The organism is Pantoea sp. 18059, from assembly GCF_902706165.1.
Lineage (GTDB): Bacteria > Pseudomonadota > Gammaproteobacteria > Enterobacterales > Enterobacteriaceae > Pantoea > Pantoea agglomerans.
The window spans coordinates 56,131-517,503 of record NZ_CACSJS010000001.1; the positions used below are offsets into that span (position 1 = coordinate 56,131).

General features: G+C 56.0%; 424 protein-coding genes, 6 tRNA genes and 1 pseudogene (2 of these 431 cut by a window edge). 277 read left to right on the forward strand and 154 right to left on the reverse strand.

The features are described from left to right. Both GVJ63_RS00270 and GVJ63_RS00275 read left to right on the forward strand, forming a co-directional pair. Positions 1–32: the end of an H-NS family nucleoid-associated regulatory protein gene (locus tag GVJ63_RS00270; RefSeq protein WP_003850507.1), read on the forward strand. Its footprint begins 370 nt before the window's first position; the window shows 32 of its 402 coding nt (coding positions 371–402); its start codon lies beyond the left edge, outside the window; it ends in the stop codon at positions 30–32. 178 nt (positions 33–210) lie between these two features. After that, positions 211–1,803 carry an ABC-F family ATPase gene (locus GVJ63_RS00275; protein ID WP_010254366.1) on the forward strand — a complete coding sequence of 531 codons (1,593 nt, stop codon included), beginning with the start codon at positions 211–213 and terminating at the stop codon, positions 1,801–1,803. A 302-nt stretch (positions 1,804–2,105) separates the two neighbouring features. On the opposite strand, the gene moeB is transcribed toward GVJ63_RS00275, so the two are convergent. Together moeB and moeA are read right to left on the reverse strand one after the other, a co-directional pair. Further along, complete coding sequence (gene moeB / locus GVJ63_RS00280; RefSeq protein WP_159226261.1) at positions 2,106–2,864, reverse strand: molybdopterin-synthase adenylyltransferase MoeB; 759 nt, start codon at positions 2,862–2,864, stop codon at positions 2,106–2,108. Next, positions 2,865–4,100 carry a molybdopterin molybdotransferase MoeA gene (gene moeA, locus GVJ63_RS00285; protein WP_062758085.1) on the reverse strand — a complete coding sequence of 412 codons (1,236 nt, stop codon included), beginning with the start codon at positions 4,098–4,100 and terminating at the stop codon, positions 2,865–2,867. It abuts the gene before it with no gap. A gap of 256 nt (positions 4,101–4,356) precedes the next feature. Here moeA and GVJ63_RS00290 point away from each other — a divergent pair, with 256 nt between their 5' ends. The 9 genes from GVJ63_RS00290 (at position 4,357) to GVJ63_RS00330 (ending at position 14,301) form a co-directional block, all read left to right on the forward strand. Further along, positions 4,357–5,316: an isoaspartyl peptidase/L-asparaginase family protein gene (locus GVJ63_RS00290; RefSeq protein ID WP_159226262.1), complete on the forward strand. Its 960-nt coding sequence runs from the start codon at positions 4,357–4,359 to the stop codon at positions 5,314–5,316. Positions 5,317–5,325: 9 nt separating this feature from the next. Continuing rightward, a complete protein-coding gene (locus GVJ63_RS00295; RefSeq protein WP_010254373.1) occupies positions 5,326–7,182 on the forward strand; it encodes a dipeptide ABC transporter ATP-binding protein in 1,857 nt (618 codons plus the stop codon). 54 nt (positions 7,183–7,236) lie between these two features. Next, on the forward strand, positions 7,237–8,772 hold the full coding sequence (gene gsiB / locus GVJ63_RS00300; protein WP_010669736.1) for a glutathione ABC transporter substrate-binding protein GsiB: 1,536 nt from the start codon (positions 7,237–7,239) through the stop codon (positions 8,770–8,772). Positions 8,773–8,818: 46 nt separating this feature from the next. After that, positions 8,819–9,748, forward strand: coding sequence for a glutathione ABC transporter permease GsiC (gene gsiC, locus GVJ63_RS00305; protein ID WP_010254376.1), 930 nt, complete (start codon positions 8,819–8,821; stop codon positions 9,746–9,748). Then, positions 9,745–10,650, forward strand: a complete 906-nt coding sequence (gene gsiD / locus GVJ63_RS00310; protein WP_010254377.1) for a glutathione ABC transporter permease GsiD — start codon at positions 9,745–9,747, stop codon at positions 10,648–10,650. Before gsiC ends, gsiD begins: the two co-directional genes overlap by 4 nt. Continuing rightward, positions 10,647–11,096 carry a DUF4385 domain-containing protein gene (locus tag GVJ63_RS00315; RefSeq protein WP_010254385.1) on the forward strand — a complete coding sequence of 150 codons (450 nt, stop codon included), beginning with the start codon at positions 10,647–10,649 and terminating at the stop codon, positions 11,094–11,096. The genes gsiD and GVJ63_RS00315 overlap by 4 nt, the downstream gene beginning before the upstream one ends. Before the next feature lie 516 nt (positions 11,097–11,612). Next, entirely contained in the window at positions 11,613–12,248 is a 636-nt protein-coding gene (locus GVJ63_RS00320; protein WP_010254395.1) for a carbonic anhydrase, read from the forward strand. 141 nt (positions 12,249–12,389) lie between these two features. Continuing rightward, on the forward strand, positions 12,390–13,049 hold the full coding sequence (locus GVJ63_RS00325; protein ID WP_050679483.1) for a DUF3313 domain-containing protein: 660 nt from the start codon (positions 12,390–12,392) through the stop codon (positions 13,047–13,049). Positions 13,050–13,164: 115 nt separating this feature from the next. After that, positions 13,165–14,301: a PQQ-dependent sugar dehydrogenase gene (locus GVJ63_RS00330; RefSeq protein WP_010254401.1), complete on the forward strand. Its 1,137-nt coding sequence runs from the start codon at positions 13,165–13,167 to the stop codon at positions 14,299–14,301. Between the two features lie 208 nt (positions 14,302–14,509). Here the strand turns inward: GVJ63_RS00330 and GVJ63_RS00335 are convergent, their stop codons facing one another. After that, a complete protein-coding gene (locus GVJ63_RS00335; protein ID WP_022625965.1) occupies positions 14,510–15,166 on the reverse strand; it encodes an HAD family phosphatase in 657 nt (218 codons plus the stop codon). A gap of 272 nt (positions 15,167–15,438) precedes the next feature. Between GVJ63_RS00335 and GVJ63_RS00340 the strand changes: the two genes are divergently transcribed. Next, positions 15,439–16,641 (forward strand): serine hydrolase, encoded by a 1,203-nt coding sequence (locus GVJ63_RS00340; protein ID WP_010254406.1) that lies wholly within the window; start codon positions 15,439–15,441, stop codon positions 16,639–16,641. A 222-nt stretch (positions 16,642–16,863) separates the two neighbouring features. Here GVJ63_RS00340 and ybjG read toward each other — a convergent pair whose 3' ends face one another. Together ybjG and GVJ63_RS00350 are read right to left on the reverse strand one after the other, a co-directional pair. After that, the gene (gene ybjG, locus GVJ63_RS00345) at positions 16,864–17,469 is read right to left on the reverse strand and encodes an undecaprenyl-diphosphate phosphatase (RefSeq protein WP_010254408.1); all 606 of its coding nucleotides are present in this window, start codon (positions 17,467–17,469) and stop codon (positions 16,864–16,866) included. A gap of 404 nt (positions 17,470–17,873) precedes the next feature. Continuing rightward, on the reverse strand, positions 17,874–19,562 hold the full coding sequence (locus tag GVJ63_RS00350) for an aspartate:alanine antiporter (RefSeq protein ID WP_159226263.1): 1,689 nt from the start codon (positions 19,560–19,562) through the stop codon (positions 17,874–17,876). A 258-nt stretch (positions 19,563–19,820) separates the two neighbouring features. Here GVJ63_RS00350 and ybjM point away from each other — a divergent pair, with 258 nt between their 5' ends. Further along, entirely contained in the window at positions 19,821–20,186 is a 366-nt protein-coding gene (ybjM, locus tag GVJ63_RS00355; protein ID WP_010254412.1) for an inner membrane protein YbjM, read from the forward strand. A gap of 88 nt (positions 20,187–20,274) precedes the next feature. Here ybjM and GVJ63_RS00360 read toward each other — a convergent pair whose 3' ends face one another. Then, on the reverse strand, positions 20,275–20,538 hold the full coding sequence (locus tag GVJ63_RS00360; protein WP_010254413.1) for a GrxA family glutaredoxin: 264 nt from the start codon (positions 20,536–20,538) through the stop codon (positions 20,275–20,277). A gap of 255 nt (positions 20,539–20,793) precedes the next feature. Between GVJ63_RS00360 and GVJ63_RS00365 the strand changes: the two genes are divergently transcribed. The 10 genes from GVJ63_RS00365 (at position 20,794) to rlmC (ending at position 29,616) form a co-directional block, all read left to right on the forward strand. Then, entirely contained in the window at positions 20,794–21,045 is a 252-nt protein-coding gene (locus tag GVJ63_RS00365; RefSeq protein ID WP_061704169.1) for a DUF1418 family protein, read from the forward strand. A 16-nt stretch (positions 21,046–21,061) separates the two neighbouring features. Next, positions 21,062–21,784, forward strand: coding sequence for an oxygen-insensitive NADPH nitroreductase (nfsA, locus tag GVJ63_RS00370; protein WP_159226264.1), 723 nt, complete (start codon positions 21,062–21,064; stop codon positions 21,782–21,784). A 20-nt stretch (positions 21,785–21,804) separates the two neighbouring features. After that, positions 21,805–22,707, forward strand: coding sequence for a 30S ribosomal protein S6--L-glutamate ligase (rimK, locus tag GVJ63_RS00375; RefSeq protein WP_159226265.1), 903 nt, complete (start codon positions 21,805–21,807; stop codon positions 22,705–22,707). Between the two features lie 87 nt (positions 22,708–22,794). Next, complete coding sequence (locus GVJ63_RS00380) at positions 22,795–23,274, forward strand: YbjN domain-containing protein (RefSeq protein ID WP_159226266.1); 480 nt, start codon at positions 22,795–22,797, stop codon at positions 23,272–23,274. A 387-nt stretch (positions 23,275–23,661) separates the two neighbouring features. Beyond that, positions 23,662–24,771 (forward strand): spermidine/putrescine ABC transporter substrate-binding protein PotF, encoded by a 1,110-nt coding sequence (gene potF / locus GVJ63_RS00385; RefSeq protein WP_010254418.1) that lies wholly within the window; start codon positions 23,662–23,664, stop codon positions 24,769–24,771. 122 nt (positions 24,772–24,893) lie between these two features. Next, the gene (gene potG, locus GVJ63_RS00390; RefSeq protein ID WP_010254420.1) at positions 24,894–26,027 is read left to right on the forward strand and encodes a putrescine ABC transporter ATP-binding subunit PotG; all 1,134 of its coding nucleotides are present in this window, start codon (positions 24,894–24,896) and stop codon (positions 26,025–26,027) included. Positions 26,028–26,036: 9 nt separating this feature from the next. Beyond that, complete coding sequence (gene potH, locus GVJ63_RS00395; RefSeq protein ID WP_010254421.1) at positions 26,037–26,999, forward strand: putrescine ABC transporter permease PotH; 963 nt, start codon at positions 26,037–26,039, stop codon at positions 26,997–26,999. After that, positions 26,996–27,841, forward strand: coding sequence for a putrescine ABC transporter permease PotI (gene potI / locus GVJ63_RS00400; RefSeq protein WP_010254422.1), 846 nt, complete (start codon positions 26,996–26,998; stop codon positions 27,839–27,841). The genes potH and potI overlap by 4 nt, the downstream gene beginning before the upstream one ends. Before the next feature lie 75 nt (positions 27,842–27,916). Continuing rightward, positions 27,917–28,384 (forward strand): YbjO family protein, encoded by a 468-nt coding sequence (locus GVJ63_RS00405; RefSeq protein WP_159226267.1) that lies wholly within the window; start codon positions 27,917–27,919, stop codon positions 28,382–28,384. Between the two features lie 41 nt (positions 28,385–28,425). Continuing rightward, positions 28,426–29,616, forward strand: a complete 1,191-nt coding sequence (gene rlmC, locus GVJ63_RS00410; RefSeq protein ID WP_159226268.1) for a 23S rRNA (uracil(747)-C(5))-methyltransferase RlmC — start codon at positions 28,426–28,428, stop codon at positions 29,614–29,616. Here the strand turns inward: rlmC and GVJ63_RS00415 are convergent. The 6 genes from GVJ63_RS00415 to GVJ63_RS00440 all read right to left on the reverse strand — a co-directional run bounded on the left by GVJ63_RS00415 (position 29,595) and on the right by GVJ63_RS00440 (position 34,072). Beyond that, complete coding sequence (locus tag GVJ63_RS00415) at positions 29,595–30,326, reverse strand: arginine ABC transporter substrate-binding protein (protein ID WP_010254425.1); 732 nt, start codon at positions 30,324–30,326, stop codon at positions 29,595–29,597. The genes rlmC and GVJ63_RS00415 overlap by 22 nt on opposite strands. A gap of 115 nt (positions 30,327–30,441) precedes the next feature. Further along, on the reverse strand, positions 30,442–31,110 hold the full coding sequence (gene artM / locus GVJ63_RS00420; RefSeq protein WP_159226269.1) for an arginine ABC transporter permease ArtM: 669 nt from the start codon (positions 31,108–31,110) through the stop codon (positions 30,442–30,444). Next, positions 31,110–31,826, reverse strand: coding sequence for an arginine ABC transporter permease ArtQ (gene artQ, locus GVJ63_RS00425; RefSeq protein WP_010254430.1), 717 nt, complete (start codon positions 31,824–31,826; stop codon positions 31,110–31,112). Before artQ ends, artM begins: the two co-directional genes overlap by 1 nt. A gap of 6 nt (positions 31,827–31,832) precedes the next feature. Next, positions 31,833–32,564, reverse strand: a complete 732-nt coding sequence (gene artJ / locus GVJ63_RS00430) for an arginine ABC transporter substrate-binding protein (protein WP_010669747.1) — start codon at positions 32,562–32,564, stop codon at positions 31,833–31,835. Between the two features lie 15 nt (positions 32,565–32,579). Then, a complete protein-coding gene (gene artP, locus GVJ63_RS00435; RefSeq protein WP_010254433.1) occupies positions 32,580–33,308 on the reverse strand; it encodes an arginine ABC transporter ATP-binding protein ArtP in 729 nt (242 codons plus the stop codon). Positions 33,309–33,532: 224 nt separating this feature from the next. Next, positions 33,533–34,072 (reverse strand): lipoprotein, encoded by a 540-nt coding sequence (locus GVJ63_RS00440; RefSeq protein WP_010254434.1) that lies wholly within the window; start codon positions 34,070–34,072, stop codon positions 33,533–33,535. Between the two features lie 106 nt (positions 34,073–34,178). Between GVJ63_RS00440 and GVJ63_RS00445 the strand changes: the two genes are divergently transcribed. Continuing rightward, positions 34,179–34,499 carry a heavy metal-binding domain-containing protein gene (locus GVJ63_RS00445; RefSeq protein WP_159226270.1) on the forward strand — a complete coding sequence of 107 codons (321 nt, stop codon included), beginning with the start codon at positions 34,179–34,181 and terminating at the stop codon, positions 34,497–34,499. Then, complete coding sequence (locus GVJ63_RS00450; RefSeq protein ID WP_159226271.1) at positions 34,496–35,320, forward strand: N-acetylmuramoyl-L-alanine amidase; 825 nt, start codon at positions 34,496–34,498, stop codon at positions 35,318–35,320. Before GVJ63_RS00445 ends, GVJ63_RS00450 begins: the two co-directional genes overlap by 4 nt. Positions 35,321–35,324: 4 nt before the next feature. Here GVJ63_RS00450 and ltaE read toward each other — a convergent pair whose 3' ends face one another. The 3 genes from ltaE to GVJ63_RS00465 form a co-directional block, all read right to left on the reverse strand. After that, entirely contained in the window at positions 35,325–36,326 is a 1,002-nt protein-coding gene (ltaE, locus tag GVJ63_RS00455) for a low-specificity L-threonine aldolase (RefSeq protein WP_010254443.1), read from the reverse strand. Positions 36,327–36,395: 69 nt separating this feature from the next. After that, on the reverse strand, positions 36,396–38,117 hold the full coding sequence (poxB, locus tag GVJ63_RS00460) for a ubiquinone-dependent pyruvate dehydrogenase (protein ID WP_033771256.1): 1,722 nt from the start codon (positions 38,115–38,117) through the stop codon (positions 36,396–36,398). A gap of 130 nt (positions 38,118–38,247) precedes the next feature. After that, complete coding sequence (locus GVJ63_RS00465) at positions 38,248–39,147, reverse strand: lysine exporter LysO family protein (protein WP_010669750.1); 900 nt, start codon at positions 39,145–39,147, stop codon at positions 38,248–38,250. A gap of 132 nt (positions 39,148–39,279) precedes the next feature. Here GVJ63_RS00465 and GVJ63_RS00470 point away from each other — a divergent pair, with 132 nt between their 5' ends. Further along, positions 39,280–40,917 carry an ATP-dependent endonuclease gene (locus GVJ63_RS00470; RefSeq protein WP_159226272.1) on the forward strand — a complete coding sequence of 546 codons (1,638 nt, stop codon included), beginning with the start codon at positions 39,280–39,282 and terminating at the stop codon, positions 40,915–40,917. Positions 40,918–40,990: 73 nt separating this feature from the next. On the opposite strand, the gene cspD is transcribed toward GVJ63_RS00470, so the two are convergent. Continuing rightward, the gene (cspD, locus tag GVJ63_RS00475) at positions 40,991–41,212 is read right to left on the reverse strand and encodes a cold shock-like protein CspD (RefSeq protein ID WP_010254451.1); all 222 of its coding nucleotides are present in this window, start codon (positions 41,210–41,212) and stop codon (positions 40,991–40,993) included. Positions 41,213–41,528: 316 nt separating this feature from the next. Here cspD and clpS point away from each other — a divergent pair, with 316 nt between their 5' ends. Both clpS and clpA read left to right on the forward strand, forming a co-directional pair. After that, on the forward strand, positions 41,529–41,849 hold the full coding sequence (clpS, locus tag GVJ63_RS00480) for an ATP-dependent Clp protease adapter ClpS (RefSeq protein ID WP_010254453.1): 321 nt from the start codon (positions 41,529–41,531) through the stop codon (positions 41,847–41,849). Positions 41,850–41,901: 52 nt separating this feature from the next. Beyond that, on the forward strand, positions 41,902–44,178 hold the full coding sequence (gene clpA, locus GVJ63_RS00485; RefSeq protein ID WP_010254457.1) for an ATP-dependent Clp protease ATP-binding subunit ClpA: 2,277 nt from the start codon (positions 41,902–41,904) through the stop codon (positions 44,176–44,178). A gap of 85 nt (positions 44,179–44,263) precedes the next feature. On the opposite strand, the gene infA is transcribed toward clpA, so the two are convergent. From infA to trxB, 5 genes are all read right to left on the reverse strand, one after another. Continuing rightward, positions 44,264–44,482: a translation initiation factor IF-1 gene (infA, locus tag GVJ63_RS00490; protein WP_002211347.1), complete on the reverse strand. Its 219-nt coding sequence runs from the start codon at positions 44,480–44,482 to the stop codon at positions 44,264–44,266. A gap of 345 nt (positions 44,483–44,827) precedes the next feature. Next, on the reverse strand, positions 44,828–45,520 hold the full coding sequence (gene aat, locus GVJ63_RS00495; protein WP_010254921.1) for a leucyl/phenylalanyl-tRNA--protein transferase: 693 nt from the start codon (positions 45,518–45,520) through the stop codon (positions 44,828–44,830). 33 nt (positions 45,521–45,553) lie between these two features. After that, on the reverse strand, positions 45,554–47,284 hold the full coding sequence (gene cydC / locus GVJ63_RS00500; RefSeq protein ID WP_159226273.1) for a cysteine/glutathione ABC transporter ATP-binding protein/permease CydC: 1,731 nt from the start codon (positions 47,282–47,284) through the stop codon (positions 45,554–45,556). Next, entirely contained in the window at positions 47,284–49,053 is a 1,770-nt protein-coding gene (cydD, locus tag GVJ63_RS00505; RefSeq protein WP_159226274.1) for a cysteine/glutathione ABC transporter permease/ATP-binding protein CydD, read from the reverse strand. Before cydD ends, cydC begins: the two co-directional genes overlap by 1 nt. A gap of 143 nt (positions 49,054–49,196) precedes the next feature. Further along, complete coding sequence (trxB, locus tag GVJ63_RS00510; RefSeq protein ID WP_003849329.1) at positions 49,197–50,165, reverse strand: thioredoxin-disulfide reductase; 969 nt, start codon at positions 50,163–50,165, stop codon at positions 49,197–49,199. Positions 50,166–50,685: 520 nt separating this feature from the next. Here trxB and lrp point away from each other — a divergent pair. The 6 genes from lrp to GVJ63_RS00540 all read left to right on the forward strand — a co-directional run bounded on the left by lrp (position 50,686) and on the right by GVJ63_RS00540 (position 59,818). Further along, positions 50,686–51,180 (forward strand): leucine-responsive transcriptional regulator Lrp, encoded by a 495-nt coding sequence (lrp, locus tag GVJ63_RS00515; RefSeq protein ID WP_006118610.1) that lies wholly within the window; start codon positions 50,686–50,688, stop codon positions 51,178–51,180. A gap of 118 nt (positions 51,181–51,298) precedes the next feature. Then, positions 51,299–54,823, forward strand: coding sequence for a DNA translocase FtsK 4TM domain-containing protein (locus GVJ63_RS00520; RefSeq protein WP_159226275.1), 3,525 nt, complete (start codon positions 51,299–51,301; stop codon positions 54,821–54,823). Positions 54,824–55,000: 177 nt separating this feature from the next. Next, positions 55,001–55,612, forward strand: coding sequence for an outer membrane lipoprotein chaperone LolA (lolA, locus tag GVJ63_RS00525; RefSeq protein WP_003849334.1), 612 nt, complete (start codon positions 55,001–55,003; stop codon positions 55,610–55,612). 7 nt (positions 55,613–55,619) lie between these two features. Further along, entirely contained in the window at positions 55,620–56,963 is a 1,344-nt protein-coding gene (locus GVJ63_RS00530) for a replication-associated recombination protein A (RefSeq protein ID WP_010254929.1), read from the forward strand. A 92-nt stretch (positions 56,964–57,055) separates the two neighbouring features. Beyond that, the gene (gene serS / locus GVJ63_RS00535; protein ID WP_010254930.1) at positions 57,056–58,348 is read left to right on the forward strand and encodes a serine--tRNA ligase; all 1,293 of its coding nucleotides are present in this window, start codon (positions 57,056–57,058) and stop codon (positions 58,346–58,348) included. 318 nt (positions 58,349–58,666) lie between these two features. Then, the gene (locus tag GVJ63_RS00540) at positions 58,667–59,818 is read left to right on the forward strand and encodes an MFS transporter (protein ID WP_010254932.1); all 1,152 of its coding nucleotides are present in this window, start codon (positions 58,667–58,669) and stop codon (positions 59,816–59,818) included. A 53-nt stretch (positions 59,819–59,871) separates the two neighbouring features. Here GVJ63_RS00540 and pflA read toward each other — a convergent pair whose 3' ends face one another. The 4 genes from pflA to ycaO form a co-directional block, all read right to left on the reverse strand. After that, positions 59,872–60,612, reverse strand: a complete 741-nt coding sequence (gene pflA, locus GVJ63_RS00545; protein ID WP_010254935.1) for a pyruvate formate lyase 1-activating protein — start codon at positions 60,610–60,612, stop codon at positions 59,872–59,874. A gap of 164 nt (positions 60,613–60,776) precedes the next feature. After that, complete coding sequence (gene pflB / locus GVJ63_RS00550; RefSeq protein ID WP_010254936.1) at positions 60,777–63,059, reverse strand: formate C-acetyltransferase; 2,283 nt, start codon at positions 63,057–63,059, stop codon at positions 60,777–60,779. 71 nt (positions 63,060–63,130) lie between these two features. Next, positions 63,131–63,991 (reverse strand): formate transporter FocA, encoded by an 861-nt coding sequence (gene focA / locus GVJ63_RS00555; protein ID WP_010254939.1) that lies wholly within the window; start codon positions 63,989–63,991, stop codon positions 63,131–63,133. A gap of 373 nt (positions 63,992–64,364) precedes the next feature. Continuing rightward, positions 64,365–66,128, reverse strand: coding sequence for a 30S ribosomal protein S12 methylthiotransferase accessory factor YcaO (gene ycaO, locus GVJ63_RS00560; RefSeq protein ID WP_159226276.1), 1,764 nt, complete (start codon positions 66,126–66,128; stop codon positions 64,365–64,367). Positions 66,129–66,454: 326 nt separating this feature from the next. On the opposite strand from ycaO, the gene serC reads away from it, so the two are divergent. The 12 genes from serC to GVJ63_RS00620 all read left to right on the forward strand — a co-directional run bounded on the left by serC (position 66,455) and on the right by GVJ63_RS00620 (position 80,462). After that, complete coding sequence (gene serC / locus GVJ63_RS00565; RefSeq protein WP_033757140.1) at positions 66,455–67,540, forward strand: 3-phosphoserine/phosphohydroxythreonine transaminase; 1,086 nt, start codon at positions 66,455–66,457, stop codon at positions 67,538–67,540. 82 nt (positions 67,541–67,622) lie between these two features. Next, positions 67,623–68,909, forward strand: coding sequence for a 3-phosphoshikimate 1-carboxyvinyltransferase (aroA, locus tag GVJ63_RS00570; RefSeq protein WP_159226277.1), 1,287 nt, complete (start codon positions 67,623–67,625; stop codon positions 68,907–68,909). A 198-nt stretch (positions 68,910–69,107) separates the two neighbouring features. Beyond that, the gene (gene cmk / locus GVJ63_RS00575; RefSeq protein WP_010254946.1) at positions 69,108–69,794 is read left to right on the forward strand and encodes a (d)CMP kinase; all 687 of its coding nucleotides are present in this window, start codon (positions 69,108–69,110) and stop codon (positions 69,792–69,794) included. A gap of 108 nt (positions 69,795–69,902) precedes the next feature. Next, positions 69,903–71,576 carry a 30S ribosomal protein S1 gene (gene rpsA, locus GVJ63_RS00580; protein WP_003849352.1) on the forward strand — a complete coding sequence of 558 codons (1,674 nt, stop codon included), beginning with the start codon at positions 69,903–69,905 and terminating at the stop codon, positions 71,574–71,576. A gap of 82 nt (positions 71,577–71,658) precedes the next feature. Next, the gene (gene ihfB / locus GVJ63_RS00585; RefSeq protein WP_003849360.1) at positions 71,659–71,943 is read left to right on the forward strand and encodes an integration host factor subunit beta; all 285 of its coding nucleotides are present in this window, start codon (positions 71,659–71,661) and stop codon (positions 71,941–71,943) included. A 204-nt stretch (positions 71,944–72,147) separates the two neighbouring features. Then, a complete protein-coding gene (locus tag GVJ63_RS00590) occupies positions 72,148–74,403 on the forward strand; it encodes a DNA internalization-related competence protein ComEC/Rec2 (RefSeq protein ID WP_200843101.1) in 2,256 nt (751 codons plus the stop codon). A 34-nt stretch (positions 74,404–74,437) separates the two neighbouring features. Further along, a complete protein-coding gene (gene msbA / locus GVJ63_RS00595; RefSeq protein WP_010669759.1) occupies positions 74,438–76,186 on the forward strand; it encodes a lipid A ABC transporter ATP-binding protein/permease MsbA in 1,749 nt (582 codons plus the stop codon). After that, entirely contained in the window at positions 76,183–77,169 is a 987-nt protein-coding gene (gene lpxK / locus GVJ63_RS00600) for a tetraacyldisaccharide 4'-kinase (protein WP_010254951.1), read from the forward strand. Before msbA ends, lpxK begins: the two co-directional genes overlap by 4 nt. A 39-nt stretch (positions 77,170–77,208) precedes the next feature. Continuing rightward, positions 77,209–78,423, forward strand: a complete 1,215-nt coding sequence (locus GVJ63_RS00605; RefSeq protein ID WP_122889045.1) for a winged helix-turn-helix domain-containing protein — start codon at positions 77,209–77,211, stop codon at positions 78,421–78,423. Positions 78,424–78,528: 105 nt separating this feature from the next. After that, entirely contained in the window at positions 78,529–78,711 is a 183-nt protein-coding gene (locus tag GVJ63_RS00610; protein WP_003849374.1) for a Trm112 family protein, read from the forward strand. Then, positions 78,708–79,457 carry a 3-deoxy-manno-octulosonate cytidylyltransferase gene (gene kdsB / locus GVJ63_RS00615; protein WP_010254955.1) on the forward strand — a complete coding sequence of 250 codons (750 nt, stop codon included), beginning with the start codon at positions 78,708–78,710 and terminating at the stop codon, positions 79,455–79,457. Before GVJ63_RS00610 ends, kdsB begins: the two co-directional genes overlap by 4 nt. 111 nt (positions 79,458–79,568) lie before the next feature. Continuing rightward, the gene (locus tag GVJ63_RS00620; protein ID WP_159226279.1) at positions 79,569–80,462 is read left to right on the forward strand and encodes a fructosamine kinase family protein; all 894 of its coding nucleotides are present in this window, start codon (positions 79,569–79,571) and stop codon (positions 80,460–80,462) included. Here the strand turns inward: GVJ63_RS00620 and elyC are convergent. Next, the gene (elyC, locus tag GVJ63_RS00625) at positions 80,442–81,227 is read right to left on the reverse strand and encodes an envelope biogenesis factor ElyC (protein ID WP_159226280.1); all 786 of its coding nucleotides are present in this window, start codon (positions 81,225–81,227) and stop codon (positions 80,442–80,444) included. The two genes, GVJ63_RS00620 and elyC, sit on opposite strands and share 21 nt — an antisense overlap. A 125-nt stretch (positions 81,228–81,352) precedes the next feature. On the opposite strand from elyC, the gene cmoM reads away from it, so the two are divergent. From cmoM to GVJ63_RS00660, 7 genes are all read left to right on the forward strand, one after another. Beyond that, positions 81,353–82,138 (forward strand): tRNA uridine 5-oxyacetic acid(34) methyltransferase CmoM, encoded by a 786-nt coding sequence (cmoM, locus tag GVJ63_RS00630; protein ID WP_033766835.1) that lies wholly within the window; start codon positions 81,353–81,355, stop codon positions 82,136–82,138. Further along, the gene (gene mukF, locus GVJ63_RS00635; RefSeq protein ID WP_010254963.1) at positions 82,135–83,457 is read left to right on the forward strand and encodes a chromosome partition protein MukF; all 1,323 of its coding nucleotides are present in this window, start codon (positions 82,135–82,137) and stop codon (positions 83,455–83,457) included. The genes cmoM and mukF overlap by 4 nt, the downstream gene beginning before the upstream one ends. After that, on the forward strand, positions 83,438–84,163 hold the full coding sequence (gene mukE / locus GVJ63_RS00640) for a chromosome partition protein MukE (RefSeq protein WP_010254966.1): 726 nt from the start codon (positions 83,438–83,440) through the stop codon (positions 84,161–84,163). The genes mukF and mukE overlap by 20 nt, the downstream gene beginning before the upstream one ends. After that, positions 84,160–88,647 carry a chromosome partition protein MukB gene (mukB, locus tag GVJ63_RS00645; RefSeq protein WP_159226281.1) on the forward strand — a complete coding sequence of 1,496 codons (4,488 nt, stop codon included), beginning with the start codon at positions 84,160–84,162 and terminating at the stop codon, positions 88,645–88,647. Before mukE ends, mukB begins: the two co-directional genes overlap by 4 nt. Positions 88,648–88,794: 147 nt before the next feature. Beyond that, entirely contained in the window at positions 88,795–90,606 is a 1,812-nt protein-coding gene (gene ldtD / locus GVJ63_RS00650; RefSeq protein ID WP_159226282.1) for a L,D-transpeptidase, read from the forward strand. A gap of 185 nt (positions 90,607–90,791) precedes the next feature. Beyond that, positions 90,792–91,340, forward strand: coding sequence for a YcbK family protein (locus GVJ63_RS00655; RefSeq protein WP_010254972.1), 549 nt, complete (start codon positions 90,792–90,794; stop codon positions 91,338–91,340). Between the two features lie 39 nt (positions 91,341–91,379). Next, a complete protein-coding gene (locus tag GVJ63_RS00660; RefSeq protein WP_159226283.1) occupies positions 91,380–92,009 on the forward strand; it encodes an MBL fold metallo-hydrolase in 630 nt (209 codons plus the stop codon). Positions 92,010–92,051: 42 nt separating this feature from the next. Here the strand turns inward: GVJ63_RS00660 and GVJ63_RS00665 are convergent, their stop codons facing one another. The 4 genes from GVJ63_RS00665 to pncB form a co-directional block, all read right to left on the reverse strand. Then, positions 92,052–93,242: an amino acid aminotransferase gene (locus GVJ63_RS00665; protein ID WP_010254977.1), complete on the reverse strand. Its 1,191-nt coding sequence runs from the start codon at positions 93,240–93,242 to the stop codon at positions 92,052–92,054. A 234-nt stretch (positions 93,243–93,476) separates the two neighbouring features. Next, a complete protein-coding gene (ompC, locus tag GVJ63_RS00670) occupies positions 93,477–94,598 on the reverse strand; it encodes a porin OmpC (protein WP_277950702.1) in 1,122 nt (373 codons plus the stop codon). A 301-nt stretch (positions 94,599–94,899) separates the two neighbouring features. Further along, complete coding sequence (gene asnS / locus GVJ63_RS00675) at positions 94,900–96,300, reverse strand: asparagine--tRNA ligase (RefSeq protein WP_010254981.1); 1,401 nt, start codon at positions 96,298–96,300, stop codon at positions 94,900–94,902. A gap of 157 nt (positions 96,301–96,457) precedes the next feature. Further along, positions 96,458–97,663, reverse strand: coding sequence for a nicotinate phosphoribosyltransferase (pncB, locus tag GVJ63_RS00680; protein ID WP_010669771.1), 1,206 nt, complete (start codon positions 97,661–97,663; stop codon positions 96,458–96,460). A gap of 243 nt (positions 97,664–97,906) precedes the next feature. Between pncB and pepN the strand changes: the two genes are divergently transcribed. Next, positions 97,907–100,522, forward strand: a complete 2,616-nt coding sequence (pepN, locus tag GVJ63_RS00685; protein WP_159226284.1) for an aminopeptidase N — start codon at positions 97,907–97,909, stop codon at positions 100,520–100,522. 37 nt (positions 100,523–100,559) lie between these two features. Here the strand turns inward: pepN and ssuB are convergent, their stop codons facing one another. The 5 genes from ssuB to ssuE are packed head-to-tail and all read right to left on the reverse strand — an operon-like array spanning position 100,560 to position 104,821. After that, positions 100,560–101,348, reverse strand: coding sequence for an aliphatic sulfonates ABC transporter ATP-binding protein (gene ssuB / locus GVJ63_RS00690; protein WP_033771287.1), 789 nt, complete (start codon positions 101,346–101,348; stop codon positions 100,560–100,562). Continuing rightward, positions 101,345–102,136 (reverse strand): aliphatic sulfonate ABC transporter permease SsuC, encoded by a 792-nt coding sequence (gene ssuC / locus GVJ63_RS00695; RefSeq protein ID WP_010254987.1) that lies wholly within the window; start codon positions 102,134–102,136, stop codon positions 101,345–101,347. Before ssuC ends, ssuB begins: the two co-directional genes overlap by 4 nt. 10 nt (positions 102,137–102,146) lie before the next feature. Beyond that, entirely contained in the window at positions 102,147–103,295 is a 1,149-nt protein-coding gene (gene ssuD / locus GVJ63_RS00700) for an FMNH2-dependent alkanesulfonate monooxygenase (protein WP_159226285.1), read from the reverse strand. 9 nt (positions 103,296–103,304) lie between these two features. Next, positions 103,305–104,258, reverse strand: coding sequence for a sulfonate ABC transporter substrate-binding protein (locus GVJ63_RS00705; RefSeq protein ID WP_010254990.1), 954 nt, complete (start codon positions 104,256–104,258; stop codon positions 103,305–103,307). Positions 104,259–104,269: 11 nt separating this feature from the next. Continuing rightward, complete coding sequence (ssuE, locus tag GVJ63_RS00710; protein ID WP_010254991.1) at positions 104,270–104,821, reverse strand: NADPH-dependent FMN reductase; 552 nt, start codon at positions 104,819–104,821, stop codon at positions 104,270–104,272. A gap of 748 nt (positions 104,822–105,569) precedes the next feature. On the opposite strand from ssuE, the gene GVJ63_RS00715 reads away from it, so the two are divergent. The 4 genes from GVJ63_RS00715 to GVJ63_RS00730 all read left to right on the forward strand — a co-directional run bounded on the left by GVJ63_RS00715 (position 105,570) and on the right by GVJ63_RS00730 (position 109,776). Beyond that, a complete protein-coding gene (locus GVJ63_RS00715; protein ID WP_159226286.1) occupies positions 105,570–106,550 on the forward strand; it encodes a glycosyltransferase in 981 nt (326 codons plus the stop codon). An 83-nt stretch (positions 106,551–106,633) separates the two neighbouring features. Next, the gene (locus GVJ63_RS00720; protein WP_159226287.1) at positions 106,634–107,935 is read left to right on the forward strand and encodes a flippase; all 1,302 of its coding nucleotides are present in this window, start codon (positions 106,634–106,636) and stop codon (positions 107,933–107,935) included. A gap of 134 nt (positions 107,936–108,069) precedes the next feature. Further along, positions 108,070–109,080 (forward strand): quinone-dependent dihydroorotate dehydrogenase, encoded by a 1,011-nt coding sequence (pyrD, locus tag GVJ63_RS00725; RefSeq protein WP_033779470.1) that lies wholly within the window; start codon positions 108,070–108,072, stop codon positions 109,078–109,080. Between the two features lie 153 nt (positions 109,081–109,233). Next, entirely contained in the window at positions 109,234–109,776 is a 543-nt protein-coding gene (locus GVJ63_RS00730; RefSeq protein ID WP_033757182.1) for a cell division protein ZapC, read from the forward strand. On the opposite strand, the gene GVJ63_RS00735 is transcribed toward GVJ63_RS00730, so the two are convergent. Then, positions 109,777–110,886 (reverse strand): YcbX family protein, encoded by a 1,110-nt coding sequence (locus GVJ63_RS00735; RefSeq protein ID WP_159226288.1) that lies wholly within the window; start codon positions 110,884–110,886, stop codon positions 109,777–109,779. 110 nt (positions 110,887–110,996) lie between these two features. Between GVJ63_RS00735 and rlmKL the strand changes: the two genes are divergently transcribed. From rlmKL to rmf, 6 genes are all read left to right on the forward strand, one after another. Then, complete coding sequence (gene rlmKL, locus GVJ63_RS00740; protein WP_010669780.1) at positions 110,997–113,111, forward strand: bifunctional 23S rRNA (guanine(2069)-N(7))-methyltransferase RlmK/23S rRNA (guanine(2445)-N(2))-methyltransferase RlmL; 2,115 nt, start codon at positions 110,997–110,999, stop codon at positions 113,109–113,111. Between the two features lie 6 nt (positions 113,112–113,117). After that, the gene (locus tag GVJ63_RS00745; protein WP_033785546.1) at positions 113,118–115,034 is read left to right on the forward strand and encodes an ABC transporter ATP-binding protein; all 1,917 of its coding nucleotides are present in this window, start codon (positions 113,118–113,120) and stop codon (positions 115,032–115,034) included. A gap of 14 nt (positions 115,035–115,048) precedes the next feature. Then, positions 115,049–116,317 (forward strand): membrane integrity-associated transporter subunit PqiA, encoded by a 1,269-nt coding sequence (gene pqiA, locus GVJ63_RS00750; RefSeq protein WP_159226289.1) that lies wholly within the window; start codon positions 115,049–115,051, stop codon positions 116,315–116,317. After that, positions 116,304–117,947, forward strand: coding sequence for an intermembrane transport protein PqiB (gene pqiB / locus GVJ63_RS00755; RefSeq protein WP_010255015.1), 1,644 nt, complete (start codon positions 116,304–116,306; stop codon positions 117,945–117,947). Before pqiA ends, pqiB begins: the two co-directional genes overlap by 14 nt. Then, positions 117,944–118,513 carry a membrane integrity-associated transporter subunit PqiC gene (gene pqiC / locus GVJ63_RS00760; RefSeq protein ID WP_159226290.1) on the forward strand — a complete coding sequence of 190 codons (570 nt, stop codon included), beginning with the start codon at positions 117,944–117,946 and terminating at the stop codon, positions 118,511–118,513. Before pqiB ends, pqiC begins: the two co-directional genes overlap by 4 nt. Before the next feature lie 279 nt (positions 118,514–118,792). Then, entirely contained in the window at positions 118,793–118,960 is a 168-nt protein-coding gene (gene rmf, locus GVJ63_RS00765; protein WP_008925875.1) for a ribosome modulation factor, read from the forward strand. 68 nt (positions 118,961–119,028) lie between these two features. Here the strand turns inward: rmf and fabA are convergent, their stop codons facing one another. Both fabA and GVJ63_RS00775 read right to left on the reverse strand, forming a co-directional pair. Next, positions 119,029–119,547, reverse strand: coding sequence for a bifunctional 3-hydroxydecanoyl-ACP dehydratase/trans-2-decenoyl-ACP isomerase (gene fabA / locus GVJ63_RS00770; RefSeq protein ID WP_009091047.1), 519 nt, complete (start codon positions 119,545–119,547; stop codon positions 119,029–119,031). Between the two features lie 68 nt (positions 119,548–119,615). Next, on the reverse strand, positions 119,616–121,484 hold the full coding sequence (locus GVJ63_RS00775; RefSeq protein WP_022625927.1) for a Lon protease family protein: 1,869 nt from the start codon (positions 121,482–121,484) through the stop codon (positions 119,616–119,618). Between the two features lie 53 nt (positions 121,485–121,537). On the opposite strand from GVJ63_RS00775, the gene matP reads away from it, so the two are divergent. Further along, on the forward strand, positions 121,538–122,005 hold the full coding sequence (matP, locus tag GVJ63_RS00780; protein ID WP_138919647.1) for a macrodomain Ter protein MatP: 468 nt from the start codon (positions 121,538–121,540) through the stop codon (positions 122,003–122,005). Positions 122,006–122,100: 95 nt separating this feature from the next. Here matP and ompA read toward each other — a convergent pair whose 3' ends face one another. Both ompA and sulA read right to left on the reverse strand, forming a co-directional pair. Next, positions 122,101–123,171, reverse strand: coding sequence for a porin OmpA (ompA, locus tag GVJ63_RS00785; protein ID WP_159226291.1), 1,071 nt, complete (start codon positions 123,169–123,171; stop codon positions 122,101–122,103). A 350-nt stretch (positions 123,172–123,521) separates the two neighbouring features. Next, positions 123,522–124,013, reverse strand: a complete 492-nt coding sequence (sulA, locus tag GVJ63_RS00790; RefSeq protein ID WP_010255031.1) for an SOS-induced cell division inhibitor SulA — start codon at positions 124,011–124,013, stop codon at positions 123,522–123,524. Positions 124,014–124,223: 210 nt separating this feature from the next. Between sulA and GVJ63_RS00795 the strand changes: the two genes are divergently transcribed. Continuing rightward, positions 124,224–124,853: a TfoX/Sxy family DNA transformation protein gene (locus tag GVJ63_RS00795; RefSeq protein ID WP_159226292.1), complete on the forward strand. Its 630-nt coding sequence runs from the start codon at positions 124,224–124,226 to the stop codon at positions 124,851–124,853. Here GVJ63_RS00795 and yccS read toward each other — a convergent pair. Then, on the reverse strand, positions 124,850–127,009 hold the full coding sequence (gene yccS, locus GVJ63_RS00800; RefSeq protein ID WP_022625924.1) for a YccS family putative transporter: 2,160 nt from the start codon (positions 127,007–127,009) through the stop codon (positions 124,850–124,852). The genes GVJ63_RS00795 and yccS overlap by 4 nt on opposite strands. Continuing rightward, entirely contained in the window at positions 126,993–127,433 is a 441-nt protein-coding gene (locus GVJ63_RS00805; RefSeq protein WP_010255036.1) for a YccF domain-containing protein, read from the reverse strand. The genes yccS and GVJ63_RS00805 overlap by 17 nt, the downstream gene beginning before the upstream one ends. A 123-nt stretch (positions 127,434–127,556) precedes the next feature. Between GVJ63_RS00805 and helD the strand changes: the two genes are divergently transcribed. Next, positions 127,557–129,611, forward strand: a complete 2,055-nt coding sequence (gene helD / locus GVJ63_RS00810) for a DNA helicase IV (RefSeq protein ID WP_159226293.1) — start codon at positions 127,557–127,559, stop codon at positions 129,609–129,611. Position 129,612: 1 nt separating this feature from the next. Here the strand turns inward: helD and mgsA are convergent, their stop codons facing one another. Both mgsA and GVJ63_RS00820 read right to left on the reverse strand, forming a co-directional pair. Then, positions 129,613–130,071, reverse strand: a complete 459-nt coding sequence (mgsA, locus tag GVJ63_RS00815) for a methylglyoxal synthase (protein ID WP_010246657.1) — start codon at positions 130,069–130,071, stop codon at positions 129,613–129,615. Between the two features lie 69 nt (positions 130,072–130,140). Next, entirely contained in the window at positions 130,141–130,782 is a 642-nt protein-coding gene (locus GVJ63_RS00820) for a DUF2057 family protein (protein ID WP_010669788.1), read from the reverse strand. Positions 130,783–130,958: 176 nt separating this feature from the next. On the opposite strand from GVJ63_RS00820, the gene GVJ63_RS00825 reads away from it, so the two are divergent. Then, complete coding sequence (locus GVJ63_RS00825; RefSeq protein WP_158131860.1) at positions 130,959–131,378, forward strand: CoA-binding protein; 420 nt, start codon at positions 130,959–130,961, stop codon at positions 131,376–131,378. Positions 131,379–131,409: 31 nt separating this feature from the next. Here the strand turns inward: GVJ63_RS00825 and hspQ are convergent, their stop codons facing one another. Together hspQ and rlmI are read right to left on the reverse strand one after the other, a co-directional pair. Next, a complete protein-coding gene (hspQ, locus tag GVJ63_RS00830; protein WP_010246651.1) occupies positions 131,410–131,727 on the reverse strand; it encodes a heat shock protein HspQ in 318 nt (105 codons plus the stop codon). 59 nt (positions 131,728–131,786) lie between these two features. Next, positions 131,787–132,977 carry a 23S rRNA (cytosine(1962)-C(5))-methyltransferase RlmI gene (rlmI, locus tag GVJ63_RS00835; RefSeq protein WP_158131859.1) on the reverse strand — a complete coding sequence of 397 codons (1,191 nt, stop codon included), beginning with the start codon at positions 132,975–132,977 and terminating at the stop codon, positions 131,787–131,789. 85 nt (positions 132,978–133,062) lie between these two features. Here rlmI and yccX point away from each other — a divergent pair, with 85 nt between their 5' ends. After that, a complete protein-coding gene (gene yccX / locus GVJ63_RS00840) occupies positions 133,063–133,341 on the forward strand; it encodes an acylphosphatase (protein ID WP_010246647.1) in 279 nt (92 codons plus the stop codon). Here yccX and GVJ63_RS00845 read toward each other — a convergent pair whose 3' ends face one another. Both GVJ63_RS00845 and yccA read right to left on the reverse strand, forming a co-directional pair. Continuing rightward, a complete protein-coding gene (locus tag GVJ63_RS00845; protein ID WP_010669791.1) occupies positions 133,342–133,668 on the reverse strand; it encodes a TusE/DsrC/DsvC family sulfur relay protein in 327 nt (108 codons plus the stop codon). It abuts the gene before it with no gap. A 104-nt stretch (positions 133,669–133,772) separates the two neighbouring features. Beyond that, positions 133,773–134,426, reverse strand: a complete 654-nt coding sequence (gene yccA / locus GVJ63_RS00850; RefSeq protein ID WP_003850014.1) for an FtsH protease modulator YccA — start codon at positions 134,424–134,426, stop codon at positions 133,773–133,775. Between the two features lie 220 nt (positions 134,427–134,646). On the opposite strand from yccA, the gene GVJ63_RS00855 reads away from it, so the two are divergent. The 3 genes from GVJ63_RS00855 to agp all read left to right on the forward strand — a co-directional run bounded on the left by GVJ63_RS00855 (position 134,647) and on the right by agp (position 136,939). Continuing rightward, a tRNA-Ser gene (locus GVJ63_RS00855) sits at positions 134,647–134,734 on the forward strand. A 67-nt stretch (positions 134,735–134,801) separates the two neighbouring features. Then, positions 134,802–134,889 (forward strand) — tRNA-Ser (locus GVJ63_RS00860). A 271-nt stretch (positions 134,890–135,160) separates the two neighbouring features. Beyond that, complete coding sequence (agp, locus tag GVJ63_RS00865) at positions 135,161–136,939, forward strand: bifunctional glucose-1-phosphatase/inositol phosphatase (RefSeq protein ID WP_159226294.1); 1,779 nt, start codon at positions 135,161–135,163, stop codon at positions 136,937–136,939. 65 nt (positions 136,940–137,004) lie between these two features. Here the strand turns inward: agp and GVJ63_RS00870 are convergent, their stop codons facing one another. The 3 genes from GVJ63_RS00870 to wrbA are packed head-to-tail and all read right to left on the reverse strand — an operon-like array spanning position 137,005 to position 139,282. Continuing rightward, positions 137,005–138,378 (reverse strand): NAD-dependent succinate-semialdehyde dehydrogenase, encoded by a 1,374-nt coding sequence (locus GVJ63_RS00870; RefSeq protein WP_159226295.1) that lies wholly within the window; start codon positions 138,376–138,378, stop codon positions 137,005–137,007. A 53-nt stretch (positions 138,379–138,431) separates the two neighbouring features. Then, positions 138,432–138,662, reverse strand: coding sequence for a YccJ family protein (locus GVJ63_RS00875; RefSeq protein ID WP_010669794.1), 231 nt, complete (start codon positions 138,660–138,662; stop codon positions 138,432–138,434). 20 nt (positions 138,663–138,682) lie between these two features. Continuing rightward, complete coding sequence (gene wrbA / locus GVJ63_RS00880) at positions 138,683–139,282, reverse strand: NAD(P)H:quinone oxidoreductase (protein WP_022625914.1); 600 nt, start codon at positions 139,280–139,282, stop codon at positions 138,683–138,685. 300 nt (positions 139,283–139,582) lie between these two features. Between wrbA and GVJ63_RS00885 the strand changes: the two genes are divergently transcribed. Further along, complete coding sequence (locus GVJ63_RS00885; protein ID WP_010246636.1) at positions 139,583–139,756, forward strand: general stress protein; 174 nt, start codon at positions 139,583–139,585, stop codon at positions 139,754–139,756. 96 nt (positions 139,757–139,852) lie between these two features. Further along, entirely contained in the window at positions 139,853–140,767 is a 915-nt protein-coding gene (locus tag GVJ63_RS00890) for a DMT family transporter (RefSeq protein ID WP_124889835.1), read from the forward strand. Positions 140,768–140,771: 4 nt separating this feature from the next. Here GVJ63_RS00890 and rutG read toward each other — a convergent pair whose 3' ends face one another. Genes rutG through rutA form a run of 6 tightly spaced genes read right to left on the reverse strand, consistent with a single transcriptional unit; the run spans position 140,772 to position 145,711 of the window. Then, a complete protein-coding gene (rutG, locus tag GVJ63_RS00895) occupies positions 140,772–142,100 on the reverse strand; it encodes a pyrimidine utilization transport protein G (RefSeq protein WP_010669797.1) in 1,329 nt (442 codons plus the stop codon). Positions 142,101–142,146: 46 nt separating this feature from the next. Next, complete coding sequence (gene rutF, locus GVJ63_RS00900; protein WP_029518970.1) at positions 142,147–142,662, reverse strand: NADH-dependent FMN reductase RutF; 516 nt, start codon at positions 142,660–142,662, stop codon at positions 142,147–142,149. A 19-nt stretch (positions 142,663–142,681) separates the two neighbouring features. Next, positions 142,682–143,491, reverse strand: coding sequence for a pyrimidine utilization protein D (gene rutD / locus GVJ63_RS00905; protein ID WP_159226296.1), 810 nt, complete (start codon positions 143,489–143,491; stop codon positions 142,682–142,684). Further along, on the reverse strand, positions 143,491–143,886 hold the full coding sequence (gene rutC / locus GVJ63_RS00910; protein WP_033766884.1) for a pyrimidine utilization protein C: 396 nt from the start codon (positions 143,884–143,886) through the stop codon (positions 143,491–143,493). Before rutC ends, rutD begins: the two co-directional genes overlap by 1 nt. Before the next feature lie 20 nt (positions 143,887–143,906). Continuing rightward, a complete protein-coding gene (gene rutB / locus GVJ63_RS00915; RefSeq protein WP_010246624.1) occupies positions 143,907–144,620 on the reverse strand; it encodes a pyrimidine utilization protein B in 714 nt (237 codons plus the stop codon). Further along, positions 144,620–145,711, reverse strand: a complete 1,092-nt coding sequence (rutA, locus tag GVJ63_RS00920; RefSeq protein ID WP_010669800.1) for a pyrimidine utilization protein A — start codon at positions 145,709–145,711, stop codon at positions 144,620–144,622. The genes rutB and rutA overlap by 1 nt, the downstream gene beginning before the upstream one ends. 306 nt (positions 145,712–146,017) lie before the next feature. Here rutA and rutR point away from each other — a divergent pair, with 306 nt between their 5' ends. Then, positions 146,018–146,653: an HTH-type transcriptional regulator RutR gene (rutR, locus tag GVJ63_RS00925; RefSeq protein ID WP_003849991.1), complete on the forward strand. Its 636-nt coding sequence runs from the start codon at positions 146,018–146,020 to the stop codon at positions 146,651–146,653. Positions 146,654–146,691: 38 nt separating this feature from the next. Then, entirely contained in the window at positions 146,692–147,666 is a 975-nt protein-coding gene (locus GVJ63_RS00930) for a metal-dependent hydrolase (RefSeq protein ID WP_159226297.1), read from the forward strand. Between the two features lie 47 nt (positions 147,667–147,713). Here GVJ63_RS00930 and cycA read toward each other — a convergent pair whose 3' ends face one another. Then, the gene (cycA, locus tag GVJ63_RS00935; RefSeq protein ID WP_022625909.1) at positions 147,714–149,108 is read right to left on the reverse strand and encodes a D-serine/D-alanine/glycine transporter; all 1,395 of its coding nucleotides are present in this window, start codon (positions 149,106–149,108) and stop codon (positions 147,714–147,716) included. Between the two features lie 286 nt (positions 149,109–149,394). Between cycA and GVJ63_RS00940 the strand changes: the two genes are divergently transcribed. The 3 genes from GVJ63_RS00940 (at position 149,395) to GVJ63_RS00950 (ending at position 152,718) form a co-directional block, all read left to right on the forward strand. Next, positions 149,395–150,090 (forward strand): extensin family protein, encoded by a 696-nt coding sequence (locus tag GVJ63_RS00940; RefSeq protein ID WP_010669801.1) that lies wholly within the window; start codon positions 149,395–149,397, stop codon positions 150,088–150,090. 1,171 nt (positions 150,091–151,261) lie between these two features. Then, on the forward strand, positions 151,262–151,984 hold the full coding sequence (sdiA, locus tag GVJ63_RS00945) for a transcriptional regulator SdiA (RefSeq protein ID WP_124889838.1): 723 nt from the start codon (positions 151,262–151,264) through the stop codon (positions 151,982–151,984). A gap of 122 nt (positions 151,985–152,106) precedes the next feature. Next, the gene (locus tag GVJ63_RS00950; RefSeq protein ID WP_029518973.1) at positions 152,107–152,718 is read left to right on the forward strand and encodes an acyl-homoserine-lactone synthase; all 612 of its coding nucleotides are present in this window, start codon (positions 152,107–152,109) and stop codon (positions 152,716–152,718) included. 35 nt (positions 152,719–152,753) lie between these two features. Here the strand turns inward: GVJ63_RS00950 and GVJ63_RS00955 are convergent, their stop codons facing one another. Then, positions 152,754–152,978: a DUF2594 family protein gene (locus GVJ63_RS00955; RefSeq protein ID WP_003849983.1), complete on the reverse strand. Its 225-nt coding sequence runs from the start codon at positions 152,976–152,978 to the stop codon at positions 152,754–152,756. Between the two features lie 432 nt (positions 152,979–153,410). Here GVJ63_RS00955 and uvrY point away from each other — a divergent pair, with 432 nt between their 5' ends. The 6 genes from uvrY (at position 153,411) to GVJ63_RS00985 (ending at position 156,950) form a co-directional block, all read left to right on the forward strand. Beyond that, complete coding sequence (uvrY, locus tag GVJ63_RS00960) at positions 153,411–154,070, forward strand: UvrY/SirA/GacA family response regulator transcription factor (protein ID WP_010246608.1); 660 nt, start codon at positions 153,411–153,413, stop codon at positions 154,068–154,070. Continuing rightward, positions 154,063–155,895 (forward strand): excinuclease ABC subunit UvrC, encoded by a 1,833-nt coding sequence (uvrC, locus tag GVJ63_RS00965; RefSeq protein ID WP_022625905.1) that lies wholly within the window; start codon positions 154,063–154,065, stop codon positions 155,893–155,895. The genes uvrY and uvrC overlap by 8 nt, the downstream gene beginning before the upstream one ends. Positions 155,896–155,964: 69 nt before the next feature. Further along, positions 155,965–156,513 carry a CDP-diacylglycerol--glycerol-3-phosphate 3-phosphatidyltransferase gene (gene pgsA, locus GVJ63_RS00970; RefSeq protein ID WP_010246604.1) on the forward strand — a complete coding sequence of 183 codons (549 nt, stop codon included), beginning with the start codon at positions 155,965–155,967 and terminating at the stop codon, positions 156,511–156,513. Between the two features lie 150 nt (positions 156,514–156,663). Then, positions 156,664–156,739 (forward strand) — tRNA-Gly (locus tag GVJ63_RS00975). A gap of 40 nt (positions 156,740–156,779) precedes the next feature. Beyond that, positions 156,780–156,853 (forward strand) — tRNA-Cys (locus GVJ63_RS00980). A 10-nt stretch (positions 156,854–156,863) separates the two neighbouring features. Further along, positions 156,864–156,950 (forward strand) — tRNA-Leu (locus GVJ63_RS00985). Between the two features lie 147 nt (positions 156,951–157,097). Here GVJ63_RS00985 and GVJ63_RS00990 read toward each other — a convergent pair. Further along, on the reverse strand, positions 157,098–157,334 hold the full coding sequence (locus GVJ63_RS00990; protein WP_010246484.1) for a hypothetical protein: 237 nt from the start codon (positions 157,332–157,334) through the stop codon (positions 157,098–157,100). 235 nt (positions 157,335–157,569) lie between these two features. On the opposite strand from GVJ63_RS00990, the gene GVJ63_RS00995 reads away from it, so the two are divergent. After that, positions 157,570–157,642: transfer RNA gene (locus GVJ63_RS00995), tRNA-OTHER, on the forward strand. A gap of 179 nt (positions 157,643–157,821) precedes the next feature. Beyond that, a complete protein-coding gene (locus tag GVJ63_RS01000; protein WP_159226604.1) occupies positions 157,822–158,673 on the forward strand; it encodes a substrate-binding domain-containing protein in 852 nt (283 codons plus the stop codon). Between the two features lie 31 nt (positions 158,674–158,704). Here GVJ63_RS01000 and GVJ63_RS22150 read toward each other — a convergent pair whose 3' ends face one another. Then, positions 158,705–158,872 carry a hypothetical protein gene (locus GVJ63_RS22150; protein WP_010246480.1) on the reverse strand — a complete coding sequence of 56 codons (168 nt, stop codon included), beginning with the start codon at positions 158,870–158,872 and terminating at the stop codon, positions 158,705–158,707. A gap of 192 nt (positions 158,873–159,064) precedes the next feature. Between GVJ63_RS22150 and GVJ63_RS01005 the strand changes: the two genes are divergently transcribed. Continuing rightward, positions 159,065–159,265, forward strand: coding sequence for a DUF6404 family protein (locus tag GVJ63_RS01005; protein ID WP_159226298.1), 201 nt, complete (start codon positions 159,065–159,067; stop codon positions 159,263–159,265). A 34-nt stretch (positions 159,266–159,299) separates the two neighbouring features. On the opposite strand, the gene GVJ63_RS01010 is transcribed toward GVJ63_RS01005, so the two are convergent. From GVJ63_RS01010 to GVJ63_RS01025, 4 genes are all read right to left on the reverse strand, one after another. Beyond that, complete coding sequence (locus GVJ63_RS01010; protein ID WP_010246475.1) at positions 159,300–160,805, reverse strand: SulP family inorganic anion transporter; 1,506 nt, start codon at positions 160,803–160,805, stop codon at positions 159,300–159,302. Between the two features lie 139 nt (positions 160,806–160,944). Further along, on the reverse strand, positions 160,945–161,205 hold the full coding sequence (locus tag GVJ63_RS01015; RefSeq protein ID WP_010246474.1) for a biofilm/acid-resistance regulator YmgB/AriR: 261 nt from the start codon (positions 161,203–161,205) through the stop codon (positions 160,945–160,947). A gap of 391 nt (positions 161,206–161,596) precedes the next feature. Then, the gene (locus GVJ63_RS01020; protein ID WP_010669809.1) at positions 161,597–162,004 is read right to left on the reverse strand and encodes a DUF2000 domain-containing protein; all 408 of its coding nucleotides are present in this window, start codon (positions 162,002–162,004) and stop codon (positions 161,597–161,599) included. A 41-nt stretch (positions 162,005–162,045) separates the two neighbouring features. Further along, on the reverse strand, positions 162,046–162,894 hold the full coding sequence (locus GVJ63_RS01025; RefSeq protein WP_033779445.1) for an AraC family transcriptional regulator: 849 nt from the start codon (positions 162,892–162,894) through the stop codon (positions 162,046–162,048). A gap of 145 nt (positions 162,895–163,039) precedes the next feature. Between GVJ63_RS01025 and GVJ63_RS01030 the strand changes: the two genes are divergently transcribed. The 23 genes from GVJ63_RS01030 to GVJ63_RS22160 all read left to right on the forward strand — a co-directional run bounded on the left by GVJ63_RS01030 (position 163,040) and on the right by GVJ63_RS22160 (position 182,448). Next, on the forward strand, positions 163,040–163,471 hold the full coding sequence (locus tag GVJ63_RS01030) for a MarR family winged helix-turn-helix transcriptional regulator (protein ID WP_010669811.1): 432 nt from the start codon (positions 163,040–163,042) through the stop codon (positions 163,469–163,471). Between the two features lie 2 nt (positions 163,472–163,473). Next, entirely contained in the window at positions 163,474–165,159 is a 1,686-nt protein-coding gene (locus tag GVJ63_RS01035; protein ID WP_029518976.1) for an MFS transporter, read from the forward strand. Beyond that, positions 165,156–166,250, forward strand: coding sequence for an HlyD family secretion protein (locus GVJ63_RS01040; protein WP_010669812.1), 1,095 nt, complete (start codon positions 165,156–165,158; stop codon positions 166,248–166,250). Before GVJ63_RS01035 ends, GVJ63_RS01040 begins: the two co-directional genes overlap by 4 nt. Then, complete coding sequence (locus GVJ63_RS01045; protein ID WP_370516260.1) at positions 166,247–167,632, forward strand: efflux transporter outer membrane subunit; 1,386 nt, start codon at positions 166,247–166,249, stop codon at positions 167,630–167,632. Before GVJ63_RS01040 ends, GVJ63_RS01045 begins: the two co-directional genes overlap by 4 nt. A 266-nt stretch (positions 167,633–167,898) precedes the next feature. Continuing rightward, complete coding sequence (locus tag GVJ63_RS01050; protein ID WP_129062853.1) at positions 167,899–168,285, forward strand: hypothetical protein; 387 nt, start codon at positions 167,899–167,901, stop codon at positions 168,283–168,285. Positions 168,286–168,515: 230 nt separating this feature from the next. Continuing rightward, positions 168,516–169,247: a beta-ketoacyl synthase chain length factor gene (locus GVJ63_RS01055; protein WP_159226299.1), complete on the forward strand. Its 732-nt coding sequence runs from the start codon at positions 168,516–168,518 to the stop codon at positions 169,245–169,247. Beyond that, positions 169,240–170,040, forward strand: a complete 801-nt coding sequence (locus tag GVJ63_RS01060; RefSeq protein WP_022625895.1) for a 1-acyl-sn-glycerol-3-phosphate acyltransferase — start codon at positions 169,240–169,242, stop codon at positions 170,038–170,040. The genes GVJ63_RS01055 and GVJ63_RS01060 overlap by 8 nt, the downstream gene beginning before the upstream one ends. A gap of 13 nt (positions 170,041–170,053) precedes the next feature. Beyond that, positions 170,054–170,311, forward strand: coding sequence for a phosphopantetheine-binding protein (locus tag GVJ63_RS01065; protein ID WP_010669816.1), 258 nt, complete (start codon positions 170,054–170,056; stop codon positions 170,309–170,311). Between the two features lie 16 nt (positions 170,312–170,327). Continuing rightward, entirely contained in the window at positions 170,328–170,582 is a 255-nt protein-coding gene (locus GVJ63_RS01070) for an acyl carrier protein (protein ID WP_010246453.1), read from the forward strand. Between the two features lie 7 nt (positions 170,583–170,589). Beyond that, positions 170,590–171,153: a hypothetical protein gene (locus GVJ63_RS01075; protein ID WP_033757233.1), complete on the forward strand. Its 564-nt coding sequence runs from the start codon at positions 170,590–170,592 to the stop codon at positions 171,151–171,153. After that, the gene (locus GVJ63_RS01080; RefSeq protein ID WP_159226606.1) at positions 171,150–172,469 is read left to right on the forward strand and encodes an AMP-binding protein; all 1,320 of its coding nucleotides are present in this window, start codon (positions 171,150–171,152) and stop codon (positions 172,467–172,469) included. The genes GVJ63_RS01075 and GVJ63_RS01080 overlap by 4 nt, the downstream gene beginning before the upstream one ends. Then, positions 172,456–172,803 carry a 3-hydroxyacyl-ACP dehydratase FabZ family protein gene (locus GVJ63_RS01085; protein WP_010669819.1) on the forward strand — a complete coding sequence of 116 codons (348 nt, stop codon included), beginning with the start codon at positions 172,456–172,458 and terminating at the stop codon, positions 172,801–172,803. The genes GVJ63_RS01080 and GVJ63_RS01085 overlap by 14 nt, the downstream gene beginning before the upstream one ends. Beyond that, complete coding sequence (locus GVJ63_RS01090; protein WP_033786573.1) at positions 172,797–174,506, forward strand: glycosyltransferase; 1,710 nt, start codon at positions 172,797–172,799, stop codon at positions 174,504–174,506. The genes GVJ63_RS01085 and GVJ63_RS01090 overlap by 7 nt, the downstream gene beginning before the upstream one ends. Further along, a complete protein-coding gene (locus tag GVJ63_RS01095; RefSeq protein WP_031594668.1) occupies positions 174,499–174,912 on the forward strand; it encodes a thioesterase family protein in 414 nt (137 codons plus the stop codon). The genes GVJ63_RS01090 and GVJ63_RS01095 overlap by 8 nt, the downstream gene beginning before the upstream one ends. After that, positions 174,906–175,514, forward strand: coding sequence for an outer membrane lipoprotein carrier protein LolA (locus GVJ63_RS01100; RefSeq protein WP_010246442.1), 609 nt, complete (start codon positions 174,906–174,908; stop codon positions 175,512–175,514). Before GVJ63_RS01095 ends, GVJ63_RS01100 begins: the two co-directional genes overlap by 7 nt. After that, positions 175,501–177,807: an MMPL family transporter gene (locus GVJ63_RS01105; RefSeq protein WP_010669821.1), complete on the forward strand. Its 2,307-nt coding sequence runs from the start codon at positions 175,501–175,503 to the stop codon at positions 177,805–177,807. The genes GVJ63_RS01100 and GVJ63_RS01105 overlap by 14 nt, the downstream gene beginning before the upstream one ends. Beyond that, complete coding sequence (locus GVJ63_RS01110; protein ID WP_010669822.1) at positions 177,804–178,376, forward strand: DUF3261 domain-containing protein; 573 nt, start codon at positions 177,804–177,806, stop codon at positions 178,374–178,376. Before GVJ63_RS01105 ends, GVJ63_RS01110 begins: the two co-directional genes overlap by 4 nt. Beyond that, the gene (locus tag GVJ63_RS01115; protein ID WP_010669823.1) at positions 178,373–179,533 is read left to right on the forward strand and encodes a beta-ketoacyl-[acyl-carrier-protein] synthase family protein; all 1,161 of its coding nucleotides are present in this window, start codon (positions 178,373–178,375) and stop codon (positions 179,531–179,533) included. Before GVJ63_RS01110 ends, GVJ63_RS01115 begins: the two co-directional genes overlap by 4 nt. Further along, complete coding sequence (locus GVJ63_RS01120; RefSeq protein ID WP_010669824.1) at positions 179,523–179,999, forward strand: 3-hydroxy-fatty acyl-ACP dehydratase; 477 nt, start codon at positions 179,523–179,525, stop codon at positions 179,997–179,999. Before GVJ63_RS01115 ends, GVJ63_RS01120 begins: the two co-directional genes overlap by 11 nt. Beyond that, the gene (locus GVJ63_RS01125; RefSeq protein WP_010246433.1) at positions 179,996–180,727 is read left to right on the forward strand and encodes a 3-ketoacyl-ACP reductase FabG2; all 732 of its coding nucleotides are present in this window, start codon (positions 179,996–179,998) and stop codon (positions 180,725–180,727) included. The genes GVJ63_RS01120 and GVJ63_RS01125 overlap by 4 nt, the downstream gene beginning before the upstream one ends. Continuing rightward, positions 180,724–181,959: a beta-ketoacyl-ACP synthase gene (locus GVJ63_RS01130; RefSeq protein ID WP_179256997.1), complete on the forward strand. Its 1,236-nt coding sequence runs from the start codon at positions 180,724–180,726 to the stop codon at positions 181,957–181,959. Before GVJ63_RS01125 ends, GVJ63_RS01130 begins: the two co-directional genes overlap by 4 nt. 132 nt (positions 181,960–182,091) lie before the next feature. After that, positions 182,092–182,235 carry a hypothetical protein gene (locus GVJ63_RS22155; RefSeq protein WP_010246429.1) on the forward strand — a complete coding sequence of 48 codons (144 nt, stop codon included), beginning with the start codon at positions 182,092–182,094 and terminating at the stop codon, positions 182,233–182,235. 39 nt (positions 182,236–182,274) lie between these two features. Beyond that, on the forward strand, positions 182,275–182,448 hold the full coding sequence (locus GVJ63_RS22160; protein WP_010246427.1) for a hypothetical protein: 174 nt from the start codon (positions 182,275–182,277) through the stop codon (positions 182,446–182,448). Here the strand turns inward: GVJ63_RS22160 and GVJ63_RS01135 are convergent. Then, entirely contained in the window at positions 182,436–183,599 is a 1,164-nt protein-coding gene (locus GVJ63_RS01135) for a beta-glucosidase (protein WP_159226300.1), read from the reverse strand. The genes GVJ63_RS22160 and GVJ63_RS01135 overlap by 13 nt on opposite strands. A 155-nt stretch (positions 183,600–183,754) precedes the next feature. Here GVJ63_RS01135 and GVJ63_RS01140 point away from each other — a divergent pair, with 155 nt between their 5' ends. Then, positions 183,755–185,215 (forward strand): phospholipase D family protein, encoded by a 1,461-nt coding sequence (locus tag GVJ63_RS01140; protein ID WP_010669827.1) that lies wholly within the window; start codon positions 183,755–183,757, stop codon positions 185,213–185,215. 296 nt (positions 185,216–185,511) lie between these two features. On the opposite strand, the gene mdoC is transcribed toward GVJ63_RS01140, so the two are convergent. Next, positions 185,512–186,645, reverse strand: coding sequence for a glucans biosynthesis protein MdoC (gene mdoC / locus GVJ63_RS01145; protein WP_010246421.1), 1,134 nt, complete (start codon positions 186,643–186,645; stop codon positions 185,512–185,514). 268 nt (positions 186,646–186,913) lie between these two features. On the opposite strand from mdoC, the gene GVJ63_RS01150 reads away from it, so the two are divergent. From GVJ63_RS01150 to GVJ63_RS01160, 3 genes are all read left to right on the forward strand, one after another. After that, on the forward strand, positions 186,914–188,449 hold the full coding sequence (locus tag GVJ63_RS01150) for a glucan biosynthesis protein G (RefSeq protein WP_170933489.1): 1,536 nt from the start codon (positions 186,914–186,916) through the stop codon (positions 188,447–188,449). Continuing rightward, positions 188,442–190,994 carry a glucans biosynthesis glucosyltransferase MdoH gene (gene mdoH, locus GVJ63_RS01155; protein WP_010669828.1) on the forward strand — a complete coding sequence of 851 codons (2,553 nt, stop codon included), beginning with the start codon at positions 188,442–188,444 and terminating at the stop codon, positions 190,992–190,994. The genes GVJ63_RS01150 and mdoH overlap by 8 nt, the downstream gene beginning before the upstream one ends. Before the next feature lie 134 nt (positions 190,995–191,128). Continuing rightward, complete coding sequence (locus tag GVJ63_RS01160; RefSeq protein ID WP_033767370.1) at positions 191,129–191,368, forward strand: YceK/YidQ family lipoprotein; 240 nt, start codon at positions 191,129–191,131, stop codon at positions 191,366–191,368. Here GVJ63_RS01160 and GVJ63_RS01165 read toward each other — a convergent pair. The 3 genes from GVJ63_RS01165 to GVJ63_RS01170 all read right to left on the reverse strand — a co-directional run bounded on the left by GVJ63_RS01165 (position 191,359) and on the right by GVJ63_RS01170 (position 193,610). Continuing rightward, the gene (locus tag GVJ63_RS01165) at positions 191,359–191,760 is read right to left on the reverse strand and encodes a MysB family protein (RefSeq protein ID WP_010246413.1); all 402 of its coding nucleotides are present in this window, start codon (positions 191,758–191,760) and stop codon (positions 191,359–191,361) included. The genes GVJ63_RS01160 and GVJ63_RS01165 overlap by 10 nt on opposite strands. A 130-nt stretch (positions 191,761–191,890) precedes the next feature. Beyond that, positions 191,891–192,157, reverse strand: coding sequence for a hypothetical protein (locus tag GVJ63_RS22295; protein ID WP_010669830.1), 267 nt, complete (start codon positions 192,155–192,157; stop codon positions 191,891–191,893). 529 nt (positions 192,158–192,686) lie between these two features. Next, the gene (locus tag GVJ63_RS01170; RefSeq protein ID WP_010246409.1) at positions 192,687–193,610 is read right to left on the reverse strand and encodes a Kdo(2)-lipid IV(A) acyltransferase; all 924 of its coding nucleotides are present in this window, start codon (positions 193,608–193,610) and stop codon (positions 192,687–192,689) included. A gap of 252 nt (positions 193,611–193,862) precedes the next feature. Between GVJ63_RS01170 and GVJ63_RS01175 the strand changes: the two genes are divergently transcribed. Beyond that, positions 193,863–194,912 carry a rhodanese-related sulfurtransferase gene (locus tag GVJ63_RS01175; protein ID WP_010246407.1) on the forward strand — a complete coding sequence of 350 codons (1,050 nt, stop codon included), beginning with the start codon at positions 193,863–193,865 and terminating at the stop codon, positions 194,910–194,912. Between the two features lie 39 nt (positions 194,913–194,951). Here GVJ63_RS01175 and GVJ63_RS01180 read toward each other — a convergent pair whose 3' ends face one another. From GVJ63_RS01180 to grxB, 9 genes are all read right to left on the reverse strand, one after another. Then, positions 194,952–195,527: a YceI family protein gene (locus GVJ63_RS01180; RefSeq protein WP_159226301.1), complete on the reverse strand. Its 576-nt coding sequence runs from the start codon at positions 195,525–195,527 to the stop codon at positions 194,952–194,954. A 1-nt stretch (position 195,528) separates the two neighbouring features. Further along, positions 195,529–196,104 (reverse strand): cytochrome b, encoded by a 576-nt coding sequence (locus tag GVJ63_RS01185; RefSeq protein WP_159226302.1) that lies wholly within the window; start codon positions 196,102–196,104, stop codon positions 195,529–195,531. A 295-nt stretch (positions 196,105–196,399) separates the two neighbouring features. Then, on the reverse strand, positions 196,400–197,512 hold the full coding sequence (gene solA / locus GVJ63_RS01190) for an N-methyl-L-tryptophan oxidase (RefSeq protein ID WP_022625882.1): 1,113 nt from the start codon (positions 197,510–197,512) through the stop codon (positions 196,400–196,402). Positions 197,513–197,606: 94 nt separating this feature from the next. Then, positions 197,607–197,861: a biofilm formation regulator BssS gene (bssS, locus tag GVJ63_RS01195; protein WP_010246399.1), complete on the reverse strand. Its 255-nt coding sequence runs from the start codon at positions 197,859–197,861 to the stop codon at positions 197,607–197,609. A 246-nt stretch (positions 197,862–198,107) separates the two neighbouring features. Continuing rightward, a complete protein-coding gene (locus GVJ63_RS01200) occupies positions 198,108–198,380 on the reverse strand; it encodes a hypothetical protein (protein WP_010246397.1) in 273 nt (90 codons plus the stop codon). 145 nt (positions 198,381–198,525) lie between these two features. After that, the gene (gene dinI, locus GVJ63_RS01205; protein WP_010246395.1) at positions 198,526–198,771 is read right to left on the reverse strand and encodes a DNA damage-inducible protein I; all 246 of its coding nucleotides are present in this window, start codon (positions 198,769–198,771) and stop codon (positions 198,526–198,528) included. A gap of 62 nt (positions 198,772–198,833) precedes the next feature. Beyond that, positions 198,834–199,877: a dihydroorotase gene (pyrC, locus tag GVJ63_RS01210; RefSeq protein ID WP_159226303.1), complete on the reverse strand. Its 1,044-nt coding sequence runs from the start codon at positions 199,875–199,877 to the stop codon at positions 198,834–198,836. A gap of 685 nt (positions 199,878–200,562) precedes the next feature. After that, complete coding sequence (locus tag GVJ63_RS01215) at positions 200,563–201,126, reverse strand: lipoprotein (RefSeq protein ID WP_010246390.1); 564 nt, start codon at positions 201,124–201,126, stop codon at positions 200,563–200,565. A 114-nt stretch (positions 201,127–201,240) separates the two neighbouring features. Continuing rightward, entirely contained in the window at positions 201,241–201,888 is a 648-nt protein-coding gene (gene grxB, locus GVJ63_RS01220) for a glutaredoxin 2 (protein ID WP_033757257.1), read from the reverse strand. Positions 201,889–202,187: 299 nt separating this feature from the next. Between grxB and rimJ the strand changes: the two genes are divergently transcribed. The 4 genes from rimJ (at position 202,188) to murJ (ending at position 206,016) form a co-directional block, all read left to right on the forward strand. Then, positions 202,188–202,781, forward strand: a complete 594-nt coding sequence (gene rimJ, locus GVJ63_RS01225) for a ribosomal protein S5-alanine N-acetyltransferase (protein ID WP_158131842.1) — start codon at positions 202,188–202,190, stop codon at positions 202,779–202,781. 13 nt (positions 202,782–202,794) lie between these two features. Next, positions 202,795–203,433 carry a YceH family protein gene (locus GVJ63_RS01230; RefSeq protein ID WP_158131841.1) on the forward strand — a complete coding sequence of 213 codons (639 nt, stop codon included), beginning with the start codon at positions 202,795–202,797 and terminating at the stop codon, positions 203,431–203,433. 1 nt (position 203,434) lies between these two features. Beyond that, positions 203,435–204,355, forward strand: a complete 921-nt coding sequence (locus GVJ63_RS01235) for a Gfo/Idh/MocA family protein (RefSeq protein ID WP_158131840.1) — start codon at positions 203,435–203,437, stop codon at positions 204,353–204,355. A gap of 122 nt (positions 204,356–204,477) precedes the next feature. Next, entirely contained in the window at positions 204,478–206,016 is a 1,539-nt protein-coding gene (gene murJ / locus GVJ63_RS01240; protein WP_010246379.1) for a murein biosynthesis integral membrane protein MurJ, read from the forward strand. Positions 206,017–206,322: 306 nt separating this feature from the next. On the opposite strand, the gene flgN is transcribed toward murJ, so the two are convergent. The 3 genes from flgN to flgA form a co-directional block, all read right to left on the reverse strand. Beyond that, positions 206,323–206,754 carry a flagellar export chaperone FlgN gene (gene flgN / locus GVJ63_RS01245; RefSeq protein WP_010246377.1) on the reverse strand — a complete coding sequence of 144 codons (432 nt, stop codon included), beginning with the start codon at positions 206,752–206,754 and terminating at the stop codon, positions 206,323–206,325. 5 nt (positions 206,755–206,759) lie between these two features. Further along, entirely contained in the window at positions 206,760–207,068 is a 309-nt protein-coding gene (gene flgM / locus GVJ63_RS01250; RefSeq protein ID WP_010246375.1) for a flagellar biosynthesis anti-sigma factor FlgM, read from the reverse strand. 104 nt (positions 207,069–207,172) lie between these two features. Further along, positions 207,173–207,832 (reverse strand): flagellar basal body P-ring formation chaperone FlgA, encoded by a 660-nt coding sequence (flgA, locus tag GVJ63_RS01255; protein WP_010246373.1) that lies wholly within the window; start codon positions 207,830–207,832, stop codon positions 207,173–207,175. A 154-nt stretch (positions 207,833–207,986) separates the two neighbouring features. Here flgA and flgB point away from each other — a divergent pair, with 154 nt between their 5' ends. The 11 genes from flgB (at position 207,987) to flgL (ending at position 217,958) form a co-directional block, all read left to right on the forward strand. After that, the gene (flgB, locus tag GVJ63_RS01260; RefSeq protein ID WP_009090882.1) at positions 207,987–208,400 is read left to right on the forward strand and encodes a flagellar basal body rod protein FlgB; all 414 of its coding nucleotides are present in this window, start codon (positions 207,987–207,989) and stop codon (positions 208,398–208,400) included. Between the two features lie 2 nt (positions 208,401–208,402). Further along, positions 208,403–208,807, forward strand: a complete 405-nt coding sequence (gene flgC, locus GVJ63_RS01265; RefSeq protein ID WP_013357440.1) for a flagellar basal body rod protein FlgC — start codon at positions 208,403–208,405, stop codon at positions 208,805–208,807. A 12-nt stretch (positions 208,808–208,819) separates the two neighbouring features. Then, positions 208,820–209,494: a flagellar hook assembly protein FlgD gene (gene flgD, locus GVJ63_RS01270; RefSeq protein ID WP_061901582.1), complete on the forward strand. Its 675-nt coding sequence runs from the start codon at positions 208,820–208,822 to the stop codon at positions 209,492–209,494. 26 nt (positions 209,495–209,520) lie between these two features. After that, positions 209,521–210,777, forward strand: a complete 1,257-nt coding sequence (gene flgE / locus GVJ63_RS01275) for a flagellar hook protein FlgE (RefSeq protein ID WP_033766926.1) — start codon at positions 209,521–209,523, stop codon at positions 210,775–210,777. A 20-nt stretch (positions 210,778–210,797) separates the two neighbouring features. Continuing rightward, positions 210,798–211,553, forward strand: coding sequence for a flagellar basal body rod protein FlgF (locus GVJ63_RS01280; protein WP_010669843.1), 756 nt, complete (start codon positions 210,798–210,800; stop codon positions 211,551–211,553). 17 nt (positions 211,554–211,570) lie between these two features. Further along, positions 211,571–212,353, forward strand: coding sequence for a flagellar basal-body rod protein FlgG (gene flgG / locus GVJ63_RS01285; protein ID WP_003849881.1), 783 nt, complete (start codon positions 211,571–211,573; stop codon positions 212,351–212,353). Positions 212,354–212,413: 60 nt separating this feature from the next. Then, positions 212,414–213,124, forward strand: a complete 711-nt coding sequence (locus tag GVJ63_RS01290; RefSeq protein ID WP_029518984.1) for a flagellar basal body L-ring protein FlgH — start codon at positions 212,414–212,416, stop codon at positions 213,122–213,124. A 9-nt stretch (positions 213,125–213,133) separates the two neighbouring features. After that, a complete protein-coding gene (locus tag GVJ63_RS01295) occupies positions 213,134–214,243 on the forward strand; it encodes a flagellar basal body P-ring protein FlgI (protein ID WP_010669845.1) in 1,110 nt (369 codons plus the stop codon). Further along, positions 214,243–215,205 (forward strand): flagellar assembly peptidoglycan hydrolase FlgJ, encoded by a 963-nt coding sequence (gene flgJ / locus GVJ63_RS01300; RefSeq protein WP_010246357.1) that lies wholly within the window; start codon positions 214,243–214,245, stop codon positions 215,203–215,205. Before GVJ63_RS01295 ends, flgJ begins: the two co-directional genes overlap by 1 nt. A gap of 123 nt (positions 215,206–215,328) precedes the next feature. Then, complete coding sequence (gene flgK / locus GVJ63_RS01305) at positions 215,329–216,978, forward strand: flagellar hook-associated protein FlgK (protein ID WP_010669846.1); 1,650 nt, start codon at positions 215,329–215,331, stop codon at positions 216,976–216,978. A gap of 14 nt (positions 216,979–216,992) precedes the next feature. Continuing rightward, positions 216,993–217,958: a flagellar hook-associated protein FlgL gene (gene flgL, locus GVJ63_RS01310; RefSeq protein WP_010246353.1), complete on the forward strand. Its 966-nt coding sequence runs from the start codon at positions 216,993–216,995 to the stop codon at positions 217,956–217,958. Positions 217,959–218,356: 398 nt separating this feature from the next. Here the strand turns inward: flgL and rne are convergent, their stop codons facing one another. Further along, positions 218,357–221,815 (reverse strand): ribonuclease E, encoded by a 3,459-nt coding sequence (rne, locus tag GVJ63_RS01315; RefSeq protein WP_159226304.1) that lies wholly within the window; start codon positions 221,813–221,815, stop codon positions 218,357–218,359. 573 nt (positions 221,816–222,388) lie between these two features. Between rne and rluC the strand changes: the two genes are divergently transcribed. Further along, positions 222,389–223,345: a 23S rRNA pseudouridine(955/2504/2580) synthase RluC gene (rluC, locus tag GVJ63_RS01320; protein ID WP_010246350.1), complete on the forward strand. Its 957-nt coding sequence runs from the start codon at positions 222,389–222,391 to the stop codon at positions 223,343–223,345. Positions 223,346–223,356: 11 nt separating this feature from the next. Here rluC and GVJ63_RS01325 read toward each other — a convergent pair whose 3' ends face one another. After that, complete coding sequence (locus GVJ63_RS01325) at positions 223,357–223,944, reverse strand: nucleoside triphosphate pyrophosphatase (protein WP_159226305.1); 588 nt, start codon at positions 223,942–223,944, stop codon at positions 223,357–223,359. A 140-nt stretch (positions 223,945–224,084) separates the two neighbouring features. Here GVJ63_RS01325 and yceD point away from each other — a divergent pair, with 140 nt between their 5' ends. The 14 genes from yceD to ptsG all read left to right on the forward strand — a co-directional run bounded on the left by yceD (position 224,085) and on the right by ptsG (position 236,293). Next, positions 224,085–224,606 (forward strand): 23S rRNA accumulation protein YceD, encoded by a 522-nt coding sequence (gene yceD / locus GVJ63_RS01330; protein WP_010246346.1) that lies wholly within the window; start codon positions 224,085–224,087, stop codon positions 224,604–224,606. A 14-nt stretch (positions 224,607–224,620) separates the two neighbouring features. Continuing rightward, complete coding sequence (gene rpmF / locus GVJ63_RS01335) at positions 224,621–224,791, forward strand: 50S ribosomal protein L32 (protein ID WP_003849870.1); 171 nt, start codon at positions 224,621–224,623, stop codon at positions 224,789–224,791. 25 nt (positions 224,792–224,816) lie between these two features. Beyond that, the gene (gene plsX / locus GVJ63_RS01340; RefSeq protein WP_022625870.1) at positions 224,817–225,857 is read left to right on the forward strand and encodes a phosphate acyltransferase PlsX; all 1,041 of its coding nucleotides are present in this window, start codon (positions 224,817–224,819) and stop codon (positions 225,855–225,857) included. Next, a complete protein-coding gene (locus GVJ63_RS01345; RefSeq protein ID WP_010246341.1) occupies positions 225,858–226,811 on the forward strand; it encodes a beta-ketoacyl-ACP synthase III in 954 nt (317 codons plus the stop codon). It abuts the gene before it with no gap. Positions 226,812–226,827: 16 nt separating this feature from the next. Then, positions 226,828–227,760, forward strand: coding sequence for an ACP S-malonyltransferase (gene fabD / locus GVJ63_RS01350; RefSeq protein WP_010669852.1), 933 nt, complete (start codon positions 226,828–226,830; stop codon positions 227,758–227,760). A gap of 10 nt (positions 227,761–227,770) precedes the next feature. Further along, positions 227,771–228,505 (forward strand): 3-oxoacyl-ACP reductase FabG, encoded by a 735-nt coding sequence (fabG, locus tag GVJ63_RS01355; protein ID WP_010246337.1) that lies wholly within the window; start codon positions 227,771–227,773, stop codon positions 228,503–228,505. A gap of 154 nt (positions 228,506–228,659) precedes the next feature. After that, the gene (gene acpP / locus GVJ63_RS01360) at positions 228,660–228,896 is read left to right on the forward strand and encodes an acyl carrier protein (protein ID WP_003849865.1); all 237 of its coding nucleotides are present in this window, start codon (positions 228,660–228,662) and stop codon (positions 228,894–228,896) included. Between the two features lie 85 nt (positions 228,897–228,981). Beyond that, a complete protein-coding gene (fabF, locus tag GVJ63_RS01365) occupies positions 228,982–230,223 on the forward strand; it encodes a beta-ketoacyl-ACP synthase II (RefSeq protein WP_010246329.1) in 1,242 nt (413 codons plus the stop codon). 91 nt (positions 230,224–230,314) lie between these two features. After that, entirely contained in the window at positions 230,315–231,130 is an 816-nt protein-coding gene (pabC, locus tag GVJ63_RS01370; RefSeq protein WP_050680209.1) for an aminodeoxychorismate lyase, read from the forward strand. After that, entirely contained in the window at positions 231,127–232,146 is a 1,020-nt protein-coding gene (gene yceG, locus GVJ63_RS01375; RefSeq protein WP_010246324.1) for a cell division protein YceG, read from the forward strand. Before pabC ends, yceG begins: the two co-directional genes overlap by 4 nt. After that, positions 232,136–232,768 carry a dTMP kinase gene (gene tmk / locus GVJ63_RS01380; RefSeq protein ID WP_159226306.1) on the forward strand — a complete coding sequence of 211 codons (633 nt, stop codon included), beginning with the start codon at positions 232,136–232,138 and terminating at the stop codon, positions 232,766–232,768. The genes yceG and tmk overlap by 11 nt, the downstream gene beginning before the upstream one ends. Continuing rightward, positions 232,768–233,757, forward strand: coding sequence for a DNA polymerase III subunit delta' (gene holB, locus GVJ63_RS01385; RefSeq protein ID WP_159226307.1), 990 nt, complete (start codon positions 232,768–232,770; stop codon positions 233,755–233,757). The genes tmk and holB overlap by 1 nt, the downstream gene beginning before the upstream one ends. 18 nt (positions 233,758–233,775) lie before the next feature. Continuing rightward, positions 233,776–234,567, forward strand: a complete 792-nt coding sequence (locus GVJ63_RS01390) for a metal-dependent hydrolase (RefSeq protein WP_033757273.1) — start codon at positions 233,776–233,778, stop codon at positions 234,565–234,567. Between the two features lie 289 nt (positions 234,568–234,856). Next, complete coding sequence (gene ptsG / locus GVJ63_RS01395) at positions 234,857–236,293, forward strand: PTS glucose transporter subunit IIBC (RefSeq protein WP_010669858.1); 1,437 nt, start codon at positions 234,857–234,859, stop codon at positions 236,291–236,293. A 54-nt stretch (positions 236,294–236,347) separates the two neighbouring features. On the opposite strand, the gene GVJ63_RS01400 is transcribed toward ptsG, so the two are convergent. Together GVJ63_RS01400 and GVJ63_RS01405 are read right to left on the reverse strand one after the other, a co-directional pair. After that, entirely contained in the window at positions 236,348–237,487 is a 1,140-nt protein-coding gene (locus GVJ63_RS01400) for a glycoside hydrolase family 105 protein (protein ID WP_010669859.1), read from the reverse strand. Between the two features lie 3 nt (positions 237,488–237,490). Beyond that, complete coding sequence (locus GVJ63_RS01405) at positions 237,491–239,089, reverse strand: MFS transporter (RefSeq protein WP_022625862.1); 1,599 nt, start codon at positions 239,087–239,089, stop codon at positions 237,491–237,493. A 358-nt stretch (positions 239,090–239,447) separates the two neighbouring features. Between GVJ63_RS01405 and hinT the strand changes: the two genes are divergently transcribed. The 14 genes from hinT to GVJ63_RS01475 all read left to right on the forward strand — a co-directional run bounded on the left by hinT (position 239,448) and on the right by GVJ63_RS01475 (position 261,652). Beyond that, positions 239,448–239,798, forward strand: a complete 351-nt coding sequence (hinT, locus tag GVJ63_RS01410) for a purine nucleoside phosphoramidase (RefSeq protein ID WP_159226308.1) — start codon at positions 239,448–239,450, stop codon at positions 239,796–239,798. A 20-nt stretch (positions 239,799–239,818) separates the two neighbouring features. Further along, entirely contained in the window at positions 239,819–240,187 is a 369-nt protein-coding gene (locus tag GVJ63_RS01415) for a YcfL family protein (protein WP_010669861.1), read from the forward strand. Between the two features lie 11 nt (positions 240,188–240,198). Next, positions 240,199–240,792 carry a penicillin-binding protein activator LpoB gene (lpoB, locus tag GVJ63_RS01420; protein WP_022625861.1) on the forward strand — a complete coding sequence of 198 codons (594 nt, stop codon included), beginning with the start codon at positions 240,199–240,201 and terminating at the stop codon, positions 240,790–240,792. 16 nt (positions 240,793–240,808) lie between these two features. Then, the gene (gene thiK, locus GVJ63_RS01425; protein WP_010246303.1) at positions 240,809–241,591 is read left to right on the forward strand and encodes a thiamine kinase; all 783 of its coding nucleotides are present in this window, start codon (positions 240,809–240,811) and stop codon (positions 241,589–241,591) included. 39 nt (positions 241,592–241,630) lie between these two features. Next, positions 241,631–242,671 carry a beta-N-acetylhexosaminidase gene (gene nagZ, locus GVJ63_RS01430; protein ID WP_022625859.1) on the forward strand — a complete coding sequence of 347 codons (1,041 nt, stop codon included), beginning with the start codon at positions 241,631–241,633 and terminating at the stop codon, positions 242,669–242,671. A 40-nt stretch (positions 242,672–242,711) separates the two neighbouring features. Further along, complete coding sequence (gene ycfP / locus GVJ63_RS01435; RefSeq protein ID WP_010246299.1) at positions 242,712–243,254, forward strand: alpha/beta hydrolase YcfP; 543 nt, start codon at positions 242,712–242,714, stop codon at positions 243,252–243,254. A gap of 212 nt (positions 243,255–243,466) precedes the next feature. After that, on the forward strand, positions 243,467–244,771 hold the full coding sequence (locus GVJ63_RS01440; RefSeq protein WP_010246297.1) for an NAD(P)/FAD-dependent oxidoreductase: 1,305 nt from the start codon (positions 243,467–243,469) through the stop codon (positions 244,769–244,771). Between the two features lie 590 nt (positions 244,772–245,361). Further along, entirely contained in the window at positions 245,362–247,080 is a 1,719-nt protein-coding gene (locus GVJ63_RS01445; RefSeq protein ID WP_159226309.1) for a ShlB/FhaC/HecB family hemolysin secretion/activation protein, read from the forward strand. A gap of 39 nt (positions 247,081–247,119) precedes the next feature. Continuing rightward, complete coding sequence (locus GVJ63_RS01450; protein WP_159226310.1) at positions 247,120–257,496, forward strand: hemagglutinin repeat-containing protein; 10,377 nt, start codon at positions 247,120–247,122, stop codon at positions 257,494–257,496. Positions 257,497–257,506: 10 nt separating this feature from the next. Then, a complete protein-coding gene (locus GVJ63_RS01455) occupies positions 257,507–257,917 on the forward strand; it encodes a hypothetical protein (protein ID WP_159226311.1) in 411 nt (136 codons plus the stop codon). An 847-nt stretch (positions 257,918–258,764) separates the two neighbouring features. After that, complete coding sequence (locus GVJ63_RS01460; RefSeq protein WP_159226312.1) at positions 258,765–259,337, forward strand: Ail/Lom family outer membrane beta-barrel protein; 573 nt, start codon at positions 258,765–258,767, stop codon at positions 259,335–259,337. A gap of 214 nt (positions 259,338–259,551) precedes the next feature. Continuing rightward, complete coding sequence (locus GVJ63_RS01465) at positions 259,552–260,046, forward strand: DUF2569 domain-containing protein (RefSeq protein ID WP_159226313.1); 495 nt, start codon at positions 259,552–259,554, stop codon at positions 260,044–260,046. Positions 260,047–260,164: 118 nt separating this feature from the next. After that, complete coding sequence (locus GVJ63_RS01470) at positions 260,165–260,704, forward strand: hypothetical protein (protein WP_159226314.1); 540 nt, start codon at positions 260,165–260,167, stop codon at positions 260,702–260,704. 405 nt (positions 260,705–261,109) lie between these two features. After that, positions 261,110–261,652 carry a glycine zipper 2TM domain-containing protein gene (locus GVJ63_RS01475; RefSeq protein ID WP_003849847.1) on the forward strand — a complete coding sequence of 181 codons (543 nt, stop codon included), beginning with the start codon at positions 261,110–261,112 and terminating at the stop codon, positions 261,650–261,652. Between the two features lie 145 nt (positions 261,653–261,797). Here the strand turns inward: GVJ63_RS01475 and mfd are convergent, their stop codons facing one another. Together mfd and GVJ63_RS01485 are read right to left on the reverse strand one after the other, a co-directional pair. Beyond that, entirely contained in the window at positions 261,798–265,241 is a 3,444-nt protein-coding gene (mfd, locus tag GVJ63_RS01480) for a transcription-repair coupling factor (protein WP_159226315.1), read from the reverse strand. Positions 265,242–265,469: 228 nt separating this feature from the next. Further along, positions 265,470–265,679: a hypothetical protein gene (locus GVJ63_RS01485; protein WP_003849845.1), complete on the reverse strand. Its 210-nt coding sequence runs from the start codon at positions 265,677–265,679 to the stop codon at positions 265,470–265,472. Between the two features lie 248 nt (positions 265,680–265,927). Here GVJ63_RS01485 and lolC point away from each other — a divergent pair, with 248 nt between their 5' ends. The 5 genes from lolC to pepT all read left to right on the forward strand — a co-directional run bounded on the left by lolC (position 265,928) and on the right by pepT (position 271,513). Then, a complete protein-coding gene (lolC, locus tag GVJ63_RS01490; protein WP_022625850.1) occupies positions 265,928–267,127 on the forward strand; it encodes a lipoprotein-releasing ABC transporter permease subunit LolC in 1,200 nt (399 codons plus the stop codon). Further along, positions 267,120–267,824, forward strand: coding sequence for a lipoprotein-releasing ABC transporter ATP-binding protein LolD (gene lolD, locus GVJ63_RS01495; RefSeq protein ID WP_010246282.1), 705 nt, complete (start codon positions 267,120–267,122; stop codon positions 267,822–267,824). The genes lolC and lolD overlap by 8 nt, the downstream gene beginning before the upstream one ends. Next, positions 267,824–269,068, forward strand: a complete 1,245-nt coding sequence (gene lolE, locus GVJ63_RS01500; RefSeq protein WP_022625849.1) for a lipoprotein-releasing ABC transporter permease subunit LolE — start codon at positions 267,824–267,826, stop codon at positions 269,066–269,068. Before lolD ends, lolE begins: the two co-directional genes overlap by 1 nt. A 145-nt stretch (positions 269,069–269,213) precedes the next feature. Next, entirely contained in the window at positions 269,214–270,047 is an 834-nt protein-coding gene (gene cobB / locus GVJ63_RS01505) for a Sir2 family NAD+-dependent deacetylase (protein ID WP_010246278.1), read from the forward strand. A gap of 236 nt (positions 270,048–270,283) precedes the next feature. Further along, positions 270,284–271,513: a peptidase T gene (gene pepT / locus GVJ63_RS01510; RefSeq protein WP_060679950.1), complete on the forward strand. Its 1,230-nt coding sequence runs from the start codon at positions 270,284–270,286 to the stop codon at positions 271,511–271,513. A 66-nt stretch (positions 271,514–271,579) separates the two neighbouring features. Here pepT and GVJ63_RS01515 read toward each other — a convergent pair whose 3' ends face one another. The 8 genes from GVJ63_RS01515 to rluE form a co-directional block, all read right to left on the reverse strand. Further along, positions 271,580–272,704 carry a cupin domain-containing protein gene (locus GVJ63_RS01515; protein ID WP_159226316.1) on the reverse strand — a complete coding sequence of 375 codons (1,125 nt, stop codon included), beginning with the start codon at positions 272,702–272,704 and terminating at the stop codon, positions 271,580–271,582. 57 nt (positions 272,705–272,761) lie between these two features. Further along, entirely contained in the window at positions 272,762–274,222 is a 1,461-nt protein-coding gene (phoQ, locus tag GVJ63_RS01520) for a two-component system sensor histidine kinase PhoQ (RefSeq protein ID WP_010669868.1), read from the reverse strand. Between the two features lie 2 nt (positions 274,223–274,224). Beyond that, positions 274,225–274,893, reverse strand: a complete 669-nt coding sequence (gene phoP / locus GVJ63_RS01525; RefSeq protein WP_010246270.1) for a two-component system response regulator PhoP — start codon at positions 274,891–274,893, stop codon at positions 274,225–274,227. Positions 274,894–274,997: 104 nt separating this feature from the next. Next, positions 274,998–276,368 (reverse strand): adenylosuccinate lyase, encoded by a 1,371-nt coding sequence (gene purB, locus GVJ63_RS01530; protein ID WP_159226317.1) that lies wholly within the window; start codon positions 276,366–276,368, stop codon positions 274,998–275,000. Between the two features lie 44 nt (positions 276,369–276,412). Then, positions 276,413–277,054 carry a high frequency lysogenization protein HflD gene (gene hflD / locus GVJ63_RS01535; RefSeq protein ID WP_010246266.1) on the reverse strand — a complete coding sequence of 214 codons (642 nt, stop codon included), beginning with the start codon at positions 277,052–277,054 and terminating at the stop codon, positions 276,413–276,415. A gap of 42 nt (positions 277,055–277,096) precedes the next feature. Then, a complete protein-coding gene (gene mnmA, locus GVJ63_RS01540; protein WP_010669869.1) occupies positions 277,097–278,209 on the reverse strand; it encodes a tRNA 2-thiouridine(34) synthase MnmA in 1,113 nt (370 codons plus the stop codon). 42 nt (positions 278,210–278,251) lie between these two features. Continuing rightward, entirely contained in the window at positions 278,252–278,725 is a 474-nt protein-coding gene (locus GVJ63_RS01545; protein WP_010246262.1) for an NUDIX domain-containing protein, read from the reverse strand. Positions 278,726–278,769: 44 nt separating this feature from the next. Beyond that, complete coding sequence (rluE, locus tag GVJ63_RS01550; RefSeq protein WP_031293006.1) at positions 278,770–279,432, reverse strand: 23S rRNA pseudouridine(2457) synthase RluE; 663 nt, start codon at positions 279,430–279,432, stop codon at positions 278,770–278,772. A gap of 104 nt (positions 279,433–279,536) precedes the next feature. On the opposite strand from rluE, the gene icd reads away from it, so the two are divergent. The 3 genes from icd (at position 279,537) to GVJ63_RS01565 (ending at position 283,140) form a co-directional block, all read left to right on the forward strand. Continuing rightward, positions 279,537–280,787, forward strand: coding sequence for an NADP-dependent isocitrate dehydrogenase (icd, locus tag GVJ63_RS01555; protein WP_010246256.1), 1,251 nt, complete (start codon positions 279,537–279,539; stop codon positions 280,785–280,787). A gap of 514 nt (positions 280,788–281,301) precedes the next feature. Further along, positions 281,302–281,499, forward strand: coding sequence for a hypothetical protein (locus GVJ63_RS01560; RefSeq protein ID WP_010246253.1), 198 nt, complete (start codon positions 281,302–281,304; stop codon positions 281,497–281,499). Positions 281,500–282,132: 633 nt separating this feature from the next. After that, positions 282,133–283,140, forward strand: coding sequence for a glycosyltransferase family 9 protein (locus GVJ63_RS01565; protein ID WP_159226318.1), 1,008 nt, complete (start codon positions 282,133–282,135; stop codon positions 283,138–283,140). Here the strand turns inward: GVJ63_RS01565 and GVJ63_RS01570 are convergent. From GVJ63_RS01570 to GVJ63_RS01580, 4 genes are all read right to left on the reverse strand, one after another. Continuing rightward, positions 283,134–283,472, reverse strand: coding sequence for a DUF1493 family protein (locus GVJ63_RS01570; protein WP_159226319.1), 339 nt, complete (start codon positions 283,470–283,472; stop codon positions 283,134–283,136). The two genes, GVJ63_RS01565 and GVJ63_RS01570, sit on opposite strands and share 7 nt — an antisense overlap. Beyond that, the gene (locus GVJ63_RS01575) at positions 283,472–284,533 is read right to left on the reverse strand and encodes a glycosyltransferase family 9 protein (RefSeq protein ID WP_159226320.1); all 1,062 of its coding nucleotides are present in this window, start codon (positions 284,531–284,533) and stop codon (positions 283,472–283,474) included. Before GVJ63_RS01575 ends, GVJ63_RS01570 begins: the two co-directional genes overlap by 1 nt. Before the next feature lie 363 nt (positions 284,534–284,896). Then, positions 284,897–285,067 (reverse strand): hypothetical protein, encoded by a 171-nt coding sequence (locus GVJ63_RS22165; protein ID WP_010246238.1) that lies wholly within the window; start codon positions 285,065–285,067, stop codon positions 284,897–284,899. Between the two features lie 169 nt (positions 285,068–285,236). Then, positions 285,237–285,485, reverse strand: coding sequence for a YqjD family protein (locus tag GVJ63_RS01580; protein ID WP_010246235.1), 249 nt, complete (start codon positions 285,483–285,485; stop codon positions 285,237–285,239). A gap of 212 nt (positions 285,486–285,697) precedes the next feature. Here GVJ63_RS01580 and GVJ63_RS01585 point away from each other — a divergent pair, with 212 nt between their 5' ends. Continuing rightward, complete coding sequence (locus GVJ63_RS01585; RefSeq protein ID WP_159226321.1) at positions 285,698–285,910, forward strand: DUF2767 family protein; 213 nt, start codon at positions 285,698–285,700, stop codon at positions 285,908–285,910. 20 nt (positions 285,911–285,930) lie between these two features. Here the strand turns inward: GVJ63_RS01585 and GVJ63_RS01590 are convergent, their stop codons facing one another. From GVJ63_RS01590 to GVJ63_RS01600, 3 genes are all read right to left on the reverse strand, one after another. Next, the gene (locus GVJ63_RS01590) at positions 285,931–286,941 is read right to left on the reverse strand and encodes a Ppx/GppA phosphatase family protein (RefSeq protein WP_159226322.1); all 1,011 of its coding nucleotides are present in this window, start codon (positions 286,939–286,941) and stop codon (positions 285,931–285,933) included. 23 nt (positions 286,942–286,964) lie between these two features. Continuing rightward, positions 286,965–287,522 (reverse strand): hypothetical protein, encoded by a 558-nt coding sequence (locus tag GVJ63_RS01595; protein WP_022625839.1) that lies wholly within the window; start codon positions 287,520–287,522, stop codon positions 286,965–286,967. Between the two features lie 61 nt (positions 287,523–287,583). Further along, positions 287,584–287,913, reverse strand: a complete 330-nt coding sequence (locus GVJ63_RS01600) for a hypothetical protein (protein WP_010246223.1) — start codon at positions 287,911–287,913, stop codon at positions 287,584–287,586. Between the two features lie 214 nt (positions 287,914–288,127). Between GVJ63_RS01600 and GVJ63_RS01605 the strand changes: the two genes are divergently transcribed. The 3 genes from GVJ63_RS01605 (at position 288,128) to GVJ63_RS01615 (ending at position 289,303) form a co-directional block, all read left to right on the forward strand. Beyond that, positions 288,128–288,307: a hypothetical protein gene (locus GVJ63_RS01605; RefSeq protein ID WP_010246220.1), complete on the forward strand. Its 180-nt coding sequence runs from the start codon at positions 288,128–288,130 to the stop codon at positions 288,305–288,307. A gap of 184 nt (positions 288,308–288,491) precedes the next feature. Then, positions 288,492–288,875, forward strand: a complete 384-nt coding sequence (locus GVJ63_RS01610; RefSeq protein WP_010246217.1) for a hypothetical protein — start codon at positions 288,492–288,494, stop codon at positions 288,873–288,875. 14 nt (positions 288,876–288,889) lie between these two features. Continuing rightward, positions 288,890–289,303: an N-acetyltransferase gene (locus tag GVJ63_RS01615; RefSeq protein ID WP_010669877.1), complete on the forward strand. Its 414-nt coding sequence runs from the start codon at positions 288,890–288,892 to the stop codon at positions 289,301–289,303. On the opposite strand, the gene GVJ63_RS01620 is transcribed toward GVJ63_RS01615, so the two are convergent. Then, positions 289,304–289,966 (reverse strand): MBL fold metallo-hydrolase, encoded by a 663-nt coding sequence (locus GVJ63_RS01620; RefSeq protein WP_010246210.1) that lies wholly within the window; start codon positions 289,964–289,966, stop codon positions 289,304–289,306. It abuts the gene before it with no gap. A gap of 22 nt (positions 289,967–289,988) precedes the next feature. After that, positions 289,989–290,912, reverse strand: coding sequence for a muramoyltetrapeptide carboxypeptidase (gene ldcA / locus GVJ63_RS01625; RefSeq protein ID WP_010669878.1), 924 nt, complete (start codon positions 290,910–290,912; stop codon positions 289,989–289,991). A gap of 164 nt (positions 290,913–291,076) precedes the next feature. Between ldcA and emtA the strand changes: the two genes are divergently transcribed. Continuing rightward, the gene (gene emtA, locus GVJ63_RS01630; RefSeq protein WP_159226323.1) at positions 291,077–291,706 is read left to right on the forward strand and encodes a membrane-bound lytic murein transglycosylase EmtA; all 630 of its coding nucleotides are present in this window, start codon (positions 291,077–291,079) and stop codon (positions 291,704–291,706) included. Here the strand turns inward: emtA and GVJ63_RS01635 are convergent. Then, on the reverse strand, positions 291,699–292,673 hold the full coding sequence (locus tag GVJ63_RS01635; protein WP_010246202.1) for a sugar-binding transcriptional regulator: 975 nt from the start codon (positions 292,671–292,673) through the stop codon (positions 291,699–291,701). The two genes, emtA and GVJ63_RS01635, sit on opposite strands and share 8 nt — an antisense overlap. 184 nt (positions 292,674–292,857) lie before the next feature. Between GVJ63_RS01635 and GVJ63_RS01640 the strand changes: the two genes are divergently transcribed. The 8 genes from GVJ63_RS01640 to GVJ63_RS01675 all read left to right on the forward strand — a co-directional run bounded on the left by GVJ63_RS01640 (position 292,858) and on the right by GVJ63_RS01675 (position 301,912). Next, a complete protein-coding gene (locus GVJ63_RS01640) occupies positions 292,858–293,799 on the forward strand; it encodes a D-ribose ABC transporter substrate-binding protein (RefSeq protein ID WP_010246199.1) in 942 nt (313 codons plus the stop codon). A 2-nt stretch (positions 293,800–293,801) separates the two neighbouring features. Further along, positions 293,802–294,401 (forward strand): DUF2291 family protein, encoded by a 600-nt coding sequence (locus tag GVJ63_RS01645; RefSeq protein WP_010246195.1) that lies wholly within the window; start codon positions 293,802–293,804, stop codon positions 294,399–294,401. Next, a complete protein-coding gene (locus GVJ63_RS01650) occupies positions 294,401–295,915 on the forward strand; it encodes a sugar ABC transporter ATP-binding protein (RefSeq protein WP_159226324.1) in 1,515 nt (504 codons plus the stop codon). The genes GVJ63_RS01645 and GVJ63_RS01650 overlap by 1 nt, the downstream gene beginning before the upstream one ends. A gap of 2 nt (positions 295,916–295,917) precedes the next feature. Then, a complete protein-coding gene (locus tag GVJ63_RS01655; protein ID WP_010246189.1) occupies positions 295,918–297,024 on the forward strand; it encodes an ABC transporter permease in 1,107 nt (368 codons plus the stop codon). Positions 297,025–297,215: 191 nt separating this feature from the next. Then, positions 297,216–298,046, forward strand: coding sequence for a transketolase (locus tag GVJ63_RS01660; RefSeq protein WP_010246187.1), 831 nt, complete (start codon positions 297,216–297,218; stop codon positions 298,044–298,046). Beyond that, complete coding sequence (locus tag GVJ63_RS01665) at positions 298,039–298,983, forward strand: transketolase family protein (RefSeq protein WP_010669881.1); 945 nt, start codon at positions 298,039–298,041, stop codon at positions 298,981–298,983. Before GVJ63_RS01660 ends, GVJ63_RS01665 begins: the two co-directional genes overlap by 8 nt. Before the next feature lie 2 nt (positions 298,984–298,985). Continuing rightward, positions 298,986–300,473 (forward strand): FGGY family carbohydrate kinase, encoded by a 1,488-nt coding sequence (locus GVJ63_RS01670; protein ID WP_159226325.1) that lies wholly within the window; start codon positions 298,986–298,988, stop codon positions 300,471–300,473. Between the two features lie 20 nt (positions 300,474–300,493). Then, positions 300,494–301,912, forward strand: coding sequence for an L-fucose/L-arabinose isomerase family protein (locus GVJ63_RS01675; RefSeq protein WP_033771480.1), 1,419 nt, complete (start codon positions 300,494–300,496; stop codon positions 301,910–301,912). 112 nt (positions 301,913–302,024) lie between these two features. Here the strand turns inward: GVJ63_RS01675 and GVJ63_RS01680 are convergent, their stop codons facing one another. After that, positions 302,025–303,155 carry a mechanosensitive ion channel family protein gene (locus GVJ63_RS01680; RefSeq protein ID WP_031592912.1) on the reverse strand — a complete coding sequence of 377 codons (1,131 nt, stop codon included), beginning with the start codon at positions 303,153–303,155 and terminating at the stop codon, positions 302,025–302,027. Positions 303,156–303,251: 96 nt separating this feature from the next. Next, positions 303,252–303,986: a flagellar brake protein gene (locus tag GVJ63_RS01685; RefSeq protein WP_122458844.1), complete on the reverse strand. Its 735-nt coding sequence runs from the start codon at positions 303,984–303,986 to the stop codon at positions 303,252–303,254. Between the two features lie 210 nt (positions 303,987–304,196). On the opposite strand from GVJ63_RS01685, the gene GVJ63_RS01690 reads away from it, so the two are divergent. Next, positions 304,197–304,445 (forward strand): GlsB/YeaQ/YmgE family stress response membrane protein, encoded by a 249-nt coding sequence (locus GVJ63_RS01690; RefSeq protein WP_031375306.1) that lies wholly within the window; start codon positions 304,197–304,199, stop codon positions 304,443–304,445. 67 nt (positions 304,446–304,512) lie between these two features. Here GVJ63_RS01690 and GVJ63_RS01695 read toward each other — a convergent pair whose 3' ends face one another. Beyond that, positions 304,513–306,612 carry a TonB-dependent siderophore receptor gene (locus GVJ63_RS01695; protein ID WP_159226326.1) on the reverse strand — a complete coding sequence of 700 codons (2,100 nt, stop codon included), beginning with the start codon at positions 306,610–306,612 and terminating at the stop codon, positions 304,513–304,515. 191 nt (positions 306,613–306,803) lie between these two features. Next, positions 306,804–308,489 (reverse strand): alpha,alpha-trehalase TreA, encoded by a 1,686-nt coding sequence (treA, locus tag GVJ63_RS01700; protein WP_010669886.1) that lies wholly within the window; start codon positions 308,487–308,489, stop codon positions 306,804–306,806. A 210-nt stretch (positions 308,490–308,699) separates the two neighbouring features. On the opposite strand from treA, the gene ghrA reads away from it, so the two are divergent. From ghrA to GVJ63_RS01725, 5 genes and pseudogenes are all read left to right on the forward strand, one after another. Continuing rightward, on the forward strand, positions 308,700–309,641 hold the full coding sequence (ghrA, locus tag GVJ63_RS01705; protein WP_159226327.1) for a glyoxylate/hydroxypyruvate reductase GhrA: 942 nt from the start codon (positions 308,700–308,702) through the stop codon (positions 309,639–309,641). Between the two features lie 39 nt (positions 309,642–309,680). Then, entirely contained in the window at positions 309,681–310,418 is a 738-nt protein-coding gene (locus GVJ63_RS01710) for a phosphatase (protein WP_124889871.1), read from the forward strand. A gap of 610 nt (positions 310,419–311,028) precedes the next feature. Continuing rightward, entirely contained in the window at positions 311,029–311,718 is a 690-nt protein-coding gene (locus tag GVJ63_RS01715) for a hypothetical protein (protein WP_235038327.1), read from the forward strand. Positions 311,719–312,183: 465 nt separating this feature from the next. After that, positions 312,184–312,378 (forward strand): annotated as a pseudogene (locus tag GVJ63_RS01720) (phosphatase); the annotation flags it as partial. Between the two features lie 27 nt (positions 312,379–312,405). Continuing rightward, positions 312,406–312,972, forward strand: a complete 567-nt coding sequence (locus GVJ63_RS01725) for a molecular chaperone (RefSeq protein ID WP_159226328.1) — start codon at positions 312,406–312,408, stop codon at positions 312,970–312,972. A gap of 123 nt (positions 312,973–313,095) precedes the next feature. Here GVJ63_RS01725 and GVJ63_RS01730 read toward each other — a convergent pair whose 3' ends face one another. From GVJ63_RS01730 to GVJ63_RS01745, 4 genes are all read right to left on the reverse strand, one after another. Then, on the reverse strand, positions 313,096–313,461 hold the full coding sequence (locus GVJ63_RS01730; protein WP_010246157.1) for a helix-turn-helix domain-containing protein: 366 nt from the start codon (positions 313,459–313,461) through the stop codon (positions 313,096–313,098). Positions 313,462–313,533: 72 nt separating this feature from the next. Further along, positions 313,534–313,794, reverse strand: a complete 261-nt coding sequence (locus tag GVJ63_RS01735; protein WP_010246155.1) for a type II toxin-antitoxin system RelE/ParE family toxin — start codon at positions 313,792–313,794, stop codon at positions 313,534–313,536. A 104-nt stretch (positions 313,795–313,898) separates the two neighbouring features. Then, positions 313,899–315,278: a CoA transferase gene (locus GVJ63_RS01740; RefSeq protein WP_159226329.1), complete on the reverse strand. Its 1,380-nt coding sequence runs from the start codon at positions 315,276–315,278 to the stop codon at positions 313,899–313,901. Between the two features lie 46 nt (positions 315,279–315,324). After that, a complete protein-coding gene (locus GVJ63_RS01745) occupies positions 315,325–316,209 on the reverse strand; it encodes a DMT family transporter (protein ID WP_010669895.1) in 885 nt (294 codons plus the stop codon). A gap of 172 nt (positions 316,210–316,381) precedes the next feature. Between GVJ63_RS01745 and GVJ63_RS01750 the strand changes: the two genes are divergently transcribed. After that, positions 316,382–317,107 (forward strand): glutamine amidotransferase, encoded by a 726-nt coding sequence (locus GVJ63_RS01750; RefSeq protein ID WP_033757357.1) that lies wholly within the window; start codon positions 316,382–316,384, stop codon positions 317,105–317,107. Here the strand turns inward: GVJ63_RS01750 and GVJ63_RS01755 are convergent. Beyond that, complete coding sequence (locus GVJ63_RS01755; protein ID WP_124889877.1) at positions 317,095–317,658, reverse strand: class I SAM-dependent methyltransferase; 564 nt, start codon at positions 317,656–317,658, stop codon at positions 317,095–317,097. The genes GVJ63_RS01750 and GVJ63_RS01755 overlap by 13 nt on opposite strands. A gap of 232 nt (positions 317,659–317,890) precedes the next feature. On the opposite strand from GVJ63_RS01755, the gene GVJ63_RS01760 reads away from it, so the two are divergent. The 11 genes from GVJ63_RS01760 to GVJ63_RS01810 all read left to right on the forward strand — a co-directional run bounded on the left by GVJ63_RS01760 (position 317,891) and on the right by GVJ63_RS01810 (position 332,494). Continuing rightward, positions 317,891–319,411, forward strand: a complete 1,521-nt coding sequence (locus GVJ63_RS01760) for an aldehyde dehydrogenase family protein (protein WP_010669897.1) — start codon at positions 317,891–317,893, stop codon at positions 319,409–319,411. Between the two features lie 1,068 nt (positions 319,412–320,479). Further along, the gene (locus GVJ63_RS01765; RefSeq protein WP_159226330.1) at positions 320,480–321,076 is read left to right on the forward strand and encodes an SH3 domain-containing protein; all 597 of its coding nucleotides are present in this window, start codon (positions 320,480–320,482) and stop codon (positions 321,074–321,076) included. Positions 321,077–321,099: 23 nt separating this feature from the next. Further along, positions 321,100–321,594 (forward strand): type VI secretion system lipoprotein TssJ, encoded by a 495-nt coding sequence (gene tssJ, locus GVJ63_RS01770; RefSeq protein ID WP_033786065.1) that lies wholly within the window; start codon positions 321,100–321,102, stop codon positions 321,592–321,594. Between the two features lie 5 nt (positions 321,595–321,599). Then, positions 321,600–322,943 (forward strand): type VI secretion system baseplate subunit TssK, encoded by a 1,344-nt coding sequence (gene tssK, locus GVJ63_RS01775; RefSeq protein WP_010246132.1) that lies wholly within the window; start codon positions 321,600–321,602, stop codon positions 322,941–322,943. A 14-nt stretch (positions 322,944–322,957) separates the two neighbouring features. Then, positions 322,958–324,196 (forward strand): DotU family type VI secretion system protein, encoded by a 1,239-nt coding sequence (locus GVJ63_RS01780; protein WP_010246128.1) that lies wholly within the window; start codon positions 322,958–322,960, stop codon positions 324,194–324,196. A 3-nt stretch (positions 324,197–324,199) separates the two neighbouring features. After that, complete coding sequence (gene tssM / locus GVJ63_RS01785) at positions 324,200–327,829, forward strand: type VI secretion system membrane subunit TssM (protein ID WP_010246125.1); 3,630 nt, start codon at positions 324,200–324,202, stop codon at positions 327,827–327,829. A gap of 14 nt (positions 327,830–327,843) precedes the next feature. Beyond that, positions 327,844–328,560, forward strand: coding sequence for a type VI secretion system-associated protein TagF (tagF, locus tag GVJ63_RS01790; RefSeq protein ID WP_010246121.1), 717 nt, complete (start codon positions 327,844–327,846; stop codon positions 328,558–328,560). Between the two features lie 16 nt (positions 328,561–328,576). Next, on the forward strand, positions 328,577–329,590 hold the full coding sequence (gene tssA, locus GVJ63_RS01795) for a type VI secretion system protein TssA (protein ID WP_010669900.1): 1,014 nt from the start codon (positions 328,577–328,579) through the stop codon (positions 329,588–329,590). 81 nt (positions 329,591–329,671) lie between these two features. Further along, the gene (gene tssB / locus GVJ63_RS01800) at positions 329,672–330,205 is read left to right on the forward strand and encodes a type VI secretion system contractile sheath small subunit (RefSeq protein WP_010246114.1); all 534 of its coding nucleotides are present in this window, start codon (positions 329,672–329,674) and stop codon (positions 330,203–330,205) included. After that, complete coding sequence (gene tssC / locus GVJ63_RS01805) at positions 330,202–331,701, forward strand: type VI secretion system contractile sheath large subunit (RefSeq protein ID WP_010246111.1); 1,500 nt, start codon at positions 330,202–330,204, stop codon at positions 331,699–331,701. Before tssB ends, tssC begins: the two co-directional genes overlap by 4 nt. 133 nt (positions 331,702–331,834) lie before the next feature. Then, positions 331,835–332,494 (forward strand): hypothetical protein, encoded by a 660-nt coding sequence (locus GVJ63_RS01810; RefSeq protein WP_010246109.1) that lies wholly within the window; start codon positions 331,835–331,837, stop codon positions 332,492–332,494. 197 nt (positions 332,495–332,691) lie between these two features. Here the strand turns inward: GVJ63_RS01810 and GVJ63_RS01815 are convergent, their stop codons facing one another. Then, a complete protein-coding gene (locus GVJ63_RS01815) occupies positions 332,692–332,910 on the reverse strand; it encodes a hypothetical protein (protein WP_010246103.1) in 219 nt (72 codons plus the stop codon). A gap of 322 nt (positions 332,911–333,232) precedes the next feature. On the opposite strand from GVJ63_RS01815, the gene GVJ63_RS01820 reads away from it, so the two are divergent. The 36 genes from GVJ63_RS01820 (at position 333,233) to GVJ63_RS01995 (ending at position 375,162) form a co-directional block, all read left to right on the forward strand. Further along, positions 333,233–333,715, forward strand: coding sequence for a type VI secretion system tube protein Hcp (locus GVJ63_RS01820; RefSeq protein ID WP_010246100.1), 483 nt, complete (start codon positions 333,233–333,235; stop codon positions 333,713–333,715). A 49-nt stretch (positions 333,716–333,764) separates the two neighbouring features. Next, positions 333,765–334,256, forward strand: coding sequence for a type VI secretion system amidase effector protein Tae4 (locus tag GVJ63_RS01825; RefSeq protein WP_010246097.1), 492 nt, complete (start codon positions 333,765–333,767; stop codon positions 334,254–334,256). Then, positions 334,253–334,612 carry a T6SS amidase immunity protein Tai4 family protein gene (locus GVJ63_RS01830; protein ID WP_159226331.1) on the forward strand — a complete coding sequence of 120 codons (360 nt, stop codon included), beginning with the start codon at positions 334,253–334,255 and terminating at the stop codon, positions 334,610–334,612. Before GVJ63_RS01825 ends, GVJ63_RS01830 begins: the two co-directional genes overlap by 4 nt. 149 nt (positions 334,613–334,761) lie before the next feature. Beyond that, entirely contained in the window at positions 334,762–335,136 is a 375-nt protein-coding gene (locus GVJ63_RS01835) for a hypothetical protein (RefSeq protein WP_033766997.1), read from the forward strand. 79 nt (positions 335,137–335,215) lie between these two features. After that, a complete protein-coding gene (locus GVJ63_RS01840; protein ID WP_033767000.1) occupies positions 335,216–335,614 on the forward strand; it encodes a lysozyme inhibitor LprI family protein in 399 nt (132 codons plus the stop codon). Positions 335,615–335,655: 41 nt separating this feature from the next. Then, entirely contained in the window at positions 335,656–336,036 is a 381-nt protein-coding gene (locus GVJ63_RS01845) for a lysozyme inhibitor LprI family protein (protein ID WP_233600676.1), read from the forward strand. A 392-nt stretch (positions 336,037–336,428) separates the two neighbouring features. Further along, positions 336,429–338,300: a type VI secretion system-associated FHA domain protein TagH gene (tagH, locus tag GVJ63_RS01850; protein WP_159226332.1), complete on the forward strand. Its 1,872-nt coding sequence runs from the start codon at positions 336,429–336,431 to the stop codon at positions 338,298–338,300. Further along, positions 338,297–339,088: a PP2C family serine/threonine-protein phosphatase gene (locus tag GVJ63_RS01855; protein WP_159226333.1), complete on the forward strand. Its 792-nt coding sequence runs from the start codon at positions 338,297–338,299 to the stop codon at positions 339,086–339,088. Before tagH (GVJ63_RS01850) ends, GVJ63_RS01855 begins: the two co-directional genes overlap by 4 nt. Before the next feature lie 10 nt (positions 339,089–339,098). Further along, a complete protein-coding gene (locus tag GVJ63_RS01860; RefSeq protein ID WP_159226334.1) occupies positions 339,099–340,073 on the forward strand; it encodes a hypothetical protein in 975 nt (324 codons plus the stop codon). 16 nt (positions 340,074–340,089) lie between these two features. Continuing rightward, positions 340,090–340,917: a type VI secretion system accessory protein TagJ gene (locus GVJ63_RS01865; protein ID WP_159226335.1), complete on the forward strand. Its 828-nt coding sequence runs from the start codon at positions 340,090–340,092 to the stop codon at positions 340,915–340,917. Then, entirely contained in the window at positions 340,907–341,482 is a 576-nt protein-coding gene (tssE, locus tag GVJ63_RS01870) for a type VI secretion system baseplate subunit TssE (protein WP_010246069.1), read from the forward strand. Before GVJ63_RS01865 ends, tssE begins: the two co-directional genes overlap by 11 nt. 2 nt (positions 341,483–341,484) lie before the next feature. After that, positions 341,485–343,356: a type VI secretion system baseplate subunit TssF gene (tssF, locus tag GVJ63_RS01875; RefSeq protein WP_089414293.1), complete on the forward strand. Its 1,872-nt coding sequence runs from the start codon at positions 341,485–341,487 to the stop codon at positions 343,354–343,356. After that, the gene (gene tssG / locus GVJ63_RS01880; protein WP_159226336.1) at positions 343,353–344,399 is read left to right on the forward strand and encodes a type VI secretion system baseplate subunit TssG; all 1,047 of its coding nucleotides are present in this window, start codon (positions 343,353–343,355) and stop codon (positions 344,397–344,399) included. The genes tssF and tssG overlap by 4 nt, the downstream gene beginning before the upstream one ends. Before the next feature lie 54 nt (positions 344,400–344,453). Next, complete coding sequence (gene tssH, locus GVJ63_RS01885) at positions 344,454–347,063, forward strand: type VI secretion system ATPase TssH (RefSeq protein ID WP_159226337.1); 2,610 nt, start codon at positions 344,454–344,456, stop codon at positions 347,061–347,063. A 27-nt stretch (positions 347,064–347,090) separates the two neighbouring features. After that, the gene (locus GVJ63_RS01890; RefSeq protein ID WP_159226338.1) at positions 347,091–348,596 is read left to right on the forward strand and encodes a serine/threonine-protein kinase; all 1,506 of its coding nucleotides are present in this window, start codon (positions 347,091–347,093) and stop codon (positions 348,594–348,596) included. A gap of 16 nt (positions 348,597–348,612) precedes the next feature. Then, complete coding sequence (tssI, locus tag GVJ63_RS01895; RefSeq protein WP_159226339.1) at positions 348,613–351,330, forward strand: type VI secretion system tip protein TssI/VgrG; 2,718 nt, start codon at positions 348,613–348,615, stop codon at positions 351,328–351,330. Between the two features lie 13 nt (positions 351,331–351,343). Then, complete coding sequence (locus GVJ63_RS01900; RefSeq protein WP_159226340.1) at positions 351,344–351,904, forward strand: hypothetical protein; 561 nt, start codon at positions 351,344–351,346, stop codon at positions 351,902–351,904. A 219-nt stretch (positions 351,905–352,123) separates the two neighbouring features. After that, on the forward strand, positions 352,124–352,600 hold the full coding sequence (locus GVJ63_RS01905) for a hypothetical protein (RefSeq protein ID WP_174532008.1): 477 nt from the start codon (positions 352,124–352,126) through the stop codon (positions 352,598–352,600). Between the two features lie 77 nt (positions 352,601–352,677). Next, a complete protein-coding gene (locus tag GVJ63_RS01910; RefSeq protein WP_062757476.1) occupies positions 352,678–353,040 on the forward strand; it encodes a hypothetical protein in 363 nt (120 codons plus the stop codon). Between the two features lie 58 nt (positions 353,041–353,098). Further along, positions 353,099–353,539: a DcrB-related protein gene (locus tag GVJ63_RS01915; protein ID WP_010246011.1), complete on the forward strand. Its 441-nt coding sequence runs from the start codon at positions 353,099–353,101 to the stop codon at positions 353,537–353,539. Positions 353,540–353,542: 3 nt separating this feature from the next. Next, a complete protein-coding gene (locus GVJ63_RS01920; RefSeq protein ID WP_159226341.1) occupies positions 353,543–358,051 on the forward strand; it encodes an RHS repeat-associated core domain-containing protein in 4,509 nt (1,502 codons plus the stop codon). 17 nt (positions 358,052–358,068) lie between these two features. After that, positions 358,069–358,284, forward strand: a complete 216-nt coding sequence (locus GVJ63_RS01925) for a hypothetical protein (protein ID WP_045140453.1) — start codon at positions 358,069–358,071, stop codon at positions 358,282–358,284. 367 nt (positions 358,285–358,651) lie between these two features. Further along, on the forward strand, positions 358,652–359,122 hold the full coding sequence (locus tag GVJ63_RS01930; RefSeq protein ID WP_045140452.1) for a hypothetical protein: 471 nt from the start codon (positions 358,652–358,654) through the stop codon (positions 359,120–359,122). A gap of 457 nt (positions 359,123–359,579) precedes the next feature. Further along, entirely contained in the window at positions 359,580–360,542 is a 963-nt protein-coding gene (locus GVJ63_RS01935) for a hypothetical protein (protein WP_159226342.1), read from the forward strand. Then, entirely contained in the window at positions 360,542–361,123 is a 582-nt protein-coding gene (locus tag GVJ63_RS01940) for a hypothetical protein (protein WP_033767031.1), read from the forward strand. The genes GVJ63_RS01935 and GVJ63_RS01940 overlap by 1 nt, the downstream gene beginning before the upstream one ends. A gap of 268 nt (positions 361,124–361,391) precedes the next feature. Next, entirely contained in the window at positions 361,392–362,399 is a 1,008-nt protein-coding gene (gene dgcN, locus GVJ63_RS01945; RefSeq protein WP_158149382.1) for an N-acetyltransferase DgcN, read from the forward strand. Position 362,400: 1 nt separating this feature from the next. Then, positions 362,401–363,366, forward strand: coding sequence for an N-acetyl-D-Glu racemase DgcA (gene dgcA, locus GVJ63_RS01950; RefSeq protein ID WP_159226343.1), 966 nt, complete (start codon positions 362,401–362,403; stop codon positions 363,364–363,366). 15 nt (positions 363,367–363,381) lie between these two features. Further along, positions 363,382–365,247: an ABC transporter ATP-binding protein gene (locus tag GVJ63_RS01955; protein WP_159226344.1), complete on the forward strand. Its 1,866-nt coding sequence runs from the start codon at positions 363,382–363,384 to the stop codon at positions 365,245–365,247. 22 nt (positions 365,248–365,269) lie between these two features. Further along, positions 365,270–366,811 (forward strand): glutathione ABC transporter substrate-binding protein, encoded by a 1,542-nt coding sequence (locus GVJ63_RS01960; RefSeq protein WP_159226345.1) that lies wholly within the window; start codon positions 365,270–365,272, stop codon positions 366,809–366,811. 82 nt (positions 366,812–366,893) lie between these two features. After that, positions 366,894–367,826, forward strand: a complete 933-nt coding sequence (locus GVJ63_RS01965) for an ABC transporter permease (protein ID WP_022625789.1) — start codon at positions 366,894–366,896, stop codon at positions 367,824–367,826. Next, positions 367,823–368,707, forward strand: a complete 885-nt coding sequence (locus GVJ63_RS01970; RefSeq protein ID WP_033779339.1) for an ABC transporter permease subunit — start codon at positions 367,823–367,825, stop codon at positions 368,705–368,707. The genes GVJ63_RS01965 and GVJ63_RS01970 overlap by 4 nt, the downstream gene beginning before the upstream one ends. Before the next feature lie 2 nt (positions 368,708–368,709). Continuing rightward, positions 368,710–369,753: a P1 family peptidase gene (locus GVJ63_RS01975; RefSeq protein WP_159226346.1), complete on the forward strand. Its 1,044-nt coding sequence runs from the start codon at positions 368,710–368,712 to the stop codon at positions 369,751–369,753. Beyond that, positions 369,750–370,571 carry a M55 family metallopeptidase gene (locus GVJ63_RS01980; RefSeq protein WP_062757493.1) on the forward strand — a complete coding sequence of 274 codons (822 nt, stop codon included), beginning with the start codon at positions 369,750–369,752 and terminating at the stop codon, positions 370,569–370,571. The genes GVJ63_RS01975 and GVJ63_RS01980 overlap by 4 nt, the downstream gene beginning before the upstream one ends. Before the next feature lie 399 nt (positions 370,572–370,970). Then, the gene (locus tag GVJ63_RS01985; RefSeq protein ID WP_159226347.1) at positions 370,971–371,879 is read left to right on the forward strand and encodes a LysR family transcriptional regulator; all 909 of its coding nucleotides are present in this window, start codon (positions 370,971–370,973) and stop codon (positions 371,877–371,879) included. A 374-nt stretch (positions 371,880–372,253) separates the two neighbouring features. Further along, positions 372,254–373,942 carry a hypothetical protein gene (locus GVJ63_RS01990; protein ID WP_159226348.1) on the forward strand — a complete coding sequence of 563 codons (1,689 nt, stop codon included), beginning with the start codon at positions 372,254–372,256 and terminating at the stop codon, positions 373,940–373,942. 179 nt (positions 373,943–374,121) lie between these two features. Then, the gene (locus tag GVJ63_RS01995; protein ID WP_159226349.1) at positions 374,122–375,162 is read left to right on the forward strand and encodes a lytic transglycosylase domain-containing protein; all 1,041 of its coding nucleotides are present in this window, start codon (positions 374,122–374,124) and stop codon (positions 375,160–375,162) included. Between the two features lie 55 nt (positions 375,163–375,217). Here the strand turns inward: GVJ63_RS01995 and GVJ63_RS02000 are convergent, their stop codons facing one another. Further along, positions 375,218–376,276 (reverse strand): hypothetical protein, encoded by a 1,059-nt coding sequence (locus GVJ63_RS02000; RefSeq protein ID WP_159226350.1) that lies wholly within the window; start codon positions 376,274–376,276, stop codon positions 375,218–375,220. A 14-nt stretch (positions 376,277–376,290) separates the two neighbouring features. Then, entirely contained in the window at positions 376,291–376,962 is a 672-nt protein-coding gene (locus GVJ63_RS02005; RefSeq protein WP_045140441.1) for a hypothetical protein, read from the reverse strand. A gap of 460 nt (positions 376,963–377,422) precedes the next feature. Between GVJ63_RS02005 and GVJ63_RS02010 the strand changes: the two genes are divergently transcribed. From GVJ63_RS02010 to hrpT, 9 genes are all read left to right on the forward strand, one after another. Then, positions 377,423–378,415, forward strand: coding sequence for a sigma 54-interacting transcriptional regulator (locus GVJ63_RS02010; protein WP_159226351.1), 993 nt, complete (start codon positions 377,423–377,425; stop codon positions 378,413–378,415). Between the two features lie 141 nt (positions 378,416–378,556). Then, complete coding sequence (locus GVJ63_RS02015) at positions 378,557–378,796, forward strand: hypothetical protein (protein ID WP_010245940.1); 240 nt, start codon at positions 378,557–378,559, stop codon at positions 378,794–378,796. Between the two features lie 63 nt (positions 378,797–378,859). After that, on the forward strand, positions 378,860–379,228 hold the full coding sequence (locus tag GVJ63_RS02020) for an EscI/YscI/HrpB family type III secretion system inner rod protein (protein ID WP_159226352.1): 369 nt from the start codon (positions 378,860–378,862) through the stop codon (positions 379,226–379,228). A 5-nt stretch (positions 379,229–379,233) separates the two neighbouring features. Next, positions 379,234–379,998, forward strand: coding sequence for a type III secretion system inner membrane ring lipoprotein SctJ (gene sctJ / locus GVJ63_RS02025; RefSeq protein ID WP_159226353.1), 765 nt, complete (start codon positions 379,234–379,236; stop codon positions 379,996–379,998). A 6-nt stretch (positions 379,999–380,004) separates the two neighbouring features. After that, entirely contained in the window at positions 380,005–380,586 is a 582-nt protein-coding gene (locus tag GVJ63_RS02030; RefSeq protein WP_235038332.1) for a serine kinase, read from the forward strand. After that, on the forward strand, positions 380,573–381,169 hold the full coding sequence (sctL, locus tag GVJ63_RS02035; RefSeq protein ID WP_159226354.1) for a type III secretion system stator protein SctL: 597 nt from the start codon (positions 380,573–380,575) through the stop codon (positions 381,167–381,169). Before GVJ63_RS02030 ends, sctL begins: the two co-directional genes overlap by 14 nt. 75 nt (positions 381,170–381,244) lie before the next feature. Then, complete coding sequence (locus GVJ63_RS02040) at positions 381,245–381,472, forward strand: hypothetical protein (protein WP_010245930.1); 228 nt, start codon at positions 381,245–381,247, stop codon at positions 381,470–381,472. Between the two features lie 24 nt (positions 381,473–381,496). After that, positions 381,497–383,545, forward strand: coding sequence for a type III secretion system outer membrane ring subunit SctC (gene sctC, locus GVJ63_RS02045; RefSeq protein WP_010669970.1), 2,049 nt, complete (start codon positions 381,497–381,499; stop codon positions 383,543–383,545). Positions 383,546–383,562: 17 nt separating this feature from the next. Continuing rightward, positions 383,563–383,748: an HrpT family type III secretion system protein gene (hrpT, locus tag GVJ63_RS02050; RefSeq protein ID WP_010669971.1), complete on the forward strand. Its 186-nt coding sequence runs from the start codon at positions 383,563–383,565 to the stop codon at positions 383,746–383,748. Between the two features lie 299 nt (positions 383,749–384,047). On the opposite strand, the gene sctU is transcribed toward hrpT, so the two are convergent. From sctU to sctW, 11 genes are read right to left on the reverse strand one after another with little or no spacing between them, the layout of a single operon-like run. Beyond that, complete coding sequence (sctU, locus tag GVJ63_RS02055) at positions 384,048–385,133, reverse strand: type III secretion system export apparatus subunit SctU (RefSeq protein ID WP_010245922.1); 1,086 nt, start codon at positions 385,131–385,133, stop codon at positions 384,048–384,050. Beyond that, a complete protein-coding gene (gene sctT / locus GVJ63_RS02060) occupies positions 385,130–385,945 on the reverse strand; it encodes a type III secretion system export apparatus subunit SctT (protein ID WP_010245919.1) in 816 nt (271 codons plus the stop codon). Before sctT ends, sctU begins: the two co-directional genes overlap by 4 nt. Continuing rightward, complete coding sequence (gene sctS, locus GVJ63_RS02065; RefSeq protein WP_010245915.1) at positions 385,945–386,205, reverse strand: type III secretion system export apparatus subunit SctS; 261 nt, start codon at positions 386,203–386,205, stop codon at positions 385,945–385,947. The genes sctT and sctS overlap by 1 nt, the downstream gene beginning before the upstream one ends. Positions 386,206–386,212: 7 nt before the next feature. Next, positions 386,213–386,866, reverse strand: coding sequence for a type III secretion system export apparatus subunit SctR (gene sctR, locus GVJ63_RS02070; RefSeq protein WP_010669972.1), 654 nt, complete (start codon positions 386,864–386,866; stop codon positions 386,213–386,215). Positions 386,867–386,871: 5 nt separating this feature from the next. Continuing rightward, positions 386,872–387,915 carry a FliM/FliN family flagellar motor switch protein gene (locus tag GVJ63_RS02075; protein ID WP_122888955.1) on the reverse strand — a complete coding sequence of 348 codons (1,044 nt, stop codon included), beginning with the start codon at positions 387,913–387,915 and terminating at the stop codon, positions 386,872–386,874. Further along, entirely contained in the window at positions 387,912–388,451 is a 540-nt protein-coding gene (locus tag GVJ63_RS02080; RefSeq protein WP_122888954.1) for a type III secretion system HrpP C-terminal domain-containing protein, read from the reverse strand. The genes GVJ63_RS02075 and GVJ63_RS02080 overlap by 4 nt, the downstream gene beginning before the upstream one ends. Then, entirely contained in the window at positions 388,448–388,912 is a 465-nt protein-coding gene (locus tag GVJ63_RS02085; protein ID WP_029519026.1) for a hypothetical protein, read from the reverse strand. The genes GVJ63_RS02080 and GVJ63_RS02085 overlap by 4 nt, the downstream gene beginning before the upstream one ends. Further along, positions 388,890–390,248 (reverse strand): type III secretion system ATPase SctN, encoded by a 1,359-nt coding sequence (gene sctN, locus GVJ63_RS02090; RefSeq protein ID WP_122888953.1) that lies wholly within the window; start codon positions 390,246–390,248, stop codon positions 388,890–388,892. Before sctN ends, GVJ63_RS02085 begins: the two co-directional genes overlap by 23 nt. After that, entirely contained in the window at positions 390,248–391,114 is an 867-nt protein-coding gene (locus tag GVJ63_RS02095) for an FHA domain-containing protein (protein ID WP_159226355.1), read from the reverse strand. The genes sctN and GVJ63_RS02095 overlap by 1 nt, the downstream gene beginning before the upstream one ends. A 2-nt stretch (positions 391,115–391,116) precedes the next feature. Continuing rightward, positions 391,117–393,240: a type III secretion system export apparatus subunit SctV gene (sctV, locus tag GVJ63_RS02100; RefSeq protein WP_033771569.1), complete on the reverse strand. Its 2,124-nt coding sequence runs from the start codon at positions 393,238–393,240 to the stop codon at positions 391,117–391,119. 10 nt (positions 393,241–393,250) lie between these two features. After that, a complete protein-coding gene (gene sctW / locus GVJ63_RS02105; protein ID WP_159226356.1) occupies positions 393,251–394,393 on the reverse strand; it encodes a type III secretion system gatekeeper subunit SctW in 1,143 nt (380 codons plus the stop codon). Between the two features lie 275 nt (positions 394,394–394,668). Between sctW and GVJ63_RS02110 the strand changes: the two genes are divergently transcribed. From GVJ63_RS02110 to GVJ63_RS02120, 3 genes are all read left to right on the forward strand, one after another. Next, a complete protein-coding gene (locus GVJ63_RS02110; protein WP_159226357.1) occupies positions 394,669–395,214 on the forward strand; it encodes an RNA polymerase sigma factor in 546 nt (181 codons plus the stop codon). Positions 395,215–395,340: 126 nt separating this feature from the next. Beyond that, a complete protein-coding gene (locus tag GVJ63_RS02115) occupies positions 395,341–396,816 on the forward strand; it encodes a PAS domain S-box protein (RefSeq protein ID WP_159226358.1) in 1,476 nt (491 codons plus the stop codon). Further along, a complete protein-coding gene (locus GVJ63_RS02120; RefSeq protein WP_159226359.1) occupies positions 396,813–397,454 on the forward strand; it encodes a response regulator transcription factor in 642 nt (213 codons plus the stop codon). Before GVJ63_RS02115 ends, GVJ63_RS02120 begins: the two co-directional genes overlap by 4 nt. 195 nt (positions 397,455–397,649) lie before the next feature. Here GVJ63_RS02120 and ychF read toward each other — a convergent pair whose 3' ends face one another. Continuing rightward, positions 397,650–398,741: a redox-regulated ATPase YchF gene (gene ychF / locus GVJ63_RS02125; RefSeq protein WP_010245885.1), complete on the reverse strand. Its 1,092-nt coding sequence runs from the start codon at positions 398,739–398,741 to the stop codon at positions 397,650–397,652. Between the two features lie 108 nt (positions 398,742–398,849). After that, the gene (gene pth, locus GVJ63_RS02130) at positions 398,850–399,437 is read right to left on the reverse strand and encodes an aminoacyl-tRNA hydrolase (protein ID WP_010245882.1); all 588 of its coding nucleotides are present in this window, start codon (positions 399,435–399,437) and stop codon (positions 398,850–398,852) included. A gap of 255 nt (positions 399,438–399,692) precedes the next feature. Here pth and ychH point away from each other — a divergent pair, with 255 nt between their 5' ends. Then, positions 399,693–399,968: a stress-induced protein YchH gene (ychH, locus tag GVJ63_RS02135; protein WP_159226360.1), complete on the forward strand. Its 276-nt coding sequence runs from the start codon at positions 399,693–399,695 to the stop codon at positions 399,966–399,968. Here ychH and GVJ63_RS02140 read toward each other — a convergent pair. The 4 genes from GVJ63_RS02140 to lolB all read right to left on the reverse strand — a co-directional run bounded on the left by GVJ63_RS02140 (position 399,965) and on the right by lolB (position 403,892). Beyond that, positions 399,965–401,116: a GGDEF domain-containing protein gene (locus GVJ63_RS02140; protein WP_159226361.1), complete on the reverse strand. Its 1,152-nt coding sequence runs from the start codon at positions 401,114–401,116 to the stop codon at positions 399,965–399,967. The genes ychH and GVJ63_RS02140 overlap by 4 nt on opposite strands. Before the next feature lie 214 nt (positions 401,117–401,330). Next, positions 401,331–402,278, reverse strand: a complete 948-nt coding sequence (gene prs / locus GVJ63_RS02145; RefSeq protein WP_010245874.1) for a ribose-phosphate diphosphokinase — start codon at positions 402,276–402,278, stop codon at positions 401,331–401,333. Between the two features lie 136 nt (positions 402,279–402,414). Then, entirely contained in the window at positions 402,415–403,272 is an 858-nt protein-coding gene (ispE, locus tag GVJ63_RS02150; protein WP_033771575.1) for a 4-(cytidine 5'-diphospho)-2-C-methyl-D-erythritol kinase, read from the reverse strand. Beyond that, positions 403,269–403,892: a lipoprotein insertase outer membrane protein LolB gene (lolB, locus tag GVJ63_RS02155; protein ID WP_010669984.1), complete on the reverse strand. Its 624-nt coding sequence runs from the start codon at positions 403,890–403,892 to the stop codon at positions 403,269–403,271. The genes ispE and lolB overlap by 4 nt, the downstream gene beginning before the upstream one ends. A 216-nt stretch (positions 403,893–404,108) precedes the next feature. Here lolB and hemA point away from each other — a divergent pair, with 216 nt between their 5' ends. Genes hemA through kdsA form a run of 6 tightly spaced genes read left to right on the forward strand, consistent with a single transcriptional unit; the run spans position 404,109 to position 409,430 of the window. Continuing rightward, the gene (gene hemA, locus GVJ63_RS02160) at positions 404,109–405,365 is read left to right on the forward strand and encodes a glutamyl-tRNA reductase (RefSeq protein WP_159226362.1); all 1,257 of its coding nucleotides are present in this window, start codon (positions 404,109–404,111) and stop codon (positions 405,363–405,365) included. 42 nt (positions 405,366–405,407) lie between these two features. Further along, the gene (gene prfA / locus GVJ63_RS02165) at positions 405,408–406,490 is read left to right on the forward strand and encodes a peptide chain release factor 1 (protein WP_010245863.1); all 1,083 of its coding nucleotides are present in this window, start codon (positions 405,408–405,410) and stop codon (positions 406,488–406,490) included. Further along, the gene (gene prmC / locus GVJ63_RS02170; RefSeq protein ID WP_159226363.1) at positions 406,490–407,323 is read left to right on the forward strand and encodes a peptide chain release factor N(5)-glutamine methyltransferase; all 834 of its coding nucleotides are present in this window, start codon (positions 406,490–406,492) and stop codon (positions 407,321–407,323) included. The genes prfA and prmC overlap by 1 nt, the downstream gene beginning before the upstream one ends. Before the next feature lie 23 nt (positions 407,324–407,346). Further along, a complete protein-coding gene (locus GVJ63_RS02175; protein ID WP_022625782.1) occupies positions 407,347–407,739 on the forward strand; it encodes a SirB2 family protein in 393 nt (130 codons plus the stop codon). A 1-nt stretch (position 407,740) separates the two neighbouring features. Then, a complete protein-coding gene (gene sirB1, locus GVJ63_RS02180; RefSeq protein WP_010669988.1) occupies positions 407,741–408,550 on the forward strand; it encodes an invasion regulator SirB1 in 810 nt (269 codons plus the stop codon). 25 nt (positions 408,551–408,575) lie between these two features. After that, a complete protein-coding gene (gene kdsA, locus GVJ63_RS02185) occupies positions 408,576–409,430 on the forward strand; it encodes a 3-deoxy-8-phosphooctulonate synthase (RefSeq protein WP_010669989.1) in 855 nt (284 codons plus the stop codon). Positions 409,431–409,490: 60 nt separating this feature from the next. On the opposite strand, the gene chaA is transcribed toward kdsA, so the two are convergent. Beyond that, positions 409,491–410,582: a sodium-potassium/proton antiporter ChaA gene (gene chaA / locus GVJ63_RS02190; RefSeq protein WP_010669990.1), complete on the reverse strand. Its 1,092-nt coding sequence runs from the start codon at positions 410,580–410,582 to the stop codon at positions 409,491–409,493. A 373-nt stretch (positions 410,583–410,955) separates the two neighbouring features. On the opposite strand from chaA, the gene chaB reads away from it, so the two are divergent. Continuing rightward, on the forward strand, positions 410,956–411,186 hold the full coding sequence (gene chaB, locus GVJ63_RS02195) for a putative cation transport regulator ChaB (RefSeq protein WP_159226364.1): 231 nt from the start codon (positions 410,956–410,958) through the stop codon (positions 411,184–411,186). Between the two features lie 226 nt (positions 411,187–411,412). After that, positions 411,413–412,087, forward strand: a complete 675-nt coding sequence (locus tag GVJ63_RS02200; RefSeq protein ID WP_164480396.1) for a gamma-glutamylcyclotransferase — start codon at positions 411,413–411,415, stop codon at positions 412,085–412,087. 73 nt (positions 412,088–412,160) lie between these two features. Here the strand turns inward: GVJ63_RS02200 and GVJ63_RS02205 are convergent, their stop codons facing one another. The 8 genes from GVJ63_RS02205 to GVJ63_RS02240 form a co-directional block, all read right to left on the reverse strand. After that, positions 412,161–413,588: a serine/threonine-protein kinase gene (locus GVJ63_RS02205; RefSeq protein WP_159226365.1), complete on the reverse strand. Its 1,428-nt coding sequence runs from the start codon at positions 413,586–413,588 to the stop codon at positions 412,161–412,163. Between the two features lie 44 nt (positions 413,589–413,632). Next, positions 413,633–414,586, reverse strand: coding sequence for a hypothetical protein (locus GVJ63_RS02210; protein WP_010245838.1), 954 nt, complete (start codon positions 414,584–414,586; stop codon positions 413,633–413,635). Positions 414,587–414,600: 14 nt separating this feature from the next. Then, positions 414,601–415,377, reverse strand: coding sequence for a PP2C family serine/threonine-protein phosphatase (locus GVJ63_RS02215; protein WP_010669994.1), 777 nt, complete (start codon positions 415,375–415,377; stop codon positions 414,601–414,603). After that, a complete protein-coding gene (gene tagH / locus GVJ63_RS02220; protein WP_010245831.1) occupies positions 415,374–416,510 on the reverse strand; it encodes a type VI secretion system-associated FHA domain protein TagH in 1,137 nt (378 codons plus the stop codon). The genes GVJ63_RS02215 and tagH (GVJ63_RS02220) overlap by 4 nt, the downstream gene beginning before the upstream one ends. A gap of 36 nt (positions 416,511–416,546) precedes the next feature. Continuing rightward, entirely contained in the window at positions 416,547–417,245 is a 699-nt protein-coding gene (gene tagF / locus GVJ63_RS02225; protein ID WP_010245828.1) for a type VI secretion system-associated protein TagF, read from the reverse strand. 13 nt (positions 417,246–417,258) lie between these two features. After that, positions 417,259–419,373 carry a type VI secretion system membrane subunit TssM gene (gene tssM / locus GVJ63_RS02230; protein ID WP_033771588.1) on the reverse strand — a complete coding sequence of 705 codons (2,115 nt, stop codon included), beginning with the start codon at positions 419,371–419,373 and terminating at the stop codon, positions 417,259–417,261. Further along, the gene (gene icmH / locus GVJ63_RS02235; RefSeq protein ID WP_010669997.1) at positions 419,373–420,590 is read right to left on the reverse strand and encodes a type IVB secretion system protein IcmH/DotU; all 1,218 of its coding nucleotides are present in this window, start codon (positions 420,588–420,590) and stop codon (positions 419,373–419,375) included. Before icmH ends, tssM (GVJ63_RS02230) begins: the two co-directional genes overlap by 1 nt. An 85-nt stretch (positions 420,591–420,675) precedes the next feature. Further along, complete coding sequence (locus GVJ63_RS02240; protein ID WP_010245819.1) at positions 420,676–421,167, reverse strand: hypothetical protein; 492 nt, start codon at positions 421,165–421,167, stop codon at positions 420,676–420,678. A 488-nt stretch (positions 421,168–421,655) separates the two neighbouring features. Between GVJ63_RS02240 and GVJ63_RS02245 the strand changes: the two genes are divergently transcribed. The 7 genes from GVJ63_RS02245 to cobA all read left to right on the forward strand — a co-directional run bounded on the left by GVJ63_RS02245 (position 421,656) and on the right by cobA (position 433,571). After that, entirely contained in the window at positions 421,656–422,870 is a 1,215-nt protein-coding gene (locus GVJ63_RS02245) for a nitrate regulatory protein (RefSeq protein WP_010245817.1), read from the forward strand. 262 nt (positions 422,871–423,132) lie between these two features. Then, positions 423,133–424,383 (forward strand): CmpA/NrtA family ABC transporter substrate-binding protein, encoded by a 1,251-nt coding sequence (locus GVJ63_RS02250; protein ID WP_010245814.1) that lies wholly within the window; start codon positions 423,133–423,135, stop codon positions 424,381–424,383. A gap of 11 nt (positions 424,384–424,394) precedes the next feature. Continuing rightward, the gene (gene ntrB / locus GVJ63_RS02255; protein WP_159226366.1) at positions 424,395–425,267 is read left to right on the forward strand and encodes a nitrate ABC transporter permease; all 873 of its coding nucleotides are present in this window, start codon (positions 424,395–424,397) and stop codon (positions 425,265–425,267) included. Positions 425,268–425,277: 10 nt separating this feature from the next. Then, positions 425,278–426,066, forward strand: a complete 789-nt coding sequence (locus GVJ63_RS02260; RefSeq protein ID WP_010245808.1) for an ABC transporter ATP-binding protein — start codon at positions 425,278–425,280, stop codon at positions 426,064–426,066. 10 nt (positions 426,067–426,076) lie between these two features. Beyond that, entirely contained in the window at positions 426,077–430,141 is a 4,065-nt protein-coding gene (nirB, locus tag GVJ63_RS02265; protein ID WP_159226367.1) for a nitrite reductase large subunit NirB, read from the forward strand. Continuing rightward, positions 430,138–432,756 carry a nitrate reductase gene (locus GVJ63_RS02270; protein WP_010245802.1) on the forward strand — a complete coding sequence of 873 codons (2,619 nt, stop codon included), beginning with the start codon at positions 430,138–430,140 and terminating at the stop codon, positions 432,754–432,756. The genes nirB and GVJ63_RS02270 overlap by 4 nt, the downstream gene beginning before the upstream one ends. Further along, on the forward strand, positions 432,756–433,571 hold the full coding sequence (gene cobA, locus GVJ63_RS02275; RefSeq protein ID WP_115387617.1) for a uroporphyrinogen-III C-methyltransferase: 816 nt from the start codon (positions 432,756–432,758) through the stop codon (positions 433,569–433,571). The genes GVJ63_RS02270 and cobA overlap by 1 nt, the downstream gene beginning before the upstream one ends. Before the next feature lie 442 nt (positions 433,572–434,013). Here the strand turns inward: cobA and GVJ63_RS02280 are convergent, their stop codons facing one another. After that, positions 434,014–434,367: a DUF6404 family protein gene (locus tag GVJ63_RS02280; RefSeq protein ID WP_235038328.1), complete on the reverse strand. Its 354-nt coding sequence runs from the start codon at positions 434,365–434,367 to the stop codon at positions 434,014–434,016. 109 nt (positions 434,368–434,476) lie between these two features. Further along, the gene (locus GVJ63_RS02285; protein WP_010245789.1) at positions 434,477–435,289 is read right to left on the reverse strand and encodes a DeoR/GlpR family DNA-binding transcription regulator; all 813 of its coding nucleotides are present in this window, start codon (positions 435,287–435,289) and stop codon (positions 434,477–434,479) included. Between the two features lie 352 nt (positions 435,290–435,641). On the opposite strand from GVJ63_RS02285, the gene GVJ63_RS02290 reads away from it, so the two are divergent. From GVJ63_RS02290 to GVJ63_RS02320, 7 genes are all read left to right on the forward strand, one after another. Further along, complete coding sequence (locus GVJ63_RS02290) at positions 435,642–436,439, forward strand: GolD/DthD family dehydrogenase (protein ID WP_111533732.1); 798 nt, start codon at positions 435,642–435,644, stop codon at positions 436,437–436,439. Between the two features lie 55 nt (positions 436,440–436,494). After that, positions 436,495–437,430 (forward strand): D-ribose ABC transporter substrate-binding protein, encoded by a 936-nt coding sequence (locus GVJ63_RS02295; protein ID WP_010670004.1) that lies wholly within the window; start codon positions 436,495–436,497, stop codon positions 437,428–437,430. 45 nt (positions 437,431–437,475) lie between these two features. Further along, a complete protein-coding gene (locus tag GVJ63_RS02300; protein WP_010670005.1) occupies positions 437,476–438,087 on the forward strand; it encodes a DUF2291 family protein in 612 nt (203 codons plus the stop codon). 10 nt (positions 438,088–438,097) lie between these two features. Beyond that, positions 438,098–439,630 (forward strand): sugar ABC transporter ATP-binding protein, encoded by a 1,533-nt coding sequence (locus GVJ63_RS02305; RefSeq protein WP_010670006.1) that lies wholly within the window; start codon positions 438,098–438,100, stop codon positions 439,628–439,630. Between the two features lie 227 nt (positions 439,631–439,857). Next, the gene (locus GVJ63_RS02310) at positions 439,858–440,925 is read left to right on the forward strand and encodes an ABC transporter permease (protein ID WP_010245772.1); all 1,068 of its coding nucleotides are present in this window, start codon (positions 439,858–439,860) and stop codon (positions 440,923–440,925) included. A gap of 11 nt (positions 440,926–440,936) precedes the next feature. Beyond that, positions 440,937–441,734 carry an SDR family oxidoreductase gene (locus tag GVJ63_RS02315; protein WP_061704029.1) on the forward strand — a complete coding sequence of 266 codons (798 nt, stop codon included), beginning with the start codon at positions 440,937–440,939 and terminating at the stop codon, positions 441,732–441,734. A gap of 173 nt (positions 441,735–441,907) precedes the next feature. Beyond that, positions 441,908–443,341 (forward strand): YchO/YchP family invasin, encoded by a 1,434-nt coding sequence (locus GVJ63_RS02320; RefSeq protein WP_187510851.1) that lies wholly within the window; start codon positions 441,908–441,910, stop codon positions 443,339–443,341. A 277-nt stretch (positions 443,342–443,618) separates the two neighbouring features. Here GVJ63_RS02320 and GVJ63_RS02325 read toward each other — a convergent pair whose 3' ends face one another. From GVJ63_RS02325 to GVJ63_RS02335, 3 genes are all read right to left on the reverse strand, one after another. Further along, entirely contained in the window at positions 443,619–443,819 is a 201-nt protein-coding gene (locus GVJ63_RS02325; RefSeq protein WP_194709459.1) for a hypothetical protein, read from the reverse strand. Between the two features lie 102 nt (positions 443,820–443,921). Next, positions 443,922–444,416, reverse strand: coding sequence for a MarR family winged helix-turn-helix transcriptional regulator (locus GVJ63_RS02330; RefSeq protein WP_159226369.1), 495 nt, complete (start codon positions 444,414–444,416; stop codon positions 443,922–443,924). 321 nt (positions 444,417–444,737) lie between these two features. Beyond that, the gene (locus tag GVJ63_RS02335) at positions 444,738–446,282 is read right to left on the reverse strand and encodes a methyl-accepting chemotaxis protein (protein WP_033771601.1); all 1,545 of its coding nucleotides are present in this window, start codon (positions 446,280–446,282) and stop codon (positions 444,738–444,740) included. 551 nt (positions 446,283–446,833) lie between these two features. On the opposite strand from GVJ63_RS02335, the gene GVJ63_RS02340 reads away from it, so the two are divergent. Next, positions 446,834–448,390, forward strand: a complete 1,557-nt coding sequence (locus GVJ63_RS02340) for a bifunctional diguanylate cyclase/phosphodiesterase (RefSeq protein ID WP_159226370.1) — start codon at positions 446,834–446,836, stop codon at positions 448,388–448,390. A 76-nt stretch (positions 448,391–448,466) separates the two neighbouring features. Here GVJ63_RS02340 and GVJ63_RS02345 read toward each other — a convergent pair whose 3' ends face one another. Next, on the reverse strand, positions 448,467–449,540 hold the full coding sequence (locus GVJ63_RS02345; protein ID WP_010245750.1) for a porin: 1,074 nt from the start codon (positions 449,538–449,540) through the stop codon (positions 448,467–448,469). Positions 449,541–450,469: 929 nt separating this feature from the next. On the opposite strand from GVJ63_RS02345, the gene GVJ63_RS02350 reads away from it, so the two are divergent. From GVJ63_RS02350 to spy, 6 genes are all read left to right on the forward strand, one after another. Next, on the forward strand, positions 450,470–451,690 hold the full coding sequence (locus GVJ63_RS02350; protein ID WP_010245746.1) for an aspartate aminotransferase family protein: 1,221 nt from the start codon (positions 450,470–450,472) through the stop codon (positions 451,688–451,690). Continuing rightward, positions 451,687–452,718 (forward strand): arginine N-succinyltransferase, encoded by a 1,032-nt coding sequence (gene astA, locus GVJ63_RS02355; protein ID WP_010245743.1) that lies wholly within the window; start codon positions 451,687–451,689, stop codon positions 452,716–452,718. The genes GVJ63_RS02350 and astA overlap by 4 nt, the downstream gene beginning before the upstream one ends. After that, a complete protein-coding gene (astD, locus tag GVJ63_RS02360) occupies positions 452,715–454,184 on the forward strand; it encodes a succinylglutamate-semialdehyde dehydrogenase (RefSeq protein ID WP_010245740.1) in 1,470 nt (489 codons plus the stop codon). The genes astA and astD overlap by 4 nt, the downstream gene beginning before the upstream one ends. After that, entirely contained in the window at positions 454,181–455,509 is a 1,329-nt protein-coding gene (gene astB, locus GVJ63_RS02365; RefSeq protein ID WP_010245737.1) for an N-succinylarginine dihydrolase, read from the forward strand. The genes astD and astB overlap by 4 nt, the downstream gene beginning before the upstream one ends. Before the next feature lie 50 nt (positions 455,510–455,559). Next, positions 455,560–456,555: a succinylglutamate desuccinylase gene (gene astE / locus GVJ63_RS02370; RefSeq protein WP_010245734.1), complete on the forward strand. Its 996-nt coding sequence runs from the start codon at positions 455,560–455,562 to the stop codon at positions 456,553–456,555. Positions 456,556–456,863: 308 nt separating this feature from the next. Beyond that, positions 456,864–457,358, forward strand: a complete 495-nt coding sequence (gene spy, locus GVJ63_RS02375) for an ATP-independent periplasmic protein-refolding chaperone Spy (RefSeq protein WP_159226371.1) — start codon at positions 456,864–456,866, stop codon at positions 457,356–457,358. A 73-nt stretch (positions 457,359–457,431) separates the two neighbouring features. Here the strand turns inward: spy and cho are convergent, their stop codons facing one another. From cho to GVJ63_RS02395, 4 genes are all read right to left on the reverse strand, one after another. Beyond that, positions 457,432–458,292, reverse strand: coding sequence for an excinuclease Cho (gene cho / locus GVJ63_RS02380; protein WP_010245728.1), 861 nt, complete (start codon positions 458,290–458,292; stop codon positions 457,432–457,434). 67 nt (positions 458,293–458,359) lie between these two features. Continuing rightward, positions 458,360–459,250, reverse strand: coding sequence for an aromatic amino acid DMT transporter YddG (gene yddG / locus GVJ63_RS02385; protein ID WP_010245726.1), 891 nt, complete (start codon positions 459,248–459,250; stop codon positions 458,360–458,362). 60 nt (positions 459,251–459,310) lie between these two features. Further along, entirely contained in the window at positions 459,311–460,135 is an 825-nt protein-coding gene (gene nadE / locus GVJ63_RS02390; protein WP_050679945.1) for an ammonia-dependent NAD(+) synthetase, read from the reverse strand. Between the two features lie 118 nt (positions 460,136–460,253). Further along, on the reverse strand, positions 460,254–461,373 hold the 3' portion of the coding sequence (locus tag GVJ63_RS02395) for a multidrug effflux MFS transporter (protein WP_010245720.1). It continues 83 nt past the right edge of the window; the window shows 1,120 of its 1,203 coding nt (coding positions 84–1,203); the start codon falls outside the window, past its right edge — the gene reads right to left on this strand; it ends in the stop codon at positions 460,254–460,256.

The window sequence follows — 461,373 nt, forward strand, 5'->3', positions numbered from 1 at the left end:
GTAAAAGCCTGGACAGTTTCCTGATCGATTGATCGACACAATCCTTGTAAGTGGGAGCCGGGGGGCCATCATGGCCTTCCGGCTTTTTTATTTCTGCCGGGATATCAATCACCCCGCAAGGAATCCACGGCTGACGCTGGCGTGCGCTGCGTCACATCTGGCATAATAGCCGCCGTTTTTTCATCCATTCTCTTCACAAAGGTCAATGCCGTGTTAGTTAGCAGCAATATCACCATGCAGTTTGGCAGCAAGCCACTGTTCGAAAATATCTCCGTTAAATTTGGCGGCGGTAATCGTTACGGTTTAATCGGTGCGAACGGCAGCGGAAAATCCACCTTCATGAAGATTTTGGGTGGCGATCTGGTGCCTTCAGGCGGCAATGTTTCTTACGATCCCAACGAGCGCATCGGTAAGTTGCGTCAGGATCAGTTCGCCTTTGAACAATTTAGCGTACTGGACACCGTTATCATGGGTCACCATGAGTTATGGGAAGTGAAGCAGGAGCGCGACCGTATTTATTCTTTGCCAGAAATGAGCGAAGAAGAGGGGTATAAAGTCGGCGATCTTGAGGCACTTTACGGTGAGATGGACGGCTATAGCGCGGAGTCTCGTGCCGGTGAGTTATTACTCGGCGTCGGCATTCCGGTTGAGCAGCATTATGGCCCGATGAGCGAAATTGCGCCGGGCTTTAAATTACGTGTGCTGCTGGCGCAGGCGCTGTTTTCTAATCCTGATATTCTGTTACTCGATGAACCGACGAACAACCTGGACATCGATACTATTCGCTGGCTGGAGCAGGTGCTGAACGAGCGTGACAGCACCATGATTATCATTTCGCATGACCGTCACTTCCTTAATATGGTCTGTACGCACATGGCTGATTTGGATTATGGCGAGCTGCGGGTTTATTCCGGTAATTATGACGAATATATGACCGCGGCGACCCAGGCGCGTGAACGTCTGTTATCCGATAACGCCAAGAAAAAAGCGCAGATTGCTGACTTACAATCGTTCGTCAGTCGTTTTAGCGCCAACGCCTCTAAATCGCGTCAGGCGACATCACGCGCTAAGCAGATGGATAAAATTAAACTGGATGAAGTGAAAGCCTCCAGCCGCCAGAACCCGTTTATCCGCTTTGAGCAGGACAAGAAGTTGTTCCGTAATGCGCTGGAAGTGGAAGGTTTGACCAAAGGATTTGATAACGGTCCGCTGTTTAAGAATTTAAATCTGCTGCTGGAAGTGGGTGAGAAGCTGGCGGTGATCGGTGCCAACGGTATCGGTAAATCAACACTGTTAAAATCGCTGGTGGGTCAGCTGACGCCAGATAATGGCAGCGTTAAATGGTCAGAGAATGCGCGTATTGGTTATTACGCTCAGGATCACGCCGATGATTTTGCCAATGACCTGACGGTATTTGACTGGATGAGTCAGTGGAAACAGCCTGGCGATGATGAGCAGACCATTCGCGGTATTCTGGGTCGCCTGCTGTTTTCGCAGGATGATATTAAGAAGCCGGCCAAAGTGCTTTCCGGTGGAGAGAAGGGTCGTATGCTGTTCGGTAAGCTGATGATGGAAAAACCGAACATTCTGATTATGGATGAGCCGACCAACCACCTCGATATGGAGTCGATTGAATCGCTCAATATGGCGCTGGAGATGTATGAAGGCACGCTGGTGTTTGTTTCACACGACCGTGAATTTGTCAGCTCGCTGGCAACCCGCGTGATAGAGCTGAAAGCAGACCGCGTGGTGGACTTCACCGGTAATTACGAAGATTACCTGCGGAGTCAGGGTATCGTCTGATTGAAACGGGGTGGCGCAGGCCACCCTGTTTTTTTTGGTGGCAATGAATGAGTTATATGCTTTTAGCTTGTTAGATGGTGTGGGTTGGGCAGGATGCCAGGCTCAGGGATTATCTGGCAGCAACGCATATGCTCAAGGCGCAGGGAACATGGTCAGAGGAGGAAAGCGTCCCGCGCCATGGATGGCGCGGGCCGAGCGCCCATGGATGGTTTAAGCGACTTTCCGATCTGACCTTGTTCCCTGAGCAGGTAAAAACTTCACCACGGTGCGGGCTTCATGAAGCACAGGCGTTCCTGCCGACGCTACGCGCTACCACCACACACTTCACAGTGCGCATCCTGCGCCACCTTCATGCTGTGGAACTCCGCGCTCATTGCATCGTACATCAGCAACCGGCTGGTGGCGGGCGTGCCAAATGCCGTCAGCACTTTAATCGCTTCCATCGCCTGCATCGCACCAATCACGCCAACCAGCGGAGCCATGACGCCCGCTTCCACGCAACTCAGGGTTTGTTCCCCAAACAGGCGGCTGATGCAGCGATAGCAGGGTGTGCCGGGCTGCCAGTTGAATACGCTGATCTGACCTTCCATCCGAATCGCGGCGCCGGAGACCAGTGGCACCCGCTGCTGACGACAGAGCCGGTTAAGCTGCTCACGCACAGCAACGTTGTCGGTGCAGTCCAGCACTACCTGCTGCCGGGCGATCAGCGCCAGCAGCGCTGCATCGTCCAGCTGTCCATTAACAGGATGCAGCTGGCAGTGCGGATTGATGGCGGCCAGGCTTTGTGCGGCGGAGTCCACTTTGGCACGACCAATATCAGCATCGTGATGCAGGATCTGCCGTTGCAGGTTAGAGTGCGATACGGTATCGAAGTCGAGCAGCGTCAGGCTGCCGACACCGGCAGCCGCCAGATAGGGCGCAGCGGCGCAGCCGAGTCCGCCCAGCCCGACGATCAGCGCATGACTCGCTTTCAGCCGCTCCTGACCGTCGAAATCAAAGCCGCGCAATACAATCTGCCGGTTGTAGCGCAGCATCTCCTCATCGCTTAATTCAGGCAGCATTTACGCCTCCAGCAGGGCGTTGAACGGTTCCACCTCGACCCATTCGCCCGGTTCAACATTGCCGCGATCCCGTTCCAGCACAATAAAACAGTTTGCCTGGGCGAAGGAGCTGAAGACGTGCGAACCCTGCATCCCGGTGGTTTCCACCTCCAGTTCACCCTGTGCGTTCTGTCGCAGGATACCGCGCTGGAAATCGAGCCGGCCAGGTGACTTTTTCAGCCGCGAGGCGCAGCGCACTTTCTGACGTGGCGGCAATGCTGATTTTTGCTGGCCGGTGAGGGTGGCAAGCAGCGGCTGAACGAGCTGATAAAAGGTCACGGCGGCGGAGACCGGATTACCTGGCAGGCCGCAGAACCAGCTGCTGTTGAGGCGGCCAAAGGCAAATGGCTTGCCAGGCTTGATCGCCAGCTTCCAGAAGCTGATGGCACCAAGCTCTTCCAGCATCGTTTTGGTGAAGTCCGCTTCGCCCACCGAGACGCCGCCGGTAGTAATCACGACATCCGCCTGCCGATCGGCCTCGGTGAAAGCAGCACGCAGTGCGGCCGGGTCATCTTTGATGATGCCAAGGTCGATGACTTCGCAACCCAGCTTATGCAGCATCAGTGATACCGCAAAGCGGTTGGTGTCGTAGATCTGGCCTTCGGCCAGCGGCTCGCCTACCGGCTGGAGTTCATCACCGGTGGAGAAGATAGCGACCCGCAGTTTTCGCAGCACGCTGACCTGCGCGATACCCAGTGAGGCGAGCAGTGGCAGCTCCGCCGCGCCCAGCCGCGTTCCTGCTTCCAGCACCACGGTGCCTGGCTGAATATCATCGCCGATGAGACGAATGTTCTGTCCGGGACGGACCGGCGCGGTGATCACAATCGCATCACCCTGTGTTTCGGTCTGCTCCTGCATCACTACTGCTTCACAGCCTGCAGGCACCGGCGCACCGGTCATGATGCGAATCACGCTGCCCTGCGGCCACTCACCGTTAAACGGTGCGCCGGCAAAGGCTTTACCCGCCACTGGCAGCGGCTGACCGCTGCTGGCGTCTGCCAGCCTGACGGCGTAGCCATCCATCGCAGAGTTATCAAATGGCGGCACGGCAATCGGTGAGGTCACCGCTTTGGCGGTGATACGCCCGACCGCTTCGGCCAGCGGCACGCTAAGAGAGTCGGTGACGGGCGTCAGCTGTGACAGCATTTTTTGTTGTGCCTCCTCAAGGGAGATCAAGCCTGCAGTAAAACTTTCCATGGATATTCCAGCCTGGTTATCTCAGATGCTGCCTATTATGGTGGGAATTAGCCGCTGAGTCACATCGGTGTCGGCCTGACTTGCCTGTTGTTGTGGCCAAAGTGAAATATGGCGGTAAGAAAAGGTTATAACCACAGGAACAGTTTCCGCTTTACAACACTTAGCAGGCTTTCTATAGTCAAAAATCACCAAAAATGGGTGAAAACCATTTTAAATCAGTGTTTTTCGTCCTGATGCAACCACAGGGTAGATCGTTATGGTCAATGCAGTGATCGCCATTCATGGAGGCGCCGGTGCCATTACGCGCTCAGCAATGAGCGCCGAAAAAGAGCAACTCTATCGTCAGGCGCTACACGATATTGTCACTCAGGGCCAGCAGATACTGGCTCAGGGCGGCAGCGCACTCGATGCGGTGACCGAAGCGGTGCGGCTGCTGGAAGAGTGCCCGCTGTTTAACGCCGGTAAAGGTGCGGTCTTCACCCATCAGGGCACCCATGAACTCGATGCCTGCATCATGGATGGCCGCACCCTGGGTGCAGGGGCGGTCGCGGGCGTAACGCGGGTACGGAATCCGGTGCTGGCGGCACGTGCCGTGCTGGAACATAGCGAGCATGTCCTGTTTATCGGCGAGGGCGCAGAGCAGTTTGCTGAGGCGCACGGGCTGGAAACGGTCACGCCTGATTACTTCTCGACCCCGGAACGCTGGGAGCAGTTGCAGCGCGCGCTGAACAGCGATACGGCAGTGCTGGACCATGATGGTGCCGCGCACAGCGATGACCCGCTCGACCCGGACCGTAAGTTTGGTACGGTGCGGGCCGTCGCGCTGGATCTTGAGGGCAACCTCGCGGCCGCCACGTCAACGGGCGGTATGACCAACAAGCAGGCCGGGCGGGTCGGCGACTCGCCGCTGCCGGGCGCAGGCTGCTACGCCAGCAACGACAGCGTGGCGGTCTCCTGTACCGGCACCGGAGAAGTCTTTATGCGGACGCTGGCGGCCTACGATGTGGCAGCGCAGATGCGCTATGCCGGGCGCTCACTGCAGCAGGCCACGGTTAATGTTATTCATGACAGTGTGCTGGAGCTGGGCGGCAGCGGGGGGCTGATTGCCGTCGACCGCGCAGGCAACGTAGCGCTGCCGTTCAACAGCGAAGGGATGTATCGCGGTGTGGCGCGGGTTGGCGAAGTGGCAGACGTCGCTATCTATCGCGAAAGTTAAGGAGCAGAGATGAGCGACAGGCAAACGTTACCGCCGCTGGCCCCTGAGCAGGTCCTGGCGGTGCGCGATCTCAATGTGCGTTTTCAGCACGAAACCACCGTCACTGACGCGGTGCGTCATTTGTCACTCGATCTGTTTCGCGGCGAAACGCTGGCGCTGGTGGGGGAGTCAGGCTCGGGGAAATCAGTGACCTCGCTGGCGCTGATGCGGCTGATTGAGCAGGCTGGCGGGAGGGTCAGCGGCGAGGTGCTGTTGCGGCGTCGCAACGGCGACGTGCTGGATCTGATGCGCGCCTCAAAAGGTCAGATGCGGCGGGTGCGCGGTGCGGATATGGCGATGATCTTTCAGGAGCCGATGACCTCACTGAATCCGGTCTTCTCCGTGGGCGAGCAGATCGCGGAATCCATCCGTCTTCATCAGGGCCTGAGCCACGCCGGCGCGCTGGCCGAGGCGCGCCGGATGCTGGATCTGGTACGAATCCCGGATGCGCAAAATGTATTATCCCGCTTCCCGCATCAGCTGTCGGGCGGGATGCGTCAGCGCGTGATGATCGCTATGGCGCTCTGCTGCAAACCGGCTCTGCTGATTGCCGATGAGCCGACCACAGCGCTCGACGTCACCATTCAGGCGCAGATTCTGCAACTCATCCGCGTGCTGCAAAAAGAGATGCAGATGGGGGTGATTTTTATCACTCACGATATGGGCGTGGTCGCCGAAATGGCCGATCGGGTTCAGGTGATGTATCGCGGCGAAGTAGTAGAAAATGCCCCGGTAGCCAGGCTGTTCAGCGCCCCGCAGCAGCCCTATACCCAGGCGCTGCTGGCGGCGGTGCCAAAGCTCGGTTCGATGCAGGGCCAGCCCCTGCCAGCTAAATTTCCGTTGCTGCACAGCGATGCCGTTGATGACGTGCCGCAGGATACGGTTCGCCGCCTGCAGCCACCCATTTTGCAGGTGCGCGATCTGGTCACCCGCTTTGATATTCGCGGCGGCCTGCTGAACCGCGTCAAAAGCCGGGTGCATGCCGTCGAAAAAGTCAGTTTTGATCTCTATGCCGGTGAGACACTGGCGCTGGTGGGCGAGTCTGGCTGTGGTAAATCGACCACCGGGCGATCGCTGCTGAAGCTGGTTGCCAGTCAGGGTGGCACCCTGACCTTTGACGGACAGCGAATAGACCATTTGTCAGGTGCCGCGCTGGCCCATCTGCGACGCGACATTCAGTTTATCTTTCAGGATCCCTACGCCTCGCTCGATCCCCGGCTGACGGTTGGCTTCTCCATTATGGAGCCGCTGCTGGTTCACAAGGCGATGCCGCGTCGTGAGGCGGAGCAGCGCGTCGCCTGGCTGCTGGATAAAGTGGGTCTGCTGCCGGAACATGCTCAGCGCTATCCCCATGAATTTTCCGGCGGCCAGCGTCAGCGCATCTGTATAGCCCGCGCGCTGGCGCTGAATCCCAAAGTGGTGATCGCCGATGAGTCCGTCTCGGCGCTGGATGTGTCAATTCAGGCGCAGATAATTAATCTGATGCTCGACCTGCAGCGCGAGTTTGGCATCGCCTTCCTGTTTATTTCTCACGATATGGCGGTGGTGGAGCGTATCAGCCACCGCGTGGCGGTGATGTATCTCGGTCAGATTGTCGAGATGGGGCCGCGTCAGGCGGTGTTTGAGCAGCCTCAGCACCCTTACACCCGAAAACTCATGGCAGCGGTGCCGGTAGCCGATCCGGCTCACCGGCGTCGCGAACGAGCCTTACTGGTCGATGAGATCCCCAGCCCGATTCATGCGTTAGGGGATGAACCTGAAGTGGCGCCGCTGATGGAGGTGGCTCCGGGCCATTTCGTCGCCCGCCACGTTATCAGTGCGACCTGAACAGTGACGATGTCGCCCCGGCGACCAACCCGACAGGGATTACAGGAGAACAAGATGCAGATTACGATGCGTAAAGGGTTACTGGCGGCTGGCGTGTTAAGCAGCGCAATGGCATTGCCCGCCTGGGCAGCACAGGATGCGGTGATTGCCGTCGCGTCCAACTTCACCACTCTCGATCCCTATGACGCCAACGACACGCTGTCGCAGGCGGTCGCGAAATCCTTCTATCAGGGCCTGTTTGGCTTTGATAAAGAGATGAAGCTCACCAACGTGCTGGCTGAGAGCTATCAGGCCAGCGCCGACGGCCTGACCTATACCATTAAGCTGCGTTCCGGAGTTAAATTCCAGGATGGCACTGACTTCAATGCGGAAGCGGTAAAGGTCAACCTCGATCGCGCCAGCAATCCGGATAACCATCTCAAGCGCTACAACCTGTTTAAACATATCGCCAGCACCGAAGTGGTGGATCCAACTACGGTAAAAGTAACGCTGAAAGAGCCGTTCTCCGCCTTTATCAACATTCTGGCCCATCCGGCGGCGGCGATGATTTCGCCTACCGCGCTGAAAAAATATGGCAAAGAGATCGGTTTCCATCCGGTAGGAACCGGCCCGTTTGTGTTTGAAACCTGGAACCAGACCGATTTTGTGAAGGTGAAGAAGTGGGACGGCTACTGGAAGCCGGGCTATCCGAAGCTGGACAGCATTACCTGGCGACCGGTGGTGGATAACAACACCCGCGCGGCGATGCTGCAGACCGGCGAAGCGAACTTTGCTTTCCCGGTGCCCTATGAGCAGGCAAAACTGCTGGAGAAGAACAGCAAGCTTGCTGTGGTAACCACGCCATCGATTATGCAGCGTTACATCAGCCTTAATGTCACTCAGAAGCCGTTCGACAATCCAAAGGTACGTGAAGCGCTGGAGTATGCCATCAACCGTCAGGCGCTGGCGAAAGTGGCGTTCTCCGGTTACGCCACGCCTGCTACCGGCATCGTGCCGCCCACCATCGACTTCGCTCAGACCTATCCGGCCATCAGCTACGATCCGGCCAAAGCGAAAGCCCTGCTGAAAGAGGCGGGTTACCCGAACGGGTTTGAAACCACGCTCTGGTCGTCACACAACCACAGCACCGCGCAGAAAGTGTTGCAGTTCACCCAGCAGCAGCTGGCGCAGGTTGGCGTGAAAGTTAAAGTTACGGCGATGGATGCGGGTCAGCGTGCCGCAGAAGTAGAAGGCAAGGGCCAGAAAGAGAGCGGCGTGCGCATGTTCTATACCGGCTGGTCTGCCTCCACCGGCGAAGCGGACTGGGCACTGACGCCACTGTTTGCTACTACGGCCTGGCCACCGGCGATCTTCAATACCGCGTTTTACAGCAATCCTAAGGTCGATAAAGATCTGGCTGATGCGCTGAAAACCACCGATCGTGCCGAGAAAGCGCGTCTCTACAAAGATGCGCAGGATACCATCTGGCAGGATCACCCATGGATCCCACTGGTGGTTGAGCAGCTGGTTTCTGCCAACAGCAAAAACCTCAGCGGTTTTTATGTAATGCCCGATACCTCATTCAATTTTGATGAGGCAACTCTGAAGTAACGGAGCCGGCCAGCCCGCGAGGCTGGCCGCAGCTGCAGGATGTTGCATGTTTAACTATTTTCTCAAACGACTCTTTGGGCTGATCCCCACGCTGCTGATTGTGGCGGTGCTGGTGTTCCTGTTTGTTCACCTGCTGCCGGGCGACCCGGCGCGTCTGATCGCCGGGCCGGAAGCCGATGCCTCGGTGGTGGCGCTGGTGCGTCAGGAGCTGGGACTCGACCTGCCGCTGCCGCAGCAGTTCTGGCACTTTATGCTGAATGCGCTGCAGGGCGATTTCGGCCAGTCGATGGTCTCGAAGCGGCCGGTCGCGGAGGAGATCGCCTCACGCTTTATGCCAACTTTGTGGCTGACACTGGTCAGCATGATCTGGGCAGTGATTTTTGGCATGGCAATCGGCATCGTTTCCGCTGTCTGGCGCAATCGCTGGCCCGATAGACTGGGGATGACGCTGGCGGTGTCGGGCATTTCGTTTCCCGCCTTTGCGCTGGGCATGCTGCTGATGCAGGTCTTCTCGGTGGAGCTGGGATGGCTGCCAACCGTCGGTGCAGAGAGCTGGAAACATTACATTCTGCCCTCCATCACCCTGGGTGCGGCGGTGGCGGCGGTGATGGCGCGCTTTACCCGTGCCTCGTTCGTGGAGGTGATGCAGGAAGATTATATGCGGACCGCCCGGGCCAAAGGGGTGCGCGAGTCGCTGGTGGTGGTCAAGCATGGCCTGCGCAACGCCATGATCCCGGTGGTAACGATGATGGGGCTGCAGTTTGGTTTCCTGCTGGGCGGATCGATCGTGGTCGAGGTGGTGTTTAACTGGCCGGGCCTGGGGCGACTGCTGGTCGATTCCGTGGCGATGCGCGACTACCCGGTTATTCAGGCGGAAGTTTTGCTGTTTTCACTGGAGTTTATTCTGATCAATCTGTTTGTCGACATGCTCTATGCGGTGATTAATCCCGCTATTCGCTTTAAGGAGTCGCGATGAAAAACTGGCGACGCGAAGCGGCACTGAAAACGATGCCGCTGATTGCGGAGAATCGGGTGCGAACGCCGTGGCGTGAATTCTGGCGGCGTTTCAGAGGGCAGCCGGTGGCGCTGCTGGCCGGGCTGTTTGTGCTGGTACTGATTGTGCTGGCGGTTATCGCCCCATGGATTGCGCCGTTCGACGCAGAGAACTACTTCGATTATGACCGGCTCAATGACGGCCCCTCGCTGATGCATCTGTTTGGCGTCGATTCGCTGGGGCGTGACATTTTCAGTCGGGTGCTGGTCGGCACGCGGATTTCCCTGATTGCAGGCTTCTTTTCGGTAGTGATCGGCGCGCTGATCGGCACATTCTTTGGTCTGTTAGCCGGCTATTACGAAGGCTGGTGGGACCGCATCACCATGCGTATCTGCGATGTGCTGTTTGCCTTTCCCGGCATTCTGCTGGCGATTGCGGTGGTGGCGATTATGGGCAGCGGCATGAGTAATGTGATTGTGGCGGTCGCAATCTTCAGTATCCCGGCGTTTGCCCGGCTGGTTCGCGGCAATACGCTGGTGCTGAAGCATCAGACCTATATTGAGTCGGCACGCAGCATCGGCGCTTCTGACTGGACTATCCTGATGCGGCATATCCTGCCCGGCACGGTATCGCCGATTGTGGTCTATTTCACCATGCGGGTCGGTACCTCAATCATTACCGCGGCCAGCCTGTCATTTCTGGGGCTGGGCGCACAACCGCCTACGCCGGAGTGGGGTGCAATGCTGAATGAGGCGCGGGCCGACATGGTTATCGCGCCTCACGTGGCAATTTTCCCCAGCCTGGCCATCTTCCTCACCGTTCTGGCATTTAATTTACTCGGAGACGGGCTGCGCGACGCACTTGATCCTAAACTAAAGAGATGAAACCTTTCGATTATGATCAGGACTTCAGCACTATCGACTTCCGCCAGCACCCCGAGCTTTATCAGGTCGGGCGTGGTGAGCAGGGCGTGCTGATGGTCGAGCCTTATAAAGGCGAAATACTGCCACACTGGCGTTTTCGTACCGTTCCCATTGCTGAAGAGTCGGCTGAGAAAATCATGGCGCTGTTTGAGGAGTATCGGCGCAAAGATGATTTTGTCGGCATGGATATGGCGCGCAAATTTATTCAGATGGGGTATACCCGTGCGCGCCGTTACAGCAACCACAAGGGCGGACGTAAGTATGACGCAGATGGCAAGGAGCTGCCGCGCGGCGTCAACGAGGAAAAAGCCGCGGCGGCGGCTGTTTTCAAAGGCTACTGGGACAAACTTCGTGCAGATGAAGACTATCTGCGACGTAAAAAAGCGCATCAGCAGCAGTATGGCTAAGCGTTAATCCTGCTCTCCCGGCAGCTGTTACCTCCTGCTGCCGGGGTTGTTTTAATGACCCCGTCCTGCTCAATCCTATCCCTCATTTCTTGCCTGCAACGGTTCTGCTGCAGCGCCCGTGCTGCCAGATGCGCAGCCGTTTCGCCACGCCCTAAAACGCCGTAGCCCGCCACGCTTGCCAGATAAGGTCAGACGGCAGCAGAAGAGAAACCTTTTCTGCTGGCGAGCCGGGGGCGTAAAGTAGTGAAAAAACGCGTAAAAGCTGATCCACAGCACAGGCAAAAAAACGGGCGGTTCAAACCGTGCTTTTTCCAATAACTTCCCGTGCTATAAAAAGAAATTGGCTGCGGAGCCTCTGACTGATGAACAAGCGAAACGCTGACAGTGGCCGCTGTTTAGAGCATCCGGTAAAAGGCGGGTTGATATTCACTTGTTTTCATTAATAATAAACGGGCAAACCCCACTGAGGGGGCTATGCCCCTCAGGTAATGAAATGGATAATGTGAGAGCTAAATAATGAAAGAGATCATCAACGGATTTCTGAATTTCCAGCAGAATGTGTTTCCTGAAAGGAAGGATCTTTTCAAAAGCCTGGCATCAAATCAAAATCCGAAAGCGCTGTTCATCTCCTGTTCAGACAGTCGTCTGGTGCCTGAACTGGTGACGCAGCAGGAGCCAGGAGAGCTGTTCGTTATCCGCAATGCGGGCAACATTGTTCCCTCATTCGGCCCGGAGCCAGGCGGTGTCTCCGCCACTATCGAATATGCGGTGGTCGCGCTGGGCGTCTCCGACATCATCATCTGTGGTCACTCTAACTGTGGTGCCATGAACGCCATCGCCTCCTGCGCCTGCATGGATACCATGCCTGCGGTTGAGCACTGGCTGCGCTATGCCGATGCGGCAAAAGCGGTGGTTGAGCAGCGTGAGTATGACTCGCCAGAGAAGAAGCTGAACGAGATGGTCAAAGAGAACGTCATCGCCCAGCTGAACAACATGAAAACCCATCCTTCCGTCTCCGTCGCGCTGCGTAACGGTAAGCTGCGTCTGCACGGCTGGGTTTACGATATCGAAAGCGGCACCATTATGGCGCTGACCCAGGGTGGCAAACAGTTCATCACCCTGTCTGAGAATCCTGATACCTGCTTTGAGTAATCTTTTTCGCCCGCTGTGCTCTGCAGCGGGTTTTCCTGCTATTTATTCTGCATAACAGCGTTAAATCGCCTCTGTTATTCTGCATTTCCCCTCTGGCTTATCTATGCTTGCTTAAACCTTCCTGATACAAGCGAGTTGATGATGCGTAAAACTTCCGTTGCTGCTCTTCTGGCGGTCTCTGCCGTGCTGCTCAGTGGTTGTACTTCTCATGTTGCTGATAAGCAGCAATATTCAGGTTTTTTAAGCGATTACAGCCAGTTGCAACCGACGTCGTCAGCCAGTGGTGAACCGACTCTGCGCTGGATATCACCCGACTATCAAAGCAGCCATTATAAAGATGTGCTTTATACATCGCTGGTCTACTACCCGGCGGCGCACCCCACGCCACGCGTCACTCAGCAAACGCTGGATCAGGTGCTCAGTTACACCGAGATCCAGCTAAAAGGCGCGATAGCCACCCGCCTGCCGCTGGTGAATCAGGCTACGCCGCATACCCTGAAGGTAAGGGCCGCCATTACCGCCGTGTCAGCAGAAAATCAGGGCGTGCAGTTTTATGAAGTGGTACCGGTTGCCGCGGTCGTTGCCAGCACCATGGCGGCGTCAGGGCATCGTACTCAGAACAGCGAACTGTTTCTGGAGATAGAAGCCAGCGATGCGGTGACGGGCAAACCGATGATCCGGGTGGTTCGCAAAGCCTTTGGCAAAACGGTCAGTAACAGCAATACGCCGATCACCTTTGACGAGCTGAAGCCTGGTATCGATACGATGGTGCGTGACACGGTAAGTTTTAACGCGCCCTGACTCTGACGGGCGACAGCAGAGCGCTGTCGCCCTGATTAATCTTTTGTAAATCCTCAACATCATTGCAGAGGGGCTGACTACGCTTAAGGGCATTCTATCCCGTCAGGAGATCGTTATGGCCCGTTTCTCAACTGCTTTGTTGCTAAGTGGCTCCCTGTTCTGTACCGCCCCCCTGTTTGCCGCCGACGTAAAGGTCGAGGTATTACAGGATAAGTTACAACATCCATGGTCCGTCGCCTTCCTGCCCGATAACAAAACGCTGCTGATTACCGAACGTAGCGGACAACTGCGCAGCTGGAGCCCGGAGAGCGGCCTGTCGCAGCCGATCCAGGGCGTGCCAAAGGTCTGGGCAGAACGGCAGAGTGGCCTGCTGGACGTGGTGCTGGCACCCGATTTTGCCACCAGTCGTCGCGTCTGGCTTAGCTATACCGAAGCGAACAGCAGTGGCAAAGCGGGCGCGGTGGTAGGCGTGGGCACGCTGAGCAAGGATAACCGGCAACTCAGCGATTTCCGCGAGGTGATTCGGCAGACGCCGATGCTCTCCAGCGGCAACAACATCGGTACCCGGCTGGCGTTTGATACCCAGGGCTATCTCTGGATCGCCTTCGGCGATAACTTTGCCAGCAGCGCTGCGCAGGATCTCGATAAGCTGCAGGGCAAACTGCTGCGGCTCAACGCCGATGGCAGCGTGCCGGACGATAACCCGTTTGCGAAACAGCGCGGCGCACGGCCAGAGATCTGGGCCTATGGTTTGCGTAATCCGCAGGGGCTGGCGCTTAACCCCTGGACCGGCAAGATATGGGAAAATGAACATGGCCCGCGCGGCGGCGATGAAGTGAATATCATGGAGCGGGGCAAGAATTACGGCTGGCCGCTGGCAACCTACGGCATCGACTATAGCGGTGACAAAGTGCCGGAGTCACAAGGCACACAGGTTGCGGGTACCGAACCGCCGCTTTATCACTGGAAGGATTCTCCGGCCATCAGCGGCATGGCGTTCTACAATAGCGCCCGTTTTCCGCAGTGGAAAAACTCGCTGTTTATCGGCGCTCTGAAAGAGAAAAACCTGATTCGTCTGAGTATCAACGGCGAGAAAGTGGTGGAAGAGCAGCGTCTGCTGGACGATCAGAAGGCGCGCATTCGTGATGTGCGTCAGGGGCCGGATGGCTGGCTCTATGTGCTGACCGACGAGGCCAATGGCAAGCTGCTGAAAGTGGGATTAGCGCAGGACGCTGGTGCGTCCCGCGGCTAAGAGCCTGTCCCCGGGCTATTTTATTGGTCAGTCTGGGCCTGGGCAGTGCTCACACAGGCTGCTTTAACAACCTGAACGCCCGTCAGGGCGGCCCTGAAGGGGCGAGCGCAGCGAGTAATCCTCACGGACTACGTGTACTACGGATTGTTCCGCGCTGTCCGTGTCCAGGCTGCCAGCAACAGTTACGCCTTATGGAATAAGCTCGGAGTCAGCGCGCCCAGTGATAAACCTGCCAGCCGCGGTTTAACGCTTCCTTGTGTAACTGTTCGTCAGGGTTGATGACATGGGCATGATCGGCCTGTTCCAGTAGCGGCAGGTCGTTCATCGAATCGCTGTAGGCCCAGGTGCGGTCAAAGGCCTCGTCCTGCTGCAGCGCTTTCCAGTCACCCAGTCGCGTGACTTTGCCCTCTTTATAGGTCATGGTGCCGTAAGTGTTGCCGCTGTAGCGTTCGTCCACGATTTCAACGCCAATCGCCAGCGCGCCGCAGGCTCCCAGCTTTTCTGCAATCGGCACCACCAGATGCTCGCCGCTGGCGGAGATGATCATGACCTTGTCGCCACGCGCCCGGTGCCACTCAATCCGCTCGCGGGCTGCAGGATAAACGCGTGGCATGATGTCGCGGTGAATGAAGCGGCGCACCCAGCCTTCAACGGTAAGCGTGGCCATGCCCGCCAGAGGGGAGAGTGTTTTATTCATATACTCTTCAATCGACAGCGTACCGGCATAGTACTGGCTCATTAATGCCTGTTCCTGATCAATCAGTTCACTGGGGGCGAATCCCTGTGATACCAGCCAGCGCAGCCACAGGCTGGTGCTGTCTTCACAAATGAGTGTTTCATCCAGATCAAAAAGGGCTAAGTCCATGGTCGGTCTCCTCGGCTGACTGGCGTTCAGGTTAACTGATATTTGTGACGGGCTTAACTCTTCTGCGAAAAATCGGAATTTCACGCAGTTTTGATAGCGACAGAATCGGGGAAAAGCGGCACGCGCGCGGCACTTATGCCAGGGTTACTCTACTAAACTCTAAAAAACTTTACGATTCGACGGTTTTTTTCGCTGCCGTCAAGGGTTAGCGTTTGAGTGAGAATTTTCTGCCCCTGGAATTTCGATTTAACAAGGACAATCCGGCCAAGCCCATGACAAACACTCGCTTCACATCTCGCCTGCGGCACCTTGCTGCCACTTCATTACTGATTCTTGCCCCCGTCAGCGTTTTTGCTGAGCAGGCTCCCGCCGCGCCAGGCATTGATGCTAAAGCGTGGATTCTGATCGACTACGCCAGCGGTAAGGTGTTAACCGAATCCAGTGCCGATCAGCGCCTCGACCCCGCCAGTCTGACTAAAATGATGACCAGCTATGTTGTGGGTCAGGCGATTAAAGCGGGGAAAATCAAGCCGGATGACCTGGTTACCGTCGGACAGGATGCCTGGGCCACCGGCAACCCTAAGCTGCGCGGCTCGTCGCTGATGTTCCTCAAGCCGGGCGATCGTATTCCGGTGCATGAGCTGAATAAGGGAATCGTGATCCAGTCCGGCAATGACGCCTGTATTGCGCTGGCGGATTATGTGGCGGGCAGTCAGGATTCGTTTATCGGCCTGATGAACAACTACGTGAAGGCGCTGGGACTGCAGAATACCCACTTTATGACGGTGCATGGTCTGGATGCAGAAGGGCAGTACAGTACCGCGCGTGACATGGCGCTGATTGCTCAGGCGCTGATCCGCGATGTGCCCGAAGAGTACGCGCTGAATAAAGAGAAAGAGTTCACCTTCAATAATATTCGCCAGATCAACCGCAACCGCCTGTTGTGGAGCACCAATCTCAAGGTTGATGGCGTCAAAACCGGCCACACCTCAGGCGCGGGGAATAACCTGGTCGCTTCAGCAACCGAAGGGGATATGCGTCTGATCTCGGTGGTGCTGGGCACCGCCAGCGATGCGATTCGTTTCCGCGAAAGTGAAAAGCTGCTGACATGGGGCTTCCGTTTCTTTGAAACGGTCACGCCGATTAAAGCGGATGCACCGTTTGCGCAGCAGCGGGTCTGGTTCGGTGATCGCAGCCAGGTCAATCTGGGCGTGGCGAAAGATGCTGCGCTGACCATCCCTAAAGGGCAGATGAAGAATCTGAAGGCGAGTTTCAGACTCACTACGCCGCAGCTGGAAGCTCCGCTGAAGAAGAATCAGGTGGTCGGCACCATCGATTTCCAGCTGGACGGGAAAACCATTGAGCAGCGGCCGCTGGTGGTGATGCAGGATGTGCCGGAAGGCGGGTTCTTCAGCCGGATGATTGATTTCGTGATGATGAAATTCAATGGCTGGTTCGGGAAGTGGTTTTCATAAGTAAGCAGGGACGCAGGCTCGTACTGCGTTGAGCCCGAGCCTGCACAGGGAACAGGGTCAGATCGGAAAGACGCAAAATCCGTCATCCATGACACGCTCGGTCCGCGCCGTCCCTGGCGCGGGACGCTTTCCTCCTCTGACCCTGTTACCTGCGCTTTAAGCTTATTCGCTGCGGTAAATCCGGGTTTGCCACAGTGCTGGGGACGCTAACGCGTCCCTTTCTTAATCCTGCGTCCAGCCTTTGCGAATCGGCACGGCAAATAGCGACCGATAGAGTGGATTGATTACCGCCAGCATCCGCTCGCCATAGAACTGCCACGCCAGATGCGAAGCCAGACAGCTCAGCAGCCCCACCAGGAACCCGCCCAGCATATCCATTGGCCAGTGAACGCCAAGGTAGACCCGCGACCAGGCAATAGCGCAACCGGCCACCATCAGAACCACACCTGACCAGAGGCGATGCCAGAAGATAAAGGCCAGTGCAAAGGTGAATATTGTGGTGCCGTGATCGCTGGGATAGGAGTCATCGGCGGCGTGATGCAGGAACTGATAACCAAAACCGATAGCAAAAGGGCGGGGATGCGGCAACAGCTGGCCCACAGACCAGGAGATCGCCAGCGCATAGATCAGCGCCATACCGGTTTTCAGTACCAGCACCCGCTGCGAAGAAACCTGATCGCGCGGTCCCCAGAGCCACATCGCTACGATTAACAGCGGCACAATGGCGATCAGATCTTTGGCAAAAAACGTCGCCAGCTGCAGTAACCAGGCGGGTGAAGCCGGTGTGGCATTAATGGCAGTAAACAGTGAATGGTTCAGCTCTTCCATTTCGGGATAAATTCCTCAGCAGACAGTCCGGTTAACGGCAGCTGGCAGCATCCCGCCAGCCCGGTCCGATAACAGCGGCAAAAAAAACGGTCAGCGACAGCACGCTCACCCAATCAGTCAGCACAAATTGCTAACTAAACAGCGGTCTATCCTGCTTTTTACCGTTTTGTTCGTCTATAGAAAGGCTCTTAATCTGCCGTTGAGTTGTGTAACGGTTTAAGTTTTATGACACTTGCAGTTGCGAATCAGGCGGGGAATGACGGGGAGGGACGAAAAAAAGGCATAAAAAAACCCGCCGGGAAAAAGACCAGCGGGCTCCACAATTTGGGGATTTCAAAGAAAAGCAGTGGCACTTATTATGACTATCCCTTAACAATAAAGTTCTGGACGCAGGCAAAAAAATTTTATAGGGGCAATATCGGCCAGATAATCACAATCAGCGTTCCCGCCAGCGTCAGCAACACGTTGGCGATGGCATAGGTTCCGGCATAGCCCAGCGCCGGAATATTGCTGCGTGCCGTATCACTGATGATCTCCATGGCCGGTGCGCAGGTACGTGCGCCCATGATGGCGCCAAACAGCAGGGCGCGGTTCATCCGCAACACATAAGCACCAAACAGATAGCAGATGATCACCGGAATCAGGCTGACCAGCAGGCCGCACAGCAGCATCAGCGCACCATCGCTGCTCAGGCCGTGATTAATGCCGCTACCGGCACTCAATCCCACTCCCGCCATAAACACCATCAGACCGAACTCTTTCACCATAGTGAGCGCGCCCTGCGGAATATAACCAAAGGTTGGATGGTTGGCGCGCAGGAAGCCGAGCATGATACCGGCGAACAGCAGGCCCGCGGCGTTACCAATACCAAAACTGAAATTGCTGAACTGGAAGGTGAACAGACCAATCATCAGACCCACGATAAAGAAGGCGCAGAAGGCTAAAAGATCGGTCATCTGACTGTGAATCGCGATAAAGCCAATGCGATCCGCCACGCTTTTCACTCGTCGTGCCTCGCCGCTGACCTGCAGCACATCACCTTTGTTCAGCATGATACTGTCGTCGATCGGCATCTCAATCTGACTGCGTATCACCCGGTTCAGGAAGCAGCCGTGATCGGTGAGGTTTAACTTGCTGAGGCGTTTGTTTACCGCATTGTGGTTTTTCACCACGATCTCTTCAGTGACGATACGCATATCCAGCAGGTCGCGGTCAAAAACCTCTTTGCCGTTGCGGAAGCTGGGGTCGAGCCGGGCGTGAGCATCGGGATAGCCCACCAGCGAGATATCATCGCCGAGCTGTAACACCGCATCACCATCGGGACTGGCGAGAATACCGTTGCGGCGGATGCGCTCAATGTAGCAACCGGTCTGACGATAGATACCCAGTTCGCGCAGGTTTTTGCCGCCGCTCCATGCCACCAGTTCCGGACCGACGCGATAGGCGCGGATCACCGGCAGGAAAACTTTGCGCTGGCTGTCCGCATCCAGGCCGCGCTCCCGGGCGATCTGCTGGGCGCAGGTGGGCAGATCCTGATGTTGCAGACGGGGCAGATAACGTGCGCCGAAAATCAGACTGACCAGGCCTATCAGATAGGTCACGGCATAACCGAGGCTCAGCTGATCCTGCATCAGCCCAAGCTGCTTTGGATCGCTGATGCTTTGCCGCAGGGTATCGCCCGCTCCGACCAGCACCGGCGTTGAGGTCATCGACCCGGCCAGCATGCCAGCGGTGAGACCGATATCCCAGCCAAAGAGTTTGCCCAGTCCCAGCGCCAGCAACAGTGCGCTGACCACCATGACGATGGCGAGCATGAAATAGTTTTTGCCGTCGCGAAAGAAAATGGAAAAAAAGTTGGGACCCGCTTCGACGCCGACACAAAAAATAAACAGCATAAAGCCCAGACTCAATGCATCGGTATTGATCGTAAAGTGCTGCTGGCCTAATAAGAGCGAAACCACTAATACGCCAATCGAATTTCCGAGCTGAACCGAGCCCAGACGCAACTTACCCAGACAGAGGCCGAGCGCTAAAACGACAAACAATAACAAAATGTCATTTCCGCTTAACAATTCTGCGACGTTAATATTCACTGTTTAACTTCTTGTTTACATGTAACCTATTGAAGAGTAGCCTGTTTTTCGCTATCGTGAGCAGGCCGTTGAGGTGCTGTTGCATCAGTACTGCAAATGGAACCTTTACCGCGGCGCTATTCTAATCACAAATATCTTTCACAGCCATTGGCTGTTTTCATTCGTTGCCACAGCGAACTGTTTCTTTTTATTTCCATCTGAACGCATCAGGGTTATCAGCAGGTTATTGTCGGGGTTACTTTTAATTAGTGGGGTGGTATGCCGCAGCGTTCTTATCTCTGGACTACCCGCCTGTGCGGCGTGGTGTTGTATAGTCTGGTGTTTGTCTTTACCTGTCATTTCTGGCAGGTCGGTCCCGGCCCGCTTCGCGGTCAGCCCGAATTACTGCTCTTTATGTTGCCCGGTATTGTGATGGCATTGGTGCAGGTGGAGAGCCCGCTAAAAAGCACCCTGCTGATGGGGCTATGGGGAACGTTACTGGCAGCACTGCTGTTAAACAGCAGCCTGTTTATCCACAGCAATGCACTTTTTGTGGTCGCATGGAGCCTCAGCGCGCTGTTCTGGGCAGGCTGCGGGGCTTTGCTGGTGCGGTTGATGCAGATAGTGATGGCATCACTCAATTAAACAGTGTTGGGCGATGGATGACCGGCAGAGCGCAAAAAGGCGAGACAGGAAAATCCTGGCTCGCCTTTTTCATTCCGGGTATCAGCGCTTACGCGGCAAATCCCAGATTCTCTTTGGTCCAGGCCGCAAACTCGGTGTAGCCACCGATATGTTTTTCGTCGACGAAAATCTGTGGCACGGTGCTGACCGGTTTACCGGCGCTCGCTTCCAGGTCGGCTTTAGTAATGCCTTCTGCGTTAATATCGACATACTGGTAGCTAAAATCATCACGTTCAGCGGTCAGTTTGTCGGCCAGTTCATGGGCACGCACACAGTAGGGACAGCCCGGACGACCAAAAATAACAGCAATCATTGAGAACTCCTTGCAGCGACTATTATGTGATGTGTATCACACAATGAAACAGAGAATGGCAACCATGATGCCCGCTCGTATCGCTTAAGGAAAGCAGGATTTGCCTGTTAGTCTGATGCCCGCACGCTATCGCTGCCCGGTCAGGAAGCCTCTGAATCAGAGGCTTTTTCGCGCCGGCAGCCCGTGTATCTCGCGCAATTTTTGGGTTGTTGACCATAATTGACGCTCAGTCAGCCGCTAAGGCAGGAGGATATCATGCAGAGTGTAGCCAGATTACCCCGGTTTGTGGTGGTGCTGGAGGCGGCTGGCGGCCTGTTAATCGTGGCCGCGCTGCTGCTGATAAACCACTGGTTTCCGCTGCCAGACAAGGCGGATGTAAAAACGCTGGCCACTGTGCTGTTTATTGCTGGCGTGGTTCTGATGCTGCCTGCTGCCTGGCTGTTAATGTGGCGCACCGCGAAAGCGATAGCACCACAGCTGTTTAATCAAACTGACAAAAAAAGATAATATTGCTGGAGACTTTATGACACCGACCATTGATTTACTGTGCAGCCATCGTTCAATCCGCGCCTTTACTGACCAGCCGGTCAGCGAAGCACAGCGTGAAGCGATTATTACTGCGGCGCAATCGGCGTCCACATCCAGTTTTTTACAGTGTTCTTCCATTATCCGTATCACCGACAAAGCCCTGCGCGACAAGCTGGTGAAGCTGACGGGCGGACAGACCTGGGTCGCGGATGCGCCTGAGTTCTGGATCTTCTGCGCTGACTTTAATCGCCACCTGCAGATTTGCCCTGATGCGCAGCTGGGTCGTGCCGAGCAGTTGCTGCTGGGCTGCGTCGATACCGCGCTGATGGGTCAGAATGCCATGGTCGCAGCGGAATCGCTGGATCTGGGCGGCGTCTTTATCGGCGGAATCCGTAACAGTATCGTGGAAGTAACCGAACTGCTGGGCCTGCCGAAATTTGTTCTGCCGTTGTTTGGTTTTTGCCTGGGCCATCCGGAGTCAAAGCCGGACGTCAAACCGCGTATGCCGCACGCGATGCTGGTGCATGAGAACCGCTATCAGCCGCTGGATCCGGCGGTACTGGCCGAATACGATAGCCGCACAGAACTCTATTATCAGCAGCGCGGCAGCAACCAGCGCAGCGAAACCTGGAGTGAGCTGATCCAGCGCCTGATCATTAAAGAGACGCGTCCGTTTATGCTCGATTATCTGCATCAGCAGGGCTGGGCCACGCGTTAAGCCAGTAAGGGAGAGCAGCGATGAAGATAGCTATCCTGTCACGTGATGAGACGCTCTACTCCAGTCGGCGACTGCGTGAGGAGGCCGCCGCACGCGGCCACCAGGTTCAGATCATCGATCCGCTCTCCTGCTATATGAATATTAATCCCGCCTCACCGGCGGTTCACTACTGTGGTGAACCGCTGGGCCATTTTGATGCGGTTATCCCGCGCATCGGCAACCCTATTACCTTTTATGGCACGGCCGTGCTGCGACAGTTTGAGATGTGCGGCAGCTATCCGCTGAATGAGTCCGCCGCCATTACCCGCACCCGTGACAAATTGCGCTCGCTGCAGCTGCTGGCACGAGAAGGCATCGACATGCCGGTCACCGGCTTTGCCTCCTCACCCGATGACACCGCTGATCTGATCGCCCTTGTCGGCGGTGCGCCGCTGGTGGTCAAGCTGGTGGAAGGCACCCAGGGCATTGGCGTGGTGCTGGCGGAGACACGGCAGGCGGCAGAAAGCGTTATCGATGCCTTTCGCGGCCTGAATGCCCATATTCTGGTGCAGGAGTTTATTAAAGAAGCGCAGGGTCGTGATGTTCGCTGTCTGGTGATTGGCAATCAGGTGGTGGCAGCGATTGAGCGGGTGGCGAAAGAGGGCGACTTCCGCTCAAATCTGCATCGCGGCGGCAAAGCTTATCCGGTCGTCATTACGCAACAGGAGCGCCAGATCGCCGTGAAAGCGGCGGCTACGCTCGGGCTGGAAGTGGCGGGCGTCGATATTCTGCGCGCCCATCGCGGCCCGCTGGTGATGGAAGTTAACGCCTCGCCCGGTCTTGAAGGCATTGAAACCAGCAGTGACCTTAACATCGCCGCCCTGATGATCGCGCAGATCGAGCAGCAGGCCATCCCCGGGCTCCGTCCTAAAACCGCTGGCTGACACGCGCTTTTCAGCGGTTTTCATGGCATCGTCGCGCATTTTTCCGTAAGCTAAGTCGCCTGTTTATCACCCCACTGGGATTTTACGATGGATTCTCTTGTCGTTCCGGATATCGACCTGCTGCGTCGCTGGCTGGATCAGCAAAATATCACCTGGTTCGAATGCGATGCCTGTCAGGCACTTCATCTGCCGCACATGCAAAACTTCGATGGGGTGTTTGACGCCAAAATCGATCTGGTCGACAACGTCATTCTGTTTTCGGCGCTGGCTGAAGTGAAGCCGACGGCGCTGATTCCACTGGTTGGCGATTTGTCGCAGATCAATGCCAGTTCGCTGACGGTGAAAGCATTTATCGACATTCAGGATGATAATCTGCCGAAACTCATTGTCTGTCAGTCAATGATTACCACCGCCGGGTTAACCTTTGGTCAGTTCTCGCACTTTATTAAACAGAGTGAAGAGCAGATCTCCATGGTGATCCTGGAAGCCTTTGCCAACAATCTGCTGATCGTGGGCGAAGAAGAAGAGCACGTTCCGGTGACCAGCGTTCATTCTGTGCTGCACTAAGCCCGACATGGTCACACACTAAGCCGTCCCTGAGACGGCTTTTTTATGCCCGCCATCCGCTGCCGCGATAATTTTTTATTCTGCATTTTGCCCTTTAACGCCAGATATTAGTCGTGGTTTATGCCATCAAAGCCGAACCTCATAGCTCAAACATGCATAAAATATCGCTTTCAGGCGTTTTTTACGCTGGGGTCTGGTGAAGCCTGACCGGGGGGGCTATGCTTGCGGGGCTGTAACAGGCGCGTAACTGCGCCTCAGCTATAGGTTTTTGCTATTAAACTCCCGCTGAATAATGATTCATTGTGTCACTGACGTCTTGTACAGAACGCAATGCAGGGATCTCTGGTTTGCAGCGTTGTAATGACCCGCTCAGGAGGATGGAAAAATATGTTCAACTCACGTCAGAAATGGCTGTCAGCTGTGGTAGCTGCTGCGCTGATGGCCGCATCGGCCAGCAGCATGGCGGAAGATAAAACGCTGCACGTCTACAACTGGTCCGATTATATTTCGCCAGATACCGTGCCGAACTTTGAAAAGCAGTCCGGCATCAAAGTGGTCTACGATGTGTTTGACTCCAACGAAGTCCTGGAAGGCAAACTGATGGCGGGCAGCACCGGCTATGATGTGGTGGTGCCATCCTCCAGCTTCCTGGCGCGTCAGTTGCAGTCCGGGGTATTCCAGCCGCTGGATAAGAGCAAACTGCCTAACTACAAAAACCTCGATCCGGCGCTGATGGAAAAAGTGGCGCAGCACGATCCGGGTAATAAATATGCCATTCCTTATCTGTGGGGCACCACCGGTATCGGCTACAACGTCGACAAGGTCAAAGCCGCACTGGGCGCCGATGCGCCGGTCAACAGCTGGGATCTGGTGCTGAAGCCGGAAAATCTGGAGAAGCTGAAAAGCTGCGGCGTCTCCTTCCTGGATGCCCCAGAAGAGATTTTCGCCACGGTGCTCAACTACCTGGGCAAAGATCCTAATACCTCTGATGCCAAAGAGTATTCCGGCGCGGCCACTGACCTGCTGCTGAAACTGCGTCCGAATATCCGCTACTTCCATTCGTCGCAGTACATCAACGATCTGGCCAACGGTAATATCTGCGTCGCCATTGGCTGGTCGGGCGATATTCTGCAGGCGAAAAACCGTGCTGATGCGGCGAAAAATGGCGTGCATCTGGGCTACAGCGTACCGAAAGAGGGCGCACTGGCCTTCTTCGATATGATGGCGATCCCGAAAGATGCGAAAAACCTCGATGGTGCTTACGCCTGGCTGAACTACATCATGGATCCGAAAGTGATCGCCGATGTCTCCAACAAAATGAACTACGCCAACGGCAACAAAGCGTCGCTGCCGTTGATCAATGCCGACGTCCGCAACAACCCGGGTATCTTCCCGACGCCAGAAGCGATGTCGAAATTGTTTGTGCTGAAAGTCCAGGATCCTAAACTGGATCGTGTGCGTACGCGCGCATGGACTAAAGTAAAAAGTGGTAAGTAATTCGTCCTTAACGGATTGACCTGTCATGAATCAGCAACAGAGGCGCGGTGTCGGCCTCTGTTGTGCCATTTTTAGCGGCAAATTTTGTCGCCATGTTCCGCCTGGCTCCGGAGAGAACCTTTGTGAACGATGCCATTCCCCGTCCTCAAAATAAAACCGCAAAGGCGTTAACGCCACTGCTGGAAATTCGCAATCTGACCAAATCCTTTGACGGGCAACACGCCGTGGATGATGTCAGCCTGACTATTTATAAAGGTGAGATCTTTGCCCTGCTGGGCGCATCGGGCTGTGGTAAATCAACGCTGCTGCGCATGCTGGCCGGTTTTGAGCCGCCAACCAGCGGGCAGATTGTGCTGGATGGCCAGGATCTGTCCCACGTTGCTCCCTATCAGCGCCCGATCAACATGATGTTCCAGTCCTACGCGCTGTTTCCCCACATGACGGTGGAGCAGAATATCGCCTTTGGTCTGAAACAGGATCGGCTGCCGAAAGGGGAGATCACCAGCCGGGTAGCAGAGATGCTGGCGCTGGTGCATATGCAGGAGTTTGCTAAACGCAAACCGCACCAGCTCTCCGGTGGTCAGCGTCAGCGTGTGGCGCTGGCCCGCAGCCTGGCGAAACGGCCAAAACTGCTGCTGCTGGATGAGCCGATGGGGGCACTGGACAAGAAGCTGCGCGACAGGATGCAGCTGGAAGTGGTCGATATTCTGGAGCGTGTTGGCGCCACCTGTGTGATGGTGACGCACGATCAGGAAGAGGCGATGACCATGGCGGGCCGTATCGCGATTATGAATCGCGGCAAGTTCGTGCAGATTGGTGAACCGGAGGAGATCTACGAGCATCCTACCAGCCGCTACAGCGCGGAATTTATCGGTTCGGTTAACGTCTTCGAAGGCTTACTGCGTGAACGTCAGGCGGATGGCCTGGTGATTGACAGTCCCGGCCTGATGCATCCGCTGAAAGTCGACTCCGATGTCTCGGTGGTGGATAACGTTCCGGTCCATGTCGCGCTGCGCCCGGAAAAAGTGATGCTGTGCGATGAGGTGCCTGCCGATGGCTGCAACTTTGCGGTGGGTGAAGTGGTCCACATTGCTTATCTCGGCGACCTCTCTATCTTCCATGTCCGTCTGCACAGCGGACAGATGATCAGCGCACAGTTGCAAAACGCGCATCGCTACCGCAAAGGGTTGCCGACCTGGGGTGATGAAGTCCGCCTCTGCTGGGAATGCGACAGCTGCGTGGTGTTGACGGTTTAAGGAGCGGCTATGAGCCAGATTTTCCAACGCGCTAAAGCGCCTGCCCGACTGGTCGGCACGCCGCTGCAACGCTGGGCCACGCGGATAAAAATGCAGCATGGCCGCAAGCTGGTGATCGCCTTGCCTTATGTCTGGCTGGTGCTGTTGTTTCTGCTGCCGTTTCTGACGGTGCTGAAGATCAGCTTCGCGGACATTGCGCGTGCGATTCCCCCCTACACCGAGCTGGTGAGCTGGGCTGATGACCAGTTCAGCATTGTGCTCAATTTCGGCAACTACCTGACGCTGACCGACGATCCGCTCTACGTCGATGCCTATCTGCAGTCGCTGAAAGTGGCGGCGATCTCCACGGTGATCTGTCTGCTGATTGGCTACCCGCTCGCGTGGGCCGTGGCGCACAGCAAGCCATCCATGCGCACCATTCTGCTGCTGCTGGTGATCCTGCCGTCATGGACCTCATTTCTGGTCCGCGTCTACGCCTGGATGGGGCTGCTTAACAACAACGGTATTCTGAACCGGTTCCTGCTGTGGCTGGGGGTGATCGATCATCCGCTGGTGATCCTCTACACCAATACAGCGGTCTATATCGGTATCGTCTACTGCTATCTGCCGTTTATGGTGCTGCCAATCTACACCGCGCTGACCCGCATTGATTACTCGCTGGTGGAAGCCTCACTGGATCTGGGTGCGCGTCCGCTGAAGACCTTTTTCAGCGTGATTGTCCCGCTGACAAAAGGGGGCATTATCGCCGGATCGATGCTGGTGTTTATCCCGGCGGTGGGGGAGTACGTGATCCCTGAACTGCTGGGTGGCCCGGATAGCATCATGATTGGCCGCATCCTGTGGCAGGAGTTCTTTAACAACCGCGACTGGCCGGTGGCCTCTGCGCTGGCGGTCATCATTCTGTTGATCCTGATTCTGCCGATCATCTGGTTCCACAAGCATCAAAACCGTGAAATGGGAGAGAAGGCATGAATAATTTGCCAACCATTCGCTCACCCTGGCGTACCGGTATTCTGGTCTGCTGCTTCCTGTTCCTCTATGCGCCGATGCTGTTGCTGGTGGTTTACTCCTTCAACAGCTCACCGCTGGTGACAGTGTGGGAGAGCTTCTCGTTCCACTGGTACAGGGTGCTCTTCCAGGACAGCGCGATGATTGACGCCGTTCTGCTGAGTCTGAGCATTGCCGGTCTCTCCGCCACCATGGCGGTGGTGCTGGGCACGCTGGCGGCGGTGATTATCGTGCGCTTTGGTCGCTTCCGCGGCCACAACGGTTTTGCCTTTATGCTGACCGCGCCGCTGGTGATGCCCGACGTCATCACCGGACTGTCGCTGCTGCTGCTGTTTGTGGCAATGGGCAACGCCTTTGGCTGGCCGAGCGAACGCGGCATGCTGACCATCTGGCTGGCCCACGTCACCTTCTGTACCGCCTATGTGGCCGTGGTGATTAACTCGCGTCTGCGTGAGCTGGACCGCTCCATCGAAGAGGCGGCGATGGATTTAGGCGCAACGCCGCTGAAGGTCTTTTTTGTGATTACCGTGCCCATGATTGCACCGGCTATTGTGACCGGCTGGCTGCTGGCGTTTACCCTGTCACTCGACGATCTGGTGATTGCCAGCTTTGTGACCGGGCCGGGTGCCACCACATTGCCGATGGCGATCTTCGCCACCGTGCGACGCGGCGTTAACCCGGAAATCAATGCGCTGGCTTCATTGATCCTGTTTGTGGTCGGTTTAGTGGGTTTTATCGCCTGGCGGGTGATGGCACACGAAGAAAAACAACGTTTAAGCGATATTCAGAAAGCTAAACGTGGCTGAAATCCGTAACCTTTGCCACTATATGAACGGGCCGGTCTGACCGGCCCGTTTTTCGATCAGGTGGAGTCACGGACTATGTCAGAAATCTTCAAAAGCAGTGCCACGCTTTCAATCGCGCCGGTTCCGGTGACGGTTGCGGGCATTGCTATTATTACGACCCGCTGCCTGAGCGTTTTGATGCTGGCAAACGAGCTGGGTTACAGTGAACTCGCCAATTTTGTTCACCGCAGCGCCCAGTCCTGGGACGCGACACTCATCTTTGTCGCCAGCCAGCTGATCTTCCTGTTCGAACTGCGCTGCGCCTTTACCCTGATGCGCGGCAGTAACCGTGGACGCTGGGGCTATGTGGCGACGCAGGTGATTGTGCTCAGCTATATGCTGGTCGCCTCGCTGGGCTGGATCTACCCCGAGATTTTCAGCATTGATGGCGACAACAACGTCCAGATTATCCACCATACCCTGTCGCAGAAAATCCCCGATCTGCTGGTGCTCCTGCTGCTGTTTCTGCCTGCCAGCAGTCGCGCTTTTTTCAGGAAGCGATGATACAATCGCGCTCCGCCCGACCCGATCGTTAAGGCTTTACCATGCACTGCGCGCTTTATGACGCTAACCGTTGCCGCTCCTGTCAGTGGCTGGAAAAACCCTATCCCACTCAGCTGAACGACAAACAGTCGATGCTGGAACAGTTACTGGCTGAGCAGCCGGTCGCTGCCTGGTTGCCGCCGATCGCATCACCGCAGCAGGCATTTCGTAATAAAGCCAAAATGGTGGTGAGTGGCAGCGTCGAGCGTCCGGTGCTGGGATTAATCCATCGTGATGGTGAAGCTGTGGATCTGTGCGATTGTCCGCTCTATCCCGCCAGCTTCCAGCCGGTTTTTGCTGCACTTAAGCCCTTTATCGCCCGTGCCGGACTGACGCCCTATAACGTGGCGCGCAAACGCGGCGAACTCAAATTCCTGCTGATAACCGAAAGCCAGCAGGGCGGCGTGATGCTGCGCTTTGTCCTGCGTTCAACCGCGAAACTGGAACAGCTGCGCGCCGCATTGCCGTGGCTGCAACAGCAACTGCCGCAGCTGGCGGTGATCTCTGCCAATATTCAGCCGGTGCATATGGCGATTCTGGAGGGGGAAGAGGAGATTGCGCTGACGCCCGCGCAGTCGCTGGCAGAGAACTTCAACGGCGTGCCGCTGTGGATCCGCCCGCAAAGCTTCTTCCAGACCAACCCGCAGGTTGCCAGCGCACTCTATGCCACCGCGCGCGACTGGGTCAGGGCGCTGCCGGTCAACAGCATGTGGGATCTCTTCTGCGGCGTAGGCGGTTTTGGTCTGCACTGCGCGACAGCGGAGATGGAACTGACGGGCATTGAGATCAGCGCCGAGGCGATAAAATGCGCCCAGCGTTCCGCTGAGATGCTGGAACTGGAAAAAGTGCAGTTTGCGGCGCTGGATTCTACGGCGTTTGCGACCGGACGCGATGCGGTGCCGCAGCTGGTGCTGGTTAATCCACCGCGTCGTGGGATTGGTAAGGCGCTGTGTGACTATCTCAGCCAGATGGCTCCGGATTATCTGCTCTATTCAAGCTGCAATCCGCAGACCATGGCGCAGGATATTGCCCGACTGAGCGCCTATGAGGTGACGAAGGTGCAAATGTTCGATATGTTTCCCCACACCGCCCATTTTGAAGTGCTGACGCTGTTAACCCGCCGTCAGCACGAGTCCGGGAAAGCATCGGCAGAGGCTGCCTCAGCCGGTAATTACTCCGGGAACCACTTCTGATTAAGCTGCTGCCAGCTTCCGTTGGCTTTCAGTTCGTTCAGCGCCTGATTGAACTGATCGCGAAGCGCCGTATTGCCTTTACGCACGGCAATGCCGAGACCGGTGCCAAAGTAGTCCGCATCCGTAACATGTTCACCGACAGTGGCGAGATCCGCATTGGTCTTCAGCCACTGATTCACCACCGCGCTGTCGCCAAACACGCCATCCAGCCGGCCACTTTTCATATCCAGAATCGCATTCTGATAGCTGTCATATGCTACCACTTTCACTTCCGGATGCTTATCCTGCAGGTACTTCTGGTGAGTGGTGCCGTTTTCCACGCCGATGCGTTTGCCCTTAAGCTCAGCAAAGCTGCTGAACTGGCCTTTACGGGCGATCACGATGGCGGAGTTAGCGTAATAAGGCTGGGTAAAATCGACCTGCTTGCTGCGCTCAGTGGTGATATCCATGCCGGAAATCACTGCGTCATAGCGGCGGAACTTCAGTGACGGGATCAGGCTGTCGAAGGCATTGTTGGTAAAGGTACACTCCGCTTTCATCTGCTGGCACAGCGCTTTGGCCAGATCGATATCGAATCCCACCAGGTTATTTTCCCGATCCAGGGATTCAAACGGCGGGTAGGTCGCTGAGGCGGCGAAGCGAATCTTTTCCGCTGCCTGGGCGGTAAGTGCCAGCGAAGCCAGCGCAGCGGCAACAATCCATTTTTTCATTTTATGATTCCTGTGATGTGGTCAGCCAGAGAAGGCGATACCCTGCCATAAAATGCATTTTTATGCAATTAGTGTGATTTTTCAGGCGAAAAGGGCGAGGGGCCTCGCCCGGATATCAGTTACGTCGTTCAAAGGCCAGGGCGCGCTTTTCGACCAGCCGCATCATCAGCGTCAGCAAACCGTTAACGCAGAGATAAACCAGACCCGCCGCGGCATAGACCGTGATGTCGTAGGTGCGGCCATAGAGCAACTGACCGTGGCCCATGACTTCCATCAGGGTGATGGTGTAGGCCAGCGAGGTGCCTTTGAACACCAGCACCACTTCATTGGAGTAGGAGGAGAGGGCGCGTTTAAATGCATATGGCAGCAGAATGCGCAGGGTATCTTTGCGGCTCATGCCGAGCGCGGCACACGATTGCCACTGTCCGGAAGGAATTGCACGCACCGCACCGTAAAATAGCTGCGTGGTGTAAGCCGCGCTGTTCAGCGACAGCGCCAGCATCGCGCACAGCCAGGGCTGGGACAGTAAATGCCACAGCCAGGGGATCTGCTGGATCGAGGGAAACTGTCCCGGACCGTAATAGATCAGGAAGATCTGCACCAGCAGCGGTGTGCCGGTAAACAGCGTAATAAAGCCTTTGACCAGCGGGTTGAACACCGGCGTTTTCAGCGACAGCACCACGGTGAAGAGCAGCGCCAGCAGCAGAGCCACGACCAGCGAGGCTGCCGTCAGCGTCAGGCTGGTATGCAACCCTTTCAGGAGTTCAGGCAGATAGGCCAGCATTAGCTGTTCCCCCGTTCAAAGCGGGTGGTGCGCAGTTCGATGCGGCGTAACACCGCCTGGCTGAACAGCGTGATCACTAAGTAGATAGCGGCCGCCACCAGGAACCAGGTAAACGGCTCCTGCGTGCGGGTGGCGATACTTTTGGTTTGCAGCATTAGATCGTTGACGCTAATCAGCGAGACCAGCGCAGTATCTTTCAGCAGCACCAGCCACTGATTGCCCAGACCGGGCAGGGCGTGACGCCACATCTGCGGCATAATCAACCGGAGAAAGATGGCCGATTTTTTCATGCCCAGCGCCTGACCCGACTCCCACTGACCCATCGGCACCGCTTTCAGCGCGCCGCGCAGCGTCTGCGAGGCGTAGGCGGCATAGAGCATCGCCAGCGCTATCACACCGCACAGAAACGGACTGACGTCGAAGTTTTCAATTTCTACCTGTATCGGTAACTGAAACAGGCCGAAATTCAGGGTGAAGCCGTCAGAGAGGGTGAGCAGCAGCTGTGAAGCGCCAAAATAGATAAACAGCACCACCAGAATTTCCGGCAGGCCACGGATCAGCGTTACCAGGCCGGTGCCAATCCACGCCAGCGGTTTCAGGCGCAGTGACTCCCAGCCAGCGAAAATCATCGCCAGCACCAGGCCAGCGATGAGAGCACAAACAGCAAGGCCGACGGTCATGCCGGCGGCGCTTGCGAGGGTCATCATTTCATTCATCAGAGATTACTGCTGGAACCATTTGCTGTAGATGGTTTTGTACGTGCCGTCTGCTTTGATCTTATCCAGCGCGCCATTGAATTTGGTCTGCAGCTCGGTGTTACCGGTACGTACCGCAATGCCCAGGCCGGTACCAAAGTAGGCTTTGTCCGTGACTTTCTCACCAACGGCAGCCAGCGCGGCATTCTGCTTCAGCCATTCGTTGACGACTGCGGTGTCACCGAACACAGCATCAATACGGCCATTTTTCAGATCCAGCACCGCATTCTGATAGCTGTCGTAAGGAACGGTGGTGATCTCGCTGTGTTTCTCAGTCAGGTATTTCTGATGCGTGGTGCCGTTCTGGACGCCAACCCGCTTGCCTTTCAGCGCTTCCACGCTGGCAACTTTGCCTTTCTGGGCAACAAACAGCGCGGAGTTGTCGTAGTAAGGCTTGGTGAACAGGACCTGTTTTTCACGATCTGGTGTGATATCCATGCCCGCCATCACCGCATCAAAACGACGGAATTTCAGGCTTGGGATCAGGCTGTCGAACGCCTGATTGGTGAAGGTGCAGGTCGCATCAATCTCTTTACACAGCGCATTGGCCAGATCGACATCAAAGCCCTGAATCTTGTTGTCCGCATCCACAAACTCAAAAGGAGGATAAGAGGCTTCGGTCGCAAAACGAATCGTCTGAGCCGCCGTAGCGCTCAGGCTAAAACCAGCAAGCAGTGCAGCAAGTACCATTTTTTTCATTTTTAGCATCCTGACTTAGTGCGAAAGATAGTGAGCAAACGCCTCGGTTTGCGGCTGTGTAAAGCGGCTGGCATCGCCCTGTTCCACAATGTGACCGTTCTCCATATAGACGACGCGGCTGGCCGTTTTACGTGCCACCTCCACTTCATGGGTCACAATCACCTGGGTAATGCGGGTCTGGGCCAGTTCGCGAATGATACTGACAATCTGTGCGGTAATTTCAGGGTCCAGCGCGGCAGTCGGCTCATCGAACAGCAGCACCTGCGGCTCCATCATCAGCGCGCGGGCAATCGCCACACGCTGCTGCTGACCACCGGAGAGATGCAGCGGAAAGCGATCGCTGTAGGGCGTCAGGCGCAGCCGGTCAAGCAGCTTGTCGGCGCGGGCGCGGGCGTCACTTTTGCTGAGGCCCAGTACCCGGCAGGGCGCTTCAATCAGATTCTGCAGCACGGTAAGATGCGGCCAGAGGTTGTACTGCTGAAACACCATACCGACGTTCTGACGCAGTTCGCGAATCGCAGCATCGGAGGGTTTCTGGCTGAAGTCGAACTGATTACCGGCAATCTGTAACTGACCTGAACGCGGTTGCTCCAGCAGGTTAAGCACCCGCAGCAGCGAACTCTTACCCGCACCGCTGGGACCCAGCAGCACCAGGGTCTCGCCTTGCGGACACTCAAGGTTAATGTCGAACAGCGCCTGATGAGCACCGTAGAAGCAGTTTATTGCGTTTAGTTGAATACTCATGCGCCAGATTTGAATAGCTATTAGTGTCGCGGATTTTAACGTCACCAGAATAGTTATGCAAATAAGGTGGGTTAAAATTTGTAAAACAGCAGGCTAACCGCAAAAGCTTAGCACAATATCATGCACTGCCTGGGAGCAGCGCGCTGCAGCGGGACGGGCGGCGGAAATAAAAAAAGCGCAGCGCCCGGGGGCGACTGCGCTTCTCTGAACGGTTAAGCCTGAGGTTATTTTTTCGATTTCTCAAGCATCTGGCTCAGGCTGCCACCTTCTGCATGCGCAGGGTTGGCCATGTAGCGCACATCATCCACCACCCAGCAACTGCCCTGATGGATCATCAGCACTTCATCCTGCCACTGCTTGCCGTCGCGGCTCAGATCGACCCGCAGCGGGATGTTGCGTGCATCGCGGTTCGGAATGGTGGAAGCATCAGCGACGCTGGCGGCGGTCGGACCCTGTGACAGGCTGGAGAAGAGATCGCCATTGCGCCACTGTGCGCCTGCATTGCTGCCGCTGGCCGCCTGCAATGAGTGGTACAGCGCATCACTCAGGTAAGGGCGATATTTTGCCAGGGTGTTGCTGTCGGGCAGACCCTGCGTGGGCTGTTCGATACGCAGGTCATAAAACTGCTGGGCCACCTGGTCAGGACCGCCTTCAATGCACGGTGCGGTACGTGGGCCATTATCCTTAATCACTGGCTCAACGGTGGTACAGGCGCTGAGCAGCAGGGCCGCCGGGATCATTAGCGCAAACGCGTTGTTTCTCATCTCGATTTCCTTATGGTTCTCTGGCAAGGTGCCCTTTTTAGCATAGAGTATAGCCGTGCTTTTTAGTCGAAAGAGCCTTAGCCCGGTTTTCAACAAGGAGAATGCGATGAAATTTTCAACAACCCCCACGCTGGAAGGTCACAGCATCAGCGAATATTGTGGCGTCGTCACCGGTGAAGCGATTCTGGGTGCCAACATCTTCCGTGACTTTTTCGCTGGCATCCGTGATGTGGTCGGTGGCCGCTCCGGTGCTTACGAGAAAGAGCTGCGCAAAGCGCGAGAGATCGCGTTTGAAGAGCTGGAGGAGCAGGCAAAAGCGCTGGGCGCCAACGCCGTGGTCGGTATCGAAATTGACTACGAAACGGTCGGCAAAGATGGCAGCATGCTGATGGTAAGCGTCAGCGGCACGGCGGTGATCATTCGTTGAAACGGTGGCTGTGGCTGATACTGGCGCTGCTGCTGGCGGGCTGCCAGTCCGGGATAGAATCCCGTGACGGCTACTGGGCCGATCTGCGGCATCCGGCGCAGGGCGCGCGACCGCGGGTGAAGGTGATTGTGATCCACTACACCGCCGAGGATTTTTCTTCGTCGCTGGCGACCCTGACCGATCGGGAAGTCAGCGCCCACTATCTGATCCCCCGCCAGCCGCCACAGCGCGCCGGGAAAGGCATTATCTGGCAACTGGTGCCGGAGCAGCAGCTCGCCTGGCATGCCGGTCCAAGCTTCTGGCGCGGAGCCAGCCGCATCAATGACACATCGATTGGTATCGAACTGGTGAACCAGGGTTATCGCCGGACCCTGACCGGTCTTGAATGGCAGCCGTTTACCGCTGCGCAGATCACCACGCTGGAGGCGCTGCTGCGCGATATTGCACAGCGCTACGGCATCGCACCGGAAAATATTGTCGGTCACAGTGATATCGCGCCGCAGCGTAAGCAGGATCCCGGCCCACTCTTTCCTTGGCATCAGCTGGCCCAGCGCGGAATGGGTGCCTGGCCCGATGCCGGACGAGTGCAGTTTCATTTAGCGGGTCAGGATCCGCACGCGGTGGTGCCCGTGGAGCCACTACTGGAAAGTTTGCAGCGCTATGGCTATCCGGTGACGGCAGGGATGAGCGCGCGTGAACAGCAGAGGGTAATCGCCGCATTTCAGATGCATTTCCGGCCTGCGGATTATCGCGGGCAGCCCGATGCAGAAACCGCCGCGATAGCCGCCGCGCTACTGGATAAATATGGCGCGGCGCAATAGCGGATTATTGGTGTAAAAACGCCTTCCAGTGGGCGACGACCTGCGCCAGTGCCGCACGATCAGCATCCAGATGGGTGACCAGACGGGTGCGGGTTCCTGCGCTGATTAACACCCCGCGCGCCTTCATCCACTCACCTAATGGTTTGACCTGGGCTTCCGGCACCGCCACAAACAGCATGTTGGTCTGCTGATCGATGACCTGAACGCCCAGCTCATGCAACTGCTGTCCCAGCCAGGCGGCATTGTCATGATCCTCCTGCAGCCGCGCCACATTGTGTTCTAACGCATAGAGACCCGCCGCTGCCAGAATACCGGCCTGGCGCATGCCGCCGCCGGTCATTTTACGCCAGCGACGTGCGCGCTCAATCAGCGCCGTGTCGCCACACAGCAGAGAACCGACAGGCGTGCCCAGACCTTTAGAGAGACAGATGGTCAGGGTGTCGCAGTAGCGGGCAATCGCCGCCAGCGTGGTCTGCTGCGCGACTACCGCATTGAAAATGCGTGCGCCATCAATGTGCAGCGCCAGCTGGTGCTCGCGGGTAAAGGTCCACGCCTGTTCCAGATACGCCAGCGGCAAAACTTTACCGTGATGCGTGTTCTCCAGACTCAGCAGGCGGGTGCGGGCAAAGTGAATATCGTCCGGCTTGATGGCGGCCGCTACTACGTCGAGCGGCAGCGTACCATCGTCGGCGGCCAGAATCGGCTGTGGCTGAATACTGCCCAGCACCGCCGCGCCGCCCGCCTCATATTTGTAGTTGTGCGCCTGCTGACCGACGATATATTCATCGCCGCGTTCGCAATGGCTGAGTAGCGCCACCAGATTCGCCTGGGTGCCGGTCGGGAAAAACAGCGCCGCTGCTTTGCCGCTCAGCCGTGCGGCTTCCGCCTCCAGCGCATTTACGGTGGGGTCGTCACGGTAGACGTCATCACCGGTTTCGGCAGACATCATCGCGCTTAACATGGCGGCGCTGGGCCGGGTTACGGTATCACTGCGTAAATCGATCACCCTATGCTCCTGAACGTGGCGGAAGAAAAAAAAGGCGGGCATCGCGCCCGCCTGGATGGAGTCTCTGTTTTACCGCAGCCAGTTGGTTTTCGCCAGTTCTACCACCTCATCACCGCGACCATTCATGATGGCGCGCAGCATGTAGAGACTGAAGCCTTTAGCCTGCTCCATTTTGATCTCCGGCGGCATCGCCAGTTCCTCTTTGGCGGTAATGACATCCACCAGCACCGGGCCATCGTGGGCAAACGCCTGCTCCAGCGCGCCATTGAGATCAGATGCCTTTTCCACCCGGATACCCCGGATACCGCAGGCCTCGGCGATAGCGGCAAAGTCAGGATTCTCCAGCTCGGTGCCATCGGTGAGATAGCCGCCCGCTTTCATCTCCATCGCCACAAAGCCCAGCACGCTGTTGTTGAAAATCACCAGTTTGACCGGCATTTTCAGTTGCGCCAGCGAGATAAAATCCCCCATCAGCATGCTGAAGCCGCCGTCGCCACACAGTGCCACCACCTGACGATTGCGATCAATCGACTGCGCGCCCAGCGCCTGTGGCATCGCGTTCGCCATTGAGCCGTGGTTAAACGAACCCAGCAGGCGACGTTTGCCGTTCATCTTCAGATAGCGCGCCGCCCAGACGGTCGGTGTCCCGACATCGCAGGTAAAGATGGCGTCATCACTGGCGTAGTGGCTGATCTGCTGTGCCAGATATTGCGGATGGATCGGCTGCTTGTCGTTGGGCTGCGCCAGTTCGTCCAGACTTTTGCGCGCCTCGCCATAGTGCTTAACCGCGCTGTCGAGGTGGCTGCGATCGCTTTTGTGCGTCAGCTGCGGCAGCAGCGCCTGCAGTGTGCTTTTCACATCGCCGACATAGGCCTGATCGACGTGACAATGTGACCCAAGGCTGCCCGGATTGATATCAATCTGGATGATTTTAGCCTTTTCCGGATAGAAGGCGCGATAGGGGAACTGCGTGCCCAGCAACACCAGCGTCCCGGCATTCATCATGGCGTGGAAACCGGATGAGAAACCGATCAGTCCGGTCATGCCGACATCATAAGGGTTGTCATATTCGATGTGTTCTTTGCCGCGCAGCGCATGGACGATAGGGGCTTTCAGCGCTTCTGCCAGCGCTACCACCTCCTGATGCGCTCCGGCGCAGCCACTGCCGCACAACAGCGTAATATCGCTGGCTTCGTTCAGCGTCTGCGCCAGCTGCGCCAGTTCGGCGGGCTGTGGCAGGACCTGCGGCAACTGTGGCGGATACCATTCCGCGCTGGCGCTCTCTGGCGCCAGTTTAAGCGCGACATCCCCAGGCAGCACCACCACCGAGACGCCACGATTCAGAATCGCTTTACGCATCGCGATGCCCAGCACCTGCGGGAGCTGCTCAGGGTTCGAAACCAGTTCGCAGTAGTGGCTGCATTCGCGGAACAGCTCCTGCGGATGGGTTTCCTGAAAATAGCCGCTGCCGATTTCGCTGGAGGGAATATGTGCCGCAATCGCCAGAACAGGAACGCGGTTACGATGGCAATCGAATAGACCGTTGATCAGATGTAAGTTGCCTGGCCCACAGGAGCCGGCGCAGACCGCCAGTTCACCGCTGATGTGCGCTTCCGCGCCTGCTGCGAATGCGGCGACTTCTTCATGGCGCGTCGGCATCCATTCAATGGTGCCCATGCGATTAAGACTGTCGCTCAGGCCGTTAAGGGAATCCCCGGTGACGCCCCAGATGCGTTTTACGCCCGCGCTTTCCAGCGTTTTGGCGACCAGCGCCGCGACGGTTTGTTTCATGCTCTTCTCCTTTGTCGGCCCGCCCTGAAGAGTGACGTGACCAGAACCGAAAAAAGAAGCGTAGACGACACGGCAGAAAAGCAGGCGTGAAAAAATGCGCTGGCAGAGCTCAGCGCATATCAGACAGGATTCAGGCGGAGAAGAGGGCGATAAGAATCGGGGCCAGCAGGCTCATCACAAAGCCGTGCACAATGGCGGCCGGGACGATCTCATTGCCGCCCGCCCGCTGCAGCACCGGCAGGGTAAAGTCCATTGAAGTGGCGCCACACAGGCCGAGTGCGCTGGAGCGATGACGGCCAATCAGCGCCGGAATAAGCATGATTGCCACCAGTTCACGTATCAGGTCGTTGAAGAAGGCGGCGCTGCCGATGACCGGACCAAAAGCTTCGGTCATCAGAATGCCGGAGAGAGAGTACCAGCCAAAACCACTGGCTAACGCCAGACCGGTTTTCAGCGGCACGCCCAGCAGCAACGCCGCAATCATGCCGCCGATAAGCGCGCTGACCAGCACCACGCTGGCAACCAGCAGGCCACGACGGTTCAGGATAATCTGACGCAGCGTCATGCCGCTGCCGCGCAGCTGAATGCCCACCAGAAACAGCAGGAAGATCAGCGCATATTCGCTGGCCGTCGAGGCGTGGTGCAGCAGTGGCCACTGGGTCAGGCCAAGCAGAAAACCGATGACAACCACGCCGCACAGCTTCAGAGAGTCCAGCGCCATATGCAGCCGCGAGGGCAGTTTCTCCTGCCGGTGCGCATGCTGCCATGGGGCATATTTTTCCAGCCCGCGCAGCGCCAGCAGGTTGCACAGCAGAATGCAGAAGGCCGCTACCAGCGCGGTGTGAAATACCGCCAGCAGATTGCTGCTCAGGTTGTCGAGAAAGGCCAGGCTGATGCCCATAAAGAACAGAATGACGTAAACCATCCAGCCCAGCAGCTGATTGACCCGGCGCAGGGTTGAAGTTTGACGGAACGGTAGCAGCCAGCCGGCGATCAGCGGCAGAAGAATAATCAGGAGTCCGGAGTACATAGCGATAAGGGCCATCCATGGTGGAAGAGGCCACACGCTAGCGAAAAAGCGTAACGGAGTAAACCCTGAGAAAGCGGCTTGACCGGCTCGCTGGCGGCTACCATGCTGTTTATAAACTGAGGATGGACGCCTATGATTCTGGAACATATCGACATTCGCGGTTTCCGCGGCATCAATAAGCTCTCACTGCCTTTAACCCAGACCAATCTGCTGATTGGTGAGAATGCCTGGGGCAAATCCAGTCTGCTGGATGCCCTGAGCCTGTTACTTTCGGCCCATGAACCGGCCTATGTTTTTACCGAGGCTGATTTCCATTTCACCCCAGGCGATGTGACCGATCCGATGCGCCGTCTGTCGGTGGTGTTCCACTTTCGCGATGACGGCAACGACCCGGATGCGGTGCTCTCGACCTTCTGGCAGCGTGATGCTCAGGGCCAGCGTCAGCTCTGTTACAGCGTCAGCGCCACCTGGCGTGACAGCGGTATCGAAACCCGGCGTCGTTTTATTGACCTGAACTATCAGCTGTTGCCTGAGCAGAACTGCGCGGCAGCCATCGATCTTTTGCTGAAACGGTATCCGGTTCTGCGATTGCGCGATGCGCGTTTCAGTAAGCGGACGCGGAGTAGTGCACCGCTCCCCACCGCACATCCTGAGCTACTGGCGGGTATGGAGACGCTGGCGCGCGATCTGGAGCACCATCCGCAACAGCTCAGCGATGAGGTGCTGCGGCAGGGGCTGAAGACGATGCAGCAACTGATGCAGCACTACTTCCTGGTGCAGCCGCCCGATGCGGGCAACGAGGTCAGGCTACGGGATCCGCAGACGCGCGAGGGGGGACAGGGATGGCGGGCGCTGGATCACCTGAATCAGCTGATTGCCGGAACCGACTCCCGCAGCCGTCAGCTGATACTGCTGCAGATGTTTACCCTGCTGATTGAGGCACGAGGAGACGTCCCGCTGGCCGCCGGTGCACGCCCGCTGCTGCTGATTGAAGATCCGGAAACCCGGCTGCATCCGATTATGCTGTCGGTAGCATGGAATCTGCTGAGGCTGCTGCCGCTGCAAAAAATCGCCACCACTAATTCGCCGGAGCTGCTGTCGCAGGTGCCGGTGGAAAACGTCTGTCGTCTGGTGCGTGGACCCTCGCGCGTAGCGGCCTGGCGCATCGGTCCGGAGGGACTGAGTGCCGAAGAGAGCCGGCGTATCGGCTTCCATATTCGGGTCAACCGGCCTGCTGCGCTGTTCGCCCGTTGCTGGCTGCTGGTGGAGGGAGAAACCGAAGTCTGGATCATGAATGAGCTGGCGCAGCAGTGCGGTTACAACTTCGCCGCTGAAGGCGTGAAGGTGATTGAGTTTGCGCAGTCGGGGTTAAAACCGCTACTGAAGTTTGCCCGGCGCATGGGTATCGCCTGGCATGTCCTGACTGATGGTGATCAGGCGGGGAATAAATATGCCAGTACGGCACGCACTCAGTTACAGCCGGGTGAACCGGAGCCGCGTTTTCTGACGCAGTTACCGGCGCTGGATATGGAAAATTTTCTCTATCAGCACGGCTTTCAGGATGTCTATCATCAGATGGCGCACCTGCCGTTAAACGTTCCGATGAGTTCCAGGCGTATTATTACTAAAGCGATTCACCAGAGCTCCAAGCCGGAACTGGCGATCGCAGTGGCTACGTCGGCGGCGGAACGCGGGCCAGAGGCCATCCCGCCATTGATGCGGCAGATGTTTGCCCGGGTGATTGGACTGGCGCAGGGCCAGGCAGATTAGGTGACATCGAACAGGAAAATGCCAGCGGCACTGGCTGGCATTTTTGGGTCTTTGTTCAGAAAGGCGATATGTGTCAGGCCACAGCCTGCACCTCGACCGGCACGATCAGGCTGGCGTGATTGCCTTTCGGGCCTTCGTGGACATCGAACTGAACCTGCTGGCCTGCCTTAAGCGTGCGGTAGCCTTCCATCTGAATGGTGGAGTAGTGCGCAAAAATATCTTCGCCACCGCCAATCGGACAGATAAAGCCAAAGCCTTTGGAATTGTTGAACCATTTAACTGTGCCCGTCTCCATGCTTTTACTTCCCTCGCAAGACATTTTATAAGTAGGTGAGGTCATCGAAGCTGTGAGTCGGATTTGATTAAAACTCAATCAGCCTGTGCAGCTAGAATGTAGAGAAAGCGCGGCTGACGTCAAGCAAACCACCGGGCCAGGTGGGGAAAAAATCATCAAAATTTGAGGCAGTTAACGCTATTGCAAATTTTGTGATGCAGGTCGCGCAGGGGAATTTCTGAATAAATTTTCAGCAGCGGCATGCGGCTTGACAGGCATGTTAAACTCTCAATATGTAGCTACTTAAAGGCTAAAAGCAAAATCTCAACGGAACACTATGGCAAACGCAAACGACTGGCTTAACTTTGAACATCTGGCCGACGATAAAGTACGTGAAGGGTTAAAGCCGCCTTCTATGTATAAAGTCATTCTGAATAATGACGATTATACACCTATGGAATTTGTTATTGACGTTGTACAAAAGTTCTTTTCTTATGATGTTGAACGTGCAACGCAGCTGATGTTGAAAGTTCACTATCACGGCAAGGCGATCTGTGGTGTATTTACTGCAGAAGTCGCCGAAACAAAAGCGGCCCAGGTGAACAACTATGCACGGGAAAATCATCATCCGTTGCTGTGTACGCTGGAAAAGGCCTGAACCCGTCTCCATATAGGAAACAGGTAAGGGCGATAATTGGGGGAGGTGCCTAATGCTCAATCAAGAACTGGAACTCAGTTTAAATATGGCTTTCGCCAGAGCGCGTGAGCACCGTCATGAGTTTATGACCGTCGAGCATCTGTTACTGGCGTTGCTCAGTAACCCGTCGGCCAGAGAGGCACTGGAAGCCTGTACGGTGGACATTGTGGCTCTGCGGCAGGAACTCGAAGCCTTCATCGAACAAACCACGCCCGTGCTGCCTGCCAGCGAAGAGGAGCGTGATACACAACCCACGCTTAGCTTCCAGCGCGTCCTGCAGCGTGCGGTTTTCCATGTCCAGTCATCCGGTCGCAGCGAAGTCTCCGGTGCGAATGTGCTGGTCGCCATTTTCAGCGAGCAGGAGTCGCAAGCGGCTTATCTGCTACGCAAACATGAAGTGAGCCGCCTTGATGTGGTGAACTTCATCTCTCACGGTACGCGTAAAGATGAGTCCGGCCAGGCGCCAGGCGCAGAAAATCCGGTTAACGAAGAGCAAGCAGGCGGGGAGGAGCGTATGGAAAACTTCACCACCAATCTTAATCAGCTTGCTCGCGTCGGTGGTATTGATCCACTGATTGGTCGCGATAAAGAGCTGGAACGTACCGTTCAGGTGCTATGTCGTCGCCGTAAAAATAACCCGCTGCTGGTGGGTGAGTCGGGTGTGGGTAAAACCGCCATTGCTGAAGGTCTCGCCTGGCGCATAGAGCAGGGCGATGTACCGGAAGTGATGAAAGACTGCACGATCTACTCACTGGATATCGGTTCGTTATTAGCCGGCACCAAGTACCGTGGTGACTTTGAAAAACGTTTCAAAGCGCTGCTGAAGCAACTGGAGCAGGACGAACACAGCATTCTGTTTATCGATGAGATCCATACCATCATCGGTGCGGGTGCTGCATCCGGCGGCCAGGTCGATGCTGCGAACCTGATCAAACCTCTTCTTTCCTCTGGCAAGATTCGGGTGATGGGTTCCACCACCTATCAGGAATTCAGCAACATCTTTGAAAAAGATCGTGCCCTGGCGCGTCGCTTCCAGAAGATCGATATCACGGAGCCTTCACCAGAAGAGACCGTGCAGATCCTGAATGGCCTGAAGACCAAGTACGAAGCGCATCACGATGTGCGCTATACCGCGAAAGCGGTGCGCGCAGCCGTGGAACTGGCGGTGAAATATATCAACGACCGTCATCTGCCTGACAAGGCGATTGATGTGATTGATGAAGCGGGTGCGCGAGCGCGCCTGATGCCAGCCAGTAAGCGCAAGAAAACCATCAACGTCTCTGACATTGAAACGGTGGTGGCCCGTATTGCCCGTATTCCTGAGCAAAGCGTGTCAGCAAGCGACCGCGATACGCTGAAAAATCTGGGCGATCGTCTGAAGATGCTGGTGTTTGGTCAGGACAACGCCATTGAGGCGCTGACGGAAGCGATCAAAATGAGCCGTGCAGGTCTGGGTCAGGATCGTAAGCCGGTCGGTTCCTTCCTGTTTGCCGGGCCTACCGGTGTCGGTAAAACGGAAGTCACCGTGCAGCTGGCGAAAGCGCTGGGCATTGAGTTGCTGCGCTTTGATATGTCCGAGTATATGGAGCGTCACACCGTCAGCCGTTTGATTGGTGCGCCTCCGGGTTACGTCGGTTTTGATCAGGGCGGCCTGCTGACGGATGCGGTGATTAAGCATCCTCATGCGGTGGTGTTGCTGGATGAGATTGAGAAAGCACACCCGGATGTCTTCAACCTGCTGCTGCAGGTGATGGATAACGGTATGCTGACCGACAACAACGGTCGCAAAGCGGACTTCCGCAACGTGGTGCTGGTCATGACCACTAACGCCGGTGTCCGCGAGACTGAACGTAAGTCGATTGGCCTGATTCATCAGGACAACAGCACCGATGCCATGGAAGAGATCAAAAAGATGTTTTCTCCAGAGTTTCGTAACCGTCTCGACAACATTATCTGGTTCAGTCACCTGTCACCAGAGGTGATCCATCAGGTGGTCGACAAGTTCATTGTCGAGTTGCAGGCGCAGCTGGATGCCAAAGGCGTGTCGCTGGAAGTCAGCGATGAAGCACGCGACTGGCTTGCTGAGAAAGGCTACGACAAAGCGATGGGCGCTCGTCCGATGGCGCGCACCGTGCAGGACAGCCTGAAGAAACCGTTAGCCAATGAACTGCTGTTTGGTTCGCTGGTGGATGGCGGCTCGGTGTCAGTGGCGCTGGATCGTGAGAAAGGTGAACTGACCTATCACTTCCTGAGTGCTGAAAAACGCAAAACCGAAGGCACTGTTCATTAATCACCTGCTGCAGATATGAAAAAGGCCGGATTAAAATCCGGCCTTTTTTTCGCTGCAAATTGCAGAGCGATGAGATTACTGCAAATTAGCGACTACGGAAGACAATGCGGCCTTTGCTCAGGTCGTACGGGGTCAGCTCAACGGTCACTTTGTCACCCGTCAGGATGCGGATGTAGTTTTTGCGCATTTTACCGGAGATATGAGCAGTAACCACGTGTCCGTTCTCAAGTTCTACGCGGAACATGGTGTTAGGTAACGTATCCAGTACGGTACCTTGCATTTCAATATTGTCTTCTTTGGCCATCGAATCCTCTGGGTGTACTACCTTTCAGTTGAACCGGCAAGATAATGCCCAATTCAACGATTTATGTAAAGAACCGTCGGCGATTTTGCCAACGCTTTGCCGGGGTGCACGTCAGTCGCGCGCATCCGGTAAAATTAGGGTGTTTATGTGACGTCTGCGGGGGATTAGCGGGCTAAGAATCTGTATCAACCGGTTACACGCGCACGATTGAAAACAGTTCCGAGAGTGCGTTGAGATTCCCAGCCTGGCAATTCCGGCTCGTTATTGCGAAGCGCGGACGACATACCAAACTCGACCATTATACCACTTAATACGCCTTTATGTGTGCAAAACATCTCTGTGCGACTAAAAAAGGGTTTGTGTCTGCCAGCAGCCATCGCTGACAGGCTGGCACGCAAGGCTTTGTACATATTGCAGATAGTCGGCGCGCGGGATCTCCTGCGCGCCCAAAGAGGCCGTATGAGGGTTAAGTACCTGACAATCCACCAGACGGCCCTGATGTCTGAGAAAATGCTGACAAAATACCCAAAGTGCGGTTTTTGACGCATTCTGCTGACGGCTGAACATTGATTCGCCGCAGAAGATTTGCCCCATCGCCAGCCCATACATGCCACCTGCCAGCTGATGTTCGTCCCATACTTCAATGGAGTGGGCGTGGCCCAGTTCATACAATCGCAACCAGGCGCGCTTCATTTCAAAGGTGATCCAGGTGCCTTCCTCACGACCGGTGGCACAGCCCTCGATCACCTCGGCAAATGACTCATTCATCGTCACCCGATAGGGCGAACGGCTGTGGAAACGCTTCATGCTCCGGCTGAGATGAAACTGCTCAGGCAATAGCACTGCACGGGGATCGGGCGACCACCAGAGAATCGGGTCGCCAGAAGAAAACCACGGAAAGATGCCGCGCTGATAAGCGTTAAGTAACCGGGCAGGGGAGAGATCACCCCCCATGGCCAGCAGGCCGTTTGGCTCGCGCAGCGCCATCTCCGGTGGGGGAAATTGCAAAGATTCCCGTGACAGTTGTACCAGTCTCATCGCGTTTTGTTACCTATCAGCATTTCGCTAAGACTATAGCGCAATCCGCTGTCGGAAACGCCAGTACCGACCCGCTTTTGAGATTAATTCGGCATGACTTCCCTGTTCCACAATCACGCCATTATCCATCACGCAGATGCGATCCATCTGCTCCAGGCCGCTGAGACGGTGGGTGACCATTATTACGGTCTTGCCAGCGGTCAGCCGCTGCAGCAGGGTGAGGATATGCTGCTCGGTTGTGGCATCCAGTCCTTCGGTGGGTTCATCCAGCAGCCAGAGATCGCCGTTATGCAGTAACGCACGCGCCAGCGCCAGCCGACGCAGTTCGCCGCCTGACAGCGGGCGACCGCCTTCTCCCATCCAGGCGTTTAATCCTTCCGGGCTCTCAAGCAGGCGCTGCAGGCCGACGTCATTCAGCACGCGGCGTAACTGCTCATCAGTAGCATCGGGACAGGCCAGCAGTAGGTTATCACGCAGGCTCTGACTGAAGAGATGAACCCGCTGAGTCACCACGCTGATGCGCTGACGCAGCGCTGGTTCTGACCATGCGGTGATCGGCAGGTCATTCAGGCTGATGACACCGTGCTGGCTATCCCAGCCACGGGTCAACAGCGCCAGCAGAGTGGATTTGCCGCAGCCGGTCGGCCCCAGCAGTGCAATGTGTTCACCGGCTGCCACCTTAAGGGTAAAGCGGTTCAGCACCTTATCAGGGCGGTCGGGATAGCTGAAGTCGAGCTGATCGATATCGACCGCGAGACGTCCTGGCCGGGCATCTGAATCTGCCGGAAAGGTGATAGCGGGTGACTGATCGATAATGTCATTGACCCGCTGAGCGGCATTTATCACCTGAGACATGGGCAGAAAGGCCCCCGCAACCGGTGCCAGCGCCTCGAAAGCAGCCAGCGCGCAAAACACCACCAGTGCAATCAGCGAGCCGGGCAACTGCTGCTGGCTGATTGTCGCCGCACTGAGCCAGAGCAACAGTGTGACGGTTACGCCGCTGATCAGCAGCAGCAGGCTCTGTGCTGCAGCCTGCAAACGCTGTTGCTGGCTCTGAGCCTGCTGCCAGCGCTGTTCATCTTCATCAAGTTGCTGACGCCAGTCCCGCGAGGCACCGTACAGGGTGAGTTCAGCCTGAGCCGCCAGCCACTGCATCAGCTGTAAGCGCCAGCGGGCGCGCCCACGGGCAATCGCGCCGCCTGCGGGCGATCCCAGACGGTAAAACAGCGCTGGCATCACCACCAGGGTACTCAGCATGATGCCGCCCAGCGTCAGTGCAAGCTGAAGATCGATGACGCTCATTCCGAGGGTAACCACGACAATCACCACCAGTGCGCCGATCAGCGGCGAGATGACGCGCAGATAGAGGTGATCCAGCGTATCGACATCGGCCACGAAGCGGTTGAGCAGGTCCGCCTGCCGGAAACGCGAAAGCTGACCTGGCGAAAGGGCCATCAGGCGACTGAAGGTGTGGACACGCAGATGCTGAAGAACCCTGAATGTTGCATCGTGGCTGACCAGCCGTTCAGCATAGCGTGCGGCAGTGCGAATGATGGCGGCGCCACGTACGCCTGCCGCAGGCAGCATATAGTTGAAGGTATAGAGACCGGCTACGCCTGCCACTGACGAGGCGGCCAGAAACCAGCCTGAAAGCGTCAGCAGGCCGATGCTGGCCAGCAGGGTAACAATCGCCAGCACGATGCCCAGCACCAGGCGATAAGGGTGGCGCAGCCAGAGACGAAGAAAAGGACGCAAGGCGGACATCAGCGAATCTCCTGTTGACGATGCTTCAGCATCTCACTGAAAGCACCCGGCTGTTGCGACAGCTGCTGCCAGTTACCCTGTTGCACCAGCTTACCGGCTTCCATTACCCAGAGGGTCTGCCAGTGACTTAGCGTATCAATCTGATGGGTTATCATCAGCGTGGTCTGGCGGGCTGCCGCCTGGTTCAGCGCCAGCATCACATGACGTTCACTGAGTGCATCCAGGCTGGCTGCGGGTTCATCGAGCAGCAAAAAATGCGAGGGTTTATAGAGTGCGCGCGCGACCGCGACCCGCTGCGCCTGACCCACCGACAGCTGATTACCGCCATCGCCTGGCAGGGTGTCAATGCCCTGGGGCAGACGAGGTAGGAACTCATTAATGCCGCACGACTCCAGCAGTGCCGCAAAACGCTCGTCATCCCAGGCCGCATTCATCACGATATTGTCGCGCAAGGTGGCGGCCGGTAACTGAGGATTCTGTCCTACCCAACTGAGCTGCTGATGCCAGTCACTCCGTCGTATATCGCGAAGTTCAACGCCATTCGCTTTCAGCGAACCCTGATAAGGCAGAAAACCGAGCAGGGCGTTCATCAGAGCCGTTTTACCGGCCCCGCTTTGACCGACCAGCGCAATCTGTTCGCCAGGGACGACAGTAAAAGAGAGCGGGCCGCACAACACCTGACCATCAGGCGCACAGACACGCAGATCTTCGGCGGTAAGTGCGATTGAGCGATCGGCAGTGAAGGGCAACTGGCCTTCCTGCGGCGCGGTGGCAGGCGTCGCCTGCATAAAGGCTTCAAGGGCATCGGCACCGCCTACAGCCTGGGCTTTGGCGTGATAGAAAGCGCCGAGATCGCGCAGCGGCTGGAAAAACTCCGGGGCGAGGATCAGCACCAGAAAGCCGGCAAACAGCGTCACGCCCTGGCCGTAATCACCAAAATGCAATTCGCCCAGATAGGAGAAACCAAAGTAGACGGCCACCACGGCAATCGCCAGCGAGGCAAAAAACTCCAGCACGGCAGAGGAGAGAAAGGCTAAGCGCAGCACTTCCATGGTGCGCTGGCGAAAATCGGTGGTGGCGGCGGCAACCGCCTGCTGCTCCGCTGCGCCACGATGAAACAGCCGCAGCGTCTCTCTGCCGCGCAGGCGGTCGAGAAAGTTACCGCTCAGGCGGGCCAGCACCAGGAAGTTCCGGCGGTTGGCCTCGGCCGCACCCATCCCGACCAGTGCCATAAATAGCGGAATCAGTGGCGCGGTGGCAAACAGGATCAGACCCGCCGTCCAGTTGAGCGGAAAAATAGTCAGCAGAATGCAGCAGGGGATCAGCACCGCTAGGGTCATCTGCGGCAGATAGCGCGCGTAATACTCCTGCATCTCTTCGATCTGCTCCAGCAGCAGCGTCGCCCAGCTGCCGGCTGGCTTTCCCTGAATCCACGCCGGCCCCAGATCAGATAACCGGTCTAATACCTGCTGACGTAAAGCCTGACGGATAGCCTGTCCGGCACGATAACCGGTCAGTTCACGGGCATAGTTAATCAGGGCGCGGAGCACAAAGCAGAGCAGTAACAGCAGGATGCTGACTGTCAGGGATTCACGCGGTTGCTGGTCAACAATCAGAGCCTGCAGCAGCGAGGCCAGTAAACCCGCCTGAGCAATGATCAGAAGTGCACTTGCCATGCCCAGCAGGGTGTTGAGTCGCAACCAGCGACCGGCGAAATGACGTTGCTGACGAAGCCAGCGGGTAAGATGCTGCTGCCGCGATTTGTCCATGCGAGACCATGATGAATGTCGATGACGGGTGAAAATGGAAAGACATTTCCATCTCTTCAGGCGCAAGAATCTAGCATGAGAGCAATAAAAAAGGCGACGGAAAAACCGTCGCCAGGAACATTTGAGATCAGAGGGTTAACAACTTACTGATCGTTTTTAACCAGTCCGTCAAGAAAGCGCTCAGCGTCTAACGCGGCCATACAACCGGTGCCCGCAGAGGTGATCGCCTGACGATAGATATGGTCCATCACATCGCCTGCCGCAAAGACGCCAGGGATGCTGGTCTGAGTGGCGTTGCCGTGCAGACCTGACTGAACTTTGATGTAACCGTTCTCCAGCGCCAGCTGACCCTCAAAAATGGCCGTATTCGGGCTGTGTCCGATAGCAACAAAAAGACCCGCCACCTCCAGCGCTTCTGTCTCATCACTGTTCTGGGTAGAACGCAGTGTCAGACCGGTGACACCCATCTGATCGCCCACCACTTCTTCCAGCGTGCGATGGGTGTGCAGCACGATATTGCCATTGCGCACTTTTTCCATCAGGCGGTCGATCAGGATCTTCTCTGCGCGGAAGCTGTCACGACGGTGAATAAGGTGCACTTCAGCCGCAATATTCGCCAGGTAGAGCGCTTCTTCCACAGCCGTGTTGCCACCGCCAATCACCGCGACTTTCTGGTTGCGATAGAAGAAGCCGTCACAGGTTGCACAGGCAGAGACGCCTTTGCCTTTGAAGGCCTCTTCGGAAGGCAGACCGAGGTAGCGCGCTGACGCACCGGTGGCGATGATCAGGGCATCTGCCGTGTATTCGCCGCTGTCACCCGTAAGGCGGAACGGACGGTTCTGCAAATCGACGGTGTGAATGTGATCGAAAATGATCTCAGTATTAAATTTTTCGGCATGCTCATGCATCCGCTCCATCAGCGATGGACCTGTCAGATCGTGCGGGTCGCCCGGCCAGTTCTCCACCTCGGTGGTAGTGGTCAGCTGTCCACCTTTTTCCAGACCCGTAATCAGTACCGGGTTCAGGTTGGCGCGTGCAGCATAAACGGCTGCGGTATAACCCGCTGGGCCGGAGCCCAGAATGAGTAACTTACTGTGTTTGGCCGTACTCATGCGTTCCTCAGTTTCATTCGGCTGACATAGCCTGCGATTGTAGGGAATATCCGGCGACAATGACAAGGCTTAGGCAATTTTGTTAACGATAGCTGCAAACGGCGTAGACGATGAGCGACGGTTTTGCCTGGCCAATGCGCCAAAAGGGGGCAAAACTCGGGTTAGAGGGGTGCAATAGTGGAAAAATAGTCATTTAAAAACAGATACCCAGCGGACTGTCTGGCATCTTGTCCTGAATTTGGTGATTTTACTTTGACAATCGCCTGCGCTTTTGCGAAAACATTATCAGAAGCGAATAACATTTATCGGAACAAAACAGGTTTTCATCGCCCGTTTTGCACGTAACGCCGAATAAAAGCAGCCTGATATGGATAATGACGCATGATGTGGACAGACAACATGCGTCATATCGATAGGTGTCAGAACACAGGCTCTGTTAGCTCACTTCAGAAATGCCCCGAACAATGAGCGTTTTCAGGGCGTGGCAGGTAAAGGGAAGGAATTAAGAGAGACAATAATAATGGTAGACAATAAGAAACGCCCCGGGAAAGACCTCGACAGAATTGACAGGAACATTCTGAATGAACTTCAGAAAGATGGTCGCATTTCAAACGTAGAGCTTTCCAAACGCGTAGGCTTATCGCCTACGCCATGTCTTGAACGCGTGCGTCGTCTCGAACGTCAGGGATTTATTCTTGGCTACACCGCGCAGTTGAACCCGCACTATCTGGATGCGTCGCTGCTGGTGTTCGTTGAGATTACTCTGAATCGTGGTGCACCGGATGTGTTTGAGCAATTTAACGCCGCTGTGCAAAAACTTGAGGAAACTCAAGAGTGTCACCTCGTTTCCGGCGATTTCGACTACCTGCTGAAAACGCGCGTACCTGATATGTCAGCCTACCGTAAGCTGCTGGGTGAAACCCTGTTGCGCCTGCCGGGCGTAAACGACACGCGTACGTATGTGGTGATGGAAGAGGTTAAACAGAGCAATCGACTGGTGATCAAAACTCGCTGATGCGGGGCAGGTGCAAAACCTGTGAGATTTCGGTACACTCCTGTGCATTCATACAGGATCAGCGTCGGGCTCGCCCGGCGCTGTTGCTTCTTACTTTACAGGCACCTGGAGAGTCCTCTTGAGCCAGGAATATACAGAAGATAAAGACGTTTCGTTACAATCGATGAGCAGTGGACGTCGTCTGCTGGAAGCGATGCTCATTCTGGTGGCGCTGTTTGCCATCTACCTGATGGTTTCTCTGGTCAGTTTTAACCCTTCCGACCCGAGCTGGTCGCAAACGGCCTGGCATGAACCTATCCATAATATCGGCGGCAGCGTCGGTGCCTGGCTGGCTGACACCTTACTCTTCATCTTTGGTGTGATGGCGTATGCCATTCCGCCCGTCATCCTGGGACTGTGCTGGATTGCTTTCCGTCAGCGCGACAGCCAGGACTACTTTGACTACTTTGCCGTCGGGCTGCGCTTAATTGGCGTCCTCGCGCTGGTGGTGACGACCTGTGGTATGGCGGCGCTGAATGCCGATGATATCTGGTACTTTGCCTCGGGCGGCGTGATCGGCAGCCTGGTCAGTAATGCTATTGCACCCTGGTTCAGTCCGGCTGGCGGCACGCTGATGCTGCTCTGCGTCTGGGCGGCGGGCATTACCCTTTACACCGGCTGGTCATGGCTCACCATTGCAGAAAGAATTGGTGGCGTAGTCATGGGCGTACTGACGTTTGCCAGCAACCGCTCTCGTCACGATGAACCCTGGCAGGAAGAGGATGACGAGCGGGACGCGCGTGAATACGCGGATGTGCCTGAGCTTCATGCCGCCGATCAGGATGATGATGTGCTGCTTTCTGCCCCACGTGCAGCTGCTGAGCCTGCGGCGTCACAACAGGATCCGCTGCTGGCTAAAGCTGCAGCAGCCACCAGTGCGGCAGTCGCGGCCACCGCTGAAGCCGCCGAGGTGACCCTCGCCCCTGCAGCCACGGTGACGCCAGCATCTGTCGCTGCACCTGCTGCTCCGGTTACAGCTTCGGCGCCTGCCGCGTCAGCGACATCCATCCCTGCATCGCCGTCTGCACAACCTGCGCCTGTGTACGCACAGAGCGCGCCAGCTCCGCAGAGTGTGGCGAATTCCCCGACGCCGCCGCAGAGTGCTTCTGCACCCGCAGACTCACCACCGCTTTATCATTTTGAAATGCCAGACGACGCTCCGGCTACGCCGTCGTTCAGTGCTTACGACGATGATGAACCTAAAATGGGTAACTGGCGGGATACGTCAGCCATCCCTGCGGCATCGGCGGCAGCGGCATCCGCTGCAACGGCAGCCCAGGCAACAACGCGTACTGCGCCTGTTTTTGATTTAGCCCCTGAAACCAATCTCAATCCGCAGGTTAAACAAGGTATCGGTCCGGCACTGCCGCGTCCTAAGCCGGTAAAACTGCCAACCCGTCGTGAGCTGGCCTCTTATGGCATTAAGCTGCCTTCTCAGCGCATGGCAGAAGAGAAAGCGAAAACGGAAGAGACCGAACCGGTTAGTGCTGGCTCCGTTTCCTCTGCTCCGGATGCTGAAGAGGCGCTGCAGCAGGCTGAACTGCGACAGGCTTTCCAGTCTGAACAGCAGCAGCGTTACGGCACCAGCTGGCAGCAGGACGAGGAAGATGAACAGGATGCACAGCAGCAGGATGCACTGGCCCGTCAGTTCGCCGAGCAGCAACAGCAGCGCTATGAGCCAGAAGTGAAAAAAGAGCCGGTATTCAATATTGATACCGCCTCAGCGTTTGATTTTTCACCGATGAAAGATCTGGTGGATGACGGTCCTTCTGAACCGCTGTTTACCATTGCGGCGACGCCAGAACCTGAAGCTCCAGCGGTTTCACACGAACCCTGGCAGCAGGTGAGTGAGGTTTCAAGACCTCAGGCTCCGGCTCATGTTCCTGCACCAGCCAGCTTTGCCCCGGCAGCACCGTCTGAACCTGACTATGCTGCGCCTGCGGCAACCTCTGCGCCCGCTTATGGTGCCCCTGCGGCTCCTCAGGCTCCGGCTTACGCTGCGCCTGCCTTTGGCACGCCAGCGGCAGCGCCGGTTCAGCCGGTGGAAGAGGCGAAACCTTCACTGCATGACAGCCTGATTCATCCATTCCTGATGCGTCACGAGCAGCCGCTGGAGAAACCTTCCACGCCACTGCCTTCGCTGGATCTGCTGACCGCACCGCCTGAAGAGGAAGAACCGGTTGATATGTTCTCGCTGGAGCAGACTGCCCGTCTGGTGGAGTCGCGCTTAGGCGATTATCGCGTCAAAGCGGAGGTGGTCGGTATCTCGCCTGGCCCGGTTATTACCCGTTTCGAACTTGACCTGGCACCGGGCGTTAAAGCGGCGCGTATCTCCAATCTGTCCCGCGATCTGGCGCGTTCGCTGTCGACGGTAGCGGTTCGTGTGGTGGAAGTGATCCCAGGCAAACCCTACGTAGGTCTGGAACTGCCAAACAAGCATCGTCAGACCGTCTATCTGCGTGAAGTGCTGGATTGCCCTAAATTCCGCGACAACCCTTCACCGCTGGCCGTCGTGCTGGGTAAAGACATTGCCGGTCAGCCGGTGGTAGCCGATCTGGCGAAAATGCCACACTTACTGGTCGCCGGTACCACCGGTTCCGGTAAATCTGTGGGCGTGAACGCCATGATTATCAGCATGCTGTATAAGGCGACGCCGGAAGAAGTTCGCTTCATCATGATCGACCCGAAAATGCTTGAGCTGTCGGTCTATGAAGGTATTCCGCATCTGCTGACCGAAGTGGTCACAGACATGAAGGATGCTGCCAATGCGCTGCGCTGGAGCGTCGGTGAAATGGAGCGTCGCTACAAGCTGATGTCGGCGCTGGGCGTGCGTAATCTGGCGGGCTACAACGAAAAAGTGGAACAGGCCGAAGCGATGGGTCGTCCGATTCCCGATCCGTTCTGGAAGCCGGGCGACAGCATGGATATGACGCCGCCGGTTCTGGAGAAGCTGCCTTATATTGTTGTGATGGTCGATGAGTTTGCTGACCTGATCATGGCAGTCGGTAAAAAGGTGGAAGAGCTGATTGCCCGCCTGGCACAGAAAGCCCGTGCTGCCGGCATCCATCTGGTACTGGCGACACAGCGTCCATCCGTGGATGTCATTACCGGTCTGATCAAAGCGAACATTCCGACGCGTATCGCCTTTACCGTTTCCAGCAAAATTGATTCACGTACCATTCTCGATCAGGGCGGCGCGGAGTCATTGCTGGGTATGGGTGACATGCTCTACATGCCGCCGAACTCCTCGCTGCCGATTCGTGTTCACGGTGCGTTTGTTCGTGACCAGGAAGTGCATGCAGTGGTTCAGGACTGGAAAGCGCGTGGTCGTCCGCAATATATCGACAGCATTACGGCGGGCGAAGAGAGCGAAAATGCCGGTGGCATCGACAGTGATGAAGAGCTCGATCCGCTGTTCGATCAGGCGGTCGGTTTTGTGGTCGATAAGCGCCGTGCGTCGATTTCAGGCGTTCAGCGTCAGTTCCGCATCGGCTATAACCGCGCGGCACGTATCATTGAACAGATGGAAGCGCAGGGCATCGTTTCTGCACCAGGACACAATGGTAACCGTGAAGTGCTGTCGCCACCGCCACACGATATGTAGTGGCTAAATGTTTTGAAACACAACGCAATGAGCCAGTTCCGACTGGCTCATTGTTTTTATGCGGTTAAACCCCATATCTGAATCAGCTTTCGGTTTTTTCCTCTGTTCTGATGGCGGAACGGCGGCCAGGCTTAATGCAGTTATCGATGGGAACGTTTAAATAAGGAATTGAAGCAGATGAAATTACGCGTAATCGCTCTGGGCCTGTTGGCCACCTTTTCTTCAGCCAGCGTTCTGGCTGATGCTTCCAGTGATCTGCAACAGCGCCTGAACAAGGTCAGCAGCTTCCACGCCAGCTTCACCCAAAAAGTGACCGACAGCAGCGGCGCGAATGTGCAGGACGGCGAAGGCGAATTGTGGGTAAAACGTCCCAGCCTGTTTAACTGGCACATGACCGCGCCGGACGAAAGCATCATCATCTCCGACGGTAAATCGCTGTGGTTCTACAACCCGTTTGTTGAGCAGGCGACAGTCAGCCTGTTGCAGAATGCGACCAGCAACACGCCCTTTATGCTGATTGCCCGCAACCAGTCAAATGACTGGAAGCAGTACAATATCAAACAGCAGGGTGACAATTTTGAACTGACACCTAAGAACAGCGACGGCAACCTGAAACAGTTCACCATCCAGGTGACGTCCAGCGGGACCATCAACCGCTTCAGTGCTATCGAGCAGGATGGCCAGCGCAGCGATTACCAGCTGAAAAGCCAGCAGAATGGCGCTATCAGCCCGGATAAATTCACGTTCACACCGCCAAAAGGCGTGACGGTGGACGACCAACGTCAGTGAGGTCACGGTGAGTAACCTGTCCCTGGATTTTTCCACCGAAAATTTCAAACCTCTGGCCGCGCGTATGCGGCCAGAAACATTGAAACAGTACATTGGTCAGCAACATCTGCTGGGCGCAGGCAAACCTCTGCCGCGCGCGATTGAAGCAGGGCACCTGCATTCAATGATCCTGTGGGGACCTCCCGGGACCGGCAAGACCACGCTGGCTGAGATCATTGCCCATTACGGTAACGCCGATGTGGAACGTATTTCGGCCGTCACCTCCGGCGTAAAAGAGATCCGTGAGGCGATTGAGCGGGCCCGTCAGAATAAACATGCCGGGCGGCGCACGATCCTGTTTGTGGACGAGGTCCATCGGTTCAACAAGAGCCAGCAGGATGCCTTTCTGCCCCATATCGAAGATGGCACCATTACCTTTATTGGTGCGACCACCGAAAACCCCTCTTTTGAACTTAACTCTGCGTTGTTGTCACGCGCCCGCGTTTACCTGCTGAAATCACTGACTCTGGAAGATATTGAGCAGGTGCTGGATCAGGCGATGCAGGATAAAGCGCGAGGTTATGGGGACAGTGACATCGTGCTGCCGGACAACACACGCAGGATGATCGCTGAACTGGTTAGTGGTGATGCACGTCGGGCGCTGAACACGCTGGAGATGATGGCTGATATGGCCGAAATCACCGCATCAGGTCAGCGAGAACTGACGCCGCAGCTGCTTAACGAAGTCTCTGGTGAGCGATCCGCGCGGTTTGATAATAAAGGCGATCGTTTTTACGATCTGATTTCTGCACTGCACAAATCGGTACGCGGCTCCGCACCGGATGCGGCGCTCTACTGGTATGCGCGCATTATCACTGCGGGCGGCGATCCGCTCTATGTGGCTCGTCGGTTGCTGGCTATTGCCTCCGAAGATGTCGGCAACGCCGATCCGCGCGGTATGCAGGTGGCGATTGCGGCCTGGGATTGCTTCACGCGCGTCGGTCCGGCAGAAGGGGAGCGCGCGATTGCCCAGGCCATTGTTTATCTGGCTTGCGCGCCTAAAAGTAATGCGGTCTACAACGCGTTTAAAGCCGCAATGCGTGATGCACGCGACCATCCCGATTACGATGTGCCGGAACATCTGCGCAATGCCCCGACTAAGCTGATGAAAGAGATGGGCCTGGGTAAAGAGTACCGTTATGCCCATGATGAAACCAACGCCTATGCCGCGGGTGAAGTCTATTTTCCGCAGGAACTGGCCAGCGCGCGCTATTACACCCCAACCCAGCGCGGGCTTGAGGGCAAGATTGGTGAAAAGCTAAGCTGGCTGGCTGAGCAGGATCAAAATAGCCCGACAAAACGCTACCGCTGAAACAGACGTTACGGTAATGTGGGCAATGTTTTCAACGCATTCCGCTGGAATGCGTCCCTTCTTTCAACCAACTTTTTATACACAGGATAAGCATGCTCGATCCCAATCTGCTGCGTAACGAGCCAGACGCAGTCGCAGAAAAACTGGCACGCCGGGGATACAAACTGGATGTGGAAACGCTGCGTTCGCTTGAAGAGCGTCGCAAAGTGCTGCAGGTGGAAACAGAAAATCTGCAGGCAGAGCGTAACTCCCGATCCAAATCCATCGGTCAGGCCAAAGCACGTGGGGAAGACATCGAGCCGCTGCGTCAGGAAGTGAACGCGCTGGGCGAACGCCTGGATGCCGCAAAAGCAGAACTGGATGAACTGCAGAATCAAATCCGTGACTTCTCACTGGCACTGCCGAACATTCCGGCCGATGAAGTGCCGCTGGGCAAAGATGACAGCGAAAACCAGGAAGTGAGCCGCTGGGGTACCCCGCGCGAGTTCAGCTTCCCGGTTAAAGATCACGTTGAGCTGGGTGAAGCGGCTAAAGGCCTGGATTTTGCGTCTGCCGTGAAACTGACCGGTTCACGCTTTGTGGTCATGCAGGGGCAGATTGCCCGCCTGCACCGTGCACTGAGTCAGTTTATGATTGACCTGCACACCGAGCAGCATGGCTACCTTGAAACCTACGTGCCTTATCTGGTTAACCACGAAACGCTTTACGGTACCGGACAGCTGCCTAAGTTTGGCGAAGACCTGTTCCACACCCGTCCGCTGGAAGAGGAGTCAGACAGCAGCAACTATGCGTTAATTCCTACTGCGGAAGTGCCGCTGACTAACCTGGTGCGTGATGAGATCCTCGAAGAGGATAGCCTGCCGGTTAAACTGACTGCGCATACGCCGTGCTTCCGTTCTGAAGCGGGTTCTTACGGTCGTGACACGCGTGGCCTGATCCGTATGCACCAGTTCGACAAAGTTGAGATGGTGCAGATCGTCACGCCGGAGCAGTCAATGGATGCCCTGGAAGAGCTGACCGGTCACGCTGAGAAAGTGCTGCAGCTGCTGAACCTGCCATATCGTAAGGTTTTACTCTGCACCGGCGATATGGGCTTTGGATCGACTAAAACTTACGATCTGGAAGTCTGGCTACCGGCGCAGAATACCTATCGTGAAATTTCATCCTGTTCCAACATGGGTGATTTCCAGGCGCGTCGTATGCAGGCGCGTTGCCGCAACAAACAGGATAAGAAACCGCGTCTGGTTCATACCCTGAATGGCTCAGGGCTGGCCGTAGGCCGTACCCTGGTGGCGGTGCTGGAAAATTATCAGCAGGAAGATGGCCGCATCACTGTGCCTGAGGTTTTACGCCCCTATATGAATGGCGTCGAAATTATCGGCTAAGCAACGGTAACTCTCTGAACCCGGCCATGGCCGGGTTTTTTTATGTTATTGCTCCGGAAAAACTGTTCTGTCAGGCCTCATTTTAATCACAAATAAACGTTATCGATACCAGCCAGGCCGGAATGGCTAAAAACCTAATTTTTCATAGAGATAGCATTTAGCGACCTGCCGCTTGTTACGATTGTAACCCACTGAAGATTAGTAAATTAAATTGTCGCACAGCAAAATGTGCTGCCGTTAAAATTCGCCCATTGACTTTAAAAAGGCCAGTGGCAAACTGCGCGCAATTTCCTTCATTTGCTCTGGTTTCTATCCCCTATGTCAACCTGGTCACGCCCCGTGATATTGCTGCTTTGCGGCCTGATGTTAATGACTGTCGCAATTGCCGTGCTGAATACGCTCGTTCCACTGTGGCTGACGCATGACTTACTGACAACCTGGCAGGTGGGCATCGTAAGCTCCTCCTATTACACCGGTAACCTCGCAGGGACTCTGCTGGCTGGCTGGTTAATCAGGCATTACGGCTTCAACCGCAGCTACTACCTGGCTACCTTGATGTTTGCCGTCGCGACTCTGTGCCTGGCGATGATGTCGGGTTTCTGGGCATGGAGTTCAATGCGTTTCATCGCCGGTGTCGGCTGTGCGCTGATGTGGGTGGTGGTCGAGAGCGCACTTCTGTGCAGCGGAACGGTACGTAATCGGGGACAGCTGCTGGCGGCCTATATGGTTGTCTATTACATCGGCACCGTGACAGGCCAGTTGCTGGTCAGCAAACTGTCTACGGAATTACTCAGCGTGATCCCGTGGGTGACGTCGCTGGTCTTCTGCGCCGTGCTGCCGCTGGTCTTTACTCGCGTCTCCGCCAGCGGTGAAGCGACAGAAGCCGCTCCGGCCCGCATCTGGCCGATGCTGCGTCGCCGTAGCTCACGTCTGGGCATCAATGGCTGCATTATCTCTGGCATCCTTCTGGGCTCGCTTTATGGCCTGATGCCGCTTTACCTGTCACATCAGGGAATGAGTGATGCCAATGTGGGTTACTGGATGGCGTTGCTGGTCAGCGCAGGCATTGTGGGCCAGTGGCCCATTGGCCGTCTGGCCGATCGTTTTGGTCGCATGCTGGTGCTGCGAGTTCAGGTCTTTGTGGTTATCCTGGGTGCGATGGCCATGTTAACCAATGCCGCGATGGCACCAGCGCTATTTGTTCTGGGGCTGGCAGGCTTCACACTCTATCCGGTGGCGATGTCCTGGGCTTGCGAGACGGTCGCACATCATGAACTGGTAGCGATGAATCAGGCACTGCTGATGAGTTATACCGTGGGCAGTCTGGCTGGACCGGCAATGACCTCTGTTCTGATGCAGAATTATTCTGACCAGCTGCTGTTCGTGATGATCGCTGCTGTGGCGCTGATTTATCTGGTGATGCTGCTGCGCAAAGCGAATCATCAGGCTACGCCAGTGGCACATGCCTGATCGCTGAACAGCAAAAAGGGAGCGTTAAGCTCCCTTTTTTTGTGGCAGATTCTTCAGTACATCACTTCGTGGCCATAGCTGGCGAGAATGTTTTTCACGCGCTCCATTGTCTCTTTGCTCGGTGGCTTCACCCCGTCCAGCTTGTACTCTTCACCCATCGCAATCCATTTATGCTTACCCAGTTCGTGATAGGGCAGCAATTCAATCTTCTCAACGTTCTCCATATCACGCGTGAATTCCCCCAGCCGATGCGCGGTGTCATCATCGTCGGAATAGCCGGGCACCACGACAAAACGGATCCATGTCCGTTTGCCTTTTTTCTGCAGGTAACGGGCAAAGTCCAGCGTACGGTGATTAGAGACACCCACCAGAATCTGATGGACGTCATCATTCATCTGTTTCAGGTCGAGCATCACTAAGTCGGTAACGTCGAGCAGTTCATCGATCACCGGATCATAGCGGCGTACGAAGCCGTTGGTGTCGAGACAGGTATGAATACCTTCGGCCTTACAGGCACGGAACCAGTCGCGCACAAATTCAGCCTGAAGAATGGCTTCACCACCCGACGCCGTGACGCCGCCGCCAGAGGCGTTCATAAAATGGCGATAGGAGAGCACATCCGCCATCAGCGCTTCGACGCTGATCTCTTTGCCACCGTGCGTATCCCAGGTGTCGCGGTTGTGACAGTAGAGGCAGCGCATCAGGCAGCCCTGGAAGAAGGTGATAAAACGGATACCGGGACCATCGACGGTGCCGCAGGATTCAAATGAGTGGATACGACCGTTAACTGACATTGCGATGTTTTCTCCAGTGAGTCTGCCGGGACAGACGGCGCAATCTCTGTTGCGCTCAGGGCAGGAAATCGATTCTGGTGGGAACCTTGATGGAGATGACCACCAGAACAGACTTTTAATTAAAAGGCTCCGCGAGGAGCCTTTTTTATCAGGTAGAGCAGTAATTACAGTGACTTAGTGAAGGTTCGGGTAATCACATCCTGCTGCTGCTCTTTAGTCAGTGAGTTAAAGCGCACAGCGTAACCGGAAACGCGAATGGTCAGTTGCGGATATTTCTCTGGATGTTCCATCGCATCCAGCAGCATTTCACGGTTCATAACGTTAACGTTGAGGTGCTGACCGCCTTCGATGCTGGCTTCGTGATGGAAGTAACCATCCATCAGACCGGCAAGGTTGGTTTTCCGCACGTTATCATCTTTACCCAGCGCGTTTGGTACGATTGAGAAGGTATAAGAGATACCATCTTTTGCATAGGCAAACGGCAGTTTCGCGACGGAAGTCAGCGAGGCAACTGCACCTTTCTGGTCACGACCATGCATCGGGTTAGCACCTGGTCCAAACGGCGCGCCAGCGCGACGTCCATCTGGTGTGTTACCGGTTTTCTTACCATATACCACGTTCGAGGTAATGGTCAGAACAGACTGCGTCGGCACGGCATTACGATAGGTGTTCAGCTGCTGAATTTTCTTCATGAAGCGTTCAACCAGATCGCAGGCCAGGTCATCTACCCGTGAGTCGTTGTTACCGAACTGCGGATATTCGCCTTCAATGTCGAAGTCGATGGCCAGACCATCTTCGTCACGAATCGGTTTCACTTTGGCATATTTAATGGCAGAAAGTGAATCCGCAGCGACGGAGAGACCCGCGATACCACAGGCCATGGTGCGGTAGACATCCCGATCATGTAAGGCCATCAGTGCCGCTTCGTAGCTGTATTTATCATGCATGTAGTGAATGATGTTCAGCGAAGTCACATACTGTTTTGCCAGCCAGTCCATGAAGTGATCCATACGCTCCATGACGGTGTCGAAATCCAGTACGTCGTCGCTGATTTTGTCGCCTTTCGGTCCAACCTGCATTTTCAGCTTTTCATCCACGCCGCCGTTGATTGCGTAGAGCAGCGTTTTCGCCAGGTTGGCACGTGCGCCAAAGAACTGCATTTGTTTGCCGACAATCATCGGGCTCACGCAGCAGGCGATTGCGTAGTCATCATTGTCGAAATCAGCACGCATCAGGTCATCGTTCTCATACTGCAAAGATGAGGTATCGATAGAGACTTTAGCGGCATATTTTTTGAAATTAATCGGCAGTTTTTCTGACCACAGGATGGTCATGTTCGGCTCAGGTGAAGGACCCATGGTGTAGAGGGTATTCAGGAAGCGGAACGTACTTTTTGAGACCAGGGTACGGCCATCAACGCCCATACCTGCCAGGGATTCCGTTGCCCAGATTGGGTCACCTGAGAACAGCTCATCATATTCAGGTGTGCGCAGGAAGCGAACCATACGCAGTTTCATCACCAGATGGTCAATCAGTTCCTGTGCCTGCTCTTCAGTCAGTTTACCGGCTTTAAGGTCACGTTCGATGTAAACATCAAGGAAGGTTGAGACGCGGCCAAATGACATGGCAGCACCGTTTTGTGATTTAACTGCAGCCAGGTAGCCATAGTAAGTCCACTGTACTGCTTCAACCGCATTGGTAGCCGGACCGGAGATGTCATGGCCATATTTTGCTGCCATCTCTTTGATCTGGGCCAGCGCATGATGCTGGTCAGAAATCTCTTCACGCAGACGAATAGTCGCTTCCAGATTAACGCCATTCTCTAAATCTTCCTGCAGTGAGGCAAACTGAGCGAATTTATCCGCCATCAGGAAATCGATGCCGTACAGCGCCACACGACGATAGTCACCGATAATACGGCCACGGCCATAAGCATCAGGAAGGCCGGTCAGGATACCTGATTTACGGCAGCGCAAAATGTCCGGGGTATAAACATCGAACACGCCCTGGTTGTGCGTTTTGCGGTATTCGGTGAAGATTTTTTTCAGTGAAGGGTCGAGTTCACGGCCATACACTTTGCATGACCCTTCGACCATTTTGATGCCGCCATAAGGAATGATGGCGCGTTTTAATGGCGCTTCGGTCTGCAGACCAACAATTTTTTCCAGTGGCTTAATGATGTAACCCGCGTCGTGCGAGGTAATGGTTGAGGCGAGATCGGTGTCGAAGTCGACTGGCGCGTGGGTGCGGTTCTCAATTTTGATGCCTTCCAGCACGCTTTCCCACAGTTTGGTGGTCGCTTCGGTGGCACCCGCCAGGAATGACTCGTCACCTTCATATGGGGTGTAGTTTTTCTGAATGAAGTCGCGCACATTGACGCTATTCTGCCATTCGCCTTCAGCAAATCCTTCCCATGCTGAAGCCAGTTTTGCATTAAGTTCGGTCATAATATACCTGCCTTATATGAGGAGACTTTACGGTCGGGCACAGCCAACTTCCTGTGCCGTCAAAAATGCGTTTAATGAACCTGGTCACCTTTACGGAGATAGATAACCCAGTAGGTCAACCCAACCAGAACGCCGCCGCCGATAATGTTTCCGATGGTCACGGGAATCAGGTTGTCGATAATAAAGTTACTGAGGGTCAGTGAGTGAAACTGTGCCGCCGTGGTGCCAGCTGCCTGCCAGAATTCAGGTGTCGCGAAGTCACGAATAGCAATGGCATAGGGTATAAGAAACATGTTGGCGATACTGTGTTCGAAACCGCTTGCGACAAACATCGCAACAGGCAGAATCATCACGACCAGCTTATCGGTCAGGGTGCGGCCTGAGTAACTCATCCAGACGGCGAGACAGACCAGCAGATTGGCCAATGTACCCAGACAAACCGCTTCTATGAAGGTGTGATGCATCTTGTGATCGGCGGTTTGCAGGACATTCAATCCCCAGGCGCCATTCGCGACCATGTGCTGTCCGGCAAACCACATCAGAGCGACAAAGAAGAGTGCACCTGCAAGGTTACCGGCGTAGACGTTAATCCAGTTGCGGGCCAGCTGGCCCCAGCTGATGCGGCCACTGGCTTTGGCGACAACGATTAATACAGTAGAGGTAAAAAGGTCGGCACCACATACCACGACCAGCATTAAGCCGAGTGAAAAGCAGATACCTCCAATCAGTTTGGCTATGCCGTAGGGCATCGCGCCGCTACCGGTGGTCGCTGTAATATAAAAAACGAATGCGATTGAGATAAATACGCCGGCGTTTATTGCCAGAAAGAAGGTCGTAAAAGGATGTTTGGTTGCTTTATAGATACCCGCGTCTTCGGCCACTTTCGCCATCGCGGCGGGTAATAAAAGATTAAAAGGGTTGTCAGTTTTCACACTAACTTACTCCTGAAGTTGTCTGAAAAAATACTAACAAAGGAGTATAGGTCAGTAATTGATATGGATCATGTTTGCCAGGGTGGTAACACACTGGTCGCAAATTAATGAGAAAATTATGAGTTAACTAACTGAATATCAACAAATAAATTTATTTTAAAAATACAAAAATATTTTAATATAAAGTGATGCGCCACTTTTTTAGTTCAGGCTGTGTTATTAATTAATGGCTTATGTGTTAATTAAAATGATGTGATGTAATAAGAAGGAATTTTAAAGTAGCTAATGTTTCATAGAGAAAGTGGGGAATGATGGCACCAGATAAATCCAGTGCCATGGTTAGCCGTCTGCTTTCAGTCTGACGCGTTATGGCTTACGCGTTTTTCCAGTAGTGACGTTTGGCGTTTTGCAGTTTTTCGTAGGCGGCAAGCAGCGACTGATGGGCAGGGAAGGCCTGCAGCTCATCATCAACAGCCTGAAGGCCATTAAACGGATTCTCACCACTGATCGCGGCTGAAGCTGCTTCCATTGCGCTCTCACCATACATCCGCAGGAAAGCGTGATGATACTGCAACGGATCACGCTCATCTTCCATAGCCAGTAACAGCAGGGTCTGCAGGCAACGATAGTAGTTAGCGCGCTCTGGCGTAAAGATTGAGCTGTTAAACTCCATCGTCCATTCTGTCCAGATCAATGCCTGATCCAGATCGCCGCCCGCCAGCGCCAGCATCGCTTTTAATTCGCCAACACGCAGCGTGTACCAGCCATTGTCTTTACCGGTCGCCAGACCCAGCAGCTCACGAACACGGGTGAAGTCGTCAAAGCCTTCATCATCAAGCTGTCCAATCAGATCCAGATACTCTTCCGGATTCCAGTTGCTGTCAGGCAGGGCCAGCAGGGTTTCACGCATGCCCGCTCCCATGCTGTTGTTCGCCAGGAACAGATCTTCTGCCGTGTAGATATCAGACATGCCTGGCACGATGATGCGGCAGGCATAGACACCCAGATGCTCGTAGTCTGCAATATAGACTTCCTGATCTTCCGAGGCGAAGATTGCCATCAGCGTGGCGAATTCCTGTTCGGTGCTGCCCGCGAATGACCAGTCGACAAAAGGATAATCCGCAGTTTCTTTAAACAGATCCCAGGAGATCAGGCCGCTTGAATCGATGAAGTGTGTTTCAAGGTTGGCATGCTCAGCCACTTCTTCGTCATCAAAGGTCGGTGGGGTAAACACATCCAGATCTTTGAGGCTTCGGCCCTGCAGCAACTCGGTAACGGTACGCTCCAGCGCCACACCGAAATCAGGGTGAGCACCAAATGAGGCAAAACAGGTTCCGTTGGTTGGGTTAAACAGCACCACGCAGATAACCGGATATTTACCGCCGAGAGAGGCGTCATAAGCGAAAATCGGGAAGCCTTCCGCTTCAAGACGTGCAATGGCTTCGATCACTTCAGGATAACGTTGCATCACGTCATCTGGAATCGCAGGCAGGCTGATCGCTTCAGCAATAATGCGGTTTTTAATGTAGCGCTCAAACACTTCAGACAGCCCCTGAACACGCGCTTCGTTCGCGGTATTACCTGCCGACATGCCGTTTGAGACATAGAGGTTGCCGATAATATTCATCGGGATATAGACAGTCTGCTGGTCGGACTGACGGGTAAAGGGCAGGGCGCAGATACCACGTTCAGTATTCCCGGACTGCAGATCAATCAGGCCGGAAGCCGTCAGGGCATTGTCGGGATCGTAAAATGCGCGCAGGCGCGGATCCAGAATACCTTCAGGTAAGGACTCATCATCAGGTAACGCAAACCATTTTTCATTGGGATAGTGAACAAAATCGCCGTTAGCGATCTTTTTTCCCAGCCAGAAGTCAGCAAAAAAATAGTTAGTTGAGAGACGCTCGAAATACTCGCCAAGCGCGGAGGCCAGCGCCGCTTTTTTACTGGCGCCTTTGCCGTTGGTAAAACAGAGCGGGCAATCGCGGTCGCGGATATGCACTGACCAGACATGGGGGACAGGATTCAGCCAGGATGCTTCTTCAATGTTAAAGCCAAGATCCTGCAGCTTGTTCTGGAAACGCGCAATGGAGTCTTCCAGTGCGGCATCTTTGCCCGGGATAAATGTTTGCGTCATAGTGCCGCTCTCTCAGTTGTCATAGGGTGCGTAAAGCGCGCAATGATACGGATTTTGCTAACAGACCGCTATCAGGGCGGGACATTTTTACCGGCTTACTTTACCGGCTTAGTTTTCATCACTTTCGCTCTCAGGCCAAACGCGAATTAATGGCGCTGGATAAAGCCTCACAAAATTCCGCGCAGATTTGCATTGGTAACATAACCTCCGGCGAGCCGGATTCAGAAAATGTGACCGCTCCCTGATTTATGATTGCAGCTATCAGAATGCAGTGATAAAACCGGATGGTTATTCATAACCGTTCGATATGACAGTGGTGAGGGGAAATGACGCAAGTTTATAATTTTAGCTCTGGCCCGGCGATGCTACCGGTTGAAGTGCTTCGTCGTGCAGAACAGGAACTGACGAACTGGCGCGGTCTGGGTACCTCTGTAATGGAGATCAGTCACCGCAGTAAAGAGTTTATTCAGGTGGCTGAAGAAGCGGAGCAGGACTTCCGTGATCTGCTAAAAATACCGTCGAATTACAAAGTTTTATTCTGTCATGGTGGGGCGCGTGCGCAGTTCGCTGCCGTACCGGGAAATCTGCTGGGTAAAGCGACCAGTGCCGACTATGTTGATGGCGGTTACTGGGCGCATAGCGCAATAAAAGAAGCGGAAAAGTTTTGTTCCCCACGCACGCTGGATGTCAAAACAACGCGCGACGGTAAACGAGCCATCCTGCCGATGAGCGAATGGGAGGTGAGTGAGACGTCCGCTTACCTGCATTTCTGCCCGAATGAAACCATTGATGGCATCGCGATTGACGAACAGCCCGACTTTGGCAGTAAAACCGTTGTTGCTGATTTCTCATCCACCATTCTGTCACGCCCTATCGATGTGAGTCGTTACGGTGTGATTTATGCGGGTGCGCAGAAAAATGTGGGCCCGGCCGGATTAACGCTGGTTGTCGTTCGCGAAGATCTGCTGGGTCAGGCGCACGCCTCTGTGCCCTCAATCCTCGATTACAAAGTGCTGGCCGATAACGATTCGATGTTTAACACCCCGCCGACTTTTGCGTGGTATCTCTCAGGGCTGGTGTTTAAATGGCTGAAAGAGAAGGGCGGTGTGGCTGAAATTGATCGTATCAATCAGGCAAAATCTGACCTGCTTTATGGCGTAATCGATCACAGTGGCTTCTATCGTAATGATGTGGCAACAGAAAACCGCTCACGCATGAACATCCCTTTCCAGCTGGCCGATGCTTCACTCGATGCGCTGTTCCTGGAAGAGTCGTTTAAGGCGGGATTACACGCGCTTAAAGGCCATCGTGTAGTAGGCGGTATGCGCGCCTCTATTTATAATGCGATGCCGCTGGAAGGTGTGAAGGCCCTGACCGATTTCATGGTCGATTTTGAACGCCGTCACGGCTGATTATTAAGATATCAGCATTGATGCTGATGCCAGACCTCGTCACACGGCGAGGTCTCTGTATTTTTTGAGGATTTCGTTTCACATGCAGGACTCCCTGACTCTCCAACCGATTGCGCGCGTCAACGGCACGGTAAATCTGCCCGGCTCAAAGAGCGTTTCCAATCGTGCATTGCTGCTGGCTGCTCTGGCTAAAGGTACAACCCGTCTTACCAACCTGCTCGACAGCGACGACGTTAAGCACATGCTGAACGCGCTGACCGCGCTTGGTGTAAGCTATACGCTTTCCAGCGATCGCACCCTGTGTGAAGTGACGGGAAATGCCGGGCCACTGCACGCATCTCAACCGCTGTCACTGTTTCTGGGCAATGCCGGAACCGCAATGCGTCCGCTGGCCGCGGCGCTTTGTCTGGGCCAGCACGATATCGAACTGACCGGCGAACCCCGCATGAAAGAGCGTCCAATCGGGCATCTGGTTGACGCACTTCGTCAGGGCGGAGCAACCATTGAGTACCTGGAAAACGAAAACTACCCGCCGCTGCGTTTACGCGGTGGTTTTACCGGGGGTGAAGTCAGTGTGGATGGCAGCGTTTCCAGCCAGTTCCTGACAGCGCTGCTGATGACCGCGCCGCTGGCACAGCAGGATACCTGCATCACCATCAAAGGTGATTTGGTGTCGAAACCTTACATCGATATTACCCTTAATCTGATGCAGTGCTTTGGCGTCGAGGTTGAGAATCAGAACTATCAGCGCTTCCTGATCAAGGGACAGCAACAGTATCAGTCGCCGGGTGATTACCTGGTTGAAGGCGATGCCTCTTCCGCTTCCTATTTCCTGGCCGCTGCCGCTATAAAAGGCGGAACGGTTCGCGTCACCGGGATTGGACGCCAGAGTGTGCAGGGTGACATCCGGTTTGCTGACGTGCTGGAAAAGATGGGCGCGACGATTGAGTGGGGCGATGATTACATTGCCTGTACGGCCGGCAAACTGCAGGCCATCAATATGGACATGAACCATATTCCGGATGCTGCAATGACCATCGCGACTACGGCGCTATTTGCAGAGGGCACCACCCGGTTACGCAATATTTATAACTGGCGGGTAAAAGAGACCGATCGACTGAGCGCAATGGCCACAGAGCTGCGTAAAGTCGGGGCAGAAGTCGAAGAGGGTCATGACTACATCCGCATTACGCCGCCAGCGACGCTGATTCATGCGGATATTGGCACCTACAATGACCACCGCATGGCGATGTGTTTCTCTCTGGTTGCACTTTCTGATACCCCAGTGACCATTCTCGATCCTGGCTGTACTGCAAAAACCTTCCCGGACTATTTCGTTCAACTGGCTAAAATCAGCCAGAGCGCCTGATATCTCCCTTTCCGGTGCGGTTCGCACCGGAACTCCCCTGATTTTATCTGGCTGTACCAGGCCAGAGATCCTCTGAATTGACTAAGATTACGAACCTGATCAGTGCGAAAGGGTAACCAAGCCGTGCTATGCAGCGTATAATGCTAGTCATTAATGGTGACCGAAAGGTCAGGAAGCACGCAGCAACAGGAGGGAATAATGACAGTAACTGCCCCGGTCATAACTATTGATGGGCCAAGTGGAGCGGGAAAGGGAACCCTGTGCAAAGCGATGGCGGAATCGCTGCAGTGGCATCTGCTGGACTCCGGTGCTATTTATCGCGTGCTGGCGTTAGCCGCATTGCATCATCAGGTGGAGATTGAATCTGAAGAGGCGCTGGTGCCGATTGCCGCTCACCTGGATGTGCGCTTTGTGTCACAAAATGGTGAAATGCAGGTCATACTTGAAGGTGAAGACGTCACCGGTGAAATCCGCACTCAGGAGGTCAGCAACACCGCTTCTCGTGTTGCCGCTTTTCCCCGGGTACGCGAAGCGTTATTGCGCCGCCAGCGCGGTTTCCGCGAGATGCCGGGCCTGATTGCTGATGGCCGTGATATGGGCACCGTGGTTTTTCCGGATGCGCCAGTGAAAATTTTCCTTGATGCCAGCCCGGAAGAGCGTGCTCAGCGCCGTATGCTACAGTTGCAGGATAATGGCTTTAATGTTAACTTTGACCGCCTTTTAGCCGAGATAAAAGAACGCGACGACCGCGATCGTAATCGCGCAATTGCGCCTTTAGTAGCCGCTGGCGATGCACTGGTTCTGGACTCTACCGAGATGTCTATCGACCAGGTCATTGAAAAAGCGCTACAATATGCCCGCGAGAAGCTGGGTATTACGGCTTAACTGAATCTACCACCCTGTACCATGGATCCGGTGCCGGGCATGTGAAACAACCCCATCCGACATGAAGTCAGATGGACGTTAAATTGAAGAATCCTGAAGATTATCAATATGACTGAATCTTTTGCTCAACTATTTGAAGAATCCTTAAAAACAATCGAAACCCGCCCGGGTTCTATCGTTCGTGGCATCGTCGTTTCTATCGACAAAGATGTCGTTCTGGTTGATGCGGGTCTGAAATCTGAATCTGCAATTCCTGCAGAGCAGTTCAAGAACGCAGCCGGCGAACTGGAAATCCAGGTAGGCGACGAAGTTGATGTTGCTCTGGATGCAGTGGAAGACGGCTTCGGTGAAACCCTGCTGTCCCGTGAGAAAGCTAAGCGCCATGAAGCATGGATCACGCTGGAGAAAGCTTACGAAGACGCTGAAACTGTTACCGGTGTTATCAACGGCAAAGTTAAAGGCGGCTTCACAGTTGAGCTCAACGGTATCCGTGCGTTCCTGCCAGGTTCACTGGTAGATGTGCGTCCGGTGCGCGATACGCTGCACCTGGAAGGCAAAGAGCTTGAATTCAAAGTGATCAAGCTGGATCAGAAACGCAACAACGTCGTGGTTTCACGTCGTGCGGTTATCGAATCCGAAAACAGCGCAGAGCGCGATCAGCTGCTGGAAAACCTGCAGGAAGGCATGGAAGTCAAAGGTATCGTTAAGAACCTGACTGACTACGGTGCATTCGTTGATCTGGGCGGCGTTGATGGCCTGCTGCACATCACTGACATGGCATGGAAACGCGTTAAGCATCCAAGCGAAATCGTCAACGTGGGCGACGAAATCACCGTTAAGGTGCTGAAGTTCGACCGCGAGCGTACCCGTGTTTCTCTGGGTCTGAAGCAGCTGGGCGAAGATCCATGGGTTGCTATCGCTAAACGCTATCCGGAAGGCACTCGCCTGACCGGTCGTGTTACCAACCTGACTGATTACGGCTGCTTCGTGGAAATCGAAGAAGGCGTTGAAGGTCTGGTACACGTGTCTGAAATGGACTGGACCAACAAAAACATCCATCCGTCTAAAGTTGTTAACGTAGGCGACGTGGTTGAAGTTATGGTTCTGGACATTGACGAAGAGCGTCGTCGTATCTCCCTGGGTCTGAAGCAGTGTAAATCTAACCCATGGCAGCTGTTCGCTGAGACGCACAACAAAGGCGATCGTGTTGAAGGTAAAATCAAGTCAATCACTGACTTCGGTATCTTCATCGGCCTGGATGGCGGCATCGACGGTCTGGTTCACCTGTCTGACATCTCCTGGAACGCGACTGGCGAAGAAGCCGTTCGTGAGTACAAAAAAGGCGACGAAATCGCTGCCGTTGTACTGCAGGTTGATGCAGAGCGCGAGCGTATCTCTCTGGGCGTTAAACAGCTGGCAGAAGATCCGTTCAACAACTACATCACTTTGAACAAGAAAGGTGCCATCGTCACCGGTAAAGTGACTGCAGTTGATGCTAAAGGTGCTACAGTTGAATTAGCAGACGGCGTTGAGGGTTACCTGCGCGCTTCTGAAGCTTCACTGGACCGCATTGAAGATGCAACTCTGGTTCTGAACGTTGGCGACGACGTTGAAGCTAAGTTCACCGGCGTTGATCGTAAAAACCGTGTCGTAAGCCTGTCTGTCCGTGCGAAAGACCAGGCTGATGAGAAAGAAGCTATCAATACTGTTAACACCAAACAGGAAGAAGGCAATTTCTCTAGCGCTATGGCTGAAGCGTTCAAAGCGGCTAAAGGCGAGTAATCGGCCTGAAGCACCGGGTGGGCAACCACCCGGTTTCGGTAAAAGCTGTCATACATTCCCATAGGGATAAACCGGAGGTTACATGACCAAGTCAGAACTGATCGAAAGACTGGCGGGACAGCATACTCATATACCGGCGAAAGTCGTTGAGGATGCAGTAAAAGAGATGCTTGAGCACATGGCCACTACGCTGGCACAGGGCGAACGCATCGAAATCCGGGGATTCGGCAGCTTTTCTTTGCACTATCGCGCTCCGCGTACTGGACGTAACCCGAAAACGGGTGACAAAGTGGATCTGGAAGGCAAATACGTTCCCCACTTTAAGCCAGGCAAAGAACTGCGCGATCGCGCAAATATCTACGGCTAAGCCGATACCGAACCAGATAAACGACATCTCCGGATGTCGTTTTTTTTTGCCTGCGATTCAGGCTCAGACCTGACATCCGGATTGCTGTCATCAACACTGCAACACCGCACTCTCTTTGTGAGAGCGCTCCAGCCTGCCTGATCATCCGCTGTTACTTTCACCTTCTTTGACCAGAATAATCGAACTGAATCAATGGATACGATTATGCTGACATGGACCGTTCTGGCGCGACTGGCGATCGTTGCAATGTTACCGCTACTGCTTATGGCCCGGCTGCCTTCCGGTGAGGTGATGGGGGGCTTCCTCCTCACAGGACTGGCTCTGCTGCATTGCCCTTACCAACCCGTCCGTCTGGCCGGTATTACTCTGCTGTTTCTGGCATGGGCCTGTAACGACGCCCGTCTGATGGTGCGGGATATCGAAAAGTTCTCGGCGCGTCCTGCCACCTACACCCTTAAGATTAGTGAACTGCGGAAAGAGCGGAAGCAAATCCGGGTTCGTCTGCTGAAAGAGGAGGGCAGGATGATTTTTCCGCCTCGCTTTGCCTGGATCTGGTTTGATGCTGATCCGGAGGTCTACTGTCCAGGACAACGCTGGACGATGAAACTGCGTCTGCGACCGGTACATGCCCGCCTTAATGAGGGCGATTTTGATGCGCAGCGTTTTGCACTGGCTAATAATACGCCGCTTCAGGGACGAATCCTTAAGCAGACTGCGGTAAGCGATCGCTGTGATAGCCGCTGGCGATTTATTTTATGGCATCGTGACAGGACCCGTGCAATGCCTGCACGTGCAACGCTGGAGGCACTGGCTTTTGGCATTCGGGATGAGATGAGCCAGCAGACGCGTCAGCTACTGCGGGATACCGGTACCGCGCATCTGATGGCGATATCGGGCATGCATATCGCCCTGGCCGCCAGCACCGGCTGGATGATTGCGCGTGGGGTGCAATTTATCTTGCCAGCCCGTTATATCAGCTATCTTTTCCCCCTCATCGTGAGCTGGCTGTTTGCTGCAATCTATACCTGGCTCTCCGGTGCACAGCCTCCCGCAGAGCGTTCGCTGCTTGCCCTGACGCTCTGGGCGATAACACGGTTTGCGGGTGTTCAGCTGAATAGCTGGCAGATCTGGACGTTCTGTATTGCGTTGCTGCTGGTAACCGACCCGCTGACCGTGCTCTCTGACAGCTTCTGGCTCTCGGTACTGGCTGTCGGCATGCTGCTGGTCTGGTATCACTGGTTCCCGCTGCCCGCGTCGTTCCGTCAGCAACGGCGCTGGATTCCGGTACAATTGCTGCATTTACAGGCGGGCATGATGATTTTAATGGTGCCGTTGCAGGTGGCGATTTTCAACGGCATCAGCCTGACTGCGCTGGTGGCAAATGTTGTCGCGATTCCGATCGTCTCGTTTATTACCATGCCTCTTGTGACGCTTGCCCTGCTGCTACCGGTGGCGCATTTATCTGGCTTCTTCTGGGGAGCGGCCGATCTCTCATTACGTGCACTGTTTCATTGCCTGACGTTGCTGCCACCAGGCTGGTGGCCGCTGAGTGGCACAACCTGGTTTACAGTCATGGTATGGGGCGGTCTGATTCTCTGGCGTGCGCAGCTCTTTTTCTCTCTGCCACTAAGCAGCGGCGCCTTAGCGCTGGCAATGATACTGAGTCGCCAGCCAGAACAGGAGCAGGGCTGGCGAATCGATATGCTGGATATCGGGCACGGTCTGAGTCTGGTGATCAGCCAGGGCGACGAGGCTGTGATGTATGATACCGGCCCGCGCTGGCAGAACGATAATGCAGGGAGTCGGGTGATCATTCCGTGGCTGGAGCGCAGGCAGTTACGATTAAAACAGGTCATCCTGAGTCATAAACATCTGGATCATACTGGCGGGCTGGAGGCGATTACTCAACGCTGGCCAGCGGTTGAAGTCAGAAGTGCGCTGGCTGATGAGGCACACTTACCCTGCGTACGGGGCACGCAGTGGCGCTGGCGGCAGCTCCACTTTCGGGTGGTCTGGCCGCTGACGGCCCCCCTGCCGGGCGGAAATAATGACTCCTGTGTGGTGATCGTCGATGATGGCCAGGTTCGTCTGATGTTAACCGGTGACATTGAAGCGAAAGCGGAACGCCAGCTGGTGGCGCTGGAGAAGCAGGGGCTGAAGGTCGATATTCTGCAGGTCCCGCACCACGGCAGCCGGACGTCGTCGACCTCATTGCTGCTGCGTAAAGCCGCAGGCCACACCGCTATCGCCTCGCTGGCACGCTACAATGCATGGCGCATGCCCGCGAAAAATGTGCTGGAAAACTACCGAACGGCCGGTTTTCAGTGGCTGGATACGGGCCAGTCAGGACAAATCAGTATCAGGATAGAGCAGGGCAGAGCGCAGGTTTCTACCCTGCGGGAACAATTAATGCCCCGTTGGTATCATCAGTGGTTTGGCGTCAAACGCGAATCCAGGTAGAATGGCCGGCTATTTCCAACAGCGTGAATAAATAATGCATCAAGATAAAGATCTCTCTACGTGGCAGACGTTTCGCCGACTCTGGCCGATGATCGCGCCTAATAAAGCGGGATTAATTGCGGCCTCAGTCGCCCTGATTATTAATGCTGCGGGCGACGCCTTAATGCTCTCACTGTTGAAACCGTTACTGGATGATGGTTTTGGTAAAGCTGACAGATCGGTGATGCTATGGCTGCCGTTAGTGGTTATTGGCCTGATGCTGGTACGCGGAGTTACCAGTTATATCTCCAGCTACTGCATCTCCTGGGTCTCTGGCAACGTCGTGATGAACATCCGCCGTCGTCTGTTCAGCCATATGATGGGCATGCCGGTTTCGTTTTTCGACCAGCAGTCAACCGGCACCCTGTTGTCACGCATTACTTACGATTCTGAGCAGGTCGCCTCCTCTTCTTCGGGCGCGCTGGTCACCGTAGTGCGTGAAGGGGCTTCCATTATTGGCCTGTTTATCATGATGTTCTACTACAGCTGGCAGCTGTCGCTGATCCTGATTGTACTGGCACCTATCGTCTCCTTTGCTATCCGCACCGTCTCTAAGCGCTTCCGCACCATCAGCAAAAGTATGCAGAACACTATGGGGCAGGTGACAACCAGCGCCGAGCAGATGTTGAAAGGGCACAAAGAAGTGCTGATTTTTGGCGGACAGGACATTGAATCGGAGCGCTTTTCCCGCGTCAGTAACCGGATGCGTCAGCAGGGAATGAAACTCGTTTCAGCCTCCTCCATTTCCGATCCGATTATTCAGCTGATCGCGTCGCTGGCACTGGCTTTTGTGCTCTATGCCGCCAGCTTCCCCAGCGTCATGGATACCCTGACAGCCGGTACCATCACCGTGGTCTTCTCCTCGATGATTGCCCTGATGCGCCCGCTTAAGTCTCTGACCAACGTCAACGCCCAGTTCCAGCGTGGGATGGCGGCCTGTCAGACACTGTTCTCTATTCTGGATAGTGAGCAGGAAGTGGATAACGGTACGCGCGAAATCACCCGTGCTAAAGGGGATATTGAATTCCGTGATGTGACCTTTACCTACCCAGGTCGTGAAATTCCGGCACTGCGTAATATCAATCTGTCGCTGCCAGCAGGAAAAACGGTGGCGCTGGTGGGCCGTTCCGGTTCCGGTAAGTCTACGATGGCGAGCCTGCTGACCCGCTTTTATGATATCCAGCAGGGCGAAATCCTGCTGGACGGTCATGATCTGCGTGAGTACAGCCTGCGCTCATTGCGTAATCAGGTGGCGCTGGTGTCACAGAATGTGCACCTCTTCAACGACACGATTGCCAATAACATCGCGTATGCCCGCAGTGAGCAATACAGTCGTGAAGAGATCGAGCAGGCGGCCACCATGGCGCATGCCATGGACTTTATCAATAAAATGGATAAGGGCCTGGATACGATGATTGGCGAGAATGGCGTGCTGTTATCTGGCGGTCAGCGTCAGCGTATTGCCATTGCCCGTGCGTTGTTACGTGATTGCCCGATCCTGATCCTCGATGAAGCCACCTCGGCGCTGGATACCGAGTCTGAACGCGCGATTCAGTCTGCACTGGATGAGTTGCAGAAGAACCGTACCTCGCTGGTGATTGCACACCGACTCTCTACCATCGAGAAAGCGGATGAAATCGTGGTAATTGAAGATGGCCAGATTGTTGAACGCGGTACGCATCAGGTGCTGTTAGCAGAACGCGGTGCCTATGCACAGCTGCACAAGATGCAATTCGGCCAATGATTGAACGTATCTGGAGTGGTCGCTCACCGCTATGGCTGCTGCTATGGCCATTCAGCCTGCTGTATGGTGCGATCACGGCCCTGATACGCTTCAGTTACAGGCGCGGCTGGCGTAAAAGCTGGCGTGCGCCTCTGCCGGTCGTGGTGGTAGGTAACCTGACTGCTGGCGGGAATGGAAAGACGCCGGTGGTCATCTGGCTGGTCGAGGCGTTACAGCAGCGCGGCCTGCGCGCTGGCGTGGTCTCCCGAGGATATGGCGGCAAGGCGGACCACTATCCCTTGCTGGTCACGGCGCAGACCCCCACCGAACAGGCCGGGGATGAGCCGGTATTGATCGCCCAGCGCACCGGGGCGCCGGTCGCGGTCGCCCCTCAACGGCGACGGGCGATTGAGGCGTTACTGAAACAGGGTTCGCTGGATGTGATCATCACGGATGATGGCCTGCAACATTACGCCCTGCAGCGCGATCGCGAAATCGTGGTGGTTGATGGGGTCCGTCGCTTTGGTAATGGCTGGTGGTTGCCTGCCGGTCCGATGCGTGAACGTGCCGATCGTCTGCAGCAGGTCGATGCCGTGATCATTAACGGCGGCGAAGCACAGCCCGACGAGATTGCCATGCAACTTCAGCCCGGGCTGGCCACCAATCTGCTGACCGGTGAAACCTGCCCGCCGGAGCAACTGGGTGCGGTAGTCGCCATGGCCGGTATTGGTCATCCCCCGCGTTTTTTCACCACGCTGAAACAGCAGGGTATAACGCCGGTCGCAGAGATCGCCTTTGCCGATCATCACGCCTACAGCAAAGATGAACTGACCCGATTACTCCAGGCGGGTCAGCAACTGCTGATGACCGAAAAGGACGCGGTGAAATGCCGTCACTTTGCCCAGCCTGACTGGTGGTATTTGCCGGTCGATGCCCATTTAACTGGTAATGCCGTGACGCCGTTACTGGATGACATTGAACAACTCTGCCGCCATATTTCCTGATACCCGCCCCCGTTCAGGTGAAGCCTGATAAGGAAGAGGATGAACAGTACGCATTCACTTTCGTTACAGCAAGCACGCCACCTTCATCTCGCCGCGCAGGGCCTGCTGCGAACTCCGGCAAAACGTGCTGTTTATCAGGATCTGATTGACTGCATTTCCCGCATGTCGCTGCTGCAAATCGATACCATTCATGTGGTGGCCCGCAGTCCGTATCTGGTGCTGTTCAGTCGCCTGGGGAACTATCCTCAGGCATGGCTGGAACAGGCTCTGGCACAGGGCGAACTCTTTGAGTACTGGGCGCACGAAGCCTGCTTTATTCCCCGTGCCGATTACCGACTTCTTCGTCATCGCATGCTGTCGCCGGAACGTCTGGGCTGGAAATACAATGCGCAATGGGTCGCTGAGCACCAGCAGGCCATTGCCGAATTACTGCAGCAGATCAGAGACAACGGTCCGGTACGCGCCGCCGATTTTACCCATGCCGATAACCCGAAGTCAGGCTGGTGGGCATGGAAACCGCACAAACGTCATCTGGAGAATCTCTTCAGCGCCGGTGAGCTGATGGTCACCGAACGCCGTAATTTTCAGCGCGTCTACGATCTGCGCAGCCGCGTGATGCCCGACTGGCAGGATGCGATACATGGCATCAGTGAAGCGGAGGCGACCCGTCAGATGCTGATGAACAGCGCCCGCAGCTTAGGGGTTTTCCGCGCGGCCTGGCTGGCGGATTACTATCGCCTGAAGCGGGCACCCGTGAACAACTTTATCGCTGACGCCCAGGCTGCGGGCGATCTGGTCGCCGTCAATACAGAGGGACTAGGTGAGATGTGGCTGCATCGTGACTACGTGCCGTTGCTGGATACGCCGCTGCAGGCGACGCACAGCGCGCTGCTGTCACCGTTTGATCCGGTGGTCTGGGATCGCAAGCGTGCGCGTGAGCTGTTCAATTTTGACTACCGTATTGAGTGCTATACCCCAGAGGAAAAACGCAAATTTGGCTATTTTGTTTTGCCCATCCTCCATCGCGGCCAGATAAAAGGGCGGCTGGATGCCCGCATGCTGCGTCAGGCAAAACAGCTGGAGATTAAAAATATCTGGCTGGAGGAGAAGACCCGCGTTACGGCGCGATTTTTGCTGGATATCCGGCGTGCTATCGAACGCTTTGCGACGTGGCAGGGTGCTGAAAGCGTCGCTATTTTGCAGGCACCCGACGCGCTTAACGATCAGTGGCCAGCCCTGTGGACGCTGGATTAATCAATTTTGCGGCAGCCGCTGCGGGATGGCGTTTTACCCCATCCCGCACGCGCCGCGCTATGGTATGCTTGAATCCTTAAGCATTCGGTCCCTGATGGAGGACATATGGATCATCGTTTACTCGAAATCGTTGCCTGCCCGGTTTGCAATGGCAAACTCTACTTCAACAATGCTCAACAGGAGCTGATCTGCAAACCTGATGGCCTGGCCTTCCCGGTCCGGGACGGCATTCCGGTGCTGCTGGAAACCGAAGCCCGCACGCTGTCAGTTGAAGAGATTCATCCATGAGTTTCACCGCTATCATTCCTGCGCGTTATGCGTCAACCCGCTTACCCGGCAAGCCGCTGCTCGATATCCACGGTAAACCGATGGTCGTGCATGTAATGGAGCGGGCCCGTGAATCGGGTGCCAGCCGGGTCATTGTTGCCACCGATCATCCCGACGTGGCGCAGGCAGTGGAAGCGGCAGGCGGCGAAGTCTGCATGACGCGCGCCGATCACCAGTCTGGCACTGAGCGACTGGCGGAAGTGATCGAAAAATATCAGTTTGCCGATGATGAAATCATCGTAAACGTGCAGGGCGACGAGCCGATGATCCCGGCCGAGATTGTGCGTCAGGTGGCGACCAATCTGGCGGGGTCGGCGGCCGGGATGGCGACGCTGGCGGTGCCGATCACCGATGTGGAAGAAGCCTTTAATCCGAATGCGGTGAAAGTCGTCATGGATGTGAATGGCTACGCGCTCTATTTTTCACGGGCGACCATCCCCTGGGATCGTGAACGGTACGCCGCATCGCGCGAGCAGATCGGTGATACGCTGCTGCGCCACATTGGCATCTACGCCTACCGTGCTGGTTTTATTCGCCGCTATGTCGCCTGGGCGCCTTGTCCTCTGGAACAGATTGAGCTGCTCGAGCAACTGCGTGTTTTATGGTACGGCGAAAAAATTCATGTCGCCGTCGCGAAAACCATTCCCAGTGTGGGTGTGGATACGCCAGACGATTTGCAACGCGTTCGTGATGCCATGCAGGCCTGACAAATGGGGAGCCTGTCTCCCCGTTTCAGCGCAACGTTCTTGATCCGCCGCTAAACTTATCTCCAACACTTCCTTCAGGATATTGTGATACTCATCTGAGGAGGATGCCGCATGGAACAGCTTAAATCGGAACTCACGCTGGCGCTGGGTGAAACCATCAGCCGCCTCGAAATGATCAGTGAACATCCACCCACCCGGCTTTATGCGTTATACGATCGGGACGGGCGCCCCATGCCGGTGATGGCGAAATATTTTCGTCATCAGGGCCGGGCGGCGATGGAAGCCAGAAAGCTGGCGCTGCTGGGCCAGGCCGGACTGATCGCCGTGCCAGCGGTCTATGGTCTGGTGATGAGCCAGCAGCCGCCAGTGCATGAAATGCTCCTGCTGGCGCGACTGAATGGCGTGACGGCCGAAGCGCCCGCGCGGGATGCTCAGCGCTGGCAACAGTTTTGCGAACAGGTGGTCGAGGGAGTGCTGGCCTGGCACCGGCTCGACAGCCATGGCCTGGTCGGTACGGTGGACAGCACGCAGCAGAACAGCTGGCCCGCCTGGTATGCACAACGGGTTGAGGTGCTATGGGCGACCCTGAGCTATCTGCGTCCGCCAGCCTTTACGCTGGAAGATCGTCAGATTCTGTTTCGCTGCCGGGCACGACTGGCGCATCTGTTTCGCGGCTTCGACGATCCCTGCGTGATGGTTCACGGCAACATTCAGCTGCAGAGCATGCTGAAAGATAGCCGCAGTGACCAGTTAATCGCGATGACACAGCCGGGCACCATCCTCTGGGCACCCCGTGAATACGATCTTATCCATCTGGATACCTCGCCTGCCGAAACGGCGCTGCTGCACAGCTACCTGCAACGGGCGCCGGTTTCAGAAGGTTTTGTCTGGCGTCGGTGGGTTTATCAACTGTGGGACTGCATTGATCATCTGGTACAGACCGGCACGTTTAATCGTCCGCGTTTTGACCATGCACGCGCGCAATTACTTCCCTGGCTCGGCTGAGTCTGACTCCTCGCCTTTCAGCCGTTGCAATAGTGTGCCAAGCGTTTCGTAGACCGCACGTTCGCTGTGACTCAGCCAGATCGATGAGGGTATCGCCCGCTCCCATCCATTCAGCGGTGACGTAATCGCCAGCTGATTCGCGGGAGCGGCCATTGGCTTCAACCCGATCGCGTGGAAAAAGCGTATTGCGCGCGGCATATGATTCGCGGATGTGACCAGCAGAAACGGGCGATCGCCCACCACGGTTTTGACCGCCTGCGCTTCATCCGCGGTGTCGCGGGGCTGGTCGAGAATCTGAATATGTTCACGGGGAACGCCCAGACTTTCCGCCACATGTGCCGCTACCCAGGCGCTACTCTTTGGATTGGTGCCGCCCGCTGCGCCGGTAAAAATCAGCGTCGACTGCGGATTCCGCTGCCACTGACGAACGCCTTCTGCCACGCGCGGCAGACTGTTATTCAGCAGGTTCGAGCTGGGTGCCCACGCCGGGTTAAAGGTGTAGCCTCCACCCAGCACCACAATGAACTCCACCTTCTCTGATCCGTTCCAGGTCGGATAGCGGTTATCCAGCGGCAAAAGCAGACGATCGGCCAGCGGTTGCAGGCTCAGCAGCAGCAGTAACAGCCAGCTGACGGAGATCACGGTTTTGCCGCTTTTCTGCCAGCCAGTAAACCAAAGCAGTAAAATGCCAAGCGCCATCAGCAAAAGCAGAAACGGCAGGGGTAAAAGCAGCCCGCCGATAACTTTTTTAAGGGTAAATAACATCAAAAAAGAGTCCTGTTGTCCGAAAATAGAGCACCCGGAAGGGAAGATGGGGATGAAAGGTTCATTCTTCTGGTGCCTGTGACAAAATAGCACAAGTCTCACCGCAGCATACCGGAGCGCATGCCATGCAGGATCGTAACTTTGACGATCTCGCGGATAAATTTTCGCAAAATATTTACGGCACCACTAAAGGGAAGATACGCCAGGCCATCCTCTGGGATGAGCTGGAGAAGATACTACCCGGTTTGTCACCGCACCCGCTGTCGGTGCTGGATGCTGGCGGCGGTGTCGGCCAGGTCTCCAGCGGGCTTGCTGCGCAGGGCCATCAGGTTCTGCTGTGCGACCTTTCCAGCGAGATGCTGCGCCGGGCCGCGGAAAATGCGACGGCGCAGGGTGTGAGCCACAACATGCAATTCAGACAAATTAGCGCTCAGCAGGTGGGTGAACATTTGGATAAGCCGGTGGATCTGGTATTGTTCCACGCTGTGCTTGAGTGGGTCGCTGAACCGGAGAAGGTGCTGAAAGCGCTGTTCGATCTGCTGCGTCCGGGGGGCGTCATGTCGCTGATGTTTTACAATCTGCACGGCCTGACATTGCGCACCTTAACGCTGGGTAACTTCGGCTATCTGCGCACCAACCTGACCAAACGCAAAAAGCGAACGCTGTCGCCTGACTATCCGCGCGACCCCGAGCAGGTCTATCGCTGGCTGGAGGCGTGTGGCTTTGTGATTGAGCAGCGTGCCGGGATCCGGGTGTTCAGTGACTACATGAAGCCGCCGAAGGGCGAGCCAAAAAGCGACGACGAAATTATTGAGATGGAGCGGCGTTACTGCCGTCAGGAACCCTTTTTGAGCTTAGGGCGCTACATCCACGTGACCGCGCGTAAACCCGGGCAGAAGGACGAATTATGAGTGAATTTTCCCAGACGGTACCTGAACTGGTCTCCTGGGCGCGCAAAAATGACTTTTCCCTTGCGCTGCCAGTGGAACGTCTGGCCTTTTTGCTGGCTATCGCCACCCTCAACGGTGAGCGGATGGATGGCGAAATGAGCGAAGGCGATCTGATTGATGCTTTCCGTCACGTCAGTAAAGCTTTCGAACAAACCCATGAAACCGTGTTGGTTCGTGCCAACAACGCCATCAACGACATGGTGCGACAGCGCCTGCTCAACCGTTTTACCAGCGAAATCACGGAAGGCAATGCCATCTATCGCCTGACGCCGCTGGCGATCGGCATCACCGACTATTACATCCGTCAGCGTGAGTTCTCGACCCTGCGCCTGTCGATGCAGCTGTCGATTGTGGCCAATGAGCTTAAGCGGGCAGCCGATGCTGCGCAGGAAAACGGTGATGAGTTTCACTGGCACCGCAATGTTTTCGCGCCGCTGAAATATTCCGTGGCGGAGATCTTCGACAGCATCGATATGACCCAGCGTCTGATGGATGAACAGCAGCAGGCGGTTAAAAATGATATCGCCGAACTGCTGAATAAAGACTGGCGCGCGGCCATCTCCAGCTGTGAAATGCTGCTTTCTGAAACCTCAGGAACGCTGCGTGAACTGCAGGATACGCTGGAAGCCGCGGGCGACAAACTTCAGGAAAATCTGCTGCGCATTCAGGATGCCACGCTGGACAGTCCCGATCTGGGCTTCGTCGATAAGCTGGTGTTTGATCTGCAAAGCAAACTCGACCGTATTACCAGCTGGGGCCAGCAGGCGATTGACCTCTGGATCGGCTATGACCGTCACGTCCATAAATTTATTCGTACCGCCATCGACATGGATAAAAACCGCGTCTTTGCGCAGCGCCTGCGGGTATCGGTGCAGAATTACTTCGACGCGCCCTGGGCGCTGACCTATGCCAACGCCGACCGCCTGTATGACATGCGTGATGAGGCGCTGACGCTGCGTAACGACGAAGTGATGGGCGAACTGCCGCCGGAGATGGAGTACGAGGAGATCAACGAAATCCGCGAACAGCTGGCAGCGATGATTGAAGAAGCGCTGCAGGTCTACAAATCGCAACAAAAACCGCTCAACCTCGCGTCAGTGATGCGCGACTACCTGGCCCAGTATCCCCGAGCCCGCCATTTCGATCTGGCGCGTATTGTGGTGGATCAGGCAGTGCGCCTTGGCGTAGCGGAAGCTGATTTAGCCGGTTTGCCTGTGGAATGGCAAGCCATCAATGATTACGGAGCCAAGGTGCAGGCACATGTCATCGACAAATATTGAACAAGTGATGCCGGTTAAGCTGGCACAGGCACTGGCCAACCCGATTTTTCCTGCGCTGGACAGCCAGTTACGCGCCGGACGCCATATCGGTATCGAAGAGCTGGATAATCACGCTTTTCTGATGGACTACCAGTCGTTTCTCGAAGAGTTTTACAGCCGCTATAACGTTGAGTTAATCCGTGCGCCGGAAGGCTTTTTCTATCTGCGTCCGCGTTCAACCACGCTGATTCCGCGTTCCGTGCTTTCTGAGCTGGATATGATGGTCGGGAAGATTCTCTGCTATCTCTATCTCAGCCCGGAACGACTGGCTAATGAAGGTATCTTCACCCAGCAGGAGCTGTACGACGAACTGCTCTCTCTGGCCGATGAGAACCGCCTGCTGAAGCTGGTCAACCAGCGTTCAACCGGTTCGGATCTGGATCGCACCAAACTGCAGGAGAAAGTGCGCGCCTCTCTGAGCCGCCTGCGTCGCCTTGGCATGGTGTGGTTTTTCGGCAACGACAGCAGCAAGTTCCGCATCACGGAATCGGTGTTCCGCTTTGGTGCCGACGTGCGCGGCGGTGATGACGCCCGTGAAGCGCAGCTTCGTCTGATTCGTGATGGCGAGGCCATGCTACTGGAAAACGCGACAGCACCGGTCGACACCGATGACGGTGAAGGACAGGAAAGCGACGCGAGTGAGAACGCAGAGGAAGAACAGGCATGATTGAGCGCGGAAAGTTTCGTTCGCTTACGCTGATCAACTGGAACGGCTTTTTTGCCCGTACCTTTGATCTCGATGAATTAGTGACCACGCTGTCAGGCGGTAACGGTGCGGGTAAGTCCACCACGATGGCGGCATTTGTCACCGCGCTGATCCCCGATTTAACGCTGCTGCACTTCCGTAATACCACCGAAGCGGGCGCGACATCAGGATCCCGTGACAAGGGTCTGCACGGTAAACTGCGGGCTGGCGTCTGCTACTCCATGCTGGATGTGGTGAACTCACGCCATCAGCGTGTCGTGGTCGGTGTCCGTCTGCAACAGGTCGCCGGACGCGATAAAAAGGTCGATATCAAGCCATTCAGTATCCATGGCCTGCCCACCGACACCAACCCAACCGATATGCTGACGGAAGTGCTCAACAGCCGTCAGGCTCGCGTATTACCGCTGAACGAAGTCAAAGAGCGGGTTGAGGCGCAGGAAGGCGTGCAGTTCCGCGCCTATAACTCAGTCACCGATTATCACGCCATGCTGTTTGATCTTGGTGTGGTGCCGCGTCGTCTGCGCTCTGCCAGCGATCGCAGCAAGTTTTATCGTCTGATTGAAGCCTCGCTGTATGGCGGTATCTCCAGCGCCATCACCCGATCGCTGCGTGATTACCTGCTACCTGAAAACAGTGGCGTGCGCAAAGCGTTCCAGGATATGGAAGCCGCGCTGCGCGAGAACCGCATGACGCTGGAGGCGATCCGCGTTACCCAGTCTGACCGCGATCTCTTCAAGCATCTGATCTCCGAAGCGACCAGCTACGTTTCGGCTGACTATATGCGCCACGCCAACGAGCGTCGGGGACACCTCGACAGCGCGTTACAGCTGCGCAACGAGCTGTTCAGCAGCCGTAAGCAGCTCGCCACCGAGCAGTATCGTCATGTTGAGATGGCGCGCGAACTGGCTGAGCACAGTGGTGCAGAAAACGATCTTGAAGTCGATTATCAGGCTGCCAGCGATCACCTGAACCTGGTACAGACGGCGATGCGTCAGCAGGAGAAGATTGAGCGCTACGATGCGGATATCGAAGATCTGACGCTGCGGCTGGAAGAGCAGACCGAAGTAGTCGCCGAAGCGCGTGAAATTCAGGAAGAGAATGAAGCGCGGGCCGAAGCGGCTGAGCTGGAAGTGGATGAGCTGAAAAGCCAGCTGGCCGATTTCCAGCAGGCGCTCGACGTGCAGCAAACCCGCGCTATCCAGTATCAGCAGGCATTGCAGGCGCTGGAGCGCGCCCGCACGCTCTGCCAGCTGCCCGATCTGAGCATTGACAATGCGGCTGAATGGCAGGAAAGCTTCCAGGCCAAAGAGGAAGAGGCGACAGAACGGTTGCTGCGCCTGGAGCAGAAGCTGAGCGTAGCGGAAGCAGCGCACAGTCAGTTTGAACAGGCGCTGGCGCTGGTGACCAGCATTGCCGGTGACGTGACCCGTCAGGACGCCTGGCAATCCGGCCGCGAACTGCTGCGTGATGCCAGCAACCAGCGTCATCACGCCGAACAGCTCTCGTCGCTGCGTCTGCGTCTGAATGAGCTGGAGCAGCGTCTGCGCGAGCAGCATGAGGCGGAGCGCCTGCTGGCGGAATTCTGCAAGCGTCAGGGGCAGCATTATGAAGCGGATGCGCTGGCAGGCCTGCAGCAGGAGCTTGAAGCACAGATTGAACAGCTGAATAGCAGCGTCTCCGACGCCGGTGAGCAGCGCATGATGATGCGCCAGGAGCTGGAGCAGCTGCGCGAACGCATCACCAGCCTGACCGCCCGTGCGCCACACTGGCTGGCGGCGCAGGAGATCCTGACCCAGCTCAGCGAACAGACCGGCCAGGCGCTGAACAGCAGCCAGGACGTGACCGAGTATATGCAGCAGCTGCTGGAGCGTGAGCGTGAAACCACCGTCGAGCGCGACGAAGTAGCGGCGCGTAAACGTGATATCGAGCGGCAGATTGAACGGCTCAGCCAGCCAGGCGGTGCCGAAGATGCGCGCCTGACCCAGCTTGCCGAACGTTTTGGCGGCGTGTTGCTGTCAGAGATTTACGATGATGTGACGCTGGATGATGCGCCTTACTTCTCGGCGCTCTACGGTCCGTCGCGTCATGCGATTGTGGTGCCGGATCTCTCCCGCGTTCGTGAGTTGCTGGATGGTCTGGAAGAGTGTCCGGAAGATCTCTACCTGATCGAGGGTGATCCGCAGTCGTTCGATGACAGCGTCTTCAGCGTCGATGAACTGCAGAATGCGGTGGTGGTGAAGGTGGCAGAGCGTCAGTGGCGCTACTCCCGCTTCCCGAAAATACCGCTGTTTGGCCGCGCGGCGCGTGAGAATCAGCTGGAGCTGCTGCACCTTGAGCGCGATAAGCTGGCCGAACGCTACGCCACGCTGTCGTTCGACGTGCAGAAAACGCAGCGTCTGCATCAGTCATTCAGCCGCTTTATCGGCAGTCATCTGGCCGTCGCCTTTGACGCCGATCCGGAAGCGCAGATCCGTCAGCTGGGCGCGCGCCGGGGTGAGCTGGAGCGCGCGCTGAATCAGCATGAGAGCAACAATCAGCAGCAGCGTCAGCAGTATGAGCTGGCCAAAGAGGGCGTATCACAGTTAAACCGGCTGCTGCCACGCGTCAATCTGCTGCTGGACGACACGCTGGGCGATCGCTGCGAAGAGATCCGCGAGCAGGTCGATGCGGCACAGGAAGCGGCGCGCTTCCTGCATCAGCATGGCGCTAAGCTGGCGAAACTGGAACCGATCATCGCCGTGCTGCAGAGCGATCCGGAACAGCATGAGCAGTTACAGGCGGATTATCAGCAGGCGCAGCAGCAGCAGCGCAACGCCCGTCAGCAGGCCTTTGCCCTGACAGAAGTGGTGCAGCGTCGCGCCCACTTCAGCTACGACGACTCGGCCAGCATGCTCAACGGCAACAACGACCTCAGCGATAAGCTGCGTCAGCGTCTGGAGCAGGCTGAGGGCGAACGCAGGCGCAGTCGTGATCGCCTGCGTGAACATCAGGCGCAGCTGACGCAATACTCCCAGGTGCTGGCCTCGCTGAAAAGCGCCTATGACGCCAAGCGTGACATGCTCAAAGAGCTGCAGCAGGAGATGCAGGACATTGGCGTCCAGGCTGACAGCAGCGCGGAAGAACGCGCGCGTGTTCGCCGTGACGAGCTCTACACGGCACTGAGTCACAACCGCGCACGCCGCAATCAGCTGGAGAAACAGCTTACCTTCTGCGAAGCGGAGATGGATAACCTGCAGAAGCGACTGCGTCAGCTGGAGCGTCAGTATCATCAGGTGCGTGAACAGGTGGTCAGCGCCAAAGCGGGCTGGTGTACCGTACTGCGTCTGGTGAAAGAGAATGGCGTTGAGCGTCGTCTGCATCGCCGTGAACTGGCCTACCTGAGCGGCGATGAGCTGCGCTCTATGTCGGATAAAGCGCTGGGTGCGCTGCGTCTGGCGGTGGCGGACAACGAACATCTGCGCGACGTGCTGCGACTGTCGGAAGATCCAAAACGTCCGGAACGTAAAATTCAGTTCTTTATTGCGGTTTATCAGCATCTGCGCGAGCGTATTCGTCAGGATATTATTCGGACTGACGATCCGGTCGAAGCGATTGAGCAGATGGAAATCGAACTGAACCGTCTGACGGAAGAGCTGACGGCGCGTGAGCAGATGCTGGCAATCAGTTCGCGCAGTGCGGCCAACATCATCCGTAAAACGATCCAGCGTGAACAGAACCGTATCCGCCAGCTCAACCAGGGCCTGCAGACCGTCAGCTTTGGTCAGGTACGCAGCGTGCGGCTCAACGTGAACGTGCGTGAAACCCACGCCATGCTGCTGGATACGCTGTCGGAAGAGCACGAGCAGCATCAGGATCTCTTTAACAGCAATCGCCTGACCTTCTCGGAGGCGCTGGCGAAACTCTATCAGCGTCTTAATCCGCACATTGATATGGGGCAGCGTACGCCGCAGACCATCGGTGAGGAGCTGCTGGACTACCGCAACTATCTGGAGATGGAAGTGGAAGTCAACCGCGGTTCAGATGGCTGGCTGCGCGCAGAGAGCGGGGCGCTCTCAACCGGTGAAGCGATCGGTACCGGTATGTCCATTCTGGTGATGGTGGTGCAGAGCTGGGAAGAAGAGTCCCGTCGTCTGCGCGGCAAAGATATTTCGCCATGCCGACTGCTGTTCCTTGATGAAGCGGCCCGTCTGGATGCCCGCTCCATCGCCACGCTGTTCGAACTCTGTGAGCGACTGGAGATGCAGCTGGTGATTGCAGCGCCGGAGAATATCAGTCCGGAAAAAGGCACGACCTACAAACTGGTGCGTAAGGTGTTTAATAACACCGAGCATGTGCATGTGGTCGGTCTGCGTGGTTTTGCTGCCGATCCTTCGCCGGTGCGGGCGGGAAGCGACGCAGATGCGCTGCCCGATTTAACCGCTGAAAATTCGCAGGCGGAAACGTAGTCAAAAACTGAACCATTCGTTAATCTGGTTACGGCATTTGTCACATGAGGCAAATGCCGTTTTTGTTTGTATACTCACATGATGAGTCACGGCGCGGTCGCAGTGGATACAGGGAACACTGCGAAGTTGAAAAACAAGGGGGCAGGGATGTTGCTGGTAAAAAAATTAAATCATCATCGCGTTCTATCATTGTTAGCGCTGGCGCTAACCGTTGTTCCATTTACGCTACCGCAGGCCGCTGTTATCGCCGCTTTGCCCGGGACAACGCAGGCGGCTATCTCCGTTTCCGAAAGTCAGCAACGCATCCGGCAGGCGTTTTCCAGCGCCGATCAGCCGTTTTATCTGGCACCGCTGGCGACGCTCTATGCATCCCGCCATATGCAACCGCTCTGGCAGGATCCCCAGGCGATACAAAAATTTCAGCAGCAGATGGCTGAAGTGGCACTTTCTGGTGTTCAGCCACAATTCACGCGCTGGATTGAGCGTCTGACTAACCCGGCGATCACCGGCTTTGCCCGGGATGTCGCGCTGTCCGATGCGATGCTGGGCTATCTGCAATTTGTTTCTAATGTGCCGACGCAGGGTGAAACCTGGCTTTACAGCAATGTTCCCTACCGGCTGACACAGCCGTCGGTGGCGGTCGTGAATCAGTGGCAGAACGCGGTCAATGCAGGATCGGGCAACACGTTTATTGCGTCACTGCAGCCGCAGCACCCGCAGTATCAGCCGATGCACGCCGCGCTGAAAACCCTGCTAGGTGATAAGCAGCCCTGGCCGCAGCTGAAAAGCAGTGAAACGCTGCGTCCGGGACAGGTCAGTGACGATGTGCCGGCGCTGCGTGAAATCCTGCAGCGCAGCGGCATGTTAACGGCGCAGGTTAATGCACCTGCACCGGATGACGATGCGGTGCCGGTGGCCGCCTCACCAGTGACCCACAGCGACCAGCCGGTTGCGGTCAGCCCTTCTGCCGCGCCAGTCGGCGATCTTTCTGCGCCTTCACTGCAATCGCCGGGTAACGTTCAGAGTCAGACGCTGGAAGGAAACACCGCCAATGTCTATGACGAGACGCTGGTGGCGGGTGTGAAGCGTTTCCAGCAGTGGCAGGGACTGGATGGCGACGGTGCTATCGGTGCCAGAACGCGGCAGTGGCTTAACGTCTCTCCGCAGATGCGTGCTTCGTTGCTGGCGCTGAACATTCAGCGACTGCGCCTGCTGCCGGACGATATGCACAACGGCATTATGGTGAACATCGCCAACTACTCGCTGATTTATTACAACAACGGCAACAAGATCCTCTCATCACGCGTCATCGTCGGGCGTCCCGATCGCAAAACGCCGTTGATGCGCAGCGCACTCAATAATGTGGTGCTGAACCCGCCATGGAATGTGCCGACCACGCTGGTGCGTAAAGATATCATTCCTAAAGTGAAGCAGGATCCGACCTATCTCTATAAGCATGGCTATACCCTGCTGTCGGGCTGGAGCGCTGACGCTGAAGTGATCGATCCCAGCATGATCGACTGGCGCATGGTCACCGCTTCATCGTTCCCCTATCGGTTGATTCAGGCACCGGGTGTGGCGAATGCGCTGGGCCGCTATAAATTTAATATGCCCAGCTCAGATGCGATCTATCTGCACGACACGCCGAACCACAACCTGTTCCAGCGGGATATCCGCGCGCTCAGCTCAGGCTGCGTCCGGGTAAATAAAGCGTCCGAACTGGCGGGCTTATTACTGCAGGACGCGGGCTGGAACGATGCCCGCATCTCCAGTACGTTAAAAGAGGGTGACACACGCTACGTGCCCATCCGCCATCGTATTCCGGTCAATCTCTATTATCTGACGGCGTGGGTCGCTGATGATGGCAAACCACAGTTCCGCACAGATATTTACAATTATGATGACACCGCGCGTTCGGGCAGCCAGGCTTTGAGTCGGGCTGAGCAATTGCTGCTCTAGTGATTGATTTTAAATCGTTAGCGGCGGGCCGGTTATTCAAAAAAATGTTATCAAATGGCGATTCCTGCAGGGATCGCCACGCAAACAGGTTGCAGATGGGTTGACGCTCTACTGAGAGAAAGTTATGGTTCGGGCTGTGCGCTTTTTGCACATTTCTATGGCTTCACTCTCAGGTAAATCGTTACATGTCTACTATTGATTCTTTTCGTCGCAAACTACTGCTGTGCGGTAGCGCCGCCGCCGGTCTGGCATTATTACCCGCTTCTGCAAGGGCCTCGCTTTCTACCTCTCGCCCGCGTGTATTGATGCTTAATAATCTTCATACCGGTGAAACCCTTAAAACTGAGTTTTTTAATGGTAAGAGTTACGACAAGGATGAGTTGTCACGATTAAATCACTTTTTCCGTGACTATCGCGCCAATAAAGTGAAAAGCATCGATCCGCACCTGTTTGATCAAATCTTCCGCCTGCAGGCGCTGCTGGGAATGCGTAAACCGATACAGCTGGTTTCGGGCTACCGTTCACTGGCAACCAACAACATGTTACGTGAGAGCGGTCCTGGGGTGGCAAAGCACAGCTATCATACCAAAGGCCAGGCAATGGATTTCCATATCGAAGGGGTTTCTCTGGCCAATGTACGCAAAGCGGCGTTATCTCTGCGTGCGGGTGGTGTAGGATATTATCCCCGCAGTAACTTTGTACATATTGATACCGGGCCGATCAGGCACTGGTAATGACACCGGCAACGCTGCGTGAGCCGGTCATGGAGCGTTATGAATTACCACATTATTCCTGTTACCGCGTTTGCCCAGAACTGTTCAGTTATCTGGTGCGAGTCCACTCGTGAAGCCGCGCTGGTTGATCCAGGCGGCGATGCCGATCTGATCAAAGAGACGCTGGAACAACGCCAGCTTAAACCTTCCCGGATTCTGCTGACTCATGGACACCTTGATCACGTCGGGGCCGCCGTCGAGCTGGCTGCCTTCTGGCAGATTCCGATTGTCGGACCGCAAAAGCGTGATGCATTCTGGCTGGAGGCGCTGCCTACCCAGAGCCGGATGTTCGGACTTGGTGAGTGCGCGCCTTTTACCCCCGATCGCTGGCTGGAAGAGGGGGAGAGCGTACAGGTAGGGCTGACCACGCTGGAAGTCCTGCACTGTCCGGGCCATTCGCCTGGCCACGTGGTGTTCTTCGATCGGCCAGGACGGTTACTGATTTCAGGTGACGTGATTTTTAATGGTGGTGTGGGACGCACAGACTTCCCGCAGGGCGATCATCAGCAGTTAATCAATGCTATCCGCACGAAACTGCTGCCGCTGGGCGATGATGTCACTTTTCTGCCCGGTCACGGCCCGATTTCTACGCTGGGGCATGAACGCATCAGTAATCCTTTCCTGCAATAAAAAATGGGCCAGCAGGCCCATTTTTCAATTCGGTCATCCTGCTTACAGCACGGCGACAATCGCTTCGCACAGCGCCGACATATTGTCTGGCGTCATGCCCGCCACATTCACCCGCCCTGAGTTCACCGCGTAGACGCCAAACTCTTCACGCAGGCGAATGACCTGCTCTTTGGTTAAGCCGCTGAACGAGAACATGCCGTTCTGCTTAATAATAAAGCTGAAGTCGCGCTGTGCACCTTTTTCCGCCAGGGTATTTACGAAGAGCTGGCGCATGCGCTGAATGCGCTGACGCATGTCCGACAGCTCCTGCTCCCAGATGGTACGCAGGGTATCGTTGCCCAGAATGGTGGCGACGATGGCGGCGCCATGTGCCGGCGGATTGGAGTAGTTCGCGCGAATGGTGTACTTCACCTGACTGAACGCGGTATCTGCCACGCTCGCATCGGCGGCAACCAGCGTGATGGCACCAACACGCTCGTTATACAGGCCGAAATTCTTGGAGTAAGAGCTGGCGACGATCAGTTCCTGATGCGAGGCGGCAAAAATACGCAGGCCTTCTGCATCTTCCTCCAGACCACGGGCAAAACCCTGGTAAGCGAAGTCAAACAACGGCAGCCAGCCGTTGGCCTGTGACAGCTCCGCCAGCTGTTGCCACTGCTCAGCGGTCGGGTCGATACCGGTCGGGTTATGGCAGCAGCCGTGGAACAGCACCACGTCGCCTGGCTGAACCTGTTTCAGTGACGCGACCATGCCATCGAAATCCAGCGTATGGTTTGCCGGGTCGTAATAGTGGTATTCACAGACCTCAAGACCGGCAGCGTTAAACACGTTGTTGTGATTCGGCCAGCTTGGATTGCTGATCCAGACCCGCTTCACCGATGTTTGCGTGGCGAGGAAATCGGCTGCAACGCGAAGCGCACCGGTACCACCCGGTGTCTGAGCCGTGCGAGCACGGCCAGCGGTGATTAGCGGGCTCTGGTTGCCGAACAGCAGGGCCTGTGTGCAACGGGCAAAATCAGCCAGACCATCAATACTGAGATAGTTTTTGGTGGTTTCATTTTCCAGCAGATATTGCTCAGCTTTTTTAACACTGGTCAGCACCGGGGTCTTGCCGGTTTCGTCTTTATAGACGCCAATGCCCAGATTGATTTTTTCCGGGCGGTCGTCAGCACGAAACAGATCGGCCAGCCCAAGAATAGGATCGGCGGGTGCAGCAGAGATCGATTCAAACATGTGTCAGGTCCATTAGCGTGAACTTTAGCGAAAAGAGCTCTCAGGTTAGCGTCCGGCCAGACAAATGCCAACCGTTTGCGAGACAAATTCATACATTTTGCAGTGTGGATTGCACGACGTGGAAAGGTAGTGATTAAAGCGGGGTAACGGCGCGAGGAAAAACGCACCTGTTTGGAATAGCAGCCATAAAAAAACGGGGACTTAGCCCCGTTTTTAAACATGTTTAAAGCGGAATTAGAACTGGTAAACCAGGCCTACACCAACAATGTCGTCTGTGTTCAGATTCAGTGGGTTATTGTCATCCAGCTGGTTGATTTTGTAATCAACATAGGTAGACATGTTTTTGTTGAAGTAGTAAGTTGCGCCAACGTCAATGTATTTGTACAGGTCAGCATCGCCGATACCTTCGATATCTTTGCCTTTCTGCTGTACGTATGCGATAGATGGACGCAGGCCGAAATCAAACTGGTACTGTGCAACTAACTCAATAGTCTGGGTTTTGTTAATGGTTGCATTAGCATCGGCGGTTGTGTTAGGTGCGGTGCCTGGAATAGTGGCGGTAAAGTATGAAGAGTTACGACCTTCACCATACATCGCTGCCAGGTAAACGTTGTTTGCATCGTATTTCAGCGCAGTTGCCCAGTTCTCAGCACGTTTGCCCTGTCCAATTACATTACCATTAACATCAGTAACACCTGCAGCCTGTGTATCAGTACGGTCGCTGCTGCTGTAGGCACCAACGATGCCTACACCGATTGGTGAGGTATAGCTGGTTGATGCACCCCATCCGTCGCCGTTAGCACGAGTAATGTCGGTACGGTCGTTTTTGCCCTGATACTGAACTGCGAAGTCCCAGCCATCAACCAGGCCGAAGAAGTTGGTGTTGCGGTAGGTCAGCAGGCCGGTGCTGCGACCGTTCAGGAAGTTATCTGAGCCGCCCCAGTCACCACCAAATACTGGCAGCATATCGGTCCAGCCGATTGCATCGTAAACCAGACCGTAGTTACGGCCGTAGTCGATTGAACCGGCATCGCCGAATTTCAGACCCGCGAAGCCCAGACGGGTTTTGGTGCCGTCCCGTGCGTCATCACCTTCAGATTTGTTCGCCTGAATGTTATATTCCCACTGGCCATAACCGGTCAGCTGGTCATTAATCTGGGTTTCGCCTTTGAAGCCGAAGCGCACATAAGTCTGATCGCCATCATCACCAGCGCTATCAGAGAATTGGTGACGCGCATCCACTTTACCGTACAGGTCCAGTTTGTTGCCGTCTTTGTTATAGATTTCTGCAGCGTTTGCTGCGCCAGCTACTAACAGAGCAGGGATAACCACTGCAAGAATATTGCGCTTCATCATTATTCATTACCCTCATTGGAGTTATTTGTACACCTGCCACTGCCGTCAAGAAACCTTTACGGGAACCCTGAACGAAGTTTGGTGTCTTCCTGTGTCTGCACGCATCTTTCCATCCCACCCGCCGTAATTCTAGCGCTTAAATGCTACTAAACTCGTAATCTTGTTTCAGTAAGAAAATATGTATTACAAAATGTAAAAAACACGGAACTTTGTGAGAGAACTCAAAATTTACAAAAATAAAAAAAGGCCGGCAGTGCCGACCTCGTTATATATATGAATTTCTTATATTTAATGCCGAATATCAGAAACTCGCGTTGCGTGGGGTGCGCGGGAAGGGGATTACGTCCCTGACATTTTGTACGCCGGTGACATAGGCGATTAAACGTTCAAAGCCTAATCCAAAGCCAGAATGTGGCACGGTACCGTAGCGACGCAGGTCACGATACCACCAGTAATCTTCTTTATTCAGACCCATCTCTTCCAGACGCGCATCCAGGACATCCAGACGTTCTTCACGCTGTGAACCGCCAATGATCTCACCAATGCCTGGCGCCAGAACATCCATCGCCGCCACGGTTTTGCCATCGTCATTCAGGCGCATATAGAACGCTTTAATGTCTTTCGGATAGTTTTTCACCACCACCGGCGCTTTAAAGTGTTTCTCGGCAAGGTAACGCTCATGCTCAGAGGAGAGGTCAATACCCCAGGAAACCGGGTTTTCGAAGGTCTGACCGCAGTTCATCAGGATCTCAACCGCATCGGTATAATCCACCTGCGCGAAATCGGTGGTGATGAAACGCTGCAGACGCTCAACCGCCTCTTTATCTACCCGCTCAGCAAAGAAGGCCATGTCATCGGCACGCTCTTCCAGCACCGCGTTGAAGACATACTTCAGCATTGATTCGGCCAGTGCAGCGGCATCATCCAGTGAGGCAAAAGCGATTTCTGGCTCCAGCATCCAGAATTCCGCCAGATGGCGGCTGGTGTTGGAGTTCTCTGCGCGGAACGTCGGACCAAAGGTGTAGATCTTCGACAGAGCGCTGGCATAGGTTTCGCCATTCAGCTGACCTGAAACGGTCAGGAACGCCTCTTTACCAAAGAAATCTTCACTGAAGTCAACTTTGCCCTGATCGTTACGCGGCAGGTTTTCCATATCCAGCGTAGAGACACGGAACATTTCGCCGGCACCTTCGGTATCGGAGGCGGTAATCAGCGGCGTCGAGACCCAGAAATAGCCATTTTCATGGAAGAAGCGATGCAGCGCCTGCGCCAGGGTGTGGCGAACGCGGGCGACCGCGCCAATCAGGTTGGTGCGCGGACGCAGGTGAGCCACTTCGCGCAGATACTCGATACTGTGGCGTTTCGCCGCCATCGGGTAGCTGTCGGGATCTTCCACCCAGCCTACGACTTCCAGGCTGGTCGCCTGAATCTCAAACGCCTGGCCCTGACCCGGCGAGGCCACCACTTTACCGGTGACGATAACGGAACAGCCCGTAGTCAGACGCAGCACTTCATCCTGATAATTATTCAGAGAATTATTGACGACAGCCTGAACGGGATTAAAGCAGGAGCCGTCATAGACAGCGATGAAGGAAAGACCGGCTTTGGAATCTCTTCGGGTACGCACCCAACCACGTACGGTGACTTCACTGTCAACCGCGACGCGACCGTGCAGTACGTCCGCTACAGGCACTACGCTCATAAATATCTCTCTATATAGAAGAAGTGAGTAAAAAAGTTGCCCCATCCGGGGTTTTGCTATGTTACTTGCGAGTCTTCAGGAAACAAGCAAAATTCAGGGGGAAAGCAGATTTATTACAGCAGAGGCGGGGCGTATCAACGCCCCGGTAAGAAGAGGATTAACTCGCTTTTTTCACCAGCGGCAGATCAAAAGCTTTACGCAGGGCTCTGACAAAGGCTTTATCCTGGCAGATGGTTTTGCCCGGGCTGTCTGAGAGTTTCGCCACCGGCTTGCCATTGCACTGCACCAGTTTGATAACGATGTTCAGTGGCGTCACGCCCGGAATATCGCAGGTGAGACGGGTACCGATGCCGAACACCACGTTCGTCCGCTGACCAAAGTGGCGGTAAAGCGCCAGCGCTTTGTCGAGATTTAAGTTGTCAGAAAAGACCAGGTGTTTGCTTTGCGGATCGATACCCAGCTTCTGGTAGTGTGCGAGGGCTTTCTCGCCCCATTCGACCGGATCGCCGGAGTCGTGGCGCAGTCCCTGGTAGCGGCGGGCAAACACCGGACCGAAATCGCGCAGGAATGCGTCCATAGCGATGCAATCGGTCAGGGCGATGCCCAGCTTATCGTCATACTCATCCAGCCACGCCTGTAACGCCGCGCGCTGGCTGTTGGCCAGTACCGGACTGATCTGCTGGAAGGCCTGGAACCACTCATGCGCCTGTGTTCCCACCGGCGTCAGTGACAAACGGCGCGCCAGATCATAGTTACTGGTGCCAATCAGCCACGGAAATTCCTGTTTCAGCGTTGAGACGATCGACTGTTGCACATCCTGCGAATAGCGACGACGGGTGCCAAAATCCATCAGGCGGAAGCGTGACATATCGAGGTCAGCCACCTGAGCTTTAAAGTCGCCGAGTTTCTGATGTAAGTGGTCAAGTGCCTGCTGAGTGGTGACCTGTGGCGTACGATGACGATGCACAATCTCACTGATCAGCGCCAGCAGCGGCACCTCCCACATGATCACTTCTCGCCACGGCCCCTGAATACGGAGTTCCAGCTTGCCATGATGATTGCGCACCTCAACCTGATCCGGGTTATAGCGGAACTGGCGTAACCAGCTGAGGTAATCCTGCCGGAAGAAGGGAAGGTGAGACAACCAGGTCGCTTCATCATCAGTCAGCGCCAGGTGTTGCATTGCGGTTATCGCGTCACGAATTTCGTCAGCGTAGAGACCCAGCAGTTCGTCGCCGCGGCAGCGAAACTCCGCCGCCACCGTTATGTCATGATAGCGGTGGAAAACGGCCTGTTGCATATGGAGCTTATAGGCGTCCGTATCCAGCAGCGAGGTCAGTATCGGGGAAGCATGTCCTGTCATGGCGCGTTTCAGCATCCTGTTCGGTGGCGCAGAGCCCGGTGTTGTACACAGTCATAAAGACGCAAAAGTATAATTCACTATCTGAAGCCGATCACAGCATATTTCAGACGGGCGGGTCGAGGCCAATCTGTGCCATTGTTAACAAAGTGTAGCCATTTCACCCTTTAGGTGCATTGTGCGTGGCAAGCTTGTAGTAACAAGCTTAGACTTTGCCGGTAAACTTATAACAACGCGAGACGCAATATGACGCAACAGCCCCAAATCAAGTATCGCCACGACTACCGTGCGCCTGAGTACACCATCACCGATATCGATTTAACTTTTGAACTGGATGCGTCCACCACTCGTGTAACGGCCATCAGCCAGGTTAAACGACTGGGCGACAGCCAGGCTGAGCTGCGACTGGACGGCGAAGCGTTAACGCTGATTGCGCTGGAGGTCGACGGGCAAGCCTGGACGGCCTTCCGTGAAGAAGAGGGCGCACTGGTCATCAGCCAGCTGCCGGAAAGCTTCACCCTGAAAATTATTAATGATATTCATCCGGACCAGAACACCGCGCTGGAAGGACTGTACAAATCGGGCGAGGCGCTCTGCACCCAATGTGAGGCTGAAGGCTTCCGTCATATTACCTGGTATCTCGATCGCCCCGACGTGCTGGCGCGCTTTACCACCACCATTTATGCCGATGGTGAGCGCTATCCATTCCTGCTCTCCAACGGTAACCGCATTGACAGCGGCCGGGATGAGCAGGGTCGCAGCTGGGTGAAGTGGCAGGATCCGTTCCCGAAACCCTGCTACCTGTTTGCGCTGGTGGCGGGTGATTTCGACGTGCTGCGCGACAGCTTCACCACCCGTTCAGGACGTGATGTGGCGCTGGAGATCTTCGTCGATCGCGGTAACCTCGACCGTGCCGACTGGGCGATGACCTCGCTAAAAAACAGCATGAAGTGGGATGAAGAGCGTTTCGGTCTGGAGTATGACCTCGACATCTTTATGATCGTGGCGGTGGACTTCTTCAACATGGGCGCCATGGAGAACAAAGGCCTTAACGTCTTCAATGCCAAATATGTGCTGGCTAAAGCGGAAACGGCGACGGACAAAGATTACCTGGGCATTGAAGCGGTTATCGGTCACGAATATTTCCATAACTGGACCGGTAACCGCGTGACCTGCCGCGACTGGTTCCAGCTCAGCCTGAAAGAGGGACTGACAGTGTTCCGCGATCAGGAGTTCAGCTCTGATCTGGGCTCACGCGCGGTGAACCGCATTGATAACGTGCGTATCGTACGCGGTGCGCAGTTCGCCGAAGATGCCAGCCCGATGGCACACCCGCTCCGTCCGGATCAGGTCATCGAGATGAACAACTTCTATACCCTGACGGTGTATGAAAAAGGGTCAGAAGTGATCCGTATGATGCACACCCTGCTGGGTGAAGAGAATTTCCAGAAGGGCATGAAGCTCTATTTTGATCGCCACGACGGCAGCGCCGCCACCTGTGATGATTTTGTTCAGGCGATGGAAGATGCCTCGAATGTTGACCTGTCGCAGTTCCGCCGCTGGTACAGCCAGTCCGGTACGCCAGTGCTGACGGTGCGCGACGATTACAACCCGGAGCTGGAGCAGTATACGCTGCACGTCACGCAGCACACGCCTGCGACTGCCGATCAGAAAGAGAAGCTGCCGCTGCATATCCCGCTGGATATTGAACTCTACGATGGCGAAGGCAAGGTGATCCCGCTGCAGAATAATGGTCATCCGGTACATCATGTGCTGAATGTCACCGAGGAGTTCCAGACCTTTATTTTCGATAACGTCTACTTCCAGCCGGTGCCGTCGCTGCTGCGCGAATTCTCTGCTCCGGTTAAGCTTGATTACAAATGGAGTGATGCTCAGCTCACCTTCCTGATGCGTCATGCACGCAACGACTTCTCCCGCTGGGATGCGGCTCAGAGCCTGCTGGCGACCTATATCCGTCTGAATGTCGCCCGCTATCAGCAGGGCCAGCATCTGTCACTGCCGCTGCATGTCGCCGACGCCTTCCGCGCGGTGCTGCTGGATACCGACTGCGACCCGGCACTGACCGCGCTGATTCTGACGCTGCCGTCGGAAAATGAGATTGCCGAGCTGTTTGATACTATCGATCCGCAGGCGATTGCGCTGGTGCGTGACGCACTGCAACGCACGCTGGCACGCGAACTGGCCGATGAGTTTTTTGCGATCTACAACGCCAATCAGCAGCCTGAATACCGCGTGGAGCATGACGCGATAGGTCAGCGCAGCCTGAAAAATATCTGCCTGACCTATCTCGCCTTCAGCGATGCGCAACTGGCGGATAAACTGGTGCAGACGCAGTATCACCAGGCGACCAACATGACCGATGCGCTGGCGGCGCTTTCTGCTGCGGTTGCGGCACAGTTACCGTGCCGTGATGCGCTGCTGGCAGCTTACGATGAGCGCTGGCATCAGGATGGTCTGGTGATGGACAAATGGTTTGTGCTGCAGGCGACCAGTCCGGCCGCTAACGTGATGCGCAATGTGCGTCAGCTTCTGAATCATCGCTCCTTCACCATGAGTAATCCGAACCGTGTTCGCTCGCTGGTGGGTGCCTTTGCCTCGGCTAACCCGGCCGCCTTCCATGCTAAAGATGGCAGCGGTTATAAGTTCCTGGTGGAGATGCTTACCGACCTCAACACCCGCAATCCGCAGGTTGCGGCGCGGATGGTGGAGCCGCTGATTCGCCTGAAACGTTATGACGAAGGCCGTCAGGCGATGATGCGCCAGGCGCTGGAGCAGCTGCTGGAGCTGGATAAACTCTCTGGCGACCTCTACGAGAAAATTACCCGGGCACTGAACGCCTGATAATAAAAAAGGGGAGTGTCTGAGACACTCCCCTTTTTTAGCGCTGCTGCGCGAAACGAACCGGCTGCGGTCGCTCCGTACGCTGCATGACCCGATCCAGCACCTCCGCTTCCAGCTCGGCCAGCCGCGCCGATCCGCGACGGCGGGGACGGGGCAGATCCACCAGCAGATCCAGCCCGATTTGACCCTCTTCGATCAACAGCACGCGATCTGCCATCACCACCGCTTCACTGACATCATGCGTAACCAGCAGCACGGTAAAGTGATGCTGCTGCCACAGTGACTCAATCAATCCCTGCATTTCAATGCGGGTCAGGGCATCCAGCGCCCCCAGCGGTTCATCCAGCAGCAGTAAACCGGGCCGGTGGATCAGCGCTCTGGCCAGTGCGACGCGCTGTTTCTGGCCGCCGGAGAGGGCGGCTGGCCACTCATCAGCCCGATCGGCGAGGCCTACCGCCGCCAGCGCATCCAGCGCCGCGCTGCGCCATTCGCGTCCGCGCAGACCCAGTCCGACGTTATCGATCACTTTTTTCCACGGCAGCAGTCGCGCATCCTGAAACATCAGGCGGGTATCTTCACGAGCCGACTGCAGCGGCGCATTGCCTGCCAGCAGTTCACCGCTGGAGCTCTGTTCGAGACCGGCCAGCAGGCGCAGCAGCGTGCTTTTGCCACAGCCGCTGCGACCCACCACCGCCACAAACTGACCTGAGGGAATATGCAGGTCAATCTTATTCAGAATGGTGCGGCTGCCATACTGTTTGCTGACGCCGTTAACGCCAACCGGGGTGCCGGTGTTGAGGCGCGCCGGTGAGAGAGTCTGGCTCATGCGTTCTCCTCCTTCAGTTGATAAGCGGGATGCCAGCGCAGCCAGACACGTTCAAGCAACAACGCGGCGACATCCGCCAGTTTGCCGAGCAGGGCGTAAAGAATAATGGCGACCACCACCACATCGGTCTGCAGGAATTCACGCGCGTTCATGGCCAGATAGCCGATACCCGCGTTGGCAGAGATGGTCTCTGCGACAATCAGCGTCAGCCACATCAGGCCCAACGCGAAACGCACGCCGACCATGATATTGGGCAGCGCGCCTGGCAGGATCACCTGGATAAACAGGCTCCAGCCGGAAAGGCCATAGCTGCGCGCCATCTCAACCAGCCCGCGATCGATGTTGCGGATGCCGTGATAAGTATTCAGGTAGATCGGGAACAGCGTCCCCAGCGCCACCAGAAAGATCTTGGCGGACTCATCAATACCGAACCAGAGGATTACCAGCGGGATCAGCGCCAGATGCGGCACATTGCGCAGCATCTGTACCGAGGTATCCAGCAGTCGTTCACCGGTTCTGGAGGTGCCGGTAATCAGCCCGAGCAGCAGGCCGATAGAACCGCCGATACTGAAGCCGATCAGCGCCCGCCAGCTACTGATCGCCAGGTGCTGCCAGAGTTCACCACTGGCGGTCAGCTGCCAGAAGGTGGTCACAATTTTCTCCGGTGCGGGCAGAATACGGGTCGACAACCAGCCGGTTTGCGAGGCAATCTGCCACACCACCACCAGCAGCGTTGGCAGCAGCCAGGGCACCAGCGTATCAGCAAGGCGTTTTCGGGTTCTGGTCATCATGCTCTCCTCAGCCCCGGGCGACTTTTTTCTCAGGGGTAAAATCGTTGGCTACCGCTTCACCGTGTGCCTGAACCACGCGCGGCTGGGGCACCAGTGGGACCTGCAGGTCAAGATGCGGGAACAGCAGTTCGCCGACGCGATAAGCCTCTTCAAGGTGCGGATAACCCGACAGGATAAAGGTCTCAATGCCCAGCGCTTCATACTCTTTGATGCGTGCGGCCACGGTCGGGCCATCGCCGACCAGCGCGGTCCCGGCTCCGCTGCGCACCAGGCCGACGCCTGCCCACAGGTTAGGGCTGATTTCGAGCTTGTCGCGGCGACCGCCATGCAGTGCGGCCATCCGACGCTGCCCCACAGAATCTGCCCGCTGGAATGCCGCCTGCGCTTTGGCGATGGTGGTGTCATCCACATTGGCAATCAGTTTGTCTGCGGCCTGCCAGGCCTCTTCATTGGTTTCACGCACGATCACATGCAGACGGATGCCGAACCGGACGGTGCGTCCCTGGGCTGCCGCTTTCGCGCGCACCTGCTCAATCTTCTCTTTAACCTGCGCAGGGGGTTCGCCCCAGGTGAGGTAAACATCGACCTGTTCGGCCGCCAGCTCCTGGGCGGGTTCAGAAGAGCCGCCAAACCACAGCGGGGGACGAGGCTGCTGCACCGGTTTAAACATCAGACGCGCACCGCGAACCTTCACGTGCTTGCCTTCATAATCGACGGTTTCGCCTTCCAGCACCCGACGCCAGACGCGGGTAAACTCGGCGGATTCCGCGTAACGCTCGCGGTGATCGAGAAACACGCCGTCGCCCGCCAGCTCTTCCGGATCGCCGCCGGTCACCAGATTAAACAGCGCACGTCCGTTAGAAAGACGGTCCAGCGTGGCGGCCTGACGTGCTGCCTGGGTCGGTGAAATCACCCCAGGACGCAGCGCCACCAGGAATCGCAGGCGCTGCGTCACCGGAATCAGCGAGGCGGCAACCAGCCAGGCATCTTCGCAGGAGCGGCCGGTGGGGATCAGTACGCCGCCAAAGCCAAGGCGGTCAGCGGCCTGCGCCACCTGTTGCAGATAGGCGTGATCAACCGGTCGCGCCCCTTCGGCAGTACCAAGATAGTGGCCGTCGCCATGCGTCGGCAGGAACCAGAAAATGGATACGCTCATTGTTGCTCCTTATTGCGTCACGGTATGCGGATGCCAGATGCGATCCTGGATCGTCACTTTTACTGGCAAGAGATGATTGGCATAGAACAGGTCAGCAGTGCGCTGCTGAGCTGCGGCAGTTTCGGCACTGACCGGCGAAATCCGGGTAGGCGGCCGATGGCTGAGGTAGCTGGCGATAACCGGTTCGGGCAAGCCCATCGCCTGTGCCAGTAACGTGGTGCTCTGCTGACGCTGGCTGATTGTCAGCGCGTCAGCAGAGCTGAAGGTGTCGAGCACCTGCTGAATAAACGCGCCATGGGCCTCGGCGTAGCTGCGCGTCGCTAAATAGAAGGAGCCGGTCAGGTTAAGGGAGCTGCCATCAATCAGCAGGCGCGAATTCCCCTGCAGCAGCACTGATGAATAGTAGGGGTCCCAGATTGCCCAGGCATCAACGTCACCCTGCTGGAAGGCGGCGCGCGCATCGGCGGGGGTGAGATAGACCGGCGTGATGTCTTTAAAGGTCAGACCCGCCTGCTGTAAGGCGCGCAGCAGTAAGTTGTGAGAGCTGGAGCCTTTCTGGAAAGCCACTTTCTTGCCTTTCAGATCCGCAACCTGTTTCAGCGGGCTGCTTTTTGGCACCAGAATCACTTCTGCTTTGGGTTTTGGCGGCTCCGCGCCAACATAGAGCAGATCCGCGCCCGCGGCCTGGGCAAACAGCGGGGGAAGATCACCGGTACTGCCCAGGTCGATACTGTTGATATTCAGCGCTTCCAGCATTTGCGGACCTGCAGGGAACTCGATCCACTTAATCCGGGTATGAGGAAATCGTTTTTCCAGTAACTGATGTGACTTTGCCAGCACCATGCTGACCGAACCTTTCTGATAGCCGATACGAATCTCAGACGGATCGGATTCGGCGGCCTGTACCTGAAGGCCGGCCAGCAGAAGTCCGGCCACCAGCCACTTTCCTAATCTCAGCTTCATCGATCGCTTCCTTATACCGCTTGCGCAACGGGATGGTGGTGACGGGTCAGTGCCAGCCAGAAGGCGGAGACGGCCTCATCCAGGCGCTGTGACAGTGAATCCTGCAGTTCGGGCTGACGGTCGTAATGACTGATCTGATGATCCTCGGCATAAACACCATGCAGGATCTCCTGCGCCTTTAAGGCGTTGAGCACCGGCTTCAGGGCGTAGTCCAGCGCCAGCATATGACCGGCACTGCCGCCGCTGGCCAGCGGTAACACGACTTTGTGTTCCAGTGCGCGTTCAGGCAGCAGATCGAGCAGCGTCTTCAGCGCACCCGAAAACGACGCTTTATAGATAGGTGTCGCAATAATCAGTCCATCAGCCGAAGCCAGATCGTCACGCAGGGCGAGAAGCGCAGGTGCATCAAAACGCGCATTGATTAAATCGTCAGGCTGAAAGTTGTGAATATTCCACGGAATGACTTCAATACCACGCGCCTCCAGCTTGTGCTGACACAGCGTCAGCAGTGAGGTTGAGCGGGAGGGGAATCGTGGGCTGCCTGCCAGCGTAATAACTCGCATCATCACTCCTTATAACTAAAAGTTATTGATTATCAAATGTTGAGAACTTATGCCTTCATACTGTCAGAGCAGGGGAGTGGGCTTAAATGATTTATCCGGCAAAGTAAGGGTGAAATCTGCAAATAGAAGGCGTTGCGACAGATGTCAGCATCGCCGCTTCCGATAATTCTTAAATTAAGCGCTGGCAGCGGAACAATTCATTAAGGGGCATGATACGAGATCGTCAAAATGTGTCGGTTGAGCAGAAAAAATATCTTTCGTCTGATTGCTTAATCATTTTTTCTGAGAGTGGCGCGGCCATAAAGCGCAACGGCTGACAAAATAGCGCTGCGAAGCAGCACAGAATCAGCTTATCTGCGGCAGCCTCTGCCAAAGATTAAGATTTATTGCAGAAAGCAAACTGTAATAATAATGAAGGAATGCTGAACTTATTCATCGTTTCAGATGTTCGCTTACAGATTTCTGAATCTGGTTACGTCTGCTTTGCAGGGCTAATTTAAATCGATCCTCAACGGTTTTAACATTACTGCGGGCTATAGATGCACTTTCGTTAAGAGTGATGCTCACATGAAACATTAAGATGATTTTTACGGCTGGTCTTTTTTCGCATTACAGGTTTAAGATAATCGGGCTCAATGAAAGCAATCATAATAATCGCGCCTTACTCTTTTCGACGTTTCGCCTCTGGTCAGAACCTGCATCAGGCAGGTGAATCGTATTGTCATTTTCTAACAGCAGAGAATTGCATATGTCTGACATCCTGTTATCCGTTATTATTCCAACCTACAATGTTGAGAAATATATTGTAGAGTGCGTCGATTCGTTATTACGCCAGGTTAAAGCGCCCAATGAAATAATCATTGTGAATGATGGATCTACTGATGGAACATTAGCCTTAATTGAACAGAATTATGCACACCTTTCTCAGGTGAAAGTGATCACCATTGAAAATGGCGGCCTCGGCAATGCACGGGACACCGGCATTGCACTGGCAAAGGGTCAGTTTCTCTTTTTCTGTGACCCGGATGATGTCGTGGTTGATGGCCTCGTCACTGAGCTGGCAATGGTGGCGGAGAAGCATCCTGAAACGGATCTTTTCTGTTTTAACTCCTGCGTCTATGAAGATGGCCACATTGATATCACCTCGCCAAAAGTGAAGCATGACCAGTTTGGCCAGCAGAAACCACAGGAGGTCTTTCTGCGCCTGCTGCGTAATGGCAGATATACCTCTGCCGTCTGGAATTACGTCTTAAGAAAAAGCGTCATTGAACAGCATAAGTTGCGCTTTGTACGTCGGGTTCATGAAGACCACAACTTTACGCTCTCCGTGTTTATAAAATGCCAGCACGCATGGGTCAGCCGTCAGGTCTATTATAAGCAGCGCATCCGCAGTGGTTCACTGACCAACAGTACCAAAGGCAATGAGTTTTTCTATCAGCGCTATGACGCTTTTATGCACGCTTATAATACGTTAACCAGTTCGCTCCCTAAATCAGCCTGGCGTAGTTCGCTGGAAAAGTCTTATTTACTTCACTCGTTCCGTCTGATGATCTATTTGTCTCTCTATAATAAAACGCCGGTACCGGAATATGTCTGTAATGCCATTCGCTTTATGGGTCGTAACGTAAAATCAGAAAATCTTAAAGAGTGGTTGTTGTTTAATCGCCCGGAGCTCTTTATTGCGCTGCAGCACTACAAGGTTAAAAAAGAGCTCAAGCGCGCAGCCTGATTCTGAAAAATGTTTAGCGATATTGTTTATGCCTTAGCGAAATGAGAAGGTGAGACATGCAATGTGTATAAGGTTGTTGCGACATGGCAAAAGTACTCGATAAAAGTCTGGTTATTAATATTTTCTCGCTGCTGGCTTACCGTGGCGCATCGTTTCTGTTTCCGCTGGCCACGCTGCCCTATCTTGCCCGCGTTCTGGGTGTAGAGCAGATGGGTACGCTGGCGCTGGCGATCGCCTGCGTCCTCTATTGCAGCACCATCTCCGACTGGGGATTCAATGTCTTTACCACCAAAGATATTGCTCACCATCGTGATGACAAAGAACGCGTCAGCCAGCTCTTCTGGTCAACATTCAACGCCAAGCTGATGCTGCTGGTGGTCACCAGCGGCACGCTGCTGACCGCGACCTGGTTCAATCCCTCCTGGCACCCTCTGTTCTTCATCATTCTGGCGAACTGCACCACGCTGGTCGGCTCGCTGTTTTCATTCGGCTGGCTGATGCAGGGCTTTGAGAAGCTGGGTAAGACGGCGATGATCGCCACCTTCGGTAACTTCTGTGCGATTCCGCTGACCTTTTTGCTGGTGAAATCTCCGCAGGACACCTGGCTGGCTGCCCTGATCCCTGGCGCGGTCTCCATTATCAGCGCGGCGATTACGCTTAAGTTCGTGCTGGAGATGAAAGTCATAGGCCGCTACCGCTTTGAACCGCGCGAAATCAAACAGCGCATCACCGACAGCATGGATGTGTTTATCGCCATTGCCGGTGCTAACCTTTTCAACAGCGTCAACGTGGTGATTCTCGCCACCTTTGCTTCGACTTATATGGTCGGGATCTACAACGGCGCCGATCGCCTGCGTAAAGCGGCCAACTCTGTGCCGGAGCAGATCGGCAGCGCCTTCTTCCCGCGCGTCAGCCACCTGTTCGGCCGGGATAAACGCGCCGCGATTGCCGCGACACGCAAAAGCCTGCTGCTGTCGTTTTCCCTGAGTCTGTCGATTGTAATCTTCACCTGGTTTTTTGCTGACCTGGTGGTCTCAATATTGCTGGGTCAAGACTTTATCCAGTCAGCGGATGTGCTGCGCGTCTTTGTGCTCTGCTTCCTGTTTGGCAACATTGCCTACCCGGCTGGATTACAGATTCTGATCCCACATGGTCTGGCCCGCCAGCGTATGTGGGTAATGATGGCCGCTGGTGTGGTTAACGTGCCGCTGTGCTGTTTCCTGGCGTGGAAGTTTGGCGCAATAGGTGCCGCATGGTCGATGGTCGGGGCTGAAGCGTTCGTCTGTCTCGGTATTTTTGGCATCATGCAACGTCACGGCATCCTGCGGGAATATCTGTTTCCCTCTGAGGTGAAAAATCAACCCGTAAACGATTCCGCCGCGTAAGATCAAAGCATTTTCAGTTAACTTCACGCTTCCCCGCTGTTCGATTTACTTTTGCGCCAGAGCACTTTACCATTCTGGCGCACAATTTCCCGTGCACCGACTTTCACGATCGCTTCCGTCCTTCAGGAGAGTGCATGTTTTATCCTATCGTCCGACCGGCGCTGTTTAAACTTGATCCCGAACGCGCACACGAACTCACCTTTCAGCAACTGCGTTTTATGAACGGCACCCCACTGGAGATGTTTTATCGCCAGAATCTGCCGTCGCGTCCGGTCACCTGTATGGGACTGACCTTTAAGAATGCCCTTGGCCTGGCGGCGGGTCTGGATAAGAACGCAGAGTGTATTGATGCGTTTGCGGCGATGGGCTTTGGCTTTGTTGAAGTCGGCACCGTCACGCCGCGCGCCCAGGCGGGGAACGATAAGCCACGCATGTTTCGTCTGGTGGAAGCGGGCGGAATTATCAATCGGATGGGGTTTAATAATCTGGGTGTTGATCACCTGGTTGAAAACGTGAAGAAAGCGCGCTTTAACGGCGTGCTGGGGATCAATATCGGTAAAAATAAAGATACGCCGGTCGAGCAGGGCAAAGATGATTATCTCATCTGCATGGAAAAGGTTTATGCCCACGCCGGTTATATCGCCATCAATATTTCCTCACCTAACACCCCAGGTTTACGTTCGCTGCAATATGGCGAGGCGCTGGATGATCTGCTTTCTTCCATCAAACAGAAACAAAAAGAGCTGGAACAGCGTCATCTGAAATATGTTCCGCTGGCCGTAAAAATTGCGCCCGATCTCTCTGAAGAAGAGTTAATTCAGGTCGCGGACAGTTTAATTCGTCATCAGATTGATGGCGTGATTGCCAGCAATACCACGCTCGATCGTTCGCTGGTGAGCGGTCTTAAGCATGCTGAGGAAGCGGGTGGGTTAAGTGGACGGCCAGTGCAGTCGCGCAGCACGGCGGTGATACAGCGCCTCTCTCAGGAACTGCAGGGACGGTTGCCGATTATTGGCGTAGGCGGGATCGATTCTCTGACGGCAGCGCGTGAAAAAATCGCCGCCGGGGCATCACTGGTTCAGATTTATTCAGGCTTTATTTATCAGGGGCCAGGCTTAATTAAAGATATCGTCACCCATCTCTAAGACAATTCTCACAATCATTGGCCGGGGGGTTTATTTATCCCCTCGGCTCGTTTATATTTTGTCCTGTTGCACGCTTTTTCAGCTTTTCCTTATGTTTCTTTTTTCGCTGAATTCTGCGTGATTTTTGGCGCAGCGGTAAATACAGGGCACACGATGAAAATTAAACCCGATGATAACTGGCGTTGGTATTTTGACAGCAGCCACGACCGAATGATGCTCGACCTGGCAGACGGTATGCTTTTCCGTTCCCGTTATTCCCGCAAGATGCTCACGCCGGATGCCTTCACTGAATCGGGTTTTTGTGTCGATGACGCCGCCCTTTATTACACCTTTGAAGAGACCTGCCGTCAGTGCAAACTCAGTGGCAGCCATCGCGCCGAACTGGTGTTAAATGCGCTGGTCGCTGCACGCTTCCTCAAGCCACTGATGCCAAAAAGCTGGCATTTCGCCTCTTATGCCCCGGCAATGCAGCCCCGTCCCGGTGAAATGGTACAGGTTACGCTGGCAGAAGAGGGAACGCAGGCACGACTGCTGGTGGTTGAGAGTGGCGATAACGCGGCGCTCTGCCTGCTGGCGCAGCCGGGATTGACGCTGGCCGGAAAAAACATGGTGCTCGGCGATGCCATCAAGGTGATGAACGATCGCCTGCAGCCCCTGTATCAGGATGTCGCGCCGCGCTACGCCCGCGCAGTCTGACTACCTTAGTTCTACATCGCCAGCCGGAATACAGCTGCAGCTCAACAGCGTGCCGTCCTGACGCAGGGCGCTCTGTTTCAGCGCCTTAACCTCACCCGCGACCAGACTCAGCTTGCAACTGCCGCACAGTCCCGCCCGACAGGAGTAGGGGATCCGGAAGCCCTGCATCTCCAGCTGATCCAGTAATACCTGCTGATTATCCCCGGTGAACGTCTGACCCTGAAACGTGATAGTCACGGCATCAGGCGCCTGCTGCTTTGGTTTCATTGTTTCGACCACTTCACCGGCACCATAGCTGCGCGGTGCATGACGTTTCAGAACAATCATCTCATCACCGGCGCGCACCACCCCACTGTTGCGCGCCACTAAGTTCAGACCGAAATCAATATCCCCGCTGCCATCCAGGGCGGTGCGGAACGTCTGCAGCGTGGCCAGCGGATGACCGGCAGGATGCTTAACGCCGGTTTCGGTGCTGACAGTGGTGAGCACGCAGCGACTGCATGGCTTAGGCACCTCGAATATCACGTCGCCAATCTGAATCTCCGCCCAGCTGTCTTCATCCCATGCGGCAGCGCCGCTGACGACCAGATTCGGACGAAACTGTTCGGCGCGGACGCTGGCCGGGCAGCGCTGTTGCAGATCATGCAGCGACGCGTTGTTGATCAGCAAAAACGGAAAGCCGTCGGCAAAGCTCAGCGGAATATGATTAAACGCTTTAACCCGGCGGCTGGGTTGCGGCCCGACCCAGCGCAACTGAACCTCACGCGGGAAGAACTGGCTCAGCCATTGGTTAATCGCACGCGGCGCTATGCGCGCGGTGAAATGATTTCCCCAGACTTCGGTGGGGTGATCCTGCTCATCGAAATCGCTGAAGCGGATCAGGGAGTGACTGCCATCCGGGGCCGTCAGCAGCAGGCCATCCGGTAAAATCGCGGGCGTGAAGCGCACCATCTCCGGGTGCTGACGCGCGGTAATAAAGGTGCCATCAGGTTCGGTCACCATAAACAGACGATCAAATGCCAGTCCGCTGTCAGTGACCAGCGCGTGTGACAGCGCTAATCCCCGCATCGACTTCACAGGATGAATAAATAAGCGGGAAAGCGTGATCATGGTGTTCTCCTTGAACCCGACGCGCAGCACAAAAGAAGCTAACTTTATGACATAGGTCTCCGATTCGCTATAATGCGCGACAATTTTCTCAAGAGTTAAAAAGTGACGATATGAATTCTCTGTTTGCCAGCACGGCGCGTGGGCTCGAAGAGCTGTTAAAAAGTGAGCTGGACGCGCTGGGCGCGCAGGATTTGCAAGTAGTGCAGGGAGGCGTTCACTACGAAGCCGACGATCGCACCATGTACCAAAGCCTGATGTGGAGTCGTTTAGCATCACGCATCCTGTTGCCGCTGGGAGAGTTTGGCGTCTACAGCGATCTGGATCTCTATCTGGGTGTGCAGAGCGTGGACTGGCCGACGATGTTCGGCAGCGACAAAACCTTTGTTGTGCATTTCAGCGGCACCAACGATTCGATTCGTAACAGCCAGTTCGGCGCGCTGAAAGTTAAAGATGCCATCGTGGACAGCTTTACCCGTCAGAATCTCGAACGACCCAACGTCGATCGTGAGCAGGCAGATATCCGTGTCAACGTCTGGCTGAATGACGATCGCGCCAGCATTGCGCTTGATCTCAGCGGCAGCTCGCTGCATCAACGTGGTTATCGCCAGCAGACCGGTCAGGCGCCGTTAAAAGAGACCCTGGCGGCGGCCATCGTGCTGCGTTCTGGCTGGGAGCCGACGACACCGCTGATCGATCCGATGTGTGGTTCCGGTACGCTGCTGATTGAAGCCGCACTGATTGCCTGCGATCGTGCGCCAGGCCTGCTGCGCAAGCACTGGGGCTTCACCGCCTGGAGCCAGTTTAACGCTGCGTTGTGGCAGGAGGTTAAAACTGAGGCGCAGAACCGTGCCCGCACTGGCACGGCTGCCACCCAGGCGCGCTTCTTTGGCTACGACAATAATGGTCGGGTGCTGGAGTGGGCGCAGGCGAATGCCCGCCGCGCTGGCGTCTTTGAACTTTTCACCTTCGGCCAGCAGGATCTGCTGAAGCTGACTAATCCGGTCGATCCGGCGGTTCACGGTACGGTGCTGAGTAATCCTCCTTACGGTGAACGTCTGGAGAGCGAACCAGCCCTGATTGCGCTGCACAGCCAGCTCGGACGTCTGATGAAGCAGCATTTTGGCGGCTGGAACCTGTCGCTGTTCAGCGCCTCGCCAGAACTGCTGAGCTGCCTGCAGCTGCGTGCCGATCGCCAGTTTAAAGCGAAGAACGGTCCGCTGGATTGCGTGCAGAAAAACTATAAGCTGGCGGTTAACAGTCATGAAAGCGCCGGACAGATTGCGGAAGATTACGCTAACCGCCTGCGTAAAAACGTGAAGAAACTGGAGAAGTGGGCGCGTCAGGAAGGCATTGAATGCTACCGTATTTATGATGCCGATCTGCCAGACTACAACGTTGCTGTCGATCGCTATGGCGACTGGGTGATTATCCAGGAGTACGCGCCACCGAAAACCATCGATCCTGATAAAGCGCGTCAGCGTCTGTTCGATGTCATCAGCGCAACGCTGAGCGTGCTGCAACTGCCTGCCGACCGTCTGATTATGAAAACGCGTGAACGCCAGAAAGGCAAAGCGCAGTATCAGAAGCTCAGCGAGAAGGGCGACTATTTCGAAGTTAAAGAGTTTAATGCGCGTTTCTGGGTGAATCTGACCGACTATCTCGATACCGGCCTGTTCCTCGATCACCGCATTGCCCGTAAAATGCTGGGCCAGATGAGTCAGGGCAAAGATTTCCTGAACCTGTTTGCCTATACCGGTACCGCCAGTGTGCATGCCGGTCTGGGTGGCGCGCGTTCAACCACTACGGTAGATATGTCGCGTACCTATCTGGAGTGGGCGGAGCGCAACCTGCGTCTCAACGGACTGACCGGGCGTCAGCATCGTCTGATGCAGGCGGACTGTCTGAGCTGGCTGAATGAGAGTGACGAGAACTTTGACCTGATCTTTATCGATCCGCCAACGTTCTCCAACTCAAAACGTATGGAAGAGAGCTTCGACGTTCAGCGCGATCATATGATGCTGATGCGTAACCTGAAGCGCCTGCTGCGTCGCGGCGGCACCATCATGTTCTCCAATAACAAACGCGGTTTCAAAATGGACATGGATGGCCTGAAATCACTGGGCCTGCAGGCGCAGGATATTACCCAGAAAACGCAGTCGCAGGACTTCGCGCGTAACCGTCAAATTCACAACTGCTGGCTGATCACTCACGCCGGTAAGGAATAAGCTTACATGTCATTAATCAGTATCCACGGCGCTTATCTCTCCTTCAGCGATGCGCCGCTGTTAGACAACACCGAACTGCACATCGAAGAGAACGAACGCGTCTGTCTGGTGGGCCGTAACGGTGCAGGTAAATCCACGCTGATGAAAATCATCAATGGCGAACAGCCACTGGATGATGGCCGCATTATTTATGAAACCGATCTGGTCGTGGCGCGTCTGCAACAGGATCCGCCGCGCAATATTACCGGTTCGGTGTATGACTTCGTGGCCGAGGGCGTTGAAGAGCAGGCTGAGCATCTGAAAGCCTATCACGCCATTTCCCATGTGGTGATGGAAGATCCCAGCGATAAAAACCTCAATGAGATGGCGCGTCTGCAGAGCATTCTCGACCACCAGAATCTGTGGCAGCTGGAGAGCCGCATCCATGACGTGCTGGAGCAGATTGGTCTGCAGCCCGATACCGAGCTGTCGTCGCTCTCGGGCGGCTGGCTGCGTAAAGCGGCGCTGGGCCGTGCGCTGGTGAGTAACCCGCGCGTCCTGATGCTGGATGAGCCAACCAACCACCTCGATATCGAAACCATCGACTGGCTGGAAACGTTCCTGAAGAACTTCACCGGCAGCATCATCTTTATTTCCCATGACCGTTCGTTTATCCGCAACATGGCGACGCGCATTGTCGATCTGGACCGTGGCAAGCTGGTCTCCTGGCCAGGCAACTACGATCTCTATCTGGAAGGCAAAGAGGAAGCGTTGCGCGTTGAAGAGATGCAGAACGCCGAATTCGACCGCAAACTGGCGCAGGAAGAGGTGTGGATCCGTCAGGGCATCAAAGCTCGCCGTACCCGCAACGAAGGCCGTGTGCGTGCGCTGAAAGCGCTGCGTCGTGAACATTCAGAACGCCGCGAAGTGATGGGCAAAGCCAACATGCAGGTGGGCGAAGCGTCCCGTTCCGGCAAGATTGTCTTTGAGCTGGAAAATGTCGACTACGCGGTCGATGGCAAAGTGCTGGTGAAGGACTTCTCAACCCAGGTGCAGCGTGGCGACAAAATTGCGCTGATCGGACCAAATGGCTGCGGGAAAACTACCTTACTACGCCTGATGCTGCAGCAGCTGAAAGCTGACCATGGTCGTGTGCATTCCGGCACCAAGCTGGAAGTAGCCTACTTTGACCAGCATCGCGCTGAACTGGATCCGGATCGCACCGTGATGGACAACCTGGCCGAAGGCAAGCAGGAAGTACTGGTCAACGGCAAACCGCGCCACGTACTGGGCTATCTGCAGGACTTCCTGTTCCATCCAAAACGTGCCATGACGCCGGTGCGCGCCCTTTCGGGCGGTGAACGTAACCGTCTGCTGCTGGCACGCCTGTTCCTGCGTCCCAGCAACCTGATGATTCTGGATGAACCGACTAACGACCTTGACGTCGAAACGCTGGAACTGCTGGAAGAGCTGATTGATGGCTATCAGGGTACCGTCTTACTGGTGAGCCACGATCGTCAGTTCGTCGATAATACCGTTACCGAGTGCTGGATTTTTGAAGGCAACGGTGAGATTGGTACCTTTGTTGGCGGTTATCACGATGCTCAGCAACAGCGCGCCGCCTACCGGCAGCACAAGGCGGCAGCACCGGCGAAAGCGACGGGCAACGTCTCTAAGCCTGCAGCCGAGAAGGGTGATGCGAAGCGTAGCGTGAATAAACTCAGCTACAATCTGGCGCGTGAGCTGGAACAGCTGCCGCAAAAACTGGAGCAGCTGGAAGCGCGTATCGGAGAGCTGCAGGCGAAGATGAGTCATCCCGATTTCTTCAGCCAGGCACACGATCAGACGCAACCGGTGCTGGATAATCTGGCTCAGACTGAGCAGGAGCTGGAAACCGCTTTTGCGCGCTGGGAAGAGCTAGAGTCACTGAAAAACGGCGCGTAGGGCAGGGCTAACGGATGTGTTCAGCAGTGAAAAGTAACGCGTGGATGCTCTGTCCACAATGCGATTTAATGATTAAGCTGCCGGACATTCCCGTTGGCAGCCGTGCGTCATGCCCGCGCTGCCACACCTCCCTGACGGCCAACTGGCACGAACCGCGTAAACGGCCAACGGGCTATGCGCTGGCAGCGCTGTTTATGCTGCTGCTGGCGAATCTGTTTCCTTTTGTCTCAATGAAGGTGGCAGGGCTGACCAGCCAGATCACGCTGGCGCAGATACCTCAGGTGATGGTGACGGAAGATTACAGCAGTCTGGCGACGCTGTTCCTTCTCTTTGTGCAGGCGGTTCCGGCCTTCTGCATGATCACCATTATCCTTCTGGTCAATCGGGTCCCGTTGCCGACTGGACTCAAAACTGGTCTGGCACGTATTCTGTTTCAGCTGCGTAACTGGGGCATGGCAGAAATCTTTATGGCGGGCGTGCTGGTCAGTTTCGTCAAGCTGATGGCCTATGGCGAGATCGGCCTGGAGACCAGCTTCTGGCCATGGGTTCTGTTCTGTCTGCTGCAGTTGCGGGCCTTTCAGTGCGTTGATCGACGTGGCTTGTGGGACAGTCTGTCACCCCGGCCTGCGCTGCCCCATCCGCCCGAAGTGGGCATCAGTGGTTTAGAGCAGGGTCTGCGCTCCTGTCCCTGCTGTACGGCCATTCTGCCGGAAGCAGAGCATAAGTGTCCCCGCTGCGGCGTCACGGCTGAGGCACGGCGTAAGCACAGCCTGCAGTGGACGCTGGCGCTGTTGTTCACCTCAATACTGCTTTATATCCCGGCCAACCTGTTGCCGATCATGGTGACGGAAACCCTCGGCACTACCTATCCCTCCAATATCATGGCGGGGGTGATTGTGCTGTGGGGTGATGGCTCCTATCCGGTGGCGCTGGTGATCTTTATCGCCAGTATCATGGTGCCTACGCTGAAAATGCTGGCGATTGGCTGGCTTTGCTGGGATGCCAGCGGACGCGGACAGCGTGACAGCCACAGGATGCACAAAATTTATGAAGTGGTCGAATTTGTTGGCCGCTGGTCAATGATCGACGTGTTTGTTATTGCCGTGCTCTCTGCGCTGGTGCGCATGGGGCAATTAATGAATGTTTATCCCGCGTGGGGGGCAGTATTGTTTGCAATGGTGGTGATTATCACCATGATTGCTGCCATGACCTTTGACCCGCGATTAACCTGGGATCGTGTACGCGAAAACAATATGAAGGAGTCGCGCCTTGACGGAAACTAATCACGGCCATGCAAAGGTGGAACAGATTAAGCGCTGGTCGCCGGTCTGGATTGTCCCCATCGTTACGCTGTTAATCGGCGGATGGATCCTCTTTTATCACTTCAGCCATCAGGGGCCGGAAGTCACCCTCATCACCGAAAACGCCGAAGGCATTGTTGCGGGTAAAACCACGATTAAAAGCCGCAGTGTGGATGTCGGTGTGGTGGAAAGCGCGGTGTTAAGCGACGATCTCCACCATGTGGAAATCAAAGCGCGCCTGAATTCAGGCATGGAAAAACTGCTGCACAGCGACAGCGTTTTCTGGGTGGTGAAACCGCAGGTGGGTCGCGAAGGGATCAGCGGTCTCGGCACTCTGTTATCCGGTGCCTATATCGAATTACAGCCGGGCACTAAAAGCCAGGCACCCGAGCAGTTTAAGCTGCTGGATGCGCCGCCGTTAGCGCCACCGGATGCCAAAGGGATTCGCATCGTGCTGGACAGCAAGAAAGCGGGTCAGCTCAATCCGGGGGATCCGGTGCTGTTCCGTGGCTATCGCGTCGGTACGGTCGAGACCAGCGCTTTTGATACCGAAAAACGCATGATGACCTATCAGCTGTTCGTCGCTGCGCCTTACGATCGCCTGATTACAACCAACGTTCGCTTCTGGAAGGACAGCGGCATCGCCGTGGATATGTCCGCTTCAGGAATGCGGGTGGAAATGGGATCGCTGACCACACTGTTCAGCGGCGGCGTCAGTTTTGACGTGCCGGATGGCTGGGAGCTGGGTCAGCCTGCGCAGAATAAGTCTGATTATCATCTGTTTGACGATCAGCGCAGCATTCAGGACTCGCTCTACACCAACCATATTGATTACCTGATGTTCTTCACCGACTCCATCCGTGGTCTGCAGGCGGGTGCGCCGGTTGAATTCCGCGGCATTCGCCTGGGTACCGTCTCAGAAGCGCCATTGATGAAAGCCGGTCTGGACCAGGCGCTGAACAATGATTACCGCGTGCCGGTGCTGATTCGCATTGAGCCGGATCGCTTTATCAGCCGACTGGGTGAGAACTTCGATCTGCAACAGCATCTGCAGGATGGTAAAAAACGTGGCCTGCGTGCGACGCTGAAAACCGGCAGTCTGTTGTCGGGTGCGCTCTATGTCGATCTCGACTTCTATGACAATGCACCGCCTTACAAAGGTCCGCAGAAAGTCTCTGGCTATGAAGTTATCCCAACGGTCAGCGGTGGCCTGAGCCAGATTCAGCAGAAGCTGATGGCGGCGCTGGATAAGATCAACAGTCTGCCACTGAACGGTATGGTCAATGAAGCGACAGGCACGCTGAAAGAGAGCCAGAAAACGATGCGTGATCTGCAGCGCACCATCGACAACATCAACAAAGTCACCGCCAGTCCGGCTATGAAAACCCTGCCGGAAGACCTGCAGCAGACATTGCGCGAGCTGAACCGCAGCATGAAAGGCCTGCAGCCAGGCTCACCAGCCTACAGCAAGCTGGTGGGGGATATGCAGCGCCTGGATAAGGTTCTGCGTGAACTCCAGCCGGTGTTAAGAACGCTTAACACCAAGAGCAATGCGCTGGTATTTGAGGCAAAACCGGGACAGGATCCCCAGCCGAAGAGGGCGAAACAGTGAATAAAGGATTGATACTTTGTGCCGCGCTGGTGTTGAGTGCGTGCAGTAGCAGCGTTGACAATACCTGGTATCAGCTGCCCTCCGGGGCGGCTTCCATGCAGGTCAGCAGCAGCCAGCTGAATGAAGCGCAACCGATGTTATGGGTGCAGCAGGTGACGGTGCCGGACTATCTGGCAGGCAACGGACTGGTTTATCAGACCAGCGATGTCAAATACGTTATCGCCGCGAATAATCTCTGGGCCAGCCCGCTCGATCAGCAGTTGCAGCAGACATTGATCACTAACCTGAGCAAGGCGCTGCCAGGCCGACTGGTAGCCGGTTCACCTTTAGACGCGCAGCACGATACGCTGAATGTGACCGTGACAGGCTTTCAGGGGCGCTATGATGGCAAAGCAATCGTCAGTGGCGAATGGACGCTGGAACATCAGGGCCGGCTGACTAAACAGGCGTTTAACCTGGTACTGCCGCAGACCGAAGATGGCTACGATGCGATGGTCAGAACGCTGGCGGCGGGCTGGCAACAGACAGCACAGAAGATTGCCAATAGTGTGGTTGCGTTAAATTAAGATTGATGTAAATAAATAAGCTAAGCCCCTGACCGATTGTCGTGCTTTTTCGACAGAGGTCAGGGGCTTTTTTATTAGCTTAATCAGAAAGATAGTGTTGTTGCATGCATCACAGAACGTCATTATTTTTACCGATTAAGGTCACATTTATGACACTGGCATGAAGATTGGGCATTGATCTTTGGGTGCGCAGGAGGTAGAACATAAGAGTGGTTGAACATTAATTCACCACTTTTCTTTCCACCAGATTCCACAGACCTTACATGAGGGACACGGAGTATGAAGAGACAGAAACGAGACCGCCTCGAACGCGCCCATTCACGTGGTTATCAGGCAGGTATTACTGGACGCTCAAAAGAGATGTGTCCGTATCAGTTGATTGACGCTAAGTCTCACTGGTTGGGAGGTTGGCGACAAGCCATGGAGGACAGGTCGGTAGCTGCATAACCGGATGTCACTGAAAAGGGAATATAACCTCCGCCATGCGCGGAGGTTTTTGTTTCGGGGGGAAACGCTTAGAAAGCGGCGGTATCTTTAAACAGGCCGACTTTAAGATCGCTGGCGGTATAGATCAGATTACCGTCAACCAGCACTTCACCATCTGCCACGCCCATAACCAGTTTGCGGTTAATAACGCGTTTGAAGTGAATGCGGTAAGTCACTTTCTTCGCATCTGGCAGGACCTGACCGGTGAATTTCACTTCACCCACGCCCAGCGCACGACCTTTACCTTCGCCGCCCAGCCAGCCCAGATAGAAACCAACCAGCTGCCACATGGCATCAAGGCCCAGACAACCCGGCATCACCGGATCGCCAATAAAGTGACAGCCGAAGAACCAGAGATCAGGATTGATATCCAGCTCCGCTTCAACAAAGCCTTTGTCATATTTGCCGCCGTCTTCGGTCATTTTGACCACGCGGTCCATCATCAGCATGTTGCCGGATGGAAGCGGCGGACCATTTTCGCCAAACAGTTCACCACGACCTGACAGAATCAGATCTTCTTTGGTATAGGATTCGCGTTTATCTACCATGTTTTCAATAAGCCTTGTTTTAGTGAATCACGAATATTAGCGAACAGTTGTACGCTGAGCAAATCGGATTAACGGTGGTTGAACCAGTTAAGCCAGCGCAGCGCCCAGGGACGTTGCGGACCGTCCGGCTGGTTGAACAGGCTAATGCGTTCCTGGATGGTATTCAGCAGGCAGTCGCCCAGGCCATCCTCGGTACTCCAGATTTTACCGGTCAGCAGCGGTAGCGCTTCATCGGCACGGTCAATTGCCCAGATATGGAAATGACCCTGTTCAACCGCACTGACAACCGCCTGGCTGAGGCTGAGATGACGGACATTGCTGGCGGGAATAATCACACCCTGCTGACCTGTCAGTTCTCGCTGATGGCAGATATCAAAGAAGCCTTCGATTTTCTCGTTCAGTCCGCCCACCGGTTGTACGTTGCCAAACTGATCAACCGAGCCGGTCACCGCAATTTGCTGATTGATGGGCTGATTAGCCAGCGCGCTGATTAAGGCACAGAGTTCAGCCAGTGAAGCACTGTCACCATCCACCTCGGAGTAAGATTGCTCAAAGACCATTGAGGCCGAGAATGGCAGTTGCTGATCGAGTTCCAGTTCGGCAATCAGGTAAGCCTGCATAATCATCATGCCTTTGGCATGAATATTACCGCCCAGCTCCGCTTTACGCTCGATATCCATGAATTCACCATCGCCGGGATGTACCACGCAGGTAATACGCGAGGGATCGCCCCAGGCACGGGGATGGCCAGGATATTCAACGACCGACAGGCCATTAATCTGACCAACCACTTCGCCTTCGGTTTCAATCAGAATCTGTCGCAGCAGGATCTCGTCACGCATCCGCTCATTGAGATAATTCTCGCGCCACAAACGCGCTTCCAGCGCATCACGCAGCGCTTCAGCGTTCAGTTCATCGCCCATCAGGGCCGATTCGCGCATCTGGCGTTGTAGCCAGCGGGGGCAGAGTGGCAGCGTCTCTTGATCGCCGCTGTAGCGGACGCCTTCTTTAATCAGTTCTGGCCAGAAGTCCGCTTCCGGCTGGGGCAGACCCGCCTGTTGCGCCAGTTCGATGTTCCAGCGACACCAGGCAAGCATGTCATCTTCATCCAGAATCTGAATATTCTCTTCAAATTCAGTATAGATGGCCATTTCGTGAGCTTCGGGATCCAGCTCCTGAAATTCTGCCAGCGCTTCCCGATCGCCACACAGGACCAGTTTCAGATTGAGCGGCAAGGGAGGAATCGAGACTGGCAGCGGCCGGCGCTCATCCTGAGATGTCCACTCAACATAGCCCTGCTCAATACACTTTTTCAGGCGCAACCAGAGAATCGGCTGCGTCATCAGGCTACGCAGGGAAAGCAGCAGCGTGCCGCCATTAGCACGATGGATCAGGCCCGGTTCCAGCTGGATGCGATCTTTATACTGGCGCACGCAGCCAAACAACTGCTCCATCTCAATCCATTCAGCAAAGTGAATACCACCCTGACTGGTGAACGGGCGTTGAGGATCGGAGGGGGGCTGGAGCGTGACGTTGTCGGCCATGATATGGTAATCACCGCCGAATAGAGTGGTACTGTCGGCCATGACCCGCTCTGCGGCCTGGGCAATGAATGTCAGATAATCGCGATTCTCCTGGCTACGAACCAGCAGTAACGGGAACCCCTGCGTCTGATGGTGTAAGTGCGCCAGTGCATTCAGCAACCGGGGCTGTACCGTTGCCAGAGCATCAGTTTCTTCATCAGCAATTCGGGAGAAAACGGATTGGTATTGCGCGCTATCTGGCTGTAAGGTCTGCCACGTAAGTTGAGTGCTGGTCAAAATAATCGCATTTGTCTGTTTTAAGAAAAGCGAGATTATACAGGATTCACCCTTGTTAAGCACTGCAGACTTCCTGTTGAAGATGTGATGGTGACAGCATGTTTTTCGTTGCTGCATCCGGGAAAAAAGCTGTTATTCTTAGTTCGTTACGTGATCACGATGAGATTCCGATGAAATACCAGCAACTCGAAAATCTTGAATGTGGATGGAAGTGGAAATACCTGGTGAAAAAACATCGGGAAGGTGAACTGATCACGCGTCACCTTGAGTTAAGCGCGGCGCAGGCAGCAGTGGATAAGCTGCTGGCAATGGAAAATAATCCGGTTACAGTGAATGAATGGATCGCAGAACATATTCACGCTGATCTGGATAACCGACTGAAGCAGACCATCCGTGCCCGACGAAAACGCCATTTCAACGCTGAACATCAGCATACGCGAAAAAAATCGATAGACCTGGAGTATCTGGTCTGGCAGCGACTGGCAGGTCTGGCACAGCGGCGCGGCTGCACGCTCTCTGAAACGATTGTTCAGCTGATAGAAGATGCAGAACGTAAAGAGAAATATGCCACTCAGATGTCGAGCCTGAAGCAGGATTTGCAGGCGATTCTGGGTAACTCCGGTTCAGAGAGCGAATAATCGGGCAGGGCAATCAGAGCCTTCATCTCTCAGTCCGGTTTTATTACCGGCATAAAAAAACCCCGCCTTAGCGGGGTTTTTTATTACGTGTAAACTTAAGCCTGTGGCTGAGTTACAACGTCTTTGATACCTTTAACGTCGATTTCTACACGACGGTCCGGCGCCAGGCAGTCGATCAGGGCATTACGGCCTTTCACGCTGTCACAGGTGTTGCCGGTAACTGGGTTAGATTCACCCATGCCACGTGCAGAGATCTTGTTAGAAGGAATACCTTTAGATACCAGGTAATCTACGACTGACTGAGCACGTTTCTCAGACAGTTTCTGGTTGTACTGCTCTGAACCGATGCGATCGGTGAAGCCCAGTACGACAACGGAACCATCTTTAGGATCCATTGAGCTCAGCTGGCTGTACAGCTGATCCAGAGCCTGCTGGCCTTCTGGCTTCAGGGTAGATTTGTTGAAGGTGAACAGAACGTCAGACTTCAGAGTGAAACGCTTAGTTTCAACAACTGGAGCTGGTGCTGGAGCCGGAGCTGGCGCCGGAGCAGCGTCGTCATCCTGACCGAAGCGGTATGAAACGCCTACGCTCAGCATGCCGTTGTCTGGACGAGTACCAACGGTCTGTGCATCACCGATGTTGTTAACCCACTGGTAATCCAGACGGGTAGCCCAGTTTTTGGTCAGCGCATATTCAACACCAACAGCAGCCAGCGGAGATACGCCGGTGTCGTGGTCGCTGATGCGGCCAGTAGTTGGGTTAGTCTGCGTTGAGTCTGCACGCCATACCATGCCGCCCAGACGAGTATACACGTCCAGATCGTCATAGATTGGGTAGCTCAGTTTAGCAGCCAGCTGAACGCCCTGTGCTTTGAATGCGCCGTTAGTCACGTTGCCTTTGTTAGGCATGCGACCCAGCCAGTCATAGCCCAGCTCGAAGCCCAGGTATGGATTTGCCTGGTAACCAACGAATGCACCTGCACCCAGCTGGCTTTCATGAGTTGGACCGTCATTGTTTTCGTAACCGTTACCGTAGTAACCAGTGTCGTGATACTGAGACCAGCCCAGTTTAGCACCGGTGTACCAGGTGTCATCTTTCGGAGCGGCCTGCGCTACGGTAGCGAAGCCAGCCAGTGCCACTGCAATTGCGATAGCTGTCTTTTTCATTTTGCGCCTCGTTATCATCCAAATAGGCAATGAGCAAAAAGGTTGCTCTTGGTTTAAATCCTTCGCCGGGTCAAAACGCTCGCTTATGACTCTACCGCAAAAAACGGAGGTTATTGAGCACCCTGGCGAGCTAAAGTCTACAACGAGATTGGAAACTTACAAGTATGATGTGAGGCGCTTATGTAAAAAAACAGCGATTTATACACAATTTCTAACAATTAGGCTGGTCTTATTGCCGCGGCAAAAAGCCCTAAAAACTTGCTAAACCATTGTCAACGCTCGAACTAACAGAATCAGTGGTTTAGCTGCGACAGATAAGAAAAATAGCTTGGGAAACTTCTGATTTTTACTTAATGAAACAAATCCGACTGAATTTTTATCGCAGTTTGCGGTCTGAGAGGCGCTTCTGATGTCCCGCTTGCACGCAAAATCAATCCCAGCGCTTCACCCTCTGCCGCCGCATTTTCAAGTTGACGTCGTTCATCTTCGTCAAGATCGTAAGGAATCCATGCCAGAACGACACTGTAATTTCCTGTACGCAATGCTTTGACCATCGCTTCAACCGCATTCAGACGTTCAGAATCGGCGATATGCATACTTTTATCCAGTGGTAATCCTGATTCCTGCAGCCAGGTGCGATTCAGTTTATATGCCGGTGTTAACCACAACTGCCAGCGTGATTGCTGACTCAGCTGCTGCAATAAAGGCAACAGCAACATCTGCATCATACCGGGCTGTTCGCTGTAGCGTAACTCAGTAATTCCACCGCCCTGAGAGGCCGGAACGGAAGAGGACGCATAATGATGAGCATAGCGTGAATTATTAGGATGTTGTGTTCGCATAAGTTAATCACCAGCAGTGGACTGTATGAATATACAGTACTGTCATCCTGGATAAAGATCAACCCAAATTTCTGAAAACGCCTCGCAAAATCGCGACAAGATTAGTTGAAACGCTATTTATTCATTGAACCCGTTGACGCTTTTTTTTATCTTCTAATTACCTGATACCCAAGGTAATTTACGATATATTTCTTACATGGAGGTGGTGCAATGAAAAAGGTGAATCCGGTTGTAGAGCGCTCCAGAGCGCGCCTGGCCCCATTAGGAACAATAGAGTCGCGCACCCAGTTCGGAGGCTATGCCCTAGCTGTAGAAAGTGTGGTTTTTGCCTTAATTAATAAAGACGAACTCTATCTGCGTGCCAGTGAACCTTTGCGGGAATACCTTACAGATCGTCCGCTGCAACCCCTGATTTTTCGCAAGCGGGGCAAGCTGGTGAGTCTCAATTACTTTCGGGTCGATGAGGCGTTGTGGCGCGACCCTGACCATCTGCTGGCGCTCTCTGCTGCCTCTTTAGAAACGGCGCAGCTGGAGTTGCAGGACCGACAATCCTCACCGCGGTTAAAAGATCTGCCAAATCTCAGCGTACGTATGGAGATGATGCTGTACGAGGCGGGCGTCATGAGCGTCAATCATCTCTACCAGATGGGGGCTAAACAGTGCTGGCTGAAGCTTAAAGCGATCAACCAGCACGTTGGGTTCCAGACATTACTTGCGCTGCAGGGGGCGATCACGGGCCACCATGCCGCTGCGCTGCCGCAGGCGACACGGGCGGAGCTGAATGCGTGGTTCCAGCGCACGCTTTTATCAAACCCAAATCTCAGAAACAGCGAAGGCTAATCAGTGATTAGCGTGCGGCGCAGGCGAGCCACATCGGGCATTAATGCCACCAGCAGACCGAGTTGCTGGAGCACCAGCGGCGCACGCGTATCCGCATCTGCGGCCAGCTGGCTGATTCGCTGAGCCAGTTGATGGCGCATCGTTTCTACGTGCTCATCGCTGACAACTTCCGTTTGCAGCACATCCTCCACATAGCAAACCGTATCATCCAGCAATGTCAGCAGTTCGGGTGCGGTAATTTTATCGCGGTGAGCGCCCAGCGCAGAAATGTAACTCAGAAACGAATGGTTGGAGCAAAGCAGTTGAAAAGCCGAATCGCGCAACTTCTGGCTGGTGCGACTTTCACTGCTCATGTTTGAGACCACTGACGCCAGTTCAGCATCCGCGTTATGCGCATCACGCCGTGCAATGCGATAGGCGAGACGGTTATCTTTGCCCTGATGATATTGCTCCATGATCGCGTCCAGATAGCGGCAATTCGCTTTCAGCGTTCGTTCTGCCACGGCAGGTAACTGACGAAAGCGCCAGTCAGGCCAGATAAACGCGACAGCCAGCCAGGCCAGGCCACAGCCCAGTAAGGTATCCACTACCCGCGGCAGGGCAACTTCAAACCCTTCACCCAGCAGGTTAAAGCAGAGCAGCACCAGCAGAGTGATAAACAGCGTGGCCTGTGCATACTGCACCTGCCTGAAAGCGAAGAACAGTACGCCGGTAATCACTATCAGGATTAACTGACCTTCAATCGAAGGCACCAGCCATAAAACGGGCAGACCAATCGCAATCCCCGCCAGCGTTCCGCCGATGCGCAAGGCCAGTCGTCGCTGCGTTGCATTGTAGTTGGGCTGGCAGACAAACAGGCTGGTCAGCAAAATCCAGTATCCCCGTTCCAGCCCGGTTACCTGAATAAAACCATATCCAATACAGAGCACCACAGACATGCGAACCGCATGCCGGAACAGCGCCGATGCGGGCGAGAGGTGGCGGCTGAAGCGCAGCCGGATATCACTCCAGCCACTCAATCCTTCGCGTGACAGCAGATTGTCACTGTGCTGAGGATCTTCACCGGCCAGCGTCTGTTCTGATTCGATCGAAGCAAGCTGTGCGTCGATGGCGCGCAGGTTGCGCAGCAGCCAGAAAAGAGCACGGGTATGCGTAGCGTCGGGATCATGCTGCTCCAGACGTTCTATCGCTTTCTGTAATCGTTCAAATGCACGCTCAAAACGGCTGTCATGCACCCACCTTTGACGCATCAGAATGCAATGTGCCAGCTGGCGACAGGCCTGAGCCTGCATATTCAGCAGGCGCTGAAAGCGAAACAGAATTTCGTTGTAGCGCCAGTCGCCGCGCAGCAGATGATATTGCAGATGGGAAGAGCTGGCCCGTTCATGGATATCCTGCGCCACAAAGTAGTAGTGCAGACTACGGCGGGTGCCGCGCGACCCGCGATCGCCGCGCAGACGACTCTGCAGTGTGGTCTTGGTCAGATTAAGTTGCGCCACTAACTGGCTGTTGACCATCGCCGCATCGATAAACGCGGCATCATCCTGATCGCCTGCGTCGGGATCGAAAAGGTTCGCTTTGGCATCAAGGTAACGCGCCAGTTGTGAAAAACTCCCGGCCAGTTGCTCCTGCACCGGCCGGACCGGAAACATCAGATGGCCCAGTAATGTCAGCAGGTTGTACCACAACGCGCCGACCAGCAGCAGCATCGGCTGCATATACCACTGGCTGAACAGTCCGATGCCGAGCATGGTGTAGACCGCAATCAGCAGAGCACCAAAGGCGATAGTCGCGTAGCGCTGGCCAAGGGCGCCCAGCAGAATAAAGCCCCAGGTCGAGATTGCCAGCCCGATAATAAAGGCGAATGGATAGGGAAACAGTAACTCGACTGAAACCGAGGCGATGCAGAAGCAGAGCAGGGTAATCAGCAGATTCTTCAGGCGACCGGCCAGGCGATCATCAAGATCGGCCAGCGCAGCAGCGACCACTCCCAGGGTCAGAGGGATCGTCCACTCAATCTGATGCAGCCACCAGGGAATGGCGGCGCAGCCACTCAGTGCAAACAGGATCCGCAGCAGATAGCGCCACGTACTGTTAAACAGATATTTGCGCCAGCCTGGCACGGCATCCGACATCATATTAGTAGCGGCGGACATTGGCTTCGCGCGCGGCACGCGCCTCTTCCACTGATACCACCCTGCGGCCAACCGGCCAGAGCGCGATAGCGGCGATCTTAAAGTTCGCAATCCCTACCGGAATACCGATGATACTGATGCACTGCACAATCCCCACGGAGATGTGCGAAAGGCAGAGCCACCAGCCGAAGAAAATCAGCCAGAAGATATTCAGAAAGGTGCCGCCGGTATTCAGAATATGACTCTTACTTTCCGGACGCAGCACATCAACATGCACCGCCTCGTTGCCAAATGGCAGCAGCGAGAGTTTGGTGATTTCCCAGCAGGAGCGGGTCAGCGGCAGGGTAAAAATCAGCACGATGCTGATTAACGTGGCAAACAGCCAGCTCAGGGTGGTGAAAAAACCGCCCAGAACAAAATTAAGAATATTTAAAACGGTGCGCATGATCTTCTTTTCCTTTTGCATTCCGCAAGATGTGACGCCAAGTTTAGCCTGTTTTAAGGCTGGAGCGCTAAGGGTCTGACAGGTAAACTCCCCCTAATCCTATTCTCTGACGTTGGTGTCGGCGTGGAACTGAAAGCAACCTCGATGGGCAAACGGCTTGCCCAGCATCCTTATAATCGTGTCCGTTTGATGGCGGCAGGCGTCGAAGTCAGCGGCGATAAGCATGAGTATCTGATCCCCTTTAACCAGTTACTGGATATCGCCTGCAAGCGCGGGCTGGTGTGGGGCGAGCTGGAGTTTTTGCTGGCCGATGAAAAAGTGGTCCGCCTGCATGGCACGGAATGGCAGGAAACGCAGCGCTTTCACCACTATCTGCTGCAGGCCTGGCAGAGCTGGAGTCTGGAGATGAGCGCAGTGTGCCGCGAGGTGCTGCAGGCGCTACGCGACGAAATCGAGGCGTTTGGCGCGCAGGATCGCTGGCTGAACCGCCACGAGTTGCAGGCGCTGAAAACCAACATCCTCAAACAGTTCGATGCATTGCCGATGCCGCTCTCCCGCTTAAAAGATTTTGCTGACTGCCGGGATAACTGGCAATTCTGTCAGCGCTGGCTGGAGCAGGGTGAAACGGCGTTGCGGCAGCGAAACCGCGACTGGACGGCCGCCATGCTCACCCGCTATCAGGATTTCTTTGCCAGCGTCGAGAGCACGCCACTCAATCAGTCGCAATGTGAGGCGGTGGTTAATGGCGAGAATTCTCTGCTGGTACTGGCAGGCGCGGGCAGCGGTAAAACCTCGGTGCTGGTGGCTCGTGCAGGCTGGTTAATGCAGCGCAAGCTGGCCAGCGCCGATCAAATCCTGTTACTGGCATTTGGCCGCCAGGCGGCTGAAGAGATGAACGTACGTATCCAGTCGCGGCTCTCCGCCGCTGACATCCAGGCGCGGACCTTCCATTCTCTGGCACTGCATATTATTCGTGAAGGCAGTAATAAGCAGCCGGTTATCAGCAAACTTGAGAGTGATGCCGATGCGCGTCGCACGCTGCTGATCCAGCAGTGGCGGCAGCAGTGTCATGAGAAGAAGGCGCAGGCAAACGGCTGGCGTCAGTGGCTGCGTGATGAACTGGAGTGGGAGTTACCCGAGGGGCCATTCTGGGAGGACGACAGGCTGGCAAACCGGCTGGCGTCACGGCTGGAGCGCTGGCTTGGTCTGATGCGCATGCATGGCGGTGCGCAGGCAGCGATGATCGCCGACGTACCCGAAGAGATCCGGGATCTCTTCAGTAAGCGCATCAAACTGATGGCACCGTTGCTGAAAGCGTGGAAGAGCGCATTAAAAGAGGAGGGCGCGGTCGATTTCTCAGGTCTGATTCACCAGGCGATTGCCATTCTGGAAAAAGGACGGTTTATCAGTCCGTGGAAACACATTCTGGTGGATGAATTCCAGGATATTTCGCCTCAGCGTGCCGCGTTACTGAGCGCATTGCGCCAGCAGAATAAGCGTACTGCACTGTTTGCTGTTGGCGATGACTGGCAGGCTATCTACCGCTTTAGTGGGGCGGAGATGACGCTGACGACGGCATTCCATCACTATTTTGGTGAAGGAGACCGCTGCGTACTGGACACAACCTACCGTTTCAACGACCGCATTGGCGACATTGCCAACCGGTTTATACAACAGAACCCGCAGCAGCTGGCAAAACCGCTGAACAGCGTCACCAAAGGCAATAAAAAGTCGATTTCGCTGCTGGCGCAGGATCAGCTGGAAGCCTTGCTGAACAAACTCAGCGGTTACGCGAAGCCTGATGAGCGAATTCTGCTGCTGGCGCGTTATCACTATCTGCGGCCGGATTTACTGGATAAAGCCAGAACCCGCTGGCCAAAGCTCAATCTGGAATTTATGACGATTCATGCCAGCAAAGGTCAGCAGGCGGATTACGTCATTTTGCTGGGATTACAGCAGGGTAAAGAGGGCTTCCCGGCAGAGGCGCGCGAATCGATTATTGAACAGGGCTTATTACCGCAGCCAGAAGCGTTCCCTGATGCAGAAGAGCGCCGTCTGGCCTATGTGGCACTGACGCGCGCGCGTCAGCAGGTTTTTCTGATGTTCGATAAGGCAGCGCCGTCACCGTTTTTCGATCACTTCCGCGAGCTGGGTGTGCCGGTGCTGCGTAAAGCCTGAGTTACTTCAGACGATCGGCCAGATAGCGCTGATAGTCGGGGATCATAATCTCTACACTTTGCGCAAACAGTGGCGACTGAATGATAAAGTCAGCCGTGGACCGGTTAGTGGCTACCGGGATATTCCATACGGTAGCCAGACGCAGCAGTGCTTTGACATCCGGATCGTGCGGCACTGCGTTGAGTGGATCCCAGAAAAAAATCAGTGCATCGATCTTCCCTTCCGAAATCAGCGCACCCACCTGCTGATCGCCGCCCATCGGGCCGCTCAGCATGGCTGTCACATTCAGACCCGTATCGCGATTGATCAGATTCCCGGTAGTGCCGGTGGCATAGAGGATGTGCGATTCCAGCGCGGGCTGGTTTTGTTTCACCCAGTCAAGCAGGGCGGCTTTGCAGTGGTCGTGGGCGACCAGCGCGATATGTTTTGTGGTGCCGAGGGTACGAACAGTCTGTTCCATAAAGGCGTCCTGGTAAGGCTCATGCGCAAGAAGAGAGAGCATGAGTGTACCTCTGGCCTTTCGACTCTATCAACTTGTACGTAGCATTTTGACCAGCGTCAGAAGCTGCTGACGCGTGGCTTCATCGAAGCGGTGAAACCAGCGGTGCAGCGAGGGCAGTTCGGCCTGAGTAGTCCAGTCCAGATCGGCGGTAAGCCGGACGGAAGAGGGCGTTGCAGAAGGGGTATTTGCAAACCGCGGCACAGAGGCAATCTGGCGGGTGCGATTATAATTCAGCATCGCTTTTTCCATATCTGCGGATGTGGTGACCGGCAGGTGGTCGCGCACGCTGGTAATCTCCGTGCCTTTTTCATCCACCAGCTGAAAGTTCAGGCTGCGGTCAAAATGATAACGCTCGCGTTTTGTCTCCAGCGCAGGCAACCGAATGGTAATGGTTTTGGCAACCGCGGTGAACGTGACGATCATCGGCACCGACTGATAAGCGATGACGTTCTCATTCTGACCTTTGCGCTGCTGCTCTACCCGAAACAGAAACTGATGCTGACCGCGGTCCAGCTCCAGGCTGTCTGCACCTTTGAGAAGGGAGCCTGAAATTTTTCGACCATCCAGCACCAGCAAATCGATTTGAGGATCGAGCTTTAATGTGATGGCAGAACAGGACGCCGAAACGAGGAGGGTAATTAACCCCGTTACAGCCAGCGACAGCTTCATTTCAACTCCGGTAACTGAAGACACAAAGGATGGTGTGTAGCAAATTCTTACATTATGGCAGTTAATTTACATTTAAACATATTTATTCGTGCGCGGGTTCAATTAATTTCGCTGAGGACTTACCCGCTAAAGGGCACGCCAATCTACACTCAACACTGGCCTGAAAGGAGATAAACATGAACGATCAGACAATTCGTGAGGTGCTGACGCGCACCCAACGTATCGCCTTAGTCGGAGCAAGCGATCGCCCCGAACGTCCCAGTTACGGTGTGATGAAATATCTGCTCGACCAGGGATATGAGGTGATCCCGGTCAGCCCGAAACTGGCAGGGAAAACGCTGCTGGGGCAGCAGGGGTATGCCAGCCTGGCGGATGTACCGGGCAAGATTGATATGGTTGATGTCTTTCGCAATTCTGAAGCCGCGTGGGGCGTGGCGCAGGAGGCTATCGCTGTGGGGGCAAAAACATTATGGCTGCAGCTGGGTGTGATTAATGAGCAGGCGGCGGTACTGGCACAGGATGCGGGCATGACGGTGATTATGGATCGCTGCCCGAAGATTGAAATTCCGCGTCTGGGAGTAACGCGTCAGAAATGATGAGTGTGGCGGCAGAGCGTGCCGCCACGGATTAATGTCGCAGATGAGGTGCCTGTAATTGCTGACGCACCGATGCTGCCAGCTCATCCATCGAAGGCTGCTCAGGGTGTTCAATGCTGGTTTCGCCGGAAAGCTGAATCTCAGCAACGTAGGTATGTACCTGATCGCCTTCCTCATCTTCCATCACCACATGATACCAGGGCGCGGTGCGCATTTTCTCTTCCGCGCCAACATCTTCAATTTTAGGCTCATCTAACGAGTATTCAGGATCGACATCGACGATAACGCCCAGTACGCCGGACAAACGATGACGAACCTGCTGACCAATACCAAATTTACTGGCAATCATTGTGACCTCCGAAAAAAAAGCTCTCTTACCAATATGGGGGCAGGAGCCGTTTTTTCAAGTCACATGACGCGGCAGGCGAAACCTTTCAGGTAGAGACCTTCCGGATAGCTGGCGATCACCGGATGATCTGCGGCCTGGCGGAACTGCTCAATAAACTGCACTTCACGGCCCGCATCCAGCGCGGCATCGGCGATGATCTTCTGGAACAGATCGGTGGCCATCAGACCGGAGCAGGAGAAGGTCATTAATACGCCGCCCGGATTCAGTAACTGAATGGCGAGCATATTAATGTCTTTATAGCCGCGACAGGCGCCCATCAACTGGCTTTTGTTTTCGACGAACTTTGGCGGATCCATAATGATCAGATCAAATTTCTCGCCACTGTCACGATAACGGCGCAGCAGTTTGAAAACATCATCACGCTCAAATTGCGCGCGGGAGAGATCCAGCTCATTGAGTTCAACGTTCTGACGGGCAACGTCCAGCGCCTCCTGGGAGGTATCCACGCTGATCACTTCTTTACAGCCACCCATCAGCGCCGAAACCGCGAATCCGCCGGTGTAAGAGAAGCAGTTAAGGACGCGGGCATCCTGTGCGTAACGACGCGTGGCGAGACGGCTATCACGCTGATCAAGGTAATAGCCGGTTTTGTGACCGCCCTGGATATCCACCAGCAGCTTCATGCCATGTTCGGTAATCGGCAGCAGCGGCGGTGGCAGTTCACCGGTAACGGTGCCCTGCGTCAGCGCCAGCCCCTCTTTCTTACGAACGGCGACGTCAGAACGGTCATAGATGGCGCAGCCAGGGAAACAGTGCTGCAGGGCGGTGATGATCGCTGCACGCTGATATTCTGCGCCTGCTGAGAGCAGCTGAATTACTAAAAAGTTGCCAAAGCGGTCAATGGTGACGCCCGGTAAACCATCAGATTCACCAGCGATCAGGCGATAGCTGTCCAGACCATCGCGGGCCGCCAGCCATTCGCGCCACTGCTGCGCCTGTTCAAACCGGCGGACAAAGAAGGCGATATCGATGGATTCATCGGCCTGCCAGCTCCAGACGCGGGCGCGGATCTGCGACTCGGGTGAATAAGCGGCGCGAGCCAGCCATTTACCGTTGCTGTCACAAACGTCAATGGTTTCACCCAGTTGCGCTTTACCTTCCAGACGCGCAACGGCACCTGAAAAGACCCATGGATGGCGACGGAGCAGGGACTTTTCACGTCCCTTTGCGAGAATCAATCTGACTGTCATAGTTTGCTATGCTTACCTGAAAAAATGAGGCGCCATTGTCCGGTGGATAACGGGAAATTGCAACGAACAGCAGCAGGAGAGAATAATGTCAGCAGCCTGTTTTAAAGCATGGGTTCATGGCCGCGTCCAGGGCGTCGGGTTTCGTTACAGTACTCAGGCAGAAGCCAGGACGCTGGGCGTACTGGGCTATGCGCGAAATCTGGATGACGGCAGTGTCGAGGTGCTGGCCTGGGGTGAGGCGGAGCAGGTCGATGCGCTGATCGCCTGGCTTAAAGCGGGCGGGCCACGCAGCGCGCGCGTTGAAAAGGTGCTGGTAGAGCCGCACCAGCCCGCAGAGCCACCCCGCGATTTTACGACCGGTTAATTACAGACATTTCGCCGGTTTAGGCAGGCCGGCGATTTTCGTCGCCTGTTTAGCCGGCCCTTCAGGGAACAGGCGGAACAGATAGCGGCTATTGCCTTTCTCTTCGCCATATTTCTGCGCCATCGCCTTCACCAGCATTCGCACGGCGGGTGAGGTGTTATATTCCAGATAAAAGGCGCGCACAAAATGGACCACTTCCCAGTGTGCTTCAGTCAGGGTCAGGCCTTCCTGCTCAGCGATGTGGACAGCCAGTGCTTCACTCCAGTCGCCGGGATGCTTCAGATAGCCTTCGGCATCGACGGCGATTTCGTTACCGTTAAAATTCACGTGACATCCTCTTAGTAAATGACGGCGCAGTTTATCAAACCTGGCGGGCAGTAAAAGCAAAAACCCCGCCGAAGCGGGGTTTTACAGGCTACTGTCACTGCGGATTAGTTACTGCGGGCAAACCCCAGCAGGCTCAGCAGGCTGACAAAGATGTTATAGAGCGAAACATAGAGGCTGACCGTCGCCCGGATGTAGTTGGTTTCGCCACCGTGAATGATGTTGCTGGTTTCCCACAAAATCGCACCGGCTGAAAACAGAATGAACAGGGCGCTGATGGCCAGATGCAATGCAGGCAGCTGCAGGAAGATGTTGGCTACCACAGCAACCAGCAACACAACGAAACCTGCCATCATCATGCCGCCGAGGAAGGACATATCACGACGGGTGGTCAGCACGTAGGCCGAACAGCAGAAGAACACCAGCGCCGTGCCGCCCAGCGCCAGCGCTATCACGTCACCCATGCCTGCGGTTAAGAATGAGCTCAGGATAGGCCCCAGGCAATAACCCAGGAAGCCGGTAAAGGCAAAAGCGGCCAGGATGCCCATCGGGCTGTTAGCCAGACGGTAGGTTAAAAACATTAAGCCATAGAAGCCAACCAGCATCAGGATTAAACCCGGCGCAGGCAGGGCTAGCAGGGTGCTGGCGGTAGCCGTAACGGCCGAGAAGGCCAGGGTCAGTCCGAGAAGAAAATAGGTATTGCGCAGAACTCTGTGCGTAGACAGCAGTGAGGACTGCGATGAGGTGACAATTCTTTCCATGTTGCGCTCCTTTAAGCAGAACACCAAATATGTGCCGAGAATACGCAGGCCATTAAAGAGGGAAAAGGCGTTTTACCCTTCTTTACGCGCTAAACTGCTAATTGTTTGAGCAGAGTGGCGATTTTGACACCGAAAAATCACAATCTGGCTGTTTTTCAGGCGAATAGACAGATAGGTGCTTTACATCCCTAAACGGGGTGTTTATAGTGCGCGTCATTGCGGAGGGGTGGCCGAGCGGCTTAAGGCAGCGGTCTTGAAAACCGCCGATGGGAAACCATCCGAGAGTTCGAATCTCTCCTCCTCCGCCACTTTATCTGCCCTGGGCAATAAAGCGGCAAAAATAGATGTTTTGCCAATGCAGTACAGTTTCAAAACGGAGGGGTGGCCGAGCGGCTTAAGGCAGCGGTCTTGAAAACCGCCGATGGGAAACCATCCGAGAGTTCGAATCTCTCCTCCTCCGCCACATTTTACAGGCCAGCACGCAGTGCTGGCCTGTTTCGTTTCTGCTCTCTCTGTAACTTCTTCCTGTCTGAAAAAAGCATGCCACTCTCTGTGACGCGTGGCTGCGCATTCATCTCTCCGGTACATCTCTGCTATAGTCCACTCACCGTTTTTGCAAACATCTGGCGCTTTTCTGAGGCGAGCTGAGTTACACTGTTGATTACATCGCTCTGAGGCGAGCTAATGGGTTGATAGCCAGAGTGTTTCTTTACTGAATGAATGGAATAGGCACAATGATCAAGAAACTGAGTCTTTGCGCATTGTCAGTGCTCGCTGCATTGCCGGTCGGAACGGTAGCATTTGCTGCTGAGGGTGATATGCAGCTGCAACAGGTGCTGATGTTAAGTCGTCACAATCTGCGTGCACCGCTGGCTGATAATGGCAGCGTGCTGGCGCAGTCGACCAAAAAGAGCTGGCCGCAGTGGGATGTTCCCGGCGGACAGCTGACCACGAAAGGTGGTGTGCTGGAAGTCTACATGGGTAACTACACCCGTCAGTGGCTGGCACAGCAGGGCCTGGTAAAGAACGGCAGCTGTCCTGACAGCAATAACGTCTTTGTTTACGCCAACAGCCTGCAGCGCACTGTGGCCACCGCCCAGTTCTTTGTTAATGGCGCCTTCCCGGGCTGTGACGTCGCGGTCTCTCATCAGGATGAAATGGGTTCCATGGATCCTATCTTCAATCCGGTTATCACAGATGGCAGTGAAGCATTCAATAAGAAAGCGCTGGCTGAGATGGCCGCTGCAAATGAAAAACTGTCGCTGAAGCCTGCCTTCCAGCGCCTGGAAAAGATTGTCGACTACAAAGCATCGCCTGCCTGCAACAATAAAAAGCAGTGCGATCTCAGCAGTGGTCAGAACACCTTCAGCGCTGAAAATGGTAAAGAACCGAATGTCAGTGGCCCGCTGAAAACGGGGAATTCCCTGATGGATGCGTTCACGCTGCAATATTACGAAGGTTTCCCGCTGGATCAGGTTGCTTGGGGCCAGATCAAAACGCCTGAGCAGTGGAAAGAGCTGTCAGCGATTAAAAATGGTTACCAGGATGCGCTGTTTACCAGCCCGGACATTTCCCGTGAAGTGGCGGCACCGCTGGTGGACTACATCCGCAGTCAGTTAGTGGACCAGGACAAAGCCAACGCGCCAAAAATTACGCTGATGGTAGGCCATGACTCAAACATCGCCTCGCTGCTGAGCGCGTTGCAGGTCAAGCCTTATGAACTGCCTGATACCTTCGAAAAAACGCCGATTGGCGGTCAGGTTGTTTTCGAACGCTGGCATGATGCCAAAAATGATAAAGACCTGCTCAAAGTTGAGTATGTCTATCAGAGCGCCGATCAGCTGCGCAACGCAGACGTGCTGAGCCTGAAGAACCCACCGAAGCGCGTTACGCTGCAACTGGCGAGTTGTGAGACCGATGCAAACGGCTATTGCAGCTGGGATCAGTTCTCTCAGGTGCTGAATGCTGCGCTGCAGGGCACGCCAATGCAGCCAGCGGCGGCACCACAACCGGCAGCCCAGTCTGACGACGACAGTGCGAAAGCCGCAGCGACCAATGACGCTGCTGCTGATAAGGCTGAAGCGGATAAAGCGACCGCGGCGAAAGAGAAGGCTGACGCCGATAAAGCTGCCGCTGAGAAGTCTGAAGCCGATAAAGCCGCCGCTGAGAAGTCTGAAGCCGATAAAGCCGCCGCTGAAAAAGCAAAAGCGGACAAGGCAGCAGCCGATAAAGCTGCAGCCGAGAAGGCAAAAGCGGACAAGGCAGCAGCCGATAAAGACGCCGCTGAGAAGGCAAAAGCGGACAAGGCAGCAGCCGATAAAGACGCCGCTGAGAAGGCAAAAGCGGACAAGGCAGCAGCGGATAAAGCCGCCGCTGAGAAAGCGAAAGCGGACAACGCGGCAGCGAAATCAGCCAGTGCCGATAAAGGTGCGGCTGACCAGGCTAACGCCTCGAACACGCCTGCAACAGCGCACAACGACGAATCAAAGTCAGCAGCTGTGGCAACACAGTAATCGTGCTATCCCGCTGATAATAAAAAACCCCGTCGAGACGGGGTTTTTTTATGGCTGCAAGGCGGTTAACCCGCCACGACCACCAGTTTCTGGTTAGCAAACTCTTTGATGCCCAGATCAGATAGCTCACGACCATAACCTGAACGTTTCACGCCACCAAAGGGCAGCTCCGCTGAGGTGTCGCTCTGGGAGTTGATAAACACCATGCCGGTTTCAATGGCGGAGGCCAGTTTACGACCGCGTGCAATATCGCGTGTCCAGACCGAGCCGCCCAGACCATAGTGAGAGTCGTTCGCCAGCGCCACAGCCGCCTGATCGTCACCTATGACATAAACCTGCGCGACCGGACCGAAGAACTCCTGATAATAGGCGGGATTATCCGGGGTAATGCCAGTGAGAATGGTTGGCTGATAGTAGCAACCTGCACCTTCAACGGCTTTGCCGCCCGTGACCAGTTTTGCGCCATTGGCGACGGCTTCGTCTACCTGTTTCACCAGGCGGTCACGCGCGTCAGCGGAGGAGAGCGGGCCAAGCGTAGTCTGCTCATCCAGCGGATCGCCCAGCGTAGCGGAACTCAGTGCAGCGCTGAACTGGTTGATAAAGCGATCGGCAATCTTCTCATGCAAAATAAAACGTTTTGCGGCGGTACAGACCTGTCCGCAGTTGCTGAGGCGAGCCTGCACGCCCTGACGTACCGCTTCGTCGAGATCGGCATCATCCAGCACCACAAACACGTCATTGCCACCCAGCTCCAGCGTCGATTTCTTAAGATGCTTACCGGCCTGCTCAGCCACGGCGCTGCCCGCGCGCTCGGATCCGGTCAGGGCGACACCCTGCACCCGGTCGTCAGCAATCAGATCGGCGACCTGATCGGTGGAGATGAACAGGTTAGTCCAGGCCCCTTCAGGCGCACCCGCTTCACGAACCAGCTTCTCAAAGACATCGGCACAGTGCGGCACGATATTGGCATGTTTTGCCAGCACCGGGTTACCCAGCGCCAGATTAGGTGCCAGCACGCGCATCAGCTGATAGTAAGGGAAGTTCCACGGCTCGACGGCGACTAAAACGCCAATCGGGTGATACTCAACCCAGGCTTCGCCCAGATCGCTGGGATAGGACTGCGGCTGCAGAATACGTTCCGCATTCTCTGCGTAGTAGCGGGCAATCTGCGAGCAGATTTTCACTTCTCCGCGGCTCTGACCAATCAGTTTACCCATCTCTTTACTGGCGATGGTGGCCAGTTCTTCCGCGCGGCTATCAATCAGGTCAGCCAGTTTTTTCAGTACCTGCAGACGCGGCTGAATATCACCTTTGCTCCATGAAGAATGGAAAAGGCGATCGGCCACTTCGAGGGCATGGCTGACGGCGGCTTCATCGTGTGACGGCCAGCTTTTCAGCAACTGGTTGTTTGCGGGATTAATGCTTTGATAGGAAGACATAGCGTACTCCTTGGTGAGCTAAAAATTGAGGGCGGGAAAGTCCCGCCCCTGAATCAGACGTTCTTACGTTCTACGGGCTTGTCATCCCAGGTCAGGAGATCTTTATCGGTTTTTTCAAAGGCGCGAATCAGCACGTCATCACTGCCTTGCTGACGCCAGATCTCTTCTGCCAGTTTTTCATCGTAGTTAGCCACTTCGAAAATGGCCTCGGCAATTTCAGGGGAGGTATGACGCAGACTTGCCCATTCGCCAACGTGATGTGCTTTCGATTGTTCAGTAGACATACTTTTCTCCTTTGATTAAATCAGTCCTGCAGTTTGACGGTCAGTCCGGCAACATGTTCGCCCTGAAAACGGGCGATATTCAGTTCCGCTTCGGTAGGCTGACGCGAACCATCGCCGCCCGCCAGGGTGGTGGCTCCATAAGGCGTTCCACCGCGAACCTGTGAAATATCGAACAACTCTTTGGTTCCGTAGCCGATTGGCACAATCACCATGCCGTGATGCGCCAGGGTGGTCCAGACAGACGTGATGGTCTGTTCCTGACCGCCGCCGGTGCCGGTTGAGGTAAAGACGCTGGCAACCTTGCCAAACAGCGCGCCTGACGCCCAGAGTCCGCCGGTGCGATCCCAGAATGTCCGCATCTGTCCGGCCATGTTGCCGAAGCGGGTCGGGGTACCGACGATAATCGCGTCATAGTGCGGCAGCACCTCAGGCGTGGCTTCTGCTGCCTGCTGATCGGTTTTGCCACCCACCTGTGCAAAGCGATCGGCCTCCATTGTTTCTGGTACCCGCAGGATATCCACTTCCGCGCCGGGAACCCGACGAGCGCCTTCTGCAACCGCGTTCGCCATTGTTTCAATATGTCCGTACATCGAGTAGTAGAGCACCAGAATCTTAGCCATTGATCTCTCCAGGTGGTTTTGACGTCCAGAAAAAGTATAGAAGAGCTTTCGTTTTACGCAGGCGATGCCGAAGACGAAGCGGAGGAGTCGGGCAATAAATCAGCAGCTAATCGGTTGTAAGTCGGCAGAGTGTTCGTTGTTTAGCCAAATTTCTGGTGATTACTCTGTTGCTAAATGTGACTGGCGGACGAGTGAAAGGATAATCTGGCTATTATTTAAACATGGGCTGAGCTCGGGTTTCGGGCCGTCAGCCCTCTGTTTTTAATTCTTAATTATCGCACTACGCGACAGGAGCAAATCATGACAACACATCGTGGGGGTTCTGGAAATTTTGCTGAAAACCGTGAACGTGCCGCAGAAGCGGGACGTAAAGGGGGAAAAAACAGCGGCGGTAATTTTAAAAACGATCCGCAGCGCGCCGCGCGTGCCGGGGAGAAAGGGGGACGCAGCAGTCCTAAAAAACCGGACGCATAACCCCACACTGCCGCCGGTTGAGACCGGCGGTTAACGTCGTTGCTTTTCCCCCTCGCTCTCCCCACAATATTGTCCGGACACATTATCAGGTGAATTATGTCGGACACACTCCGCGGTTTAACCCTGCGCCTGACGCGGCAGGAGCTGGTATTACTTTTCATAACCATGATCTGGGGCGGCACCTTTCTGGTGGTGCATCGTGCGATGCAGCACTCCGGCCCGTTTTTCTTTGTCGGCCTGCGTTTTGCCACCGCCGCGCTGCTGCTGGCGCTCTTTTTCCGCCGTTATCTGGCAGGCATGACCTGGCTGGAGGTGAAAGCGGGGGCGCTGATTGGCCTGTCGATCGCCGGGGGCTATGGTCTTCAGACGTGGGGAATGCAGACCATCTCCAGCAGTCAGTCCGCCTTTCTTACCGCGCTCTATGTCCCTGTCGTGCCGTTGCTGCAATGGCTGTTTCTGCGCCGTCCGCCGGGATTGATGTCGTGGCTGGGGATTGTACTGGCGTTTACCGGCCTGCTGCTGGTGGCCGGGCCGCAGGATGGTCGCATCACTCTGAATGCGGGTGAAATAGCGACGCTGATCAGTACTCTGGCGATCGCTGCCGAAATCATCTTAATCAGCCGCTATGCCGGTAAGGTCGATGTGCGCCGTGTGACCCTGATCCAGCTGGCGGTGGCGTCGCTGTGCGCCTTTGGTCTGATGATCCCCAATGGGGAAACGGTGCCTGCCATCTCAACGCCGCTGCTGCTCAGCGCGCTGGGGCTGGGTGCGGCCAGCGCCCTGATTCAGGTCACCATGAACTGGGCGCAACGCAGCGTTTCGCCGACCCGCGCCACGGTGATTTATGCCGGGGAACCGGTCTGGGCCGGCGTCGTGGGGCGTATTGCGGGTGAGCGCCTGCCTGCGCTGGCGTTGCTGGGCGGCGCGCTGATCGTCTGCGGGGTGATCGTCAGTGAGCTGCGGCTGAAACGAAATAAAGCGGTGCAGCCTGCTGCCACACCGCTGGAGTAGGTCGTTAACCCTGCTGTCGCGCCAGTGGCTTGTCCTGCTTTGCCGCACTGCGTCGGCGCAGAATCGCATTGAGGATAATCGCGCCAAAGGTGGCGGTACCGATACCCCCCAGCGTGAAAGAACCGATTTTCAGCGCGAAATCACCGGCACCGAGCACCAGTGTGGTCGCCACCATGATCAGGTTACTGTTCTGGCCTAAATCAACATGGTTCTGTACCCAGATGCGGGCACCCGCTACCGCAATCAGCCCGAACACCACAATGGATGCGCCGCCAATCACCGGTGCCGGAATAGTGTGGATCAGCGCACCAAACTTCGGCGAGAAACCGGCGAGGATGGCGATGACCGCCGCGGCGACAAACGCCAGCGTAGAGTAGACTTTGGTCACCGCCATCACCCCGATATTTTCGGCATAGGTGGTGACGCCACTGCCGCCGATCGAGCCGGAGAGCATGGTGGCCAGGCCATCGCCAACAAAAGCGCGTCCCATGTAAGGATCGAGATTGCGTCCGGTCATACCCGCCACCGCTTTCAGATGCCCGAGGTTTTCAGCCACCAGAATGATCGCCACCGGGGCGATAAGCACCATCGCCTGCAGATCAAAGGTGGGTGCAGTGGTGTGCGGCAGACCAAACCAGGCAGCCTGTGACAGCAGGGTAAAATCGACCGGCTTACCCAGCCCCAGACCGTTGGTCAGCAGCGCATAGATCGCCCAGGCCAGAATCAGGCCGACCAGAATCAGCAGTCGCTGAATCATCCCGTGGGTAAATACCGCTACCAGACCAATGCAGAGTACGGTCATTACCGCAACCCAGCTGTCGAACGACGAGGCGGAGACGCTGTGAACCGCAATCGGGGCCAGATTCAGCCCGATAGCCATCACCACTGCACCGGTCACGACCGGCGGCATCAGATTTTCAATCCAGCGCGTGCCGGACTTCATCACCACCAGACCAATCAGCGTGTAGAGCAGGCCGCAGGCGATCACGCCGCCCAGCGCCACGCTGAGATTGGGATTCAGCCCCTGACCGCTGAAGCCGGTTACCGCAATGACCACGCCGACAAAGGCAGCGCTCGACCCGAGATAGCTGGGCACCCGACCGCCGGTGATAAAGAAGAACAGCAGCGTGCCTATACCCGAGACCAGAATGGCCAGATTGGGATCCAGCCCCATCAGCAGGGGCATCAGCACCGTTGCGCCAAACATCGCCACCGCGTGCTGTAAACCCAGCACCAGCGTCTGCCCCAGAGGCAGGGTCTCATCCGGGGCGATAATACCGTTTTCTGTTAATGCCGACTTCTTTTGCCATTGCGGAAACCAGGATCGTGCCATCGTCTACTCCAGAGCGTTATGAATGCCGGTGGGATTCAGGGAAGCGTTAACAGGCATCCTGCCGCAACAGGGGATGGTATCCCCGGTCAAACCACGCCAGACCGTGGGTGTCATCATTGCGCACTAATCCCACGACTTCGCAGAACAGCGTGTCATGCGTACCGACGCTGACAATCTGAGTAATGCGGCAGTCAAAGGACGCGACGGCGCCGCTCAGCACCGGCGAGCCGGTCACGGCCGTTGACCACTCAGCGGCAATAAAACGATCAGCCATTGGCGTTTTGCCGCCGAACAGATTGGAGAGCGTTTCATGGCCCGCCGCCAGCGTATTGACGCAGAGCTGCATGTTTTCGCGGAACACCGGGTAAACCGAGGCAGAGCGGTTAAGGCAGACCAGCAGCGTCGGCGGCGAATCCGTGACGCTGCACACCGCCGAGGCCGTAAAGCCTGCGCGTCCGGCCGGGCCTTCAGTGGTGATGATGTTGACCGCAGCACCCAGCCGCGACATCGCATTACGAAACTCAGTTTTCTCAACGGCAGGGGTAAGGGTATCCAGGCTCATCGTGTTCTCCGCGAAAAAGTTATCCGACGACGCGCTGCAGCGGCTGCACGTCATCAGTCTGATCCAGCCACTGCAGCAGCAGGGCATTAAAGTTTTCGGGGACGGTGACGCTCATGGCGTGGCCGCCCCAGGCCATCATCTGTTCAGTCGCATTGGGCAGGGCCGCGGCCAGCTCAGTTGAGCAGCTCCACGGCACCAGCAGATCGTCCTGGCTGGCAATCACCAGCACCGGTTGTGGAATGGCAGCAGCCCGCGCGCTAAAGTCGGCGCTCATCAGGGCGTGCAGCCGGCGCATCAGATTTTCCATCCCCTGAAAATGTGCGACGTGATGGCTATCTTCCTGATCCAGCCGTGTCTGATGCTGTGCCATCCACTCCGCAGGATAGAGAAACAGCGGCTGAGCGCGGACAAATGCCTCGACGCCGACGTTGAGCAGCAGGTCCTGACGTACCTGAAAGCAACGACGGGTATGGGGATGCAGCGTCAGCCAGCCATTGATCACCGCGATCCGTTCGATCCGATCCGGATAATCCAGCGCCAGCTGCATCCCCATCAGACCGCCCAGCGCGTGCCCGATCAGGCTGAAGCGCAGGATGCCGTGCTGCGCCAGCGCGGCGGCCAGTTCTGACGCCATCATCGCCATGCTGTAGCCTTCCGGCAGGCTGTCAGCGCTGCGACCGGTGCCGCGCTGGTCATAGGTCACCACCCGATAGCGTGCCGTTAGCGCGGCCAGCTGCGGCTGCCAGAAACCCGCCACGCCGCCCAGACCGGATGAGAGCACCAGTGTCGGTGCATCGGGATTTTGCAGACCCAGAATATCCAGCTGCATCAGACCTCCGCTTTGCCGATGTGCGCCACGCTGGCGATCTCAATCAGCGCATCAGGCTTGACCAGACCGCACTGAATACAGAAGCGCGCCGGTTTTTCGCCGGGAAAGAACTCGGCATAAACCTGATTCACCGCGGCGTAGTTCGACCAGTCGGTGATAAAAATCGAATTAAACGTCACATCGGTCATGCTGCCACCGGCGGTCTCAATCACCTTTTTAATGGTTTCCAGCACGTGGCGGGTCTGCGCTGCGGCATCACCCACATGCACCACGTTGTTGTCAGCATCAAACGGCAGCGTACCCGAGACATAGACCACACCATCCGCCAGCGTGCCGGGAACGAACGGGGCGATGGGGGTGGTGGTGCCTGGCGGAACAATAATACTTTTCGGCATAGCGTCGTCCTTATCGTGGATTAGCGGGCATTCAGGCTTTCGCAGAAGGTATCGACATCCGATACCCAGCCAAAAAAGGTTTCGATATTGAACAGGGCTGCCTGCTGAGCAAAGGGCGGGCCGGCCTGATAAGTGGCGTCTTCCAGCACCACGCCGAAGTACTCCAGAAAGAAGCCGTCGCGCAGCGTCGATTCAACGCAGACGTTGGTGGCGATGCCGGTAAACATCAGATGACGGATCCCGCGGCTGCGCAGCATGCTGTCGAGCGGGGTGTTATAGAAGCCGCTGTAACGCGATTTCGGCAGCACGATGTCACCGGGCTGTGGCACCAGTTCATCGACCAGCGCGTAATCCCAGCCGCCTTTCGACAGCAGCGACCCCTGCAGTTCAGGCCGTTTACGCATGGTTTTCAGGGCATTCGATTTGTGGAAATTGGGGGAACCGGCGTCGCCCGCTTCTACATAGTCACTGTCCCAGCCGTTCTGGAACCAGATGATCTGAACGCCTGCCGCACGGGCCGCCGTCACCGCCTGATGGATTTTCGCAATCACCGGCTTGGTGGCGGAAACATCGAAGCCCGCCAGATCGAGATAGCCGCCTTCAGTGGCGTAGGCGTTCTGCATATCCACGACAATCAGCGCGGTCTGGCCAGGCGGAAAGGCGATCGGCTCTGGCCGCGCCGGCAGTTCAACCTGGGGAACATCCGGCGTGTGAGCACAATAAACGGTAGCCATCATGCCACCTCCTGCTGTGCGTCGAGCAGGGCGCTGCGACAGGCCATCAGCGGCTGAATGTGCTGCCCGAAGTTCTCGATACCCTGCAGGAAGTCATCAAACGTCAGCAGCACGCCGTGGGTGCCTTCGACCTGCGCAACCTCATCCAGCATCCGCGCCACGCTGGCATACGACCCCACCAGGGTGCCCATATTGATATTGACTGCCGAGGTCGGATCCGCCATCTGGCGCACATTGGTGTCGCTGCCCGATTTGGTGTCCTGCTGACTCTGAGTGGTGAGCCAGGAGAGCGCCTCTTCATCCGCACCGGCTTTGTAGTGTTCCCACTTCGCCCGCGCTTCTTCGTCCGTTTCAGCAGCGATGATCATAAACAGCACATAGGAGCCGACATCGCGGCCCGCTTTTTCAGCGGCCTGCTTCATGCGAATCGAGGTAGAGCTGAACGCGGCAGGCGTGTTAACACCTTTACCAAAGCAGAAGTTGTAATCGGCGTGCTGAGCAGAGAAGGCCATACCGGCATCGCTCTGTCCGGCGCAGATCACCTTCATCGGGCGCTGCGGTTGCGGACTCACCCGGCAGTCGTTCATGGTGAAGAACTCACCTTTAAAGTCCGATTTTCCGGTGCCCCACAGGTCGCGCAGCACGGTAACGTATTCGGTCAGATAAGCGTAGCGGCTGCTGAAGTACTCATCGCCAGGCCACATTCCCATCTGTTCATATTCCGGTTTCTGCCAGCCGGTCACCAGGTTGACGCCAAAGCGACCGCCTGAAATGGAATCGATGGTGGACGCCATGCGCGCCACAATCGCCGGAGGCAGCGTCAGGGTGGCGGCGGTGGCGTAGATCTCAATGCGTGATGTCACGGCGGCCAGGCCTGCCATCAGGGTGAACGATTCGAGATTATGATCCCAGAACTCGGTTTTTCCGCCGAAGCCGCGCAGTTTGATCATCGAGAGCGCAAAATCGAAATGGTAATGCTCTGCTTTCAGCACGATCGCTTTGTTCAGTTCAAAGGTCGGCATGTACTGCGGCGCATTGGACGAAATCAGCCAGCCATTGTTACCAATCGGAATAAAGACGCCTATCTTCATGTGAAACCTCGTTGCGATGGGGGAAAGGTGTTTCACGCGCTGCACTGCATCCTGCATCGTCCATGTGGGCCGCGCTCAGTCACAATTCTGCAAACTGTGTGCCACTTTTTTTATTCTTTTAGATAACAGTGAGTTAAAATTAACCCGAAAGAGGTAAGTGGAGTAACTGGTCCATTTCAGACCGTCTGGTCAAAATTCGCTGCACGTTTTCCATGCAGGCTGAGCAAAAAAGGTGCAGAGCGCGGATTGGGCAGCGATGAATCCCTTTGCTATGATGCGCTGACACCAGAAGGATGAGGTAAACGTGTGAATACCGATGAAAAAAAGCCAACGCGACGTTCGCGTGCGGTCGCAGCGAAGCGGGCCGCCATACTGGAAGCGGCATTAACCTTCTTCTCACAGTTTGGCATTCACGGCACCAGCCTCGATAAGGTGGCCGAGCTGGCCGATGTCTCTAAAACCAATCTGCTCTACTATTTTCCCTCTAAAGAAGTGCTGTATGTGGCAGTGCTTAAGCAGATTCTGGATGTCTGGCTGGCACCGTTGCGCGCGCTGGCGCACGATCAGGATCCATTGGTCGCGATTCGTCGCTACATCCGGCTGAAGCTGGAAGTGTCGCGCGATCATCCTCAGGCTTCCCGGCTCTTCTGTCTGGAGATGTTGCAGGGTGCTCCGCTTCTGAAAGGAGAGCTGGCAGGCGATCTTAAGCAGCTGGTGGATGACAAAGCGGCAATTATTGAACGCTGGATTGATGAAGGACGTCTGGCGGGCGTACAGCCGCAGCATCTGATCTTTATGCTGTGGGCCACCACGCAGCATTACGCCGATTTTGCCACTCAGGTTGAGGCCGTTACCGGCCAGACGCTGAGCGATCCGGCGTTTTTCGATCAGGCTGTTGATAATGTGCAGCGCATGATCATCGAAGGGATTCGCGTACGCTAATTCAGGATACATCCACGGTTCAGGTACGGAGTTAATCAATGGATTCTGTTTCGCAACTGGTGCTGGGTGCCTCAGTCAGTGTCGCAGTGATGGGACGTCGGGTACCGGTCTGGCAGGCCGCGCTGGTGGGCGGCGTCTGCGGCACCTTACCCGATCTTGATGTCTTTCTTGATCATGGCGATGCGATACGCAACATGACCCTGCATCGCACGGAAACGCATGCGCTGCTCTGGCTCACGCTGCTCTCGCCACTGATTGCATGGCTGGTGGCAGGTCTGTTTCGTCAGCGGGTGAAGTGGGCAGCATGGTGGCCTGCCATCTGGCTGGCGCTGATTACCCATCCGCTGCTCGATTTGATGACGGTGTATGGCACCCAGCTTGGCCTGCCGATCACCGATTATCCTTATGCCATCGGCAGTATCTACATCGTCGATCCACTCTATACCCTGCCGCTGCTGGCAGGCCTGGGCGTCGCGCTCTGGCGGCGCAGTGATAAAGGGCTACGGGGAAACCGGCTCGGGCTGATGCTGAGTACCCTTTATCTGGTCTGGAGCGTGGTGATTCAGGGCGTCGCAGGCTGGCAGATCAGAGCGTCGCTGGCGGAGCAGGGTATTCCGGACAATAAAGTGCTGGTGACGCCCACGGCCTTTAATACGCTGGTATGGCGCAGCGTGATTATGACGCCGGATCGCTATGGCGAAGTTTACTGGTCGCTGTTGTCGCCCTCACGGCCACTGCAGGTGGCGTGGTATCCGCGTCATCCTGAACTGTTCGACGCCTTTCGGGGCAGCTGGTATGCAGAACGTGTCGCCTGGTTCAGCCACGGCTTCTACGCGCTGCGTGAGCAGGACGGTCAGACGACGATTGCCGACCTGCGCATGGGCGAAGGCGATAAGTATACCTTCACCTTTGGTCTGGGCACGCCTCAGCAGCCCGATCCCCGGCCGCAGCGCTTACCTAATGTACGCCCCTCTTTATCCGCCATTTTCTCTGCGCTGGGCGATCGCCTGTAAAAAAAAAGCCCGGTCATCTGACCGGGCTTTGTTCATGATATTACCGATTAGCGGCTACGACGATTACGCAGCATCCAGCCGACACCCAGCAGGGCAAACCAGAGTGGCGTAACCATCAGCGCCTGGCGCGTATCTTCCTGCAGCGTCAGCAGCACCAGCACAAATGCGAAGAATGCCATGCAGACCCAGCACATGAATTTGCCCAGCGGCATCTTAAATGCCGACTCCGCATGGCGCTGCGGATGCTTTTTACGGTAGGCCAGATAGCTGCACAGAATGATGGTCCAGACGAACATAAACAGAATGGCCGAGACGGTGGTCACCAGCGTGAAGACCTTCATTACATCCGGGATCAGGTAGATCAACGCCACACCAATCAGCAGGCACAGGCAGGAGAAAAACAGGCCGGTAGTCGGCACCGCACGGGCAGAGAGTCGGCCAAAGGCGCGGCTGGCCACACCCTGCTGCGACAGGCCATAGAGCATACGGCTGGTGGAGAAGATGCCGCTGTTGGCTGAGGAGGCGGCAGAAGTCAGCACCACAAAGTTAACGATACTCGCAGCCGCAGGCAGACCAATCAGAACGAACATCTCAACAAACGGACTGCGATCGGCCATCACCTGGGTCCAGGGCGTTACCGCCATAATCACCATCAGCGCCAGCACGTAAAACATAATGACCCGCAACGGAATCGCATTAATCGCGCGCGGTAACACTTTATGCGGATTGTGGGTTTCAGCCGCTGCCGTGCCCACCAGTTCAATGCCGACAAAGGCAAACACCGCAATCTGGAAGCCGGCAAAGAAGCCGCTGAGGCCTTTCGGGAACATGCCGCCGTGATCCCAGATGTTGCTGAGTGACGCTGTGCCGCCGCCCGGTGAGGGGTAGTGAATCGATACCAGCACAATCCCGGTTACGATCAGTGCCACAATGGCGACGATTTTAATGATCGCAAACCAGAACTCCATCTCGCCAAACAGCTTGACGGTGGCAATATTGAGCGCCAGAAAAACCACCACGCAAAGCAGGGCGCTCATCCAGATCGAGAAGCCCGGAAACCAGAGCTGGAAATAGGCGCTGATTGCCACCACGTCGGCAATGCCAGTTACCACCCAACAGAACCAGTAGGTCCAGCCGGTAAAGTAGCCGGCCCACGGGCCAAGCAGATCAGCGGCAAAATCGCTAAAGGATTTGTACTCAAGGTTGGAGAGCAGCAGCTCCCCCATGGCGCGCATCACAAAGAACAGCATAAAACCGATGATCATATAGACGAAAATGATCGAGGGGCCAGCCAGGCTGATGGTTTTACCGGAACCCATAAACAGGCCGGTACCGATAGCGCCACCAATGGCGATCAGCTGGATGTGACGATTGTGCAGATTGCGCTGGAGTTTATCGGGCGTTTCGTGGGTGCTTGCGGTTTCTTTAGATTGATCAACCATAGAATTGTCTTTCCTGTCGTGATGTTGTGTTCAGCTCTGCTGGCTGTTAGTCAAGGCGTCTGCCTGAGGGCAAGTCGGCATAAGATAGAGGAAGAGAGCCGGAATCGGGTAACGCTTTTTTACCAATTGTGATGCCTGCCGCCCCGGAAGCGGCAATAAAGCGCGATTTTGTTCAAACCTTCGTCAGCCTGGGTAATTATTCATCACGTTATGTCAGTCAGGCGGCGTGAAAGGCGATGGGCTTCTACACTTTTTGTTTGCTAATCATCATGCTGCGAGAGGGACTATGCGCACGCTTATCCTGTTTTTGCTATTGCTTGCGCTGGGATGGGTCAGCTTACCTTGGCTTAAGCAGCATCTGCCGCCGCAGTTTAATCCCTTTACGCCACTCTCTGTTACCGATCCGCCGGGCTGGATGACGCAGATTAAGATGAAAAGGCTGGCCAGCGATCCTGACGCATGTCTGGCGGTGATGCGACGCGCTCAACAGGCGGGCTGGGTCAGCTTCAGCGAGCGTCCGGACGTCACGGGTCACTGTCCGCTCAGTCATCCGCTGCGGGTTCAGAAATTTGGCCCGGTCAGCCTCAGCAGCAGCTTTCTGGCCAGCTGTCCTATGGCCGTCGCCAGCACCATGTATGCTCTGCGCAGTCGTGAACAGACCGCCAGAGAGATGCACAGTCCACTGGTACGAATTACCCATGTCGGCAGTTACGCCTGCCGTAATATTTATCATCGTGCTCAGGGGCGGCTCAGTGAACATGCCACCGCCGATGCCTGGGATGTGACAGGCTTTCAGCTGGCTGATGGCCAGCGGCTTGAGGTCAGTCGTCACTGGCAACAGCCGGAAGAAAAAGCGGCAATGCTTCATACGCTGTGGCGTGGCGGCTGTGAGGTATTCGGCAATGCGCTGGGGCCGGACTATAACGCCGCTCACGCCTCACATTTTCATCTGGGTATGCGTGGTGCAGGCTACTGCCGATAAATCATCAGACAGGATTAATACCGTGTTTGATTAAGAAATGTTCTTATGGTGCCAGTAAAACCCATCCAGTTATCATTGCTGAACCTGATCCCTTACTGAAATAGTCTGACAACAGGTCAGGATGCTCCTAAAAAAACCGATTTCAGGGCCATTTGTAAGAATAAAACGATGCCTGCGGGATAAAACTCTTGCGCAAATTCTCAGCGTCATTTGCTCAGCGCCTGCTGGCGGCATGATGAAATTATTTCATGATTGCGCTGGCAGAAATAAGGGAAAGGTATCGCATAAATAAAAAAGTGCGTGATTAAGAAAAGAACGGATTTTACCTGCAAATTTATTTTCAGATGATTTAGTTGCGTGACTATCGGTAAAGTGATTTAACTGATTAAAATAGAGTCAGTGCTGAGCATTACGCCGTAAATAGTGATCTCCGCCACGTATTGCGGCCAGGTAGCAGATTAAGTAAAGGTGACTATTACGGACGTGCTGTCCTGGGTCAGGTACCCGCAGTCAGATAAGTGGATAAACCACAGCAGGATATGAATCGACTGGCACAGAGCACGGTCGGGCAGGGGAGAGCAGAAAAGGTTTATTAAACAGCACATCGTTACGCTTACAGGGCTGCCACTGAAAACCGGGACAGGTCTGTAACCTGCAAGCGCGTGGCGCGGGCAGCAAGCCGGTTAGCTGCCTCAGCAGACGCCACAGGGGCTGCGGGGACGTCTGACGAAGCCTGTCCTGATGGCTGCAATGAGAGAGCCGGTCTTATTTCCTGATAAAAAATATGTCAGAAATTTGCCACTGCCGCTTCGCTTATAATGGAGTAATTAACGCCTTGTTTACTCGTTATTTACCCAACAATCAGCATCGCGATTCAATATTTTCAGCAGACTTTTCAAGTCTGAGAAAAAATTGCACTGGAGGTCAGGGATTGAAATCCCATCAGAAAAATCTTATTCTTCTGGGGTGATTGAAATTGCTGTGATCGGCCTCACCTTGTAAAGGCAGGAACACTTTTTCACTCCGCTCCAACGGTGAAAGGTTAAATGCGCTGTAGATCGGGACAGGTTCGTCCTGCACGATAAATTAATTTTCTTCTGCAAATTTATTTTATCCGATGAATCTGAATGAATATTACCGGAAGGGCGAGTGAAATTAACGCTGAGGCAATATGAGTACTGAAAATTATTTCGCTTGGCGAGCTGAGGCGAAAGAACAATTTCAGGCATTAACGGTTTCTTCTGAATTGAAGCCGTTATTGCAACAATTTATTGAATCATTAGGCTTCGATTATTTTGCCTTTTTGATTCAGCACCCGGTGCCTTTTACCCGACCGCGTATTCATTTACATAGCACCTATCCCAAACTATGGGTTAAACGCTATGAGAAGCAGAATTATTACGCTGTCGATCCGGTGCTCAGGTTGTGTCAGCGACCGGGCAGAGGCATGGCGTGGACGGAGGAACTGTTCGCTGACGCCGGCAATTTGTGGCATGAGGCGAGAGAATATGGGCTGCAGAGCGGATTTTCTTGCTCTGCAATGGCACCAAATCGCGTCATTGGTATATTATCTATATCGTCGCAACAGCCCATTTCTGTCCAGCTCTGCCATGCTGAGCTGGAGGTGAAACTACACCTTTTAGCGGAACTAAGTCTGGATACGCTGGAACGCTTTAGCGATGATGCAATGATGGTACTAAAAAAAGAGTTTAGTCAGCGCGAGCTGGAAATTTTGAAATGGACAGCCGAAGGAAAAACGGCGGTCGAAATTTCACTTATTTTATCCATCTCTGAACATACCGTTAACTTTCACCAAAAAAATATGCAAAAGCGTTTCAATGTTTCCAATAAAACGCAGATTGCCTGCTATGCAGCGGCAATCGGACTGATCTGAACATTAAGCAACGGCTACATTTAGCTGTTCCTTTGCACAGGTCTGTTGTCTATTCTGCGCCGGGACTTTGCCAGGCTGGCGCAAAGAAATCATTGCAAACATGGGGATGTCAGAGGCGCATGATGAAAATAGTGCAAACGCAATTAAAGGATATGCCATCCTCTTTGCTTGCCGAACTCGGCAGCTACCGATACAGCGTCTTTGCGCGCGGCGAAGGGTGGTCAATTCCGCCACGTCTGAGCACGCCAGGACAGGAATATGATCGCTACGATCGTTCAGATGTCACCTGGCTGATCGCATGGAATGCGCGGGAGGGCATCAGCGGCTGTGCGCGTCTGATGCCCTGGTTCGAACCTGAACTGAGTGAAGGCATCGTACTGCCTTTCAGCCATGAGAAAGTGTGGGAAATGTCGCGCTTCTCGGCACGGCTGGATGTGGACGCTGAACTGCCACTGAATATTCTCTGGCACGCCGTGCAGCTGGCAGAATTGAACGGTATGGAATACATCATCAGTTCGGCAACGCCGATGCTGGAGAAGATGTTTGAAGAGCATCAGGTGGTGTATGAGCCGCTGACGCCGGGACTTATTCTGTCAGAAGATAATCTGTTTGCGATCCGTATTCCGGTGGTTCAGCCAGCGCTGGCTGAAAAGTATCGGGGAACGCGGCGCTTTAGTCCGGAAGAGGTGCTGCCTACGCTGGGCGTTTCGGTTAACTGGCAGGCGCACAGTTAATTAATTTGCCCCCGCGGCTGTGGGGGCAAGCAAGCTTACTGACGGTAGGCTGTTTTGATCTGCTTAATGGTATTGCTGAATACTTCCGCCTGAGGCTTGTCGCCCAGCGTCTGTACATAGCGTTCCATGTTGATAATCACTTTGCCGGCATCAGCCTGGCCCATACCTTTCAGGATCAGGGTGATCATCATCTTCAGACCCGCGATTTCATCCGCTAATTTCCGGGCTTCCTGCGAAGTTGCAAAATCTTCATCGCTCATGCGTTTCTCCTTGGTGAATGACAATGTGTCGGCAATCTGTCCGAACAGCAGTGCGTGAGTATATCACAGGGTCAGTAAGTTGCTGGAGCAGCCGGTTCGCTTCGCTATAAACAGCTGGTTTGTCCAGTACAACTAATCAATCGCTGAAAGTAATTACAGGTGTTGCCGGGCCAGATATCACAAGGGCCTGCAGCGATAAGGCACAGCAAAGTCTGGTGTTAATACCATGAAATAGTAAGAGTTTAAGGATTATTCAGTACGCCTGTCGGTTGTAAGAAATCTCTGTTATTGCTGGCTGCACGGGGCTGGAAATCGTTATGCGAAGCGTCGACTGTTTTGCTTTGTTGATGTGCTTTTGAGGTAAAAGCGGGTATGATTATCGCCTGTATTCGTTAATTGATTCCTCTTTTTTTAGCCTCTGGAGTTTCCCCGTTGATCAGTGTGCTTCTTGTTGATGACCATGAACTTGTCCGTGCCGGAATCCGTCGCATCCTGGAGGATGTCAAAGGTCTGGCCGTGGTCGGAGAGGTCAACTGTGGCGAGGATGCCGCTAAGTGGTGCCGTGCCAATCAGGTTGATGTGATCCTCATGGATATGAACATGCCGGGCATCGGTGGACTGGAGGCGACGCGGAAAATCGTGCGTTACAATCCCGATATCAAAATCATCATGCTGACCATTCACACGGAAAATCCGCTGCCTGCGAAAGTGATGCAGGCGGGGGCTGCAGGCTACCTCAGTAAAGGGGCTGCGCCGCAGGAGGTGATCAATGCGATTCGCTCGGTCAATGCCGGACAGCGCTACATCGCTTCAGATATCGCCCAGCAGATGGCGCTGAGCCAGATTGAGCCACAAAAAGCGGAATCCCCCTTCAGCTGTTTGTCGGAAAGGGAATTGCAGATTATGCTGATGATCACCCGTGGACAAAAGGTGACGGAAATTTCCGAGCAGTTAAATCTCAGTCCTAAAACCGTTAACAGTTACCGCTACCGGATGTTCAGCAAGCTGAATATCAGTGGCGACGTAGAGTTAACGCATCTGGCCATTCGACATGGCCTCTATAATGCGGAGCCGTTAATCAGTAGTGAATGACGTTTTTGATTCCAAAGCCTTTCTGAGTACGGTAACCAGCAAGCCCGGTGTTTACCGCATGTATGACGCCTCAGGCACCGTCATCTATGTGGGCAAAGCCAAAGACCTGAAGAAGCGTCTGACCAGCTACTTCCGCACTCAGGTCGGCAGCCGCAAAACCGAAGCGCTGGTTAGTAATATCCAGCACATCGATGTCACCGTAACCCACACCGAAACCGAAGCGCTGCTGCTTGAGCATAACTACATCAAGCTCTACCAGCCGCGCTACAACGTGCTGCTGCGCGACGATAAATCTTACCCCTACATCTTTCTTAGCAGCGATACTCATCCGCGACTGGCGATGCACCGTGGTGCAAAGCATGCCAAAGGCGAATACTTTGGCCCGTTCCCCAACGGCTATGCGGTGCGTGAAACGCTGGGACTGCTGCAAAAAGTTTTCCCTATCCGCCAGTGCGAAAACAGTGTCTACCGCAATCGCTCCCGGCCCTGTCTGCAATATCAGATTGGCCGCTGTCTGGGTCCCTGTGTCGCGGGACTGGTCAGTGAGGAGGAGTATGCACAGCAGACCGATTACGTGCGCCTGTTCCTGGCGGGTAAAGACGATCAGGTTCTTAACCAGCTGGTCAAACGGATGGAAGAGGCGAGCATGGGCCTGCGCTTTGAAGAGGCGGCACGCCTGCGCGATCAGATTCAGGCTGTGCGACGTATCACCGAAAAGCAGTTTGTCTCGAATCAGGGCGATGACCTTGATGTGATGGGTGTGGCTTATGAAGCGGGCATGGCCTGTCTCCACGTGCTGTTTATCCGTCAGGGCAAAGTGTTAGGCAGCCGCAGCTACTTCCCGAAAGTGCCCGTCGATACCGATCTGGCTGAGGTCGTTCAGACCTTTGTCGGGCAGTTCTACCTGCAGGGTAGCGAGGCACGTACGCTGCCTGGCGATATTCTGCTGGACTTTACCTTGCCAGAGCGTGAACTGCTGGCAGAGTCCCTCAGTGAGCTGGCCGGGCGTCGGGTGAGTATTCAGAGCAAGCCGCGCGGGGATCGCGCCCGTTATCTCAAACTGGCGCGCACCAACGCCGCGACGGCGTTAACCACGCGTCTGTCACAGCACTCCACAATTCATCAGCGGCTGATGGCGCTGGCGGAGTTTCTTGAGCTGGACAAAATTAAACGCATGGAGTGTTTCGATATCAGTCATACCATGGGTGAGCAGACCATCGCCTCCTGCGTGGTGTTCGACCAGAATGGTCCGCTGCGTGCCGATTATCGTCGCTACAACATCAGCGGCATTACGCCGGGTGATGACTACGCCGCCATGAATCAGGTGTTACGCCGCCGTTATGGTAAAGCGATTGAAGAAGATAAGATCCCGGATGTAATTCTGATCGATGGCGGTAAGGGCCAGCTGTCTCAGGCGAAGCAGGTCTTCGCGGAACTGGATGTGCCCTGGGACAAAAGCCGGCCGATTTTACTCGGCGTAGCGAAAGGCAGCGATCGTAAAGCCGGACTGGAGACGCTGTTCTTTGAAGCGGAAGGTGAGGGCGTTTCGCTGCCACCCGATGCGCCAGCGCTGCATGTGATCCAGCATATTCGTGATGACGCTCACAATCATGCCATTTCAGGCCACCGTAAAAAACGGGCCAAAGTAAAGAACACCAGCGCACTGGAAAGCATCGAAGGGGTGGGGCCGAAACGGCGTCAGCAACTGCTTAAGTACATGGGGGGCCTGCAACCGCTGATGAACGCGTCGGTGGAGGAGATCGCCAATGTACCCGGTATCTCACATGCTCTGGCAGAAAAAATATACTACTCGTTGAAACACTAGCATTGAAACGGGGGGGGCAATGTAGGAACATAGGCTAAATTCTACCTATATCCAGACAGTTACCGGCATATGCAATTAAACATCCCGACGTGTCTCACCCTGTTTCGAGTCGTGCTCATCCCGTTCTTTGTGCTGGCTTTCTATCTGCCGTTCACCTGGGCGCCGCTGGCGACTGCACTGATTTTTGTTTTTGCTGCCATCACCGACTGGTTTGATGGCTTTCTGGCGCGCCGCTGGAAGCAGACAACACGCTTTGGTGCGTTTCTCGATCCGGTAGCGGATAAAGTGATGGTGGCCATTGCGCTGGTGCTGGTGGCGGAATATTTCCACGCCTGGTGGATTACGCTGCCCGCCGCCACCATGATTGCACGCGAGATCATTATCTCTGCGCTGCGTGAATGGATGGCGGAGATTGGTAAACGCAGCAGCGTGTCGGTTTCCTGGATTGGTAAAGTGAAAACCACTGCCCAGATGTTCTCACTGTTTGCCTTGCTTTGGCGTCCTGATGCTACCGTCGTGGCGATTGGTGTGGTGGCGTTATACATTGCTGCCGTGCTGACTTTCTGGTCTATGTTCCAGTATTTAAGCGCCGCGCGCGGCGATCTGCTCGAACCGTGATCGATACGATTTAAAAAGCAGCAAACGGACGCGCTGTGAGGATAATTTTATTGACTCATTGCGTCATCTAAGTAGAATGCATCGCATCGAACGGCAGCCAGGCTGCCAGAAGATAAATAAAATCAGCAGGTTCGACGAAATTGCTGAATTGCGGGAATAGCTCAGTTGGTAGAGCACGACCTTGCCAAGGTCGGGGTCGCGAGTTCGAGTCTCGTTTCCCGCTCCAGATTCGCAGGTCAGGTTAACCTGACGGCACATCAGTTTAAGGCGCGTTGGCAGAGTGGCTATGCAGCGGATTGCAAATCCGTGTACCTCGGTTCGACTCCGGGACGCGCCTCCAGTTACACCCTGCCCGGGTGGTGAAATCGGTAGACACAAGGGATTTAAAATCCCTCGGCTGTAAGGCTGTGCGGGTTCAAGTCCCGCCCCGGGCACCATATTTCTGCCGAAGAAAATCTAATAGAATAAAAGCAATATGCAGTAATGTCGTAACCGCCCAAGGGCGGTTTTTTTGTGCCTGCTATCTGGCGGATATGGCGACTGCAACCTCCGTTTAGCGGTATAAGCCGGCATCAAAGCCGGCATCAGCCCCTGGAGCTGAATACCAGCTCATCATCAGTGTCACTCACCAGCACCATCCGTTGCGCCTCACCACTGGAAGAGACAAAGGTCACTTCATGGCCGATGCTGATATCATCAAAGGCCTCAGTCGGCTGTGACTGCTTCCGGATCTCCAGTACCATGCGCGAGGGGTAGGGTTTATCATTAACCGTATCAATATGATAATTGGCGGTAAAATTCAGTTCGGGTTGATCAACCACGTAAAATTGTCCTGACGGCATAGTCTTGACCTCTGCAAAATGTTGGCCATAAGTCCCGGTCGGAACAGGCTGCCTGAAACTTAAGGTTAGCTGAATAATCAATGCCTACAGGCAGCAGCACCTCTTTTTTGATTTCATACGACGGTTGCAAAAATACCTGCCGCTTGCGCTTGCCTGGTCAGAAAGTCGTACTACGCTTCTTGTTCACATAGCGCGGCTTTTCCAGGCACGCCATTCGGGCATGGTATAAAGGTATTACTGCAACTCTTAACGGGTTGACGATGCGGGTTCAACTCCTGCTGCCCGGTCCCTCTCCTGCATCTACGTTAACGCCAGCCTTATCCCTTTTGGGTTTCTGCCGATCTATTCCAATTACATCCGATTTCACTCATTTTTGCGGCCTGTGTCGAACTCTGTAACCTGTTGAAACGTTGTGGTTTACCGTATTGTGGTGGCTATTGTTTGCCGTCGCAGAGAATTAATGCCAATGATTACACCTTCCACACCTGACTTAACTGAACCGGCGGTCCCTCCGGTTATCGGTGTTGTCGCCAGTCAGTTGCTCAATCCGTATCAACAAAAAATGCTGGACGAAGTGATGCGCCAGCTTAACGCGCGCGGTGTTATCTCGGTGCTACTGAGTGCCGAAACCGACGTCACACTGACCGCACTCATCCGGCAGGCTACACTACTCGGGCTGCGTGGTTTGCTGTTACTCCCCGGTAACCGCGTTACTGATGCCTGCAATTTGCCAGTGCTTCAGATTGACGCTGAGCCTGAACTGCAGGCGGATGCACTGCGGGCGGGTGAGGTGACAGCGGAATTATTGCTTAAACAAGGGCATCAGCGGTTTGGCTTTATGCAGGCTCAGCCAGGCGAACTGGCGCAAAAACAGGGCTATCGCGCCTCTCTGCTGGCGTCGGGCACGGCGTTGAACGCCGAACTGACTGTGGGCAGTGATGATCGTGACTGCGCTTATCAGGCGATGATGTCTTACCTGAAAAAGACACGTGCTGCTGAGCGTATCCAGGCACTCTTCTGTGAAAGCGATCTGATGGCCTTTGGTGCAATGCAGGCGATTCGGGATTTTGGTCAGGGTATCCATCTGGCAGTGGCAGGTTTTGGCGATAGTGAAGAAGCCCGCAGCTCAACCTGGCATCTTACCAGCTGGTCACCTGACATCCGGCAGATCGCTGGCCGCGCGCTGGATCGCTGGCTGGGACAGCAGGCAGGCAACAGCAGTGCTGAAGAGCAGGGGCAATTACAGCGGCGTCACTCTCACGCAGGCAAAGTGCTGCCGGGTGAGATGTCAGCCTGCGGCTGCGCCTTCCGGCATTAACCAGCCCGCAACGCAGGCTGGCAGAATAATGTCAGGCCTGCGGTTGTCCTGCCGGGCCGCTGCCGCCGGGTGCGCCCACCGGCTGCTGCCCGCCAGGTGGTGGCGGTGGCGGGGCATCTCTGCCCGGTGGCGGCGGTGCACAGGCCGTAAGCGTGGCGAGGATAGCCAGTGTGGATAACAGATAAGCAGTACGTTTCATCGTAATTCCCCGATCAGGTAAGCGAACGTTGAGTATAGAGAATCGCAACAAAATCGCCCGGACAGGGCTAAATCATCAACACGCATGGCAAATTGTCGACGATTATTTGAGACGCCTCGCAACTCGTGCATGCTGACAATGCGTTTCAGGCCGGAGCGCGCTAAGGTAGCGCTTCATTTAAGAGGAGTCGTTATGAATGGCATGATGAAGTTCGTCCGCGGGTGGCTGGTGTTCTCTGTACTGTGGGGCGTATTCATGTGGTTTATGTCATGGCATCAGCAGGGCAAAGAGCCTGGTCTGGCGATTCTGACAAGTCTCTACGCCGGTTTAATCTACCAGGCGCTGATTGCGATGGTTGGACGCTACCGCGCGCGGCGGCAACAGGCTGAGTGATTTCTGCTGCCGGAGAGGCAGCAGAACTGGGTTTTTAGCCGAAATTACCGGTCAGGCGCTGATGGAAGTCCGTGCTGCGTGGGTCCAGCCCCTCAATCGTCACCTCTGCACCATAACGCTGATAGCGATACTCAATGCCATCCAGCGCCGCGACGCTGGACGCATCCCAGATTTGCGCATGCGTTAAATCGATAGTGATCTTTTTAGGGTCGTGGGCATAATCGAAATGCTCAAACAGATCGTTGCTGCTGGCGAAAAACAGCGGGCCGCGCACCACATAGCGCACCGACTCGCCATCTTCGCTCAGCTGACGCTCCGCATGAATAACGTGCGCAATACGGCGGGCAAACAGCAGCATAGCCAGGATTACCCCAGCCAGAACGCCCAGTGCCAGATTACCTGTCCAGACAGTCACCGCTACCGTCAGCACCATAATCAGCGTCTCTGACCACGGCATACGTTTCAGGGTAGCGGGTTGCAGGCTATGCCAGTTAACGGTTTTCACGGCCACCACCATCATAATCCCGGCCAGTACCACCATCGGGATTTGCGCCATAATCCGGCTCAGTCCGGTCACCAGTAACAGCAGCACCAGACCGGCGGCCACGGTGGAAACCCGGCTGCGCGCCCGGCCCAGTTCAACATTGACGATGGTCTGACCTATCATCGCGCACCCGGCGATACCACCATAAAAACCCGCCAGAATATTCGCCACGCCCAGGCCCCAGGATTCACGACGCTTACTGGAGGGGGTATCGGTCAGGTCATCGACCAGTTTGGCGGTCAGCAGCGACTCCATCAGCCCGACAAAGGCGATGCTCAGGGCCGTGGGCCAGATAATCTGCAGGGTCTGCAGGTTAAGTGGTACCAGCAGGCTGTTAAAACCGGGCAGACCGGGACTCATCGGCCCTTCATCGCCCACGTTCGGCATGCGATAGCCCATTAGCAGCGCGACGGCAGTTACTACCACAATGGCAACCAGCGGTGAAGGAACACTTTTTATCAGACGCGGCAACAACAGCACGATAGCCAGTGTGACGGCAAAGAAGATCCACACCAGTGATGACTGTCCCCAGACGTGCGGCACCTGAGCAAAGAAAATCAGCACCCCGAGCGCATTCACAAATCCCAGCATCACCGAACGGGGAATATAACGCATCATGCGCGCCAGACCGGCCACACCAAACAGAATCTGAATGACGCCGCCCATCACCACCGCAGGCAGAATATATTCAACGCCATGCAGATGGACCATCGGCCCGATAACCAGCGCCACTGAACCCGCAGCCGCTGTTACCATCGCAGGACGTCCGCCCAGTATCGACAGAGTCAGGCAGAGCACCACCGAGGCGACGAGGCTGACTTTAGGGTCTACACCGGCAATAACGGAAAAGGAGATCACTTCAGGGATCAGCGCCAGCGCGGTAATCACCCCGGCCAGGCATTCGCGGGTCAGCAGCGCAGGCGAACGCAGAACGCGCCCTACACTGATATCGCCCGCCACAACGTCGGTTGCGGCAATATCATTGGTTTGAGTCATAAAGGATTGCAGGCTCTTTAGTTATTTTGCTCCCGCGCGAGGGGCGGGAAGATCAGGATAAACAGTGAGGGGCAGATAGTACCGGGCGACTGGCGAAGATACCAGAAAAAGGCGGATGACTCCCTCCGTGGAGTCGATGCTACAGTGAAAAATCGTCCGGGGTTTTATGGACCACCAGTTCAAGCAGCTGTCGGTAGATATCCAGTAATTCCCTGTCGCTTTCCAGCTCCAGCCGATGAATAAGCTTTGAGATAATCGCTTTATTGTTCACTGGCATGCCTGACTGCAAAATTTCTGCAACCAGGATACCCAGCATCTCCATCTCGCTGGCGGGTTTATTGGCGGCAGGATTAAAATAATCAGCAATTTCCTGATTGGTCCGGGGAAGAATATATTGCATGTGTAAGCCCTTCAGAACAGCCCGATTCCGGTTCGGATGTCAGGACAAAAGCGATCAAAAAAAACCACCGCATGGACAGATGCGATGGTACCAGTGTCACAAATTGAACAGAAAAAATAACCTCTGAAGGTGGAAATCCACTGACACCTTCAGAGGCGACGCAAGTGCATCATTCGTTACAGAGTCGCATGACAACTCGTGGCAGTAAACTTATACAATGAAGCCCAATCTGTACAATCGGATTCTTTAACAAAGTGTGCTATTTGACACTTATCAGCAGCTTATAAGGACTATTCCGAAACGAAAGCTGTACAAGTAACCTGTACAAACGGCGGGGCCGAGGGGCGGGAAGGGAAAAACAGGAAGCCATGACCAGCTTCCCGCAAATAGATTAGCTGAATAGCGCCAGTTTTGCCGTCAGCTTTCGCAGGGCTTTTTTATCGCCGACGATGGCGACGCCCAGCAGGCGCCACTGCTGACGCGGTTGCTGTCGCAGGACGGCGCTCAGCGCCTGATAATCGGTAGTGGTCTGGCCCTCTTCCGGAAACAGCACCAGATCGTATTCAGCCTGTTCGCACTGTTCCCGCAATGCACTGAGCTGTTCATCAGTCGCGGCCAGCACCGGAATCCCGGTAGTGATCAAACCGGGAGAAGGGCGCCTGTCAGCATCCTCCAGGGTGTCGCCAACCAGCGCCGGATGTCGCTGTCCCAGGGTTAATGCCATCACGGCGGCAGCATTGGTGGCTTTGCCAGGCGGCAGAGCGGCATTGAGTATCATTACACAGCGTGGGTCTTGCATTGCGCTTCTCCTGACTAAAAAAACGCATTGTGGCAAGTGGCTTAACCCAGGTCTGGAAGATTTGTGCAGGCGTGCTGATAACGGGAAGGGGTAAGCTGGCAGGCGCGTTTGAACCAGCGGCCCAGGTGACTCTGATCGGCGAAACCCAGCGCGGCTGCCACATCGGCGACGGGCTGGCCCTGCGCCAGCTGACGACGCGCCTGGCTCAGCCGCCACTGCACCAGCCAGGCGTGGGGCGGCAAACCCCAGTGAGCCTGGAACAGACGCGATAACCGGAAGCGATCCACCTGCAGATGCTGCGCCATCTGCTCCAGACCGGGATTATCCGCATGATGGGCAATCAGCCAGTCACGCGACTGCAGTGCCAGCCGGGCATCTTTATCCGGGGGCTGAGCGGGCAGTGACCACTGCCGGTGCGGGATGAGCTGCCCAAACATCCGGTCCAGCGCCGCCTCTTTGATGATGTCGGGATGGTTGTGCCACAAGGCATCAAACGCATGCCAGACGGCATAAGCCAGTGGACGCTCGTCGCGCAGCGTGGCGGCAAAACGTAGCTCACGCAGTGAGGGTTTATCAGCCAGCATCGGAGCCAGGTGCTGCGCAATCTGCTGCGGCGAAAGATAGAGCATCCGGTAGGTAAAACCGCTTTCGTTGATGGCATCACCATCATGCAGCTCCTCCGGCTCCAGCATAAAGACCGTGCCTGGTCGGCTCTGATGCTGTTTGCGCCGTGAATGAAACTGCTGTACACCTTGCTCGGTCACGCCAATCAGATAACTGTCGTGCCAGTGAGGATCATAGGCGTGTCCGGTAAAATGGGCGCGTAGCGCCTCAATACCGCTGACGGCGTCACGGCGCAGATCGACCCAGTTTGCTGATGCCTGTTTCATGTTATCCGGCTCCCGGTTGCGGCCTCTGGACATTCTGCCGCGATCCACTAATTTTTAACAGACCGGACGCTTTTCATTGGCGTTTCGCTTTGCGTATAATAACGTCACCAATCAATTAGAACTCTTACTATTAGGCTGCTAACATTTGTCTCAGCACACGCGTACCTTTACCCACTTATTGCATCTGACCGCACATGCCTGGCGCCTGGCGGTGGATCGTCACCTTAAAGATAGCGGCTTAAGCATGAGCAGCTGGATGGCCATCGGGCTGATTGCCAGTGAGCCGCAACGCATGACCCAGACCGAGCTGGCACAGCTGCTGGGGCTGGAAGATGCCAGCATGGTACCGCTGGTGGATCGGCTGGTGAAACAGTCACTGCTGATGCGGGTACAGCCGCCAGAAGATCGACGTAAGCGTCACCTGGTGCTGACTGATAAGGGTAACGAAGCGTTCGCCAAAGTGAAAACCGAGGCTGACGCACTCCGTACTGAAATGCTGGCCGATATTGACCCTCAGGATCTGGCCGTGACCGAGCGCGTATTGCAACAACTCCTGAGCCGCATGGGAAGTATGTAGCAGTGGCAAAGCGAAATCCCTACGCTGCACGCGAGTGGTTGCCGCACGAAAAACCGATGCTGCCGGGATCGCCCTCGACGCCGCTGCATCCGATGCCAAAACGCCTGGCGTTTGGCCTGATCGGTTTACTTATCTCGCTGACCGGTGCGCTGAGTAACGCGCTGGTCACGGCGAATCTGGTCAACCTGCAGGGTACCTTTGGTGCCTGGTCGAATGAGATTGCCTGGCTGCCCGCGGTCTACGTGATGGGCAACATCTCTATTAACCTGCTGCTGGTGAAATTCCGCCAGCAGTTTGGCCTGCGTGTCTTTACCGAGGCGTTTCTGGTGCTGTATGTACTGGTGGCGTTTTTCCATCTCTTCGCCAACGATCTCAGTTCGGCAATCATTGTGCGCACTGCTCACGGTATGGTGGCGGCGGCGCTCAGCTCTCTGGGCATCTACTATCAGGTACAGGCCTGGCCTGCGAAACATCGCCTGAAAGCGCTGGTGATTGGCCTGACGGTATCGCAACTGGCTATCCCGCTGGCCCGCTTATTCTCTTCGGAATTACTGCAGCTCAACGAGTGGCGCGGCCTCTATCTGTTTGAACTCGGCCTGGCGCTGATTGCGCTGGGCGGGGTACTGCTGGTGAAACTGCCACCGGGCGATCGCATCAAAACCTTTGAAAAGATGGATTTCGTCACCTTTATCCTGCTGGCACCCGGTATGGCGCTGCTGTGCGGCGTACTGACGCTGGGCCGTATTGAGTGGTGGTTTACCACGCCCTGGCTCGGTATCTGTACCGCGATCGCCCTGACGCTGATTGTCGCTGCGATCGTCATTGAGCATAACCGGCGCAACCCGCTGATCAATACCCGCTGGCTCAGCAGCGGCATGATGGTGCGGCTGGGCATTGTGATGATCATGATCCGTATCGTACTGGCGGAACAGAACACCGGTGCAATCGGCTTTCTGCAGCAGATTGGCTTGCAGAACGATCAGATGCGCGGTCTGGCGCTGGCGATCATGGCCGGGGTTATTGCGGGCATCGCCGCCAGTGCGCTGACTATCAAGCCCAATCATCTCAACTGGCCGATTGTCACCTCGCTGGTGGTGATGATTATCGCCTCGCTGATGGATGCGCAATCCAGTCCACTGACCCGCGCCAGCAATATGTATTTCAGTCAGTTTCTGCTGGGCTTCAGCAGCGCCTTTTTCATGGCGCCCGCGATGCTGATGGGCATTGGCAGCGTGGTGACTCAGCCGAAAAATCTGGTGAGCTTTGTGGTGCTGTTTGGCATGAGTCAGAACCTCGGCGGGCTGATCGGCTCTGCTATTCTTGGCACGTTTCAGGTCTGGCGGGAAAAATATCACTCCAGCCTGCTGGGCGATCAGCTCTCACTGCTCGATCCCAACGTCACCGAACGGCTCAGTCAGTATAATGCGCTGTTTAATTCGCTGGTGGGTGACGACGTTCTGCGCGGCGCGCAGAGCACCAGCCAGTTACAGGTAATCGCCACGCTGCAGGCCAACGTGCTCGCTTATAACGACACCTACCTGTTAACCGCTGCGCTGGCACTGGTCACCCTGATGTGGGTGATCTGGCGTTTGACCCGTCGTCGTTATCTTGACTGGCGTCAGGCGCAATTTAACCTGCGTGAGCAGCAACAGCTGGCCGCATTACAGGAATCAACGGAGAAACAATGAGTCAGCAGGATGAGCTTCAGGCGGCGGAACGCGAACGCGCGAATCGCCGCCGTATTCTTTCTATCGCCGCAGGCAGCGGCATTGTGGTGATTGGTGTACTGGTTATTCTTTATGCCTGGCAACTCTGGCCCTTCACCAGCGCAATACAAAGCACCGAGAATGCCTATGTGCGCGGTCAGGTGACCTTTATCAGCCCGCAGGTTAATGGCTATCTCACCTCAGTCGAGGTGATCGATCTGCAGCCGGTGAAAAAAGGGCAGTTGCTGATGACGATTGACGACCGTATCTATCGCCAGCGGGTGCATCAGGCGCAGGCGCAGCTGGCGATGAAGCAGGCGGCGCTGAACAATAACCTGCAGCAGCGTCGCAGCGCAGAAGCGACCATCCAGAGCAATAAAGCGGCACTGGAGAATGCCAAAGCACAGGCGCTGAAAAGCGGCTTCGATCTGAAGCGCGTCGAAAATCTCACGGCGGATGGATCCCTGTCAGTGCGCGAGCGCGATGCCGCCCGGGCCGCAGACGCCCAGGCGCAGGCGCAGGTACGTCAGGCTGCGGCGCAGATCGCCGTCGCCCAGCAGAATCTGCAAACCGTCATCGTTAACCGTGATGCGCTGAAAGGCGATGTCGACAGCGCCCGCGCCGCGCTGGAGCTGGCGGAGATCGATCTGGCGAATACCCGGATTACCGCGCCCGATGATGGCCAGCTCGGCCAGCTGGCGGTGCGCACCGGCGCCTATGTCACGGCAGGTACGCGCCTGACCTCGGTAGTGCCTAATCACAAATGGATTATCGCGAATCTGAAAGAGACCCAGCTGGCAAATATTCGTCCTGGCCTGCCGGTGACGATTCGGGTCGATGCGCTGGATGGTAAACGCTTTACGGGTCAGGTTGAATTTATCTCTCCGGCCGCAGGCTCAGAGTTCAGCGCGATTTCGCCCGACAACGCCACCGGTAACTTCGTGAAAATTGCGCAGCGCATTCCGGTTCGCATCCGCATCAATGACCAGGATATGCATCAGTTACGCCCGGGTATGTCGGTCGAAGTCAACATCGACACCGCCGCACAACCCGCCGGTGAGGGCGCGCCATGATGCGGCGCGGCTTAATGGTAAGCGCACTGGCACTCCTTCTGACCGGCTGCGCCACGCAGGTTGAAAAGGCACCGGCCTCTCTGCCGATCCCCGACGCCTGGCGCAATAGTGTCGGGCCATCTGCTGCGCCGGAGGCGGAGTGGTGGCGCGCTTTTCATGATGAAAATCTCAACCGGCTGGTGACGCAGGCGCTGCGCAATAACCCCGATATCCTCACGGCGCGATCCCGGGTTGACCAGTATCGCGCCCAGCTGCGCGCCACGCAGGGCGATAACTTTCCGACCCTGAGCGCCGGTGTGGCCGCGACCCGGGAGCGTACGCTCTCGTCAGTGACGGGCCAGCCCTATGAAACCGATATTTTTCAGGGCTTATTACAGGCGAACTACGAGGTCGATCTCTGGGGAGTACGCAGCAGTAGCATCACCGCATCGCAGGCGAGTTTAGCGGCGCAGCAGGCCGCTGCGTCTGCCGCCGAGCTGACCATCGCCAGTTCGGTGGCGTCAGGTTATCTCAACCTGTGCGCGCTGGATGAGCAGTTGCGGGTCACGGAGGCGACGCTGGCGACCCGCAACAATTCGCTGAAGCTGGCACAGCGTCAGTTTGAAACCGGCTACACCTCCAGGCTGGAGTGGATGCAGGCCGCCTCGGAATATCAGTCGGCCAAAGCGCAGATGCCTCAGTTGCAGCACCAGATCACCCAGCAGGAGAATGCGCTGAGCCTTCTGGTGGGTATGAACCCGCGCAGCATCGCCCGTCGTCAGCAGTTTGACCAGATTTCACCGCAGCGGATGCCGTCACTGCTGCCATCAGAGCTACTCAATCGCCGTCCGGATATTGTGCAGGCTCAGCGCCAGTTACTGGCCGCAGATGCCAGCCTGGCATCGTCGCGCGCTAAGCTGCTGCCTGGGCTTAACCTCACCGCGACCGGCACCCTGCAGAGTTCGGTGCTGCACCAGCTCGCGGATGATCCGTTCCGGCTGTGGAGCGTGGGCGGCAGCATCCTGGCACCGCTGCTGAACCGTGAAGCGCTGACGGCGCAGGTGGATGTCTCAATGGCGACGCGCAATCAGGCACTTTATGGCTATGAAAAAGTGGTGCGCAACGCCTTCTCGGAAGTTAACGATGCAATAGACGCTATCAGGCAGCGTGAGGCACAACTTCAGGAGCTGCAAAAGCAGGAAGCCTATGTAACGGAGGCGCTGCGCATTGCCCGCAATCGCTATCAGAACGGCTACGCCTCCTATCTGGATGAACTGGATGCGCAGAGAACCCTGTTTTCAACGCAGCTGAATCGGGTGACTGTCAAAAATAACCTGCTGCTGGCGCAGATCGATCTCTACCGCGCGCTGGGCGGTGGCTGGACACCCGCCTCCACACAGTAATCCCCAGACCGATCCAGCCGCAGCCAGAGTTTCTGCGGCCGGGATCGGCCTCTGCGCTGTCGCGGCGACTGCGTATATTCCCCGCTTTAATCCCCCAAATAACCCCCTAAAACCCATGCATACTTCTGCTTACCTGTCTTTACATTCGGTGGTATCATGCGCGGGTTTTAAGCCAGCCAGACGGAAAAGCGCACTGAAAGCTTAGCCTGCGCGAGGCGGATTAACCGTTTAACTTACTGATATAAAAATAAAAGAAGGGATTCATCATGAATAAAAAAACTATTTGCACGCTGGCCGTGGTCGCTGCGTTATTAACCGGCTGTGCGCGCACTGCGCCGATTCATAACGTGAATCAAACGCTCACTCAGCGTTACAGCGACAACCAGATGAAACTGGCGATCATTGAAGCGGGTATTGGCCGGAAATGGGTCATGACTCCCGTTTCGCCTGGCGTGATCAATGGTCGTCTGGCCCAGCGTGATTTCGTGGCGACTATTCGCATCACGTATACCAGCCAGAACTACCGCATCGATTATGTCAGCAGTGAGAACCTGAAAGCGGGGCAGGGCGAGATCCACAATAACTACAACCGCTGGATTGCCAATCTCGATCAGGATATTCAGTTACGACTCTCTGCTCTTGCCGCTCAGTAATGCGTGCGCTGTCGCAATGATGTGTCGACAGCCGATCAAAGCATAAAGATCTCCGGCAGCCGGCCGACAAATCAGATGAGCTGCTATTGCTGAACCACTGAGTAACCCTCTACCGTGAAGGCCTGATGCGGAATCGGCAGAGGGTTTCCCGGACGCACTTTTTTTGCAGGGGGCCGGGTTGACGCCCCGATGAACGCCGACGCCACACATATGACAAAAAGAGTGTTGAGATGAGACTCGCTTACTCACTGGTCGACTGGCAGGCTCTGGCTCCGGGATTACACGGGGGCGAGGGCTGGCAGCACTGGGCGCAACAGGGCACCGTCATAGACCCTAAAGAGGCGATGGCAAAGCCGAAATTTTTACCGATGATGACAGCACGTCGTCTGAGCGGCGGCAGTCGTGCGGCGGTAGAGTGTGGGCTGGCGCTGCTTGCGCGTCAGCAGGTTGACGCTATCGTGTTCACCAGTCGTCATGGTGAACTGGAACGTAATCTGCGCATCCTCACTACACTGGCCGATCAGCAGTCAATGTCACCCACGGATTTTGCCATGTCGGTTCACAATTCGGCGGTCGGTAGCCTGACCATTGCAGCCAAAGCACCACTGGTCTCCACCTCAATCGCCGCCGGAGTCGACTCGTTTCAGCAGGGATTGATCGAAGTCAGCGCGCTGCATCAGGCGGGTTATCAGCAGGTACTGCTGGTCGATTTCGACGGCATCGTGCCTGACTACTATCTGCCGTGGCTGCCGGAACAGCGTGTGAACTTTCCCTATGCGGTGGCGCTGCTGCTGCGCCCGGGCGACCAGCTGCACTGCACTGGCCGTGCTGGCAGAGAGGAGAGGGCAGACACAGGGTTACCGCAGAGCCTGCGCTTTCTGCAGGAGTGGCTGGCGGAATCGCCCACCTTCAGCCTGCCGGGCGAACGCCTGACATGGCACTGGGAGAGACATCATGGCTGATTGTTCACAACCGGCGCACTACACCGGCAGCCGTATGAACTATTGCTGGCGGCTGGTGATGACGGCGGTGAGTTTTACGCTGTTTGGCATAGGCGGGCTGCTGCTGTCGCTGATTGGCTTCAACCTGCTGCTGCTGGTACAGCGCGATTCGCTGCGCCGCCGCCTGCTGGCCCGACGCGCTATCGCCTTTAGCTTCCGTTGCTTTCTGCGATTCTGCCGGATGACCGGGGTCTATGACTACCGGATTGAAGGCGCAGAGCTGCTGCAACAGGATCGCGGATGCCTGATTGTCGCCAATCATCCATCACTGATCGACTACGTGATGATCGCTTCGGTACTGCCAGAGATGGATTGTCTGGTTAAAGCCGATCTGCAAAAGAACCCCTTTATGCGTGGGGTGATCCGCGCCGCGGACTATCTGATCAACAGTGAAGCGGAGACGCTGTTGCCGGACAGCCAGCAGCGACTGGCGCGCGGCGACAATATCCTGATCTTTCCGGAAGGCACCCGCACCCGCTACGGTCATCCACTGACTCTGCAGCGCGGGGCAGCCAATATTGCGGTGCGCGCCGGATGCGATCTGCGTGTGGTTCACATCACCTGTAGCCAGCGTATGCTCGATAAACAGAGCCGCTGGTATCAGATTCCGCCGGTTAAACCGCTGTTTACCGTGCGTGTACAAACGCGAATCGACAGTCAGTCGTTTTGTGAAAGCAATCCCGATGCGCAGCCGCTGGCCGCGCGTCGCCTGACCCGCCATTTACAGCAGGCGCTGGTCCCCCAGAACAGGTAAGACGAAAACCGGTATGGATTCATTAATTAACGATATCAAACAGATGATTATCGACACGCTGAACCTTGAAGATCTCAGTCCCGATGATATAGAGACCGACGCTGCACTGTTTGGCGACGGACTGGGGCTGGACTCGATTGATGCACTGGAACTTGGCCTGGCAGTGAAAAATCGCTACGGCGTGGCGCTGTCCGCTGAGAGTGAAACCCTGCGCGCCCACTTTTTCTCTGTTGCGACGCTGGCTGCGTTCGTCAACCAACAGCGCGGCTGAAAGCGGAGACAACCTTATGATGAACAAAGAACAGATCTATCAGGAAGTGGCTTCGCTGCTGACCAGCCTGTTTGAAATTGCGCCTGAGGATATCCATCCCGAGGCACGTCTGTATGAAGATCTCGAACTCGACAGCATTGATGCCGTCGATATGGTGGTTCATCTGCAAAAACGTACCGGCCGTAAAATTAAACCGGAAACCTTCCGCGCAGTGCGCACCGTGCAGGATGTGGTGGATGCCGTGGAACAACTGATGCGCGAAGACGCCTGATCCCGCCGTGCCTGCTGCTACGCTTCGCCTGCTGAATCTGCTTACGCTACTGGCCTGGCCACTACTGGTCTGGCTGGCGCTGACCCAGCCGCGCTGGCAGGGGCTTTTCTGGCTGCTGGCACTGCTGTTTGGCCTGCGCTGGCTGCAGCTGCGTCGTCAGCAAAACGCCATGGGCGCGGTCATGGGCTGGCTGGCGCTGCTCGGTGCACTGCTCTGTGTCAGCAGCCAGCTATTACGCACTCAGCATCTGCTGCTGTGGTATCCGGTGGCGGTCAATCTGGCGATGCTGCTGGTGTTTGGCGCCTCACTCTGGAGTGCGATGCCGCTGGTGGAACGCATCGCCCGGCTGCGTGAGCCCGTGCTTCCCCCTGCGGCAGTGCGCTATACCCGCCGCGTCACCCAAATCTGGTGCCTGTTTTTTATCGGCAACGGCAGCATGGCGATCTATACCTGTTTGCTGGGCGATCTGCGGCTCTGGACGCTGTGGAATGGCGGCATAAGTTATCTGCTAATCGCAGCGCTGATGAGTGCTGAATGGCTGGTACGTCAGCGCGTGAGGCGAAAAGCATGAGAGTGGCCGACTGGCTGACGGGAGACGATCGCGAGGTCGCCTGGCGCGGCGATCAACGTTTGATGCTCAGCGCGATGCATCGTCAGGTCGTGGCGCTCCGCCAGCGCTTGGCAGCACAACCGGGCAGCCACTGGGCGCTCTGTTTTGATGACAGTTACCGTTTTTGTGTGGCGCTGCTGGCATGCTGGTATGCCGGTAAAACGCCGGTGATGCCGGGTCACTGCCGCGCCGCGCTGCTGGATGAGAGGCAGGATCGGCTGGATGGCGTGCTGTGCGACATGCCGCTGGCGGTCAGCCTGCCGCTGCTGGCGTGGGACGACGCAGAAGCGCAGGGGCAACTGCCGCCGCTGCCGGAGAGTGCAGAACTGGTACTCTTCACCTCGGGATCCACCGGCGCACCGCGTCAGGTAGTGAAGTCGCTGGCGGTGATGGAGCAGGAGAGTCGCTTGCTCAGCAGCCTGTGGGGCGAACCGTTGCGGGGGTGCAGGGTCATCGCCTCGGTCAGCCATCAGCATCTCTACGGTTTATCGTTTCGACTTTTCCTGCCGATGATGCTCAGGCTGCCGTTTGCCGCCCAGCCGCTATTTTACGGCGAACAGCTGGCCCAGCTTCCGCGCGACGTTCGTTATGCCTTTATCAGCAGCCCGGCCTTTTTATCGCGGCTGGACAGCACGCTGAAAGCGCCCGCCTGTGAACTGATTGTCTCTGCCGGTGGCGCACTGCGCGACTCTGATGCGGAGCAGGTCTGGCAGCGATTTGGCTGTCAGGTCAGTGAAATCTACGGCAGCACCGAAACCGGCATTCTGGCCTGGCGTCAATGCGATCGGGCGGAGGCGCCGTGGCGCCGCTTCCCGCAGGTCAGGCTGGAGCAGGTGACGCCCGATCGCTGGCAGGTCTGGTCGCCGCTGATTGCCGGTGACAGCGGGCTGCAGCTCGACGATCGACTGACTATGCAGCCGGACGGCGGATTTCAGCTTGCAGGCCGCCACGATCGCATCGTAAAAATCGGTGACAAGCGCATCTCATTAAGCGAGATAGAGCGCCGTCTGACCGACCTGCCGGAAATAGAGGATGCCGTAGCGCTGGTGGTCACGCGTCATGAGCGTCAGGCGATTGGCGTCGTGCTGGCGCTGAACAGCGCACTGGATGAGGCGGCTCTGCATCAGCGCAGGCAGCAGTGGAAACGCCAGCTGCAGCGTTGGCTGGAACCGCTGGCGATGCCACGATACTGGCGGATTGTGGCCACTATTCCGGTGACCACCCAAAGCAAACGCGCCTGGCCGCAAATAGAGGAACTTTTTCATGTTGCCGATTGAACGCAGCCGGGAGCTGCGGGCTGACAGCGTCACGCTGATCCTGCAGATAGATGCCGGACTCTTCTGGTTTCAGGGCCACTTTCCGCATCTGCCCATTCTGCCGGGTGTGGCTCAGCTCGACTGGGTGATGCACTACGGCGTATCACTGCTTGCGCCCGGTAAACAGTTTGCCGCCGTTGATAACATTAAATTTCAGCAGCCGGTATTACCCGACTCGCTATTGCAACTGCATCTGGACTGGGACGCTGAAAAATCCCGCCTGAGTTTCCGTTACAGCCTGCTGAAGAACGACGGCGAGCAGATCGCCAGCAGCGGGAAGATCGCGCTGTGTTAAGCGCCCCGTTTTCACCCTGCGTGGTGATCCCCTGCTACAACCACGGCGCGATGATGGCGTCAGTGCTGGCACGGCTGGCACCCTTTAATCTGCCGGTAATCGTGGTGGATGATGGCAGCGATGCGGCCACACAGCTTCAGCTGGCGACGCTGCACGCCCCGCAGCTCAGCCTGCTGCGACTCGACAGCAATCAGGGTAAAGGCGCGGCGGTGATCCACGGACTGCGGGCCGCGGCGGCACGCGGCTTCACCCATGCGGTGCAGCTTGACGCGGACGGCCAGCATCAGGCGGAAGATCTGCCGCTGATGCTGGCGGAAGCGGAGCGTTATCCCGACGCGCTGATCTCCGGTCAGCCGCTCTATGACGACTCGATCCCCAAATCACGCCTTTATGGTCGCTACATCACCCACTTCTGGGTCTGGATTGAAACGCTGTCGCTGTCGATCCGCGACAGCATGTGCGGCTTCCGCGTCTATCCCCTGGCCGCGACGCTGGCGCTGTGCGATCGCCGGGCCATCGGTCAGCGCATGGATTTTGACACCGAGATCATGGTGCGGCTCTACTGGCAGGGAACCCGCAGTCGCTTTATCCCGACCCGCGTCACCTATCCGGCCAGCGGGCTGTCACACTTCGATGCGCTCTACGACAACCTGCGCATCTCCTGGATGCATACCCGGCTGTTTTTCGGCATGCTGCCGCGCATTCCTCGTCTGCTGGCGATGCGTAAACCGCCAACGCACTGGTCTGCGGAAACGGAGCGGCGCGGACAGTGGGGATTACGTTTTATGCTGGCGGTCTATCGCTACGGCGGGCGGCTGCCCTTTACGCTGCTACTCTGGCCGGTAGTGGCGGTCTATTGGCTGAGCGGTCAGCGCGCGCGACGCGCTTCCCGGCAGTGGCTGGCGCAGGTCACTACCGCCGCGCAGCAGCAGCAGATTGCGTTACCGCCACGGCTTAACAGCTACCGCCATTTCCTGCGGTTCGCCGGGGCAATGCTGGATAAAGTGGCCAGCTGGCGCGGCGATCTGCGCTGGGGACGTGACATCGATTTTGCGCCAGGCGCAGAAGCGGTGATCCGCACACCCACGCCGCAGGGCAAGCTGATTCTCGCTTCCCATCTTGGTGACATTGAAGCCTGTCGCGCGATGGCGCAGCAGGTCAGCGGGCTGGTGATTAATGCGCTGGTGTTTACCGACAACGCCCGGCGTTTTCGGGCGGTGCTGGAAACCATCGCCCCGCAGGCGGGGGTGAATCTGATGCCGGTGAGCGATATCGGGCCGGAGACCGCTATCCTGCTGCAACAGAAGCTGGATGCGGGCGAATGGGTGGCGATTGTCGGGGATCGCACCGCGGTCAATCCGCAGCGCGGCGGCGAGCGGCGGGTGATCTGGAGCGACTTTCTGGGCCGCGCCGCGCCCTTTCCACAGGGGCCGTTTGTACTGGCGGCCGCGTTGCGCTGTCCGGTGCTGCTGATGTTCGCCCTGCAGCAACAGGGTAAACTGCGTATTCACTGTGAGCCTTTCGCCGATCCGCTGCTGCTGCCGCGTGCGCAACGTCAGCAGGCACTGCAACAGGCGGTCGATCGTTACGCAGCGCGGCTGGCCCATTACGCACTGCTGGCGCCGCTCGACTGGTTTAACTTTTTCGATTTCTGGACGCTGCCTGATCAACAGGCGCACCACAAGGAGTCTGACCATGACTGAACATCATGCTGAAGTCGTGCTGACCGTCTCATTCCACGACTGCGATCCTATGGGCGTGGTCTGGCACGGCAACTATTTCCGCTTTTTCGAAGTGGCGCGTGAAGCCCTGCTGCGCAGCATTAACTACAGCTATGCCGAGATGGCCGCCAGCGGCTACGTCTGGCCGGTGGTCGATACCCGGGTCAAATACCGCCAGCCACTGCGCTGCGAAGAGACGATTCGCGTCAGCGCCCGGATTACGGAATATGAGAACCGTCTGCGCATCGACTATGAAGTGCGAAATGCTGCCGGTCAGATCACCACCAAAGCGCATACTCTGCAGGTGGCGGTGGAGCAGGAGAGTCAGGCGTTGTGCTTTGTTTCACCCGATATTTTACTGGAACGTTTAGGAGTGAAAGGATGCTGAAAATTGTGCTTACCAGCCTGCTGCTGTGGGCCAGTGCCGCCAGCGCGGTCACGCTGGATCAGCTGCAGCAGCGTTTTGCCAGCCAGCCTGTGATTCGGGCAGACTTTATCCAGACGCGCACCATTTCCGGCATGCGTCAGCCGCTGGTCTCGCACGGGCAGATGCTGATCGCTCGCGAGCAGGGCTTATGGTGGCATCAGCAGACACCCTTTGTGATGACGCTGCTGCTGGATGATAAACGCATGGTGCAGAGCCTCAGCGGCCAGAAGCCTCAGGTGATCACCGCCGACAGTAACCCGCAGATGTTCCAGTTCAACCATCTCTTGCGGGCGCTGTTCCAGGCCGACCAGAAAGTGCTGAACGAGAACTTCAGCGTGGCCTTCAGCGATCGCGGCAACGGAGCCTGGACGCTGGAGCTGACGCCCAAAGCGGCGCCGCTCAACAAAATCTTCAACCGTATCTCGCTGGCGGGCAGCGCCTACCTGGACAGCATCAACCTGGATGATAAGCAGGGCGATAAAACGCAAATAGAGCTCAGCAACACCCGAATTGAACCGCCGCAGTTAAGCGACGAGGAGCAGGCGCGTTTTGCCGGGCCGTAACGATCGGCTGCTGGCCCTCCTGTGGCTGGCCCTCTGTCTGCTGCTGGCGGCTGCGCTCTCTTTTTTGCTGCCGCGTAGTCAGCTCAACAGCAGCGTGCTGGCGCTGCTGCCGCAGCAGAATCTGGGGGCGGCACCGCCTGCGCTGCAGCAGGGCTTTATGCAGCGGCTGGATCGCCAGCTGGTGTGGCTGGTTTCACCCGGAGAGCAGGACGATCCCCAGGTCGCCGCCTGGTGGCTGGCCCAGCTGCGCGCGCTGCCTGACCTGAAACAGGTGCAGGGTGATCTCGACGGGCAACAGCAGCAGCAGTGGGGCCGCTTTGCCTGGCAACACCGTAACGGCCTGATCGATGAGGTGACGCGCGACCGCTTGCAGAACGGCGGCGAGGCGCAGGCTGACTGGCTGCTGGCGCAGCTCTTTTCGGCCTTCTCTGGCGTCAGCAGCAAAGAGTTGCAGGGCGATCCCCTGATGCTGGTGCGGGGTTCGCAGCTGGCGCTGGCACAAAACGCCGGGCGCATGACGCTGCATGATGGCTGGCTGACAGTAAAAGATGCACAGGGTCAGCAGTGGTATTTTCTGCATGGCGAACTGGCGAACAACGCCTTCAGTATGCAGCAAAGTCATGCGCTGGTTACCCGACTCAGCGCGCTGGAGCAACAGCTTAAAAGCCGCTGGCCGCAGGCGAAACTGCTGACGCGTGGCACGGTGCTGTTCAGCGACAACGCCAGCCAGCGTGCGCAGCATGACGTTAAAACGCTGGGCAGTGTGACGCTGGGTGGCGTCGTCCTGCTGGTGCTGCTGGTCTTCCGCTCACTGCGCCCGCTGTTGCTGACGGTCACGTCCGTGGCCATCGGCGCGATGGCGGGCACGGTGATGACGCTGCTTTGCTTCGGTGAACTGCATCTGATGACGCTGGTGATGAGCCTGAGTATTGTCGGCATCTCTGCGGATTACACGCTCTATTATCTCACCGAGCGCATGGTTCACGGCGATCAGCAGACGCCGTGGCAGAGCCTGCGAAAAGTCCGCGGCACGCTGCTGCTGGCGCTCGGGACCACCGCCATCGCCTGGCTGCTGATGCTGCTGGCACCGTTCCCGGGGCTGCGGCAGCTGGCGGTGTTTGCCGCCAGCGGATTAACGGCCTCCTGTCTGACGGTGATTCTCATCTATCCGTGGCTGGTACGCGGATTACCGGTGCGTCCGGTGCCGCTGATGGTGCCGCTGGCGCGCTGGCTTGCCGCCTGGCGTCGCCAGCGCGGGCTGCGCGTCGGATTACCGGTGGCGATGGCGATCTTCGCGCTGGCCGGTATCGCCCAGTTAAAGGTGGATGATGATATCGCCCATCTGCAAAGTGCGCCTGCGCATCTGCTGGAGCAGGATCGCCAGCTGGCAACCCTGACCGGACAGCGCGCCGATCAGACCTGGTTTGTGGTCTGGGGCGATGATGCACAGCAGACGCTGCAGCGGCTGGAAAAACTGGCACCGGATCTGCACCAGGCGCAGCAGCAGGGCTGGCTGCAGCACTATCGTCTGCTGCCGCTGACGTCGCTGGCGCAGCAACAGCGGGATCTTCAGCTGTTGAAACAGGCAGCACCGGATATTACGGCCCGCCTGCAGCAGGCGGGTATCACGCTGCCGGCACCGGATCTGACCCCGATGCCGGTAACACCAGAGGCGTGGCTGTCGAGTCCGCTGAGTGAAGGCTGGCGACTGCTGTGGCTGACGCTGCCAGACGGGCGCAGCGGTGTTTTGATCCCCACCAGCGGCGTAAAAAACAGCGCTGCACTCGCGGAGCTGACCAAACAGCATCCGGGCGTCAGCTGGATTGACCGCAAATCAGGTTACGATTCGCTGTTCAGCTTCTGGCGCACCCTGCTGACCGGGTTACTGGCGCTGGCGCTGCTGCTGATCACCCTGAGTTTTGTCCTGCGACTGGGGTTAAAGGCGGGCTTACGCAGCGCGCTGCCGTCAGTGCTGTCGCTGGCGATGGCGCTGGCAACGCTGGGCTGGATCGGCGCGTCGCTGAATCTGTTTGCCCTGCTGGCACTGATTCTGGTGCTGGGCATCGGCATTAATTACACGCTCTTTTTCAGCAACCCGCAGGGTACGCCGCTGACCTCGTTGCTGGCGGTGTCGCTGGCGATGATTACCACCTTACTGACGCTGGGTATGCTGGTATTCAGCAGCACCAGCGCGATTGCCAGTTTTGGCACAGTGTTATGCAGCGGCATCTTCAGCGCTTTCCTGCTGTCGCCGCTGGCGATGCGACCCACCCGATCAAGGAGTAAACGATGATCCGCGCCGCTCTTATTCTGCTGACGGCTCTGCTGCTCAGCGCCTGTGCCGGACCTGCACCCGACAGCAGTCGTCCCACCGCCTGGCTGAAACCGGGCGTGAAGGTGACGCTGCCACCGCCGGGCATCCGTCCCGCCTTCCAGCAGCAGCAGTTGCTGACCGGACAGGTGAAAGGCCAGAGTCAGTCACTGCTGGTGCTGCTCAGCGCCGATGAACAGCAAATTGATCTGGCCGGACTCTCCTCGGTGGGTATTCGCCTGTTCAGCCTGCGCTACGATGCCAGCGGTGTTCACACCCAGCAGCTGATGCCGCTGCCGCAGATGCCGCCTGCCAGTCAGGTGCTGGCGGATATTATGCTCAGCTACTGGCCACGGGATCTGTGGCAAAAACAGCTGCCGCCAGGCTGGACGCTGCAGGATCAGGGGTTAAAGCGACGGCTGATCGATGCCGATAATAAGCTGATTACCGAAATCGATTATCTGCAACGCGGTAATCAGCGCCAGCCCATCAGCATTCAGCAGCATGCGTTTGGCTATCAGATCCGCATTCAACATCTGGACGGCTCATGATTTACATCTCTGCCATCGGCATGCTGAATGCCCTGGGGAATAACACTCAGCAGATTGCGGCCAGCCTTACAAAGGGTGAGGCACCCGGCATGCAGCTGCGTCATGGCTGGCTGAGCGGTGACCGCGCCTGCTGGCTTGGCAGAGTTGAAGGCGATTTGCCATCGATTCCTGCTGCCCTGAGCGCGCACAACACCCGTAATAACCAGCTGCTGCTGGCCGCGCTGGCGCAAATCCGTCCGGCGCTCGACGCGGCGATTGCGCACTATGGTGCCAGCAGAGTGGCAGTTGTGCTGGGAACCAGCACCTCGGGCGTGGATGAGGGCGATCAGCAGATTGGCGGCAGTCAGTCCGGTTATCACTATCAGATGCAGGAGCTGGGCGATCCCTCCCGTTTCCTGGCTCACTATCTGCGCCTGGATGGCCCGGCCTATACCATTTCAACCGCCTGCTCCTCCAGCGCCCGCGCCATTATCAGTGGTGAGCGGCTGATCGCGGCGGGGCTGGTGGATGTGGCGCTGGTGGGCGGTGCGGACTCGCTGAGCCGGATGCCGATCAACGGATTCGACAGCCTGGAGTCGCTCTCTGAACGTCGCTGCGCCCCCTTCAGCCGCGATCGCGACGGCATCTCGATTGGCGAAGGGGCCGCACTGATGCTGCTGACGCGGGAACCGCAGCCGCTGGCGCTACTGGGAGCTGGCGAATCGTCTGACGCCTGGCACATGTCCGCTCCCCATCCGCAGGGCGAGGGCGCTGAACGGGCGATGCGTATGGCGCTGCAAAAGGCGAACCTGTTGCCAGAGCAGGTGGGTTATATCAATCTGCACGGCACCGCGACGCCGCTTAACGACCAGATGGAAGCTGCCGTGATTCAGCGTCTGTTTGGCAATGCAGTGCCGTGCAGCTCGACCAAACATCTGACCGGCCATACGCTCGGCGCGGCGGGAGTGTGTGAAGCCGCCCTCAGTGCGCTGATCCTGCAAAACGATCTGCCGCTGCCCGCGCAGGATTTCAGTGAGATGGCGGCGGATGAGACGCTGCCGGATTGCGGATTGTTATTACAGCCGCAGGCGCTGCAACGGCCTGTCATCGCTTCTAACTCCTTCGCCTTTGGCGGCAACAACACCTGTCTGATTCTGGGACGCCAACATGGTTATTAATTCTCCCGCGGCACGCTGGCTGCCGCACGCTGCGCCGATGCTGCTGCTTGATCAGCTGATCGCCGTTGATGATGAGCAGGTTCACTGTCAGGTGTCGACCTGCGCCGGTGGCGTACTGACACCGTTTCTGACGCCTCAGGGTGAACTGCCCGCCTGGTTTGGCGTGGAGATGATGGCGCAAACCGTGGGCGTCTGGTCGGGCTGGCATGCAAAGCAGGGCGGCGTCACCCTTATCCCGCCCGGCATGCTGCTGGGCGGACGCGGCTGGCGGGCAGAGCGATCCCTCTTTCCCGCCAGTGTTACGCTGGATATCAGAATGACGCTGCTGATGCGCGACGACCGTATGGGCAGCTTTGAGGGCGACATTCGTTACGGCACTCAGCGGCTTGCCAGCGGTCGTCTGAATACGTATCAACCCAATGAAGCAGAATTACAGCAATTGATGTCACAAGGAAATCAGCCATGACAGATTCGGTATTAGTGACGGGCGCCAGTAAAGGGATTGGCCGCGCGATTGCGTTGCGTCTCGCCCAGGATGGCTATCAGGTTATCGTCCATTTCAACCGTGACCGCGCAGGCGCTGAGCAGTGCCTGCAGCAGATCGAAACCGCAGGCGGCAGCGGCCGTGTGCTGGGATTTGATGTGGCCGATCGGGCGGCAACCCGCGCTGCGCTGGAGGCGGATATTGAGCAACATGGCGCCTATTATGGTGTGGTGAGCAACGCCGGTATCACCCGCGATGCGGCGTTTCCTGCCCTGACGGATCAGGAGTGGGACAGCGTCATCCACACCAATCTCGACAGTTTTTACAATGTGATCCAGCCCTGCGTGATGCCGATGATCGGTCTGCGGCGCGGCGGCCGCATTATCACGCTCTCGTCGGTGTCGGGGATAATGGGTAATCGCGGTCAGGTGAACTACAGCGCGGCGAAAGCGGGCATTATTGGTGCCACTAAGGCGCTGGCGATTGAGCTGGCGAAACGCAAAATCACCGTTAACTGCATTGCGCCAGGCCTGATTGATACCGGTATGGAGGGGCTGGAACCTCAGGTGATTGAGGAAGCGATGAAGATCGTGCCGATGAAGCGCATGGGCGCGGCTGAAGAGGTCGCCGGACTGGCGAGCTATCTGATGTCCGATATCGCAGGCTACGTGACGCGTCAGGTCATTTCTATAAACGGAGGCATGCTGTGATCCAGCGGGTAGTCGTAACCGGCATGGGCGGCGTAACCGCCTTTGGTGAGTCCTGGGCTGAAGTTTCGGCACGGATCCGTGCGGGCCGCAATGCGGTGCGCTTTATGCCGGAGTGGCAGATCTACGACGGGCTGCATACGCTGCTCGGCGCACCGGTGGATGACTTTGTGCTGCCGGCGCACTACACCCGCAAGCGTATCCGCGCCATGGGCCGCGTTTCGCTGCTGGCAACGCGCGCGACCGAGCTGGCGCTGACCCAGGCGGGCCTGATTGACCATCCGGTGCTGACCAGCGGAGAAACGGGTATCGCCTACGGTTCTTCCACTGGCAGCACCGGGCCGGTCAGCGAGTTCGCCACCATGCTGACTGAAAAGCACACCAACAATATCACCGGCACCACCTATGTGCAGATGATGCCGCATACCACGGCCGTCAATGCCGGACTCTTTTTCGGCCTGCGCGGCCGGGTGATCCCGACCTCCAGCGCCTGTACCTCTGGCAGCCAGGCGATTGGCTATGCCTGGGAAGCGATTCGTCACGGGTATCAGACGGTGATGGTGGCTGGCGGCGCAGAAGAGCTCTGTCCGTCGGAAGCCGCGGTGTTTGACACCCTGTTTGCCACCAGCCAGCGTAATGACGCGCCGCACACCACGCCTGCACCCTTTGATCAGCAGCGCGATGGTCTGGTAATTGGCGAAGGGGCGGGCACGCTGATCCTTGAGTCGCTGGAACATGCCCTGGCACGCGGTGCAACGATCTACGCAGAGATCACCGGTTTTCATACCAACTGCGACGCCGCCCATATTACTCAGCCGCAGCGGGAAACCATGCAAATCTGCATTGAGCGGGCATTGCAAAGCGCCGGTATCTCGGCTGCCGAGGTGGGGTATGTAAATGCGCACGGCACCGCCACAGAACGGGGGGATATGGCCGAAAGTCTGGCGACGGCGGCGGTGTTTGGCGAAACGACGCCGATCTCCTCGCTGAAGTCTTATTTTGGCCATACGCTGGGTGCCTGTGGGGCGCTCGAAGCCTGGATGAGTATTGAGATGATGCGGGAAGGGTGGTTTGCGCCAACCCTGAACCTGACGCAACCGGCAGCGGATGGCGGCCAGCTGGATTACATCATGGGTGAGCCGCGTGAGATTGAAACCGACTATATCCAGAGCAACAACTTTGCCTTTGGTGGCATTAATACTTCACTGATTTTCAAACGCTGGCGCGGCGTCTGATCTCAGGCCCGTGCCGCGCTGGCACGGGCCAGTTTATTTTTCGGACGAAAGAACCGGACGATAATCAGCCTTTCATCTACACTGTCACTCACCGCATCACTCCCGGCGGCCCATGTTTTTCACAGGATAGTTATGTCTTTACCCTTGCCACCCGACGATCACGATGAGCCAATTCGCCAGTCACTTGACGATGCGCACTTTGCGATAGTGGTGCTTGCGGTGACCTCGGTAACGCTTATAATCTTTGTCCTGATGATTACGCTCTGGATGAGCTGACACGCACAGGGATTCAACGGATTGAATAAGGAGAAGGCGATGGACTCCGGAGATGACAAATTAATCGCAATTATCGGTTTGCTGGCGGCCTGCCTGATCGGGGTGACCTTCCTGTTTACCATGGTCTGGCTGACCGACGTACGTCATCCTGCCGATCCCTCTCTCGACGTTCGCTCCTGTTACCCTAAAAAGCCACCTTCTCAGCACGTCTGATTTCGTGTCGCAAACTTAATCTGCTGACTGCGCAATACCAGCGCCAGCGGCTCATGCAGATTACGGTTGCCATTGGGATCGGCTAATCCCAGCAGCGGGCCAGGGGAACGCCGGTCATCGGCCCAGGCCGGATACTCCACTACCGGATAGAGCGAAATCCCCTCCACCGCAATGCCCTGATCCAGCGCCACCTCCACATTTTCACTGATCTCCTGCAGCCAGGGGGCGCGCGCTTCACCCTCAGCGCCAGTTTCAGCAATCAGCATCGGACGCTGGTAGCGCTGCCAGCACTGCGCCAGCAGAATATGCAGCGGCACACGCTCCGGATCCTCCAGCGACATCGGCTGGTCGGGGAAAAACCAGTGGTTATCGGGATAGTAGTTCAGGCCGAGGATATCCAGGCAATCTTCACTGCCGCCTAGCTCCTTATCGACGCGACCGGCCAGCATGTCCCAGGCTTCGAACTGCGCCTGATGCTGCGCATCGGCATAGGGTTTGCTGTCCGGATTATCGGGATGATGAGCGATCTGCACCAGCGGGTCAGTCAGCACAAAGCGCGCCTCCGGATAGACCTCGCGAATGGCATGTATCGCCGCCAGCGAGGCGCGAACCAGCTGGCGCTTCAGCTCTTTACCACGCTGCGCCGCATGAGGATTAAACCAGGCCACATCCGCCCCGGCCCATGACCAGAATGAGATTTGATTAACCGGTGTAAAGAAGGGGCGTTCGATGCCCTGATCGCGCATCAGTTGTGCCATCGCGCGAGCGAAACGACTAAAATGGTCAACAAATTCGGCTTTCCAGATATTAAGATGATCGGGATAACCGAAATGAGCCAGCTCCCAGATGATCTCCATCTGCTGACGTCGCGCGGCGTCGACCATCGGCAGAAAGCTCTGCCAGTCATACTGGCCAGGGATCTTTTCGATCAGATGCCAGCGCGCACCGTCGCGGGCGGTGAGCAGATGCTGCTCAGCCAGGGCGGCATAATCTTTTTCCAGCAGCATATCGTGTCCGCTGCTGATCACCATATCCAGCCGTTTCCCGGGTGTACGGCAGGCTGTGGAACAGGGGAAACTGCCCTGGAAAAAGCTGCGAAACAGGCTGGGATGATAGCGCTGGCGGGCATCTGTAAGGGATTGATGAGACATATTCCTCTCCTGCCGGGATAATGCCGGTCACAGATCGTCCGGTTAAGTCTAGACTAAAAAACGCCCGTGACCCCTCACTAACTCAGAACAGAGGAATAGCATCAGAGGTCGGACCGGGGAATAATAAAAATAACTGCATTTTACAGGGAAATGTCATGACCGAAGCGTTTGAGCTCTCCCAGCCATTGGAACGGTCCAGCTGGCTGGAAACACAGCTGGAGCCAGAGTGTCTGCGCCATCCGGGGCTGAGCGGCGTCCATCAGCTGAGCGACGGGCTGGATGCCTTTGCTGCCCGCTATCTGCTGATGCAAAAAGCGGAGCGTTCACTCGATATCCAGTATTACATCTGGCAAAACGATCTCTCTGGCCGGTTGCTGTTCAGTGCCGTGCTGGAAGCTGCCCGACGCGGGGTGAAAGTGCGGCTGCTGCTGGATGACAATAATACGCCGGGCCTGGACGACACGCTGGCCCAGCTCAACCGCCATCCCAATATTGAGGTGCGGCTGTTTAATCCGTTCTCGTTTCGCACCCTGCGCGCGCTGGGTTATCTCACCGACTTTGCCCGTCTGAACCGCCGCATGCACAACAAAAGCTTTACGGTGGATGGCGTCACGACCGTGGTCGGTGGGCGCAATATCGGCGACGAATATTTCGGCACCGGCAATGAACCGCTGTTTGCCGATCTCGACGTCATGGCAATAGGCCCGGTGGTTAAAGAAGTCGCAGAGGATTTTGAGCGCTACTGGCGCAGCAAGCCGGTCTCGCCGCTGCAGCAGGTGCTGGATGAAGAGGAGCCGGAAGAGGACAGTGTGAGTCTGCCAGCAGAGTGGCGTCACAGTGAACCGGTGCAGCGCTATCTTCAGCGGCTGGAAAATTCTTCGCTGCTACAGGAGCTGGAAGAGGGCACGCTGGCTCTGACCTGGGCAAAAGCGCGCCTGCTGAGCGATGATCCGCGTAAAGGGCTGGGCAAAGCGCGTGCCAGAAGCCTGCTGCCGCAGCGAATGCTGGAGGTGATAGGCACGCCGCAAAAGCAGTTCGACATCATCTCGGCCTATTTCGTGCCGACCCGCGCAGGGGTCGCTCAGCTGCTGTCGCTGAAGCGCAAAGGGGTAAAAATTGCCATTCTGACCAATTCGCTGGCGGCTAACGATGTGTCGATTGTCCATGCCGGCTACGCTAAGTGGCGCAAAAAATTGCTGCGTCATGGTATTGCGCTCTATGAGCTGAAACCGCAGGCGGGCGTGCCTGATGCCCCGCACGACCGGGGATTAACCGGTAACTCCGGCTCCAGCCTGCATGCCAAAACCTTCTCAGTGGATCAACAGACGCTGTTTATCGGCTCGTTTAACTTCGATCCCCGTTCAGCGGTGCTGAATACGGAAATGGGACTGGTGATTGAGAGTGCGGCGCTCGCCGGAGAGACGCATCAGCGTTTCAGCCAGTCAATGCGCGATCGGGCATGGACGCTGCGGCTGGATAAGTGGGGCAGGGTAAACTGGCTGGAGTATCCGGGTGAGCCGCAGCAGATTGTGCATAAACACGAGCCGGGCTGCTCCTGGTGGCAACGGCTGCAGGTGCGGTTAGTGTGGCGGTTGCCGATTGAGTGGCTGCTTTAAGCTGGACCTTGCCTGGGTACAGGCGCTGGCTCAGGAAGCATACGCCCTCCGCAAAGACGCAAAACCCGCCATCCCTGGCGGGCTCAGCGCGGGCGATTACGCACCTCATCCCTGAGGTGCGCCCGTTGCCGGGCCAACGTCTTGCTTTGTTCAAAAACGCTCCCGGCGTTTTTGTCCCTGGCCCGCTATGCTTTGCTACTGGCGTATGCGCCCATCGCTTTAAACTCTTAAGCTGTCTGTGAGACACATCATTTATAGCCTGACCTCACTTATGGCCCGAGGTCACTGATCGCCTGTCATTGTGCTTGTTTACGCTCAAATTTCCCCGAGAACAGGAACCGCAGCAGCGGAATGCGCAGGTGAATCTCATACAGCAGAAACGCGATGCCAAACACCATCAGCAGGCCAACGAAGAAGCCCAGGGTGTTATTTTCAATCCGTGGCGTCACGTAAATGCCATACAGCAGCGTCAGCGGATGGTGCACCAGATAGATAAACAGTGACGCATTGACCAGATACATAATGCGCGGCGAATGTGAATTCAGCAGCTTATGACCAAAGCAGAAGCAGACGTTCAGCATGCAAATGCCCATCAGCGTCGAGATAATCGCATCCAGCTCATACAACCAGCCCTCACCGCTGCTCAGTCGCTGGTTGGCGCAATAGGCCGCAAACATCAGCAGCGCACCGACCCACATCACCAGATTGAAGCGGACAAACAGCTGCTTCAGCGGGGGATGTTTCCACGCCAGCGCTCCCAGCATAAAGAACGGCAGATAGAAGAGCGTCTGCATCACAATGATGCTAAACAAACCATCCATCAGCCACGCAGGCTGGAAAATAAACACCAGACGCCGGAACACGCACCAGAGCAGCGCCCACGCCAGTACGCCCGCCGTCAGCGATCCCCAGCCAACTCGCGAATAATCAATGGTGCGATGCTGATCGCGCAGCCAGCGGAAGGTCACCATCCCCAGCGTGGTCAGCATCACCAGCACCACCAGGAACCACAGGTGTGAAATCAGCTCCCACATCAGGTTATTAAACTTCTGATAGGGCGTGAAACGGGGCCAGTCAGCCAGCTTATCCGTCCACTCTTTCAGCATAAAAAATTGCGGCAGCGTCAGCAGCGGAATGGCGGTCAGCATTGGGATACCTACCCGTTCCAGACGCACCTTCAGGAAGCGACGTGGCTGATAGCGCAGATACAGCATGTAGGAGAAATAGCCCGAAATGACGAAAAACACCTGCATACGAAACGCATGAATAAAATCATTCAGCAGCGTCAGCCATAACGACGCTTCATGACTGTTTACTGCCCATTTCTGCGCAGAGTAGATGAGGGAAACGTGAAACGGCACCCCCAGTAACATCAGATAGGCGCGGATGGAGTCGAGGAAGTATTCACGTTCAGGTTTTACAGTACTCATAAAGTTCCAGTTCGTTAGTACGTTTAACCGGTTTCACCCTGAAACCGGATTATGCTCTGTGAAAATTCTACCTGGGATAAACCAGGTATACTATCAGTGGAATCCGTAGTGTCTAATTGTCCTAAAAGCAGGGTTAAGCCTGACGAAATGCGGGAACAATGTTGCGCATAAGCTGTCGGAAAACCGAATAATCCTTTAAGATAAACGGGTTTGATTTAAGCACACGAAAGGGGGGGATGTGCTGACTAAAGAAAAAAATAAAGCCGGACTGATGAAGGTACGCTGGATTGGTACTGCAGTTCTGCTGGCGTTGTACGCCAATAACAGTTGGGCGTTTAACATCGACGATGTTGCCAAACAAGCCAAAGCGTTGGCAGGGAAAAGCTTCGAAGCGCCTAAAAGCAATTTACCCTCTCAATTTCGTGAAATGAAATTTGCTGATTATCAGCAGATCCAGTTTAACCACGATAAAGCGTATTGGGGCAAACTGCGCACGCCGTTCAAGCTGGAGTTTTATCATCAGGGAATGTATTTCGATACCCCGGTGCAGATCAACGAAGTGACCGCCAGCGCGGTGCGCGAGATTAAATACAACCCCGATTATTTTAATTTCGGTAATGTAAAACATGACGCAGATGCGGTAAAAAACCTCGGTTTTGCCGGTTTCAAAGTACTTTACCCACTCAACAACAAGGGTAAAAACGATGAGATCGCCAGCTTCCTGGGCGCGAGCTATTTCCGTGTCATCGGTGCCGGTCAGGTTTATGGCCTGTCGGCGCGTGGACTTGCCATCGATACGGCGCTGCCGTCCGGTGAAGAGTTCCCGCGCTTTAAAGAGTTCTGGATTCAGCGTCCTAAACCACAGGACAAACAGCTGGTGATCTACGCACTGCTCGATTCGCCGCGTGCGGCGGGTGCGTATCGCTTTGTGCTGCATCCGGGTGACGCTTCAACGGTTGATGTGCAGTCAAAAGTTTACCTGCGTGATAACGTCGGCAAACTGGGTGTTGCACCGCTGACCAGTATGTTCCTGTTTGGTCAGAACCAGCCATCGACGGTGAACAACTTCCGTCCGGCACTGCACGACTCTGACGGTCTCTCTATCCACAATGGCAACGGGGAGTGGATTTGGCGTCCGCTGAACAACCCGCGTCATCTGGCAGTGAGCACCTTCACCATCGAGAATCCGAAAGGGTTTGGTCTGCTGCAGCGTGGGCGTGACTTTAACAACTATCAGGATCTTGATGACCGCTATGATCTTCGTCCAAGCGGCTGGGTTGAGCCAATAGGCGACTGGGGTAAAGGCCGGGTTGAACTGGTTGAAATCCCGACGGCAGATGAAACCAACGACAACATCGTTGCGTTCTGGACGCCGGAGACGCTGCCAGAGCCTGGCAAAGAGATGAACTTCAAATATCGTCTGCACTTCTCGCGCGACGAAAACCAGCTGCACTCCGATGATACCGCCTGGGTCAAAAATACCCTGCGTTCAGCGGGTGACGTGAAGCAGTCTAATCTGGTGCGTCAGCCGGATGGCACCGTGGCTTTCACCATCGACTTCGTGGGTAAAGACATGAGCAAGATGGCGGAAAACAGTCAGGTGGCACCGCAGGTCAGCGTGGGTAAAAATGCTGATGTGGTTGAGCAGAGCGTACGTTATAACCCGGTCACCAAAGGCTGGCGTCTGGTGTTGCGTCTGCGTGTGAAAGATGCCAAGCAGTCCACCGAAATGCGTGCGGCCCTGGTTAGCGGCGACAAGACATTGACGGAAACCTGGAGCTATCAGTTACCTGCCAATGAATAAATCGACTTTTACACCTCAACGTTATGTGGAATCTCTGCCGCTGGATGCGGCAGGGAAGGCCCGACTGAGCGTCTCATTGCAGAATGCCAGCGAGTTCCACTTCATCCATGATGTGCTGGGCAGGGATGTCGCAGCCAGTGACCGTCCCGACGATGCGCCGTTAAAATCGGTCTCATCGCGGGTTGAAATGGCCTGGCCCGATTCGCTGGCCGAAGGTCAGCAGTTGGGTAAAGATTACCTCGACCGCACCACGCTGAAGGCGATGCCGAAGGTCAAACGCTCACTGATGTTCCCGGAAGCCTGGCGTACCAACCCGGTCGCCCGTGCCTGGGACTCACTGCGTGGACACAAATCGGTGCCGCGTTATAGCAATGCCGAAGAGCGGCGTGCCGAGGAGAAGTGGCGTCATGTCGGTTCAATTCGCCGCTACATTCTGCTGATCCTGACCATTTTCCAGACCGTGGTCGCCACCTGGTACATGAAGAGTATTCTGCCGTATCAGGGCTGGACGCTTCTGGATCCGATGGAGATGATCAATCAGAACTGGCAGCAGTCAGTGATGCAGATCCTGCCTTATTTGTTGCAGACCGGCATCCTGTTCCTGTTCGCCATACTTTTCTGCTGGGTCTCTGCCGGTTTCTGGACGGCGTTGATGGGCTTCCTGCAGCTGCTGATTGGACGTGATAAATACAGTATCTCTTACTCAACGGTCGGAGATGAACCGCTTAACCCGGAACATCGTACCGCGCTGATTATGCCGATCTGTAATGAAGACGTTGAGCGTGTTTACGCCGGTCTGCGTGCGACCTGGGAGTCGGTGGTTCGTACCGGTAACGCTGAACACTTCGACGTCTATATCCTCAGCGACAGTTACGATGCGGATATCGCGATTGCCGAACAGAAAGCCTGGATGGAACTGGTGCGGGATGTTGGCGGGGCAGGCAAGATTTTCTATCGCCGTCGTCGTCGTCGCGTGAAGCGTAAAAGCGGAAACATTGATGACTTCTGCCGTCGCTGGGGCAGCAACTACAGCTACATGGTGGTGCTGGATGCCGATAGCGTCATGAGCGGAGAGTGTCTCACCGGTCTGGTACGCATGATGGATGCCAACCCGAATGCCGGGATCATCCAGTCGTCGCCGAAAGCATCGGGTATGGATACGCTTTATGCGCGCTGTCAGCAGTTTGCGACCCGCGTCTACGGTCCGTTATTTACCGCCGGTCTGCACTTCTGGCAGCTGGGCGAGTCTCACTACTGGGGTCACAACGCCATTATCCGCGTGAAACCCTTTATTGAGCACTGTGCCCTGGCACCGTTACCGGGAGAAGGCTCCTTTGCGGGTTCAATCATGTCGCATGACTTCGTAGAAGCTGCGCTGATGCGTCGTGCCGGTTGGGGCGTCTGGATTGCCTATGACCTGCCGGGATCCTATGAAGAACTGCCACCGAACCTGCTGGATGAGCTGAAACGTGACCGCCGCTGGTGTCACGGCAACCTGATGAACTTCCGCCTGTTCCTGGTGAAAGGGATGCACCCGGTACACCGTGCGGTGTTCCTGACGGGTGTGATGTCCTACCTCTCGGCTCCGCTGTGGTTTATGTTCCTGGCGCTCTCCACTGCCCTGCAGGTAGTGCATACGCTGATGGAACCGACCTACTTCCTGCAACCGCGGCAGCTCTTCCCGGTCTGGCCGCAGTGGCGTCCGGAACTGGCAATAGCGCTGTTCTCAACCACCATGGTGCTGCTGTTCCTGCCGAAAATGCTGAGTGTCGTGTTGATCTGGTTTAAAGGATCGAAGGCCTACGGCGGACCTCTGCGGCTGCTGGCTTCACTGGTGCTGGAAACGCTGTTCTCGGTGCTGCTGGCACCAGTGCGTATGCTGTTCCATACGGTGTTTGTGGTCAGCGCCTTCCTCGGCTGGGAAGTGGTGTGGAACTCACCGCAGCGTGATGACGATGCGACACCGTGGAGCGAGGCGTTTAAACGTCACGGTTCGCAGATGGCATTGGGTCTGGTGTGGGCGATTGGTATGGGACTGCTGGATCTTAACTTCCTGTGGTGGCTGGCACCGATCGTCTTCTCACTGATTCTGTCGCCGTTTGTCTCGGTCATGTCGAGCCGCGCAACGCTGGGCATTAAGAGCAAGAAAGCGAAGCTGTTCCTGATCCCGGAAGAGTACTCACCGCCGCAGGAGCTGGTGGATACCGATCGCTATGTGGTACTGAACCGTGAGCGCGCGCTGGAAAATGGCTTTATGCATGCCTTATTCCATCCTGCCTTCAACGCGCTGGCAACGGCACTGGCCACATCGCGCCACAAGCAGAGTCAGTTACTGGACTATGCGCGTGACCGTCGGGTTGATCAGGCGCTGAGCGATGCGCCGGATAAACTGGGCCGCGAACAGCGTCTGCAGTTGATCAGCGATCCGGTGGTGCTGGCCCGTGTTCATACCCGACTGTGGGAAGATGCGGACAAGTATCATCAGTGGGTTGAGAGTTATCAAAAACTCACGCTCAACCCCAACGCGCTGGCAAACAACGCGTAATCTGAAAAAGCGGCAGCGATGCCGCTTTTTTTATCGGATTAAAACAGCGATTGGCTGATAAATTTATTGCTGGCAGTCACCGCGAGCAGCGCGTGACGATCTCAATGGCTGTTTCTTCATGGCGGATATGAGTGGTGAAAGGGTGCTTAAAGGCGGCTGTTATCGTCGCGGCTGTGCTCTGCTTAAGCGGATGCGGCAGTATTATCAGTCGTACCATTCCCGGGCAGGGGCACGGTAATCAGTACTATCCCGGCGTACAGTGGGATGTTCGCGACAGCGGATGGCGGGTCCTGACGATCCTCGACCTGCCGCTGTCGCTGGTGGTTGATACCCTGTTGTTACCGGTGGATGCCAGCCACGGTCCTTACGAGTAACTGCGATCGGAATCGCTGTTATCATCTTCCCACTCTTGCGCGGCGGCTTCACCCTCTTCGGTGTCCAGCGGCGGCTCCAGCTGGAACTCGCCGTCATCCCACTCGTGCAGGGTATTTTCTGCTAACCACTCCTGACGTAGTTCAACTTCGTCAAAATCTGCATCAAAAATGGCCTGTGCCGCTTCACCGCTACGATAAGGCAGACATTCGCCTGCTTCACCTTCTTCTGCCATGAATTCAGCCTGCCACATGATATCGCCATCCTGCATCACATACTTTTGCAGACCAAACTGGCTGATTGATGCATCCCCTTCCTCAAGCTCCGGGTGGTTAGCGAGGAACTCTTCACGTGCAGCATCGATGGCTTCCTCTAAGGTACTGTACATGCTCATCGCTCTTCTCCTTCACGGGTCTTTGACTATGGATTTATTTGATTTCAGTGAAGGATAGACGAAATCTGAAGGAGGGAAAGGTCAGGCCGGTGCAACTGGCGGGAAATAAGCCATTTCCCGCCAGTCAGGGTCAGATCATCTTTTGCGGGAAATGCAAAACCGGTTGAACGGACTCATGAATCACGGGGGCTGAGTAGCGGATACAACATTTTATACATGGCTTAACTTTCTTAAAATTAATTCTGGCGATGGAGAGGGCCTGACTCAAATTATATAACGTGCCGATAAATATGACCTCTTCTTTATCAGGCATACGCTTGCACCCTTTACGATGAAGAAAGTGATAATTTTCCTGATCGGTACCGATTGTAACGTAATAGTAGAGACCTTTGTTCATATTAACTGTCCCATTAGAGGTTTGCTGTGTTGTCTTTTTTATAATTCTGGCCAGAGCCGTTAAAAGCCTGACTGTCACAAACGAAACTACCGATAAGCATTAATGAGTTCAAATTCCATAATGGTCTATCGGTGTGTTAAAAAAATGTAAAATGGAATATAAGCTAAATCAGCAAGGCAATCGCTTGTAAAATAAGTTAATTTTTATCGATTCATAAGCGGTGAGACACCGTTAAGACCGGCTAAATAGGATTAGGCCTGGCGTGCAGAATAATCAGCGCCATAACAGATTTAATAGCACTCGCTGCAATATTAATTAATAAATAGCGAAACAGGCTGAATGCCGCCTGCCGTCCTGTTAATTGATTAGCTTTTTTAACTTTAAACAGAGAGAAATTATATTATGAATATAGGTGTTTATTAATTACTGGACCTGCGGTTTCGCTTACAGGCTGAGTCAGCCATGAGTGATTTATTTAAGAGGGGAGTAAAACGCGCTAAATGCCTGACAGACATTTAGCGCGAACAGATTAATAACGGGAGGGTTCGCCCTCGGGGCGCGTTTTAAAGCGGCGGTGGAGCCACATATACTGTTCAGGTGCCAGCAGCACACCCTCTTCAACAACCTGATTCATTCTGGTTGCGGTTGCGACATCACTTTCCAGCGTAAATTCGCCGCTGATGTCAGGCAGTATCATCAGTTCATAGCCGCGACCCCCAGGCAGACGACGCGGCACAAAAGGGATGACAGCCGGTTTACCGGTGCGGATCAGCAGATGGGTGCCCACCGTTGTGGCCGCTTTTTCCACGCCAAAGAAGGGGACAAAGACGCTGCTGCGCGGGCCATAATCGTGGTCGGGCGCATACCAGATAATGTCACCCTGTTTCAGGGCGCGGATCATTCCTTTGAGATCTTTACGATCGAGCATGCTTTTATTTGACCGCATCCGACCTTTGACCTGAAGCCAGTCGATCAGTTTGTTGTCATTCGGGCGATAGACGCCAATGCCAGGGTTATGGATACCAAACATGCGTGCACCAATCTCCAGCGTCAGAAAATGCATGCCGATAAGCAGCACGCCGCGCTGGCTATCGCGCGCCTGCTGAATATGCTCCAGCCCCGACGGCGTATGCCATTTATTGATGCGCCAGTCAGGCCAGAACCACGCCATACCGGTCTCAATTAATCCCATGCCGACCGATTCGAAATTGTGTTTAACCATCGCTTCGCGTTCATTTACCGGCATATCCGGAAAACTTAATTCCAGATTACGCCGGGAAATACTGACGCGGTGTTTCATAAAACGCATCCCAATGCGGCCAATATTACAGCCGAGAACATAAAGCAGGGGATAAGGAAGTAGCACCAAAAGATAAAGAGAAGCGACACCCAGCCAGGTCAGCCAATAGCGCGGGTGAAGCAGTTCTCGTGAAAACTGAGGCAACTGAGTCATGTGAAGGTTAATTTTCCTGCGTCGCGCACCGTGCGGTGCTGATATCTCGTTGATTTACACCATTGTGCCAGTTTTTGACGTGCGCTTAAATATCACTATCGGAACGTGCCATCAATGAACAAAGGTTAATAGTCCAATGTTGCTGCAAAAAACGGCAACAGGCGATCAATCTGGTCACTGGCCTTTGCATCCCGGTGAAATCAGGTATCATGTGCGCGCTAAATTTCTTCTATTGATAACAGGACGAACACCATGCCAGTGTTACATAACCTCGTTTCCAATAAAGAGCTGAAGGCGCGCATGCTGGCTGAAACCGAGCCGCGCACCACTGTCTCTTTTTATAAATATTTCCAGATTGCCGATCCCAAAGCATTCCGTGACGCGCTCTATCTTGGCCTGACAGCTCTTAAGGTCTTTGGTCGCGTCTACGTGGCCCACGAAGGCATCAATGCGCAGATCAGCGTGCCAGCCAGCCAGTATGAAAAGATGAAAGAATGGCTATATGGCTTTGATCCGGCGCTGAACAACCTGCGGATGAATATTGCGCTGGATGATGATGGTAAATCGTTCTGGGTGCTGCGTCTGAAAGTACGCGACCGCATTGTCGCGGACGGTATCGAAGACGACAGTTTTGATGCCAGCGATGTGGGTCAGTATCTTAAAGCGGCGGACGTTAACGCCATGCTGGACGATCCTGACGCCCTGTTCGTGGATATGCGTAACCACTACGAATATGAGGTGGGTCGCTTTGATAATGCGCTGGAAGTGCCTGCTGACACCTTCCGCGATCAGCTGCCGATGGCGGTTGAGATGCTGCAGGATCAGAAAGACAAAAAGATCGTGATGTACTGCACCGGCGGGATCCGCTGTGAAAAGGCCAGCGCCTGGATGCGCCACAACGGCTTTGAGGATGTCTATCACATTGAGGGCGGTATCATCGAGTATGCCCGACGCGCCCGTGAGCAGGGATTACCGGTACGCTTCAAAGGCAAAAACTTTGTTTTTGATGAGCGGATGGGTGAGCGGATCTCTGACGATGTGTTGTCGAACTGTCATCAGTGCGGCGAACCCTGTGATACCCACGTTAATTGCGTCAATGACGGTTGTCATCTGCTGTTTATTCAGTGCAAAAGCTGCGCGGAGAAGTTTGAGAACTGCTGTAGCCCGATCTGCCAGGAAGAGGCGAAGCTCTCACCGGAAGAGCAGCGCGCGCGTCGGGCAGGACGTGAAAATGGCAACAAAATCTTTAACAAGTCGCGTGGCCTGTTAAACATGACCATTCCCTCGCCGCTGAAGAAATAAGCGTGGCCGCCTGAAGTCAGCTTCAGGCGGCTTGCTGTTTTACTGGCGTACACCCTCAACCGAAATCATCAGCTGAACCTTCTGCGAAGCTGGCCCCAGATCTTTGGTGATGTTGAAATCTTTCAGTGCAATTTCCCCTTCAGCCTCAAAGCCAGCGCGGTAGCCGCCCCACGGATCTTTACCTTCACCCAGCATTTTCGCCTCGAGCGTTACCGGTTTGGTCACGCCATTCAGCGTAAGATCGCCAGTAATCTTCAGCTCATCACCCTCTTTTTCCACCGCTGTGGATTTGAACGTGGCCTGCGGGTTTTTGCTGGTGTTCAGGAAGTCCGCACTGCGCAGGTGCTTGTCACGTTCAGCATGGTTAGTATCGATGCTGCTGGTGTTAATGGTGACGTCGACTTTATCTGCGGCAGGATTCTTCTCATCAAAGGTGAAGCGGCCATCAAAATCCTTAAAGGTGCCGTAGAGCCAGCTGTAACCCAGATGCTGGATACGGAACTGAATAAAGGCGTGCTGGCCCTCTTTATCGATTTTGTAGTCAGCGGCAGAGGCGGTGAGTGAGCCGAGCAGCAGACTGGCACCGGTCAGCGCCAGCAGGGTCTTTTTAAACATATTATTTATCCTTTTCAGAGGGAGAGGTGAAACGCAAACACGACATCCGTTTTAAAGTGATATCGCGATCGATAAAGTGATGTTTTACCGCAGCCAGCCCATGCAGCAGTGACAGGACCACAACCGTCCAGGCCAGCCAGAGGTGAATGTCGCCTGCAAGATCAGCCTGTTCGCCAGCACCGCTGAACAGCGCGGGCAGGGTAAACCAGCTGAATACTGAGATGGGTTTGCCATCGGCGGTGGAGATCAGATAGCCGCTGATCAGAATCGCCAGCAGCAGGGTATACAGTAACAGGTGGGCCACCACCGAACTGATGCGTACCAGCGGGGAATAACTGCTAAGCGGTTTTGGCGGCGGTGAAATAACGCGCCACAGCAGGCGAACGATCAGCGTCAGCAACAGGATCACGCCGATGCTTTTATGGATCTCAGGCGCGTCGTGATACCAGCTGTCGTAATAGCCGAGGCCGACCATCCATAATCCCAGCGCAAACATGGCGTAAATTGCCAGCGCCATCGACCAGTGCAGCAGCACGGCAACCAGGCCAAACTGATGAGATGAATTACGTAATAACATAATGAGGTTTTCATGAAGTAATAATCTGAAATAAGCATCCACATTATGAAATATAAAAGCAATCATCCTTACGCTTCTATAACTTTAATTTTATATTGTGAAAAGGTTGAATAAATCAGGTGTGAAATGCGCAATATTACTGAATGAGTTATTTCTGAGGCGCTGGTCGTCAACTAAAAAGAGCCGGAATTAACCCAAAGGGCGAAATATATTCTGACTTTATGTCAGTAATAGTCAATTTTCGTCAAAGTCTGTCAATCGGGCGGCATCAGGCTGATACCACCCTTTATCAGAGTCAGAAACGTGAGAGGCGGAAGGGTGTCAGATCAAAAGAGAACGGTTTTTGCTGGGCAAATTCTGCAGCCAGTTCGCCCAATACGCTGGCGAATTTAAACCCGTGTCCACTGAGCCCGGTGATTAACAAGCGGTCTGGTTCACCCGGCAGGGTATCAATTATAAAGTCTTCATCCGGGCTAAAATCGTAGCTGCAGGCTTCGCCATGCAGACAGACACCGACGCCAGGTAAAAACTGACGGAGGAATCCAAAAGCTTCGCTGCCATCGGCCGCCACCGCGCCAAAAGGCTTACGATCCTCAGGCTGCTGCATCAGCTGACCGCCATCATGACGACCCACTTTCAGGGCGTTGTTATCCGCCGGGAAGCCATAAAACTGGCTGCCATCGCCCATTTCCACCGTAAAACCGGGAAACTTATTGTTCTCACTGTAGCGGCCATCTGCCTGATACCAGGCGAACACCTTACGGGTGGGCGCGACCGGCAGGTCAGGAACTAATTTGCCAACCCATGTGCCCGCACTGATCAACATTTTGCGGCCCCGATAGACGCCATCCAGGGTAGTGACCTGCTGCAGATCGCCATCGCGACCCAGCTCTGAAACCGGGCAGTTAAACAGCTGCGCGCAGCCCGCCTGCTCCGCCAGCTGGATCCAGCTGCGTACCGCCTGTTCACATTTCAGATAGCCGGACTGCGGCTCAAATACGCCCAGATAGCCCTCAGGCACATTGATTTGTGGCCAGCGCTTGCGCACGTCATCTGGCTGCATCACCTCAATATTGAGCTGCCAGCGGGTCGCGCTGTCGATGACGTTCTGAATAAACGGCGACTGATTCGGGGCGAGGTTAAGTACGCCACTGCGATGCATGATGCGCTCACCGGCACGCTGTTCCAGCTCATCCCACAGCGTTTGCGCCCGCAGGACCAGGGGAACATAGCGTTCACCTTCACCATAGGCGTGACGAATCAGCCGGCTCTCGCCATGATGTGTGCCCTGATTATGGGGAGGATGGGCGCTGTCGATCATTAACACCGATAAACCCGCCTGGGTGGCATAGTAGCCTGCCGCCGCGCCCACGGAACCGCTGCCAACGACGATAAGATCATAAATCATGGTAACTACGCTCTAAGAGACAGATAATCAAAAGCATACCAGAAACAGAAACGAAAAAGGCACCCCTGAGGGCGCCTCTTTGATGCGGCAGAAATTAATGCTTTTTGAGGAGTCGTTCTATCTGCTCGGCTGATTCTATCTTGGCGATGCCTGCTTCGAGGATCGAGATAAATTGCCTTGCCACATCCGTTGTCAGCCAGTATGTCGGGCCAACATCCGCTTCTTCTTCTTTTTGATCCTGCGACGACAACGAGTGCAGGCGGATCATCATGGCGTCATAGCTGTCAACGGTACTGATATCCCAGCCCACCAGTGGGTGAGTCTGTATAACATCTTTTCTTCTGTCCATTATAACCTCCTTATTACTCGTTAAACGAAGTGCATGATGAGGTTCAATGCGGCTTTTTTATTCCAATAGCGAAACAATTATAACAGTAAACGAGGGTATCACTGTTTAAAAAATGCCGTGAGTCAGCTTCTCACAGAATATTTGCGTTTGAAAGGCGGGCGTAAAAAAATAAAATGCCTGACGGGCAGGCATTTTTATCAGCAGTCAAAAGACAGGCAAAAAGCGGGCTTAGCCGCGTGAGCGGACTCAGAGAGCCGGCGTTTCTGGCACTACGCCGCCGCCGCGTTTTTGCAGTGTTTCTGCCAGACGGGCAAAGTGCTGCTGAAGCTGCTCATCATGGTTTTGATTTTGGGCTTCCAGCGACAGATTGTGTACCAGTAGCTGACTGGCACGATCGTCAAGACAGAAAATCAGACTGGAAAAGGCATTTTCCAGCACCGTTAAACGACGCTTCTGATCACCAATCAGTGCTAACAACTCACCAAAGGTCATCGCCTCTTCCGGTTTATCAGTAGTCATGGTGTCGCACCTCCTGTTATGCGTGACGAGCGCAAGGATAGGGCATTGATCATTAAGAGTCTAGATGCAGGACGGGGTAAGTGCGAGAGGGGAGAAAAGATAAAAAAACCGGGTGGCGACACCCGGAAAAAAAGCACAGTGGCGGTTAATCAGTATTGAACCAGTCGTCAGCGCTTTCCCACGTCTGCTGCAGGATCTCGCTGATCTGGTCGCGCGTCTCTTTTCCACCGCCCAGCACGCTGAGATTATTGGCACTGGCATAACGTACCTTGACGTGATTGGTCGAGTCAGGGAACTGTTCATCAATGCGGCGCGATAATTCATCGCTCAACGCTTCTATCGCACCAGCAGGAAGAGGTCGGGTATTTGATACGGTAATTTCAACACGCATAACAGCCTCCGTTTAAGATACTGTATATATTTACAGTATCGACAGGCCGGAGGCAAGTAAAATTATGCGATGCGCCAGTTTAGTGTTTCACCCGCCAGGAACGGCACCAGTGAATGGCTGCCGAGCGCGATGGACTCTGGCACCTGCCAGGACTCACGCACCAGGGTAATCGTCCCTTCATTCAGCGGCAGGCCGTAAAAACGCGGGCCATTCTCCGAACAGAACGCTTCAAAATGTTCCAGCGCGTTCAGCTCTTCAAAAACGGTGGCGTAAGTGGGTAACGACACTGGCGCATTAAATACCCCCGCGCAGCCGCAACTGGCCTCTTTGAGATGACGCAGATGCGGTGCTGTGTCGGTGCCGAGGAAGACGCGCGGATGACCACTCGCCACTAATTTGCGCAATGCTTCCTGATGCACGTTGCGTTTAAGAATCGGCAGGCAATAGAGGTGCGGACGAATACCGCCCACCAGCATGTGATTGCGGTTAAACATCAAATGCTGCGGGGTAATGGTCGCGCCCAGCGTCTCATCGGCGGCGGCAACATATTCTGCGGCGTCCTGAGTGGTAATGTGCTCCATCACCACTTTCAGTGCCGGAAACTGGCTGCGCAGCGGCACCATAACCGTTTCGATAAACCGGGCTTCGCGGTCAAAAATGTCGACATGCGCATCGGTGACTTCGCCGTGGATCAGCAGTGGCATACCGAGCTTCTGCATCCGCTCCAGCACGCGGGCAATGGAGGCGATATCGGTAACGCCATGGCTGGAGTTCGTCGTGGCGTGCGCCGGATAGAGCTTAGCCGCGGTAAACAGACCGGAGGTGAAACCGCGCTCAAGCTCATCAGGATCAATCGAGTCGGTCAGATAGCAGGTCATCAGCGGCGTAAAGGCGTGTTCGGCGGGCAGCGCCGCCAGAATGCGATCGCGGTACGCTTCACCTGCTGCCACGCTGGTCACCGGTGGCACCAGGTTAGGCATCACAATGGCACGACCATTCACCGCGCTGGTATAGGGCAGGACCGTGTTGAGCATCTCATCGTCGCGCAGATGAATATGCCAGTCGTCAGGGCGACGCAGGGTAAGTTGCTGAGGTTGTGCTGTCATCAGTGAAGCTCCGGCAGAAGGGAAACAAAAGGCGTGTTTTGGCCGGGGTCTAAGCATAAGGATTCAGGCAACCGTTTGCACCTGCTTTTTATGCTGTCAAAGAAAATCCGCTGCCCAACAGGGTAATGCTGGTCAGTTAAGATTAGATTTGTAAAGGCTGTCACGGTCAGACGTGGCAGCCTTTTTTTCCGGGCGAGCGAGCCGCAGTGCGGGCCAGAGCACCTCTGCTGCTGCCGGGCCGTCCTCGCGCCGCTCACGCGGTACCTTCGGCTTTGACGTCGTGCCGACGAACCGTTCGGGGATCGGCCCTCCCTGGCCGGCCCCGAACTGTCCACGCTTCCCGGCGTGGACTTCTGGCCCACCGTCACGCCTCAGCGCTGCGGATAGCCCTTTCAGCAGCAGAGGCGCTCAGGCCTCCACTTTCGTGCCCTTTCTGACAACATTCACTGAAGTTTCAGAGCAGGCCGGTGGCGATCAGGGGCAGGCAATCCGCAGCGCTGAACAGAATGAGTCTGCCAGGAGAGCCCGCAGGACGCGGGCGAAAGGCGGGGCGGCACAGGATGTGCCATCCCCGGCGGTCCGTCAGGCAGAGGAATGACGTGAAGGAACCGCCTAGCGGCGCGAGGACCGCCAGCCCCTGCCCGGCACCAGACTGCGTTGTCACCTGTCGCTTAACTGACTGGCGTTACTGCGTAAAGGGAATAACCAGTTCGCCAGGTTTCACTTCCAGTCCTTTGGCAAATTTCTTCGCCAGCGACTCGCCTTTGCTGCGGTCGGCGCTGAGCACGTAAGCCGGCTTTTGATCAAAGTAGTTTTTCAGCGACTGATTCAGATAAGGCGTCAGCGTTTTCATAATGGAGGCCATTTTTTCCGGAGCAACCTGCGCATCAACAATTTCCAGATCGCGCAGATAGATTGCACCCTGCTGCTGGTCATAGACCGGCTGAGCACGCATCTTCAGTTGCATATCGGCCTGCTGCGGACCAAACAGTGACGTCACATTGATTTTAGCATTGCCAGAGAGCGTCACTTTACCTGGCTCTTCACGGCCAATCTGACTGGTCAGATTGTTCAGGACGATGTGCGCATTAACCAGCCCGGAAACGCCAATATCTTTCTCATAGTTGTTGTGCTTCTGCAGCGCCTGGTTTACTTCCTGTTCGCTGATGGTGTATTGCGTCAGTTGATTACAGCCGCTCACCAGCAGCGCGATCAACAGGGCAGTCAGCCCGAAAAAAGCCTTTTTCATCGATCTTTATCCTGAATATCAGAGCCAATAAACAGGCCATAGCCTGCCTGAATGCGTAGCGGGTGTCATCAGGAAAGAGATGAGAAACGCCGCAGCGTCTCTCATCGGGAGGGGTTAGTGAGCTATCGAGGAGAGCAGATTCACCTGGGTCTGTTTAGCCATGTTATCGCGGTAGTCAGCGACCCGGCTCGGCCAGTCGATACCGGCCACCAGCGTCAGAGAGCGCAGCAGCGGGAAGAGATTAAAATCATCTTCCGACAGCTCGCCATTCACCGCATTGGGCTGGGCGATTAATTTGTCCAGCTTGCGCAGATCGTCGCTGACGTTTTTGATCAGGCCGGCAGAATGACTTTTCAGCGTGTCGAAATCACCGATGCTCGCCTGCTTTTTGTTGCGGAAATAGTCACGCGCCTCCGGCGTCGCGAATTCGGCAAACGCCGCCTCTGCAATGCGCGGCAGCAGCAGTTTATTGACATAGCTGTTCATGTGACGCAGCCAGTCGCCGATCGCCGGATTCAGCGCGCCGATGATCAGCGGCTCGCCATCCTGCTGATCGACATAGTGTACGATCTCCATACTTTCAGGCATCGCGCTGCCATCCTGCTTCTGCAGAATGGGCGCCATTTTCTGTCCGATCAGTCGTTTCGGCGTCTCTTCATCGTCGTTGAGCATTACCACCAGCTCAACCGGTTTGTTTTTCAGGCCAAAAATCATTCGCGCTTTAACGCAGAAAGGGCAGTGGTCGTAGATATAGAGCTTCATCCTGATCTCCCGGATTTTACAGGTTTAGTGTTTAACAGAGTGAATCAATTCATCCTGCTTTCGGGCTCGTAAAAAGTATGGAAGAGATTACCCCACAGGGCAAACCTGCCTGTCAGGCGCGCTGCAGGATCCGCTGGTGATGCCGCCTGCAGCAGGGGTTATCCGCGGTGCGACCCGAGCAAAATCAGCCTCTTTATCGCTAAACCGCTGTAACGTTTTACCGCAGCCCAGGCGGCGGTTATAGTGAAAGCCGGGTAATGACGGCTCATCTCTATCAGCCATTGATTTCAGGAGTCAGGATGTTTGGCTATCGTTCTGCCGCGCCCAGGGTGCGATTAACCACCGATCGGCTGGTGGTCCGTCTGGTTCACGAGCGTGATGCCTGGCGAATGGCAGATTACTACGCGGAAAACCGCCTGTTTTTAAAACCGTGGGAGCCGGTGCGTGATGACAGCCACTGCTACCCCTCGGGCTGGCAGGCGCGGCTTGGGCTGATTTCCGACATGCATAAGCAGGGTTCGGCCTTCTATTTCATTTTAATGGACAGCGATGAAACCGAAGTGAGGGGAGTGGCGAACTTCAGCAATGTGTTGCGCGGATCCTTTCATGCCTGTTACCTCGGCTATTCACTGGGTGAAAAGTGGCAGGGGCAGGGGTTCATGTTTGAAGCGTTGCAGGTGGCAATCCGCTATATGCAGCGCCAGCAGCATATTCACCGCATCATGGCTAACTACATGCCGCACAACCAGCGCAGCGGCGATCTGCTGGCGCGACTCGGTTTTGAGAAAGAGGGTTACGCGAAAGATTATCTGCTGATCGACGGACGCTGGCAGGATCACGTGCTGACAGCCTTAACCCTGCGGGAATGGACGCCTGACCGGCGTGGACAATAATGAGGATGCGAGCATGAAGATGACTTTATCGGCGCAGGCGATGCGCGTGCTGGGCTGCCTGCTGGAGAAGCAGGTCACCACGCCGGAACAGTATCCGCTGTCGCTGAATGGCGTGGTGGTGGCCTGTAACCAGAAATCGAACCGCGAGCCGGTGATGGAGCTGAGCGAAAGTGAGGTACAGGATCAGCTCGATCAGCTGGAAAAACGGCATCTGATCACCGCCAGCAGCGCCGCCGGGCAGCGGGTCCTGAAATATGAGCAGCGTTTCTGCAACTCCGCGTTTGGCACGCTAAAGCTTAACAGCGCAGAAGTCGCTCTGCTGACGCTGCTGTTACTGCGCGGGCCCCAGACGCCAGGCGAACTGCGTACCCGCAGCGGCCGTCTGCACGAGTTCAGTGATGTCAGCGAAGTTGAGCAAACGCTGGAAGGATTGATGCAGCGCGACGACAGTGCTCAGGTGATCCGTCTGCCGCGTGAACCTGGCAAGCGCGAAAGTCGCTTTATGCATCTGCTGGGCGATGAGCCTGACCAGCCGCAGGCCGCAGACGCGTCAGAAGAGCAGGGCGATCTGGCGGCGCGCGTCGCAACGCTGGAACAGCAGGTTGCAGCGCTTCAGGCACAACTCACCCAACTGCTGCAACCGGAGAGCTGAGATGACCTTACGTATTGGCATGGTGGGATTAGGCGGTATCGCGCAGAAAGCCTGGCTGCCGGTGCTGTCGGCAGCGACGGACTGGACCCTGGCAGGGGCGTTTTCCCCGAACCAGGCCAAAGCCCGGCCGGTCTGTGACAGCTATCGCATGCCATGTTTTGGTTCGCTGAATGAATTAGCCGCTGCCTGCGACGCGGTCTTTGTCCATAGCAGCACCGCCACGCACTATGAAGTGGTCAGGGCGCTGCTGCTGGCAGGAAAGGATGTCTGCGTCGATAAGCCGCTGGCTGAAACCCTGGAACAGGCTGAGGCGCTGGTGGCGCTGGCGGAAAAACGGCAGCGTAAACTGATGGTGGCGTTTAACCGGCGGTTTGCCCCGCGCTATCAGCAGTTGCGGGCGGAGATGGCTAGCGCGACTTCTCTGCGGATTGAAAAGCACCGTAGCGACAGCGTCGGGCCACAGGATCTCCGCTTTACCCTGCTCGATGACTATCTGCATGTGGTGGATACCGCCCTCTGGCTGGGTGGGAAACCTTTTCGCCAGGTTCAGGGACGCATCGACACCAACGAACAGGGGCAGATGCTCTATGCCGAGCACCATTTCGCTGTTGAGGGCTTGTCGATTACCACCAGTATGCACCGGCGCGCAGGCAGTCAGCGCGAGCGGGTCAGCGCAGTATGTGACGGTAAGTGCATCGACATCAGTGAAATGCGCGACTGGCAGGAAGAACGGCGTGACGGGATGCTGATTACGCCACCGCCCGCCTGGCAGAGTCATCTGACCCAGCGCGGTTTCAGCGGTGCGGCTCGCCATTTCATCGACTGCGTACAAAATCAGACGAAGCCTGAAACCAGCGGTGAGCAGGCGCTGATGGCGCAGCGTGTGGTGGAAAAATTGTGGCGTGAGGCGACGCAGGAATAACGCCTTGTAACACTCCATGCTGGTCATTTCCCTCCGTGGCAGTAGACTGTCGCCGGGCATCTTCTGGGTGCCCGCGCTAATTCTCCTTTTTTGCCGATTCTTTTCAGGATGCGCCGTCAATTATGAATTTGTTGAAATCGCTGGCAGCGGTCAGTTCTATGACCCTGTTTTCCCGCGTACTGGGCTTTGCCCGTGATGCCATCGTGGCGCGGGTGTTTGGCGCCGGAATGGCGACCGATGCGTTCTTTGTTGCGTTTAAACTTCCCAATCTGCTGCGGCGTATTTTTGCTGAAGGCGCCTTTTCTCAGGCCTTCGTGCCCATTCTGGCTGAATATAAAAGCAAGCAGGGCGAAGAGGCAACGAAACTGTTCCTGGCCTACGTCTCGGGCCTGCTGACGCTGGCGCTGGCGCTGGTCACGGTGGCGGGCATGATTGCTGCGCCCTGGGTCATCATGGTGACGGCACCCGGCTTTGCCGACAGTCCCGATAAGTTTGCGCTCACCAGCTCGCTGCTGCGGGTGACCTTTCCCTACATTATGCTGATTTCGCTGGCGTCACTGGCGGGTGCGGTGCTGAACACCTGGAACCGCTTCTCGGTACCGGCCTTTGCACCGACCCTGCTGAACGTCAGCATGATTGGCTTTGCGCTGTTTGCCGCGCCGCACTTCCACCCACCGGTAATGGCGCTGGCCTGGGCCGTCGTGGCTGGCGGCGTGCTGCAACTCGGCTATCAGCTGCCACACCTGAAGAAACTCGGGATGCTGGTGCTGCCACGCCTGAATCTGCGTGATGCGGGCGTCTGGCGGGTCATGCGTCAGATGGGACCTGCCATTCTGGGCGTTTCTGTCAGTCAGATCTCGCTGATCATCAACACCATCTTCGCCTCGTTTCTGGTCTCAGGTTCGGTCTCCTGGATGTACTACGCGGACCGCCTGATGGAGTTCCCCTCGGGTGTGCTGGGCGTGGCGCTGGGCACCATTCTGCTGCCGTCGCTGGCCAAAAGTTTTGCCAGCGGCAACCATGATGAATATTCCCGGCTGATGGACTGGGGTCTGCGCCTCTGTTTCCTGCTGGCGCTTCCCAGCGCGGTGGCGCTGGGCATGCTCTCCGGCCCGCTGACCGTGGCGCTGTTCCAGTACGGCAAATTCACTGCCTTTGATGCTCTGATGACGCAGCGCGCCCTGATCGCCTACTCCGTCGGACTGATGGGGCTGATCGTGGTCAAGGTGCTGGCTCCGGGCTTCTATTCCCGTCAGGACATCAAAACGCCGGTTAAAATCGCGATTATCACGCTGATCATGACGCAGGTAATGAACCTGGCGTTTATTGGTCCGCTGAAACACGCCGGTCTGTCACTGTCTATTGGGCTGGCAGCCTGTCTGAATGCGTCGCTGCTCTACTGGCAGCTGCGTAAGAAGAATATCTTTATGCCGCAGCCGGGCTGGAGCAGCTTCCTGATCCGCCTGCTGATAGCTGTAGTGGTGATGGCAGGCGCGCTGTTTGCCATGCTGCAGTGGATGCCAGCCTGGGAGCAGGGATCGATGCTGTGGCGGCTGCTGCGCCTGGCCGCGGTCTGTGGTGTGGGCGGCGGAGCCTACTTCCTGGCGCTGGGGCTGCTGGGCTTCCGGCTGCGCGACTATGCGCGTCGCACCGCTGTGTAAAGCTTGCCGCAATAAATAAATTCAACGCGCAGGGAACAGGGGCAGAGGAGGAAAGCGTCCCGCGCCATGGACAAAAACGCCGGGAGCGTTTTTGAACAACGCAACGCGTTGGCCCGGCAACGGGCGCACCTCAGGGATGAGGTGCGTAATCGCGCGGGCCGAGCGGCCAGGGATTGGCTTTAGCGTCTTTCCGATCTGCCCCTGTTCCCTGTGCAGGCTCAATTTTAAAGCTCATCATGGTGAAGGAAAAAACGCACCAATAAAAAATCCCGCACCAGGCGGGATTTTTTTTCGCTACTTTCCGGTTCAGGCTTTGCGACTTAACGTCGCCTGGCCTTTACCCATCCCATCCGGGCCGTAAAAGGCCTGGGTCTGATGCGGCTTCAGCACGTCAAGCGCATCCTGGGTGTAGCGGATCTGGTGTTGCAGCAGCAGGCCGTTATGAACATTGGCATCCTGCAGACGACGGCTATGCTGCTGGATAGTGTCCCAGCGGCGCGCCATGTCGTTCTGACCACGATAAGGTGCCGATGTCGCCTGACTCTGTTCAGCGGTGCGGCGCATCTCATCCAGATAGTTCAGCGTACTGAGCAGCGCGCTTTTATCTTCGGTAATACGCTGCAACAGATTACTGTTAATGTTTCCGGCTGCCAGTTGCTGCTGCTCTTCTTCCAGCACGGCTGAGAGCGACGCCAGCACGTCCTGCATCTTATCTAAGGTGGTCTGCAAATTACTCATGGGAACTAATTACCCTCTAAATACGCCTTGGTGTCGGCAATCAGCGCATCGGCGATTTTGCCGGTATCCATCTTCAGTTCGCCATTACGAATGGCGGTTTTCAGTTGTTCAACGCGCTCGACGTTAATATCTTTGCTGCTCGGCTGCATCAGCTGCGACTGCGCGCTGCTCAGGCTGACCTGGGCTGCTGCAGGGGTCGTGGCTGCTGCCACCGGGCTGGCGCTCTGGCGCACTTTGCTGCTGCCGGACTCACTGCTATCGCGGCTCTGTACGGTGCTGGCGGGTTTCAGAGGTTGCGTTCTGTCAATGCTCATGTTCGGGCTCCTGTACGGTCAGGGGAAGTCTGCCACCTGAATCAGAATAGCGTTATCGCTTCGTTGATTCTTCTATCGGCAGCACTACTGGCTTCTTTAACACTTTACAGCGTTATAAGAATATTCCCATCCTCGCGTACCTTACCGCTGACAATCTGGCCATTTCCCATCCTGACCCGGACCGACTGCGATCGGGCGGCGTTATTCAGCGCCTTGCCCTCACCGCTGGCGTCAAAGCCGTCACCGCTGGCAATCACCATCACATTCTGACCCGCCTTGACACGCCACGGCTGACGCAGCGTGGAGGGATTAATCGGCTGTCCTGGCTGGATATCGCGCAGCACCACGGCGTCTGCGACCGAGTCCGCATTCAGCAGGGCGCGGGCAGGCAGAGTATCAAGGCGGCCGGTCTGCAGAGTGAAATCACTCTCGCTCACGCTACTGCCCTGGCTCAGCAGCCGGTTCGCCACCAGATAGGAACCGGTGACCTGCACCTGTACCTGAATATAACGGCGGTTCTCACCACAGTTTGCCGCCACGCTCATATTGCCCCACAACCGGCTGTTGCCTGGCAGGGTGAACTGTGGCGCCTCACAGGCTGGCCACTGTTCCTGCGGCGTGCGTACCACCACGACCATGCCATCAGCATGCTGGGCGTCACGCGCTTTAAAAAATTGATTCAGTTGTGCATTGAGATCCCCGGCGGAAACCGGCAGGGCGATCGCGACCAGCAGGCTGGTCAGCAGGGTCAGATATCGACGCATTGTGCATTTCCTCACTGATGATGGCGACGAGTGTACCCCTTAAGAAAAATCCTTAATTGTCAAAATAGCGGTCATTTGAGGCCTTATTCAGACGATGAACCCTTGCATTTTCAAATTAAGCTGCGAGCTCGAAATTCTCATACGCGGAGGAAACATGCTCGACAAACTGGATGCGGCGCTGAAATTTGGTACGGAGGCCCTCAACCTGCGTGCTCAACGTCAGGAGATCCTGGCGTCAAATATTGCCAACGCCGATACCCCTGGTTATCAGGCCCGGGATATCGACTTTGCCAGCGAGCTGAGTCGGGTGATGTCCAATGGTCGTGCGGAAGGCAGCAGCATGGCGTTAAAAGTCACGTCAGCTCGCCATATTGAAGCACAGACAAACGGCGTGCCATCAATGGATATGCTTTATCGCATTCCTGACCAGCCTTCTGCCGACGGCAACACCGTAGATATGGACCGTGAGCGTACGCAGTTCGCGGATAACAGCCTGAAATATCAAACCGACCTCACCCTCATCAGTAGCCAGATCAAAGGCATGATGAGCGTGTTACAAGGACAATAATTATGGCCTTGCTGAATATTTTTGACATTGCCGGTTCAGCGATGACCGCGCAATCACAGCGATTAAACGTCAGTGCCAGTAACCTGGCGAACGCCGACAGCGTCACCGGCCCCGATGGCAAGCCTTACGTGGCAAAGCAGGTGGTTTTCCAGACCGATGCAGCACCAGGCTCAGCCACCGGCGGCGTGAAAGTGGCAAGAGTCGTGGATGACCCTACACCTGCCAAGCTGGTCTATGACCCGGGCAATCCGATGGCAGATGCCAAAGGCTACGTGAAGATGCCAAACGTAGATGTGGTCTCTGAAAGCGTCAACACCATGTCGGCGTCACGCAGCTACCAGGCCAACGTCGAAGTGCTCAACACCGTGAAGTCGATGATGATGAAAACCCTGACGATCGGGCAATAACGGAGAAAAATTATGGCTATCGCGGTAGGCGTTAACGAAAGACTGGACCCCACGGTCCTTAGCTCCTCTAACACCAGTGGCACCGGCAACAATGCGCAGGATCTGCAGAATCAGTTCCTGACCATGCTGGTGACGCAGTTAAAGAACCAGGATCCCACCAATCCAATGGATAACAGCCAGCTCACCACGCAGCTGGCACAGATCAATACCCTGAGCGGCATTGAAAAACTGAATACCACGCTGGGATCGATCTCCGGCCAGATCAGCACCAGCCAGTCGCTGCAGAGCTCCACGCTGATTGGGCATGGCGTAATGGTCAATGGCGGACAGGTTCTGGTAGGCAACGGCACCACAACGCCATTTGGCGTTGAGCTGGCCTCCGCCTCAACCGGCACATCGGCCACCATTAAAGATGCCAGTGGCACGGTGATCGACACCGTCGATCTGGGCGCGCTGAGCGCTGGCGTGCACACCTTCTCGTGGGACGGCAAGCTGACAGATGGCTCTGTCGCCCCGGATGGTAAATACAGCGTTGCGATTGCCGCAAGCAATGGCAACGCACAACTGGTGGCACAACCGCTTAACTACGCCTACGTCAATGGGGTGAGTACTGCGAACAACACCACAAAACTGGATCTCGGCACCATGGGCTCCGCCACCCTTGACGACGTACGTCAGATTCTCTGATTAACCTGTAGACAGGAAACAAACACATGTCATTTTCCCAAGCGGTCAGCGGCCTTGGTGCTGCTTCAAGTAACCTTGATGTCATCGGTAACAACATTGCCAACTCCGCCACTGCGGGCTTTAAATCGAGCACCATCGCGTTTGCCGATATGTTTGCCGGTTCTAACGTCGGCCTCGGCACCAAAGTTGCTGCGGTAATCCAGAACTTTAACGACGGCGCTACCACCACGACCAGCCGTGGCCTGGACGTTGCGCTGAGCGGTAACGGCTTCTTCCGTATGACCGACAGCAGCGGCGGCGTCTTCTATTCACGTAATGGTCAGTTAACGCTGGATGCCAACCGTAACCTGGTCAACACCCAGGGTCTGAACGTGACCGGCTATCCGGCCAGCGGTTCACCGGCCACAATCCAGTCAGGTGCTAACCCGGTGGCGCTGCGTATTCCTACCGAGCAGATGTCAGCCCGCGCGACCACTACCGCCGGTCTGGTTGCCAACCTGAACTCAACGGACAAAACGCCATCTGTGGCCACCTTCTCGACGGCGAACGCAGACAGCTACAACAAGAAAACCACGGCAACCGTGTTCGACTCGCAGGGTAATGACCACGCGCTCGACATGTATTTCGTGAAAGACACCACCAGCAACAGCTGGACCGTGCGCACCATTGATGGCAACACCGGCAGTTCAGCGGGTGACTTCAGAATGGCGTTTGACACCAGCGGTAAGCTGACCAGCGTCTCTAAGCTGGATGCCACCGGCGCTGTCGTCAGCACGACTACCGATGGCACCGTCGGCCTGACACTGAACGTGGGCGGAGCCAATGGCGCAGTCGCCAATCAGCCGATCAACCTGAGCATGCTGGGCAGCCTGCAGCAGAACACCGGCGCCACCACCTTTGGCAGCCCGACCCAGGATGGTTATGCACCTGGCGATCTGACCAGCTACGCGATCAATGATGACGGCACCATCACCGGCAGCTACTCCAACAAGAAAACCCAGCTGCTGGGTCAGATTGTTCTGGCGAGCTTCTCTAACCCGGAAGGTCTGCAGTCACAGGGTGACAACGTCTGGTCTGCGTCAAGTGCATCCGGTCAGGCAGCAATCGGTCTGGCGAATACCGGCACCTTTGGTTCACTGACGGCTGGCGCACTGGAATCTTCCAACGTCGACATGAGCAAAGAGCTGGTGAACATGATCGTCGCGCAGCGTAACTATCAGGCGAATGCGCAGACCATTAAAACTCAGGACCAGATTCTCAACACGCTGGTTAACTTACGTTAATTCGCTAACAGGATTGCCATATGGATCACGCGATATATACCGCGATGGGCGCGGCCAGCCAGACGCTGGATCAGCAGGCGGTTACCGCCAGCAACCTCGCCAACGCCTCTACACCGGGTTTTCGTGCGCAGCTGAATGCGCTGCGCGCCGTGCCGGTGAGTGGCTGGTCGCTGCCAACCCGTACGCTGGTCGCCGCCTCGACACCGGGCGCCGACATGAGCCAGGGCGCGATGGACTACACCGAGCGTCCGCTCGATGTAGCGGTACAGCAGGATGGCTGGCTGGCGGTGCGTACCGCTGACGGCAGCGAAGCCTATACCCGCAACGGCAATATGCAAATCAGTCCGACCGGTACGTTGACGGTTCAGGGCAATCCTGTGATGGGCGATGGCGGTCCGATTGTGATCCCGCAGGGCACTGAAATCACCATTGCAGCCGACGGCTCGATCACCGGGCTGAATGCCGGTGATTCGCCGAACGCCACGGTTCAGCTGGGCAAACTGAAGCTGGTCAGGGCAACCGGACAGGAGCTGCAGCGCAGTGATGACGGCATGTTCCGGCCTACTGCGTCGACGCAGGCGACCCGCGGTGCCGCGCTGCAGGCTGATGCCACCATGCAGGTGATGCCTGGCGTGCTGGAAGGCAGCAACGTCAAACCGGTAGAAACCATGGTCGATATGATCGCCAACGCCCGACGTTTTGAGATGCAGATGAAAGTCATCACCAACGTCGACGAAAATGAACAAAAAGCCAACCAGCTCCTGAGCATGGGCTAAGGCACGAGGATAACAACATGATTCGTTCTTTATGGATCGCTAAGACCGGTCTTGATGCGCAGCAGATGAACATGGACGTCATTGCCAACAACCTGGCAAACGTCAGCACCAACGGCTTTAAGCGTTCACGTGCCGTGTTCGAAGATCTGATGTACCAGACCATGCGCCAGCCGGGCACCCAGTCATCTGAACAGACAACGCTGCCATCGGGTTTGCAGATCGGTACCGGTGTACGTCCGGTGACCACTGAACGTCTGCATACGCAGGGCAACCTGTCGCAGACCAGCAACTCAAAAGATATCGCCATTAACGGCCAGGGTTATTTTCAGATTCAGATGCCGGATGGCACCTCTGCTTATACCCGTGACGGCGCGTTTCAGGTTGATCAGAACGGCCAGCTGGTGACCAACTCCGGTTTCCCGGTACAGCCAGGCATTACCATTCCGGCTAACGCCACCAGCATCACGGTGTCGCGTGACGGTGTGGTCAGCGTAACGCAGCAGGGACAGGCTCAGGCCGCGCAGGTCGGTCAGTTAACCCTGAGCACCTTTATGAATGACGCCGGTCTCGATAGCGTGGGTGAAAACCTCTACAAGGAAACGCAGGCATCGGGCGCTCCGACGGACAGCACGCCAGGCCAGAACGGCGCGGGCCTGCTCTATCAGGGCTATACCGAAACCTCGAACGTTAACGTAGCGGAAGAGCTGGTCACCATGATCCAGACGCAGCGCGCCTACGAAATCAACAGCAAGGCGATCAGTACCTCTGATCAGATGCTGGCGAAATTAACTCAGCTTTAATCCCGAACAGGGCCAGCCCGTGCTGGCCTGAATGACAGACATTAATAAGGTCGTGACGCCGTGGCGAAGCAACAGATTCTCAAGCCTGGACATTGGTTAGTCGCCTCGTTGCTGCTAACTCTCAACGGATGTGCCCTGGTCCCGCGTACCCCGCTGGTCGAAGGTGCAACTACAGCGCAACCAATGCCGTCCGCGCCACCGGTGGTCAACGGCTCTATATTCCAGGGCGTCGCGCCGCTTAACTACGGCTATCAGCCGCTGTTTGAGGATCGCCGTCCACGCAACATTGGCGATACCCTGACCATTACGCTGCAGGAAAACGTCAGCGCCAGCAAGAGCTCCTCAGCCAATGCCAGCCGCGATGGCAGCAACAGCTTTGGTGTGAGCGCGGTGCCGACCGGTCTGGCAGGCCTGGTGGGTGCAGGTGGTGAAAAAGCCAACCTCAGCGCCGAAGGCAAAAATGATTTCGCAGGTAAAGGCGGCGCATCCGCCAATAACACCTTTACCGGCACCATTACCGTCACCGTGGATCAGGTGTTGTCAAACGGCAACCTGCACGTGGTCGGTGAAAAACAGATCGCCATTAATCAGGGCACGGAGTTCATTCGCTTCTCGGGCGTGGTCAACCCACGCACCATCAGCGCCAGTAACGCCGTGTTATCTACCGCTGTCGCCGATGCACGTATTGAGTACGTCGGAAATGGTTACATCAATGAGGCGCAGACCATGGGTTGGTTCCAGCGTTTCTTCCTGAACATCTCGCCGATGTAAGAGGTTTCAATGAAAAAGTTAACGCTGTTACGCGCCGGGCTGGCGCTGCTGCTGGGCGTCAGCCTGCTGGCAAAAGCCGATTTGATTCGTGATTTAACCACGGTACAGGGCGTGCGTGATAACCAGCTGCTGGGCTACGGCCTGGTCGTGGGCCTGGATGGCACCGGTGACCAGACCACCCAGACGCCATTTACTACCCAGACAGTGAGCAACATGCTGTCACAGCTTGGTATTACCGTTCCCACCGGAACCAACATGCAGCTGAAGAACGTGGCGGCCGTCATGGTCACCGCTAAACTGCCCTCGTTTGCCCGTCAGGGACAGAACCTGGATGTGGTGGTCTCGTCGCTGGGTAACGCCAAAAGCCTGCGCGGCGGCACGCTGTTAATGACGCCGATGAAAGGGGTCGATAACCAGGTTTATGCGCTGGCGCAGGGTAATATCCTTGTCGGTGGCGCGGGTGCGTCAGCGGGCGGCAGCAGTGTTCAGGTTAACCAGCTGAACGGAGGCCGTATTACCGGCGGTGCAACCGTTGAGCGTGAACTGCAGAGCAACTTTGGTACGCAGAACACCATTAACCTGCAGCTTAACAGCGAAGATTTCTCAATGGCGCAGCGGATTGCTGATGCCATTAACGCCCGTGGCGGTTACGGCGCAGCGCAGCCGCTGGATGCCCGTACCGTGCAGATCCGCGTATCGCCTAATAATGGTGCGCAGGTGCGTCTGCTGGCTGAGATCCAGAACATTAATGTGTCGATCCCGGTTGAAGATGCCAAAGTCATCATCAACTCCCGTACCGGTTCGGTGGTAATGAACCGTGAAGTGACGCTGAATCAGTGTGCGGTGGCGCAGGGCAACCTGTCGGTGACGGTTAACCAGCAGCAGAACGTCAGTCAGCCTGATACCCCCCTGGCCGGTGGTCAGACGGTGGCGACGACGCAGACTCAGATCGATCTGCGCCAGACCGGCGGTGCGCTGCAACGCGTCAACGCCAGCGCCAACCTGAACAACGTGGTGCGTGCGCTGAATGCGCTGGGTGCGTCACCTATCGAACTGATGTCAATTCTGCAGTCGATGCAGAGTGCCGGCTGTCTGCGTGCCAAACTGGAAATTATCTGATGGCTGATATGCAATCTCTGACTAGTTCGGCTTTCGACAGCCGTTCCCTGAATGAACTGAAACGCCAGGCCAGCAACGATCCGAAAGGACAAGCGTTGCAGGTGGCGCGTCAGGTCGAAGGGATGTTTGTACAGATGATGCTGAAGAGTATGCGCGAGGCGTTGCCGCAGGACGGCATTATGGGCAACGAGCAGACCAAACTCTTTACCTCTATGTATGACCAGCAGATTGCACAGGAGATGGGGAAGCGCGGCCTCGGCCTGGCGGAAACTATCGTCAAACAGATGCAGCCCGCCACCGCGCCGGATGAAAAAGCCGGTACGGTGCCGATGAAGCTGGATAACAGCTTTATTCTCAGCACCAGCGGGGCAACACCACTGCCCGCGCAGCAGCTGGAGCAGATTGTGCGTAAGGCAATGCCGCGTCTGCCGCCGGTCGCTTCACCGACGGGTCTGCCCAGTGACAGCCGCGAGTTTATCGCCCAGCTGACGCAACCGGCGCAGGCTGCCAGCCAGCAGAGTGGCATTCCTCATCACCTGATTCTGGCGCAGGCTGCGCTGGAGTCGGGCTGGGGCCAGCGTCAGATCCTGACCCGCGACGGCAAACCGAGCTACAACGTGTTCGGGATTAAAGCCAGCGGCGACTGGAAAGGTGACACCACCGATATCATGACCACCGAATATGAGCAGGGCGAAGCGAAGAAAGTGCGTGCCAGCTTCCGCGTCTATAACTCCTATTTCGAGGCGCTGACCGACTACGTCAAACTCCTGACCAAAAACCCACGCTATGCGGCGGTGACGAACGCCTCAAGCGCAGAGCAGGGTGCGCAGGCCTTACAGGCGGCCGGTTATGCCACCGATCCAAAATATGCGCAAAAGCTGGTGGGAATGATTCAGCAATTCAAAAGTATGGGCGACAAAGTCGTCAAAGCTTACAGTCAGGATATGGGCGACCTGTTCTGATCATTGCGCCTCAAGTTTCACTTTAGCAAGCCGATAACATCCCTATAGCCAGAAGCGTTTTCGCCTGCTGGCGCCCACTTTGATGTCTGCCAGCCCGGTTGACGGGGAACGTAAGGAACCGAGATGTCCAGCATAATTAACTCAGCGATGAGCGGATTGAGTGCCGCGCAGGCCGCTCTGAGCACCACGAGTAACAACATTTCCAATTACACCGTGGCGGGCTATTCACGTCAGACCACGGTACTGGCGCAGGCGAACAGTACCCTGCAGGGCAATAGCTATTATGGTAACGGCGTGAATATCACCGGTGTACAACGTGAATATGATGCGTTTATTGCTACGCAGCTGCGCGGTTCCAGCGCGAACTACAGCGCGGTAAGCACCCAGCACAGCCAGATTTCTAACATTGACGATCTGCTGTCGACCTCGACTACCAGCCTGTCGACCTCGCTGCAGGGCTTCTTTACTAACCTGCAGAACGTGGTCAGCAACGCCAACGATCCGTCGGCGCGTCAGTCGATGCTCAGCAATGCGCAGGGGCTGGTCAGTCAGTTCCAGACGTCAGCGCAATACCTGAATAATATGCAGAACAGCGTCAACGCCGATGTCGATTCCAGCATCAAGCAGGTCAATACCATTACCAGCCAGATTGCCGATCTGAACAAACAGATTGGCAAACTGAGCACGGCAAACGGTGCCGCACCTAACGATCTGCTCGATAAGCGCGATCAGCTGGTGAATACCCTGAATAACGTGGTTGGTGTGACGGTATCGCAGCAGGATGGCGGTTACACGGTCGCGATGGCCAATGGCCTGACGCTGGTAAACGGCGACAAATCTCACGATCTGGTGGCGATGCCCTCCAGCAGCGATCCGACCCGCACCACCATCGGCTATGTCGATAAACAGGCGGGCAACGTCGAGATCCCGGAGAAGCTGATCACCACCGGTTCGCTGGGCGGTCTGCTGGCGTTCCGTACTCAGGATCTGGATCTGGCACAGAACCAGCTGGGTCAGTTAGCGGCGGCGTTTACCACCAGCTTCAACGATGTCCACAAGCAGGGCTTCGATAGCAAAGGCAATCAGGGCGTCGATTTCTTTAATATCGGCAGCCCGATCGTGGTGGGCAACAGTAAAAACAGCACCGCCGCGTCCGTCACCGCTGAGTGGACCGATACCAGTGCACTGAAAGCATCCAATTATACCGTGAGTTATGACGGCAATAACTGGACCGCAACCCGCGCCTCAGACAGTACGGCCGTTACCATCACGCCAGGTACCGATGCCAGTGGCAACACCACGCTGAGCTTTGACGGCCTGAAACTGACCGTCGCCGGCACGCCTGCACCTGCTGCCAAAGACAGTTTCCTGGTGAAGCCGGTCCAGAACGCCATCAACGATATGTCAGTCGCGATCACCAGTGAATCGCAGGTGGCCGCCGCGGGTGCAGTAGGCGGTGAAAGTGATAACCGTAATGCGCAAAAACTGCTGAATCTGCAGGATGTGAAACTGGTCGGCGGCAATGCCACGCTGTCTCAGGCCTACGCCACCATCGTCAGTAGTGTGGGAAACAAAACCAGTTCACTGGAAACCACCAGCACCACTCAGAAAAGCGTGGTCAGCCAGCTGACCCAGCGCCAGCAATCGGTCTCTGGGGTAAACCTCGATGAGGAGTACGCCAACCTGACTAAATATCAGCAATATTACATGGCCAATGCGCAGGTGCTGCAGACTGCCAGCACCGTGTTTAATGCATTGATCAATATTCGCTAAGGGCAGGAGATAACATGCGAATCAGTACCAATATGATTTTTGAGCAGCAGGTGCGTGGCATCACTGACTCACAGGCCTCCTGGCTGAAATCAGGCCAGGAGCTTTCCAGCGGCCGCCGTGTGAATAATCCTTCGGACGATCCGATTGCCGCCTCTCGTGCTGTCGTGTTGTCACAAACCCAGCAGCAGGGCAAGCAGTATGAGCTGGCGCGTACTTTTGCCGAGCAGGGTCTCTCACTGGAAGAGAATACGCTGAAAGGCGTCACCGATGGGATCATTGCTGCGCAAGGGCTGATCGTCAACGGTTCAACCGGTACGCTGAGCGACGATGACCGTGGTTCGATTGCTACCCAACTGGAGGGTATCCGTGCCCAGTTGCTTAACCAGGCAAACAGCCAGGATGCCAATGGCCGCTATATTTTTGCCGGTTATAAAACTGACAGCGCGCCGTTTGTGGATACGGCAGGCACCGGCGTTGGCTACGCAGGCGGCACCGATGCGATCACTCAGAAGGTCGACACCAGCCGTACCATGACCGTGGGCCATACCGGTGACAATATCTTTATGGCGATCTCTGGCAATGCCACCAAAGAGCCGGATGGCAGTGCCAGCGAAACGAATGTGTTTAAGATGCTGGATAGCGCCATTGCTGCACTGAAAGTGCCGCAGGATGATGCTGACGCCGCAACCAAACAGACCTTCCAGGCGGCGATGGATAAAACCAACCGTGGCCTGGGTAACTCGCTGAATAATGTCTTAACCGTGCGTTCTGAGATTGGTACCCAGCTTTCAGAGATCGATACGCTGAATGCCCAGGGCGATGACCGTAGTGTGATTTACAGCTCGCAGATGAGTGACCTGGTTAACGTGGATTTAACCGAAGCGGCTTCAAACTACACCATGCAGCAGACCGCATTACAGGCGTCCTATAAGACCTTTACGGACATGTCTAAGATGTCGCTGTTCCAGATGAACTCGTAGTCTGACCTGAAATTTTGAGCGTACTTTAACCGGATGCGCTTACTTTTTCCCACCCTCCCGCTAAAGGAGGGTGGGATTTTTTTGCCTGCGATTCAGCCGGTGGCGGGAACCATAGAAATTAAACCGGGTTGATTTACAGCGACAGTCAGCTCGCATGTCAGTCTTGCTTTCACGCTTTCACGCTTTCACGCACACACGCACACACACGCACACACGCACACACGCACACACGCACACACGCACACACGCACACACGCACACACGCACACACGCACTTTCCTGATTCCTGATAAGCGAGGAGGGGAGGTTAATTAATCTCTGTCCGCTGGCGGGCAGAATCGCAGGCATAAAAAAAACCCGGCTTGCAGGCCGGGGTTTAGTTCACAACAGCTTATGCGTTACGGTTTGGTCGCCGGGGCTGTGGCATGATGTGTGGCGCTATGACCACCCGCAGAACCGCGACCGTCGAACTCATAGGGTGCACGCACCCAGTCACTGTGCGGTGCCGGTTCTGACTGCCAGACTGGCGCCGGCGCTTTAGTCATCGGCGCAGAGGCAAAATGCTTCCAGCGCGTACCGTCATTCGGCACTGATGCCGTTGCAGGCTCGGATGCCGTTGCAGGCACTGATGCAACAGGTTCGGCCGTAGTGACCGGTGCTGCAGGGGCGACATCGCGTGCGGCCACCGGAGCATGAGGTTCACGAACTGGCGCTGTTTCAGCTTCAGCAGCGACCGGCGCATTCAGAACTTCCTCAACTTCTGCTGCGATCGCTTCGCTGACGTCGGTAGCCGATTGCTCAGCAACCTCTGAAGGCTGTGCTTCTTCTGCAACCGCTGCAGGCTGTGCAGTCTCAACCGCAGGTGTCACAACCGGCGCTTCGGTGACAGGCTCAGCAGGCACGGCTTCGGCTGCTACCGCTTCCGCTTTTGCTTCATCTGCCGCCGGAACAACGGAAGGCTGCTCGTCAACCGGCGCGTCGATAGCACGGGTATCGTCAGTGTTCACGACCGGCACTGGCGTTTCTGCCTGCGGCTCGGCCTGTTGCACAGGCGCTTCCTGAGCAACAGATTCAACAGCGGCAGCAACGGGCTGCGCACTGGCGGCGTCTGCTGTCTCTTCGCGGTTGTACGCTGGCGTCTCGTGAGTCACATTCTGAACCTGCTCTTCGCTGGCCTGGCTCACCGGGTAACGGATCCAGACTTTACCGGATGCCATCTCTGGTGATGCAGCTGCAGCGGCCAGCGGCATTGCTGACTGAGTCGGATAACGCTCATCACGGTAACGACGACGACGCTGTCCGCTGACGCGCAGATGACGAGGCGAACGACGTGAACGACGCGGCATATTGGCGTTATCACGGTTGTCGTTGTCATCCTGCTCTTCACCCTGGGGTGCCTGGAACTCAGGCTGCGGCTGAGCCACCTCTGTCTGCTGAGGCTGACGCACTTCAGCCGGCTGGGCAAAGTCGCTGGCTTCGGCTGGCATAGGTGGACGGTTATCATCAACACGCACCTTCTGGTTCAGCTGACGCGGCTTGCGACGCGGCATAACCTGAACGCGCTCATCATCCTGCGGCTCGGTCACGTCCGGAACGTCGGCTACCACTACTGGCTGCTCAGCCACTTTGGCGGCTTCTTCACCGGCGCGTTTCTCTTCCTGACGACGACGCTGACGCTCAGCACGCTGTTCACGGCGCTGTTGCTGCTGCTCATCACGCTGCTGGCGCGCTTCTTCGCTCAGTGCCGGACGCTCTTCACGCACTTCACCAGCCTGGGACTGACGCTTGTTGCGGCGATTATCGTTACCCTCGCGCGGCTCGCGATTTTCACGTGGCTCGCGACTTTCGCGCGGTTCACGACTTTCACGAGGTTCGCGGTTTTCACGAGGCTCACGGTTTTCGCGTGGTTCACGGCCTTCACGCGACTGCGCGTTATCTCCGTTGCGCGGCGTACGCTCACGACGATTATTGTTACGACGGTTGTTATTGTTGCTGCGGCGCTCGCCACGGCCATTGCCGTTTTCCTGCTCGCTTTCAGGCGCTTTCTGCGGTTCTGCAACCTCAGTGGCCACGGGTGCAGCGGCAGGGGCTTCTTCGCCTGCGAACATTTTTTTCAGGCCACCAAGCAGACGGCCAAAGAAGCCGGTGCTGACGGTAGCAGGCGCAGCCACAGCAGGTGCTGCTTTTGCGGCTGGCTGGGCTTCAGCGCGCTGCGCTTCTGGCTCAACTTCTACCGGTGCCGGAGGCGCATCAGGCATTACAAACGCGGCCAGAGCAGGCTGCTCAGGACGACGACGTTCAGCATGTTCCTCTTCCGACGGCATCGCCATTTCGGCTTCATGCAGCTTCGGCAGATGATAGCTCAGGGTCTGCGTCTCTTCGCCTTTGCGCACGCGCAGCACGGAGTAGTGTGGGGTCTGCATCTTGTCATCAGGAACGATGATAGCCCGCACGCCACCCTGGCGTGTTTCAATAGCGTTAACCGCTTCACGTTTTTCATTCAGCAGGTAAGAGGCCACCTGAACCGGAACAATGGCGTGAACTTCTTTGGTGTTGTCTTTCAGCGCTTCTTCTTCAATCAGACGCAGGATCGACAGCGCCAGTGACTCGTTATCACGGATGGTGCCGGTGCCGCTACAGCGTGGGCAGACGTGATGACTGGATTCACCTAATGACGGGCTCAGACGCTGACGGGACATCTCCAGCAGGCCGAAACGTGAAATGTGGCTGATCTGAATGCGGGCGCGGTCCTGACGGACAGCTTCACGCAGACGATTCTCAACCGCGCGCTGATGGCGTACCGGCGTCATATCGATGTAATCGATAACGATCAGGCCGCCCAGGTCACGCAGACGCAGCTGACGAGCAATCTCATCGGCCGCTTCAAGGTTGGTGTTGAACGCCGTCTCTTCGATATCACCGCCGCGCGTTGCACGTGCTGAGTTGATATCGATAGCGGTCAGCGCTTCGGTACTGTCGATCACAATCGAGCCACCGGAAGGCAGGCGGACTTCACGCTGGAAAGCGGATTCGATTTGCGATTCGATCTGATAGTGGCTGAACAGCGGGATTTCACCGGTGTAGAGCTTAATTTTGCTGCTGAAGTCCGGACGGCCCAGCGCAGCGATATGCTGACGCGCCAGTTCCAGTACTTTCGGGTTATCGATAAGGATTTCACCGATGTCCTGACGCAGATAGTCGCGGAAGGCACGCACAATCACGTTACTTTCCTGATGGATCAGGAACGGAGCAGGGCGGTTTTCAGCGGCTTTCTTGATCGCTTCCCAGTGTTTAAGACGGAAGCTTAAATCCCACTGTAGCGATTCGGCTGATTTACCGACGCCCGCAGTACGGACAATCAGGCCCATGCCTTCCGGCAGTTCCAGCGCCGACAGGGCTTCTTTCAGCTCGGTACGATCGTCACCTTCGATGCGGCGAGAGATACCGCCTGCACGTGGGTTATTCGGCATCAGTACCAGATAGCTGCCCGCCAGAGAGATAAAGGTGGTCAGCGCAGCGCCTTTATTGCCGCGTTCTTCTTTATCGATCTGAACAATGACTTCCTGACCTTCACGCAGCACGTCTTTAATATTCGGACGACCATGCGCGTTGTAGCTGGAGGGGAAGTATTCGCGGGAGATTTCTTTTAACGGGAGGAAACCGTGACGCTCTGCGCCGTAATCGACAAACGCAGCTTCAAGGCTGGGTTCAATGCGAGTGATTTTACCTTTGTAAATGTTGGCTTTTTTCTGCTCGTGTCCAGGACTTTCAATATCCAGATCGTACAGACGCTGACCGTCAACCAGGGCAACGCGCAACTCCTCCTGCTGAGTTGCGTTTATTAACATTCTTTTCATCGTGACTTACTCGTTATTCTTTCATGAGTGATTACAGCTGCGGGCATAGTTACCCTGGACGAGTATCAACCGATGGCCCCGTGACTTAGTGCAATGTCGTCAACCTCACGGCTGTCGACCGCGCGAGGGGCGCAAATAACGTCGGTGGCCTGTTTTTCATAAGGGAAAACAGCACCAGATAGTGGAAATGCCTGAGAGAATAAAGAAAACCCGTGCATCCCATACTGTTGTCCAGGCCGCAACCCGCAGCCCGCTAAGTGCCTGATTTCGCATTACGTCTTACGCCATTGCTGCGTGTCTGCTCAATCCGGCAAAATGACAATTTCGCTCTTTTTCTGCCCTGAAATGGTTCAGGTAAGAAACTCAAGCATTATTCCATTGCTAACCTTCATATAGCAAGGCGACTTTAGCCAGCTTGTGAAGTTTCTTTACATTTAAATCGCTAATGTGTCGGACAAAACAGCGCTTTGCTGAAAAAGCCAGCAGAGAGGCGACCTGCCGTCACATCAACTCCAGAGTTAAGCACAGAAAAAGGGGTGGCGCTATCAGGGGACACTATTTAGAATCGCCGCCATGAAAACAGAGAATCCCGGCGTACATTTTGTCGCCATCACGGCTGAAAATGCCGGACAACGCATTGATAACTTTTTGCGCACCCAGCTCAAGGGTGTGCCCAAAAGCATGATTTATCGCATCGTTCGCAAAGGCGAGGTGCGGGTGAATAAAAAGCGCGTCAAGCCAGAATATAAGCTGGAGGAGGGCGATGAGGTGCGCATTCCGCCGGTTCGGGTAGCGGAACGCGATGAAGATGCCGTTTCCCCCAAACTGGCGAAAGTGGCTTCACTGGCCGATGCCATCCTGTTTGAGGATGAGTCGCTGCTGGTGATGAATAAGCCTTCCGGCACAGCCGTGCATGGCGGTAGCGGACTCAGCTTCGGGGTGATTGAAGGGTTACGTGCCCTGCGACCGGAAGCGCGCTTTCTGGAGCTGGTGCATCGCCTGGATCGTGACACCTCCGGCATTCTGCTGGTCGCTAAAAAGCGTTCGGCGCTGCGTTCCCTCCATGAGCAACTGCGCGAAAAGGGGATGCAGAAAGACTATCTTGCCCTGGTGCGCGGCAACTGGCCGTCACACCTGAAGGTGGTTCAGGCGCCGCTGCTGAAAAACATCCTGCAAAGCGGTGAGCGCGTGGTGCGCGTCAGCAGCGAAGGCAAAGCCTCGGAAACCCGCTTTAAAGTAGAAGAGCGGTTCGAGTTTGCCACGCTGGTGAAAGCGAGCCCGGTCACCGGTCGTACGCATCAGATTCGCGTCCATACGCTGCATGCCGGGCATCCCATTGCCTTCGACGATCGCTACGGAGAACGTGAGTTTGACAGTCAGCTGGCGGCAACCGGTTTAAAACGCCTGTTCCTGCATGCTGCGGCGCTGACCTTTACGCATCCCGGCACCGGCGAAGTGATGCGGGTCGAAGCGCCACTGGATGATGGCCTGAAGCAATGCCTGCTTAAGCTGCGTCAACTGAAAGCGTAATCTCTCCGGCATCAGTTCGTTAAAGGATTGATGCCGGCCTGCTGCAACATCTCATTGAGCGCGATCAACGGCAGCCCGACCAGCGTATTGGGATCGCGTCCCTCCAGCCGATCAAACAGACAAATCCCCAGACCTTCACTTTTAAAACTGCCCGCACACTGAAGCGGCTGCTCCTTTTCCACATAGCCGCTGATTTCAGCGTCAGTCAACGTGCGGAAATGAACCACAAAGGGCTCACAGCAGTGCAGCAGCGTGCCACTGACCGGATGAAATAGCGCCAGACCGGTATAAAAGGTAATGGCTTTTCCGCTGGCGGCACGCAGTTGCGCCCGCGCATTCTCAGCCGTGTGAGGCTTACCGGCGATAGCGCCATCCAGCACGCAAACCTGGTCGGAGCCGATTATCCAGTGGCTGGGATACGTTTTTGCCAGTGCCTGCGCTTTAGCTACGGCAAGACGGGTTACCAGCGCTTCAGCGGTTTCATCGGGCTGGGGTGACTCATCAACCTCAGGCGCGGCGGAAATAAAAGGCAGGCCGAGTTTATGCAGTAATGCCTGCCGAAAGGGCGAGGTTGAAGCTAAAAGAATCGATGGCGTCATTTTTTTTCAATAGTGATAGCGAATTGGTGACAGTCATTTTAAACTGTGCGCCGCACTGGATGCGAATAGTGGTTGAAAGATGCTGTTTAACGGCCTTTTTCTTTGACTCTATGACATTACAAAGTTAATATGCGCGCCCTATGCAAAAGGTAAAATTACCCCTAACGCTGGACCCTGTCCGCACTGCTCAGAAGCGCCTTGATTATCAGGGTGTCTACACATCTGTACAGGTGGAGCGTGTGGCCGAGTCGGTCGTTAGTGTGGACAGTGATGTGGATTGTGCCATGTCGTTTGCGGTTGATAACCAACGTCTGGCAGTACTGACGGGTACTGCTGAAGTACAAGTGACGTTGCGTTGCCAGCGCTGCAACCAGACCTTTCCTCATCACGTAAAAGTGAGTTACTGCTTCAGCCCTGTCTCTTCTGAAGAGCAGGCCGAGGCATTGCCGGAAGCGTACGAGCCGGTCGATGTCAACGAGTTTGGTGAGATCGATCTGCTGGCGGTTGTCGAGGATGAAATTATTCTCGCGCTGCCGGTCGTTCCGGTGCACGATTCTGAACACTGTGAAGTGTCCGAGGCGGACATGGTCTTTGGTAAACTGCCTGCAGAGGTGGAGAAACCAAATCCATTTGCCGTATTAGCCAGTTTAAAGCGTAAGTAATAGGAGTAAGGTCCATGGCCGTACAACAGAATAAACCCACCCGTTCTAAGCGTGGTATGCGTCGTTCACACGATGCGCTGACCACTGCTGCTCTGTCAGTAGATAAAGTTTCTGGCGAAACTCATCTGCGTCACCACATCACTGCGGACGGTTACTACCGCGGTCGCAAGGTTATCGTTAAGTAAGTTTCTTGCTTAGCAAGGCGATACCTTGACACGTTTGACCCTGGCGATTGATGCCATGGGCGGGGACTTCGGTCCCTGCGTGACAGTGCCTGCAGCATTGCAGGCACTGGCCTCTCATTCGGAACTATTCCTTCTTCTGGTCGGACACCCCGACACTCTCATGCCATTGCTTGCCAAAGCGGATTCCTCCCTGATGGGGCGTTTGCAGGTCATCCCTGCCGAATCGGTTATTGCAAGTGATGCGCGGCCCGCTCAGGCCATCCGCAACAGTCGCGGCAGCTCGATGCGTGTGGCACTGGAGATGGTTAAAGAGGGACGTGCGCAGGCCTGCATCAGCGCCGGGAATACCGGTGCGCTGATGGGGCTGTCGACACTCTTATTAAAACCGCTGGATGGCATTAAACGTCCGGCGCTGATGTCCGTTTTACCGCACCAGCAACAGGGTAAAACCGTGGTGCTGGATCTGGGCGCAAATGTGGGCTCAGACAGTGCGATGCTGGTGCAGTTTGCTGTAATGGGGTCGGTAATGGCTGAGCATGTGCTTGGTATTGCACGGCCCCGTGTCGCGTTGCTCAATATTGGTCATGAAGAGACCAAAGGGCTGGAAACGATCCGCGACGCCGCGGCAGTGCTGCGAGAATCACCGCAAATCAACTATATTGGTTACCTTGAAGGTAACGAACTGCTCACCGGTAAAACGGATGTGATGGTCTGTGACGGTTTTGTCGGAAACGTCACGCTGAAGACTATGGAAGGCGTGGTAAGAATGTTTCTTTCTCTGCTGAAGTCATCAGGGGAAGGTAAAAAACGGTCATGGTGGCTTCAGTTGCTGGGACGCTGGATTCAGAAACGTCTGACGAAGCGCTTCGGGCATCTCCACCCTGACCAGTACAATGGCGCTTGTCTGTTAGGATTGCGCGGAACAGTGATCAAGAGTCACGGTGCGGCAAATCAACACGCCTTCGCTGTGGCGATAGAACAGGCAGAGCAGGCGGTGAGGCAGCAAATTCCCGAGCGAATTGCTGCGCGCCTTGATGCTGTATTAGCCAGGAGTGACAAAGCCTAGATGTATACCAAAATTATCGGTACGGGCAGTTATCTGCCAAGCCAGATCCGCACCAATGCCGATCTGGAAAAAATGGTGGAGACGTCGGACGAGTGGATTGTTACCCGTACCGGCATCCGCGAGCGTCGTATTGCTGCGCCTGACGAAACCGTCGCCACCATGGGATTCAGCGCGGCGCAACGCGCCCTTGAAATGGCAGGCATTGAAGCGAACGATGTTGGGCTGATTATTGTCGCCACAACCTCTTCCAGCCATGCCTTCCCCAGTTCTGCCTGCATGATCCAGCAAATGCTGGAAATCAAAGACTGCGCGGCGTTTGACCTCGCTGCCGCCTGTGCAGGTTTCACCTATGCACTGAGCGTGGCCGATCAATACATCAAAAATGGCGCGGTGAAGCATGCTCTGGTGATTGGTGCGGATGTCCTGGCACGCGCACTTGATCCGGAAGATCGCGGCACGATCATCCTGTTTGGCGATGGTGCAGGCGCGGTCGTGCTGGGTCAGAGCGAAGAGCAGGGGATCATCTCTACCCATCTTCATGCTGATGGTCGCTATTCACAGCTGCTGACGCTGCCTTATCAGGATCGTGCGCATCAGGATCAGCCCGCTTATGTCACCATGTCAGGCAACGAAGTCTTCAAGGTTGCCGTTACCGAGCTGGCTCACATCGTTGATGAAACGCTGCAGGCCAATAATCTCGATCGTGAAATGCTGGACTGGCTGGTGCCGCATCAGGCGAACCTGCGCATTATCAGCGCCACCGCGAAAAAACTCGGCATGACCATGGATAAAGTGGTCGTCACACTGGATCGTCATGGCAATACCTCTGCCGCATCGGTGCCAAGCGCACTGGATGAAGCGGTCCGTGATGGCCGCATCAAACCCGGACACCTTATTCTGCTGGAAGCCTTTGGTGGTGGATTCACCTGGGGTTCTGCGCTGGTTCGCTTTTGATTGACAGGAACGAAAAATGACGCAATTTGCATTTGTTTTTCCCGGTCAGGGTTCACAGACCGTGGGCATGCTGACTGAATTAGCGGCAACGTATCCGCTGGTAGAAGAGACCTTCCGTGAAGCCTCTGACGCGCTGGGATATGATCTGTGGCAATTAGTAAGTCAGGGTCCGGCTGAAGAGCTGAACAAAACCTGGCAGACTCAGCCTGCACTGTTAGCCGCCTCCGTGGCAATCTACCGTGTCTGGCAGCAGCAGGGCGGTGAACAGCCAGCCCTGATGGCCGGTCACAGCCTGGGTGAATATTCAGCGCTGGTTTGCGCGGGTGTGCTTAACTTTGCGGATGCAGTGAAGCTGGTTGAACTGCGCGGCAAACTGATGCAGGAAGCGGTGCCTGAAGGCACTGGCGCGATGCAGGCGATTATTGGCCTGGATGACGCGGCTATCCGCAAAGCCTGTGAAGAGAGCGCGCAGGGTCAGGTTGTCTCACCGGTTAACTTTAACTCGCCGGGCCAGGTGGTTATTGCGGGTAACAAAGAAGCCGTTGAACGTGCGGGTGCCGCCTGTAAAGCAGCGGGCGCTAAGCGTGCCTTGCCACTGCCGGTCAGCGTTCCTTCTCACTGCGCACTGATGAAGCCTGCGGCCGATAAACTGGCGGTGGCGCTGGAGAGCATCACCTTTAACGCGCCTGCGGTACCGGTGATCAACAACGTCGATGTGAAAGCTGAAACCGATGCTGCGGCCATCCGCCATGCGCTGGTCCGTCAGCTCTACAGCCCGGTTCGCTGGACCGAGAGCGTGGAAGCGATGGCAGCACAGGGCGTGACGCAGCTCCTGGAGATGGGGCCAGGTAAAGTCCTGACCGGACTGACGAAACGTATTGTCGATAGCCTGACAGCGGCTGCCGTTAACGATACTGCATCCCTGACGGCTGCACTCGGTAAGGAATAAGAGGAAAATCATGAGCTTTGAAGGTAAAGTTGCGCTGGTTACCGGCGCGAGTCGCGGCATTGGTCGTGCGATTGCAGAAACACTTGCGGCACGCGGTGCTAAAGTGGTAGGAACTGCAACCAGCCAGAGTGGCGCCGACGCCATCAGTGCTTACCTTGGCGACAAGGGCAAAGGCCTGTTACTGAATGTGACTGACGCTGACTCAATCAGCACTGTTTTAGAGAATATTCGTGCTGAATTTGGCGAAGTGGATATTTTAGTCAATAATGCAGGCATTACGCGTGATAATCTTCTCATGCGCATGAAGGACGATGAGTGGGAGGATATCCTGGATACCAACCTCACATCGGTATTCCGCCTTTCCAAGGCGGTCCTGCGTGCCATGATGAAAAAGCGCGTGGGCCGTATCATCACCATTGGTTCCGTTGTTGGAACTATGGGTAATGCGGGCCAGGCAAACTATGCGGCAGCAAAAGCGGGTTTGATTGGCTTTAGCAAATCACTGGCGCGCGAAATCGCGTCACGTGGCATTACCGTCAACGTCGTGGCTCCAGGCTTTATTGAGACTGACATGACGCGGGCACTGAACGAAGATCAACGTTCCGGTATTTTGGCGGAAGTTCCTGCGGGTCGCTTAGGCGATGCTCAGGAAATCGCCAATGCTGTGGCATTTTTAGCCTCTGACGAAGCAGCCTACATCACAGGTGAAACGCTGCACGTCAATGGCGGAATGTACATGGTCTGATAAATCACGAAATGATTTGCTTTATTTGCGGTTAGAACCGCAAAATAACGCAAAATCGTGGTTCGACCAGCCGGGATTTTGTTGCATCTTTTTCACCATTTTATACACTACGAAAACCATCGCGAAAGCGAGTTTTGATAGGAAATTAAATAGTATGAGCGATATCGAACAACGCGTTAAGAAAATCATCAGTGAGCAGCTGGGTGTGAAAGAGGAAGAAGTCACCAACTCTGCATCTTTCGTAGAAGACCTGGGTGCCGATTCTCTTGATACCGTTGAGCTGGTGATGGCTCTGGAAGAAGAGTTTGATACTGAGATTCCAGACGAAGAAGCTGAGAAAATCACTACCGTTCAGGCAGCGATCGACTATATCAATAGCCATAAAGGCTAATGAATATCTTCAGGCGGTCGCTCGACCGCCTGATTTTTTTGTTTGTCCCACATAGTTCCCTATTTCCCCTCCCTGGAGGACGAACGTGTCTAAGCGTCGTGTAGTTGTGACTGGTCTTGGCATGTTGTCTCCTGTCGGCAATACCGTAGAGTCTACCTGGAGTGCTCTCCTTGCCGGTCAGAGCGGCATTACCCTGATCGACCATTTTGATACCAGTGCTTACGCAACACGTTTTGCAGGTCTGGTAAGAGATTTTAATTGTGATGACTACATCTCGCGCAAAGATCAGCGCAAGATGGATGCCTTCATCCAGTACGGCATTGTGGCCGGTATGCAGGCCATGCAGGACAGTGGTCTGGTTGTTACCGACGAAAATGCAAGCCGTATGGGCGCAGCAATTGGCTCCGGCATCGGTGGTTTAGGTCTGATTGAAGAGAATCATACTTCACTGGTCAACGGCGGCCCGCGCAAAATCAGCCCATTTTTTGTGCCTTCAACCATCGTTAACATGGTGGCGGGTCATCTCAGCATCATGTATGGCCTGAAAGGTCCAAGCATCTCTATCGCGACAGCCTGTACCTCTGGTGTGCATAACATCGGTCATGCCGCACGCATCATCGCCTATAACGATGCTGATGTGATGCTGGCGGGTGGCACAGAGAAAGCCAGTACGCCATTAGGCGTCGGTGGCTTTGGTGCAGCACGTGCTCTCTCAACCCGTAATGAAAACCCGCAAGCGGCCAGCCGCCCGTGGGATAAAGATCGTGACGGTTTTGTGCTGGGTGACGGCGCTGGCATTGTGGTACTCGAAGAGTATGAACATGCGAAGAAACGTGGTGCGAAAATCTACGCGGAAATCGTAGGTTTTGGTATGAGCAGCGATGCCTACCACATGACTTCACCACCAGAAGATGGATCAGGCGCCGCCGCGGCAATGATCAACGCATTGCGCGATGCTCAGCTTACGCCAGAGCAGATCGGCTATGTCAACGCGCACGGCACCTCCACGCCAGCGGGTGATAAAGCGGAAGCGCGGGCGGTGAAATCGGTCTTTGGGGCAGCAGCCAGCAGCGTGATGGTGAGCTCGACCAAATCAATGACCGGGCACTTACTGGGTGCGGCAGGCGCGGTTGAATCGATCTACTCGATTCTGGCGCTGCGCGACCAGGCCATTCCACCGACCATTAACCTCGACAATCCGGATGAGGGCTGCGATCTCGACTTCGTGCCCCACACCGCGCGTCAGGTTCCCGGTCTGGAGTACACCCTGTGTAACTCCTTCGGTTTCGGCGGAACCAACGGTTCGTTGATCTTCCGTAAAGTGTAATCGTTGTTGATTGCTAAAAAGGCCCGCGATGCGGGCCTTTTTTTATCCTGCAGAATGCGCTGAAATCACGAGTCACGCTCAGGAGAGAACCATGTGGATTAACGGGTTAAAACAATCGATGCTGGCCGCCAGTGACCGCGGCCTGCAGTTTGGGGATGGCTGTTTTACTACCGCCGCGGTGCGTCAGGGTAAAATCGTGCTGCTGGAAAGTCACATTCAGCGCCTCAAAGAGGGCTGTGAGCGGTTATGGATTGATGGCGTCGACTGGCTTCAGCTTGAGACTGAAATGCGACAGGCCGCGCAGCAACAAACCCAGGCGGTGCTAAAAGTGATTATCAGCGCCGGCAGCGGCGGACGGGGCTACAGCCGGCGCGGCTGTGGTGAACCCACGCGAATTGTCTCGCTGGCGCCCTGGCCGCAACACTACTCCGATTTACAGCAGCGTGGCGTGTCACTCCGGCTCAGCCCGGTCCGTCTGGCACGTAATCCACAGTTTGCCGGTATCAAGCACCTTAATCGTCTGGAGCAGGTGATGATCAGAGCTCATCTTGACCAGACAGACGCCGACGAGGCGCTGGTGCTTGACACTGAAGGTTGGGTGGTGGAATGCTGTGCGGCCAATTTATTCTGGCGTCAGGGCTCGCAAATTTTCACGCCTGATCTGTCAGCGTCGGGTGTGGATGGCATTATGCGGCGAAGTCTGATGGCGCAACTTGCTGCCGCAGGCCAGGCTTGCCAGGTAATAAAAAGCGAACCGGCGCAGCTGCTGGCCGCCGATGAAGTGGTGATATGTAACGCGCTGATGCCGGTCCTGCCGGTCCGACAGATAGAAGCGGTAGAGTTTACTGAGCGTTCGCTGTTTAATCAGTTGCGCGCAAGCTGTGAAAAGATAATGGATGCATCATGATTCGAAGCAAAAAAATCGTCGTCAGCCTGCTGGCGATCGTGGGTCTCGCGGCTGTGCTGAGTTACTGGCAGGTTAAGCGGTTTGCGGCCACCCCGTTAACCCTGCAGCAGGAAACGATCTACACGCTGCCTGCCGGCACGGGCCGGGTCGCACTTGAAGCGCAGCTGGAAGAGCAGAAGATTATTCCGCACAGTATCTGGTTTGGCGCGCTGCTGCGTCTGGAACCTGAACTGGCGACCTTCAAGGCGGGTACCTATCGCCTTGAGCCGACCATGACGGTGCGTTCGCTGTTACAGCTGCTGGCCAGCGGTAAAGAGGCGCAGTTCCCGGTGCGGTTCGTGGAAGGCCAGCGGCTGAAAGAGTGGCTGAGTGAGCTGCGCAAAGCGCCTTATATCCGGCATACCCTGAAAGATGATCAGTTCGCCACCCTTGCCAGCGCACTAAAAGTGGAGCCTGAGCAGCTGGAGGGCAACTTCTTCCCGGATACCTGGCTCTACACGGCTAATACCACCGATATGGCGCTGCTGCAGCGCGCTCATGAGCGGATGAAAAAAACCATTGCTGAGGTGTGGCAGGGACGGGCGGATAATCTGCCCTATAAAACCCCACAGGATCTGGTGACCATGGCCTCAATCATTGAGAAAGAGACCGGCGTCAGCGAAGAGCGCGCGCGCGTAGCCTCGGTGTTTATCAATCGCCTGCGCACCGGTATGCGGTTACAGACCGATCCCACCGTCATCTATGGCATGGGCGACAGCTATAACGGGACGCTGACCCGCAAAGATCTTGAGACGGCCAGCGCTTACAATACCTATATCATTAACGGTCTGCCGCCGGGTCCGATCGCCATGCCGGGTAAAGCCTCTCTGCAGGCAGCGGCTCATCCCGAGAAAACCAACTATCTCTACTTTGTTGCGGACGGCAAGGGCGGCCATACCTTTACGACTAATCTTGCCAGCCATAACAAGGCGGTGCAGGTTTACCGGCAGACGCTAAAGGAAAAAAATGAACAGTAAGTTTATCGTCATTGAAGGCCTGGAAGGCGCCGGCAAAACCACCGCGCGTGACGCCATCGTCGCCACGCTGCGTGCCCGTGGCATTCACGATCTGGTCTTTACCCGTGAGCCTGGCGGAACGCCGCTGGCAGAACAGCTGCGGGTGCTGGTTAAGCAGGGTATTGAGGGCGAGCAGGTTACAGATAAAGCGGAACTGCTGATGCTCTATGCGGCGCGGGTTCAGCTGGTGGAAACGGTCATTAAACCGGCGCTGGCGCGCGGTGCCTGGGTGATCGGCGATCGTCATGATCTCTCCTCTCAGGCTTATCAGGGGGGTGGACGTGGACTTGATGCCGGTCTGATGCAGACGCTGCGCGATACCGTGTTAGGCGATTTCCGCCCCGATCTCACGCTCTATCTTGATGTGACACCCGATATCGGTCTGCAGCGCGCCCGTGCGCGCGGTGAGCTGGATCGCATTGAGCAGGAGTCATTGCGTTTCTTTGAACGCACCCGCGCGCGCTATCTGGCGCTGGCAGCGGAGGATCCCACCATCATCACCATCGATGCCACACAATCACTGGCCGATGTGACAGCGTCACTTCAGGCGGCGCTGGATGGCTGGCTGGCGGAGCAGGCGTGATGAACTGGTATCCGTGGCTGAATCAGCCTTATCGCCAGGTGATTGGCCAGCATCAGGAGAATCGCGCTCACCATGCGTTGTTGATCCAGGCGATGGCAGGTATGGGCGATGAGGCGCTGGTCTGGGGGATGAGCCGCTGGCTGATGTGCCAGCAGCGGGATGGCCTGAAAAGTTGCGGGCAGTGTCACGGTTGCCAGCTGATGCAGGCCAATACCCATCCTGACTGGTATCGGCTTGAAGCGGAGAAGGGCAAAAGTACCCTGGGCATCGATGCGGTGCGGCAGGTTACGGAAAAAATGTACCACTTTGGTCAGCAGGGCGGCGCGAAAGTGGTCTGGCTGCCGGATGCCGCGCAGCTTTCGGAAGCGGCGGCCAACGCCTTGCTGAAAACGCTGGAAGAGCCGCCAGCCAACAGCTGGTTCTTCCTCAGCAGCCGCGATCCCTCGCGCCTGCTGGCCACGCTGCGCAGCCGCTGCATGGCGCTGCATCTGACGCCGCCGGACGAAGGACAAAGCCTGCTCTGGCTGAAGAAGCACGCTTCGCACGACGAACAGATGCTGCTGGCGGCTCTGCGTCTGAGCGCAGGTGCACCCGGTGCGGCGCTGAGCCTGCTGGAAAACGGACCGTGGCAGGCCCGGCAGAAGCTCTGCGATGCGCTGTCCGCTGCGTTGCAACAGGACATCCTGCAACTGCTGCCTGCGCTGAACGCCGACGACGCGGCAGCGCGTATCGGCTGGCTGCTCTCTTTGCTGCTGGATGCAATGAAGTGGCAGCAACATGCGGGTCAGTGGCTGAGTAATATCGATCGTCAGGATGTGGTGCAGTTGCTGGCCGGATACTTTTCTGCCAGCGCGCTCAACAGCAGCCTCCAGGATTGGATGCGCTGTCGCGAGCAGCTACTGCATGTGGCATCGGTAAATCGCGAATTATTGCTGACCGATCAGCTTCTGAGCTGGGCGGACAAACAGAAGCCCGCGCAGGTGTGCTAAACCTATCTGAGAGTAATTATGTTTATTGTGGATTCCCATTGCCATCTTGATGGCCTGGACTATGAAAAGAACCATCGTGACCTGGATGATGTAATCGCCAAAGCGGCGGCGCGTGATGTGAAATTTATGCTGGCAATCGCCACTACGCTGCCGGGTTTTCATACCCTTAAAAGTCTGGTCGGCGAACGGAAAAATATAGCGCTCTCCTGCGGTGTGCATCCGCTGAATCAGGAAGAGGCCTATGATGTTGAGGAGTTTCGTCGGCTCTCTGCCGATCCTCAGGTGGTGGCCCTGGGTGAAACCGGGCTGGATTATCACTATCAGCCAGAAACGAAAGATCAGCAGCAGCGCTCGTTCCGGGAGCATATCCGTACCGGTATTGCGCTGAACAAACCGATCATTGTTCACACCCGTGATGCCCGCGAAGATACGCTGGCGATTCTGCGTGAAGAGCAGGTTGAACGTTGCGGCGGCGTGCTGCACTGCTTCACTGAGGATCAGCCCACCGCAGCAAAACTGCTGGATATGGGCTTCTACATCTCTTTTTCCGGCATCGTCACATTCCGCAATGCCGAGCAGTTACGTGAAGCTGCACGCTATGTGCCGCTGGATCGGATGCTGGTGGAAACGGATTCGCCTTATCTGGCCCCGGTGCCTTTCCGTGGTAAAGAGAATCAGCCCGCTTATACGCGCGATGTTGCCGAATATCTGGCTGTCCTGAAAGGGGTGGATTTAGAAACGCTGGCAGCAACCACCACCCAAAACTTCTCCACGCTGTTTCATATCCCGATGAGCCAGCTGGGCGCCTGATCAGCTATTATTTCAGACTCTGTAATTAATCTGTAACCTGCGTATATGACCCTGTTTTTTCAGACAGGGTCAGCTTTTTATCGCCGATTACTGGTGCGGATCAGTAAGAAATTTCGTAAAGTGCGCCCTTGTGATTGTCGAAACGTGATACCCGTCAAAGTAACAAATCGGGAATTATTTTACCCTTCGTAATAAATCAAAAGGCGGTCACCGCCAGCCCGGCAAAGAATCCTCCCTCTTTGCCACGCGCACTGCGCAAATATGCACTCTTACTCAGGAGCTTCACGCTATGTTCAAAAATGCTTTTGCCAACCTTCAAAAGGTCGGTAAATCGCTGATGCTGCCGGTATCGGTTCTGCCGATTGCCGGTATTTTGTTAGGGGTCGGTTCAGCCAATTTCAGCTGGTTACCTGCAGTGGTTTCGCATGTGATGGCAGAAGCGGGTGGATCGGTGTTCGCCAACATGCCGCTGATTTTCGCTATTGGTGTGGCGCTGGGCTTTACCAATAATGACGGCGTTTCGGCACTGGCAGCGGTTGTTGCCTATGGCATCATGGTGAAAACCATGGCGGTAGTTGCCCCGCTGGTGCTGCATCTGCCTGCGGCGGAGATCGAGGCTAAACACCTCGCCGACACCGGGGTACTGGGCGGTATTATCGCCGGCTCTATTGCCGCTTACATGTTTAATCGCTTCTACCGCATCAAGCTGCCAGAATATCTGGGCTTCTTTGCCGGTAAGCGTTTTGTGCCGATTATTTCCGGTCTGGCAGCTATCATTCTCGGCGTACTGCTCTCCTTTATCTGGCCACCGATAGGTTCCGCGATTCAGGAGTTCTCACAGTGGGCTGCCTATCAAAACCCGGTTGTCGCCTTTGGTATTTATGGCGTAATTGAACGCGCGTTGGTGCCATTTGGTCTGCATCACATCTGGAACGTTCCTTTCCAGATGCAGATCGGTGAATACACCAATGCGGCAGGTCAGGTGTTCCACGGTGATATCCCGCGCTATATGGCGGGTGACCCGACCGCAGGTAAACTCTCTGGCGGCTTCCTGTTCAAAATGTACGGTCTGCCAGCGGCAGCGATTGCTATCTGGCATTCAGCGAAGCCTGAAAATCGCGCCAAAGTGGGCGGTATCATGATCTCCGCCGCGCTGACCGCATTCCTGACCGGTATCACCGAACCGATTGAATTCTCATTCATGTTCGTGGCACCAATCCTGTATGTGATCCATGCGCTGCTGGCGGGTCTGGCATTCCCAATCTGTATCCTGCTTGGGATGCGTGATGGCACCAGCTTCTCTCACGGTCTGATCGACTTTATCGTCCTGAGCGGCAACAGCAGTAAAATCTGGCTGTTCCCGATTGTTGGTATCATCTATGGTCTGGTTTACTACACCATATTCCGTGTACTGATCGCGAAGCTGGATCTGAAAACACCTGGCCGTGAAGAGAGCAGCAGCAGCGAGCAATCTACCGCGACCGGTACAGAGATGGCGGGCAAACTGGTGGCGGCGTTTGGTGGTAAAGAGAACATCACCAACCTGGATGCCTGTATCACCCGTTTACGTGTCAGCGTCGCCGATGTGGCGAAAGTGGATCAGACTGAACTGAAAAACCTCGGCGCCCGTGGCGTGGTGGTAGCCGGTTCCGGTGTGCAGGCGATTTTCGGGACTAAATCCGATAACCTGAAAACCGATATGGATGATTACATCCGCAGCATGTAATGATTTACAGCGATGAAAAAGCCCCGCTTAGCGGGGCTTTTTTTTGGCCGGGATTCAGAGGTAAACGCGCAGATACTCTGTCAGGCAGAGCAGGGCCATCGCCTGGCCGTAGGGCATAGAGGTCAGAGGAACCGTGCGGTAGTAATCCAGATCCTTGCCCATTGCGGTTCCAAAGGAGACCTGTTTTAACTCGCCATCGTCATCAATATTGGCAATCACGCCGCGCAACGCTTTTTCTGCCACTTCGCGATATTCCGCGGGCAGATAACGCTTGCGAACCCCTTTCAGAATGCCATAAGCAAACCCGGCGGTGGCGGAGGCTTCCGGGTAGCTGTGCGGATCATCAAGCAGGGTGTGCCACAATCCGCTGCTGTGCTGACACTCCCTGAGCGCTTTAACCTGGGTCTCCAGCACCTGCTGAAGAAAACGGCGGGTAGCGTGATGCTCAGGCCAGTTCATCATCTCCAGGAAGTCGGGAATGACAATCGTCACCCAGCTGTTACCGCGCGCCCAGCGTGCATCAGCAAAGTTATGGCGGCCGTCAAAGTTCCAGCCGTGGAACCATAAGCCGGTTTTGCGATCCATCAGATACTGGGTGTGCAGCAGGAACTGATAACTCGCTTCTTCAATCCACTCATCGCGCTTCAGCAACTGGCCAATTTTAGCCAGCGCCATCACGCTCATCATCAGCGTATCGTCCCAGAGCTGCTGCGGGTTTTCGTTGTTATAGACAATGTGCTGCAGGCCGCCCTGTTCGGTACGCGGCATCTCATACATGACCCATTCTGCCCAGCGCTCCAGCACCGGCACCCAGGCCGGGTTCCCGGTCTCTTCGTAACGGTAGGCCAGCGTCAGAAAAGGACAAACGGTATTCACATTTTTGGTCGGCGTGCCTTCCGCCAGACGCTGCGTAAACCACTCATCAATGATCGCCAGCGTCTGCTGGTCACCGGTCTGCTGATAGTAGTGCAGCATGCCATACAGACCGATGCCGTGTGTCCATTCCCAACCCGCCCAGCCTTTGGTATCAATCACCCGGCCATCGTCAAGCCGTAATAAAAATTCGCCTGTCTCATCGGTGATGTTAACCAGATTCTGTGTCAGCTTTTGAATCAGCTGTACCAGTTCGCTGCGTGGCAACAGATGCTCGGGCTGGCACAATAATTTGCTGTGTTTAACGGGAAATACAGTCATGGTTTATTCCTGTCGTTTTAAGGTCGGGTTTAAAGAAGGGTTTAAAGTGGGATGTGCGGACAATTTTTCCGGCGCTGGCTTATTACGATTAAGGAAGCCAATGTTGTTGTTGCCCCAAAGATTTTCGTAAGGCATGCCAGCCAGCGTTTCTACAATTCCGCGTGCTTCCGGCGTGATGCTTTCCGGCACGATGCGGCCCGCGTCGCGCATCTTCAGCGTCTCCTGGCGCAGCACAGTGTGGGTCTGCAGATTAAGCTTAAAGCGCAGTGACACGATAAAGCCGCAGGCCAGTACGGCCACGGTACCGACGCTGAGAATCGCCAGGATAGTGTGGCTGACGCCGGGTACCTGGGTCGCCTGGCCAGAGACAAAGCCGGAGAGCTGCAGCACGATACCGACCAGCATGACTGCGCCAGCCTGCGACGCTTTACGCGTCAGGGTCATGATGCCGGCAAAAATCCCTTCACGGCGCTGTCCGGTGATCACCTCATCCACATCGGCGATATAGGTATAGGTGTTCCACGGCACATAGTTGATGCCGCCACGTCCCAGGCCTGCCAGGGCGGAGATCACCAACAGCAGTGACATGTTGTCGTTCATTCCGGCATACCACAATCCAGCGTAGGAGAGCGCCGCCAGGCCAAACAATATGGCCACCAGACGGTAGGCGGGCGCAGGTCCCATGCGGATGCAGAGCGGAATCATCGCCATCACGGCAATAAACTGCAGCACCGCCATGGTCCCCATCAGGCTGGAGGCGACCTGAGCGCTCTGCATCAGCACAAATACCACATACCAGGTAAAGACGGCGTTAAACACATCCTGGGCGATATAGCCGCCGAGGTACATGCCAAGGTGCTGGCGGAAGATGCGGATGCGTAAGGTTGAAGCCAGCTCGACATAGAGCCGTTTGAGATTCTGCATCAGCGTCAGCTGCTGCTTTTCCTGTTCTGCACGGCGTGACTCGGCGGAAAAGTCATCGGGGTGACGCTCCCAGGTAAAACACCACACCAGCGTCAGCACCAGCGCGCAGATTACCGAGAACACCAGGCTGGCGTAGAAGAAGGAGAGAGGATTATCTTTGCCCAGCATACCCAGCAAAATACCGGGTAAAAAGGCGGCCAGAATGGCCGACAGCTGTGCCAGGCCGATGCGGGCACCGGAGAAGCGGGTTTTCTGTTTGAAATCGTCGGTCATTTCCGGCACCAGCGTTTCATACGGCACCAGGATCATGGTGTAGACGATATCAAACAGCAGATACGTGCAGAGATACCACCAGAAACTCATGTCGCTGAGCCACATCAGGCTATAACTGAATACAGAGGGTATGCCGAGCAGGATAAAGAATTTGCGGCGGCCAAAGCGTTTGCCCAGCCAGGTCGAACCGAAGTTATCGGTCAGAAAGCCCATCAGCGGACTGACTATCGCATCCAGCACGCGGGCAGCGGCAAAGATCAGCGTGGCCTGAATCGGGGTTAACCCACAAAAGGTGGTGTAAAAATAGAGCAACCAGGCGGCGGTCAGCGCCGTGGTGCCTGCTCCAAGAAAATCTCCGGAACCGTAGGCCAGATAGTGGCCAAGACCAATTTTACGTGAGCGCATGTCTGATGCTCCTTGATGTTTATGGCGGTTTATCCCTGGTGACGCCGGTCATCTCACCCGGACTGGTTAGCAAAGTAGAACTGACGGGTCGGCTAAACCTTCGCAATTTGGCAAGTGCTGGCGCTGAAGTGGCAGTCATACAAAGAAAAGGGTGGCGAAATTCTAATTTATAAAACAGCGTTTCATTTTCTGGTGTGGCAGGGGCGTTGTTAGCATTCTGAACAGCGTGCGGGTCACGGAGAGAGGGGGCTGCTGCAAAGGCAGGCGAACAATGCAAGAAAAGTGGTCCTGAGGTTGAAAGAAAACAAATTTCTCCCGCATACTGATTGATTAAGACTCAGGCTAAAGGAATTGCACCATGGCAGAAGAAACCATTTTTAGTAAAATTATCCGCCGCGAAATCCCCGCTGATGTGGTTTATCAGGATGAGCTGGTCACTGCCTTCCGCGACATTTCGCCCAAAGCGCCGACCCATATTTTAATCGTGCCGAATGTGCTGATCCCAACGGTCAACGATGCGGAAGCGGCGCATGAGCATGCGCTGGGACGTATGTTTACTACCGCGGCGAAAATCGCCCGTCAGGAAGGTATCGATCAAAATGGTTATCGTCTGATTGTGAACTGCAATCAACATGGTGGTCAGGAAGTTTATCACATTCATATGCATCTGCTGGGCGGTGAACCGCTGGGACCGATGCTCTCTAACTGACCTGATAACGGAAGCGTGCTATGCGATCCTGGCTGACTGGCCTGCCGATCCTGCTCTGCCTGACGGCCTGCAGCAGTGATAAACCGATGATCAATACGTCACAGTCGCTGGTGATGGAGTCCTCTGTGTTGTCGGCAGGGATCATTACCGATGAACCGACGCTGGATGAGAACGATGGACTGAAGCGTGCCACCAGCGTGCTCTATAATCAGCGCGAAACACCGGTTGTTGTGCACTATCGTTACTACTGGTATGACGACAAAGGGCTGGAAATCACCCCGCAGGAACCGGCGCAGACCGTTACCGTTCCGGCGCAGGGCAGCATTATCGCCACTTCGCAACTGGGTAACCTGACGGCCAGCAAGGTTCGTCTTTATCTCTATCTTTAAGGATTTTCTACGTGATACGCAGTGTTAATCGTACCGGAGCGCTCCTGATGGCGCTCATTCTGACCGGCTGTGTGGTGAAACAGCAGCAGCCTGCACCGGTTGAACCGACTCAGCCTGTGGAGCCGGTGCAGCCCGTTCCACAACCTGAACCGGTGCCGCAACCGCAGCCAGTGCCGCAGCCACCGAAACTGGTCACTATCAACTGGGATGCCAGCGTTCAGCCGCTGGTGGCGCAGATGTTACAGGCCGCCAGCGCCGAGCCGGGCAGCGTGTTGCTGGTGGATCGGGTTAAAAACAGCACCAACGGTGCGCTGCAAAGCGAGAAAGCGACGGCAGCTATCCAGAATGCGCTGAATAACAACGGCAAATTCACCCTGGTTTCTGCTGACCAACTGGCACAAGCGAAGCAGACGCTGGGATTATCGCCGGATGACAGCCTGAACTCGCGCAGTAAAGCGATTGGCCTGGCGCGTAACGTTAACGCTCAGTATGTGCTCTACAGCAACGCGCGTGGCGATGTCAAAGCGCCGACGCTGCAAATGCAACTGATGCTGGTCCAGACCGGCGAGATCATCTGGTCCGGCAACGGCATTGCACAGAATTAATCCCGCTTTCCAGCGGATGATTCAGCAGGTCACCGGCGAACCAGAAAAGACATCCTTTATCCCGCTTGCCGGTCTGACCGGGCACAGCCAGAAGATTGTCAGCCCGCGCGGAACCTTTATCGCGCGGGCGGCACCGCAACCGGTTATTCCGTTTGTGGATCGGCAGCGCGAATTCCGTCTGTTACGCAAACTGCAAGCCAGCGGAGTGGCACCGCAGCCCGTGGCGGGCCATCGTCAGGGGATTATCCTGACCTGGTGCGCAGGCGAAGCGCTGGATGAACACCGTTTCAGCCAGCAGCGTCCACAGATCGTGGCACTGCTACAGCAGCTGCATCAGCAGCCGCTGACCGGCTATCGTCTGCAGTTGTTGCCGCTGTTATGGCGCTACTGGCAGCTCACTCCACAGCGGCATCACCGCTGGTTGCGGGCGCTGAGACGTCTGACGCAGCAGGGTGAACCTCACCCGCTGCGGCTGGCTCCGCTGCACATGGATCTGCATGCCGGAAATGTCATACAAGGTCCCGAAGGTCTGCGTCTGATCGACTGGGAGTATGCCGCCGATGGCGACGTGGCGCTGGAGCTGGCGGCTGTCTGTGCCAGCGATCCGCAGCACCAGGCCGAGTGGCTGGCTGAGTATGCCGCGGCGATGCAGCTGCCGCTTACCGCGCTGGTGCAGCAGGTCAGACGCTGGCAGCCCTGGCTGCAGTTGCTGATGGCCAGCTGGTATCAGCTCCGTGCCGGTCAGCGTGACGACGACACATTACAACAGCTGGCTCGACAGAGCTGGGAACAGATTTAATCGCGTTACGCAGGTGCGTTTCGCTACAGGATTCATGATATGAGATCAGATTTACCCGGCCCACTGATGCTTGACGTCGAGGGTTATGAACTGGATGGCGAAGAGCGCGACATCCTGCAGCATCCGCTGGTGGGCGGTTTAATTTTATTTGCCCGAAATTATCATGATCCCGCTCAGCTGGCAGAACTGGTGCGGCAGATCCGCGCCGCCTCTCACACCCGGCTGGTAGTGGCGGTGGATCAGGAGGGCGGTCGCGTGCAGCGTTTCCGTGACGGCTTCACCCAACTGCCTGCCATGCAATCTTTTGCTGCGTTGCACGACCTGGATACCGCCGGTGAACTGGCGCAACAGGCGGGATGGCAAATGGCAGCCGAGATGATCGCCATGGATATCGATATCAGCTTTGCGCCGGTACTCGATATTGGTCATATCAGCGCCGCGATTGGCGACCGTTCTTTCCATGCCGATCCGGCCATCGCCCTTGACGTCGCCCGCCGCTTTATTGCGGGGATGCACGAGGCCGGCATGAAGACCACCGGCAAACATTTTCCGGGTCACGGTGCGGTGAGTGCGGATTCGCATAAAGAGACCCCACGCGATCCGCGGGACGAAAAGACGCTGCGTGAGCATGACATGGCAATCTTCAGCAAGCTGATTACCGAACAGGCACTGGACGCCATCATGCCCGCACACGTCATCTACTCCGAAGTTGATCCGCTGCCCGCCAGTGGTTCGCCATACTGGCTTAAAACCGTGCTGCGTGAGCAACTGGGCTTTGACGGTATTATTTTCTCCGACGATCTGTCGATGGAGGGCGCTGCGGTGATGGGCAGCTATCCTGAGCGGGCGCAGCAGTCTCTTTCCGCGGGCTGTGACATGATTCTGGTCTGCAATCAGCGTCAGGGCGCCATCAGTGTACTGGATAACCTGATCCCGGTCGGGTCAGAGCGGGTTACACAGCTGTATCATCAGGGCAGGTTTACCCGCGATGAACTGCGGGGAACGCATCGCTGGAAAAATAATGCTCAGCAACTGAGTGCGCTTCAGGAACGCTGGCTGGCTCATAAGGCGTCGTGGTAAGCAGTGACTGCCCGGCGCTATCACTACCTTGAGGATTATCATGATCATCTATCTGCACGGTTTTGATTCCAACAGTCCGGGCAATCACGAAAAAGTGCTGCAACTGCAATTTATCGATCCTGACGTCAGGTTGATCAGTTACAGCACCCGCCATCCCAAACATGACATGCAGTTTCTGCTAAAAGAGACCGATAAGATGCTGACGCTTTCTGACGACGACCGGCCGCTGATTTGCGGCGTCGGACTGGGCGGCTTCTGGTCAGAGCGCATTGGATTTCTGTGCGGCATCCGGCAGGTGATTTTTAATCCCAACCTCTCGCCGCAGGCGAACATGGAAGGGAAGATCGACCGGCCGGAGGAGTATCAGGATATCGCAACGAAGTGCGTCAGCGATTTTCGCGAGCGTAATCGTGACCGCTGCCTGGCCATTCTCTCCCGTCACGATGAGGCGCTCGACAGCCAGCACATTGCTGACCAGCTGCATCCGTTTTATGAAATTGTCTGGGATGAGACGGAAGGGCACAAATTCAAAAATATATCCCCACATCTTAAGCGGATAAAAGCTTTTAAAACATTAGGTTAAGCAGCAAAGGCACCGCAAGGTGCCTGTTTTTATTACGTAATTATCTGAGTTTTATTTTCCCGCTTTGATGTATATCAATATTCTTATGTTCTCCTCTTCCCGCCATGCTATTCTCCCAGCAGATTGCGATTTTAACTTCGCCAACCCTATGTTTCTTAAGGTTTAATTTAACCTTTGGTTAACTTTTGGTTCACAATTTGAGGGGGTCTTTGTTGACTACGTCTGTTAAGAAAATTGTTATTGTCGGAGGGGGAGCGGGCGGCCTGGAAATGGCCACGCAGCTGGGCCATAAACTGGGCCGAAAAAAGAAGGCCGAGATTATCCTGGTTGATCGTAACCACAGTCATTTGTGGAAGCCGCTACTGCACGAAGTGGCGACCGGCTCAATGGACGAAGGCATTGATGCATTGAGCTATCTGGCTCATGCCCGCAATCACGGTTTTGAGTTCCAGCTGGGTTCGCTTACCGATATCGATCGCACCCGAAAAGTGATCCGCCTGGCCGAAGTGCTGAATGCGCAGGGCGAAGTGCTGGTGCCACAGCGTGAAGTGGCCTACGACCAGCTGGTGATGGCGCTGGGCAGCACCTCGAATGATTTCGGTACGCCGGGCGTCAAAGATCACTGCATCTTCCTGGATAATCCGCATCAGGCGCGTCGTTTCCATAACGAAATGCTCAACCTGTTCCTGAAATTCTCCGCCAGCGAAGGCCGTGTCGAGAAAGTTAACATCGCTATCGTGGGCGGCGGGGCAACAGGCGTTGAGCTGTCAGCTGAATTGCATAACGCGGTGAAACAGCTGCACAGCTACGGCTTCAAAGGCCTGGGACGCGAAGCGCTGAACGTGACGCTGGTGGAAGCGGGTGAACGTATCCTGCCTGCACTGCCACCACGCATCTCTGCTGCGGCACATCAGGAGCTGACCAAGCTGGGCGTTCGCGTGCTGACGCAGACCATGGTCACCAGCGCCGAGCGTAATGGCCTGAATACCAAAGGCGGTGAGTTTATCGAAGCCGATCTGATGGTCTGGGCGGCTGGAATCAAAGCGCCCGACTTCCTGAAAGAGATTGGCGGACTGGAAACCAACCGCATCAATCAGCTGGTGGTCAAAGAGACGCTGCAAACTACGCTGGACGATGACATCTACGCGATTGGCGACTGCGCCTCCTGCGCCTTGCCGGGCGGCGGTTTTGTACCACCGCGCGCCCAGTCAGCGCATCAGATGGCCTCACGCGCCATGGACAACATTCTGGCGCAGCGTGACGGTAAACCGCTAAAAGCCTATGTCTATAAAGATCATGGCTCGCTGGTATCGCTCTCCCGCTTCAGTACGGTCGGCAGCCTGATGGGCAACCTGATGCGCGGCTCAATGATGGTGGAAGGGCGCATCGCGCGCTTCGTCTATATCTCGCTTTACCGTATGCACCAGATTGCGCTACACGGCTACTTCAAAACCGGTCTGATGATGCTGGTCGGCAGTATTAACCGGGTTATTCGTCCCCGGCTGAAGCTGCACTAAGCAACAGCAATAACGCTGGCTAATTAATGTTAAGCCTCCTCCTTTATGAGGGGGCTTTTTTTATGTCCTGGAGAAGCCCCTGAAACAGACGCTGGCGCAGGAGAGTGCGATATCGACTAAAGCAAAATGCATTCATAATTTTGACTAAAGTAAAATTTTATGAGCATGGCAGGGTAGTATGTTGGTGATGCCTGAAATGCGTACCATTAATAACAAGAGAGTAACCGTAAGAATATTTGCTATAGCCAGAAAACTTTTCAGGTAACGAGTTCGGCTACTTCAGTTCCGTCGTTAGCCCGGCTACAAAGCTGGTCTCTGAAGCGCTGAACGAATGGCTAATTCCTTGTTATTCATTGGCTAAAAATATCCGTCTCTGCGCCTTTAGCTAATCCCGGCGATTCGCCGGACTCAGCAGCCCCTGAACTACGGATAATGACTGGTACTTTTTTAAATGGCCTGTCTCACTAACTTTTGTAAGTTTAGTGTAAGTTTTTCTGCAATTTTTCTTGTGGTTTTTGATTCCAGCGGCATAATGTGCGCAGGAAAGCAGCCATATACATTTTGTTACACCTTAACCACATGGATCGGTTATGCAGCCCCAAAAAAATGGAGTTTTAACAACGCTGGCACCTCTGCTTTGCGCTCTGCTGATTACCACCCTGCCAGTTTGCACTGTGCAGGCGGCACCGGGTGATGAGCAATTACAGCATCAGCAGGAGCAACAAAAAGCGCGTCAGCAACGGCTGATGCCAAAGGTGCCTGATGTGCGTCTCTCAGAAACGGTTCCGGCACCTTCCCACCTGAAGTTCCCGCAGGAAACACCCTGTTTTGTTATTCAGCAGGTCAGTCTGTCCGGGCAGGAGGCGCTGCCGCACTGGGTGCCTCTGCAGCGTCTGGCCAGTCAGGCCAATGGTCGTTGTCTCGGCGTAAAAGGCATCAGCCAGTTAATGAGCACGCTGCAAAACCGGCTGATCAATCATGGCTGGGTCACTACGCGCGTGCTGGCTCCGCAGCAGGATCTGCGCCAGGGCGTGCTGCAACTTCTGATAGTGCCTGGCAAAATCCGCAGTGTGGAACTGTCACCCTCATCATCCCGCTATGTCAGCCTGTGGCCGACATTACCCGCCCATGCAGGCAATCTGCTGGATTTACGGGATATTGAACAGGGGCTGGAAAACCTGCAGCGTCTGCCGACAGTAGAGGCGCATATGGCGCTCCGTCCTGGCCTCAATCCGGGTGAAAGTGACATCGTGATTGAACGCACGCAGCGCCGTTTCTGGCGACTCGGCGCATGGCTGGATGATTCCGGCACCGAAAGTACCGGGCGCTATCAGAGCGGGATGATGCTGGCGCTGGATAACCCGACCTCCCTCAGCGATCTCTTCTACCTGACCGCCAGTCGCGACCTGGGATTTGCTGGCAGAAAAAGCAGCAAAAGCCTGTCGGGACATTACTCGGTGCCTGTGGGCTACTGGCTGTTTGGCCTTACCGCCAGCGACTACGACTACCATCAGACAGTCGCCGGTTACAGCCGTGATTTTCTTTACGCCGGAAAGAGCCGCTCGCTGGATGTGCAGGCCAGCCGGGTGATCTACCGCAATGCCGCCGCCAAAACCACCGTCAGCGCCGATGTGCTGGTTAAAGAGTCGCGCAACTTCATCAACGACACCGAAATCAGCAGCCAGCAGCGCCGTACCAGCGCATGGCGACTCGGCCTGTCACACCGGCACTATATCGGTCCGGCGACGCTGGACGCCGGTGTCAGCTATCAGCGTGGTACACGCTGGTTCGGTGCGCTGCCCGCCTGGGAGGAGTCATATCAGGACTCTACCTATGCCACCGCGCTCTCTAAAATCCTGACCTGGCAGGCGGGACTCACCACGCCATTCGCGCTGGGGAATCAGCGTTTAAGTTACAACATCCAATATCGTCGCCAGATGAGCAACACCCCGCTGACACCGCAGGATGAGTTCGCGATTGGCAACCGCTGGACCGTGCGCGGTTTTGATGGTGAGCGCACCCTCAGCGCCAGCCGGGGCTGGACCGTTCAGAACACGCTGGCCTGGCAGACGCCGCTGCCCACTCAGGAGCTTTACCTGGGTGCCGACTATGGCGAGGTGGGCGGCAACAGCGCCTCCCAGGGTGGACCTCTGGGACGACATCTTGCGGGCGGCGTCATCGGATTGCGCGGCGCGATCACGCCCGCCAGCCTGAGCTACGACTTTTTTGCCGGGATTCCTCTGTCGAAACCGGACGGCTTCAAAACCGATCCTGTCACCTATGGTTTCAGCGTGAACTGGAACTACTAAACCTTTTATCGATATTGCTGACAATGGACTGTGCGCATTATGAATAAACTCTGCTATCGCCTTATTTTCAACCGGGTTCGCGGCATGCTAATGGTGGTGTCTGACATCACCCGTAGCGGCTATTCACGTGTTGCCCGAAGCCCGAAGCGCACCTCATATGCAGAGGCGAGGGTGCGGATCTCACCGCTCAGCTTTGCACTCTGGCTGGCAGCGGGCGTGGTCAGTCTGCCGGTGCAGGCCAACATTGTGGCAGACAGCAGCGCGCCGGGCAGCCAGCAGCCTACCGTCATGGCCACCGCAAATGGTCTGCCGCAAATCAACATTCAGACGCCCAATAGCCAGGGTGTTTCCCGCAACCAGTACAGCCAGCTCGACGTTGACGCGCGCGGCGCAATCCTGAACAACAGCCATCAGAACACGGCTACTCAACTGGGTGGCATGGTGGCAGCTAACCCCTGGCTGTCAAAGCAGGAAGCGACGGTCATTCTCAACGAAGTCAACAGCCGTAATCCCAGCCAGCTTAACGGGTTTATCGAAGTAGCCGGTAAGCGGGCTGCGGTAGTCATTGCTAACCCGTCAGGCATTACCTGTAACGGCTGCGGATTTATTAACGCCAGCCGCAATACGCTGACCACCGGACAGGCGCTGATTGAAAACGGCCAGCTCAAAGGCTTCGATGTTAATGGCGGCCGAATCAATATCGAAGGTCAGGGACTGAATGACAGTGATGCTGACTACACCCAGATCATTGCGCAGTCGGTAGCGGTTAACGCAAAAGTTCATGCCCGCGAACTCAATGTGGTCACAGGCAGGAACCAGGTTGCGACCGAAGGTAACGTCACTACGGTGAAAGCGGATAATGGGACGACACGGCCTGAGTTTGCGCTCGACGTCGCGGCAATTGGCGGCATGTATGCCCATAAAATCACCCTGACCGGCACTGAAAAGGGCGTTGGCGTGCGTAATGCCGGTGAACTGGGTGCCAGCGCCGGTGAGCTGCACCTGACCGTGGATGGCAGACTGGAGAACAGCGGCACGCTGCAAAGTCAGGCCTCGCTGCAGATAGCCAGCACTGGCGACCAGGAGAATCGCGGCAACATCGTGTCACAGCAGGATGTCACGCTGGCCTCCAGCGGCAAGCTGCGCAACAGCGGGCTGGTGAGCGCAGGCCGTAACGCGACGCTCTCCGCCAGCACCATTGAGAGCACCGCTGAAAGTACGCTGGCGGCAGGCGTTGGCGGCAATGAGACGCTGAGCCAGCCCGGTAATTTGCTGCTGACGAGCCAGGGTGAGCTTAAGGCGCGGGGTAAAAACCTGGCGCACGACCAGATTCAGGCGCGGGGCAGCCGGGTCGATCTCGCCGGGAGCCAGACCTCAGCAGATGCCATCGCGCTGACCTCTACGCAGGCGGATATCAGCACCCAGGGCGCCACGGTGGCGGGCCGTACACTCGGGATTCAGGCTGCGACGGCGCTTAACAATGATGATGGCAAACTGGCGGCGGGCAGCCTCGCTGTCGCGGCACAAAACGTCAGTAACAATCGCGGCCTGCTGCGGCAGCAAAACCGCGAAGCCCTGACGATCTCCACGGGGTCGTTGCTTAACAATCAGGGCACGCTGAGCAATGAAGGCGATACCCGGCTGCAGGCAGAGCATATTGAAAACCGCAGCGGGCTCATCGCAGGTAACGGTGACTCACTGCAGCTGGATACGCCATGGCTGGATAATCAGGGCGGCACCGTGCAACTGGCGGGCAATAATGGCGCGCTGAACCTTAATGCGACCCGGCTGGAGGGCAATCAGGGCAATCTGCTGTCAGCGGGTTCGTTAACGCTCAGCGGCGACAGGCTCGATCTCTCACAGGCACACACCCAGGCAGAGGCGCTGACGCTGAAGGCGGGCACGCTGGATCACCGTCAGGGTCTGCTGTCGCAGCGTGGCGCTGGCGAGATGGCGATCGCGGTTTCGGGTGACACAGACAACCGTGGTGGACGGATTGAGAGCGGCGGTAATCTGAATCTTGCCTCAGGTAGCCTGGATAACAGCGGTGGCACGCTGCTGGCTGCGGGCAGCGGCGATCTGCAACTGCAGGTTCAGGAGTCCCTGACGAACGCGCAGGGTGTGCTGCAGGCCAGTCACAATCTGCAACTCACCAGCGCAAGCCTGGATAATCAGCAGGGCCTGATTGCTTCAACTGGCGGTGACGCTACGCTGATGACCCGCGAGGCTATTGATAACACCCAGGGTCGCATCGAAGCGGGTCAGCAGGTCACTTTGCGCAGTCAGGCGCTGGATAATCAGCGTGGAACCCTGCTCGGCCGCGGCGTGACCATCGACACGCAGCAGGGTGAACTGAACAATACTGGCGGTAACCTGGTCGCCCGTACCGATCTCAGCATTTCCAGCGGGACAACGGACAATCACAGCGGTCTGATCCAGTCAGGCGGCGATCTGACACTTGATACCCACGGACAGGCGCTGATTAACCGTGACAGCGGTAAAGCAGGAATAATCAGCGGTGGCGCACTTGCCCTTAACAGTGGCGACCTGGATAACCAGTACGGCGTTATCGCCGCTGCCTCGGCGGCCAGCATCAGCAGCGGCCTGCTGACCAACATTGACGGCACACTGATGTCTGATGGGGCGCTGACGCTGAAGACCGGCGCGCTCGACAATCAGCGAGGCTTATTACAATCGGGTCAGGCGCTCTCACTGGATACTCACGGCGCGCAGCTGAACAACAGCGCCAGCGGCGATCGCGGCGGCATTGTGGCACGCGGCGATCTGCAACTCTCAACCGGAAAGTTAGCCGGTGATCACGGCGTCATTCAGGGACAAAACCTGGTAATCGATACGCAGGGCCAGGCCGCTGATTTCAGGTCTGCTCTGCTCAGCGCCAGCGGCGAACTATTGCTGAGCAGTGGCGCGCTGGATAACAGCGGCGGGCGACTGCAGTCCGGCGGTGATATGCAGCTTAATACGCACGGAGAGGCGCTGAATAATGCGGCATCAGGCGGCGTTATTGCGGGAGCTAATCTGCATATCAGCAGTGGTGCTCTTGATAACAGCACGGGCTCGCTGGTCTCGGCGGGCGCTATGCGGCTCACCAGCGGTGGACTGAACAACGTCGATGGGATTATTAATGCCGATCATGGATTAACGCTGGAAGGCAGCAGCGTGGATAACCAGCGCGGCCTGCTTCAGTCGGGTGAGGCGCTGTCCGTCAACACCCAGGGCGGCGAACTGAATAACCGCGACAGCGGCGAACGCGGTGGCATTGTTGCAGGCGGCGATCTGCTGCTCTCCAGCGGCCAGATTAATGGCCGTAGCGGGGTGATGCTGGGACAGAATATTCGCATCGATACTCATCAGCAGACCTTCGACCATCAGCAGGGTCAACTGGGCGCTAAAGGCACCCTGCAACTGGATAGCGGACTCCTCAACAACCGGGCAGGCAGGATTGAGTCGGGTGGCGATCTGCATCTGGACACCCACGGCAAGAGCCTGATCAACCGTGACAGCGGAGCCGCAGGCGGCCTGTTCAGTGCGGGCATGCTGAAGCTCTACAGCGGCGCATTGGATAATCTGCGCGGCTTCATCACCGGTCATAGCGGCGCGCAGGTTGTGACGGGCGAGATCAACAACCAGTCCGGCACGCTGACGGGCGGCAAAGGGCGGCTCGATCTTACCAGCGGGGAGCTGCAAAACCAGGGTGGCCTGTTACAGGCTGGCAGCGACATGACGCTGAACACCCAGGGGCACGCCCTGATCAATCGCGACAGTGGTGACCAGCGCGGTATCGTTGCCCTCAACAGTCTGGATCTGCGCAGCGGGGCAATTGATAACCAGGCGGGTTTCATTGCTGCAGGACAGCAGGCATCACTCAGCGCCAGTGAACTGAACAATAGCCAGGGGCAGGTCGCAGGCAATGGCGGGCTGACTTTCAACGGTCAGGCGCTGAACAACAGTGACGGTAAACTGCAGTCGGCGGGGGATATCACCCTCACCACGGCAGGTCAGACATTGACTAACCAGCGCGGACTTATTGCCGGTGCCGGTAACCTCAATATTGAAAGTGGTGCGCTGGATAACCAGCAGGGACAGATCCAGGGTGGCACCGATCTGACGCTCAATGCGGGACAAAATGCGCTGCTTAATCAGGCGGGCAAACTCCTTTCGGCAGGTACGCTATCGCTGACGGCGGGTCAGTTGGTCAGCAATGACGGCCTGGTGCAAAGCGTCGGCACCGGTACCCTGTCACTGAGCCAGCAGCTGGATAACCGTAGCGGGATGATTCAGGGCGGCCAGCAGATGACGATCACCACGCCATCGCTGATCAACCGTGATACACGACAGAGCGGTAAAGGCATTGAAGCGGGCAGTTTAACCATCGAAACCGGCACGCTGGACAACAGTCAGGGTGCTCTGCGCGCAAAACAGAGGCTGGCGCTTACCGTGCAACAGGCACTGGATAACGTCAGCGGGCTGATCTCGTCAGCGGATACGCTGACTATTCAGGACTCAGCCCAGGGGCAGGCGCTCGCCATCAACAATCAGCAGGGCACGCTGATTGCTGATAAAGAGGCGCAGATCAACGCAGCTTCCCTGAGTGGCGACGGACAGGTGTTGTCGCAGGGGAATCTTGGCATCACGCTGGCAGGTGATTTCCATAACCTCTCAGAGGTCAAAGCTAACGGCACGCTGCGCCTGACGGCGGGCGGAAACGTGACCAACGATGGCACCCTCGCTGCTCAGCAGGCGCTATTCCTTACCGCGCAAAATATCAGTAATCAGGCAAATGGCGAGATCAGCGGCGGGCAGACCGAAATTACTGCAGCCGACACCCTGAACAATCGCGGTCTGATTGACGGCGGACTGACACACCTGGTTGCGGGCGTCCTGAATAACAGCGGCACCGGCCGTATCTATGGCGATCACATTGCCATTGCGGCTACGCTGCTCAACAACCTCAGTGAAGCGGGCAAAGCAGCGGTGATTGCGGCGCGGCAGCGACTGGATATTGCGGCTGGCACGCTGAACAACCGCGACCATGCGCTGATCTACAGTGATGGCGATCTGCACATTGGCGGCCAGCTGGATGCGAATAATCAGGCCACCGGACAGGGGCAGCAGCTCAACAATGACGGGGCAACAATTGAGGCCGGGCAGGATGCCACGATCAGCATGGCGGAAATCAACAATACCAACCGCCACCTGACCACGCAGGTCGTTACGACCGAAGATAGCCAGCATCACGACGCGGTGCTAAAAGGCCACACCGATCGTTTTGACTGGGCCGACGTGGATACCAGCAAAAAAAACAAATATGGCGTGCACACGGCAAAAATGCCGGATGGCACCAGCGGCAGCGAGTTTTATGAGTATGACTACCGGCGGATAGTGAAAGAAACCCAGATTCTGGAGAGCGATCCGGGCAAGATTCTGTCGGGCGGTAACATGACCTTTAGCGCCGGTCGTCTTAACAACCACGACAGCCAGATTGTCGCGGGTGCTGTGCTCGGCGGTCAGATAGGCGAGCTGAATAATCAGGCGACAAAAGGAACGCGCGTTACCACGGACGACGGGAAATCGGTTCGCTGGTACGCGAAGAAGAAGAAAAAGAAACTGGGTGGAACCAAAACGTCGCAGGGCAAAGATAAGAAAAACTACCGCCCGGCGCCCGTGACGGAAACCATCGATCTGCAGACACTGAGCTGGCAGGCGAATGCCGCGCCGCAGGGAAATGGCTATCAGACCGGCAACCGCCAGCAGCAGGGCGTCACAGCGCAGGCTGACCGCATCGGCACACCTGCTCTCCAGCAGGCGGTTGCGGCGGTTGCGCTGAGTGCCACGGATAGCGGCAGTGCGTTACTGCCAGCCGGATTACGCTATGACAGTGCGCTGACGCTGGACAAGCTCGGCAGCCTCAAAGACCGGCCACTGCTGTTACCTGCGGGGCAACAATTCTCGCTGACACTGCCAGCAACGGTCGTCGATGGACAGACGATTACGCCGGTGATCCGCGCCGTCTCACCTGATATCCGGCTGCCGGATAACAGCCTGTACCAGCTGCAACCTGGCAGTGACAGCCATTACCTGGTCGAGACCGATCCGCGCTTTGTTAATCAGAAGCAGTGGCTCAGCAGCGACTATATGCAGAACGCGCTGACCACCGACAGCAGCCGGATCCTGAAGCGGCTGGGCGATGGTTATTACGAGCAGCGTCTGGTGCGCGATCAGATTATTCAGCTGACCGGCAACCGCTATATCAGCGGGTATGGCAGTGATGAAGATCAGTATCGCGGACTGATGAATAATGGGGTAGCCTTCGGCAAAGCCTACGACCTGGAACTCGGTGTGGCGCTGACCCCGGCGCAGATGGCGCTGCTCACCAGCGATATCGTCTGGCTGGTGAATCAGACCGTGACGCTGCCGGATGGCACACAGCAGACCGTGCTGGTACCGCAGGTTTATGCGAAGGTGAAAGAGGGTGACTTAACCGGCGACGGCGCGTTGATCGGGGGCGGTAGCGTGGCGCTGAATGCCCGCAACGACATCACTAATAGCGGGACCATTAAGGGCCGCGACGTGACGCAGCTGACGGCGCAGTCGCTGACCAACAGCGGCTACATCAGCGGCAACACGATCAATCTCACCGCCCGTCAGGATATCACTAACCTGGGCGGCGTCATCAGCGGTGATAAGCAGGTGTCGCTGCTGGCCGGACGGGATATTACCAGCCAGTCAACGCTGCGCGGCGACGGTACCGACCGCTGGATAGATCGTCCGGCCGGTATCTACGTGCAGGGCACCGACGGTGCGCTGACGCTGAGCGCGCTGAACAACATCACCCTGGCCGCCAGCGATATCGGCAACGCCGGAGAGAAGAGCACCACGAAGATTCAGGCGGGCAATGACCTGACGCTCGGCACCCTCAGCACGCAGCACACTGAAAATGACAGCTGGAACAGCAGCAACTACCGTCGCCTGTCACAGCAGAGCGATGCCGGGTCACGCATCACCGCCGGCGGCGCGCTGCAGCTGAGTGCCGGACAGGATATCCGCGCTACGGCAGCGGACGTCACGGCGGGCGGGGCACTGACCGCCAGCGCCGGACGCGACATCGTGCTCAGCGCGGGCAACAGCCGTACCGATCTCACCGAACACAGCAGGCAGTCGAGTAAAGGGCTGCTGTCGGGCAGCAGTCTGGAAACCCACGACGAACTGCACAGCAGCGAGGCGCTCAGTACCACGCTGAGCGGCGACAGCGTCCGGCTTCAGGCGGGCCGCGACATTGCCGTGACCGGCAGCAACGTCGCCGGTACGCAGGATGTTGCGCTGACCGCCGGCCGCGATCTCAGCATCACGACCGCCACAGAAACGCGTGATGAAGTGCATCAGCGCGAGGAGAAAAAATCTGGCCTGATGGGCACTGGCGGCATCGGTTTTACCGTGGGTCAGGCGATGCAGAAGAGCAGCACCGACGCCAGCGGCGCACTCAGCCGCGGCAGCACGGTGGGGAGCAGCGACGGCAGCGTCACCCTCAGTGCCGGTAACCAGCTTAACGTGCACGGCAGCGACGTAATCGCCGGTAAAGATCTCTCCCTGAGCGGCAGCGACGTGACCCTCAGTGCGGCCGAAAACAGCCACACCGCACTGACGAAAACCGAGCAGAAGCAGAGCGGGCTGACGCTGGCGCTGTCCGGCACCGTGGGTGCGGCGCTGAACACGGCAGTGCAGACCGCCCGCACCGCCGATGAGAGCGGCGATGACCGGCTGAAGGCGTTGCAGGGCACCAAAGCGGCGCTGACGGCGGCCCAGGCCGCGCAGGCTTACCAGATGGACGGCGCGCAGACCGACGCGGCGAACGCCACAAACACCGCCGCAGGCCTGAAGCCGGGCGACAAAGGTTATGAAGAAGGCTCCACCAACTCGATCGGCATCAGTCTTTCTTACGGCAGCCAGTCGTCGAAAAGCGAGACCCGCACCGAAAGCCGTGAAGCGCAGGGCAGTACGCTGGGCGCGGGCGGAAACCTGGCCATCACCGCCACCGGCGCACAGCCGGGCAGCGCGGGCAACATCCTCGTGCAGGGCAGCCAGCTTCAGGCGGGCGGCGACCTCGGGCTGACGGCGAAAAACGACATCAGCCTGGTTTCAGCGCAGAACAGCGAGCGCACCGACAGCACTAACAGCAGCAAGGGCGGCAGCCTGGGTATCGGCCTGACCGCCGGGTCGGGCGGCTACGGTATCAGCGTTTCAGCCAGCGTCAACGCGGGCAAAGGCCGCGAGAACGGCAACGGGCTGACCCATACCGAGACTACGCTCACGGCGGGCAACGGGCTGAGCCTGAACGCCGGGCGCGACACCACGCTGACCGGCGCACAGGTGCGCGGGGACAGCGTGAAGGTCGATACCGGCCGCAACCTGACGCTGACCTCAGAGCAGGACAGCGACCGCTACGATAGTAAGCAGCAGAACGCCAGCGCGGGCGGCAGCTTCACCTTCGGCTCGATGACCGGCTCCGCGAGCGTCAACCTCAGCCAGGATAAGATGCACAGCAACTGGCAGAGCGTGGCCGAGCAGACCGGCATCTTTGCCGGGAAGGGCGGCTTTGACGTGACGGCGGGTGAGCACACCCAACTGAACGGCGCGGTCATCAGTTCCACCGCCACCGCCACCGCCGATAAGAACCGTCTCGACACCGGCACGCTGGGCTTCAGCAACATAGAGAACCACGCGGACTATAAAACCGAGCATCAGAGCGTGGGCATGAGCACCGGCGGCAGCATCGGCAGCCAGTTCGAAGGCAACATGGCGAACGGCCTGCTGGCGGGGCTGAACGGCAGCGGCAGCGCCTCGTCGGTGACGAAGGCGGCGGTGAGCGACGGCACCCTCATTATCCGGGATAAGGCGAAGCAGACGCAGGACGTGGCGGACCTGAGCCGCGACGCGGCGGGTGCGAATCCGGGGCTGGATAAAATCTTCGATAAGGATAAAGAGCAGCGGCGGATGGAGACGGCGCAGCTGCTGGCGGAAATCGGCAGCCAGGCGGGCGACATTGCGCGGACGCAGGGCGAGATTGCGGCGACCAGAGCTGCCACGGAGAAGATGAAGAACATCTCGCCGGACCAGAAGAAGGATGCCGAAGCGCAGTGGCGCAAAGCGAATCCGGGTCAGGAGCCGACCGCGGCCGACATCACCGGACAGGTCTATCAGACGCTGTACAACCGGGAGATGCTGGCCGGCGGAATGGGAACCGGCGGCCCGGTGCAGCAGGGCATCAGCGCGGCGACGGCGGCGATACAGGGGCTGGCGGGCGGCAACATTGCCCAGGCGGTGAGCGGGGCGGCCGCACCTTATCTGGCGGAGCAGATACATACGCTGACGACCACGAAAGGCCCGGACGGCAAAGAGGTGGTGAACGTTCAGGCGAACCTGATTGCACACGCGGTAGTGGGCGCGGTGACGTCATACGCGTCGGGTAATCCTGCACTTGCGGGTGCTTCTGGCGCGGCGATGGGCGAGTACATCGCGCAGCAGATGTATCCGGGGGTTAAGCGCGAAGACCTCAGTGAGGAGCAGCGGCAGACCATCAGCGCGCTGGGGACGCTGGCGGCGGGCCTTGCGGGCGGCGTGGCCGGAGACAGCACGGGCGTTGCGGTGGCGGGCGCGCAGGCGGGTAAAAATGCATTGGAAAATAATAATCTTCTCTTGCCAAGGCCTGTGCTGGTACCCGTTCCGGGATTACCATTGAGTCCGGGTGACAAGGTAGTTCAGGATGCGAATAACAAAATTGCATCGGAGCTGGATAAGACTCTGAAAGGGTCAGGAACTGAGGCGGATACGCCGCCGATCACTGATGGTCGTGCAATCGTTGAAGCGCGTGATGAGGCTGCAAAATCCCGCGATCCGAATGTGGCGCATAATCAGCAGTATCAGGATGGCAGTAGTAACAAAACGGAAACTGTGCCGGTGAATGATGATCTGACCGGCGGAAAACTGGTTAATCCTTTTCATGATGAAAATAAAGGAACGTCACTGGTTACGCCGGATCGGTCTGGTGAGCAGGCACCAGGCAATACCGGGAATACTGATGGTATGCCGGATACAGGAGGCAATACAACGGTTACGCCGACTCCTGAGTATAATAAAGATGATTTAGCTTATTCGTCAGAAAAACAATTAGGCCGTGGTTCAACTGGTAGAACGGAACCTAATTCTTTGCAAGAAAAACTGGCTATTGAACAAGCACAGTCGAATCCAGAATCTGGACGTCAACTACCAATACCAATGACAGATAAACGATGGCCTAGAGAAGATGGTTGGGTCAAAATGGCTCAAAATATTAATGGTGTTGAAGTTCACTATGTTCGTAATACCAAAACTGGCCAAGTAGACGATTTTAAATTTAAGTAGGGTGTGATAAATGTTAGTTATATGCAATTCAATATCCGGAAAAAGCTTACCCGATGATGCAAGAATCATGGGGGAAACTGACGAAACATTATTTGAGCCGCTAAAAACTGGCATGGAGTATAAAGTCTACGGTATTATGTTTTATACGACTCGAATAGATTTTTTGCTATGTCCTGAAGGTGAGAATCCATTATGGGTACCTTCAAATATCTTTAATGTATTGGATGATAAGTTGCCGCCTGACTGGGGATTTATCATTACCGAGAAAACAATAGATTATTCTGACTTGTATGACGCATTTGGGATTATCTCAATTTTAGGTTATTTTGAGTTAATTAGGTCATACCAGCATTACATTGGTATTCTTGAAAGAGATGCAGGCGAATTACAAAAGTTTCATTCATATAGGCTAAGCTGCTAGGTTGTCCCGGCGCATGTTCACCGAGGTTTTTATTACGGATAGCATGCCAAAAGACCTAGTGTCTGATAAACGACCTGCCTGAGAATGACATCATTAGTGATAAGAAAGTTATGGATGCCTGTGGTAATGGCAGGGTTACCAGCCCCGGATGCTTACGGGCAGATCGTCAGCTTGCTGAATATCACCAGTGTTGATGTGTAGAATCAGTCACAGGTAAAGGATGGGCATGAGCACCGGCGGCAGCATTGGCAGTCAGCTTGAAAATAACGCTTTTTGGGAAAATACAGGCATTATTTTTCCGAATGCTTTCATTTATTCAGAGGGGTTTAAATAGAACTGTAACTTAGTCTTTTAATGGGTTGTGGATATACAGGTCAGTTAATAATCTGCGTTAATGGATTGTATAACGCAGTATGGTTTTCTGGATCTATGTGCAGTAATGGTTTTCAGGGGTTTTTGCTTTTTTATGGCAACTCGGTCTTGATACCTCTAATTCTTTTTGGTCTAATAGTGCCATTAAGAATTGATTGATAACTAACCGCCAGGATGAATCCTGTGGTCAAATTATTTACTTAACCTAAATTAAACGGCCGAAGTGCCATTTAATAAGGTTGGTGTTTAAGTTTTACATTGACTCAGGCCAGCCAGTTTTAAAAAAAACCGGGTATGAATAGATGCTCTCCGACCGATCTGAACATCAGGCGCGGAGCGCTACATGAAATTCCTGTCCGATACAGATGGATTGATAAAAACTCTATCCTGTCCGTCGGGTATTGGTGATTCAGGGAACGAAGTCCTGCGTTAAGCGCAGGGAAATAATGTTAAATTATGAAAAGGAATTAATTACATGACTTCTAAAATGACGATGCTGGCATTACTGTGTGGCGGTCTGCTCGTGGGCAGCAATGCACTGGCTGATAATCACACCGTCTCGGTTGGATATGCACAAAGCAAAGTTGAAGACTTTAAAAATATCCGTGGCGTCAACGTTCAGTATCGCTATGAATGGGAGTCTCCTCTCAGTGTGATTGGCTCATTCAGCTACATGAAAGGCGATGACAGTTATTCCGAACAGAATGATTATTTTGACGGTCTTGAGAAATATAATGAAAAAATTGAAGCGAAATATTATTCCCTGATGGCGGGTCCGGCATACCGTATTAATGACTATGTCAGTTTCTACGGCTTAATTGGGGTCGCGCGTACCAAAGTAGAAGACAAAGCCAATTACCAGTCACAGTACGCACAGTATTCGGGTTCTTACAGCGAAAGCAAAACATCCTTTGCCTACGGTGCGGGTGTCGTGGTTAATCCTATCAGCAACCTCTCTGTGAGTGTTGGCTATGAAGGTACTCGCGTAAAATATAACGAAGATGTTGCCATCAATGGTTTTAACATCGGCATCGGATACCGTTTCTGATTCAACGCTAAAAACCGCAACCCTGGTCATCTGGTCAGGGTTGTTTTTTTTCACTCTGGAAAGGACCGTTTTTTATAAAGGTCGAATCAGGCAGTTCTTAGATACATTTAAAATAGTACCTGATCCTGTCTGACCAAAGACGTCGATCTTCTGAATTAACCGGTTTGAATTTTGTTAAAACAAAGAAAAACAATTACAGCTTCAGGGGGCGAGAATGTTATGCATTAAATGTCAGGAAGCAGAAGAGAATAAAGAATCAGGCTTTTGTGATAATTGTGAAAAAAAAGAAGAGGGCAGGATTAATGGCTTATTATATCTGCCAGCTTTAGGCTTGATTATTGGTTTTTTTACGATGCTGTATAATGATTTTTGTATTGTTTCGTTGATTGCCAACACTTATCAGAAACAAGGTGTGGTTAATAGTTTTAGTGTTTTATTATTAGCGCTGTCCATTATTAATGCTCCCGTAACAGTGCTGGCTTGCTGGTTCTTCTTTAGGAAGAAAGTAAAAACCAGATACGTGATGATAACGTACTATTTATACGGTCTTATCTTTGCGAGTTTTTGCACGCTTTATCCTGCTTTGGTTTTTCACGTAAACATTACGCAGTCTGCTATCAATATGCTGGCTCGGGCCTTAATCAGTTGTCTGATATGGGTACCATATTTTATTTTTTCCAGCAGGATTAATAAAGTCTTTGTGCATTAATACGGTCAATATTTTTATGTCATAAAATAAACGATGGGTAACGCAACACCCGCCTCGTTATAGTACCAATAAAATAACCAGTTCCAGTCTGTGTCAGTTAAATTAAGGATAATAAAGAATGGCTGCAAAAATTTTAATCACCGGATTGATAGCACTATTATTGAGTGGCTGCACGGCAGGCTTCAGACCTTCACTGGATGATTATAAAGGGCAGGATGCGGCCCGAATCCGGGTGGGTTCAGAGGGCAATACGGCACTTCAGTTCTATGAAAAACAGAGTTCAGGTTGCTATAAAAAAATGCTGGAACGCCGTATCACTTCTGGTTTTGCCATTCTGGGCATCCCCGTTACAGGTAATAAACGGATAGGTATGCCAGCGTCGTCTGAAAACAAGGGTGCTTTCATCAATGAATTTACCCTGAAGCCAGGAAAAATGATTCGTGTCATTCACTACTGGACACAGGCTGGGTATCATCAGAACACTCAAAAATCGGCCACTGTTGAATTTATTCCTCAGGCTAACCATGACTACGATATTGTAGTCAGAGGGTCCGAATATTCAGGCGATAGCGTTTCCATCAAAGACCTTACCCCCAATGGCACCATTGTGGGCTGGGGCGAGGTAAAGGTATGCCCATCCGAGAGCATTTTTGATTAGTTTCCTTTTTCTTCATTCCTGAAGCCTGAGTGTTTCAGGAATGAATGTTCCCGATAACGGTACATAAAGATGATACTTTTGGGTGACGATGGAAAGGCCGTTGCCATAACGGGCAGTCAGGCTTTGCTTAAGGCATATAAAATTATATGCCGTTGATTTGATTGGTTTAATTTCCTTAGCGAAAAAGCATCATTAATAACGTTCTCCACCTCAGAACTCTCCTAAAAACTGGTCCTGATAGCAAAGTGACCAATTTCCTCCATTTATCTGATGTTGCATTTTCGGTCCATCTGTAAAACTTCATCTCAACAAACACGGCGCGTCGCGCACGCCGGTTATACCTCAGTTAACGAGGATGCTTTAGCAGCAGGATTGCGCGGTAACACTTTTCAGGAGGAACTTCCTGTGAATAAATCAATGTTAGCGGGTATCGGTATTGGTGTGGCAGCAGCTCTGGGTGTTGCAGCCGTAGCAGGCATGAACGTGTTTGATCGCGGTCCTCAATATGCTCAGGTACTGTCTGCAACGCCAATCAAAGAGAGCATTAAACAGCCTCGTCAGGAGTGCCGTAATGTCACTCTGACCCACCGTCGGGCCGTGCAGGATGAAAACCGTCTTGCCGGGTCTGTATTAGGTGCAGTGGCAGGTGGAGTGCTGGGTCACCAGTTTGGTGGCGGTCGCGGCAGAGATGTGGCGACAGTAGCAGGTGCGGTAGCGGGTGGTTATGCCGGTAATCAGGTCCAGGGCGGACTGCAGGATCGGGATACCTACACCACAACCGAACAGCGCTGCAAAACCGTTTACGACAAACAAGAGAAAAAACTGGGATATGACGTGACCTATAAAATAGGCGATCAGCAGGGTAAAATCCGTATGGAAAATGACCCCGGCACGCGTATTCCACTGGATCGCAATGGTCAGCTGGTTCTCAACGGCGATCAGGCGTAATTGGGCAAAGCTTTGCCGCTCACGCGGCCACACAGCACAACGTAATACAGCAGTAATGAAAAAGGCACATCTCAGGATGCGCCTTTTTTTTGCTGCAAACTAACCGGCGCTTAACCGGTTAGCTCATCAACGCACGGGCAGGGTGTTACGCCTGCCGTTGAGCCAGTTGCGAAACGAATCCCTGCACCCACTCAAGCCGCACCTTTCTTTCCGATAGCTCACGGGTAAACCGCAGTCGTGTCGGACCGTCCAGCTTCCACTGCTGAGGCTCTTTCTGCAGCAGGCCTATCAGCCATGCCGGATCCACGTTGTTCTTCGGCGCAAAATCGAAATAACCGCCTTTGTCGCTGGCTTCGATCTTACGCAGACCGACAGCGCGGGCTTTCAGACGGATAATCGCCACATCCAGCAGGTTACGCGCCGGATCGGGCAGCAGGCCAAAGCGGTCGATCATCTCAACCTTCAGCTCCTGCAGCTCCTCTTCAGCCTCCGCGCTGGCGATGCGTTTATAGAGTGAAAGACGGGTACTGACATCCGGGATAAAGGTCTCGGGCAGCAGGGCGGGCATCCGCAGCTCCACCTCGGTCTGGTTGCTGGTGAGATCTTCCAGTGACGGCTCGCGACCCGCTTTCAGCGCCTCGACCGCATTCTCCAGCAGCTCCATATAAAGCGTGAAGCCCAGCGTCTCCATCTGTCCGCTCTGCTCATCACCCAGCAGTTCGCCAGCACCGCGAATCTCCAGGTCATGCGTTGCCAGGGCAAAACCGGCTCCCAGATCTTCCAGTGAAGCGATCGCCTCCAGCCGCTTATGCGCATCGGCGGTCATTGACTTCGGATGCGGCGTTAACAGCCAGGCATAAGCCTGATGATGCGAACGCCCGACGCGACCACGCAGCTGATGCAACTGCGCCAGGCCAAAGTGATCGGCCCGCTCAATGATGATGGTATTGGCGGTCGGTATGTCGATACCGGTTTCGATAATGGTGGTACAAACCAGCACGTTAAAACGCTGATGGTGGAAATCGTTCATCACCCGTTCCAGATCACGCTCACGCATCTGACCATGGCCAATAGCGACACGCGCTTCCGGCACCAGTTCGCTGAGACGCTGCGCCGCTTTCTCGATATTTTCAACGTCATTGTAGAGGTAGTAGACCTGTCCGCCACGCAGAACCTCACGCAGGATTGCTTCGCGGATAACCAGATCGTCAAATTCACGGACAAAAGTTTTCACCGCTAAACGGCGGGCAGGCGGCGTGGCGATGATCGAGAGATCGCGCATGCCGCTCATGGCCATATTCAGGGTGCGAGGGATTGGCGTTGCGGTCAGCGTCAGAATGTCCACATCGGCGCGCATCGCCTTGATGCGCTCTTTGTGACGCACCCCGAAACGGTGCTCTTCATCGACAATCAGCAGACCAAGATCGTGCCATTTGAGATCGCTCATCAGCAGCTTATGGGTGCCGATTAAGATGTCGATCTTGCCATCGCTGGCCTGTTCCAGCACCTGCGTCTGCTCTTTGGCAGTGCGGAAACGGGAAAGCATCTCAATGCGAACCGGCCAGTTGGCGAAGCGATCGCGGAAGTTGTCGTAATGCTGCTGTGCCAGCAGGGTGGTCGGCACCAGTACGGCCACCTGTTTATGGTTCTCAATCGCCAGAAACGCCGCGCGCATGGCCACTTCGGTTTTACCAAAACCAACGTCGCCGCACACCAGACGGTCCATCGCCAGCGGCTCGCACATATCACTCAGCACCGCGTTGATCGCCTGCGCCTGGTCCGGGGTGGTTTCAAACGGGAAGCTTTCGCAGAACAGCTGATACTGCTCGCGATTATGCTTAAAGGCAAAGCCGGTTTTGGCGGCGCGCTGAGCATAGATATCCAGCAGTTCAGCCGCCACATCACGCACTTTCTCAGCCGCTTTCTGCCGTGCGCGTGACCAGGCATCGCTGCCCAGTTTGTGCAGTGGTGCATTATCGTCGGCACCGCCTGCGTAGCGGCTGATCAGGTGCAGCGACGAAACCGGCACATAAAGTTTGGCGTCGTTGGCGTAAGAGAGCATGAGGTATTCCGCCTCAATGCCACCGGCTTCCAGCGTGGTGAGGCCAATATAACGACCCACACCGTGTTCCAGATGCACCACCGGCTGGCCGGGATGCAGCTCCGCCAGGTTACGGATCAGAATGTCCGGATTGATAGTGCGACGGGTATCCTGACGGCGACGGCTGACGCGTTCGCCCAGCAAATCGCTTTCGCAAATCAGCGCCCGGTTGCCCTGGGTATCAATAAAACCGCGCTCGCTGGCGCCGATCATCAGTCGGAAACGCTCTTCGCCGGTTTCATCGAAGCGGTGCACCGGCTGAGGACGCAGTTTAATCCGGGCCAGCAGATCCTGCAGGCTCTCACGGCGGCCTTCACTTTCGACCGAGAAGACCACGGTGCCGCTGAAGGTTTCAATAAACTGACGCAGATGATCGAGCGGCGCTTTTGCCTGCGCCTGAACGGTCAGATCGGGCAGCGGGGTATAACCGAGGTTGGTATTCGCGGCTTTGGCGGGCAGCACCTCATTGGTCATCTGGATGCGCGGCCAGGCTTTCAGCTCCCCCATTAATGCATCCGGACGCAGCCACAGGGTGACCGGTTCCAGCAGTGGACGCATCGGATCAACGCGGCGATTTTCATAACGCGCCTCGGCATCCTGCCAGAAGCGGCTGGCGCTGCCTTCAAGATCGCCGCAGTTCACAATCAGGGTATTATCCGGCAGATAGCTGAACAGGCTGGGCAACGGCTGCTCAAAAAACAGCGGCTGCCAGTATTCGATGCCCGCTGGCAACGTGCCTTTGCTGACCTGCTGATAGACATGCTCCGACTCACGGCGCACATCAAACGTTTCACGCCAGCGGCTGCGGAACAGCTCAATGGCGGCTTTGTCGCTGGGAAATTCATGCGCAGGCAGCAGGTTAATTTCGGGGACCGCTTCCAGCGTGCGCTGACTGTCGACGTCGAACAGGCGCAGGCTGTCGATCTCATCATCGAAAAAGTCGATGCGGTAGGGCTGATCGCTGCCCATCGGGAACAGATCGAGCAGGGCGCCGCGCGTGGCGTATTCACCGTGCTCCATCACCTGATCGACATGGCGATAACCGGCCTGCTCAAGCTGGTCGCGCAGCCGGTCGCGAGACAGTTTTTGTCCCTGCTTCATCACCAGCGCATGGCCGTGCAGGAAACTGTGCGGGCAGACGCGCTGCATCAGGGTGTTGACCGGCATGATCAGCATACCGCGCTGCATCACCGGCAGCTGGTAGAGGGTCGACAGGCGGGCGGAGATAATATCCTGATGCGGCGAAAAGCTGTCGTAGGGCAGCGTTTCCCAGTCGGCAAGGTGCGCCACCGGCAGATCGGTAAACTGGCGGATTTCATCCAGCAGACGCAGAGCGGTTTGGGTATCGGGTGTAATCATTAACACCGGACCAGCATGTCGTTCGTTAATGCTGGCACACTCCACCGCGTGCGCCGCGCCTATGAGCTGGCCGAGCTGACGGTGATCGCCGGATTTAACGGGCAGGGTATAACGAGTCTGTTCGGGCATGGGATCTCGGGGTTGCTCCATTTTTCCAGGACGTAATCATTCCATATTATGTCAGGGGGATCACCTCTGCGGCACAATTTTCCTGCCGCGCCGCGCTGAACCAGGGGATCGGTCAGCCATTACCGGGCGTCAGCGGTAATCGTGCGGATAAAGAGAGGATAGACGGAGTCTGGCAAGGGATCAGAAAAAACCGCCGTCGCCATGCAGCGACGGGGTTAAACGGGCATTTTATTTTATGGATTGCTGTGTGTAATGCATGCGTGGGCGGTCGATATTCGCCCAGGATAACTCCTGCTCAGGATGATAGCTGAGGTTACCGTCGTCCCACTTTACGTAGTAGCCGGCTGGTGCGTTTCCCTGCTCAAAGACGTTGATGATTTCGCCTCTGATCTCCCCGGATTTATGTTTAACGATGCTGCCTTTGGGAAATTTCAACATGGTCGCTACCTCATACTGCCCGGCAATAAATCACCTGTGATCATGGTACTGATTGTAGTCTACCCCCCTGGACGCTGAATAATCAGCCAATAAGCGGCGGCTTTATCGGCTATTCCGCTGCTTTGGCGCCTAAAGTGACGCATCCGGATGCAACTTTGCTGCCGACTCAGAGGGTTAGAGGTTTCATAAAGCCAGCCGCTCCTTTATCATCCCACTACCTATTTTCAGGCAACGGCTTACTGGATTCCATGTATCAACCTGTCGCGCTATTTATCGGTCTGCGTTATATGCGCGGACGAGCATCGGATCGCTTCGGTCGCTTTGTCTCCTGGCTCTCAACGATTGGCATTACGCTCGGCGTGCTGGCGATGGTCACCGTGTTATCGGTGATGAACGGTTTTGAGCGTGAACTCGAAGGCAATATTCTTGGCCTGATGCCTCAGGCGCTGATCACCAGCGACAAAGGCAGTCTCAATCCACAACAGCAACCCGCCAGCTCCCTGAATCTGCAGGGTGTCAGCCGTATCGCGCCGCTGACCACCGCCAATGTGGTGCTGCAAAGCCCGCACAGCGTCTCCGTTGGCGTGATGCTGGGCATTGAGCCGGCTGAAAAAGATCCGCTTACCCCTTTCCTGGTCAATACCCGGCAGAGCGTGCTGCAGGCCGGGCAGTATAATGTCATCCTTGGCGAACAGCTGGCATCCCAGCTTGGCGTAAAACGTGGCGATCAGCTGCGTCTGATGGTGCCGTCGGTCAGCCAGTTCACCCCGATGGGACGCGTGCCAAGTCAGCGTCTGTTTACCGTAGCGGGCACCTATGCCGCTAACAGCGAAGTCGATGGTTATCAGATTCTGGTCAATCTTCAGGATGCGTCGCGCGTGATGCGCTATCCGGCCGGTAATATTACCGGCTGGCGACTGTGGCTGGATAAACCGCTGTCGGTCGACAGTCTGAGTCAGCAGACACTGCCTGCGGGCCTGGTCTGGAAAGACTGGCGTGAGCGTAAAGGCGATCTCTTCCAGGCAGTGCGTATGGAGAAGAACATGATGGGCCTGCTGCTGAGCCTGATCATCGCCGTGGCTGCCTTTAACATCATCACCTCGTTAGGCTTGCTGATCATGGAGAAGCAGGGCGAAGTGGCGATCCTGCAAACCCAGGGCCTGACGCGCCGGCAAATAGTGGCGGTGTTTATGGTGCAGGGTGCCAGCGCCGGGATTATCGGTACGCTGCTCGGCACGCTGCTCGGTGTCTTGCTGGCCAGCCAGCTCAACAACTTAATGCCGGTGATTGGCCTGTTCCTTGATGGTGCCGCATTGCCGGTTGATATTAATGTGTGGCAGGTGGTCACCATCGCCCTCAGCGCCATGATTGTGGCGCTGTTGTCTACGCTCTATCCTTCGTGGCGCGCTGCCGCCGTTCAACCTGCTGAGGCTTTACGTTATGAGTAACACTCCTTTGTTGCAGTGCCGCGACCTGTGCAAACGCTATCAGGAAGGCAGCGTGCAGACCGATGTGCTGCGCAATGTGGCTTTCAGCCTCCAGCCCGGTGAACTGACAGCGATTGTCGGCAGCTCCGGTTCCGGTAAAAGTACGCTGCTGCATCTGCTCGGCGGCCTGGATGCACCGACATCGGGCGACGTGGTGTTTGATGGCCAGTCACTGAATGCCATGTCCTCGTCGGCCAAAGCGGAGCTGCGTAACCGCGAGCTGGGCTTTATCTATCAGTTCCACCATCTGCTGCCGGACTTCAGCGCGCTGGAGAACGTGGCGATGCCGCTGCTGATTGGCAAAACGGCTAAAACGGAAGCACAGGATCGCGCCCGTGAGATGCTGGCCGCGGTCGGGCTGGACCATCGTGCCGCGCACCGGCCTTCTGAACTGTCAGGCGGCGAACGCCAGCGCGTGGCGATTGCCCGGGCGCTGGTTAACCGCCCACGGCTGGTGATGGCGGATGAGCCAACCGGTAACCTCGATGCACGCAACGCCGACGCCATTTTTGAATTACTGGGCGAACTGAACGTGCGTCAGGGCACCGCGTTTCTGGTGGTGACACACGATCTGATGCTGGCAAAACGGATGACGCGTCAGATGGAGATGCGTGATGGTCAGTTAAGCGATCAACTCACCATGGCAGGAGCGGTGTAATGGGTTCGTCGTTATCCCTGTTGCTGGGCCTGCGCTTTAGTCGTGGCCGCCGTCGTGGCGGCATGGTGTCGCTGATTTCGGTGATCTCCACCATCGGTATTGCGCTGGGCGTGGCGGTGCTGATTATCGGTCTGAGCGCCATGAATGGTTTTGAGCGTGAGCTGAACAACCGCATTCTGGCGGTGGTGCCGCATGGCGAGATCGAGGCGGTCAATCAGCCGTTCCAGCACTGGCAGTCGATGATTGCCCCGATTGAAAAGGTGCCCGGCATTGCGGCGGCAGCGCCTTATGTGAACTTCACCGGCCTGATTGAGAGCGGCGCCCGGCTGGAAGCGCTGCAGGTAAAGGGCGTTGATCCGGCACAGGAGCCGCGCCTCAGCGCCCTGCCACAGTTTGTGGCAGATAACGGCTGGTCCTCTTTTGCCGCCGGTAAGCAGCAGATCATTCTGGGCGGCGGCATTGCTAAATCGCTGAACGTGAAGCAGGGCGACTGGATCACCATCATGATCCCCAACAACGATGGTGATAACAAACTGCTTCAGCCTAAACGTATCCGGCTTCAGGTCAGCGGTATTCTGCAACTGAGCGGCATGCTCGATCACAGCCTGGCGCTGGTGCCACTCGCCGATGCACAGCACTATCTGGAGATGGGTGACAGCGTGTCCGGCATCGCCCTGAAGATGACCGACCCGTTCCAGGCGGTCAAACTGGTGCGGGATGCCGGTGAAGCGACCCGTTCCTACGTCTACATCAAGAGCTGGATTGGCACCTACGGCTATATGTACCGCGATATTCAGATGATCCGCGCCATCATGTATCTGGCGATGGTGCTGGTGATTGGCGTCGCCTGCTTTAACATTGTCTCAACGCTGGTGATGGCGGTGAAGGATAAGAGCAGTGACATTGCGGTGCTTCGTACCCTCGGTGCTAAAGACCGGCTGATCCGCGCCATCTTCATCTGGTACGGTTTGCTGGCAGGCCTGCTGGGCAGCGTCAGCGGCGTGATCGCGGGCGTGCTGGTGGCGCTGAATCTGACCTCACTGGTGCGCGGGCTGGAGTCGGTTACCGGTCATCATCTGCTGGCGGGTGATATCTACTTCATTGATTTCCTGCCGTCGGAACTGCACTGGATTGATGTGTTCTCAGTATTGATTACCGCGATTCTGCTGAGCCTGCTGGCGAGCTGGTATCCCGCCAGACGCGCCAGCCGCATTGACCCGGCTCGGGTATTAAGCGGTCAGTGAAAAAATGCGGCGCGAATCCTTTCGCGCCGCATCTGTTTAAGACCTTTGCTGTTGGGCGCGGCCCTCAGCAACCGTTACTATCGGGTGATGTTAACCCGGAATCTGTTTAGAGCGGCTCGCCGCAGCTGCTACGCCAGGAGATTTTATGCGTACACCACGTCGCCGCATACGACTTGCCCGCCTGAAGAAAACCCGGAGAAAAGTGCATCAGCGCTTTCGCCAGCGCATATTTGAGCGCGATCGTCAGGCCGAACTGGCCGCCCATCCTCAGCCGCATGTTGTTGTGCTGACCGGCGCAGGCATCTCAGCGGAGTCCGGCATCCGGACCTTCCGCGCCGCTGACGGCCTGTGGGAAGAGCACCACGTTGAAGATGTTGCGACGCCCGAAGGATTTCAGCGCGATCCCGCGCTGGTGCAGCGCTTCTACAATGCGCGCCGCCAGCAATTGCAGGAGGCAGAGATTCAGCCTAACGCGGCCCATCTGGCGCTGGCGGAGCTGGAACAGGTATTAGGCGATAACTTTTTGCTGGTCACGCAAAACATCGACAATCTGCATGAACGTGCCGGAAACAGCCGGGTGCTGCATATGCACGGTGAGCTGCTAAAAGTGCGCTGTGTCACCAGCGGTCAGGTCATTGAGTGGACCGGTGATATCACGCCGGACGATCGCTGCACCTGCTGCCAGTTCCCCTCGGCGCTGCGGCCGCACGTAGTGTGGTTTGGTGAGATGCCGCTGGGCATGGAGCAGATTTATCAGGCGCTTGAACAGGCCGATTACTTTATCGCTATCGGCACCTCAGGCCATGTCTATCCGGCCGCGGGTTTTGTCCATGAAGCCAAACTGCAGGGCGCGCATACTGTTGAGCTGAACCTGGAGCCAAGCCAGGTGGGCAACGAATTTGCCGAGCGGCATTACGGCCTGGCGAGCGAAGTGGTGCCGGAGTTTGTGCATAAGCTGCTGCGCGCGCTTTATAAGTAAGCAGGGGCGGCTATGGCCGCCTCGCCGTTTTTTGCCCGTCATGCTGATTCCAGCCGCCCGGTGTTTATCAACATTGCGAGGTTTGCCGCAACAATCTCGTAATCAGCCGTTTTTTTCGGGCTTATTGCTTTCCCAAAGGTTATCGACAGCGCTAACCTGTCTGCGAATGATTTTACGCAACGTTGTAACCGGCTGGTCTGTTAATAATACCGGATGGCACTTTTAAAGGATGGGATATGGAACAGTTACTTGAGCGCTTTTTAAGTTATGTGGCCGTTGAGACACAGGCTAAGCCGCAGGCGCGCCAGGTGCCCAGCAGTGAAGGGCAGTGGACGCTGGCGCGTCAGCTGCAGGAGGAGTTGCTGGCACTGGGTTTTGTCGATGTCTCCTTAAGCGATCACTGTTGCGTCATGGGCACACTGCCTGCCAATGTTGACTGGCCGACGCCAGTCATCGGTTTCATCTCTCACATGGATACCTCGCCAGACTTTACGGCGAAACATGTGAATCCGCAGATCATTGAAAATTATCGCGGCGGAGACATTGCGCTGGGTAATGGCAACGAAATTCTCTCGCCGGTGATGTTCCCGGTGCTGCACAAGCTGATTGGGCATACGCTGATTACCACCGATGGCAAAACCCTGCTGGGCGCGGATGATAAAGCAGGTATCGCCGAGATTATGACGGCGATGGCGCAACTGGCTGCGAGCGATACGCCGCACGGTGCGATCCGCGTTGCCTTTACGCCCGATGAAGAGATTGGTCGCGGCACTTCTCACTTTGATGTGGAAGGCTTTGCCGCTGACTGGGCCTACACCATTGATGGCAGTGATCTGGGTGAGTTCGAATATGAGAACTTCAACGCTGCTTCGGCCACCGTCAAAATCATCGGTAACAACGTGCACCCTGGCTCCGCCAAAGGGGTGATGGTCAATGCGCTGGATCTGGCAAACCAGTTTCATGCCGCGGTCCCGGCCAGCGAAAAACCGCAATATACTGACGGCTATCAGGGCTTCTATCATCTGCATCAGATCAAAGGCAGCGTTGAACACGCCGAGATGCTCTATATCATTCGTGACTTCGAAACGGAGAGTTTTGAACAGCGTAAACAGACGCTGCTGCAGATTGCCGCAGAGATCAACAAAACCCTGCACCCGGACTGTTCGGTCACCGTCGAGATCACCAACAGCTATCGCAACATGCGTGAAAAGGTTGAGCCGTTCCCGCACATCATCGAACTGGCTTTACAGGCGATGCGTGACTGCGGCATTGAGCCGGTAGTGAAACCGATTCGCGGCGGTACGGATGGATCGGCGCTGTCGTGGAAAGGGCTGCCTTGCCCGAATATCTTCACCGGTGGCTATAACTATCACGGCAAGCATGAGTTTGCTTCGCTGAATATCATGGCGAAATCGGTGGAAGTGATTGTGCGGCTGTCAGAGCTGGCGGCGCAGAAGAAGAATTAAACCCGCAGACACAAAAAAGGCTCTCTGCCACGGCGGCAAGAGAGCCTGTTTCAGTATCAGCTCAGATTATTCGTCGCCGAAGTACCAGTATCCGGCATTGACCAGATCAGCAATCTGCGCCAGTACCGACGGGTCATCCAGCGCATCCCCCAGATCGTCCAGTGTGATGCGATAGTGGCGCGCCAGGATCGCCATCACATCGGGATGTGAACACTCAACCCGCTCACCGTTGACATAGACCGCATCGCCAATCGTCAGGACACGCAGGCCACCTAACCGGCTCAGGGTATCGCCCTGTTGCAGCGCATCATAAATTTCATCAGGCTGGTAAGGCGGTTCCGGCGGCGCGACATCGAGTTCGTGACGTGACTGGGAAATGAATTCGCCAAACCACTGAGAGAACTGCTCCGGCTGATTGACCACATCCAGCATCAGCTGACGTACGCCTTCGATCTCCTGCGGCAGAATCTGCGACGGGCAATCGCGTGCAGGCACATCCGGATCGCTGAAGCGCAGGCTGCCCAGCTCATTGGCCAGCGCGTAATCCGCAAAGCCGCTGATTAACTCGCGTCCGCTGGGGGCACGGAAACCCACGGAGTAGTTCAGGGCGTTTTCCAGCGAGTAGCCTTCATGCGGGAACCCCGGAGGAATATAGAGAATATCACCCGGCTCCATCTCTTCATCGATGATGGCGTCGAATGGCTCAACCTGCAGCAGATCCGGGTGCGGGCAGTGCTGCTTCAGCGGCACCTTTTCACCGACGCGCCAGCGACGGCGACCGGCACCCTGAATAATAAAGACATCATACTGATCAAAATGGGGACCGACGCCGCCGCCAGGGACGGCAAACGACACCATCAGGTCATCAACACGCCAGTCAGGCAGGAAACGGAAAGGGCGCATCAGTGCGGCAGAGGCTTCATGCCAGTGATTGACCGCCTGTACCAGCAGCGACCAGTTGTTTTCACCCAGATGATCATAGCTCTCGAACGGGCCGTGGCTGACCTGCCATTTGCCATCCTGATGGCTGACCAGGCGGCTATCCACCTCGTTTTCCATCGCCAGACCGGCCAGTTCATCCGGTGAAAGAGGATCGACAAAGTTTTTAAAACCACGCTTCAGCACTACCGGGCGTTTCTGCCAGTAACGCTGAATAAAATCGGGCCAGTTAATATCGAGCTGATAGTCCATAAAAGGGTTCCGCTTAGGGCTGTAAATGCCAGCAAGTATAACAGCCCTGAGGGTTTTCTACTCGCGGCGATGTTCGACTTCCTGGCGCTGAAAGACCACTTCCATGCGTGTTCCGCCGAGTGCGCTGCTGGAGGCGATGACGTTGCCCTCATATTGCTCAAGAATATCGCGCACCACCGCCAGACCCAGTCCCTGACCGGGACGCAGGGTATCGGCACGCTGACCCCGGACAAACACTAAATCGCGCTTGCTCTCGGGAATGCCCGGACCATCATCGTCAATATAGAGATGGAGTGCATTTTCGCTCTGAAAAGCGCTGATTTCGATAAATTCCAGGCAATATTTGCAGGCGTTATCGAGCACGTTGCCCAGCACTTCCATAAAGTCATTCTGGTCGCCAACAAAGGTCAGCTCCGGTGAGATATCCAGCGAAATCGCCACGCCTTTACGCTGATAGACTTTATTCAGGGCCGAGCAGAGCTTGTCGAGCAGACCGGAAACGGAATGCAGATCGCGCTGCAGCGGATTGTGATCGGCCTGCATACTGGCGCGATGCAGATAATAACCGACCTGCTGCGAGATTCGACTAATCTGCTCCAGCATCACCGGCTCAGCCTGTTCCACCGTCAGTTCCTTGCCGTTGCGCAGCGAGCGCAGGGTGCTCTGCAACACGGCCAGCGGCGTTTTCAGGCTGTGGGTCAGGTCTGAAAGCGTGGTGCGATAGCGGGTATAGCGTTGCCGCTCATTGGTCAGCAACAGATTGAGGTTACGCACCAGACTGCGCAGTTCCTGCGGCGGATTATCCGCCAGATTTTCGCGCTGACTGGTCTCCAGTTCGCGCACCTGCTGTGTCAGCGCGCCAATCGGCCGCAGACTCCAGTGCGCCGCCAGCCACAGCAACGGAATGATCAGTATCAGGTTGGCTGCCAGCACATAGCTGAACCACGACCAGACCACATCAGAATGCTGCAACTCCTGCGGGATAGAGTCGACCACCACAATGGTGAGCGCGGGCAGATTCGTGGTGGCATCGTAACGGTTAACGGCGACCGAGTGGGTAAAGGTATCGTTGCTGTCATTGTCCCAGTCGTTGAGTCGTTGCTGAGCATTCAGGTTATTGCCCATTGCCACCATGCTGGTACGGTTACTGGTATCAATCTCGTAGAAGTCAGGCTTCAGCAGCCATTCACGGCGGATCTTCTTGCGGATCTCTGGCACGTCGCGTTGTTGCCACAACAGTTTGCCGTGCTCATCGTAAATAAATACCAGCGTCGGGAAGTTGAGCGTCATCCGTTCCGGCTGGGCGATGGTGAGTTTGTTGTCATGCCATTGCGCCAGCGTAAAGAACAGGTTGCTCTCGCCGCGCATCACGCGGTAGGTGTTTTTATCGAAACTGACCACATAGCCAATCACCGCCACCATGCCATAGGAGAGTGAGAGGAAGAGGACGATCGCTGCGGAGGCCAGCAGAAAGCGGGCGCGCAGCGAAATAGGGCGATAACGATTAAACCAGGACATGGTCAGAGATCAAAGCGGTAGCCCTGGCCACGCACGGTGGCGATCACGTCAGTAGGATGCAACGCCAGAATTTTTTTGCGCAGACGGCCCATAAGAACGTCGATGGTGTGGCTTTCACGCAGTTCAGCGTCAGGATAGAGCTGCAGCATCAGCGAGTCTTTGCTTACCACTTTGCCCGCGTTACGGATCAGCGTTTCGACAATGGTGTACTCAAAGGCCGTGAGCTTCACCGGCTGTTCATTGACCGTCAGTTCACGGCGCGAAAGATCAACCTGAAACGGGGCCATATCGATGATTTGCGAGGCATGTCCGCTGTTACGACGCATCAGCGCCTGCAGGCGTGCCGCGACTTCTTCAATATGAAACGGTTTGGTGACGTAGTCATCCGCACCGGCTTCCAGCGCCTCAACTTTGGCCTGCCAGCCTTCACGGGCGGTCAGCACCAGAATCGGCTGGCGCACGGCATCGCTGCGCCAGCGGCGAATCAGAGACATACCATCTTCATCCGGCAGGCCGAGATCCACCAGCGCGATATCTGGCAGATGTTCCCGAAGAAAATAGTCAGCTTCTTTGGCGTCTTCGGCGGCATCGACCTGATGGCCCATGTCACGTAACTGGACGGCGAGATGATGGCGCAGCAGGGCATTGTCTTCAACAACCAGAACACGCATAGAAATTCCTTACACTCTGTTTGAGTCAACCTGCAGAAAGTATACGCGAAATGTATTAAACAAGATGTTAACGCAGACCGGACTGGGCCGGTCTGCGGCGGGCATTATTTCAGATCGTCAACCATCTGGATAGCGCGGCCAATATAGTTTGCAGGCGTCATCTGCTTCAGACGGACTTTTTCCTCTTCCGGCAGCGCCAGGCTGTCGATAAAGGCCTGCATGCCGGCGGCATCGACGCGTTTACCGCGCGTCAACTCCTTCAGCTTTTCATAAGGCTTCTCAATGCCGTAACGGCGCATTACCGTCTGGATCGGTTCTGCCAGCACTTCCCAGTTGTGATCCAGTTCGTCCAGCAGACGATCGCGGTTCACTTCCAGTTTCGAGATGCCTTTCAGCGTCGCCTGATAGGCGATCAGCGCATAACCGACGCCCACGCCGAGGTTACGCAGCACGGTGGAGTCGGTCAGATCGCGCTGCCAGCGTGAGACCGGCAGCTTGCTGGCCAGATGCTGCATTACCGCGTTCGCCAGGCCCAGATTGCCTTCGGAGTTTTCGAAGTCGATTGGGTTCACTTTGTGCGGCATGGTCGACGAGCCAATCTCGCCCGCAATGGTCTTCTGTTTGAAATGGTTCAGCGCTACATAACCCCAGATATCGCGATCGAAATCGATCAGGATGGTGTTAAAGCGGGCGATGCAGTCGAACATTTCGGCAATATAGTCGTGCGGCTCAATCTGCGTGGTGTAAGGGTTCCAGGTGATCCCCAGCGAGGTGACGAAGTTCTCGCTCAGCGCATGCCAGTCCACTTCGGGATAGGCGGCAATGTGGGCGTTGTAATTCCCTACAGCGCCGTTGATTTTGCCCAGCACCTCAATCTGTTTCAGCTGACGTAACTGACGCTCCAGACGGTAAGCGACGTTCGCCATCTCTTTACCCATCGTCGACGGTGTAGCCGGCTGGCCGTGGGTGCGGGAGAGCAGCGGAATGTCACGATATTCGCTGGCAAGATCTTTCACAGCGGTAATCAGCTGCTGCCAGTAAGGCAGGATCACGTCACGGCGGGCTGTTTCCAGCATCAGGGCGTGCGACAGGTTGTTGATATCTTCAGAAGTACAGGCGAAGTGGATAAATTCAGAAACAGCATGCAGGGCAGGGACGTCGGCAACTTTCTCTTTCAGGAAATACTCAACTGCTTTGACGTCGTGGTTGGTGGTGCGCTCAATGGTTTTGATGCGCGCGGCATCTTCTTCGGAAAAACCGGCGACAATCGTATCAAGGAAAGCGTTTGCGTCGGCATCAAATGCAGGAACTTCCTTGATCTCTGCGGTCGCGGCCAGTTTTTGTAACCAGCGAACTTCAACCTCAACGCGGAATTTCAGCAAACCGAATTCGCTGAAAATCGCACGCAGCGGGCTGACTTTATCGCCGTAACGACCATCGACAGGTGAGACGGCGGTCAGAGAGGATAATTCCATCAGTGCAACTCCTGAATCATTTAGCAGTGTTTTGCCGCACCGACTTAGTAAGTCAGTGGCAGCCGGGATAAGAGGGTTTTCGCTTCACGCAGCAAACGCTGACGCGAGAACATCAGTTGCAGTCGGCCACCACCGACCTGCTGCCACAATACGGCAGCACGGATACCGGCTAACAGGGTGGCGCGCACTTTACTCTGTACCTGCGTATTCTGCAGTACCGCAGGCGAACCGGTGACCTGAATACGCGGGCCAAGCGGGCTGATCACATCCACATAGATGGCAGCCATCGCGCTGAGAATGGTGTCTGATTCCAGTTCATAATGCGCCAGCTGGCGATCCAGCTGAGTGATGCGCTGGGCCAGCGTCGCCATGGCAGTTTTACTGGCGCTGAGCTTGCGCTCCAGCACCATCATGCTCAGGGTGTAACGCGTCAGCTCTGCACCTGCACCCTGACGACTGCTGCTGTTCAGCACCGCCATCAGGGTTTCAAGTCCGAGGCGCAGGTTGGCTTCATTGTTGCCAAACACCGCCAGCGTTGAGCCAGGGTTAAGGTCCAGCACGCTGCGCAGCGATACGGTCAGCGCCTCCGGCTGGCAGTGACCCTGCTGAGCCAGCTGCTGCACCAGATGGGCCGACTGACAGATGCCCGCCAGCGCCAGCGTAATTTCCTGATAATTTTTCGCCACGGTTACTCCTGTTTACGCGTCATCAATGCGGGCTGAGCCCGCTTACTCCGCCACTAACGGCAGACGCTGTTCGATAATACCGCCACCGAGGCAGACCTCGCCAAGGTAAAACACCGCAGACTGGCCCGGCGTCACCGCTGCAACCGGCTCGTCGAAACGCACCTCAATCCGATCGTCGCCGTGTGGGATAATCTCACAGGGAATATCGGTCTGACGATAGCGGGTTTTCACGGTGCAGCGAAGCGGGGCGGTAATCGGCTGGCGATCAACCCAGTGCAGCTGCTGCGCAATCAGGCCGACGGACATCAGACGCGGATGATCGCCGCCCTGGGCGACAATCAGGCGGTTACGCGCCACATCTTTGTCGACCACATACCAGGGATCATCTTTGCTCTCTTTCAGGCCGCCAATACCCAGGCCTTTACGCTGTCCCAGAGTATGGTACATCAGCCCCTGATGTTCACCGACGATCTGGCCTTCGGTGGTTTCGATTTCGCCAGGCTGAGCCGGGAGATAGCGCGCCAGGAAGTCGCGGAATTTGCGCTCACCGATAAAGCAGATGCCGGTCGAATCTTTCTTCTTCGCGGTGATAAGGTCGAGCTGTTCGGCAATGCGGCGCACTTCCGGTTTTTCCAGCTCGCCAACCGGGAACAGACTTTGGGCGATCTGCTGGTGGCTCAGGGTATAGAGGAAGTAGCTCTGATCTTTGTTGCCATCCAGACCGCGCAACAGCTGGCTCTGGCCAGCCACGTCCTGACGACGCACGTAGTGACCGGTGGCGATAAAATCTGCGCCGAGATCCTCAGCCGCGAACTCCAGGAACGCTTTGAATTTGATCTCTTTGTTGCAGAGGATATCGGGGTTGGGCGTGCGGCCCGCTTTGTACTCTTCGAGGAAGTGCTCAAAGACGTTATCCCAGTATTCAGCGGCAAAATTAACTTTGTGCAGCTTCATACCCAGCTTGTCGCACACCGCTTGCGCATCCGCCAGATCGTCCGCGGCGGTACAATACTCCTCGCCATCGTCCTCCTCCCAGTTCTTCATGAACAGGCCTTCAACCTGGTAACCCTGCTGTTGCAGTAACCAGGCGGAAACGGAAGAATCGACGCCGCCGGACATACCGACGATCACTTTTTTCTGGCTGTTGTCAGACATGACACGCTCGCATTACGATAAAAAAACAGGCGGCGCATTCTATCATGCAGAAGGCAGGCGCGCACCCTCGTGAAACGGCCACCGGAACGGGCTGACCAGATGTAGCGGGTAGCGCGTGCCCTGTTGCCACAGGCGTACGCTTTCCGCGACCAGCGGCGAACGCAGGTTAGAGGCAGTGAGAATCTGCGCTGGCGGCAACCACCAGCAGCAATCGATGTCGCTGTCCTGCGGCTGGGTTGGCGCTTTTTCCGCCAGATCCACGCCAAACAGAAAACGCACAAAAGGCGTACTGTCGGGCGCGATCCACTGGTTAATCGCGATGAAATAGTGCATCGGTGTGGCGATGCCAGTCTCTTCATAGAGTTCGCGCTCTGCGGCTTCCAGCAGAGTTTCATCCGCTTCAAGATGCCCGGCGGGCTGGTTCCAGGTGGGGCGACCGTTGATCGTCTCTTCCACCACCAGTAATTCACCTTCTGCCTGAACCAGACAGGCGACAGTAACATGAGGTTTAAACATCACTTCTCCGCAATTGTTAACCTGAGGTTATAAAAAACCGGTTTTCAGAGCGCACTTTCGCTGAGTTCACGCCACGCGCCCGGAGCCAGATCGTCGAGCGAATAACTCCCCATCGCGTACCGGATCAATCGCAATGTGGGAAAGCCAATGTGGGCGGTCATCCGGCGAACCTGACGATTACGGCCTTCATACAGCGTGATTTTCAGCCACTGCGTCGGGATGTTTTTACGCTCGCGGATGGGTGGCTGACGTGGCCAGAGCCACTCAGGCTCAGCCACTTTTTCTACCCCAGCGGGCAGCGTCAACCCATCTTTCAGATTAACCCCATCCCGCAAAGGCTGCAGATCCGTCTCCTGTGGCTCGCCTTCCACCTGCACATAATAGATCTTACCTGTGCGTTTGCCGGGCTGAGTCAGCGCAGCCTGCAGCGCGCCGTCGTTGGTCAGCACCATCAATCCTTCGCTGTCGCGATCGAGGCGACCTGCGGCATAAACCTCTGCGACGCTGACAAAATCCTTCAGTGTTCGGCGGCCCGCTTCATCGGTGAATTGCGGTAACACGTCGAACGGTTTGTTAAACAGAATCACGCGGCGCGGAGCCGCAGGGCGGGCAGGGGAACGCCGCGCATCACGCGTCGGGCGGCTGAATCGTTTATCCTGGTGAATTCGTTGAGAAGTTTTTCGCATGGGCTTTGCAGTCAGAAACATTCGGCGCATTATAACGTGAAATTGCGGTGATTGGCGTGGCGGAAATATTCAAGTAGTATTGACGCGCATCTTACAAATCATTAACAAACGCCCAGGAGAGGTTAATGGAAAGCAAAGTAGTTGTTCCGGCGGAAGGTCAGAAAATCACCCTGAATCAGGGCAAGCTCACAGTGCCAAACAATCCGGTCATTCCTTACATTGAGGGTGACGGTATCGGTGTTGATGTTTCCCCGGTCATGCTGAAAGTCGTCGATGCGGCGGTGAAGAAAGCCTACAACGGCGAGCGTAAGATCTCCTGGATGGAGATTTACACCGGTGAGAAGTCAGTTGAACTCTACGGCCAGGATGTCTGGCTGCCACAGGAAACTCTCGACTTAATCAAAGAATATCGCGTGGCTATTAAAGGCCCACTGACCACCCCGGTCGGCGGCGGTATTCGTTCACTGAACGTGGCCCTGCGTCAGGAGCTTGACCTCTACGTCTGCCTGCGTCCGGTACGTTACTACAAAGGCACGCCAAGCCCGGTTAAACGTCCTGAAGAGACCGACATGGTGATCTTCCGTGAAAACTCCGAAGATATCTATGCGGGTATCGAGTGGAAAGCGGGCTCTGCCGAAGCGGACAAAGTGATCAAGTTCCTGCGCGAAGAGATGGGCGTGAAGAAAATTCGCTTCCCTGAGCAGTGCGGTATCGGCGTTAAGCCGTGTTCAGAAGCGGGCACCAAACGTCTGGTGCGCGCGGCAGTGGAATACACCATCACTAACGATCGTGATTCACTGACCCTGGTTCACAAAGGCAACATCATGAAGTTCACCGAAGGCTCTTTCAAAGACTGGGGATACCAGTTAGTGAAAGAAGAGTTCGGCGGCGAACTGATCGACGGCGGCCCGTGGATGAAGTTCAAAAACCCGAACACCGGCAAAGAGATCATCGTTAAAGATGTGATTGCTGATGCGTTCCTGCAACAGATCCTGCTGCGTCCGGCTGAGTATGACGTTATTGCCTGTATGAACCTGAACGGTGACTACATCTCTGACGCTCTGGCAGCGCAGGTTGGCGGTATTGGTATCGCACCAGGCGCCAACATCGGTGACGAGTGTGCGCTGTTCGAAGCGACCCACGGTACAGCACCTAAGTATGCAGGTCAGGATAAAGTGAACCCAGGTTCAATTATTCTGTCCGCAGAAATGATGCTGCGTCACATGGAGTGGTTCGAAGCGGCTGACCTGATTGTTAAAGGTGTTGAAGGCGCTATCGCTAACAAGACCGTGACTTACGATTTCGAACGCCTGATGGATGGCGCTAAACTGCTGAAATGTTCAGAGTTTGGTGACGCGATCATCGAAAATATGTAATCGGCTTTCCGTAACATATAGCCAACACGGATGTAAAAATCGTGTTGGCTTTTTATTTCACGCTTTCTTTCCCCAAAACTCTTCATAAAATCACCTTCACGCAGCAACCACAATCCAGGCTTTGCCGCGATCATCGTTATAGCGATTACTCATCTAAGCGCTTATTGCTTTCGCACCGTACTGTTTAAGACATTTTCTCCGTGAGAGCGCTGCCAAATCATTTCCCGCTGCCTGGCATTTTACTCTCTCTGCAAATTGAATTGTCTGATGCCACGGTAAAAGAGTGAGTGAACGCATATCTGTCATCCACCCTGTCACACCTGATTTGTTAAACGCTACCCTCTGTTAATCTCTTTCAGTACCAGTTAAGCGCCCGGCATTAAATGTGTCGGGCCACGTTATTTGATCCTTACAGCTGATTCATTTTTGTAACCTGTACCACAAAAAAATAGAGTTACGCATGATCCGGTTGCCGCAGACGTGTACGCTTCTGCCGATACAGAGGGAGAGCATTATGGATGATGAAGCGGTAAGTGATGCTATTGCGGCATGTCGCCTGCTATTTGGACAGGCGGTGATGGAAATCGTGGCTGAAAATAAGCCGGTGACTGGTGAAGCCATTTCTGAAAAAATTCATCAAATGTTTACCGGAATCAACCCGGAACCCGTGATGACGCTGGCTATCAGCCTGCTGACAACCCGCGCCGACTGACCGATCCCGGTCATCAAGCCAAAGACCTCAGGCCGCCATGGGCGTAATGCCAGTCAGTTAAGCGACAGGTGATAACGCAGTCTGGTGCCGCTCAGGGGCTGGAGGTCCTCGCGCCACTGCGCGGTTCCTTCACTTCATTCGCCTGCCTGACGGACCGCCGGGGATGGCACATCCTGTGCCGCCCCGCCTTTCGCCCGCGTCCTGCGGGCTCTCCTGGCAGACTCATTCTGTTCAGCGCTGCGGATTGCCTGCCCCTGAGCGACCCCGGCCTGCGCTGGCCCGCACTGCGGCTCGCTCGCCCGGAAAAAAAGCTGCCCCGTTTGACCGTGACAGCCTTTACAAATCTAATCTTAACTGACCAGTATTACGCCATGGGCGGCCTTTTCCTTTCTATACGCTGGCCCGGCAGGGCCGACGCCGTAAAATAATAATCCGGTTAATAATTCAGGCCTGTCTCTGGCCTGTCGTGCTGGCCTCATATTTTAACAATATCGCAACTATGGAACCAATCTGACACTGCGCTGACTAATTTGCTGACTATACCGTTACGTTACCGTTTTCAGAACGTTAACCGGGCGAGTCTTACTTTTATTCAGCCAGAACGGCGTAGCCTTTGCGCAGAGGATGTCAGACATGCGGGTTTTAATTATTTGTCGGGATAATATTGGCGACACCTTACTGACCACGCCGCTGATCAGTGCGCTGGCGCAGTCGGGGCAGCATCAGGTCGACGTGCTGACTAACAATTACGCTGCGCCAGTGTTGCAGCATAATCCCGATATCCGGCAGCTCTTCTATTACACTAAACTGCATCACCGTGAGGCAGGGCAGGGACGACTGGCCTGTCTCTTACAGCGACTGAAGCTGATGCTGATGCTGAAAAAACAGCGTTACGATGTGGTGATTCTGGCAAAAAGCCGCTGGGATCAGCATGGCCTGAAGTGGGTTAAAACAGTGCGTCCTGCCAGAGTGATCGCCCTGGGCCATCCCCATCCGCTGATTACCGATCTGTTGCCGCCACCCAGCCAGTCGCCGTGTCATATCAGTGAAACCCTGTTTAGCCTGGGGCGGCCTTTCAATCTCAGCGCCACAGCGCCAGGCAAACTGACGCTGCTGCCGGATGCGGCAATCGCAGCCAGCCTGCGTGACACCTGTGCGATTGATCCCGCTGTTCCGGTCTATGCATTGCAAATCAGCGCCCGCAAGCCGAGCCAGCAGTGGGAAGCCGCGCGGTTTGCCGGGCTGGCTGAAAAAATCGCGGCGCGTCATCCCTGCCAGATAATGCTGCTCTGGTCACCCGGCAGCCGTGATAATCCGCGTCATCCGGGAGATGATGAAAAAGCGCGGGAAATTATGGCGCTCTGCCCGCATCTGCCGATCAAAGCGGTGGCAACCACCAGCCTGCCGCAGTTGATTGCAGCAATGTCGTTGTGTCAGGGGCTGGTGAGCAGTGATGGCGGGGCAATGCACATTGGTGCGGCGCTGGGATTGCCGGTCGTCGCGCTGTTTGGCGACAGCGATCCGGCGTGCTGGCATCCGTGGCAGGTTAACTATCAGGTGCTGCAACCGGCGTCACGTGAGGTCAATGCGCTGAGCAGCAGCGAGGTCTATGACGCCTTCGCCCATACTATTACTCAGTAAGCCTCTTCAGGCCAGCGTCCCAGTCTGGCCGCTTCACACAGCATGGCGACCGTCAGTGGACGGTAAAGCTGTGCTTTGCCCGCAGTAAACCAGTTTGCCACTGCAAAACGCCGTCGGCGCGGCTCCGGAAAATAGCGGGCGTCATCATACTGTTCTGAACAGACGCCGAAAGTGATAAAAAAATCACTCATCAGAATGGCGAAATCCACCTCACTCAGCGGTAACTGCTGCAGATGAAATCCCGCCCGATCCACTTTACGGAACCAGCCCAGTGCGGTTGGCTGATTGTGGTGCTCAATCAGCGCAATGATGGATTGAGAAAGGTCGTTCATTACCCCACCAGTTTCGCCACGGCCTGCCCGACCTCATCGGCCTTGATCGTTGCCATCGGATGCTGTGAGGCGGTTTTATCCGGGCGGTGAATAATGATGTGCCGAGCGCTGTCCTGGCAGGGACCGGTATAGCGCGGATTGGCGGTGGAGAACAGGCTGACCGTTGGCGTCTGCGCGGCCACGGCGATGTGCAGTGGACCGGTGTCCCCGGTAACCAGCACATCCAGCGTGCGAATCAGGCTAATCAGGCCGCTGAGATTCGTTTTACCCGCCATCGGGGTCACACGCTGACGGTAGTGCAGGGGCAGGCTTTCAATAAATTCCTGCTCAAGAGGCTGCTCAGCGGCGGTGCCGGTAACGATAATTTCCGTGTCAGGCCAGCGTTCAAGCAAGGCTGTCGCCAGCTGGCTGAAGGAGGCCAGCGGCCAGCGGCGAATATCTTTTGATGCCCCTAACTGAAAACCGATACGGCGATGGTCAGTCTTTGCAGTCGGACTGTTGTTCAGTGCCGGAAGGTGCATCCGGGTTTGCTCTGTCTCTGCGCCAAGGACTTCAATCAGTTTCAGCTTACGCTTGATGGTATGGTCATCAAAATAGCCTGAATAGTGATCGAGATATTTATTTAGCAGAGGCGACTCGCGGCCGTAATGATCGCGCACAATTACCTTACTGCCGGTCAGTACCGAGCTCATAATATCGTAGGGGAAATGGGCGTGTAATATTACTGACAGGTCAGGTTTCTGACGGCGAAGTTTGAAAAAAAGCGGCAGGAAATTCGCCAGTTTGTTATCCCAGATATAGATCTGATCAAACCAGTTATAACGGCTGACGAGATCCTTATTTTTCTTGCTGGAAACCAGAATAAATTTGCTGGTGGGAAAGCGATTTTTCAGGCTCCAGATAGCCGGCGTATTCATCAGAAAGTCGCCCAGTGCCGTGGTGGAGTAAATCACCACTGTCTGTGGGGCCAGGTCGTGCAAGGCCTGTGGTTGTGTTCTGCTGGAAAATCGAGAATAGAGCGTTAAAAGTCGGTCTATCAGATAAATCTTTTTTTTCTTCACGTCTGAATTCTCTTAAACGTATCAATAATATTTAACAAAAGGTGTTGTGAGTTATTAGAGAATATTTCTGCGACTAAAGTTCATTATTAAGGTTTATTTTTTCGCGGCCGTAGAAGTTTCGTTTAAATTGTTTCCACAATTTTAATGTTGTTTATTCTGGGTATATATACAGAATTGTGTAAAAGAAGTAAGAGATTATTAAAAAGAGATGGGATGATTCTTATAAAAAGGAAAGTATGGGAAATATTCTGATTCCGGCCATAACTAGTAGCAGGTTAATTATTAGCGGAATTATTCTATGACTTCTATCTATTAAAAAACATGCGATAAAACAAACCCCGGCACGTGTGCCGGGGCAGGGTATTACGACTGTGGCTGACCCACCGGGCCTGAACCCAGCGTACCGCCCGGTGACGACTGACCGCTTGGTGCATGAGGGCGGCCATCATCTTTAATTGCGTCGCTCTTCTGCGAGCAGCCCGCCAGAGAGGTTAAGGTCGCTGCAACCAGCAGCAGGGCAGGAATTGTTTTCATAAGGTCACCTTGATGTTGTCAGAAAGAGACGAAACCAGACTAAGCATAGATACTTACCGCATTCTGGCCTGAAAAGGCTTATCTTTCAGATGTTTCTCAGCCGGCGGAGAGAGTCCAGGCAAAAAAAAACGGAAGCCAGTGGCTCCCGTTCTGTTGACGTTCAGCGCGATTACTTGCGGCCCAGCAGGAAGCCGATAAATACGCCAACGCCTGCAGCAACGGCCAGACCTGCAACAGGATTGGATTGAACCTGATCCTTGATACAGTCAGCAGCATCGCGGGCAGCATAGCTTGCCTGGTTGGTGTAACGGCGTGCTGCGCCTTTAGCCTGATGCTCAGATGAACCGGTTGCTGCACCCCATTGTTCCTGAACTGCGCCAGCGGCTTCTTTTACTTTATCTTCGATTTTTCCTGACATTTATTGCTCCTTGGTTTTGAGTGAGACCCTCAAAGCGTAGCAAAGATAGTGAATTCTGCTCCTCCAGCGGAGGAAAATGGGCTAAAAAATCATTTCTGGCTGTTAATGGCGCTGCGTTTGCGGGTAAGGGATTTACTGTCTAGCCTTTGGAAAGAGAGGCGCACTCAGGCGCTGCCACAGCCATAGCCAAAGCTACAGCCGGAGGATAAGCAATGAAACGTGATGCACTGAATGATGACGACTATGACGAAGTCTGCCGGGTCATTGGCGATGCGGTCATTGTGCTGTCGGAGCGCGGCCATGACACCCGCCGTGGCGAAATCTACGACCTGCTTAAACGTATACGTCAGCAGCGGGTCCACAGTGAACGGGATGAGCAGCGGATGCTGGATCATGCTATCCGGCTGATTAAGCCTGAGGTTTAGCATAGTGCGGAAACGCTGCGCTACTGCAGCAGCACGCCCTGAATCAGACTGGCCTCAACAATCGTAACTTCATTAATTTTCAGCGCCTGCATATAACCTTCAACCAGTAAGAGATTGCTGACATCAGTGGCCCGGTAGTCGCCCGGGAGTTCACTGTCGCCTTTCCAGACCTGCTGCTGCGACAGCTGACTTAATGTCGTCAGGCTGTAACGATGGGGTTTGCCCGGTAACTGACTGCGGATTGAAAAACCATGGACGCCGCCGATGCCAATGACCCGACGGCTCGCCAGATCCTGTTTAATCTGCGGACTGACCTCATTAGCGGCATAAAATTGCACAAAGCGCAGTACCGACTGCCGCCAGGAGCCAATCGGATTAGGGGATTTGGCCTCCGGGCTGTTCTTCAGCACCGTCAGAATAAAGTTTTTCAGCGTCACCGAGGCCAGTTTGCCCTGATAGATATCTGCAACCGCCTGACCCGCCTGCTGTCGCCAGGCAGTCATCTGCATCGATCCCCCACCAATATCCCAGACCAGCAGCTGCTCATCACGGATCGCCGGATCGTTAAGCGCGGCTTTAGCGGAGAGGAAACCGAGTTTCGCTTCCTGCTGCTGCGAGATGATGCTGATTTGCGCACCGGTCTGGCGCTGCAACTGATCGATGACCGCCTGACCGTTGCTGGCGTTGCGGAACACCGCCGTGGCAACGCCGCTGATCCGCTGTGGATGAAAGCGCCGTGCCTGCGTTAAAAGCTGCTGCAGGGCGGCGGCACCTTCATGAGTCATCGCCGGGCTGAGCTGATTATCTGTTGAATGCGCTAAGGCCTCGTTCCAGGCCACGGCGCGCTGATCCTGATACAGCATCTTTTCGATGCGCAGCTGGCAGACATTGACACGGGCTACCGCAATTTTGGTGGTGCCGGAACCGATATCCAGACCGGCGCGAATTTGCTGGCAGCGATCGGCATGGACAGCAGCGGTAAAAAACAGTGAGCAGAACAGCGTGACAGCAGACAGCGCAGCAGAACGCATAGCGACTCCGGGGGCAATGAAGATCAGAGTGAACGGGCGGCGACGCAGGCCGGATAGACGCTCACCAGGAAGTGACGCAGATGATCAAAACACCATTCGGCGTCATCCGCCTGCGGGCAATAGAACTGAATGGTGATCTTTTCATAATCGCGCTGACGCTGGCGCAGCGGCGACCAGCTCCAGTCGAGTACCGAGCGGGCATAATTGACCAGCGTCTCGGCGGGCATCTGATGCTGCTGCTCCTGCCCGGTCAGGTAGCGATAAAAGTTCGCTTCCAGCTGCAGCGCCTCCTCAAAGCCGTGTTGCGGCAGGTCGGGACGAAAAGCCACATCGATAAAGCCACAGACCGCATCTGCCTGCTGCTGCCAGTCGCAGGCCAGGGTCATAAACAGCCCCTCCTGCAGATTGATCTCCTCGACCAGGCGCCGCAGATTCACTGAATGGTTCAGCACCGCGATCTCCTCAAGGCGACCGGTTTCCAGCGTCAGATCAAAGCCACAGGGATTCACGGAGCCATCCGCATTGCGGGTGGCGGGGAAGGGGAAGTCGATATAACCGTTGTTATCCAGACGCTTTTCCATCGGGGAGACCTGCTGCTTGACGTTTCCTGACAATAAACCATCTGGCAGCAGGATTCATCCCTTATGGACAGGTCCAGGTGATTTGGGTGTCCTGGTAAGGGTTGATCAGGCGGAACTGCTTATCTGACAGGCGCTGCGCGTAATAGCCCTCAGGCGTGACGGCGGAGGGAACATATTTAAAGCGATCCAGCGACTGCAGCGGGCCACTCTTAACGCTGACCTTATCCCGGGTCACGGTGAAGCTATTAACCAGATCAAAAATCACGCCTTGGGTATGCCCCATCGACTGACCATAAATTGTCGAGACCTCACCCGGACATTCCACCCCTTTCGGGCCAGATGAACATCCAGTCACCATCGCGATGAGGATAAAAATGCTGAGACGCATCATGATTTTCTACCTGCTTCAATCCCTGGGAGTTTCGTGGCGCAGAGTCTATCCTGCTGCGTCACTGATTACTTAATCATAGCAGTTTACGCTGCGCTTCCTGTTTGTGATTTGTTTAATCGTTAAGCAACAGGAATGTAAAAGGGTGACTTTGCTTATCAATAAACGTTATTCTTGGCTCCTTTGCGCACCACTTAGGCAAATTCAGGGATAAATGATGAACGAAGAAGAAGCAAGTCTAATGATTATTCGCCATGCGATTGACCAGTTAGAAGCCGATAAGAAGCAACAGGTGATCGCTTGTTCAGCGGATATACGTGCAGCAATGCAGGCTTATGATAGCGAGAATGCCGGGCTGGCACTGATGTTAGTGGCCGCCGAGGTAGCAGCCGAATGATCATATCCGGTCAGTGTGGCAGCCTGTTACGCTGGCCGGATTACTTTATTTTTTCTCAACTTTCAGATTTCTTCGCACGCCGATTCTATCTTTCAATGGTCTTGCTGCGGGTTGCCCCGCGTCCCTTCTCCGTCCTGTGATGTGTTAAGCTAAAAAATCTCAATAAAATCAGCGGAGAAACAGCATGAAGGCAGCATTAATTGCCCTGGGCCTGCTGGCCTGTCACATCGCACCCGCCTGGAGCGAGACGGAATTTCAGCTTAACTGTCCCGGCCGGACAACCATGACCGTTTCGCGTGCCGAATATGGTTTAACCACGTTAATGTGGCCGCCGGGGCATTTCCAGATTGCCGCCGGTCAGCAGCGTACCCGTTTAGAGGCGGGTGATAAGGTGGCGATTACCCGCTTTCGCAATGGCGATCAGCTGATTGTGAACCAGCGCAGCCAGGCGACCTTTTTTGTCTACCGCGACAGCGATAAACTGCTGCCCTGCAGCCGCAGCGAAAAACGCGATGTTGATGCGTTGAGCCTGGAGCGCTACGACGATCGTCAGCACTCCGACACTTAACCCACGGAGCCACTATGCAACCCGAGATTACCGATAAGGTCACAACGCAGGATCTGGATGAAGTCAGGCTGGGTCTGACTGCGTTCAACAGCAAATATATTAATATTGATGAGATCAGATCGATCGGCGTGTTTATTCGTGATGACCAGGGCAGAAAGCTGGCCGGACTGACCGGATCAACCGCCGGAAACTGGCTGCGGATTGATATGCTGTGGGTGAGTGAGGCGCTACGCGGGCAGGGGGCGGGCAGTAAGCTGATGCAGGCGGCAGAGCAGGAGGCGCGGGATCGCGGCTGCCGCTTTGCCCAGGTGGATACCGCCAGTTTTCAGGCGCGACCGTTTTATGAAAAGCTCGGCTATACGCTGCGCTTCAGCCTGGATAACTATCCGCGGCATCATCAGCGCCACTATCTGACGAAAGCCCTGTAATCAGAATAATGGTTGCTGACGCAAATCCAGCGGATGCTGTTCTGCTTCATCAATCGCGGCCAGCCAGCTCTGCAGCGTAACTTTTTTCCAGGAGAGATGCCCGCGCGTGGTACTCATCAGCACCACGTCGGGACGCAGGGAGCGGTAAAACTCCAGCGTCTGGCTCAGCTCAGCCGGATTACTGTCCGGCACCAGCACCGTGATCCAGCGGTCGTGCGAACGCGTCACGGTATCGCCAACAAACAGATAGGTCAGCCCCAGCGGCGAGGTGTAGAGATAGCTGCAACTGCCCGGTGTGTGTCCTGGCGTTGGCAGCAGATGGAAATCCCCGAAGTGCGTCTCCTGCTGCGAAAAGGTGTCATCAGGCTCAGCAAAACGGCTGATGGGGCCCAGCGATCGGCTATGGCAGTAAAGTGCGCTGCTGAAGCGCTGCTGGATCAGCGCCGCACCGGGCGCGGATTCATGCCAGTGGGTGAGGTAGTGGCGGATCACGCCGCCGGTATCGGCCATGACTTCATGATCGAGCGGATTTTCTACGCGGCCAATCAACAGATTGCCGCGCGGGTGACGCAGCATAAAGCCATGCATCATCAGGTCATTAACGGCATCTTCCACCGGAAATTCCGGGGTTGAGATCCACAAATCGTCATACAACGGCTTCAATGTCGATCTCCTGAAACAAACGCTATTCCCGCAGGACGGGATGCCCGGTCGCCTGCAAACGGGCGTGGCCCTGGCTGACCGCTAATCGTGCGCTGGCACCCAAAGGCAGTGTTACGGTGTCAGCGGCATGACCAAAATCTAATCCACAAATCAGCGGCAGACCGGTGGTGTCACGCAGTCGCTGCCAGACGGTGCTGAAGTCAAACCCGTTGTCATATTCTGTCAGGGCTGTACTGGTGAAGCTGCCGGTAACGATCGCCCGCTGTCGCGCCAGAATGCCGCTCTGCTGCAGCTGAATCAGCATGCGTTCAATGCGGAACGGATGCTCATTCACATCCTCAATCACCAGAATGCCGTTCTCAAACTGCGGCATCCACGGCGTGCCAATCAGTGAGCAGATCATCGCCAGATTCCCGCCCCACAGCGTACCCTGCCATTCACCCTCGTCAGGCGTTTCGCTTTGCCATGTCACCTCTACTGTAGGTGAAGTCAGTGCCTGCCAGAAGTGGTGAAGGGTAAATTCAGATAAGGTCGCGGCGCCGAAGTTACCGGCCAGCATCGGTGCGCTGAAGGTAATCAAGCCGACCTGTGCCAGCAGTGCCAGCTGAATCGCGGTGAAGTCGCTGTGGCCGCACAGCGCCAGCGGCTGATTCAGCAGACGGCGTTGCAGGCCGATGTAGTCGATGGACTCCAGTAACCGGCTGGCACCATAACCGCCTCGCACCGCCAGCACCACATCGGGCAGCGTGCTGAGACTGGCAAGCTGGTTGATATCCGCCAGGCGCTCCGCGTCCGTACCGGCGAAGCGCTGAAAACGGCGGGTGATCACCTGCTCGTTCTCTACCTGATGGCCGGCCGCACGCAGTCGTGCAATGCCCTGCAGCGCCGCAGGCTGATTGTGACAGTAACCGGAGGGGGAGATAAGACGAACTGAACGTGAAATCATCATACTTTCCTGCTGTTAGCGCCTGACTGACGGCGATGATGGCGAAAAGCGCCGCTGAAGTCACGGTACGCGCCGCATTTTCATGCATTTAGGATAAACGGTAATTTTGCTCTCAGGCTGCCTGGGTATGATAGCATTCGCCACAACAGCTACGAGATGAAAAATTGCTGAAAATCCGACACCTTATACTCTCAGCGTTACTCCTGACCGGCTGTGCCAGCGAGCCACCGCACCATGCCGTTAAGCAGCGCAACACGCCATTAACTCAGGCACCGCCGTCCAGCGTCAATGGCACCTGGGCGATGTTTACCGAAGATGCCGCCAGTCATTATGGCGTTGATGAGAAGTTGATCAGCGCCATTATCAGTGTCGAGTCGGGTGGAAATCCGGGCGTGGTGAGCCGTTCAAATGCGGTGGGGCTGATGCAGATTAAAGCTTCGACCGCCGGGCGCGAAGTCTATCGCACGCTGGGCCGTCGTGGTCAGCCGTCGAATGCCGAGTTGCGCGATCCGGCCAAAAATATTGATATCGGCACCGCCTATATCCGCATTCTGCAGAACTCCGCGCTGTCGGGCATCCGCGATCCGCTGACCCTGCGCTATGCCACCATCGTCTCTTATGCCAACGGCGCAGGAGCGTTACTGCGGACTTTCTCCAGCAATCGCGATCGGGCCATTGCGATGATCAATGCGATGTCACCGGATGAGTTCTATCAGCATGTGCAGAACAAGCATCCGGCGGCGCAGGCCCCGCGCTATCTGTGGAAAGTCACCACGGCTTACCGCACTATCTGACCGGTTGTGATGAATCCTGCGGCGTGAGCAGTAGCCGCGCCGTGGGATAGTCGATGATCAGCACCTTGATGTAGCCGCCCAGCAGCGCACCGCGAATCGCCTGCGCTTTCTCTCTTCCGCCTGCCAGCCCGACCACCTGTGGACACTGTTTCACCTGCGCCAGCTCCATACCAATCACCGGATCTTCTTCTGCTTTCAGCACCGGCTGTCCGCAGGCGTCGAAATAGTGCAGACAGATATCGCCTACCGCACCGCGCGCCGCCAGCGTTTGCAGCATCCTGCCATCGTAGTAGTTGCCCGAATTACGTAACAGCGCCGACGGCTCCAGATCGCCAATGCCGACAATCGCCAGGTCGACCTGCTCAAATTTACTCAGCACCTCGGCGACCTCCGCGTTGGCAGAGAGCCGCTGGCGATCGCTGACCGAATGCTCAATCGACTGCGACGGCAGCAGCCAGGCGGGGCAGTTCAGCAGCGCCGCCAGATTTTGCGTCAGAATCGTGGCTTGCACATTGCCGTTAGCCCCGACGCCACCCAGCAGCTGGATCACCCCTTTGCAGGCGCTGTTGAGCGGATGCAGCGCATCCACCATCGCCCGGATCGTGCCGCTCCATGACGAAATACCAATCAGCTCATCGTTTCGCAGTCGGGTCTCCAGATAGTGAGCGGCCGCCGATCCAATCGCCTGCTTAATCTGCAGCGACGACGCCTGGTCCGGCACATCCACCACAATCGCCTGCGGCAGGTTATAGGTCTGCTCAATGGCCTTTTCCAGCTCAGGGTAGACGTTGGCTGGTGGCACCACGCTGATCTTGACCACACCTTCTTTCACGCTGCGATTAAGAATGCGTGAGACAAACGACTGCGATAAGGTCAGCGACTGTGCAATCTCTGACTGCTTCAACCCTTCGACATAGTAAAGGGTGGCAATCTTTACCATCAGTCGCTGTTCATCCTGTTTTGCCATCGGTTTTTCCCTCTCTGATTCTGCCCGGTATTGTTAACCAGGATGATCAAAATCACAACGCAGGCTAATTTGTGATCGTTTTCGCTTTTTGACGATCGCGCATTGGACGGCACGTCAGCGCGGGCGCATAGTCATTATGCATATAAAATCGCGTGTGAATATATATTCAAAGCGGAGAAAAATAATGACTCGTCCTCTGATCAAACTGACCCTGCTCGCATCGATGCTCGCCTTTTCAGCGACCGCGCTGGCGGCAGAGCAAGGCCTGCTGGCGATTATCACCCCATCCCATGACAACCCGTTCTTTAAAGCCGAGGCGGAAGGGGCCTTAGCGAAAGCCAAAGAGCTGGGTTACGCCACGCTGGTGGCGTCGCACGATGATGACGTAAACAAGCAAAACCAGCTGATTGAGACCGCGATTGCGCGCAAAGCCAAAGCGATCATTCTTGATAACGCTGGTGCCGACGCCACCGTCGGGCCGGTGCAGAAAGCCAAAGATGCCGGGATCCCGACCTTCCTGATTGACCGGGAGATCAACAAAACCGGCATCGCGGTGGCGCAGATCGTCTCTAACAACTATCAGGGGGCGCAGCTGGGCGCGGAGAAATTTGCGAAATTGCTGGGCGGCAAAGGGGACTATGTTGAACTGCTGGGCAAAGAGTCTGACACCAACGCGGGCGTGCGGTCGCAGGGCTATCACGATGTGCTGGATGACTACAGCGACATGAAAATGGTGGCTCAGCAGAGCGCCAACTGGAGCCAGACCGAAGCCTTCAGCCGCATGGAAACCCTGCTGCAGAAACATCCCAACATCGTGGGCGTCATCTCCGGTAACGACACCATGGCGCTGGGCGCCGAAGCCGCGCTGAAAGCCGCCGGGAAAACATCGGTGATCGTGGTGGGCTTTGATGGCAGCGACTACACCCGGGATTCGATCCTCAACAAAGGCAATATTAAAGCGACGGTGCTGCAGCCGGGCTGGGATCAGGCGCAGATGGCGGTCACGCAGGCGGATTACTACCTGAAGAACGGCAAAGCGCAGAAACAGGAGAAGCAGCTGATGGACTGCGTGCTGATTGACGACAGCAACGCCGCTAAGCTGAAAAACTTCAACCTGGCGAAATAACCATGAAACGGATGCTGGCGGTATTGACCGGTATGGCGCTGCTCAGCGCCTGCACCGTGGTGGATCTGGACGCGGACGGTAAGCCGATTCTGCCGAAGGATCCGCACGCGAAACCCAGCTATACCACCCAGACACCGCAGCAGATTGCGGAAGAGACCTGGCAGCCGCGCGTGATGACCACCGCGAACAGCCATGCGCTGAGCTGGGCCGACATGGAGGCGAAAAGTCAGACGGTCAAACCCGGCGGGCGCGAAAGCGTCTTCGTGCGAGCCGGAGGGACAGCCAGCGCCTTTGATGAGAGTAACCCGCGTGAACGCACGCTGACGCTGATGATTAACGGCAAGCCGGTGGCGGTCAGTGTCGGGCCGGTGCTGCGCAGTAACGCTATCCGGGATGCCGCCGGATTCCGTTTCGAAGAGTTTACCAATCAGGTGCAGTACGCCCAGCTGACGCGGGCGCTGAACCGTCACGCGGTGAAGCAACTGCCACCGCTGGATGCCAGCTGGGTCAACCAGCCGGTGCAGGCGCTGCTGGCTGTAACTATCGGGCACAGCAGCGTTGAAGATGTGGTGGCGGTTGAGCTGAAGCGGGGGACGCCCTGATGGACGATGAGATCATTCTGCGGGCCGAACAGATATCGATGCTGTTTCCCGGCACGCTGGCGCTGGATCGCGTCGACTATCGGGTCTGGCGCGGCAAAGTTAACGTCATCATCGGTGAGAATGGGGCGGGAAAATCGACCCTGATGAAAATTCTGGCCGGGGTACAGCAGCCCACGGCCGGTTCGCTGTTCCTGAATGGCGAGCCGCTGACGCTGAGCAGCACCCGCGACGCCGCCCGGCACGGCATCGGCATGGTGCACCAGGAGCTGAATCTGTTTGAGAACCTGACGGTGGCTGAAAACCTGTTTCTGGGCCGGGAGATCCAGCGCGGCCTGGCCCCGATCAACGAGGCGGAGCAGGCTCGCCGCACCGCCGCGCTGATGGCGCGCCTGGATCAGCCGATTTCACCCCATGAGCGGGTCGGTAATCTCAAGGTGGGTCAGCAGCAGCTGGTCGAGATTGCCAAAGCGCTGGCGGAAGATGCAGACATCCTGATCCTCGACGAGCCGACCTCGGCGCTGAGCAAAACCGAAGTGGAGATCCTGTTCCGGGTGATCCGCGACCTGACGCAGCAGGGCGTTACCGTGATTTACATCTCCCACCGGCTGGAAGAGCTGATGGCAATTGGCGACGTGATCACCATTCTGCGCGACGGGCGCTTTCAGGCCGAAGCGCCGGTCAGCAGCATCGATGTGCCGTGGATCGTGCGTGAGATGCTGGGCAGTGAACCGGTCACCACTTTCCTGCCGGAAGCGCGTGAGTTTGGCGCGCCGGTGCTGGAGGCGCAGCACATTACCTGCGTCAGCCCCAACGGCAATACCCTGGTGGATGACGTCAGTTTTCAGGTGCGGGCCGGGGAAATTGTCGGGATTTACGGGCTGATGGGCGCAGGCCGCACCGAGCTGTTTGAGTGTCTGCTTGGCAGTCAGCGCCACTATCTGGGCAAGCTGTGGCTCGACAGCAAACCGCTGCCGACCCATCTGCCCACCGCCGACCGTATCCGCATGGGCATGAGTCTGGTGCCGGAAGATCGCAAACGCGCCGGGATTTTCCCGGTCTCATCGGTCGCCAGTAATCTCACCATCGCCAGCCTGTGGCGGCGTCTGTCACATCGCTTTGCCATTGCCCATCAGGCGGAGCAGCAGGCGGTAAGCCAGACGGTGGGCAACCTGGCGATCAAAATCTCCTCGCCGGACGTGGCCATTAGCGCGCTGAGTGGTGGCAACCAGCAGAAAGTGGTGATTGGCCGCGCGCTGCTGACCAATCCGCGCCTGCTGCTGCTGGATGAGCCGAGTCGCGGCATTGATGTCGGTGCAAAAGCAGAGGTGTTTCGCATGATGGTGGCGCTGTCGCAGCAGGGCATTGCAGTTCTCTTCTCCACCTCGGACCTGAAAGAGATTATGGCGGTAGCCGATCGCATCCTGGTGATGTCGGGCGGCAAACTTACGGCTGATCTTCCCCGCGACCAGGCGGAAGAGGCAGCGCTGGTGAAAGCAAGTGCGCAGGGGTTCTGAGCATGAAAAGCAATGACAGCGTCGCGCTGACCACACTTCCGGCTAAGGCGTTCAGTTCACGTGAAAGCATTCTGCTGCTGCTTCTGAAGCTGCGCACTTTTATTGCGCTGATTCTGATCGTCGGCTTCTTCGCCATCACCGTGCCGGACTTTCTCGCCACCGGCAGCCTGGTGATCATGGTGAAACATATCGCCATCAACGCCTTTCTGGCGCTGGGCATCACCTTTGTCATTATCACCGCGGGAATTGACCTGTCGATTGGGGCGACGCTGGGACTGTGCGGCATGATCGCCGGCTGGCTGATTACCAAAGGCATTGTGCTGCCGATGTTTGGCATCGCTATTTTTCCCAGCGTCTGGGTGATTGTGCCGGTGGTGCTGCTGATCGGCGCGCTGATTGGCGCGGGCAACGGCTGGATCATTACCCGCTACAACGTGGCACCCTTTATCTGCACCCTCGGCACCATGTACATCCTGCGCGGCGCGGCGATGCTTACCTCCGGTGGCGAGACCTTTCCCGGTCTGCAGGGGAATCCGCTGCTGGGCAATACCGGTTTCGATCGGATTGGTGCCGGAACCTTTCTCGGGCTGCCTTACGCCATCTGGATGATGGTGGTGCTGGCGCTGGTGATCGCCTACATCGCCCGTCGCCTGCCGTTTGGCCGTCAGGTCTATGCCATCGGAGACAATGAACGTGCCGCTGAACTGTCGGGTGTGAAAACCCGGCAGGTAAAAATTCTGGTCTACACCCTGTCAGGATTCTGCGCGGCGATTGCTGGCATCGTGGTCTCATCGCAACTGGTCGCCAGCCATCCGGCTAACGGCACCGCGTTTGAGATGAATGCCATTGCCGCCGTGGTGCTGGGTGGCACGTCGCTGGCGGGCGGACGCGGCACCATCCTCGGCACGCTGATTGGTGCCTTCGTCATCGGCTTTCTGGCGGATGGCCTGATCATGATGGGTGTCAGTGAATTCTGGCAGATGGTGATCAAAGGCATCGTGATTATCATCGCGGTGATCATCGACCAGACCCAGAGCCGGATGCAGCAGAAGGCGGCCGTGGTGGCTCAGAAAGCGTTAATCGAGGAGGGGACACCGGCAAAACCCTGACGGGAAAGTGCGTTGAACCGGACAGCGGGTGCCGCTGAGTGATTCCTGGCAGTGGACGGCCTGCCCGGTTTAATGGGCAGAGTAGTGAACAAAGGGCGGTTCAGTTTATCAGCCCCCTTTTTTTCAGGCACAAAATTTTTTAACCGACGTGAATATATATTCATAACCGATTTAAAATTCAGAGGTAGTGTATGAATCCTTTCAATCTTCCGGTCGATGACCTTGAGCGCCGGGCGCGGGCAATCCGCCGCCGCATCATCCAGCTTAACGCGGGCAGCCCGGCAGGCGGTCATACCGGCGCTGACCTGTCACAGGTAGAGATCCTCACTGCGCTCTACTTCCGCATTCTGAACTGCGCACCGGATCGCACAGACGACGATCAGCGTGACATCTATATCCAGTCCAAAGGGCATGCGGTGGGGGGCTATTACTGCGTGCTGGCGGAAGCGGGCTACTTCCCGACCGACTGGCTGGCAACCTATCAGCATGCCGACTCGCATCTGCCCGGCCATCCGGTACGGCAGAAAACGCCGGGCGTTGAGCTGAACACCGGCGCGCTGGGTCACGGCCTGCCGGTGGCGGTGGGCATCGCTATCGCGGCGAAAAAAGATAACAGCCCGCGCCGCATCTTTGTGGTGACCGGCGATGGTGAACTGGCTGAAGGCAGCAACTGGGAGGCGGCGCTGGTGGCGGCGCATTACGGCCTCGACAACCTGATCATCATCAATGACAAAAACAAGCTGCAACTGGCGGGCGCGACCCGCGACATCATGAACACCGATCCGCTGCCGGAAAAATGGCGCGCCTTCGGGCTGGAGGTCACCGAATGCAACGGCAATGATATGGCGGCGGTGGTCGACACCATTGAAAACCTGCCGAAGAACGGCAAACCGCAGGTGATTGTGGCGCATACCGAGAAGGGATTTGGCGTCTCCTTTATCCAGAGCAAGGCGGAATGGCATCACCGGGTGCCGAAAGGCGAAGAGATCGCACTGGCACTGGAGGAACTGAAAGATGAGTAATGCACAACATTTAGCAAGCGTCATGGTCACGGCCTTTATCGACGCGGTGAATCGCGGTGTGGATCTGGTGCCGGTGGTAGCGGACTCCACGTCGACGGCCAAAATCGCCCCCTTTATCAAGGCATTTCCCGACCGGCTGATTAACGTCGGCATCGCTGAGCAGACGCTGGTGGGCACGGCGGCCGGTCTGGCGCTGGGCGGCAAGGTCGCGGTGACCTGTAACGCTGCGCCGTTTCTGGTGTCACGCGCCAATGAGCAGGTAAAAGTCGACGTCTGCTACAACAACACCAACGTCAAACTGTTCGGGCTGAATGCCGGGACCAGCTATGGCCCGTTAGCCAGCACGCATCACAGCATTGATGACATCGCGGTGATGCGCGGTTTCGGCAACATCGAGATCTATGCGCCGTCCTGCCCGCTGGAGTGCCGTCAGATCATCGATTACGCCCTTGAGCATGTCGGGCCGGTCTATATCCGTCTGGATGGCAAAGATCTGCCGCAGCTGCACGAAGAAAGCTATCAGTTCAGGCCGGGCGCGATCGACCTGCTGCGTGAAGGCAGCGACATCGCACTGGTGGCGATGGGCTCAACGGTTCACGAGGTGGTTCACGCTGCTGAGCAACTGGCTGAGCAGGGCATTTCAGCCGGTGTGATCGCGGTTCCATCGATTCGACCTTGTGATACCCAACAGCTGCGCAACCTGTTAAATCACTACCCAGCGGTGATTACCGTAGAGGAGCATAACGTTAATGGCGGTGTCGGCAGCCTGGTGGCCGAAGTGCTGGCGGAAGGCGGCTGCGGCATCCCGCTGTTGCGGCTCGGCATTGCAGATGGGGAATATGCAATTGCCGGCGATCGCGCCTCTACCCGTGCCCATCATGGCATTGATGCCAGTAGCGTGGTGAACAGTGCAGCGCGCATCTGCGCAGGAGCATAAACATGGTGGGACCCCTGATTCTGGCGATCGACGAAGGCACTACCAATGCTAAAGCGATTGCGGTTGATCGCGATGGCCGTGTGGTGGCACGCGGCAGCCAGAGCTTAACCCTGCAACATCCGCTACCGGGACTGGCTGAGCAGGACCCTGTGGCGATCTGGCAGGCGGTAAAAGAGGCCATTACCCATTGCCTGGCAGCCTGTGGTGGCGCGCCTGTCGCGGCTGTGGCGATCAGTAATCAGCGCGAGTCGGTGCTGATCTGGAAGCGGCGTGACGGCAAGCCGCTGACGCCGCTGGTGAGCTGGCAGGATCGACGATCCGAGTCACTCTGTCGCGACCTGCATCAGGCGGGCAAAGCACCTCGCATCACCGGTTTGACCGGCCTGGCCGTTGACCCGATGTTTCCGGCCGCCAAGCTGACCGGGATGCTGGCCGCCATTCCTGACGGCGCGGCGCGGGCGGCGGCGGGTGAGCTCTGTATCGGCACGGTCGACAGCTGGCTCAGCTGGCAGCTCAGCGCCGGCGAGGTATTTATTACCGATCATGCTAACGCCTCCCGTACTCAACTCTACAGCCTGCATCTTAATGACTGGGACGACGAGCTGCTGACGCTGTTTCAACTGCCGCGCGCCGCGCTGCCGCGCATCACCGCCTCAGCCAGTGAACAGGGCGTGGTCGCGGTGAGTGATATTCCCGGCTTAGCGCCAGGCACGCCGATTCTGGCGCGCATCGGCGACTCTCATGCCGCCTTACAGGCGCAGCGGCGCGGCGAGTCTGAAGTGGTGAAAGCCACCTACGGCACCGGGTCTTCCCTGATGATGTCCATGGCGACGCCGCTGCTGACGGAAAATGGCCTCAGCACCACCGTGGCCTGGCATGACGGCACGCTGCGTTATGCCTTTGAAGGCAACATCACCCACACCGGTTCCGGTGCCGCCTGGCTGGGCAGAATGCTCGGCGTGCAGGAGCCGCGCGAGCTCACCGCGATGGCGCAGCGCTGCGACGACAATCAGGGCATCTATTTTGTCCCGGCGCTCTCTGGCCTGGGCGCGCCCTGGTGGGATCTGCAGGCGCGCGGCATGGTGTGCGGATTGACGGATGCCGCCACACCCGCCGTGCTGGCGCGGGTGGCGCTGGAGTCGATCGTCTGGCAAATCGCCGACGTCTTTTTTGCCATGGAGCAGGCCAGCGGCCAGCAGCTTCCGGCGCTCTGTGTGGATGGCAGCGCCACCGAAAATAGCTGGCTGATGCAGTTACAGGCGGATGTGTTACAGCGGCCGTTGCAGCGGGTGCCTACCGCCGAGGTCTCCGCGCTGGGCGCGGCACTGCTGGCAGGCAAAGTGCTGGGATGGTGGCAGCAGGGCAGTGATATGCAGGCGCTGCAGGGCGGCAGCGTCATCATGCCGCGTGAAGAGCACGCGCAGCGTATGCAGGAAAACTATAAAGGCTGGATTGACGCCGTTGCACGCTGTCGTTATCAGCCACATTAATCCTTATCCGGAGCAGAGCCATGTCAACACTTCCTCAGCAGTTAACCTTCGGCGTCATTATTGGCAACCGGGGTTTTTTTCCCAGCTATCTGGTGGGCGAGGCGCGCCAGCAGGCGGTCGCGCTGTTTGAAAAGATGAACATTAATACGGTGATGCTGGATGAGACCCAGACCAATCTGGGCGGCGTCGAGACGCGTCAGGAGGCGAAAACCTGTGCCGCGCTGTTTCGTCAGCACCGCGAAGCGATTCACGGCATTGTGGTGTTGCTGCCTAACTTTGGTGATGAAAAAGCCATCGCGGAAGCGCTGCGTCTCGCCGGGCTGAACGTGCCGGTGCTGGTGCAGGCCGAAGAGGACAATCTGGATAAAATGGGACTGGCGACCCGCCGCGATAGCTTCTGCGGCAAAATTTCGCTCTGCAACAACCTGCGGCAATATGGCATCCCGTTTACGCTGACCCGCCAGCACGTCTGCGCCCTGAGCGGCGACGTGTTTATGCAGGATCTGCAGCGGTTCAGCCAGCTCTGTCGGGTGGTGAATGCCATGCGTCGGGTACGCGTCGGGGCGATTGGTGCCCGGCCTGCCGGATTCAACACCGTGCGCTACAGCGAAAAGCTGCTGGAGAAGATGGGCATCGCGGTGGAGACCCTGGATTTATCGGAGATCTTTACCCGCACCAACCGGCTGCGCGATGACGATATCCGCGTGGCAGAGAAGCGTGAAATCCTGGAGGCCAACGCCGATGCGCGGGGGATTCCGGGTGAAAAACTGGTGACCATGGCCAAACTATTTGTGGTGATCAGCGAGTGGATCAGCGACAACGATATCGATACCACCGCCATCCAGTGCTGGACGTCGTTGCAGGAGAACCTGGGCATTAACGTCTGCTCAATCATGAGCGTGATGTCGGGCCAGCTGATGCCCAGCGCCTGCGAAGTGGATGTGATGGGGGCGCTGTCGATGTATGCGCTCGCCAGTTGCTCGCTGAACCCCGCCTCGCTGGCAGACTGGAACAACAACTTTGGCGACGAGCGGGACAAATGTGTGCTGTTTCACTGCGGTAATTTCGCCAGCGCCAGCCTGGAGTCAGCGACCATGGGCACGGCGGATATCATCGGCACCACCGTGGGCAAAGAGAACACCTGTGGCGCAGTGCATGGCCGTATGAAGCAGGGCGATCTGACCTATTTCCGCCTCTCTACCGACGACTTCAGCGGCGAAATCAAGGCCTATGTGGGAGAGGGAATGTCGGTCACCGATCCGCTGGACACGGTAGGTTGCCGTGCGGTGATCCAGGTGCCGCAGCTGGAGACACTGCTGGCGTGGATCTGCCGTAACGGCTTTGAGCATCATGTGGCAATGAACCACTCTGCCACGGCTGGTGTGCTGCAGGAAGCGTTCAGTGAGTATCTCGGCGTGAGCTGCTACCGGCATCAGTAAGCGGTAAGGCGGAACGGCTGAATGCAGGGGATGAAGCAGCCGGTGCGGTCACGATTCCGCCCGCACCGGCTTGTATGCCCGCCACTTCTGAAAAAGAAAGGCGGGCACTGATTTAGCGCGCCATTCTGCGCACCTCGTCATCGTCATTCTGCACCGCAACCAGATCCACCGGTGGCAGATTGCCGCCGCTGAACTCCACCTGACGAATCGGGAAGGCGAAGCGGATATTTCGCTCTTCCAGTGCTGCCATCAGCTGCAGGTTAATCTCCTGCTGAATATCCATGTACTTGTTGTAATCCGCATCCAGCACAAAATAGACCACTTCGAAGGTCAGTTTTGAATCCTCAAAGGCCAGGAAGTGGGCACGGTCAAAACGGGTGGTCTCAACGCCCTGGATAATCTCTTTCACCAGCGGGCTGATCTCCCGGACCTGCTCTGACGGCGTGGCGTAGCTGATACCAAACTTAAAGACGATGCGGCGCTGCTGCATGCGCTTGTAGTTGTGGATCGTCTGCTGCAACAGAATGGTATTTGAGCAGACAATCTGCTCGCCACTCAGGCTGCGCAGTCGGGTGGTTTTCAGGCCGATATGCTCGATGGAACCGGCAATGTCACCGAAGACAATAAAATCGCCATGCTCAAACGGCTTATCAAAGCCTATCGCCAGTGAAGCAAACACATCGCTCAGTACCGTCTGTATCGCCAGCGCAATCGCGATACCACCAACCCCAAGGCTGGCGACCAGTGCGGTAATGTTGATGCCCATGTTCGACAGAATGGCCAGGAACATCATGATCCAGACCACTACCCGCAGCAGAATCCCGAGGATCACCGTAGTGACCGGGTTGCGCACGTGCAGCGGGTCACGCAGCAGACTTTTCAGCCATAGCCGGATGCCACAGTCGAGCCACAGAGCGAGCTGCACAATCAGCGCCAGGAACCAGCCGTGCGCGATGGTTACACTCCACGACGCGGGCAGATCGACAAACTTCAGGGCAATCAGTAGCGAAAAGATCAGCAGCAGGGTCTGGCTGGTACTGCGCAATATCTCCACCAGAATCGCAGTGGCGCGAACATGACGATGTTCGCTGTAAAGGGCAATCCGGTTGGAGATAAAGCGAATCAGAGTACGTAATATCCAGTAAATCACCAGCGTGGACACCACCACGATGGCGCTGTTTAGCCAGAGTTCCTGATTAAAAAAGAGGGAGTGAAAACGACGTGAAGAGAGCCAGTTTTCCATTGGGGAGGGTCTCCTTGCTGGGTTCCGGTTTAAAAGAAAACAAGCAAGAAGCATAGCCTGGATGCGGCCCACCTGTGTGGCGCATCCGTAAAGCGGTTACTGGAATCGGGTCGATTTATCGCGAGCCAGGCGCTCAAGGGCAAAAATAATCTGCTGAAGCTGCCGCTCCTGCGCCGGGTTCAGCGTGGCAAAACGAAAGCTCAGTCGCGGTGTGATGCGGGTTTCATTTTTGCCGGTCACCACGCTGCGCTCGCCAATGCTCAGCAGCTTTACCGGCACGTCAAAATGGCCATACTCGCCCAGCTCGACCCGGAACGGGTTGAAGCTGTCACCGTCCTGCAACCCGTCCGGCAGCGCTTCATCCACCAGCACGCCGATACCGCCCAGCGACAGATCCTGCAGACGCAGGCGCGTTTTCCTGCCATCGGGCCACACGGTATGACACCAGAACTGCGGCTCCAGCGGAGCGCAGACCCGGAAAAACTCACGTCGCTGGATCTGCCACAGCAGGCCTGGCAGCGGCGCGCTGAAAGCGGGTAACCCTTCAAACTCCACGATTTCCAGCGCGGCGAGGCTGAACTCCACCTTAGCGCCGTAGGTTTCCGCAGTGATACTGAGATCGTCGCTGGTCAGGGCATAATCGTTATCCAGATTATTACTGCCGAGGTCAAACAGCAGGTGATCTTCATCGGCAGCCAGCATCCGGCTGATAAACTGCCCACGCGGAAAGCGCACCAGTAATGGCGTCTGCAATCGCAGCAGATCTTTCATAACGCCAAGAACCGCCAGCGTGCCACGTTTTAGATATTGTTCCTGGTCGGCTTCTTTCACGTCCTGCTCCACAAGGGGGTTACTTTATTGATGCGGTTTTTTTGCCTCGTCTCGGTTATCGGCGCCGCTAAAAAAAGCTTTAGCATGCCATTCATCAATAATAACTGTGAGCAGGCAGGCATTTTTTGAAAAGCGGGTTATACTTATCGCGGTAAACCGCTTGATTAATCAGGCGTTCACGATTTAATCATAAAAAGGAAGGAGTAACAGATGGGTATTATTTCCTGGATCGTCTTTGGCTTAATCGCAGGTATTCTGGCGAAGTGGATTATGCCGGGTAAAGACGGTGGCGGTTTCATTCTGACTATCGTTCTGGGTATTATCGGTGCAGTAGTGGGTGGCTGGATCAGTACGCTGTTTGGCTTCGGCCGCGTCGATGGGTTTAACTTCGGCAGTTTTGTGGTCGCTGTTATCGGTGCCATCGTGGTGCTGTTTATCTACCGCAAAGTACGCAGTTGACCGTAAAGGTTTAAACGAAAAAGGGGACGAAGCGATTCGTCCCCTTTTTTTATCTCTTATTTTGCAATCAGAAGTCGTAACCGACTGTCGCCATTACACTGCGCTCTGCGCCCCAGTAGCAGTAGCCCGTGCCGTAACAGCCTGCTACATAGGTACGATCTGTGAGGTTATTGGCATTGACCTGCACCCATGCACCTTTCAGGCTGTTGTTCCAGACGCCGAGATCGGCCCGCACTGACGCATCAAACAGCGTAACAGACGGCACGCGCGTGGTGTTTTCATTGTCCGCCCACTGTTTGCCGATGTAACGCACGCCCGCACCCGCACTCAGACCGTAATCAAACTGATAGTGACCCCAGAGTGCAGCCATGCTGTTGGGTGTGACATATGGCGTATGTCCGTCGTTGCCATCCACCGACTCTTTAAAGCGCAGATGATTCAGCGTATAGCTCGCCACGGTGCTCAGACGCGGGGTTAACTGATTACGCGCTTCCAGCTCAATGCCCTGTGAATGCACTTTGCCCGAAGGGGTAAAGAACGGCGTCGGTGCTTCCCGGTTCGCCACATCTTTCTGCGTCAGGTCATAGACCGCAACGCTATAGAGATCGCGGGTGCCGACCGGCTGATATTTCACCCCGGCTTCATACTGCTCCGCGGTGGTGGGCTTCAGCAGGTTATTGTTGGAATCGGTGAGCGCGGTCGGGGTAATTGCCTGGCTCCAGCTCACATAAGGCGAGATGCCGTTGTCGAAGGCATAGAGCAGCGCAGCGCGGCCGCTGATGTGATCATCCTGACGACGCTCATTGCCGCTGTTATTGGCGACGATGCGGTCATAACGACCGGAGAGATCCAGATGCCAGCGATCCAGCTTCATCTCATCCTGCAGATAGAGGCCGGTCTGATAGTAGCGACGGGTTTTATCTGCCCAGGTGTAATCCGGCATGTCGCCTACCTGCTCGCCGGTCAGGGCATTGAGCTGACTGGCTGAACCGCCCGCCGCGTTGATCTCATTTTTGTAACGATGATACTCGGCACCCAGGGTGACGCGGTGCTCCAGTTCACCGGTGTCGAACTCCGCCTGTAAGCGGTTATCGGTGGACCAGGCAGAGAGCGACGAGCGCTCACCGGAGTAAGAACGGTTCAGCAGGTCGGGATTATTTTCATCCCAGCCAACCTGATAGACCTGATCGAGATCGACATTCGAGTGGCTGTAGCTGCCGGTCGAGTAAAATGACCAGACGTCGTTGAAGCGATGGGCGAAATCGAAGCTGTAGATCTGCTCGCGACGCTTGAACTGATCGAGATCGCTGTTGCCCTCATAAAAGCCGTTGCTCAGCTTGTAGCCGTTGTGTTCGGTGAGGCTGCCGTCACCCGGTACCGAACCGTGATAACCGCCCGACGGATCCTTCTGCAGATAGGCTTTCAGGATTAGATGTGTATCTTCGTCCGGCTGCCACATCAGCTGCGGCATCAGTGCATATTTCTCTTCGCGGGTGTGATCGTACTGGGTATCGCTGTTGCGGGTCACGCCGGTCAGGCGAAACGCCCACTGATCGTTGATGGCATTGGTATAGTCAAACATCGTGCCGGTGGTGGCGTTGCTGCCCGCCTGCAACTGGATGTGACCCTCTTCGCTGAACTGAGGACGCTTGGTGACCATGTTCACCAGTCCGCCCGGCACCGTCTGACCATAGAGCGCAGAAGAGGGGCCTTTGATCACGTCGATGCGCTCAAGGAAGGCGTTATCGACCTGCAATACATTGTAACTGCCACCGTCGCTCATCAGTCGCATGCCGTCGAGGAAGGTATTATCGGTATCGCCGCCATGGAAGCCGCGTAGCGAAATAGTGTCGTAACGCGTCGCGGCACCCCCAAAGTTGGTGAAGACGCCGGAACTATAGCCCAGCGCCTGATTCAGGGTCAGTGCGCCCTGATCCTGCATCTGCTGGCGGGTAACCACGGAAATCGATTGCGGCGTGGTGATCAGCGGACGATCGCTTTTGGTTGCGCCCTGGCTGGTCGTCGCCAGATAGCCCTGGGTCGGCGAGGTCGAATCTTCCTGCGGTTGCGCAGTCACCACCATATCGGCAGCAAAACTCAGAGCAGGCGCGGTCAGCGCCAGGGTGCAGAGGCGAACATAACCTTTCAGCGACAATGACAGTTTCATCAAAATTCCTTTCTTGGCAAAGGTTCAGGCAGGTGAATAAAAGCTTTGATAGGCAATCTCATTATCATAATGAGAATTATTACCTTTTGTAAATTGGCTGCAATTTTGCCTGTTGATGAAAGAAGGTCAAGTAAAATTCGCGGAAATGAAGTGGGGATACCCCCGGCAAGGCCAGAGGTATCCAGAGTGGATTAAGGTTGTGAGGCAGACGCCTGCGGAATATCGTGGGCGCTGTTACAGGTTTTATCTTTCGGGCAGTACTTATCCAGCAGTTTCAGCGTGACGCCGTTGGTCCAGCCGAAGCCATCCTGCAGCGGATATTCACCGCCACCGCCGCCGCCGAGATTTTTGCCATCAACGACATATTTCTCCACCAGCTTATGCTCACGGTCATAGGTGTTCTGAACGTTTTGCAGGAAGCGTAATCCCACCTCTTTCGCCAGTTTTGGCTGGTTGTAGTGCTCCAGACCTTCCACAGCGACCCACTGCAGCGGTGCCCAGCCATTGGGTGCATCCCACTGCTGACCGTTGTTTACGGTGGTGGTCACCAGACCGCCAGGTTTCAGCAGCTGTTTTTCCACTGCGCTGGCGGTGCTTTCAGCCTGCTTATCGCTGGCGACCTGCAGATAGAGCGGGAACAGCGCGGCAGCAGTCAGCTGAGGATGGACCTGCTTTTTCTGCCAGTCATAATCGGCGTACCAGTTCTGTTTGCTGTCCCACAGATAGCGGTTGATCGCCGCCTGGCGCTTCTCCGCGCGATCGGCAAACTGCTTCGCCAGATCGCTCTGCTTGTTCATCTGATAGCCTTTCGACAGGGTCTGCTCCAGATGGAACAGCAGGCTGTTGAGGTCAACCGGGGCCAGCTGCGTGGTACGAATTGTCGACAGGTTATGCGCATCGGTAAACCAGCGCGAACTGAAATCCCAGCCCGACGCCGCACCGGAACGCAGCTCCCGGTAGAGTTCGGCTTTATTCCTCTGCGGCGCTTTCTGGGCGGTGGCAATGTCATCCATCCAGGATTCTGTACGTGGCACGTCGCGCGCATCCCAGTAGCGGTTGAGCAGGCTGCCGTCCGCCAGCTTAATCACACGCTTGCTGGCTGCGCCCGCCGCGACTTTATCGCTGTCTGCCATCCAGTAGTCATACTCTTTCTGCAGCTGCGGCAGATAACGGGTATAGGCTTTGCCGTTATCGTGCGTCGCCAGCAGATCGACCATCAGGCTGAAGAACGGCGGCTGTGACCGGCTCAGATAGTAGCTGCGGTTGCCGTTGGGAATGTGGCCATAACGGTCGAGCAGCGAGGCGAAGTTGTCCACCATATCCTGCACTTTATCCCAGTGCCCGCTCTCGGCCAGCCCCAGCATGGTGAAGTAGCTGTCCCAGTAATAGACTTCACGGAAGCGCCCGCCTGGCACCACATAGGGTTTGGGCAACGGCAGCAGCGAGTCATACTGACCGGCGCTGCTGGTGGTGCGCGTCAGCACCGGCCACAGGCCATCAATGTGGTCACGCAGGTTTTGTCCGGCTGGCGGCACATATTTGTCACCGGCCGCGGGCAGGGTAAAGTTGGCATCCACAAAGCGCTTAAGATCGAAATTGCGCTGTTTCTTCTGCATCTGCCAGTCGGCAAGAATTGAGGCGGGATCGAATTTCGGCACCGCATCCGCAAAGGTCTTTTGATCGGGATAGAACTTCGCCTGTTGCACGGCATTAAACAGCGGTCCTAAACGAACGTCAGGCGGCTGCGGCTGATTATTCAGCATGCGACTGTTGTCGTCGGCCTGGGCAGTGAAGGCGGGTACGCTCAGCAGCAACGTGAGCAGAAAGGGCGCATAACGCTGACGCCGTGGAGCGGCGTTTACCTCAATTTTTGTCATCGGTTTTTCTCCTTGTCCGAAACGCGGCCGCGCGTAACGCATTGACCACAGGACCAACTTTAGACCTTATCTGGCCACTTCACCCTGAAGCGAGCCGGAAATGTGAAGCCACGGGAATTATTTTTATGGAAAAAACCGCTTTATTACGCTGGTTTTTTCTTGCTCTCACCTCGCTTTTCCCTGACGCTGAAAGAAAAAAAGGAGAGCAGGATGGAGATCATCTGGTATCACCCGTCGCAGTCTGCAGCGGCCTGGATTAACGGTTTACAACAGCGTCTGCCCCAGGTGCGGGTGCGTGCCTGGCAGCCAGGCGATAATGGTCCGGCTGATTACGCGCTGGTCCGTTCGCCCCCCACAGAAATGCTGCAGGGACGCGCCACCCTGCGCGGCGTCTTTGCGCTGGGGGCAGGCGTGGACGAGATTCTGAAACAGCTGCAGCAGAACCCTGAGATGCTGCCCGACAGCGTGCCACTGTACCGGCTGGAAGATACCGGCATGGCGCGGCAGATGCAGGAGTATGCGGTTCATAGCGTACTGAGCTGGTTCCGTCGTTTTGACGACTACCGTCTCCAGCAGCAGCAACAGTGCTGGCAGCCACTGCCCGCTTACACGCGTGAAAACTTTACTATCGGCATCCTGGGGGCGGGCGTGCTGGGGCAGAGTGTGGCGGAAAGCCTTAAACCCTGGGGATTCCCGTTACGCGTCTGGAGCCGCTCGCCCAAAGCGATCGACGGCGTGACCAGCTTTGCCGGTCGCGATGCATTGCCTGCCTTTCTGCAGAAGACGCGGGTGGTGATCAACCTGCTGCCGAGCACGCAAGAAACCATTAATCTTATCGACCACCACTTTTTACAGCAGCTGCCGCACGGCGCTTTCTTCCTCAACATCGCGCGTGGCGCGCAGGTGGTGGAAGAAGATCTGCTGGCCGCGCTCAATAGCGGGCAGCTGAAAGCGGCGGCGCTGGATGTCTTTCAGGTTGAACCGCTGCCGGAAGCGCATCCGCTCTGGTCACATCCGCGCGTCACGATCACGCCCCATAATGCGGCGGTAACCTTGATCGACGAAGCTATCGACTACATCGCCCGCGCCATCACCCAGGACCAGGCAGGCGAGCCGCCGCAGGGCAGGGTGGATCGTCAGCGCGGCTATTAATGAACCGGCCCCGTCAGGGGCAATCAGCAGGAGAAGAGGATGTATCCGGTAGATCTGCATATGCACACCATCGCCAGCACCCATGCTTACAGCACGCTGCACGACTACGTGACTCAGGCGAAGCAAACCGGCATGAAACTGTTTGCCATTACCGATCACGGCCCCGACATGGCCGACGCGCCGCACTACTGGCACTTCATTAATATGCGCGTCTGGCCGCGCGTGATCGATGGCGTGGGTATTCTGCGCGGTATCGAAGCCAATATTAAAAATCAGCAGGGCGAGATCGACTGTTCCGGCCCGATGCTCGATGCGCTGGATTTGATCGTCGCCGGTTTTCACGAGCCGGTTTATGCGCCGCGCGACCGGAAACATCACACGGATGCGATGATCGCTGCGATGGCGGGCGGGCTGGTCCATATCATCAGTCATCCAGGCAACCCGAAATTCCCGGTCGATATCACGGCTATCGCCGAGGCAGCCGCGCACTACGATGTGGCGCTGGAGCTGAACAACTCCTCCTTTACCCATTCGCGTCCGGGCAGTGAACCGAACTGCCGGGCTATCGCCGCCGCGGTGCGCGATGCCGGTGGACGGCTGGCATTTGGCTCCGATTCCCACACGGCGTTTACGCTCGGAAATTTTGAACATTGCCTGCGCATCGCCCGCGAGGTAGATTTTCCTGAGGATCGGGTGTTAAATGTCATGCCGCGTCGCCTGCTCGACTTTCTGGAGCTGCGCAGCGGCAAACATATTGCTGAACTGGCTGACTTTTAGCGCCATGCCAGGTAAGCAACACGCTCACCATGATGAAAATCCCCGCTTTTATCTGCGGGGATATAATGACTGAGGCGAGTATTTTACCGTAACGTGTTCTCTTATCAGCCCGGAAAGGGCGTGTGGCAAGACCTGAAGCTTAAAGCTGAGAGAGCACTTAATAACTGAAAAATGGTCTCAATCGTTCGGGTTAGCAATGTCAACGGGGCGGTTCGTCCGGGCGGGTAATGGCGTAAACTTTAAGTTCTACTCTGCTCTTTATTGATCGCGTTAGATCAAAGCGTAGAATTACCACGCCTGGTAACGCGCTTTACTAATTTAATAGTTAACCATGCTAATAGCAAAGCTGAAATTATTATTGCTATGAATAATGCATTCGCTGTTGAAGGGAAAATTTGAAATGGATTTACGATTTCACCGAGCTTCATGTAAGCATCTTCCGAAAGGGTTCTGAAGATGATTTCCGGGATCACTATAAGATAAAATAGAGTAAATACGGTGTATAAAGCCAGCCACTTGATCCTTTTCATAAGCCATTCTCTTTGCATACCTTTCGCTTCAGTATACAATCGTTGCATAAGGAATTCTACACAAAGGGATGAGTATGAGCATGTCTTATCTTAAGATTAAACTTCAGGCAGAGCGAACCATTGCGCTTAACTTTGAGAAGGCACTTGCTGAGTTACATCAAACAATGCTTGATACAGGAAGGGGGATTGTGTCTGGCGCTCAACGTGCAAGCGGCTATGGTTCATGCTTTTTTGATGACTACAAGGATGTTTGTAATCAACTTAAGCAGGAAGATTTGCGATACCTGAAGCAACTCAGAATGCTGTTTACCCGGCAGGACGTGGTTTTAGAGATGGTAGAAATATACTTCAGAAAAAAACTGAGCCGTATTGGTGATACAGGCATCCAGAACATACAGAGACTGTTAGCTGAAAAAGCGTCTGATTATGCTTCTGGTAAATTCTCTAAACTTGCTATAGCACAGTTAATCGCTCTCGTTATTACACAATCCCGGGATTTCAAACAGTCACATATTAATGTAATTAATGCTACAAGTTCGTATGCCGTAACCGCTTTTAAATTTTATGGTAAGTTTGAGATTGCCACAAAAGCAGCAAGAAAATTACGCTTCGATGATGCGGAGTATTACTTCGACTTATATAATGCTAATTTAGAAATGTTCTATTATTTGATTGAGCCGGAAATGTCTAAAATAATCTATTTGAAAAATTCAGGTTCCACTAGCGAAGAGCAGATTTTAAATCTACTAAACAAGATTTTAATAAAATGAAGGCGATCTTTCGCTGGCTATATGCCTGGGTAAGTCATTCCTTCTTTGGACTTATACCACCAGCGGCCGGTCTGGTCGGGGCCATTTTTTTTGTAAGCGTTTTTCCTACATATGGTCTGCTGTTCGCTTTTCTATGGATCCTTTTAATTATTTATTTTTGTGGAAAATATTTTCGCTATTACTAGTGGAGGTAAGCCCCCGTATGAAAAGTGCTTTTTATTTTATTCTATTTTTTTATGAAAATTTACGAATTTGATTAGCCTGTTATTGCATATCTTCATTCCGCCTGGCTAATAGTTCATCAGAATCAGAAGTTGCTGGATGATGTATTCTGAAGTTTTCTATGCAAAATTAACCAGTTGCTTTAAGATTTTTTCTGAAGTATGAACTCACTTTCTGGCTGAGATAGCCAGGTGTAAGGGTCGATTACTCAGAGTCCCGGTCATCGCCGTTGTTAAGACCGCCGATGCCGGTGGACGGCTGGCATTTGGCTCCGATTCCCATACGGCGTTTACGCTGGGTCACTTCGATCACTGCCTGCGCATCGCCCGCGAGGTGGATTTTCCTGAGGATCGGGTGTTAAATGTCACGCCGCGTCGCCTGCTCGACTTTCTGGAGCATCGCAGCGGCAAACATATTGCTGAACTGGCTGACTTTTAATTTACTTGCCTCAAGGAAATCTGACTCATGAATGAGTTTTCCATTCTGTGCCGCGTGATCGGCTCACTGTTTAATCGTCAGCCGCAGGACCCGCTGCTGGTGCCGCTGTTTACGCTGCTGCGTGAAGGCAAACTGCAGTCGCAGTGGCCGCTGGAGCAGGATGAGCTGCTGACCCGTCTGCAACAGAACAGCGATCCCCAGGCGCTGGCCGCCGATTACAACGCGCTGTTTGTTGGCAGCGATTGCAACGTGCCGCCGTACGCCTCACAGTGGCCGGAAGGCAAAACGGAGCCAGAAGTGCGTGCGTTTTTAACCTCACGCGGAATGCCGCTGAGCGATGCGCCTGCTGATCATTTTGGTGTGCTGATGCTGGCTGCGTCATGGCTGGAAGATCAGTCAGCGGAAGATGAGAACGCGGCGCAGATGGCGCTGTTTGAAGAGTATCTGCTGCCGTGGTGCGGTGCTTTCCTGGGTAAAGTAGAAGCACACGCGACCACCGCTTTTTATCGTACTCTTGCCATGCTGAGCCGCGAAGCGATCCAGGCGATGTACAACGAACTGCTGGATAGCAGCGAAGAGACGCCTGACGCCTGATTCACCACGTCGCCGGGTGCGTACCCGGCGCACAGTGCTGAATCATCTTTCTCAATGGGTTCTGGGGGGGATTCTCTGGATACGGCGTGCTTTTTTTCGGGCACCTGAACCCTCTTAATCGGCTTACAGGATTAACTGCCCGGGTCGGCAGCCATACAGTTTTGCGAGACGTTCACGCGTCTTTTTCTGCGGCTTACTTTCAATACGCTCCAGTTGAGAGATCGCACTTTGCGTGGTCCCCAACTGCTGAGCCACATCATGCTGGCTGAGCCCCCGCCAGATGCGCCAGGCCGCCTGAAGACTCACTTCCTGCTCAATCATGATCCCTGCAACGTCGTGCGGGATCGTCTCATCGTCGTGCTCGTCAGCCTCCACAGGAATAGTCTCCCATTCGCCATCGCTGGCCGAGAGCAGCCTTTCATATTCCGCCACCGGCAAGACCACAAACTGGGGTTTGCCTGCTTCATCATAGATGTACTGTTTTGACATAGTTTATCCGGGTAATTGTGTGTCGCAGCAGAGGTCGTGAGTGCGTAAGGCTATGCCGGTATCCAAAAAGCTTTAGTAAGTGACGGATGTTCTTCTTGCTACCTCTGTAATTTCCAGAATCACCGGTTCGCCCCCGGTTAACGTAAAAAGGACCCGGTAGTTGCCAACCCGCAGCCGGTAGTGATTATCGCTGCCCTGCAATTTTTTAATGTCCAGTGTGACGACCGGGAAACAGACTAACTCACCCACCTTCTGGTAAATGATTTTCTGGTAACGTTTGTCGATCTTCATAAGGTGCTTCAATGCCCGCCTGGACCAGTCTACCCTGACCATTCTGCACCCCGTTTCAATGAACTTCGTCCCTGAGTCATGTGTAAATAATAAGATGGAAATCTAATGTCATCAACATTATTTTTCTAATTATCTAATGTTTCGCTTCACCACGTCGCCGGGTGCGTTCCCGGCGCACAGCCTGGCGTCGAACAGAGCTGTGGGGTGCCGGGCAGCCAGGCGGCCGCTCGCAGCCTCACTCCAAACCCCCACGGCGTTAATTCGTAACAGGGCAGGTTATCCTTAACCTGCGGCGCAATGCCGGAGCCTGTGCGCTGATCGGTGGGATGCTGCTGCAACAGCCACGCGGTGCGCGCCAGCGACAGCCGGACCTGGCTGCCGTGGCCCTCAGTAATGCGTCGCCGTAATCCCTCCAGCACCGCCGCCGCCAGCAGATAGCCGCTGGCATGATCCAGCGCCTGCACCGGCAGCGGGACCGGTTTATCGCTCTGCTGCCACTGCATGCCTCTTTCAGCAATGCCGCATCCCATCTGCACCAGACTGTCAAAACCCCGGCGATTGCGCCACGGACCCTGCCAGCCCCAGGCATTCAGGCCGGCATCAACCAGACCGGGTGAGAGTGACTGAAGGATCTCCGCGTCAAACCCGAGCCGTTCCAGCGCATCCGCCCGATAGCCATGCACCAGCACGTCCGCTTCACGCAGCAGGTGGATAAACTGCTCGCGATCGGCGGGCTGAGTCAGATCCAGCACCGCTCGTCGCTTGCCGCAGCTCATCTCTTCATCCAGCGTCGGCTCCTGCCAGCCGGGCGGATCGATGCGCAGCACGCTGGCTCCCAGGCTGGCAAGAAAACGGGTAGCGACCGGCCCGGCAATAATCCGCGTCAGATCCAGTACTTTAATGCCCATTAAAGGACGGGCTTCGGCCAGCGGCCACTCCGGCGCCGCTGCCTGTTGTGTGGTCTGCCAGCTAAACAGCGGTTCGCGCTGCACGGCCTGGCCCTGCGGATGCTGCTGCCAGGCGGCGGCACTGCGCATCTCTGCGGCACAGCCACCCGCATCAATAACGGCCTGCTCCAGTTCGCTGGCCTGCCACTGTTGCACCTGCTGCGCCAGTGCTGCGCGATCGGCGTGCGCGCCCAGCACCCGCTCCATCGCCAGCCGGTGATGCACGGCGTTGGTGTGCAGACGGATCCAGCCATCCCGGCTGCGATAGTCACCGGCAAACGCATCCCACATCGCGGGTGCCGCGCGATTCAGCGGATGAAAGCTCTGCTGAAACCAGCGTGACGCCAGCCGGACGTTAACGGTGACGGGCGGAGAGGCGAATTCAGGGCGGGATGTGGCGATAAGCGCAGCAGCAGCCTGCGTTGCCAGACCGATGCTGGTGGCCGCCAGTTCACTGACGGCAAAGGCAGAAGAGAAGGTGGCGCGATCAACGAAGGCGGGGAGAGGCCAGGCGGCGTCGCGACTTCGCAATCCCTGCTGCATCTGCTGCCAGAGAGAGGCGGCAAGCGGTGAGTCCATGTTGTGCTTCCTGAGAGAGGTGATTTCTCAAGCATAGCACGCGGGATTAACGCCGCCGCAGGCGCGGGAAGCGGGCATGCATCCGCAGGCTACGCAGGTTGATTACGGCAATAGCGGTACCAAGGATCACCAGCGACGCACCGATAATCTTGAAGCTGTTGAGGCTGTCGCCCAGCACCACAATCCCCATCAGCACGGATAATACCGGCGTCAGCAGTGAGTAGGGCATGATCAGGTTGACGTTATATTTCTTCAGCAGCATATACCACAGTGTATAGGCGACAATCGACGAGGCGATAGCGCTGTAAAGAATGGCAAACCAGCCGTGCCAGCCCGCATTTTGCAGGGCGTAGAGCTGATGTGATTCCATCAACAGACTGGATGCGCCGACGACAGGAATGGCCAGAAACGCAATCCAGCCGGTCATGGTCAGCGGTTTAATCGGCGGTGACTTTTTCACAATCAGATTGCTGACAGCCCAGCCGGTGGCGCTGCACAACAACAGACAAAGCACCCACCACGACGGAATCGTCGGGCTGCCGGAGAGCACGACGACGCCGCTCAGCGAGATCATAATGCCCATCAGCTGCACCAGCTTCAGCTTCTCTTTCAGCACCACCATCGCCAGCAGCATGGCAATGGGTGTACCCAACTGAACCACAATTGCGCCGGTGCCGGCATCGGTATAGCGCAGGCCGACAAACAGCAGCGAAAAGTGCATAAAACCGAACGTGAAAGCCAGCAGCAACAGCCAGGGTAGCTGCTGACGGTTAATCCGGCAAAACGGTACCAGTACGATGGCGACAACCACAAAGCGCATAAACGTCAGGAAAAGTGGCGGAAGCTCCAGCAGGCCCCATTTCACCGCAACGTTGTTGAAGGCCCAGATTGAAACCACCATCAGAATCAGAAAAAAATGCCGCACAGCCACGATAATATCCTTTCGATGTTTTTTGCTTAGCCCGCTAATGATGGCACGAACTGCGGCATTGCAGCCAATCGCAGGGAGAAATTTTCTGCGATTGCGGCGCAGCCTGATGAGACTTTCGGGCGCGTTGCTGGCAGACTGATTTGAAACGACTTCTTAAAGGAACTGATTCGGTATGACCTACACGTCCGCCTTACCCCTTGCGTTAATTCAGCTTGAAGTCCCACCTGCAAACGTTGTCTCAGAGATTGGTGAACAGCCGCGCTGGTTCATCGACGCGTTAAACCTGCAACCCGATGAATACCTGATTGTACGGCCCCATCTGGGCGAGGCGCTACCCGCTTTCGACCAGATTTCCGGGGCGATCCTCAGCGGTTCCTGGGCGATGGTCACCGATCACGCTGAATGGAGCGAACGCAGCGCCGTATGGATTCGCGCAGCGATGGATCACGGCTTGCCGCTGCTGGGGGTCTGCTACGGCCACCAGCTGATGGCCTATGCGCTGGGCGGCGAGGTGGCTGACAACCCCAACGGCTGGGAACGCGGGCTGTTACCAATCAACTGTATGCCGGAGGCGCAGCGCGATCCGCTACTAAAGAAATTGCCACAGGACTTCAGCGTCTGGCTGTCACATCGCCAGTCGGTGATCAGCGCGCCACAACAGGCGCAGGTGCTGGCCGCCTCTGCGCGCGATGGCTGTCAGATTGTCCGTTATTCGCCGCAGGCGCTATCGGTGCAGTTTCATCCTGAATTTTCACGGCACATCATGAACGTTTGTATGCCCAAAGGCTGTACAGAAGATGGAGCAAACGAGATGGAGGGGAAAGACTGGGCGCGTGAGTTGCTGGTGGCGTTCTGGCAACAAACGCGCCCTGCAATGGCGCAAGCTCAGGGTGCGTAGTGACGCGTGCAGCGATAGACCCAGGCGGGTGGCACGTTTTTCATCACCCGCTGGCGCTCCCAGGTGAAGTAGCGCGACAGGTCTGGCTGAGTCAGCGAGGTATACTGGAACTGTACAAAGACGCCGTTGGGCCCGAGGGCGTTATACACCGCACGCAGAATCGCCTCACGCAATTCAGTGGGTAATGAGAGCAGCGGCAGGCCGGAGAAGATCACGTCATATTCTCCGCTCAGGTATTCCGCTGAACAGGTGCGCACCGTCATGCGCGTATCATCCAGCGCATTAAGCTTATCGGCCAGCGTGCTGCTGATCTCAAAGGCATCCAGCGTGGCATCGGGTGACATCTGCGCCAGTATCTGCCGCGTCAGTACACCGTCGCCCGCGCCGAGTTCGGCAATACGTAACTTTTCAGGCCATTCCACCGACGCAATCATGGTGCGGCACAGCGACTCTGACGAGGGCGTAATGCTGCCCATCTTGCGCGGGTTGCGGATAAACTGATGCACGAAATTGGCTTTAGCGCGCATCAGGGTAAAAGCTGAAGCCAGCATGCTCATCTCCAGAATGAATTCATCCTCACGTTGACCCCTTTGTGCCGCACAAGTTTCTCTCTGACCAGCCTTTTGGGTAAAAGTCGGAATTATCTAAAGACGAAGCGTAAACACCCATTCCTTCGGGGCGGTCACAGTTTCCGGTTAACAGAACTGACAGGCTCTTGATGATGCTTCATGTTAATAATAAGTTTCATCATTGTTACATCAGTCACCTGTCAGGAGAATGATCATGCGTTATGCCGCCCCCGGAGAACAGGGTTCTCTGATTACCCTACAAAAGAATTATGGCAACTTCATTAATGGTGAATTCGTCGCGCCGGTGAACGGCAACTATTTCACCAATACCTCCCCGGTGAACGGCTCTGCGGCCGGTGAGTTTCCGCGCTCAGACGTTGCCGATGTTGATAACGCTGTGGCTGCTGCGGCAGCGGCGGCGGAAGCCTGGGGCAAGACCTCGCCGCAACAACGCTCGCTGCTGTTACTGAAAATCGCCGATCGGCTGGAACAGCATCTGGAGACGATGGCGGTCTATGAAACCTGGGATAACGGTAAACCGGTACGCGAAACCCTGGCGGCCGATATGCCGCTGGCCGTCGATCACTTCCGTTACTTTGCCGGTTGTGTCCGGGCGCAGGAGGGCAGTGCCGCCGAGATTGATGAGTTTACCGCCGCCTATCATTTCCATGAGCCGCTGGGCGTGGTAGCGCAGATCATTCCATGGAACTTTCCGCTATTAATGGCGGCGTGGAAACTGGCTCCGGCGCTGGGCGCGGGTAACTGTGTGGTGCTGAAACCGGCTGAGCAGACCCCGCTGTCGATCACCGTTTTTGTCGATCTGATTAAAGATCTGCTGCCGCCGGGTGTGCTGAACGTGGTGCATGGGTTCGGCAAAGAGGCGGGTGAAGCGCTCGCCTCCCATTCCGGCATCGCCAAGGTAGCCTTCACCGGCTCTACCGCAACCGGCGGTCATATTCTGGAGCTGGCAGCAAAAAGCCTGATCCCCTCGACCGTCGAGCTGGGCGGTAAATCACCTAACATCTTCTTTGAAGACATCATGCAGGCGGAGGAGAGCTTTATAGAGAAAGCCGCCGAAGGCGTGGTGCTGGGCTTCCTGAATCAGGGCGAAGTCTGTACCTGTCCGTCGCGGGCGCTGGTACAGGAGTCGATCTACGAACCTTTTATGGCAGCCGTGATGAAGCGGGTAAAAACCATCAAACGTGGCGATCCGCTGGATACCGAAACCATGGTGGGCGCGCAGGCGTCGCAGCAGCAGTTTGATAAAATTCTCTCTTATCTTGAGGTTGCCCGACAGGAGGGCGCGGAAGTGCTGGTGGGCGGTGGCGTAGAGAAGCTGGATGACTCACTTAACAGCGGCTACTACATTCAGCCGACACTGCTGAAAGGCAACAACAGCATGCGCGTTTTCCAGGAGGAGATCTTTGGCCCGGTCATTGGCATCACCACCTTTAAAGATGAGGCAGAAGCAATCAGTATCGCCAACGACTCCATCTATGGGTTAGGTGCTGGCGTCTGGACCCGCGATATCAACCGTGCTTACCGTGTGGGCAGGGCGATTAAAGCCGGGCGCGTCTGGACCAACTGTTATCACCTCTATCCGGCGCACGCCGCCTTTGGCGGTTATAAGAAGTCGGGTATCGGGCGTGAGACTCACAAAATGATGCTGGATCACTATCAGCAGACTAAAAACCTGCTGGTCAGCTACAGTATCGAGCCGCTGGGCTTCTTCTAGTTCTGGCCCGCAACCTGCCAGGTTAACTCTGCGCTCTTCTCCCAGAACCACGCTACGGCGTGGTTTTTTTTGCTCCACGTAGCCGGGCGCGCTGAGAAGCATCAGAAGCATGGCGATGGCTGCAATGCCGATAAAGAACAATTAATCAGTCCTTTCTTAAAGCGACGCCGGGCCGTTTTGCGCTTCGCTTACCTCGCTTCACGACCACCTCATCCTCAGCCCTTTATGAACCGTCCCATAATGAAACAACTTGCTGATTTGTAAGCATTATCTCACTGTTTTTACGCTAAAAACTGCCACGTATTACGGTCACCTCGGCGTTAACCTTCATTACGGCCTGGTGAAACAGCGCCATTTTTTACATGAGTTTTTTTAATGCTGACTACAGGAGTGTCTGGTTTCTGTGTAAGAATACTTCATAGTTGCTCATCTTGTTAAGAATAATCCTAAGCGAGTGATTAAAAGTAACACATATTTGCACTAAGTAAATTACTTAAACTTTACTTAAGTAAAATCTTATGAAAGTGGCCCGTTGAAATTTTGTCAATCTTCTGTAAACTCGCAGCTTATGTTTACAAAGGAATTGTGATTTCATACCTACGGGCAGGATATACCTGGCTCGTGCGGTAGCTATGAGCTTATACACATCTTGTAACTTATTGAATGTGATCGTGAAAACAGGAAAGTCAGCCTGTGCGCTGCGCTTTTTCCTATTGTCAGCGAATAGCGTCACAAGTGTAAATCTGAGTCAATATGTCAGTTTTTCGGCCAGGGATGGCATAAGTAAAGCTTGGGTTTTGCCTGCCTCATCCAATCTGACGGAAAAAAATAGATCATGTTTCTGATCATTTATCGCCAGCTCAGATTTCTCCCTGCGCCCGTCCCGGTCGCCAGAGTTGTTTTTTAATAGTTAACGTTAGTTGATCTGTTAACGTGCCACGCCATGGCACTTTAACGCTATTTGCTTAAGGTTTTTCTTTTAGGCTGGCACTAAGTGGCGCTCTCTCAGCACCACATCCCCGATTTTCATTACTGACAACCGGCCTCTGGCCACTCTCCAGGATATGAATGGAACACAACATGAAAAAAATGGTGAAGCTCCGTATTGCGTTAGGCCTGATGTTTGTTTTTTCTGTCGCGGGTTGTAAAACGCCGCCAAAAATGACGGATGACACGCTGGTCACCAGCACCGTGGATGGCGTGGTGATCAGTCACCGTTATGCGGTTAAATCGCCTGCGCAGTTCAGCCCGGTCAATGAAACCTACCGTGCGCTCTATCCCGCTTCAGTGATGAGCCATCCGAGTTTTGGCGGCAAGGTGGTGGAGGCGCTGAAAACCGGCGAAAGCTACACCGTGATTGGTCAGGTAGAGAACAACTGGCTGGCGCTGGGTGAACCCGCTCAGGCGTCAGCAGAACCTGAACCGGGTAAAGCCAGCAGTGCCGTTAAAGAGTCAACGCCCTCCGCAGCACCGCAGGCAACTGTTCAGCTGACCGGCTATGTGCCGTTTCGCGCCGTGGTGAAAAGCGAGCTTTACGATCAGACGATTAAGGCTGACCAGCCGAAGCGCCGGGTGCGCAGCAGCAAGAAGAAAACCTGTGTTGCGGTAAACGGTGACAGCACCGCCTGCCAGAACAGCACTAACGGAACCTGGATTATTAACTAATCGCACTAAGCAGGGAGGGCGGGATGATGACAACAACGCAATGGCGTGGGGCGCTGATAGTGCTGCTGACGTGGCTGATGACCGCGTGCAGCAGTACTCCACAGCCCGTTGCCTGGTACAACCTGGACGTTCAGGCGCAAAACCAGGTTAACGGCGGTGCGCCGCTGAAAATCCGGGTGGTATTACTGACCTCCGATGCGGAATTTATGTCGGCTGACTTCTACTCCCTGCAAAACCAGTCCGCTAGCGCGCTGGGTAATGCGCAACTCAATACGCAACAGTTCTTCCTGACTTCCACTCAGCCCCATAAAACGCTGCGGATTAAGAGTCTGCCCGAGGCGCGCTTCATCGGCATCATGGCGGAATATCAGGCGCTGGATGGCAAGGTCTGGCGACTGTCGCTGCCGGTTCCCGAAGGCGAATCACCCTCATTCTGGGCGTTCTGGAAGCGTGACGATGGTGAGCTGAATGCGCGCATCGTGGCGGGGATTAACGGCCTTCGCGTGGAAAAACAGTGATGTCTATGAACAGAGCCGAAAAGGTGGTCTGGACCGAGGGGATGTTTCTGCGTCCTCACCATTTCCAGCAGTCAGAAAATTATCTTCTCAGCACCCTGCGTGAGTGGGGCCAGTCGCAGCGCGCCTATACCTGGGGTTTTTACGATCTGGAATTCGATGAAGCGCTGCTGCGTCAGGGGAAACTGGCGCTGAGCGCCGCCAGCGGTTGTCTGCCTGACGGCACGTTTTTTGCCTTCAGCCAGCCACAGCACGGTCCGGCCCCGCTTGATCTGCCTGCCTCCGTTGACCGCAGCAAAGTGGTGCTGGCCATTCCGGCACGCCGCAATGGCCGCGAAGCGGTGGCCTTTCAGGAGTCGCAGGATTCTCTGGCGCGCTACCTCGCCTGGGAAGCGGAAGTGGAAGATGACAATGCCCAGGCCGTGGGCAGCGCCACGGTGCAGTTCGGCAAACTGCGTCTGCGGCTGATGCTGGAACAGGATCTGACCGCCGAGTGGACCGCCATGGGCGTGGCTCAGGTGATTGAAAAACGCAGCGACAACCACATCCGGCTCGACAGCGACTACATCCCGCCGATGCTGACGCTTAACAGCAGCCGTCCGCTGCAAAACATGTTCAACGATCTGCACGGGCTGATCCAGCAACGCAGCCAGCAGCTGAGTCAGCGCGCGCCGGGCACCGGTCGTTTTAACAGCGCGGATATGGTCGATTTTATGCTGCTGGCGCTGCTCAATCGTCAGCTTGGCCTGCACACTCATCTGCAACATCTGCCGCTGCTGCATCCTGAAACGCTCTACAGCCACTGGCTGCAACTGGCGGCGGAGCTCAGTACCTGGACGCCAGCCCGCGCGCCCGATGGCCTGCCGCTCTATGATCATGACGATCTGCACAGCTGTTTTAGCCGCCTGTCACTACTGCTGCGTCAGGGGCTGTCCCAGGTGATGGAAGAGAGCGCGATTCAGCTGCCGCTGATTCAGCGTTCGCACGGTCTTAACGTCGCGACCGTGCCGGAGAGCAGTATGGTGCATGAGTTTGGCTTTGTGCTGGCGGTGAAAGCCAGCGTGCCAGCCGACACCCTCAAAACCCACTTCCCGGCGCAGATGAAAGTCGCCCCGGTCAGCAAAATTCGCGATCTGGTGCAGTTGCAATTGCCCGGTCTGGCACTTCGGGCGATGCCCGGCGCGCCGCCGCAGATCCCGTGGCATGCCGGATACAGCTATTTCGAACTGGATAAGAACAGCGAGCTATGGAAAGAGATGGAGCGCTCGGGCGCTTTTGCGCTGCATCTTGCCGGTGAGTTTCCAGGTCTGAACATGGAGTTCTGGGCCATTCGTAGTCAGTCAGAATCATAAACTGAGCACGCAGCATGATGCAGGAACAACAAAAATCACACAGCGATCTTGCGCCGGAGGCCAGCCATCAGAATGTGCTGGTCGCGGCGGCCAACCCCCTGATTAACGCCATTCCTCAGATCCGTCACTCGGTATCACATGAAGACCCGGCGCAACTGCGTCAGCAGCTGATCGATCAGATTCGGCGCTTCGAGCTGAGCTGCCAGCAGTCAGGCCTGGGCTATGAAGTGATCATCGGTGCGCGATACTGTCTCTGTACCGCGCTGGATGAGGCGGCGGCGCTGACGCCGTGGGGCAGCCGCGGCGTCTGGACCAGCAATGGTCTGCTGGTCACCTTTCACAATGAAACCTGGGGCGGCGAAAAGTTTTTTCAGCTGCTGGCTAAGCTGTCGCAGAACCCCAGACGCCACATTCTGATGCTGGAGTTGATCTACTTCTGCCTGCTGCTGGGGTTCGAAGGACGCTACCGGGTGCTGGACAACGGTCGCTCGCAGCTGGAGACCATCAAACAGCGCCTGCTGCAGATGATCAAAAGCGTGCGTGGCAATTATGCAGCGGCGCTGTCTCCGCATCCCACCGATCAGCCGGTCCTGCGCAAATTGTGGCGGCCAATGATCCCGCTGTGGGCCTGTGCGGCGGTGGCGGGGCTGGCGGCCTGTCTGTTCTACATCGTGCTCAACTGGCGTCTCGGCGATTACACCTCGCCGGTACTGGCCCGTATCTATCAGACGGCGCTGCCGGAAGTGAAGATCGGCAACCCTGCGCCACCACCGCCCGCCACGCTGAACCTGCGCGCTTTCCTGAAACCGGAAATTGATGCCGGGCTGGTAGCGGTGCGTGACGAAGCGGACCGCAGCGTGGTGACGCTTAAAGGGGACGGACTGTTTGCCTCGGCGGCCACCGAGGTGCGCGGACGTTACACCGACGTAATCCAGCGCATCGCTGCTGCCATGAACAATGTCAGCGGCCAGATTCAGGTGATTGGCTACAGCGATAACGTGCCGATCCGCAGTGCCCGCTTCGCCTCCAACTTTGAGCTTTCGCTGGCACGTGCCCGGTCAGTACAGACCCTGTTGCAACAGCAGCTGGCGCAGCCGTCACGGGTGAAAGCGGAAGGGCGCGGTGAAAGCAATCCGCTGGTGCCTAATAACAGCGCAGAAAATCGCGCACGTAACCGTCGTGTTGAAATTACCCTGCTGGTGGCGCCGGATGCGACGCATGCCGAACTCAACGGCCTGGCGAGAGGGAACTGATCCATGCTGAATATTCTGTTTGCGGTGCTGACCAGCCGCCTCGCGTGGGGCTTTGTCGGCATTACCGCGCTCTCTTTTATCATCTGGGTAATTGGCCCGGTGTTCTCAATCGTCGATTCGCGCCCGCTTGAGCCGGAGCAGAACCGCATTATCAGTATCGCGCTGCTCTATCTGGTATGGGGCTTAGGCCAGGCGATTCCGCGGCTCTATAACATCTGGCTCAATCGCAAGCTGATGTCGAGCCTTGAAACCGGCAAAAGCGATGCGCCGGAAGCCGATCGTCAGCGCCTGACCAGTGAAGAGCAGGTGCTGGCAGGGCGTTTCTCCGAAGCCACTGACATGCTGAAAAAGGCGCACTTCCAGCGCCACAGCAGCAAGGGCACGCCGTTCTGGGCACAGCGCTTTGGCCGTCAGTATCTCTATCAGCTGCCGTGGTACATGATCATTGGCGCGCCCGGAGCCGGTAAAACTACCGCGCTGGTCAACTCGGGCCTGCAGTTTCCGCTGGCAGATAAATTCGGCAAGTCGGCGCTACGCGGCATTGGCGGCACCCGCAACTGCGACTGGTGGTTCACCAATGACGCGGTGCTGCTCGATACCGCCGGGCGCTACAGCACCCAGGAGAGTCAGCAGGAGCGTGATGCCAGCGAATGGCATCATTTTCTCGACCTGCTGCGTAAATATCGCGGACGTCAGCCGATCAATGGCGTCATCGTCACGCTGAGCGTTTCCGACCTGCTGTCGCAGTCGCCCGAGGCGCTGCGTAATCAGGCGCTGGCACTGCGTCAGCGGTTAATGGAGTTGCACGATCGCCTTGGCATCCGTTTCCCGGTCTATGTGCTGGTCACCAAAGCGGATCTGCTCAAAGGCTTCCGCAGCTACTTTGCCTCGCTGGATAAAGCGCAGCGTGAACAAATCTGGGGATTCACCTTTCCCTGGGCGAAAGCGTCCGCCGCCGATTTCGAACTTAACAACCAGTTTCAGCAGGAGTATTCCCTGCTGCAACAGCGTCTGGATGCCGGACTGGCCGATCGGCTGCTGACGGAAAGCGACGCGCAGGCGCGGGCAGAGAGCTATCTCTTCCCGCAGGAGTTTGCGGCGCTGCGGCCGTTGCTGGCAGACGCGCTCGACACGCTGTTTGCCCGCTCCGATTTTGAAACCCAGTTCGCGCCGCGCGGTATCTACTTTGCCAGCGGCACCCAGGAGGGACTGCCGTTTGATCGGGTGATGGGCGAGCTGAACCGCGCACTGAATCTGCCGGGGCAGCAGGCTGGCGAGTCAGGAAGCTGGGATAAGGTCGATAAAGAGTCGCCTATCCCGCAGAACAAAGGGCAGAGCTTCTTCCTGAAAGGGGTACTGGAAAATGTGATTTTCCAGGAGTCCGGTCTGGCGGGCAGCAACCGCTGGTGGGAGCTGCGCAACCGCGCCGGACTCTGGTCGGGCTATCTGGCGCTGCTGCTGATATTGCTGGTGGCCGGGGCGCTGTGGCTCACCAGCTACAGTAAAAACAAAGCCTATCTGCAGGAGATGGCCGCTAAAGCGCCGCAGGTTGAACAACTGGGCGATCAGCTTCAGCAGCAGGTCAATGGCGACCTCTTTGCGCTGGTGCCTTATCTCAACACTCTGTTGCACCTGCCGGAGAGCGCCGACTTCTCACTGGAAGCACCGCCGCTGACGCGCCGCATGGGGCTTTATCGCGGCACCGAGGTCAGCGATGCCACCCGTGCGCTCTACGACAAGGCACTGAAACAGCTGCTGTTGCCGCAGGTGGCGCAGAACATCACCCGCTGGCTGCGTAATGACAACGGCAGTGATGCTGACTACAGCTACGAAGCGCTGAAAGCGTATCAGATGCTCTACCAGCCAAAGCACTACGATGGCAAATTCCTGCAGGCGTGGCTGATGCTCAACCTGTCACGCGAACTGCCGCAGAACGTTACCCAGCAGCAGGTGAAACAGCTGGCGTGGCACCTGCAACAGTTGCTGGAGACGCAGATTCACTCGTCGCCGTATGCGAAGGATGAAGCGCTGGTAAAGCGCGAGCAGGCGCTGATTAATCAGATGCCGCTGTCACAGCGCGTCTATGGACGGCTGAAGCGCCTGCTGCAACGCGATGACAGCCTGCAGCCGGTGACGCTGGCGGCGCTGGGTGGTCCCCAGAGCGAGCTGGTGTTTTCCCGCAAAAGCGGTAAATCGGTCAATGACGGTGTGGCGGGTCTCTATACGCCGGATGGCTACTGGCAGCACGTGGATAAGCAGATTGCCCCGGTGACCCAGGCGTTGTATCAGGACGATCTCTGGGTGCTGGGCGGCGCGGCGCCGCAGCAGAAAAGTGAGCAGACGGATCTTGCGGTGCGCCAGCTCTACGTGCAGGACTATATCCGGCAGTGGGAGCAGTTCCTCAGCGACATTCAGCTCAACAGCAGCGCCGATCTCTCGCAACGCATCAACACCGCCCGTTTGCTGTCGGGCAACCATTCGCCGCTGCGCCAGCTGGTGATCAACCTCGGTGGTCTGCTGACGCTGAATCGGGCGCAGCCGGATGAGAAAACCGCGCAGGCAGCAAAGCCGTCGGATAACAGCGCCACCCGCACCCTTGAAGCGCTATTTACCTCGCCCGAGGCCAGTGCCGCGCGCGGACAGGCCGCTACTCAGGCATCCCCGGAGCAGGCCGTCGCGCTGCACTTTGCGCCGGTTCTGGAGCTGGCCCAGCCGCTGCAGCAGGGCAGTAAGGTGCTGGCGGTGGATGACTTCCTGCATCAGATTGACGATCTCTATCGATACCTCACCGCCGTGCAGGATGCGGCGAACAGCGGGATGCCGCCACCGGCCAGCGATGCCATCAGTCGTCTGCAGGCCAGTGCCGGCCGTCTGCCGGGTTCATTGCAGAACATGGTTTCCAGCATGGCGGTGGGTGCCAGCAGCGACGCACAGCGCCGCGATATGGATAACGTCCGCAAGCGCATCACCATGGAAGTGGGCAGTTTCTGCCGCCAGGCGATCGCCGGTCGCTATCCGCTGGTTCGCTCTGCGCGCAGTGAGGTCACACCAGACGATCTGGCGCGGATGTTTGCACCCGGCAGCGGCATGATGGACAGCTTCTTCCGCGACAACCTGGCCAGCAAAGTCGACACCACCAACGCGGCGTGGCGCTTTACGCCGGGCATTGACGGTAAAACCCTGCCGGGAGGCGAAGCCCTGCTGCGGCCCTTCCAGCAGGCGCAGTCAATCCGCGATGCCTTCTTTGCCAATGGTGCGACCACGCCCGGCTTCCGCGTCACGCTGCGTACGGTAAAAATGGATAACGACATCCTTAATCTGACGCTGGATGTGGATGGGCAGATTTTACGCTACAGCCACGGACCGCAGGCGGTACAGATGGTCAGCTGGCCCGGCCCCGGCGGCACCAGCCAGGTGCGGATGCAGCTGGGTCTGACCAACGGCACCACCTCCACGCTGGTCACCAGCGGTCCCTGGGCGCTCAATCGCTTCTTTGACCGCGCCCGGCTGACAGCGGCAGGCGGCCTGACCCGCGAAGCGAGTTTCAGCGTGGACGGTCATCAGGTCACGCTGTCGTTCACCCCTGGCAGCATTCGTAACCCGTTCCAGCTTCCCGGCTTTAGCTGCCCCTGAAACAGGACCCGACAATGACTCATTACGCTGCACCCTGCTGGTACGGCAAAGTGCCCAGCGCGGGTGACTTTGTGAAGCGCCGCTTCCCGGACGTGCTCTATCGCCAATGGTCCAGCTGGTTTCAGGTGGGCCTGCATCACTGGCAGAGCAGTCAGGAGAGTGATAACGCCCCGTCGCGCCCGTTCCTTAACGCGCCGGTCTGGAATTTTGTGGTGCCGCCGATGCTGGGCAGCCAGCTGATTCAGATGGGCTGCCTGATTGCCGCGCGTGACAGCGTGGGCCGTAACTACCCACTCTGCGCATTGCGCCACTTCACGCCCGCCGAGTGGTCGCCAGCCCTGCTGGCGCGCTCCGGCGAGTGGTATCAGCAGGTCGGCAATACGCTGTTGCGGGTGGTGCAGGGCGGCGGGTCACCGGAGCAGCTGGATCAGGCGCTGATCAGCATTCCTCAGCCGCAGCCGCCGCAGGAGTCGGACGAGACGTCAGACATTCTCAACGTCATCGGGCATGGCGATACCCCTTCGACGCTGAACTGGACACTGCCGGGCGAGAACTTCGACCCGCAGTTCTACACCAGTTTCTGGTGGACCAATCAAAGCGACGGTTTCCCGCTTTATACCCAGGTTCACAGCGGTAATTTTACCGCCCAGCTCTTTTCATTGCTGTTTGATCCGGCCGGTGGGGCAAAGCCGGGACGAAACGGACTTTATCCCCCGATGTTTGAATCCTGAGGCGACACGCATGACGATGAATACAGAGGCTCTTCTGGCTCCGGTCAGCGAGGACAATCCCGGCGGCGATAACCTGGAGTACCACGCTGATTTTCAGGCGATGGAGCAGGCCAGCGCCGGTAAAGCGGAGCAGCAGTTTGGCAATACTATCATTCCGGCAGAACCGGCCGACTGGAACAGAGTCGAGAAGCTGGCGATAGCGCTGCTGGCGCGCAGCAAAGATTTGCGGGTAATGCTGGCGCTGACCCACGCCTGGACCGAACTGAAAGGGCTGCCGGGCTATGCCCAGGGCCTGAAGCTGATTGAACAGGCGTTGTTGCTCTACTGGGAGCCGCTGTGGCCCCGGCTGGAGGAGTTCGGCGAGCAGGATCCCTTCTACCGCATTAATGCGCTGGCGTTGCTGGGTGACAAAACTGATCTGAGCGGCGCGGTGCGTCAGTGCTGGCTGCTGCGCTATCCCTCTGACGGCATCACGCTGCGCGATGCGGCCGCCCTGTGCGACGGCAGTAAAACCGAAGTCGCGGACTATCCTGGCGGCCTGCCGCGTCTGATCGACGAACTGGCGCGCGGCGACCAGCCCGGTATTGAGGCGGTGCTGCAGATTCATGAGCGGCTGCAGACCATCTGCGAAACCGTGACCGAACGACTGGGCGAAGCCGCGGTGCCGGAACTCACACAGCTGCGCAGACAGATTGCGCTGATCGCTGAACGTTGCCAGGCCACAGATATCAATGCGCTGATCCCCACAGCCGCCGTGGAACAGCCCGCAGAAACCGCGGCATCGCCTGCACCGGCCAACCCGCGCGCTGCCGCTGACTGGCGCACGGTGCAGATCAGTTCCCGCGCCGACGCGCAGCTGATGCTGGAGAAAGTGAAGCTCTACTTCACCCAGCATGAGCCGAGTCATCCGGCCCCACTGATGATCGACCGTGTACAGCGCTTAATCGAGCGCGACTTTCTGGAGATCATCCGCGAACTGGCACCCGACGGCGTACATCAGCTGGAAACCATTTTCGGACGTCGCGATTAAGCAGGCGTGACGCACACACACTCAGCGGGACCTGCGCGCCTGCTGTGACACTTTATCCGCGCATCATGTATGGAGAAAACCATGGCAACAAGCAAATCCAGTGGGCAGAAGTTCATTGCCCGCAATCGCGCGCCTCGCGTTCAGATTGAATATGACGTGGAAATTTATGGCGCGGAACGCAAAATCCAGCTCCCGTTTGTAATGGGCGTGCTGGCGGATCTGGTGGGTAAACCGCTGGAGCCACAGCCAGGCATTGATGACCGTAAATTCATGGAAATCGACATCGACAACTTCGATGAGCGCATGAAAGCACTGAAGCCGCGCGCCGCGTTCCAGGTAGACAATACCCTGAATGGCGAAGGCAAGCTGAACATCGATCTGACCTTTGACAGCATGGATGACTTTTCGCCGGACGCGGTGGCCCGCAACGTGGAGCCGCTGAGCAAGCTGCTGGAAGCGCGTACCCAGCTGGCGAACCTGCTGACCTATATGGATGGCAAAAACGGCGCGGAAGAGCTGATTGGTAAGGTGCTGCAGGATCCTACGCTGCTGCAGGCCCTGACCCATCTGCCAAAGCAGGATGAGGCCACTGAAGGTAAGGAGCCGCAGGCATGACGCAGACTTCACAACAACCGCAGTCGCAGGGCGCAGCCAGTTTCAGTCAGGATGAGTTCAGCGCGCTGCTGAATAAAGAGTTCCGGCCAAAAAGCGATCAGGCGCGTGCCGCGGTCGAAAGCGCGGTGAAAACCCTGGCACAGCAGGCGCTGGAGAACACCGTTACCGTCTCCAGCGATGCCTATCGCACCATTCAGGCGCTGATCGCGGAGATCGACGAAAAGCTGTCGCAGCAGGTGAACCAGATTATTCACCATCCGGAGTTTCAGTCGCTGGAAAGCGCCTGGCGCGGCCTGAGCTATCTGGTGAACAACACTGAAACTGACGAGATGCTCAAAATCCGCTTTATGAGCATCTCCAAGCAGGAGCTGGGTCGCACTCTGAAGCGTTACAAGGGTGCCGGCTGGGATCAGAGTCCGCTGTTCAAGAAAATTTATGAGCAGGAGTATGGTCAGTTCGGCGGCGAGCCGTTTGGCTGCCTGGTGGGCGACTACTACTTCGACCACAGCCCGCAGGATGTTGAGCTGCTGGGTGAGATGGCGCGTATCGGCTCAGCCGCGCACTGTCCGTTTATCACCGGCACCGCGCCCGAAGTGATGCAGATGGAGTCCTGGCAGGAGCTGGCGAATCCACGCGATCTCACCAAAATCTTCCAGAACACCGAGTATGCTGCCTGGCGCAGCCTGCGTGAGTCGGAAGATGCACGCTATCTGGGCCTTGTGATGCCGCGCTTCCTGGCGCGTCTGCCTTACGGCATCCGTACCAACCCGGTCGACAGCTTTGACTTTGAAGAGCAGACCGATGGTTCCGATCATGGCAACTATACGTGGAGCAATGCGGCTTACGCGATGGCCGCCAACATCAACCGCTCCTTCAAAGAGTATGGCTGGTGCACCGCAATACGCGGCGTGGAGTCGGGTGGGGCAGTGGAAAATCTGCCGTGCCACACCTTCCCGAGCGATGACGGCGGCGTGGATATGAAGTGCCCGACCGAAATCGCCATCAGCGATCGTCGTGAAGCCGAACTGGCGAAAAATGGCTTTATGCCGCTGGTACATCGCAAAAACTCTGACTTCGCTGCCTTTATTGGTGCGCAGTCACTACAGAAGCCGATGGAGTACCACGACGCCGATGCCACCGCCAATGCCCGTCTGGCCGCGCGTCTTCCTTACCTGTTCGCCTGCTGCCGTTTCGCGCACTACCTGAAGTGCATCGTGCGCGACAAGATCGGCTCTTTCCGGGAGCGTGATGAAATGGAACGCTGGCTGAACGACTGGGTGATGAACTATGTCGATGGCGATCCGGCTAACTCCTCGCAGGAGACCAAGTCTCGCAAGCCGCTGGCGGCTGCCGAGGTGAATGTGGAAGAGCAGGAGGATAATCCTGGCTACTACTCCGCGAAATTCTTCCTGCGTCCGCACTACCAGCTGGAAGGGCTGACGGTTTCTCTACGTCTGGTCTCTAAGCTGCCGTCGCTGAAAAATGATAATGCGTAAGGGCTGAAAGGGAGGCGTGATGCCGGGGATGACCGGGCATCACGTTTCCCTTGAGTCACAGAGTTAACCGGGACAAAGGGTTTTACGCTCCCGGTTTACGGGAAAGATTGCTGCATAAAAAAGGATGTGGGACATGGATTCACCGAAAAATATCGCCGATGGCATGCTGGGCCTGTTCAATACCAAAAAGAAATCAGGCGTTGAGACGTTTATGGTGAGTGCAATAAGTGGATTTACCTCTATTCCGGGTGATCTCTATGCGCTGACCAAAGACTTTTTAGATAGCGATCATCGCTGGGATAACGAGACGGATCGTATTCGATTGCTCACCTTACTGAAAAAAGGGGCGACCAGTGACGATCTCAGGAAACTAATTAAGCTGGTGGTTGAGCAATATATTAAACGCCTTAATGAACAGCAGTTAGAAAAAATGCTGGTCAAAATGGGCGGAAGCGCTGCAGGCTCTTTTACGTTTAAATACCTTTTTGTGGATGCGATCGTCTCACGATTTTTTAGTCGGGTCATACCTAAGTTTCTTTTTAGCGCGGGGATGACTGGGATCATCACAATTGGCGCATCAGTTTCAAGATCGATCTATACCTCCAGAGATTTGATGAAAAAGAACAAGGAGGTGTACGCATTGCTGCGCGGAGCGGGCGATCTTGATTTACTCTATTTCCTGCTGGAGGACAACATTGATCCCTGGCTGGATGCAATTGCATTGCAACAGAATAACTCCCCGCTCGCCAATGAGGTCTTTACTAACTTTGTGGAAGGAATGCATGATGTTTAAAAAGGCCGCTCTCTTTTTAATGAGTTATCTGCTGACCTTTTTTTCTGCCCTGATATTAATTACCTGCTCGGGTTATTATATTCTGTTTTTTGACTGGGACATATCAGTAATGGGTAAGGTTATTAACGCAGTCCTGATTATTATTTCAATAACTGCGTCAATATCGCTTTATGCCGTGGCGCAAAAGTTGAAGCAAATTAATTAACCAGTTTTCTGCGTGATATCTTAATTAAAATAAAAATAAAGGCCACGCAGACGGCGGTGAAGAGAATTTTACCAGCAATAATCCCGGAGGAAGAAAGAGTAAAGTTTTCATAGCGAGCAACCAGATATATCGAACCAATAATATCAGCGATGGCATAGAGAGAGAGCAGCGACAACACGACTATCAGGAAAAGTGAGATGATCTTTTTCATATTCATTCCTTCTGTGAACTTTATAAGCGCCTGCTTACTATAAACGATCTGCCAGGATGCTGTCTATGAAATGACCGCCTGGGCATGAGGTCTATGGCAGGGCATCAGATTATCTGCTGTTGTTCTCGCCATGAAAATGCATACCGATTTTTGTCCGGTTAAATAACCGGCAATACGACGTCTGGAATATGGTTTATAACGATATTTCAGAAGCAAGGCAAAGGTAAAATATGGACTGTTTTATTCAGCCCCATGCTTTTCTTTTTGCCATATCCTTGCTTTTTTGAAAGCAATAATCTTAACCAATAAAGAGTGAAAGATAATGGCTATTGATATGTTTATGAAGGTTGACGGAGTCACCGGCGAGTCTAAAGACTCAAACCACACTGGCTGGACTGATATCACCTCTTTCTCATGGGGTGCTTCTCAGCCAGGCAACATGTCTGTTGGCGGCGGCGGCGGTGCGGGTAAGGTTAACTTCAACGACCTGCACGTTAATGCACTGATCGACAAATCGACCACGGCGTTGCTGAAGAACTGCGCAAGCGGTAAACATCTCGCTAAAGTCGAACTCTCTATCTGTAAAGCGGGTGGCTCTCAGGTTGAGTATGCACGCATTACCCTGGAAGATGTTCTGGTTACCGCTGTAAATTACAATGGTTCCGACAACGGCGATACCCTGGGAATGACCTACTCCTTCCAGGCTTCTAAAGTGAAGCAGCAGTACTGGGAGCAGAGCTCTTCCGGCGGCAAAGGCGCAGAGAGCAGCGCCGGCTGGGACATCAAAGGCAACAAAGAAGCGTAATTCTGGTCAGCAGCCTCCCCTCAGGGGGAGGCTATAAAGGAGTTTTGCGATGGTACATTTAAGACCTCAATTTTCGGCCGCCTGGAACCGCTTCTCAGAAGTTAATGTTCCCGTTGAGAAGGTTGGGGAAATATTGGGTGGTAAAGTAGAAGCGAATATCTCCTCCGGAATTTTCGAGAATGCCTGTCCCATCAGAATGAGCTATGTCCTTAATTACACTGGTGTTCCCATACCCGCCAACAGTCGTTATGCAACCGTGACGGGAAAAGACAAAAAGCGTTATATGTTTCGCGTCAACGATATGATGGACTTTTTAGTCGGCGCCTTCGGTCAGCCAGACCTGAACGTGACGTCACCAAAACCCGGTTCATTTAACGGTAAACAGGGAATTATTGTTTTTCAGGGCAGTGGCTGGAGCAATGCCCGCGGACACGTGACACTCTGGAATGGCAACATCTGTTCTGATACCTGTCACTTCCTGGGTGGCGCAGAAAATGGTAGTTTTGTTCCTGATGTTGCCTCCTTGTGGATACTGAAATGAAAAAATTCCTGATGTTATTTGCTCTGACTTTATCTCCTGCGGCGCTGGCGATAACGCCACCGGCGCCAGACTCCTTTAAGCAACCGGAGATTTTCAGCAACTGGCTTCTGAACCGTTGTGCAGGAAAAGCTGCGACTGACAAGGCTTTCACCGATGATGCCTTTAAAAGCGCATCAGCCTGGTTAGAGGTAAGCCATCTCCCTGTTGAAGCTTTCAGCGAAGGCGATAAGTTAATCAATACCTATCTGAAGATGAACCTGACTGGCTCGGTCACAGGAAACTTCAACATGATGAAATGCACGTTGCTTTCGCAAAGCCAGGATGCTGAGGCGCTTTACAATAAGTATAAGAAATAGCGTTTATTTTTAAGGGAATTAAAAGTTGATGCAGCGCTAAACATCAGCAGCGAATTTTCAAAAGAGAATATGTTTAGTTAAATGAAGCCGATAATTAAACCTGAAGTTGATCAGTATAATGTAAATTACTCTTATACGGAACTTGCCACATGATGAAGAAAGTAAGTCATTTGATTATGATAGTGCTTTTAGTTTCACCTTCATTTGTTTTGGCGAAGTCAGTTTCACACTTTGAAGGAAAAATATTCAAAGCGGATATTGAATATGGTTGTGATGAAGGTAACGTCACCTGTGATGATGTTTCGCTTAAGTCAACCAGAGTAAAAGACAATTCATCGATATTTCTTAAAGGTGAAACCATAAATTCAAATTGTCCTGACGTCTGCGACTTCCGGGGTTATCGCTTTACTAACGGCCAGTATGATTATTCGTTTTATCCAAGCCAGAAGGGCAGCGGCCTCTGGGAATATATTGTAACCTTTAAAAGTAAAGTTATTGCTCGGGATCTTGGGGTGATTAAATAACATCGTTTATAAAAAACCCGGCATATTGAGTCTGCACTTGTTCTCAGGCATAGGTGTGTTATTACAGGTGAGATTTTCAATGAGAAATTATTTTTCTTTGTTGCTGTGTGTCACAGCTTTTTATGTTTCCCCCGTCTATGCAATCAGTGATTGTTCAAACGGCAATAATGACCAGGAAGTTTATACCTGCACCCAGAAAAACAGGAACGAAACTGAGCTTGATTTAAACAAAGAATATAAGCTGGCTAAGACCAGAGTTGAAACGCTTTTTAAAGGTGACAACAAAGAGTTAAGCCAGTATATGGATGCGTTGACTGAAGCTCAACGAGCCTGGCTGAAGTATAGAGAGAATGATTGTAAACTGGCTTCTTATGCTGCAGATAAGGGAAGTGATTTAAGTAACGCTAATATTAATATGTGTACTTCTGAACTTAACGAGCAAAGAATTAAAAAACTTAAGTTAATTCCTTATCATTGATGGTGCAGACTGCTGAGAAAAATATGAAGAGACTGCATAAATTGGCTTTAATCACTGTGTCTCTTTGCATCAGCGCTTCAGCGCTCGCTGAAGATACCTGTGCAAAACAGCCTTCAGACGGTGCGCTATTTCAGTGTACTGTTCAGCAGAAGAAGCTGGCGGAAGATGACCTCAACAAAGAATACCAGACGGCTAAAAAACGCATTGTACAGATGTACGGCACGCAGAAAAAACTGGCTGATGACTATGTCGGCACGCTGGTGGATACCCAGCGTAACTGGCTGAAGTATCGTGATGGTCAGTGCAAGCTGGAAGCCTTTGCCGCTGAAGATGGCAGCAATGCGAATGCGGTTGCCACCAACCTCTGTGTTATCCGCATCGACAAAGAACGCACTGCTATTCTGAAGCAACTGCCTTACTGATTATGTCGTCGTGCTCAGGGTTTACAGGCTGGGCACGATATTCTCTATGAATATCACTCTCTGCATTACGCTGTAATCCCGTTTTTTCAATGCCGGTAAATAATTCTGTATAAATGACATTTCAGCAGAGTGGCTTCTGGTGGCTGTAATGCAATCATCTTTGCAACTATTTTAATGTTTACCCTGTATGTTAATTAAAGATAAGCCGTTAACGCAGCTTCATTTTCTTAAATAAATATAATTTTTATCTGTTTAAATAATTGAATTAATCCAGTAGCAGAGTATTTAAAGAGACAACTCCCAAAATTAAATCCCCCTGCTTTCTATACCGCGCGCCTTTCCCCGAGAGGTGCGCGGTATAGATGCCGAACCGCTAACCGCAGGAATCCGTTATGCGCTTTACGATAATAACGACTAAACCCGGCCAACAGCCGCCGCAAACTCATTGTGATTTCTTTCCGCCTGGCGGCACCATTGGTCGTGGTGTGGATAATAATCTGGTGCTGCCGGATGACGATCGCACACTCTCCCGCCTGCAGGCGATTGTGCATATCACGGCAAATGGCGAATGTCGCCTGACCAACCGTGGCAATGTGACGCGCGTGTTACTCAACGATATTCCGCTGGAACGCGGACGTCAGGTTGAGCTGCAGGATGGAGATATACTGGGCATCGATGATTACCAATTGCTGGTCAGCGATCTCAACAGTGCGCAGCAGCCGCAGAGTGAAAGGGCTGTTCCGCGTCCTGAGCCGGTGCAGTCCGTAGCACCCGCTCGCGAACCGGCAGCGGAAAAAGCCAGCACCACCGCCGCCATTCCCAGCGAAATCTGGGACAGCCTGGCGAAAGAGTTTTCGATTTCGGACGATCTCTCTAAACGCAAAGCTGCGCCAGAGATGCCTGAGGCCCATCCGCTGACTGCGCCCGCTCGTCCTGACCGAAATCCGGAAGATCCGCTGGCTCAGCTGATTAACGATGCGCCGCTGGATTATGGTCAGCAGCCAAAAAACAGCAGCCTGTTTGATGAAGGCGATGCGCTGTTCGGGCAGCAGAGTATTTTTGACGACCGGACGCCAAGCACGCTGTCTGCTCAGCAAAACACGGCGCCACCGCAGGCTGAAACGCCTGCCGCTGAACTTGATCCGCTGAGCCTGTTTGACGGCGAGAGCAGTACGGATGCGCGCAACCATGATGATCCGCTGGGTCTGATGATGGGCAACGCGGTGCCGCTGGCCCAGCCGGAGCTGACGACGCCGAAACCGGCCACGTTGCATGTGCCACCTCAACCGGTGGCAAAAAATGAGCCGATGGCCGCACGTCCATCGCAGCAGGATCCCGCCAGCCTGACCGACACCGATCACTCACCGTTGTTCAGCTTCGACGAATCACAGCATGAGACTCACAGCCAGCCTCACTCTGAGGCACAGCAGCAGACACCGCTGATTGACGAGGAACTGCCCGGCCAGTCTGACGCGGTAAATCCACAGATCGATTACGGCGGAATTACGCTGCCCACGCCGCAGGCGGTACAGCGTACGCCATCCCCGACGCCGAAAGGGCGGTTGCGCATCGATCCCGTAGCTTCCGGTCGCCATCATGCCGCCGCTGCGCACCCGACGACACCCAGCGAAAGCAGCGGTGATGCCCTCAAGGGAGAACTACTGGATGCGTTGCTGGAGGGAATGGGTCTGCGCGACCTGCAGCCGACGCCGCAATTTGACCGTGAGCAGATGCTGCAATTCGGGCAGATGCTGAGCATGTTTTCGCAGGGTACGGTGGCGCTACTCTCTTCGCGTTCGATCCTCAAGCGCGGGGTGAAGGCTGACATGACGGTGATCCTCGACGACGCCAACAACCCGTTCAAGCTGCTGCCTTCAGGCAAAACCGTCTTAATGCAGATGTTTGGCAGCCGGATGCCGGGCTTTATGCCGCCGCGTCAGGCAGTGCGTGATGCGCTGATCGATCTGCAGGCGCACCAGCTGGGCATGATCGCCGGTATCCGCGCCATCATCGCCTCAATGCTGCAATCCTTTAACCCGGAGCAGCTGGAGGAGGAGGCGCGTCAGGCGGGATCGGTGTCACGTATCGGCCTGCCGGGCAGCCGTAAAGCGGCGCTGTGGGAACATTTTGTTGAGCGCTACGGCGAGACGGCGGGCGAGATCGAAGACGATTTCCACACCCTGTTCGGCGAAGCGTTCCTGCACGCCTATGACCTGGAAGTTAATCAGTACAAAGACTCACAAACCCACACGGATGACGCATGAATATCACTATTGCCTCGTCGTCGAATCAGGGCGATCGCGCCAGTAATCAGGATCAGATCGGTGATGTCATCGGTAAGCGCTCGGCCTGCTTTGTGGTCTGCGACGGTGTGGCCGGATTTCCCGGCGGGGACATCGCGGCATCGATTGCCCGTAGCAGTCTCCTGCAGTCGTTTGATGGCGATGCGCATCTCAATGCGCAGTCGATTCGTAACTACGTCAATCAGGCGAATCACGCCATCCGCCAGCAGCAGAAAGCCAGCAGCGAACACAGCCGGATGGGCACTACGCTGGTCAGCCTGTTTATTGACCGCGACTACCATCTGGCCTGCTGGGCCCATGCAGGCGACAGCCGCCTCTATCTGTTCCGTCGCGGCTATCTCTATCTGGTCACCACCGACCACAGCCTGGTGCAGCAGATGAAAGATGCCGGACATCGCACCGAAGGCATCAACAGCAATCTGCTCTATTTTGCGCTGGGGATGGGCGATGAGCAGCGCGACGCCAGCTACAGCGAGGTGGTCGGGATTGAAGATGGCGACGCCTTTTTACTCTGCACCGATGGTTTCTGGCACGGCGTGACGCTGGAACAGATGCAGCAGTCGCTGCACATGGTGAATACGCCGGAAGAGTGGCTGACGCTGATGCAGCAAATCATCAGGAACGATCAGCCCGATCAGGGGCAGCAGGATAATTTCAGCGCGCTGGCCGTCTGGATTGGATCACCTCAGGACACCACCTTGCTGCACTCGCTCTCTGAAGCGGCGCAGTTCTTCCCTCTGCGAGATTGAGAACGCCAACATGAAATATGGATTACTGGGTCTGGCTGCGCTGCTGCTCAGCACGCAGGCTTATGCTGAAAACTATCGCATCGTACAGTCCCCGGCACAGAAACTGGATGTCTGGATTGATGACGTAAAAAACAATCAGCTGTCGAGCTGGTGTAACAGCACCATTAACCTGCGCATCGTCACCCTGGGCGAAAAAAACGCCGCGGTGCTGAAAGATTTTCTGCCCCGCGTTGCCGGACTGATGGCGTCGCAGTGTAAACCGCTGCAACAGTTGCACTGGCAACTGACCGATGCGCAGGGGAGTGAAATTGCTACTGGCAGCGCCGCCCGTGCGCAGCAGTGGAAAACCGTGGTGACGCCGCCCGCGACTCAGCCGGTCCAGCCGACGGCTACGGCGGTCCCCGCAGAAGCACTACGCAACGCCGCTCAGGCCGACACGTCGCCGTGGCTGCAATTCAGTCTGCTGGACGGCTGCCATTTCCGCACCTGGTGGCAGCACCCGGCACAGGGCAGCGCGCTGTTTGTTCCGGCAAATCAGGGGCTGATCTGTGGTTCTGATGGCTGGCTAAGTGGACACAGCCGACTGACGCAACAGGGTAACGGCGCACCTGCGGCAGTCGGCGTGACCTTCCTGCAGGGTTTTCCGGTGATGGGGTTGAGCAATCAGTCGCCCACTGCCGAACTGCACATCACCACGGTCAACAGTGAACGCATGGTGCTGAGCAATGAAAAATCCCCGGACAGCTGGCTGATTCTGCCATTCAGCAACCGCTTTAACGGCTGGCAGGCAACGCGTCAGGTGGTAGTGCAGATGCCCGTCAGCGAAGCGGCCGATCAGAGTGCGCTGCAGGCGCGTCTGCAGGAAGTCCGTAAAGTCTGGTCGCCGTGGATCAGCGGCGATGCCGCGCTGAGCGTGCAGCTGGTGGAAAAACTGCATCCTGAACTGAAAGATCCCGCCGCTGCGGTCTACCGCACCCTTAACTGACGCAAAAGGAGTTTGCATGGAATCCTTACAACACCGTCTGGCCAGCGCCACCCTCGGCGAGACGCTCGCTGACGTGACCCGCCAGATTCAGGCAAATCCGGCGAATGCTGACCTGCGGGCCGCCTTTGTGCAGTTGCTCTGTCTTTCCGGCAACTGGGCGCGCGCGCAGACGCAGCTGCAATCCTGGCTGGCGTTAAGCCCGCAGGCGCAACCGACAGTTAATCTGCTGCAACAGGCGATCGCCGGTGAATTACAGCGTGACGCGGTGCTGCGTGGCGAGGCCGGGCCGGTGCTGCCGGGCAGCGCCTGGCACTGGTGCGACACGCTGCTGGCCGCCTTGCAGGCCGAAACGGCGGGTGATGTCGCGCGCGGCAGCACGCTGCGGGCTGAAGCGATTGAGCTCGCGGCGGCCAATCCCGGCACCGCGACGCAGCAGGATCAGCCCACCGCATTCAGCTGGCTGATGGATGGCGACAGCCGTTTCGGGCCGGTGTGTGAAGTCATCAGTCAGGGCCGTTATTACTGGATCCCGTTTGCCGCCATTCGTGAGATGCAGTTTCAGGCACCCGCCAGCGTCACCGATCTGGTGTGGCGTCACACGCGTGTGCAGCTGGTTGATGGCAGCGAGCAGGTGTGCCAGATCCCGGCGCGCTATCCGTTGCTGGCGGCATCTGACGAACGTTTTCTGCGCGCCAGCGTCACCGAATGGCAGCCACTGGGCGACGATCCGGACCAGTTCATCGGTCAGGGGCAAAAAATGTGGCTCAGCGACAGCGCGGAATTTTCGCTGCTGAGCCTGCAGCAGGTCGCGTTTGACAGCGTTGAGTCCGCCGATGAGCCATGATTCAGGCGCGCAAAACGACGGCTATGCCCAGCTGCATGGCGGCTTTCGCGCGCGAAAAAAACGCGATGCGTTAACCGCCCGCGACAAGCTGCAATCTTCGTTACTGGATCGCCTGACCGACAACGCGCCGGATAAACAGCAGGAAGCGGACAACAGCATGCTGATCACTCACAGCACGCTGCGCCGCCACGTACTGCGCGATCTGCAGTGGCTGTTCAACACCATCAACAACGAAGCCCAGCAGGATCTCAGCGGCTTTGATCAGGTGCAGCGCTCTGTCTGGAACTTCGGTGTGGCACCGCTGGCCGGGCAGAACGTCTCCGATATCGAATGGCAGGATATGCAGCGCAAAATGACCAACGCCATTCTGCACTTCGAGCCGCGCATCCTGCCGCAGGGTTTACAGGTGCGCTGTGTCAGCGATCTCGGCTCGCTCAGCCTGCACAACGTGCTGTCGATTGAGATCAAAGGGCGGCTCTGGTGCGTGCCTTATCCGCTGGCGTTTCTGTTCCGCACTCAGGTTGATCTGGAGAGCGGCCATTTCGAACTACAGGATGCAGGGTAATCATGGACAGCAATCTGCTCGATTATTACAACCGTGAACTGGCCTACCTGCGTGAGATGGGGGCCGAGTTCGCTGCGCGCTATCCTAAAGTGGCAGGACGTCTTGGCATGCGCGGCATTGACGTGGCGGACCCTTATGTAGAACGGCTGATGGAGGGATTCGCCTTCCTGACGTCGCGGGTGCAGCTGAAGATGGATGCGGAGTTTCCGCGTTTCTCGCAGCGTCTGCTGGAGATGATTGCGCCATCCTATCTCTCGCCAACGCCGTCAATGGCGATCGCTCAGCTGACGCCGGACAGCCGCAAAGGCGACATCACCCAGGGCTTTCGCGTGCCGCGCGGCACCATGATGGAGAGCCAGAACCTGAAAAAAACCGGCGTGACCTGCAGCTACACCACCGCGCACGATGTGGTACTGCATCCGCTGCGCATCAGTGAAGCCAGTCTCGGCGGCGTGCCCGGCGATCTGCCCTCTGGCGAGCTGAAACTCGGCGGTCTGGGCGCGGTCAGTGCGCTGCGTATCCGCATCACGTGTGAAGGGATCTCCTCGCTCAGTCAGCTCAGCGTGGACGATCTGATGCTGTTTCTCAGCGGCCCGGATATCCAGGCACTGAAACTGCTGGAGCTGCTGATGCAGCACCGGGTGGGCATCGTGCTGCAGTCGGTTGAGAAGCGTCCGCAGCGTCAGGTGCTGACGGACGACGCGTTACAGCAGCAGGGCTTTGCGCCGGAGCAGGCGCTGCTGCCGGACGATCTGCGCAACTTTGACGGCTATCGTCTGTTGCAGGAATATTTCGCCTTTCCGGCGCGCTTCCAGTTTATCAGCCTGAGCCAGCTGGCCCCGTTTCTGCGCCGCTGCGACAACGCCATGGCGTTCGACATCATCATTCTGCTCGATAAAGCGGACAGCGCGCTGGAAAGCGTGGTCGATCACAGCCATCTGGCGCTGCACTGCACGCCTGTCATCAATCTTTTTCCGAAAACCGCCGAGCGCCTGAAGGTCAGCGACAGCCAGCATGAATATCATCTGGTGGTAGATAACATCCGGCCGCTGGATTATGAGGTGCACTCGGTACAGCGGCTGTTCGCTACGGTAGAGGGCAAGCGGGAAGAGCAGGTTTTCCGTCCGTTCTGGAGCACCTTCAGCGGTGACCAGGGCGATTACGGTGCCTATTTTTCACTGCGCCGCGAACAGCGCACGCTGTCCGAGCAGGCGCAGCGCTACGGCACGCGCACGGGCTATATCGGTTCAGAAGTCTTTCTGTCGCTGGTGGATGAGCATCACGCGCCGTGGCACGACGAGGTGCGCTATCTCTCCGCTGACGTGATGTGTACCAGCCGCGATCTGCCGCTGATGCTGCAGCAGGATCAGGGCAACTTCGTGATGCCGGACTCCATTCCGGTATCGGAGCTGAAGCTGTGCAAAGGGCCGACGCCTCCGCGTCCGGCGCTGGCCGAGGGACTTTCCGCGTGGCGGCTGATCAGCCATCTGCAGATGAACTACCTCAGCCTGATGGACAGCAGCGACGGAGAAGGCGCGGCGGCGCTGCGCCAGCTGCTGAGCCTCTACGCCAACCTGGCGGAAGCGCCGGTCGCACGTCAGATTGACGGCATCCGCCACTGCACGCTCAGCGCGGTCAACCGCCGCGTGCCGGAGCCGGGCCCGGTGGTATTTGCGCGCGGCGTCAGCATCACGCTGGAAGTGGATGAGCAGGCGTTTTCGGGGGCCAGCCCGTGGCTGTTCGGCAGCGTGCTGGAGCGGGTCTGTGGCCGCCTTGTGGCGCTGAACAGCTTCACGGAGTTCACCCTGAACAGCCAGCAGCGTGGAGAAGTGGGCTACTGGCCGCCGCGCATGGGCCGGAAAGCGCTGATATGAGTGGCGAAAAGGTGATTTCGCTGCCCCGGCTCACCCGTCTGCCGGATGATTTCTGGCAGCGGGTGATGGCCGCGCCGTGGCGCTACGATCTGTTCCAGCTGCTGCGGCGGCTGGATGCGCAGGGCGGTCAGCGCTATCCGCTGGGCCGTGCGCCGCTGCCGAAGTTCGAATCGGTGCGTATCGGTCAGACACCGTCACTGGCGTTTGCGCCCGCCACCGTCGCCAGCGCCACGCCGCGTGACGAGCCGGGACGTCATGAGCTCTCCATCTACAGCTTCGGGCTGTTTGGCCCCAACGGCCCGCTGCCGACCCATCTGACCGAATATGTGCATGAACGTATCGTGCATCATCAGGATCACAGCCTGTCGGCGTTTGCTGACCTGTTTCACCATCGCGCCACGCTGCTTTTTTATCGTGCCTGGGCCGATGCGCAGCCGACCGTGTCGCTGGATCGCCCCGACGACAGTCGCTTCCTGAACTATCTCGCCTGCCTGGCGGGCATCGGTTTACCGGCCCAGCAGCAGGCCAGCTCGCTCAGCCTCCATGCCCGACTGATGCTGGTGGGCCACCTCAGCCGCCACGGCCACGACGCCGAAGGGCTGGTGCGCATTCTGCGCCACTACTTTGGTGTGCCGGTCAGGCTGACGCAGAACCTGCCGCACTGGCTGACGCTGGACAGCCGCGATCAGGCCCGACTGGGCGCGGGACGCCATATGCCCCGGCTGGGCGCTTCTGCATTTCTCGGCGTGGCGGTGCGCGATGTGCAGCACCGTTTTCGCCTGCACCTGGGACCGCTCAGCGCCGCGCAATATGCCCGTTTTCTGCCGGATGCCCCCGGCGCGTGTGAAGTACGCGACTGGGTGCGTCACTACCTCGGCATTGAAATGCAGTGGGATCTCAGCCTGATCCTGGCCGCTGACGAGGTACAGGGTGTGACGCTGGGTGGAACTGCCCGACTCGGCTATACCAGCTGGCTGGGGCTCGCGCCGCAGCCGCAAGATCGTGAAGATTTTATGTTTGAGGTTGAGGCTGCTTCGCGCTAGCCCAGCCGCTTTCCCTGTTACACAGCCTGCGTCTTTCATTGAAGAGAGCCCCCTATGTCAGAAATCAGCCGTGCCGTGCTATTCGGCAAACTGGATACGCTGTTATTTACCTCGCTGGAAAGCGCCACCGCCTTTTGCAAACTGCGCGGCAATCCCTATGTCGAGCTGGTGCACTGGCTGCATCAGCTGATGCAGCAGCAGGATGGTGACTTACAGCAGGTCATCACACATTTTTCACTGGATGAAAAGGCCCTGACTCAGGATATCGTTGCCGCGCTGGATCGCCTGCCGCGCGGTGCCAGTGCGGTCTCCGACCTCTCCGAGCATATCGACAGCGCCGTTGAACGGGCGTGGGTTTACGCCTCGCTGAAATATGGCGCGACCCGCATTCGCGGCGGCCATCTGCTTATCGGCATGCTGAAAACCTTCAACCTGGCCAGCGTGCTGAAAGGCATCTCCGGTCAGTTCAGCCGCGTCAACGCCGATGCGCTGCTGGCGGAGTTCGACACGCTGCTCGGCAACAGCAAGGAAGCACAGCAGGTGCTGAGCGCACCGGCGGATGCTGGCGGCGCACCGCCCGCCGCCAGTGGCAGTACGCTGGCACAATATGCGCAGGACCTGACGGCGCGTGCCCGTGAAGGCCGCATTGATCCGGTAACCGGACGTGACGACGAAATCCGCCAGATGGTCGATATCCTGATGCGTCGCCGCCAGAACAACCCGCTGCTGACCGGCGAAGCGGGCGTCGGCAAAACCGCGGTGGTCGAAGGCCTTGCGCTGCGTATCGCGGCGGGCGATGTGCCTGCGCCGCTGCGCGATGTGCAGCTCTGGCTGCTGGACATCGGCATGCTGCAGGCGGGTGCCGGCATGAAAGGGGAGTTTGAAGCGCGACTGCAGGCGCTGATCAATGAGGTGCAGTCCAGCCCGACGCCGATTGTGCTGTTTGTTGATGAGATCCACACCCTGGTCGGGGCAGGCGGTCAGCAGGGCACCGGTGATGCCGCCAACCTGCTGAAACCGGCGCTGGCACGTGGACAGCTGCGCACCATCGGCGCGACCACCTGGGCGGAATACAAAAAGTACATCGAGAAAGATCCGGCGCTGACCCGTCGCTTCCAGACCGTGCAGGTGCAGGAGCCGGATGAAGCCAAAGCGATTCTGATGCTGCGCAGCACCGTCAGCGCACTGGAGAAACATCATCGGGTGCTGTTGCTGGATGATGCGGTCAGTGCGGCGGTGAAACTGTCGCATCGCTACATTCCGGCGCGCCAGCTGCCTGACAAAGCGGTGGCGCTGCTGGATACCGCCTGCGCCCGCGTGGCGGTCAGCCAGGGTGCGCAGCCCGCGGCGCTGGAAGATTGTCTTCACCGTCTGGCGGCGCTGGAGATTGAAGCAGAGATCATCGAACGTGAAATCCGGGTGGGCCTGGGCGACGCCACCCGCCAGCAGGCGATTGCAGCGCAGCGCACTGCGCTGGAAGCCGAGCGGGATGCGCTGCAACAGCGCTGGCTGCAGGAGCGCGAACTGGTCGAGACGCTGATTGCGTTGCGCGCCCGCTGTGTGACAGAAGAGGATGCGGCGCTGCGTGAACAGCGTGATGCGACGCAGCAGCAGCTTACTGCGCTGCAGGGCGACACGCCGCTGCTGTTTGCCGCCGTCGATGCAGGCGTGGTGGCTGCCGTGGTCTCTGACTGGACCGGTATTCCGCTGGGCAGAATGGTGAAGAATGAGATCGACGCGGTGCTGAATCTGGCCGACACCCTGAACCAGCGGGTCATCGGCCAGCGTCACGGCCTGGATCTGATCGCCAGACGGGTACGCACCTCGCGCGCGCGCCTTGATAATCCCAACAAGCCGGTCGGTGTGTTTATGCTGTGCGGGCCTTCCGGTGTCGGTAAAACCGAGACCGCGCTGGCGCTGGCCGAGTCGCTGTACGGCGGCGAGCAGAACATCATCACCATCAACATGAGTGAGTTTCAGGAGGCGCACACCGTCTCGACGCTGAAAGGCGCACCGCCGGGCTACGTCGGCTACGGCGAGGGCGGCGTGCTGACCGAAGCCGTTCGCCGTCGTCCCTACAGCGTGGTGCTGCTGGATGAGATTGAGAAAGCCCATCCGGATGTGCATGAGCTCTTCTTCCAGGTGTTTGATAAAGGCTGGATGGAGGATGGCGAAGGCCGGCACATCGATTTCCGCAACACCATCATCATTCTGACCTCCAATGTCGGCACGCAGTTAATCAGCGCGATGTGTGCCGATCCTGAACTGATGCCCGATCCCGATGCCCTGAGCACCGCGCTGCGTAAACCGCTGCTGGAGGTGTTCCCGCCTGCGCTGTTGGGCCGTCTGCTGGTGGTGCCTTACTACCCGCTCAGCGACGCGATGCTGGCGGAGATTGTGCGGCTGCAGCTGGCGCGCATTGTGCGTCGTCTGGACGATAACCACGGCATTGAAGCGCAGATCGACGAGTCGGTGGTGAGCCAGATCGTGCAGCGCTGCACCGAGGTAGAGTCGGGCGGTCGCATGGTGGATGCCATCCTCACCAACACGCTGTTGCCACAGATGAGCCAGATCCTGCTGAGCGCCCACGCCCGTGATGAACGCTATCGTCGCGTCGATGTGCGTTGTGAGCAGGGTGAATTTGTCTGCCAGTTCGCGGTTTAAAGCCTGGCTATCAGAGAGTAATCGAATATGTCGGAACATGATCAACCCCTGAATGTCCCCAACGCCCTGCCGCTGGGTTACCGCTTCAATGAGTTTGAAATCAAAGAGGTCATCGGCGGTGGCGGCTTTGGCATCGTCTATCGCGCCTGGGATCACCAGCTGGAACGTGATATCGCCATCAAAGAGTTTATGCCCGCCTCACTGGCGGTCCGTAGCGATGATCTGAATCTGGTGCTGCGCAGCGAGCGGTTCAGCAAAACCTTCCACGCCGGACTGAACAGCTTTATTCAGGAGGCGCGGCTGCTGGCGCGCTTTAACCATCCGAACCTGCTGCACGTGCTGCGTTTCTGGGTGCAGAACGACACCGCCTATATGGGCACGGTGTTCTACAGCGGCACCACACTCTCGAACTTCAGCGAACGAAATCCGCAGTCGGTAAATGAGGCCTGGATCCGTCGCATGCTGCCACCGCTGCTGGGCGCGATCAAAACCATCCATGAAGCGGGTTATCTGCATCGCGATATCTCGCTGGATAACGTCCAGATTCAGAGCAGTGGCGAGCCGATCCTGCTGGACTTCGGGTCGGCGCGTAAAACCATCGGCAATCTGTCGGATGAGAGCGAGACGATGCTGCGTCCCGGCTATGCACCGATTGAGCAGTACAGCGACAACGATGAGAGCGAGCAGGGCGCGTGGACCGATATTTACGCGCTGGGCGCGGTGCTGCATACCCTGATCACCGGTGCGCCGCCGCCGGTCAGCGTGGTGCGCAGCATCGAAGATAACTACCAGCCGCTGGTGCAGCGCCGTATGGCAGGCTACTCGACTGCGCTGCTGAGCGCCGTCGATCGTGCGCTGGCGCTGAAACCGGAAGATCGTCCGCAGAGCATTGATGATTTTGCTGCGCTGATGGCGCTGCCGGAACGTGAACCGGAACCGCTGCTCAGCGCAAAAATGAGCGGACCGGGCACCATGCTGGTGCCGATTGAAGAAGAAGAGGAGGTCATCAAACCCGCCTCTAAACTGAAAACGCTGCTGGGACACCGCTTTGCACTGCCGGGCCTGGTTGCCGCTGGCGTGCTGGTCGGCCTGGGCGCCGGTCTGCTGATGTCACGCGGCAACGAGCAGTCACCGCCGGATGAGATGGCGCAGAACAGCGCACCTTCCGCCGCTGTCGCGCCGGTTAACCAGCCGGTTGCCGCGCCTCCGACTCAGACTGAGGCCCCGCCGGATACCGTTGCCAGCACTCCGGCTCAGACGTCTGAGCCCGCGCAGACCGCCGCGCGTGAACCTGATCCACAACCGGCACCACCGCCCGCTCCGGTCGCCCAGGTCTATATCCGTCTGCAGCAGGGTGAACGCGTTCAGGTGAACGGTCAGCCGCAGGCGCTGGTGCCGGCGGTGAATGGCTTCGCCACGCTGCAGCTGGCGCCGGGCAACTACACCTTCGCCATCAGCGGCCAGAGTGGCACCCGCGAACAAACGCTGAACATCAGTGAAGAAGGTGTCTGGTTGCTCGATCCACACAGTTAATAGTCAGGGATTACTTATGTTCTCACGCATTACCGCACAGCTGCCGGCGGACGGCCTGCTGTTCCATACGCTTAAGGGCACCGAGACGCTGTCCCGTCCGTTTGTGCTCACCGCTGAACTGCTGGCCACCGACGCGCGCATCGACCGCCACGCCCTGCTGGGGAAGCCGGTAACGTTTACGCTGCCGACCGATGGGCTGATGAACGCGCTGAGCCCGCGCTATCTTAACGGCAAAATCACCCGGGTGGCGGTGCGCAGCCAGGAGCTGAGCGGCACCCGCTACGCGGTCTATGAGCTGACGGTCGAGCCGGACCTGTGGCCGATGAAGCGCGACCGCAACCTGCGCATCTTCCAGAGCCAGACGGTGCCGCAGATTGTGCAGACGCTGCTGAAGGAGTACGGGGTCAACGTGGAGACGCGCCTGGCGGGCAGCTACCGGGTGTGGGAGTACTGCGTGCAGTATCAGGAGAGCAGCCTGGCCTTTATCAGCCGCCTGATGGAGCTGGAGGGAATTTACTACTTCTTCCGCCACGAGGCGGACAAACATACGCTGGTGCTGTGCGACGCGCCGGACCAGCATCAGGCGTTTCCGGGCTATGAGACCATTGCCTATCACGTCACCCCGTCGGGCGGCGTGGTCACTGAAGAGGGCATCAGCCAGTGGTCGCTGGCGGAGAGCGTGACGCCGGGCATCTACAGCACCGACGACTACGACTTCCGCAAGCCGAACGCCTGGATGCTGCAGGCCCGCCAGAACCCGGCGTCGCCGGTGCCGGGCTCGGTGGACGTTTACGACTGGCCGGGCCATTTTGTCGACCACAGCCACGGCGAGTCCTACGCGCGCATCCGTCAGGAGGTGTGGCAGGCCGAGCACCACAGCGTCAGCGGGTCGGGCACGGCCACCGGCATCGCGCCGGGCTTTACCTTCTCGATTATCAACGCGCCGCACTTCAGCGACAACGGCGAGTATCTGGTGACCTCGGCGACCTATGACTTCGCCGAGAACGCCTACGCCAGCGGTGACACCGGCGACAGCCGTCACAACATCCACTTCACGGTGCTGCCGTCGTCAGTGACCTACCGCACGCCGCCCGAAACAGCGTGGCCGAAAACGCACGGCCCGCAGACGGCGAAGGTGGTGGGACCCAAAGGCGAGTCGATCTGGACTGACCGCTACGGGCGGGTGAAGGTGAAGTTTCACTGGGACCGGCTGGCGAAGGGCGACGACACCAGCTCCTGCTGGGTGCGCGTCTCCAGCGCCTGGGCGGGTCAGGGCTTTGGCGGGGTGCAGATCCCGCGAGTGAACGACGAAGTGGTGGTGGACTTCATCAACGGCGATCCGGATCGTCCGCTGATCATCGGCCGGGTTTACAACGAGGCGAGCATGCCGCCGTGGGCGCTGCCGGCGGCAGCGACGCAGATGGGGTTTCTGAGCCGGTCGAAGGATGGCACGGCGGACACCGCGAACGCGTTAAGGTTTGAGGATAAGTCGGGTGAGGAACATCTGTGGATTCAGGCGCAGAAGAACATGGATACCCATGTTAAAAATGACGCCAGCCATTCAGTCGCCAACAATCACAGCCACTACGCGGGCGGCAATGAGCTCTACCGTGTCGAAACCAACCGTGTCCACGGTGTAAAAGGGGGCGAAGAGCGGCTGACCGGTAAAGGCAAACTCGATGCGGTGGTCGATACCTATGTAGTGGGTTCGGGCACCAAACTTCGCCTTGAATGCGGAGAGAGTGCTATCGAACTTAATGCGAACGGTCAGATTAATATTGTGGGCAAGGGGTTCAATATTTTCGTGCAGGGCGATGGTCACATCACCACCTCTGGCGGCAAACTGAACCTGAACACGGATGGCGCGAAGCCGGGCACAAGCGCACCGGGCTCCAGTCATAAACAGAATATCAGCCAGGCCGTAGAGAATCTGTTCCCGCCAAAACAGAAAGGACAGGCGGCTCCGGCTGCGCCAAAAGCTGCGGCGGCACCGGCGAAAGGGGCGGCTGCGCCGTTAGCCAATACTGCTTCTGGCGATAAGAAGAGCAAATATGACTACTCGGTAGATGAGATGGTCAAAAAACAAAAAGGGCTTAAAGCCACGCCGGTGAAATGGGATAAAACTAAAAAAGGCTTCGTAAACGCCACCGAGGACGATATCAAAAAATATGTCGATCCTGCCAACCACATGGAAGGCAAAGACAAATATCAGTTTGTGGATCTTTCCTCCTCATCTGGGATCAGTAAAGATGATATGAGCACTTTCCTTAAGGATAAGGGCACGCTGTCCGGTCAGGAACAGACTTATCTGGATGCGGCTAAAAAATATAATGTTAATGAAGCGTATCTGGCTGCCCATTCCGCGCTGGAGACTGGAAATGGCACCAGTGAGTTAGCCAAAGGCGTCATGGTTAATGGAACCAAAGTTTATAATATGTACGGCATAGGCGCGCTGGATGGCAATGCGGTGCAAACCGGCGCTAACTACGCTTATAAACAGGGCTGGACAACACCCGCGAAGGCCATCGATGGTGGTGCTAAGTGGATATCTGATAAGTTTGTTGGCTCTGGTCAGAATACTTTGTATAAAATGCGCTGGAATCCGGCCTCGCCGGGAACACATCAGTATGCGACAGATGTTAACTGGGCTACGGCTCAGACAACCAGCATGAAGAAAATGTTCGACAGTTTTCCGAATGCGAATCTTTCTTATGACATACCTGAGTTTAAATAAGGGACTGATAAAAATGATTTTTCCTATGAGAAAGGCAGTATTTTTGTTTGCGCTGCTGTTCCCTGCCGTTCAGGTAAATCTGGCTACTGCGGCGGCAAGCATTACGGCCCCTGCTGCCTTAACAGCCGCTGACTTTAGTGTGAAAATCAATAATCATCCTTTTACCTTAGGTGATAAATGGAGCGATGAGACTCAGAAGCAGGCGGGCACGCAGATAAGTGAAAACTTTGTTGGCGATGTGCCTGCCGGTGACACCAGTTTTAAGTACTACCAGCACAAATATGATGGTTTTGAAATCTACACTGCCAATCTGTTCTGGCAAAAAGAGCAGCGTGATATCGACAGCTACCTTATTGCACAGATCAGCATCAACACTCCTGCGATCAAAACAGTGAGAGGCGTAGGACCAGGCGATAGCCAGGATGTGCTGGTCAGTAAATATGGTCAGGGCACAGTGGATGACAGTGATAATCAGCATTGGTTATATTATGATGCTGATAACAAACGCATGTCATTTCAGTTAGAGCATAAAAAAATAAGTCATATTATGATGACGATTAATACGGATGAATAATAACAACCCTGCGTGATGCGTCGCGCAGGGTTAAATTAACTTATTAATCTTATTTTTTCGATTAAATAATTTTAAATCCGCTAATGGGTTTTAATTTCCTGCTCTTGAAGTATGTGAATCAATAAAATAAATACCACATTCACTCAAGACCCGGTTAACTGTATACAACAGCATGCCATCTGGCGAGTTGAATGATTATTTAAAAAGAGAATAATCAATATGGTAAAACAGCGCTATTTAATCCACTCCTCAGGTAAAGCTATGAAGTTATTTGTTAAATTGATGCTCTTGATGATATTTATAGTTTGCCCGATAGGCATTGCAACAGCTTCAGGAGCACAAATGTCTTTTTCTCAGTACAATAGCTTAGATAATGTTTCAAAGATCTTTAGTGACCAGGATGTTGTCTCCACTTTAAAAGCTGTTTTAGGTAATGAGTATAATGATTTCAGACAGAACTTTGATGTTTTTGGAGAACCCCATAAAACAGATGGCGGCGGTATATTCGTTGAGGGCTGGTTAAAAGATCTCTATCTTGTGCAAGCATCCGCATTCGTGATACAGGCAGATGGCAAAGTGTATGCTGCCTGGATGATGCCTGAAAACAACAAAATACATTATGTCACTAACGCGCCAGAAGATAATAAAGTTCAGGAGGATATTGCACGCTGGGCTAAGCGTTTTGATAATGAATAGTCTGCCATCCAGGATGGATAATTTAATCGATGATCGCGTGATAATTATATCTTAGCCAAATTTTATTACAGGTTGAAATGATTAAAATTTTATGCATTTTACTGGTTGCATATCCGCTGATGACTTCTGCAAATGATTTTTGTCAACGGATGGCTAGTAACGCTAACGCAAAAGGCGTGCGTTTCGACAATACAGATAATGTCTACAGGGTTGGCGGGTCAGGACGGCTGCAATTTTATTCTGCACCTGATGGCCGTTGTGTAGAGAAAGACGTTTTTGTGGTGCCTGGCAATGAATTATATGCTTACGTCGAATATGGAAAATATTACAGCGTAATGTATGTGGCTAATGACGGAAATCAGGCTAATGGCTGGGTAGAAAAAGAAAGATTGATTGAATCACATACGGGTATCGCACCCGATTATGATGCAAATAAATAGTTACTCCCTCTGCTGTTAATAACATTCCATTTTTACTTTCCCCATATGGATATCTATTATGCATTACCAATTCAATGAGGGCGCCTTTGCGCTTTTTCCTGCTGCCTGGCAGGACACCACCATGAATATTCTCCGCGATGAAGCCAGTGGGCTGGCATGGGTTGTGAGCCGTGGCGTTATTTCTGAGGGCAGTGATGCGGAAAAAGAGTTCCAGCGTCAGTGGGACACATTGCGGAGTCAGATGGGCCATATCCAGCAGACTGAATTTGTACGTTTGATGGCAGGTGTAGATAACACATTACACGCGGTAGAAGTTGAAACCGTATTTGACCGTAACGGGCAGGCAGTGTGGCAGAAACAGCTGGCTACACAGGTGCCTGATTCGAACATCTTAATGATTTTTACGCTATCAGCCATGCGTCCATTCAATGAAGAGGATGGACAGCGCTGGAGTGCATTTAAACAAAGCCTGAGTCTGAACAATCCACGGAAAGCATAACCTATGGATAACCCTGCTGCCCGCGTGGGCGACGAGATCATTCACTCCAGCATTTTCGCTGATATCACGAGCATTGTTGCGGAAGGTGCGGCCTATGCCGTCATTGGTGCCGCAGTGGGTGCTGCTATCGTCTCGGCAGCGCCCCTGCTAGGCACAGGGGCGGCAGCGGCGAGTGTGGCAGCCGTGGGTAACAGTTGCCTGCTCAGCGGTATTCTGGGTGGTGTACTGGCCAATGCCGTTGGTCTGTCACAAGAGATCAGCAAAGCGGCCGATGGGCTGGGAAACATGATATTCCCGCCGTCACCTGCCGGAGTAATCGCCAGTGGATCAGTGAATGTCTACGTTAATGGTCTTTTAGCCGCACGCGCGGCCGGGATGCTCACGCCCGGCGAGACACCGCCACCGGAACCACAATCGCCGCAGAGCTTCGCCGACTATGGCGGCATGTTGCTCTCTGCGGTCGGCCAGTTTGGCAGTGCAATTTGGCAGCCCACGGTAGCCTCCGCCGATGCGGGCACCTCTCCGCTGGAGCAGGACAAAGTGGCCTGTGAAAAACACAGTGCACCGCAATATCTGGCTCAGGGGTCGAAAAGCGTCTTTATCAATGGCCAGCCTGCGGTGCGCGCAAAGGATAAAACCACCTGTGACGCCACCGTGAGCGACGATGTTTCCCCCAATGTCATCATTGGTGGTGAAACCGTCACGGTCAGAGAGATCAAAAGTGGCAAGGTGCCAGGTCTGGCCGTGATGATGATCGGCCTTTCCCTCATCCGTGGTCGCCCCAGTCAGATCATCAAAAACATGCCCTGCGCGCTGGCCGGTGCCGTGGGCGGTATGGCGGCGGACATGGCTATCAATGCGGCCTTCTCGTCCCTGTTTCCGGTTCATGCGGCGACCGGCGTCAAAGTCCTTAATGATGATGCCGAGCGCGATTTTTCCCTTCCAGGACGTTTCCCGCTCAGTTTTCAGCGCAGCTATAACAGTCTGACTCAGCGCGCTGGCTTGTTTGGTCAGGGTTGGGCCACGGTGTTTGACAGCTACCTGACGCTGGAAGGGAATCGGGCGACCTGGTTTGATGACAACGGGCGCGAACTGAGTTTTGACGTTCCCGGTGAAAAAGAGGTGCTCTACAGCATCAGCGAAGGGCTGATGGTGCGCCGCAACGAGTCTGGCGATATCGCCATTGCCGATGACGACGGTGCGGTATGGCGTCTTTACAGGCGCACCGCCGCTGATCCTCAGGTGCTGCGGCTGGCTTCACTGAGCGACGAGTACGGTAATGCGCTGGAGATGGGCTGGGATGAACAGGCCCGCCTGGTGCGTATCCATGACGCGCCGCTGGCGATTGACGTCACGCTGCACTACGACGACAAACAGCACGCGCGGCGTCCGACATCAGCCAGCCATTTTGATGGCGATCAGCACTGGCCTCTCACGCGCTGGACCTACAATGATCGGGGCCAGGTTACCAGCGTTACTGATGCCGCAGGCGTTGTCTCACGACGCTTCCGTTACAACGACGATGGATTGATGGTCTGGCACCAACTGCCGGGCGGGCTGGAGAGTGAATATCGCTGGCAGAAGCTGGATCACTGGCGCGTTGTAGAAAACCGCACCAACAGCGGTGATGGCTGCCACATGCATTACGATCTTGAGGCGGGCATCACCCGCGTGTCGACCTATGACGGTCAGCAGCGCGAACACCACTGGAATGCCGCGGGCCTCATCACCTGTTTTATCGACGAGCGCGGCGAGAAGTGGCGCTACGAGTGGGATGAAAACGAACTCCTGACGCGTCGCATCGATCCGCTGGGCAACGCGGTGAGCTTCACCTATGACGATCTGGGCAACCGTGTTGAAGAGAAGGATGCTGACGGTGGTGTGCAGGCGGTGCAATGGCTGTCACACCGTTCGTTGCCCACGGTTGTTGCCGGAGCAGACGGTTCCACAACGAAATACTATTACGATCCCCATCACGGCCTTAAACGCGTTGTTGATGCGCTCGGGCAAAGCACGCTCTATCAGCGGGATGAGTTCGGACTGGTTGTCGAAGAGACTGACGCAGCAGGTAATAGCTACCGCCGTGAGTTTAATGATGCCGGCCAGGTTATCCGTGAAACCGACTGTTCAGGGCTGACCACGCGCTACCGTTATCATCCCCTGGGCTGGCTCAGCTGTGTCATCGCGCCGGATGGTGAAGAAACCCGTTATCACTATGATGCAGCAGGCCGTCCTCTTCAGCTGGAACGCGCAGAAGAATGGGAAGAGCGGTTGCACTGGAGTGAAAACGGACTGCCGCTGGCCTATGAATCGGCTGATGGCAAGCGCAGTGAATTCCGTTACGACAATGTCGGGCGATTGATCGCCAACCGTAATGCGCAGGGTGAGACGGTTCAGCGAAGCTGGGACAGCCGTGGCCGGTTGACGGCGCTGCAAAACGAGAACGGCGAGCAGTATCAGTTCGAGTGGGGCGCAGATTCTCTGTTGCTGGCGCAGGTCGGGCTGGATGGCGTTGCCACGCGATATGACTATGATGCGGCGGGCCGCACGGTATCACGCACCTTTGCCGCCGGACATCCTCAGTCCATTACTCATCGCTATCACTGGAGCCGTGCGGGGCAACTGTTGGCGCGAACCACGCCGGAAGGCCAGACGCGCTATCACTACAGCGGTGGGGGGCACCTGGGCAAAGTGTCGCAGCATCTGCCGCTTTCTGACACCGAGTGGAGCCAGCAGGCCGAGCAGGAGATTACCTTTAAGTATGATGCGCTGGGCCGCATCGTTGCTGAGCAGGGGGAGCAGGGCGAACTGGCGTGGGAGTATGACGCGCTGGGCAACTGCACTGCCTTAACCCTGCCGGATGGCCGCAACCTGAAGCAACTTTATTACGGTAGCGGCCATTTACTGAGCATCGCATTAGACAACCTGCCGGTCACGGAATTTACCCGTGACACGCTGCATCGGGAGCTGAGCCGGACGCAGGGCGGCCTGACCATGCGCAGTGAGTATGATCGCTTAGGCAGACTGCGCCGCCGTGACGTGTTTAAGGGTGACTCACAGCGACCTGCACCGCGCGTCTGGTCCCGCCGGCGCGACTTCGATTACGGCAACAACCTGATCCGTGAAGAGCGCGACGATAATCCGTTCAGCCAGACATTATGGAACTACGATAACGCCGGCCGGCTGTTGTCACAGGACGGTGCGCAGCCGGGTAATGAAAAGTGGCGCTGGGATGGCGCAGGCAACCCGCTGGATCGCCATAGTGCCGCTCATGTCATGCATAACCGCGTCACCGGACTGAACGGTATCCGCTGGCAATATGACATTCATGGCCGTACCACTGAGAAAGATGACGGGCATACCCGCTGGCGATATCGCTATGATGGGGAGCATCGCCTGACGGATGTGATCAGCGAGCCGCGGGACCGCAATAAGCCGCGTACTAAGGTGAGTTTCCGCTACGATCCGCTTGGGCGCCGCATCAGTAAAACCAGCCAGCAACTGTTGCAGGGAAGACCGTCGGGGAACGCCGTCACGACGCGCTTTGTGTGGGAAGGCTACCGCCTGCTGCAGGAAATCCACGACGGGATCCCGCTGACCTACGTTTACAGCGACAGCCAGAGCTATGAGCCGCTGGCGCGTATTGATGGTGTGGAAAGCCCGGAGATTTACTGGTTCCATAATGCGGCCAACGGAATGCCGGAGCTGCTGACTGACGGTGAAGGGCAAAAAGCCTGGGAAGGGATCAACAATCCTTGGGGCAAACTGCTGCGTGAATCCAGCCAGCGGATGCCGGTCGTTCAGCAGAACCTGCGTATGCAGGGCCAGTACCTGGACCGGGAAACCGGACTGCACTACAATCTGTTTCGTTATTATGACCCGGACAGCGGACGGTTTACCCAGCAGGACCCGATAGGGCTGGCGGGCGGGATCAACCTTTACCAGTATGCCCCGAATGCGCTGGGTTGGGTGGATCCGTGGGGGCTGAGTTGTAAGAATGCGTGGAATGCATTCCAGAAAAACACTAAAGGTGTGTTCTCAAGTAGAGGGTGGGCGGCAAAAGCTTATAAGGCAGTTCGCGGTAGGGATAAAGTTACTAATCCTTTCCCTAATCCTAAAACTTACCTTGAACCTGCTTATGTCGCTAAGCATTTATCGATGTTTAAAGATGGTGTTTCTAAAATAACATGGGGTGTAAACCGTGCAGAAATAGGACCTCCTGATGGTCATTTCGTCATGCCTAGTTTTGTTGCAGATGAGATGATAGCAAAATCTGGCGGTAATATTGCTAAATTAGAGAATCTGTTAGGTTTAGAAAAAGGCGAATTAGGGAACTCTCCTGTTCGAGTTGATATACCAAGCCCACAAGGAGTAAGGATGCCAACCGGAAATGAGCCAGGAGCAAATGATTATTGGTTGCCGGGAGGTAAAACTTCAGGCGGTGTTCCAGAAGCTGTAATTGATCAAACACCTGTTAGTGATGCTACAATTACTGACATAATTAAAAAATAAATTTTAGCGAGAATGATATGAATAAGAAAATTTTTAGTGGTTATGGTATTGATATTGTAAAAAGAGATGGTTTTTTTTATATACAATATAACGATGGAAGTTTAGTAGGTAAAGAGATTGAGTCTAAAATAACTGAAGATGAAGCTCTAAAAGCGCAAAAAAGCCCTAAAGATGCCTCTGAGATAATTCTTTTGACACAAAAAAGAGATGGGATTAATACACCCAAGTTTTAAAATATGTTGCTGAGGTTTGATGGAGTTTATAATTATTTTCCGCGAACCTCAAAATTTTACTTTATTATAGCTATATGTCATAAACCACGCTTTTTGGGACCCACTTTTAATGAGGAAAGTGAAATGTAAATTCTATGTGTTTTTTTTAAGATCACACCATTTGGTTGTCATCAGGCTTTGCAAGTTGATTTGGATCCAAAAGTTCCAATGCGTTCAAAGGCAAGACTATATGAGGTTACAGAAGATATATATTTGTAGCCAGAAGGCGTGCTAAAGCTATTCCTAAACATGGATAAGTAAGAGGACGGCAGTTCTATATACCGGAAGAGGCTCGGCTTAAACTGAAACCTGGAAAAGTAATTGATATATGGAAAAAATGATTTTAGAAGAGAGTGGTGCTTTGCTTGTGGATGGAAGTAAAATAGAGCTTTCTTCTTACGAAAAATTCATTAATTCTTCATTTTTTAAATCATCTGATGATCTTATAAGTGTGGGGGGATATTATTTTTCTGCAAAAAATGTCATATGGCACAATGAACCATTCCATGTGCAATTTAGGCCTGCTATTTTTTATATTAATAAGAGCGTATTTCTAATCAGTAAAACTGGTGATTTTTATAAAAACATTAGCAATTGGGAAAAAAGAGCAAATATAAAAGTTTTAATGGATGAAGAGAAAAGACTGTATGAGTGGGTGATGGAAAAGTATCCAAATAATTATAAGGGTGAATTAAAAGACCCTCCTTATGGTCATGTTTGGAGTTTTGAATGGGGGGAGATAACGGTACAGTCGGAAGAGAGATCATTTAATTGTGGAATATATATTGAGTGGGATTGATTTTAAATTATCAATTTCTATTGAGACGTTATTTTATAATGTTGGTACAATAATAAATTAACAAGGTTTCAACTTTTATAAGTTAGTCGTTGATAATGAATGCTGATATGCGATAGTGGTTTGGTGTTTGTTTTCGTACTGCTGGCAGGAATGATAAATAGACCCACTGGCGATATTTACACGATGATGAGGGTTTTCTGATGAATGTTATTTCAGATGGTAATTAATCTTTAATAATCTTTTTCTGATGGAATTTATGGCTGCTGTTGGATGTCATTATTGAAGTACTGATAAATAGAACAGCTGGCACTTTTCATTCAATCAGAAAATGATAAGCTTGTTCGTCGATTGCATAATTACTGATATATAATCCTGGTGCAATAATGAGGAATTTTTCTCTTCGAATTTAAGATCTAAACAACTCTACTTTATCATTATGAGCCTATAAGGAGATAAAATGAACCTGCCAGGAATGAATCCCGAAAATAACTTACCGGGTTATGACATCGCGAGGATGACCGGTTATGGGGCACCTGATTTTGATTTCAAAGCGCTGGGTGCAGCAATGGATTGTACTCGGGAGTTTTATCAGGCTGGCATCATCTATGCAGATGGCGCACAGCGTTATCTTGTTCGGCCTGGTCAGCGTCATCCTAATGGTCAAAGTGGTATCGTTACACATCTGATTGTGACCAAAATGCCTAAGCAAGCCACAGCGTCTAATACGGGCAAGTCACTTAGTGAAGCAGTAAGCGTAACCTCAATGGGAACGGAGATTGCCTCGACCGTGCTTTCCTGTGGTGCAATGATTATCACAGCTGGTGTAGCGGTTATCGGCGCTTCAGCAACGCCTATAACCGCTGGCAGTAGCGGCGTGCTTGTTGCTATTGGTTATGCTGGCGCTGCCGCAACAGGCGTGCAATGTGTCAATGGTATTTACCGGGTTTATGATCTCGTCGAAAATGGTGGTGAAAACGTAGCGTGGCTGGACTCTCAGGATTGGTACGTTGCCACTTCAACGTCTCTTGACCTTATTTCACTAGCCAGTGTGGGCGGTGCGTTAAAAGAAGCCCTGGCAACATGGCGAGCGATGAAATCAGTCTCTTCTTTAAAAGCAACGGAGTGGCTCCGGAACTATCCAAGGCAGGACCGGGCTCGCCTTACTGAATTAATCATTAAGGCACAAAACCCTGGTATAAGTAATAAAGAGCTTAAAGCCGCCATCCGTGCAGGACTTTATCCAAAGCGTTTCCCTGTAGAGTCGGTGCAAAAAGAACTTGTTAAGCAACTCGCGCAGGTCGTTACGAGCGCAGCTGCTGTGGCAGGCAGTGCTGTCAGTGGTATCATTGCTGCTCCAGGTAATGTGCCACGCTCCGGGCGCTATATTGTGGGGACAATTCAATCACTGGCGGTATTTTAATGCAATTTCTATCATGGCTTGTCGGGCGAAATATCACTGAACTACTGCAACATGGTCGCGAAATAGATCAGCTAATCGCACGGCAGGATAATTCGATACTTGCCCGTTCCACTACAGAGCTTGAACGTTATTTTAAACAGCCTGCTGAGTCGCTTCCCAGGCAAAACGGCTTCCCGGTTGCGATAGTGCTGATGCTGTTGCTGGTTTCATTTGCATTTAATTTGCTGACGTTTCTGCACGCTTTACCTCCGCTCAGTCCACAGATACATGCGTTGAGTTTTTTTGTTCCCTCAATCGTCGTTATTGGCGCGATACTCACGGCCAGTTACCTGCTTGCGCGAGGCCATACAGCCGGTGTGGCGGGGCTGGCTTACGTCTGTGCGATGTTGTTTATATCGACCGTTTTACTCTTGAGCTACAGCGTAGTTACGGGTAGCCACTCGGGTCTGTGGCTGCTTCTGGCACTCGCGGCTTTGGTGGGGGCTCGCTGGATACTTAACGGGCAGGCTTTCATCCTTTTTGCCATTTACTGCCGGACACAACGCCTCGCCAGCGTCGCCCGGCAGCGTCGCATGAAATAACCCATACTGATCTGTAGTACTGTTATCGCGGAATACCCATTCCGCGACTCTCTTCTATTTTTCTCTCAACACGATCTTTTTCCTATGACCCACTCCTTCTTTTAATCCATACCCTGTCCAATACCCCTGAAAAACCCACCCATCATCACTATTACCTCTGGCTATAACCTGCCGTTATACCCTCCTGCTAAACAAGCATTCGTCACCTTTCAGAACGCATGAAATAGTGGTTTCAGAACCTGATCTTTTGGCTGAAACGAGAGACAACATGCTAATCCCACAACCCTATTTACTCTTTCTTGGCGATGTTACCGATCCCCTTGCGGCAAAAACGGCGCGCGGTATTCATATCTGGCGGCCGGAGCAGTGCGTTGGCGAAATTAAACTGCCGGGCTGCACGGTCAGTCTGGGTCTGGATGAACTGGATATTCCCGGCGCCAAAGCGCGCGGAGCGAAAACGCTGGTGCTTGGCACTGCCAATGCCGGGGGCTATCTGCCAGCGCACTGGCTTGAAACGATCAAAGGTGCCATTAAAGCAGGCATGAATGTGGCCAGTGGTCTGCACCATCGGCTGGTAGACGAACCGGAACTGGTGACGCTTGCGCAGGCTTCGGGCGTTGAGCTTTTTGACCTGCGTCATATGCGTCCAGCGCTCAATGTGGGCAGCGGTAAGAAGCGTTCAGGTAAGCGGATACTGACCGTGGGTACAGACTGCTCAGTGGGCAAGATGTACACCTCACTGGCGCTGGAAGCGGCGATGCGTGCGCGCGGCCTGAAAGCTGATTTTCGTGCCACGGGGCAGACCGGGATTCTGGTCGCAGGGGAGGGCATCGCTGTCGATGCGGTCATCGCTGATTTTATTGCCGGTGCAGCAGAAGCGCTTTCACCGGCGAATGACGAGGACCACTGGGACATCGTTGAAGGCCAGGGCTCACTGTTCCACCCCTCTTATGCGGGCGTCAGTATGGGGCTGATGCACGGTGCGCAACCACACTGGCTGGTCATGTGCCATGAAATGGGACGTCCTCATATGCGTCATTTACCACACCAGCCCATGGTCAGCCTGCAGGCGTGCGTTGAAGCCAATCTGCGTGCCGCACAGGTGACCAGTGAGTCGGTTCAGCTGGCTGGCTTTGCTATCAATACCTCCAATTACAGCGAAGAAGAGGCGCTCGCTTATTGCGCCGAAATCAGCGCTGAGTTTGGCTTACCGGCCACAGATCCGGTGCGTTTTGGTATTGATGAGATCGCCGCATTGCTTCAGGAGCGTGGCTGAAATGAGAAAGTTGCAGATTGATGTGGTGAAGCTGCCGCTGGCGCGACCCTTTGCTATCGCACGCGGTACCCGCACCGCCGTGACGGTCATCCGTGTCACCCTGGAGCAGGAGGGATTCATCGGGCAGGGCGAATGCACCCCGACGGCCCGCTACGATGAGACGCCGGATAGCGTTCAGGCCATGCTCGAAGCGGTACGCACTGACATTGAGTCGGGCCTCAGCCATCATGATCTGCAACACCGCTTACCCGCCGGTTCAGCGCGCAACGTGCTGGACTGTGCACTATGGCGACTTGATGGCGCACGGGCTAATCAAACGCTTTGGCAAAAGAGCACCTGCTCTCAGCCAGAGTCGGTCATTACGGCAGAAACCCTTAGCCTTGATACGCAGGAATGTATGGCTCTGGCGGCGGCGGATGCTGTGTCACGTGGTGCCCTCCTGCTCAAAATTAAGCTCGACCGTAATGCGATTCTGGAAAAAGTGGCGGCGATTCGCGCGGCGGCACCGCATGCCACGCTCATTATCGATGCCAATGAAGCCTGGTCGGGTCTGGAACTGGAAAGCCTGCTGGTGGCGCTTAAGGCCTTCAACATCGCGATGGTGGAGCAACCCCTTCCCGCCGGACAGGACCATGACCTGTTACGTTTCAAACATCCCATACCGGTCTGTGCCGATGAGAGCTGCCATACGCGGGCGGATATTGCCGGACTACGCGATCGCTACGAGATGATCAATATCAAGCTGGATAAATGCGGTGGCCTGACTGAAGCGCTGGCGATGGTGGATGAAGCCCGGACGCTCAATATGCGCATTATGGTCGGTTGCATGCTGGGCTCGTCACTGGCCATGGAGGCCGCATTGCCCGTCGCGGTTAACGCTGAGTTCGTCGATCTGGATGGCCCCATCTGGCTAGCCGCCGACAGTTCTCCTTTCCTGAGCTACTCCCAAGGCCGTATCTGGCTATAACTCTGTGAGGCGACGATGACGGACACACAACGTACTTCCCCTGCAACCCGTTCTGCCTCTGCCTCTCCCGTGCTGGCGATTCAGGATCTCAGCGTCTCGTTTCATGGACGCAGCGGTGAGAATCAGGCACTCAAAGGCATCAGTTTTGCCATTCATCCAGGTGAAATCGTCGCCGTCGTGGGTGAAAGCGGCTCAGGTAAATCTGTCACGTCGCTGGCTGTGATGGGCTTGCTGGCAAACAACGGCCGTGTCGATGGCGGCAGCATGCAGTTCCGCGACCGCAGCGGAAAAATGCATGCGTTAGAAAAGCTGGATGACGCTCAGCGCCGCACGTTGCGTGGCCGTGAAATGGCGATGATCTTTCAGGAGCCCATGACCTCGCTGAATCCGGTGCTGCGCATTGATGATCAACTTACCGAGGCATTACGCGATCATCAACAGTGCGACAGAAAGCAGGCCCATGCGCGGGTGCGTGAATTGCTGCGACAGGTGCGTATCGCCGATGTGGATCGCGTCATGAAAAGCTATCCTCACTCGCTGTCAGGCGGCATGCGGCAGCGTGTGATGATTGCGCAGGCCCTTGCCTGTGACCCACAACTCCTGATTGCCGACGAGCCTACCACAGCGCTGGATGTCACCGTACAGGCGCGCATTCTCCATATTCTGCGTGAGCTGCAACGCGAGAAACAAATGGCGGTGCTGTTTATCACTCATGATATGGGCGTGGTAGCGGAAATCGCCGATCGCGTGGTGGTCATGCTGCGTGGCGAAGTGGTAGAGCAGGGAACCGTGTCTGAGATTTTTGCCGCCCCGCAGCATGCGTATACCAAAGCGTTACTGGCGGCAGTACCAAAACTCGGTGATATGCGGGAACACACATGGCCGCAACGCTTTCCTCTGCCCGGTGCCCGCGAGACTGTGCAAGGCGAACAGCATACCGCTCGCTATGACGTTGCGCCGCTGCTGGATGTGCGCGGATTAAAAGTCTATTACCCGATTCGCAGCGGCATCTTATCGAGCCTGACGCATCATGTGCATGCGGTTGAGCAGATTGATTTCAGCCTGTGGCCAGGTGAGACCCTGGCCATCGTGGGTGAAAGCGGCTGCGGCAAATCGACAACCGGACGGGCGCTGATGCGCCTTATCAACAGTGAAGCTGAAAGTATTCACTTTGAAGGAAAGGAAATCTCTGACCTGAAAGAGGCAGAATTCCAGCCGCTCCGCCGTGAAATTCAGATGGTGTTTCAGGATCCCTATGCGTCACTGAATCCCCGCCTGACAGTGGGTTTCACCATTGCCGAGCCGTTGCTGTTACATGGCATGGTCTCCTCGCTTGAACAGGCTTCCCCACAGATAGACGCGCTGCTGAAGAGCGTCGGTCTCCTGCCAGAGCACGCGCGTCGTTATCCGCACGAATTTTCTGGCGGTCAGCGTCAGCGTATTGCCATTGCCCGCGCGATGGCGCTGAAACCGAAAGTGATTATTGCTGATGAAGCGGTATCGGCCCTTGATGTCTCGATTCAGGCGCAGGTGGTTAATCTGATGATGGACCTGCAGCAGCAAACGGGCGTGGCATGGATTTTCATCTCTCACGATATGGCGGTCGTCGAGCGTATTGCTAATCGCGTCGCGGTGATGTACCTCGGCCAGATTGTGGAGCTTGGACCGCGCCAGTCTGTATTTAATCAGCCGCAACACCCCTATACCCAACGACTGCTGGCCTCCGTGCCGGTAGCGGATCCCGAAAACCGTCAGCCCCGTATTTTCGATGACAGCGAAATCCCCTCGCCGTTGCGTAAGGTGGGTGAAACGGTCACTAAAACCCGATATCGGCAGGTTGCCCCCCAGCACTGGGTAGCTGACGGCAATGCATTGCAATAATCCTTAACGACCAGGAGAATTTATGAAAACGCTGTTTCGCCGTACTTCGCTCGCCCTCGCATTGACGACGACGCTGGTCATGACTGCGCAGGCACAGGATCTGCGCATTTCAATGTATGCCGATATCACGGGGCTGGATCCGCACGACACCTCGGATAATGTCAGCTACTCGGTTCAGAGCGGCATCTTTGAGCGCCTGTTCCAGTTTGATTCCCGGATGAAGCTGCAACCCTGGCTGGCGACCGGTTATACCTCTAATGACAGTGCCACCGAATTTACGCTGACGCTGCGCAAAGGCGTTACCTTCCAGGACGGTACCCCTTTTGATGCAGACGCCGTCAAAGCGAACCTTGATCGTCTGGCAGATCAGAAAAAAGGGCTGAAGCGTAACAGCCTCTACAAAATGATTGATAAGGTCACGGTGCTGGCACCCGACCAGGTAAAAATCGATCTGAATCAGTCGTTCGGAGCCTTTATCAACACCCTGGCGCATCCTTCCGCGGTGATGTGGAGCCCGTCAATTCTTAAGCAATATCCGGACGAAGCGCAGTTGCGACTGCATCCGGTGGGAACCGGTCCGTTTACCTTTGTCGACTGGAAACCGGGCAAAGCCGTTACGCTGGCCAGATATGCAGGTTACTGGCAGCAGGGATGGCCTAAAGTCGACCATGTCATCTTCTCTCCAAGTCCCGAAGATGCGACACGGGTGGCAGCGTTGAAGTCGGGTCAGGTGGACGCCATCTGGCCATTGCCTTCAGACCTCATCGCGGCCGTTCAGCAGGACAGCCACCTCTCCATTCAGCGCGATCCGAGCATTTACCTTTATTACATGGCGATCAACACGCAGCACAAGCCGCTGGCCGATGTTCGGGTGCGTCAGGCGATCAACTATGCGATTGACCGTAATCTGTGGCTGAAAGTGGCCTTTGCCGGTCTGGGCAAACCTGCCACATCCGCGATCCCGGAAGGCGTACAGTTCTATCAGAAACAGAACGATCCTGATTACGGCTATGCGCCGGATAAGGCCAAAGCCTTGCTGAAAGCGGCGGGTTATCCGGAGGGACTGGATCTTAAGCTCTGGGTGACCAACGCCACGGCGAGCGTCCGTGCCGCTCAGGTGCTGAAAGCGCAACTGGCCACGGCGGGCATTCGTGCCACGGTAACACCGATGGATTCTGGCACGCGCAACGCTAAGTTGTGGGGCGTTCAGGACCCGAAAAAGGCGGAGTTTGACCTCTATTATGGCGGCTGGTCGACCTCTACAGGGGATGCCGACTGGGCGCTGCGTCCGCTGTTTGCCACCGAGTCCTGGGTTCCGACCTCGTATAACGTCTCCTATTTCAGTAACCCTGATGCAGACAAAGCGATTGCTGCCGGGCTGGCGACGGCCGATCCGGCAAAGCGTGGCATCGCCTATGCACAAGCGCAAAAGGTGTTGTGGAAAGAAGCACCAGTGGCGTTCCTTGGCACGCCAGACAATCTGGTCGGCAAACGCAACACGCTGAGCGGCGTTTCGATGCTGCCTGATGGCAATTTACTGTTCACTCAGGCGTCCTTTAAATAAGACGGTCTCTTCTTCCTCGTCCCCTGTCCGGAACGGATGAGGGACGCGAGGAGGCCAGTCGTACCTCATTTCAGGGAATGGCATGTTTGCATACATCATTCGCCGATTGCTGGAGATGATCCCGGTTTTGCTGGTGGTCTCGTTGCTGGTTTTCGGTTTTATCAAGCTCATGCCGGGCGACCCGGCGCGTATTTATGCCGGACCGGATGCGCCGGTTGAGGCGATCGAAGCGGCGCGTCAGCATCTCGGGCTTAACGATCCGCTGCCGCAGCAGTATTTTCACTGGATCGGCAACCTGTTGCAGGGCGACCTGGGCACCACTTATCGTACCCAGCAACCGGTGCTGGAGGTGATCAAAGAGGGCTTTATGCCGACGCTGTGGCTCGCCTTAGCGGGTTTTACCTGGTCCGTCATTCTCGGTTTGTTATTCGGCGTGATGGCTGCACTGAAACGTGGAAGATGGCAGGACTGGACGCTGATGAGCGTGGCGGTCGGCGGCATTTCGATGCCAGCCTTCTGGCTGGGGCTGTTGCTCATCCAGTTCGTCGCGATGCCTTTTGGGCTGTTTTCGGTCAGCGGCTTTAACAGGGCCAGCGATATAGTCCTGCCCGCCATCACGCTGGGTTCGTCGGTTGCGGCGGTAATGGCGCGTTTTACCCGCTCGGCCTTTCTTGAGGTGGCGCAGGAAGATTACGTGCGTACCGCCAAAGCCAAAGGGCTGCGTAACCGCCTGGTGACGTGGAAACATGTGATGCGTAATGCGCTCATCCCGGTGATTACCATGCTGGGCTTGCAGTTCGGTTTTCTGCTGGGCGGATCCATCGTGGTGGAGAGTGTTTTCAACTGGCCAGGGTTAGGCTGGTTATTGATTGAGTCGATCAAAGCGCAGGATCAGCCGGTGATTCAGGCGCTGGTGATGCTGTTCGTGTTTGAATTTATTGTGATTAATCTGCTGGTCGATCTGCTTTACGCGGTGGTCAATCCGGCCATTCGTCTGCGACAGGAGCCAAAATGATTATTCAATCGCTGACTGAAAATCCGCCTCAGATTATTCGTTCGCCGTGGCGCGATTTCCTGCATGCCCTTGTGCGGAACCCTCTGGCGCTGGTCTCAGGCGGGTTTGTGCTGCTGTTGATTGTGGTGGCGATTTTTGCGCCCTGGCTGGCGCCCTGGGATCCCATGGCTCCGGACTGGATGGCATTATCGTCGCCGCCAACGGCGGCACACTGGATGGGGACCGACGAACTGGGGCGCGACCTGCTCAGCCGCATTATCTATGGCGCGCGGATCTCGCTCTATATCGGCGTGCTGTCGGTGACGATCGGCATGCTGGTCGGGGTCATGCTGGGCTTACTGGCGGGCTATTACGGCGGTTGGGTTGATATGCTGATCATGCGGGGTGCCGACGTATTATTCGCGTTCCCGGGCATGTTGCTGGCCATTGCGGTGGTGGCGCTGCTGGGGACGGGTCTGAACAATGTCATTATCGCAGTCGCGGTATTCAGCGTGCCGGTATTTGCCCGCATCGTGCGGGCTTCGACGCTCTCTCTGAAACAGGCTGCCTATGTTGAAGCCGTGCGCTGTGCCGGTGCACCAGACAGAGTCATTATCCTGCGGCATATTCTGCCCGGCACGCTTTCCAGCGTGATTGTCTATTTCACTATGCGCATTGGCACCAGTATTCTGACAGCCGCGGGCCTGAGTTTTATTGGACTGGGTCCGGAGCCTGACGTGCCTGAATGGGGCAATATTCTGGCGATGAGCCGAAGCATGATGATGGCCGGATCGTGGCACATGAGCGTATTTCCGGGGCTGGCGATCTTTATTACCGTGCTGGCATTCAATCTGCTTGGGGATGCGCTGCGCGACACGCTCGATCCAAAACTCAAGGGCTGACTATGGATTTCCAACAATTGCAGCGTGAACTGCTGCTGAACCGCTGGCGTGATCTGCGTCAGCTCGGGCAGCCGCGAAGCGCCTGCGGACCCACTAATCGAATCAGCGATGTTGCGTGCGTGCGTGTCGGACATTGCACGCTGAATGAAGGCGAAAAGCAGACTGGCGTAACCGCTATCGTACCGTCGGGCGGCAATCTGTTTCTCACGCCGCTGCCGTGTGGGGTGGAGGTCCTGAACGGCTTTGCGAAACCCATCGGACTGGTTCAGATAGAGGAGCTTGGCGTGCTTCAGACGCCGATTTTGCTCAGTAACACGCTGGCGGTCGGCACGCTGTTTACCACGCTGGTGCGGGATGCCATCCGTCGTAACCCGGAACTGGGACGAACACTGCCCACGGTCAATCCGCTGGTGCTGGAGTGCAACGATGGCTGGCTGAATGATATCCAGGCGCTGGCCATCACTGAAGCGATGGCGCAGGAGGCATTGCAGACGGCCTCAGCGGACTTCGCGCGCGGCAGCGTCGGCGCGGGGCGCGGTATGAGCTGTTTCAGCCTGAAAGGGGGAATCGGAACCGCCTCGCGGGTGATTCCCTCGCTCAACGCCACGCTTGGCGTGCTGGTGCTGGCCAATTTCGGCGCACTGGAAGCATTAACGCTTGATGGCGTTCGGGCTGGCGAGATGATCGCGCCGCTGCTGGCCGGGGAGACGCCGCAGCTGGATGCCGGTTCTGTCATCATCATCATGGCGACGGATGCACCGCTGGACGCACGTCAGTTAAAGCGCATCGCGAAGCGAGCCGGTGCCGGCCTGGGACGGCTGGGCAGTTACTGGGGCCACGGCTCGGGCGATATTGCGGTGGCGTTTTCAACGCAACCTCTGCCGCGACCGCCACAGGACGACACGCTGGAGCTGCTGCTTGCTGCAGCGGCAGATGCAACTGAACAGGCTGTACTGGATGCTTTGCTGAGCGCTGAGGCTGTTACCGGCTTTCGCGGTCATCATCGCCCCTCACTGATGCAGATTCTGGATAGATTAACGACATGAAAATTTTTATCTCGGCCGACATTGAAGGCATCGCGGGTGTCATGCGCCCGGAGCAATGTACACCCGGCCACCCGGAACATCAGCTGGCCCGTGGTCTGATGGAGCAGGAAGTGAATGCTGCGATTGAGGGGGCTTTTGCAGGTGGGGCAACGGAAGTGGTGGTGGCAGACAGCCATGCGCAGATGACCAATTTGCGTGCGGAAAATATCGATCCCCGCGCCCGGCTGGTGCAGGGAAAACCCCGTGTCCTGTCGATGGTGGAAGGGATAGAGCAGCAGACGTTCGACGGGCTGTTTCTGGTGGGATTTCACAGCGCAGCAGGTGAACCCGGCGTACTGGCGCATACCATCAACGGCCGGGCATTCTGGCGTATCCATATCAATGGTCTGGTGATGGGAGAAACCGATATTTATGCGGCCGCCGCTGCTGAGCACGGCACGCCATTGCTGCTGGTCACTGGCGACGATCAGTTACAGAGCTGGATTGCGGAACACTACTCAGCGGTTGAATACGTCTGTGTAAAACGCGCCATTTCTCATACCTGCGCGGAATCAATCAGCCCACAAGCGGCACAGCGTGCGATCGCTGCCGCAGCAAGCGCCGCACTGCAACATCCCCCTCAGGTGAGCACGAGCCGCCTGACGGCACCTTACGCTATGCGCCTTCAGGCCACTAAACCGGTGCTGGCCGATCTGTTCAGCCTGATCCCCGGCGTCACGCGCCTGGATGCCGTTACCGTGGCGTATCAGGCGGAGAATATGGAGACGTTAATCAGCTTACTCAGTGCATTCTCTTATCTGGCGAGCACACAGTCATAGCGAAATTATCCCGGGCTGCATGCAACGTCAGCCCGTTAAGCCCACCGTTCCGGTTCTCCTGAAACCGCGCTGCCAGGCACACGCCTGTAGTGCGGGCTGTGCATGCGTATCTTCCCTCTGACGAGTCAGAATCGCTGCTGGCTTAAATCCGCGCAACCCACGCTGCTGACCAGGGCTCCTTTTATTGCACTACGGCAGCACGAACCCCGCTCCCTGCAGGGGCTTCAGTCAGGACTGCCGGGTGCGGATGGGGGCGAGACAGGCAGCTGAGCCTGCACCGGTTTTGCGGTACAGTTTTTGCAACAGAATAATGATTGCTCTCTCACCCTCCGCCCGGACCTGATCGGGCAGCCTGTCGGAGAGGCCTTCGTTTTCGGTATTCATCCAGGGTAAATAGTCATGCGGCTCCGCCATATAGAGGTCTTTCAGGCCATCGTACAGACCGGCAGCATCAGCGCTGCGGCGCGCTTACTCAATGTTTCACAGCCGAATATCAGCCGTGTTCTGAATCATGCTGAACAGCAATTGGGATTTGCGCTGTTTGAGCGACGTATACAGGGAATGAGTGTGACGGCAGAAGGACGACGTCTGCTGCCTGAAATAGACGATCTCTGCCAGCGCCTGCAATCTATCACCCAGCTTACCGAACAGCTGCGGCGGGGCGAAAGGCAATTAGTTCGCGTCGGCGCGGCTCACGCTTTTGGTCAGATGGTGCTGGCGCCCGCATTGGTCACCTGGCGGCAACAGATGGCCTCGGTCAGTGTCGAACTGGTCACCGAGCACTTTAGTACCTTATGCCAGATGATTCTGGATAATCAGCTCGATTTCGCGCTGGTTTTTGGTCAGCAGGTCGATGCGGATCTTCTGGCTGAACCTCTGTTTCAGTCTTCGATGGTCGCATTGTTACCGCTCAATCATCCCCGTAATGAACCCGTTACGCTTGCGTGGTTATGCAACAATAATTTACTGATGATGCAGGCTCAGGATCCGCTTGGACGCGTACTTCACCGAGCGCTGCGCGATAAAAAACTGAATCCCGCCGTGTCGTTGTCGATTAAAACCTATTCGGTCATTGCGGATATGGTGCTGGCAGGCGGCGGCACGGGCGTCGTGGATCTCTTCACCGCCTGTCGCTATGCCGAACAGCTAAAGCTGCTACCCATAGCACAGCCCCTGCCGTTTGAAGTGATGCTGATCAGCCGCCGTGACCAGCCACAGTCGCAGTCCACTCTGCAGCTTAAGCAGGTCATCCGTAACAGACTGTGGGAGATCGCCCGGCAGTGCGAAGCGCAGTTTATTCGGGGCTGAATAAGCGCCGCGCTTCACCGCTACCCATCCGGCTATTTTGTGAGATGCATCACAAAATTTTTAGAATTTCTTCCTGATTTGAAACCAGGCTCGCTCGCGCATCACTCAACCCTGACGCTGCGGGGTGAGTTGCTCATTTCGCAAGTTATCAACTGACCGGTTAGTGATAACCGGCACAACCTGGCGGAGTGAGAATTATGGATGGAATTAGACGCACACCTTCCCCTGCACATCACGAAACGATTGAAATGCCCACGCGCGGTGGGCCATCAACAACTGAAGTCACTGCTACAACCCCTGCTGCGAGGGCTCGTTCTGCTGAGATTAGCCGTATTACAGCTACTCTGCATAACGCGTGTAAAGGCGGAGAGAACGTGCGTGATTACCTGGCAGGAATCGCTGTCACCCTGCACGATGAATTGCACCAGACGGACGATCAGGTAAAAGATGTCATCAAAATGGCTCACAGCTGCGACACGATGATCATGGCCAAGGCAAAGGGGGCGATTGGAATGACCTATGCCCTTTCCGGTGTACCTGGCGATCTGGTCGGCAAGGGGATAGCTAGCGCAATGAAGCTGGAGCCGGGCACGCCCATGCACAACTTTGTCGCTGGCGTAGCGGGGGGGATGACTGCAGTGGCTTTTAAAGCGGTGCTCACTCGGGTTATCGGTAGCAGCATCCAGGATTCGAGATGGATGCAGGCAGATATGGATGCACTGGAGCCTCTTATGAAAGATGAGGCAGAAAAACGCGAGACATTTGGGCATAAATTAAAAATGACGGCGCTGGGCGGGACGGGCTTTAACGTCCGCAACCCGGTGACGGGTGGAATTTCCAGTGCAACCCAGCTATTACCCGAAAATAAGCCGCGGCCAGAACCGATGGGGATTATACAGGGTGCGCTCAAGCCGGGTTATGCCATCAACCAGATAGCAGGTTTTGGCCTGACTTCCGCTGCCGGTGCATTGAGTGGAGTTGTGGAAAACTACTACGACAACCTGCACGGCGCGGAGTTTTTATTTGGCCGTAACGACTGGAAGGATCGTTATATGTCGCTGTCCAGCGGGCACACGAATAGTGGCGAGGGGAGCCACTTCGATGCGGTGTGGGAACACGCCAAAGCACCAAAACGTTGGGTTGAAGGCGTTACAACGCTGAGTGCATTAAGTGCGGTAGCCTCTGAGACGATGGAAGCGCTCGGTTTGGGCATCGGAGCGGGGGCGGCACGTGTGACCAAAGGTGGTGCAGAGAAGCTTTTCACCTCCGGCAAGACAAGTGCGGCAGAGACCGCTTTGGATCTGGCGAACAAATCCGGCTTCCGCGTTTCCCGCGAAAGCATTGGCAATGCGGCGGCCCTGGTGCCAAACGCCTATTCTTACCTGCAACAGGGGGTGTTCGGTCTTCTTTATCAGGAGGCTGAGCGAGCAGTGGCAAACAAGCTGCACCCGAAGCCCGCCGACGCGACAGAAGAGGAAGCCCCGGTGAGTTCAGGGGCGAGAACACCTGAAGGCGCGCCAGCACCCAGCGTGGGTACCGAGGCGAGAACCCCGGCCGGCACGCCAGCACCGAGTGTAGGTACTGAGGCGAGAACCCCGGAAGGCACGCCAGCACCGAGTGTCGGTACCGAGGCGAGAACGCCTGCCGGTACGCCAGCACCCAGCACCGGTACCCGGGCGAAAGGGCCGTCAGAAGAAGGCGAATCGGACAGCGACAGCGTACATTCGCATAACTCCGGGCCATTACGTAATACCCCGCCTGAGCGTTCATCAGAAATGCGCGCTGCGGGTGATACCTCTGCATGGTGGCACTCGTTCCCTGACCTGGCGAATATCAAAAGCCCACAGCCTGAGAAGTTAACCCAGGCTGACTATGAGGCCATCATCGCCGTCCTTGAAGCTGAAGCAGAGAAGATGAGCGAGCGCATTGCCGAGATGATACCGCTGCCGGACTCCTTACCGACATCATCAGCATCATCAGTGACATCCGGGTCATCTGCGTCATCAGAAGCTGCAGGGCCTGCAGGATCGCCAGAACCTGAAGAAACGAAAAAAGCCTCCTGATACCACACCTTAAAAGCCGCAGCGATGCGGCTTTTTTTTTACGCCGAATTTGCGCTGTCTCACGCGCTGCCCGGAACTCCCGCCTCGCGCTTTCCACTCAATCGTACCCCGGCCATAGCGGGAGAAAGGCGCCAGTCTGGCTGGCGCTAACGATGATGCTTTGTTGAGAGGAGAGAAGAATGAATATCTCGTCAGGTTCGGCTTTCGGGCCGATACAGCCGCAACTGCCTGATTTTAGCGCGCTCGATGAAAAAAATTTAGCCTCGTTTACTCCGCCAGATTCTGGCGCCAGTGGCCAGGTGATTAACTTTGGCAATGATGCCATGAGCGGCACGGATTTCAGTAGTCTCACCGCCACGCCCGACAGTGTGAGCAACCGGGATCCGATGCAGATGCAGGAGCTGATGCAGCAACTGGGGCCGCAAATAGAGGCATTGCTGCAACTGCTATTAATGCTGCAACAGCTCTTCGCTGGTCAGCAGCAAAATAACAGCGCAGGAGGCGGGCGTGGCGGCGGTACCGATATGCCGGGCACCTCAGCAGAAGAGGGGGCTTCGCTCACCGCACCGTATAATGCCGCGATGCAGCAGACTGTTAACCCGACTGAATCCGCTTCTGCACAGCGACCGCTAACGGCCAGTACAATGCCACAGCCAGGTACGGCTTCTGATGCTGCACTAAATACGCCTGCCCGGCAGACGCCAGCATCCGGCGGCGTCCCGCTGATAAAAGGCGAGTCGGGGTTACATTTACCTGCCCCGTTACTGGATCATGAGCAGGCGATAATGCGTGCCGCCAAAGAGACTAGCCAGGCGCCTGAAGTGCTGGCAGCGCAAATCTGGCAGGAGTCGCGCGGAAAAACAGAGGCGACCACCGTGAACGGCGGTAATGGCCTTTCCGACAGCGGCCTGATGCAGGTTAATTCCAACACCTTCGCCGATCTGCAAAGCAGATACCCGCATCTGCTGGGGCCAGATGCCAGCCCGTCCAGCCCTGAAGACAGCATCATGGCTGGCGCGCTCTATCTGAAAGAGCAGCGGGAGGCTTTTGGGGGCGATCCCGGTGCCGGGTTGCGAGCTTATAACTCAGGCCCAGGGAATGTGAATGTCAACGATCTGACGGATATCTCGAAAACCGGAACCGGCGATCCGACCTATGTTGGAAAAGTGCTCAACTTTGCCGACATTATCTCCAGCGGCAAAGGCACGTTACCTGCATAACGCGCAAAAAAAGTCCCTGTACCGGGTACAGGGACAAACATGAGCAGCCTCAAAATCAGGCAAACGGCGGCGGTTCGTTCTTGCCTTTCCCCCCGCTATTTTCCACCGCAATCTGTACGGTATCGGTCGCTGCCGTGATGCCCCAGCCAATCGGCCCACGCGCCGCGCTCATTCCACCCTCGGCCAGTCCTTTCAGGCCACCGGTAAAGACTTCGCCCACATTGCGGGCTTCGCCAATATTGTTAAAGAAAGGCGCGGCAACAGATTTGAGAATCGGGATGTTCGACAATATTTTGCCGAACTCACCCATGCCCCACTGGAAGTTGTCTTTATTGGTACCATCCATACGAACGTGCGAATCATTCGTCTCCGGCAACTGTTTATTCTCCGGTAGCATCTTCAGACCCTGTTCGGCGATATCCTTCAGTACACCCGCCTCGGTACCGTGGCGCGCGTCACCATCTTTGGTGATGCCCTCTATTTTGTCGTTAGCTGAGATCTCCTTCCGCTCGCTGCCATCACGCGCATTCAGGCCTTTTATGCTGTTTAACACGCAGGCCATGTTATACGCCGCATCAGCACGACTCTTCGGATCTTTATTGGCATCCGTCCAGTCGCCGAAGCGCTCTTTTAGCTCTGCCTGCTTGATATCTTTCTGGTTGCCAAGGTTTTTCAGCACCGGGTTTTCATCAATGATCTGTTCGGCGCTGCGGTTATCACCCGGTGGACGACCCTTCAGATTCTCCTCCGTCGGCCTGACGCGGATGTCCTTCTCACTGGTTCGCATGCCATCGCCCGGTGCCTGTGGAATATCTTCACCGGATGTTTCGCTGGCAAATAACGCCGTGGGCACCGTCCCTTCTTCAGCGGCTGCCGGATCGACAAGCGCCCCCAATCCAGCCTGCGTTAAAAGCTGATCAAGCTCTCGGATCGGATCGGACAGGCCCGCCAGCGGCGTTCCGCTCCCACCGGAGTAGCTGATGGGGAGATCGCTGCCCGGGACCGGGAACGCGGAGCCGGGCAGGGGAGTGGATAATGGCAGGTTACCCGGCAGTGGCCTGCCGGGTGAAAAAGCGGGGGTTATTCCCCCCCCGCCAGGTATTGGCATAACCATACAAGCCCCCTGAGTTAGCTTTGCGGATTTTTCTGGGAAGATTGCCCCTCACCGCCGCCCAAAAGCCCCTGCAACAATGAAGAAAGCCCTAACAGGGACAGCAGGTTTTGCATCATTCCGCCCTGTTGCCCCCCATTGTCAGTTGCTCCCTGAGCCGGTGCCTGTGGTGCATTACCGCCAGATTCTCCGCTGTCTGCCCCTTTACCTTTATCTATCCCCATCATCTGCTGGAGCAGTTGCTGAAGCATCTGCATCAGCTGCTCAAGCGGATTGCCGCTGTGATTCGTGCCCTGTGAAGGTGCAGGCGTGCCCGGTTGCTCCGGCTGCTGCGCCTTATTACCGCCGCCCAACAGCTGTTGCAGGCCTGTCAGCATCATAATCTGCTGCAGTAAGCCGCCGCCCGACGGGGCGTCAGGCGAGTTTGCACCGTTTGCCTGGTCGTTTTTCTGACTTCCGCCTGAACCGGTCAGCGAAGCCAGTGTGCTCAGGCCGTCAAAGGCATTACTGGCAAAATTGAGCGGGCCTGTTTTCGCATTATTGAGAAAAGGTAACGACGATTTTCCGGGCTGATCAGGTAAGTCAGGTTTACCTGACGGACTCCCCCCCGTCTTGCCTGGCATATTTGCCGGAGGCATATCGATTTTGTTCGCGTTTGTAGCCCCACCACCAAATCCTGGAATCTTCATGAATTTATTCCTCAGAGTTAATAAGTCAGCGATTGATTGGGCAGCAACAGCGGTAACATTTTGCAATCCTGATTACTGCCGATTGCACAATTTTACCGTTCAGGCTGATGCTACCTCGCACTGTGAGTGGTAGTTGTCCCGTGATGGTTCCACTAAAAATGTTCCTTTGTGATGCGGGTTCAGATTTATAAAAATCCAGCGGCACCGCCATTAAGAAATTATCATTCTGTTTTTGAAGGTTTTTCTGTGAGTCCTGTAGGGTAATCCTTACCGGTTGAGCGTCTATCCCTACAAGATAATAATCCTGGACTGATAGCGGGGATGACCTGATTGGGTGAGAGTGAGGCCGCGGTAAATTTGTAATTCTTTGCATCAGGCTCTGCTTCCAGAACATCCACAAGTGCTGAACGAGCAGCGCGCCTCATGTAAGGCGCGCTTATGCGAAGCTAATGGAGAATGTATGGTTCGTCTTTACAGGACACAGTCAGGCCACGGGACTGTCGATGAGGAGAGTGAGGATAACGTCTTACGCCAGGTTGATTCCCGCCCGGATGCGGCGGCGGGTTACCCGGAGCCCGTAACCGATATCCATACTCATCTGTATAAGATTTTAAATACGATTGCACCGTTAAACATAGATGTCTTAATCGAGGGAGAAACGGGTACAGGGAAAGATGCACTGGCCCAGCGGCTGTATCAACTTTCCGGCTGTCGTGGCCCGATGGTGCCGGTCAACTGTGCGGCCATCCCGGAGACACTTGCCGAAAGCGAGCTGTTTGGGGTCATGGCCGGGGCGTTCACCGGCGCAACCAGTTCCCGTGCCGGGTATATTGAGAGTGCTAATCACGGCGTGCTGTTTCTGGATGAAATAGACAGTATGCCGCTCACGATGCAGGCTAAGCTGCTGCGTGTACTGGAAAATCGCGCGGTAGAGCGACTGGGCAGCACCAAAAGTATCGGGCTGGATCTGCGGGTGGTTGTCGCCTCGCAAATTCCACTGGCGCAGCTGGTGGCTCAGGGCCGTTTTCGTCGGGATCTCTTCTTTCGCCTCGACACAATTAAAATTTCCACGCCAACCGTGCGATCACGACCGGAGCTGATTTTGCCCATGTTTCGCCAGTTTACGCAGGAGGCGGCGCTGCGTCTGAATCAGCCTCTGCCGGCAGGATCGCTCGCGCTTGATGAGACCCTGCTGCTGCATAGCTGGCCGGGAAATATCCGCGAGCTGAAAGCGGCGGCAGAACGCTTTGTGCTGGGCTTACCGCCGCTGTGCTGCGAGATAAAGCAGGAAGGGCGCGTGTTATTAAAAGACAGAATGCGGCGCATTGAGCGCAGCCTGATTCACGACTGCCTGAACCGGCACGACAATCGTATCGATGATGTCATTCTTGAGTTAGGAATTCCCAGGCGCACCCTTTATCACCGCCTGAAGCTGTTAAAACTTACCGCCTGATATATCGCCCACCTCTCTTGCCGTGGGCCAGCAGGCTTAATCTGCATAAATATTTTCTTTGCGATGGAACCGGATAGCTTCATTGATTACTTAATGAATGCAACACCCAACTACAACCTATCATCAACGCGAGGAATGACTATGTCAGGTGCTAGCTTACTTTCCAACGGGATCACCAACGCAGCTTCTGCTTACACTCAGGTTGCCGGTGCTTACAACGGTGCGAAATATATGGTCCGTTCGCAACAGGCGATGGACAAGATGCAGGAAAACCAGGCCGATAAAATGGATCGCGATGTAGAGTTCCAGCGCATTAACGGCATCGCCGAAAGTAATGCGCAGGCCGCGTCAGCCGCAGCCCAGGTCAAAATTCAGTACTAATCGACTCCGGCAGGGAGGTGTTTTTTTGTCTCCCTGCTCTCTAATCCCACAGGAGTTTTACTGATGAAAGTCTCTCAATCTTCCTTGCTCACTTCAGAACCGGTTCCGTCAGTCGAAATGTACCAGGAAGCACCGTCGGCGGAAGATATTCAATGGTTTAATGCAAAGCTTAATGGCCCTGCGCCTGACAGCAGCCAGATGGACTCTTCAGAGCCTGGCGTGGTCGGCAATATTCTGCAATCGCTGAGCGGCAACCAGCGTGCGCAAAAAGAAGCCTTTAACGATCTCAGAGTCGCTTCGCGGTCATCCAGTGCGGAAGATTTCTCCCGCGCCAATGCGCAGCTCTCTGATTACTATATCGAGAGTCTGATGAACGCCAAAGTGATCGCCAAAACCGTTCAGTCAGTCGATAAACTCAGCAACCTGCAGTGAATCTTATGAATGGCGCTGTCATTAAATGCTTCTGTGCTCTGTGCCTGGTGCTACTGCTTACCGGCTGCGGTGATCAGACCCAGTTGCACAGCGGACTGTCAGAAAACGATGCCAACGATGTGGTGGCGGAACTGAGCCGCTTTAAGATTGAGGCGGATAAACAGGTTTCTAAAGAGGGGGTCAGCGTTAGCGTCGCGCGCAGTGACATTGAGCGGGCGGTGAATATCCTCAATGCCGCCGGACTGCCTCATCAGGCGCGAACCAGCCTTGGCGCGGTTTTTCAGAAAAGTGGTGTTATCTCCAGTCCGCTGGAGGAGCGCGCCCGCTATATTTATGCGCTGTCACAGGAGGTAGAAGCGACACTGTCACAAATTGATGGCGTCGTGGTGGCGCGTGTGCATGTCGTATTGCCCGAGCGTATCGCCCCCGGCGAGCCGGTTCAGCCCGCTTCCGCCTCGGTATTTATCAAATATCATGAAAACCTCGATCCGGACAGTATCGAACCGCGCATTCGCCGGCTGGTGGCAACCAGCATTCCGGGGCTGGGCGGGCGCGATGACCGCGATCTGGCGATTGTCTTTGTCCCGGCGAAAGCCTGGCAGGATAAAATTGAAATGGTGCAGCTGGGGCCGTTTCAGCTTAGCCCGGAACGTTACGGGATGGTCAAGATAGTTACAACATGCTTTGGGGTGCTGCTGCTGTTACTCGTGGCAAATGCGTTCATTCGTCAGGCTCTGAGTCGTAAGCGCCTGGCTGCACAGGCGAAGTGATTGATTATGCTCAACGCTGCGCCTGATGAGGAAATTACCCTGCGCTGGTTACGCTGGTGGCACGCTGACTTTTGGTTACAGGCTGATGAAAGCTGGTGCACCCAGCCACTGGCCCGTTTATCTGCGCCTTTGCAGAGGCACTATCTCCGCCAGCATGCCTCGTGCTGGCACCACACACTGGGTGTATCAGGCGAACTGGTCGCGCCGGAGCCGATGGTGCTGGCCATCAGCGACTTAAGCTGCGAACAGCGCGCGCAACTGTTGATTTTAGTCGCGGAAATTTGCGCCGGAGCCATGCCGCTACCCGCAGAGCTAAAGATCTGGTTGCGGCGTCTGGCGAAAGGAATGCGCATTGAGTGCTGGCTGCCCGCCGGGCTTTTCACTACTGGCGGCAGCGCCGACAGCCTCTGTCTGCTGCAGGCGTTATTTCCGGCTATCTGGCCGCGCCTGCGGCTACTCTTCCCTGTAAGCGACGCGCCGGTAAACCCGGCACTTTCACTGCCTGGCCATCGTCTGCGTCCTTTATGGGAAACGGCGCTCTGGCAGGTGCAACAACATTCGGGAGAGACGCGCGATGTGGAAACTTAAAAGCCTGCATCTGCAGGGCGGCAGCGCCCCACCGGGTAATGTGCTGCGCCGCGAGGAAATTGCGCTCAGGCTTGAAGCGGCTTCCATTATCGAGCTGGCCCATAAACAGGCGCAAACGATCCGCGAGCAGGCACGCGCCGAGGCACAAGCCGAAAGGGCGGCCAGCCAGCGCGAATGGGAAGCCCGGTTCTGGCAGCAGGCGCAGACGCTCTTTGCGGACTGGCAGGAACAGCGTGCAGCCGAAGAGACGCAGCTGGTGTTGCTCGCTGGAAAGGTTCTGAACGAGGCACTGCAACACCTGCTCGATGAGGTGGATGATGAGCGCCGTTTTCACGCGTTGCTCAGACAGTTGTTGCGTCACTATCCGCGTCAGCAGCAGGCGACGCTGTATTGCGCCAGTGGGCAGGAGCAGGAGATTAACGGCTGGCTGGTCGCGCAGCCGCAGCTTCGCTGGACGCTGTGCGCCGACCCGGCGCTTGAGCCAGATCGCTTGCGGCTTATTACCGACGCAGGCGAGCTGATGGTTAACTGGCGGACGCTGTACCAGCAGCTCGCGCCAGCGCTGGCAGAAGAGAATGCATAAAAAAAGCAAAAACAGTGGAACTGCTTCGCTTGTCGCGCCACTTAACAGGGGTGTCCAACAAGAGGAGTCAATATCATGAGTTCCAGCGATCTGTTACAGCGTCAGTTATCTTCCAACTCAAACCGCAAACATCATGAAGCCTATCAGTTTGCCCGCGATGTTTCGGGCGAATCGTTCAGCATTGCGGATATGTATGCTTTCCAGAATCGCCTGCAGGATATGTCCAACGCCAGCTGGGCAAGTTCGCAATACACCCAGTTCAGGTTTGGTATCCGTAAAGCGATCATCGACGCTGTTAACTAAGCCCCTGTCATCAAGGAGTCAGGCGTGTTTACGTTTTCTTTTCCGGGCCGCCTGCTGGCGGCCATTACCCTGCTGCTACTGAGTATGGGCATCACAAACGCTCGTGTGCCGGATGAGTGGAAGAATGGTGCGTATGCCTATTCGGCAGATAATACCCCGCTTAATATTATTCTTGACGATTTTGCCAGCAGCTTTGGTGTTGAGGTCAATCTTGGCACGCTGGGCGACAGCAATGTCACAGGTAAACTGCGCGCAGACAGCCCGGAAGCGTTCCTTAATCGCCTGGCGCTTGAGTATCGCTTTCAGTGGTTTGTTTATAACAACACGCTCTACGTCAGCCCGCAGGCAGCGCAAACTTCCCAGCGTATTGAGATTTCCCCGGAAGCCGCGCCGGATCTGAAAGAGGCGCTGCGCGGTGTCGGCCTGCTGGAACCCCGCTTCGGCTGGGGCGAACTGCCGGATGAAGGCGTGGTATTGGTGACCGGTCCGCCGGAGTATGTGCGCCAGATAACGGAATTTGCCCGTAAATCGGAAAGCAAACCTGAAGCCGGGGCCAATAAAGATATGATGGCATTCCCGCTGCGTTATGCGGCCGTGGCGGATCGCACCATTCGCTATCGCGATCAGGAGCTGCTGGTGCCGGGGGTGGCCACCATTCTGAATGAACTGCTGGGTCAGTCCAGCAACGCCTCTTCCGGAAGAATGTCATCAGGCCAGGGAGAGGATGAACAGGTATCACGTGAACAGTCGCAAAGTGTTTTAAACGAGCTGATTAATCGCAATATGCCGGCCTCCGGACGTAAAAAGGCGCCTGTCAGCAGTCTGGCGGGTAAAGTATCAGCGGATGTGCGTAACAACCTGCTGCTGGTGCGTGACGATCCGAAAACCCGGGACGCTTATCAGGCATTAATTAACGCCATTGATGTTCCGCAAAAGCTGATCGAAATTGATGCAGTGATTGTCGATATCGACCGCAGCGCGCTGAAACGCTTCTCCAGCAACCTGGCCGGTCAGTTTGGCAGTGTCGCCAGCGGCGCCAATATGCTCTCCGGTGCCAGTACACTGTTTGTGACCGATTTCCAGCGTTTTTTTGCCAGTATCGAAGCGATGGAGGGGGAAGGGACGGCATCCATTATCGCTAACCCCACTATCCTCACGCTGGAGAATCAGCCCGCGGTGATTGATTTCAGCGATACTGCCTTTATACGCGCCATTGGCGAGAGGGTGGCGGATATTCAGTCTGTCACCGCAGGCACCAGCCTGCGGGTGACGCCACGCGCAATCACCACTTCACAAAAATCGGCTATCCAGCTCATTGTTGATGTGGAAGATGGCAAGCTCAATAAAGATGATGAGGGCGATGCGCAGGGAACCCATAACGCAGCGGTCAGCACCCAGGCGCTGGTGGAGGCGCGACGCTCGCTGGTTCTGGGCGGGTTCCATTCCAAAGAGACGGGCGACCGTGAGCGACGCATCCCGATCCTCGGCAGTATTCCGCTGATCGGCAAGCTCTTTACCTCAACGCGCTATGAGACCTCCCAGCGTGAGCGGCTGTTTATTATTACGCCGCATTTAATTGGTGACCAGGTCGATCCGACCCGGTATATCGCTGCCGAGTCGCGCGAACAGCTTAATAGCGCGATGGATGAGGTAACTAATCGTCATAAGTACACCGACGTCAAAGGGATGGTGGAAGGCGCGATGCGCGACCTGGCGCTGAACCGCGTGCCAGCGGGGATGACCAGCGGTGGCACGGGCCAGACGCTTTCCTCCCTGTGCCGCATTTCGGGCGCTTTCGGGAGCGATTTCCGTCGCCATCAGTGGTACGGCAATAGCAGCGTACAGATAACCGTTGGGGTGATCACCAACAACACCCAGCAGACTCAGCGTTTTGATGAGAGTCTGTGCCGCAGCGACCGCACGCTGGCGGTAGCGGTCTGGCCGCGTGGAGAACTGCGTCCGGGTGAATCGGCGGAGGTATTCGTCGCATTTGATAGCAATGCTCCGTCACGTCCTTCTCGCGCTTCGCTGCTCTCTTCAGCAGGCGGTGCACCGGCCAAAAACCTCTACTGAGCTGATAAGGAAAAAGCATGTTAGTGAGAATAATTGTGCTTACCGCCGCCGCGCTGGTGCTGAGTGCCTGCGCGCGGCCGCAGGGCGGATGTAATGACGTGGGCTGTCGCCCCTCTTCAGACCTGCATAACCTGACCATCTGGTGGCAACCACAACTGCGTAATGGCCCGAACGACTACACGCGGATAACGGTAGATAACTAATCACGTTTCGGCAGTCCCAGGCCCCGGCTGATCGATGGGGCCATATTTTAACGAGAATCGACCATAGCTATTCACCTTCCGTTTCCGGGAAGCCTGTGTGCGGCGCACTCTTTGCCCGCATGCCAGTGCTGGTAATGCTATTCCATTACGTCAGTTTTCCTGCAGCAGACCGCAGGCGGCTCTGTTATCAGCAACCGCTTGCCGGTTTCACCCCGGCGTTTAATACTGGCTTTTATTCAGCAGGCACGTGAGATGCAGATGTTAATGCCTGATAAGATAGTGCGGAGTTACCCTCCGCACTATTCTTCCCGAATCTCAATCACCTCATCCAGATAGTGATCCTCCAGCTCCCGCAGCAGACGATAGACGTGCGCGACGGCATTTAACGTTTCGCGTGGAACATAAGCCCCTTCGCGCGTGGTGCGCCACAGAGTGCGGGTCAGCCAGATAAAGCGGATAACCGGTCTCTTTTTACGCTGCGCTTCTTCAATTAATGCCCGCGCCTCTTCATCGCAAGCCTTGAACAGCAGACGCGGCAGCGGCGTTTCATCCGGGCGATAATAGAGACCGACGGCAAAATGGGTGGGATTAACCAGCAACACATCCGCGTCTTCCACGTTAATCTCACGGGCAGGCAGCGGCTCTTCATTCAGGATCTCCTGAGCCAGCTGACGGCGGTGGCCTTTCATATGCGGATCGCCTTCGCTCTGCTTAAATTCGTTTTTGATATCTTCATGACTCATACGCTGCTGTTTGAGGAAGAAATAGCGCTGAATACCAAAATCGAACAGGCTGATTATTAGCATCACCATCAGCACCCGACGTGACACCTTCATAAACAGCGCCATCACCCCCTGCCAGAAACCGTTGAGATCGCCAAGCGCCAGCTGAGCAAGGCCACCGAGGTCCGGCATGATCGCCTGCCATACCACCAGGCCTATCACCACCGCTTTAAAGATGCTGGTCAAAAGCTGGGTAAACTGGCGGGCGGAAAACATATTCTTCAGATGATTAAACGGGTTAAGCGCATCCGGTTTCGGTGCCAGCGCTTCGGTGGAGAAGAGTGGGCCGAACTGCACCCAGCCGCCCACCACCCGCAGCAGCATGGCAATGGCGCACGCGATGCCCACCAGTACCAGCATTACGGTGACGCTATCACTTATTACTTCCTCCATCGCGTGATCGAATGGGTCGCGCAGACGCGTTAACGGCAGCAGCATCATCGCCTGCAACCGCTGCATCCCGGTATCCACCATAGCAAACAGGGTCTCAAGGATACCGATTGAGATAAGCAGCTTAGGGATATCCTGGCTCTGGCTGACCTGGCCTTTTTTGCGCGACTCTCTGAGTTTTTGCGGTGTAGCGTCTTCGGTTTTTTCGCTCATGGCGCGCTCCCGGCTGAAGGGGCAAATATCTGCGACAGGACAGGGATAAGATCGCGCAGTTCATACAACCGCGCATTACCCAGATGGTCCAGCAGTGGCAGATAGAGGATAAAAAACAACATGCCGAGCAGGCATTTCAACGGAATTGTCAGGGCAGTCGCCTGTAGCTGTGGGCTATAGAGACTCATCACACCGATGGCAAAATCGAGCAGCAGCATCAGCGCCACCGGCGGCCCGGCATAAAGCACCATATCGCTGAAGATTTTCCCCAAAAGCGTAAGCCAGACGTGAAAACCTGCCTCTGCGGGGAAAGGTATCCACTGGGTGGCGGACCAAAGATGATAGCTGTCCCAGATCACCTGGGTGATGGTCGATAATCCCAGCCCTGTGACCAGCAGCAATATCAGCACCTGCTGCATTAACTTACCCAGAGGCGTCACATCCGGCCCCAGCTGGGGGTTAATTTGTCCACCCATTAAGGCACCCCGCTGGTTATCGAATAACGCACCAACAGACTCATATAGCCAGAAAGGCAACGCCAGCAACAATCCGAGCAGGGTGCCTATCATCAACTCTTTGAGTACCAGCCCTGCCAGCGCCATCATTGTCGGCTCAAGCACATCAATTTGTTCTTTGATGCCTGGGGCGATAAACAGCGCCAGCGCCACAGCAATGGCGGTTCGCAGCAGCCCTTTTATGACGCTAAAAGAGAATATCGGTGTCAGTAACAGGCAGGGAAAGATGCGCGCCATGCCAAGTCCCAGCGCGAGGATGGCATGAAACGTATCGGTGAGTGGGTAACCTGTCAGCATCAGGAACTGACCGTTGACATCATCGCAAACGCCGCCTGCGCCAGCTCCATCAGTTCAACACCGACCCAGCGCCCGGTAAGCGCCAGCGTCAGGCCGACCGCGATAAGTTTGATGCAGAACGGCAGGGTCTGATCCTGCAACTGCATCGCGGCCTGTACCAGTGAAATAATTACCCCGGAGATCACTGCCACCAGCAGCGGCGGCGCGGAGAGGATAACCACCAGCAATAACCCCTGGCGAAACAGCGTCAGAATATCCATGATGACCTCATAAATAGCTGTAGAACAGGCCGTCGAGCAGCCGCGTCCAGCCGCTGATGAGCACAAACAGCAGGATCTTCAGTGGCAGCGAAACGGTCATCGGCGACACCATCTGCATCCCGAGCGCCAGCAGGATATTCGAGACGATCAGGTCAACGACAATAAAAGGAATAAAGATCAGAAAGCCGATTTTGAAACCGTTCTGCAGCTCCGATAGCACGAAGGCCGGGATAATGAGCAGCATATTTTCGGGGGTGACCGAATCTGCCATTTTCTTTGGCCACATACGCTGGGCATTTTCCTGCAGATGGATGACGATGTCCGGATCGGTATTTTTATGCATAAACGTTTTCAGCGGTTCGATACCATTAGCGGCGGTATATTCGAGCCGCTCCATACTGCTGAAATCGACAGGGATCGCTTTCAGCCTGTCGGTCATATCGCTAAATACCGGCGCCATAATAAATAGCGTTGCCGCCAGCGCAATGCCGTTGAGCGCCATCGTTGGCGGCACCTGCTGCACGCCCATCGCGTTGCGCGTCAATTGCAGCACCATCGTAATTTTCAAAAAGCTGGTACAGATAATGAGCATCATCGGCAGCAGTGCCAGTGCGCCGAGAAACAGCGCCAGCATAATCGGGTTGAGTGGCCCCATCTCCATCGGAATCACCTGTTCACATCCCCGACGCTCGCCACGCCCGGCAGCATGTGAGTAATCTGCAACCCCAGACGTCCTTCGACATCGACCAGTTCGCCTTTCGCCAGCGGAAACTCGCCGTGACATAGCAGTGCTTCACCGGGCACGACGTTTTCGACCGTGACCGTCGAGCCAACATCCAGACGATTTAACTCACCCAGGGTAAGTCTGAGATGGCCGCAGCGCACGGTCAGGGCCAGCGGCAGCGCATCAAAAGGTGATGCCACAGGCGCCGTTGTTTCAGTCAGGCCTTCATTCGCTTGAGGTGTATCGGCAGGCAGATTATCTTCGGGGGTCACATTCATGTAACTATTCTCCAGACGGGTAATAAGAAAACGGGCAGGATGCCCCTCCCCGAACAGCAATTCGCCCTTAAGGTGCAATTGCGCAAGGCGAAGCTCGCCGCGACCGGTCGGGAAAAAATACGAGGTAGCAGGGAAAATCACATCACCGGGGCGAAGTGTGCGTAACTGCGAGGGAGCAAACGACACCGCACCCAGTTCTATCGGCAGCGATAACGGCAGGGCGCTGCAAAGCGGTGCAGGGAGCGGAGCCCAGCCAGGCTGGTTTAACAACGCCGCCAATGTGGCGGGGGCAAGATATAACTGACTTTGCGCCTGCGCCTCACCGATCGTGACGCTAATCGCAAGCCACATCCCCTCAACCGGTGCGCAGAGCGCGTCCTGCGGCGTCAGGTCGCCAAATAGCGCGCGCAATGCCGGGCTGAGATGCTGGTTAAAGAGCGGCCAGTACCAGTCAGCGCACGCCCCGGGTTCTGGCAGCAGCGGGCAAGTGGAAAACAGACTCAGCAGCGCTTCGCTCTCCGCCAGAGATAACCCTCCCGCCTTGCATGAGAAGCTCTGCGTCGGTGGCCGCTCGCCGGGGGGGGCGAGCCGCAGCTGAAGCTCACCCGCTTCGCCCGCAAGGGTAAAAGGATAGCCAAGGCCGTGGCCGATACGCTGGCGCAGGCTGGCTTCTTCGCGCGGCAGAGTGCGCAGGGATAAGGGTTTCATTCCCGGCCTCCGCGCTGCTCAAAACGCAGGCGCACAGCGCAGGCCATCCGGCGGCGCAGGGACTCACGGCAGCGTTCCTGATGGGCGGCCATCATCGTCATGGCAGGTGGCGCAAAACGCAGGCTGATATCCCAGCCCGCGGCAAAAGGACTCAGGCGGGCATCCACTTCGCCTAAAAGGGGCAGCAGTAGCGTCATCGATATCGGGCCAGCAGGCTCCTTTTCTGCCATGGCGCACAGGGGGGGCTCCAGTTGTTGCCAGGCCCTGGCCGGAGAAGCGGGAGCCACATGCTCATGGGATAACTGTGACCCAAAAGAGGGGGAGCCTTCCCAGGGTATGATAAGCGGTTGCGGCAGTTCGCTGGGGATGAGCAACAGCGCGTCGAACAGCGAACCCTCTTCGCGAAACGGCTCGGTGCGGGATTTACGCTCGGATGTCGCGACGTCTGAAGGTCCGGTCTGCGGCGAACGGCGCTGCACCTCCGGCCGTGCAGGCGGCGCTGGATTATTTTGCGGGGGGTGGGGTAAGGCTGTCATCGTAATGCCTCGCTGTGCGCCATCAGATATTCCAGTTTTTCCACATCGCGCAGACGCGCCTGTGTTTGCTGCTGTGTGTGCTGCACCTGTTGTTGTTGCATGACCTGCTGTGCGCGGCACTGTTGCAACTGATTACGCTGCCCACTCACCGCGTCGCTGGCCTGGCGCTCCCGGGCCAATCCTCCGACCAGACGCTCCTGTTTTTGCAGTCCCGACTGGTGGTGTCCGGCAAAGCTATCGCGCAGTTGCTGATAATGCTGTTGTGCGGCTTCAAGCTGGTGTTCCGCCTCGGCTGACTGACGTTGCGTTTCGCACAGCGCCTGCTCCGCTTGCCGTTGCAACCGTTCGCAGCGGCGTAAGCGCTGGCGGCGAATTGGCAGCAGCAGAGAGAAGGCCTGCTGCAATTCAGCGCTGCCCTCATCAGTCGTGATGTCGTGATCAGGTAGCGGATGACGGCGCATGCTGGCTTACCTCCGCTAAGTAATGCAGTGTGTCGTCATATCCGCAGGGCGCGTGCATCGCCTGTTGCAGATAGCCATTTATCGCCTCCTGAGCCGATACTGCCGCATCGGTCATGGCATCATGTCCCGGCTGGTATTCTCCCAGGCGGATTAACATTTCTACCTGCTGCCAGGCGGACATCATGCGGCGCAGCTGCGTGGCGTCGCGGCTATGCTCGCGAGTCGCAACGTTGCTCATGGTTCGGCTCAGGCTTGCCAGTACATCAATTGCCGGGTAGTGACCGCGCTCCGCCAGACGACGGGTCAGCACAATGTGGCCATCAATCAGGGATCTCACTTCGTCCGCGACCGGATCGTTCATTGAATCGGCTTCAATCAGCACGGAATAGAGGGCGGTGATGGCCCCCCGTGAGGTCTGTCCTGCGCGCTCCAGCAGGGTGGGCAATAAGGTATAAACCGAAGGCGGCAGCCCGCCGCGACCCGGTGGCTCGCCCAGCGCGAGGCCGATTTCACGCTGGGCACGGGCAAAGCGGGTCAGGGAGTCGAGGATTAACAGCACGTTCTTACCCTTATCGCGCCAGGCTTCGGCGATGGCAGTGGCAGTAAAAGCGGCCCTGGCGCGTTCCATACTGCTGCGATCGGAGGTGGCGCAGACGAGCACCGTACGGCTGCGCAGCGCCTCATCCAGTTCGTGGTCAAGAAACTCGCGCAATTCGCGCCCACGCTCGCCAATCAAACCAAAGACAATGACATCGCAGGGCGTATTACGGGCAATCTCCGCCAGCAGGGTGGTTTTCCCGCAGCCCGCGCCGGCGAAGATCCCCACCCGCTGTCCCACGCCCAGGGTCAGCGGGCCATCAATGGCGCGAATGCCGGTCGGCAGCGGCGTATCGATGCGCGGACGATCGGTGGGTGCCGGGGCATCGCCCAGTACGCCTACCGCATCATCCACCGTACCGGGCAGGGCGAACGCGCCAGGCTGGCCTGCATCCAGTGGACGGCCAAAGCCGTCAAGTACGCTGCCGAGCAGGGCGTCGGACACCACAATACTGTGTGGCAGGCGCAGCGGAACCACGCGCGCGCCCCGGGCTATGCCGTCGAGCTGGCCAAGGGCGGAGAGCAGCGTGTGCTGCGGGTTAAAGCCGACCACCTCTGCCAGCACGCTTTGCCCGTCATCCCGGGCGATCTGGCAGAGATCGCCAATCCGCGCCTGAGGCAGGCTACTTTCAAGCAATATCCCGCTGATCCCGGTAATGCGACCAAAGCTTTCGACCGGCGAAAAGCAGGTCAGCCGCCGCCGCTGCTGCTGATACCACTGCTCCAGTGTCATCGTCATTACCAGCTCACCTTAATGTTATCGCGCCCGTTAAACTCGATCTGGGTACTGGTAATCGCCACCAGCCGCAGGTTGTCTACTTCATCGCCGATAAACAGACGCTGCCCATCATCAGTGACAATATTGGCGCGGCTACCGGTGGTGATTTGCACAATGCGAAACGGCAGTCTGACCTTCAGCAGCCTGACCTGGTTATCCAGCGGGATATCGCTGGTGTACGTTGCGTTAAAGCGCTCCAGCATTCGTTTATAGATTTGCATCTGTGGCTTACTGAGGCGGCCTGTAAGACGCAGTCGCTGATTATGCATGTCAACTTTCACGAGGCTCGCCAGATCGCGTTCGCGCAACATTTTCTGTAACGGAGCCTGCAATTCTGCGGGAGTACTCAGTGGCCGGGAGGAGGTGACCTGAGTCTGGGCTACGGTGGGCTGCAAAACCCAGCTCATTACTGTCAGAGTGAGCAGCAACATCAGGCTCCAGACCAGCGTGCGGATGCTGCGGGTGAATATCCCTTTACGTGCAGCGACCGGGGGTATGGCCTCATTCGGTGCTTCAGCAGTTTCTTCTGGCATAGAAGGGGTGGCAGGCGGCATACAGGCGGCCCACGGCGTGTCGATACGCGCGACGCAGAGCCAGACGTCAGCGACCTGAAAAGGTTCTTCACTATTAATGGCATAGGCTTCCCCGCCGTGCGGTTGTGCCAGCCACCGGGTCTCTTCCCGGCGCAGCTCGCACTGGCGGGCAGCAACGCGAGCATCGCTAAGCATCAGATCGGCCTCATCGGCGTGGCCAATCAGCCATTTATCACCGAAGAGGGGTAACGCGGCGCCTAAATGCAGGCCAGACAGCACGCGCAGTTCGAACATGGTTAACTCTCCCACGTGGTAAGTGAGTAAGCGGCCGGATCGAGCTCTATACGCCCCAGCACATTTACTGCGAGATTGGGTTGCAGCTCTGCAAACGAGAGCACCGGCACATAGTGGAACTCTTCCTGAATAAGCCCGCGCATCGGGCTGCGCAAATCCTGGGCGACCAGCAGCACCGCGCTTTCCGGGGTGTCAACGGGGAATGCGTTGGCGATGAGCGGGAGAATGGCGCTGATCTGCTCATGGGTTAGCGCAAAGAACAGATCGTTTTGAGTCTGACGAAGCGAGTCACGCAACTGTTCTTCCAGTTCCGGTGTCAGCAGCCAGACATGCAGGCCGTCCGGACGGGCATACTGGTAACAGAGATGATTTTTTAACGAGATGCGCACCTGGTCGGTCAGCAGCCAGATGTCGCGCTCATGCTGCCCATGCTCGATCAGCGCTTCGGCAATTGCCCGAACCGATCGCAGCGGAATGCGTTCTGAAACCAGTTTTTGCAGGACGCTGGAGAAACGTGAGAGGGGCATCACGCGCTGTAACTCCTGCGACAGCTCCGGCTGCTCTGATTCCAGCCAGCTCACCAGCGCGCGGGTTTCCTGCAGACCAATAAAATGCGGGCTGCTGGCGTGAATAGCGTTCTCCATGCGCTTTACCAGGATTTCGCGCGCCGTCCAGCGCTCGACCTCTTCGTTTTGCAGCAGCGGATGATCCGCCGCCAGCCAGATAAGATCGCCTTCCTGACGCTGCTCGTCGCCCTCTGCCACGCTTTCCCTGTCGGTTGACGCGATCTCGTCCAGCCAGCGGCGTTTCACCGCCCGATGCGACACGTTAAATGTCCCTTTTACTTTCGGGATTTCATAAACCGAGAAGCGAAACTCATCTTCCGTCTGCTGGTCGAGAAACTCGATATCGAACGCTGGCAGGGTAAAGCCGAAGTGGTAAACGATACGGTTACGCAGGCGGCGAATATCCTGCACCAGCTCCAGCATCTCCGGATGGCCGCGCCATGAGGACGAGAAATTGATCAGATAAGGTCGTGTTGGGTTGAACTGACGTAAATCCTCCTTGCCGTTCAGCTCAGGGGGAATGACCTCATTTTCCATTTGCGGCTGCGCAAGGCTCAGGGTCTTTCTGACACGCCAGATTTGAAAACCGCCGCTAATCATCGTCAGCGCGGCCAGAAGCAAAAAAATTGCCGTTGGCATACCTGGCAGCAGGGCAAAGCCCACCATCCCCATTGAGGAGAGCAGCCAGGCTTTCGGCTGGCTGGTTAACTGCTCGGCAATCTCGCGGCCGATATTATTGTCAGCCGTCTGCTCATTGTCGGACGAGACGCGGGTAATCAGCATCCCGGCGGTCAGCGAGATCAGCAGCGCAGGGATCTGTGCAATCAGTCCGTCACCGATGGTCAGAATCGAGTAGATATGCATCGCTTCGCCAGCAGGCATGCCCAGCTGCAGCACGCCAATACTGATGCCGCCAATCAGGTTAATCACGACAATCACCAGCCCGGCGATAGCGTCACCTTTAACAAACTTCATCGCGCCATCCATCGCCCCGAATAACTGACTCTCTTTTGCCAGTTCATTACGCCGGTTTCTGGCCTGTACCCCATCAATCAGTCCGGCGCGCAGATCGCTGTCGATGGACATCTGCTTACCTGGCATTGCATCAAGGGTAAAACGCGCAGCCACTTCGGCTACCCTTTCGGAACCTTTGGTAATGACCAGGAAGTTCACCACAGTCAGGATCAGGAACATCACCATCCCTACCGCAAGGTTGCCGCCCACCACAAAGTTACCGAAAGCCGCCACCACATGGCCTGCATCCTGCTGAATTAAGATCTGGCGGGTGGTGGAGATAGAGAGTGCCAGGCGGAACATGGTGGTGAGCAGCAGCACGGCGGGAAAGGTTGAGAACGCCAGCGGCTTAGGCAGATACATGGCCAGCACGACCAGCAGAGATGACAGGCAGATATTCACCGCTATCAGCGCATCAATTAATGGCAGCGGTAAGGGAATAATAAGCATAAACACCAGCGCCATGGCAAAAGCCGCACCGACCACTTCGGAGCGTTGCATGGCGCTGATCGCGATTCGATTCAATATCTGAAACAGGGTATTCATCTTTGTTGCCTCACGACGCAGCGTTCCGGTTGCGGCGTTGCTGTTGCTGCTCAGTTTTAGTGACGTCCGTAATCATGCCGCGCAGCAGTTTTAACGCGTTGTCACGATTTTCCTGAGCGGGCCACAGCGAGGCTGGCACGCCGTGCAGGAGCGGAAAAAGCGAACTAAAAAAGAGCGGCAGATGTTGCCTGTTCTGGCCGACAATCTCGTCTGCCAGCCCGGTAAAATCACTCTGATAAGCGCCGTTATGGCTGATTTGCAACATCCGGCGTGCCAGAGTCAGGCTGTTCATGGCAACACTGGGCAGTTTGCTGCGCATACGCTGCAAAAAGGCAGTGCTGTCGCTCAGCGTCTGGCTTATCCCGGCAGCATCGCGCAGTCCGCGGTGGATACGTCCGAGGGTAATAACGCTGATTGAGGGGGCAAGTGCGGCGATATCATCCGCCAGCGCGCGCTGCAGAGTACGCAGCGTCGGGATCAGATTACGCGAGCCGATCAGCTCCAGCAGCATATCCAGCATCCTGGTTGCGGACTGCTGGTGGACGATGCCGTCGTAATAGAGGTTGCGCAACGACTGTTTACGCTGCGGATCGCGGGTATACCCGGCGATGGCTGACGCCGTGTTGTTGCCTGCACGAATGGTCTGGCCGTGGGTCTGCTGTAGCTTATCCAGCTGGGCCCCGGCCAGCCCGGCCAGTTCCCCGTCGCCTTTATCCTGTGCCTGTTCGCCGATCACACGCAGTAGCAGGGCGCTGCGCGCCGGATCGCCGCCGGTCTTTTCCAGAAGTGTGTCGCTATCCGGCGGCGGATTCTGGCGCAGGGCGGCACGTAGCCACGCCATCTGCTCCAGCGTTTGTTGTTCATCGCCGCCGTCGAGTAGGGAAAATAGTGCATTCAGCTCTCCGACTTTGCTGAGCGCATGCTTGCCACGCTGCTGGTTCCGTGACGCATTACGGCGGTCCTGCGCCTTTTGCCTGCGTTCCATCTTTTCACTGAACGCGGCGCCCATTTCTTCCATCGCGTCATTCAGTGACGTTTCCCGCGCGCGGACATTATCCGGCACGTCGTTTTTACCTGCTGTCTGTGGCGTGTTTTTATGCAGAGCTTTTAGCGAGTGCGCCAGCGCCGGTATCGCATGTTGTATTTTGAGCATCGCCAGCCATCCTCAATGGTTATTACTCTCTTTCTGTGTCAAATAACGCTTACCGGTTCCAAAAAAAGCGGTAAAAAAAAGTGGAAATAATTTCATCCGGAAATCAGTGCAATTTTTTGCATTATTCATCGATTAGGAAGGGTAAAAACTGTCTCAGATAATTCTGTATGGAGAATTAATTGTTTTCATAAACAGCAGCTTATTTGTTGAGCAGCAGATGGCATATCTCTTGCTATGTAACGAAATCAATTGCTACTAATGAGAGAGATAAGAAAATGATTAATTCAACGCTCGTATCCGCTGTCGCAGAGTCACCCTTAGCAATTAACGTAAACTGGGATGAGATCTTCGTTATGCATAATAAGAAGCTGTTAAATTTCATTCGAAAACGTATTGCCAGCCATGAAGATGCTGATGACATCCTGCAAATGACCTGTTTGGAAGTGTTGTGTAATCGCCATAAGTTTCGCGGCGCATCCCGTCCGGAAACGTGGGTATTTGGCATCGCAGTTAATTTGATTCGCAACTACTACAAATCAAAACAGATCCACTATCTGTTTGATAATCTTAATGATGAAGTTATCGCCGATCTGCTGCTGGATAATGATCCCAGCGATCTGACGGAAAACAGGCAATTACTGAGTCATACGCTGGCATCCCTCGAAATTTTACCGAAAGACGTCAGGGTGATGCTGTCTATCCTTGTGGAGGAGGAGGGCAGCTATCAGGATATCGCTCAGCAGTTAGAAATCCCGGTAGGCACCGTGCGCTCTCGGCTCTCACGCGCGCGGGAAACATTAAAGGGGAGAATTTACGCCTGAATATGGGCCTGCGAAAAATGGCAATTTAACTGCTAAGCTTATCAGCTCGTTAATATTTAGCGGGTTATGACTATCATGCCGTCGGAACGTTATTCTCTGCGGCTTGATAAATCCGTGGAGGGAATAATGCTTTTACAGGGTGTATCTGACCAGAATGACAATCACAAAACTACTATCACCGGTTTATCAAATATTGCCTTAAACAAAATTCATGATGCGATATATTTGATAGACAGCCAGCTGCATATCAAATATGTCAATGAAAAGGCCTGCCAGTTGACGGGATATTCCCGCGAGGCATTTTCGCAGCTCAGCTTTGACATCATTGATAAAGAACTGCGCGACAATGATGTTTTTGCCCTGTGGTGGAAACTCAGTACCCGCCCTGAAGGGATACAATTCACTTCACATCATACCGGCCGGCATGACGTTTTTCCCGTAGAAGTGAGTTGTAGCGGATATCACCAGGATGGTGAGCTGCATATCTTATGCATTGTGCGCGATATGCATGAAATTCGCCGGCAAAAAGAGCAGCAGCAACTTCGGGAAAAACAGCTGCATCAGGTAGTGGAAAATTCTCCCGACCTCATTTTACGGTTTGATTTGCAGACCCGCTGCCTCTATGCCAACCTGGCGGTCCGCAGCTGGTTTAATCTTAGCGAAAACGATATCAGTCGGGTGCCGCTGACTGAAAGCGTGCAGCGCGGGGGGATTGGACTGAGCCTGTTTAAGCTGGTCTCACGCACGATGGTTGATGAGAAAGTGGCCGAAGATGAGCTGGTGGTAAAGCATCAGGGTGATAAACGTACCCTGCATGTGCGCTGCGTGCCGGAATATGATTTACAGGGCGAGCTGGTTAGCGTGCTGGCGGTTGGGCGCGATATCACCGCAATCCGCAAGACCGAAGAGGAGTTGCGGCAGTTAACTCATAATCTCGAGCGGGCGCGGGAAGCGGAAAAAAAACAGCTGGCGCGTGATATTCATGACGAGCTGGGCCAGCATTTAACCGCTCTGCGTACAGGGTTGTCGCTGCTGGCGATGCGTAAAGATCAGCCTGTCGATGCGCAGCAGGCAAAAATTCAGCAGCTGATGGTGCATCTGGACAGCACGATTCAGGTGGTACGGGATGTCTCGACCCGCCTGCGGCCTAACGTTCTCAATCTTGGTTTAATTCCGGCGCTGGAATGGTTGCGCGATCAGTTTATAAAAAACAATGGAATCCGCTGCATTTTACTGGCACCTGATGAACATACCGTGGTGCTGGATGAAGCGACGCTGACGGCGGCGTTTCGCGTGGTACAGGAGTCTCTCACCAATGTCGTCCGCCATGCCAGAGCCAGCAATGTTTATATCTTCGTCAAACTCACGCCGGATGAGCTGCTCATCGAAGTTGTCGATAACGGTAAAGGTTTTCATCTGAATCGAGTGAAGAAAGGGACGTGTGGGCTGCACGGCATCAGGGAGCGAGGACGCATGCTAAATGGAGAAGCGACCATCGATAGTACACCTGGTAAAGGGACCCGGGTTAAACTGAAATTCCCCCTCTCTGTAAGCGCTAAATCAGTCGCATCCTGTCCGAAAACCGGGAGTATTAACCGATGAGTAAATGCATACGTCTGATGATTGCCGACGATCATGCCATTATGCGCGAGGGCCTGAAGCAAATTTTTGCTCTTGATGACAATATCGACGTGGTATGCGAAGCATCGGATAGCGGCCAGGTGCTGGAGCGCCTGCGTCAGCACGAAGTCGATCTGCTGCTGCTCGATATTTCGATGCCTGGCATGAGCGGAGAAGATCTGATTACCCGCCTGATGCCTCTCTATCCCCGGCTGCGCATTCTGGTATTGAGTATGTACAACGAACCGCAAATTACCCGGCGGGTGTTAAATAATGGTGCGCTGGGCTATATCACCAAAGACAAGTCGCCGGATGTTTTACTCAAAGCGATTAGTACCGTGGCGCAGGGATCACGCTATATCGATCACGATCTGGCACAGGAGATTATCTTCTCCGACTACCAGAGCAATAATCGTGCGCCTCATGAGAGCCTGACGATGCGCGAACGGCAAATCATGATCATGCTGGCCCACGGGGAGTCGATTAATGCGATAGCCGATGCGCTCTCCATCAGTAATAAAACCGTCAGCACCTATAAATCACGCATGATGAAGCGAATGAAATTTACCAATAATGCCCATATCGTGAAATATTCCCTGCAGCATAACCTGGTGCAATAACGTCTTAAGGCTCCGCCTGATAAGCCTCGGGCGGGGTCGATCTGAAAGTATTTTGCAGCACGGCTAATGGGAAGGACGTGTCCGCCTGAATTTTACCCCGACCGCATAATAAAAAATCCACGCCATGGCGTGGATTTTAGGGAGTCTGTCAGACTTCATGGTTTTGATGAAACCCCATGAGACAACAATTTTTAATCAGACGTTGAACAGGAAGTTCATCACATCGCCATCTTTCACGATGTACTCTTTACCTTCTGAACGCATCTTGCCGGCTTCTTTAGCACCTTGCTCGCCTTTATAAGCGATGAAATCTTCAAACGCGATGGTCTGGGCGCGGATAAAGCCTTTCTCGAAGTCGGTATGGATTTTACCAGCAGCCTGCGGAGCCGTCGCGCCAACCGGGATAGTCCATGCACGCACTTCTTTTACGCCAGCGGTGAAGTAGGTCTGCAGGTTCAGCAGGGAGTAACCAGCGCGGATAACGCGGTTCAGGCCTGGCTCTTCCAGTCCCAGCTCTGCCATGAACTCGTCACGGTCTTCATCTTCCAGCTCGGCGATATCCGACTCAACGGCGGCGCACACTGGCACCACGACTGAACCTTCCGCTTCGGCGATAGCGCGCACCTGATCCAGGTACGGGTTGTTCTCGAAACCATCCTCATTGACGTTAGCAATGTACATAGTGGGTTTCAGAGTCAGGAAGCTCAGATAGCGGATTGCCGCTTTGTCGTCCTCATCCAGATTCAGTGAACGCAGCATGCCCGCTTCAGAAAGATGCGGCAGACACTTCTCCAGCGCAGCCAGCTCAGCCTTAGCATCTTTGTCGCCGCCTTTGGCTTTCTTCTGCACACGCTGAATCGCACGTTCACAGGTCTCAAGATCGGAAAGCGCCAGCTCAGTGTTGATCACGTCAATATCTTCAGCCGGGTTAACTTTGCCCGCGACGTGGATGATGTTGTCGTTTTCAAAGCAGCGCACCACGTGACCAATCGCTTCGGTTTCGCGGATGTTGGTCAGGAACTGGTTACCCAGGCCTTCACCTTTTGACGCGCCTTTTACCAGACCGGCGATATCGACGAATTCCATGGTAGTCGGCACCACGCGCTGCGGCTTAACAATCTCAGAAAGCTGGTCGAGACGCAGGTCAGGCATCGGCACCACGCCCGTGTTTGGCTCAATGGTGCAGAAGGGGAAGTTAGCCGCTTCGATACCCGCTTTAGTCAGCGCGTTAAACAGAGTGGATTTACCGACGTTCGGCAGGCCCACGATACCGCATTTGAATCCCATGGTTTGATACCCTTTATAACTGGATGGACAGTGCGCCAGAAGGCGGACTGTCGGAGACGAATTGAAAAATTTCGCGCATTATACACGGAATCACGACGATTCGGGCGTTTAAGCAGGCTTGAAGGCGTGCAGCCGGTTCATCGCCTTGATACGATCCTCTTTCAGCCACAGTTCGGTGCAGCGCGCCGCCTCATCAATGGCATCATCAATCAGCTTCTGCTCACTGGCGGGCGGCTTGCCCAGCACAAATCCGGTCACCTTGTTGCGATCGCCGGGATGCCCGATACCGATGCGCAGCCGATGGAAATTGTTGTTGTTGCCCAGTTTGCTGATGATATCTTTCAGCCCGTTATGGCCGCCATGCCCGCCGCCCTGCTTGAACTTCGCCACGCCGGGTGGCAGATCGAGTTCATCATGCGCCACCAGGATCTCTTCTGGCGCGATGCGATAAAAGGTCGCCATCGCCGCCACGGCTTTCCCGCTCAGGTTCATAAAGGTGGTCGGCACCAGCAGGCGCACATCCTCTCCGGCTATCGCAAGGCGCGCGGTATAGCCATAGAATTTGCCTTCCTCTTTCAGTGACTGATTGTGGCGCTCAGCCAGTAAATCCAGATACCAGGCACCCGCATTGTGGCGCGTGGCGGCATATTCAGCGCCTGGATTGGCTAGGCCCACAATCAGTTTAATGCTGCTCACAATGATTATCCTGCTGTTATCGCGAAAGGGCGTTAGTTTACTTCGCCACGGGCGAGATGACAAAGTACAAGCATCGAAATGGTTCATGACGGTGATTAATCATTTTCTATCGAAATCAACAGGCTGCAATCAGGGCCAGTTAATTATTTATGGCTGATGTGTGATCCAGTCCGCAACGTTATCTTCACCCATTGCCTAAGCTTATGGCACTTAACATTGTGTGCGGTTATTGACTCATATGGATGGAGGTGCAGCATGAAACATCAACACTGCCGCGTAGCGGGTAACAGCTTGATGGTACTGGGATTAGTCACAATGGTGCTGGGCGTGGGTTTCTCAATTATGAACCAGCTTCCCGCGCTTGATCTGCCAGATGCGCTGGCGCAGGGCGCAATCCTCGGCATCTTTGTTGGTGCAATGATGTGGCTGGTCGGGGCGGGTTTGAGTGGTCGTGAAAAGGTTGAAGATCGTTATTACTGGCATCGTCACTATGACAAACGTTGTCGCCGGTCGCACAATTCTCACCATTAACTGATGCCAGCAGTGACCGGATGCTGCGCGATGCGGTTCCGGCCGCTGGCCTTGGCGTGATAGAGCGCTTTATCCGCCAGTGCGAGTAAATCGTCAAAACCCTGCTGCTGATGTGTGACCGTTGCAAACCCAATGCTGACCGAATAGGCAATTGAATTGGGTTGTGACGCACAGACCTCCCGCCGAATCGTCTCGCACCAGGCCTCTGCCTCTGTTGCCGCCGCCGGAATTATTGCGGCAAACTCCTCTCCACCCAGTCGCGCAAAACGCCCCTCAGCCGGTATCAATCCTCTGACAATGTCGCAAAAGTGAATCAATATCTGGTCGCCCTGTTGATGGCCATACCGATCGTTAATGCTCTTAAAATGATCCAGATCGAACAGTATCGCGCTATATGGCCGGTTCTGACGGCGGCATCGCACCACAATCTTCTCTGCTTCATTAAATAAAGCCCGACGATTCCAGACGCTGGTCAGAGGATCGTGCATCGAGGCATGCTCTAAGACTGACTGCATCCGTTCATTCACCATGGCCAGGATAGTAAATGTCAGACCGATGACAAACAGAATCGATTCCAGGATGACGTAAATCGAGAAGTTTGATCCGCCAATGGCGCCAGGCAGCGTGCTGGGAATCGCGCTGTCCAGAAACAGGCGAGCCAGGTGAAACAGCAGATGGATCCACAGCAGCAACTGCGCAGGCCAGAAGGTCACCTTTAGCGTGGCACGCGCCAGCCAGACCAGCTGGATCAGTGCCGCGGTATAGACGATGCAGGCGATGCAGAGCACCAGCACCCGTTTGGGTAAGCTGTAATAGAATGCCGGGAAACAGCAGAGGAGTGCCCAGAGCAGGGCGCCCAACAGCCAGTGAGTGCCGATGGGCTTACCGCAGAAGCGCCGGAACGCATTTAACAATCCGCCGTAAGCCAGCATCACTAAAACGTTACCCACTGCAACGGGCAGGAAATGCAGGCCACTGCTGCGCAGGCTACTTAAGAATACGGCAATCAGGGTGAAAACCAGCGACAGGCAGGTGAAGCCGAGAACGCGATCATACTGCGATCCGATCCAGGCAAAAAACATGATGATGCTCAGAAAACCCAGCACATAAAGCTCGCAGACAAATAACGTATAGATATCGAGGCTCATGGCGGTCAGGGTTCTTATGAAAAGTGCGCTGCAAATTACCACTTAACGGCACAGGGCAGAAGCGGGGAACGCGGCGTTTTATCAAAAGAGTGGGTGGCGTTGAAAATAGGCGATTTTGGGGAAATTTATCGCGAAAATATCAGAAAAAGAAGCGCGTTAATCGGGCGCCCGGCAGGCATAAAAAAACCGGGCACAGGGCCCGGTTCCGCGAAGATTAATGCTCGAACATTGCCGAGATTGACTCTTCGTTACTGATGCGGCGAATGGCTTCGGCCAGCATGCCAGATAAGGTCAGCGTGCGCACATTCGGCAGTGACTTAATCTCCTGAGAGAGTGGGATGGTATCGCAGACGATTACCTGGTCGAGCACAGATTTACGCAGGTTTTCAACCGCATTGCCGGAGAAGATCGGGTGGGTCGCGTAAGCAAATACGCGTTTAGCACCACGCTCTTTCAGCGCTTCAGCCGCTTTGCACAGCGTGCCGCCGGTGTCGATCATGTCGTCGACCAGCACGCAGTCGCGGCCAGCAACGTCACCAATGATGTGCATCACCTGAGAAACGTTCGCGCGAGGGCGGCGTTTATCAATGATGGCCATATCGGTGTCGTTCAGCAGTTTAGCGATAGCACGGGCACGTACTACGCCACCAATATCGGGAGAAACAACAATCGGGTTTTCCAGACCGATCTGCATCATATCTTCCAGCAGGATCGGACTGCCAAATACGTTATCAACCGGGACGTCGAAGAAGCCCTGGATCTGCTCGGCGTGCAGGTCAACCGTCAGAACACGGTCAACACCGACGCTGGAAAGGAAGTCTGCCACTACTTTAGCGGTGATAGGCACACGCGCGGAACGCACGCGGCGATCCTGACGGGCATAACCAAAGTAGGGGATGACTGCGGTAATACGACCAGCAGAAGCACGACGCAGCGCGTCGACCATCACAACCAGTTCCATCAGATTATCGTTGGTGGGGGCACAGGTGGACTGGATGATGAAAATATCACCACCGCGTACATTTTCGTTGATCTGTACGCTCACTTCACCATCACTGAAACGTCCTACAGCGGCGTCTCCCAGGCTGGTGTAAAGGCGGTTGGCAATACGTTGTGCTAGTTCCGGGGTGGCGTTACCAGCAAATAGCTTCATATCAGGCACGAGAAGAACCTCAGGCTTTGCGTCCAGAGAATGAACGGCATGACTGTAACCGGCGCGTACGGTCATGTGCGTTCACACGGGTGTGTTGATGCGAAACGTGCAGTGTCCGGAACGTGGTGACACTGTCACGCATTCGCTAATCGCCTCGCAGGGTACGCTGTAGCGGCGAAACATTTACGCCCCGGGCTACAAATGCGCGTACCCCATTCGGGGCAAGCTCCAGCACCTGGCGGGCAGCAGACTCGGTGTCGAATTCAGCAAACACACAAGCGCCCGTGCCAGTCAGGCGTGACGGCGCGTATTCTAGCAGCCAGGAAACAAGCTCATCAACCTCACGAAAACGTTTTCTTACCACTGCTTCACAATCATTGGTGAAGGGTGATGCTAAAAGCGTCGATAAACTGCGCGATGGAGTATCTCGCGTCAGTTCGGGGTCGTTGAATACTACTGGGGTGCTGATATTCACGCCGGGATGGGCGACAAGATACCACTTTTCTTCCGGCTCTGCGGGATGAAGTTGTTCACCCACCCCCTGGGCGAAGGCCGCGAAGCCCTGGACAAACACCGGCACATCCGCGCCCAGCTTCACACCCATCGACGCCAGCTCATCCGGCGTGAAGCCGGTTTGCCACAGATGATTCAGCGCCACCAGTACGGTTGCCGCATCAGAGGAGCCGCCACCGAGACCGCCACCCATGGGCAGGTTTTTCTCAACGGCAATCTGCGCGCCCGCGTGAGCGGACAGGCGATTGTTATCCTGCGCCGCCTGTTTCAGCATGTTTGCGGCGCGGACAATCAGGTTATCCGCATCCGCAACGCCTGCCACGGGCGTTAACAGAGTAATCGAGCCGCTTTGATCGACAGTAATCTGCAGCTGGTCACCGTAATCAAGAAACTGAAACAGCGTCTGCAGGTTGTGATAGCCGTCGGGACGACGGCCGGTGATGTAGAGAAAAAGATTCAGTTTTGCCGGGGCAGGCCAGTGGGTGATCATTGAACGGTCCAGCCGTCCATACGCAGTTTAATCCGCTGGTCACCCTCTTTCAGCTCCAGGCTCGAAGGCAGCGGCGGGGTGACTTTGCTGTCGTAGCCCGCAATAGAGACCTGCCAGTTCTGACCGTCGCGGCTGTAGTTCAGGCTGCTCAGCTGATAGCTCTCATTGAGCTGATAGTCGGTGGCATCGCCTGGCAGACCCATCATCCACTGGCGCAGATTCGCCAGCGGAATGTTCATGCCGGTCAGCTGCGAAATCATTTTCTGCGCATCGTTGCTGACGTAACGCTTGCCTTTGTTATCGACGATCTGTACCACCGAGCCCTGCGCATCCAGCTGCAGTTCGGTGCTGCCCAGCGGGTTGGTCAGCAGCAGGCGATAGCGATCGGGCGCGGTCTGCTGCCAGTTAAAGCGGGCATAGACTTTCTGCTTGTCAGAAAGATAGGCAAAGGCGCCGCGGGTCTGATAGTGCGTGACCTTTGAGACCGCCTGCTGATGCTGTTGCCACTGTGGCGCGGTAACGCTGGGGCCCGGGCCTTGCGGTTTGTTGACGCTACAGGCTGCCAGCAGCACGCTGGCAAGGGGCAAAAGGCGCAACAGATTGCGTGGTGAATTAAGCATCAAGTGGTCATCTCCTCGGACACATTTATTATTCGTAACGGATAACGCTAACCGTCCCGGTTTTAACCGTCAATGCTGTTATGCAGCAAATTGAGCACGATCGGGTTAATCTTATTACAGTCATAGCCTTTGTATGGCTTTTCTTGATCTGCCGCATCTTGTAGAATGCGCCTCACAAAACCCTGACATTATTGGGACATCCCAACCAAAACCGCTATGACGCTGCTCGCTCTCGGAATCAATCACAAGACAGCCCCCATTGCTCTGCGCGAACGCGTCTCGTTCGGGCCGGAGACGCTTGAGCAGGCGTTAAACAGCCTGTTATCACAGCCAATGGTGCAGAGCGGCGTGGTGTTGTCCACCTGTAACCGGACTGAACTCTACCTGAGTGTAGAGCAGCAGGTCGATTTACAGGCGCGTCTGGTGAGCTGGTTATGCAATTATCATCAGCTGGATGAAGAGGATGTGCGAAACAGCCTCTACTGGCATCAGGATAACGAGGCGGTCAGCCATCTGATGCGCGTCGCCAGCGGACTCGACTCACTGGTGCTGGGCGAACCGCAGATCCTCGGTCAGGTGAAAAAAGCCTTTGCCGACTCCTCACGCGGTCAGGCGCTGAGCAGTGAACTGGAACGCATGTTCCAGAAAACCTTCTCGGTTGCCAAACGCGTACGTACGGAAACCGATATCGGCGCCAACGCGGTGTCGGTGGCGTTTGCCGCCTGTACGCTGGCCCGTCAGATCTTCGAATCGCTCTCCTCCGTCAATGTCTTGCTGGTTGGCGCAGGTGAGACCATTGAGCTGGTGGCGCGTCATCTGCGTGAACATCAGGTCAAAAATCTGATCATCGCCAACCGTACCCGCGAACGCGCCGAAACGCTGGCGTCGGAAGTGGGTGCAGAGGTGATCACCCTGGCGGAGATCGACGCTCGTCTGGCAGAAGCCGACATTATTATCTCGTCAACCTCCAGTCCGCTACCGATTATCGGTAAGGGGATGATGGAGCGCGCGCTGAAAGCGCGACGTAACAAGCCAATGCTGCTGGTCGATATTGCGGTTCCGCGCGACGTAGAGCCGGAAGTGGGCGACCTGCCTAACGCCTATCTCTACAGCGTGGATGACCTGCAGGCGATCATCGAGCAGAACCTGGCGCAGCGCAAAGCGGCCGCGGTTCAGGCCGAAAGCATCGTAGTTCAGGAAAGCAGCGAATTCATGGCGTGGCTGCGCTCACAGGGCGCGGTGAATACGATCCGTGAATATCGTTCTCAGGCGGAAGAGATCCGCGCTGAGCTGGAAGGCCGTGCGCTGCAGGCGCTGCAGCAGGGTGCCGATCCGCAGAAAGTCATGCAGGAACTGGCGCACAAGCTGACCAACCGTTTAATACACGCTCCAACCAAATCACTTCAGCAGGCCGCCCGCGACGGCGATAATGAACGCCTGCAGATTTTACGCGACAGCCTGGGTCTCGATTAGGCACACCGCTGTCGCCACCTGTTACGGGAATCCCACATTTAAATGAAAACCTCTATAGTTGCCAAACTGGAAGCCCTGCAGGAGCGCCACGAAGAAGTGGAAGCGATGCTGGGCGATGCAGGCGTGATCGCCGATCAGGAGCGTTTCCGTGCGCTGTCACGCGAATATGCTCAGCTGACCGATGTGACCCGTTGCTTCCGCGACTGGCAGCAGGTGCAGGAAGATATCGAAACCGCGCAGCAGATGCTCGACGATCCTGAAATGCGTGACATGGCGCAGGAAGAGTTGCAGGAAGCGCGTGAGAAGAGTGACGTGCTGGAGCAGCAGTTGCAGGTTCTGTTGTTGCCGAAAGATCCCGACGATGAGCGCGCCTGTTTTATCGAAGTGCGCGCCGGAACCGGCGGCGATGAAGCGGCGATTTTCGCCGGCGATCTCTTCCGCATGTACAGCCGCTATGCCGAAGCGCGTCGCTGGCGCGTGGAGATCATCAGCGCCAACGAAGGCGAGCATGGCGGTTACAAAGAAGTGATCGCCCGCGTGACCGGCGAAGGTGCCTATGGACGCCTGAAGTTTGAGTCAGGCGGCCATCGCGTGCAGCGCGTCCCGGAGACCGAATCCCAGGGCCGCATTCATACCTCAGCCTGTACCGTTGCCGTGATGCCGGAAATCCCGGAAGCGGAACTGCCGGAAATCAATGCGGGCGATCTGAAGATCGATACTTTCCGCTCATCCGGCGCAGGCGGTCAGCACGTTAACACCACCGACTCCGCTATTCGTATTACCCACCTGCCAACCGGTATCGTGGTGGAGTGTCAGGACGAACGTTCACAGCATAAAAACAAAGCCAAAGCGCTGGCGGTGCTGGGCTCGCGTATTCACGCTGCAGAGATGGCCCGCCGTCACGCCGCCGAAGCCAGTACCCGACGCAACCTGCTGGGCAGCGGCGATCGTTCTGACCGTAACCGCACCTACAACTTCCCGCAGGGCCGCGTGACCGATCACCGTATCAACCTGACCATCTACCGTCTGGATGAAGTGATGGAAGGGAAACTCGACAGCCTGATTGAGCCGATTGTTCAGGAGTACCAGGCCGATCAGCTGGCGGCGCTGGCTGGTCAGGATTAATGGATATTCGTCACTGGCTGAAACAGGCGGTCGCCACGCTGTGCGGTGGTGACAGTCCGAAGCGTGACGCAGAGATCCTGTTAGGTTTTGTGACCAGCAAATCACGCAGCTGGTTAATCGCCTTTGATGAAACGGTGCTCAGCGACGAACAGCTTACGCAGCTGGATAGCCTGCTGGCGCGTCGCGCCCGCGGTGAGCCGGTGGCGCATCTGGTGGGCGAGCGCGAGTTCTGGTCGCTGCCATTGCGCGTCAATGACGCCACGCTGATCCCGCGCCCGGATACCGAAATGCTGGTTGAACAGGCGCTGGCACATCTGCCCGCGACACCGGCAACCATTCTGGACATGGGCACTGGCACCGGAGCGATTGCGCTGGCGCTGGCCAGCGAGCGTCCCGATTGTCAGGTCACCGGCGTGGATCGCATTGAAGCCGCCGTTGAACTGGCGAGCAGTAATGCACAGCAGCTCAGCCTCACCAACACCACCTTTCTGCTCAGTCACTGGTTCCAGGCGCTGACGCCACAGCGCTTTACCCTCATTGTCAGCAACCCACCCTATATAGATGCCAGCGATGTTCATCTGGAGCAGGGCGATGTGCGTTTTGAACCGCGCAGCGCGCTGGTGGCGGAAGAGGCGGGACTGGCGGATCTGCGCACGCTGATCGAGCAGGCGCCCACGTGGCTGCTGCCGGGTGGCTGGCTGCTGCTGGAACATGGCTGGCAGCAGGGCGAGGCGGTGGCCACGCTGATGCGGCAAAAAGGCTATCACGCCGTGGAAACCGTCGATGATTACGGCGGCAATCCGCGTGTGACCTTAGGCCAGTTCCCTTCATAAAAGCGCTTTGAAAAGGATTCATGATGTTCGCCTTTTATCCCTTAATTAAAAATCTGCACATCTTAACGGTGGTGCTTACCGTGACGCTGTTCCTGCTGCGGTTTTACTGGCTGCGCCGTGGATCGGCAATGATGACGAAACGCTGGGTGCGCATCCTGCCGCACGCTAACGACACCCTGTTACTGGTGACCGGCGTCTCGCTGGTGATGATTACCCACTTCTATCCCTTTACACCGCAAGGAAGCTGGCTGACGGAGAAGCTTTTAGCGGTTATCATCTACATCGCCTTAGGATTTGTGGCATTGAGTCGCCGTCCACGCACTGATCGCACCCGCTGGATCGCTTTTCTGGTAGCGTTAATCGCCCTGGTGGCCATCATTAAGCTGGCGCTGACCAAAATGCCGTTATGGGGATAGCATGACCTCGACCGAACAATTAGATTTCAGCCAGACACCGCTGTGTGAAGCGGTGATTGGTGCCACGCTTGCCATCCGCGCCGATTTCCCGGCGTTGTCGGTGGAAGCACAACTTGCGGCGTTAGTCGCTGAAGCACGTGACTATGTCAGCCATACTGAAGATGCTGACATGCAGCTCGAAAAGCTGCTGGAACTGTTCTATCGCCAGTGGGGATTTTGCGGTGCCAGTGGCGTCTACAATCTTTCTGATGCCCTCTGGATCGACAATGTGCTGAAGACCCGTCGGGGCACGGCGGTGTCACTGGGCGTTATCCTGCTGCACATCGCCGCCGAGCTGGAACTGCCGCTGATGCCGGTGATCTTCCCGACGCAGCTGATTCTGCGCGCCGACTGGATTGATGGCGATAAGTGGATGATCAACCCGTTTAATGGCGAAACGCTTGACCGGCACACGCTGGAAGTGTGGCTCAAAGGCAATATCAGCCCGACAGCGCGTCTGTATGACGACGATCTCGACGAAGCCAAAACCGTCACCGTGATGCGCAAGATGCTCGACACGCTGAAAGCGGCGTTGATGGAAGAGAAGAAGATGGAGCTGGCGCTGAATGTCAGTCAGGTGCTGTTGCGTATCGATCCTGACGATCCCTACGAAATCCGCGATCGCGGTTTGATCTACGCGCAGCTGGAGTGCGAACATATCGCCCTGAATGATTTAACGTACTTCGTTGAGCAGTGTCCTGAAGACCCGGTCAGCGAAATGATCAAAGTTCAGATTCACGCAATCGAACAAAAACAGGTCACGCTGCACTAAGCGGACCCACTGAAAAGGAAAGGGCATGACACAGAAAGTCGTGAGTATTGGCGATATCAAAGTTGCAAACGATCTGCCATTTGTGCTGTTTGGCGGGATGAACGTTCTGGAGTCGCGCGACCTGGCGATGCGCATCTGCGAACACTACGTTACCGTCACCAGTAAGCTTGGTATTCCTTACGTATTCAAAGCGTCATTTGATAAAGCGAACCGCTCCTCAATTCACTCCTATCGTGGCCCAGGCCTGGAAGAGGGGATGAAGATTTTCCAGGAGCTGAAGCAGGCTTTCGGCGTCAAAATTATCACGGATGTGCATGAAGCGTCCCAGGCGCAGCCGGTCTCTGAAGTGGTTGATGTGATCCAGCTGCCCGCGTTCCTGGCGCGTCAGACTGACCTGGTGGAAGCGATGGCGAAAACCGGCGCGGTGATCAACGTCAAGAAGCCCCAGTTCGTCAGCCCGGGTCAGATGGGCAACATCGTTGATAAGTTCGCTGAAGGTGGCAACGAGCAGGTCATCCTGTGCGATCGCGGCAGCAATTTCGGCTACGACAATCTGGTTGTCGACATGCTCGGCTTTAACGTGATGAAGAAAGTCACCAAAAACAGCCCGGTGATTTTCGATGTGACCCATGCGCTGCAGACGCGCGATCCATTTGGCGCAGCATCAGGCGGTCGTCGTGCTCAGGTGGCTGAGCTGGCGCGTGCCGGTATGGCGGTCGGCATTGCCGGTCTGTTTATCGAAGCGCACCCGGATCCTGAACATGCCCTGTGTGACGGCCCATCCGCGTTGCCGCTGGATAAGCTGGAGCCATTCCTGGTGCAGATGAAAGCGATTGACGATCTGGTGAAAAGCTTCCCGGAACTCGATACCAGCAAATAAGTTTGCTGCAAAAAAAAGAGCGATGATTCGCTCTTTTTTTTCGCCTGAAGACGGGTGACGTTACAGCATGATGGTCATCAGATAACCGATAAACAACGCCAGATGCGCGGCTCCATTTAGTACATTTGTGCGTCCGGTCGAGAAGGAGAGCTGACAGAGAATCAGCGACGCCATCATAATCACCATCTGCGGCGGCTCCAGACCAAATATCAGCTCCTGTCCGGTCAGGGTGGCGATAATGGTTACCGCCGGTACCGTGAGTGAGATGGTCGCCAGCACTGAACCAAAGAAGAGGTTCATGGCGCGCTGCACCTGATTCATCAGCACGGCCCTGATTGCCCCCAGGCCTTCCGGTGAGAGGATCAGCAGGGCCACCAGGAAACCGGTAAACTGTGCCGGTGCATTCAGATCCGTCAGCAGGCTTTCCAGCGTATTAGCATTCATCTTGGTCACGGCAATGACCGCAATCAGATGCACGATCAGCCAGCTGGTATGCCAGAAGCTGCTGTGGGCAGACGGTTTGCCATGATGCGGGTCGCCATCATCGCTCTCATCTTCATGCTCATAGACAAACAGGCTCTGGTGGGTTTTGGTCTGAATCAGCAGGAACACGCCATACATCGCCGCTGAAATCGCCGCGATCAGCAGTGCCTGAGTGACAGAGAAATTTCCGCCCGGCAGTGCGTTGGGAAACACCAGCACCAGAATCGCCAGGGGAAAGATAGCGATCAGATATTGCTTCACGCCCGCCAGATTCACGTATTGCGTCGCAAACTTATTACCGCCCAGCAGCAGCGCAAAGCCAACCAGTCCACCGGTTACAATCATCACGATCGAATAGAGCGTATCGCGCATCAGCCCGGGTGCGGCATCGCCGGTCGCCATCAGCGCCGAGATCAGGCTCACTTCCAGAATCACCACGGAGAGACTCAGGATCAGAGAGCCATAGGGCTCGCCCAGCCGGTGCGCCAGCACGTCGGCATGTCGTACAACGCTAAAGGCGCTGCTCAGAATGGCAACCAGCGCCACTAAGTTGATACCGACTACAATCGGAAATGATGTGGTTGCACCAAAAAAATAGAGTATACCCAGCGTGATAAGGGGAAGTATCAGCGAGAATTCCTTGTGACGTGTTTTTTCATGTGAAGGCATTCACCATCCTCTCTGGTTAATGATTATCCGGACACAGCGAGTGCTGCTGTTAGAAATATAATCAGTTTTAGGGCAGGGCGCAGTTTATCTTTTCACCGGTCCGAACGGGAAAAATTTACTGCTTTTTACTTAAATGCAATAAATGGTCGAAGCGGTATTAACCTGAAGTTATCTAAAATATTGCAATATTAATCAGGCCACAACAATTTCTCTTTACCCACCTATCTGACCGTCAAATGCCGGAAAATCTGCTTATCATTGTAACTTGTGTGGCCTGTTTCTGGTTTTTAATTTGAAGTGCAGATAAGTGGCTGTTTGTATTTTTGTCCTGTTGCGCCAGGCTTAACAGGAATCTATAAACTGAGGAGCCGTTATGCCTTACTCTAAACGAACCGACTTACCTGACAACGTAAAACACGTGCTTCCCGCGCATGCGCAGGATATCTATCAGCAGGCATTTAACAGCGCGTGGGAAGAATATAAAGAGGCTAAGGATCGACGGGGCGATGATTCGCGGGAAGAGGTGGGGCACAAAGTCGCCTGGGCAGCCGTGAAAAAAGAGTATGAGAAAGGTGATGATGATAAGTGGCATCCTAAACGTTAATGCCGTCGCTAGCCTGTTCACGCCAAAGGGCCAGGATTATCTGGCCCTTTTTTTCATCTTCGCTATAAGGTTTATCTGGTTTTTTTTAACCTGCGACCGGAATCACGCTTGTAACCCCGCGCGGAAATAGATTAATGTCAATTTGATGAACGAAACGCAGCGCCGTTTTGGAGATCATGTTACAGGAGCCATTCTGCAGGACGCCGTTGATGTTGAGGAGGTCGCATTGCTTACCCGGGAATTTCTATTAAAAGCGGATTGTAAAACGTCGTTCGGGGATATCGAAGAGGCGTTGCTCTGGAGTTGCGAGCAGCGCGCGGCCTCGCTGGCAGCCACCCTGGCCTGTCGTCCCGATCACAGCCCGGTATGGATCTTTGGTTACGGCTCGCTGATGTGGAACCCGATTTTTGAGGCGGATGAAGTGGCGTCCGGTTCGCTGGAGGGCTGGCATCGTGCTTTCTGCCTGCGGCTGATTGCCGGACGTGGCACCGCCACGCATCCCGGCCGCATGCTGGCGCTGAAGCAGGGCGGCAGAACCACGGGTCTGGCGTTTCGTCTGCCGGAAGAGCGGCTGCATGAAGAGCTGGCGCTGCTGTGGAAGCGTGAGATGATCACCGGCTGCTATCTTCCAACCTGGTGTGAATTACAGCTGGAGGATGGTCGCAGCGTCACTGCGCTGACCTTTATTATGGATCCGCGTCATCCGCTGTATGAATCGGACTCCTGCCCGGAGGCGATTGCGCCATTAATTGCTGCGGCCAGTGGCCCGCTGGGCTCGAATGCGCAATATCTGTTTGCTCTGGAAGAGGAGCTGACCCGGCGCGGCATGGAGGAGGAAAGTCTGAGCCGACTGGCCCATCAGGTGCGGACATTGCAGCAAGCCTGCCTGAAGCAGGCCTGAACCGGGGCTTAACCAGAGTAAAAGGGCGCGACACTGTCGCGCCCTTTTACGATCCGGCTGCGGATTACCGGGCTTAGTTACCCGGATTAATCAGCCAGGTGCCGGGCTTATCGATGGTCAGGGATTGAGTGTGCGTCTCACTGCCATTCTTAACGTCAATTTTGTACTGTCCCGCCGCCAGATTCAGCGCGGCAAATCCGCTGCTGCCCGGTTTTACCTCAACCGGCTGTCCGTTAAGCACCACGCTTTCACCGCTCTCCAGCTTAAGATAGACGGTCGCCAGCGCGGCCGGAACGGCAGCGGCTGACGGAATCGATGCGGGCGCCTGCGTCATGGCTGAGCTATTGTTAACCACTTCCGGTGTGGCACTGTGGCGATTCGCCAGCCAGATGGCGACAACCACGGCCAGAATGGCCACGGCAGCCAGGCCCAGCAATCCAGGCGACAGTTTACGCACCGTGCGCGGCGTCACCGGCTCGGCGGACGCGGCGGCATGATTCATCGCCATTACCACCGGCGCAGCAGCCTCAACCGGCTCCTCGACCGGCAGAGCAGGCGGCTCGCCCGGCACCGGGAAGCTGTTTACCACCGCTTCCACATCACTGACCGGCAGATCAATCAACGCGGCAAAGGCATCAATCGTTTGTGGGCGATCGCCTGGCTTCATTGCCAGCGCGCAGTCAATGGCATGCAGCAGCGGCAGTGAGTAGCCTTCGGGCTGGCGTTCCACCAGCGGCTGATAATTATCTTCAATGCAGCGCACCACGCTGACCGGCGGCGGATTACCGGTAATCAGGTTATGCAGCACCGCGCCCAGGGCGTAGATATCGGTCCACGGCCCCTGTTCAACTTCACCCTCTTCGCTGTACTGCTCAATCGGCGCAAAGCCAGGTTTAAGCATGATTTCCGTTTCGTCAGAGAGGTTGCCAATCTCTTTACGCGCCGAGCCAAAATCGAGCAGAACCGGCAGCTGGTTCTCCTGAATCTGAATATTGTCGAGCGAGATATCGCGATGCAGATAGCCGGCCTGATGGATGGTGCTGATGGCACCCAGCAGTGGTGGCAGCAGGCGGCGGATCCAGGCTTCAGTGATCGACGCCGGGCTGGTTACCTGCCACTCTTTCAGCGTCATACCGCTGTAGTAGAGCGTGCCCATATAGGCTGTGCCGTTCTGCTCCCAGAAGCGCAGCACGTGCAGCAGTCCCGGATGATTAAAGCGAGCCAGCAGACGCGCTTCCTGAATAAAGCTGGTGAGCCCGGCATTAAACAGCTTCTGGAAACGCTCACCGCGCAGCTCCAGCGTTAAATCGGCGGCACGGACTGCCAGCGACACCGGCATGTACTCTTTGATTGCAATAGTGCGTTCAAGCTGGTGATCCCACGCGCGATAGACGATGCCGAAGCCGCCGCCTCCGATCACTTCCTTGATCTCAAACTCATTGAAACGGTATCCGTCAGGCAGGGCATTCGGAACGGTTTTCGGATAATCATTTGCCGACATAGTGAACTCTCTGTACACGGCCTGCTCGCCAGGCTGCGCGGTAATTAATTGATGTTACGCCAGGCACCAATGGCAGGATCAACCAGATCCGCGTGCAGGGTGTCGATGAGTAACACATTCACTTTTTGCTGTGGCATGAAATAGGGCGCCCAGTGGCTGCGCAACGTATCAACTCGCGATTTCACAGCGTCAGCATCCTGCTGCGCAGCATTCTTATCCATCTTTATCAACAGGGCACCATTGAAGCGCCAGACATGTTGTTTGGCATCAAAGGGCAGCACCAGCCAGCTATCATTCGCATCCGGGCGTGTCACAATCATGCGCTGATTGTTCGCGGCGATAACCTCCAGCTTGCTGTCCGGGATCGTCAGATTGGCGATGGGATAGCCCTGATAAAAGGTGACTGCCACCGGCGTTGGGTGGTCAGGGGTCGCCAGCATCAGCTCACTTTTGCCTTCTGCCCAGCCATCCGGTGAGCACTGCTGCTTGCTGACATCCGGGATAAACAGGGTCTGGGCATTTTCATCCCAGGCGGTGCGAAAATGGCAGCCGCTGGGGAGATCAAAATGTTGCAGCGGCGTGCTGTTGGCGGGCCGAGACAGGTCAAGCGGTGCAGCATTACTCTCACTGGCGCTGGCGGTGGCATCTGCCATCACGATAGGACGCCAGTTCTGCAACTTACTGGCGCTGCCGCTGGCCAGTACGCCACCCTCTTTACTGGTCATCTGCCAGGGCAGCTCGTCCAGTAATCCGCACTGATTAGCGAGCAGGGTGCCGACGCGCGGTAAAAAGGTGGTCAGCACCGCCGAATCCTTACTTTTGCCGGAGACGATGCGCAGTGGCAGCGTCTCTTTGCACCAGTCGTCAGGCGCTTTACTCACCACATTATCGATATAGACCTCCAGCGCCAGGCTGGGGGAGTAGACAACCCGATAATTTTCAGCCTGGGCATGAAAGGCAATCAGCAGGGTGATGATGCCGGGCAACCACAGTTTCATAAGGATCCTTGGAATCAAAAACGAGGCGGCAGAAAGCGCGCCGAATCAGCCAGTGAATAGAGCAGCGTTGCCTCCTCCGGCTCACCAATCCAGACCGCCAGTGCGCTGAGATTATCTTTCTTAACGTTGCGGCTTACCGCCTGTTCCATCAGAGCCAGCCACTCCTCGCAGGCATTCACCATGCGCAGCGCCTGTTCCATTTCATGACTGGCCAGATTCAGCCAGAAGCCATCGGTGCAGACCAGAAACGCGTCGCCATCCTCCAGCGCAATCTCCTGCGAAAAGCTTACTAAGCGAGGCGGTTCAGCGCCGAGCGCATTATAGAGTAAATTACTGTTAATGCCGGTATTTTCATAGCCCGCTTCTTTCAGCTGCTGGGCCAGACTGTGATCGCGAGTGACCTCATGAAGCACGCCGCGGCGGAAGTGGTAAACCCGGCTGTCACCGGCATGCGCCCACCATGCGCGCTGTTTTTCGCGGTCGATAAACAGGGCCGCCAGCGTGGTGCTCATGCGTGAATATTTCGGATTTTTACCCTGTGCCTCATGCAGCGCTAAGCGGCACTGTTCAATTGCCTGATGGGTTATCTCAGGCGTCAGGTCGGCGTGCGCCTGTAACTGGCTCAGCAGGGTGTCACGCACCAGCTGCGCCGCCATCTCGCCGCCGGGCAGACCGGCCACGCCATCGCAGACCACAAAACAGGCTTTACGCTCATCCAGCTCTGCGCCGGTGCGATCCTGATTCTCATCGCGTAGCCCTTGCTGGCAGCGGCTGGCAAAAACGATTTTCATGGTTCATCTACCCGCGTCTGAGAGTCCTTATACTGATTCACCTCCATGTCATAGGCATGGAGAAAGGCCTCGCCAAACAGCGTATGGAAATCATCTTCGATCTCTCCGGCCGTACGCTGATAATTACGGGTGAAGTAGTCCCACAGCGCCGCCTTCTTCATGGCGGAAAAGGGCATTTTTGACACCACGCCGTCGGCACGCGCCTGCTCCTCCAGCCGCTGCGGATTAAAGGATTGCAGCATCGCCGCAATAATGGCGCGGATACCGGCAATCATCCCCAGCTGGTGGGCCTGCAAATCGACCAGGGCATCGCGTACCGCCTGCTCCGGCGGCATAAACCCGGGCATCTGGCTCTGGTACATCTGCATCAGCACGGTTTTGCCGGAGGGCAGGATCTTGAACGGATTGTTGGCCTCATTCAGGATCATCGTCATGTCCGCTTTGACACCACGCTTGAGAATGGATCGCGAAGAGAGCAGCGCGACGGTGCCCTGGGAAAAGAGGCTCAGCATCCGGCCAGTAATGCGCATCTGCTCTTCATCCACCGGCGTGGCGTGACCGTTGCTCAGCCCCATCCCCTCCAGCAGTGCGGCGATCAGCCGATCCTGATCCACCGGCTGCGCCGTCAGCGCCCGACGCGGTTCGCTGGCCTGGGGATCGATAGCCAGTCGCGCATCGTTGTGGCGCTCGTGGCGTGAGGGCGTGACCTCACTGACCAGCAGCCGGTCCTCAACCTCATGATGTTCGTGAATGCCCAGCGGATTCGCGGGCTGAGCGCTGTCGCCAGCAAACAGCGCCAGCGGATCGCTCTGCGTGTCGTGGCAGGCGGGGTCTCGTACTTCCAGCGCATAGTCACCGATGCGCAGCGCATCGCCATGCTTCAGCACGACCTGCATGCCGCGACCCAGGGTAATGCCGTTATGCTCCACCGGGGTCACGCTGCCCTGGTTCGTCAGACGGCACTCCCCGTCATGCGACAGGTGAACCAGCGCCTGCAGACGCGAAATGGCCCGAGTCTCATCTGGCAGCACCAGATCGTTGTCCTGACTGCGGCCAATGGTGCCGCCAGGCGGTTGAAACGCGACGCTTCTGACCGGAACATCCGTAGTGCATTGCACAATGGTAAATTGCATGAGTTATCCCAGATTGAACGGCAAACGCTTCCGGCCTCACTCGAACATGGGAGGATAGAGGCCATTACGTCCCGGCTGTGAACCTGCCGCCGGGTTAAACAGTAACGAAAACAGTTGCGCGGTGAGGTTGCCGCTGTGCTTGTGGGTCGCGTGGGCAAAACCATCACTGCGATTACTCCACCAGTAGCTCATATGCTGCTGAGGGTCGAAACGTTCAGCCACTTCACGCCAGCTCAGCGTGCAGGGCAGATCCTGAAAACCGATCACATCCATGATTTCAGAGGGCTTCCTGGCCGGCACCAGCAGCGGTGGCAAAGCCTGTATCTGCTGCTCTAACTGCTCGCCGTTCAGCGGTGTCTGAACCGCCCGTAACAGTGTCGCGCCCAGATCCTGAAACCAGTCGCCGGAAATGGTCAGCTGAGCAGGATGCCACTGAGCCAGCGTGAAGCTGTGCAGGGCCAGCAGCGGCCAGGCGCGTCCGACGCGGTCACAGGAGGGCAGCAGACAGCCCATCTGTATCTGCGGCCGGGTCGCGGTAACCGGCAGCACAAAGTTCCACACCGGCGCATGGAGAAAGTCCGCGCTGTAGGAATACGCCTGCTGATGCCAGTGCATTAATCCCTGCTGGAACCAGTGATTCCACGGGCTAATCTGTTGCTCGCTCAGTCGATGGTGCAGAAAGTCACCGGTCGACGGCAGCTTGCCATACCAGCCGGGGGCCGTGTAAGCAGCCATGTTCACCTCACCATTACTCGCTATGCGAGTTTGATTGCGGGGCCGGGTGCCGCGGCGCTACCGCCAGCATGCCGCCCGCCTGGTCCGCAATTTTCAGATTCTCTGCAAGCTTGCGCATCATCAGTGCATTATCACGTGCATAAGGCGACGACTGAATCTGCTGATCCAGCAGCTGGCTCAGGTGCCAGTCAAGCTGCTGCAGGTCACGGGCGCTTACCGTATCGGGCAGTGAGCGCTGTAAATTTTGCAGCAGCCAGGCCCGTAAAAATTCGCCATCATAATTACGCGGTTGATAGAGCATCTGATAGGCGCGCAGCGCATTGCGGCTGTAGGCGTTATCATCACCCGGGTCGTTGCGCAGGATATTCGTGATCTGCTGCGCCACACGCGGCAGCAACAAAGACTTAAGCGCATTTTGATAAAGCACCCAGGCGGCATCGCTAATCTGATTACCCCGGTATAAGCCCGCCCGCATAGTAAGCGGCGGATTATCGAGGGAAAAGCGCGCCGAGAGCGGCAACTTCACCAGGTTATTCAGAAAGGGTAGCAGATCAAAAATATTATCAGCAGGCTGATGAATCACCTGCTGACTTTGCTCACGGATAAGTGGTACCCGTGCGGCAACCTGCTGCAGATACTGTTGATTCTGGTAGTAACTGATGCCCCACAGGCTGGAGGCGATCAGCAGAGCGCCTGCCAGCACGCCGTAGCCAATCCAGTGGAACAGCTGATTACGGTACTCCCAGCGGCGATTACTGCCGGCCAGGCCGCTCTCTTTGAATATCAGATCGCTGAGCAGGTCACGAATAAAGAAGCTCTGGCCTTTGTTGCCGGGAATCGGACTGTTGCGATTAACGCTGTCCCAGGCCGCGATCGAGTGATCGCCCGCCTGACGCAACTGCAGTTTGCGGCTCAGTTCACCCATTACGCGATCAAACGGCAGGCCTTCCTGCGTTCCGCTGGTGAAGAAGAGGCCGCGCGGGCTCCAGGCGACCGCATCCTGATGGTCAGAAAAAACGATATCCAGATATTCGTTCAACAGTGGACGCAGCGAGGCGAACTCCTGCGGGAAGAGGAAGCACTCAGCGCGCTCGTTCAGGTCGCGCTCATGGGTCATCTGCTCCGCCAGTTGCTGCTGGAGCTGCTGTTCCAGCCGCTGAAACTGCTGGCCAAAATGGCGATGCCAGTCATCTTTGTGCGGCTTGCCCAGCTCCCAGTTGAACGTGAAGCCCCAGATAGCATCACGCCGCGCTTTATCAATCGAGCCGAAGTAACTCATAAAGCCTTTCAGCAGATCGGTTTTGGTGACCATCACATAAACCGGGAAGTGAATACCGGTCTGCTGATGCAGTTCTGCCATGCGCTCTCGCAGCGCGCTGGCCTGGGCGAAACGCGCCTCGGCTGAATCACTCAGCAGATCGGCGACGCTGATGGTCATGATCACACCGTTAATCGGCTGGCGGGTGCGATAGCGTTTCAGCAGGTTGATAAAGCTGTGCCATTCCGCGGCATCTCGCACGCGCTGGCTCTCCTGCAACGCATAACGACCGGCGGTATCAATCAGCACCGCGCTGTCAGTAAACCACCAGTCACAGTTGCGGGTGCCCCCGACGCCGCGGACCGCATTTTTGCCCAGCGTATCGGTCAGCGGGAAATCGAGGCCGGCATTAAACAGCGCGGTGGTTTTACCGGCGCCGGGCGCACCCATGACCAGGTACCAGGGCAGCTGATAGAGATAATTAGCGTTAAAGCGTGAGAGCAGGTTCCCGCTGTGACGACGGCCAAACTGAGTGCGTTTCAGCTGCATCGCAGCTTCGCTGAAGCGCTGGTTGAGCCGCTCTTCGGTCATCTGACGTTCCGCCGGGTCGTCGTTGCCCGACAGCTGAAGCTGGGTCAGTAAGCGGCTGTTGAACCAGGCACGATAGAGCGACGGGATCAGCTGGAACAGGATCCAGAGAAAATAGAGGGCGCTCACGGTGAGCTGGCGAGGCAGCACGGGTTCCAGTGGGCGCGATTCGCCCCATGACCAGAACGGTCCCAGCATCCAGACCAGACAGCTCAGCGCCGTGACGCCAATAAAGCTCCACAGCAGGCGATGCGTTAGCAGCAGGCGAAGGGAGGCGCGCATTATTGTGCTCCTTGATGATTACTGAGCGTTTCAGGCGCGGCAAACAGGGTGATTTCAACGCGGCGGTTGCGGGTCCGGTTTTCGCTGCTGTCGTTGGGCAGCAAGGGGTCGCTGTCGCCGCGGCCTTCGGAGCGAACCGTATGGCCGTCAGCCAGTTGCAGTTGTAACAATTGGGTGATGGCGCGGGCGCGGGCAAATGAGAACTCATAGCTGGAGGCAAAGCGGCTGTTATCCACCGGATGATCATCGGTAAACACCGACACCAGAATGGTCCCTTTGACATCTTTCATCGCGGTTGAGACGCGGGCCAGCAGGGCGCGCCCGACCGGATTGATCACCGTGCCCTGTTCGGCGAACAGTTTGTCCGCGGGGATGATCACTTTGCTGCCAAAGGCACCATCGCTGACCTCAAGCTGCCCGGCTGCAATCACATCATTCAGGCGCTGACGCAGATCGAGCAGCGCCTGCGGGGAAGAGGGACGACGGCCCGCGGTAATCTGCGGCAGCGGCGTCTGATAGATGGTACGCAGCAGCGGTTCGGCGGCATTACCGAGACGCCAGTTCAGGCCGCTGTAGATCAGGCAGCCGATCAGCGCGACCAGCATGGCACAGGCCCAGAGCGGCACCATCGGGCGGGCGAGGGTGCTCACCAGCGGATGCACTTCAACCAGTGGCGGTTGCGCTGTCTGGCGCTGGGCACGCGTTTCGTCAATCAGGGTTTTCAGGCGTTTACGGATACCATCGCACTGGGCGCGACCATTTTCACTGCCGCGATAGCGGCCTTCATAGCCCAGCAGCAGGCAGTATTGCACCACTTCCAGCAGCCAGAGGTGTTGTTGCGGGCTTTGTGAAATGCGCGACAGCAGTTGAAAGAATTTCTCGCCGCCCCAGCTTTCATTATGGAAGGTCACCAGCATGCCATTGCCAGACCAGACGCCGCGCGTGCCCCAGGGGGTTTGCGCTGCCGCTTCATCGAGCGCGCTGCAGATGCAGTAACGCGCGCCGATAATCATCTCAAACGGCAGCCCTGCCTGTTTACAGCGTTGTTCAAACTGGCGGATTTCATCGATCAGAGACTGGCGCAGACCCGCAGGGTCATCGTGGGTGGCTGCCTGACGAATTTGCACCACCGCGTTCAGCAGTGGCGCCGCAGCCTGAAGTAAGAGATTCTCATTGCCTGAGGGGGTCGCCTCACGCGCAGGGGATTCCACAGTCATTAATTCGTGATCTTCCAGCCAATGGCAAATCCCTGTACCCGCAGCCCGGGACGGTTCTGCGGGCAATATGCGCCGGATTTCATATTCAGTCTAAGATCCAGGTCGCGGTATCGTTAGTCCGGCAGGCTTTGCTGGCGCCGCCGACGGCCACACAGACCTGTTTCGTTTTGCGGGGACGGGGACGATCGCTCTGCACGGTGGCATCATAACGGCTGCTCTCTACACCCGCTTTTAATGGCACATAACCGATCAACGGGCCGTCAGCCTGGTCAGCAATCGCCAGCCAGCTGTGTTCCACATTACCTAATACTTCGAACGGTTTACCCGTTTCGAGATAGCGAACCACTTTGCCGCCGTAATCAGGCGAGGTCATGACGGATGCGCCATAAAGCGCCCGCCAGGTCTGATTGACCGGCTCAAATTCAGTCGGTGCCGCGACAGCGTGTCGATGGACCAGTTTGACGCCGTTAATTTCGCTGGTAACCAGCGTATCGTCAGTGACGGGCGGCGGCGGGGCCTTACAGCCTGCCAGGGTAAGAACCGCCAGCAGCGTTAACGCAAGACTCTTTTTCACCATGTTCCTCGTGATCTCATCAAAGTATCTGCATATTGCCAGGCCCGATGCCAGGAGGCGATCTTTATCGCGCCGCATCGTGCCGAAATTCTGTTTTTAAAAAAAGGGTCAGATTACATCGGGATAGTAACGCATTCAGTTTACCTAAGACTTTTGAGAATTCAAACCATTGCACCCGCTGCCGATGCGTGATAGCAGGCGCTTTTCAGGCAGGCTGCGATGTAAGAAAAGCACCAGGCAATGTGATAGTTAAATCGAACTGAATTATCGCAGAGACAAACTGGTTGAGAACAGTGCCGCGCATTCTGACATGCAATGAATCCGATTGGAAACTATTAAGATTTACTAATAACTTGTTGCCGAAAAAATTTATCAGTTTGCGTTAAGAAACTTATCAAAATCAGATTTTACGCCCTTGCTCAGACCCTCTTTTTTCAGGAAAGCGGCACGCCTTTTGCTTCTGAAAGGTTTTAACCGCACTGAGGTGAGCAATGAGGGACGCCCTGACCTGGCTGCAGGCATCACGCGCGAGCGATATCGCCAGCCTGCAACGTCTTCTGGAAACCGGCGAGCTGATGGCTGCCGTCAGTGAACTGGTCCATCGGTTGCAGCGGGAACGTGGCGCAAACAATCTCTGGATCTGCTCTGACGGAGCGCTGTTCAGCGCCGAACGTCATGCCCGCCAGCAGGAGGTCAGCGCCGGCCTGGAGCATTTTTATCAGGCGCTGCCGGCCGCCATAGCGCAGCCCGGCTACAGCCGCTTCTGCAACCTGATTGCCGCTGCCCTGCAGGCGCTGGCCGGACTGCCTGCGCTGCGCCAGCAAATCAGCCAGCGTGAGCTTGATCAGGCCGCGGCGATGGCCGCCTTTAACCAGGTTATCCGTACTTTACTCAATCTGGTGTTTGAGGCGGCCGACACCGCCAGCTATCCCGGCATCTCCCGTGCACTGATCGCCCTGTTCAGTTTTATGCAGGGCAAAGAACTGGCCGGGCAGGAGCGGGCCATCGGCTCAGCCGGCTTTGCGGCGCGTCAGTTCACCCCCGACCAGCGCAGCCAGATGGTCGCCCTGATTGCGGCACAGGAGCAGAGCTTTATCACCTTCCGGGAGTTTGCTGACAGCGCCGCGTGTGAATCCTGGCAGCCGCTGGCTCAGGCCAGCCGCGACATCGAACGCCTTCGTCGCATCGCCTGCACCGGCGGCCGTTGTGATGAGACCGGCGCGCTGCACTGGTTTTCCCTGCTCTCTGAGCGGCTGGATCAGATGAAAATGCTGGAGGATGCCCTGACGGCGACATTGATGCAGCGCTGCCGGGCTGCCATTGATCAGGCACAACAGCAGGCGGCAGGAACAGTGGTGCAGGGCGACAGCAATTTTTCGCTTTACGTCTCCGGGGCGGACTGGCTGCCTGGCGCGGCGGCGCTCGACAGCGACGGTCTGGCCCCGCAGCTGGGGCGCTCGGTGCTATCGCTGATTGGCGAACAGTCGCAGCGTTTGCAGCAGCAGGCGGATGAACTGGCGGCGATGCGCGCCTCACTGGACGAGCGGCGGGTGATCGATCAGGCCAAACACTGGCTGATGCAGCAGCAGGGTTTCACAGAAGAGGCCGCCTGGCAGGCATTACGCAAAAGTGCGATGAATCAGAATAAGCGGGTACTGGAGATCGCGCAGGCGGTACTGGCGGTAGCGAAGACCCTGAGCAACTAACCCGGATGAGGTAGCTGCACAACCTTTGTGCGTGATCTGCGTCAGAAACGTGCAAAAACGGTTAATTTTTCAACAGTGCGTCACCGCAGATCGGCATTAAGGCTGTTTCGGCGATCTGGCACATCCTTTGCTTAATCCCTATAGAGAGTACGCATTGCTCCCGCCAATGGCGGTGGGGTCAGTGCTTTGGATAAAGGCGTCCATCCGCAGGCTTCGGCTTGTCGGAGGACGCCTTTTTTTATTTCTGTTCAGGGGCAACAAGATGAGCAAAACGCCATTTTCACTGACACGACGTCAGGCGCTGATCTCCGGCGCCGCGCTGGGTGCGGCCTGGATCGTTCCGGGATTACGAAATGCGGTCTGGGCAGCGGGATCAGATGCGCCAGAAAAAGCGCAGGTGCGGGTCGGCTTTATCCCGCTCACTGACTGCGCGCCGGTGGTGATGGCCTCTGTGAAAGGCTTCGACAAAAAGTATGGTCTCACATTGCAGGTCAGCAAAGAGGCGAGCTGGGCGGCGGTGCGCGACAAACTGACCTCCGGTGAGCTGGATGCGGCGCATGTGCTCTACGGCATGATCTACGCCCTGCAACTGGGCGTAGCGGGTCCGCAGCACGACATGGCGAACCTGATGACGCTCAACCATAACGGCCAGGCGATCACCCTGTCGAACCAGCTGAAAGCCAGTGGGGTCACCGATGCGGCCAGCCTGAAAAAGGCCATTGATGGCAGCGCCAAAGGCAGCTTTACCTTCGCCCATACCTTTCCGACCAGCACCCATGCCATGTGGCTCTATTACTGGCTCGCCAATGCGGGCATCCACCCGTTTGATGACGTGCGCACCGTGGTCGTGCCGCCGCCGCAGATGGTGATGAACATGAAAATTGGCAACATGAGCGGCTTCTGCGTTGGTGAGCCGTGGAACCAGCGCGCCATCAGCGACAACATCGGTTTTACCGCCGCCACCAGCCAGCAGATCTGGCCGGAGCATCCGGAAAAAGTGCTCGGCACCCGCGCAGAGTGGGTGAAAGAGAACCCCAACACGGCCCGTGCACTCACCGCCGCTGTGCTGGAGGCCGCGCGCTGGATTGATGCCTCGGACGACAACCGCCGCGAAACCGCGCAGGTGTTAGCCGGCCGCGCCTGGATCAATACCAAAGTGGAGACGTTACAGGGTCGGATGCTCGGTCAGTATCAGAACGGCCTGGGGCAGTCGTGGCAGGACGCTCACCCGATGCGCTTCTTTGACAACGGCAACGTCAGTTTTCCCTGGCTCTCAGACGGCATGTGGTTCCTGACCCAGATGAAACGCTGGGGCCTGCTTGCCAGCGATCCCGACTACCTCGCGGTGGCGCGCCAGATCAACCGCATCGACATCTACAAACAGGCCGCCAGCGCAGTCGGACAGGTTGCACTGCCCGCCAGTGAAATGCGCAGCAGTACCTTCATCGACGGCAAGGTCTGGGATGGCAGCGATCCTGCCGCCTATGCCGCCAGTTTCGCTATCAAACGTTAAGAGAGGTTGCTATGAAAACTGACGCGCGCGCCCTGGCGCAGCCGGTGCAGAGTCACAACAGTGCCAACGTTATTCCGTTACAGGTCACCCCGAAAGCCGCAGCCCGTCCGGCGCGTCTGCGTCCGCTGTTGCAGCGCGCCATTCCCGCCACCGGTGGCCTGTTATTAATGCTGCTGGTGTGGCAGATCGCGGCGCTGTCGCAACCGGGTTTCCCTTCGCCTTACGCCACCTGGCAGGCCGCTCAGGTCCTGTTCGCTGATCCGTTCTACAGCAACGGCCCCAACGATCAGGGCATCGGCTGGAACGTGCTGGCGTCGCTGCAACGCGTCGGCATTGGATTCGGCCTGGCCGCGCTGGTCGGCATTCCGGCGGGCTTTTTAATCGGTCGCTTTAGCTTTATGGCGCAGATGTTCAATCCCGTCATCGCCCTGCTGCGGCCGGTGAGTCCGCTGGCCTGGCTGCCGATTGGCCTGCTGCTGTTTCAGCGCGCCGAGCCTGCCGCCAGCTGGACCATTTTTATCTGTTCGATCTGGCCAATGATCATCAACACCGCCGAAGGAGTTCAGCGTATTCCGCAGGATTACCTCAACGTGGCGCGGGTGTTACAGCTCTCTGAGTGGACGGTAATGCGCCGGATCCTGCTGCCCGCCGTGCTGCCCGCCGTGCTGACCGGGGTCCGTCTCTCTATCGGTATCGCCTGGCTGGTGATCGTCGCCGCCGAAATGCTGACCGGCGGACTGGGCATCGGCTTCTGGATCTGGAATGAGTGGAACAACCTCAACGTGGAAAATATTCTGGTCGCCATTCTGGTCATCGGCGTAATCGGGCTGCTGCTGGAACAGGGGCTGATGCTGCTGGTCCGTCGTTTTAGCTGGGATAAATAAGGAGAGCACGATGCAACAGATCATTCGCGTCCAGCAGGTCAGCCAGCGTTTTGCCACCGCCAGCGGCGAGTTTCTGGCGCTGGACAATGTCAGTTTTGATATTCACGAAGGGGAAACCCTGAGCCTGATCGGCCACTCCGGCTGCGGCAAATCGACGCTGCTGAACCTGATTGCCGGTTTAACCCGGCCCAGCAGCGGCGTGCTGCTGTGTGATAACCGCGAAATCACTGGCCCCGGTCCGGAGCGCGCGGTGGTGTTTCAGAACCATTCGCTGCTGCCGTGGCTGACGGCATTTCAGAATGTCGAGCTGGCGGTGCAACAGGTGTTTAAAGGGCGCTTCAGCAAAGCGGAGATGCGTGACTGGATCGAGCACAACCTTAACCGGGTGCAGATGAGCCATGCCATGCACAAGCGGCCCGGCGAAATATCCGGCGGTATGAAGCAACGCGTCGGTATTGCGCGGGCGCTGGCGATGAAGCCACGCGTGCTGCTGCTGGATGAGCCGTTTGGCGCGCTGGACGCCTTAACCCGCGCTCATCTGCAGGACAGCGTGATGCGCATTCAGCAGGAGCTGAACACCACCATCGTGCTGATTACCCATGACGTGGATGAAGCCGTGCTGCTGTCAGACCGGGTGCTGATGATGACTAACGGCCCGGCGGCGCAGGTTGGCGAGATCCTCACTGTCGATCTGCCACGTCCGCGTTCACGGGTGGCGCTGGCGGATGAGCCGCGCTACCACCAGTTGCGACAGAAAGTGCTGCATTTCCTCTATGAAAAACAGACCACTGCGGCGTAAGGAACAGACCATGAAGCAACGGTTGCTGGTGATAGGTAATGGCATGGCGGGAATGCAGATGGTGGAGAGCCTGCTGCAACGTGCACCGCAGCGCTTCGCCATCACGGTCATTGGCCGCGAGCCGCACGGCAATTACAACCGTGTGCTGCTGTCGCCGGTGCTGGCGGGTGAAACGCCGTTCAGTGAAACACTGATCCACGATCGCGACTGGTATGAGCGGCACGGCGTCACGCTGCTGAACGACGAAACCGTGCTGCAGGTCGATCTGGCGGCACGTACAGTGCAGACCGATTATCGCCAGCTGGGCTGGGATCGGCTGGTGTTTGCCACCGGTTCACAGCCCCGTTTGCCCGCCATTCCCGGCATCAACGCGGATTGCGTACTGGGTTTTCGCAGTATCGCCGACGTCCGGCAACTCCTGGCGTGCCAGGGACCGGTGGTGGTGTTGGGCGGTGGTTTTCTCGGCATTGAAGCGGCGGCGGCACTCTGTGCCCGTGGGCGTGAGGTTACGCTGGTTCATCACAAACCCTGGCTGCTGGATCGCCAGCTGGATGCAAAGGCGGGCGAGCTGTTGCTGACGGCACTCCAGCAGCGCGGTATCCGCTGCGTGCTGAACAGCGGACTCACGGCGATTGACGAGGCGGGTGTGACGCTGACCAGCGGTCGTCACTGCGCCGCCACGCAGGTGGTGATTGCCATCGGCGTTCAGCCGGAGATAACGCTGGCGCAGGCGGCGGGTCTGCCGTGTCAGCGCGGCATTCTGGTCGATGGGCAGTTACGCACAGCGGTCCCGTCGGTGTACGCCGTAGGCGAGTGCTGCGAAATTGCCGGCGAAACCTTTGGCCTGGTCGCACCCTGCCTGACGCAGGCGCAGATTCTGGCCGCACAGCTGGCGGGGTCGCCACTGGCGGATTTTGTCAGCCAGCCGCAGGCGACGCGGCTCAAAGTCAGTGGCATTTCGCTGTTCAGCGCCGGGGATGTCAGTGAGGCACCCTCCATCAGCAGTTTTGATCCGATCTCCGGCGACTACCGCCGTCTGTTTCTTCGTCAGGGCCGCCTCTGTGGCGTATTGCTCTCTGGCGACACCCGGCAGGGTCCCGCGCTGCTGGCGCGTCTGCTGCACACCGAAGCTGTCACGCTCGAAGCCCTGTTCGATTCCCGTCAACCTGAACCGCAGCCGCAGGCTGCAGAGAGTCCTGAGATGAGTAAACCGGTATTAGCCGTGGTGGGTCACGGCATGGTCAGTCACCACTTTCTTGAACAGCTGGTTGCCCGCGAACTGCATCAGCACTACCACATCGTGGTTTACGGCGAGGAGCGTCAGCAGGCTTACGATCGGGTGCATCTGTCGGACTATTTCAACGGCAAAACGGCCGACGATCTGTCGCTGGTCAGCGCGGACTTTTTTACCCTGCACGGCATCGAACTGCGCAGCGGCTGCGCAGTCGTAGCGATCGATCGTCAGCAGCGCAGTCTGCGTGACAGCGCGGGCAATGAGCTGGCGTGGGATAAGCTGGTGCTGGCCACCGGCTCGCGTGCTTTTGTACCGCCGGTACCGGGCCACGACGACGAACGCTGCTTTGTCTACCGCACGCTGGATGACCTTGATGCCATTGCTGCCTGCGCCCGCAATAGCCAGCGCGGCATCGTGATTGGCGGCGGCCTGCTGGGTCTGGAGGCGGCGAATGCGCTGCAGCAGCTCGGGCTGGAAACGCATGTGGTGGAGTTTGCGCCACGCCTGATGGCAGTGCAGCTCGATGAGGGCGGGGCGCTGATGCTGCGCCAGAAGATCGATGCGCTGGGCGTCACGGTTCACACCTCAAAACAGACCGAACTGATTGAGCGTCAGACCGACGGTAGCGTGGTGCTGCGCTTTGCTGACGGCAGCAGTTTACCCGGCGATCTGGTGCTGTTCTCCGCCGGTATCCGGCCGCGCGATGAGCTGGCACGTGAAGCGGGCCTGACGCTGGGACCGCGCGGCGGCATTGAGATTAACGATCGCTGCCAGACCAGCGATGAAGAGGTGTTTGCCATTGGTGAATGCGCATTGTGGAACGGTCAGATCTTCGGTCTGGTCGCGCCAGGCTATCAGATGGCACGCGTGCTGGCCGGGCATCTGGCGGCTGAATCCACCGCCTTCAGCGGCGCGGACATGAGTACCAGACTGAAACTGCTGGGGGTGGAGGTGGCGTCGTTTGGTGACGCGCATGGCCGGACGCCGGGCAGTCAGCACTATCACTGGACCGACGGGCCAAAAGGCATCTACAAGAAAATCGTGGTTTCTGCCGACAGCACCCGGCTGCTGGGCGGCGTGCTGGTCGGTGACAGCAGCGACTACGCCACGCTGCTGCAGATGATGCTCAATGAGTTACCGCTGCCTGCCGCGCCAGAAAGCCTTATCCTGCCTGCGCTGTCGGAGGCGCCGAAAGCGCCAGGCGTCGCGGCGTTGCCTGACAGCGCCCAGGTCTGCTCCTGTCACAACGTCAGCAAGGGCGAAATCTGCGCGGCGGTGAAAGGCGGATGCGGTGAGATGAGCAGCATCAAAAGCTGCACCAAAGCGGCTACGGGCTGCGGCGGCTGCGCGGCGCTGGTGAAGCAGGTGATGGAGTTTCAGCTGGAAAACCTCGGTGTCGAGGTAAAAAAAGATATCTGTGAACATTTCAGCTATTCGCGCCAGGAACTTTATCACCTGGTGCGGGCCGGTGAGTTCAGAACCTTTGATGCGCTGCTGACGTCACATGGTCGGGGGCAGGGTTGTGAAGTGTGCAAACCGCTGGTGGCGTCACTGCTCGCCTCATGCTGGAACGACTATCTGCTAAAACCGGCGCATCTGTCGTTGCAGGACACCAACGACCGCTATTTCGCCAATATCCAGAAAGATGGCACCTATTCGGTGGTGCCGCGCGTCCCGGCGGGCGAAATCACGCCGCAGGGGTTGATCGCGATTGGCGAGGTGGCGGCGCGTTACGATCTTTACACCAAAATCACCGGCGGTCAGCGTATCGACCTGTTTGGCGCGCGGCTCGATCAACTGCCTGATATCTGGCAGACGCTACTGGCGGCGGGTTTTGAAACCGGTCACGCCTACGGCAAGTCGCTGCGCACTGTGAAGTCCTGTGTGGGGTCGACCTGGTGCCGCTACGGCGTGCAGGATTCAACCGCTTTCGCCATTGCGCTGGAGAACCGCTACAAGGGGCTGCGCGCCCCACACAAGATCAAGATGGCGGTATCGGGCTGTACCCGCGAATGTGCGGAAGCGCAGAGCAAAGATATCGGGGTGATCGCCACGGAAAAGGGCTGGAATCTCTATGTGTGTGGCAATGGCGGCATGAAGCCGCGCCACGCCGACCTGTTCGCCAGCGATCTCGATGATGCCACGCTGCTGCGTTATGTCGACCGCCTGCTGATGTTCTATATCCGCACCGCAGACAGGCTGCAGCGCACCAGCGTCTGGATGGACAATCTGGAAGGCGGCCTGGACTATCTGCGTCAGGTGGTGATTGAGGATAGCCTCGGTCTGGGCGAGACGCTGGAGCAGGAGATGCAGCGGGTGATGGACGCGTATCAGTGCGAGTGGCAGACCACGCTGGCGGATCCTTCACGACTTGCGCTGTTTACCCCTACGGTCAACAGCGATCGCCCGGATGAGACGCTGCACTACAGCCGGGTGCGCGGTCAGCGTCAGCCGGAGGCCGTTACCGATCGTCCGCTGTTACCGCCGCCAGCCGAGCCGTGGAGCGCGGTGTGTACACTGGAGGCGATTCCTCAGCAGGCGGGGATCGGGGCGCGACTGGGTAGCGAACGTGTTGCGCTGTTCCGCTTTGGCGATGCGCTTTTTGCGCTGGAAGACCGCGAACCCGGCAGCGACGCCAGCGTGCTCTCACGTGGGATCCTTGGCGATGTGGGCGGCGAGCCGGTGGTGATCTCCCCGCTCTATAAGCAGCGGATACGGTTGCGTGACGGACAGAGCCTGGATGACCCGCAGCATCAGCTGCGCTGCTGGCCGGTGAAGTTGGAAGCGGGTCAGATCTGGCTGGCAAATCGTCCGCTGGATCAGCTGGCGCAGGCATCATGAACAGTACCTGTCCCTATTGCGGCGTCGGCTGTGGCGTCTGCGTCACCCCGCAGGGGGCGCATCAGGCAACCGTGATCGGCGATCCGCACCATCCCGCGAATGCAGGTCGGTTGTGCGTAAAAGGCGCAGCGCTGGGCCAGACCCTGACGCCGCAAGGGCGTTTGCTGAACGCCGAGGTTAACGGGCAGCGCGTCAGCCTGGACGCTGCGCTGGATGCGGCGGCGGCGGGATTGCGGGCGGTTATCGATCAGTATGGCCCGCAGGCGGTGGCGTTTTACGGCTCCGGCCAGCTGTTGACCGAGGATTACTACGTCGCCAATAAGCTGATGAAGGGCTACATCGGTGCAGCCAACATCGATACGAATTCGCGGCTCTGCATGGCGTCGGCGGTGGTCGGTTATAAGCGGGCGCTGGGGGCCGATGCGGTGCCCTGCTGCTATGAGGATCTGGAGCAGGCCGACCTGGTGCTGCTGGTGGGGTCTAATGCTGCCTGGGCGCATCCGGTGGTGTGGCAGCGGCTGATGCAGGCGAAGCTGCAACGTCCGGCGATGTGTATTGTCGTTATCGATCCGCGGCGTACGGCGAGTTGCGATCAGGCCGATCTCCACCTGCCGTTGCGGCCCGGCAGCGATACGGCGTTGTTTTCCGGTCTGCTGCACTGGCTGGCGCAGCAGGATGGCATTGATGCCAGCATGTTGCCGCACCTGAATGGTGTGGACGAGACGCTGACCGCCGCAGCGCAGTGGGGTGTGGCGCGAGTGGCAGAGGCATGTGACTTAACCGTGCAGCAGGTCGCGCACTTTTTCCAGCTTTTCAGCCAGCACGATCGGGTGCTGACGCTATGGTGCATGGGGATTAATCAGTCCGCCACCGGCAGCGACAATAACCAGGCGATTCTTAATCTGCATCTGCTGACGGGCAAAATAGGCCGCGCGGGCTGTGGTCCTTTTTCGCTGACCGGACAGCCAAATGCCATGGGCGGACGGGAGGTGGGTGGCCTGGCGAATCAGCTGGCGGCGCATATGAATTTTACTGAAGCGGATTGCGAACGGGTGCAGCGTTTCTGGCGCAGTCCGGCCATTGCCCGGGAACCGGGACTGACTGCACTGGATCTTTTCCGGGCACTGGCGGATGGCACGGTGAAAGCAGTGTGGATTATGGGCACCAATCCAGCGGTGTCGATGCCTGAGGGCAACCGCGTCGCGCAGGCGCTGGCGGCCTGTCCGCTGGTGATTGTATCAGATGTGATGGCGCAGACCGATACCAGCGCCTTTGCCAATATTCTGCTGCCCGCCCAGGGGTGGGGCGAGAAGAACGGCACGGTGACCAATTCCGAGCGGCGTATTTCACGTCAGCGCGCTTTTGCCGCCGCACCCGGTGACGCCCGGCCTGACTGGTGGTTGCTGTCGCAGGTGGCCAGGCGTTTAGGGTTTGATGAAGGCTTTAACTGGCAGCATCCGGCAGAGATTTTCCGTGAGCATGCGGCGTTGTCAGGTTTCGAGAACCGGGGCGCCAGGGCGTTTGATATCAGCGGCCTGGCGCAATTGAGTAATGCTGACTGGGATGCGCTGCGTCCGGTGCAGTGGCCGGTTAACGCGGCCTGTCCGCAGGGCTGCGCCCGGCTGTTTGGCAATCGTCGGTTTTTTCATCCGGATGGTAAGGCCCGGTTGCGGGTGCCGGCCACGCCGGTTGTCGCCCCGCGCGAACCGGCGTATCCGTTGTTGATGAATACCGGACGGGTGCGCGATCAGTGGCACACCATGACGCGTACCGGGCTGGTGCCGCGTCTGATGCAGCATTGCGATGAACCGTTTGTCGCGCTGCATCCGGCGGATGCGGCAACGTATGGCGTGACGGCGGGCGGACTGGCGCGGGTGCAGTCTGTTCAGGGCTGGATTAGCGTGCGGGTGCGTGTCGATGCCGGGATGCGGCGCGGCGAGCTGTTTGTGCCGATGCACTGGAACCGGCAGTTCAGTCAGCAGAGTCACGTCGATTTACTGGTGGCCGCCCGCGCCTGTCCGTTTTCGGGGCAGCCCGCGCTGAAGCAGACGTCGGTGCGGATTCTGCCGTTGAGGGTGAGCTGGCAGGGCTGGCTATGGCAGCGCGAGATAGCGCAGCCCACAGGGTTGCGTTACTGGGCGCGTACCCCCTATCCGGCGGTGCAGCGTTATGCGGTGGCGGGCGAGGGCTCGCCGCAGGTCTGGCTGGACGGGCAGGTTGTTCTTTCAGGCTGTCACAGGCAGGTTGCGACCGGCAGCGGCAATGATTACCGGTTGCTGGCATGGCGTGACGGCGAGTTGCAGCTGGCGTTTTATGCCGGCTCCGTGTTGCCGTCGATTGATAGTGCGTGGGTCGCCGAGGCCTTTAGTCATGCGCCGCAGGATGCGGCAGGGCGGCACAGTGTACTGGCAGGACAGCCCGCGCAGGGCGCGGCCACGGGACGGATTATTTGCAGTTGTATGGCGGTGGGTGAGCAGACGATTTTACAGGCGGTGGCGCAGGGGTGTCGTACAACTCAGGCGTTGGGCGAAAAGCTAAAGTGCGGCACGCAGTGCGGCTCCTGTATTCCGGAGCTGAAGCAGTTGTTGCTGTCCGAAGTGATGTCGGAGGAATGATGACACGAGCAATTGATTCTCTGGATAAGTTACTGGCCCCGGTGGATGCCGTGTCGCAACAGGGCGCGGTGTGGCTGGTGGGTGCGGGCCCTGGCGATGTGGAACTGCTGACCGTTAAGGCGTTGCGGTTGCTGCAGCGTGCTGAGGTGGTGGTATATGACCGGCTGGTGAGTGACGCGGTGATGGCGGAGGTGCCGGAGCAGGCGTTGTGTATTGATGTGGGTAAGCAGCCGGGGCAGCATGGTCTGAAGCAGGCGCAGATTAATCAGTTGCTGGTGGAACTGGCGCGCAGTGGACGCAATGTAATCCGGCTGAAGGGGGGCGATCCGTTTGTTTTTGGTCGCGGAGGCGAGGAGATGGTGAGCGTGCAGCAGGCCGGGATTCGCTGTGAGGTCGTGCCAGGGATTACGGCGGCTGTGGGCTGTGCGGCAGCCAGCGGAATTCCGTTGACGCATCGGGATTGCGCGCAGTCTTTGCGGTTGATTACCGGGCATGGGCGGAACGGCGAGCCGCAGCTGGAGGCGGCTGCGCTGACGGCGGTGAATCAGACGCTGGTGTTTTATATGGGGTTGAGCTGGAGTGCGTCGATCAGTGCGCAGTTGCAGGCGCAGGGACGTGATGCGGAGACGCCGGTGGCGATTATTGAGAATGGGACCCGGCCCGATCAGCGGGTGTTGATTACCACGCTGGGGGGATTAGCGGAGACGGTGGCGCGGGATAAGCCGGTGTCTCCGTCGTTGCTGATGGTGGGTGAAGTGGTGCGGTTTTATCGGGCGGATTTGCAGGTGGGGATGCAGGTGCAGGCGGTGGGGTGACGGGGCTGCAGGTGCGGGCTTTTGCTGGCAGGCAGGAACGGTGTGGCAAGACGGTGCGGCGTGCATGTAAGACCTGCCTGATCGCAAAGGGATCCCGCATCCCTGCGGACTGGGCTCGCCATCCGTGGCTCGCACACTTTGCTCTTCAGGCAGGCCTTACCTGCACTGTTGGCATTGGTGCGGGGTTTTGCGGGAGCGGGTCGGTATTAGGTGCAGGTTTGTTTGGGTGAGAAGGCAGGAATGGTTTGAAGAGCCGGTGCGTTGTGCAGGAAAGGCCTGCCTGATCGCAAAGGGATCCCGCATCCCTGCGGACTGGGCTCGCCATCCGTGGCTCGCACACTTTGCTCTTCAGGCAGGTCTTACCTGCACTGTTGGCGGCAGTGCATTCTGTTACGGAAAAGGGAAACTGGTCCTGACAATGATGATTAAGCGTCTGACGGGGTTAAAGCTCCTCCCACGCAGGCAGGTTGTGAACTTTTTTTCGGTATCCGTGAAACAGTGCCATTGTCGTACCGAAGAACAGACCTGCGATCAGATTGGGTATCAGCGAATAGTTGTCGTCAGACACGCCCGGAAGAGAAGGCAATAAGAGCAGCAGTGGCATCATCAGCGTGTACATGCTGGCAAACACCACAAGATTGAGCCAGAAAGGAGTGAAACCCGGGGGTGGAAGATGGATATTCATTTTCCATAACAAACGATGTAATGGCGGAGCAGAGTTACTCGGCCACATTTTCTTCGCTGCCATTAGGGCTAAAGCCCGCGCTTTCCTGCGCTCGAAAATCTCGTTTTTCATCGTTTTATCATCCGTTACATCCCTGCTTAGCATTCGCTCTGGAGCGTAACTTAATCCTGTGGCTGTCTGATGACAGCGAGTGGCTGAATCGATGTTGTTTCAACAAGCATTACATCGCCCGCTTCAGCGGCAGCGGGGCCACCAGCACTTTCACGCCTAGCGCTTCAAACGCTTTGACCTGCGCAGTGCTGATGCCGCTGTCGGTGATCAGGTAGTGAATATTGCTCCAGTCACAGGGCAGCGCGAACATCGAAACCTTGTCGATTTTGCTGGAGTCAGCGACCACGTAAACCGTGCTGGCAGATTTGATCATCGCCAGCTTTACCTTGATGTCAGTTTCACTGGGGAAGCTCAGGCCCAGACGCGGCGAGATGCAGGCGGTCGCCAGGAAGAGTTTACCGGCCAGCACGTTTTCGAAGAAGCTGGCCGCCTTTTCGCCGGAGGTAGAGAGCGTCGGAAATTTAAAGGTACCGCCGGTCAGCAGGATGTTGATCCCCGGCTCGCCGCCCAGTTTCAGGGCGATATTCACCGCGGTTGTCACGACCGACAGGCGGCGGATGTGGCTGATGGCATCGGTGATCGCGGTGGTCGTGGTGCCGGAATCGAAAATCACCGTGTCGCCATTTTCGATATGCTGCGCCGCCAGCCGGCCAATCGCCTCTTTCTCTTCCAGATGTGTCTGCCGCTCCAGCAGCATCGCCCCGGTATTCTGTTTGCCCGTCATCAGCGTCGCGCCACCATGGTAGCGCTGCACAAAGCCCTGTTTTTGCAGCATGCGAAGGTCGCTGCGTAAGGTGGCTTCGGTCAGTCCAAAGGTCTCCGTCAAAGCTTTAACCGTGACCGTGCCATCCTCACGGATCATCTCCAGAATTTTCTCGCGGCGTTGCTGCATGTCAGCGAACTGCTCACTTTTGCTTTTCAATCGAAATGCTCCCTTTTCCAATAACCTGAGAAGTCGGGCGAACAAGGTCTTTGTGGCTGAGTTTAACGCGCCATTTTTATGAATGCGAGATAGCCTGCTCTGCCTTTGGTTTTCGAACGAAAATATAAAATGTGCAGGCTATTGAATCTCTCACGCTTTCCGGATTGCAGCCAGCTGCCTTTATTTCGGGACTGGAAGCCAGATCACGTCTTTTCAATCAGATAAGCCGCTTTGCAGGGCAGATGGTCGAAATTTGATCTGCTCCACACAACATTTCTTTTCGATAGCTTATATTTTTGTTCGAAAATGAGTGAATCAACGGCATCGGCAAAAATCTGAGGGGAAGAGTGGGATGAGTGGTGAATATGACGTAAACCTGCGCTACGGCGTGGATACCGCAATGAATCTGGCCGGCAAAGTGGCCGTCGTGACCGGCGGGCTGGGCGGTATTGCGATGGCGACCAATGGCATGTTGCTGGAGAAGGGCGCGAGTCTGGCACTACTCTATCCGCCGTTTGAAGCAGAGAAGGTGGCCAGCCTGAGGGCAGATTTCCCCGGCGAGCGGGTGCAGTTTGTCTGCTGTGACGTTACCGATCCCGCGTCGGTTGAACAGGCTTTTGACGATGTGGTTTCCCACTATGGCCGGATCGATATCCTGGTGAATTGCGCAGGCTACGTGATGCTGCAGCCGGTGATCGAGACCGATTTTGCCGAGTGGCAGAAGCAGATTGCGGTGAATCTCACCGGGCCTTTTCTCTGCTCACAGGCCGCCGCACGGCTGATGATCCGTGCCGGTGCGGGCGGCAAAATTATTAATATCGCCTCCCAGGCGGCATCCATCGCTATCGACAACCATGTCGCCTACACCTCAGCCAAAGCGGGCCTGCTGGGCATGACCAAAGTGATGGCCAAAGAGTTTGCCCCGCATCGCATTAACGTTAACACCCTGTCGCCCACCGTAGTGCTGACGCCGATGGGCGAAAAGGCCTGGCGCGGCGAGAAGGGTGAGCAGATGAAGAAGCTGATTCCGCTCGGACGCTTTGCTTATACCGATGAGATCGCCGCTGCGGTGCTGTTTTTCGCCAGCAACGGCAGCGACATGATCACCGGCGCCGATTTGATGATCGATGGGGGCTTTACCATCTGGTAAGGCCAATCCAGCACCCGGGAATTCATACCCTGCCATAACGATAAGAGAGAACATCATGAAAAACCGTACCTTGCTGTGCACTGCCGTGGCTGCCTGTCTGGTTTCGCAGGCGGCGTTTGCCGCCGAAAAGGGCACCATTATGATTCTGGTTAACTCACTCGATAATCCCTACTACGCCTCCGAAGCCAAAGGCGCCAATCTCAAAGCGCAGGAACTGGGTTACAAAACAACGGTGCTGTCGCACGGCGAAGATGTGAAGAAACAGAGCGAACTAATCGACGCCGCTATCGGTAAAAAAGTGCAGGGTATCGTGCTGGATAACGCCGACTCCACCGCCAGCGTGGCGGCGATTAAAAAAGCCAAAGATGCCGGGATCCCGGTGGTGCTGATCAACCGCGAAATCCCGGTGGATGACGTGGCGCTGGCGCAGATCACCCACAACAACTTCCAGGCGGGTTCAGACGTTGCCAACGTCTTTGTTGAAAAGATGGGCGAAAAGGGCAAATACGCCGAACTCGCATGTAACCTGGCGGATAACAACTGCGTGACACGCTCGAAATCGTTCCATCAGGTGCTGGATCAGTATCCTGATATGCAGAGCGTGGCGCGTCAGGATGCCAAAGGCACGCTGATTGACGGCAAGCGCATTATGGACAGCATCCTGCAGGCGCATCCGGATGTGAAAGGGGTGATCTGCGGTAACGGCCCGGTGGCGCTGGGCGCCATAGCCGCGCTGAAGGCGGCCGGTCGCAATGATGTCATCGTGGTGGGGATTGATGGCAGCAACGACGAACGCGATGCAGTGAAAGCGGGCACGCTGAAAGCCACGGTCATGTTGCAGGCGCAGGCGATTGCCGCTGAAGGGGTGACCGATCTCGATAACTTCATTCAGAAGGGCGTGAAGCCGGAAAAACAGCGGGTGATGTTCCGCGGTATTCTGATTACCCCGGAAAACGCTAAAGGTGTACAGGACTTTAACTACAAGTCGTAATTAAACGCTGTCGCGCCTGCGAAAGCGGGCGCCAGGGAGAAGATGATGTCCCGAAGAGTCTGGCTGACGCTGGTGGTCTTGCTGTTAAGCGGCTGCAAAATTGTGTCGCAGCAGGAGCTGGCTGCCCTGAAAAATCCCCCCAATCCGAAAATGGCAAACATCGACCAGCTCTGGCAGCAGAAACTGGTGCCGCAGGTTCAGGCAGAGGCTAAGCCGCTGGCGACGCTGATGAAGTCGCTGCAGTCTGCTAAAGACTTCGACAGTGCCTGTCAGAGCTACGGCTATCGCAGTCAGGCTGAGAATCCCTGTGTCTTCAGCGTCTCGGTTAGCGGCGAGGTGACCGCCGTAAATACCACGTCACGCAGTGGAAAGATGACCGTGAAAGATGAATCAGGTGACAGTGTCACAATTCAGGTAGGGCCAATCATTCGTGGCACCGCTTTGCGGGATGTCTACAAAGGCGTGAGCTATCAGGACTTCAATGACCAGGTGCTGTTTGGTGATTACGGCAAGGCGATTAACCAGCACGCCTCCACTCTGATGCAGCAGTTTGCGCCGAAGGTGGGCGATAAAGTGAGGGTTTCCGGCGTGTTCAGCAGCTGGGACATTCCGCAGCAGCTGCCGGATATCACTCCGGCTGCGATCAACCGGCAATAAGGAGCGGCAGATGCAAAATCCTCAACCGCAACAGTCCGGCGACGTGATTATCGAAACGCGCAACGTGTCGCGTCTTTATCCCGGCGTGACCGCGCTCGATCAGGTCAGTTATCGGGTCTACCGCAATAAAGTTAACGTGCTGATCGGTGAGAACGGTGCCGGTAAGTCCACCATGATGAAGATGCTGGCGGGTGTAGAGACGCCGTCCTCGGGCGAGATTCTGCTGGATGGCAAGGTGGTGTCGCTGAACTCCACGCATCAGGCGGAGAAGCAGGGGATCAGCATCATTTTTCAGGAGCTGAATCTGTTTCCCAACATGAACGTGATGGACAACATCTTTATCGCCAATGAGTATTTCCAGCGCGGGGTGATCAATGAAAAGTATCAGTACGCACTGGCAAAGTCGCTGCTGGAACGGCTGCAGCTGGATGTCGATCCTTACGCGCCGCTGGGTGAGCTGGGTATTGGTCATCAGCAGCTGGTGGAGATCGCCCGGGCGCTGTCGAAGGATACCCGGGTGCTGATCATGGATGAACCGACCAGCGCCCTGAGCCAGTCTGAAGTGAAAGTGCTGTTTAACGTCATCGATCAGCTTAAGCGGCGTGGGGTCACCATTATCTACATTTCTCACCGGCTGGAAGAGCTGATGGAGATTGGCGATCACATCACCATTTTCCGCGATGGCCGTTTTATTAGTGAGCGCGAGGTACGGGACGCCAGCGTGCCGTGGATTATCGCCCAGATGGTGGGTGACAAGAAAAAGCAGTTCGACTATCAGCCTGCGCCACAGGGGGAAACGGTGCTGGAGGTAGAGGGCCTGACTGCGCTGCATCAGAACGGCGGTTACAAGCTTAATGACGTCAGTTTTACGCTGCGCAAAGGCGAGGTGATCGGCATTTATGGTCTGCTGGGTGCCGGACGCACCGAGCTGTTTAAGGGGCTGATTGGCCTGATGCCCTGTCAGTCGGGCCATGTTCGGCTGGCGGGCAGGGATCTGGCGAAACGCAGCTTCCAGCAGCGGCTGAAAAGTGGCATAGCGCTGGTGCCCGAAGATCGCAAAGGCGAAGGGGTGATTGAACTGATGTCGGTCACCGCCAACATGACCCTCTCTGACTTCAGCCTGCGCGGTTTTCGTCGTGCGCTGGGGCTGTTGAATCCTGCCAGGGAGCAGCAGCGGGTCAGTGAGATGATCGGCCATCTGGCGATTAAAGTCAGCGATCCCGACCTGCCGGTTACGGCGCTGAGCGGCGGTAATCAGCAGAAGGTGGTGCTGGGTAAAGCGCTGATGACCGGGCCACAGGTGGTGCTGCTGGATGAGCCAACGCGCGGTATCGACGTGGGTGCCAAAACCGACGTCTATCACCTGATTGGCAGTCTGGCACAGCAGGGGCTGGCAGTGATGTTCTCCTCCTCTGAACTGGATGAGGTGATGGCGCTGGCGGACCGCATTTTAGTGATGGCCGATGGCCGGATTACTGCCGATCTGCCGCGCGCAGCGGCGACGCGAGAACATCTGATTGCGGCATCAACCCCGCAGGATTAAGAGCCTGACCCATCAGGCTATTTTATTTGTCCGTCTGAACCTGGGCAGTGGTCACACAGGCTGCTTTAGCAACCTGAACGCCCGTCAGGGCGGCCCTGAAGGGGCGAGCACAGCGAGTAATCCTCACGTACTGCGTGTACGTGCCGGTTGTTCCGCGCTGTCCGTGTCCAGACTGCCTGAAACCATTACGCCTGGCGGGCCAGGCTCTAAGCTGGCCGGAGAATTTCATGAACCAAAAATATCTGCTCTATATGTACCTGCTCAAGGCCCGCACCTTTATTGCGTTGCTGATTGTGGTCGGCTTTTTCAGCGTGATGGTGCCGAACTTTCTCACCCCCTCTAACTTGCTGATCATGACGCAGCACGTGGCGATTACCGGCCTGCTGGCCATTGGTATGACGCTGGTGATCCTGACCGGCGGTATCGATCTCTCGGTGGGTGCGGTCGCCGGGATCTGCGGCATGGTGGCGGGCGCACTGCTCACCAATGGCATCCCGTTGTGGGGCGGCAATACGCTGTTTCTCAACGTGCCTGAAGTGATTCTGGTGGTGGCCATCTTTGGCGTGCTGGTGGGGCTGATTAACGGCACGGTGATCACCCGACTGGGCGTCGCACCCTTTATCTGCACCCTGGGCATGATGTATGTGGCGCGCGGTGCGGCGTTGCTGTTCAACGACGGCGGCACCTACGCTAACCTGGTGGGAGTGCCCGCGCTGGGCAACACCGGCTTTTCGCTGCTCGGCTCCGGCACCGTACTGGGCGTTTATCTGCCAATCTGGCTGATGCTCGGCTTTTTACTGCTCGGCCTCTACCTGACGCGCAAAACCCCGCTGGGTCGTTACATCTACGCCATTGGCGGCAATGAGTCCGCCGCGCGACTGGCGGGCGTGCCGATTATCAAGGTGAAAGTCTTTGTCTACGCCTTTTCCGGCCTCTGCGCGGGGCTTGTCGGGCTGGTGGTGGCCTCTCAGTTGCAGACTGCGCACCCGATGACCGGCAACATGTTTGAGATGGATGCCATTGGTGCCACCGTGCTGGGCGGCACTGCGCTGGCGGGCGGACGTGGCCGGGTTTCCGGCTCGATTATTGGCGCTTTCGTTATCGTCTTTCTGGCGGATGGCATGGTGATGATGGGCGTCAGCGATTTCTGGCAGATGGTGATCAAAGGTCTGGTGATTGTGACTGCGGTAGTCATCGACCAGTTCCAGCAACGTCTGCAAAGCAAAGTGGTGCTGCTGCGTCGCCATGAAAAAAAGCAGCAGGCAGCCCCCCTTACTGATGTTCGTCACAGTTAACAGGAGCGATTATGAGCCGCGAACAACGTGGAAAAACAGTGGTGATAACCGGTGCCTGTCGTGGCATCGGGGCCGGGATCGCGGCGCGTTTCGCCCGCGACGGGGCCAGGCTGGTGATGGTGTCGAATGCTGACCGGGTGTTCGCTACAGCCGACCAGCTTCAGCAGCAGTATGGCAGTGAGATTCTGGCGCTGCAGGTCGATATCACGGATGAAGCTGCGGTGCAGCAGCTCTATCAGCAGGCCTTTGAACGCTTTGGTCAGATCGACGTATCGATACAGAATGCGGGCGTGATCACCATCGACCGCTTCGACACCATGCCGAAAAGCGACTTTGAGCGGATTCTGGCGGTTAACACCACCGGCGTCTGGCTTTGCTGCCGTGAAGCGGCGAAATATATGGTGCAGCAGCGCAGCGGCAGCCTGATCAACACCTCATCGGGGCAGGGACGACAGGGCTTTATCTACACGCCGCACTACGCCGCCAGCAAAATGGGGGTGATAGGCATTACCCAGAGTCTGGCGCTGGAGCTGGCGCCGTGGAACATTACGGTCAACGCTTTTTGCCCTGGCATCATTGAGAGTGAGATGTGGGATTACAACGATCGCGTCTGGGGCGAGATCCTCAGCAGCGAGGAGAAAACCTACGGTAAAGGGGAGCTGATGGCGGAGTGGGTGCAAAACATTCCGCTGAAGCGTGCCGGTCAGCCGGAAGATGTCGCCGGACTGGTGGCGTTTCTGGCATCAGAGGATGCGCGCTACATCACCGGGCAGACCATCAATGTAGATGGCGGGTTGATCTTCTCCTGATGCGGTGAGAGATCGCAGGCCTGCTGTAAACGCAGGCCTTTTTCTGACCCGGACTTTTCTGTTATATGCACAATTCGCCGCTGCTGTCCTGCATCGCCGTCACAATATGTTAAGGTAATAGCTGATGATTTTTGTTTAATTGCAGCTACGAACTAATCAATGTGCCGGGTGACATGATACGGAAAACAGGGGTTCTCTCTTTGATTGCGCTGTCGCTGACTGCCACGCAGAGCGCCCGCGCCTTTCAGACTGAAACAGCGGTGTCAGAAACGCCATTCGACAATCCTGCGCGCTACAGTCAGTCGCTGCCGACGCTCGGCGGTGCCAGCGATCAGGATGAAGAGTGGAGCAAAAAGCTGGCGGCCGTGGCCAAAAGTATCGGTGAAGCGAGTAACAACAGTGACAGCAATGTCACGTTTGGTCAGCAGGCGGGCGTCTGGGCGTTCAATCATCTGCGCGATGAAGTGGCCGATCGGGTTGAGAGCGAAGGGCAGTCACTGCTTTCCCCTTACGGCACCGCGCAGCTGGATCTGAAAGTCGACATGAACGGAAACTTTACCGGCACCGGCGGCGATCTCTTCAGCGCACTGGCCGACGAAAACAGCCGGCTCACCTTCAGCCAGCTTGGGCTGCACGATACCGGCGATGGCCTGGTTGGCAACGCGGGACTGGGACAACGCTGGGATGCCGGTGACTGGCTGCTGGGTTACAACGGCTTTGTTGACCGCGTGTTCAGCAGCGGCCTGCAACGCGCCTCTGTGGGCACGGAAGCGTGGAGCGATTCAATGCGCTTCTCGGCCAACTACTATCAGCCGCTTTCCGGCTGGAAAAATCTGGGCGATTCGCAGCAGCAGCGCATGGCGCGCGGCTACGATATTACCAGCCAGAGCTATCTGCCCTTTTATCGTCAGCTGGGCGTTTCGGTGAGCTATCAGCAATATCTGGGTGAGAATGTCGATCTGTTTAACAGCGGCAACCGCTATCACAATCCCTCCGCCATGTCGTTTGGCCTCTCTTACACTCCCGTGCCGCTGGTGACGCTGTCCGCTACCCATAAAACCAGCAGCGCCGGTGAGAGTCAGGATCAGCTGGGGCTGAAACTCAACTATCGCTTTGGCGTGGCGCTGCGACGTCAGCTCGATGCCGGAAACGTCGCGGAGGCGCACTCCCTGCGCGGCAGCCGTTACGATACCGTCACCCGCAGTGATACGCCGGTGCTCACCTTCCGTCAGCGCAAAACGCTGTCCGTGTTTCTGGCAACCCCGCCCTGGCAGTTAAGCAGTGGCGAGAGTCTGCCACTGAAGCTGCAGGTGCGCGCCAGCAATGCTATCAAGGCGGTAAGCTGGCAGGGCGATACGCAGGCGCTGAGCCTGACACCTCCGGCCAATAACGCCGATCCGCAGGGCTGGAGTGTGATCTTACCGCAGTGGGATCCGTCGCCAGACGCCAGCAACGAATATCGCCTGTCGGTAACACTGGAGGATAGCAAGCAGCAGCGTGTGACCTCTAACTGGATCACCCTGAAAATTCAGCCACCGATGACCGTGGACGAGGCCCCGCAGAACGATCGTTATGATTTGATGGCACCCGGCGGCACCACACTTTAGTTGGGATGCTTTACTGCACAGAAAGGATTGGGGGGAGTGAATAGCGGTGGTGGTGTGCAGACGCTGTTGTTAACGTCTGCAGGCCCGACAGCGGTTACTGGCAGAGATAAGTTGTCGGGTTGACGAAGGCGCGGGTGCGGCAGAGTGACATCACGATTGATCCTGAAATGAGAGCGGGAACCACTGGGTGAAAGCAGGAACGACGCTGCGCTGCGGGCAGGGTATTGATATTAAGAAGACGCGGGCAGCGCCGCCGTTTAGCGCAGCGGCCCGGTTATCAGTTAACCATGCTCATCACAATACGTACCGCTCTGGCGTAGACCTCTCGCTGACCGTTTACCGATCGTGCCTGCTGATGCTGCAGGAATGCAATTATGTCCTGTAAGCCTGCCGTCTTGCCTGACTTCAGCAGGCTCGACACGGCCTGCCCTACAACGGCATGGACGTCAGCCATATCTGCCGGTTTATCGGTACTCAATAGAAACTCCAGCGCAACCGTTCTGCTGAATAGCACCTGAAGAGGCAACACTCAGGCGATTCAGCTTTATCAGCCTGGTCACAGGTTTTTTATAAGCCGGCATCATGGCAGGGCCTTAAGCAGCTTTTCACGCAGCGTTGCCACCTGGGTTGTCAGCTCACCAAGTTCACTACAGGCGGTATCCATCACCGAGATCATATCAGCCGGGACGCCAGCCGCCGAGACTTTAAGCTGGTGGCCCTGTTCTGTCAGGGAGATCAGTACCCGGCGCTCATCATTTCCCGTGTCACGCTGGCGGCAGATAATGCCCCCGCTTTCAAGCCGCTTCAGAAGCTGGCTGAGCGTGCCGGAATCAAGCCGGACACGTGCACCAATATCAGAGACGGTCAGGCGATCTTTCTCCCACAGCACCAGCAGCACCAGATATTGCGGATAGGTCACTCCCAGCGGTTTTAACCGCGACTGATAGAGCTTTGTCATGGCAAGTGAGGCGGAATAGAGCGCAAAGCAGAGAAACTGGTCGATGGTTTCAGGCGCTGCACTGGCGGGAGGCGTATCGGAGATCCCCGCGGGTTCGTCATTCATATCTTTACTCATTCTGAGTCCGGGGTGGGACAGCCAGACCCCAGGCTGTTGGTCAGCCGTGAAGTCTCGCGAATAGTATCTCGGGGAGATGTTGATTTCGGCAGCATCTCTTTCTGGTGTAAGACACCAGACTTTTAAGCGCTATCGCAGCGGGAGAAAAAGCCTTTAGCTGCGCCGCCGATTGAAAGTCGGCACAGTATTGAGTCAAATTAAATTGAAGTCAACATAACCGGTCGCAACCCTTGCGCACAACGTGCGCCGGGTGCAACGCAGCTAAGATCGGCAGGACAATTTCAGCATTTAACCCAGGCTGAAGCCGCCCGCCGATACGGCTTATACGGTGAAGGTCTCTACCATACCGCGCAGGTCGCGCGCCTGGGCCAGCAGTGACTGCGATGCAGAAGAGGACTCTTCCACCAGCGCGGCGTTATTCTGCGTGACGCCATCCATCTGACTCACCGCAATACTGACCTGGGAGATGCCCTGCATCTGTTCACCGGAGGAGAGGGAGAGGTTGTCCATAGCATCGGCCAGTTCACCGACGCGGCTGACAATCTTCAGGATGCGCTCACCCGTTCCGGCCGCTACGGTTACGCCATCCTCGACCTGCGTCACGGCCTGCTCAATCAGCTGCTTGATGTCGCGTGCTGCGGTGGCGCTGCGCTGGGCCAGCGAGCGGACTTCACCCGCGACCACGGCAAATCCGCGGCCCTCTTCACCAGCGCGCGCAGCTTCTACGGCGGCGTTGAGCGCCAGAATATTGGTCTGGAAAGCGATGCCTTCAATCACCGACGTAATATCGCGTACCCGAACGGCACTCAGCGAAATGTCATGCATGGTTTCTGACAGGCGCTGGACATCTGCTTCGCCCGCCTGGGCCAGGGTGGCGGCCTCGCGCGCTGAACCGGCAGTCTGCTGCGCGCCCGCGGCGTTGCTTTTTACCGTGGCGGTGAGCTGCTCCATGCTGGCGGCCGTTTCCTGCAACGCAGCAGCCTGCTGCTCGGTACGGGATGAAAGCTCGGTATTGCCCTGCGAAATCTCATCGGCCGCCAGCGCCACCGAGGCGGATGCCCCTTTGATCTGCGTAACCAGTTCGCGCAGGTTGGTCTGCATGCCGCTGAGCGACGCAAGCAGGCTGGTGCTGTCGCCACGGCGCAGCGTGACCGGCGAGGTGAGATCACCGGCGGCAATCGCAGCAGCCAGCGTCTGAGCCTGCACCGGTTCGCCGCCCAGCTGGCGCATCAGTATCCGCACAATAAACGCGCAGGTGACGACGGCAGCCAGCACGGAGAGCACCGCCAGGATGATCAGTATCCAGGTGGTGCGGGCGATAGCGATGCCGTTATCCACTACCGCATCCCGGCTGCTGCGCATCTCAAGCTCGGTCAGATCGTTTATCGCCTTCAGCAGGCTCTGCTGAGCCGGACGCGCCACCTTTAACAGATAGTCGGTGACCTCCTGCTGACGATTTTCCATCCCCAGTTTCCCGGCGGTCATCAGCGTGGAGAGAGCGGCCTCTTCAGTGGACTCGATTCTGCTCATCGCCTCCCGTCCGGCCTGTCCGGGGTCGGTCTGCATCATGCCTGAGAGTACTTCGCGGTTGCTGATATAAAGCGCGCGCTGTTTTTGCAGACGTTCCCATTCTGGCTTCATGGCAACGGGATCGGTCAGCAGAGCAAGGTTACGCACCGCGATTGCCATATCCCGCACGCCACCGCGCATATCCAGCACCGTCTGGTACTTTTTCAAACGGACATTAACCACCTCGTCCATACCATCGCGAGCGCTATCCAGCGCGTGAATCGCGGTGCCGGTACAGATAATAAACAGCAGAATAAGCAAGCCAAAACCTGCGCTAAGGCGCGTTGAAATTTTCATCTCTCGTTCCGAAAGAGTTCATTGGGTAAACCGGTATCGGCAGGAGAGAGAACTTCTGGAGAGTTACGTTTAACTAAATTGTTCGCTATTTAATTTAACGAAATTAAAAATTGCACGTATACCCACCCCGTTATGCCACAAAATCGTAACGGGAGTGATAACGAAATCCCGGCCAATATCCTGATAAATCGCTTTTTATCGCCTGACGAGTGTGCGCCTTTTCGCGCGGTGCAGCCGCGCGATACGCCAGCGTCATAACCCGTCAAAAACACCGGAATGCACAAATTTAACCGGGCGGGCCTGTTAATCTGGCTGCTGCTGCCGATAGAACACTATTCGACATTGATGACGTAACCGACACGCATCGGGCTCCGCAAAACGTCTGCCTCACTGCCGTAAGGCGGGTGAGAACGTGCGAATGCGATGAGTAAAAATAGCGGAGGGGTGATAATTGTCGGCAGCTTAGCAGACATTGAATGAGAAGTACGCCCCGGTTTTTTACTGAAAATTAAAACAAAACTCTGACACTTTCCATCACCGGGAACTAACGCATGCGCCTGAAACTTTTCTGGCTCGCAATGCTGAATATTGCGACCATCATTTTACTCTCCACGCTGTGGGAATTCGGGCTCGAGGCGTGGATCTCCAGCCTGCTGGGCCTGAGCTATGATCCCGATTTTGAAACCAGCGAGCGGCTGCGGTTTATCCTGACCTCCACCTCGTTTGCCGGACTGGCAATGATTATTCCGGCGCTGCTTATTGCGGGTCTGATCCGCAACACGCTGCGTGCGGAAAAAAATGCCCTCAGGCTGGCCGGAACTGATGCGCTGACGGGGGTCATGAACCGCCGATCGTTCACTGCACACATTGCTGCGCTTGATGCCGACGGGACGCCCTACACCCTGACGCTGCTCGACATCAATGACTTTAAGAATATCAATGATCTGAACGGTCATCGTCAGGGCGACGCCACGCTTGTCGCGCTGGCCAATCTGTTGACCACCTCGGCGGGTACCGGGAGTCAGGTGTTTCGCATCGGCGGGGATGAATTTGCCATTGTTGCCCAGGCTTCACAGGCAGATCAGGCGCTGGCCGCCGCCGAAAGCTTCTGCCAGCATGCGGCATCCATCCGGACCGGTCCGCACACCTTCCTGAGCCTTTCAGCAGGCATCGCCAGCTCAGCCTGCACGGGTCAGGCCGATGTCGTGCGGGCGGCGGATCTGGCGCTGTACGAGGCGAAGCAGGATAAGTGCGCCTGTCTGGCACGATTCTCTCCGGACATGGAGCTGCGCTTTCGCCAGCGGGAAAGGCTGGAGCAGGAGGTTGTTGCCGCTGTAAGCGGTCACGCCATCGTTCCCTTTCTGCAGCCGCTGGTTTCACTGCGCACCGGTAACATTACCGGCTTTGAGATACTGGCGCGCTGGATCACTGCGTCCGGTCAGACGGTTTCGCCTGCAGAGTTTCTGCCAGTGGTGGAGCGGCTAGGGTTGATGGACAGCATGACCGTGGCGCTGCTGCAGGATGCTGTCAGTGCAACCCGGGCATGGCCAGCCGGGCTCTGCCTGTCGCTGAACATTACCCCGGAGCAGTTGCTGAGACCGTCGCTGACCAGCTGTTTGTCCAGCATTATGCAGCATGCCGGGCCGGTAATGCTGGAACTTGAAATCACCGAACAGAATGTCATGGCCATTTCTGACGATGCCCGCCAGGCGATCCATCTGCTGAAAGAGGCCGGTATCGGAGTGGTGCTGGATGATTTTGGCACCGGCTACTCCAACCTGTCGGTTTTGCTGGGGCTGGGTATTACCAAAATCAAAATTGACCAGACGTTTATTGCCGGAATCGTGACCGGATCTGAGCAGCGAAAAGTGGTGGAAACGCTGCTGGCACTCTGTCAGGGGCTTAATGTGATCATTACTGCAGAGGGCATTGAGGATGTCGCCACGCTGAGGTGGCTGAGAAAGCGCGGCTGTGATTACGGGCAGGGATATCTCTTCAGCCGTCCGGTTCCTGCCGGGCAGGCCACCACGTTGCTGGCGTCCGCTAACGTGGAGGAATTGATGCAGGAAGAGGCGATGGCCGTTAGCTTAGTCAGGTCGCTGGGCTGAAAGCGCGCAACACTCTCTGTGGCCGGGATTAAAACAATAAACGGGCCCGGCGGTCAGAGCCGGGCCCGCTGTCACATCAGAACTGGTAAATCAGACCCAGGGCTGTGATGTCGTCGGTCGGCAGGCGAAGCGGATTGTTATCTTTCAACAGGTTGATGCGGTATTCACCATAGACCGACATGTTCTTGTTGAAGTAGTAAGTGGCACCCACGGCGGTGTATTTAATGATGTCGGCATCGCCGATATTCTCAATTTCCTTGCCTTTGGATGAGACGTAACCCACGGACGGACGGAAGCCGTTCAGGAACTGATACTGCGCCACGGCTTCAAAGTTCTGCGCTTTGTTAGCGAAACCGCCAGTAATTGGCGTGGCGTTCAGAGTTTCACCGTACATGGCAGCCAGATAGACCTGGTTCGCATCATATTTCACCGAGGTCGCCCAGTGCTGGGCTTTTTCGCCTTCTCCGCGTGCGGCAGCGTTCTGCGCCGTGGTGCGATCCAGGCTGGCAAACGCGCCGGCAAAACTCAGGCCGAAATCGAAGTCATAGGAAGCGGAGAGGGCGAAGCCGTCGCCGTTGGAACGACGCACGCCGTCAATGTTACTGCTGCGATCGTTTTTGCCCTGATACTGCGCGGCAAGGTTTAAGCCGTCGACCAGACCAAAGAAATTGCTGTTACGCCAGGTCAGCACACCGGTTGAGCGGCCAGAGAGAAAGGCGTCGGTATAACCGGAGTCGCCGCCGAAGAACGGCAGCATATCGGTATAACTCAGCACGTCATAGACCAGGCCGTAGTTACGTCCGTAATCCAGCGAACCCGCCTCGCCAAACTTCAGGCCAGCATAGCCCAGACGGGTACGGTTGGTGGCCTGGGCATCACTGCCCTCGGAGTTATGCAGACTGTACTGATACTGCCAGAAACCGTAGCCGGTAAGCTGGTCAGTAATCTTTGTCTCGCCTTTAAAGCCAAAGCGGGCATAAGAGGAGGTATCACCATCGTTGTTGTTATCGTCAGAAAAGAGGTGTGACACGTTAATCTTGCCGACCAGATCCAGCTTATTGCCATCCTTGTTATAAACTTCTGCGGCCTGCGCGGAGGAGAGACCGATCAGTAACGGCATGACAGCCGCCAGTAAAGTGCGCTTCATCATTTAATTATTACCCTGTATTCATTAATTATTATTCCCCTGATATGGGGTGAAAAGAAAATGACACAAAAAGGTAAAACTACAAAGTGCAATAAAAGTAACAAAATGTGATGTCTATATTCAGCTGATGGATAACAGCGAGGAACAGAAGATTAAATTGTAAAGTAATAAGATTTTCTTCTAATAAGTAATTATGAGTTATCTGATTTTATATCTTTATTTATCAATTGGTTATGTTTGTATGTAGTGGTCTTAAATGGGCATTTTTTGTACATTTTTAAATCAATATAACCCCTGATTTAATTATGGGTGATTATCCGCTAAGAATAGCCTTATAAGGCTTTTATCCTAACCATTAGTCTGCGTATTAATATTTGTTCATCTTTATAGAATATTCTTTCTGGCCCGATAATCACCTCCGGAATAATAGTCAGAGTTGCTGATTAAATATTGATCATCCTGTTTATAAAATAGCCTGGAAAAGATACGCAGATTAATGTGTCTGCAGGGGGAAATGAAAAACTTTTGTTAAATAAAGCCAGGGTGTTCTGACATTTCCGGGCGAGTTCCCCGCGTAATCGCTGCACCATCGCGAGGCAAACTGCGCTAAAACAGGGCAGTGGAGGGGCTTTTCTGGAGAGATAATTTATCAGCGATCACAAAAGCGATATTTCATCCCGTGAATGCATAATTCTGCTGTTTAAAACCCGGTTCTGGCGCTGCAATCAGACAACTATTCACTATATATGCAAATTAAGTGAATATTGTCAGCATCTAACTCATTGATATTACGTCGTGAAGACCATTTTATGCATTAATTCTCTGGCTGGCACGTTAACTGCACTCTACAGTAGGGCTGCACTACAACATCTTTTAACAATTTTAAAACATAAGCTTTACCCGGCCGGTAAAGTAAAGCAGGAGAGTGGGTTATGGCACTGCACGTTTCACGTCACGATTTCGATCAATGGATGATGCCGGTTTATGCGCCTGCGACTTTTATACCGGTTCGCGCGGAAGGCTCCACCGTCTGGGATCAAAACGGCAAAGATTATATCGACTTCGCCGGTGGCATTGCCGTCAATGCGTTAGGGCATGCGCATCCGGCATTACAACAGGCGCTGCAGGAACAGGCCGCACGTTTATGGCACACCGGTAATGGCTATACCAACGAACCGATCCTGCGACTGGCGAAGCAGCTGATCGATGCCACCTTCGCTGACCGGGTGTTCTTCTGTAACTCCGGGGCGGAGGCGAACGAAGCGGCGCTGAAACTGGCGCGCAAGGTGGCGCATGATCGTGTCGGTCCGCATAAAAGTGGCATCGTGGCGTTTAAGAATGCATTTCATGGCCGCACCCTGTTTACGGTAACAGCCGGTGGTCAGCCCGCTTACTCAAAAGATTTTGCGCCGCTGCCGCCAGAGATCCAGCATGCCCCGTTTAACGATCTGGCTGCGGCGGCTGAACTGATTAATGACCATACCTGCGCAGTCATTGTTGAACCCATTCAGGGTGAAGGCGGCGTGCTGCCTGCCGATCCGGCGTTCCTGCGTGGATTGCGTGAGCTCTGTGATAAGCATCAGGCTCTGCTGATTTTTGATGAAGTGCAGAGCGGCGTTGGCCGTACCGGTTCGCTTTATGCCTACATGCATTATGGCGTCACGCCGGATGTGCTCACCAGCGCCAAAGCGCTGGGCGGCGGCTTCCCGATTGGTGCGATGCTGACGCGCGAAGATCTGGCGCTGGTGATGGGCGTTGGCACCCACGGCACCACCTATGGCGGCAATCCGCTGGCGGGCGCAGTGGCAGGTAAAGTCATGGAGCTGATCAATCAGCCTGAACTGATGGCGGGTGTAACAGAACGTCACCAGTGGATTGTGGCGGCACTGGATGAGATCAACCAGCGTCTGCACCTGTTCAAAGAAGTGCGCGGTCTTGGCCTGCTGATTGGCGCGGTGCTCAGCGACGATTTTGCCGGTAAAGCCAAAGCGATCAACCTTGCCGCCGCGGAAATGGGCGTCATGGTGCTGATTGCGGGTGCCAATGTGGTGCGTTTTGCCCCGGCGCTGAATATCAGTGAGCAGGAAGTGAAGCTGGGCATGGCCCGCTTTGCCGAAGTGTGTGAAAGCCTGGTGCGAGGGTCAACATCATGATGGTAATCCGTCCGGTTGAACGCGATGACTTAAGCCAGCTGATGGCGCTGGCGGGCAAAACCGGTGGCGGGCTGACCTCGTTGCCGGTTGATAGCGCGACGCTTCAGGCGCGTATCGATCGATCGCTGCAGACCTGGGAGGATTCTCTGCCACGTGCCGAACAGGGCTATGTCTTTGTGCTGGCCGACAGCGAAGATAACCGCGCCGTCGGTATCTGCGCCATTGAGGTGGCGGTGGGTCTGCAGGATCCCTGGTACAACTTTCGCGTCGGTACCCAGGTGCACGCTTCAAAAGAGTTGAATGTTTATGCCGCGCTGCCCACTCTGTCGCTGAGTAATGACCATACCGGCAGCAGTGAGCTCTGCACGCTGTTTCTCGATCCCGATTACCGTGATGGCAAAAACGGCTATCTGCTGTCGAAGTCACGCTTCCTGTTTATGGCCAGTTTCCGTGAACGTTTCACCAACCGGGTGGTGGCCGAGATGCGTGGCGTCAGCGATGAGCAGGGCCATTCGCCATTCTGGGAGAGCGTCGGCAGCCGCTTCTTCTCTATGGAATTCAGCAAAGCGGATTTCCTTAGTGGCACCGGACAGAAATCGTTTATCGCTGAACTGATGCCGAAACATCCGCTCTACATCGACTACCTGACACCGGAAGCGCAGGCGGTGATTGGACAGGTCCATCCGCAAACCGCGCCTGCGCGGGCTGTACTGGAAGCAGAGGGCTTCCGCTACCTCAATTATGTCGACATTTTTGATGGCGGCCCGACGCTGGAGTGCGATATCGATCATATCCGTGCAGTGCGTAAAAGCCGTCTGCGCAGCGCAGAACGGGGCGAAAACCCGGCTGATGCACCGCTCTGTCTGGTTGCCAATAGCGATTATCGCCAGTTCCGTGTGGCGCTGATTCCGGCAAAGGCTGACAGCGACAGCGTGCAACTCACGGATGAACAGATGCGGGCGCTCCATTGCCAGCCGGGCGACAGCCTGCGCGTGGTGACGCTCTGCAAAGAGGAGAAAACAGCATGACACATCTGATAAATGGACAATGGCTGGACGGTGAAGCTGAGATTCTGACGAAAGCGGATCCGGTCAGCGGGGAGACGTTATGGCAGGGCCACGCGGCCTCAGCCGCTCAGGTCACCGCAGCCTGTGAGGCGGCGCGCGACGCATTTCCAGCCTGGGCCAGACGCCCGCTGGCGGAACGGCAGGCGATCGTCGAGAAATTTGCCGCCGGGCTTGAGGCGCATAAAACGGCGCTGGCGGAAACCATTGCCCGTGAAACCGGCAAGCCGCGCTGGGAAGCGCTGACCGAAGTGGGCGCGATGATCAACAAAATCGGCTTTTCGGTGAAGGCATACCATAGCCGCACCGGTGAGCAGCATGAAGGCGAAAGCTCCCTGCGCCACCGCCCGCATGGGGTGCTGGCGGTGTTTGGTCCCTATAACTTCCCGGGACATCTGCCAAACGGCCATATCGTTCCGGCGCTGCTGGCGGGCAACTGTGTGGTATTTAAACCCAGCGAACTGACGCCGCTGACCGCCGAAAAAACCGTTGAGCTCTGGCTGGCTGCGGGCCTGCCTGCCGGCGTGCTGGCACTGTTACAGGGCGGACGTGAGACTGGTCAGGCGCTGGCCAACTGTCAGCAGATTGATGGCCTGCTGTTTACCGGCAGCGCCCATACTGGCTATCAGCTGCATCGCCAGTTTGCCGGTCAGCCTGAAAAGATGCTGGCGCTGGAGATGGGCGGTAACAATGCCCTGATTGTTGAAGATCCGGCGGACACTGATGCGGCTGTCAACATCACGTTGCAGTCAGCCTTTATTACCGCCGGTCAGCGCTGCACCTGCGCGCGGCGTCTGCTGGTCAGACGCGGCGATGCAGGGGATGCGTTTCTGCAGAGGCTGGTTGAGGTGGCGGGGCGACTGCAACCCGCCGCCTGGAATGCTGAACCGCAGCCGTTTATGGGCAGCGTGATCTCCACCGGCGCAGCAGAGAAGATTATGGGTGAGTGGCAACGGCGGGTTGAGGCGGGCGGCGAGGTGCTGCTGGAAATGCGCTGGCCGGATCGCCACAGTGCCATCCTGACGCCAGGTATTATCGATTTAACCGGCGTGCAGGGCATTCCGGATGAAGAGGTCTTTGGTCCGCTGTTAGGCGTAGTCCGCTATGAGACATTTGAAGAGGCGATAGCGCTGGCGAACCAGACCCGTTATGGCCTGTCGTGTGGATTGATCTCGCCTTCACGCCAGCAGTTTGATCAGCTGCTGCTTGAAGCGCGTGCCGGTATCGTCAACTGGAACAAACCGCTGACCGGCGCAGCCAGTACCGCACCGTTTGGCGGCATTGGTGCCTCGGGCAACCATCGCGCCAGCGCCTGGTATGCGGCAGACTACTGCGCCTGGCCGATGGCCTCGCTGGAGACGCCTGACCTGACGCTGCCCGCCACGCTGTCGCCGGGCCTCGATTTCTCCACCCAGGAGACGACGTCATGAAGGCAACCGAGGCCAACTTTGATGGGCTGGTGGGGTTAACACACCACTACGCCGGGCTGTCGTTTGGCAACGAAGCCTCGACCCGCAATCAGCTGCAGCCGTCGAATCCCCGTCTGGCGGCAAAGCAGGGGTTGCTCAAGATGAAAGCGCTGGCCGATATGGGCTACGTTCAGGGGGTGATCCCGCCGCATGAGCGGCCCAATATTGCGGCGCTGCGCCAGCTCGGCTTTGGTGGCAGCGATGAGCAGGTGCTGGCTGCGGCCGGCAAAACTGCACCGGGATTACTCTCCGCCGTCAGTTCAGCCTCGGCGATGTGGGTCGCCAATGCTGCCACGGTCTCGCCGTCAGCGGACAGCCTTGATGGCCGGGTTCACCTGACGGTGGCGAACCTTAACAACAAATTCCACCGTGCGATAGAAGCGCCGGAAACGGCCTGGCTGCTGCGTTCCATCTTCCGCGACGATCGCCATTTTGCGGTGCATGATGCCTTGCCGCAGGTGGCGATGTTTGGCGATGAAGGAGCGGCGAACCATAACCGACTGGGCGGCGCCTGGGGTGAGCGCGGCGTGCAGCTGTTTGTCTATGGCCGCGACAGCAGCCATGAGGGCAAAGCCCCGCAGCGCTATCCGGCACGTCAGACCCGGGAAGCCAGCGAGGCGGTCGCCCGTCTGCATCAGCTCTCACCGGAAAGCGTGCTGTATGCGCAGCAGAATCCTGCGGTGATCGATCAGGGCGTGTTCCATAACGATGTGATTGCGGTAAGTAATCAGCAGATGCTCTTCTGCCACCAGCACGCCTTTGTTAATCAGCCTGAACTGCTGGCGCAGCTTCGGTCGCGCGTTCCCGGTTTTGTGGCGCTGGAAGTGCCGGAAAATCGGGTGTCAGTGAAAGATGCGGTGGAGACCTATCTGTTTAACAGTCAGTTGCTGAGCCGTCCCGACGGCACCATGATGCTGGTGCTGCCGGAGGAGTCACGTCAGCATCCGGGTGTCTGGCGCTACCTGTGTGAACAGGTTGAGGCTGACACGCCACTCAAAGCCCTGAAGGTATTTGATCTGCGCGAAAGCATGTATAACGGGGGTGGTCCAGCCTGCCTGCGTTTGCGGGTGGTGCTGACACCACAGGAGCAGCAGGCAGTGAATCCGGCGGTGCTGATGAATGATCGGCTCTTCAGCACGCTGAATAACTGGGTTGACCGTCATTACCGCGATCGCCTGACCCAGGCCGATCTGGTCGACCCACAATTGCTGCGTGAGGGACGCGACGCGCTGGATGAACTGACGAAGCTGCTAGACTTAGGAAATGTATATGCATTTCAGCAGTGAAGGAGGGGGCAGCACAGGCTGCCGCCTGCTCAGGGCGAAAAGGAGGAACGATGCAGGACTTTTTACAGCAAACGCTCTCCGGCGAGGTGCCGCGTAAGCGTAGTGGTGAAACGGCGCATCTTCGCTGGCAATGGTTGTATCACGGCATACTGTTGATGGAGCCGACGGTGCCGGTTAAACAGGCGCTGGTGCTCTCTGCCGGGATCCACGGCAATGAAACGGCCCCGGTAGAAATGGTGAACCAGCTGGTTAATCCGCTGCTGCGGGGCGAAAAGCCGTTACAGCAGCGCATGCTGGTGATTCTGGGTAATCCCTCAGCGCTACGCACCGGTAAGCGCTATGTGCGTTATGACATTAACCGGCTGTTTGGCGGACGCTGGCAGCAGATTGATGATGGTGATGAGGCACGCCGCGTGCTGCGGCTGGAGCAGGCGCTGGAGACCTTCTGGCAGCTGGGCGAGTGCGATGAGACGCGCTGGCATCTCGACATGCACACGGCTATTCGTGGCTCTTATCATCCTCAGTTCGGCGTAATGCCGCATAATGAACGCCCCTGGCCGCCCACGTTTCTTGACTGGCTGGCCGCTGCCGGGCTGGAAGCGCTGGTGTTCCATCGCTCGCCGGGCGGCACCTTTACCCACTTCAGCTGCGAGCACTTCGGTGCGGCCAGCTGTACCCTGGAGCTGGGCAAAGCGCTGCCGTTTGGCGAAAACGATCTCAGTCAGTTCAGTGCGGCACAGCAGGCGCTGGCGTCTTTACTCTATGGCGAAGCGCTGCCTGCGGCGGCGGTTAGACCGCGTCACTATCGGGTCGCGCAGCAGATCACCCGACTGAGTGAGCACTTTACGCTGCATATGTCGCCGGAAACGCTGAACTTTACCGCGTTTCCACAGGGGACGTTGCTGGCGGAAGATGGTAGCACCCGCTATTACGTGCAGCAGGCGCGGGAGTATGTGCTGTTCCCTAACCCCAACGTGGCCGCCGGGCTGCGTGCCGGACTGATGCTGATTGAAGAGAGCGAACAGACCCAGGCGCTGCCGGTCTGATAGCGGTTGTTAACAGCGCAGACCCTCGGCGCTAAAAAACCGACAGGAAAAGTGGAAGATCGGCTTCCGCTTTCCTGTCGTAACCCTTACACTCCTCCATGATTTCTGCCAAATTCGCTTTAAATTCATAAACATTTTCAATTCCTCACGCCTTTCTTCTTATTCTCTTCATGATTGCCCGATTTTTATCTTTTATGCTTTCACGGCTTTACTCAGGCTCTGAGTAGTTGACGTTCAGCGTCGTATGCTTGTTTCCGAAGACGCGACAGAGTGCTGTCGTCATTATCATGAATTATAAGGACACTATTATGCGCAAACTGACTTCCCTTTTACTGGCTTCTTCGCTGGCGTTTGGTGCAGCCAGCGCCGTCCATGCAGCCGCTGACAACCTGACTCCACCGCCAGCAGGCAGCGAAAAAGCGATGCACAAGCCGCCAATGCGCCACGGCATGGAGATGATGTTTAAAGGTCTGAACCCGACCGACGCGCAGAAAACTCAGATGCGCGACATCATGAAAGAGAGCCACAAAGATATGAAACGCCCGTCACTGGACGAGCGTCGTGCGGCCCACAGCATTATTGCCTCTGACAGCTTCGATCAGAGCAAAGCAGAAGCACAGGCAGAGAAGATGTCCGCCAATGCCAAAGAGCATGCGCTGAAGATGCTGGAAACCCAGAACAAGCTCTATAACGTGCTGACGCCGGAGCAGAAAAAACAGTACAACGCTAACTTTGAAAAGCGTCTGACTGAGAAAGGCCCGCACGAGGGCAAAATGGCACCGCCAGCAGAACCGGCTGAATAACACTCGTTAAGCGAACGGTCTGAGACCGCCGGCGCTGTCCACTGAAGGTGAGTGGGCAGCGTCGGCGGTTTTTTTATAGCGGCAGAATAGGGTAGGCACCTGACAGAATCGGGCGGCAGAGGATTTTGTAGCCGTCGTGATCAAAACCGCCTTTGGGCCGCTGCAGTTTTCTGGCCTCATCCATGCTGCTGACCGAACCGAGATAGAACCAGTGGTCGATAACGTGGATCTGCGTCATCTCTTTGCCTTCCTCCACCAGCCCCACGGCACCCTGCCATGGCCAGCAGAACACCCGCACGTTTTCCAGCGCCTCCAGCAGTCGATCCTGATGATCGCTGACCGGCTCTTTTCCACAGCAGGCCCCGGCGCAACGGCGCAGTGCCGAGCGGAAGCAGCCTCGCCCCGCACTCAGCGCTTCCAGACCCAGCAGGCCATGACAGAGCTGATACTCATCCGCGAGCTGCTTGAGCCGTTCCAGCGCGGCGAAGCGACTGCGATAGAGCCCAAACAGGTTGGGGGACTGGCTGAAATCGAGGTCTTTTGCATAGACCACATTCGGTTTGCCGTCGGTAATCTGCAATGAACAGAGCTGCCGGTTTTTGCGCAGTCGCTTATTGAACAGCGGCTGCTGGGTTTTGATCATCTGCGCTTCCAGCAGCAGCGCGCCGAGGTCACCCGCGGTAGGGATCCAGCTTACACGCCGCGACTGACGCAGCATTTTCGCCTCATCCGGGGTGCGGAAATGGGACATCACCCGCGAACGCAGATTCACACTTTTACCGATATAGAGCGGCAGCGACTCACTTTCGCCATGAAAGGTATAGACGCCAGGATGATTTGGCAGGCCTTCCAGCCATTCACGCAGGTGTTCGGGATATTGATAAATTGCATTCGCGTCGGGTTCGGGGCGAAGTATGGCAGAACGTCTGACCAAGATGGACTCCATTTACTGGTTGTCCATACAGCATAACAGGCAGGTGAAATGATCGCCAGCCGTCTGGTTACAGAGACCGTGTTGCCCGCCAGCAGATTAGCGAGCCGAGCGTGATCATCGCCACGCCCTGCCAGAAGGCCAGCGGCGGCGTCAGGCCCAGCCACAGCGATCCCAGCAGGGCCGACAGCACCGGCGTAAAATAGGAGGCGGTGGCCAGCAGCGTCAGATTGCCCTGCTGAATTCCGTGATTCCAGGCGGAATAGGCGATGGCGGTGGACAGCCCGACAAACAGCACCTCCAGCAGCGGCACCAGCGTAAAGGTCATCGGCACAGTGTGATCGCTGAAGGCATATTTCAGCCACAGCGCCAGGGCGGTCATGATAAAAAACAGCGTGACGCCATTGGAACCACGGGCAAAGCGGCGGGTGAGATTGTTGTAGAGCGCCCAGGTCAGGGCGGCGATAAAGGCCAGTGCATAGGCGACCGGGTTGCGCAGCATATTCTGCCACAACAGCGCCGGCGATCCGCTGCCGCTGCCTTTCATTACCCAGACGATCCCCAGCAGCGACAGCAGCAGTCCTGGCCACAGCCAGACACGGAAACGCTGCTGATTAAATGGGATCGCCAGCACGATGGTCAGGCAGGGCCAGAGATAGTTAATCATCCCCAGCTCCAGCGACTGGCTGCGATCGCTGGCCAGCCCGATGGCCAGCGCCAGACAGATTTCATAGCCGACAAAGAGTACGCCCCCCAGCCACAGGTAGATGGCGGGCATTGCGCCAGGTCTGGGCAGGCCCCGGGTCAGGCAGAGCAGACACGCCGTGGTGGTGTAGATCAGCGCCGCACCACCGGTGGCGCCAAAGGCTTCACTGACGCTGCGCAGCAGGCCAACGGTCGTACTCCAGAGCAGAATGGCGACAAGCCCGACGAGGGTCGCGCGCGAAACGGTGGCAGGCATGCAGCGATCAACAAAGTCAGTGAGAGAAGCCTCCCTTGCCGCGGCAAGGGAGGGGCAGGATTACTTCCAGAAATCGTCGAATACCGTGATCGGCGGACGACGTTTGTGCTCGGTTTTCTGATACCAGCCTTCGATGATACGGGCGCTGTCAGGATTGATGCTTTTGCCTTCCAGGTAGTCATCAATCATCTCATAGGTGACGCCCAGCGCCACTTCATCCTGCAGGCCTGGACGATCATCTTCCAGATCGGCAGTCGGTTTCTTCAGATAGAGATGCTCCGGGCAGCCAAGGTGTTTCAACAACTGCTTGCCCTGACGCTTGTTCAGGCGGAACAGGGGATTGATGTCAGTGCCGCCATCGCCATACTTGGTGAAGAAACCGGTCACGGCTTCAGCCGCGTGATCGGTGCCGACCACCACGCCTTTGGTCATGCCGGCGATGCTGTATTGCGCTTTCATCCGCTCACGGGCTTTTTCATTGCCGCGGACAAAATCGGAAAGCGTAATACCCGCCTCTTTCAGCGCGCGCTCACTGGCCAGCACCGACTCTTTGATGTTTACCACCAGCGAACGGTCGGGTTTGATAAAGGCCAGCGCGTCCTGACAATCCTGCTCATCCGCCTGCACACCATAGGGCAGACGCACGGCAATAAAGGTGTAGTTGTTATCACCGCTCTCCTGACGCAGTTCGGTGATCGCCCGCTGCGCCAGCGCGCCCGCCAGGGTTGAATCCTGACCGCCGCTGATCCCCAGCACCAGCGTTTTCAGGCCGCTGTGACGTTTCAGGTAGGCTTTAAGAAAATCGATGCTGACACGCACTTCCTGGTCAGCGTCGATAGTGGGCTTCACACCCAGGGCTTCAATAATTTCCTGCTGCAGTGACATGAACTTCTCCTCAGGTCAGTGGCCTGTCGGCTCGATGCGAACGTTTTATTAAAGCTAACGTGCCTTTGCGAAAACAACAAGCCAAAGCGGTAACTCATTACCATGAAACGTTGCGAAATCAGTGAGTTTTTACCTGCGGCAGCGGTTTTTTCGCCAGCACGCTAAACATCAGAATCGCCGTCATAAAGCAGCCAAAAATGGTGGCGCACATGCTCAGCACCGAGGTACCACCGATGCCGGTAATCGGCACGGTAATCGCACCCAGCGTAAACATCGTGACGCCAATCACCGAGGAGGCGCTACCAGCGCGATGGCCCTGACTCTGCATCGCCAGGGACGAGGCGGTGGTAGCGATAACGCCGTTGCTGGCAATGGTAAAGAACAGTGCCACCAGCAGCAGCGCTAAGGGAGCATGCAGCAGCGCGGCCAGCAGCAGCAGGCTGGAGGCGACAAAGGCCAGCGTCAGTCCGCCTTTCAGCACCCGATATTCGCCCCACAATGGACAGAGGCGGGCGCTGGTCTGTGAAGCAATCACCAGGCCAAACCCGTTGGCCGCAAAGCAGAAGCTAAAGGCCTGAGGCGAAAGACCATAGAGTTGCTGCAGCACGAACGGCGAGGCACCGATGTAGGCGAACATGCCGGACATCATAAACCCCTGGGTCAGGCAGAAGCCCATGAAGGGGCGATGGGTAATCACCTGACCCAATGCCGCGTAGGCGGAGAATATTGATCCTTTACTTCGGCGTGCCTCAGGCAGGGTTTCATGCAGCTTCCAGCGCGCCAGCAGGATCAGCAGAATGGCAATGCCGCCCAGCACCATGAAGATGCCGCGCCAGTTTAAAATCGTCATTAGCACGCCGCCTAATACCGGTGCGCCGATCGGTGCCAGACCGTTGACCAGCATCAGCAGAGCGAAGAATCGCGTCAGCTCGTGGCCACTGTACATATCGCGTGCAATCGCCCGTGACAGCACCGCACCGCCCGCACCCGCTAATCCTTCGAACAGCCGCGCCAGCAGCAGCTGGTTAATATCCTGCGCCAGCGCACAGCCCATCGAGGCGATAAACAGCAACACCAGTGACAGGGTCAGCGGGCGCAGGCGGCCGAACTTATCGCTCATCGGGCCAAAGAGCAGCTGGCCAAAGCCGAGACCTAACAGTCCGGCGGTCAGACTCAGCTGCGCGGTAGCGGTTTCGGTGTGCAGGTCCTGGGCCATTTGTGGTAGTGCAGGCAGATAG

Excerpts from the sequence above, each read along its gene's own strand:
- rutF (WP_029518970.1), bottom strand. The coding sequence starts at position 142,662 with ATGAGCCTGGATACCCTTACCCCTGCCGTTGAGAAAACTGAGTTTCGT.
- GVJ63_RS01325 (WP_159226305.1), bottom strand. The coding sequence starts at position 223,944 with ATGACGCCATCGATTCTTTTAGCTTCAACCTCGCCCTTTCGGCAGGCA.
- GVJ63_RS01295 (WP_010669845.1), top strand. The coding sequence starts at position 213,134 with ATGAAAAAGTTAACGCTGTTACGCGCCGGGCTGGCGCTGCTGCTGGGC.
- astB (WP_010245737.1), top strand. The coding sequence starts at position 454,181 with ATGAAGGCAACCGAGGCCAACTTTGATGGGCTGGTGGGGTTAACACAC.
- GVJ63_RS22295 (WP_010669830.1), bottom strand. The coding sequence starts at position 192,157 with ATGAACAAAGGTCTCTACTATTACGTTACAATCGGTACCGATCAGGAA.
- fabD (WP_010669852.1), top strand. The coding sequence starts at position 226,828 with ATGACGCAATTTGCATTTGTTTTTCCCGGTCAGGGTTCACAGACCGTG.
- tssA (WP_010669900.1), top strand. The coding sequence starts at position 328,577 with ATGAATACAGAGGCTCTTCTGGCTCCGGTCAGCGAGGACAATCCCGGC.
- artQ (WP_010254430.1), bottom strand. The coding sequence starts at position 31,826 with ATGAATGAAATGATGACCCTCGCAAGCGCCGCCGGCATGACCGTCGGC.
- GVJ63_RS00890 (WP_124889835.1), top strand. The coding sequence starts at position 139,853 with ATGTCGGACACACTCCGCGGTTTAACCCTGCGCCTGACGCGGCAGGAG.
- GVJ63_RS00295 (WP_010254373.1), top strand. The coding sequence starts at position 5,326 with ATGAGCGACAGGCAAACGTTACCGCCGCTGGCCCCTGAGCAGGTCCTG.
- GVJ63_RS01610 (WP_010246217.1), top strand. The coding sequence starts at position 288,492 with ATGAAGGCAGCATTAATTGCCCTGGGCCTGCTGGCCTGTCACATCGCA.
- GVJ63_RS01930 (WP_045140452.1), top strand. The coding sequence starts at position 358,652 with ATGGAAAAAATGATTTTAGAAGAGAGTGGTGCTTTGCTTGTGGATGGA.
- GVJ63_RS01215 (WP_010246390.1), bottom strand. The coding sequence starts at position 201,126 with ATGAAAAAGGCTTTTTTCGGGCTGACTGCCCTGTTGATCGCGCTGCTG.
- hinT (WP_159226308.1), top strand. The coding sequence starts at position 239,448 with ATGGCAGAAGAAACCATTTTTAGTAAAATTATCCGCCGCGAAATCCCC.
- pncB (WP_010669771.1), bottom strand. The coding sequence starts at position 97,663 with ATGACAGGACATGCTTCCCCGATACTGACCTCGCTGCTGGATACGGAC.
- GVJ63_RS02335 (WP_033771601.1), bottom strand. The coding sequence starts at position 446,282 with ATGAAAATTTCAACGCGCCTTAGCGCAGGTTTTGGCTTGCTTATTCTG.
- GVJ63_RS00415 (WP_010254425.1), bottom strand. The coding sequence starts at position 30,326 with ATGAAAAAATGGATTGTTGCCGCTGCGCTGGCTTCGCTGGCACTTACC.
- GVJ63_RS00870 (WP_159226295.1), bottom strand. The coding sequence starts at position 138,378 with ATGTCTTCCTATCAAAGCATTAATCCCGCAAACAACCAGTTGCTGAAA.
- flgJ (WP_010246357.1), top strand. The coding sequence starts at position 214,243 with ATGGCTGATATGCAATCTCTGACTAGTTCGGCTTTCGACAGCCGTTCC.
- ntrB (WP_159226366.1), top strand. The coding sequence starts at position 424,395 with ATGAAAACTGACGCGCGCGCCCTGGCGCAGCCGGTGCAGAGTCACAAC.
- flgC (WP_013357440.1), top strand. The coding sequence starts at position 208,403 with ATGGCCTTGCTGAATATTTTTGACATTGCCGGTTCAGCGATGACCGCG.
- GVJ63_RS02205 (WP_159226365.1), bottom strand. The coding sequence starts at position 413,588 with ATGTCGGCAAATGATTATCCGAAAACCGTTCCGAATGCCCTGCCTGAC.
- GVJ63_RS01110 (WP_010669822.1), top strand. The coding sequence starts at position 177,804 with ATGATCCGCGCCGCTCTTATTCTGCTGACGGCTCTGCTGCTCAGCGCC.
- tssM (WP_010246125.1), top strand. The coding sequence starts at position 324,200 with ATGCTGAATATTCTGTTTGCGGTGCTGACCAGCCGCCTCGCGTGGGGC.
- GVJ63_RS00360 (WP_010254413.1), bottom strand. The coding sequence starts at position 20,538 with ATGATTGCTGTTATTTTTGGTCGTCCGGGCTGTCCCTACTGTGTGCGT.
- GVJ63_RS01980 (WP_062757493.1), top strand. The coding sequence starts at position 369,750 with ATGAAAATTTTTATCTCGGCCGACATTGAAGGCATCGCGGGTGTCATG.
- GVJ63_RS00775 (WP_022625927.1), bottom strand. The coding sequence starts at position 121,484 with ATGCAGCAACGAAAAACATGCTGTCACCATCACATCTTCAACAGGAAG.
- GVJ63_RS01040 (WP_010669812.1), top strand. The coding sequence starts at position 165,156 with ATGAGTCAGCAGGATGAGCTTCAGGCGGCGGAACGCGAACGCGCGAAT.
- nagZ (WP_022625859.1), top strand. The coding sequence starts at position 241,631 with ATGAGATCAGATTTACCCGGCCCACTGATGCTTGACGTCGAGGGTTAT.
- GVJ63_RS01010 (WP_010246475.1), bottom strand. The coding sequence starts at position 160,805 with ATGACTCAAACCAATGATATTGCCGCAACCGACGTTGTGGCGGGCGAT.
- GVJ63_RS00825 (WP_158131860.1), top strand. The coding sequence starts at position 130,959 with ATGAACGATCAGACAATTCGTGAGGTGCTGACGCGCACCCAACGTATC.
- GVJ63_RS02260 (WP_010245808.1), top strand. The coding sequence starts at position 425,278 with ATGCAACAGATCATTCGCGTCCAGCAGGTCAGCCAGCGTTTTGCCACC.
- rmf (WP_008925875.1), top strand. The coding sequence starts at position 118,793 with ATGAAGAGACAGAAACGAGACCGCCTCGAACGCGCCCATTCACGTGGT.
- GVJ63_RS01280 (WP_010669843.1), top strand. The coding sequence starts at position 210,798 with ATGGATCACGCGATATATACCGCGATGGGCGCGGCCAGCCAGACGCTG.
- wrbA (WP_022625914.1), bottom strand. The coding sequence starts at position 139,282 with ATGGCTAAGATTCTGGTGCTCTACTACTCGATGTACGGACATATTGAA.
- fabG (WP_010246337.1), top strand. The coding sequence starts at position 227,771 with ATGAGCTTTGAAGGTAAAGTTGCGCTGGTTACCGGCGCGAGTCGCGGC.
- lpxK (WP_010254951.1), top strand. The coding sequence starts at position 76,183 with ATGATTGAACGTATCTGGAGTGGTCGCTCACCGCTATGGCTGCTGCTA.
- GVJ63_RS01140 (WP_010669827.1), top strand. The coding sequence starts at position 183,755 with ATGACCGAAGCGTTTGAGCTCTCCCAGCCATTGGAACGGTCCAGCTGG.
- flgN (WP_010246377.1), bottom strand. The coding sequence starts at position 206,754 with ATGAGTAATTTGCAGACCACCTTAGATAAGATGCAGGACGTGCTGGCG.
- yceD (WP_010246346.1), top strand. The coding sequence starts at position 224,085 with ATGCAAAAGGTAAAATTACCCCTAACGCTGGACCCTGTCCGCACTGCT.
- GVJ63_RS02305 (WP_010670006.1), top strand. The coding sequence starts at position 438,098 with ATGCAAAATCCTCAACCGCAACAGTCCGGCGACGTGATTATCGAAACG.
- GVJ63_RS02030 (WP_235038332.1), top strand. The coding sequence starts at position 380,005 with ATGCTCAACGCTGCGCCTGATGAGGAAATTACCCTGCGCTGGTTACGC.
- tmk (WP_159226306.1), top strand. The coding sequence starts at position 232,136 with ATGAACAGTAAGTTTATCGTCATTGAAGGCCTGGAAGGCGCCGGCAAA.
- ybjG (WP_010254408.1), bottom strand. The coding sequence starts at position 17,469 with ATGGAAGAGCTGAACCATTCACTGTTTACTGCCATTAATGCCACACCG.
- ihfB (WP_003849360.1), top strand. The coding sequence starts at position 71,659 with ATGACCAAGTCAGAACTGATCGAAAGACTGGCGGGACAGCATACTCAT.
- GVJ63_RS00820 (WP_010669788.1), bottom strand. The coding sequence starts at position 130,782 with ATGAAGCTGTCGCTGGCTGTAACGGGGTTAATTACCCTCCTCGTTTCG.
- GVJ63_RS22150 (WP_010246480.1), bottom strand. The coding sequence starts at position 158,872 with ATGAAACGTACTGCTTATCTGTTATCCACACTGGCTATCCTCGCCACG.
- tssF (WP_089414293.1), top strand. The coding sequence starts at position 341,485 with ATGGACAGCAATCTGCTCGATTATTACAACCGTGAACTGGCCTACCTG.
- GVJ63_RS01560 (WP_010246253.1), top strand. The coding sequence starts at position 281,302 with ATGGATGATGAAGCGGTAAGTGATGCTATTGCGGCATGTCGCCTGCTA.
- GVJ63_RS02210 (WP_010245838.1), bottom strand. The coding sequence starts at position 414,586 with ATGAAACTGTGGTTGCCCGGCATCATCACCCTGCTGATTGCCTTTCAT.
- ycfP (WP_010246299.1), top strand. The coding sequence starts at position 242,712 with ATGATCATCTATCTGCACGGTTTTGATTCCAACAGTCCGGGCAATCAC.
- GVJ63_RS02340 (WP_159226370.1), top strand. The coding sequence starts at position 446,834 with ATGCGCCTGAAACTTTTCTGGCTCGCAATGCTGAATATTGCGACCATC.
- GVJ63_RS00445 (WP_159226270.1), top strand. The coding sequence starts at position 34,179 with ATGAAATTTTCAACAACCCCCACGCTGGAAGGTCACAGCATCAGCGAA.
- agp (WP_159226294.1), top strand. The coding sequence starts at position 135,161 with ATGATCAAGAAACTGAGTCTTTGCGCATTGTCAGTGCTCGCTGCATTG.
- rutA (WP_010669800.1), bottom strand. The coding sequence starts at position 145,711 with ATGAAGATAGGCGTCTTTATTCCGATTGGTAACAATGGCTGGCTGATT.
- purB (WP_159226317.1), bottom strand. The coding sequence starts at position 276,368 with ATGGAATTATCCTCTCTGACCGCCGTCTCACCTGTCGATGGTCGTTAC.
- ssuC (WP_010254987.1), bottom strand. The coding sequence starts at position 102,136 with ATGACCAGAACCCGAAAACGCCTTGCTGATACGCTGGTGCCCTGGCTG.
- GVJ63_RS00955 (WP_003849983.1), bottom strand. The coding sequence starts at position 152,978 with ATGAGCGATGAAGATTTTGCAACTTCGCAGGAAGCCCGGAAATTAGCG.
- GVJ63_RS01675 (WP_033771480.1), top strand. The coding sequence starts at position 300,494 with ATGTCAACACTTCCTCAGCAGTTAACCTTCGGCGTCATTATTGGCAAC.
- dgcN (WP_158149382.1), top strand. The coding sequence starts at position 361,392 with ATGCTAATCCCACAACCCTATTTACTCTTTCTTGGCGATGTTACCGAT.
- sctS (WP_010245915.1), bottom strand. The coding sequence starts at position 386,205 with ATGGATATTCTGACGCTGTTTCGCCAGGGGTTATTGCTGGTGGTTATC.
- GVJ63_RS01055 (WP_159226299.1), top strand. The coding sequence starts at position 168,516 with ATGAGACTCGCTTACTCACTGGTCGACTGGCAGGCTCTGGCTCCGGGA.
- GVJ63_RS02010 (WP_159226351.1), top strand. The coding sequence starts at position 377,423 with ATGGTTCGTCTTTACAGGACACAGTCAGGCCACGGGACTGTCGATGAG.
- astE (WP_010245734.1), top strand. The coding sequence starts at position 455,560 with ATGCAGGACTTTTTACAGCAAACGCTCTCCGGCGAGGTGCCGCGTAAG.
- treA (WP_010669886.1), bottom strand. The coding sequence starts at position 308,489 with ATGACAAAAATTGAGGTAAACGCCGCTCCACGGCGTCAGCGTTATGCG.
- mgsA (WP_010246657.1), bottom strand. The coding sequence starts at position 130,071 with ATGGAACAGACTGTTCGTACCCTCGGCACCACAAAACATATCGCGCTG.
- GVJ63_RS01975 (WP_159226346.1), top strand. The coding sequence starts at position 368,710 with ATGGATTTCCAACAATTGCAGCGTGAACTGCTGCTGAACCGCTGGCGT.
- lolE (WP_022625849.1), top strand. The coding sequence starts at position 267,824 with ATGGGTTCGTCGTTATCCCTGTTGCTGGGCCTGCGCTTTAGTCGTGGC.
- flgA (WP_010246373.1), bottom strand. The coding sequence starts at position 207,832 with ATGCGTCGATATCTGACCCTGCTGACCAGCCTGCTGGTCGCGATCGCC.
- GVJ63_RS01995 (WP_159226349.1), top strand. The coding sequence starts at position 374,122 with ATGAATATCTCGTCAGGTTCGGCTTTCGGGCCGATACAGCCGCAACTG.
- hrpT (WP_010669971.1), top strand. The coding sequence starts at position 383,563 with ATGTTAGTGAGAATAATTGTGCTTACCGCCGCCGCGCTGGTGCTGAGT.
- GVJ63_RS01485 (WP_003849845.1), bottom strand. The coding sequence starts at position 265,679 with ATGTTGAAATTTCCCAAAGGCAGCATCGTTAAACATAAATCCGGGGAG.
- GVJ63_RS01605 (WP_010246220.1), top strand. The coding sequence starts at position 288,128 with ATGAACGAAGAAGAAGCAAGTCTAATGATTATTCGCCATGCGATTGAC.
- GVJ63_RS02140 (WP_159226361.1), bottom strand. The coding sequence starts at position 401,116 with ATGAGCCTCGATATCTATACGTTATTTGTCTGCGAGCTTTATGTGCTG.
- GVJ63_RS01065 (WP_010669816.1), top strand. The coding sequence starts at position 170,054 with ATGGATTCATTAATTAACGATATCAAACAGATGATTATCGACACGCTG.
- GVJ63_RS01955 (WP_159226344.1), top strand. The coding sequence starts at position 363,382 with ATGACGGACACACAACGTACTTCCCCTGCAACCCGTTCTGCCTCTGCC.
- GVJ63_RS02005 (WP_045140441.1), bottom strand. The coding sequence starts at position 376,962 with ATGAAGATTCCAGGATTTGGTGGTGGGGCTACAAACGCGAACAAAATC.
- GVJ63_RS01590 (WP_159226322.1), bottom strand. The coding sequence starts at position 286,941 with ATGCGTTCTGCTGCGCTGTCTGCTGTCACGCTGTTCTGCTCACTGTTT.
- matP (WP_138919647.1), top strand. The coding sequence starts at position 121,538 with ATGAAATACCAGCAACTCGAAAATCTTGAATGTGGATGGAAGTGGAAA.
- mukB (WP_159226281.1), top strand. The coding sequence starts at position 84,160 with ATGATTGAGCGCGGAAAGTTTCGTTCGCTTACGCTGATCAACTGGAAC.
- GVJ63_RS00620 (WP_159226279.1), top strand. The coding sequence starts at position 79,569 with ATGGAACAGCTTAAATCGGAACTCACGCTGGCGCTGGGTGAAACCATC.
- flgM (WP_010246375.1), bottom strand. The coding sequence starts at position 207,068 with ATGAGCATTGACAGAACGCAACCTCTGAAACCCGCCAGCACCGTACAG.
- cobA (WP_115387617.1), top strand. The coding sequence starts at position 432,756 with ATGACACGAGCAATTGATTCTCTGGATAAGTTACTGGCCCCGGTGGAT.
- GVJ63_RS00335 (WP_022625965.1), bottom strand. The coding sequence starts at position 15,166 with ATGGACTTAGCCCTTTTTGATCTGGATGAAACACTCATTTGTGAAGAC.
- GVJ63_RS00805 (WP_010255036.1), bottom strand. The coding sequence starts at position 127,433 with ATGCGCACCGTTTTAAATATTCTTAATTTTGTTCTGGGCGGTTTTTTC.
- aat (WP_010254921.1), bottom strand. The coding sequence starts at position 45,520 with ATGAGACTGGTACAACTGTCACGGGAATCTTTGCAATTTCCCCCACCG.
- mdoC (WP_010246421.1), bottom strand. The coding sequence starts at position 186,645 with ATGAGTACTGTAAAACCTGAACGTGAATACTTCCTCGACTCCATCCGC.
- GVJ63_RS01925 (WP_045140453.1), top strand. The coding sequence starts at position 358,069 with ATGAATAAGAAAATTTTTAGTGGTTATGGTATTGATATTGTAAAAAGA.
- GVJ63_RS01890 (WP_159226338.1), top strand. The coding sequence starts at position 347,091 with ATGTCGGAACATGATCAACCCCTGAATGTCCCCAACGCCCTGCCGCTG.
- GVJ63_RS01920 (WP_159226341.1), top strand. The coding sequence starts at position 353,543 with ATGGATAACCCTGCTGCCCGCGTGGGCGACGAGATCATTCACTCCAGC.
- GVJ63_RS00365 (WP_061704169.1), top strand. The coding sequence starts at position 20,794 with ATGCAGAGTGTAGCCAGATTACCCCGGTTTGTGGTGGTGCTGGAGGCG.
- GVJ63_RS01660 (WP_010246187.1), top strand. The coding sequence starts at position 297,216 with ATGAATCCTTTCAATCTTCCGGTCGATGACCTTGAGCGCCGGGCGCGG.
- fabA (WP_009091047.1), bottom strand. The coding sequence starts at position 119,547 with ATGGTAGATAAACGCGAATCCTATACCAAAGAAGATCTGATTCTGTCA.
- GVJ63_RS01970 (WP_033779339.1), top strand. The coding sequence starts at position 367,823 with ATGATTATTCAATCGCTGACTGAAAATCCGCCTCAGATTATTCGTTCG.
- GVJ63_RS02245 (WP_010245817.1), top strand. The coding sequence starts at position 421,656 with ATGAGGGACGCCCTGACCTGGCTGCAGGCATCACGCGCGAGCGATATC.
- potF (WP_010254418.1), top strand. The coding sequence starts at position 23,662 with ATGTTCAACTCACGTCAGAAATGGCTGTCAGCTGTGGTAGCTGCTGCG.
- GVJ63_RS01125 (WP_010246433.1), top strand. The coding sequence starts at position 179,996 with ATGACAGATTCGGTATTAGTGACGGGCGCCAGTAAAGGGATTGGCCGC.
- GVJ63_RS01045 (WP_370516260.1), top strand. The coding sequence starts at position 166,247 with ATGATGCGGCGCGGCTTAATGGTAAGCGCACTGGCACTCCTTCTGACC.
- cycA (WP_022625909.1), bottom strand. The coding sequence starts at position 149,108 with ATGGTTGATCAATCTAAAGAAACCGCAAGCACCCACGAAACGCCCGAT.
- pgsA (WP_010246604.1), top strand. The coding sequence starts at position 155,965 with ATGCAATTAAACATCCCGACGTGTCTCACCCTGTTTCGAGTCGTGCTC.
- ldcA (WP_010669878.1), bottom strand. The coding sequence starts at position 290,912 with ATGATTTCACGTTCAGTTCGTCTTATCTCCCCCTCCGGTTACTGTCAC.
- GVJ63_RS00655 (WP_010254972.1), top strand. The coding sequence starts at position 90,792 with ATGTCTACTATTGATTCTTTTCGTCGCAAACTACTGCTGTGCGGTAGC.
- pyrD (WP_033779470.1), top strand. The coding sequence starts at position 108,070 with ATGTTTTATCCTATCGTCCGACCGGCGCTGTTTAAACTTGATCCCGAA.
- GVJ63_RS01470 (WP_159226314.1), top strand. The coding sequence starts at position 260,165 with ATGGCTGCAAAAATTTTAATCACCGGATTGATAGCACTATTATTGAGT.
- tagH (WP_159226332.1), top strand. The coding sequence starts at position 336,429 with ATGCGCTTTACGATAATAACGACTAAACCCGGCCAACAGCCGCCGCAA.
- solA (WP_022625882.1), bottom strand. The coding sequence starts at position 197,512 with ATGATTTATGATCTTATCGTCGTTGGCAGCGGTTCCGTGGGCGCGGCG.
- sctU (WP_010245922.1), bottom strand. The coding sequence starts at position 385,133 with ATGAGCGAAAAAACCGAAGACGCTACACCGCAAAAACTCAGAGAGTCG.
- GVJ63_RS02280 (WP_235038328.1), bottom strand. The coding sequence starts at position 434,367 with ATGAAAAACGAGATTTTCGAGCGCAGGAAAGCGCGGGCTTTAGCCCTA.
- nirB (WP_159226367.1), top strand. The coding sequence starts at position 426,077 with ATGAAGCAACGGTTGCTGGTGATAGGTAATGGCATGGCGGGAATGCAG.
- GVJ63_RS22165 (WP_010246238.1), bottom strand. The coding sequence starts at position 285,067 with ATGAAAACAATTCCTGCCCTGCTGCTGGTTGCAGCGACCTTAACCTCT.
- tssK (WP_010246132.1), top strand. The coding sequence starts at position 321,600 with ATGAACAGAGCCGAAAAGGTGGTCTGGACCGAGGGGATGTTTCTGCGT.
- flgB (WP_009090882.1), top strand. The coding sequence starts at position 207,987 with ATGCTCGACAAACTGGATGCGGCGCTGAAATTTGGTACGGAGGCCCTC.
- GVJ63_RS01455 (WP_159226311.1), top strand. The coding sequence starts at position 257,507 with ATGTTAGTTATATGCAATTCAATATCCGGAAAAAGCTTACCCGATGAT.
- clpA (WP_010254457.1), top strand. The coding sequence starts at position 41,902 with ATGCTCAATCAAGAACTGGAACTCAGTTTAAATATGGCTTTCGCCAGA.
- GVJ63_RS01060 (WP_022625895.1), top strand. The coding sequence starts at position 169,240 with ATGGCTGATTGTTCACAACCGGCGCACTACACCGGCAGCCGTATGAAC.
- GVJ63_RS02175 (WP_022625782.1), top strand. The coding sequence starts at position 407,347 with ATGTTCGCCTTTTATCCCTTAATTAAAAATCTGCACATCTTAACGGTG.
- mukE (WP_010254966.1), top strand. The coding sequence starts at position 83,438 with ATGTCATCGACAAATATTGAACAAGTGATGCCGGTTAAGCTGGCACAG.
- msbA (WP_010669759.1), top strand. The coding sequence starts at position 74,438 with ATGCATCAAGATAAAGATCTCTCTACGTGGCAGACGTTTCGCCGACTC.
- infA (WP_002211347.1), bottom strand. The coding sequence starts at position 44,482 with ATGGCCAAAGAAGACAATATTGAAATGCAAGGTACCGTACTGGATACG.
- GVJ63_RS00730 (WP_033757182.1), top strand. The coding sequence starts at position 109,234 with ATGAAAATTAAACCCGATGATAACTGGCGTTGGTATTTTGACAGCAGC.
- cydC (WP_159226273.1), bottom strand. The coding sequence starts at position 47,284 with ATGTCCGCCTTGCGTCCTTTTCTTCGTCTCTGGCTGCGCCACCCTTAT.
- prmC (WP_159226363.1), top strand. The coding sequence starts at position 406,490 with ATGGATATTCGTCACTGGCTGAAACAGGCGGTCGCCACGCTGTGCGGT.
- tssE (WP_010246069.1), top strand. The coding sequence starts at position 340,907 with ATGAGCCATGATTCAGGCGCGCAAAACGACGGCTATGCCCAGCTGCAT.
- holB (WP_159226307.1), top strand. The coding sequence starts at position 232,768 with ATGAACTGGTATCCGTGGCTGAATCAGCCTTATCGCCAGGTGATTGGC.
- murJ (WP_010246379.1), top strand. The coding sequence starts at position 204,478 with ATGAATTTGTTGAAATCGCTGGCAGCGGTCAGTTCTATGACCCTGTTT.
- yccA (WP_003850014.1), bottom strand. The coding sequence starts at position 134,426 with ATGGAAAGAATTGTCACCTCATCGCAGTCCTCACTGCTGTCTACGCAC.
- tssC (WP_010246111.1), top strand. The coding sequence starts at position 330,202 with ATGACGCAGACTTCACAACAACCGCAGTCGCAGGGCGCAGCCAGTTTC.
- GVJ63_RS01810 (WP_010246109.1), top strand. The coding sequence starts at position 331,835 with ATGGATTCACCGAAAAATATCGCCGATGGCATGCTGGGCCTGTTCAAT.
- GVJ63_RS00610 (WP_003849374.1), top strand. The coding sequence starts at position 78,529 with ATGGATCATCGTTTACTCGAAATCGTTGCCTGCCCGGTTTGCAATGGC.
- GVJ63_RS01650 (WP_159226324.1), top strand. The coding sequence starts at position 294,401 with ATGGACGATGAGATCATTCTGCGGGCCGAACAGATATCGATGCTGTTT.
- serC (WP_033757140.1), top strand. The coding sequence starts at position 66,455 with ATGACGCAAGTTTATAATTTTAGCTCTGGCCCGGCGATGCTACCGGTT.
- GVJ63_RS01445 (WP_159226309.1), top strand. The coding sequence starts at position 245,362 with ATGCAGCCCCAAAAAAATGGAGTTTTAACAACGCTGGCACCTCTGCTT.
- GVJ63_RS01100 (WP_010246442.1), top strand. The coding sequence starts at position 174,906 with ATGCTGAAAATTGTGCTTACCAGCCTGCTGCTGTGGGCCAGTGCCGCC.
- GVJ63_RS01390 (WP_033757273.1), top strand. The coding sequence starts at position 233,776 with ATGTTTATTGTGGATTCCCATTGCCATCTTGATGGCCTGGACTATGAA.
- GVJ63_RS01025 (WP_033779445.1), bottom strand. The coding sequence starts at position 162,894 with ATGAAACAGGCATCAGCAAACTGGGTCGATCTGCGCCGTGACGCCGTC.
- GVJ63_RS01185 (WP_159226302.1), bottom strand. The coding sequence starts at position 196,104 with ATGTTATTACGTAATTCATCTCATCAGTTTGGCCTGGTTGCCGTGCTG.
- rutC (WP_033766884.1), bottom strand. The coding sequence starts at position 143,886 with ATGCCGAAAAGTATTATTGTTCCGCCAGGCACCACCACCCCCATCGCC.
- GVJ63_RS00950 (WP_029518973.1), top strand. The coding sequence starts at position 152,107 with ATGAAAATAGTGCAAACGCAATTAAAGGATATGCCATCCTCTTTGCTT.
- mnmA (WP_010669869.1), bottom strand. The coding sequence starts at position 278,209 with ATGTCTGACAACAGCCAGAAAAAAGTGATCGTCGGTATGTCCGGCGGC.
- GVJ63_RS01515 (WP_159226316.1), bottom strand. The coding sequence starts at position 272,704 with ATGGACTATCAGCTCGATATTAACTGGCCCGATTTTATTCAGCGTTAC.
- GVJ63_RS02270 (WP_010245802.1), top strand. The coding sequence starts at position 430,138 with ATGAACAGTACCTGTCCCTATTGCGGCGTCGGCTGTGGCGTCTGCGTC.
- sctW (WP_159226356.1), bottom strand. The coding sequence starts at position 394,393 with ATGCTCAAAATACAACATGCGATACCGGCGCTGGCGCACTCGCTAAAA.
- GVJ63_RS02295 (WP_010670004.1), top strand. The coding sequence starts at position 436,495 with ATGAAAAACCGTACCTTGCTGTGCACTGCCGTGGCTGCCTGTCTGGTT.
- GVJ63_RS00290 (WP_159226262.1), top strand. The coding sequence starts at position 4,357 with ATGGTCAATGCAGTGATCGCCATTCATGGAGGCGCCGGTGCCATTACG.
- GVJ63_RS01820 (WP_010246100.1), top strand. The coding sequence starts at position 333,233 with ATGGCTATTGATATGTTTATGAAGGTTGACGGAGTCACCGGCGAGTCT.
- cmoM (WP_033766835.1), top strand. The coding sequence starts at position 81,353 with ATGCAGGATCGTAACTTTGACGATCTCGCGGATAAATTTTCGCAAAAT.
- potH (WP_010254421.1), top strand. The coding sequence starts at position 26,037 with ATGAGCCAGATTTTCCAACGCGCTAAAGCGCCTGCCCGACTGGTCGGC.
- GVJ63_RS01905 (WP_174532008.1), top strand. The coding sequence starts at position 352,124 with ATGGTAAAACAGCGCTATTTAATCCACTCCTCAGGTAAAGCTATGAAG.
- GVJ63_RS00605 (WP_122889045.1), top strand. The coding sequence starts at position 77,209 with ATGAACAGTACGCATTCACTTTCGTTACAGCAAGCACGCCACCTTCAT.
- GVJ63_RS00735 (WP_159226288.1), bottom strand. The coding sequence starts at position 110,886 with ATGATCACGCTTTCCCGCTTATTTATTCATCCTGTGAAGTCGATGCGG.
- GVJ63_RS01865 (WP_159226335.1), top strand. The coding sequence starts at position 340,090 with ATGGAATCCTTACAACACCGTCTGGCCAGCGCCACCCTCGGCGAGACG.
- GVJ63_RS01755 (WP_124889877.1), bottom strand. The coding sequence starts at position 317,658 with ATGCTGGCTTCAGCTTTTACCCTGATGCGCGCTAAAGCCAATTTCGTG.
- GVJ63_RS00320 (WP_010254395.1), top strand. The coding sequence starts at position 11,613 with ATGAAAGAGATCATCAACGGATTTCTGAATTTCCAGCAGAATGTGTTT.
- GVJ63_RS00940 (WP_010669801.1), top strand. The coding sequence starts at position 149,395 with ATGCGCACGCTTATCCTGTTTTTGCTATTGCTTGCGCTGGGATGGGTC.
- GVJ63_RS01690 (WP_031375306.1), top strand. The coding sequence starts at position 304,197 with ATGGGTATTATTTCCTGGATCGTCTTTGGCTTAATCGCAGGTATTCTG.
- GVJ63_RS02115 (WP_159226358.1), top strand. The coding sequence starts at position 395,341 with ATGCTTTTACAGGGTGTATCTGACCAGAATGACAATCACAAAACTACT.
- artM (WP_159226269.1), bottom strand. The coding sequence starts at position 31,110 with ATGCTGGCCTATCTGCCTGAACTCCTGAAAGGGTTGCATACCAGCCTG.
- GVJ63_RS01815 (WP_010246103.1), bottom strand. The coding sequence starts at position 332,910 with ATGAAAAAGATCATCTCACTTTTCCTGATAGTCGTGTTGTCGCTGCTC.
- GVJ63_RS00325 (WP_050679483.1), top strand. The coding sequence starts at position 12,390 with ATGCGTAAAACTTCCGTTGCTGCTCTTCTGGCGGTCTCTGCCGTGCTG.
- GVJ63_RS01050 (WP_129062853.1), top strand. The coding sequence starts at position 167,899 with ATGAATAAAAAAACTATTTGCACGCTGGCCGTGGTCGCTGCGTTATTA.
- GVJ63_RS01710 (WP_124889871.1), top strand. The coding sequence starts at position 309,681 with ATGTATCCGGTAGATCTGCATATGCACACCATCGCCAGCACCCATGCT.
- tagF (WP_010245828.1), bottom strand. The coding sequence starts at position 417,245 with ATGGCTGCTTACACGGCCCCCGGCTGGTATGGCAAGCTGCCGTCGACC.
- rutG (WP_010669797.1), bottom strand. The coding sequence starts at position 142,100 with ATGGCACGATCCTGGTTTCCGCAATGGCAAAAGAAGTCGGCATTAACA.
- rluE (WP_031293006.1), bottom strand. The coding sequence starts at position 279,432 with ATGTTTCTGACTGCAAAGCCCATGCGAAAAACTTCTCAACGAATTCAC.
- GVJ63_RS01860 (WP_159226334.1), top strand. The coding sequence starts at position 339,099 with ATGAAATATGGATTACTGGGTCTGGCTGCGCTGCTGCTCAGCACGCAG.
- gsiB (WP_010669736.1), top strand. The coding sequence starts at position 7,237 with ATGCAGATTACGATGCGTAAAGGGTTACTGGCGGCTGGCGTGTTAAGC.
- GVJ63_RS00380 (WP_159226266.1), top strand. The coding sequence starts at position 22,795 with ATGGATTCTCTTGTCGTTCCGGATATCGACCTGCTGCGTCGCTGGCTG.
- pepN (WP_159226284.1), top strand. The coding sequence starts at position 97,907 with ATGACGCAACAGCCCCAAATCAAGTATCGCCACGACTACCGTGCGCCT.
- elyC (WP_159226280.1), bottom strand. The coding sequence starts at position 81,227 with ATGTTATTTACCCTTAAAAAAGTTATCGGCGGGCTGCTTTTACCCCTG.
- GVJ63_RS01235 (WP_158131840.1), top strand. The coding sequence starts at position 203,435 with ATGACCTTACGTATTGGCATGGTGGGATTAGGCGGTATCGCGCAGAAA.
- sctR (WP_010669972.1), bottom strand. The coding sequence starts at position 386,866 with ATGGAGATGGGGCCACTCAACCCGATTATGCTGGCGCTGTTTCTCGGC.
- GVJ63_RS01855 (WP_159226333.1), top strand. The coding sequence starts at position 338,297 with ATGAATATCACTATTGCCTCGTCGTCGAATCAGGGCGATCGCGCCAGT.
- mfd (WP_159226315.1), bottom strand. The coding sequence starts at position 265,241 with ATGCCCGAACAGACTCGTTATACCCTGCCCGTTAAATCCGGCGATCAC.
- rlmKL (WP_010669780.1), top strand. The coding sequence starts at position 110,997 with ATGAATTCTCTGTTTGCCAGCACGGCGCGTGGGCTCGAAGAGCTGTTA.
- GVJ63_RS00465 (WP_010669750.1), bottom strand. The coding sequence starts at position 39,147 with ATGTACTCCGGACTCCTGATTATTCTTCTGCCGCTGATCGCCGGCTGG.
- GVJ63_RS01135 (WP_159226300.1), bottom strand. The coding sequence starts at position 183,599 with ATGTCTCATCAATCCCTTACAGATGCCCGCCAGCGCTATCATCCCAGC.
- GVJ63_RS00705 (WP_010254990.1), bottom strand. The coding sequence starts at position 104,258 with ATGAAGCTGAGATTAGGAAAGTGGCTGGTGGCCGGACTTCTGCTGGCC.
- rluC (WP_010246350.1), top strand. The coding sequence starts at position 222,389 with ATGAAAACAGAGAATCCCGGCGTACATTTTGTCGCCATCACGGCTGAA.
- GVJ63_RS01915 (WP_010246011.1), top strand. The coding sequence starts at position 353,099 with ATGCATTACCAATTCAATGAGGGCGCCTTTGCGCTTTTTCCTGCTGCC.
- GVJ63_RS01115 (WP_010669823.1), top strand. The coding sequence starts at position 178,373 with ATGATTTACATCTCTGCCATCGGCATGCTGAATGCCCTGGGGAATAAC.
- chaA (WP_010669990.1), bottom strand. The coding sequence starts at position 410,582 with ATGCCTTCACATGAAAAAACACGTCACAAGGAATTCTCGCTGATACTT.
- GVJ63_RS01840 (WP_033767000.1), top strand. The coding sequence starts at position 335,216 with ATGAGAAATTATTTTTCTTTGTTGCTGTGTGTCACAGCTTTTTATGTT.
- GVJ63_RS01935 (WP_159226342.1), top strand. The coding sequence starts at position 359,580 with ATGAACCTGCCAGGAATGAATCCCGAAAATAACTTACCGGGTTATGAC.
- GVJ63_RS02315 (WP_061704029.1), top strand. The coding sequence starts at position 440,937 with ATGAGCCGCGAACAACGTGGAAAAACAGTGGTGATAACCGGTGCCTGT.
- GVJ63_RS01725 (WP_159226328.1), top strand. The coding sequence starts at position 312,406 with ATGAATGAGTTTTCCATTCTGTGCCGCGTGATCGGCTCACTGTTTAAT.
- GVJ63_RS01670 (WP_159226325.1), top strand. The coding sequence starts at position 298,986 with ATGGTGGGACCCCTGATTCTGGCGATCGACGAAGGCACTACCAATGCT.
- GVJ63_RS00885 (WP_010246636.1), top strand. The coding sequence starts at position 139,583 with ATGACAACACATCGTGGGGGTTCTGGAAATTTTGCTGAAAACCGTGAA.
- GVJ63_RS00440 (WP_010254434.1), bottom strand. The coding sequence starts at position 34,072 with ATGAGAAACAACGCGTTTGCGCTAATGATCCCGGCGGCCCTGCTGCTC.
- GVJ63_RS02095 (WP_159226355.1), bottom strand. The coding sequence starts at position 391,114 with ATGTTCGAACTGCGCGTGCTGTCTGGCCTGCATTTAGGCGCCGCGTTA.
- astA (WP_010245743.1), top strand. The coding sequence starts at position 451,687 with ATGATGGTAATCCGTCCGGTTGAACGCGATGACTTAAGCCAGCTGATG.
- sulA (WP_010255031.1), bottom strand. The coding sequence starts at position 124,013 with ATGCGAACACAACATCCTAATAATTCACGCTATGCTCATCATTATGCG.
- GVJ63_RS01600 (WP_010246223.1), bottom strand. The coding sequence starts at position 287,913 with ATGATGCGTCTCAGCATTTTTATCCTCATCGCGATGGTGACTGGATGT.
- cmk (WP_010254946.1), top strand. The coding sequence starts at position 69,108 with ATGACAGTAACTGCCCCGGTCATAACTATTGATGGGCCAAGTGGAGCG.
- GVJ63_RS01645 (WP_010246195.1), top strand. The coding sequence starts at position 293,802 with ATGAAACGGATGCTGGCGGTATTGACCGGTATGGCGCTGCTCAGCGCC.
- GVJ63_RS01460 (WP_159226312.1), top strand. The coding sequence starts at position 258,765 with ATGACTTCTAAAATGACGATGCTGGCATTACTGTGTGGCGGTCTGCTC.
- mukF (WP_010254963.1), top strand. The coding sequence starts at position 82,135 with ATGAGTGAATTTTCCCAGACGGTACCTGAACTGGTCTCCTGGGCGCGC.
- GVJ63_RS02345 (WP_010245750.1), bottom strand. The coding sequence starts at position 449,540 with ATGATGAAGCGCACTTTACTGGCGGCTGTCATGCCGTTACTGATCGGT.
- GVJ63_RS02085 (WP_029519026.1), bottom strand. The coding sequence starts at position 388,912 with ATGCGCCGTCATCCGCTACCTGATCACGACATCACGACTGATGAGGGC.
- GVJ63_RS00745 (WP_033785546.1), top strand. The coding sequence starts at position 113,118 with ATGTCATTAATCAGTATCCACGGCGCTTATCTCTCCTTCAGCGATGCG.
- GVJ63_RS01750 (WP_033757357.1), top strand. The coding sequence starts at position 316,382 with ATGACCTACACGTCCGCCTTACCCCTTGCGTTAATTCAGCTTGAAGTC.
- sctL (WP_159226354.1), top strand. The coding sequence starts at position 380,573 with ATGTGGAAACTTAAAAGCCTGCATCTGCAGGGCGGCAGCGCCCCACCG.
- rpsA (WP_003849352.1), top strand. The coding sequence starts at position 69,903 with ATGACTGAATCTTTTGCTCAACTATTTGAAGAATCCTTAAAAACAATC.
- rimJ (WP_158131842.1), top strand. The coding sequence starts at position 202,188 with ATGTTTGGCTATCGTTCTGCCGCGCCCAGGGTGCGATTAACCACCGAT.
- cobB (WP_010246278.1), top strand. The coding sequence starts at position 269,214 with ATGCGTACACCACGTCGCCGCATACGACTTGCCCGCCTGAAGAAAACC.
- ldtD (WP_159226282.1), top strand. The coding sequence starts at position 88,795 with ATGTTGCTGGTAAAAAAATTAAATCATCATCGCGTTCTATCATTGTTA.
- GVJ63_RS01170 (WP_010246409.1), bottom strand. The coding sequence starts at position 193,610 with ATGACTCAGTTGCCTCAGTTTTCACGAGAACTGCTTCACCCGCGCTAT.
- nadE (WP_050679945.1), bottom strand. The coding sequence starts at position 460,135 with ATGTCACTGCAGCAGGAAATTATTGAAGCCCTGGGTGTGAAGCCCACT.
- yceG (WP_010246324.1), top strand. The coding sequence starts at position 231,127 with ATGATTCGAAGCAAAAAAATCGTCGTCAGCCTGCTGGCGATCGTGGGT.
- GVJ63_RS02020 (WP_159226352.1), top strand. The coding sequence starts at position 378,860 with ATGAAAGTCTCTCAATCTTCCTTGCTCACTTCAGAACCGGTTCCGTCA.
- GVJ63_RS00875 (WP_010669794.1), bottom strand. The coding sequence starts at position 138,662 with ATGTCTACTGAACAATCGAAAGCACATCACGTTGGCGAATGGGCAAGT.
- flgG (WP_003849881.1), top strand. The coding sequence starts at position 211,571 with ATGATTCGTTCTTTATGGATCGCTAAGACCGGTCTTGATGCGCAGCAG.
- sirB1 (WP_010669988.1), top strand. The coding sequence starts at position 407,741 with ATGACCTCGACCGAACAATTAGATTTCAGCCAGACACCGCTGTGTGAA.
- GVJ63_RS02015 (WP_010245940.1), top strand. The coding sequence starts at position 378,557 with ATGTCAGGTGCTAGCTTACTTTCCAACGGGATCACCAACGCAGCTTCT.
- GVJ63_RS01070 (WP_010246453.1), top strand. The coding sequence starts at position 170,328 with ATGATGAACAAAGAACAGATCTATCAGGAAGTGGCTTCGCTGCTGACC.
- GVJ63_RS01780 (WP_010246128.1), top strand. The coding sequence starts at position 322,958 with ATGATGCAGGAACAACAAAAATCACACAGCGATCTTGCGCCGGAGGCC.
- moeB (WP_159226261.1), bottom strand. The coding sequence starts at position 2,864 with ATGCTGCCTGAATTAAGCGATGAGGAGATGCTGCGCTACAACCGGCAG.
- GVJ63_RS00660 (WP_159226283.1), top strand. The coding sequence starts at position 91,380 with ATGAATTACCACATTATTCCTGTTACCGCGTTTGCCCAGAACTGTTCA.
- GVJ63_RS01175 (WP_010246407.1), top strand. The coding sequence starts at position 193,863 with ATGCCAGTGTTACATAACCTCGTTTCCAATAAAGAGCTGAAGGCGCGC.
- rimK (WP_159226265.1), top strand. The coding sequence starts at position 21,805 with ATGAAGATAGCTATCCTGTCACGTGATGAGACGCTCTACTCCAGTCGG.
- prfA (WP_010245863.1), top strand. The coding sequence starts at position 405,408 with ATGAAAACCTCTATAGTTGCCAAACTGGAAGCCCTGCAGGAGCGCCAC.
- GVJ63_RS02240 (WP_010245819.1), bottom strand. The coding sequence starts at position 421,167 with ATGGTGAAAAAGAGTCTTGCGTTAACGCTGCTGGCGGTTCTTACCCTG.
- artJ (WP_010669747.1), bottom strand. The coding sequence starts at position 32,564 with ATGAAAAAAATGGTACTTGCTGCACTGCTTGCTGGTTTTAGCCTGAGC.
- GVJ63_RS02075 (WP_122888955.1), bottom strand. The coding sequence starts at position 387,915 with ATGAAACCCTTATCCCTGCGCACTCTGCCGCGCGAAGAAGCCAGCCTG.
- GVJ63_RS01940 (WP_033767031.1), top strand. The coding sequence starts at position 360,542 with ATGCAATTTCTATCATGGCTTGTCGGGCGAAATATCACTGAACTACTG.
- phoQ (WP_010669868.1), bottom strand. The coding sequence starts at position 274,222 with ATGTCCTGGTTTAATCGTTATCGCCCTATTTCGCTGCGCGCCCGCTTT.
- pabC (WP_050680209.1), top strand. The coding sequence starts at position 230,315 with ATGTGGATTAACGGGTTAAAACAATCGATGCTGGCCGCCAGTGACCGC.
- GVJ63_RS01735 (WP_010246155.1), bottom strand. The coding sequence starts at position 313,794 with ATGGTCAGGGTAGACTGGTCCAGGCGGGCATTGAAGCACCTTATGAAG.
- GVJ63_RS01570 (WP_159226319.1), bottom strand. The coding sequence starts at position 283,472 with ATGAACGACCTTTCTCAATCCATCATTGCGCTGATTGAGCACCACAAT.
- GVJ63_RS01760 (WP_010669897.1), top strand. The coding sequence starts at position 317,891 with ATGCGTTATGCCGCCCCCGGAGAACAGGGTTCTCTGATTACCCTACAA.
- phoP (WP_010246270.1), bottom strand. The coding sequence starts at position 274,893 with ATGCGTGTTCTGGTTGTTGAAGACAATGCCCTGCTGCGCCATCATCTC.
- GVJ63_RS00590 (WP_200843101.1), top strand. The coding sequence starts at position 72,148 with ATGCTGACATGGACCGTTCTGGCGCGACTGGCGATCGTTGCAATGTTA.
- icmH (WP_010669997.1), bottom strand. The coding sequence starts at position 420,590 with ATGACTGTGGAATCCCCTGCGCGTGAGGCGACCCCCTCAGGCAATGAG.
- tssG (WP_159226336.1), top strand. The coding sequence starts at position 343,353 with ATGAGTGGCGAAAAGGTGATTTCGCTGCCCCGGCTCACCCGTCTGCCG.
- GVJ63_RS01085 (WP_010669819.1), top strand. The coding sequence starts at position 172,456 with ATGTTGCCGATTGAACGCAGCCGGGAGCTGCGGGCTGACAGCGTCACG.
- GVJ63_RS01730 (WP_010246157.1), bottom strand. The coding sequence starts at position 313,461 with ATGTCAAAACAGTACATCTATGATGAAGCAGGCAAACCCCAGTTTGTG.
- ompC (WP_277950702.1), bottom strand. The coding sequence starts at position 94,598 with ATGATGAAGCGCAATATTCTTGCAGTGGTTATCCCTGCTCTGTTAGTA.
- pflA (WP_010254935.1), bottom strand. The coding sequence starts at position 60,612 with ATGTCAGTTAACGGTCGTATCCACTCATTTGAATCCTGCGGCACCGTC.
- artP (WP_010254433.1), bottom strand. The coding sequence starts at position 33,308 with ATGAGTATTCAACTAAACGCAATAAACTGCTTCTACGGTGCTCATCAG.
- tssM (WP_033771588.1), bottom strand. The coding sequence starts at position 419,373 with ATGCGCGCCTCCCTTCGCCTGCTGCTAACGCATCGCCTGCTGTGGAGC.
- ychH (WP_159226360.1), top strand. The coding sequence starts at position 399,693 with ATGAAACATCAACACTGCCGCGTAGCGGGTAACAGCTTGATGGTACTG.
- rlmI (WP_158131859.1), bottom strand. The coding sequence starts at position 132,977 with ATGACAGTCAGATTGATTCTCGCAAAGGGACGTGAAAAGTCCCTGCTC.
- ptsG (WP_010669858.1), top strand. The coding sequence starts at position 234,857 with ATGTTCAAAAATGCTTTTGCCAACCTTCAAAAGGTCGGTAAATCGCTG.
- GVJ63_RS01695 (WP_159226326.1), bottom strand. The coding sequence starts at position 306,612 with ATGAAACTGTCATTGTCGCTGAAAGGTTATGTTCGCCTCTGCACCCTG.
- GVJ63_RS01200 (WP_010246397.1), bottom strand. The coding sequence starts at position 198,380 with ATGACTACTGATAAACCGGAAGAGGCGATGACCTTTGGTGAGTTGTTA.
- yccX (WP_010246647.1), top strand. The coding sequence starts at position 133,063 with ATGTCAGCAGCCTGTTTTAAAGCATGGGTTCATGGCCGCGTCCAGGGC.
- GVJ63_RS01120 (WP_010669824.1), top strand. The coding sequence starts at position 179,523 with ATGGTTATTAATTCTCCCGCGGCACGCTGGCTGCCGCACGCTGCGCCG.
- GVJ63_RS01015 (WP_010246474.1), bottom strand. The coding sequence starts at position 161,205 with ATGCAATATATTCTTCCCCGGACCAATCAGGAAATTGCTGATTATTTT.
- hemA (WP_159226362.1), top strand. The coding sequence starts at position 404,109 with ATGACGCTGCTCGCTCTCGGAATCAATCACAAGACAGCCCCCATTGCT.
- GVJ63_RS02350 (WP_010245746.1), top strand. The coding sequence starts at position 450,470 with ATGGCACTGCACGTTTCACGTCACGATTTCGATCAATGGATGATGCCG.
- pepT (WP_060679950.1), top strand. The coding sequence starts at position 270,284 with ATGGAACAGTTACTTGAGCGCTTTTTAAGTTATGTGGCCGTTGAGACA.
- tssJ (WP_033786065.1), top strand. The coding sequence starts at position 321,100 with ATGATGACAACAACGCAATGGCGTGGGGCGCTGATAGTGCTGCTGACG.
- rlmC (WP_159226268.1), top strand. The coding sequence starts at position 28,426 with ATGCACTGCGCGCTTTATGACGCTAACCGTTGCCGCTCCTGTCAGTGG.
- GVJ63_RS00665 (WP_010254977.1), bottom strand. The coding sequence starts at position 93,242 with ATGTTTGAATCGATCTCTGCTGCACCCGCCGATCCTATTCTTGGGCTG.
- GVJ63_RS00330 (WP_010254401.1), top strand. The coding sequence starts at position 13,165 with ATGGCCCGTTTCTCAACTGCTTTGTTGCTAAGTGGCTCCCTGTTCTGT.
- GVJ63_RS01095 (WP_031594668.1), top strand. The coding sequence starts at position 174,499 with ATGACTGAACATCATGCTGAAGTCGTGCTGACCGTCTCATTCCACGAC.
- GVJ63_RS01415 (WP_010669861.1), top strand. The coding sequence starts at position 239,819 with ATGCGATCCTGGCTGACTGGCCTGCCGATCCTGCTCTGCCTGACGGCC.
- rutD (WP_159226296.1), bottom strand. The coding sequence starts at position 143,491 with ATGCAGCTGGATATTCTGGGTCTGCAAAATCCCGATGCACCGACACTG.
- acpP (WP_003849865.1), top strand. The coding sequence starts at position 228,660 with ATGAGCGATATCGAACAACGCGTTAAGAAAATCATCAGTGAGCAGCTG.
- dgcA (WP_159226343.1), top strand. The coding sequence starts at position 362,401 with ATGAGAAAGTTGCAGATTGATGTGGTGAAGCTGCCGCTGGCGCGACCC.
- rne (WP_159226304.1), bottom strand. The coding sequence starts at position 221,815 with ATGAAAAGAATGTTAATAAACGCAACTCAGCAGGAGGAGTTGCGCGTT.
- GVJ63_RS01595 (WP_022625839.1), bottom strand. The coding sequence starts at position 287,522 with ATGGAAAAGCGTCTGGATAACAACGGTTATATCGACTTCCCCTTCCCC.
- GVJ63_RS01835 (WP_033766997.1), top strand. The coding sequence starts at position 334,762 with ATGATGAAGAAAGTAAGTCATTTGATTATGATAGTGCTTTTAGTTTCA.
- GVJ63_RS02120 (WP_159226359.1), top strand. The coding sequence starts at position 396,813 with ATGAGTAAATGCATACGTCTGATGATTGCCGACGATCATGCCATTATG.
- ssuB (WP_033771287.1), bottom strand. The coding sequence starts at position 101,348 with ATGAGCCAGACTCTCTCACCGGCGCGCCTCAACACCGGCACCCCGGTT.
- tssH (WP_159226337.1), top strand. The coding sequence starts at position 344,454 with ATGTCAGAAATCAGCCGTGCCGTGCTATTCGGCAAACTGGATACGCTG.
- GVJ63_RS01910 (WP_062757476.1), top strand. The coding sequence starts at position 352,678 with ATGATTAAAATTTTATGCATTTTACTGGTTGCATATCCGCTGATGACT.
- GVJ63_RS01635 (WP_010246202.1), bottom strand. The coding sequence starts at position 292,673 with ATGGCAAAACAGGATGAACAGCGACTGATGGTAAAGATTGCCACCCTT.
- flgK (WP_010669846.1), top strand. The coding sequence starts at position 215,329 with ATGTCCAGCATAATTAACTCAGCGATGAGCGGATTGAGTGCCGCGCAG.
- clpS (WP_010254453.1), top strand. The coding sequence starts at position 41,529 with ATGGCAAACGCAAACGACTGGCTTAACTTTGAACATCTGGCCGACGAT.
- GVJ63_RS02320 (WP_187510851.1), top strand. The coding sequence starts at position 441,908 with ATGATACGGAAAACAGGGGTTCTCTCTTTGATTGCGCTGTCGCTGACT.
- ssuE (WP_010254991.1), bottom strand. The coding sequence starts at position 104,821 with ATGCGAGTTATTACGCTGGCAGGCAGCCCACGATTCCCCTCCCGCTCA.
- GVJ63_RS00340 (WP_010254406.1), top strand. The coding sequence starts at position 15,439 with ATGACAAACACTCGCTTCACATCTCGCCTGCGGCACCTTGCTGCCACT.
- lolD (WP_010246282.1), top strand. The coding sequence starts at position 267,120 with ATGAGTAACACTCCTTTGTTGCAGTGCCGCGACCTGTGCAAACGCTAT.
- GVJ63_RS02300 (WP_010670005.1), top strand. The coding sequence starts at position 437,476 with ATGTCCCGAAGAGTCTGGCTGACGCTGGTGGTCTTGCTGTTAAGCGGC.
- sctJ (WP_159226353.1), top strand. The coding sequence starts at position 379,234 with ATGAATGGCGCTGTCATTAAATGCTTCTGTGCTCTGTGCCTGGTGCTA.
- ompA (WP_159226291.1), bottom strand. The coding sequence starts at position 123,171 with ATGAAAAAGACAGCTATCGCAATTGCAGTGGCACTGGCTGGCTTCGCT.
- yccS (WP_022625924.1), bottom strand. The coding sequence starts at position 127,009 with ATGTCCGCCGCTACTAATATGATGTCGGATGCCGTGCCAGGCTGGCGC.
- GVJ63_RS22155 (WP_010246429.1), top strand. The coding sequence starts at position 182,092 with ATGTCTTTACCCTTGCCACCCGACGATCACGATGAGCCAATTCGCCAG.
- tssB (WP_010246114.1), top strand. The coding sequence starts at position 329,672 with ATGGCAACAAGCAAATCCAGTGGGCAGAAGTTCATTGCCCGCAATCGC.
- GVJ63_RS01080 (WP_159226606.1), top strand. The coding sequence starts at position 171,150 with ATGAGAGTGGCCGACTGGCTGACGGGAGACGATCGCGAGGTCGCCTGG.
- GVJ63_RS01020 (WP_010669809.1), bottom strand. The coding sequence starts at position 162,004 with ATGCAAGACCCACGCTGTGTAATGATACTCAATGCCGCTCTGCCGCCT.
- GVJ63_RS01965 (WP_022625789.1), top strand. The coding sequence starts at position 366,894 with ATGTTTGCATACATCATTCGCCGATTGCTGGAGATGATCCCGGTTTTG.
- GVJ63_RS02250 (WP_010245814.1), top strand. The coding sequence starts at position 423,133 with ATGAGCAAAACGCCATTTTCACTGACACGACGTCAGGCGCTGATCTCC.
- GVJ63_RS02215 (WP_010669994.1), bottom strand. The coding sequence starts at position 415,377 with ATGAAAATCGTTTTTGCCAGCCGCTGCCAGCAAGGGCTACGCGATGAG.
- flgE (WP_033766926.1), top strand. The coding sequence starts at position 209,521 with ATGTCATTTTCCCAAGCGGTCAGCGGCCTTGGTGCTGCTTCAAGTAAC.
- GVJ63_RS02290 (WP_111533732.1), top strand. The coding sequence starts at position 435,642 with ATGAGTGGTGAATATGACGTAAACCTGCGCTACGGCGTGGATACCGCA.
- GVJ63_RS01165 (WP_010246413.1), bottom strand. The coding sequence starts at position 191,760 with ATGAGCATGTACAGTACCTTAGAGGAAGCCATCGATGCTGCACGTGAA.
- GVJ63_RS02080 (WP_122888954.1), bottom strand. The coding sequence starts at position 388,451 with ATGACAGCCTTACCCCACCCCCCGCAAAATAATCCAGCGCCGCCTGCA.
- tagH (WP_010245831.1), bottom strand. The coding sequence starts at position 416,510 with ATGCAATTTACCATTGTGCAATGCACTACGGATGTTCCGGTCAGAAGC.
- grxB (WP_033757257.1), bottom strand. The coding sequence starts at position 201,888 with ATGAAGCTCTATATCTACGACCACTGCCCTTTCTGCGTTAAAGCGCGA.
- gsiD (WP_010254377.1), top strand. The coding sequence starts at position 9,745 with ATGAAAAACTGGCGACGCGAAGCGGCACTGAAAACGATGCCGCTGATT.
- icd (WP_010246256.1), top strand. The coding sequence starts at position 279,537 with ATGGAAAGCAAAGTAGTTGTTCCGGCGGAAGGTCAGAAAATCACCCTG.
- ybjM (WP_010254412.1), top strand. The coding sequence starts at position 19,821 with ATGCCGCAGCGTTCTTATCTCTGGACTACCCGCCTGTGCGGCGTGGTG.
- GVJ63_RS01230 (WP_158131841.1), top strand. The coding sequence starts at position 202,795 with ATGAAGATGACTTTATCGGCGCAGGCGATGCGCGTGCTGGGCTGCCTG.
- GVJ63_RS01900 (WP_159226340.1), top strand. The coding sequence starts at position 351,344 with ATGATTTTTCCTATGAGAAAGGCAGTATTTTTGTTTGCGCTGCTGTTC.
- lolA (WP_003849334.1), top strand. The coding sequence starts at position 55,001 with ATGAAATTACGCGTAATCGCTCTGGGCCTGTTGGCCACCTTTTCTTCA.
- GVJ63_RS01005 (WP_159226298.1), top strand. The coding sequence starts at position 159,065 with ATGAATGGCATGATGAAGTTCGTCCGCGGGTGGCTGGTGTTCTCTGTA.
- cydD (WP_159226274.1), bottom strand. The coding sequence starts at position 49,053 with ATGGACAAATCGCGGCAGCAGCATCTTACCCGCTGGCTTCGTCAGCAA.
- serS (WP_010254930.1), top strand. The coding sequence starts at position 57,056 with ATGCTCGATCCCAATCTGCTGCGTAACGAGCCAGACGCAGTCGCAGAA.
- pqiA (WP_159226289.1), top strand. The coding sequence starts at position 115,049 with ATGTGTTCAGCAGTGAAAAGTAACGCGTGGATGCTCTGTCCACAATGC.
- lolC (WP_022625850.1), top strand. The coding sequence starts at position 265,928 with ATGTATCAACCTGTCGCGCTATTTATCGGTCTGCGTTATATGCGCGGA.
- GVJ63_RS02110 (WP_159226357.1), top strand. The coding sequence starts at position 394,669 with ATGATTAATTCAACGCTCGTATCCGCTGTCGCAGAGTCACCCTTAGCA.
- GVJ63_RS00930 (WP_159226297.1), top strand. The coding sequence starts at position 146,692 with ATGGATTCTGTTTCGCAACTGGTGCTGGGTGCCTCAGTCAGTGTCGCA.
- flgD (WP_061901582.1), top strand. The coding sequence starts at position 208,820 with ATGGCTATCGCGGTAGGCGTTAACGAAAGACTGGACCCCACGGTCCTT.
- GVJ63_RS02040 (WP_010245930.1), top strand. The coding sequence starts at position 381,245 with ATGAGTTCCAGCGATCTGTTACAGCGTCAGTTATCTTCCAACTCAAAC.
- GVJ63_RS01715 (WP_235038327.1), top strand. The coding sequence starts at position 311,029 with ATGTCTTATCTTAAGATTAAACTTCAGGCAGAGCGAACCATTGCGCTT.
- GVJ63_RS01960 (WP_159226345.1), top strand. The coding sequence starts at position 365,270 with ATGAAAACGCTGTTTCGCCGTACTTCGCTCGCCCTCGCATTGACGACG.
- GVJ63_RS01765 (WP_159226330.1), top strand. The coding sequence starts at position 320,480 with ATGGAACACAACATGAAAAAAATGGTGAAGCTCCGTATTGCGTTAGGC.
- GVJ63_RS00795 (WP_159226292.1), top strand. The coding sequence starts at position 124,224 with ATGAAAAAGGTGAATCCGGTTGTAGAGCGCTCCAGAGCGCGCCTGGCC.
- cspD (WP_010254451.1), bottom strand. The coding sequence starts at position 41,212 with ATGGAGACGGGCACAGTTAAATGGTTCAACAATTCCAAAGGCTTTGGC.
- GVJ63_RS01000 (WP_159226604.1), top strand. The coding sequence starts at position 157,822 with ATGATTACACCTTCCACACCTGACTTAACTGAACCGGCGGTCCCTCCG.
- GVJ63_RS01180 (WP_159226301.1), bottom strand. The coding sequence starts at position 195,527 with ATGTTTAAAAAGACCCTGCTGGCGCTGACCGGTGCCAGTCTGCTGCTC.
- GVJ63_RS01740 (WP_159226329.1), bottom strand. The coding sequence starts at position 315,278 with ATGGACTCACCGCTTGCCGCCTCTCTCTGGCAGCAGATGCAGCAGGGA.
- astD (WP_010245740.1), top strand. The coding sequence starts at position 452,715 with ATGACACATCTGATAAATGGACAATGGCTGGACGGTGAAGCTGAGATT.
- GVJ63_RS00405 (WP_159226267.1), top strand. The coding sequence starts at position 27,917 with ATGTCAGAAATCTTCAAAAGCAGTGCCACGCTTTCAATCGCGCCGGTT.
- pyrC (WP_159226303.1), bottom strand. The coding sequence starts at position 199,877 with ATGACAGCACAACCTCAGCAACTTACCCTGCGTCGCCCTGACGACTGG.
- poxB (WP_033771256.1), bottom strand. The coding sequence starts at position 38,117 with ATGAAACAAACCGTCGCGGCGCTGGTCGCCAAAACGCTGGAAAGCGCG.
- ychF (WP_010245885.1), bottom strand. The coding sequence starts at position 398,741 with ATGGGATTCAAATGCGGTATCGTGGGCCTGCCGAACGTCGGTAAATCC.
- GVJ63_RS01825 (WP_010246097.1), top strand. The coding sequence starts at position 333,765 with ATGGTACATTTAAGACCTCAATTTTCGGCCGCCTGGAACCGCTTCTCA.
- trxB (WP_003849329.1), bottom strand. The coding sequence starts at position 50,165 with ATGAGTACGGCCAAACACAGTAAGTTACTCATTCTGGGCTCCGGCCCA.
- GVJ63_RS01985 (WP_159226347.1), top strand. The coding sequence starts at position 370,971 with ATGCGGCTCCGCCATATAGAGGTCTTTCAGGCCATCGTACAGACCGGC.
- sdiA (WP_124889838.1), top strand. The coding sequence starts at position 151,262 with ATGAGTACTGAAAATTATTTCGCTTGGCGAGCTGAGGCGAAAGAACAA.
- GVJ63_RS22160 (WP_010246427.1), top strand. The coding sequence starts at position 182,275 with ATGGACTCCGGAGATGACAAATTAATCGCAATTATCGGTTTGCTGGCG.
- sctN (WP_122888953.1), bottom strand. The coding sequence starts at position 390,248 with ATGACGATGACACTGGAGCAGTGGTATCAGCAGCAGCGGCGGCGGCTG.
- GVJ63_RS01545 (WP_010246262.1), bottom strand. The coding sequence starts at position 278,725 with ATGTTTAAACCTCATGTTACTGTCGCCTGTCTGGTTCAGGCAGAAGGT.
- sctT (WP_010245919.1), bottom strand. The coding sequence starts at position 385,945 with ATGCTGACAGGTTACCCACTCACCGATACGTTTCATGCCATCCTCGCG.
- chaB (WP_159226364.1), top strand. The coding sequence starts at position 410,956 with ATGCCTTACTCTAAACGAACCGACTTACCTGACAACGTAAAACACGTG.
- GVJ63_RS01465 (WP_159226313.1), top strand. The coding sequence starts at position 259,552 with ATGTTATGCATTAAATGTCAGGAAGCAGAAGAGAATAAAGAATCAGGC.
- kdsB (WP_010254955.1), top strand. The coding sequence starts at position 78,708 with ATGAGTTTCACCGCTATCATTCCTGCGCGTTATGCGTCAACCCGCTTA.
- rutB (WP_010246624.1), bottom strand. The coding sequence starts at position 144,620 with ATGGCTACCGTTTATTGTGCTCACACGCCGGATGTTCCCCAGGTTGAA.
- asnS (WP_010254981.1), bottom strand. The coding sequence starts at position 96,300 with ATGAGCGTAGTGCCTGTAGCGGACGTACTGCACGGTCGCGTCGCGGTT.
- hspQ (WP_010246651.1), bottom strand. The coding sequence starts at position 131,727 with ATGATTGCCAGTAAATTTGGTATTGGTCAGCAGGTTCGTCATCGTTTG.
- GVJ63_RS02000 (WP_159226350.1), bottom strand. The coding sequence starts at position 376,276 with ATGGTTATGCCAATACCTGGCGGGGGGGGAATAACCCCCGCTTTTTCA.
- lrp (WP_006118610.1), top strand. The coding sequence starts at position 50,686 with ATGGTAGACAATAAGAAACGCCCCGGGAAAGACCTCGACAGAATTGAC.
- GVJ63_RS01450 (WP_159226310.1), top strand. The coding sequence starts at position 247,120 with ATGAATAAACTCTGCTATCGCCTTATTTTCAACCGGGTTCGCGGCATG.
- GVJ63_RS01665 (WP_010669881.1), top strand. The coding sequence starts at position 298,039 with ATGAGTAATGCACAACATTTAGCAAGCGTCATGGTCACGGCCTTTATC.
- thiK (WP_010246303.1), top strand. The coding sequence starts at position 240,809 with ATGATTCAGCAGGTCACCGGCGAACCAGAAAAGACATCCTTTATCCCG.
- spy (WP_159226371.1), top strand. The coding sequence starts at position 456,864 with ATGCGCAAACTGACTTCCCTTTTACTGGCTTCTTCGCTGGCGTTTGGT.
- GVJ63_RS00540 (WP_010254932.1), top strand. The coding sequence starts at position 58,667 with ATGTCAACCTGGTCACGCCCCGTGATATTGCTGCTTTGCGGCCTGATG.
- pflB (WP_010254936.1), bottom strand. The coding sequence starts at position 63,059 with ATGACCGAACTTAATGCAAAACTGGCTTCAGCATGGGAAGGATTTGCT.
- GVJ63_RS01565 (WP_159226318.1), top strand. The coding sequence starts at position 282,133 with ATGCGGGTTTTAATTATTTGTCGGGATAATATTGGCGACACCTTACTG.
- ghrA (WP_159226327.1), top strand. The coding sequence starts at position 308,700 with ATGGAGATCATCTGGTATCACCCGTCGCAGTCTGCAGCGGCCTGGATT.
- dinI (WP_010246395.1), bottom strand. The coding sequence starts at position 198,771 with ATGCGTGTTGAAATTACCGTATCAAATACCCGACCTCTTCCTGCTGGT.
- GVJ63_RS01400 (WP_010669859.1), bottom strand. The coding sequence starts at position 237,487 with ATGACTGTATTTCCCGTTAAACACAGCAAATTATTGTGCCAGCCCGAG.
- GVJ63_RS01680 (WP_031592912.1), bottom strand. The coding sequence starts at position 303,155 with ATGGAAAACTGGCTCTCTTCACGTCGTTTTCACTCCCTCTTTTTTAAT.
- sctV (WP_033771569.1), bottom strand. The coding sequence starts at position 393,240 with ATGAATACCCTGTTTCAGATATTGAATCGAATCGCGATCAGCGCCATG.
- GVJ63_RS01830 (WP_159226331.1), top strand. The coding sequence starts at position 334,253 with ATGAAAAAATTCCTGATGTTATTTGCTCTGACTTTATCTCCTGCGGCG.
- GVJ63_RS01585 (WP_159226321.1), top strand. The coding sequence starts at position 285,698 with ATGAAACGTGATGCACTGAATGATGACGACTATGACGAAGTCTGCCGG.
- tssI (WP_159226339.1), top strand. The coding sequence starts at position 348,613 with ATGTTCTCACGCATTACCGCACAGCTGCCGGCGGACGGCCTGCTGTTC.
- GVJ63_RS01640 (WP_010246199.1), top strand. The coding sequence starts at position 292,858 with ATGACTCGTCCTCTGATCAAACTGACCCTGCTCGCATCGATGCTCGCC.
- GVJ63_RS01405 (WP_022625862.1), bottom strand. The coding sequence starts at position 239,089 with ATGCGCTCACGTAAAATTGGTCTTGGCCACTATCTGGCCTACGGTTCC.
- moeA (WP_062758085.1), bottom strand. The coding sequence starts at position 4,100 with ATGGAAAGTTTTACTGCAGGCTTGATCTCCCTTGAGGAGGCACAACAA.
- GVJ63_RS00315 (WP_010254385.1), top strand. The coding sequence starts at position 10,647 with ATGAAACCTTTCGATTATGATCAGGACTTCAGCACTATCGACTTCCGC.
- yddG (WP_010245726.1), bottom strand. The coding sequence starts at position 459,250 with ATGCCTGCCACCGTTTCGCGCGCGACCCTCGTCGGGCTTGTCGCCATT.
- ycaO (WP_159226276.1), bottom strand. The coding sequence starts at position 66,128 with ATGACGCAAACATTTATCCCGGGCAAAGATGCCGCACTGGAAGACTCC.
- nfsA (WP_159226264.1), top strand. The coding sequence starts at position 21,062 with ATGACACCGACCATTGATTTACTGTGCAGCCATCGTTCAATCCGCGCC.
- GVJ63_RS02310 (WP_010245772.1), top strand. The coding sequence starts at position 439,858 with ATGAACCAAAAATATCTGCTCTATATGTACCTGCTCAAGGCCCGCACC.
- flgL (WP_010246353.1), top strand. The coding sequence starts at position 216,993 with ATGCGAATCAGTACCAATATGATTTTTGAGCAGCAGGTGCGTGGCATC.
- aroA (WP_159226277.1), top strand. The coding sequence starts at position 67,623 with ATGCAGGACTCCCTGACTCTCCAACCGATTGCGCGCGTCAACGGCACG.
- GVJ63_RS01615 (WP_010669877.1), top strand. The coding sequence starts at position 288,890 with ATGCAACCCGAGATTACCGATAAGGTCACAACGCAGGATCTGGATGAA.
- GVJ63_RS00720 (WP_159226287.1), top strand. The coding sequence starts at position 106,634 with ATGGCAAAAGTACTCGATAAAAGTCTGGTTATTAATATTTTCTCGCTG.
- bssS (WP_010246399.1), bottom strand. The coding sequence starts at position 197,861 with ATGGACAGAAGAAAAGATGTTATACAGACTCACCCACTGGTGGGCTGG.
- rpmF (WP_003849870.1), top strand. The coding sequence starts at position 224,621 with ATGGCCGTACAACAGAATAAACCCACCCGTTCTAAGCGTGGTATGCGT.
- GVJ63_RS01655 (WP_010246189.1), top strand. The coding sequence starts at position 295,918 with ATGAAAAGCAATGACAGCGTCGCGCTGACCACACTTCCGGCTAAGGCG.
- lolB (WP_010669984.1), bottom strand. The coding sequence starts at position 403,892 with ATGCTTAATTCACCACGCAATCTGTTGCGCCTTTTGCCCCTTGCCAGC.
- GVJ63_RS01345 (WP_010246341.1), top strand. The coding sequence starts at position 225,858 with ATGTATACCAAAATTATCGGTACGGGCAGTTATCTGCCAAGCCAGATC.
- gsiC (WP_010254376.1), top strand. The coding sequence starts at position 8,819 with ATGTTTAACTATTTTCTCAAACGACTCTTTGGGCTGATCCCCACGCTG.
- ssuD (WP_159226285.1), bottom strand. The coding sequence starts at position 103,295 with ATGAGCGTATCCATTTTCTGGTTCCTGCCGACGCATGGCGACGGCCAC.
- mdoH (WP_010669828.1), top strand. The coding sequence starts at position 188,442 with ATGAATAAATCGACTTTTACACCTCAACGTTATGTGGAATCTCTGCCG.
- GVJ63_RS00715 (WP_159226286.1), top strand. The coding sequence starts at position 105,570 with ATGTCTGACATCCTGTTATCCGTTATTATTCCAACCTACAATGTTGAG.
- GVJ63_RS02330 (WP_159226369.1), bottom strand. The coding sequence starts at position 444,416 with ATGAGTAAAGATATGAATGACGAACCCGCGGGGATCTCCGATACGCCT.
- kdsA (WP_010669989.1), top strand. The coding sequence starts at position 408,576 with ATGACACAGAAAGTCGTGAGTATTGGCGATATCAAAGTTGCAAACGAT.
- tagF (WP_010246121.1), top strand. The coding sequence starts at position 327,844 with ATGACTCATTACGCTGCACCCTGCTGGTACGGCAAAGTGCCCAGCGCG.
- GVJ63_RS00470 (WP_159226272.1), top strand. The coding sequence starts at position 39,280 with ATGATTCTGGAACATATCGACATTCGCGGTTTCCGCGGCATCAATAAG.
- ispE (WP_033771575.1), bottom strand. The coding sequence starts at position 403,272 with ATGATCACCCACTGGCCTGCCCCGGCAAAACTGAATCTTTTTCTCTAC.
- GVJ63_RS01580 (WP_010246235.1), bottom strand. The coding sequence starts at position 285,485 with ATGTCAGGAAAAATCGAAGATAAAGTAAAAGAAGCCGCTGGCGCAGTT.
- potI (WP_010254422.1), top strand. The coding sequence starts at position 26,996 with ATGAATAATTTGCCAACCATTCGCTCACCCTGGCGTACCGGTATTCTG.